Raw genomic sequence first — 456,173 nt, 5'->3', positions numbered from 1 at the left:
GATCAACGAACATCCATAAGAAAATGACCTGGGGGACCTCCGCCATGAACTACGAAACCTTCTTCCAGACCGAACTGGAGTCGCTGCGCGAAACCGGCAACTACCGGGTCTTCGCCGAGCTGGAGCGCAAGCGCGGGTCGTTCCCGAAGGCCAGGAAGCACGGCGATGGGCCCGACGAGGTCACCGTCTGGTGCTCAAACGACTATCTCGGCATGGGCCAGAGCGCCCATGTGCTGCGCGCCATGCATGAGGCGCTGGACAGCTGCGGGGCCGGGGCCGGCGGCACCCGCAACATCTCGGGCACCAACCACCATCACGTCCTGCTGGAACGCGAGCTGGCCGACCTGCACGGCAAGGAGGCGGCCCTGCTGTTCACCTCGGGCTATGTCTCGAACTGGGCGGCGCTGGGCACCCTGGCGGCCAGGCTGCCGAACTGCATCGTGCTGTCGGACGCCTGCAACCACGCCTCGATGATCGAGGGCATTCGCCACAGCCGGGCCGAATACAAGGTCTTCCGCCACAACGACCCGGCGCATCTGGACGAACTGCTGTCGCAGATCGAGCCCGGTCGGCCCAGGCTGGTCGCCTTCGAGAGCGTCTATTCGATGGACGGCGACATCGGCCCGATCCGCGAGATCGTCGAGGTGGCCGAAAAGCACGGTGCCATGACCTATCTGGACGAGGTCCACGGCGTGGGCCTCTACGGTCCGCGCGGCGGCGGCGTCGCCGAGCGCGAGGGCCTGATGGACCGGATCACGGTCATTGAGGGAACGCTGGGCAAGGCGTTCGGCGTCATGGGCGGATACATCGCCGCCTCCGCCGCGCTCTGTGACTATGTCCGCAGCTTCGCCTCGGGCTTCATCTTCACCACCGCCCTGCCCCCCGCCGTCGCCGCCGGGGCCGCCGCCAGCGTCCGGCACCTGAAGGCGTCCGAGATGGAGCGCGCCCGGCATCAGGACCGCGTGGCCCGCGTTCGCGATCGCCTGACCGCTGCCGGCATCCCGCATATGCCGAACGACAGCCATATCATCCCCGTGATGGTCGGCGACCCGCACAAGTGCAAGATGGTGTCGGACTGGCTGATGGAGCACCACGGGATCTATGTGCAGCCGATCAACTATCCGACCGTGCCCCTGGGCACCGAGCGGCTGCGGATCACGCCCTCGCCGGTGCATGACGACGGCGATATCGACCGGCTGATCGACGCCCTGTCCGAGATCTGGAGCCACTGCGCCCTGGCCCGGACCGCCGTCGCCGCCTGATCGCATGACCCCCGCGTCCGGGACCGCATGAAGACGGTCCTGCGGGTGACCCTGATCGTGCTCGCCCTGGCCCTGCCGGGTCTGGGCGCGTGGCTTTATGCCCCGGACAAGACGCGGGCCGACCTCGAACCTCTGTATCTCGCCCGCCCCGGCGACATGATCGATGTGGCCGGCGCCCGGCTGCACGTCCGCGACACCGGCCCGCGCGCGGCCCCGGCCGTGATCCTGATCCACGGGTTCGGCTCCAGCCTGCACACCTGGGAGCCGTGGGCGGAGGGGCTGGACGACGCGCTGCGGGTCATCCGGCTGGACCTGCCCGGATCCGGTCTGTCGCCGCCTGATCCGGCCGATGACTATACCGACGACCATGTCATCGCCCTGCTGCTGGCGATGATGGACCGGCTGGGCGTGCAGAGGGCGTCGTTCGTCGGGAACTCGGTCGGCGGGCGGCTGGCCTGGACGATGGCGGCCAGGCATCCCGAGCGGGTCGACCGGCTGGTTCTGGTCTCGCCCGACGGCTTCGCCAGCCCGGGGTTCGCGTACGGCAAGGCCCCGGACGTACCCTTCATCATGCAGGCGATGCGCTATGTGCTGCCCCGCGGGCTGCTGAAATCGAACATCGCCGTGGGCTATGCCGATCCGGCCGCCCTGACCGGACCGACCGTCACCCGCTACCATGACCTGATGCTGGCACCCGGTGCGCGGCAGGCCATGCTGGACCGGATGGAGCAGACGGTGCTGCGGGATCCCGTGCCGATGCTGCGCCGGATCAAGGCCCCGGTGCTGCTGGTCTGGGGCCAGAAGGACTCGATGATCCCGTTCGCCAATGCGGCCGACTACCAGCGCGAACTGGCCGATGTCCGCCTGGTGTCCTTCGCGGATCTGGGTCATCTGCCGCAGGAGGAGGCCCCGGCACGGTCGTTGCCGCCGGTGCGCGCGTTCCTGCTGGATGCGCGATCCGCAACCGGGGCGATCACCAAGCCGTGAGGACGGTACGGTGGCGCGGGCGGATTGCGCGGACTAACGTCGGTAACCTGTCGCCGTCCCTTTCGTAGCCAATCCCGAGAGTTCGCCCGCCTCCCACCGCCCTGCCCGTGCCACGGAGCCTGCCATGTCCAGCATTCCCGTCACCCCTCGCCCGACCGCCGCACCCGGCGTGCGGCGGATATCGGAAGCCGACATCAACTGGGCGCTGTCGGAAGGCTGGAAGGACTTCAACGCCAAGCGCGGCGATGTCCTGGTCCTGGCGGTGCTCTATCCGGTGCTGGGTCTGCTGGCGGCGGTGATGGCGCTGAACGACCGGCTGCTGCCCGTGTTTTTCCCGCTGGTCGCCGGTCTGTCGGTCATGGGTCCGGCCGTGGCTGCGGGCTTCTACGAGATCGCCCGACGGCGGGAAGCGGGGATCGATTCCAGCTGGATCCATTTTTTCGACCCCCTGAACGGACGCAGCCGGACGCCGCTGTTCATGCTGACCCTGATGTCGCTCGTCTTCTTCGTGACCTGGATCGCGGCCGCCTGGCTGATCTATCAGGCGACCCTGGCCCAGGTGGGGCCCATGACGATCGTCGGCGGGTTCGAGCAACTGTTCTCCACGCCCCAGGGCTGGACCATGGTGATCGTGGGCAATCTGGTCGGCGCGGTGTTCGCAGTGCTGACCGTGGTCCTGACGCTGGTGTCCTTTCCCATGGTCGTGGACAGGCCGGTCGATGCAGGCACGGCCGTCGGCACCTCGATCCGCGCGGTCAGCCGCAATCCGGGCGCGGTCGTGTCCTGGGGCCTGCGGGTCGCCGGGCTTCTGATCCTGGGGTCGATCCCGCTGTTCATCGGCCTGGCCATCGTGCTGCCGGTGCTCGGCTATGCCACCTGGCACCTGTACACGCGGATGGTCGAACGCTGAGACGTCAGGTGGTCGCGCCGGCCGCCTGAGCCTTCCTGTCCCGTCCGCGGCCGAACCGGTAGACGGCGAAGGCGATCGCGCCCCCGACGGCCAGGATGATGATGGTCGTCACCGGGCGGAAGGCCAGCCAGGCCAGGGCGATGGTCACCGTGCCGACGATCAGCCCCAGCACGAAGCCGATCAGGCCCGTGCCCATGCGCACGATCGTCCCCGCCAGAGGCAGCACGTCGGCCAGAACGCCCAGCGGTGCCAGGATCAGGCCGAATCCGGCCATCAGCAGGATCATGCCGACGACCCGGATGATCCAGGCGATCAGATTGTTCGTGTCCTGGGCGCTCTGGAACATATCGCCGGGCGGCACGTCGCCGTCGGCCACCAGCAGGATCTCGGAACCGTTCCGGGTGCGGTACGGCAGGAAATCTTCGCCGTTCTGGCGCGCGACGACGCTGATCTGGGCCGTCGGGGTCAGGTCATAGGAGACGCGGGTATCGCCGATCGCCGGTGCAGCCGGATCCTCGCCGATATAGATCCGGTTCTGGGCCACGCTGATCGTCCGGCCCTGTCCGGCGGCGGCCTGGATGGCCTCCTCGCTGGCGGCATTCAGCGGCAGCGGCTGTTCGCCGCCGACCTGGCTCAGCACGCTGTCGCCCAGGCTGTAGGCGCCAAGCGTCGCGTCCCGGGCATAGATTTCGGTCGCCTCGATCGACATCTCCGGATTCTCGTGACCGGCAGGCTCGGCGAAGGCGCTGGAATCGATGGCGCTCGACGACCACTGCTTCCTGTAGGTGTAGGTGGTGACCGTCTCTTCCGACCCGCCGAGCCTGGTGCGGGTCTCGCTCCTGGACTCTTCGGTCCATTGATACATTTCGACGTTCCGGGCCAGTTTCACGCCAGTGCCCGTGACGCCGAACTCGGTGTCCTCCAGCGGCGCGGTCACGGCGATCCCGCCGGTCACGTGGATCAGCTTCTGGTCGTTCGCGGATTGAACGGGCGTGGCCGGAACCTCGACGACCAGACCCGCGCCCTCGGTCAGGCCGCGCGCGGTCTTGACCGCATTGCCCTCGTTCCAGGCCAGCCCGATGACACAGCCGACGATCAGCACGATGCCGAACAGGATGCCGGCGAAGGCCGAGCCGACGCGACTGAACCAGGACGTGGTCGTGGTCCTGGTGATCTGATCCGGCATGGTGCCCCCCGAGCGCGGTGCGATACCGGCGAGGCCGGCAAGCCATCGCTATAGCAGCTGGACCGTATCCGCGCAGCGGCCGTCGCCTGACCGAAGCTGACCGTCAGACGCGGTTAAGCCTGTCCGATCACCCGCCCTTGAGGATGTTCGGGCCAGAGTGCGGCATGGTCGATCTGTCGCCCCAAGCCATGGACACTGCCCTGGTGCCCGATCGGCGCAACGCCGAACGACGCCCGATCCGCGCCGCACGGCGCGCGCGCGAACGGGTGAAACTTCTGGGGCAGCCGATGGATCTGGTCCGTCCCGAAGAGGTCCTGCACCAGGTCGACACCTGGGTGAGCGAAGGTCGCAAGGCGGTCGTCGCCAATCACAATCTGAACAGTCTGAACCTGATCCGGCGCAATCCGGCGATGGCGGCCTTCTATGAGCGGGCCGATCTGGTCGAGGTCGACTCCGCCCCGCTGATCGCCTTCGCGCGAGCACTGGGTGTGCACGGGCGGACCTTTCACCGCTGCACCTATCTGGACTGGCGCGACCATTTCTGGAGCCTGGCCGACCGCAGGGGATGGCGGGTCCTGTATCTGGGCGGGGCACCGGGCGTGGCCGAGACGGCCCGCCAGCGCCTGATGGCCCTCTATCCATCCGCCATCATCGCCGTGCACGATGGCTATTTCGATGCCGCACCCGGATCGGCCGCGAACGCGTCCGTGCTGGCCGGGATCGCGGCGTTCAGGCCGCACATCCTTTTCGTCGGCATGGGCATGCCGCGTCAGGAGGTCTGGATCGGTCAGAACCTGGACGCCCTGCCCGACAGCGTGATCTTCTCCGTCGGGGCCGCCTTCGACTACGAGGCCGGGGCCCAGAACGCGGCCCCGCGCTGGATGGGGCCGCTGGGGATCGAGTGGCTGTATCGTCTGGTCAGGGACCCGAAGCGGCTGGCGAGGCGCTATCTCATCGAGCCCTGGGGTCTGGCCGACCTGATCGTGGCCGATGTCGTCACCGCGATCAGGACGCGATTCAGCCGCGGGTGAGCGTCAACAGCGCCGGTTCGCCCGCCTGGGCCGAAGGGGCTGCCCAGATGTGGAACTGTCCCGGTTCGACGGTCAGCCTGCGGTCGCCCCCCATGAACATCAGCTGGCGGCGATCCAGGGTGAACCGGGCCGTCGCGGTCGCGCCCGCATCGATCCGCAGCTTCCGGATATTGCGCAGGCGACGGACGGGCTGGGTCAGACTGGCGACCCGGTCATGGATGTACAGCTGTACCGTTTCCTCTACCGCGCGGTCGCCGGCATTGGTGACCACGACCGAGACCTCGACAGAGCCGTCCCAGGCCAGATCGGGGCTCGACAGGGTCACGGCCCCATAGGTCAGGTCGCCATAGGTCAGCCCATGGCCGAACGGATAGCGGGCGACGTTGGCGATGTCGCGATAGCGCGCCGTGTATTCCTGGGTCGCCAGGGTCGGATCGGCGGGACGGCCGGTCGCCTTGTGGTCATAGCTGAAGGGCTGCTGGCCGCCGCGCATCGGAAAGCTGACCGGCAGACGACCCGACGGCGAGACCTTGCCGAAGACCACATCGGCCACGGCATGGCCCATCTCGCCGCCCAGGAACCAGGTGACGGCGATGGCCTCGGCGTCCGCGACCGGACCCGTCAGATCCAGCGCCCGGCCGTTCCGCAGCAGGACGACGACGGGCTTTCCGGTCGCGCGGACGGCCTCGGCCAGGGCGCGCTGGGGTGCGGGAATGTCGATCTCGGTGCGGGACTGGGCCTCACCCGACATGCGGCTGCTCTCGCCCAGCGCAAGGACGACGACATCGGCCTCCGACGCAGCGCGCACGGCGGCATCGATCCCGCCGGACAGCGCGGTCTCGACGTTCGACCCCTGCACGACCGTCAAGGCGTCCGCGGCGTGCAGGACGGCGAGGAAGCCCTCGGCCAGCGAGACCCGGCGGCTCTCGTCGCCCCAGATCGTCCAGGGGCCGAACACATCCCTGTCGTCGGCGAAGGGCCCGATCAGGGCGATCTTCTGACCCGCCGCCCTCAGCGGCAGCAGGTCGCCGTCATTCTTCAGCAGGACGATGGATTTCACCGCCGCTTCCCGCGCGAGATCGCGATGCGTCGGGGCCCCCACGACGATGCGCTCGCGCTCCGGATCGCAGCCGCGATAGGGGTCGTCGAACAGGCCCAGCGCCGCCTTGGTCATCAGCACGCGCCGGACAGCCTGATCCACGCGCGCCATGGGCACGTCACCAGACGCCACAAGACCCGGGATGTGCTCCAGGAACAGGCCGGACACGAGGGAGGCATCGACCCCGGCCATCAGGGCGATCCGCGCGGCATCGCGACCGTCGGCTGCGAAGCCGTGGGCGATCAGCTCCTGATCCGCCGTGTAGTCGGTGACGACATAGCCGGCAAAGCCCCACTCCTCGCGCAGGATCTCTGTCAGCAGATAGGGATTGCCGCTGGCCGGGACGCCATTGATGTCGTTGAAGGCCGTCATGACCGACAGGGCACCCGCATCGAATGCGGCCTTGAAAGGCGGCAGGAAGGTGCCCCTCAGCGTCGCGTCCGACATGTCAGTGGTGTTGTAGTCCATCCCGCCCAGCGCGGCGGAATAGGCGGCGAAATGCTTGGGTGTGGCCAGCAGGGCATCGCGGTCGGCCAGGCCCCTGTCGCCCTGGAATCCCTTGACGCGCGCCACGGCCAGAACCTCGTTCAGCCAGACGTCCTCGCCCGCACCCTCGACCACCCGGCCCCAGCGCTGGTCCCGGGCCACGTCGACCATGGGGGCAAAGGTCTGGTGGATGCCGGAGGCCGCGCCCTCGACCGCTGCGGCCCGCGCGGTGCGCATGGCCAGGTCGGGATCGAAAGCGGCCGCTTCCGCCAGCGGCACGGGGAACACGGTCTTCAGCCCGTGGATGATGTCGGCGGCAAACAGCAGGGGAATGCCCAGCCGGGTCTGCTCGACCGCGAGGGTCTGGATCCGACGCCCGGCCTCGGCGCCCACGCCGTTGAACAGGCAGCCGACCTGACCGTCGCGGATCATCCGCGTCACGCGCGCCGGGTCGCCCTGTCCGTCCAGCGGATTGACGTTCTGGGGCCGGAAACGGAATGGATCGGCCAGCACGTTCAGCTGCCCGGCCTTCTCCTCGATCGTCATGCGCGCGATCAGCGCATCGACGCGGTCCAGGTCGGCCGCGACCTGGGCCGCGGCGCGGCGCGGGGCCGCCATCAGGCCCCCCACGATGGCCATTCCGAGCGCACCGGTCAGCAAGGCGCGACGGGACGTCCGGGTCCGGAGGTCGGACATGTGGCGGGCTCCGTCATGGCTGCAACCGCTCACAGGAGGCGCTCCGCACTGTCATCAGGGCCGGATGGATGGCAGGCGACGTCTGCCAGAGCACACGGGATCAATGGCCTGTGACGGGGCCCGCCATCGCGCTGCGTGGTGCCGTCCGCGCCGCCGCGATCGCGAAGATCGTCAGGGCCGCATAGCCCAGCACCGGTACAAAGAATGCAGGATTGATGACCCCGCCGGCAGCATCCGCAATCCGACCGGCCATCAGCGGCAGCAGGGCACCGCCGATGATCCCGAACACCAGAAGGCCAGACGTCGCCGAGGCCGGTGCCGTGCTTCGCTCAAGAGTCAACGTAAAGATGGCGGGAAACATGATCGAGTTGAAAAGGCCCACCGCGAGCGCAGCGAAGGCAGCTGTCGTTCCGCCGGTCTGCGTGACAATCAAACACAGGGCGGCTGCGACCGCGGTGCAGACGATCAGAAGATGTGCGGCCTTGATCCGGGTCAACAAGGCACTGCCGGCGAAACGACCCATCAAGGCTCCTGCCCAATACAGAGCCACCAATCGTCCGGCATCACTCACCGACAGGCTCAGAATGTTTTGCGACTCCAGAAAATTGGTCATCAGGCTACCGATCGCGACCTCGGATCCGACGTAGATGAAGATGCCCATGGCCCCGAAAACAGCCCAACGGGATTTAAGCGCTTCCAGCGGTGACACGCTTCGCTCAGTCGAGACGTTGGCAGAGGTCAGTTTCGAACGGATGATCCAGATGAACAAGGCGAGGATGGCGAAGAAGGCTGCGAGACCCAGGAACACGGTGTCGATGTTGCCGAGAGTCTGCGCCCGAAGTGTCGGATCGATGAGCGCGGCGTCAGTGGCAACGACGTCCGACTGGAAAGAGAAGAATTGGGACCAATCGATTTGAATCGCAGGCTTGAGTGGCGCAACGGACGGGGCCAGACCACCGACGTAGTTGTGCAGGAAAACGAGCCATCCCACAGCGAGACCGATCGCGGCACCCAGCGGCAACCAAGCTTTCAGATCACGGCGCAGAGCGCCCAGAAGCGCGCCGGCAACAGCGCCAAAGGCGACGCCCAGGCCGAGAAGCAGGAGAGCACTGAGCGAGCCGAGTTCGGTCACCCCGCCCGCGACGAATATGCCGCCCGAAAGCATGACCGTCGCTCCCAGAAGCGGCCCAACAACCGTTCCGAGGGAGTTGAAAGCCTGAGACAGCACGAGGCGGAAATGCGACTGGCGCTGAGGACCGAGCGCCGCCGCCAGCGGGTTTGCTGCGACCTGAAGCAGGGTGACGCCCCCGCCGATCACGAATAGAGCGACGAGCACACCCGGATAGAAGTCGAGGATCGTGGAGACCGGAACGATGAGCGCCCCCAGAACCATAACGGCGAGTGCGCCCACAATCGAACGGGCATACCCCAATCGTGACAGGACGAATGCGGCAGGCAAGGCGAAGACGCCGTAGGCCGTGAACCAGGCGAACTGCGTCAGCAGCGCCTCTGTGAAGCTGAGCGCAAATGCTCCCCGCACGGCCGCGATCAGGGGGTCGATCAACGACGTTGCGAAGCCCCATGCGAAGAACAGCGTCGTCACATAGGTAAAGGCCAGGCCCGTGCCCTTGCGCGGGGCGGTGTCGGCCATGTCGGAGCTGCTCATGAGGTCGTGATCCCTGTCGTTTCCGGAGCGGACGTGGACCGCCCGTCGCTTCCCAGACAGCCTGCGTCGCCCGGTTTGATCCGACGGTAAAGGAGGTTCTGCCGATCCGAAACGAAAATTGGTTGTACGTTTCAAGCCGTCACGACGCCGCTCGACGGGCCCGGGCGGGTTTGCCACTGTGAATCATGAGCCAGAATGCAGCCCCGACGTCGATCGCCGCGCCCGAATGGTGGCGGGGTGCGGTCCTCTATCAGATCTATCCGCGCAGCTTCGCCGACAGCAACGGGGACGGGATCGGCGATCTGCCCGGCATCACCGCCCATCTGGATCACGTGGCATCGCTTGGGGTGGACGGCATCTGGCTGTCGCCCTTCTTCACCTCGCCGATGAAGGATTTCGGCTACGACGTATCGGACTACGTCGGCATCGACCCGATCTTCGGCACCATGGCGGACTTCGACAGGCTGGTCACCCGGGCCCACGCCCTCGGCCTGAAGATCATCATCGACCAGGTCTATTCCCACACCTCCGACCAGCACGCCTGGTTCCAGGAAAGCCGTCAGGACCGGACCAACCCCAGGGCCGACTGGTATGTCTGGGCCGATGCGAAGCCGGAAGGGTCTCCGCCGTCGAACTGGCAGTCGGTGTTCGGCGGCCCGGCCTGGACCTGGGACGCCCGCCGACACCAGTACTACATGCACAACTTCCTCAAGGAACAGCCGCAGCTGAACGTGAGGAACCCGGAGGTCCAGGAGGCCCTGCTGGCCGTCGCCCGCTTCTGGCTCGACCGCGGGGTGGATGGGTTCCGGTGCGACGCGCTCAACTTCGCCATGCATGACCCGGCGCTGACAGACAATCCGCCAGTTCTCGCTCCGGGCAAGAGAACGCGGCCGTTCGACTTTCAGCAGCACATCCACAATCAGTCCCAGCCCGAGATTCTGGATTTCCTGACCCGGCTGCGCGCCCTGACCGACAGCCATACCGACCGGTTCATGGTGGCCGAGGTCGCGGGCGAGCGCGCCAACGAGGAGATGCACGCATACACCGAAGGGACGGATCGGCTGCATTCCGCCTACGGGTTCCTGTATCTGTATGCGCCCGAACTGACACCCATGCTGGTCGAGCAGGGCCCGGCGATGTGGCCGGGGACACCGGGCGAGGGCTGGCCATCGTGGGCGTTCTCAAATCACGACGCGCCCCGCGCCGTGTCCCGCTGGGCCCAGGGTCGCGACCCGAAGGCCTATGCGGAGATGGCCCTGCTGCTGCTGATGGCGCTGCGCGGGAATGTGTTCATCTACCAGGGCGAGGAGCTGGGTCTGCCGCAGGCGGATGTACCCTTCGAGCGGCTGGTCGATCCCGAAGCCATCACCAACTGGCCCGAGACGCTCGGGCGCGACGGCGCGCGCACGCCCATGCCGTGGCGATCAAACGACGAGTTCGCCGGATTTTCCACGGTCGAGCCCTGGCTGCCCGTCGACCCGCGTCATCGCGCTCTGGCGGTCGATGCCCAGGAGCCGGACCCGTCATCCACGCTGCACCGAGCCCGCCAGGCGATCGCCCTGCGCGCGGCCCATACGGCTCTGCGCACCGGGTCGATGACCATGCTGACGGATCTGCCCGACGGGCTGCTGGCGTTCCGACGCGATGCCGGTGGCGATCAGCTTCTGTGCGTGTTCAACCTCGGCCACCGCGAGGTCGCGTGGGCGCTTCCGTCCGGATGGACTGTCATCGCCTCTGTGAATGCCGCGCAGGACCGGGTCGGCGCACTGCCGCCTATGGCCGGGCTGGTCCTGGCCCGTCCGTGACGCAATCGAAAACGAGCCCCGTCTCCTCTCGGAAACGGGGCTCGCATCGGAACCGGATCCGGTTCAGGCGTTCGATGACCCCGCGACGGGGGTCACCTCAGACAAGCCGGGTCTAGAACACCACCTTGAGGGTGCCGACGACGCGGTCTTCGGCGATGCGGAGATTGTCGACGTCGGTGTCGTGGTAGCGGACGTCCGCAATCAGGTTGGACGTGATCGCATAGGCCGCGCCGACATTATAGGTGACGTAGTCGTCGGACTTGTCGAGTTGCTGGTTACCGACTGCGCCCGAGACCGACAGCTTGTCGGTCACGGCATAGGCGGCATTGGCCTCGAAATAGGTCGCGACCTCGTCCACGCCAAAGAAGTCGGGCGAGATATAGGCGGCCACACCGGTGGTCAGCGGACCGAAGGCACGCGATACTGCCAGTTTGGCCTCGACATAGTTGTAGGCGGCGCGGTTCGGCTCGCCGACGTAGAGGTAGGCAATCGCGCCGACGTCCACGGCAAAGCCGGCCACTTCGGTGCGGTAGCCGCCATACAGATCGACTTCCGCGTCGGTTTCGTCCCCGAAGTCGACGTTGGAAGCCCATGCGCCGACATAGTAGTTGCCGACGGTCACGTCTGCGCCGAGCTGCAGCGCGGAATCTTCAGCGGTCTGGCTGAAGCCGCGGAAGACGTAATCACTGGTCCCGGCAACGTTGAAGGCGAAGGTTGCGTCCTGTGCCGATGCGGCACCGGCGGTGGAGACGGCGGCGATGGCAGCGGCGATCGCTGCGAGACTTGCGGTCAGTTTCATGAGTGGGCCCTTCTCGAGAGGATGATGGTATTTTTTTTTGACCGGGCGCGCCCCTTCGGCCGCACCCGTGATACTCAAGCTTATACGTTTTCAAGCGCTTCGCCATGCAGGGTCGTGTCCAGACCCTCCGCTTCCTGAGCATCTGTGACACGCAAGCCCGTCGTGAACTTGCAGATGATCAGGATGATGAAGGTCACGACCGCGGACCAGGCGATGGTCCAGGCTAGGCCCAGAGCCTGGGTGCCGACGTTTGCGCCGTCGGACAGGCCGTTGACCGCCGTGGTGGCGAACACACCCGTCAGAAGCGCGCCCAGAAGACCGCCCGCGCCGTGGATTCCGAAGGCGTCCAGGCTGTCATCGTAACGCAACAGTTTCTTCAACCAGACAGACGAGGCGTAGCAGACCGGTCCGGCGATCAGGCCGATCAGAACGGCCCCCTTCGGATCGACGAAGCCGGCGGCCGGCGTGATGGCGACCAGACCGGCGACCATGCCGGACAAGACGCCGATCAGGGACGGCTTACGCTTCTCGACGACCTCGACGATCTTCCACGTCAGGGAGGCGGCCATGGCGGCCAGGATGGTATTGAGCAGGGCGACGGCGGCGATGCCATCGGCCGCCCAGGCCGATCCGGCGTTGAAGCCGATCCAGCCGACCAGCAGCAAAGACGCGCCGATCATGGTCAGGACCGGATTGTGGGCGTTCATCGCATCCTTGCCGTAACCCTTACGCGGTCCGAGGAACAGCGCGCAGACGAGGCCCGCGATACCCGAGTTGACGTGCACCACCGCGCCACCGGCAAAGTCCAGCACGCCGGCCGCGCCCAGGAAGCCGCCGCCCCAGACCCAGTGGGCAATGGGGGCGTAGACGAAGATCGACCACAGGGCGGTGAACAGCAGCAGCGCCGAATACTTGATCCGCTCGGCGAAGGCACCGGTGACCAGGGCGGGCGTGATGATGGCGAAAGTCAGCTGGTAGGCGATCCAGAGATACTCGGGAAGGCCCTTGGCCAGGCTGTGGGCTGTTTCCATACCGACGCCGTTCAGGAAGATCGCCTGGGTGGAGCCGATATAGGCATTCACGGTGTCCGCATCGAGCCCGAACATCGGCTGGCCGGTCCCGAACGACAGGCTGTAACCGATGGCGAACCAGACCAGCGTGACCACAGCAGACACGCCGACCGACTGTGTGATGGTGGCGATCACATTCTTGCGTCGCACCATGCCGCCATAGAACAGCGCCAGACCGGGGAGGGTCATCAGCAGCACGAGGGCGGTGGAGGTCAGGATCCAGGACGTGCCGGCGCCGTCCAGTTCCAGCGGCACCTGATGCGCCAGTAAGGCCGGGGCCGGTGTGGCCGCAGCCGCCTCCTGGGCGAAGGCTCCGCCCGCATGGAATAAGGCGGCGGTCAAAAGCAGGAGGCCAAGCACCCCCGGTAGTCGATTGAAGAACTGCGACATGAATGCACCCCCTGTGTGATCTCGCAGTTGCGAACTGTTTACCGCAACGTTGACCGACGCAAGGGCTTCCGGGGTGTTCTGTGCAATTTTCGTGTGCGTGTCGTAGTCTACACACTCCCAACAGGCAGAATCATGCGCATATATTTTGCGCAGTGCACCATGATTTCGCCTGACGCCGTTATCGGGACATCGTTAACCCCAGTGCATCTGGACACGGTGCGCCGCGGCCCAGTGAATGGCGCGGATAGCGTCGATGATGGCCTCGCCGGCAGCGCGCGTGCCGAGGGCGCCCCCCAGGTCGGCCGTTGTGGCCCCGGCCGCCAGCACCGCCGCGACCGCCGCCTCGATCGACGCGGCCTCGTCCTCCAGGTCGAGGCTGTGACGCAGCATCATCGCCGCCGACAGGATGGTGCCGACCGGATTGGCCAGATCCTGTCCCGCGATGTCGGGGGCGGATCCATGGATCGGCTCGAACAGGCCCGGGCCTGATTCGCCGAGCGACGCCGAGGGCAACAGACCGATTGATCCCCCCAGGACGCTGATCTCGTCCGACAGGATGTCTCCGAACATGTTCTCCGTCAGGATGACGTCATAGTCGCGCGGCTTGCGGATCAGATGCATCGCCATGGAGTCGACCAGGGCGTGCTCCAGCTGGACCTGCGGAAACTCCTCGGCGTGGATGCGGGTGACGACCTCTCGCCAGAGCCTGGACGTCGCCATGACATTGGCCTTGTCGACCGAGGTCACCTTGCCACGCCGTTGCAGGGCGGTCTTGAAGGCCGCGCGGGTGATCCGCTCGATCTCGGGCACAGTGTAGATGCACAGGTCCGAGGCCATGGTGTCGGTGCGGGTCTTCTCGCCGAAATAGACCCCGCCGGTCAGTTCGCGGAAGACGATCAGGTCGACGCCTTCGACGATCTCCTTCTTCAGGGGCGAGCGGTGGGCCAGGACAGGCGAGACCTGCAGCGGGCGCAGATTGGCGAACAGGCCCATGGCCTTGCGGATGCCCAGCAGGCCTTCTTCCGGACGGCGCGTACCGCCGTCCCACCTGGGCCCGCCAACCGCACCCAGCAGCACGCCGTCGGCCGCGAGGCAGGCAGCGGTGGTCTCCGGCGGCAGGGGATCGCCGGTCGCGTCGATGCCGGCGCCACCGATCAGGTGCTCGGAGAACGCGAACCGGTGGCCATAGAAGTCGGCGATGACCCGCAGCACATCCCGCGCCGCCGCGATGACTTCCGGCCCCACGCCATCGCCGGGCAGCAGGACGATGGTATAGGTCTGGGGACTGGACATCACGCGGGCTCCGGGAAGTGGACTTGTTCGTAGTGTTCGATGGCGGGCATGGCCTTCTGCAGCCAGCCGAGCGTGTCGACGCCGTCCAGCAGGCACTGGCGCGCGAAGGGCTCGACCGCGAAGGCGACCGGCGCATGGTTGCCGCGACGGACCTCTCCGGCCTCCAGGTCGATAGTCACCACCTGTTCGGGATGGGCGACCAGGTCTTCCCACGTCGCCTGATCGACGACGACGGGCAGGAAGCCGTTCTTCAATGCGTTGGAGGTGAAGATGTCGGCGATCGAGGTCGAGATCACCGCCCGGAACCCGTAGTCGTGGAGCGCCCAGGGCGCGTGCTCGCGCGACGAGCCGCAGCCGAAATTGTCGCCGGCCACCAGGATGCGATGCTCGGTCGGATCGATACGGTTCAGCACCGCTTCCGGCCGCGCCGAGCCGTCGGCCTCGTAGCGCCAGTCGTAGAAGGCCTTCTGGCCCAGACCCGTTGTCCCGGTCGTGGTCAGGAACCGCGCCGGGATGATCTGGTCGGTATCGATATTGGCCTGGGTCAGGACGAGTGTGCGCGAGGTCAGGACCTTGAGGGGTTCAGGCATCGACCGTCTCCCCCAGATACACCCGCGGATCGGTCAGCACCCCGGCGATGGCCGAGGCCGCTGCTGTCGCCGGACTGGCCAGGATGGTGCGGGCCCCCTTGCCCTGGCGGCCTTCGAAGTTGCGATTGGAGGTCGAGACGGCCAGCTGGCCGGGCGCAACGAAATCTCCGTTCATGGCGATGCACATCGAACAGCCCGGGATGCGCCACTCGGCACCCGCCTCGGTGAAGACGGTGTGCAACCCTTCCGCCTCGGCGTCACGACGCACGGCCTCCGACCCCGGCACGACCAGCATGCGCACCCCGGACTTCACCTTTCGCCCGCGCAACACAGCCGCCGCCGCCCGCAGATCTGGCAACCGCCCATTGGTGCAAGAGCCGATGAAGACCACGTCCACGGCCTGGGTCGTCGTCGTCTCGCCCGCCTCGAAGCCCATATAGGCCAGGGCCTTGCGGTCGCTATCCGACTTCGGCTCTGGCACGCGGGTGCCGATCGGAGACCCCGCGTCCGGCGTCGTGCCCCAGGTCGCCATGGGGCGGATCGCGGTGCCATCGATAACGACCTCGGCGTCGAACACGGCATCCGGATCGGATGCCAGGGTCAACCATTCGGCCGCCCTGACGTCATAGGCCTGGCCCTGCGGCACGTGCTTGCGCCCGCGCAGCCAGTCGATGGTTTTGGCATCCGGGGCGATCATCCCCGCCCGCGCACCGGCCTCGATTGACATGTTGCACAGGGTCATCCGCCCTTCCATGTCCAGCGACCGCACGGCGTCGCCTGCATATTCAATGACGAAGCCGGTGCCGCCGCCGAAGCCCAGTTCAGCGATCACAGCCAGCGCGACGTCCTTGCCCGACACGCCCGGCACCAGATGACCGGTGACGGTCACGCGCATCGCCTTCGACTTCCTTTGCAACAGGCACTGGGTCGCCAGCACATGACCGACCTCCGAGGTGCCGATACCGAAGGCCAGGGCTCCGAAGGCCCCGTGGGTGGCCGTATGGCTGTCGCCGCAGACGACGGTCATGCCCGGCTGGGTCAGACCCAGTTCGGGACCCATCACATGGACCACGCCCCGATCCGGCGACGCCCAGCCGGCCAGGTCGATGCCATGTCGGGCACAGTTCTCTTCCAGCCGATGCACCTGGGCCTCGGCCTCGGCCGTGACATAGGGCTTGAGGCCATTCAGCCCCGCCGGCAGGGTCGGGGTCGAATGGTCGAGCGTCGCAAAGGTCTTGTCCGGACGACGGACCTTCAGACCCCGCGCCTCGATCTCGGTGAAGGCCTGGGGGCTGGTTACCTCATGGACCAGATGCAGGTCGATGTAGAGGACACCCGGCGTCTCCGCCGTTTCCGGGACGACGACGTGGCGGTCCCAGACCTTGTCGAACAAGGTCCTAGGCGGCGACATGGGCCGCATTTCTCTGCGTCGCCACGCAGATGGCGATCAACTCCTGGTCGTCGATCTCGCCGATCTGGTCGGCGCGCGCCTTGAAGGCGGCGAAAGCGTCGGTCAGGTGATCGCCGACCAGCGGATAGCCCAGAACCTCGGCCCGCTTCTGAACCGCCGTTCGGCCCGAGTGCTTGCCCAGCACGAAGAAACTGCCGGAAAAGCCCACGTCCTCGGGCCGCATGATCTCATAGGTGCGGGCGTCGGCATACATGCCGTGCTGGTGGATGCCCGCCTCGTGGGCGAAGGCGTTGATGCCGACGATGGCCTTGTTGCGCACGATCGGGGATTCGGTGATTTCGCTCAGCAGGCGGCTGGTCTCCACCAGCCTGGTCGCGTCCACGCCGGTCGTGACGCCATAGCGTTCGGCGCGGGTCCGCAGGGCCATGACGACCTCTTCCAGCGCCGCGTTTCCGGCCCGTTCGCCGATGCCGTTGATGGTCGATTCGACCTGGCGTACCCCGCCCTCGATCGCCGCCAGACTGTTGGCGACGGCCAGACCCAGGTCATTGTGGCAGTGGGTCGAGAACACGACGTGCGGGAAGCGCGGCCTGATCCGCGCGATCAGGAACCGGAACAGTGAACCGATCTCGTCCGGCGTCGCATAGCCGACCGTATCGGGCACGTTCAGGGTCGAGGCCCCCGCCGCCGAGACCGCCTCCAGCACCTCGGCCAGGAACTCGGGCTCGGTACGGATCGCGTCCTCGGCACTGAACTCGACGTCGTGAAAATGCGTCCGGGCGTATTCGACCGAACGCACGGCCTGGGCCAGGACCTGATCCGGCGTCATGCGCAGCTTGGCCGCACGATGGATCGGGCTGGTGCCGATGAAGACGTGGCATCGCCGACGCCGGGTCCCGCGCAGGGCGCGATAAGAGGCGTCGATGTCCGCCTCGCTGGAGCGGGACAGGGAGCAGAAGACCGGCCCCGAATCGTCCTCGGCCATCTCGCCGACGACGGCACGGATGCAGTCCTCGTCGCCCGGAGAGGCGGCGGCGAACCCGGCCTCCATGATGTCGACGCCCAGCGCCTTCAGCTGGCGGCCCATCCTGACCTTGTCGGCGGGCGACATGGAAAAGCCGGGTGCCTGTTCGCCATCGCGCATGGTGGTGTCGAAGACCACTACACGGTCGGGATCGTCCGGTACTCGAGGTTCGGAGGTCATGCCGCCACACTGTCCCGACAGGCGTAGGGCGCGGGGGCATAACCGACCCGGGTCGCACCGATCAGCTTGTCGATCTGGCGGCCCAGGTTCTCGGTGCAGCGTCCTTCTTCGCGGCCGCGGACCTGCAACTGGACGCGGCGCATTGCGCCCTCGTCCGACAGGGACATGGCGTCGATGTGAAAGCCGCGACGTTCCACGAGACCGATGAGGCGCTGGAGCGAGCCGTCGGCCCGGTCGATCTGGATCTGGAGGGTGTCGGTCATCACATGTCTCCTTCAAAGCGCGTGTCGTGCATCATCTCGGCGTTGGACTTGCCCGGAGGCACCAGCGGCCAGACGTTTTCCCTGGGGTCGATCAGGACGTGCATCAGGCACGGTCCGGGCGCGGCCAGCAGACGGGCGATGCCGTCAGTGACCTGATCGCGGCGATCGATCATGAAGGCCTCGATGCCGAAGGCCTGGGCCACGGCGACGAAGTCCGGATTGTCCGACAGATCGACCTCTGAATAGTTCTCGGCGAAGAACAGCTCCTGCCACTGGCGCACCAGTCCGAGGCTGGAGTTGTCCAGCAGGACGATCTTCAGCGCGACGCCATAGCGGCGCAGGGTCGCCAGTTCCTGGATGTTCATCATGAAGCTGCCGTCGCCGGAGACGGTGACGACGTGGGCTTCGGGGTTGGCCATCTTGGCCCCCAGACCGGCGGGCAGGCCGTAGCCCATCGCACCCAGACCGCCGGAGGTCAGGTGGGCCTCGGGCCGCGAGAATTCGCAGTGCTGGGCGACCCACATCTGGTGCTGGCCGACGTCGCAGGCCGCGACGAAACGGTCGCCCGCCGTCTTCGACAGTTCGTTCAGCAGGGCCGGCGCATAGACCCCCTCGCCGGGCGCGTCGTAGCGGAAGGCGTTGCGGCGGGCGTTCGAGGTCGCGTGGACGATCCAGGGATCGATCGCCAGGGGCGCTGCGGCGACACGCGCATTCAGGGCCTCGATACCGGCCTTCAGGTCGCCGATGACCGGAACATGGGCGGCGCGCAGCTTGCCGATCTCGGCCGGGTCGATGTCGAAATGGACGACCTTCGCATGGGGGGCGAATTCATTCAGCTTGCCCGTCGCGCGGTCGTCGAACCGGGCCCCGAAGACGATCAGCAGATCGCTTTCCTGCACCGCCTCATTGGCTGCCTTCGTCCCGTGCATCCCCAGCATGCCCAGAAAGCCCGGGGCATCCGTGCGGACCGACCCCAGGGCGTTCAGGGTCGAGACCGAGGGGATGCCGGTCTGCCCGGCGAAGTCACGCAACGCCTGGACGGCCCCGGCGATCTTGACCCCGCCGCCGATGTAGATCAGCGGGCGCTCTGCGGCGCGGATCAGCTGCTCGGCCTCGCCAATCGCCGCGTGATCCAGAGGCGTCGTCTCGTTCGGATAGTGGAAGCCGAAATCCTCGGAGGTCAGGCCGACCTGCACGTCCTTCGGCAGATCGACCAGGACCGGGCCAGGGCGGCCCGAGCGCGCGACATGGAAGGCTTCCTCGATCACGGCCGGAACGTCGGCCGGGTCGCGGACGACCCAGCTGTGCTTCACGATCGGCAGGGTGACGCCCAGGATGTCGATTTCCTGAAAGGCGTCGGTCCCCATCAGATGCGTGGCGACGTTGCCGGTGATGCAGACCATCGGCACCGAATCCATCATTGCATTGGCGATGCCGGTGATCAGGTTGGTGGCGCCCGGACCCGAGGTCGCCATGCAGACCCCGACCTTGCCGGTCACCCGGGCCCAGGCGTCGGCGGCGAAGGCCGCGCCCTGCTCGTGACGGACCAGGATGTGCTTCAGGCCCGACCCGGTCAGGGCATCATAGACCGGCATAATCGCGCCGCCCGGATAGCCGAACACAACATCCACGCCCAACCGCTCCAGGGTCGAGACGAGCAGCCGCGCACCGCTCCGGGGAGCGGCGGCAGGCGCGGGTTTCATGGCGGTGGCGGCGGTCATTTGTATGGACTCTGGCTCTCGCGCGTTCAGGCCGCTTCAGCGGTCTTGGGGGCGTGCAGCCAGGCCATGCGCTCGCGCAGACCCGCGCCGACCGACTCGATCAGGTGGTCGCCGTCGGCCTTGACCAGAGCATCGTAGGCCCCCTTGCCGGCCTCGTTCTCGGCGATCCACTCGCGGGCGAAGGTGCCGTCCTGGATCTCGGTCAGGATCTCCTTCATCCGCGCGCGGGTCTCGGCGTTGATGACGCGCGGGCCGCTGACGACCGAGCCCCATTTGGCGGTCTCGGAGATAAATTCGTTCATCTTGGTGATGCCGCCCTCGTAGAACAGGTCCACGATCAGCTTCAGCTCGTGCATGCATTCGAAATAGGCGATCTCGGGCTGGTAGCCGGCCTCGACCAGGGTGGTGAACCCTCCCATGACCAGCTCCTTGGCCCCGCCGCACAGGACGGCCTGTTCGCCGAACAGATCGGTCTCGGTCTCTTCCTTGAACGAGGTTTCCAGCAGGCCGCCGGTCGCGCCGCCGATGCCCCTGGCATAGCCCATGGCCCGGTCGCGGGCCTTGCCGGTGGCGTCCTGCTCGACCGCGAACAGGGCGGGCACGCCGCGTCCGCGTGCATATTCGCGACGGACCAGGTCACCCGGCCCCTTGGGCGCGACCAGGATGACATCCATGTCGGCACGCGGGGTGACGCGTCCGTACAGGATCGAAAAGCCGTGGGCGAACAGGATGGCCGCGCCCTTCCTGGCGTTGGGCTCGATGATGTCCTTGTAGATCTGCGCCTGGGCCATGTCGGGCGTCAGGATGGCGATTATATCCGCGCCCTTGACCGCGTCGGCGGGCTCCGCCGTCGGGACGCCATCGGCCTGGGCGTTCTTCCAGCCCTTACCGCCATGACGGACCCCGGCGACCACGTCGTGGCCCGAGTCCTTCAGGTTCTGCGCATGGGCGCGCCCTTGAGAGCCATAGCCGATGATGGCGATGCGGTGACCCGCGATGACGCCGGGACGGATGTCGTCGTTGGTATAGATTTGCATGGCTCAGGCTTCCTGACGGGCATTGATGATCGCCGGCACCTGGGCCGGCGGCGGGTTGGGAATGGTGACGGCGCCCTGGCTGGCCGAGGCGACCTCGGCGCGATATTTGGCGAAGACCCCGGTGGCGGGCTTCAGCGGCGGGGTCGTGTGGTCGCGACGGCGTGCGACCAGATCCGCCGCCACATCGATGCGCCGGTTGGTGACGTCGATCGTGATCCGGTCGCCGTCGCGGACCAGGGCGATCGGACCGCCCACGGCCGCCTCCGGCGAGATATGGCCGGCGACGAAGCCGTAGCTGGCGCCCGAGAACCGGCCGTCGGTCAGCAGGGCGACATTCTGGACGCCGCGGCCCTTCAGGGCGGCGGTGACCTGCAGCATCTCGCGCATGCCCGGGCCGCCGCGCGGACCTTCGTAACGGATGACGATGACGTCGCCCTCGCCGACCGAACCGTCCTGAACGGCATGGAAGGCGTCTTCCTCCGAGTCGAACACGCAGGCCGGGCCCTCGAACACGTCGATGGCATGGCCTGCCAGTTTGATGATCGCCCCCTCCGGAGCCAGATCGCCGTGGATGACGGCATAGGAGCCGCGCGCCATGACCGGCGCATCGATCGTGGTCACGACCTGCTGGCCGGGCGCTTCCTCGGCCTCGGCGGCCTCGGCGAACAGGCTGCGGCCCGAGACGGTCGGGGCGTTGATGATCTTGCCCGCCGCCGCCAGCCGCTGGGCGACCAGGCGGGTGCCGCCCGCCGCATACAGGTGCGAGGCCAGAAACCGGCCGCCCGGTTTCAGATCGCAGATAACGGGGGCCTCGACGCAGGCCTGATGGCAGTCCTCGATGCCGAAATCGACGCCCGCCTCGGTCGCGATGGCTGTCAGGTGCATGACCGCATTGGTGGATCCTCCGGACGCCGAGACGGCGACGGCGGCATTCTTGAGGCTTGCGCGCGTAATGTATTTGCGGGCCGTGTCGCCGGCGAAGACACGCTCGACGATCAGCCGGCCGCAGCGTTCACCCTCGGCCGCCTTGGCCGGGTCGACGGCGGGGACGTCGTTGGCCCCCATCGGCGACAGACCCATCATCGACAGGGCCATGGCCATGGTGTTGGCGGTGAACTGACCCCCGCAGGCCCCGGCCCCCGGGCAGGCAGCGCTCTCGACAATTTTCAGCTGGTTGTCGTCGATGGCGCCGGCGCCGTGGGCACCGATGGCCTCGAAGACCTCCTGGATCGAGATCTCGGCCGATCCGATCCGGCCCGGCATGATGGTGCCGCCGTAATAGACCAGGCCGGGGATATCCATGCGAGCCAGGGCCATGGCGGCGGCCGGTATCGTCTTGTCGCATCCGACGATGCAGACGACGCCGTCCAGCTGATGACCCTGCACCGCCAGCTCGATCGAGTCGGCGACGACTTCCCGGCTGATCAGCGAGGCCTTCATGCCCGGCGTGCCCATCGAGATGCCGTCGGTGACGACGATGGTGTTGAAGTCGATCGGGAAGCCGCCCGCCGCGATGATGCCGGCCCGGACGTCCCTGGCCAGACGGTCGAGATGCATGTTGCACGGCGTCACCGACGACCAGGTGTTGACCACCGCGATCATCGGCTTCTCGAAATCGGCATCGTCCATGCCTGCGGCCCGCAGATAGCTGCGCGCCGCGGCGCGGTTGGCTCCGGCGGTCACGACGGCGCTGCGTCGCCGGGGCGACGGGGCCGTGTCATCAGAGGTCAGATCTTGCGTCATCGAGGTTGGGCGTTCCGGAGGAGAGGCGTGCGTCGGGCATTAAAAAACCCGCTTCCTGGCGGGAGCGGGTGGAGGCTTGCGGTCCTGATTTGTCTCGGCTTCAGGTCAGCTGCATCCACGCCGCTCCGGAGAGCAGGAGTACGAGTACGCTGAGAATAAGGGTGGTCAGGGCGGCAGGCGCGGCGTTGGCGCGCGGGGCCGCGACCGCACGGGCGGCGGCACGGATCGGGATGTGACGGGTCGGGTGGCTCATCGCCGCCTCCTTGCTACCCGGACATAAGGTCAGAGAACGCTGCGTTGCACAACCGCAATCTGGTAAAAACTTCCAAAATCTGGAGCCTGGGTCTCCGGCGTGGCAATTTCGACCCTGTCGAAGAGCCTTAACCCTCGAAGCGGACCGTCTGAGCTGCGGATCCGGGGCGGAACAGGATCGTGCGGGTCACGCCGCCGGTGCGCACATTCACCTGCTGCTCCATGTCGTCATGGACGCCAGGAAAGAAATCCAGGTCGACGGTGACCGCGTGCACGGCCGGTTCCGCCTCGCTCGTGCCCGCAAAGCCGACCCGCACCGTGTCGCCGGCCAGGACCGTCTCGCCATGGGTGAGGTCGATCGCCCGGCCATCGATCTCCAGCCGGAATCGCGCCGCCAGATGGGCTTCCAGGTCCGCGACCGCGCGCGGATCATCCAGCGACGGCTGGGCATCGGGCGCGATGGAGACCAGGGCGGGCTCGACGTCGTGAGCGTAGAAACGGTGGGTCACCCGAACGGCACCGCTCGCGGCATTGATCTCCACCACCGTCAGACCGGCATGGCCTCGGTGGGCCCGGGCGGGGCCGGCGACCAGCCCACAGACGAGCATCAGCCCGCCCAGCAACTCTCGCCGTCCGATTCTGAAGCGCGCGCCGGCCATCAGGAAGCGGGTCGGGTTCGCAGGCTGTCGGGGGTGACGCGGCGGTCGTCGTCGCGCATCCGGTTCTGGCCCTGGGGACCGGCCGGTGCCAGAGGCACGACCGAGGGCACGATCGATTGCGGGAAGCTGTTGTTCGACCGGTCCGAGTCCGCCGTCTCCCAAAGGGGGTCCAGCTCGGCAGACACCAGCGTCCTGGACGAGGTGTACTGCCAGACCACGCGCTGGCTGTTGCGGCGCCAGATCTCTGCCGGAATGCGGACCGTCTCGCTGGTCCCGTCCGCGAAATTCATCTTGACGATCACCGGCATGACAAGACCACCGACGTTGGAGAAGGTCAGGCGATAGATGTTGTCGCGGAAACCCTGTGCGCGCCTGCGGTCGGCATCGGCACGGGCGGCGGCCGAGGCCGCATCCCTGCGCTGGGTGGCGGTAACGGTGAACTGGTCGGTCTCGTCGTAGTAATCCAGCACGCCGCTGTCGCGCTCGATGACCGTCTGGATGCCGGCCTCCTGATTGACGGCGGCGGTGCGGCTGACCGGCTGCTGCCGGAAGCGTTCGCGGTCGGCGCGGGCGCGCTCGTCCGGGTCGGTCGACTGCAGGTTCACGCGCACCACATTGTCGAGCGCGATGTCGACATGGTCGGTGGTGTAGAACCAGCCGCGCCAGAACCAGTCCAGATCCATGCCCGACGACTCCTCCATGGTGCGGAAAAAGTCGAACGGCGTCGGGCGTTTGAACATCCAGCGCTGGGAGTATTCGCGGAACGCCCGGTCGAACAGCTCGCGGCCCATGACGGTCTCGCGCAGGATCACCAGGGCCGTCGCGGGCTTGGCATAGGCGTTGTTGCCGAACTGCAGCAGGGAGTCGGACTGGGTCATGACCGGCACCTGGTCCTGGCTGATCATGTATTCGACGATGTCACGGGGCTCGCCACGCGAGGGGAAGTCGGGATCCCACAGCTTCTGCGCCTCGAACTGCAGGAAGCTGTTCAACCCTTCGTCCATCCATGTCCACTGGCGCTCGTCGGAGTTGACGATCATCGGGAAATAGGTGTGACCGACCTCGTGGATCACCACCCCGATCAGCCCGGTCTTGGCCCGCTCGGTATAGGTCAGAGAGCCGTCGTCCCCCCGCACCGGCCGCGGCCCGTTGAAGGTGATCATCGGATATTCCATGCCACCGACCGGCCCGTTGACCGACTGGGCGGTGGGATAGGGATAGGTCAGGGCGAACTGGTTGTAGACGTCCAGGGTGTGGGCGATGGCCTTGGTGGAATAGGCGTCCCAAAGCGGGCGGGCCTCCTTCGGATAGAAGGACATGGCCATCACGACCGGGTGCTCGGTTGAGTCCTGTTCGACCCCCAGGGCGTCCCAGACGAACTTGCGGCTGGCCGCCCAGCCAAAGTCGCGCACATTGTCGGCGACGAAATGCCAGGTGCGGGTGCCCGACCGCGCGGGCGAGGCCTCGGCTGCGGCGGCCTCGGCGGGCGTGACGATATAGACGGGCTCGTCGGCGGTCCGGGCCTGGGCCAGACGCGACCGCTGCGCTTCGCTCAGGATCTCGGGGTTGGCCAGTTCGCCGGTCGCGGCCACGACATGGTCGGCCGGCGCGGTGATCGAGACGTCGTAGTCGCCGAACTCCAGGGTGAACTCGCCCGACCCCAGGAACTGGGCCTGATGCCAGCCCTCGTAGTCCGAATAGACCGCCAGGCGCGGGAACCACTGGGCCGCCAGGAAGATGCAGTTGCCGTCCTCCCAGGCCTTGGTGAAACACTCATAGCCCGACCGGCCCCCGACGACATTCGTCTCGGGCAGCGGCAGGGTGAAGCGGATGGTAAAGGTGAAGCTCTCGCCCGTTCCCAGGGTCTGCGGCAGGTCGATCCGCAGCAGGGTATCGGTGATCGTATAGGTCAGGTCCTGCCCGTCCGGGCCGGTGATCTTCAGGTCGTTGAACCCGCCCTCCCACTCCTGGAATCGCTGGACGCGCAGCACCTCGCCGACACTGACGGTGGCCGCGTCGCCGACGGTACGGGTGCGTTCGGCGATCGATGCCCGACGATAGTTCTGCTGATCCAGCAGCAGCCACAGATACCCCAGCCGGTCGGGCGAGTTGTTGGTGTAGGTGACGGTCTCGGTCCCCGTCAGCGTCCGGGTCGGCTCATCCAGCGAGACGTCGATGTCGTAATCGACCTTCTGCTGCCAGTAGCGGAAGCCGGGCGCGCCCGACGCGCTGCGATAGTCGGTCGGGCTGGGCCAGTCCTCGCCCTCGAACTGACGGAACTTGTCCTCGAACGTGCCGGTCGTCTGTTGCACGGGCCCGACGCTGACCTGGGCGGACGCCATCCCGGCCGAGAGCGCCGCGACAAGACCTGTCGCCGCCAGGAAGAATCCACGCATCGCCAAGCCTCGTCAAAACCCAAAACAGCCACCGCGGACCTTACGGATTGAACCGGAGGGCGCAAGCGCGGACCACATGATCGTCCCGCAATGCCGCCTTGCGCCCCGCCGTCCAAGACGGTCCTGCAGGATTCCGGCGATTCAGCGCTTCAGGCGTAGCGCCACGCGATACGACACACTCGCATCGACGTTCATGGGCCTCGTCACAATCGTCGCCATCATGCCCGGGGCGCATATAGCCAAATGGTCACCGCAACCTGTCAACGAGGCCGGGATTTCAGCTCATCGCGAATTTCGGCCAGCAGAACCTCAGAGGCCGAAGGCACCGGCGGCGCCGACGGGGCCACAGCCTCGGCGCGTTTCAGCTTGTTGATCGCCTTGACCATCAGGAAGATCACGAAGGCGACGATCAGGAACTGGATGACGGTATTCAGGAAAGCGCCATACTGGATGGCCACTTCCTCGATCTCTTCGGTGGCGAGATTCTCGGGGCGAAGCACCCACTGAAGATGGGAAAAGTCGACGCCGCCCAGCAGGAGGCCGATCGGCGGCATGACAACCTGTTCGACCAGGCTGGTGACGATCTTTCCGAACGAGGCACCGATGATGACGCCGACGGCGAGGTCGATCACGTTGCCGCGCGCGATGAATTCCTTGAATTCGGAAACCAGACCCATCGATATCGTCCCCAGACTCAGGCGTCGCCGCTGGCGTTCAGCCGCTCGCGCAGCTCCTTGCCGCTCTTGAAGAAGGGTACCGCCTTGGCAGGGACGTCGACGGTTTCGCCCGTGCGCGGATTGCGGCCTGCGCGCGCCGGACGGGACCGGACGGAGAACGCCCCGAACCCGCGCAGTTCGACGCGACCGCCCGCGGCCATCGCCTCGGTCATGCGTCCGAGCACGACGTTTACGACGCGCTCAACCTCGGCGTGTGTGAGATGCGTATTCTCAGCCGCCAGTTTCTCGATCAGCTCAGACTTGATCATGTGCAGGCCCCCGCCCTTTCCCGCTCTGGAGCGCAATTACGGGTGCAACTTCAATCCGGTTGCGAACGCACCCTAGCCTTCGCGCGCGGGGCGAAAAAGGGGGTTTGATCAGTTTCCGTCAGGGAATGAGGGTTAAATGTCGCTATCCCGTGCGCGGAGCGACCTCGCATACGAAAACGGGCGGCCGGATCGCTCCGGCAGCCCGCATCGTCAGTCCTCGAACCGTAGCCCCGATCGATGCGCGGTCTCGAGTCACGAGATGCCGCGCATCGAACCTCAGGCTATCGGACCCCTCAGTCCTGCTTGGCCTTCTCGCGCAAAGCCGCGCCCAGAATGTCGCCCAGCGAGGCACCGGAATCCGAGGATCCGAACTGTTCGATGGCTTCCTTCTCGTCGGCCATTTCCAGGGCCTTGATCGAGACGGAGATGCGACGGGTGGCCTTGTCGATGCTCGTGATCTGGGCGTCGACGCGATCGCCGACGGCGAAACGCTCGGGGCGCTGCTCGTTCTTGTCGCGGCTGATGTCCGACTTGCGCACGAAGGACGTGACCGGCGCACCGTCTTCGCCGAACTTGACCTCGATACCGCCCGACTCGATGGACGTAACGGTCACGGTGACGGTCTGGCCCTTCTTGTAGGTATCGCCGTCGCCGACGGGATCGCCGCCCAGCTGCTTGATGCCGAGCGAGACGCGTTCCTTCTCGACGTCTACGTCGAGCACCTTGGCCTTGACCATCTCGCCCTTGCGGTAGCGCTGGATGGCTTCCTCACCCGAGACCGACCAGTCGAGATCGGACAGGTGCACCATGCCGTCGATGTCGTTGTCCAGACCGATGAACAGGCCGAACTCGGTGGCGTTCTTGACCTCGCCCTCGACGGTCGAACCGATCGGGTGCTGGGCCACGAAGGCATCCCACGGATTGTCCTGGGCCTGCTTGAGGCCGAGGCTGATGCGGCGCTTGGAGGCGTCGACATCCAGGACCACCACATCGACTTCCTGCGAGGTCGAGACGATCTTGCCGGGGTGGACGTTCTTTTTGGTCCAGGACATTTCCGAGACGTGGACCAGGCCCTCGACGCCGGCCTCCAGCTCCACGAAGGCGCCGTAGTCGGTGATGTTGGTGATGCGGCCCGTGTATTTCGCGCCCGGCGGGTATTTGGCTTCGACGCCGTCCCACGGATCGGACTGCAGCTGCTTCATGCCCAGCGAGATGCGCTGGGTGTCCGGGTTGATCTTGACGATCTGCACCTGGACGGTGTCGCCGACGGCGAGCACCTGCGACGGGTGGGAGACGCGCTTCCACGACATATCTGTGACGTGCAGCAGGCCGTCGATGCCGCCCAGGTCCACGAACGCGCCGTAGTCGGTGATGTTCTTGACGACGCCGTCGCGGACTTCACCTTCCTGCAGCTGGCCGACCAGCTCGGTGCGCTGTTCGGCGCGGGCCTCTTCAAGGATCGCACGACGCGAGACGACGATATTGCCGCGCGGACGGTCCATCTTGAGGATCTGGAACGGCTGTTCCTTGCCCATCAGCGGGCCGACGTCGCGCACGGGGCGGATGTCGACCTGGCTGCCGGGGAGGAAGGCGGATGCGCCACCCAGGTCGACCGTGAAGCCGCCCTTGACCCGGCCCACGATGGCGCCGTTGACCGGCACGCCTTCGGCGAAGACGATTTCCAGACGGGTCCAGGCTTCTTCGCGACGCGCCTTGTCGCGGCTGATGACGGCCTCACCCAGGGCGTTCTCGACACGCTCCAGATAGACTTCGACGTTGTCGCCGACCTTGGGGACCACGGAGCCTTCGCCGATGGCGAACTCGCGGATCGAGATGCGGCCCTCGGTCTTCAGACCGACGTCGATGATCAGGATGTCCTTTTCGATGCCGACGACGCGGCCGTGAACGACCTGGCCTTCGCCGAGATCGCGGCCTTGCAGTTGTTCGTCGAGCAGCGCCGAAAAGTCGTCGCGCGTGGGGTTGAGGGTATCAGACATGAAGCGGATGCGTTTCCGATGGGGCTATGGCGCACGACCGGACGGCCCTGCGCGAGGTGAGGTTGAAGTTGTCAGTCAGGTCGTCGAAAGCGAGGCGATCGGTGCCAGAACGCCCGCGGAGATCGAGGATGGGAGCGTTGGATTTGCGATCCGGGCCTTAAAGACCGTGTCTCGCGCGCGCCGCCTCGACGATACGGCGGGCCGCATCGAAGGCGATCTCTATATCCATATCGGTCGTGTCCAGCAAGACGGCGTCGTCGGCCTGGACCATGGGGGCCGAGCCGCGACCGGCGTCACGCTCGTCGCGGCGCTGGATATCGGCGAGCATGTCGCCGAAAGTGAGGGTGTCGCCGCGCCCGGCAAGCTGCAGCCAGCGGCGGCGCGCGCGGGTCTCGGGCGTCGCGGTGACGAACAGCTTGGCAGGCGCGTCCGGCGCGATGACCGTGCCGATGTCGCGCCCGTCCAGCACCGCCCCGCCCGCCTGGCGCGCGAAGGCCTGCTGCAGATCCAGAAGGGCGGCGCGGACGCCCGGATGCCCGGCCACGCGACTGGCGGCCTCGCCCGCTTCTCCCGTCGTCAGCGCGGGATCTTCGGACAGGCGGGCGGCGTCGAGGGCCCGCGCCGCCCGTTCCGCCGCCCGGGCATCGCCGAGGTCACCCCCGCCGGTCAGCACGTCGAGACCGACGGCGCGGTACAGCAGGCCGGTGTCGAGGAAGGGCAGGCCGTAGTGGGCGGCCAGGCGCGAGGCGATGGTCCCCTTGCCCGAGGCGGCCGGACCGTCGACGGCGATGACGAAGGGGGATGTCATAATCCGGGGAGGAAGCACAGTCCGGGGGAGCGCGCCAGTGAACCTCTGTTCACGAAAGATCTCCGCCCAGTCCCCGCATCATCTCCACGAAGCCGGGAAAGCTGGTGGCGATCATGTCGGGTTCGTCGACGGTCACGGCTCGCCCGGCGGCCAGGCCCAGCACGATGTGGCTCATGGCGATGCGGTGATCGTGGGCGGTGTGGACCGTCGCGCCGCCGGGAACAGGTCCACCGGTGACGAGGAAGCCTTCGGGTTCTTCCTCCACGGCGACGCCACAGGCGCGCAGGCCATCGACCATCAGACGGATGCGGTCGCTTTCCTTGACCCGCATTTCGCCGACGCCGCGCATGACCGTGGTCCCGTCCGCGAAGGCGGCGGTGGCGGCCAGGATCGGGTATTCGTCAATCATGGAGGCGGCGCGGCTTTCGGGCACGACGACACCCTTCAGGACCGAGTGGCGGGCCGTGATGTCGCCGACATCCTCGCCGCCCGAGACGCGGCGGTTCGCGATGGTCAGGTCGGCCCCCATCTCGATCCAGGTGTCGAACAGACCCGTCCGAAGGGGATTCAGCATCACGCCCTCGACCATGACCGCCGATCCCGGAACGATCAGCCCGGCGGCCAGCGGAAAGGCAGCAGAGGAGGGGTCTCCGGGCACGGAGACGGCAGTCCCCGTCAGGGACTGGCCCCCGCGCAGGCGGATGACCCAGCCCTCGCCCTTATCCTCGACATCCACCACGGCCCCGAAGGCGCGCAGCATCCGCTCCGTGTGGTCCCGGCTCCGCTCCGGCTCGGTGACGGACGTGGTGCCGACCGCATTCAGCCCTGCCAGCAGGATGGCCGACTTGACCTGGGCGGAGGCGACGGTCTGGACATGGTCGATGGCCGACAGGGTTCCGCCAGTCAGGGTCGCCGGCAGCAGGTCGGGCCTTCCGCTCCAGTCGAAGCGCGCGCCCATGCGGGCGAGGGGGTCGGTGACGCGGCCCATCGGGCGACCGCGCAACGAGGCGTCGCCATCAAACGTCGCCGTAATCGGATAGCCGGCCGCCGCCCCCATAAGCAGTCTCACGCCGGTGCCGGCGTTGCCGCAGTCGATGACACTCGCCGGGGTGCGGAACCCGCCCTGGCCGGTCACCCGCCAGCGTCCACCCCCAAGGTTTTCGACGGTCGCCCCGAAGGCCTCTGCCGCACGGGCGGTGGCCAGGACGTCGTCGCCTTCCAGCAGGCCGTCGATCCCGGTCACGCCGCTGGCCATGGCCCCCAGGATCATGGAGCGGTGAGAGATCGACTTGTCGCCCGGAGCCCGCACGGTCCCGCGCAAGGGCGCGCCCGGTCGCGCGGTCAGATGGGCAGGGTGGGTCACCCGCATTGCGCTCCGAAACGAGGGTTTGGGGAGGGCGGACCTCAGGCCACGCCAAAGACGGCTTTTGACAGCGGCCCCCCATGGTGGCAAGGGACGCGGCCGAAATCCCCTCCTCCATCCAAAGGTCTCCATCACCCGTGGCCGATCCCAAACTTGGCGCCAAGCAGGTCTGTCCGAACTGCCAGGCCAAATTCTACGACCTTCAGCGCCGTCCGGCGCACTGCCCCAAATGCGATACCGAGTTCGATCCCGAAGAAGCGATCAAGCTGCGCAGCCGTCGCGGCCGTCCGGGTGGCTATGCCGCTGACGACGCCGAGGATCAGGTCGTCGAGAAGAAGGCGACCGACGACGAGGATGAAGAGGAAGACGTGGTCACGCCGGAAATCGATCAGGAAGGCCATGAGCCGATCCTGACGCCGGACGACGAGGACGACGTGGTCGCCGACCCGACCGAAGAGCCCGGCATGGGTTCGACCGAAGGCGATGACGATGATGTCCTGGCCGACGACGACGACGACGATTCCGTGCCCTTCATCGAGGACGAGGATGACGACGCCTTCGGCGAAGACGTCGTCAAGGGCGGCAAGGACGACGATCTGTAGGGCGGGTTCAGGGGCGAAATTCGGCTCGCCCCGGCCCCTTCCTGCGAGCGAAAATAAAAGGCGGAACCGGGTTGATCTGAAAATCGACCCGACATAGGTTCCGCCGCCTCGCCGGGGGCCACACCAGACCCGGCGTTCTGGACCGAAAGGTTCCGGGGCTTTAGCTCAGCTGGTAGAGCGCTTGCATGGCATGCAAGAGGTCAGCGGTTCGACTCCGCTAAGCTCCACCAATTTTCAAGGGGTTAGCGGGAAACCGCTGACCCCTTGTTCGTTGCGTGCAGCGCATGGGCAGTCAACCGCGGTCTTCGAGTTTATCGCCTGAACCGCTGTGTCGCCGACGATCTCGTTCAGGCGCGCAGGGAATCCGGGGCGACACCTGGAAATGGCGCGCCCGGCGCGCGATCGCGACCCTCCCCCACCGGGGCAAGACCCTGTCCGCCCCGGCCAGAGCGGAGGCCCATCCGCTGTCCCTGACCATACTGTCAGGATCGTCGAGCATTCTGACGATGGCCGGCTGCGGACGAAATTTCGGCTTGAGCCGACGATCGTTTCGCGAGATGGACGGCGTCCGAATTCGAAGGAGCGCACATGTCTGTCTTTCGTTCATTCCTCCTTATGCCGGTTGTGGCGCTGTCGTTTGGTATGCCGGCCTACGCCCAGCAAGACGCGCCGGCACAACCTGCCGCCGATTCGACCCGGACAGTCGGCGACGAGACCCCTTCCGACGAGGAAATCGCCTTCAACGAGCGTTCTGCTGCGCTGGGTCGGCGTGTCCTCGCCGTTGACGAGGCAATGAAGTCAGCCGCGCGACGCGCGGTTCTGGATCCGACTGGAGCCAAACAGGAACTGGACGATCTCCAGGCGACCTTCCAGGCGGAAATGGACGCTTTTATCCAGGACTTCCTGAACTTCGCAGCCACGCAGTTCACGGCCTTGCCTGAGGATGAACTCGCAACGAAACGCAAGATCGCCGAGAACCGCGCGGCAGAACTCTCGAGCCTGCCCCAGGCCATGAGAGACCGGGCCGAGGCCGCTGCCCGTCTCCCGGCGCCGCCCCAGGATGGCCCGCCAACGAACTGAGGTTTGGGCGCCCGGGTTCAGCATCGCCATCGCGCGGACGGCGGCGAAACCCAATGCGGCCGCACGGGACAGCTGACCTGCCGGGGGCGGACAGCAGGTCGGCCTCCTCTGGTTTGCGGTTTCAGGCGTGGATGTCGACGGCCTTGCCCTCCCGCACCAGCAACAGACCCACTATGGCCGTCACCACGGCGATGACCACCGGATACCACAGGCCATAGTAGATGTTGCCCGTGGCAGCGACCATGGCGAAAGCCGTGGTGGGCAGGAAGCCGCCAAACCAGCCATTGCCGATGTGATACGGCAGCGACATCGAGGTGTAGCGGATGTTGGTGGGGAACATCTCGACCAGCGCCGCCGCGATCGGCCCGTAGACCATGGTCACATAGAAGACGAGCGCGAACAGGATGGCGATGGTCAGGGGCTTGTTGACCAGGGCACTGTCGGCCCTGGCCGGATAGCCGGCGCTCGCCAGAGCCGCGGCGAGGTCCTTTTCGAAAGCCGTCTTGCGAACCGCGAACTCGGCGCGGGTGATCGCACCGGCCGGCCGTGACGCGGACTGAACATCCTCGGCGATGACGCTGTTGAAGCTCTTTACCGTCGCAGCCCCGATCCTGATCTCGGCCGCCGAACCGGCCGGAGCGATGGCGTTGGAATAGGTCACGCCCGCCTTCGCCAGATAGGACTTCGCAAGATCGCAGGAGCTGGTGAAGGTCTGCTTGCCCACGGGGTCAAACTGGAACGCGCAGTCGGACGGGTCGGCGTGGACCACGACGGGTGACGAGGCCGTGGCCGCCGCCAGCTGCGGATTGGCGGCTCCGGTCAGAGCGTGGAACAGCGGGAAATAGGTCAGGGCGGCGATGAGGCAGCCCCCAAGGATGATCGGCTTTCGCCCGACCTTGTCCGACAGCCATCCCCAGAAAACGAAGAAGGGCGTGGCCAGGAACAGGGCCGCCGCCGTCATCAGCTGGGCCAGGGGGCCGTCGACCTTGAGTACCCGCTCCAGGAAGAACATCGCGTAGAACTGGCCGGTGTACCAGACGACCGCCTGGCCGGCGGCGAGGCCGAACAGGGCGATCAGAACCAGCTTCAGATTGGGCCATTTGCCGAAACTGTCCTTGAGCGGCGTGGCCGATCCCTTGCCCTCGGCCTTCATCCTTGCGAACGCCGGGCTCTCGGCCAGCTTCAGCCTGATCAGCAGCGACACTCCGAGCATCAGGATCGAGACGAGGAAGGGGATGCGCCAGCCCCAGTCGAGGAAGGCCGCCTCTCCCACCGCGAACCGCGTACCGAGGATGACCAGCAGGCTGATCATCAGACCGGCCGTGGCCGTGATCTGGATGAAGGAGGTATAGAAGCCTCTCTTTCCGGGCGGCGCATGCTCGGCGACATAGGTGGCCGCGCCGCCGTATTCGCCGCCCAGGGCCAGCCCCTGGATCAGCCGCATCAGGACAAGGATGATCGGCGCGGCGATGCCGATGGCGGCATAGTTGGGCAGCAGGCCCACCACGAAGGTCGACAGTCCCATCAGCAGCATGGTGACCAGGAAGGTGTTCTTGCGTCCCCACAGGTCTCCCAGCCGCCCGAAGACGATGGCTCCGAAGGGACGGACAGCGAACCCGGCGGCGAAGGCCATGAGTGCGAAGATGTAGCCCGTCGTTTCGTTCACGCCCGAGAAGAACTGGGTGGTGATGATCGCGGCGAGGGATCCATACAGGTAGAAATCATACCATTCGATCACCGTGCCGACCGAGGAGGCGAGGATGACCAACCGGTCGTTCCGGGCCAGGCTCTGAGGCTCGGTGCTCGCTGTGGTCATGACGGTCGCCCCCTTCGGCCCCCGGGCCGCCCTGAGCCTAGCCGTCGATTGTCGATCCACAAAGGCGCTTGATGGCCGGGCCGGGCATCCCATATGCAGACCCGACGCTTGCGGTCCCGCCGATCCATCGGGGGCCTGCCGGTGCAGTCGCTTGTTCGAGGACTGAAGACGATGACCACCCGCCCCGTGCTGTTCGACAGCCCGTTTCTGCTCGGTTTTGACCAGACGCGCGCCCTGATCGACCGGGCCGCAAAGGCGGCCGCGGAAAGCTATCCCCCCTACAACGTCGAACAGCTGGGCGAGAGCGCGGTGCGGATCTCGCTGGCTGTCGCGGGTTTTGCGCCCGACGACCTGGCCATCACCCTGGAGGGGCGCCAGCTGACCATTGCCGGCAAGCGCGAGCCGGGGCCGGACCAGGCCTTCCTGCACCGGGGGATCGCGGCCCGCGGTTTCGTGCGCAGTTTCGTGCTCGCCGACGGTCTGGAGGTCGAGGGTGCGCAACTGGAGCACGGCCTGCTGCACGTCGATCTGAAGCGGCCCGAACAGGCCCAGACGGTGCGGCGTATTCCGATCAGTGTCGACTGATCCCGGCCACGATTTCGTGACGCTTCGGCGCGGCGGCCTACCCCACGCGCGACCAGGCGTTCATGCCCACTGAAAAAGGAGGCGGTCCTGATGACGCCGAGGATGACAAAAAAGACTTCGCCGGCCTGGGCGCACCCGATCTCGTCTATGTGCGCGCGATCAGCGCCGCCGACGTGCTGGCGGATGCGCCGAAGGCAGAGGCCAGGGGGTTGATGATCGACCCCGATCAGACCCTTTATGCTGTTCATGGCGCGGACGGCGAGCGGCTGGCCGTGATGCTGTACCGCGAGACCGCTTTCGCGGCCGCCGTGGCGCACGCGCTGGCCCCGGTGTCCGTGCACTAACCCGATAGGGAAATCAGGCCGCCGTCGCCGCGATGCTGGCGTCACGGACGAACAGGGCTTGCACGGCGTCGACGGTGCGCGCCTGGCGCAGTTGCTCGCGCATTTCCGGCGATCGAAGGGCGCGAGACGCGGCGGCCAGGGCGCGCAGATGGTCGGCTCCGCTGCCGGGCGGGGCGAACAGGGCCAACATCAGGTCCACGGGACGGTCGTCGACGGCTTCGTAGGCGACAGGCGTGTCGAGACGCACGAACACAGCACGGACGCTGTCGAGCCCGTGCAGACGTGCATGGGGCACCGCGACCCCTGAGCCCAGGCCGGTCGAACCGAGTGCCTCGCGCTCCATCAGGGCATCGAAAATCGTCGATTCCTCGATGCCCATGCACTGGGCCGCGGCGGCGGCCACGCTATGAAGCGCCTGACGCTTGGAGGACGCGCCACTTTTCAGAACGATGCCGTCCCGGACCAGCAGTTCACCGATGTCCATGATCGTCGCGACTCATACTCGAGTAGTGGCTGGGCCCGCCGGATTTGACGGGTCCGGGGCGCGCGCCGTCTAGACGGTCTGCGCGCCCTTGGAAAGGCTTATGCGCCCGAACCGTTTACAGAACCGTGTCCATTCAACGACACTGTGCGTTCAGGGTCGATCCAGCCCACATTCCCGTCCGGACGGCGATAGACCACCGATAAACCGCCATGGGCCGCGTTACGAAACAGGACCACCGGATAGCCGGTCATATCGAGTTCCAGAACCGCGCGACCGACGGTGATGGTCCGGATCTCGGACACGCTCTCGGCGATGACCATGCCCACGGGCGGCGGGCCTTCCTGTTCGGTGTCGCCGAAGGTCTCGTCCTCGACGGTATCGGGATCGCGCAGGACGATGCTGCGGGCGACCTCGCGCGCCGCATCCTCGGTCTTCTCGGGCGACAGGCCCTTGGGACCGATGTGGTGATCCTTCAGGCGGCGCTTGTAGCGGCGCACCCGTTTTTCCAGCTTTTCAAGGCTGTCGGTGAAGGCGGCGTAGGCATCGCCGCCCAGACCGGTGGTCACCAGGGCCTGGCCCGAGGCGAGGCGGACCCAGCAGTCGACCTTGAAGCCGTAGCCGTCCTTGGACACCACGACCTCGGCGTTTTCACCACCGCGTTCGAAGTATTTTCCGACGCCTTCCTTGAGTTCCTGGGAGATGCGCGAGCCTAACGCTTCGCCGACATCCACGTGCTTGCCGCTCACTTGCACTTGCATGGGTGTAGAACGCGTCCGGGCGGCAAAAGTGTCAACGGCGAACACCGATTTCACGGTAACGCTTCCGCGATTTACCCTGTTTGCAGGAGGCGGCGGCGCTCGACCGAGGACGGAATACGCAACGCTTCCCGATACTTGGCCACGGTACGACGGGCGATGTCGATGCCGGCCTCTTTCAGGATCTCGACGATGCGATCATCGGACAGGACGTCACCGTCGCGGCCCTCGTGGTCGATCATCGCCTTGATCCGGTGACGGACGGCTTCGGCCGAGTGAGTCGCGCCGCCGTCGGTGGCCTGGATCGCGGCCGTGAAGAAGAATTTCAGCTCGAACACGCCACGCGGGGTGGAGACATATTTGTTCGAGGTGACCCGACTGACGGTCGATTCATGCATACCGATGGCGTCGGCGACGGTCTTCAGGTTCAGGGGGCGCAGGAATTCGACGCCGAAGGCCAGGAAGGCGTCCTGCTGGCGCACGATCTCGGAGCCGACCTTCAGGATGGTCCTGGCGCGCTGGTCCAGCGACTTGACCAGCCAGCTGGCCTGGGCCGCACAGTCGGCGACGAAGGCCTTTTCGGTCTCGCTGCGGGCGGCGGCAGAGACCGTGGCGTGATAGCGCTTGTCGACCAGAAGGCGCGGCAGGGTGTCGGTATTCAGCTCGACCCGCCAGCCGCCGGCCGGGTCGGGGCGGACGTGGACATCGGGGATCACGGTCTGGGCGACTTCGCCCGCGAAGCCGGCCCCGGGTCGGGGGGTGAGCGCCTTCAGCTCCGAGATCATCTCGGCCAGATCCTCGGCATCGACACCGCAGGCGGCGCGCAGGGCGACCAGGTTGCGCCGGGCCAGAAGCTCCAGATTGTCGAGCAGGATGGCCATGGCCGGGTCGAAGCGGTTGCGCTCGATCAGTTGCAGCTTCAGGCATTCCGGGACGGAGCGGGCCATGACGCCGGTCGGCTCGAAGCCCTGACAGGTGGCCAGCACCGCCTCGACGCGAGCGAGATCGCAGCCCAGCCGGTCAGCGATCTCCGCCAATTCGCCCCTCAGGTAGCCACCGTCATCCACACCATCGATCAGGCTGAGCGCAATGGCGTGGTCCGTGGTCGAAAAGCCGGCCGTCGAGGCCTGGGCCTGAAGGTGGTCCCACAGGGTGGGGTCATGGCGGTCGGGGCGCTCGCCACCGTCGCCGTCGTTGAAGGAGCCGCCCTTGCCCGCCGCCGACCAGTCCGACAGGCCGGGCTGTTCGGCCGCCTCGTCAGACAGCCGGTCCGAGGTGCGCTCGCCGGGCGTCGCATCGCCATAGATGTCATCCTCGCGCGCATCGACGGTCGAGGAGCGGTCGGGGGCCTCGGCGTCGGAGAAGCTGAGCTCGGTGGTGTCGGCGGGGGCCACACGGCCTTCATTGGGGGTGCCCTCGGCTTCCTCGCGCTGGAGCAGCGGGTTCTTTTCCAGCTCGGCCTCGACGTATTCGTCCAGTTCCTGGTTCGACAGCTGCAACAGCTTGATGGCCTGCTGCAGCTGGGGCGTGATGACCAGCCCCTGCCCCTGGCGAACCTCCAGCCTCTGACCGATCACCGCGCCACCCCCTGACCGCCGGACCGCCGTGGCCCGGAACTTGCGTCAGGATGAAGGCCAGCGGTTAACGGCGGCTTTCGATGGTCGCGGCTTAACCAACTCCGTTCGCCGGACCTTCACGCAGGGCGTGCGAGGTTGCCTGATCGACCGACGACGACGACGAGCGCGCCATGATCCTGTTCCGCCCGCTGATCCGCTATGCCGACTTCAAGGGCCGTTCGAGCCGGGGAGAGTACTGGCTGTTCGCGATCTTCCAGTGCCTCTGGTACGCCCTGCTGACCGGGCTGCTGGTGGCGGCCGCGGATCAGGGCGAAACGCCCCGGGCGACACCGGGCATGCTGGTGGCCCTGGGGCTGATCGGCCTCAGCGTCGTCGGTCTGATCGTTCCGAATTATTCCGTGCTCGTTCGACGGCTTCACGACACCGGCCGGGGCGCGGTGTGGTTGCTGCTTCTGGCCCCGGGCATCGCCAGCACCTTTCTGACCCTGGTGACGCTCGGCACGGCGATAGCGTCTGTGGGTGCCGGAGCCAGCCGTGAGGTGTTCGTGGGCACGATGTTGGCCGGGTTGGGCACAGCGGGACTGCTGGGATTGGTCGGAATGCTGGGGCAACTGGTGATGGGTGTTCTGATCCTGCTACCCGGCACGCGAGGTGAAAACCGGTTTGGTCCAGACCCTCGCGATCCGACGACGCGCTACGTCAATGACGGTGGCGGGGGGACAGGCGACGACGACGCCCGACTGGAGGCGCTGTTCGCCGAGGCCAGGCGGGCGAATGCCACCGCCGAACCGGCCTTTCAGCCCGCATTCGATCCGCCCGCGCCCCGGCCGGAGGCCTGGGGCACCGGCCACAGGGCGACACCGGCACCTGTGTTCGGCCGACGCGGCACCTGATCGGTCGGGGCACATCGCGCACTGCCGGTTCAGTCTGGCCTAACAAGAGGCGTGGCCGCTAAGCCGTGCCGCATGACCCCCGGCACCATCGCGATCCTGTCCCTGAGCATGTCCACCGACGCCTTCGCGGCCGCGGTCGGGCGCGGCGCGTCACACCGTCCGTCATGGCAGGGGGCCGTCCGGGCCGGATTGGTATTCGGTGTCATCGAGGCGATCACGCCCCTGATCGGCTGGACCCTGGGCCTGCTGGCGGCGGGATTCGTGCAGCAGGTGGACCACTGGATCGCGTTCGGGCTACTGGCCGTCGTCGGTGGAAAGATGATCTGGGAAGCGCACAAACCGGCGTCGACGGACAGCGTCGGGCATTCGTCGTCGCGGGCCGCTCTCTGGGCGCTGGTGGCCACCGCCATCGGCACCAGTATCGATGCGGCGGCCGTCGGTGTGGGGCTGGCCTTCCTGGGCGCCAACATCTGGATCATCGCGGCCTGCATCGGGCTGACGACCTTTGCCCTGTCCACGATCGGCATGCTGATCGGGCGCGCGGTCGGCGTTCGCTTCGGCAAGTTGGCGGAGCTGGTCGGGGGGCTGGCCCTGATCGGCGTCGGCACGACGATCCTGGTCGAGCATCTGGGACTGTTCGTCCGCCAGGCCCCGATCGGCTGAGGGGGAATCGTTTCGCGGGTCCGGCCCCGACGACCATGCCCTGGCGCCTCAGCCGTACAGATCGCCCAGGTACACGCGCCGGACCTCGGGGTCGTGGATAACCTCGTCGGCGGTGCCTTCGAACAGGACCGCTCCGTTCGAGATGATCGAGGCGCGGTCGATGATGTCCAGCGTCTCGCGCACATTGTGGTCGGTGATCAGGACGCCGATCCCCTCACCCGCCAGATAGCGGATGACCTGGCGGATGTCGGCGATGGCCAGGGGGTCGATGCCGGCAAAGGGTTCGTCCAGCAGCATGAAGCTGGGCTTGCCGGCCAGGGACCGGGCGATCTCGACCCGGCGACGCTCGCCGCCCGACAGGCCGGTAGCGGGCGCCTGGCGCAGATGCTGGATATTGAGTTCCTCGAGCAGGCGGGTGGTCTCGATCTCTATGGCCTTGCCCGTCTCGCGCAGTTCGACCACGGCCTTGACGTTGTCCTCGACCGTCATGCCACGAAAGATCGAGGCTTCCTGGGCCAGGTAGCCCAGGCCCATGCGCGAGCGCTGGTACATGGGCTGTGCGGTGATGTCCTCTCCGTCCAGCCAGATGGTCCCACTGTCCGGGGGGATCAGGCCGGTGATCATGTAGAAGCAGGTCGTCTTGCCCGCGCCGTTCGGTCCCAGCAGGCCCGCGACCTCGCCGCGCTGCACCGTCAGGGAGACGTCGGCCACGACCTGCCGCGCGCCGAACGCGCGCGCGATGTTCTGGACCCGCAGGCCACGCGCGGGCGCCGCGGCGGGCACCGTCGGCGCGACGGGGCGGTCATCGATATTGAGGGCGGAGAGTTCCTTGCGGGCCATTGTGGTGCGTGTCCGAGCCCGGGCTCAGTTCGACCCTTCCGGATAGAAGACGCCGCGCACGCGTCCGGCGTTTGCACCGGCACCGCCACCCTGGACCTGGGCCTGGCCGGTGTCGACATTGTAGGTCAGGCTACCGCCGGTCAGGACGTTCTGGCCCTGGGTCAGGATGACGTCGCCGGTCACGGTGACCGTAGCGTTGTTGACGGTATAGACCGCGCGATCGCCTCGGATCGTTTCGTTGGGCGTGACATAATAGACGTCGCCCGTGGCCTCGATGCGAGTCAGGCCACCCGAGGCGTCACGCATACCCTCGATGGCGTTGGCACGCAGCCGGGTCTGGCCCTGGGTGATCTCGGCCCGGCCGCGAAGGGACACGGCCGTAGGGGTCAGTTCGCCGGAATCCGCGCCATAGCCGATCGGCTGGTTCGAGGTGTTGGGACGGGACTGGGCCCCGGCCATTCCGCCTGACCCGAGAGCGACGATGGTTGCGCCCATCGCGAGAATGCTGGTCGTCTTCATGTCATTCACCGGAAGAAGGGCTGATCGTGCCCTGCACCTTGTTGTCGCCCGAACCTTTGAACACGACCCGTTCGCCCTGTTCATAGATGGCATAGGACGTTGCCCGGATGGTTCCAAGGGGGCCACGCCCCTGGACACCCCTGTCGCCGGTCACGACGCCGGTCGCGGTATCGACGACGGCCTCCGGCGTTGTCAGGGTGAAGCCGGAGCCACCGTCGGAAATCCTGACGTTCGGACCGATAGTCACGGTCCGCGCCGTCTCGTTGTAGATGCCGGCATCGGCGGTCAGTTCGGTGACCTTTGTCCCCCCGAGATTGAGCCGCAGCAGCGGGCCGTTCAGGCGAAACCGACCCGTTGCCGGATCGCGCACGGCCCCCTGCGCTCCGATGACGAAGCTGCGCCCGGCCGAGTCCTGGCCGTGGAACATCGGCTTTTCGAGCGCGATTTCCTTCGACTGGCTGGCGCTGCGCTCCACCCCCGACATCACGGTCCGGAAGACCGTCCAGGTCAGGGCACCGCCGGCCAGGACCACGATCAGAACCGGCAGCAGGCGACGATACAGTTGCACCCGACGCGACCGCGCACGCCAGCGACCCGCCTCGGCGGCCAGCCGGGCCTCATCGACGCTGTTGCGATCGTTGGCGGGGGCAGGCTCGGTCATGTGTGGGCGAAGATATCCATCTCGTCCCATCCGCGCAGGTCCAGACGCGCGCGGGTCGGCAGGAAGTCGAAACAGGCCTGGGCCAGCGCCATCCGGCCCTCGCGCTCCAGCATCTCGTTCAGCCGGTGCATGATGACGTGCAGGTGCAGGACGTCGGAGGCGGCATAGTCCAGCTGGGCCTGGGACAGTTCGGCCGCGCCCCAGTCCGACGACTGCTGGGCCTTGCTGAGGTCGATGCCCGCCAGCTCTCGCGCCACATCCTTCAGGCCATGCCGGTCCGTATAGGTGCGGGCGAGTTTGGAAGCGATCTTGGTGCAGTAAACGGGGCCGGTCTCGACCCCCAGGTGCAGCTCGACCATGGCGATATCGAAGCGACCGAAGTGGAAGATCTTGAGGACGTCGCGGTCGGCCATCAGCCGCTTCAGGTTCGGGCAGTCGTAGTCGGGGCGGCCGAGACGCACGACATGGGCATCGCCATCACCGGCCGACAGCTGGACCACGCACAGCGGATCGCGACGGAAGCGCAGGCCCATGGTCTCGGAATCGACGGCGACCTCGAGGCCGAGGTCCAGGTCGTCGGGCAGGTCGCCCTCGTGCAGATATACGGTCATGGGGTGGCTTTAGCCCAGCGGGGGCCGGGAGGCGAGTGTTGTCCCGGCTCCCGCAGGGAGAGGGAGACAGATCCGCGCTCAGGCCGCGAGACGCCGCGTGCCGAGCGGTGGCACCCAGAAAAGAAACGGCGCCGCATCCTGCGATGCGACGCCGTTTGAAACTGGTGCCCAGGAGAGGACTCGAACCTCCACGACATTTCTATCACTGGCACCTGAAGCCAGCGCGTCTACCAATTCCGCCACCTGGGCCCCGTCCGAATGCGACAAAGCTGTCGTGTTCGATCAGAAGGCGCGGACCCTTAAGGCAGCGACGGGATGTGGTCAACACGGTTTTGGAGCCTTTCGGAGGCCCTGCGCCCAAGGCCCGCGTTGCGACCCGGCCCCCCATCGTCTATCCCCGCGCCACAAGGCCTGCGCAGGCTTTTCCAAGACGTTTCAGGATCGCTCCCCATGTCCGAATTCTCCCCCGGTCTGGTCACCGTCTTCGGCGGTTCAGGCTTCGTCGGGACCCAGGCCGTCCGTGCCCTGGCCAGGCGCGGCTGGCGCGTGCGCGTGGCGGTGCGCAAGCCGCACCTGGCGCAGGATCTGCGCATCCTGGGCGACGTGGGCCAGATCCAGCCCGTGCGCTGCGACATCACCAGGCCGGCCGACGTGGCCGCCGCCCTGAAGGGGGCCGATGCCGCCGTCAACCTGGTCGGCCTGCTGTACGAGGCTCCGGGGCGTGGCTTCGACGCCGCCCACATCCAGGGGACACGCAACATCGCCGAAGCCTGCATGGCCGCCGGGGTTGCCCGCTTCGTTCATGTGTCTGCCATCGGGGCCGACGTGAACTCCGAAGCCGACTATGGCCGCTCCAAGGGCGAGGCCGAGGCGGCCGCCCGCGCGGTCAAGCCGGACACGGTGGTGCTGCGCCCCTCCATCGTCTTTGGAACGGGCGACGGCTTCCTGAACCGGTTCGCCGCCATGGCCGGGACCGCCCCCGCCCTGCCCCTGATCGGCGGCGGCAGGACGAAGTTCCAGCCGGTCTGGGTCGGCGACGTCGCAGAGGCCATCGCGCGATCGGTGACGCGGATCGACGCGGCCGGGCGCACCTTCGAGCTGGGCGGTCCCGAGGTCTGGTCGTTCAAGGACATCCTGAAATACATCCTGCGCGAGACCGGCAAGATGCGCCTGCTGGCCCCCCTGCCCGTCTTCGTGGCGGCGACGATGGGCCGGGTCATGCAGCTGTCGAGCCTGGTCGGCATTCCGCCGGTGCTGACGCGCGACCAGGTGCTGATGTTGAAAGTCGACAATGTGGTGGCCCCCGGAGCCGAGGGTCTGGCCGACCTGGGCATCGAGGCGACGGGACTGGAGGCGATCGCCCCGTCCTATCTGTGGCGCTATCGCCGGGGCGGGCAGTTCGCCCGAAACCCCGCGGCACAGAAGGACGAGGCGGTCGAGCCCGGCTGATGAGGGGCTACAGGAGCCGGATTTCCTTCAGCCGTTCAGTCAGGAAGTCTTCGGCCATGATCGACTTGCCGGCATAGCGGTCGGGGTTCCCGGCCGTGATGGTCGACGGCAGGGTCTCGATCACGAAGTCCGGGTTGAAGTGCAGGAAGAAGGGCGTGGAATACCGCGCGAAACCGCGCCGTTCCGGAGCCGGATTGACCACCCGATGCGTCGTCGACGGCAGGACATGGTTGGTCAGTCGCTGCAGCATGTCGCCAATGTTGACCACCAGGGCGCCGGGCGGCGGCGCGATGTCCAGCCATTCGCCGTCCGCGTCCTTCAGCTGCAGCCCGGCCTCCTCGGCCCCCAGCAGCAGGGTGATGACATTGATGTCCTCGTGCGCGCCCGCCCGTACGCCCGGCGCATCGGCCGGCACCGGCGGATAGTGCAGCATCCGCAGCACCGAATTGCCCAGTTCGACCTTGTCCTCGAAGAAGTCGTCGCCGAGGGCCATATAGCGGGCGATGGCCTTCAGGATCCTGCGGCCCAGAGCGTCCAGCGCCTCGAACATGCCGTACAGGTGATCCCGGAATCCCGGCACCTCGGTCGGCCACAGGTTGGCGCGCATATAGCGACCATAGGCGTGACCGTCGGGCAACTCGCGGCCGGTGTGCCAGAACTCCTTCAGATCCACCGCCTTTGCATCCCTGGCGGCCTCGGTGCCAAAGGGCGTCAGGCCGCGTGCGCCGCCCGTGCCGGGCCGGTGGTAGGCGCGCTTGACCTCTTCCGGCAGGGCGAAGAACGCCCTGGCGTCGGCGATGGCGGCCTGGATGACCTGTTCGTCCAGACCGTGATCCGACACGACGGCGAAGCCATACCGCTTGAACGAGGCCCCCAGGTCGTCAGCGAAACCCTGGAAATCGGTGTCGTATCGCGACATCGACACCGGCGTGATACTCTTGGCGGAAAGGGTCGAGGTCGGGGGGTCGAGGGTTGCCGTCACAGTCGTGGCCTTTCGCAAGCGTCGGTCCGCATTTTCGCAACGCGGGTCTTTTTCATACCTCTTGCCAGTGGAAATTGGCAGTTTCGGGTCGCGATGCGGTGCCTCTTCGACCTTGTTCATGTCACGGTCAGGTCGGAACCTTCACCATAAGGTCGCGTTCACACGCCACGGAATTTCAAAAGGACAACACCATGCGCACCAACCTGATCGTCACGAGCCTGGGCGTCGTCGCCATGCTGGGGGCCTCGGCCTGCACCACCATGGATCCCTACAGCTCCACGCCCCGGCGCAACAATACGGCGACCGGTGCCATCGCCGGTGCCCTGGGCGGCGCGGTTCTGGGCTATCTGACCAACACCTCCAACGGCGAACAGGGCCGTCGCAACGCCCTGATCGGCGCGGGCGTCGGCGCCCTCGGTGGCGCGGCCGTCGGCAGCTATATGGATCGCCAGCAGCGCGCTCTGGAATCCGGGCTGTCCGGCACCGGCGTGGGCGTGGCGCGCCAGGGCGACAACCTGGTGCTGCGCATGCCGTCGGACGTCACCTTCGCGGTGAACCAGTCCAACATCGAGCCGCGCTTCGACGCCGTTCTGTCCGACGTCGCTGGCGTGCTGCAGGACTATGACCGGTCAGTCGTCGACATCGTCGGCCACACGGATTCCTCGGGCGGCGACGCGATCAACCAGCCCCTGTCCGAGCGCCGCGCCCTGGCGGTCGCTGACGCCCTGATCGCGCATGGCGTGATCCGTGAACGCCTTTACGTCGCCGGCCAGTCGTCGCGGGTGCCGGTCGCCTCCAATGCCACGCCGGAGGGCCGGGCCCTGAACCGTCGCGTCGAGATCCTGATCCGTCCGTTCAAAGGCTGATCTGACCCACGACGTTGAAGACACACGGGTCCGTGACTTGCGTCGCGGGCCCGTGTGTGGTCCCTGAGTCTCGGCGACTCGGGGGAGCGGCATGGACCAGAATGTCGACGTCGGCACTGCGGCGCGGATGATCGTCACCGCGGTGGTGTCCGCCGTCCTGACCGCGAGCCTGGTGATCGTCATCGGGCAGTCCGTTCTGGACCGTGCGCCTGTCGCATCGGGCGCATCGCAGCCCACCCTCATCCGCACCTCCGGCTGACCGCTTGCGGAAATCAGACCATCGGCGTCTGCGGGTGCCGTGACGCGCATTCCGCCGTCCGGCCCGGACCCGGGACCTGACGACCGGGCGGGACTGATCCGGACGTTCGACGACGGGTGGGTATCGTCTGCCGGGCCGGTGTTGGAGGCTTTCGAGCGGGCCTTCGCCGAGACCATCGGCCTCGCCCATGCGACCGCGACGTCGTCGCTTGGCGGCTGATCGGCCCGGCTATTCTGCGTTCTGGAATCGGTTTGCGATGGCGATTGCGGTTGGGATGAGGGCTCTGGGTTCGTGGTAGTTTCCGTTGACCTGTGTCTGGTTGATGACGTGGGCTCGGAAGCGGGTGAACAGGTCGGGGTCGGGGGTGGCGGGTTTGGTCCAGAAGGCGTGGATGGATTGCTGGTCGGTGAGGCCGTCGAAGTCGAAGAAGGCCTCGCCCAGGACCTTGACGGGGGTTTTGAAGCCCAGGGCCGAGAGGGCGGCCGAGGAGTTGTTGACCACCATGCCGCTGGAGGCGCGGCACAGCTGGGCAAGGTTGCCGCCGTCGATGAAGTCGACGCGGTCGGCGATGCCGCGCTCGATGGCCAGGACCCGGGTCATGCGGCGCAGGTCGACCAGGCCGGGATCCAGCGGATGGTTCTTGACCACCAGCCGGGCGTCGGCGGGCGCGTGTCTGGCAAAGGAGGTCAGGACCTCGGCGAGGAAGGCGGTGTTGTCGGCATAGTGGGAGTAGCGCAGCAGCTGGGCGTCGCCCTCGCGCTGCAGGCAGGCGATGAAGAAGGGGCCGCGGGCCCGGATCGCCCGGGCGTCGGCCTCGATCGAGGCGCGCAGCATCAGGCCGAAATAGCGCCGGATATGGCTGGCGCACTGCAGCCAGGCCGGGGTCGTATAGGGCTGGGCATAGCGCCGGAAGGCGAACGGCCGGACCAGGAACTGCAGGAAGTGATACCAGCTGATGTTGGCCACATGGTGCGGCAGGGCGCGGCCCACCGGCCGGGCCGGGAGGATCTCGGGGATCGGCGGATCATAGGCCGAGCGGTGGCGGGCCAGGCCGGAGCGGGCATTGACCCCGTCCTGCTCGACCGTGATCCAGTCCGGCCGGAAATAGCCGTTCTCGAGCACCCAGATCCTGAGGGCGCTACCGCTCGCGCCGCGGGCGCTCGCTGCCTGAGCGCGGTCGTGGGCGGCTGACGCCGCACCGCTAACGCTCGCGCCGCAGAGGTCCGGGTGGCGAGTGGCGAGTGACGAGTGGCGAGGAAAGGGCTCTTTCAGGTCACTGGCGGCCTGGGCCGTGGAGGCGCTGGAGACGGCGCCCGGCCCTCTCGCCACGCGCCACTCGCCACTCGCCACGGCCTCCGCCGCCTCCGCCGCCAGGGCCTTGAGGGCGTCGGCCTGGGTCAGGACGGCCTGGTTGTAGGGGCCGCCCTCGCCGAACACGATCAGGTCGGTCAGGCCGTGGGTGGCCACCAGCCCGGCCAGATGGGCGGGCCAGTCGCGCACGTCGCCGTCGAAGGTCAGCCCCCCCTTGCGACGCCAGTAGACCAGGTCGCCGATGTTGAAGATCATGCGCCGGACCCGGGCCCCCCGCCCCTCCAGCTCGCCCGCCAGCACCCGGCCGAACGGACCGAACGGCGCGGTCACGATCAGGAAGCGGCGGGACGACAGATCGGGGGCACCGGCGCGAGCCCGCCGGTCCGATCCCTGATCGACCCCAGGACGGGCCATGCGGTCGCGCCCTGCCGGGGCGGGGCGGGGTGCAGGCGCACCCTCGTCCGGCCGACGCAGGGTCGGGGCCGGGGCCGGGGCCGGGGCCGGAAGCGGCTGGAGGACGGGGGCGACGCCATTGGCCGCGCGACGATCCGGGCGGACGCGGCGGTCGACGGGCGAAGCATGGCGACGCGAGGGGATGCGGAGGTCGACCATGCTCAGGCGCGGCTCGCGCGGACGGCGCAAGCGGCTTCGGTCGGAAACACGATCGTCGAGGCTGAGCGCTTTGACATGGGTCTCCTTGTCGCGCTCCGAACCGCCGGGATCAACCGGCTTGTCCGGAAAAGCGAAAAGGCTGGGTCGGGTTTCACAGAATTGCCGAATAACCGCGGGCTTATCGACACATATCGTCAGACCCCGGATTGTCCTGAGACCCCGGATTGTCCTGAACAGGGTGCCAGAACAAAACCGCCGGGCCCCTCGCAGGACCCGGCGGTGATGTGTTCGTCGCTCATCGGCAACCGGCTGGTCGGCACCGGCCCGGATCGTCAGATCCGGGCCGGGCCAGGCAGACAGTCCTAGAAGTTGATGCCGATGGTCGCCCGGCGGTTCAGCGGCTCCGCGCACGTGCCGTCCGCAATCCGAGACGCTGCCAGCTGGGTTTCGCCCTTGGCGTCCAGTTGCAGGATGCCGCCGTCGACGCCTTGCGCCACCAGGGCGTCGGCCACCGTGCTGGGCCCGACGGTTCCGACAGGCCGCACATTGGGCGGCCGAGCCGGAGGTGTCGGCGTGACCCACGATGGTCACCCGAACCGCACGACCCGACCGGGCCGCAGCAGTCGCAGCCTGGGCCACCACCGAGCTGCGCTTCAGCCGTCAGATCCGACCGATCCCAGTCCGAAATAGACGGTGAAGTTCACGCGCCGTCGAGAGCGCGGAGGCGGAGGCGGCGGCGGAGGCGGCGGCGGGGGAGGCGGCGGCGCGGCGGCGGGGCGGCGGCGGCGGCGGCAGCGGGGCGGCGGCGGCGGCGGCTTCATCGGCGCCGAACGCATAGCGCAGGCCCAGCGTCACGGCGTGGCGACTCGTTGTACTCGCCCTCGAACCGGCTAAGCGCCTGGTTACGCGTGGCCGTCGCTCGACACGGCTCTCGAACTCGGCATCGTCCCGTCATCATGTAGCGGTAGGTCGGGTCGATGGTGCGCCCGGTCACCCACGTGCATCGCTCCGCCAGACCCGCAATGGCCTGGGCCGCCAGCTTGGACGAGCTGTCGTCCGCCGACGATCGTGCCGGCACCGTGGCGGTTGCCGACCGGCGAAGCCGATCATGTCGCGTGTTCACACGGGCGATGCCCAGCGCCCGGATCGATGAACGGACGCACGCGACCAGTACGACGCCACCGAAGTCGTAGATCACATTGGCCATCAGCGTGGTGGACGTCAGATGTCGCCGTCCGGCGAGCACGCAGGCACCCGGACCGTGGCGTCGACGGCGCGCAGATGCCCGTTCGAGACGTCGAAACGCGGGTTCGTCACCTTGCACCGACCTCGTTGGTCCGAGCGATAACCGCCCTTCAGCTCAACACGCCAGTTCTGCGTCGGAAACGGTAGCCCAGACGGCGCAAACGCCGCCCAGCCCTCGTTCAGCCTCGAAAGCTCAGGTTCTGACCCGTCACCGAAGACTCGGCGTTGATGTCATCGATAAACTGATAACCGGCGTCTACCGCCCCATACCAGCCATCCGGCTCAGCCGACGCAGAACCAGCGGCCAGAAGCCCCATCGCTGCGACGCCGGCGAGAAGTTTTAACTTCATGTCAGTCCTCATTATTGGATGATTCATTGGGTCCACGCTTACACGCGACACTCGGGAAGCCGAACGACAGACTGCAGTGCAGGTTCCGCTTTGCGGTTCACAATGCGGCGACTGTGGCGCCGTTTCAACACATATACCCCCCTTGGCGAAACGCAGCGTCCTGATATCAGGCTGGAGGAACAAGGGAGTCCGGCTCGATGGCAATTCGGTTCGACGGCAAGGTGGCGATCGTCACGGGCGCAGGCGGCGGTCTGGGGCGTGAACACGCCCTGGCCCTGGCGGCCCGCGGGGCCCGGGTGGTCGTGAACGACCTGGGCGTGGCGCGCGACGGATCGGGTTCGTCGCAAAGTCCGGCTGAAGCCGTGGTGGCCGAGATTGTGGCCAGGGGCGGAGAGGCCATGGCCAGCGGCGCCTCGGTGACGGACTTCGAAGCGGTCAAGGCCATGGTGGCCGAGGCGACCGCCAGATGGGGATCGGTCGATATCCTGGTGAACAACGCGGGGGTCCTGCGCGACAAGTCCTTCGCCAAGATGGAGATCGAGGATTTCCGCTTTGTCGTCGATGTGCATCTGATGGGGGCGGTCCACTGCACCAAGGCGGTGTGGGACGGGATGCGCGAGCGGAACCATGGCCGGATCGTGATGACGACGTCGTCGTCCGGCCTCTATGGCAACTTCGGCCAGGCCAACTATGGTGCCGCCAAGATGGCGCTGGTGGGCTTCATGCAGACCCTGGCCATCGAGGGGGCCAAGAACGACATCCGGGTCAACTGCCTGGCCCCCACCGCCCATACGCGAATGACCGAAGACCTGGGCGCGGCCCTGCCTCTTGACGCGCTGGGGCCCGAACTGGTGTCGCCGGGCCTGCTTTATCTGGTCAGCCAGGACGCGCCGACGCGCTGCATCCTGGCGGCCGGGGCCGGGGGCTTCGAGCGGGCCTATGTGACCCTGACCCAGGGCGTGCGGATCGTCGGCGACGACGCGGCCGATCAGGTCGCCGCCCGGTTCGAGGCGATCTCGGACCGGACCGGCGAGATCGTTCCGGAGATGGGGGCCGCCCAGGGCATGATCGAACTCACCAAGGCCCGGAAGGCCCACGCCTGATCGGGCCTTGACCGCTTGCCTTGACGCAACGGCAGGCGCGTAAGTCTGATGCATCCGTTGAACCGGCCGACAGAAGCCGGACGGCGCACGAGGAAACCGCGCTCCAGCCTTCGGCCGGGCGCCCGACAAGGAAGCCTGCCATGCGTGAAGCCGTCATCGTCTCCACCGCCCGCACCCCCATCGGGCGCGCCTATCGCGGGGCGTTCAACGACACCGCGCCCCAGCAACTGGGGGCCCATGCCGTCAAACACGCCGTGGCGCGTGCCGGCGTCGATCCGGCCGAGATCGAGGACGTGGTCCTGGGCGCGGCCCTGCAGCAGGGCGGCACCGGAACGAATGTGGCGCGTCAGATCGCGCTGGCGGCGGGCCTGCCCTCGTCCGTGCCCGGCATGACGATCGACCGGCAATGCGCCTCCGGCCTGATGGGGATCGCGACGGCGGCGAAACAGGTGGTGGTCGACCAGCAGAAGATGGCCGTCGGCGGCGGGCTGGAGTCGATCTCTCTGGTCCAGAACCAGCACATGAACCTGTACCGGATGAAGGACGAGGCGCTGCTGAAGCTGTCGCCGCACATCTATATGTCGATGCTGGAGACGGCCGAGGTGGTGTCGCGCCGCTATGGCATCAGCCGTGATCGCCAGGACGAATACGCCCTGCAATCCCAGCAACGGACGGCCGCCGCCCAGGCCGCCGGCTACCTGGACGCCGAAATCGTGCCGATGACGACGACCATGCAGGTGGTGGACAAGGCGACGGGTCATGCCTCGAACAGGGAAGTGACCCTGTCGAAGGACGAGGGCAATCGCGCCGACACCACGCTGGAAGGGCTGAAGGGCCTGAAACCCGTGTTCGGGGGCGGCGAGGAAATCCAGCAGGGCGAGTTCATCACCGCCGGCAATGCGTCCCAGCTGTCGGACGGGGCCTCGGCCAGCGTCATCATGGAGGCGGGCGAAGCGGTGCGGCACAACCTGGTGCCGCTGGGGGCCTATCGCGGCATGGTCGTGGCAGGCTGCGAGCCGGACGAAATGGGTATCGGTCCGGTCTATGCGGTGCCCAAATTGCTGAAGCGCCACGGTCTGACGGTCGACGACATCGGCATCTGGGAGCTGAACGAGGCCTTCGCCTCCCAGGTGCTGTATTGCGCCGACACGATCGGCATCCCGATGGACCGGCTGAACGTCTCGGGCGGGGCGATCTCGATCGGCCACCCCTATGGCATGTCGGGCGCGCGGATGACCGGCCACGTCCTGATCGAGGGCAAGCGGCGCGGGGCCAGGTACGGCGTCGTCACCATGTGCATCGGCGGCGGCCAGGGCGCGGCGGGGCTGTTCGAGATCTACTGATCCCCAACGCTGTAACGCGTCTTCATCTCAGCCCGCCATCGTGCCCGCAAGGTCGCGGGGCGGGCAGGATAGCGGTCGTCCAGCACCTCGGCCGAAATGACCCTGTCCGTCCGGAACATGCGGAAATCGTCGCGTATCTCGCACCAGGCGACGACGATCCGGGTCGTTTCGCGATAGGCGACCATGATCGGCCAGACGGTGCGCCGGCTCTCGACGTCCCGTTCATCACGATATTTCAGGACGACCTTTCGCGCCCCGCGAATTGCGGCTCGTATCGCCGCCATGTCCAGCGTCTCGGGCAGGATGTCCCAACTGGGCGGACTAGCCACCGCCGGCTCCAGAACAATGGGACGCAGGCGTTCCGGCACGATCGCGGCGATCTTGGCGATCAGGTCGCGTGCAGCGCGTGCCAACGCCGGATCGCACCGGGCCGCCACCCACTGGGCCCCCAGCACCGCCGCCTCGATCTCATCCGGAGTCAGCATCAGTGGCGGCATGTCGAAGCCGGACTCGAGCACATAGCCGATCCCGGCCTCGCCACGGATCGGCACCCGCTGGGCCATCAGGGCGGCGATGTCGCGATAGACGCTGCGCTTGGAGGTCTCCAGTTCGGACGCTATGGACTCTGCTGTCAGCGGTCGCGAGGTGCGGCGCAGAAGCTGGACGATCTGGAACAGGCGGTCTGCTTTCCTCATGACGCGATCCTGCGCTTCGGCTGCTGACAGCATGCTGGCAGCAGGGTGGCGGTAGTCAATCCATCGACGGCGCGGCGCATCGCCAGGGCCGATCTGGATGGAGACGAAATCATGTTGACCCTGTTTCACGCCCCTCAAACCCGATCATCGCGGATCATCTGGCTGATCGAGGAACTAGGGACCGACGTGGCGATCGAATACTGCGACATCGCCTACCGCAATGGCCAGAAGATCGGTGGACCAGACCCCAGAAACCCGCATCCCGAAGGCAAGGTACCTGCCCTGATCCATGACCAGACCCTGATCACGGAATCGGCCGCCGTGGCCCTGTACCTGACCGACCTGTTCCCGGACGCAGGGCTTGGCGCGCCGGTGGGATCGCGCGACCGGGGAGCCTTCCTGACCTGGCTGAGCTGGACGGCTGGCGAGCTGGAACCGTCGGTTTTCTCGAGGATGACCGGCGAAATCGAGCGAAATGCCTTCGCCAGGGCCTCCTACGACGCCGCGATGGAGCGGCTGATCAAGGCCCTGGCGGCTGGGCCATGGCTCATGGGCGATCGTTTCACGGCGGCGGATATCATGATCGGCTCGACCCTGGGTTGGGCCAGACTGCATCTCCCCGACAATCCGGTGTTCGACGCCTATCTGGAACGACTGTCGACGCGACCGGCCCACAGGCGGGCGCGCGATCGCGACGCCCCGGGTTCGCTGGCCGCGGCCTCCTGATCGCGTCAGGCGGCGTCGGCGTGTCCATGGAAGGGCGCGTCGCCGTCGCCGATGATCTCCACGCCGTTCAGGGCCTCCACATAGGTGTCACGCCAGATCCCCACGTCGGTGTCGCGCACGACCTGCATCAGGGCCTGCCATTTCCGGACCCGCTCCGACAGCGGCATGGTCAGGGCCTTCTTGATGGCGTCGGACAGTTCCTCGCGGCTGAAAGGATTGACCAGCAGGGCCTCGCCCATCTGTTCGGCCGCTCCGGCGAAGCGCGACAGGATCAGCATGCCCGGATCCTCCGGGTTCTGGGCGGCGACATATTCCTTGGCGACCAGGTTCATGCCGTCGCGCAGGGGCGTGACCAGACAGACGCGGGCGGCGCGATAGATCCCCGCCAGCTGGTCGCGGCGATAGCTGCGGTTCAGATAGCGGATCGGCTGCCAGTCCATATCGGCATATTCGCCGTTGATCCGCCCGGCCAGGGCATCCAGCCGGGCGCGGATGTCCTGGTAGGTGTCGACATCGTCGCGGCTGATCGGCGTGACCTGGACCAGGAAGACATCGCCGCGCATGTCAGCGTTGTCGTGCAGGAACTGCTCATAGCCGAGCATCCGTTCCTCCAGCCCCTTGGAATAGTCGAGCCGGTCGACCCCGACCATCATGGAGCGGAAGGCGGAGGACGCCGCCATCCGGTCATAGGTCCGGGTGCCCTGCGGCGAGTTGCGGGCGTCGAGCAAGCCCTGGACGTCGATGCCGATGGGGAAGACGCCGACGCAGACCTTGCGACCGAAGGCTTCGAGCCCGTCATAGCCGGACAGCTCGCCACCGACCTCGGAGATCACATAGTCGCGGAAAAGGTCCAGCCATTCCTGGGTCTGGAACCCGATCAGGTCACAGGCGAACAGGCTTTCGACCAGACGCCGATGGTGCGGCAGGGTGACCAGCAGCTGACGCACCGGCCAGGGCGTGTGCAGGAAAAAGCCGATCCTGTTCCTGACCCCGAGGCGCCGCAGGTCCCGCGCCATCGGGATCAGGTGATAGTCATGGATCCAGATGACGTCATCGGCTTGCAGCAGCGGGGCCAGCACCTCGGCGAAGCGGCGGTTCACCCGCTCATAGCCCTCGCCGTAGGACCGCTCATAGGCCGTCAGGTCCACCCGATGATGGAACAGCGGCCACAGGGTCTTGTTGGCATAGCCATTGTAGTATTCGTCGACGTCCTGCGCCTCGAGATCCACCAGGGCGACGGTCACGCCCGCCCGATCCTCGTATTTGAGCGCCCCGGTGAAATGCTCCGTCGTCTCGCCGGACCAGCCGAACCACAGGCCGTCGTATTTGCGCAGGGCCGCCGACAGCGCCATCGCCAGACCGCCTGCCGAGCCGGCGGCGGGATCGACCGGGGCCGACACGCGGTTGGAGACGACGATCAGGCGGCTCATCGCACATCCGTCCAGGAGCGGCTGAGCAGGACGGCGCAGTTGATGATGCCGACCAGGGAATAGGTCTGCGGATAGTTGCCCCACAGTTCGTCGTCGCCCAGCGCAATGTCCTCGCTCAGCAGACCGGCATGCGTGCGACGGCTCAGCATCTGGTCGAAGATCTGGCGCGCTTCCTGATCGCGACCGTTCTGGTGAAGGGCTTCGATGAACCAGAACGTACAGAAGTTGAATGCGGTTTCCGGCGCGCCGAAATCGTCGGGCTCGACATAGCGGAACAGGTAGGGGCCCTTTTTCAGATCACGCTCGATGGCGTGAAAGGTCGCGATCTGGCGCGGGTCCGAAGGCTCCAGAAAGCCCAGATCGACCATCTGGAGCAGGGAGGCGTCGAGTTCCTGGCCGCCGAAACTGGCGGCGAACCGGCCTTCTTCCGGGACAAAGGCTTCTTTCTCGATCCGCGTCCGAATGATCGCCGCGCGCGCGGTCCAGACGACGGCGCGGTCGTGGAGCCCCAGCCGGTCGGCCGCCTTGGCCAGACGGTCGCAGGCGGCCCAGCACATGACCGAGGAATAGGTGTGCACACGGGCGATCGTGCGGAACTCCCAAAGGCCGGCGTCGACCTGGTCGTGCATGGCGAAGGCCCGGTCCCCGACCTTTTCCAGGGCATGGAAGTCGTCGATGGTGCCGGCCCGCAGCAGGCGGCTGTCGTAGAAGCTCTGGACCAGTGGCAGGACGATCTGTCCGTACACGTCGTGCTGCAGATGTTCGCGCGCCTGATTTCCGACCCGGACAGGTTTCATGCCCCGGTAGCCCGCGACCGATGTCACGATCCGCTCGTCGATGTCCTCTTCCAGCCCCACGCCGTAGACCGGCTGGACGTGACCCCCGGCCGAGGAATCCACCAGGTTCCGCAGATAGACGAGGTAGTTCTCCAGGATATCGACCGCACCCAGACGGTTCAGCGCCCGCACCGTGTAATAGGCGTCGCGCACCCAGCAATACCGATAGTCCCAGTTCCGCCCGCTCTCGGGGAACTCCGGGACCGAGGTGGTCATGGCCGCTACGATCGCTCCGGTCTCCTCAAAGACACAGAGCTTCAGCGTGATGGCGGCGCGGATGACGGCTTCCTGGTAGTCGAGCGGGATGTAGAGGCTGCGCACCCAGTCACGCCAATAGGCGATGGTCCGCTCCAGCGTCGCGCCGATGCCGGGGCCGACCTCCTGATCGTAGCCTTCGTCAGGCCCCAGAAAGAAGTGCAGCGGGGATTCCAGACGAAAGACGCGCTCGTCCAGCACATGCGACACAGGACAGTCCGTCGTCAGGCGCAGGGTGACGTCCGTGCACAGATAGCGGATGTGGTTCGACCCGGACGTCGCCTCCGCCCGACGCGCGCCCCAGTCGGCGGACGGGCGCAGGCGGATGCGGATGCGGGGCGTTCCCGACAAGGGCCGGACGATCCGGGCAAAGGCGAGCGGCCGATAGGTGCGCGCATGCTTGGTATGACGGGGGGCGAAATCGATGATCTCGATCGCCGATCCATCATCGGCGGTCAGGATCGTGCGGAGCACCGGCGTATTGCGGACATAGGCCTGGCTGGCCGAGGCCAGGGTCTCAAGCTCCACGGTCCAGAAGCCGTGCCCGGGTGCATGTCCGTCCATCAGGGCGGAAAAGACCGGATCGCCGTCGACGCGGGGGGCGCAGGCCCAGACGAAACGACCCGTGCGGTCGATCAGCGCCGCGATGGCGCAATTGCCGATGGGCGCGAGGTCCAGCGACGGGCGGTCGGGGGCGGGACCGGTCATGCGGGCTGAACCTCCGTGGCGACGGCTTCCAGCCAGGTCAGAACAGCATCGACATCGGTCAGGCCGTATCGGGCCGCGGTCTGGCGGGGGGCGCCGACGAGGATGCCGAAACCGCCGAGGGCCCCGGCGGCCCTGAAGCCGGCCTCGTCGGTCAGGTCATCGCCGATCATCACGGGCATGGTCCCGGCGAACGCCGGTTCGGCCATGAAGGCCAAAAGGGCCGTGCCCTTGTCGGCACCGGGGGTCTTGAGTTCCACCACCATCTTGCCAGGCTGAACCTCCAACCCGCCCCGCTCGGCCAGAGCTTCGGCCAGGGCCCGGGCCGCTGCCTCCGCCTGGGGCGCGCCGCGATAATGCAGGCCGGCGGACACGCCCTTGTCCTCCACGATCACGCCCGGATGGTCGGCGGCGAAGGCGTGAAAGCTCGCGATGGCCACAGCGACGCCGGCCGATGGCGGTATCGCGTGGATGGATCCGTCGCGGCGCCGACGATGCAGGCCGTGCACGCCCGCCGCCGCGCGCGCGGCACCGCCCGCGATCCGGTCAATCTCCGACAGGATTCGCCCGCTGATGACGGCCAGTCGCCCCTCCAGCGCCGGGTCGAGCGCCCGCAGGACACGGGTTCTGCGCGGATCGGCGACCACCGCCTCAGGCGTGCTGGCCATGGGAGCCAGAACGCCATCCAGGTCGAGAAAGAGAGCAAGCCCCGCACGCGCACAGACGGGCGGCAGCGGCAGGCATGGGGTGGATGTTCCGGCGTTCGACGGCATTCTGTCCAGACGGTCTTCTTTGTGCCTGGTGCCCGAACGCCCCACAGCGGCAAAGGTTGGCCCGGAACCGGTGAACTTGCGTTACAGCGGCCCGGCTCGCTAAACCGTCGCCATGTCTCTGGATGCCAAGATCATGTCGTCTCCCGAAGCCGTCGGCGAGATGACCGAGCACGCCCGATCGGTGATCCGGCTGAATATCGAGGCCCTGCAGGCGCTGGAGCGGACGGTGGACTCAAGCGTGGCGCGCGCCTGCGACATCATCCTGTCGCGACCGGGCTATGTCGTCGTCACCGGCATCGGCAAGTCGGGCCATATCGGCGGAAAGATCGCCGCGACCCTGGCGTCGACCGGCACCAACGCCTTCTTCGTCCATCCCGCTGAAATGAGCCACGGCGATCTGGGGATGTTGCGTCATGACACGACGCTGCTGGCCATTTCCAACTCGGGCGAGAGTCGCGAACTGCGCGATCCCCTGCTCTTCTGCCAGCGCAACGGCATTCCGGTCATCGGCATGACCCAGCGGGCCTCATCCTTCCTGGCCCGCATGTCGGCGGTCCCCCTGGTCATGCCCAGCGTGGCGGAGGCTTGTCCGAACGGCCTGGCGCCCACGACCTCGACCCTGATGACCCTGGCGCTGGGCGATGCCCTGGCCATGGTGTTGATGGACCGCCGCGGGTTCTCGGCCATGGATTTCGGCATGCATCACCCGGGCGGAGCCCTGGGGATGAGCCTGCAGAGCGTGCGGGAGTGGATGGGCGACAACCACGCCCCGCCACCCACGGTGCCGCTGAAGGCCAGTTTCGCGGACGTGGTCGCCTCGATCACCGCCGGTCGAAAGGGCGCTGTGGCCGTGCTGGACGAGGACGGCAGGCTGGCGGGCATGATCACAGACGGCGATGTGCGCCGTGCCTTTGCAACCGACGTCACGGGCGTGGTGGCCGATGACGTGATGAGCCGGCAGCCGATCACCGTGACCCCCGACCAGCGGATGAGCGACGTCGTCGACCTGCTCACGGCGAACCGGATTTCCAACCTGTTCGTCGTCCGGGACGGGCGGCCCCAGGCGATCGTCCATGTCGCCGAGCTGATGCAGGCCGGCTACCTGTCCTGAGCCGTTGCGGCCGGTTGACCCTTGCAGTTCGAGGGTCTACGCCGATGAGCGCCAACCCCGCCGAAGAGCTGGATTTGACTGAATTTCCTGACGATTCGAGGCGTGATCCGCGGCGTTCGATGGTGCGGATGCGCCGCGAGGGCGGTGCTGCGGTCGGGGGTCCGGCTTGACCCTGTCCGTGCTCTTCGATGCCAGCCGGCTGGTCAGCCGCGCCGAGCGCACTGCGCCGACGGGCGTGGACCGCGTCTGTCTGGCCTATGCCGAATGGCTGCTGTCGCGTCCTGATCTTGCGGTCACGGCCGTCAGGACCCGCAAGGAAAAGCTGGTGGTGCTGGACCCGGTGTGGTTCCGCGGCTGCGTCCTGGGCCTGCGGGCGCGCTGGACCGGCGGTGCGTCGGAGCGAGCCCTCACCGCCGACGAAGGACGATTGTTCGCGGCCCTGGCCACGCCGGGGCGCGCGCCCGAATCGATCATGGGAACGCCACCGCCGCCCGTCGCCAGGATTGACGCGGCGTCGCGGCTGTGGCGCTTTCTCAGCGGCCCGCAACCGCGACAGGTCGGCGTGCTGCCGGACAGTGCGTTGTATTTCAACGTGGGCCATACGGGCCTGGTCGACGCCACGATCCTGGCATCCCTTGCAGCGCGTGGCATCGAGCGGATCGTGATGCTGCACGATCTGATCCCCATCACCCACCCCGAGTTCTGTCGACCCGGCGACGGCGACAAGCACAGGGAGCGTGTCTTGAGCACGCTGCGGCACGCCTCGCGCATTCTGGTCAACTCGCGATACACCGCCCAGGAGCTGTGTGCCTTTGCAGCCCGCGAAGGTCTCGATCCGCCCCCGATCAATGCGATCCACCTGGGTCTGGAATCGTCGTTCGTGAGCGCCCGGAACGATGCGCCGAAGGGCCGCTATTTCGTCCATGTCGGGACGATCGAGGCGCGCAAGAACCTGGCCTTTCTGCTGACCCTGTGGCGCCGTCTGGCCGAGAAGCGGGGGGCCGAAGCCCCCCAGCTGGTCCTGGTCGGTCGCTATGGCTGGGAAAACGAGGCGGTTCTGGATCATCTCGAGCGATCACCGCCCCTTCGCGGTCTGGTCCACCAGGCTTCAGACCTTCCGGATAGCGTACTGGCCGATCTGATGGCCGGTGCCTGCGCCGTTCTTGCCCCCTCCTCCGTGGAAGGATTCGACCTGCCGGCGGTGGAGGCCTGCGCCCTGGGCATTCCGCTGATCGCCTCCGACATTCCCGCGCATCGCGAGCTTGTACCGGGGGCGCAGCTGATCGATCCACTGGATGGAGTCGGCTGGCTGGCGGCGATCGAGGCGGCGATGCAGCGGCGGCCGGAGCCGCCACCCTACAGCGCACCCTCGTGGTCGGACCATTTCGCCGGGGTCTCAGCCGCTCTGGGGCTGAATCCCGCGCCCGGTGCCGTCGGCACACATTCCTGATCAGCCTGCCAGAGCCATGGGCCGCATCGCCTCGGCCAGCAGTTCATAGGATCGCACGCGCGCGGCCGGGTCCCAGATCTGGCTGGTGACCATCAACTCATCGGCCCCGGTCCGGGCGACAAAGGCGTCCACGGCCGCCCGCACGGTCAAGGGCGAGCCGACGGCGGAACAGGCCAGGGCCTGTCCGATCATGGCCCGCTCGCCCTCGTCCAGGGCGTCGGCATAGCCGGGCCGGGGGGGCGGCAGCTTGCCGGGCCGCCCCGATCGCAGGTTCACGAAGGCCTGCTGGACCGAGGAGAACAGCGCCTGGGCCTGGGCATCCGTATCGGCGGCGAAGACATTGAACCCCAGCATCACATAGGGCCTGGCCAGCCGCGCCGAGGGGCGGAACGTCTCGCGATAGATGCGGATCGCCGACATCATCTCGCCCGGGGCGAAATGGCTGGCGAAGGCGTAGGGCAGGCCCAGATGCGCCGCCAGCTGCGCCCCGTAGGTCGAGGAGCCGAGAATCCAGACCGGCACCGACTGGCCCTCGCCGGGGTTGGCGCGGATGCGCTGATCGTCGGTGGCCGGTTCAAACCAGTGCATCAGCTCCATCACGTCCTGGGGGAAGCTGTCGCCGTCGCTGGCAAGGGTGCGGCGGAGCGCCCTGGCGGTCGCCATGTCGGACCCGGGCGCGCGGCCCAGGCCCAGGTCGATCCGGCCCGGATACAGCGCGTTCAGGGTGCCGAACTGCTCAGCGATGACCAGGGGTGCATGGTTCGGCAGCATGACGCCGCCCGCGCCGACCCGGATGGACGTCGTCGCCGCCGCCACGGCCCCGATCACAACCGAGGTCGCTGCCGAGGCGATGCCGGCCATGTTGTGATGCTCGGCCAGCCAGTATCGGTTGTAGCCCAGCCGTTCGGCCTGGCGGGCCAGGTCGATGGTATTGGCCAGGGCCCGCGACACATCGGACCCATCAGGCACCGGCGCGAGGTCAAGAATCGAGAGCGTCGTCATCCCCGCCATATGGGGATGCCTGTCCCTGCGGCAATCAGGCGGCGTTGGCGGCCTTGCCCTTGGCCCTGGCGGCCTGGGCGTCTTCATGGGCGCGCATGCCGACGGCGATCAGCTCGGCGGCCTCGCCGGCGTCGCCCCAGCCCCGGACCGTGACCGACTTGCCCTTTTCCAGGTCCTTGTAGCGGCTGAAGAAGTGCTCGATCTGCTCGACCAGGATGGTCGGCAGCTGCCGGTAGCTGGCAATGTCGGTGTAGTAGGGGTTCAGCTTGTCGACCGGCACGGCCAGGATTTTCTCGTCGCCACCGGCCTCGTCGACCATCTTGAGTACGCCGATCGGGCGCGAACGGATGATACAGCCCGGCACCACCGGCGTCGGGTTCAGCACGATGACGTCGCAGGGGTCACCGTCGTCCGACAGGGTGTGCGGGATGAAGCCGTAGTTGCCCGGATAGTACATCGACGTATGCAGGAAGCGATCGACGAACAGGGCACCCGAGGCCTTGTCCATCTCATACTTGACCGGCAGGCCGCCCTGCGGGATTTCGATGACGACGTTGATGTCCCAGGGCGGGTTGGGTCCGACGGGAATAGCGTCGAGATTCATACCGGGCTCGATTGTGCGACTGCGAAAGAGAGGCAGGCGTGATAGGGCCTGCAGCGCCGCACGGCAAGCCGCGATGGCGGGCCGCGCGAACGGAGGCAGCGGGGCAATGACGGCAATCGACGGGCTGGCGCTGGCGCTCTTCTTCCTGTGCTGGCTGGGTTACGACCCTTTGCTGCGCGTCCTGGCCCACCGCAGCGGATCGCTGAACTCCGACATGCTGACCATTCGCCATGCCTGGATGACGGCGATGACGCACCGGGAGATCCGGCTTCTGGACAGCCAGCTTCTGGGGCATTCGATCAATTCGGGCTCGTTCTTCGCCTCGTCCAACCTGCTGCTGATCGCGGGCGTCGGCGGCATCCTGTTCGGCGGCGATCAGGCCCTGCAGGGGTTCACCGCCGTCGGTGCGGAGGATGTGCCGGTCAAACTGCTTGAGGCCAAGCTGGGCCTGGTGCTGCTTTGCCTGGCGCGCGGCCTGCTCGATTTCATCTGGTCGATCCGGCAGATGAACTATGCGCTGGCCCTGATCGGGGCCGCGCCGGAAGTGCATTCGGAGGGCGACAGGATCGCTTTCGGAGAGGCCACAGCCGAGGTGCTGAATCCCGCCCTTGCCGCCTTCAGCCAGGGGGTCAGGGGATACTATTTCGCCCTGGCCGCCGCCGCGTGGCTGTTCGGGCCGATCTGGCTGGCGGCCGGGGTGCTGTCGGCGTTCGCCCTGCTGGTCTGGCGTCAGTCGGCCTCGCCGGCCGCGCGGGCCATTCGTACGGCAAGACGGCTGATCGAAATCAATCGCGCACCCGGAAGCTGACATTTTGCACTGCAATATAATGGACGATCACGGGCGCGCCCGTTTCCTGCCGTGAAATCGCTTGCATCACACCACAAGGGCATTTCGGTCGGTAACACGGCGTGATCGCAGGCGCGTTAAACCTTGCTTGACGTATTGTGCATTGCAACCTAACTTGAACTTCGACGCCTCCGGGCGTCTTGCCCTTCCTGGGCGTTTCCTCCCTATAGACTTTATGCCGCGCCCACGGGCGCGGCTTTTTTTTGGCCCTGGCCACAGCCGGTCAGCGGCCCGGTTCGGCGGCCAGTTCAGCGATCACCTCGGCCAGGGCGGCCCTGAAGCTCTCATAGTCCGACGAGGGGTCCAGGGTGCGCTCATCCAGATAGAGGGCGCGGTTGATCTCGACCTGGATCGCTTCAAAACCAGCCCCGGGTCGCCCCCAGTGCTGGGTGGCATAGCCGCCGGCATAGGGCGCGTTCAGCCCGACCCGCCAGCCCCGGGCTTCGAACAGGGCGCGCGCGCGTCGCGATGTCGCCGACCGGCAGGCCGCCCCGTGACGGTCTCCCAGGATGATGTCCACGCTCCTCTGCCCCCGGCCCGGCACACCGGCCGCCCGGGACGGCATCGAATGCCAGTCGACCAGCAGGGCCATGCCGTGGCGGTGCCTGGCGGCAGTCATCAGATCCCGCAGTGTCGAGTGATAGGGCGTGTGAACCCGCGCGATCCGCCCCTCGGCCTCGGCCAGCGAGAGCCGGCGGTCGTAGAGCGGGGTGCCGTCGCCCGCACGCCGCGGAACCACGCCGAACCCCGCGGCGACCTTGCCGGTCGGCTCGGCCGTCGGCGCGTCCTCGATCAGAACCGGATCGAGTTCGGTCGGAGATCGGTTGAGATCCAGATAGGCGCGCGAGATCCGGGCGTTCAGGACCGGAACACCATGATCGGCGCCGACCGCGATCAGGCGATCCACGGCCACGTCCTCGGCGCTTCTCAGGGTCAGCGGGGACAGGCCCGGGACAGGCCGCATGTCATCGGGCCGGTGAGCCCCGGAGTGCGGCGAGGCAAAGACCAGACGTCCCGACGGAACCCGGGGCCAGACGATGTCGAACACGTCGCCCGACGGGATCGAAGGCAGCGGATGCGGGTTCAGCTCAGGGGTCACCCGACCCGCATAGACTGTTTTTGCCCGTCATCCACAGCCCGGACGGTCGCCGGATCGATGAATTTCATGGCCGGTTTACCGTTGTCGGCCTAGTTTGTTGGTCTGAACCGGGGACGACGAAAAGCATGGCGCGCATCCTGTTGGCCGAAGACGACGCATCGCTGCGAGGTTTCCTGACCCGTGCGCTGGAACGGGCAGGACACGAGGTGGTGGATTGCGAGAATGGCGACGAAGCCATCGACGCTCTGGAAGGTGGCCCCTACGACCTTCTGCTGACCGATATCGTGATGCCCGGTGCCGACGGGATCGAGGTCGCCCGCGTGGCCGCCACCCGCCAGCCCGGCCTGCGCATCATGTTCATCACCGGCTTCGCGGCCGTCGCCCTGAGCGCCGCCCAGGCCAGCCCCCAGGCCAAGGTCCTGTCCAAGCCCGTCCATCTGCGCGACCTGGTCGCCGAGGTCGACAAGATGTGCGCGGCGGCCTGACTATCGCCCCGGTTTCGCCCTTGCGGGCTTCGCATGGGCTGGGGTATAGACCGCTCCTTCCCGTTCCGGACCTGTCCGGAACCGTCTTGGCGGATGCGTAGCTCAGCGGGAGAGCACCTCGTTGACATCGAGGGGGTCACAGGTTCAATCCCTGTCGCGTCCACCATTCCCTTTCCTGCAGACTGAGCCGCCCGACCGCCCGCAGGGTTGTCAGAGCCGGGTGCGCAACGACCACAGCTCCGGGAAGCAACGCCGCTCCAGCGTCGATGACAGATAGCCGACACCGTCGGTGCCACCCGTGCCTCGACGGCGTCCGATGATGCGCTCCACCGTCACCACATGCTTGTGCCGCCAGGTGACCAGGGCGTCGTCCAGATCGACCAGCTTCTCGGCCAGCTGGTACAGTTCCCACCATCGACCGGTGTCGCGATAGACCTCCAGCCAGGCGGCCTCGACGGCCTCGTCGGGCACATAGCGCTGGCTGACGTCGCGGTTCAGGACGGCCTCGGGCACGCCCATGCCCGCCGCTGCCAGTTGCGACAGGGCGTCGTCATAGAGACTGGGCGCGGCCAGGGCGGCCGACAGGGCGGCGTGCGCCTCGGGCCGGTCTTCCTGGAACACCAGGAATTTGGGATCCTTCAGGCCCAGCATGGTCTCCAGACGCCGGAACTGGTCGCTCTGAAAGCCGGAACTGGACCCCAGCACGCCCCGGAACATCAGATAGTCGGCCGGCGTCATGGTCGCCAGAATGTCCCAGCTCTGGGTCATCACGGCCTGGATGCGGCTGACCCGGGCCAGGCTCTTGTAGGCCGGAACCAGGTCGCCCGAGCGCACCAGGGTCTTGGCCAGGGCGACCTCGTGCAGGATCTGCTTGAGCCAGAGCTCCTTGGCCTGGTGAATGACGACGAACAGCATCTCGTCGTGCTGGTCGCTGAGAGGGGTCTGGGCCGACAGCAGCCGGTCCAGGTCCAGATAGCGCGCATAGGTCATGTCGGCGGGGGGCGTGTCGCTCATGCGCCGCTGTATCGGCTCCTGGAGCCTCGACCTCAACCCATGAGAACGGGGCGAACATGCACGTTCATTCGGACCGTCTCCCGGGGGCGTGTCTGACGTCTGCAACTCCAGCGTCCCCGGCCTGGACCGGTTGGACACCCTGTTGAGCGCTCATACCCGGGGCTGACGCATCGCCTCGACAGCCGCGATCAGGCGGTCCAGGTCGCGAGGGGTCGATAGACGGTGGTCGCCGCCCTCGATCAGGTCCAGACGCACGTCGCCGCCGGTCAACCGCTCCGCCAGCTTCATCGCATGGGTCCAGGGCACGGTGTCGTCGGCGCGGCCCTGCAGGACATGGACCGGAGCCGTGATGGCGATAGGCCCGTCCAGCAGCAGCCAGTCGCGCGCCTCCTCGAACATCCGCGCCGTCAGGACGTATTCGCCCAGCCCCGGTTCCACGATCGTCGCCTCGCCGTCGCGCAGGATGGTCTGGCGGACGTGATCGGGCAGGGACGGCCACATCAGGCTCTCGGTGAAATCCTGGGCCGGATTGACCAGCACCAGCCCTGCCATCCGCTCGGGCCGGGCCAGGGCGGCGAGCAGGCTGACCCAGCCCCCCATCGACGAGCCGACCGGGAGAACCGGGCCGTCGATACTGTCGATCAGGCCGATCGCATCCTCGCGCCAGCGCCCGATGGTCGCCTGACGCCAGTCGCCCGAGGACTGCCCGTGCGCAAAATGGTCGTAGCGGACGAAGGCCCAGCCCCGCTCGCGGGCGGCGACGTCCAGAGCCAGCGCCTTGGTGCCCTCCATGTCGGAGCGGAAGCCGCCGATCCAGAGGACGGTCGGGCCGGTCCCCTCGACCCGTTTGAAGGCCAGGGTCTCGCCGTCGGGGCGGGTCAGGGTCTGGATCATGGCGGCTCGCGCTTCGTGACGGAGGACGATATGACCCCTTCATGAGCAACAAGGTCCTGTTCGTCACCTCCAACCGCATCGGCGACTGCGTGATCTCGTCGGGGATCCTGCGAGAGATTGCGCGTCAGGTGCCGGGGGCCGGGATCACCGTCGCCTGTGGCCGCCCGCCCGCGCCCTTCTTCCGCTCGGCGCCGGGGGTGGAGCGGGTTATCGTGCTGGACAAGAAGAAGGCCGCCGGACACTGGCTGGAGCTGTGGCGACAGGTCGTCGGCACCCGCTGGGCCCTGGTGATCGACATTCGCGGCTCGGCCCTGGCCTATCTGGTCCGGGCTGACCGGCGGGTGATCTACAACCGCCGCTGGGAGACGGGACTGCCCAAGGTGGAGATGGTCTCGCGCCTGATGGGATCCGACCGGCCGCTGGAGCCGGAGCTGTTCATCGATGATCGTGCGCGAACCGAGGCGGCGGCCGTGATCGACCCGCAGCTGGAGACGGCGCCCGGCCCGATCATCGCCCTGGCGCCTATCGCCCATCAGCCGGGCAAGAGCTGGCCCGCCGACCGCTGGGGCGAGCTGGTCGAGAGGTTGAAGGCCGAGCCGCGCTTCGAGGGCTGGCGGTTCATGCCTGTGGGCGGACCCGGCGACCGGCCGCCCGCGACCCCGGCGCTGGAGGCGGCCGGACCGCGCGGCATCGACTGCGTAGGCCAGGGCGACATCCTGTGTTCCGCCGCGGCCATCGACCGGGCCGCCCTGTTCGTCGGCAACGATTCCGGCCTGATGCATGTGGCCGCCGCAGCGGGGAAACCGACCCTGGGTCTGTTCGGCCCGACCGAATGGTGGCTGTACGGCCCGCGCGGCCCGCGCACCGCCATCGCCGCCTCCAACCCGAACCGGGGCGAGTTCGCACCCATCGAGGCCCTGACGACCCAGCGTGTCTTCGAGGCCGTGATCGCGCTGCATGACCGCTGGATCGGCGACCCGCCCCCCGTCACGCCTTGAAGAACGGCCGTTTCACGGGCATATACGCTTTGTGAGGGAACGCGGCGGTATGCCGTGCGCTGCCCCCTGCGACATTATTGCGCTTTCAGAAACACAAGGAAACGACGCTCATTCGCCGTCCGATGAACCAGCCGCCCACCAAGGACGGCCCCCCTATGAACCAGGACATCCGCGCACCGCGCGTTCTGCTGATCGATCAGAACGGCGAGAAGCAGGGGGTGATGCCGACCTCCGCCGCGCTGGAGGCCGCCGAGGAGGCGGGCATGGATCTGGTTCAGATCGTCTCGACGTCGGAGCCGCCCGTCGCCAAGATCCTCGATTACGGCAAGTTCCGCTTCCAGGAGCAGAAGAAGAAGGCCGAGGCCCGCAAGCGCCAGAAGGTCGTCGAGCTGAAAGAGATCAAGCTCCGCCCCAATATCGATACCCACGACTATGAGGTGAAGGCCAAGGCCATGCACCGCTTCTTCGACGAGGGCGACAAGGTCAAGGTGACCCTGCGCTTCCGCGGCCGCGAAATGGCCCACCCCGAACTGGGCATGAAGCTGCTGAACAAGGTCCAGGCCGACTTCGACGAGATCGCCAAGGTCGAATATGCGCCCCGCATGGAGGGCCGCCAGATGATCATGATCCTGGCGCCGAAGTAGCCCCGATCCCGGCTGAGGCGATCGCCTTCCTGATCGGGGGGCCTGTCCGACCCCCGGGAGCCTGTTATGGTTGCGCCGGGATTGTGGCCGGAGAGTCTGTATGTCGCGTATCGGCTGGGTGGCGGCACTGTGCCTGCTGTGCGTTCATGGCGTGGCACAGGCGCAATCCCGTGCGGGGCCCGAGCCGGCCCCGATCGAGGCCTATGGCCGGCTTCCCGCCTTCGAGCGGGCGCAGTTGTCTGGCTCTGGCGACAGGCTGGCGGTCGTCAAGACAGAAGGCGATGAACGCTTCGTCCTGATCCAGAGCCTGCCCGATGCCGGTCTGCTCGGCGGTGCCCGGATCGGTGATGTGAAGGTGCGCGACCTTGTCTGGGTGGACGATGAGCATGTGCTCATCGTCACATCCTCGACCCAGCGCTGGCCGAGCGGCGTGGATATCGAGGCCGTCTCCGGACAGATCTACGCCCTGCAGACGGGCCGGCTTCGTTCGATCTTCGATCGTGTGCCCAACGCCTTTGAAGCCAGTTTCTCGATCGAGGTCGTCCAGATGGACGGCAAGCCGACCGTGGTGTTCGAAGCGATCAACGACGTAAGCTACGAACCAGACCTGCTGGCTCTGGACCCGACAACCATGGCCGTGCGCCGGCTGGAGGGGGGCTCGCGAGAAACGACGGGCTATGTTCTGGACCGCGACGGCCAGCGTCTGGCCCGGGTGACCTATAATGAGCGTGACGGTGCCTGGGCGCTGCAGACCAGGCCGGGTCCGGGGTCCTGGCGCTCGATCTGGTCAATCACGGCCCTGATCGATACGCCGACGGTCGACGGCATCGGGCCGGACGGAGACAGCCTGACCGTCCTTGCGCCGTCCGAAGACGGTTCAGATCCGGCCTGGAAGCTGATTGGCCTCAACGGGAACTGGCGTCCCATGCCCTTCGACGGAAATCCCGACGAACTGATCTACCATCCGCAGACAGGTCGGCTGATCGGAGCCCGGTTCGATGACGCCGATGGCGAACGCTATGCATTCATCGATCCGGCGGCGGGTCGGGCCTGGCGATCCATCCTCGCAGCCTTCGAGGGTTATCGTCCCCGACTGCGGTCGTGGAGCCACGACATGCGCCAGGCCGTCGTCTTCACCTCGGGATCGCAGGATTCCGGCCGTTACTTCTTCGTCGATCTGGATCGGGCGACCGGCAGCCTCCTGGGTGAGGCCTATCCCCTCGTCACCAACGATCGGGTGGGCGAGATTCGCGCGATCACCTATTCGGCGGCCGACGGGCTGGAGATCCCGGGTTATCTGAGCCTGCCGCCGGGCGTGACCGAGCCCGAAAACCTGCCGTTGATCGTGCTACCGCATGGAGGCCCCGCCGCCAGGGACTATCTGGAGTTCGACTGGTGGGCGCAGGCGCTGGCCTCGCGGGGCTATGCCGTGTTGCAGGCGAATTTCCGGGGCTCCTCGGAGCTCGGCCAGGCCCATCTGGAGGCCGGTTTCGGTGAATGGGGCCGGAAGATGCAGACCGATCTGTCCGACGGTGTCCGCTGGCTGGCGGACCAGGGGATGATCGATCCCTCACGGGTCTGTATCGTCGGTGCCAGCTACGGCGGCTATGCGGCCCTGGCCGGGGCAACCCTGGATGTCGGGGTCTATCGCTGCGCGGTGTCGGTCGCAGGCGTGTCCGACCTGCGGGATATGCTGCGCTGGACGGCTGACCGGAATGGGAGCCGCAACAACGGGACCAACCGATACTGGAACCGGTTCATGGGCACCGAACGCAGCACGGACGCCTCGCTGGACGCCCTGTCGCCCGCACGGCTGGCGGACCGGGTCGAGATTCCGATCCTGCTGATCCATGGCCGCGACGACACTGTGGTGCCCTTCAGCCAGACCAGCACAATGGCTTCGGCCCTGCGGCGCGCGGGCAAGGCGTTCGATCTGGTGGAGCTTCCGGGCGAAGACCACTGGCTGTCCGGCGAGGAGACCCGCAGCCAGATGCTGACGCAGACCGTCGCCTTCCTTCAACGCTACAATCCGCCGGACTGAACCGCGTCGTCGCGGGCTCTCGCGGTCCCGGCCGCGCCGGACTAGAAGACATTATGATCCAGTCACCGGCCCCGGCACCGACCGACCACAGCGACCGGCGCGCCCTGGCGGTGCTGTTCGCCATCGTCTTCATCAATCTGGTCGGGTTCGGCCTGGTCGTGCCGTTGCTGCCGTTCTTCGGCGAGAGCCTGAAGGCCGCGCCCTGGCAGGTCGCGCTGATGTTCTCGGCCTATTCGGTGGGGCAGTTCTTCGCCGAGCCGTTCTGGGGCCGGTTGTCGGACCGGATCGGGCGCAAGCCGGTGCTTTTGATCACGGTCGCGGCCAATGCGGTCGGCTATCTGATGCTGGCCTTCGCCCCCAACATCTGGGTCGCCATCGGCATCCGGCTGTTCACCGGCCTGGGGGCCGGCAATGTCTCGACGGTCCAGGGCTATGTCGCCGACGTCACTCCGCCCGAGAAGCGCGCGGGTCGCATGGGGCTGATCGGGGCGGCCTTCGGGGCCGGCTTCATCGCCGGGCCGGGCCTGAGCGGCGTTCTGGTGCGCGAGGACCTGGGCCGGCTGGGCTATCAGCTGCCGATCTTCGCCGCCTGCGGACTGGCGATCCTGGCGGCGCTGGGGGTCCTGTTCCTGCTGAAGGAGAGCCTCGTCCGGCGTGACGGCCCTGCACCGGCCCGGGCCCCCTTCCTCGGCGGCGTCAGGGACGCGGCCGCCAATCCGGTGGTGTCGCGGGTGATCCTGGTCACATTGATCTATATGGCCGGGTTCTCGGGCATGGAATCGACCTTCGGTCTGTTCACGGGCGCGCGCTTCGGCTGGGGCGCGCGCGAGGTAGCCTTTTCCTTCATGGCGGTCGGCATCGTGTCGGTGATCTGCCAGTCGGCAGTCACGGGGCGGCTGTCGCAGCGGTTCGGCGAAAGCCGGATGCTGGCGGTCGGCTGTCTGTTGTTCGGCTGTGGGCTTCTGGGCCAGATGCTGGCCCCGGTCGGCTGGGCCGTGCCGGTGGCGATGAGCGTGGGGGCCTTCGGCATGGCCATGACCATGCCCAACATCTCCGCCATGATCTCGCGTGCCACGCCCCCCGACCGTCAGGGGGCCATGCTAGGGCTGAACATGGCGGCCAGTTCGTCAGGGCGGATGTTCGGACCGGTGGTGGCGGGCGCCATGTTCTCCGGCCTCGGCCACGACTGGCCCCTGGCCGTGGGAGCCGCCCTGATGATCCCGGCGGCGCTGATGGCGGTCAATGCCGGCCGGGCGGTGGCACGGCAATCGACGGTTCCGCTGCCGGCCGGGTGACTCCGCTTGCCCTGTCGCGCCGGTTCCGCTACTAGCCGCGCCTTCGCGTAACGAACCGCCGGGCTCACAGGCATGCCTGGGCGGTTCTTAAATCCGGGGGATCCAGCGTCGGGCTCAAGCAGTCCGAAGGACGGTAGCCCCATAAGAAGGAACTGAAATGCCCAAATTGAAGACCAAGTCAGGCGCCAAGAAGCGCTTCAAATTCACCGCGACAGGCAAGGTCAAGGCCGGGGTTGCGGGCAAGCGTCACCGCTTGATCAGCCATAACTCCAAATACATCCGCCAGAACCGCGGCACCTCGGTCATGGCCGATGCCGACGCCAAAAAGATCAAGTCCTACATGCCGTACGCCTGATCGGCGCGCGCACCGGACGGATCTCATCGCAAAGAATTTGAAGGAATAAATCATGGCTCGCGTCAAACGCGGCGTCGTTTCACACGCCAGACACAAGAAGGTTCTCGAACAGGCCAAGGGCTTTTCGGGTCGCCGCAAGAACACCATCCGCACGGCCAAGGCCGCCGTTGACCGCGCCGGGCAGTACGCCTATCGCGACCGCCGCATCAACAAGCGCAACTTCCGCGCCCTGTGGATCCAGCGCATCAATGCCGCCGCCCGTCAGGAAGGCTTCACCTACAGCCAGTTCATGCACGGCCTGTCCAGGGCCGGGATCGAGCTGGACCGCAAGGTCCTGGCCGCGATCGCCATGGACGGCACAGGCTTCGCCGACATCGCCGCCAAGGTGCGCGACGCGCTGAAGTAGGGTCCTTCCGGTTCGCCGGACGAGGAAAGGCCTCCCGGTTCGCGCCGGGAGGCCTTTGCATTACGGCCCTGGACCCTGGGGTCCCTACGAATGTGTCGCAGTCGCCCCGGGGGTACCCGCGCGTGCGGGATACGCTATACGGGTCGAAACGCCGCACCCCTTCACTGTTTCCGGACTCCTCGATGCTCGATTCCATCACCCCCCTGCTGAGCGACCCCGCCGCCTGGGCCGCCCTGGTCACGCTCGTTGTGATGGAGGTGGTGCTGGGGATCGACAATCTGATCTTCATCTCGATCCTGTCGAACAAGCTGCCCGAGAAAGACCGCCAGAGGGTGCGGCGCATCGGCATCGCCCTGGCCCTCCTCATGCGGCTGGGGCTGCTCTCGATCATCGCCTGGCTGGTCGGGCTGGTTCAGCCGGTCTTCTCGGTCATGGGCAATGAGTTCTCGTGGAAGGATCTGATCCTGATCGCGGGCGGGCTTTTCCTGATCTGGAAGGCGACCAAGGAAATCCACCACACGGTCGATCCCACGCCCTCGCATGACGTCCTCGACAAGAAGGACGTGATGATCTCCAACGCCGGGTCCGCGATCGTCCAGATCATCATCCTGGACCTGGTGTTCTCGATCGATTCCATCCTGACGGCCGTCGGCATGACCGAGCACCTGCCGATCATGGTCGTGGCCGTGCTGGCCGCCGTGACCGTCATGCTGCTGGCCGCCGATCCCCTGGCCAATTTCATCGCCAAGAACCCGACCGTGGTGATGCTGGCCCTGGGCTTCCTGCTGATGATCGGTCTGGTCCTGATCGCGGACGGCTTCGGGGTCCATGTGCCCAAGGGCTACATCTATGCCGCCATGGCCTTCTCGGCCGGGGTGGAGGCGCTGAACATGCTGGGTCGAGCGGCGACATCGAAGAAGGACCAGGCCCTCCACGCGCGTGGAGTGGCCGACCGGGCCGAGGCCGAAGCCCGGGCCGCCGAGGCTCGCGCCGCCGCCGATCCGAACGGATGATAAAGATGCGCGCCGTGTCGCTGACGTCGGCCCTGATCGGGCTTGTGGTCCTCGCAGCCGCCCCGGCCGCCGTGGCCCAGACTGCGCCCGCGCCCGCGACGCAGGCCGCGCCCCAGCCGCCCGCCCCGCCGGTCTATGGCTATGAGGTCGTCAACACCTATCCGCACGATCCGACAGCCTTCACCCAGGGGCTGATCTATCGGGACGGCGTCCTGATCGAGAGTACGGGCCGCCACCCCTCCAGCGTCCGCCGCGTGCGGCTGGAGGACGGCATCGTGCTGACGAGGAAGGACCTGCCGCTCGAGCATTTCGGAGAGGGCCTGACCGACTGGGCCGACCGCATCCTGACCCTGACCTGGCAGGGCGGCCATGGCTTCATCTGGGACGCCGACGACCTCGATCCCGCTGGCACCTGGTCCTATGAGGGAGAGGGCTGGGGCCTGACCCGCGACGCGACCCGCATCATCCTGTCGGACGGCTCGGCCAGCCTGCGCTTCTTCGACCCCGAGACCCTGACCCAGACCGGCATGGTCCCGGTCACCTACCGCGGCCGCCCGGTGCGCAAGCTGAACGAGCTGGAGTACATCGACGGCGAAGTCTTCGCCAATGTCTGGCAGACCAACTTCATCCTGCGCATCGACCCGGCCACCGGCGTGGTCAGGGGCGTCATCGATCTGACCGGCATCCTGCCCGACCCCGTCAATGATCCGAACGACGACGTCCTGAACGGCATCGCCTGGGACGCGGCCGGTCGGCGACTGTTCGTCACCGGCAAGAACTGGCCCAGGCTGTTCGAGATTCGTCTGGTCCCCAGGAGCTAGGGCATGATCGTTTGAGGTGGGCCCCTGTGGTGGGTCCAGCCGAGTGCGTGAATCATGCCCTAGAAGAGCACCGTCTCGGAGGTATCCAGACGCCGCCATCCGACCCGCTCGATGACCATATCCGGCGGGCTCCGGCCGCCCGGGCGTTCGATCCGGACCGTGACTTCGTAAAGCTGCACCTCATAACGCCCGGCGCTGCCGGCAGAGACGTTCCGTCTGGCGGCACCCCTGGGCTCCGCACTCCAGCGGATCACCTCTTCGCCCGGCACGACGAACTGTCCGCTGGGCCGTTCCATGAAGTTGATGTCGCGAACCAGGGCCAGAGCATTTTCCTGGGTTGTCACCTGCTGGAGCACGGCCTGGGCGCGTCGCTGTCCCCGCGCCATCTGAACCTGAAGCTGGAAGATGGCGGTCATGGTCATGGCCGCGATCGCCAGCGCCACCAGCGCCTCGATCAAGGTGAAGCCCGACCTCTGGCGATGCTGTTTCACACCACGCCTTCGTAGACGCTGGAGAGGGCGAGCACGAGCGAGAGGGCCACCACCCCGACCACGAGGGAGATCATCGCGATGGCCAAAGGCTCGAGCAGGGCCGTCATCTGTTTCATCCGGTCGCGCAGGCGCGCCTCGTAGTTGTCGGCCATGAACCCGAACATGGGGCCGACCGCGCCGGACTTCTGACCTGCGCGGATCATGCTGAGATCCATCGCTTCCAGATTGGTATGCGCCGCCAGCGAGTTTTCGAGCGTAATGCCCGCGCGCAGATCGCCTTCCAGCCGGTCCAGCCCGGCACGAAACGGCCCGGTCGGCACCGCCGCGCGGGAAAGGGCGGCCGCCGACAGGATGGGCACGTTGTTGTTCAAGGCAAAGGCGGTCAGCCGTGCCCAGGACGCGATCTCACGCGACTGCAACACCGGGCCGATCACCGGCAGACCGTGGGCGATGGAATAGGCTTGCCCCCGGACGCCGGGGTTGGTGGCGATCACGAAGATCAGCGCGGCCAGCGCCGCCAGGCCGATGCCCACGACGGGCAGATGGGTGTTGGCGAACTCTCCGGTGTCGAGCACCCAGCGGGACAGGGCGGGCACATTCGTTCGGTCTTCGCCGATCATGGCCCCGAAGCGGGGCACGACCTGGGTGAAGATGAAGGCCACAGCCAGGACGCCGGCACTGAGCAGGAAGGCCGGATAGGTCAGGGCGTTCTGGAAATCCTTCCGCAGGCGGTCCTCATAGGCCATCTGTTCTGCCGCGTCCTTCAGCACGGCAGCGATACGGCCTGACGCCTCGCCGACCCGCGCCATCGCATAGACATAGAAGGGAAAGCCCGGCGCATGGGTCTCGAAGGCCTCGCCGAGGTTCTCGCCCCGACGCAAGGCTCCGATCATCGCCTGAAACTGGGCCTGGCCCTTGCGAGCCGTCATGCCCTGAGCGACCGTGTCGAGCGCCTCCAGGAGGGAGACACCGGCCTCCAGCATCAGGGCGAGCTGGCGCAGGACCAGCACCCGCTCGGTCTGTTTCAGGCCCCGGTCCTTGCCGGCCGGTTTGGCGGCCGGCGCTTCGCGGATATCGGTGATGATCAAGCCTTCGCCGGCCAGGCGACGCATGGCCGTCCGCTTGTCAGGAGCGCTCAGCGTGCCGCGGCTGGCGGTCCCGTCGCGGGTCATGCCGCGATACACATAGGACGGTTGCTCGCTCATCGGCGTCGGTATGCACAGATCATCTGGCCACGCGGATGCCCCCAGTCGCCGATCGGCTCAAATTCCCAGGGCGACCCGGCGATCGCCCAGGCCAGGTCATCGAGGCGGTAATGGAACGGGTCGATCGTGTCGCGTGTGCGCACCACCCCGCCCGGCTGCAACAGGGTCTCGAACAGGTTCTGATCCGGGCGGCACTCGAAATACGTGACGAAGAACCGACCGCCGGGCGCCATCTTCGATGCCAGTTGCGCCAGACAGCGACGCAGGTGATTCAGCGGCAGATGGGTGAAGACCGACTGGGCGATCGCGTAGTCGAACGGCCCGTCCGGTGTCGGAAAATCGAAGTCGGCGCTGGCCCTGAAGTGGCCCCACGGCGTCTTGTCCCGACCCTGGGGGTCGAGCTCGAGATCATAGCCTGCCCGCATCAGGCTCTCGCTGATGTCGGAGCCGAAATAGCGTCCGGCATCCAGATACGGGATCGCCAGGGCACCCAGCCGGAGGGCCCCGCAGCCGACATCGAGCAGACGGTGGTGCGGTTCAAGCCCCCGGGCCTTGAGGAATTCCATCTGATGCGGGCCCATTTCGTCCCACAGGCCGCCGATCAGTTCCCGGTGACGTCCGGCGGCGATCTCGCCCGCGACGATCGTCGGGTCTTCGTAGACGTTGCTGGCCATGGTCAGTCCTCGCCCGCCCGGGCCACGCGATACACTTCCGCCAGGGTCGTCTCGCCGCGCCGCGCCTTGATGAACCCGTCTTCCGCAAAGCTGAGGAACCCGTCCTCGCGCGCGATGGCGGTCAGGGCGTCCTCGTCGGCGCGCTTGCGCAGGCCCGAGGTCATCTTCTGGGTCGCGGGCGCGACTTCGTACAGACCGACGCGTCCGCGGAACCCCGTCTGGCCGCATTTCGGGCAGCCGCGCGGTTCGCGCCAGTTGGCCGGTTCGCCCTTCAGCCTGGCCTTCACGACGGCGGGCAGGGCCGCCTCGTGCACCGCCGCCTCCTCAGGGGTCGACGGGACGTTGCAGGCCGCGCACAGGCGACGCACCAGGCGCTGGCCGGCCACGCCGCGCAACACATCCGCCAGCAGATAGTCCTCGATCCCGAGATCGAGCAGACGTGGAACGGCGGCCAGGGCCGTATTGGTGTGGACCGTCGAGATCACCAGGTGTCCGGTCAGGGCGGCCTGGACGGCGATTCGTGCGGTCTCGGGGTCCCGGATCTCGCCGACCATGATCACGTCGGGATCCTGGCGCAGGATCGAGCGCAGGCCGGCGGCAAACGTCAGCCCGATTTCGGCGCGGACCCGGACCTGGATGACGCCCGGCAGGTCCAGTTCCACCGGATCCTCGACGGTGATGATCTTGCGCTCGCCGTCGTTCAGATGGGTCAGCAGGCGATAGATGGTCGTGGTCTTGCCAGAGCCGGTCGGGCCGGTGATCAGCAGCATGCCGTTCGGCTGTTCGGACAGCGACAGCAGGCTGGCCTCCTGCTCCGCCCCGACGCCGAGTTCGGACAGGAGCGGCAGGCGGCTGGTCTTGCCCAGCAGGCGCAAGACCAGGGATTCGCCCCAGGAGCAGGGCAGGCTCGAGACCCGCAGGTCGACCTCCTGACCCGAGACGCGGATCGACTGGCGACCGTCCTGCGGCAGGCGGCGCTCGCCGATGTCCATGCCGGAGAGCAGTTTGATACGCGACGCCACCGCGTCGAAATTGGCGCGCGGCGCCGAGCGGGCGTTGTGCAGCACGCCGTCTATCCGCATACGGACGAGGAAACGATCCTCATAGGGCTCGACGTGGACGTCGGAGGCGCGGCGGCTCAGGGCCTCGGCGAAAACCCCGTTGACGAAGTCGATGACCGGGGCCTCCTGGGCCAGTTCACGCAGGCGGGTGGCATCGGCTCCGGGGCCGGCCGTCAGGTCCACGGGCGCGGCGGTCTGGTCGGTCAGGTCGGCCAGCAGGGCGTCGAGCAGGGCGCGCGGCACCAGAAGCATGTCGACGGGATCGCCCGTCGCCTGGGCGATCCGCTCGGTCAGGCCGGAATCGAGCGGCTGCAGGGCGGCGCACAGGATCCGGCCGGGCACGGGGGCCGTGCCCTCCGGGGCGGCGGGGCCGGCCTCGCGCCAGGCCACGGCGTTGCGGGCGGCCCACCAGTCGAGCGGCGAGCCGAGCTCGGCCAGGAAGGTGAGGATATCGTCCGGGGACGGGCCTTCGGCCGCGTGCAGGACCGGCAGGCCGAGCTGTTCGGACAGAACCTCCAGCAGCTGAACCTCGGACAGGGCACCCAGGCGAACCAGGTTCAGGCCGATGGGCTCGCCATTCGAGGCCTGGATGGCCAGGGCGTTCTGGACGTCGGACGCGCGGACCAGGCCGCGCGCGATCAGCAGTTCGCCGAGGCGAACACGCGCCACGCCCGGGCCCAGGCGCGGGATGACGACCGTGTCGCTCAGGGTTTGATCTCGGGAACCAGGCCGTAGAAGACCTCGCGCATACCGGTCTCTTCGGGGGCCATGGAGCGGAGGAAGCCCAGGGTGCGGTGGGCCGGACCTCTCAGTTCGAAGGCGACCGTGTTGAAGGCGCAGTTCACGAACTGGGGCGGGGTTCCGCCGGAATAGAACAGCTGGGCGTTCTCGAAGACGATGTTTTCGAACACACCGGCGTCCAGATCAACCGGTCCGCTCAGAGTCTTGTCCTTGTGTACGGCCATCTGGCGGTTCGTCCCCGAAAGTTCATGCGGTTGTATGTCTGGCGTCCCTGATACGGGGCTTTGCGCCAAAGAAAAAGGGGAGGACCGAAGTCCTCCCCTTCCCCAGGCTTCCTCGAAGAAACGAGGTTTAGTTGACCGGCTCGGTGCCGCCGGTGGCGGAGCGGCCCAGCGAGACTTCGGTCAGCGCGCTGCTGGCGACGTTCTGGATGAAGCGACGCGTGATCAGCGTGGCCGGTTGAGCTTCGGCGGTGATGCGGATGTCGCCGCGGCCGAAGTTGGAGCCGATGGCGGTCTGCAACGACTGGCCGGTGATGACCAGTTCGCCGCCGACAGGGATGCTGGACGCCAGCGGCACCAGCGAGGTCGAGGCAGCGGTGCCCGTCGAGCTGGTCAGCAGTTCGGCGGAGATGGCACCCGAGGCAGCCGAACCGATGTTGGCGATACGGATGACGGTCGAGTTGCCCGACGTGCCGGCCAGCGTGCCCGACGATACCCACGGGATCAGGTAGGTGGTGCCTTCACGCGTGATCGACTGCAGCGACTGGGCACCGGTGGCGGCCGGAGCCGTGAAGCCGGCGGCCACGGTCAGGGTGGTGTCGACGGTGTAGGTCGAGGCCGGGATCGGGTCGTTGGCACCGAAGACGGCGGTGATGGCACCGGCGTTGCCGACCGGGTTGTTGACGGACAGCAGGCCCGTGGTCGGGATGGCCGTGGCGTCATACTTCAGCGTGACCGTCTTGGCAGTCTGGTTGCCGACGAACTTGAAGTCGGCCTTGGTCACGTCGCCGTTGGCGGCGACCTTGGTCACGTCGTCGATGCCCTTGGAGTTGGCGGTGACGGCGACGACGACAGTGCCGAGCGCGACGTCAGCGGTCAGGGACTTGAAGCCCGAGGCCAGGGTGGCGGCGGTCGTCACGGTGTCAGCGGTCGTCGTGACCTTGAAGGCCGGAGCGAACTTGACGACGTTGGCCAGCGAAGCAGAGCCGCCGTCGATCGAGGTGCCGAGTTCGGTCTTGAACGTGGTGGATACGCCCAGGGCCGTGGTGGTGCTGGCCAGTTGAGCCGGGATCAGAGCGGTGATCGGCACGGCGTTGGTGCAGCCGCCCAGGCCCGAGAGCAGGAAGGAGACCGTGCTGTCCGTGGCCAGGCCGCCCGACGAGATCGTGGTAGTCGGGGCGCAGGCACCGTTGGCGACGATGGCACCCGGGGTCAGGGCGGTGCCGAAGGTGTGGCCGCCGGTCAGGGTGAAGGACAGGACCGAGTTGCCGCCCGGCAGGATGGCCGAAGCCGAAGGCGTGACGGCCAGGCCGATGGAGCCCTTGGAGGTCGTGGCGGTCAGCGCGACTTCAGAGGCCACGGTAGCAGCGGCGGAAACGGTGGATGCGCCGACTTTCGTCGAGACGACCGTGTACTGCTGGGCGTTGGCGGTGCCGGCAGCGCCGACAGCGAGCGTAGTCAGCGCGATTGCGCCGAGGAGAGTTTGCTTCTTCATTCGAGGTCCCCCTGGGGAATTGTTAAACTGGGTTAGTCCATGCCACGGCGGTTATTTAGAGCACATGACCGCCGAAGACTGTCATGGGCATTCCTAGGCAAGGCCTTCCTAGACCGGGTCTACGCATTCCGTCAACCGGACTTCGTTGCGCCAGCCTTGGCTTTAATGTGAAAGTTTTGCGGTGCTTGGCAGGATTGTCACAGTGCTTCAACGCCTGCTTGGCGAACTACCTGCCGCCTTTTCGCCCAACCGTAGACGCCTTTTCGCGAATGCCGATCTCCAGGCCCTGAAAGACCGGCAAGAGCGTGGCCTGAAACTTCCGGGCCGCCTCGCTGATAACGCGCAGGTTTTCTTCCGGCGTCTCGACCGGCTTGCCGTCCTCAAGGGCCCGTTGCCCTGCGGCCTCCAGCACCTGCCAGACCTTCTCGGCCCACTGGTCGGACTCCTGAAGGCCGGACATCCAGTATTTGAGGAACAGCTGGTCGATGCGTGAGAGAGCGATGGCCCCCCCGGTCACGGGCGAGGCCAGATAGGCGATCCCGTCCTGTTGCTCGACCCTGTCGAGCAGAACCGCGTTCAGCCTGCGGGTCTGGACGCGGGCGGCCGCGGTTTCGGCCTCCGACTGGGCGAAGCCGACGTGCCCGCCTCCACTCAGCATCATGATCGCCTGCAGGACCTGGGCAAAGTGAATGTTCCGGCCGTGAACCGCGATCTCGATATCGCGGAAGGCGTGCGGCCTGTTGTCGGCGAGGAAGTCCAGGATCGGATCGTAGATCTCGGGCACGAGGGTCACTTCCCCGACCACGCTCCCGACGGTCCTGGGGATGTTCGCGCGCACATTCATCAGCACCACGCGCAGGTCGCGAATCCGTTCGACCTGTTCAGCCTGGGGAATCTGTCGTCCACCCTTGATCCAGTAGTCCTTGCGGAACTGGGTATTCCTGCAGAAATCCCGCATCGTCTCGCGAAACGGTTCATTGTCGAACCCGGAAAGCCAGGCGCGCTGGTGCTCCGTCAGCTGGATCTCCTCGACCGCCTCCTGGTACGAGGCGCTGCAGGCGAACTGCAGCTTGGCCGCGCCGAGCATGTCCGCGATGTCGCTGAAATACATCAGGTCCCAGTTGGCGTTCATGTATTCGTGGCTGAGGTAGCCGCGCGGCATGGTTTTCATCTGCTCGAACTTGGCCTTCGCCTCGGGAATGGCCGCCTGATAGAGCGGGTCCCGGTCGAACATCTCTCCGATGAAGTTCAGGGCGGCATCCATCCGCTCGGCCGAACCCAGGCCCTTGCCGGCGGTCATCCGCGAATGGAGCATCATCAGCTCGCGCAGCGGCGCGGCCGATGACCAGCCGGGCATGACATTATAACTGCAGTAGACCACGCCACCGACGTTCAGCTTGCGATTGATGAAATCGATGATGATGTCGCGGTTCTTCGGCGAGACCCAGGTCCAGACACCGTGCAGGCCGATGGAATCGAACATCGGCAGGTCGTCGCGGCTGCAGAACTGTTCGAAGCTCTCGTCGGTCAGATCGGCGCTGGCCCCGGCGGACTCGTTCAGCCAGCGGGCGAACAGGACGTGGTCGGGATTGAAGTCGTCGCCGTACCAATTGACGTGGGGCTGGGCCGCCGCGTGCATGGCGATCGACAGGCCCTGTCCGAAGCCGAGCTCGCAAGCATTCCGGACCTTCGGCGGCGCATAGCCGGCGTTGAGAAGACCAATCGGCACCCGCACGGGGTTCAGTTCACTGAAGTAGCCGGTCGTATACTCCACGTCCGCGACGTAGCCTGAAGTCCAGTCCGACACGCGATAACCCCCGGGGCAGTGCATTAGGTTCGCGACCGTCGTTAAAGGCTCGCGCCGCCGATGAAAATAGGCTTGAGCCGAACGCCCGGGTGCCACAGAGAGCGGGCAAAGCGACATCGGCGTCGCCAACGCCTGGCAGGAGACTTCGAATGAGCGTCAGGGACTTCACCGTCGAACAGGCCGCCGCCCTGGCACCCGGAGACGGCCACTATCGCGCCTTCGTCGGCCCGACCTACCGCTACGACCTGATCGGCGCCCAGCAGTTCGCCCTGCTGTATCTGCTGGGGCTGCGCGAGACCCACCGTCTGCTCGATTTCGGCTGCGGCTCGCTGCGCCTCGGGCGGATGGCCATCCCCTATCTGCTGGAGGGCCGCTATTTCGGCATCGAGCCCGAGGCCTGGCTGGTCGCCGACGGCTTTTCCCGCGAGCTGGGCGAGGACGCCCGCCAGCTGAAGGCCCCGCGCTTCGATCACAACACCGAATACCGGACCGACGTGTTCGGGACCCAGTTCGACTATATCATCGCCCAGTCCATCTTCTCGCACACCGGCGAGGATGCGTCGCGGCGCGCCCTGCAGTCGTTCAAGGCCAGCCTCGCCCCCGGCGGCCTGATCGTCGTCAACTGGATGGTCGGGGAGGAACAGCCCCAGTTCGACCCCGACACCGCCGACTGGGTCTATCCGGAATGCGTCACCTTCCGCCCCGAGCGGATCGCGCGGATCGCGGCCGAGGCCGGCCTGGCCATCCGCGCCTGCCCGTGGTGGCATCCGGGCCTGAGCTGGTACGTTCTGGCCCACTCCGAGGCCGAGTTGCCGGATGCGGCCTTCCTCGCCTCGCTCGCGCTCCAGCCTCTGGCGCGGTGAGTCCGGGAGGGGGCAGCCGGGACACGCCGCCGTCGGCGGGTTTCGTCTCCGTCCCCGTCCCCCGGACGGTCAATCGCCGGGCGGCGGCCGCAGCCGTTCGAACGGGCGGCCCGTGCGGTCGAAATGGGCGTTGAACCCCGGGTCCTCGCCGAACCGGTCGCCCCATCGTTCACGCAGCAGGGCCTGGGCGGCCAGGGACGCCGTGCGGTCCTCACCCGAGACGCTGAACCCGCGAGTCTTCGACTCCAGATGATAGAGCGTCGCATAGGGGTCATAAAGGACCGACAGACCCTCGGCGCGAACGCGGTAGCAGAGGTCGGCGTCGTTGCCCTCCAGCGGAAAATTCGCCGAATCGAAGCCGCCCAGCGACCGGAACAGCGGCGCGCGGATCGCCATGCAGGCGCCGGTGACCACCGGGCTGGCATGCAGCAGGGCGTGTCGCCCCAGATAGCCGCCGTCCGATCCCGGCACCCCGACACCATCATGGATCAGGAAGTCGGGCGCGTGCCCGCGCGACACGAAACCGGCGTGCTGGATCGTCCCGTCGGCATAGATCAGGCGGGCTCCGACAACGCCGACTTCGGGCCGCAGCGCCTGTGACGCCAGCTCGTCGAGCCAGTCCGGACTAAGCACGACCGTATCATTGTTGAGGAAGATCAGGACGTCTCCCGTCGCCCTGTCCGCCGCCAGATTGTTCATCAGGGCCCAGTTGAACGCCCCCTTGAACGGCAGAATCGAAATGTCGCCCGCAGCGGCGAGCGGGTCCAGATAGGCCCGTGTCCCGGGCTCGCAACTCTCATGGTCGATCACGATCAGCTCGAGCGCGCAGCGGTTGGCGGATCGGTGCGCAAGAATACTGTCGAGGCAGGGCTTGAGCAGGTCCAGCCGGTCGCGCGTCGGGATGATGACCGAGACACGGACCTCTCCAGCCGGGAAGCGCACGCGGACGGCACCTGGCACAGTCGCGCCCAGGGCGTCGACATGGGGCTGAACCGTCGCCTGGGGAGCCTGCTCCGCCAGGTCTCGCGCCACGCAGCGCGCCCAGATGGTTCCGTCCCCGTCGTTCACAGCCTGACCCGAACGCGTGCCCAGGACCGAGGCGACATGGCCGACCGCACCGGGGGCGGTGCCGATGCGCAGCAGCGCCTCGCAGCCGTGAAGGCCCCCGCCGCCCTTCAGCAACCCGGCCGCATCGAGCGCACCGGACCGGAAGGCCAGCACCGTGCCGACGAAGGGGAGCTGTCGCAGCAGATCGAGGTCGAACCCCGGCCTGAGGATCGGGGCGAAATGCCTTTGGGATGGCCTTTCACGGCCATCTTCCGGATCGAAGGTATCCTCATCGGCATACAGCGCCTGCACCTCGTCCGATCGGGCGAAGGCCGACGCAAACTCTGCCAGCGCCCGGCCGGACAGGACGACATCGGAATCGGTCAGCAGAATGAAGGGCGTCCCGGACTGGCTTCTGCGCGCCTTGTTGACCCGCACTCCGGGATCACGCGACGTGCTGACATCGACGACGACGTTGGACTTTCCTCGTCCACGGCTTCTCGCGGCGATGTCCTCCGCAGAAGCCGCCAGCCCCGGATCGACGATCAGGACCAGTCGGTCGCTGGCGGTCATCTGCGCCTCAATGGCGTCGGCGGCCCAGAAAAGAGCCCTGGCCGAGCGCCCGACGCCATCCAGCAGGATGGTGAACCCCGCCCCGCATCCCCGGATCACGACAGGTCGGCGATACCAGTCTTCGAAATAGTCGCTGTAGTCCGCCAGCGACCTCCCCATACCGGAGACGACAGTCGGCAGCAGGCGTTCAAGCCGCTCCAGAGTGGCTCGAACCGCTGCGATCTCCTGCTTCAACGCCGACAGACCCTCAGCCGCCGCGGGCACTGCATGGATTTCTCCTCGGCCCAGTACCCGTCCCTGAGGCGCGGCTCGAACCTCGATCCGCAAAGGACGAATTTGCCCGCCTCGCCGCGGAAGGGGAATCTCGAAGCCCACCAGACCGTCGCCGCCGAACTGATCCTGAATATTGCGACGGAACCGATCCGCCCGCCCTGCGGCCATGAAGACGCCGTCGCCGTAAACCTCGACCAGTACGGGCCCCGTGTTCGCCTCCGCCCCCCGCGCCATCGCCCATCCGACGACCAGGGTGGCATCGATCCGCTCCACGGCACCATGGACTGAGGCCAGGGCCTTGAGATGGTGGAGTGCGCGCTCGGTCGGGCGGACGGAGGGGCTGCACGACGGATCAGAAAGGACTGCGAAATAGGCCCCCGGCCAGGAATCGCCCCAGGCCCTCAGCGCTGCGATCCCCCCGGCCGTCAGAGGCAGGGCCTTGCAGGCCCAGTCGAGCTGTTTGGCCGTCGGGCCCGGCGAGGCACCCCAGATGTCCCGCCCCTGATCGGCCGTTTGCAGGACACGTTCTTTGAACTCGGCAGTGGCCAGGAAGGCGGCGGCCAACTCCGCTCGCGCGAAGCCGAGCGCCTTCTCGATCACGACCTCGGATTCGGGCTCGCGATCGAGCACGAAGCGATACAGCTGGACGACGTCGTTCGGACTGGCCGGCCGATCGGCGCCAGAGGCGAGAGGCAGGCTCATGCGGTGCTCGGCATTGGACTGCGTGAACCCTAGCGGCACCCTCACGCCTCGTCGATAGCAGCTTTCTCCGGCCCTTCAGGCAAAGCCGCCTTGCCTGTTTTCGGTCAGCGGCTATGGATCGTCCGGCTGATCGTGCCTGAGGGCGGAGCGATCCCCCTGTCGAGTCGAGACACCTGATGAAACCGGCCCGCCCCCGCTCCAAGCCCGTCTCGCGATCGACCGACCTCTTCATCTCGGTCGCGGACCTTGTATCCTTCCTGCGCTTCCACACGACCCTGTCGGGCATTCAGCGGGTGCAGGCGAATGTCGTCATAAGCCTGGTCAAACAGGGGCGGGCCGGCGTCCGGTTCATTCTGGCGGCCGGACAGGAGCGGGGATTCCGGGAAATCCCGGCCGAACCGCTCGTCGACATGATCACCTATGTCAGCGGAGCCGCCGTCGACCGCGCGGGCCTCGACGCGGCGCTGGGCCGGTGCGAGGCCGAAAGCCGCCAGGTCGTTCCACCTCCGGGCAGCACGGTCATCCTGCTGGGCAGCTTCTGGGGAAACGAGAACACCATCGACCGCTACATCGAGATCAAGAGCGCAGGTGTGCGGATCGGTGCCTACATCTACGACCTGATCCCGATTACCCACCCGCAGTTCTGCGATGCCTACCTGACACGGTCATTCACCGCGGCCCTCAACGATCTCAGCCTGCTTGCCGACTTCTTCCTCACCATTTCCGATCACACCAACCGGGAGCTTTCCAGCTTCCTCGAAAAGCACAGCCCCCGTCCCCTGCCTGTGCAGACGGTACCCCTGGCTCACGCCATGGACGACGGACCCAGGATCGATCCGGTATGGCCCACCGGGCTGCAACGGCTGAAGGGGCGTGACTATGTGGCCTATGTTTCGACGATCGAGGGGCGCAAGAACCACCTCTACGTCGTCAACCTGTGGCGCCAGCTGATCGACGAGGGTCGCACGGTTCCAGACCTTCTTCTGGCCGGCCGCAAGGGCTGGCGCATCGGTGGCCTGACAGATCTGCTGGAAAGCACGGACTATCTCGACGGGCGAGTGCATCTGGCTCACGGCCTGTCAGACGCCGATGTGAAGGCGGTTTACGCTGGCAGCCGGTTCACCGTGTTCAGCTCGTTCACCGAGGGCTGGGGGCTACCCGTCGGCGAGAGCCTGGCCGCCCGCACCATGTGCGCCGCCTCGGGCGTGGCCTCGATTCTCGAGGTGGGTGGGGATTTCGTCGACTATTTCGACCCGACCAATTTGCAGGATGGCGTTCGGGTGATCGGCCGCCTGATCGACGATGAGGTCTATCTGGCGGCACGACGTCGTCATATCGTCGAAGACTTCGTCGCACGCACATGGGCCGATGTGGCCGGAGATTTCATGGACCAGGTGGATGAATTGCGAAAAGCGGAGCCGCTCGAGCTCGAGACGCCGACCCTCCGTCAGGGCGTCCTCTACCGTCCATCGGACCTGCTTGCCCCCCCTTCGCCCCATCGGGCCGAGGATGATCGGGCCACCCGCTTCCTGATCGCCAATTCCTTCCCCATTCCCGAGACCATCGGCGCCTGGATGACAGGCCCGTCGGGCGAGCTCGTCTTCAAGACGAGCCTTCCGCAGGGCGAGCCTCTCACCGTCTACCTGACCCTGTTCAACACAGGCCTGCTGGCCGGGTGCACGCTGAAGATCGGGCTCGACGCCGCCCCCGGTTTGCCGGAACTCAAGCCGATCGGGATCAGCCCTGACGCCTTCCAGACATTCGGATCGACCCCTCCGACAGCGCAGCTTCAGGTACGCGGGCATGTCGGCACGGACGGCGTGTGCCGACTCACGCTCGAGATCATCGGCGACTACCCGCGTCCCGCAGGCGACACACGCGATCTGGGCCTCGGCCTGTACAGCCTCGGCTATGCCGCGGTCGGGGATCTCGCGGCCCGAACCGAGATCCTGGAGGCCCTGGCCTTTCGTCCGGCGACACAAGTCTCTCCGTCGGGCCCCGTGGCCAGCTAGAGGGACCTCATGCGCACCCGCTTCTGGCACTACCACTCCCGGTTCGACGCGATCGAGACCGTGACCCGCCACGCAATGAACCAGCCCCCATTCGGCCGAAAGCCCGGGCGCGTCATGAACTTCCTCGGCGTCGCCATCGACCCGCAGATCTTCCCCTCCGCCCTGGAACCTCTGAACGGCTTCATCGAAGCGGCGCCGATGCCCAACAACTGGCATGCGGATCTGGCGGAATGGGCCGCAGCCCTGCATGCTGTGGATCTCAGCGGCCCGACCTTCACCATGATGGAACTCGGCTGCGGCTGGGGCTGCTGGATGCTCAATACGGGCGTGGCCGCCCGCCGCACAGGCCGGGCCGTCCGCGTCATCGGAGTGGAGGGCGACGCCGGTCACATTGCCTTCGCCCAGGCGGGCCTCGCCGAAAACGGATTCGCCGACAGTGAATCGATCCTGGTCACCGGCATCGCCGCAGGACGGTCGGGCGTCGCCCTGTTTCCCCTTCAGGAAGCCGCGGGCGAGTCCTGGGGCCTCGAACCCGTTCTGGACGCCGATGAGGCCCGTACTCAAGAGCTGATGGCGACGGGCCGCTACACCGCCCTGCCGATGATCTCGCTGGAGGAGATTTCGCGCGATCACCCGCGCGTGGACCTTCTCCACATCGACATCCAGGGCGGCGAGGTCGATCTGGTCGCATCGTGCCTCGACATCCTCTCGGCCAAGTTCGCCTATGTCCTGATCGGCACCCACAGCCGCCAGATCGAAGGGCGGCTGTTCGGCCTCATGATCGATGCGGGCTGGGAGCTGGACATGGAGCGCCCCGCCTTCCTGGACATTTCCCATCCGATGCCGATCGTCACCGTCGACGGCGTCCAGGGCTGGAAGAACCCCCGGCTGTTCCAGGCCTGATCGGCTGGGCCGGATCGACCTCCTCGGGCGCTGCTCGCCGCCGGGAGTCGATGCACGTCTTCGAAAAGGTTCCAGACAGGAGCTCACGCCCGGTTCGACATCTGACCTTTCTGACAATCGTCGGTACCCCCTGGATCGGCCAGATAGCCCCTCCCGCTTCGCTTTCGATTGCACTAAGCCCGGAACGGCCGTCGGTCGGCGAGGGTAGGGAGTAGAGGACGAATGCTGAGTTCCACGGTTTGCCGTTACGAACATTTCAACACCGACTGGTACCGCACCACCGGTGCCGTCATGGGCATCCCTGCCGGAGTGTCTCCGGACGTTCACGCCAGCTACCGCAAATGGTGGGAGTGGTGCGCGATCTTCGAGACTCTCTCGTCGCGCGGCATGCTCGCGCGCGGGAAGTCGGGCCTGGGCTTTGCAGTGGGCCAGGAGCCTCTGGCCTCGGCCTTCGCCAGCCGCGACGTGCATATCCTCGCCACCGACCTGCATGTCGGTGCCTCGACCGGCGACTGGGCCCAGACTGGCCAGCATGCGGCTAATCTGGACGCCCTCTATCACCCCGGCATCGTCGACGAGAGGCGTTTCCGGGATCTGGTGAAATTCCAGCCGGCAGACATGAACCATCTCGATGAGTTCGAAAGCGAATCCGTGGATTTCGTCTGGAGTTCCTGCGCGCTGGAGCACATCGGCGACCTGGATGCCGGTCTGAATTTCGTCGTCAACGCCACGCGACTGCTGAAGCCGGGCGGTATCGGCGTTCACACGACCGAGTATAACGTCAGCTCGAACATGGAAACGGTCACCTCGGGCGACTGCATCTACCGCAGACAGGATATCGAACGCCTCGACTACATGCTTCGCAAGGGCCGCTGCGGCCTGGAGCCGGTCGATTTCGACGCGGGGGTCCACCCCTATGATCTCGACTACGATGAGCCGCCCTATTTTCAGCCCGGCTCGCGTCACATCAAGCTTCTGCTCGGCGGTTATGTCTCTACCTCGATGCTTCTGGTCGTGCAAAAGGCCTGACGGACACCATCGACGGGACGCGGCTCGAGTGCGTCGGGCCCTGTGTTTCAGAGAACACTGTCATGCCTCATGGGCATTAACGACGCATGATGCATTGCCACGGGCCGCTCAGCCTGTAACACGGCTGAGATCAAGATACTTTAGCGATCTGGGCTGCTTGACGCAGGCGTCGGTTGCGCGCGGGGAGTTAACGAATTGCGTTGGAAATCTCTGTTGCGCGGAAAATCCGTGAACCAGCAAAGGATCGGCGATGGGCACCGGGACGCTCGCGAGTGGAAACACGCTGCCTCCGCCTACCGGAAGCACGTCAGCACTCACCCCGAGGATGCGGCGATCTGGGTTCAGCTTGGCCACGCACTCAAGGAAAGCGGCGATCTGGCCGGGGCCGAGGAGGCCTACGAGACCGCCGTCTCCGCGGCTCCGAACGAGGTAGACGCCTACGTCCATCTCGCCCACGTCCTCAAACGGCAGGACAAACATACGCCGGCGCTGGAAGCCTTTCGTACTGCGGCGAAACTGGGTGCCGGCGACCAGGTCCATGGTGAAATCGAGGTACTGATGCGATCCGTTCGGAGCGATTTGCCGCTGACGCGCGCGACCAACGAATATCTGTTCTCCATCCAGGACATGTTCTTCTATCTGAGAACGCACCCGACCATGTCGGGCATCCAGCGCGTCCAGGCGGGCATTACCCTGGCGTTGATGGAAATGGATGACGTCGACGTCGGCTTCATCCTGACCGATTTCACCGAGGTCCTCGAACGCGGCAGTTTCTGGTTGCTCCGCAACAGCGACGTGAAGGCGATGATCAACTACGCCGCCGGTGCCCACGTCGATCACCACCGGCTGCGCAAGCTCCTCTCGGCCTGCGAGCACAATGCATCGCCGATCACTGCGGGGGGCGGCAACACGATCGTCCTGTCGGGCGCCTTCTGGGGCCTGGACAACACCATCGACCGGTATCTTCCGGCCAAGCGCGCCGGCGCGAAACTGGCCGCCTACATCTACGACATCATCCCGATCTCGCACCCCCAGTACTGCGAGGCAGAACTGACGCGGGAGTTCACCACCGGCGTCGGCGAACTCTGCCTGATCTGCGACTATATCCTCACCATCTCGGACTACACCCGCGTCATCCTGGACAAGTTCCTGATCGACAACGGCGGCCGCGCCGTCCCGACCGCGACCGTGCCCCTGGCGCATTCCCTGACCGGCCCATCCAGCGAGGTGCAGGCCTGGCCCCAGAGCATGCAGAAGCTTCGGGGCCGGGAATATGTGACCTATGTCTCCACCATCGAGGGTCGCAAGAACCACGCCTATGTCGTGAACGTCTGGCGCAAACTGATCGAACAGGGCGTGGACGTTCCGGACCTGGTCTTCGTCGGCCGCAAGGGCTGGCGCATCAACGGCCTGCTCGACCTTCTGGACGGCACCCGCAACCTGGGCGGTCGGGTCCACATCGTACACGATCTGACCGACGCCGAGTTGAATGCGGTCTACGAGAACAGCCTGTTCACCGTCTTCACCAGTTTCGTCGAAGGCTGGGGTCTGCCTGTCGGCGAAAGCCTGATGCACCACATTCCGTGCGCCGCCTCCAATACGTCTTCCATCCCGGAAGTCGGGGGTGATTTCGTCGACTATGTGGACCCCGAGAGCATCCAGACCGGCGTCGACGTGATCGGCCGCATGATCACCGACCGCGCCTACCTGGCCTCCCGCAAGCAGAACATCGTCGACAACTTCAAGCCACGCGGCTGGGACGACGTCGCCCGCCTGTTCGTCGCGCAGATGAAGGCTCATGCTCACCTGCCGGTGGCGGAAGCCCTGCTGCCCACGCTCGCCGAGGGCCTGCAGTTCCGGCCCGGCGATCTGATGGAAATCAGAAAGGCCCTGATCGGCTATGTGACGACCCCGTCGCGTTTGATGATCGCCGAGAACTTCTACGGCACCGAACGCTGGGGCGCCTGGATGAGGGGCAGGTTCGGAGAGATCAGCTTCCGGACGCCTCTGCCGGAAGGCACGCCCATCATGGTCTATATCGGGCTCGAGACCGCACCCTGGTATGAGGAGTGCCGAACCATCGTCTATCTGGGCGACGGGCGCCATTCCGAAAGCCGTGCACTCATGGGCCCTGAGATCAAGCAGAATCGCCATTTCCGGCTGAGCGGCTTTGTCGGCCCGAACGGCGTCTGCCGCGTCTGCATCGAGGTCGAGGGCGAATACGGACTACCAGAGGGCGACACCCGGAACTTCGCCGTTGGCCTGACCGGGGTCGGCTATGCGCGCGTGTCGAATCTCGAAGCACGTGCCGACCTTCTGGAATCCTTCAGCTTCGGCGCCGCTTCGGTCGCGTGTCAGGCCCACCAGCAGGCCTGACACTGCTCCAGCCGTTGAGTATTCCTCCCCTCGCCTCCCGCCCCTGATCCGGGCCGGTGACGAGCGCGAAACGGAGAGACATGATGCAAAGCCCCTTCTGGCACTACGCCTCCACCTTCGACGCCCAGGAGGTCATGCATCGCCATGCCGTGGCGAACCCCAGGCCGCGTGAAGGCCTGCTGGTCAACTTCCTCGACGTCGCCATCGACCCCGAAGTCCTGCCGTCCGTGCTGACGCCAATGGCGGGTCTGGTCGAGGGCGTGCCGATCCCCGCGAACTGGCATGCCGACATCGCCGAGTGGGGCGCCGCGCTGCGCGCGGTCGATCTCGCCGGCCCGCGCTTCACGATGATCGAGCTGGGTTGCGGCTGGGGTTGCTGGGTCAACAACATGGGGGCCGCAGCGCGCGCCACCGGCCGGGACGTCCGGCTGATCGGCGTCGAGGGGGATTCGAAATACGCCGAGCTCGCCCACGCGGCGATGGCTCGCAACGGCTTCACTGACGATCAATGGACGATCATCAACGGCATCGCGGCGGGCACGTCCGGAACAGCCCTCTTCCCGCGTCAGGTCGGGACAGGCGACTGGGGCCTGGAGCCGGTGTTCGACGCCACCGAGGAACAACAGCGGGAGGCGATCGAATCCGGAGCCTTCAACGTCCTCCCGATGGTCCCGCTGCGCGACATCACGGCGGACCACGAGCGAATCGACCTGCTGCACATCGACATCCAGGGCGGAGAGACCGCCTTCGTGTCGGAATGCCTGGACGTGATGAACGAGAAGGTCGGCTACGTCGTCATCGGCACCCACACGCGCCAGATCGAGGGCGAGCTGTTCGACATCCTGAGCGGCGCTGGCTGGATTCTGGAGATGGAGCGCCCGGCTGTCCTGATGCTGACCGAAGCCGGCCCGATCACCACCGTGGATGGCCTGCAGGGCTGGCGGAACAAGCGCCTCAACCCCTGATCCCCGGGACGGGTTGAGGCCGCACGAGGTTGCCGTATATTCAGGCCCGCGCGGCGACGCCGGGTCCAATCGACAGGTGTTGCTTGCCATTGCAAATTAAAGAGTCGGACCTCGACGCCTTCGTCGCCGAGAGCGACCGCCTCGGCGGCCCGGGCTCACCGGCTTGCGAAGCCTGGTGGGCGGGGTTCAGCTATATCCCGACGGTCCAGGTCGATCAGTCTCTGGATCCGTTCTCCGAGGCCTATGTGGATCAGCAGCTGGCCCTGCATGTTGAAATGTCCGGCAAGGCGTTCGATCAGGCCGTCAACGAGATGGCCCCCTTCGCCCTGGAGCCGCACATCCAGGCGGTAAACCCCTACAACCAACACAATCCCGCTGAGCTTGCCATGCACGTCCAGCGACTCTCCAAGGCCTTCCGTCTCGCCGGCGTGAAGCTGAACGACCACCTGCTGGACATGGGCTGCGGCTGGGGCCTGTCATCCGAAGTCGCGGCCTATCTGGGCTTGCGGGTGACCGCCGTGGACATCAATCCGAACTTCGTCGCCCTGGTGAACGCGCGCGCCGAACGCAGCGGCTGGCGCATCAAGGCAGTTCAGTCGGCATTCGACGATTACAAGCCAGTCGGCGGCCATGACGCCGTTCTGTTCTACGAATGTCTGCACCACGCGGTCCGCCCGTGGACGCTGCTTCAGACAATGGCCGACAACCTCTCACTCCCGGACGGTCGTCTGATTCTGGCCGGGGAGCCCTTCAACACCGCCTGGTGGAAGCACTGGGGCCTCCGTCTGGACGCGCTGTCCGTCTACTGCATCCGCAAATTCGGCTGGTTCGAAAGCGGCTGGTCGCTGGAGTTCATGGAGGCTATTTTTGCCCGCGTCGGCCTTCGCTGCGAAGTCCATACCGATCCGGACGGCGTGATCGGCTACACGGTTATCGGCATTCCAGCACGCGGTGTGCGGCAACGGATGCCAGACATCCTGGCCGAGACCCCTCACGAAAACCTCCCTCGCGAGCAGGATGCGGCGCTTCTGTCTGGCCAGGGATGGTTCGAAGCTCCGTTCCCTGAAGGGTCGGACAGGGCGTGGCTTGAGATCGCCAACTACCGGGGCAAGCCGATCACAACCATTGTCCGCAACGGCAAGACCGTCGTGTTCAAGGGTGAGATGTCACCCGGCGAAAACAGGATCCTGCTGGAGCGCCATCCAGGCCTCAACCGGATCGAGATCGAGGCCGAAACCTGGAGCCCGTCGGAGGAACTCGGCCTCCCGGACGATCGTCACCTGTCGCTGCATCTGACGGGTATCGTGTTCGGCTGACGCCGCTCTTCCGGGCAAGATTGCGGTTGTCTCTCGGCATCTTGCGCAGCTAAACAGGCCGCCACCTGAAATGGTTTTCGAGGCAGGACGAGATGCCCAAAAAATGCGCGGTGATCACCGGCGTCACCGGCCAGGATGGCGCATATCTGTCGCAGCTGCTGCTGGGCAAAGGCTATCGCGTGATCGGCGTGGCCCGTCGCTCCAGCCACTATGGCATGGCGACGCACAGGCTTGAGTGGCTCGGCGTCGCCGACCAGGTCGAGGTGGTCGATGGCGACCTCCTGGACCTCGGCGGCATGGCCCGCATCATCCGCGACGCCCAGCCGGACGAGGTCTACAACCTCGCCGCCCAGTCGTTCGTGAAGACCTCCTGGGACCAGCCGGTCCTGACGTCCCAGGCCACTGGCGTCGGGGTCGTCAACATGCTGGAAGCGGTCCGCCTCGAAGCGCCGAAGGCCCACTTCTACCAGGCCTCCTCGTCGGAAATGTACGGCCTGATCCAGGAGCCGATCCAGAGCGAAAAGACCCCGTTCTATCCGCGTTCGCCTTATGCCGTGGCCAAGCTGTTTGGCCACTGGATGACGGTGAACTATCGCGAGAGCTTCGGCCTGCACGCCTCATCGGGCATCCTGTTCAACCACGAGAGCCCCCTGCGCGGCCTCGAGTTCGTGACCCGCAAGGTCACCGACGCCGTGGCCCGCATCAAGCTGGGCCTGGCCTCCGAACTGCGCATGGGCAATATGGACGCGACCCGCGACTGGGGCCATGCCAAGGACTATGTCCGCGCCATGTGGCTGATGACCCAACAGGAAACGGCCGATGACTATGTCGTCGCCACCAACCGCACCGTCAGCGTCCGCGCCTTCGTCGAGGCCGCCTTCGCCCACGTCGGCCTGAACCCGGACAAATACATCGTCATCGACCCGGCCTTCATGCGCCCGGCCGAGGTCGAGGTGCTGCACGGCAACGCCGACAAGGCAAAAAACAAGCTCGGCTGGACTCCCGAGATCACCCTGGAACAGATGATCGGCGAGATGGTCGATGCGGACATGGCCCGGCACAAAAAGGCCGGGGCCTGACTTCGATGGCCGCTGACGGGGCCGACCGTCGCGTTCTGGTGACAGGGGCGTCCGGTTTCGTCGGCACGCGCCTGCTGGGAAGGCTGCAACAATCAGCTTGCGGCGTCATGGGTCTGGTCGGGCCCAACGGAACCAATGCGCCGGCGGCCGTCGATCTGACCGACAGCGTCGCGCTGGCGCGTGTCATAGCCGATTTCAGCCCGACGACCGTCGTGCACCTGGCCGCCATGTCCTCCGTTGGCGACGGCAGCGTCACGCCACAGACTGTCTGGAAGGTCAATTTCGACGGTACCCGCAGCCTGGCGCAGGCCATGCGCGCCCTGCCCCATCCGGCACGGCTGATCTTCGCCTCAAGCGGCGAGGTCTATGGTCGCCATTTCAACGCGGGTCCCTGCGACGAGACCTCGGCCCTTCTGCCCGCCTCTCCCTATGCGCGGAGCAAGACCGCCTGCGAATATCTGCTTGCCGACATGGCGAGCGAGACCCTGCCTGTCGTGGTGCTGCGCCTGTTCAACCATACCGGCGCGGGTCAGGACGAGCGGTTCGTCGCGCCCAGTTTCGCGGCTCAGATCGCCCGCGCCATGCGCGACGGAGGCGAGGAAATTCATGTCGGGAATCTGGACGCCGTCCGCGACTTCAGCGACGTCGAAGACATCATCGACGCCTATATGGCTGTGATCGAGGATGATCGGCCGTCCCCGGCGTTCGATATCTACAACGTCGGTTCGGGTCGCCCGATCGCCATCCAGCACCTGCTGGACGTGCTGGTCGAGGAATCGGGGCGTCCGATACGGGCGATGCCGGTGGCCGAGCGTATGCGTGCGTCCGATGTCCCTCGGGCAGAAGGGGTGTTCACCAAGTTCCGGGATCGCTACGGATGGAGCGCGAACACCCCCTTGAGAACAACAGCGGCCGCCGTCCTGAAGCACGAGGTCGACCGGCACTCTGGCTGACCCACCCGCCCGCATTGTAGGGCGGGTGATGCCCGGACAAACGGGTCCCTCAATCCTGAAGACGGGCGAGACGAATATGAAGACGGCGCTGGTCGTGCTTGGCATGCACCGTTCGGGGACATCATCGGTCGCCGGTGCCCTGACGCTGCTGGGTGCCGCGCCGCCCCTGACCCTGATGGCTCCGGCCGCCGACAATCCGCGCGGGTTCTGGGAAAGCAATGTCGTCATGGCGTTGAATGACACCCTGCTGGCCGAAGCGGGGGCGACGTGGAGCGACTGGACGCCGCTGGTCGCGCCCGTCGCGCCCGATCCTCGCGTGGCTGCAGTCCTGGACGGAGAATTCGGCCAGATGCCGATCGTCGTTCTGAAGGATCCGCGCATGTGCCGCCTTTTTCCCGTGTGGCGCACCGCCCTGGAGCAGCAGGGGTATCGGGCGTTGGTCGTCTCCCCGATAAGACACCCCTCCGAAGTCGCAGCCTCGCTGATGGCCCGAAACCCGATCTCGCGCCAGCAAGGTCTCCGACTATGGCTTCGCCACGTGCTGGACGCAGAGGCAGCGAGCCGGGGCCTGCCACGCCATTTCATGCGCTGGTCGTCGTTCATGGCCGACTGGCGCGCCGAGGTCGCGCGAATGAACACGCAGTTCGGAATCACCCTGGCTCCTGCCAGCCTGGACGGCGGTGCCGAGGTCGATGCCTTTCTGAGCGCCGAGCTTCACCACCAGCGCAATGATGAGCCGACGTCGCCCTTGGTCTCGCAGACGTGGGCCGTGCTCAAAAACATGGCCGATCACCGGGAAACCCACGACCTGCTGACGCAGATTGACACCCTGCGCAGCGCCTTTGACCAGGCCAGCGATCTGTTCGCCGACGCCCCCTGATTTCTGATCGCGCGTGACAGGGTGAGGCGTCGCCTTTATCAGCCCGCCCATGGACGAGATCGAACGCCAATCCGAGGAGCGGGGCTGGGCCACGGCCAAGACCCTGGCCGAGGCCCTGCCCTATATCCAGATCTATGACCGCGAGACCGTGGTCATCAAATACGGCGGCCACGCCATGGGCGAGACGGCCGTCGCCAAGCAGTTCGCGGCCGATGTCGTCCTGCTGAAGCTGATGGGGGTGAACCCGGTCGTGGTGCATGGCGGCGGGCCGCAGATCAGCGCCATGCTGGACAAGGCGGGGGTGAAGTCAAACTTCGTCGACGGCCTGCGTGTCACCGATCGCGACACCATGGCGGTCGCCGAAATGGTCCTGTCGGGCGCGGTCAACAAGGAGATCGCGCACTGGATTTCCGTCGCCGGCAAGGAGGCCGACGTGCGCGGCATCGGCCTGTCGGGCAAGGATGCCGGCCTGCTGACGGTCGAGAAGACCACCCGCACCAAACGCGACCCCGACAGCCTGATCGAGCACGAGGTCGACCTGGGCTTCGTGGGCGAACCCACCAAGGTCGATCCCAAGCTGATCGCCGGACTGATCGCCTCGGAGACCGACGACTGGGTGCCCGTGATCGCGCCGATCGGCGTGGCCGAGGACGGCCAGACCTACAACGTCAATGCTGACACCGTGGCCGGGGCCGTGGCCGGGTCGCTGAACGCCAAGCGGATGCTGCTGCTGACCGACGTCAAGGGCGTGCTGGACAGGAACGGCGACATCATCCGCCAGATGACCCTGGCCGAGGCCCAGGGCCTGATCGACGACGGCACGGCGTCCGGCGGCATGATCCCCAAGCTGCAGACCGCCATGGCCGCGGTGCGGGCCGGCGTGGAGGCGGTGGTCATTCTGGACGGGCGGCGGCCCCACGCCATGCTGGTCGAGCTGTTTACCGAATACGGCGCGGGGACGCTGGTGAAGGCGTGAGAATCGATCCGGGCCAGATCGACACCTGGGTCTTCGACCTGGACGACACCCTGTATCCGCGCGAGCAGGGGGTGATGGGTCTGGTCCAGGGGCGGATCAACGCCTTCATGGTCGATGCCGTGGGCCTGCCGGCCGACGAGGCGAAGGTGCTTCAGAAGCAGTTCCTGAATGAGCACGGCACGACCCTGGCCGGGCTGATGGCCAACTATGCGATCGATCCGGAAAAATTCCTGCGCGACGTCCACGATGTGCCGCTGGATACGCTGGAGCCGAATCCCCGGCTGGACGCGGTTCTGGACGGTCTGCCGGGCCGGAAATACGTCCTGACCAACGGCGCGCGATTCCATGCCGCGCGGGTGCTTGAGCGGATCGGGATCACCGACCGGTTCGACGGCGTCTTCGCCATCGAGGACATGGACCTGACCCCCAAGCCCGCGCCATCGACCTATCGCCACTTCGTGGAGCGGTTCCGGATCACGCCGCACCGCGCCGTCTTCTTCGAGGATACGCCGCGCAATCTGGCCCCCGCCAAGGCACTGGGCATGACCACCGTATTGATCGGCGACGGCCACGGGCACGAGATCGGCGACTGGGTCGATGCCCGCGCGCCCGATCTGCTCGATTTCCTGCACCCCCTGTCGATGAAGGACGCCGCATGACCGACCACACCGCTCTGGAAGCCGTGATCGAAGCCGCCTGGGATGCGCGGGGCGAGCTGACGCCCGCGACCGGCGGCGAGACCCGCAAGGCGGTCGAGACCGCCATCGCCCTGCTGGACTCGGGTCAGGCCCGCGTGGCCTCGCGCGGCGAGGACGGCGTGTGGACGACGCATCAGTGGCTGAAGAAGGCGGTGCTGCTGTCCTTCCGGCTGAACGACAACGAGATCATGCGCGGCGGCGACCGCGGTCTGTCCTCGCCGGCTCCGGGCGTCGGTCCCTGGTATGACAAGGTGCCCAACAAGTTCGGCGACTGGACCGGGAACGACTTCAGGGAAGCGGGTTTCCGCGCCGTGCCGGGCTCCATCGTCAGGAAGGGCGCCTTCATCGGCCGGAACGTCGTCCTGATGCCCAGCTTCGTGAACATCGGGGCCTATGTCGACGACGGGTCCATGGTCGACGGCTGGGCCACGGTCGGGTCCTGCGCCCAGATCGGCAAGAATGTGCATCTTTCGGGTGGCGTCGGGATCGGTGGCGTCCTGGAACCGCTCCAGGCCAATCCGACCATCATCGAGGACCACTGCTTCATCGGCGCGCGCTCCGAGGTCGTCGAGGGCGTGATCGTGCGCGAGGGCGCGGTCCTGGCCATGGGCGTCTATATCTCGTCCTCGACCAGGATCGTGGACCGGGCGACCGGAGAGGTGCTGCGCGGCGAGGTGCCCGCCTATTCGGTCGTGGTGCCGGGTGCCCTGCCGGACCCCAACGGCGGGCCGTCGCTTTACTGCGCCGTGATCGTCAAGCGCGTGGACGCACAGACCCGCGCCAAGACGGCGGTCAACGACCTGCTGCGGGACTGAAGCCGGGACGTCCCCGTCGCTGGCTAGCCTGGGCGCGGAGCCTTTCGGCGAGAGACGCGGGCGGGACCGGTCTTCGGCGACGCGATCCCTGCCGGGCCTTCCAGGGCGATGACGTCGTCCGGAGCCGAAAGGCGAAGCCGGGTGCCACCCGCCTTCGGGCGACCGCTTTCCAGCGCCCGCCAGTCTGCGCCGAGACGAATCGCGGCATCGACGATGTCCAGCAGGTCCTGGCCGCCCGCGGTGCCTGCGCCGTTTCGGAGCCGGGCACAGCCCGCGAGCAGGGCCGAAGCCGCTCTGACCTCGGGGGGACCCGAACGGCCGATGTCCGCCAGGGTGCCATAGCGCCAGCCCTTTTCCGGCGGCCGCTCCATCAGCAGGGCCCAGCGGGCTTCCGGCGTCAGATGTTCGCCCAGAAACGACCACGAACGCGCGCGTTGTCCCCGGCGATAGTGCCCGGGAGCCGTCGGCAGGCCGTGGCGGCCATAGACATCCAGCGCGGTCCGCTCGATCCCGTCCAGCAGTTCGGACCCCGGAGGTTTTGCTCGCCCCACCGCCTCCCACGGGTCGATCCCCACCGACGCGTCGATCCCGGGCTGATCCTGACCGCGGAGGGCACCCAGGCGGCCGAGCAGGACGCGCCACATGCCGGTGGTCCTAGTTGCTGGTCAGGGTGTTCGTGACGGACAGGTCATAGACGACGCGCGTCACCTGCTGGATCAGACCGAAGAACTTGCTGACCTCGGCCGACAGGGCACGCGGCGCATAGATGATGTCCTCGGGCTGGATCACGAAGCTGCCAGCGGTGAACAGGCCTTCGCCTTCTTCCAGATTCAGGCGGTAAATGACCGGCACGCCCTTGATGGTCGCGGGCTGGGTGATGCCCAGCGCCTCGGCCACCTCGGGCCGCTCGAAGCGGAAGACCATCACGGACCGCGCGTTGGCAGCGGCGTCGTTCAGCCCGCCGACCCGGCTGAGGACGTCGGCCAACGTCGTTTCCCCCGCCGGCATGTCGACAAGCGTGATAGCGTTCACCGCGCCAAAGGTCCTGTAACGGCGGGGCACATAGGACAGACTGACCAGATCGCCGGTTTGCAGGCGGATGTTTTCTTCGAAGTTGGACGAGACAGCCGTCAGGGGTGCCGAAAACGTCTGGTCTCCGCGCCGCACATCCACACGGATGTCCTGGGAGGGACGCGCGGGCCCACCGGCGGCGGCCAGGACGTCCAGAATCGTGTTGGAGTTGACCGATAGAGGTTTGCGTCCGGGCTCGCGAACCTCGCCCAGCACCGTGACGGTGTTGGAAGCGTTTTCGGCCAGCACGACGCTGACCTGGGGGTTGCCGACCTTGCCGACGAGGGCGCGCCGGATGGCGGCCGCCGCTTCCGTCGTGGTCAGGCCGGCGACACGGACGGCACCGGCATAAGGCACGGCGACGGCACCCGCGCGATCAACGGTTGCGGCGGGAAGGGACTGGCCGCCCGACCGGATGTTGGTGCTGGACGAGCCGCCTCCGAACAGCGCGCCGCTTGGCTCGAAGATCGAGACGATCAGCCCGTCGCCCTCCCCGATGACATCGATCGGCTGGCTGCTCGCGGCGGCCGCCAGCGAACCACGATCGGGACCGGCCGTCGCCTTGATCCTTTCGGCCACGGCATAGTCCAGCGGCACGATGGCATAGGAGGCCCCGTTGACGTCGGCCTCGGCACCCCGCTCGATGGCCCGTCCCGACGGCCCGTCACGGGGCACGGTCGAGCAGCCACCCAGGGTGGCGAGAATCAGGACGGCGAGCACGGAGTGTTTCATGGGACCCACTTCAGTCAGACCTCCGGTGCTTACCGGCCTTTGGGCACCGATGCCAGAGCATCGGCACGTCGCGAAAGCGTGATCCGCTTCATCGCTGGCCTGCGCCATCGTCCAGCTGGCCAAGTCATGCCCATTAGTGAATTGTGCATCCAGGGGCGGCGAAGGTCTCCGACGATGTCGGAGGAGAGGGTCTTCAAATGGTAACGCACAGTGGGCGCGGTCGGTGGATATCGCTGGGTGCCCTGATGCTGCTGCTTTGGCCGCTGGCGGCATGCGGTGGCGGCGGCGGGGGCGGAATGACCACCCCGACGCCGATCATACCGGCACCGCCCCCTCCGCCTCCGCCTCCGCCTCCGCCGCCACCACCACCTCCTCCTCCACCGCCGCCCGCCGTACCCTCCGCGACATCGACCGAGTATCTGCGCAACTACGGGGTCGCCAACGTCGGGGCGATGACGGCCTGGAATGCCGGCGCGACCGGCGCGGGCATCACGGTCGGCGTCATCGACAGCGGTGTACAACAGGATCAGCCCGATCTGGCGGGGCGCATATCCCCCCTTTCGATCGACATCGTCTCGGGCCGCAACGCGCCGAACGGGACCGACAACCACGGCACTTTCGTCGCCGGGGTCTTGGCGGCGGGGTTCAACGGCTTCGGCACGGTGGGCGTGGCCTATAACTCCACAGTCCTGTCGATCCGATCCGACATCAGCGACTGCACGGACCCCACAGACACCGTCTGTTTCGCCAGCACCGACCTGGCGCGAAGCATCGACTATGCCGTGGCGAACGGCGCGCGTGTCATCAATCTGTCCATCGGCGGCGATGGCCGGTTGGGGACCAGTTTTGAGAATGCCCTGCTACGGGCCATCAACGCGGGCGCTGTTTTCGCCATTTCGTCCGGAAATTCAACGGCAGCCGATCCCGAATATCCGGGGCGCTATGCCAGCGACGCCCGCTTCGCCGGTGCCATCATCGTCGTCGGGGCCCACGACAACGCCAACCAGATCGCCAGCTTTTCCAACCGCGCCGGGGTGTCGGCCGCCAACTTCATCAGCGCGCCCGGCGTCGATATCATAAGCCGGTGCAACGGCACCTCCTGCTTTCGGGGCAGCGGGACCTCTTTTTCGTCTCCGGCCGTCGCGGGCGCGCTCGCGCTGTTGCTGGACGCCTTTCCCAACCTGACCGGGCGTCAGGCGGTCAGCCTGCTTCTGGCCACGGCCCGCGATGCGGGCGACGCCGGGACGGACGCCGTCTATGGCAAGGGGCTGCTGGACATCGCCAGAGCCTTTGCTCCGGTGGGAACGACCAGTTCGCCCTCGGCATCCGGCGGTCAGGTTCAGGTCGCGACCCAGCCCGGCAGCTTCATCGGCAAGGCCTTCGGCGACGCCATGGTCGGCCAGACAGCGCTGGCGACCATCAGCTACGATTCCTACAATCGGCTGTTCCGTACCGACCTCGGCGGCGTCTATCCCTCCGCGCCCCGCGTCAGCCGCCAGCCTGGCACCCCGGTGTCGCTGCAGAGTTCGGCGGTGCAGATCGCGACTCCATCCGGCGCGACCCTGTCGCTGACCACGTCCGCGCCCCTGCCGGAGCCGGAGCCGGTCGTCGATCGCGCCACGCCCTTCACCGCGCCCTGGCTGGGCGCCGAGCCGCCGCGCGAGGCGCGACTGAACATCGTGGCGGGACGCTATGGCTTCTCGGCCTGGCAGGGTCAGGGCGGCACACGATCGCCGTTCCGCAGTGGATCGGGAGACGGCTTCACCGCCCTGGCCAATGCGGATCATGCCATGCGCGGCGCCGTCGATCTGGGAGCCTTCACCCTGACGGGCGAGACCGGCGGAGGCGACCGGACAGCCCTGCTGCGTCCGGTCGAGCGCGATGCGTCGTCCTATGCGCGCGTTGCAGTAAGCTGGCGCGGACGAGAGGGCTCGGTGAACCTCAGCCTGGGCAATCTGGACGAACGGCTGGGCCCGCTGGGTGCCTATCTTCCGTCGAGATCCGGGCTTGCGCTGCCCTCCCATACCCGGTTCGGCACGCTTGGCGGCGAGTTCGCGCTCTGGAAAGACGCGTCCTTGTCGGGCGAGTTCGGCCTCGGGCGCACCGCCCTGAACGGACGCCTGCTGTCGCTCGAGAGCGATGCGCTCAGCTCAACATGGCGCACGGCCCTCAATACCGGTTGCCCCGGCTGGCTGCCAGGCTGCCTCGGCCTGACATGGGAGGTGTCGCAACCTGTACGGATCGAAAGCGGGACGTTCGCTGCCGAACTGGCCGACGTACCCCTGGCCTATCTTGATCCCGTGACCTTCTCGATCCGCCGGTTCTCGGCGGCCCCCAGCGGGCGCGAGATCAACTACGCCGTGCGAAGCCAGCATGCCTTGCCCGATGGCTCTGTCATGTCTCTGGAGGCCGTGGCGATCCAGCAGGAGCAGCACCGTCGCGGCGCTCCGCTCGGATTCGCCGTTCTGGGCACATGGCGTCGGATCCTGTAGCCGCCCGGTCAGGGATTGTGGGAGACTCCGTCAGAGATCCTCCCCCGCAAAGGTGGACGGGGTGATGCCGGATCAGGCCGGGCGCGGGCCGCTGGCGTTCTATGGCAACGGGGACGACGCCTGCTCAGGACAACATGGTGTCGAAGTCGTAGAGAGGGTCAGTGAGGCGCGGCCTGATCGCGATCTGTGGTCTCGACACGGTTGACCTCACAGCCCTGGAAGCCAAGGACGCCCTGAAAGATCGGGTATTGGATCCAGATCCTCAGCTGGGCTGCATCGGGCTGTTCCCAGACATGTTCAAGACTGACGGCATAGGTTCCGGCCTGGCGTATCGTCGTCACCACCCGGCTGAACTCGACCCCGGCACCCCACTCAAAAATCAACGGCACATGAGAGTTTTCAGTATCCACGGTAACATTGAGTTCCGCACGCCAGCGACCCTCGGGCAGGCGGATATAGGGGCCATAAACCACCGGCCGCATCCGGCCAGTCAGGTCGAGCAGCGGTCGGTCGACGGTTCCTGTGTGACCCTCCGGATAATGAAACCAGCGCGGATGCCAGTGCGCCCGACCGGCGGGCGTCGATATGTCAAAAACAGCCAGGGGTGAATCCAGGGCCGACCCACCGTTGGGACTCCTCTCCGTCTGCTTCCGCTCGACGGGTCCAAGGACGGGAAACTCAAGCCGGGACCTGGTTGCGAGAAGAACGGTGGCACCATGTTTTGCCGCCATTTCCGCCTCGACAAGCATGTGCGACCTTTGAACGATCGCCGCTTGCCTGACAGTGAGATCGGAATCCACCGTATCGTCGAGGGTCGTATCGATCACCACGGCTCGCGCATGCGGCGCAAAGGCCAGCATCGCGGCGTGGCTATCAGCGAAGACCAGTCCGGCCCCTGGAGTGATCGATGGGTCGGTCGCGACATCCGAGACCAGCCATCCAAGGTCTGTGGCGCGCGCCGCCAGGGCCTCACGCCAGGCGGCCCCGGCCGCTGACGGCACGAGCATTACGCAAAGCGTCTCGCCCGACATCAAGCCGTCCGAAGCCAGGAGTAGATGTCCACCGCTTCCGCGACGTCCTCGAAGATCTTGCACTTGCCGCTTTCGATGATGATGGCCCGGTCACAGTAATGAGCGACCAGACTTGTGTCATGCGACGCAATCATGAATGCGCGATTCTTTCGTCGCTGAAACAGCTCGTCCTGGCATTTCTGCTGGAAACGCGCATCTCCCACGGCCACCAGCTCGTCGATGAGATAGCAATCGAATTCGATCGCCAACGACAATCCAAAGGCGAGGCGCGCCCGCATTCCGGATGAGTAGTGCTTCACCGGAAGACGAAGTGAGCGCCCCAACTCTGCGAACGCATCAACACGCTCCAACGTTTTGCTGTAGTTTCGATTGTAAAGCCGGGCGAGGAACCGGATGTTGTCCAGCCCCGACAGGCTGCCCTGAAACCCTCCCCCGAAGCCGATGGGCCAGGACGACGACATGCTCCATGCGATCTCGCCTTCCGTAGCGGGCAAGATGCCGCCCAGCATTTTGATCAGCGTTGACTTGCCCTGGCCGTTTCGACCCAGAACGGCCAATCGCCCACTGCGGCCAAGTGTGAAGTCTATGTTCTGAAAGACCGGGCGGGTCGCGCCGTGAAACGTCTTGCTGACGTTCGTCACGCGCAGCCCCGGTGCCTCGGTCGCCAAAGTCGGGTCGCTCGCCATCAGTCCTGACTGTGCTCGCGCACCCCCGCCCAAATCAGCCAGCCGACCCCATAGATCAGCATGGCAGTGGCGAAAACGGTAAGGATCGCGATCCAGCGACGCGGTTGTGTTGGCTTGTCGGGCAGGTTGGGGCTCACGATGCGATCCAGATACAGCTTTTGACGGCGCGCATCCTGTTGCGCCGACAAAAGAGCTGTGGTCGCCTGGGTCAGCTCGCGATCGGCCAGCTCGCGCTGGAGGCTCAGGTCATCATAGACGCTCACGCGTGGGGCCAGGGATCCCGACGTTCCGGCGACCTTGCTGCGCTCATTGGCAATCTCGCGTTCGTAGGCCGTGATGCGACGATCGAGGATCGGTAGCTGGGGGCTTTGTCCGGCTTCGGCAGCGAGCTGGGCGCGCTCGGCGCGCAACTGCGCCACCGTGGCCAGCAGTCCACCGATCAGTGACGAACTTTCGCGCGCGGCGAGGGTCGGATCGATGAAACCCTCGCGATTCCTGAACGCGGTCAGCTTTTGCTGAACCTCGGTCAAGCGTGCTTGCGCGGCATCGCGAGCAATGGTCGCTTCAGATACCGCGTCACCGTTTGCGCGATCGTTGAGCCGGTTCACCAGCCGTTCGGCACTGACCAGCAAGGCCTGGTTCAGACGCATTGCGTCCTGCGCCCGGAAGGCCTCAACCCGCAATGTGCTGATGCCGGTGGATGAGTTGTAACCCACCACCACGAAACGGTTGAAGCCCTCGTAGAGGCCTTCCTCATCCCGACTATCCCACGGCCGGGGGTATCGCGAGAAGATATCCGTACCGCGAGGATTCAGAATAGAGGGTATGTCGAACCTTTGACCCAGTTCGACCAAGGCGTCGCGTGATGAGATGTATTCATGGACCGCAAACGCATCGGACTGGGTCGTCGACAGCCCCACGCCTTGAAGCGCAACCCCCAGGGCCGACGGCTGCGACTGGCTGGAGGCGCGTACGATGAATCGCGCTTCCGAAACGTAACGCGGTGTGGCGATCAGGAGATAGTAGATGGCGGCGACCAGTGTCGGCAGCGCGACAACCACGACAAAGCCGATCGGCAGTCGCTTCCACCATGGATTGGGGGATTGCCTGAACGTCAGGGCATCCGGAATGGGACCCAGATAGTTGATTTGCGTATCGGCCATGTTCGTTCCATCTGGGCCCTGGGAGGGTCCGGTCTCGGCAAGCTTACTATTCGACTTCGATGCGGTCGCGCGAGGCGGATATGATGAGCAGCCCGATAATGGTCATTATCGTGCCGAGCAGAATAGCGTAGGGGGCATTATAGAATGTCGCGACGAACTCGCCAAAAACGCCGGCTCTGATCATCTCGATCGGGTGGACAAACGGAATCCATAGAACGAAGGTTCTCATCCCCGGCGCAAGCCATGATACCATGTAAAAAGCGCCGGAAATCGGGATCAGGACATAGCTGATGACGGGCACCAGCCGTTCCATGACGTCATAGCGCATCGCCAGTCCCGTCAGCACCAGCGAAAATCCCAATGCGTCCCAGGCCAGCAACAGCCAACCCGCATACAGCAAGAGATAGTTGTAGGGCAGACTGACCTGGTCCAGGGCCAGCAGCACCGTATAGACCACCACAAATGCCCCGGTCGCGCCGCCCAGTTCCAGCACAATGCGCGACATGAAGATGTGCAGAGGCGCGATCTGACGATGATACATCAACCCCATATTGGCCTGAAGCGCGCTGGATAGCAGGCTTATGAAGTGCCGGATGAGAATGAGAGACATATAGCCGGTCATCACAAACGGGGCGAGGCGCACACCGTGTTCGTAAGGCGGCTTGGTCAAGCTCCACAGGATCAAGACGCCGAAACAGAAGACCAGGGGTTCTGCGATCACCCAGGCGAAACCGAGTCCCTGCCGTCCGTACCGCGTCGTCATCTCGCGCATCACCAGCGCTGTAATGATCCGCGACTGCTTGCTGAGCGAAGCTGATATCGTCAAAAAACTACTCTCAATGGCCACCCGGACTTCGCCTCCGCCGGGTTTGAATGAGCCGGGTTCAATCGAGCGTCAAGCGTCCAGTGGACTTCGAAATGACCCGGACGTGCAAGCCCCATCTCCCCGGTCGCACTGGATCGATCCGGAATTCACGGCGAGGGACGTCCGGGCGATTGCGACGCACCGGCCGTTTTCTCGCGTGCGCCTCACACGGTCAGTCCGAACGGGGCAGATACCGCTAAACCGCAGGCAAGGCATTGGCCCGAAGCCAGCGGACCCATATTCCGGGAAGCTGTTGGAAAATGCGATGCCTTGCGATCCAGCGAGCGAATTCCAGCCAGATCGTCGACCTGACGGGCGCGGTGATGTCGATCGTCGGGTGTCCCAGATGGTAATCGACAGCCAACTCAAGATAGCCTTGGCTGACAGGGTCCAATCTGACGGCATTTCGGATAAGTTTCCTGGCCTGCGCAGTATCGCCGTTCAGCCAGCAAAGCTGGGCAGCCCAGGCATTGAGATGCGCAATGCCAGAGGCCCGCTCGATGACCTGATCGGCAATCACCCGTGCGTCTGTCAAACGGCCCGCGACAGCCAGGGCCTGTCCATAGTTTACAAGGTAGTGCAGCGCCTGCTCGCTATCGACAACGAGTCCTTCAAAGATCAGCAAGGCCTCGTCAACCGCATCTCCTCTGAGGAGCAGCTTCGCCAGATTCAAGCGCGCGTGATGGTTCGCGGGACTGACGTCCAGCGCCCGGCGTGCCAGTGCCAGAGCGGTCGCCTGACGGTGCATCGGCTGTAGTCCCGCGATTTCACCGAGGTAGACCCCGCTCGTCGCGCGCCGGCCGCGGGCCTCTCGTTCAAAGTTGCGGGAGTCCAGCCTGTCGTGCAGCACGTCGACGACCAGCGATCCCAGCATGTCAATCTCGCTCAGGAAGCTGGTCACCGGATGTCCCGTGAAGGGCAGACGGATCACGTCGCCGGAACTCTCCTCGGCAATCCGTCGACCGTGCCAATCGTCCGGTCCGCGCGGATCGTAAACGACGATGATTCTGGCAGCACTGTTCAAGCGGCCATTCATCCGCTTGATCCAGCCGATCCGGTGCGCATCCTGGGCCCAGCGTCGATCGTGGGAGACGATATCGGGGTCCAGGGTGTACTGAGGCGACAGCGCCAGAGCAGCATGGGCCCCGATCGCATCGGCGAAACGCACCGCACCATACCCCCCCATGCTTGATCCATAGGTGATGACGCGCGACGCCGTTCCCACCGCCGTTCGAACGCTCGCAAGAGCAGCCTCAATATCGCTGTACTGATACCAGTCTTCGGCTTTTCCCATGACGTGAATAGCCGAGATTCCCTGGGCCTTCAGCCATGCCTCACCGAACCCGGGACGGTCGAAGCCGTGACCGATCCCGTAATTATCGAACGTGATGACCCAGTGGTCCCTGTCGCCGCTCGCAACCTCTCGCACCACCAGGCAATGGCTGCGATAGAGCTCCCGGCTCCCGGACGCGTCCTCGGTACCCAAGTCCATCGCTGCGCCATAGCGTATCGTTTCGAACTGGCCAATGAGAGGTTGCACAGATGGATTCGAGACCGAAGGGTTGACGCCTCGCCACACGGCGTCCGCGATTTCGCAAATCATTGCAATCCCGCGCTCCGCTTCGGCACCGACCTGGCGCGCGGTCGGGACGTCAGGGACCGCCGACGCGACGTCTCCATTCCCCTTCGGCATCGCGCCTATTGTGGACGCCGATCGACGCACCAGACTAGACTGTCGGAGATCTGTACGATCCGGAAAAAAGAGGCAGCTTTGGCGGCGTATCGTATCCTGATCGCGGGGGGGGCGGGCTTCATCGGTTCGGCGCTGGCCCGAGAGATGATCCTGAACTCCACTGCCGAGGTGCTGGTCTTCGACGCCTTGACCTACGCGACGACGTCGGCCGCTCTCGACCCCGTGCGCGGGTCGAGCCGCTTCCGCTTTATCCACGGTGATATCGCTGATCCGATTGCGGTCCGCGCTGCCATCGGGATGTTCAACCCCGATGTGGTTGTGAATCTGGCCGCAGAAACCCATGTTGATCGGTCAATCGATGGCCCGGCCCCCTTTCTTCAAAGCAACGTCGTGGGGGTTTTTGTTCTGCTGGAAGAGGTGCTGGCCCACTGGCGTACGCTTTCAGGGCCGGACCAGGCTGCATTCCGGTACCATCAGGTCTCGACAGACGAGGTGTTTGGCTCGCTGGGCCCGACGGGGGCCTTTAGTGAAACCACCTGCTACGCGCCGCGCTCGCCCTATTCGGCGACCAAGGCCGCAGCTGACCATTTCGTCCGCGCCTGGGGCCACACCTACGGCCTGCCGGTCGTGGTGACGAACTGCTCGAACAACTACGGCCCCTTCCAGTTTCCTGAGAAACTCATCCCGCTGACCATCGTGCGAGCGCTGGCGGGCGATCACCTGCCTGTTTACGGCGATGGCCTGCATGTCCGCGACTGGCTCCACGTCGATGATCATGTCCGGGGGTTGCGGGCTGCGTTCGAACGTGGACGGGGGGGCCAGACCTATGTGTTTGGAGGGGAAACAGAGAAAACCAACATCGCTTTGGTGAACGCCATCTGCTCTGCGCTCGACACGCTCATGCCGCGGCCGGACGCTCGCTCTTACGCTGAGTTGATCCGTCTGGTTGACGATCGCCCGGGACACGACAGGCGCTATGCCGTCGACACGGCGCATACGCGGCAGGCTTTGGGTTGGTCGCCCAGGGTGGACATCGAGCATGGCCTTCTGGACACGGTTGACTGGTATCTGCGGCATCGCGAGTGGTGGACCCCCCTCCTGAGCAGTCGCGACGCCGTCGCAAGGCGCGGGCTCGCGGGTGGCTGATCCGATCAACATCCTTGTCACGGGCGGGCAGGGTCAGATCGGGCAGGCATTGGCCAAAGTTCGATGGGCGCCCGGTGTCAATCTTCTTCGTCCGACCCGGGCGGAGCTGGATCTGACAGACCCAGAGGCGTTGAACGCCTGTTTCGAGCGTCAGCCGTTCCACGCGGTCATCAACGCAGCCGCCTTCACGGCCGTGGATCTGGCCGAGACGCACGTCGGCGACGCGATGTTGAGCAATGCCCTGGTACCGGCGCGGCTGGCGGACCTGACGCGGCGCGCCGACATCCCGCTGGTCCATATTTCGACCGACTTTGTGTTCGATGGGGAGAGTGATCACCCCTACGCCGAACACGATCCAGCCAACCCGATCAACGTCTATGGTGCCTCGAAGCGAGCGGGCGAGCTGGCTGTGCTCTCCGGACACCCGCGCGGGGTGGTCGTTCGAACGGCATGGGTCGTCAGCGCCCGTGGCAGGAACTTCGCCCGCAAGATTCTAGAGGCCGCCGCCCATCAAGACGTGCTGTCCGTCGTGGCGGATACGATCGGCAGTCCGACGTCAGCGGACGACCTTGCAAGGGCCCTGGAGACCGTGACGACCGCCATGATCTCTGATCCATCCGCGCCGACCGGCGTCTATCACTGCGTCAATGCGGGACAGGCCAGTTGGGCCGAGCTGGCCACCGAGCTTGTAGGCCTTGCCGGGCTCGCCACCACGGTCGTTGCCATACCCGCTGCGCAGTACCCTTCGTCTGCAAGGCGACCCCGCAACTCGCGTCTGTCCTGCGGCCGGCTATACAGTGATCATGGTGTCACGATGCGCGACTGGCGCACCGCCCTGGCGGACGTTGTGTCTGAAATCGAACGGGAAAGACTCAGATCTTGAAAGGAATAATTCTGGCTGGCGGCACCGGCACGCGATTGCATCCCATGACCAGCGTGACGTCCAAACAGCTCATGCCGGTTTATGACAAGCCCCTGATCTATTATCCGCTGACGACCTTGATGCTGGCGGGCATTCGCGAAATCCTGATCATCACGACGCCGCGCGATCAGGCAGCCTTCCAGGCCTTGCTCGGGGACGGCAACGCGCTGGGGCTATCGTTTTCATACCTCGCGCAGCCGACTCCTGGCGGGATCGCCCAGGCCTACGTCCTGGGGAGCGACTTTGTGGCCGGCCATCGCTCGGCGCTGATCCTCGGTGATAATCTGTTTCACGGCGACGGCCTGCCCGAACGCCTGAGAAAGGTGTCGGGTGCGGCGTGCGAAAGCGGTGCCACCGTCTTCGCCCATCAGGTTGCCGACCCGGAACGTTATGGTGTGGTGGCTTTCGATGCGGCCGGGCGGGCGCGTTCGATTGAAGAAAAACCGACCCGCCCCCGGTCAAACTGGGCCGTTACCGGCCTCTATCTCTACGACACGCAGGTGGTCGACATTGCCGCTGATCTGACGCCTTCGTCGCGAGGCGAGCTTGAGATTTCTGACATAAACCGGATTTATCTCGAGCGTGGCCAGTTGGCGGTGGAGAGACTGGATCGCGGCGTCGTCTGGCTGGACACGGGCACACCGGAGAGCCTGCTTGAAGCGGCAATACTCGTCCGCACCATAGAACAGCGCCAGGGCATGAAAATTGGTTGCCCCGAAGAAGTCGCCCATCAGATGGGCTATATCGACGACGCAGCGCTGGAAGCGATCGCTTCCCGAATGGTTGGGTCGGATTACGGCCGATATCTTGCGCGCTATCTCGACACAGCACGTTTTGCCCAGGCCTGACCCAACGGGAACAAGATCGTTTGAGCTAGACCCACGGAGTGGGCCCAGCCGAAAGCGTGAATCAGGCCCTAGACACGCGTCAGGGATAATGGACCGCCGCCGTCATAACGAAAGAGGCTGGTCACCTCGGCGAGTGGCGGAAGGCGCTGGTCGCGCTCCGATACGTTTATCTCCGACACAAGACGTGGCCACATGATCGCCAGGGCCGGATCGTTCCATGCCACACCCATCTCGGCGTCGGCATTGTAAAGCGCAGAGACCTTGTACGAGACCGTCACGTCATCGGTCAGGGTCATGAAACCGTGGGCAAATCCAGCAGGTACAAACAGTTGCTCGCCAGCGTCCGTCAGTTCGACCGAAAGGCTATGTCCATAGGTTGGCGATCCAACCCGTAGATCGACAACGCAGTCGTGAACCCGGCCGCGCAAGCAGCTTACCAGCTTGGCCTGTGCGAACGGTGGCTGCTGGAAGTGCAATCCGCGCACGGTGCCCGCGCTGCGAGTCCACGACTGATTGTCCTGCGGGAAGGCGCAGTGGATTCCAAGTTCGACAAATCGGGGTGCGACGTAGGTCTCGCTGAACCAACCGCGTCCATCGTGGTGCCGATGTGCGCCGATCAGGATGACGTTGGCGCTTGAGGTGTCCAATGGCCTCACGACGCGACTATTGCGTCACCGGCGGGGCAGCATCCACCGGCTGTGGGGCCTGGGCCCTGTCGCGGAAGACATCATACGCGCGCTCGAGCGCGTCCAGGCGCACGAACGTCAGCCGGCCGGAGGGCTCGGGGGTGCGGGGCGTATCATCGGACGCGCCCGGCGTCCCGCCGTTCAGCGCCGCGCCATAGAAGATATGGGCCCCAATCTGACGCACCCGCTCCAGGCGTCGTCCCCAGCGGGGGGCGACATAGTCGGCATGATAATTGACCGACCGTGCCGGCAGCAGGGTTTGGGTACTGCCGGCATAGACCTCGCGCGCGATACGTTCCGCCTTGGCCCAGGAACCGGCGTTAATCCGGGTCCGGCCGATAGACCCATCGCAGGTATAGGAGAACTGACAGGTGCGGGCGTTGCGCTGATAGACGACGTCGCAGACTTCGCGCGGATAACGGCCGCTGCGCGCGCGGTTCAGGATCACCTCGGCGACAGCCGCCTGGCCCTCTTCGCTCTCACTGCGGGCCTCGTAATAGATGGCCTGTGTCAGGCAATCGATCGGCGTGGTCGGGCGACGCAGGGCGGCGGCGATCGTCTGCGACGGAGAGTCCGGAAGGGAGACAGTGCGCAGGTTCGAAGACGCATCGGCAACGACGTCGACCGGGGTCGCCGGGGACGTCGGCACCGCGCGGGCGGGTCGCGACGCGGTCGACCCTGGAGCGGAAACGCGTCGGCGCGGCCGGGGCTCGTCGGTCAAGCGCGAACCCTCTCCGGCCTTCAACATGGCCTGGACCCGTTCGTCGAAGCGTTCACGGCGTTCGCGGGCGGACATCACGGGAGGCGCAGCAGCGACCGGCACCCCTGTGTCGCCCAGCGGGGCGGGCACCGGCGCGGGGGCTCCCGCCAGACTCAGTCCGGCGCAAGCCGCGATGGCCCCGCCGATCAGAAATCCCGCCTTCAGCTTCACGAATGGTGTCCCCTGAACCGGGGGACCCATACCAGCGAACCCCTTGAAGGCCAAGGCGTCTGGCGGCCAGGAGGATCCCGGCCTAGACTGCTGCAGCGGCCAACCCGCATGTGGAGCGATGATGCGGCGCTGGCCGAGGACTGGTTTTTCGCTGATCGAAGCGCTGGTCGTTCTGGCGATCGGGTCGATGGCGCTGGCGCTTGTTTTCTCGATCGGCCGCAGCGCCAGTGACAACGGATTTCGGCTGGGCCGCAGTGCCCTGACCGCCGCCGACAACGAGATCGCCGTGGCCGACGCGCGCACGGTGATCGGCAGTCTCCTCATCCGCCCCGTCGCCACCATTCGCGATGCGCAACGAGAAGCCGTAACAGGGAGTTCGACCTCGATCGAAGGCGAGGCGGTGATGCGCCGGGCCACCGCTTGCGCCCCTCGCGGCTGGCGGGGCCGGTTGCGGCTCTCCATCGAACCCGTGGCTGGTCGGCCTGCCCTGATGTGTCACGCCGGCGGCCGATCCACGCGTCTGATGTTGCTGGGCCCGGGCGCGGCATTTTCCTATTCGACCGATGGTGAGGTCTGGTCTCCGGCCTGGACCAACGCGCCCGAACCCGGGGCCGGCCCTGTTGCGGTGACCGTGCCCGTATCCGCCTTCGTCTACCTGCGCCTGTCCAATCCCGGCGGACCCGACATCATGGACACCTCCGCCAGCGGCTTTCCGGCGAGTTGGGTCATGCCGAGCGACCAGATCTAGCATGGTCCCCGTTCCCGCCCGGCAGCGCCCGACAGGCTTCGTACTGCCGACTGTGCTGGTCGTCACAAGCGTGGTCACGCTCATTTTCCTGGTCGCCATCACTGCACTGGCCAGTCTGACACGCGAGGCCGGCCTGGCACGAGCGCGCGTGGCATTCACCCAGCAGGCCATGACCGTCGAGGCGCGCATTGCCTATCTGGGCGCGACGGAACGGATGGGGCCAGCCGGCTTGTTGATCGATGCGCCACTACCGCCCGGTGAGTTCGAAGCGCCGGATCCGGCCAGAGAGGCGGCCTTCCTCGCCGGCATGGCCAACGCCACCGATCTTCGGCTCGATGGGCGGCCCTACCGGTTCGGGACGACGGCGATCATCCGGCTCCAGGATCAGGCGGGCATGGTCAATGTCTCGCGCATCGCCGGACCGGTCATGAGTCGGCTGATGGCTCGCCTGAACGTATCTGCGGCGAATGCGCGATCCCTGGAAGCGGCCCTGGCTGACTACAGCGATCCGGATAATCTGAAGACCGCCAACGGGGCCGAGCGGTCCGACTATCCTGCCGGCAGCGAGGGTCCGGCGAATCGTCCGCTGCGATCCGTCGATGAACTGATGAACGTCCTGGGCGCGCGCCAGGCCATCGCTCCGGCGGCATGGCGCGAACTCAAGCCATCCCTCGCGGCCGACGCGGCCACCTTTCAGCTAAACATCAACACCGCAGACATCGAGGCTCTGCAGATCCTGTTCGGCATGACAGAAACCCAGGCCCGCACCGCCGTCCGCGCGCGCGCGGCTCAGCCGTTCTACTCTCTGGAACAGGCAGCGGCCGACACGGGAGCGGTGCTGGACACCAATCCCGAAATAGGGTCCGTTTACCCGTCGGGACGGATTATCTACACCATAGAAGACAGGCTTTCCCGCTGGACCTATACGGGACGGCTAACCCTGACCCCGACGAACGCGGAGCGCCCTTTTTGGATCGATCGCACCGAATTCAGCGAGGCGCGCCGCTCCGACCCGGATCCCGTCAATGCCCCTGAGTTTCCTGCAGCCCCGCGTTGATCGTCTGGGGTCCGACGGCCGCTTCGAGGTCGTGATGGACGCCGGCCCCCTGGGTCGTTTGCGTCCGCCGGTGCTTCTCCTTGGCCGCGACCTGTGCAGTTACGCCCTCTTCGACCCCGGCGCATTGCCCAGGAACCAGCGGCGTCGGGCGGCTACGATCTACGCCCACGCCAACGGCCCCTATCTGGAGACCGGTAGTCTCGTGCTCCCAATCGGCAAGGGCCTCGGTGTCTGGTGGTGGGACCTGGCTCGCGTCCGCGAACCCATCCTTGCCCGCTACGGTCGCCTTCGTCCGGTGGTCCGTCCGGAATCGCTGGCCATACCCCGTGGCACCGGCTGGCGAATTCTCAGCATTGCCGGTGGCTACGAGGCTCAGCTTTGGGAAAGCGAGACGCTGAAGGTCTCATCATGGCGCAAGTATCGCTTTGACCAACGCGCCTGGTCCGACATCACACGTCTGTACTCGACGGGCGCGGACGCGCCCGACACATTGCCGGCGCCTGTCGTCCTGCCGGCGAGCATCGAAGGACAGGCCTTTGGTCTGTCCAGCGTGGAAATCTCCCGCGATCAAGCCCTGGCTCTGGGCACCGGCGTGGTTGCGATGGCGGCTTTGGCGACCGCCTTCTATGCCCTCGGAGCGATGTTCGGCCTGGATCGCGAGACCCGCGAGGTCGCCCGGCAGACGGCCGAAATCGTCGCCGCGACTCCGGCGGTCGGTACCGGCGGTCCAGGCCGCGCCGATGATGCCCGCCTGGCGGCGTTCCAGTCGGTGGCGCGCGAGACCAGTCCGCTGAGCGCCGCAGGCGCGGCGATCAGCGCCGCCGCCCTCTACGACCTGTCGCCCATCGCCATGGACGCGGAGACAGGCAACCTGTCCATGACCCTGCCCCCGGCCGCTTCGGAGAGACTGGACGAACTGGTCGCTGAGCTCGAAGGCTCGGGCTATTTCGAAAACATTCGTCCCCGCATCGAACCGACGACCCGCAATCTGATCATCGAGATGTCGGTCATCGCCGACCAGGCGGGGTAGGCAGGTAGCGCGTGAAGCGGCAGTCCGCGCCTTCCACACGCAGGCGCATGATCGGCGCGCCGCTACGTGTCAGAACGGCCCTTCCGGGCGCGCACGCTCCCGCATCGTCGATCGTCAGGGCCGGTGTCAGGACGTAGCTCCAGCCCTCGCGCAGCGCCAGCGTCCGTTCCGACGCCCCGGTCGGCTCCTCTCCGGTGGACAGGATGGTGATCGCCTCGCCCGACCGGTTCGCTTCACGCCTCAGCTGAAGCACATCCCGCTGGAATTCGAAGAATACAGCCTGGGCGATGGTCTGGTCCATCAGCCGTCCGCCATTGGGCAGAATGATCGCAGTCGCCAGGGCCATGATGGCCAGGACCACCAGGATCTCGATAAGGCTGAAGCCCCCGCGTGAGACTCTAGGGTTGGGCGCTGGTGACATCGGCATTCACCCCCTCGCCACCGACGGTTCCGTCGGCACCGTAGCTCATGACCTTGGGCTGGGTCTCGCCGGCCGGCCCTTGCAGTGCACCATCGACCGGAGCCGTCGTCGGCGCGCCGGTCGAAGCCGTCGGGGCCTCGTAGATATAGGGGCGACCCCACGGATCGTTGGGAAGCTTCTCGGCCAGATAGGGGCCGTACCAGCCATTGACCGTGGCCGGATCTGCCGCAACCAGCAGGTTCAGACCCTCCGCCGTGGTTGGCAGGCGGCCGATATCCAGCCGCATCGCCTCCAGCGCCGCTTCGAGCGAGCGGATCTGCAGCCGTGCCGTCGTCGTCTTCGACCTGTCCAGCTGGGTAAACAGACGCGGCCCGACGACCGCTACGATGAGAGCGATAATGGCCAGGACGACCAGGATCTCGAGGAGACTGTAGCCTGCACGCCCGTCAACGCGCCTGGCCCGGTGCACCCGCAGGCCGCGGCGTGACGTGAAATCGACATTGTGCTTGGTCATCAGGATTTTCGAACTCATCGCCAAGGGGCGTTCGGAGCCATGACGCTCGAAACTCTAAGCTATTCCCCGTTTTCCATCGCTGGTATAGCGGAAATCATGGTCGATCCGAAAGATGCCGTTTTGAGGGCGCTGGGGGATCCGCGATCGGCATTCACGGTACAACCTTGTCTCTGACGATAGTCGAAACGGTTACGATCCGGACGCGGGCCTATGCCGACGGATTGCGCGCGCGGCTCGCCCGCGCGACCCCGCGCGAGCGTCTTCTTCTGGCCGGTCTCGTCGCCGGGGCAATCCTCTACGCGCCGATCGCCGCGATGGATGCGCGCGACCGCGCAGAGACCGCCTACGCCGAGGCTCTCTCGACCCGCGACACCGCCCGCCGCGCGTGGGTTCAGGCGACGAACGCCAACAATCGCGCCGCGCGCAACCTGGCCATCCGCGACATGAACGACTGGGGCTTTGCCGGCTCCAATGTCGATATCGTTCGGGTTCGGATCGAAAAGCGCTTGACCGATGCTGCAACAGACGCCGCTCTTGCCGGCGCGGTGATCGAGACGAACGAAGCCGTGACGGCGACCGGGCCGGTGACATGGGTCTCGGCGCAAGTGCAAGGCGATCTCCTCTGGGCTCCGACCTTCAGGCTGCTGGACGAAGTCGCGAGCTGGCCTGAAGGATTCCGGATCACCCGGTTCGCGTTCGAAAGGGCTCCGCCTCCGGCTTTCGAAGGTGCCGTTGTGTTGAATCGCGGGCGCGTCACCCTTGGACTGGAGTTCCCGACACGAACCGCAATCGCCGAGGCACCCGCCACATGAGGATCCTCGCGTTTCTTGTGCCTGCGGTTCTGATCTCGGCTTTTCTGGCTGGCCTCTGGGTGCCTGTGACCGAGCCCCCGGGACTGACCATCGGCCGACGCGGCCAGGTTCCCCAGACGCTGACGCTGCGTCCCGGCGAGGGTACGACCGAGGCGGTCCGTTTGCTTCGGGCGCTCCAGTCCGATCCGCCTCCCCCACCTCCGCCTCCCCCCCCGCCTCCACCTCCCCCACCGCCCCCACCGCCGGATATCGCGGTCACCTTCGCGGCGGCGATCCGGGGCGTTTCCCGCGATCCTGAGTCGGGCGAGGTCAAGGTGTTGCTCGACGGCGCGCGACGGCTCGGCGTCGGTGCGGTCTTCGCCGATGGCTGGCGAGTAAAGGAAATTTCGGGGATCAGTGTCACGCTGGCAAAAGGACGCGAGACCCGCGTCATTCGACTCTATGGCAGGACTTGATCGATGAGCATGTTGGGCGCCACCACGGCGGTGCGGGAGAGTGGCGCGGCCTGCCGCTCACGGTTTCTGCTGACGGTCTGCCTCGCGCCGCTCCTTCTCACGGCCGGCTGCGCCGCCTTCCCGACCCTTACCGCGCCTGTGGCCCGGAACGGGCTGGATCTGGAAGCGGGGCAGGGCCTGCCTGAAGCGACCGTTCGTGGTGGTGGCGACACAGCCCCTGAGCGTCGGACGAACGAGCCGTCCGTTCTTGACATTCCCTCCGCAGCCAGCGCCGTTGCGGCCCGCGTGCCGGCAACGGACGCCCAGATCGCCGCCCTTGTTCCCGAGGGGATGGTCGATGCCACACTGACGCCCCAGCCCATCCCGCAGTTCGTCGCCACCGTCTTCGGCAACCTCCTGAATCTGCCCTATTCCGTCGGCCCGGATGTGGCGGGTCGAACGGATTTGATTTCAGGAGGGACGGGCGGCACGGTCAGCCGCCGCGACCTCTTCCGACTGACGCAAATCGCGCTCCGTCAGTATGGCATCGAGATCTATATTGAAGGCAATGCCGTCAGTATCGGCTCGGCGGCAACCAGCAATGTAACGACGGAAATCACCCGGGGGCGAACGACCACCCCAGGGGGACGCATCGTACAGCTGTTCCCGGTTCAGACGATTGAGGTGAATGTCCTCCAGGGTCTGCTCAGCGATCTGTACCCCGAGCTTTCGGGGGCGCGCATTACGATCGATCAACTGTCCAATACACTGATCATTTCTGGCCAGAGTCGTGATGTCGCCAACGTCACCCAGGCCCTTCGCAGTCTCGACCAACCCCGCTTCGCCGGTGCCGAGGTCCTCCGGGTCGAGCCGATCTACTGGGCGGCCGACGCCCTGGCGAGCTCCCTCGAACAGGTTCTGACCACCGAGGGGTTCGTCGTTTCGCGGCAGGCACCTGCACGACGCTCCATCGTCATTCTTTCGTTCCCGGCGGCCAACCAGATCCTGGTCTTTGCCGACGATCCGCAGGTCGTGGCCCGCGTACGCTACTGGATCCAGCAGCTCGACCAGCCGGCGGCCATGGGAGACCGGCTGACCACCTTCGTCTATCAGGTCAGAAATACCGACGCTCAATCCCTGGGACAGCTGGCGTCGGGACAGTCGCCGACGACGGCCGCCGCCCAACCCCCGATCGGCGTTCCTGGCACGGCTCCGGCACAGGACGGCGCGGCGACCCCGACAGCGGGCCTCACCGGCGCCACAGGTCAGTTCGGCGCCGGCAGGCTGATCGTCGATCCGATGGGCAACCGGATTCTGTTCACCGGCACGGCCAGCGACTACGCCCAGCTTTACTCTCTTCTCCAGAATCTGGACACGCCGGCACCGCAGGTCGTTATCGAAGTGATCATCGCCGAGGTGACCCTGGACGACGATACGAAGCTGGGGGTCGAACTGTTCGGCCGAGAGACCCGGGGCGACGGCGTCTGGAGCGGCGGTACCGAGGGGGGTTTGGGGATCGGTGCCACCGGCGCGAGCTTCACATTCGTCGGCCCGGATCTTCGGGCCAGGATCAACGCCCTGGCCTCGAACAACAAGGTCAACATTCTTTCCCGGCCCAGACTTGTGACACGCAGCGGCGGCCAGGCCCGGTTCCAGGTCGGCACCGACGTCCCGATCATCACCTCTCAACGCGCCACCGACACCGTGACCAGGCCGGGCGCGACCGACATCCTTCAGAGCGTCCAGTACCGGCAGACCGGCGTCATCCTGGAGGTCGAGCCGGTCGTCTATGGCGACCGGGTGGACATCACCATCAGTCAGGAGATTTCCGAGGTCGGAGATCCACCGACTTCAGCGATCGCCAGCCCGACCATTCTGAACCGCAGCCTGACGACGCAGATCAATCTGGGCGACGGCTGGACCGGGGTCCTCGGCGGCTTGATCTCGAACACCTACACCAAGGCCAATACCGGTATCCCGTTCCTGAAGGACGTCCCGGTGGTGGGCTCCCTGTTCCAGACCAACACGGTCTCGGGAGCCAGAACCGAGCTGTTGATCCTGCTGACTCCGACCATCGTTCGCACCAACGACGAGATGGGAGACCTGGTCGATCGCTACGCCGCCGACATGAATTCGGCCTTTCAGACCGGGCGAGGCTACTCCTACACGCTTACGCCGCTCGGCTTCCGAGGCTCGCCGGGTCTGGGACTGGACCTGCCACGGCCCGGAGCGAGATCGGACCGCAGCAAGCAGGCACCGGTCGATGTCACCGAGGCGGCGGATGAACCTCTCGGTGACAGCGTTCCGCCAACCGAAAACGGGGCGCCGGCGAGTGACGCGTTGCCACCCCCCGCCTCAACCGGAACACCTCTACCCCAGGGCCTGTTCGATTGAGCTGGACCACGTCGTGGGTCCAGCCGAAAGCCTGAATCATGCTCTAGGACGTCAGCAGCCCCTGCTCGGTCAGCGCATCCGCCAGCTCGCCCGGACCGGTCCAGAGCCGCGTGTATCCGGCCTCGCCCAGCCGTTTCAGCTCGGTCACCAGATCCGCGCGGGGGGAGGCTGCAAACCGCGCGTCGAACCCGGTTCCATCGGCACTGATCCGGACCATCGGACGGCCGGTCTCCAGCCGGTGCAGGAAACCTTCGGACAGAACGCCCGCCTCGTCCTTCATCAGCCCTGTCTCGACCTGCAGGCCGGCCTGGCGCAGCCGCTCGGTGCCCCGGCCCGAGGCGAACGGCGAGGGATCGAGCGCGGCCACAACCACCCTCGCGATCCCCGCCTCGGCCAGGAATTGCGCGCAGGAGGCGCGGCCCGACGACCGCGCGCCACACGGTTCGAGGGTCACATAGGCCGTGGCCCCGGCGACGCCCGCTCCGGCGGCGGGTACGGCCTGCTCCTCGGCATGGGGGCGGCCGCCCGGGGCCGTCGCGGCCTCTGACAGGACGACGCCGTCCTTGACGATCACGCAGCCCACGGCGGGATTGGGCCAGGTCTCGCCCATGCGAGCCAGCGCCAGGTCGATGGCCCGGCGCATGTGGATCTGGTCGGCTGCGGCGTCGCTCACGCAGGAAGTCCCGGCAGCGCGGTCGCCCGGTCCGCGTCCAGATAGCGGGCACCGGTCGGCTTCAAACTCGAATCGAGGTCGATCTCCAGCGGATTGCCGGTCGGGATCTCGACGCCGACGATCTGGTCGTCGGGGACGGCGAACAGGTGTTTGACGATGGCGCGCAGGCTGTTGCCGTGGGCTGCGATCAGCACGTCCTCCCCCGCCGCCAGCCGGGGCGCGATCGCCGCGTTCCAGTAGGGCAGGACACGGTCCAGCGTGGTCTTCAGGCTTTCGGTGTCCGGAATGGCCTGTCCGGCATAGCGGGGGTCGGCCGCGAAATCCCATTCGCTGCCGGCAGCCAGCGGTGGCGGCGGGATGTCATAGCTGCGCCGCCAGATCCTGACCTGATCCTCGCCGTGAAGACGCGCGGTCTCGGCCTTGTCGAGCCCGGTCAGGCCACCGTAGTGCCGTTCGTTCAGCCGCCAGTCGGCGATGACGGGCACGTCCGCAAGGCCCGCCGCCTGCAGCGCCAGCGCCCCGGTGCGTTTCGCCCGCGTCAGGACGGAGGTGAACATGACCGCCGGTCTGAACCCGGCCCGGGCGATCAGGGCGCCGCCGTGCCGCGCCTGGGCTTCGCCTTCCGCTGTCAGATCGACGTCGACCCAGCCGGTGAAGCGGTTCTCGAGGTTCCACTGGCTCTGGCCGTGACGCAACAGGATCAGTCGAGGCATGGGGCGCGGGCTCTCCGAAGGCGGTCCAACGGGGTAGGGCGCACGCCCGGCCCGGTCAAGCGGCGGAAGACGCCCCGCAGACCGCCGCCCGGATCAGGTCGATCGACAGCCCCTGTCCCTGCCAGACCTCCCCGAACGCCGTCCGGTGGTCGTTGGAATAGAGGGCCAGCGCCACCTTGAGATCCGGCAACAGGAAGTTGCGCACCTGGACCCCGCCAATCTCGCCATAACGCTCGACCAGCCGGGTCGTGCCGATACAGGCCCCGAGATCGGGCGAGTATGACCAGACGCTGAGCGCGGCATAGCCGGAGGCCGGGTCGCCCGTCAGCATCGCGTCGAGCGATGCGGCCGAGATCAGCCGGCCCTCGATCAGGGCCATGTCGATCTTCAGCAGGTCGCCGATCGTGCCATACAGGCCGCCGGCGGGCCCGAAGTCGGCAAGCCAGATACGGGGCTCGGCCGAGCCATCTTCCATCGTCGCCTCGACCCGGGGCCCCTCGGGCAGGGTCAGCGTCAGGCCCAGCGGCGCGCCGATGCGGCTGTTGACCAGATCGAGAAAGGGCCGGCCCGTCACCGCCTCCAGCACCTTGCCCACCACGATGGTGTCGCAGTTGTTGTAGAAGAAGCCGGACCCCGGCTCGGCCCTGGCCGCCCCGCAGTACTGCAAGGCGTCGCCGGGCGGGCCGTCGGGCGTCCCGGCCTGCTCCGCCAGGCCCGAGCGGTGCGACAGGAGCTGCCGGATGGTGATCCTGTCGGCATTGGCCACGGTCGTCCTGGGCAGATAGGTGGCGACCGTCGCGTCCAGGCTGATCGTCCCGGCATCGATCTGCTGGAACACCAGGATCGCCGTGATCATCTTGGACACCGAGGCCCAGCGGACCGTCGTGGACGGATCAACCGGCCAGGCACCGTCTGTCCGGGCGATGGCCGCGACCCCGGTCTGGCCGCCTCTCGATATGCCGAAGACGCCGGCATAGTCCTCGAACGCCTGCAGCCGCGCCTGCATGGCGGCCAGCCCGTCGGCCGCCGTCTGCGCCCGGGCACCCGCCGCGCCGAGCGACAGGGCGAGGACCAGGCCCGCGATCTTCAAGACCTTCATGCCCCGCATCCCCTCGAACCCGCCGTTGCAGTCGCAGCCATACCACCCGTCGCGCGTTGTTGTCCGCCCCCGGCGCTGCGGCTATACCGCGCCGGCCAGACCCTGCCGAACCTCCAAGGACGTCCCGATGCAAATGCCCCGCCAGGACCTGGTCCCGAACACATTCGCCTACGAGACCACCGCCCTGGTGAAGCCGACGGGGTTCCGCGAATACGACGCCCGCTGGATCCTGGAGAAGGAGATCAACCTGCTGGGCATCCAGGCCCTGGGTCTGGCGCTGGCGACCTATGTCCACGAGACCGGGGTCCAGCCGCGCATCGTCGTCGGGCATGACTTCCGGTCCTATTCGATCAGCGTCAAGCAGGCGCTGATCCTGGGCCTGCTGGAGGGCGGGATGGAGGTGCTGGACATCGGTCTGGCCCTGTCGCCCATGGCCTATTTCGGCCAGTTCGCCCTGAACGCCCCCTGCGTGGCCATGGTCACGGCCAGCCACAACGAGAACGGCTGGACCGGGGTCAAGATGGGCACCAACCCGCCCGTCACCTTCGGCCCCGAGGAGATCGGCCGGCTGAAGCAGATCGTTCTGGAAGGCCAGGGTGTCGCCCGGCCCGGCGGGCGTCTGGAGCGGGTCGAGAGTTTCCGGGAACGCTACATTGAGGAGGTCGTCGGATCGATCCGGCTGACCCGGCCGCTGAAGGTCGTCTGCGCCTGCGGCAACGGCACGGCCGGGGCCTTCGCGCCCGAGGCCCTGCGCCGCATGGGGGCCGAGGTGATCGAGATGGATACCGACCTCGACTGGACCTTCCCCAAATACAATCCGAACCCGGAAGACCACGCCATGCTGGTGCAGATGGCGCAGCGGGTCCGCGAGACGGGTGCCGACCTGGCGTTGGGCTTCGACGGCGACGGCGACCGCTGCGGCGTGGTCGACAACACCGGCGAGGAGATCTTCGCCGACAAGATCGGCCTCTTGCTGGCCCGCGACCTGTCGGCCCTGCACCCCAACGCCACCTTCGTCGTCGATGTGAAATCGACGGGCCTGTACAAGACCGACGCGGTCCTGGCCGCCAATGGCGCGACGACCGTCTACTGGAAGACCGGCCACTCCTACATCAAGCGCAAGACCGCCGAACTGGGAGCCCTGGCCGGGTTCGAGAAGTCGGGCCACTTCTTCCTGGCGAACCCGATCGGGCGGGGATACGACGACGGCCTGGTCGCCGCCGCCGCCGTCCTGCAGATGCTGGACCGGAACCCCGGCAAGACCCTGTTCGAGCTGAAGTCGTCCCTGCCGGACGCCTGGACGTCCCTGACCATGTCGCCCCACTGCGACGACGAGATCAAATACGACGTCCTGGCCAAAATCGTCGCCGAATACGAAAAGCTGGGGGCCGGGGGCGGCTCGATCCTGGGCCGCAAGATCGTCGAGGTCATCACCGTCAACGGCGCGCGGGTCCATCTGGAAGACGGGTCGTGGGTCCTTGTGCGGGCCTCCTCCAACAAGCCGGAACTGGTCGTGGTGGTCGAATCCATGCGGTCCGCGGACGACATGCGCGCCCTGTTCCGCGAGGAGGTCAAGCCCCGGCTGGCGGCCCACCCCGAGGTCGGGGCCTACAACCAGGAAATCTGAGAGCCCCTCCGTCTCCTCCCCCTCCTTTCGGGACGGAGACGAGACATGGGTCTTCGGCCTCGCGGTTTCCGGCATGTGCGGGCATGACGGAAGGGGTCGCAAACAGCCTGAACGCCACGCGTTCGCCTGGGCAAGCCCATCAGCGAACAGCTTAGGTTCGCTCGATAATCTCCGGGGTCAGGGCAAGCCCATGCCCGGCTGCCAGGGCCGACAGCACGACCATCGGCCGCGGGCCCCAGTGGGCGATGACCTCGGACGCCGCCAGCGAACCCAGCTTGCCGGACTGCTCCAGCGTCAGGCCGCGCGCGACGCCCAGAAGGAAGCCGGCCGCGTACTGATCGCCTGCGCCTGTGGTGTCGATCACCTTGTCGACGGGATAGGCCGCGACCGGGACCCGGTCGTCGCCCGAAAGAATGACGGAGCCGTGCTCGCCCCGCGTGATCGCGGCGATCTCGACCATGGAGGCCAGCTGCGCCGCGGCGGCGTCGAAGTCGTCCGTCTCGAACAGGGCGGCCAGCTCGCCTTCATTGGCCAGGACGATGTCGGCCGAAGCCTCGATGAAGGCCAGCAATTCGGCGCGCCAGCGGGCGACGACGAAGGTGTCCGACAGGGTGATGGCCACCTTGCGCCCGGCGGCGTGGGCGGCGGCCGCCGCGGCCTCGAAGGCCGCGCGGGCCGGGGCCGGGTCGAACAGATAGCCTTCCAGATAGACGATGGCGCTGGATCCGATCAGGTCAGCGTCGATATCGGCGACCGACAGCTGGTTCGCGGCGCCCAGGAAGGTGCACATGGTGCGCTGGCCGTCGGGGGTGACATTGATCAGGCAGCGGCCGGTTCCGGCCCCGCCGTCGAGGACGGGCGTGTCGAAATGCACACCTGCTGCGCGGATGTCGTGGCTGAAGACCTGGCCCAGGGTGTCGGGCGCGACCTTGCCGATATAGGCCGCTCGGCCGCCGAAACTGCCAACGCCCGCGACGGTGTTACCGGCCGAGCCGCCCGAGGCCTCCACGCCCGCGGCCATGGCCTCATACAGGGCCGCGCTCTGGGTCTCGTCGACCAGCTGCATCGAGCCCGGCGTCAAGGCGTGCGCGGCCAGGAAGGCGTCGTCACAGGGGCTCAGGACATCGACGATGGCATTGCCGACGGCGCAGACGTCAAAGGTGGGGGCGTTCCGGGTCATGACGGCCCCATAGCGGGCGCGGCGATCCAGCACCAGTCCCGCCTGCCCCCAGGCTCAAAAAGATATAAGGACATCCTTATACCCATGAGAGGCCTTCGATGACCGGAATCGCCGTCCTGACCCCCGCCGCCGGTGACGGCACCTATGGCCCGCACTGGCCGGTGGTGCTGGAGCGGCTGTCGGCCGCCCTGGCCCTGACCGGCGTCACCACGCGTCCAATGGCCTGGCCGGACCATGCCCGGGATGCGTCGGCGCTGCTCGATTTCCCGCTGGTCCTGCCGCTGCTGGCCTGGGGCTATCACCAGCACCACGCCGTGTGGCTGGAGGCGACACGGACCTGGGCCGGGGCGGGCGTGAGGCTGGCCAATCCGGCCAGCGTCCTGAACTGGAACTCCGACAAGGCCTATCTGCGACGTCTGGAAGCGGCGGGCATCGCCATACCCCCGACGGCCTGGGGCGATGGCGTCACCCCGGCGCAGGTCGAGGCCGCCTTCGACCGGTTCGGGACCGAAACCCTGATCGTCAAGCCGACCGTCTCCGGCGGGGCCTGGAAGACGCTGAAGATCGGGCGGGGCGAGGCCCTGGTCGATGCGCCGGAAGGGGCCACCATGATCCAGCCCTTCCTGCCCGACCTGGCCACGGCGGGGGAACTGTCGCTGCTGTTCTTCGGCGGGCGGCTCAGCCATGCCGTCCTGAAGACCGCCGCGCCCGGTGATTTCCGCATCCAGTCCCAGTTCGGCGGCCGCTATGCGGCGGTCGCCCATCCCCCGGTGGAGGCGCTGGCCCTCGCCGACCGGGTGCTGGCGGCGATCGAGGAGCCCCTGCTGTATGCCCGCATCGACATGGTCGAACACGCGGGGCAGTGGCTGCTGATGGAGGCCGAGCTGATCGAGCCGGACTTCTATTTGTCGGAGGCGCCTGACCGGGGCTTGCTCTTCGCCGAAGCGGTACGGGCGCGGCTGGCCGGCTGAACGGCCTCGCCGTTTCCCGCCATCAGCCCCCGCGACGGGCACAGGTCGCTGATCACACACCCCCCGCATTTCGGTTTCCGCGCCGTGCAGCTGTAGCGGCCGTGCAGGATCAGCCAGTGGTGGGCCTTGGGCAGGAAGGCTTCCGGGACGATCCGGTGCAGCTGGTCCTCGACCTTGTCTGCGGTCGCGGCATTGGCCAGGCCCAGCCGGTGCGAGACGCGAAACACATGGGTGTCCACGGCGATGGCCGGCTCGATCCCCAGTTCGTTCAGGACCACGCTGGCCGTCTTTCGCCCGACGCCGGGCAGGGCCTGCAGGTCCGCCCGGTTCAGCGGCGTCACACCGCCGTGCTGCTCCAGAAGGATACGGGACAGGGCGATGACGTTCCTCGCCTTGTTCCGGTACAGGCCGATCGAGGCGATGTAGGGGACCAGCCCCGCCTCCCCCAGCGCCAGCATCTTCGCGGGCGTATCGGCGACGGCGAACAGCTTTTCGGTGGCCTTGTTGACCGCGACGTCCGTGGCCTGGGCCGACAGGGCGACGGCGACGACCAGGGTGAAGGGGTCCTGGAACGTCAGCTCGGTCTTCGGCTCCGGCATGATCCTCGACAGCCGCTCGAAGATCGCCTCGACCCGGTCCTCGTCCGGCGGCCAGGCGAAGACCGGGACCGGCGCGCCGGTCATGATGCCACCGGGCTTCCTCGCCTCGGGTCCCGTCCTGGCCATTCGAGTCTCCGTCACTCCGGTTTCGCCCCCGCTTACCAATCGGGACGATGGAAAAACACCGTCCGACCCGTCCGACCTGTGCGGGCCGAACGAGCCGACCAAGACCACCCTATAGCCCGGGCCTGCGTCAGAATCGGTCGCGGTCCCTTCGCCGAAGTCCAATCCTGAGCCGGTCCACGACGAGCGGGATCAGACCGCGATTTCGGAAGACCTGGGATCCAGTCCAAGCGCCACGATCGCCTCGACCGCCGCCCGCTCGCCCTCCATCCAGGCTCCATGGGCCGTGCCATAGAACCGCTCTGCCGTCGCTTCGCCTGCGACGAACAGACAGCCGGCGACCGGCGTGCGCAGCCTTGCGCGGTCGCCCGAGTGTCCAACCCGCGCGTAGGAATAGGCTCCAAGTGACCAGGGGTCCGAGCCCCAACCGGATACCGAGACCGCGCTTGCATGCCGCCGCATGGACGAGCCGAGGATGGCGACCAGGTCCTCGACGGCGAAGTCGATCATGGCGTCCGGCCCGTCCCGCTCCAGCCCCCAGGCGAGGTCGCCGCCCAGATAGGTCTCGATCAGGGGGAGGCCGAAGGGACGCAGATGATGCCTGCCTACCTCGAAGCAGTCGCTTCGACCCCAGAGCATGCCGTCCGCAGGCAGATCCAGGGCGCCGGCCAGAGCGAGGTGGACCTTCGACGCCAGGCCCAGCGGCAGCCCCCCAGCCGCGTCCAGCAGATCGGCAGGCTCCGGCGTAATGCGGAGTCCACCGGACGTCAGGACCGAGGTCGGGACCGTCAAGATCACCGCCCCGGCCTCGACCACCCCTGCCGAGGTCCGCAGGATTGCGCGGGGGCCGCCGAGGTCCACGGTCTCGACCGCACAGCCCAGCTTGACCGGGAGATCGGCCCCGAAGCCCGCGATCGCCGCGCCATAGCCCTCCTTGACGCGGATGTTGACGGACGACTCGCTGTAGCGGGCGAAATCCAGCAGCGAGATGCGCTCGAACGATGCCCCGTTCAGCGCCGAAGAGATGGCCTGAAGGCGCGCGTTCCAGTCTCCACCGGGTTCCAGTGCATCCGCGGCGGGGCGGTCGATGCCTGTCGAGGCCAGGGCATCGAGGCGCGCCTCGAACGCCTCATAGGCCTCGGCGAAGGCTGCGCGCTCGGCCGGGTCGGCGTCTGGGACAGGGGCGGCAGAACTCCACGGCGGGGGCGTACGGTCCAGCGTCCAGCCGGCCTCGGCGATCGGCTGGACCAGGACATTTTCATCGGCGGAATGCAGCCAGCCGCAGCCAAGATCGAGCCCGTGACCCTCCCAGCCCACGGTATGCGCCCGCCCCCCGATCCGGTCCCGGGCTTCCAGCACGACGACGGACACGCCGGCGGCCGCCAGCCGACGCGCGGCCGACAGCCCGGCAGCGCCCGCGCCGATCACGGCGACATCGATGGAGGAAGGCAGGCGGAAGGGCTGGGTCATGGGCTCTGGAATGCGCGGAAACATGACGTGTTCACGGAACCTGACAACCGGTTATTGATTTTTGGACGATACAGTCCATTTTATGCCACATCCTCCCCCGGATGCTCTTCCCCGACGCCCGCTGTTCAGAGATTTCGACCCATGGCCCTCCCCCCAGTCGTCAAGAAGCGCCTGCCCCTGATCCTGGCGGTCGTCGTGGCCGTTGGCCTGGTCATCGGTGGCGGCCTGTGGTGGACCAACAAGCAGCGGTGGGAATCGACCGACAATGCCTTTGTCCAGGCCGACACCACCCTGGTCAGCCCGCAGATCGACGGCTATGTCGCCGAGGTCCTGGTGTCCGACAACCAGCGGGTCGAACAGGGTCAGATCCTGGTGCGTCTGGATGATGCCGATGCCAGAGCCGGGCTGGCCCAGGCCGAGGCCAATCTGGCGGCCCTGCTGGCGGCGGTCGACACCGTCGATGCCCGCGCGGCCCAGGAACAGGCCATGATCGCCTCGCGCGCGGCCGGCGTGGCCCAGGCCCGGGCCCAGGCCAACCTGGCCCAGGCCCAGGTCCAGCGGTATTCCACCCTGCAGCGTCAGGGCTGGGTCTCCCAGCAGCGCATCGAGACCGAACAGGCGGGGGCCCAGACCGCCGCCGCCTCCGTCGCCGAGGCCCAGGCCGCCCTGGTCGCCGAACAGCGCACGGCCGGCGTCCTCGGCTCGACCCGCAGCCAGAGCCTGGCCGCCGTCGAACAGGCCCGCGCCGCGGTCGAACTGGCCCGCACCAATCTGGACCGCACCGTCATCCGCGCACCGGTCGCCGGCGTCGTCGGCGCGCGCGGCGTCCGTGCCGGACAATATGTCCGCCCCGGGGGCCAGCTGCTGTCGCTGGTGCCTCTGGGCGACACCTATGTGGTGGCCAACTTCAAGGAGACCCAGCTGGGTCGCCTGCGTCTGGGCCAGACCGTCCACATCTCGGCCGACGCCTTTCCGGATCAGGACCTGACCGGCCGGATCGAAAGCTTTGCGCCGGCCACGGGGGCCGAGTTCGCCCTGATCCCGGTCGAGAATGCGACGGGCAATTTCACCAAGATCACCCAGCGGGTGCCGGTCCGCATCCTGGTGTCGCGCGCCGATGGCGGCGCGGCCCTGCGCCCCGGCCTGTCGGTCGAGGTCAAGGTCGATCTGAAGAGCCCCGGCGGACCCAGTTTCGCCGAGGCCGCCGTCGGACCGACGCGTCTGGCCGATGCCGGAACCGCGACCGCCCAATGACCGCCGCCACCCTGGACGGCGCCCCGGCCCCGATCGCCCCGGCGACGGCCGAGCCCAAGGTCAACTGGACCTTCCTGATCCTGGGCTTCGCCGGGATGGTGATCGGCCAGTTCATGGCCATCCTGGACATCCAGATCGTCGCCTCGTCCCTGCCCCAGATCCAGTCGGGCGTCGGGGCCTCCGCCGATCAGATCAGCTGGATCCAGACCGCCTATCTGATCCCCGAGGTCGTGATGATCCCCCTGTCGGGATATCTGTCGCGGCTGTGGGGCACCCAGAAGGTGTTCATGATCAGCTGCGCCGGCTTCGTGCTGATGAGCATCGCTGTGGGCCTGTCGTCCTCGGTCGAGGTGATGATCGTCTTCCGGGCCATCCAGGGCTTCGTCGGCGGGGCCATGATCCCCACTGTCTTCGCCGTGGCCTTCACCGCCTTCCCCGTCTCCAGACGCGTCACGGCCTCGGTCTTCATCGGCCTGATCGTGACCCTGGCCCCCACCATCGGGCCGACGCTGGGCGGGCATCTGACCGAGGCGCTCAGCTGGCGCTGGCTGTTCTTCATCAATGTGCCGTTCGGCCTGTTGTCCTTCTTCCTGGTCTGGCGCTACGCCAGATTCGACAAGGGCGACCCGGGTCTGTCGAGGGGCTTCGACTGGTGGGGCCTCGGCCTGATGGCCGCCTTCCTGATGAGCCTTCAGTTCGTGCTGGAGGAGGGGTCGAAGAACAACTGGTTCGCCGACGACCTGATCCTGCTGCTGTCGGTCGCGGCCGCGATCACCGGACCGACCTTCGTCTGGCGCTCGCTGACCTACTGGAATCCCGTGGTCGAGCTGCGCGCCTTCAACAACCGGAACTTCCTGGTCGGCGTCGGGATGACCTTCATCGTCGGCGCGGCCCTGTTCGGGGGCAGTTTCCTGCTGCCGCTGTTCCTGTCGCGGGTGCGGGACTATTCGCCGGCCGAGGTCGGCACGACCCTGGTGGTGTCGGGTCTGGCCATGTTCATGACGGCTCCGATCGCCGGTCGGCTGGTCCAGATCCTGGATCTGAGGATCCTGATGTGCGGCGGCTTCGTCATGGCGTCCTGGGGCATGTGGAACGCCCATGCCGTCACCACCGAATGGGGCTTCTGGGAATTCGCCGGCATCCAGGCCCTGCGCGGGTCCGGAGTCATGCTGGCCATGCTGGCGGCCCAGCAGATCACGATGTCGACCATGCCGCCGCACATGGTCAAGAACGCCTCGGGCCTGGTGAACCTGTTCCGCAACGTCGGCGGGGCCTTCGGCCTGGCGTTCCTGAACACGTCCCTGACCACCAATACCGCCGTTCATATGGGCGAGCTGACCAGCCGTATCAGCATCACCGATACCGGGATGCAGGCGATGCTGGCCGGCATATCGGCCCGCATGACCGGCTCCATCGACCCCGACGGGGCGGCCATGAAGGCGGTCTATGGCATGCTGCACCGGCAGGCCACGACGCTGGCGTTCGGCGACGCCTTCACCATGCTGGCCATCGGCTGCGCCGTTGGGGGCTGCGTCACCCTGCTGGCCCAGCCGGTCAAGCCGGGCAGCGTGGCACCAGCCACGGATGCCCACTGATGGCCCGCGTCGCCGGTCAGATCGACGAACGGAAATCAGAGGCCATCCTGGACGCGGCCATGGACCTGTTCGCCGAAAAGGGCGCCGCCGCCTCCATGGACGCGATCGCGCGCCGGGCGGGGGTGTCCAAACAGACGCTCTACAACCGTTATGGCTCCAAGACCGACATCGGCCGGGCCCTGGCGGAGCGCCGGTCCGACCTGATCACCGCCCCGCTCCGGGCCGGGGGCGATCCGCTGACGGTGCTGACGGCTCTGGCCGAGACCATGCTGACCAAGCTGTGCACCGCCGACGGGCGCAGCTCCATGCGGGGCGTCGCCCTGATGTCGCCCCACGCGCCGGACCTGGCCGAGGCCGTCTATGACGCCGGGCCGGGCGAGAGCCTGCGTCGCCTGGCGCAGTGGCTGTCGCAACAGGACCGTGAGGGCCTGATCCGGGTGCCCGATCCCGAGCTGGCGGCCGAGATGTTCAGCGGCATGACCATGGGCCACGGCCATCTGCGCGGCATCCTGGGTATCGACGAGCCGCGCGCCATCGACATCCCCGCCCGCGCCCGCGAGACCGCCCGGCGCTTCCTGCGGGCTTTCGCGGTCTGACTTCTCTCCGCCCCGGCGTCGCGCTAGAACCCGGCGGCACGCTGCGCCCGGGCAGCGAGCGCCCGCGGCGCAAGCGATAGCGCCCCAGAAGGATGCCCCTTTCATGCTGATCGCCTTTTCCACCTGGCCCGAGATCGACACCCGCGTGAAGGCGACGAAGACCGTCGTCATCCCGATCGGCTCGAACGAACAGCATGGCCCGACCGGCCTGCTCGGTACCGACTGGCTGTGTCCCGAGATCATCGCCCATGCGGCGGAAAGGACCGACGACAGCCTGGTCGTCGCGCCCACCTTCAATATCGGCATGGCCCAGCATCATCTGGCCTTCGCCGGCACGATCTCGCTGCGCCCCTCGACCTTCATGGCCGCGATCACCGACTGGGTGTCCTCGCTCCACCGCCACGGGTTCGAGCGGATCTATTTCCTGAACGGCCACGGCGGCAATGTCGCGACCATCGAGGCGACATTTTCCGAACTGTACGCAGAATGGTCCTTCGTCGACGAACCCGCGCCCTTCGTACTCAAGCTGCGGAACTGGTGGGACCTGCCGGGCGTGAACAGCCTGTGCAATTCGATCTTCCCGACCGGCCACGGCATGCACGCCACCCCGTCCGAAATAGCGGTCACCCAAGCCGCATATCCTGACCGGATCAAGACGGCCGCCTATTCGCCGCAGATCGCGCCCTCCGGCCCGATCCGCGATGCCGCCGACTATCGCGCGCGTTTTCCCGACGGCCGGATCGGCTCGGATCCTGCCCAGGCCAGCCCGGAAAAGGGCCAGCGGATCATCGATGCCGCCGTGCCCGCCCTGCTGAAGGACGTCGCCGCCTTCGCCAATGAACCCTTGCCCGCCTGACGAAACCGGCCCAAGCCCCTGACATGACCCCTCCCGACAAGACGATCCGCAACGGCAAACGCGCCGCCCGCAATGCCCACGCGGCGGGTGACAATGCGGTCCACGGCGGCGAGATGCTGCGCGCGGCCTCCGACGTCATCGCCGCCCGGCTCAACATCATGGCCGAGGGACTGGCCAATCCCATGAAGGCCGACATGCGCGAGATGTCGTTGATGGGCACCGAGAAGGTCGAGGCCATGACGGCCTCGGCCACTGCCGTCGCCGGCAACCTCGGCGATCTGGCCGCCCGCGTGTCGAAGTCCGCCATGGACGAGGTCGCCCATGCCCGGGACGCCGCCTCGCGGATCGCGGCCGCCACCTCGCCCCTGGCCGCCGCAGCCGCCCACCATGACTACGCCGTCGCCTGGTGGGGCCGCGCGGCCGGTCAGATGCTGACGCTGAACACCGAACTGCTGAAGGCCCAGGCCGATGCACTGAAGCCCATCCACACGGCGGCCGTGGCGAATGCGAAGCGGCTCAAGCGGTAGGAACAGCGACGCTTTCCGGGCGTTCGGTCCTGGTCATCCACAAGGAACGACGACCATGGCCGACCCCAAGACCCACGAGACCGAAGAACACCCCGGCATGCTGGGCGACGGCACCGAGGAACAGAACCTCAACCAGTCCGGCGATCCGTCGAAGCGGATCAAGGAAGACGAAGTCGACGAGGCCTTCGGCGGCGACGAAAAGGGCTGAAGCCGCTCACCCGGTCCGGATGACCGCGCCGTCGATCCGGACTGGCCAGGGCGTCAGCTTGCCGCCCGCGCACGGGCCACCGACGCAGGCCCCCGACAGCGGTTCGAACACCGCCCCGTGCCAGCCGCACAGGATCAGCGACCCGTCCGGCGTCAGATAGCGGTCCAGCTCGATGGCGATCGGAAAACCCTGGTGCGGACAGCGATCGACCCAGCCGGCGACCTCGCCCGCCTTGCGCACCACAAAGCCGTGGAACCAGGCCTCTCCGATCTGAAGCACGAAACCGCGCGACCCCGGCTCGGCGATGTCGTCCACCGCGCACAGGGCCACGCCGGCCGGCGTCGTCCAGACCCGCCTTCGCCCCGACGCGGGCGTCTCGCTCATTCGCGTTCGGCCTTGAGCGGCCGGGACAGCAAGGCCTCGATCATCGCATCGACCGTGGTCTCCCCGGCCAGCAGAGCGGCAGTTGCCTCGCAGATCGGCATCTCCACGCCCAGCCTGTGCGCCAGTTCGCGCACGGCCGGCGCGCTTTCATAGCCCTCGGCGACCGAGCGTTTTCCGGCCAGCGCCTGTTCGATCGACTGGCCTTCGCCCAGCGCCAGCCCCAGGCTCATGTTGCGCGACTGCGGGCTGGAGCAGGTCAGGACCAGATCGCCCAGGCCACACAGCCCCGCCACCGTCTCCGGCTCCCCGCCAAGCGCGACCCCCAGCCGCGTCATTTCGGCGAAGCCGCGCGTGATCAGGGCGGCATGCGCCGACTTGCCCAGCCGTCGCCCCTCCGACAGGCCGCAGGCGATCGCCAGCACATTCTTGATCGCGCCCCCGACCTCCGCCCCGATCAGGTCGGTGGCCAGATAGGGCCGGAAGCCCGGACCCGACAGGGTCTCCATCAGGGCTTCGCCGAGACGAGCGTCCGCACAGGCCAGGGTCACGGCCGTCGGCAACCCCTTCGACACATCGGCAGCGAAGCTCGGCCCCGACAGGACGGCGGCGGGCGCATCGGGGATGGTTTCCGCCAGCACCTCGGTCATCAGCTTCAGCGAACCGCGCTCGATGCCCTTGGAGCACAGGACGATCGGGGCCCCCGCCCGGTGGAAAGGCGCATAGGCGGCCAGCGTCGACCGCATGAACTGGGCCGGGGGCACCGCCAGCACCAGGTCGCATCCGGACAGCCCGTCCAGATCCGCCGTGACCGAAATCGCATCGTCCAGCGTCACGCCGGGCAGGAAGGCCTCGTTGATGCGGCGGTGGGTGATGCTGTCCACCACCTCCGGCTCACGCGCCTGCAGGACCACCTTCAGTCCGGCTCGCGCACAGACCAGGGCCAGGGCCGTGCCCCAGGCCCCCGCGCCGATGACCCCTGCGGTCCTGAACTGCATGCCGTCTCCTAGGCCTTGGCGCCTTTACGGCCCGCCGGATGGACAGGATCGGCCAGGGCGCGCGCCTCGTCCAGCGGCCATCGCGGGCGGGCGGGCGAATCGATGTCCGAAACCAGCCCCAGCTGCAGCCGCTCCGCGCCCGCCAGGGCGATCATCGCCGCATTGTCGGTGCAATAGGCCAGGGGCGGGGCCAGAAATTCGAATCCCCGTTTCGCCGCCGTCTGTTCCAGCACGTGCCGCACCGTCCGGTTGGCCGCGACACCCCCCGCCACCACGAAAAGGAGACCCTGTCGGCCGACCGCCTCGCTCGCGGAGCGAGGTGGCTTGAGGCGGTGGTCGTGTTTCTCCGCATAGGCCGCCATCGCCCGGTCCGATCGCTCCGACAGCTGGCGCGCGATCGCCGACTGCACGGCATCGGCCAGATCGGCCCGGTCCGCGTCGGTCTCGCAGGCCTGGGCGAGGCGCGACGCCGCCGTCTTCAATCCCGAGAACGAGAAATCGCAGTCCTTGCGCCCCAGCAGCGCCCGCGGCAGGTCGAAGCGCGAGCCGTCGCCGCCCTCGGCCATCGTCTCCAGCGCCGGTCCGCCCGGATAGCCCAGCCCCATGGCCTTGGCGATCTTGTCGAAGGCCTCTCCGGCGGCATCGTCGATCGTGGTGCCCAGGCGGCTCATGTCCCCGATGCCGCGCACCTCCAGCAGCTGGCAATGCCCGCCCGAGACCAGCAGCAGCAAGAAGGGATAGGCGACCCTCGCCCCCAGACGGGCCGACACGGCATGACCTTCCAGATGATTGACCGCAATCAGCGGCAGGCCCCGCGCCAGGGCCACCGCCTTGCCGAACCCCAGCCCGACCATGACCCCGCCGACCAGCCCCGGCCCCGCCGTCGCCGCGACCCCGTCCAGCCGGTCGTATCCGAGACCCGCCCCGGCCATCGCCCGACGCACGACGCCGTCGATCATCTCGACATGGCTGCGCGCCGCGATCTCGGGCACCACGCCGCCGAAGGCCGCATGATCGTCGATCTGGGAATGGACCACGGATGACAGCACGGTCGCCACTCCATCGGGCGTCAGCCGCACCACCGAGGCCGCCGTTTCGTCGCAGCTGGTCTCGATGCCCAGGACGACAAGGGCACTGCCGCTCAGGACGCGGTCGCTCTCTGCCCGGGTGCGCGCGGAAATCGGCTTTCCGGCACGGTTTTCGCTGGTAAGGTCCGCTACGATCTCCACCGGGTTCAGGTAGCGACCCGGACCACACTAGGCAACGAATTGGCGCAACGAACACGCATGGCCACGATACGTATAGGCACCCGACGCAGCGCCCTGGCGCTGGCCCAGTCCGGGATGATGCAACGGGCCATCGCCGCCGCCATGGACCTGCCGCTCGAGGAGGTGGTGCTGGTCGAGATCATCACCACCGGCGACCAGATCCAGGACCGCCGCCTGATGGAGGTCGGCGGCAAGGCCCTGTTCACCAAGGAGATCGAGGAGGCCCTGCTGGACGGCCGGGTCGATATCGCCGTCCATTCGATGAAGGACGTACCCGCCGAACAGCCCCCCGGCCTGACCATCGCCGCCATCCCGGAACGCGAGGACGCCCGCGACGCCTTCATCAGTCGCGACTATGGCGCGCTGGAGCGCCTGCCCCACGGCGGGCGCCTCGGCACCGCCTCCCTGCGGCGTCAGGCCCAGGCGCTGGCCCTGCGCCCGGATCTGCAGATCGAGATGCTGCGCGGAAACATCGACACCCGCCTGCGCCGCGCGGCCGAGGGCGATTTCGACGCCATCCTGCTGGCCGCCTCGGGCCTGAACCGGCTGGGCCGCTCGGAAACGGTGCGCGGTTTCCTGTCGGTCGACGCCTTCCTGCCCGCGCCGGGCCAGGGGGCTCTGGCCCTGCAGACGCGCGAGGGCGACACCGACCACGCCTGGGTCCAGGCCATGAACCACGGCCCCACGGCCCTGGCCGTCGCGGCCGAGCGCGGTGCCATGGTCGCTCTGGAAGGCTCCTGCCGCACGGCCGTCGGGGCCCACGCCCATATCGAGGGCGACCGCCTGACCCTGACCACCGAAATGCTGGCCCCCGACGGCACCGCGCGCTGGAGACGGTCCGGCGAGATCACCGGCCTGTCGGCTGCCGACGCCATGGATCGCGCCCGCGACCTGGGCCTGCGGCTGGGCCATGAGGTCCATGCGGCGGCCGGCGACCAGCAGGTTGCGGTCTAGATTTTTCTTTCCGCTCATCCCCGCGAAGGCGGGGATCCAGTTCTTTCGTGAGGCAGGATGCGCGGGATCATTGTCACGGCACACTCCATCCGGCCGAACATCCAGAGCACCGGGTCCCCGCCTTCGCGGGGATGAGCGGAGATGATGGAAGCGATCCACAGGGTCTGGGTCACCCGCGCCCGACCCGGCGCCGACCGGACCGCCGAACGCCTCACCGGTCTGGGCCACACGCCGCTGGTCGTCCCGCTGCTGGAGATCCGGCCGCTCGACGTCGCCCTCGACCTCTCTGGCGTCCAGGCCCTCGCCTTCACCAGCCTCAACGGGGTCGCGGCCTTCGCGGCGCTGTCGCCGGACCGGAGCCTGCCGGTCTTCGCAGTCGGGGACGCCACCGCCCGCGCCGCGCAGGACGCCGGCTTCACCTCTGTCCGGTCGGCGGAAGGAAGCCTGCACGACCTCGCCACCCTGATCCGCGCCGAGGCGTCGGGCCTGTCGATCCTGCATCCCGGCGCGGCCGAGCCCGCCGGAGACCTGTCCGCCGCCGTCGGCGACACCGCCCGCCTGCGTTCGATCGCCGTCTATGGCGCGGTCGAAACGCGGGTGGAGCCGCCCGGGGACTGGGAGGCCGCCCTGGTCCACTCACCCCGCGCCGGCCGCGCCCTGGCGGCCCTGATGCAGGGTCGGCCGAACCTGCCGGTCGTGATCGCCATCTCGGCCGCCGCCGCCGATCCGCTGCGAACCACCGGTTTTGCCGAGGTCCGCATTGCCGCGGCCCCGACCGAAGCAGCCCTTCTCGCGGCCCTTGGCAATCCTCGCCCCGCCGTATAAACAGCCGCTCTCGCGCCGGGCAGACCGCCCTCGTCGACAAGCCGCTTTAGCTCAGCTGGTAGAGCATCGCATTCGTAATGCGGGGGTCAGGTGTTCGAGTCACCTAAGCGGCACCATCACCTTGACCGCCAACGTGCGTCGGTGGTTGAAAAAACCAATCAAATATAGTATATTAGGCCAACGGTTGGTTGCCGATGTTCGTCGGTGTTCGCCAACGGCCGGCTGAAGGTGGGGGCCTTTGCCGAGGCCTCGAAAAAAAGGCCCCCAAATTGGCACTCACCGACTCTGCCATTCGCGCCCTCAGGCCCCGCGAACGTGACTACAAAGTTTCTGACGAAAAGGGCCTATATCTCCAGGTGACCACCGCCGGCGGACGGCTTTGGCGGATGAAATTCCGCACTGCCGCCGGACTCGAGAAGAAGATGTCGTTCGGTGCCTATCCTGAAGTCAGCCTGAAGGAAGCCCGAGATCTGCGGGACAAGAACCGGTCGCTGGTGGCCAATGGGGTCGATCCGGCCGACAAGAAACGCCGGGACCAGCGCGCAGCCAAGATCAGTGCGGACAATACATTCAGTGCGGTGGCGGCGGGCTATATCGCCAAGAACCGGCGTGACGGCTTGTCCGACGCCACGATCGTCAAGCGCGAATGGTTCGTCCGACTGGTTCAGCGGAGCCTCGGCGGGCGGCCCATATCGGAGATTCAGCCCTTCGAAGTGCTGGACGCCGTCAGGCCATTCGAGGCCGCCAAGAACGATGAGAAGGCCCACCGGACGCTTCAATTCATTGGCCAGGTGTTCCGCTACGCGGTCGCTAATCAGATCGCGACCAGTGACCCCACGCGCGACCTGCGCGGTGCTCTTTCGAACCGAAGACCCAAGAACCTCGCTGCCATCCTCGAGCCACAGCGCGTCGGGGAGCTTTTGCGCAACATCGACGGCTATGAGGGTCTGCCGCTGACGAAACTGGCGCTCCAGCTTTCTCCGCTGGTGTTTGTTCGACCCGGAGAACTGCGCCGAGCTGAATGGAGCGAGATCGACCTCGACGCGGCCGTCTGGCGCATCCCGGCCGAGAAGATGAAGGCCCGTATGGAACATGCTGTTCCGCTGTCCGTCCAGGCCGTTGCGATCTTGCGTGAGGCCGCCAGCCTGACCGGCGGCGGACGCTACGTCTTCCCGTCCATCCGGTCACGCTTCGACCCCATGTCCGAGAACACCGTCAACGCTGCCCTGCGCCGGTTGGGTTACACTGGTGACGAGATGACGGCGCACGGATTCCGTTCGACCGCGAGCACCCTCCTCAATGAGTCCGGCAAATGGTCGCCGGACGCCATTGAGCGCGCCCTGGCCCACAAGGGCAAGGACCTCGTCCGGGCGGCTTACCACCGGGGCGCTCACTGGCAGGAACGCGTGCTGATGGCGCAGTGGTGGGGCGACTATCTCGACCGTCTTCGTATGGGTGGGGAGGTGGTTCCGCTCGCGAGAAAGGGTTGATTTACAAATGAAAATGGCGGCAAGGCGTGAATCGTGAAACGGCCCGGGTGAGGAGCATGGGCACGCCAGTTTTCAATCCACCCAGAGCTACTTTCACTTCACAAATGACGCATTGATGGTCCCGGACGGGGCGGGCCGCAAAAAACAGATGGTCGCGGCCAGCTGCTCGACAAATCTGTGTTCGCCGCGCTCCGCGCAGGCGAAGGCTGGTCACTCCATCGGTTAGGAAGCTGAACTTCCCGTCAAGCCGGACCCTGGTCTACTCTGCGCCAGAAGCGGAGATCGGCACGCCGCCCGCGGCTAGACGCTCGAGGGTCTGCCAATTGAAGGTAGGGCTCGATCCTAGAGCCTGATCGGCTGAGGTGGAATCGCTTCGCGATTCCGCCGATGCCGTGAATCAGGCTCCAGATATGAGCGAGGGCATGATTCACGCTTTCGGCTGGACCCACGACGTGGGTCCACCTCAAACGATCATGCCCTAGGCAGAGGGAAGATCGACGGCTCTGGGCGAATCTCTTGGACCCCGCCGCGAAAGTGACGCAGCGCCTTCCCGGCGAAGACGTCGTCCTTCACGCTGTGCAGATCCACACGAAATATGTGCTTCGGCTCCAGCGCGACGTCAATCGCTTAGAAGCGGCCCAAGGGCGGCTTCCGATAGTTGGCAGCATTGGCTAGAAAGAGGTGTGCCATCAGTTGATACGGTTCACAGCATCGCAGACCTCAGAGGTCTTGCGCGCCGTCGCCTGCCACGTCCGATCTTTGATTATCTGGACGGAGGCGCAGACGAGGAATGGTCTCTGGCACGCAATGTCGATGCTTTCAGAGATTACGAGATCGTCCCGGACGTCCTGACGGACGTATCATCGATCCAGACCGCGACGACCATCTTCGGACAGCCAGCCGCGTGGCCGCTTATGCTTTCCGCGACAGGCCTCACACGGATGTTCCATGGCTCTGCGGAGCCGGCCGTCGCCCGGGCAGCGGCCGCTCAAGGCATTCCCTACTGTCTGTCAACCATGGGCACGACACGGCTTGAGGATCTGGCCGCGGCGATCTCCGTCCCAATGTTGTTCCAGATCTATGTGTTCAAGGATCGCGGGCTTACGCGTGAGTTTGTCTCGCGATGCCGTGAAGCCGGATACGCCGGGCTTTGTCTGACAGTTGATACGCCAGTCGCAGGCAACCGGCTGCGCGATCGTCGAAGCGGCATATCTCTGCCGCCTCGCCTGACCGCGCATTCCCTTCTCGATTTCGCCCTGCATCCCGGTTGGTCGATACCCGCGCTGACCGGTGCCACGTTCGATCTGGCCAATGTCAGTCACAGGACAGACGCCCTGGCGACAAACCCGCTGAGCCTTTTCGACTTCATCGGTCGTCAGTTTGACCCCGGCCTGTCCTGGCGCGACGTCGAATGGCTCGCATCCGAGTGGAACGGTCCTCTTGCGATCAAGGGGCTCATGACGCCGGAGGACGCGACGCGGGCGATCCGTTCGGGCGCCACCGGCGTGATCCTGTCCAACCACGGCGGACGGCAACTGGATGGCGCGCCTGCGCCGATCGATCAGGTCGCCGCCGTGAGAGATGCGCTCGGCGACGGACCGGATGTCATTTGCGACGGGGGTATTCGACGCGGCTCGGACGTCGTCAAGGCGCTGGCCCTGGGAGCGACCGCCTGCTCGATCGGCCGCCCCTATCTCTACGGCCTGGCGGCTGGCGGCGAAGCCGGCGTCGCTCGATCCCTGGAGATTCTGCGCGACGAGTTCGTACGCACCCTCGCCCTGGCGGGCGTCCCTAGCATCCAGACCCTGTCGCGACGTCACATCCGGCACAGGCCTTAGGGCCGTGCGCGGCTGCGGATCGATCAATGAAAACGGCCTGTCAGCAAATCAGACCGCCTTCGGGTTGCGGTCCGCCCGGTCCAAGGTGTTCGCCATGTCGACTGTCTCCGATGCCGTGATGGCGAACACCTCCTGTGGCCCGGTGCGGGGTCGAGAGATCGACGGTGTCGCGCGATACCTGGGCATTCCCTATGCCGCCGCGCCCGTTGGCGACCTGAGGTTCGCCGCGCCACAGCCGCACGCCCCTTGGGACGAACCCTGGGACGCGACCGTATTCGGGCCGACAGCGCCCTATCAGTTGCGGGATTTCCCCACCCTGGATCTGACGCCGCTGGTGGGGTCTGGGTGGGTGAAGGGGGACGACTACCTCAATCTGAACATCTGGACGCCGCAGGGTCCGGATCTGGCGGGCCTACCGGTCATGGTCTTCATCCACGGCGGCGCGTGGGTGGGCGGCACGGCCTTGGCACCGGCGCAGGAAGGCATGGCCTTTGCCCGGAACGGCGTGGTCTGCGTGACGATCAACTACCGGCTCGGGATCGAGGGCTTCCTGCCCATTCCCGGCGTGCCCACCAATCTGGGTCTTCGCGACATGATCGCAGCGCTTCAGTGGGTGCGTGACAACATCGCTGGATTCGGTGGCGACACCGCCAATGTGACGGTCTTCGGCGAGTCGGCGGGTGCCATGTCGATCGGCGATCTGGTGGTCTCCCCCCTGGCGCGCGGCCTGTTCCGGCGGGCGATCCTGCAAAGTGGTCATGGATCGATGGTCCGATCGGTCAGGACGATGAGAAAGGTCGTGGATAAGCTGGCGAAGGTTCTTGGCATCTCCCCCGACGCAGCGGGATTTCGCTCGGCAAGCGTTCAGGCCGGGCTCAACGCGCAGGATGTCGTACAGGCCCCGACCTCAGGCTTGGACATGCGTGGCGAGAACGGCCGCGACCCCGCCTATGGGTTGAGTAAATTCCTGCCGGTCCATGGCGACGACGTGATCCCGGTTCCTCCCCTGCAGGCCCTCGCGCAGGGCGCGGGCGCGGAGATCGATGTGCTGATCGGGACGAACGCCGAGGAGATGAACCTGTATTTCGTGCCAACGGGGGTTAAGGCGAAGCTCGGTCGGCTTCTGGCCTGGTTCCTGCTCAGCCGCACAGAGCGGGGGGCCCTGGGAATTCTGAAGCGCTACGGACTGGGACAGCGTGGCGTTCCGGGCGGTGCGACCCTGACCCGCGCCCTGACCGATCTGGTCTTCCGCTGGCCCGCGCGGGCGTATGCCCAGGCCCATCAGGGCCGGACCCATTTCTACGAGATGGACTGGCGCTCGCCCGCTCTGGGCGGAGAGCTGGGTGCCTGTCATGCTGTGGAGGTGCCGTTCGTGTTCAACACCCTCAGGACCGCCACAGGACCGATCGGCGTGCTGGGCCAGACACCGCCGCCCCAGGCCCTGGCCGACAGCATCCAGAAGGTCTGGATCGACTTCGCGCGCGACGGCTCGGCCCCTTGGCCCGAATACGAGGCCGGGACCCGGCAGGTCTACCAGCTGGCCAAGGGCCGCGCCGAGCCGGATAAGGATTTTCCCATCGCCGCGACATGGCGCGAATGAGCCGATCGGCGATGGATGCGCCACTGGTGGTCGGGATTGAGCTGGGCGGCACGAAATGCGCGATGATGTTGGGGACGGGTCCAGACGACATCCGCGCTGAGGCCCGCATCGAGACGGTGGGCCCGAACCAGACGATCGACGCCATCGACGACCTGCTGCGCCAATGGCGGGATCGGCATGGGTTTGGGGCTGTCGGTGTGGCCAGCTTCGGGCCGCTGGACCTCGATCCGCGATCGCCGACCCACGGCTGCGTGGTCAACACGCCCAAGCCCGGCTGGACCGGTTTCGACATCCTGCGGCGCGTCCGCTGCTGGGCCGTGCCGGTCGGGTTCGACACAGACGTCAATGGCTCGGCCTTGGCTGAGGCGCGCTGGGGCGCGGCAAGGGGGATCGGGTCATTCGCCTACGTCACTGTAGGGACTGGCATCGGCGTGGGCTCGATCGTCGACGGACGGTCGGTGCGTGGCCTGGGTCACTCCGAGGCCGGGCACCTGCGCATCCCCCGACCGGCGGGATCGGCCTTCGCAGGGGTCTGCCCCTATCATGGCGAATGTGTGGAGGGCCTGGCGTCCGGTCCGGCGGTCCTGGCCCATGCCGGCCTGCCCGCCGAGCAGCTGTCGCGCAACGACCCGGCCTGGAACGTCGTCGTATCGGCGCTCGCGGCCCTGTGTCACAATCTGGTGCTGACCACCGCCCCCGAACGCATTCTCATGGGCGGCGGACTGGGGATGGGGCAGCCGCATCTTCTGCCCCGCATCCGCACCGCCTTGCTCAAGAGCCTCAATGGCTACGGCGTCGCCGAAAGGATCGCAGCAGGCATTGATGGCTTCATCGTCTAGCCGGGCCTGGGTCACCGCGCAGGTCCGCTGGGCGCGCTGGCACTGGCCATCGACGCCAGGGAAGTGGCATCGCGCTAAGTCTGGCTGCGGATCGGCATACTCGGCAACCTTTCAGATAGGTCGAGACGGGCGCACGCTTATCTCAACGACCGGAGCAGATCCGGCGCTTCCAGGGCGGAGACAAAAACCATGCGCTTCATCACCATTCTCGCAGCCGGCGTCGGTCTGGCGGCCATGTCTAGCGGCATTGCCTCTGCGCAGACCGCAACGCAGGCCCCTTCAGCGGCTTCTGACCAAGCCTCATCGGTCGATGACATCATCGTCACAGCACGCAAACGCTCCGAGCGCTTGATCGACGTGCCTGTCGCCGTCACAGCCATCACGGCCGAGACGCTTGAGAACCGGCAGTTCACTTCGATCCGCGACATCGCCGCGATCACGCCGGGCCTGAACATCAACTCCGATGCCGCCGGACGCGCCTTCATCTCGATCCGTGGCATCGGCACGACCCTTTTGGACACGGTTCAGCCTGGCGTCGGTATCTTCGTAGACGGCGTCTACCAGCAGAACACCTCCTACCTGAACAGTCCGACTCTGGCCGTCGAACAGATCGAGGTCCTGCGCGGGCCGCAGTCCACCCTGTTCGGCCAAAACACCCTGGGCGGTGCCATCAACGTCACGACCAAACAGCCATCCGACGTGCTGGAAGGCAAGTTGACAGCGACCTACGCCGGACCGGACAACTACTACATCGTCGGCGCCACCGTGGCCGGACCAATCATTCCAGGCGTCCTGGCCGGTCGCCTGTCAGTCGGCACGCAGAGCCGCGACGGCTTCATCAAGAATAGCCTCCTGGCCTATGACGACGCCAATCGGCTGGAGCAGAACACCATCCGCGGTGCGCTGCGGTGGCAGGCCGGGCCCGCAGTCATTAATCTGAACGCCTATTATGACGAGGTGAACGGCACCAACCCGCTCTATGCCGTCACGACAGGTCCGAACGTCTACATCGACGACGCCCGCACCAACTTCCGTAGCATCGCCAACTACGAATACAGCGGGGTCAATGGCCGTCTGCAGACGCCACTGAACGAGCAGCACGACCTGACCGTCATCGCCTCATACGACAAGCGCGACGCGACGAGCGACAGCGACGGCGACTTCCAGTCGATCAACCTTTTCCGCTCGACCGGACAGAACACTCTGGAGACCAAGAGCTTCGAGGCGCGCATCGATAGCCGCTGGAGCGAAGACTTCACCTCACTGATCGGTGTGTTCAAGTCGAACCAGACGCTGGATCAGACCTCGGCGACTCTGGTCGTGCCAGCAAACCTGCGAGTGCCGGCCTTCGCCAACTCTGACGCGGACATCTGGGCCGTCTTCGGCACCGCCTTCTGGAACATCCAGCCCGACCTCGAACTGACCGTCGGTCTGCGCTACGATCACCAGCAGATCGATTTCCGGAGTGCGCGGAACTCAAACTATGAAGCCAACGAGGTCCAACCCCGGATCGCGCTGCGTAAGCGCCTGGACGACAACCACATGATCTATGCCTCGATCGCGCGCGGCTTCCGCGGCGGCGGCACCAACGGCCCGGGCGCGCCGAACCTGACCTATGACGGCGACTCGGTGTGGACCTATGAGGTCGGCACCAAGCTCAGCACCGACGACCGTCGGGTCTCGTTGCAGGGCGCGGTCTTCTACAACGACTACAAGGACATCATCGCCGCCAACAGCCTGGCGCCCTCGACCACAGGGGCCGGTATCGTCGGCATCAACCTGAACACGGGCGACGCGCGCTCCTACGGCGTCGAGGCCGAGATCACGGCCGACCTGACGGACGCCTGGACGGTCCGCGCCAGCGGCCTCCTGCAGAACGCCCGGATCACCGACGACACTCGCTATCGCCAGACGACCGGACGGCGGTTGCCGACCGACCGCATTCCGTTCCAGCCTGATTGGACCCTGAGCCTGCAGAGCGACTACGTCGTGCCGGTGGGCCGTGGCGACCTGACCTTCTCGGCGGGCATCGTCGGCAAGGGCGACCGGATCGGCGCGGGCCTGTCGAACACCTTCGCGCCGGAACTGGACAGCTACTTCCTGGCCAACGCGACGATCTCGTACCGCGTCGACGGCATGGAGTTCGCGGTGTTCTCGAACAACCTGTTCGACGAGGACTACTACGAAAGCTATATCGACAGCTCGACGTTGACCGCAGCCGGCCTGCCGGCGCTGGGCAGCTTGGGGCAGATCGGGGACGGGCGTCGCGTCGGCGTGCGCGTTGGCTATAGCTTCTAGGATCACGGCCGTACTGAAACGACAGTGAACGCGTTGCCTCTCTCAATCGAACCGACCCGCCTCCCCGACGGCTTCATCGAAAGCCTTCGGGGGGTGTTCGGCGACCGTCTTCACCTCGGCGAGGCGATGCGGTCCCATCACGGGTCCAGCGAGGCGCATTTCGACACCGTCCTGCCGGACGCGGTCGTCTTCGCCCTGTCGACGGAAGATGTGGTGGAAGCGGTCAAGTTGTGCGGGGCGGCAAACGTGCCGATCATCGCCTACGGGGCCGGCACCTCGATCGAGGGCAATACGACCCCAGTCAACGGTGGCCTGACGATCGACCTGTCGATGATGGACCAGATCGTCGAGGTGAACGCCGAAGACTTCGACGTCACGGTCCAGGCGGGCGTCCGGCGCGAGCATTTGAACGAACATCTTCGCGACGTCGGTCTGTTCTTCCCCATCGATCCGGGAGCCAACGCCACGATCGGCGGCATGGCCTCGACGCGGGCCTCGGGCACCAACGCCGTGCGCTACGGCACCATGCGAGAGGCGGTGCTATCGCTGCGGGTCGTAACGCCGGACGGGCGCGACATCCGTACGGCCCGACGAGCCCGGAAGTCTGCAGCGGGCTATGACCTGACGCGGCTGTTCGTCGGCTCGGAAGGCACGCTCGGCATCATCACCGAGATCACCCTGCGTCTGCATGGCATCCCGGAATCGATTCTGTCGGCTGTGTGTAGTTTCGAGACCCTGGCGGGGGCGGTCGATACCACGGTCCAGGCGATCCAGCTCGGCGTTCCGCTGGCGCGGGTCGAGATCCTGGACGACGTGCAGATGCGGGCGGTCAACGCCTGGTCCGGTCTGGACTATCCGGAGAAGACCACGCTCTTTTTCGAGTTCCACGGCTCGGAGCGCTATGTCCAGGAACAGGTCGAGACGGTCTCAGCGCTGGCGTCCGACAACGGCGGCGGCGAGTTCCAGTGGTCCAGCCTGCCGGAAGAGCGCGCCAAGCTATGGAAGGCGCGGCACGAGGCCTATTACGCCGCGATCGGCCTGCGCAAAGGCTGTGTCGGCTGGCCCACCGACGTCTGCGTTCCGATCAGCCGCCTGGCGGAATGCATCATCGAGACCAAAAAAGATCTAGAGGCCGCCTCCATTCCCGGTCCGATCCTGGGTCATGTTGGCGACGGCAATTTCCATGTCGTTTTCGTCATCGATCCGAACAAGCCTGAAGAGGCCGCAGAGGCGGAGAGACTGAACCGTCGCCTGGTCCAGCGGGCGCTCGACATGGACGGCACCTGTACCGGAGAGCACGGCATCGGGCTGGGCAAGCAGGATTGGCTGGTGGCCGAGCTGGGCGAGGCGGTCGATATCATGCGCACGATTAAACGGGCGATGGACCCGCAGAACCTGCTCAATCCCGGCAAGATCTTCAGCCTCTGAGCGCTGCCAGCGGAACCTATCTGATAGCTATTGCCAAACCTGTCAGATAGGTCCACCGTCAAGCCTCAGCCTCCGTCAGAGAGGTGGAGGACTTCATGATCACGTTGAACACAGCGCCCGTCGCGCGTCGCTGCCTGGTCGTCTCACCTGAGTTCACAGTCCTGACCGGGCGGGGCCCCTTCGCCGAGACGGCCATGCCGCCGGAGGCTCTTGCGGTGGCCTTTGGCTTCGGCGCCATCGACGCGCCGGCGACTTTGAGCTTCGTCGGAGCCGCCAGAGCCGACCAGCTGATGTCCGAGGACGCGGGCGTGACGCGGATCGTGCTCCTGATCGCCCCTTCGGGCCTGACGCGCATCGGCGCCGCAACCGTTCCGCAAGCCGGCGAGCGCCTCGATTTCCACCTCCCCAGCCCCCTGCGCGCCATCGCGCTTGCCCTTCGCGACTGCGACCGCACGAGCGAGGCGGGCGACATCTACCGCTCCGCCAAGGCGATCGAGCTTCTTTGCGAGACCTGGACCGCCCTGGACGGCGGCGACCTGATTCCGGTCGCCGGCGACAGCGACCTGTCGCTGGCCGACAGCCGCCGACTGCTGGAGGCCCGCCGGCTGATCGACGAACAGTGGGGGCAGAAGCTGTCGTTGCACGGCATCGCCGCCTGCTGCGGCCTGAACCGGGAGAAGCTGACCCGCGGCTTTCGCAAGATGTTCGCCTGCAGCGTCGCCGAAGCGCTGGCGGAGCGGCGCCTGTCCGAAGCCAGCCGCATGCTGGTGACCACCGACCTGCCCGTCTCCTCAATCGGCTACGAGAACGGATATCTGAACAACGCCAGCTTCGCGCGCGCCTTCGGACGGCGGTTCGGCGTGTCGCCGTCCGACTATCGCGCCGCCCGGGCCGCCGCCTGATGAGCGCCCTGACGATGAGCGGCCGCAACGGCGTCGAAGGCGGATCCCTGGTCCAGCGGGCCATTGACGCGGTCCGCGCCCATATCCGCACCGAAGAACTGCGCGTCGGCGACAGCCTGCCGGGCGAAGGCCATTTCGCCGACAAGCTGGGCGTCAGCCGCGCGGTGATGCGCGAGGCGTTCGGCGTTCTGGCGGCGTTGCGGCTCATCGACGTGGGCAATGGCCGCAAGCCCCGTGTCAGCGCCATCGACGGCGCTGTTATCGCCAGCTCGCTGGACCACGCCGTGTCGACCGCCCAGATTTCCGTGGCCGATGTCTGGGACGTGCGCCGCACGATCGAAATCCGCACTGCCGCCCTCGCCGCCCAGAACCGCACCGACGCCGAGGCCCGGGCGATCGTCGACCTCGCCGAGGCCATGGATCGCGATCACGATGACATGGAGAAAGTCGCCGCCCACGACATCGCCTTCCATGACGCCATCGCCCGGGCCGGCCAAAACGCCCTGTTCGTCCAGATCGTCGCCTCCTTCGCACCGTTGATGCAGGAGGCCGTGCCCGCGGCCTGGAAGACCCGCGAAGGCCCCGAGGACCGCGCGGCGACGCTGGAGCGACACCGCACCCTGGCCCGGGCCATCATGGATCGCGACGCCGACGCCGCCGTCCAGGCGATGGACGCCCACTTCGACGCCTCGATCGGGGACATCCTGCGCGGCCTCGCGAACCCGGAGCCGGCCCATGTATGATCCGTCCGCCGTCGACACCCTGCTCCCACCCCGGCCGGTAGTCCCTGCGGCCCGTCCGCAAGGCGTCGGCATGACGCTGACAATCCTGTCGCTGAGCATCGCAGCGGGATGTGCGGTCCAGGCGGCATTCGGTCCCGTGCAGGAGTTCGCCCGAACAGACCTCGCCATGACCGACCTGCAGATGGGTCTGGTGCAGGGCATGGCGGTCGCCATCCCTGCCGCCCTTCTGTCGATCCCGATCGGATGGATGGCGGACCACAGCAACCGTGTCCGAATGATGCTGCTGCTGGCGGTCCTGTGGAGCGTGGGCGCGGCCGCTAGCGCCTTCGCCCCATCGTTCGAACTGCTGTTCGCAGCGCGAATGCTGTCGGCTCTGGGGCTGACTGTCGTCCTGCCCGTAGCAATCTCCATCGCCGCAGACCTCTGCCCGCCGGACCAGCGTGGACGGTCGCTGCTGTTGCTCTCCATGGGCAAGGTCTTCGGCATCGCCCTGGCCTTCGCCCTGGGCGGCGCCCTGTTCGGCATCCTGTCAGCGCGGACCGAGCCGCTTTTCGGCATGGCCGCCTGGCGCGCCACCCAACTGATCTTCGCGGGCGCCAGCGCCCTGCTGGTGCTGCCGCTGTTTATGCTGCGCGAACCCGTCCGACGGGAGGTGGCCAGCGCGGGCGCGGGCTTTCGGGCTTCCATGCAGGCCTTGTGGGAGCGGCGCAGCCTTCTGGCCCCGCTTTTCGTGGGCCAGATCACCGTCATCATGGCTGACGCCTCGGCCAGCATCTGGGCCACGCCCGTTCTGATGCGGACCTATGGCCTGCAGCCGGCCGAATTCGGCGGCTGGATGGGACTGGTGCTTTTGGGCTCGGGCCTTATCGGCACGATCGCCGGCGGTATCGCCGCCGACGCGGGTCTGAAACGTGGCGGCGGCAGGGGCCTGTTGATCAGCGCGGTGGTCGCCTCCGCCATCGGCGTGCCCGCCGCCCTTTTCCCACTTATGCCCGGCGTACCCGGGTTCGCCGTCCTGCTGACCGCCCTGCTGTTGGCGGGAACGGCGACGGGTTTGATTACGGCGACGGCAATCGCGGTGCTGGTTCCCAACCAGTTCCGCGCGCTGTGCCTGGGCTCGTTCGTGGTCGTCGGATCGTTCATCGGATTCGGCGTGGCCCCGACTCTGGTGACGGTGATCAGCGAGCGCATCGGCGGAGAGGACGCACTAGCACCGTCTCTGGCGGCGGTCGGCCTGGTGTCCAGCATCCTGTCGTTGATTGCCTTCGCCCTGGCAGCAAGGGCGGCCCCAAAGCGGACGTGACCTCCCCAAGGCAATGTCGCGCGACGCTGGATCGTCTGCCGGACGGGGTAGCGGGACTGACCTACGATCCGTCGCAGATCACGGCCGGCATTGTCCACCTCGGGCCGGGTGCCTTTCACCGCGCCCACATGGCCCGCTATGTCCACGCCCTGATGGCCCGTGGCCAGGCAATGGATTGGGGCATCATCGGCGCGGGTCTGACACCCTTCGACGCCCGCGTACGTGACGCCCTGGCTCCCCAAGACTGGCTCTACACCCTGGTCGAGCGCGACGATGACAATGCGACGGCCCAGGTCGTGGGGTCGATCGTCGAGATCGTAGCGCCGGGAGATACCGAGGCCATCCTCGACGCCATCGACAGGCCGGGTATCCGCATCGTCAGCCTGACCGTCAGCGAGAACGGCTACTGTCTGGATGCCGCCACGCGGTGCCTGGACCACGCCAACCCCCTGATCGTATCGGACCTTGCCTGTCCCCGGCGCCCGGACAGCGTTATCGGACTGCTGGTCGAAGCCTGCCGACGCCGAAGGGACGCCGGCCGTCCGGCCTTCACCGCGCTGAGCTGCGATAACCTGCCCGGTAATGGCGGCCTGCTCCGGGCTGCCGTGCTGGAGTTCGCCGGTCGGGTCGATGCCGGACTTGGCGACTGGATCGCCGAGCACGCGCGTTTCCCTGCGACCATGGTGGACCGGATCACCCCCGTCACCGCCCAGGACGACATCGCCAAAATGGACCAGAAATGGGGACTGATCGACGCTTGGCCGATCATCTGCGAGCCCTATTCCCAATGGGTGGTCGAGGACGATTTCGCGGACGGTCGGCCGGACTGGGAGGACGTGGGCGTCCAGTTCACCGCAGACGTCGCGCCGTTCGAGCAGATGAAGCTGCGCCTGCTGAACGCAAGCCATCTGGCCCTGGCCTCACTGGGCTGGCTGCGGGGTCATCGCATGGTGGCCGAGGCCATGCGCGACCCGCGCCTGGCGCGCTACATCCGCGCCCTGATGGAAAAGGAACTCTCGCCGACCCTGCCTGCGGACCTGCCGGTCGATCTGCCCACGTATCAGGACCAACTGGTCACTCGTTTTTCCAACCGAACACTTCGGGACACCGTCGAACGAATCAATACGGACGCCTCAATAAATCTGCTGCTGGATCCGATCCGGGACAGGCTGGCCGCGGGCCGGCCGATCAGACGTCTAGCTCTCGCCGTCGCGGCCTGGATCCGTCGACTGGCTCTGCTCGATGACGATGCGCTGGCCCTTCGTCACCCGTTAGCCGACGAGCTGAGATCGCTCGCGAAGACGGGTGGAGTTGACCAGTCTAGGCTCCTCGCAATGACTGAAGTTTTCGGCGACCTGTCCGGCAATCCAGCGTTCGTGAACCCCGTACACCGTTGTCTATGTGCGATAAACGTAATCGGGGCTCGGTTACGGGATGTCCCGCTCGAAGGTCGGACGGCTCGAACACATTCGGAGGTTGACCCTCCCGGTATTGGTCTGTTTCGAGATCATAGGGAGACAAGTTTGCATTGAACTAATGGCACTCGACCCACATTGCGGACGTTCCCTATTCTCAGACGAGTCAGGGCCGGACCTCCAGACAGACCCCTGGAATGTTCGCTTCTGGTCGGCGTCAGTCCTTGCCATCGGGCCGAAAAGCGGACGCTCGACCGCGAGCACCCTCCTCAATGAGTCCGGCAAATGGTCGCCGGACGCCATTGAGCGCGCCCTGGCCCACAAGGGCAAGGACCTCGTCCGGGCGGCTTACCACCGGGGCGCTCACTGGCAGGAACGCGTGCTGATGGCGCAGTGGTGGGGCGATTACCTCGACCGTCTTCGTATGGGTGGGGAGGTCGTGCCGCTCGCGAGACAGGGTTGAGTTCTTGAAAGCGTTAGCTCGACGTAGCGAGTTCCTTGGGTGACTGAGAACGCTGGTGAAGAGCCTCAAGGATTCAGAGACGACGACTGGATCAGCGCAGCCGAGACCATCAAACGGGTCCGGGAGGCGACGCTTTCGCCTGTGGCTCATATCGCCATCGCAAAACGCGCGCATGCGGACTTGTTGAGAGCGCGTGCCGACCTGCTGTCAGGCGACGCTGATCCGGGGCCTCGACGCAGCCCGCGCCCCGGAATCGTTTGAGGCGCGGCTGGCGCGGCTGGAATCCACCCTGGCGGGTTCGATGATTGGCGCGGCTCGACAGGGACTGCTAATCCGGATCAGCGATCGGATCGCGCTTGAGGTGAGTCGTCTGGAGACGACCACCGGCACCACCGTCGCGGAATCGATAACAGCCAGGTGAGTGCGTGAACGCGGTCGAGATCGAGGAAGCTGTTTCCGAGCTGGCCGCTGCCCCCTTTGACGCGGCCGAGTTTCCGTTCGCCTTCCTGACCGCGTTCGGCAACAAGGCCGTCACGGTGCAACGGCTGCGGGCCGGGTCGGGCAATGCGTCGGATGTCGCCGGCGGGGTGCTCCAGCGCAACAACATCCATATGGCCGTCTGCGCCGAGGGTGAGGTCGCCGAGACGCTGAACGCCCTGCGGGCCAGCCCCAAGACGGCGGCCAACAAGGTCAAGTTCATCCTGGCCACGGACGGCGTCGTGCTGGAGGCCGAGGAACTGGCGACCGGCGATCCGCTGGCCTGTGCCTATCCCGCCTTCGCCGACCATTTCGGGTTCTTCCTGCCCCTGGCCGGCATCTCGACCGTCCGGCAGATCAAGGACAACCCGGTCGACATCAAGGCGACCGGCCGGCTGAACAAGCTCTATGTCGAGCTGTTGAAGGACAATCCGGACTGGGCGGGCGAGGCGCGCCGGCCAGAGCTGAACCATCTGATGGCCCGGTTGATCTTCTGCATGTTCGCCGAGGACACCGGCATTTTCCCCAGCAAGCTGTTCTCGAAAACCGTCGAACAGATGAGCGACGGGGACAATACCCACGAGATCCTCGCCGAGCTGTTCCGCGCCATGGCCACCCATGGCGACCGGCGGGCCGCCGCCGGGATCAAGTCCTGGGCGGACCGCTTCCCCTATGTGAACGGCGGCCTGTTCGCCGACGCCGGCGACTGCCCCCGGTTCAGCAAGATCGCCCGAACCTATCTGCTGCGCGCCGCCAGCCTGAACTGGCAGGAGATCAACCCGGACATCTTCGGCTCGATGATCCAGGCTGTCGCCGACGACGAGGAGCGAGGCGCTCTGGGCATGCACTACACGAGCGTGCCCAACATCCTGAAGGTCCTGAACCCGCTGTTCCTCGACGACCTGAACGCCCGGCTGGAGGAGGCCGGCGACAACCCCCGCAGCCTGCTGAACCTGCGCAAGCGGATGGCGAGAATCCGGGTGTTCGACCCGGCCTGCGGGTCCGGCAACTTCCTGGTCATCGCCTACAAGGAGATGCGCAGGATCGAGGCCGAGATCAATCGCCGGCGCGGCGAGCCTGACCGGCGCAGCGACATCCCCAAGACCAACTACCGTGGCATAGAGCTGCGCGACTTCCCGGCCGAGATCGCCCGTCTGGCCCTGATCATCGCCGAGTACCAGAGCGACGTGATCTATCGAGGGCAAACGGAAGCGCTGGCGGACTTTCTGCCGTTGGATTGTCAGAACTGGATCACCTGCGGAAACGCCCTTCGGCTGGATTGGCTGAGCGTCTGCCCGCCGACAGGGACCGGCGTGAAGCTTCATGGCGACGATCTGTTCAACACGCCCTTGGATCAGGCGGAGATCGACTTCGAGAACGAGGGTGGCGAGACATACATCTGCGGCAATCCGCCATTCAAGGGCACAAGAAAACAGGGAGAGCTTGAGAAAGCGGACCTAGAGGCGGTGTTTTCAGGCCTAACATCCAAATGGAAAAATGTAGACTACGTGGGCGGCTGGCTTATGAAGTCGGCGCTCTACAATAAACATTGCCATGCGCCATTTTCTTTTGTCACCACGAATAGCCTTTGCCAAGGGCAACAAGTTCCCATCACTTGGGCATTGATTTTGAAGCAAGGATTCAGAATTAGATTTGCTCATACCTCATTCAAATGGTCGAACCTCGCCGCGAATAAGGCAGGTGTAACCGTCGTGGTCACAGGGGTAGATCGTACCTCTGGAGGTTCCCGCCGCCTTTTCACTGACGGAGTCGCCCGTGAGGTTTCGAACATAAACCCATATCTCACAGACCATGAGATCGATGTGGTTCAAGCGGAAAGACACCCGTTGGCTACCAAAATTCCTATGGAATATGGCGTATATTACTCCAAGTCTGCTGGGTTGATGCTGACCGGCGAAGAAAAATCTGCACTAATCCAGTCTGGAATTTCTGAGAGATTTATCCTCAGATTTATTGGCTCGACCGAATACATCAATGGCAAGGAGCGATACTGCTTGTGGATTGCTGACGGCGAATGGAGCGATGTTTCGCGCTTTCCGGAAATCCGCGATCGTGTCGAGAGTGTCAGGCGAGATCGAACCGAGACAGACGATGAGGCCGTAAACAAACTGGCTGCGAGGCCCCACCAATTTCGAGAGAGAAAAGGCGACGAGCGCCGCAAGATATTCGTGCCAATAGTTTCGTCGGAAAATAGGGAATTTTTTCCGGCAGGAATCGCTGATGGGACAGTGATACCTACAAACAAAGCTTTCTATATCCCGAATGGTCCTCTCTGGTCTCTTGCCGTTATAGCGTCAAAAACTCACCTAGCGTGGATTGACACCATCTGTGGTCGTTTGCGGACGGACTTTTCATACTCCAACACCCTCGGCTGGAACACCTTCCCGGTCCCGACCCTGACCGAGAAAAACAAGGCCGAGCTGACCCGCTGCGCCGAGGACATCCTGCTGGCGCGCGAGGCCCACTACCCGGCGACCATCGCCGACCTGTATGATCCCGAGGCCATGCCCGACGACCTGCGCCGCGCCCATGAGCGCAACGACGAGACGCTGGAGCGCATCTACATCGGCCGCACCTTCCGCAATGACACCGAGCGGCTGGAGAAGCTGTTCGAGCTCTATACGAAGATGACCACCGGGGGCGGGGGGAAGGGCAAGTCCGCAAAATCCGCCCAGCGCCCCGCTGCCGATGGGTTTCTGACATAGGAAATCCCCATAGTTCAGAAACTGAGCGTCAATGTGAAACAAGAATTATGCGGAGCAGCGAATCTGACATATGAAAAATCCAGTTTCAGAAAATAACCGAGTTTCTGATATATGGAACTTTCCGCCTATCTCGCCGGGCATTACGAACCGCAGCTGCAGTATCGCAGTTTTCTGCCGACTCCCGTCAATCATGGTTGGGTGATTTCCGATCCCCATGTGCTGCAGCAGCTGGGGCAGGCGGACCGTGCCCTGGGCGAACTGAACGCATTTGCACAGCTGGTCCCGGACATCGGATTCTTTATCAGTATGTACGTGGCCAAGGAGGCCACGCAGTCCAGCCGGATCGAAGGCACACAGACCAATATCGAAGACGCCTTCAAGGATCTGGACGATCTGTTGCCGGAAGCGCGCAACGACTGGGGCGAGGTGCAGAACTACATCCGTGCCATCAATTTCGCCATCGAAAGCCTGGAACGCCTGCCGCTTTCAAACCGGTTGCTTCGGGAAACCCACGCCATTCTGCTGGAAGGCGTGCGCGGCGAGACCAAACGGCCGGGCGAGTTCCGCATCAGCCAGAACTGGATCGGCGTGAGCTTGAAGAACGCCGCCTTCGTCCCGCCGCATCATGATCATGTGCCAGACCTGATGAGCGATCTGGAAAGCTTTCTGCATAGTGAGGAGGTAATCGTCCCGCCCCTGATCAAGATCGCCATCGCCCACTATCAGTTCGAGACCATCCACCCTTTTCTGGACGGAAACGGGCGTCTGGGACGGCTGATGATCTCGCTGTATCTGGCGTCCGAAGGCTTGCTGTCAAAACCCGCGCTTTACCTTTCCGACTATTTCGAGCGGAACAAGACCGCCTATGTCGATCACATGATGGCGGTGCGCCAAGGCCACCATATGCGCGAGTGGCTGATCTTCTTCCTGTACGGCGTGGAGGAGACCGCCCGGGCGTCGGCGGAGGCGTTCAAGCGCATCCTGGTCCTGAAGGAGCAGGTGGAACGCGAGGTCCTGCCCCGCTTCACGCACCGCCGGCAGGAGAACGCGCAGACATTGGTCCGCCAACTGTATGCCCGGCCTGTCATTGACATAAAGTCGGCGACGGCGTTGCTGGAGACCACCACCAACACCGCCACATTCCTCATCGACGATCTGGTCGCTCATGGCGTCCTGAAGGAAATCACAGGCCAGCGGCGCAATCGCCTGTTTCTGTTCGAAAACTACGTCAAGCTTTTCAGCGAGCGTCCTGAATGACCGCGCCGCCCCTCGTCCCCTCCGTCTCCCTGCGCACTGGCCAGACCGGGGCCTCGACCAGGCCCAACGAGATGGGCATGCGCGCCATGCAGGAGCGCGCCTATGACCGGCGGGGCGAGCAGTATCTGCTGATCAAGTCGCCGCCGGCGTCGGGCAAGTCGCGGGCCTTGATGTTCATCGCCCTGGACAAGCTGCACAATCAGGGGGTCGCAAAGGCGATCATCGTGGTGCCAGAACGCTCGATCGGCGGCAGCTTCGCCGACGAGGCCCTGTCGAAGTTCGGCTTCTGGTCCGACTGGACGGTCAAGCCGCAATGGAACCTGTGCAACGCGCCGGGCGTCGACGAGCCGCGCGTGGCCAGGTCCAAGGTCAAGGCGGTGGGCGAGTTCCTGGCCAGCGACGACCGGGTTCTGGTCTGCACTCACGCGACGTTCCGCTTTGCGGTCGAGGAGCTGGGCGTCGAGGCTTTCGATAACTGCCTGATCGCGGTCGACGAGTTCCATCACGTCAGCAGCAATCCAGACAACCGGCTGGGGGCACAGCTCGCCCAGTTCATCGCCCGCGACAAGGCCCACATCGTGGCCATGACCGGGTCCTATTTCCGGGGCGACGCCGAGGCCGTTCTGAGCCCCGGGGACGAGGCGCGGTTCGTGACCGTGACCTATACCTATCACGAGCAACTCAACGGCTATGAGCATCTGAAGACGCTCGACATCGGCTATTTCTTCTACGCCGGCAGCTATCTGGACAGCATCATGAAGGTGCTCGATCCGACCCTGAAAACCATCGTCCACATTCCCAACGTCAACGCCCGCGAAAGCACCTCCGACAAGATCAAGGAGGCCAACGAGATCATGAGCGCCCTCGGCGACTGGCAGGGCGAGGACCCGGCAACGGGATTCCATCTGATCCGTCAGCCTGACGGGCGGGTGCTGAAGGTCGCGGACCTGGTCGACGACGACGGCCCGCGCCGCGACAAGGTGATCGGGGCGCTGAAGGATCCGGCGCATCGCAATGACCGTGACCATGTCGACATCATCATCGCCCTGGGCATGGCCAAGGAAGGGTTCGACTGGATCTGGTGCGAGCATGCCCTGACCGTCGGCTATCGCTCCAGCCTGACCGAGATCATCCAGATCATCGGCCGCGCGACCCGCGACGCACCGGGCAAAGCCTCGGCCCGGTTCACCAACCTGATCGCCGAGCCGGACGCCAGCCAGGAGCTGGTCGTCGATGCCCTGAACGACACCCTGAAGGCCATAGCGGCCAGCCTGCTGATGGAACAGGTGCTGGCCCCGCGCTTCGACTTCACGCCCAAGGACCTCGGCCCCAAGGCGGGGTTCGATTACGGGCCGGCCGGCTATCAGGAGGGCGGGAAACACGCCAACGTGGGCTTCAACGAGAAGACCGGCCAGTTCCATATGGAGATCAAGGGACTGGTCACGCCGTCCAGCCCCGAGGCCAAGCGCATCTGTCAGGAAGACCTGAACGAGATCATCACCGCCTTCGTGCAGGACAAGACGGTGGTCGAGCGCGGCATCTTCGATGCCGAGACCGCCCCGCAGGAACTGACGGTCCAGCGGATGGGCAAGATTGTTCGCGATCGCTTCCCGGACCTGACCGACGAGGATCAGGAAGCCGTCCGCCAGCATGCCGTCGCCGCGCTGAACATGACGCAAAAAGCCAAGGCCGTGGCTGAAGGCTTTGAGGAGCCCGAGCTGAAAGGCAGCACCGCCTTTGTTGATGGCGTTCGAAAGTTTGCCCTGAGCGTCCGCGAACTGGACATCGACCTGATCGACGGCATCAACCCCTTCGAGGCGGCCTATTCGGTGCTGGCCAAGTCGATGAACGAGCAGATGCTGAAACAGGTCGAGGCGGCCATCGCCGGCAAGCGGGCGGGGATTCCGATCGAGGAGGCCCGCGACCTGGCCAAACGCGCCCGAAAATTCCGGGACGAGCGCGGCCGGCTGCCCGACATCAAGTCGCAGGATGCCTGGGAGCGGCGCATGGCCGAGGGCGTGGAAGTCCTGCGGCGGCATGTGGCGTTGAACCCGAATGGCTGAGCTGAGCGACCTTGAACTGCTGTCGGACCTCGGCGTCGAGATCGAGACGAAGAAGGCCGCCGCCCGCACGCCGCGCGAGGAGCGGGTCATCGCCGGGTTCGAGGACATCGTGAAGTTCGTTGACGAGCACGGCCACGCGCCGCGCCACGGCGAGGACCGCGACATCTTCGAGCGGATTTATGCGGTGCGGCTGGATCGCATCCGCGCCCAGGCGGACTGCCGGGCGCTGGTCGAGCCACTGGACAAGCATGGTCTGCTGAGCGGCAGCGACGGTGTCGCCGAGGAGCCGGCCGAGTTTGAAGACGACGCCGACCTGTTGGCCGATCTGGGCGTTGCCCCGGGTGGGGACGAAGACATTTCAGTCCTGAGGCACGTCCGGTCCCGCGACGAGGTCAAGGCGGCCGAGGAAGTCGCCAACCGCAAGGTCTGCGCCGACTTCGAGATCTTCAAGCCCCTGTTCGCCGCCGTGAAGCGTGACCTCGAAACCGGCGGCCGTGAGGCCCGGCGCTTCGGCGAGGACGCGGGGATCAAGGCAGGCGAGTTTTTCATCCTGGGTGGCCAGATGGTCTATGTGGCCGAGGTGCTCGAATCCTTCGTCACGGAATACGGACGGCCCGATAGTCGGCTGCGTGTCATCTATGACAACGGCACGGAAAGCGACCTGCTGCTGCGGTCACTGCAGCGGGGCCTTTACAAGGACGAAACCGGCCGGCGGATCACCGACCCGATCGCAGGCCCCCTGTTCGGCCACGAAAGCCAGGACGACGATCTGGAGAGCGGGACGATTTACGTCCTGCGCAGCAAGTCAGACCACCCGGACGTCGCCGCCAACCGCGACCTGATCCATAAGATCGGCGTGACGGGCGGGACGGTCGAGGCCCGGATCGCTCAGGCGACCACCGACCCGACCTATCTCCTGGCCGAGGTCGAGATCATCGCGACCTACAGGCTGTTCAACATCAATCGGACCCGGCTGGAGAATCTGCTGCACCGCGTGTTCGCCCCCGCGCGTCTGGACCTGACGATCCCCGACCGGTTCGGCGAACCCGTTCGTCCGAGGGAGTGGTACATCGTTCCGCTGCAAGCGATCGACGAGGCCGTTCAGAAGGTCCGGGATAGCTCGATAACCGATTTCAGATATGACCCCGGCAGTGCCTCGCTCGTGCGGATTGAGACGCCGGAATAACTGGTCGAAGGCGAGAAATTCGGGGGGCAGTTGCAGTGAGTTGGGGCCTTTTTGGGGGTCTCTTTAGAATGGCTTTTGAATATAGTTCGTTAAATCAAATTCTTAGGTGTTAAATGCGGCTCCCCTAAGCGCACCACCTCTTCCGGTAGGACATAGACCTGGCAGGAAGTCCCTTCCCGCCTGGCGCGACGGTGCGGCCCGCTTGCGGTGCTCTCCCCAACAACCGTCGCGCGACCCCTGACTCACCAAAGGTCCGAAACCGGCCGGACACCAGAGACCGGTCCCGACACCGACCCGTCGTCCAGGAGGTCCGGTTCCACGTGACCTGTCATGGTTTACCTGCCCCCCAGTCCCGTAAATATAGTAAACGTGCGTTCCATCACTAGATTTGTTTCAATGTGAGACACACAAAAAGCATCGCTTTAACTGTTATCGGCAACGGCTCAAAAATCACGACTCTGTAAACCACCTCTCCAACCAACAGGCTAGGGGCATCAGGTGGTGCGGAGATTATTTGCTGCGGCCGTGTTTTCACTGATCCTGGCCGCCCCTGTCCCGACCCGGGGTCAGACGGCATTCCCGGCGTCAAGTCCCAATGCTGCCGAATGGGCGCTGATCAGATTGACCCCGAATCTCGTGTCCAGTGCCAAGGGCGGTTCCGGCGTCATTGTCGGCCTCTACGACGGCCTGGCCGATTGCCGGTCTGCGGATCTTGCCGGGCGGTGCAGCAATCTGGTGCCCAACGCCGGAATTTTTTCGTCCTATAGCACGCACGGCTCGCACACGGCCGGCACCATCGCCGGAGCCCGATATGGCACGGCCACGGGCACCACAGTTCTCAACTATGCTGTGTTTGACAGCCAGGGCTATGTCGCCAGCGGCAATGGTCTGATCGCCGCCTGGACCGACGCGGCCAAACGCAAGTCCAGCATCGCCAGCATGAGCTTCGGATGCGCACGCATGGCCTTGTGCCTGAGCCCGTCCGAAATCCGGACGATGGCCAGCACCCCGCTCTCGGGCATGCTCTTCGTCAAGGCGGCCGGCAACGATGGTATCGCGCTCGGCAATGAGGCGATCCCCGTCGCTGCCGCGGACGCAAGAACCGCGCTTTCCCGATTGCTTCTGGTCGGCAGCGTGAATCTGGCGGGAACGATCTCGACCTTTTCCAACCGTCCCGGCGAGGGCTGCCTGCTGGCCACCGGCGCCACCGCCTGCGCCGAAAACATGAAATGGAAAAACCGTTTCATCGTTGCCCCCGGCGAGATGATCTATGCGAATCTGCCCGGCAATGCCTACGGCTATATGTCCGGAACCAGTATGGCGACCCCGGTCGTCGCGGGGGCAGCCGCGCTGCTTGAGGGGCGCTGGCCGGTCCTGAAGGACAATCCCGCCACGGTCGCCGACATCCTGTTGAACTCGGCCACGGACATCGGCGCGAGAGGCGTCGATCCCGTCTACGGCAGAGGGCTTCTGAACGTCGAACGGGCGTTCCAGAACGCCGGCACGACGGCGATCGTCGCGCCGGGCGGCCAGAAGGTCGTCGTGTCAGGCGCATCGATGACCGTCGCCTCGGTCATGGGAAACACGCCCGGACTGCTTTCCGCCCTGACGGCGTTCGATGCCTATGGTCGTGACTACGCCCTGGACCAGGTCAGCAACTTCTCGATCCGTGAGGCTGCGCGGGATCCGGGAATGGGCGGTGCCTCGGCGATCGACATGGGGTCCCAGGGCGACTGGGCCCAGACCTTCTTCGCCGGCCCTTCGGTCCCTGTCGCCTATGTCGGCTTTGGCCCCCGTGCCCGTACCGGGACCGGGCGGCTCGTAGCGGACCGGACACTGCGCGCGGGTATGGACGCACCCCTGGGCGGCGCAGTCGTCGCCTTCCGCCTGACCGGCGCCACCGAATCCCGCTCGGACTTCGCGTCTGACCCGGGCCTTAGGCCCCTGGGCTTCTTTGCATCGTCGGATCTTCTGGGCCGCTCCGCCCTGACAGGCGTGAGCGTGCCGATGAACAGGGGGGGTCGGCTGGTCATGTTCGGCGCGACGTCGCTCGACGGGAGCCCCGGCCTCAGCGAGGACGACGGCTATCTGCGGGCCGGTGGGCCGGACGCCGAGGCCTTCAACGCCTATATGGCCATGGAGCGTTCCCCCCTGCGCCAGTCCGCGGTCGGCGTGGGATACTGGGCCCGGCCGGACGAGCGCACGCTTGTCGGCGTCAGTGTGACGAGCATGGTCCAGCGCCATGGCTACTATGACCTGGCCTCCGATCTCTCGAGCTTCGATGCGCCGGTCGTGCTCCACAGTGTGGGGCTGGCGGCCAGTCGCACCTTCGGCGCCTGGGAAGTCTATGGTGCCGCCGAGACCACGGCGATTGCCGCGCCAGCGACGCAGGGACCGATCCGTTTTTCGGACGGCGTTCTTGTTTCGGCGGAAGTCGGCGCCCGTTTCACACGGGTCATGCCAGGCAAGGCCGCCATGCGGGAAAGCCTGGCTGTCGGGCTGCGCGCCGCGCCGCAGGCCGTTTCCGGTCATCTCTACCTGGACTATATGGCGCCCACGGCAGACGGCCTCGAAACCGAAGTCGTTCACCGTCAGTCCCCGCTCGCCGACGTCACGGGCCGGCCGGTGCTCATCGAGGGCAGCTACACGCTTGAGGACAGCGAGACCTGGTCTGCCCGCCTGCGGGGTGGCGCGGACCTGACGGACCGGGGCGAGTATCATCTGGCTGCGGAAGCCCGTCTGACCTTCTGAGCCGGAGTGTGCGCCGGGCCGACCTCGTCGGCCTGGCGCGGCCTGTCCCGTCTATCGTTGCGCCTGCCCGGCAGCCGGATCCCCTGGCCCGCCCCTCGAGCGGACTCCGATCAAGGCTGGTTGGAACGGAGGTCTCGTCACTGGATCAGGGCCGGTTTACCGGTACCGGGCCTGGCCGGACGGGCTGAGTACGCCTTCGCAAGGTGGGGCCAGGCGGTCGGGCCACCTCAGCGGCACCACCTTTCCTGGGCCACATAAGGCCGTTCGTCGGCCGGGTTGGCGCGCGGCGGTCGCATGGGGTCATCACGCCGGACAGCCCTGCGTCCCCTGAAGCGCCGATGGTGCCGGAGCGGCTGGCCGTTGTTCGATCGTCATCGTCAGATCTCAAATGGCCTGACACCATCCGGACGCTGTGCTCCCTGCAAGCCACGGGACCGTGGCGCAAGGCATGGCAATCGAACCCACGCCTATAGCGGGCTGGCTCGCAGAACGGCCAGAAAGGCCTCGGCGAGGCGGTTGTGCTCTGTGCCCGCCGATGTCGCAAACGCATATTCGTGTCGGATGCCCGGCGTGAAGCGTCTCAGGACGGTCCCGTCTCGCACATAGGCTGTGGCCAGGGTTTCGTTGACGATGGCGACGCCGACGCCGCGCGCCGCCAATGCGCAGGCCGAGGCGATGGTGTGGGTTTCAACCTTGACCCGGGGGACGACACCCGCGTCGGCCAGGGCCCCCTCGACCTGGCCCCGGAACCGCTGACCCTGTCCCAGCAGGATCAGGGGCACGCCGCGCAGGTCTGCGGCGTCGATCGTCGCCCTGGCCGCCAGCGGATGGCTGTGGTGAAGCACGCAGGCGGTCCCGCTTTCCAGGACCGTCTCGGCATACAGGTCGGCGCGGTTGTGCGGCAATTTGACAAAGCCTGCATCCACGGCGCGCGAGGCGATCATCGCCTTGGCCACTTCGACGCCATGGGAATCGATCGACAGATGGACCTGGGGATATTGCTCCAGAAAGCGGGTGATCAGGTCGGGCAGGATCGCCTCGAGAAAGCTCGGCGGGGCCACCAGCCGCAGATGGCCGACCCGGAAGCTGGAGATGTCGCGGGCCAGCGACTGGACCCTTTCGACATTGTCCAGCGCACGCTCGACCTCCTGATGCAGCAACAGACCATCGGCGGTCAGAAACAACCGCCCCCGGTCGCGGTGGAACAGCTCGAACCCGACGTCGCTCTCCAGCTGGCCCAGGAGGCGGCTGGCGGCCGGCTGGCTGACGGCGTTCTGGCGGGCGGCCGCCGTCACCGAGCCCAGCCGCACGATCGCGCTGAAGATCCTCAGCGCCCGGAGCCGGATCGGATGACGCGCGTCCTGCCCGATCGTGCTCATCGCTCAGAGATCGCGGGCAGGTCGAACCGGGAGGGTGATCTGCGACGGCGTATCGGGGCCGGTGTAAAGCGTACAGATCGCGACGACCGGCGTGCTCGCCTCGCCTGCGGCTGCGCCCGTCCCGGGATTGACGTCGAAATGCGGAAAGTTGCTGGAGGCAATATCGAGCCGGATGCGGTGGCCCGCAGCGAACCGATTGGCGGTCGGAAAGGCTTTAATCTCAACGCCATAGACTTCCCCCGGGCGCATCGGCTGCGCCGTTTCGAACCCGTCGCGAAACCGCAGGCGCAGGATGCCATGGGTCAGGTTCAGGGCATAGCCGTCAGGATAGTCGGCGCTCGGAGGATAGACGTCCACCAGCTTGATGGTCACGTCGGTGTCGACTGCGGTCGACGAGACCCACAGTCGCGCCACGATTGGCCCGATGACCTCGACGGGGGCCTCCAGGGGGGGGGTCTGGAATATGAGCACGTCATCCCGATCCGCGAGTGCCCGACCCGGTACAGTCGCGCCATAGAGGTCTCCCGTCTCGCGCTGGTCGAACCCGCCCGCCGCCATCAGGGGCGCGCCGGAGGCGACGGCGCCGCCGATGGTGGGCACGGGATTCGCCGGGTCGTGACGCCAGTCGCGCTGGCCACAAGACGCACACCGGGTCGAAAGCCCGCCGTCGGCGGAGAGGTGGAAGGCCGTGGGGACCGCTGCGGCCGGCGGCCATTCGGCTTCCTGTTCCCACCGACCCCCGTGGTCGAGACGACCCCCGGTCGTTCGCCTTCCCGATCCGCCGCCCATGACGAACAGGCTTACCGATGACGCCAGTGGCTCGGCCGCCGAGGGGATGCGACGCAGATGTCTGTCGAACCAGGCCAGGCGCAGGGCGACGTAGTCGTCCGCCAGCTGTCCGTCGAGGGTGGCATCCGGGCCGAACTCGACGTCGCCCGCATGGCTGACCGAGCGTTGGCCATGTGTCCAGGGCCCCATGACCAGCCTGACCGGCCCCTTCTTCGTCCGACGGAGCGCGGCGAAATTCTCGGTGGCCGCCAGCGCATAGGGGTCGTACCAGCTGCTCATGAAGACCATGGGGACATCGCTGAACCGGCCGTAGTGGGCGGCGGCGCATATGTCGGGCTGTTCCCAGAACGGGCCGAAGGTCTCCCGCGACCATAGTCCGACGACGAAATCCTCGTATTCCGGCGCAGCGGTCAGCGGCGAATGCCCGTGCCGCCAGGGGTTCACCCGCGTCCAGACTCCGATGTCCTGGGCCTCCAGCGCTGCGCGTCGCGCGGGGTCGGCGGCCGTGGCCGGAGCCAGCAGTGCGTGTTTGTAGGCCCAGGTGAGTTGCTTCAGCTCGAAGGCGCCGCCCTGACGAATGCCGCTGTGATATCCGCTCGAGAAGCCGCCTGAGTCCATGAACAGCGCTGCCAAAGCCGGATGGCCCAGGGCCGCGACCGCTGCCTGGACATGGGCGGAATAGGACAGGCCGGTCATCCCGACGCGCCCGTCGCACCAGGGTTGGTCGATGAGCCAGTTCAAGGTGTCGAACCCGTCGTCGGCCTCGTTCAGGTATTTGCTGAACACCCCTTCGGACCCATAGCGCCCCCGGCAGTCCTGCAGGACATAGACATAACCGGCCCGGGCGAAATCCGTGGCGATTTCGGGCTTCGATCGCGGCTGGGGCAGGGCCAGCGTCCGGTCTGCATGGTTGGTCCCCGACTTGTCGTAGGGTGTGCGTTCCAGGATCACGCTGCGCGGCCGGGGCGTGTCCGCTGGCAGATAGACGTCCGTGGCCAGCCTGACCCCGTCGCGCATGGGCACCATGACGTCGCGGATCACGACCACGGCGACCTCGGGCAGGGCGACCTCGGGCGGGGCGATGACGTCGACGACCGTCATGACGTCTGAACGACGGCGGCAGGCGGCGTATAGGTCGCCGGGGCTCCCGGCCCGACCGGTAGGGCGAAGGAGACCCAGACGGTGACCAGCGCAATCCCCGCCAGACCGAAGGCGATGCTGTAGGGCAGCATCAGGGCGATCATTGAACCGATGCCGAAATCGGGCTTCCACCGCTGGCTGATGATGAGAACGAGGGGGAAGTTGCTGGCCAGCGGCGTGACGATGTTGAAGATGGAATCGCCCATCCGGTAGGCAGCCGTGGTCATCTCCGGCGACACGCCCAGCAGCATCAGCATCGGCACCACGACCGGCGCCATGGCGCTCCATTTGGCCGAGGCGGAACCGATGACGAGATCAAGCCCGGACGACATTCCCAGCAGCGACACCAGCAGTAGCGGCCGGGGCAGGTCCAGAGCCTTCAATGCATCGGCGCCCGTGACCGCCAGGACGGGCCCCAGGTTCGACCAGGCGAACATGGCGACGAAGTGAGCCGCGAAGAAGGCCAGGACGATATAGGGCGCGACGTCCCGCATTCCGTCGGCCATCATCCTCACGAGTGTCCGATGAGACGTGATGGCGCCCGAGACCGCCCCATAGGCCCAGCCGCACCCCAGAAACAGGATCATGAAGGCGGCGACCAGGGCACCGTAGAAGGGGGCCAGGCGCTTTGGCCCCTCGGCGGTCGTGTCGATCAGCGGCCCGCCCCCGGGCCACAGGGTCAGGGCCGCGAAGACCGCGACGACGGTCAGCGCCACCAGTCCCGCCCACATCAGCCCCCGGCGTTGCGCCGGCGCGAGCACGCCCAGCCCGTCAGCCTCTTCGACGCCGTCGGGCATCTGTCCCGACCAGCGCCCCAGGCGGGGCTCGATGATGCGATCCGTGACGAACCAGGCGATGGGTGTGAACAGCACGCCGATCGCGAGGGTAAACCACCAGTTCCCCAGCGGATTGACGCCGTATGTCGGGTCGATCAACTGGGCCGCCGGGCCGGTGATGCCCAGCATCAGGAGGTCGAACTGCCCCGGGATGACATTGCCCGCGAAGGCTCCGGAGATGCCCGCATAGGCGATAGCCACGCCGGCGATGGGATGGCGCCCAGCCTTGGCGAAGATCAGGGCCGTCAACGGGATCAGAACGACATAGGCCGCGTCCGCGGCATGATGCGAGAACAGGCCGATGATGAAGACCGCGGGCGTCAGGAACCGGGTGGGCAGCCGCCGCACGCCGCCGCCCAGCAATGCCGCGAACAGGCCCGATCGCTCGGCCACCGCCGCTCCCAGCATGACCGTCAGCACGAGTCCCAGCGGGGGGAACCGCGTCAGGGTCTCGGGCATGTCCACCAGAAGGCGCGTGACATTCTCGCCCGACAACAGGCTGGCCGCCGCCAGACGCTCGCCGGTTATCGGGTTGATCGCACTCCAGCCGGCCTCTGCCGCCAGAACCGATACGGCGACCAGCACCATAATGCAGCCCACGAGGATGAAGACCGGATCGGGCAGGGCGTTGCCCAGCCGCTCGATCCGGTCAAGCCACCCCCCTCGCTTGCGCGAGGGGCCGGGGCCCGCACCGGGGCCGGGGTCGGCGACGTCCGTCATGGTGTCGACTGAACCCTAGAACTGAAGTCCGACACGAATGTAGGCGCTGCGACCACGGGCATCATAGGTATAGATGTCGTAGTTGATGGGAGCGTTGGCGTAGGACGCCGGTGGCTGTTCGTCGAACAGGTTGCTGACCCCGATCGTGACCGTGGCGTCGTGCCTGTCGAACGAATAGCTGCCTTCCAGATCCTGGTAGAAGATGGCGTCGGTCTTGTCGTCCTTGACCGTGTTCACAATGTCGGTACTCTCGCCGATATAGCGGCCTCTCCACAGCGCCATCCACGGGCCGTCGCTCCAGCGCAGCGAGCTCTGGCCCTTCCAGTGCGGATAGGTCGAGCGGGCGCGATCACCCTTGCCGGCCCGTTCATCCAGAATGTCGGGACCCCCTGTCGGGTCAGGGCTGACGGTCGTGAACTCCTCAAGGTAGGAGGTGTCGAGCACGGCGGCGAAGCGGCCGATGTCGGTGGTGAACTCGTAACGGAGCGTCGCGTCGATGCCCGACGTGCGAATCTCCGAAAGGTTCTGCGACCCTTGCGTCAGGCGCGACACCGCCCCCGTGGCCGGATCGCGCCTGACCAGGTCGCAGAAGGCGCCGGCCCGGGCCGCGCACAGCCCCAGGATCTGGGCCGCCGCCTGGGAAGCGATCGCATCATTGATCTTGATATCATACCAGTCGGCCGTCAGCGTCAGGCCGGGAACAGCACCGGGCTGTAAGGCGAAGCCGGCGCTGAAGGTATCGGCCGTTTCCGGTTCCAGGTTCAGGTTGCCGGAGGTGACGCCGGGAATAAGCCCGTTCAGGTTGAAGTTGGCCTGGTTGTAGCTGGACGGAATGCCGGCGCAGCCAGGCAGGGTCGGCCGCGCCGCTGCGCCGCCGTTGCACGGATCGATCGCCTGGATGCTGACCTCGCGGCCGCCCTGGAACAGTTCCAGGATCGACGGTGCCCGGAAGCCTTGCGAATAGGTGCCCCGGACAAGCAGGTCCTCGACCGGTCGCCAGCCCACGCCCGCCTTGATCGTCGTGGCGTCGCCGACGGTGTCGTAGTTGGAATAGCGCGCGGCCAGGCTGACATCGAGGCGGTGGGCCAGCGGCATGTCCGCCAACACGGGGATGGCCAGCTCCAGGTAGCCCTCGTGCAGGGCGTACTCGCCGACGGTCGGCACCCGGGTCTGGGCGGTGGTCGTCGTGTAGAGATTCGACAACAGCACGGGTGTCGAGTTGGCATAGACGTCGGGCCGGTCGGTGGCCTTGTTCTGGCGGTACTCGTAGCCCGCCGCGACCGACAGCGGACCGGCCGGCAGCTCGAACAGGTCGCCGGTAATGTTGTAGGTCAGATCGAACAGTTCGGTGGAGTTGTACTCCCGCGTCGTGAACCGGATGTAGCTGGCCATTTCGGCTGTCATCGGCGCGAACAGATTGATCGGCACGCAACCCGCCGAAGCAAGGCAGTTGGCCGGATTGCCCAGGCCCCGGAACAGATTCTCGTAGTTCACGCCGTTCAGCGCAGAGGAGTGAATCTCGTTCTTGGACCAGCTGCCAAAGACATCCCACGACCATTCACGACCCACGGCGTTGAACGTGCCCTCGGCTCCGGCAGCGATGCGGTAGGTCTCGACGTCCTGGATGTTGTCGCGATTGCCCACGTCGGTCAGCACCTTGCGGACCCGCCACGCCTGGGTGGCGGCGAAGGTCAGGGCGTTGGCGACCGGCACGCCATTGGCGGTTCCGAACGGATTGAAAGGATGGTTGTTGGCGAGGGAATAGCCCCGGATCGTCCCGGCTGTGCCGCCGATGTCCAGCAGCACAGGCGAGAACAGCTGGTTCGACTGACGACGGTTGTAGAGCCCTTCGAGATGGAAGGAGATATTGTCAGACAACTGCGTCCGGAAGCGCCCATAGACGCCATACCGCTCGCTGGGGCCGGCCGAATAAATGCCCTGGGCCTGGGTGTTGTAGAAGTCGTCGGGCAGGACGGCGGTGCGGAAGCTGTTGTCGGCCAGATTGCCCGCGCCATAGCCGCCGAGCGCGAGGGCCGTCACGGGCGTGGCGGAGGCGGCGAACCCGGTTGCGGTCCCGAAATAGGCGTTGTTCGACAGGCCCGGCAGGATGAACAGGCCGCGCGGGCTGGTCCCGGGAGCCGTCAACGGCACCAGGCTGAGCGTCGTCCGTTCGCGGTCCGAGGTGAGGATCGCATCCTCACGCGCATAGCTGGCCGACAGGATGACCGAGCTGTTCTCGAACCGGCGGCCAAGGTTGGCGGTGGCCGAATACTGCTGGCCGTCACCTTCGGAGGTGATGCCGGTCCGGGCCGACAGGCGGACGCCGTCGAAATCCCTGATGGTCTGGACGTTCACCACGCCCGCGATGGCGTCGGCGCCGTAGATGGCCGAGGCCCCATCCTTCAGCACTTCGATACCTTCGATCATCCCCAGCGGGACGGTGTTCAGATCGACGAAGTCGCGAAAGCCCCGCTGGCCCACGCCATCGACCCAGCGATGCCCGTCCACCAGGACCAGCACCCGGTTGCCGCTGCCTTCCGCCCCGCCGAGGTAGCGCAGGTTGATCGAGGAGGCCCCGTAGGATGTGCCCTGTGTGCCGTTGCTGTTCAGGCTGACGCCCGCAGACGGCAGGCGTTGCAGCAGGTCACCGACCGAGATCGCCCCGGAGTTGCGGATGTCCTCAGCCGTCAGGGTCAGCAGCGGCCCGACCGAGTCCGCGTCACGGCGCTGGATGCGCGAACCGGTGACGACGATCTCGTCGACAACGGTGTCAGGCTCGGGCGTCGTCTGAGCCATGCCGGTCGTCGGCAGCGCCAGAATTCCGATCGACAGGGCGGCGACGGCGCTGCCCGAAAGGCACAGTGTTTTGATGCGAAAGGTCTTCATGGCTCGGATCCCCAATGTCTTGCCGAAGACGACTGCGTGCTTCGGCTCCCCCTGCACACACTGACAGCGCCCGTCACGAAGCTGCAACGGCATGGCTTCACCGTATCGGCTCATGCGTCCTGTGCATGGTCTGGGCTTGCTGTGCTGGATATAGGTATGGTCTGCCCGAACGGGCGGGCGCGACATGGTGCTGGACAGGCGAAGTCTGATGATCGGCGGAGTCGCCCTGACGGGTCTGACCGCCTGCGCCAGTCTTCCGCGAGGGAGCGCACCGCTAAAGGTCGCTCTTCTGGGTCAGGCCTTGATCGAGCACGCGCCGTCTCCCGAGCAATGGCCTGGACGCCCCGCCATCGCCGCGCGCCTGACCGGGGCCGACGCGGTTTTCACCAATCTGGAGACCGTGATCCGGGGCTCACGTGCCGGCGCGCCGACGCGCGAGCTGCTGACGCTCCACGCCGCCGGACCTGAAATCCTGGAGGCGCTCAAGTCGGTCGGTATCGGCCTGCTGACCACCGCGAACAATCATGCATTCGACCTGGGCAGCGGCGGTATCCTCGACACTCTGGCGGCCATACGCGCGGCCGGTCTGTCCAGCGCGGGGAGCGGTGTCGACATAGCCGAGGCGTCCGCCCCCGCCTTTCTGGCAACGCCGGCGGGTCGCGTGGCGGTCGTCGGCTTTGCCACAGGAAAGGTCCGCGAAGGCGGAATGGCGACCGAGGCCCGGCCCGGAGTCAACGAGTTGCGCCGCAACGCCGACGGAACGCTCCATGCCGGAGACGAGGCGCGGATACTGGACGCGATCCGGCAGGCCTCCGCCTCGACCGACCTGGTGATCGCCTGTCATCACAACCACGACTGGGAACCGGACAACGCCCTGGTTCCGGCCTGGCAGCAGGCCTTCGCCCGACGCTGTGTCGATGCTGGCTGCGATGTCTTCGCGGGTCATGGTTCGCCGCTGCCTCAGGGCATGGGTCTCTATCGCGGAAAGCCGCTTCTCTATGGTCTCGGAAACTTCATCTTCCAGACCGAGAAGGTCGCCGGCAGCTATCCACCCGAGGCCTGGACCAGCGTCATGGCCTGTGTGACGCGCCATGCCGACGGTCGGCTGGAGACAAGGCTGGACGCGATCACCATGAACGAGATCGGGCTGGGAGGTCACGATGACCTCGCAAGCCGTGGCTTTCCAGGCCTGGCGGCCTCGCTGGAGATGGCCGCCATCCTGGACCGGATGGATCGCCTCTCACGCCCGCTCGGCGGTCAGATCGTCGCCACGGCCAGCGGAGGCCGGCTTCAGGCGGCGACCTGAGCATCGCGCGGTGGGTGTTGTCGGCGCGGCATCGCTCCGGCCCCGCCGTTCGCCGCAGGGTCTACAGGTTCGACCGCGTCGGGCACCCGCCGTGTTCCCGGGCAGATGCGGCTCGACGGCCGCTCATGGATCATCTGATGGCCGGAACAGCCTGCTCATTCCCGGCTGCGGCGCGGCGAGAGCGCACCGGAATCATGATCTGCGCCCAGGCTTCAAGTGGGCGATCGGGCGTGGAACCTGGCAGCCAACGCCCAAGTCTCGGCAGTTTCAGCCGTGTTGGTCTTTCCCTGGCCGAACATGGGCAAGGAGTCAGATTCACACTGACCCAAACCGAGCGCCGCGCTAGAGATTGTGGATGACCGACGTCGACCTTGATTCCGGCGATCCGCCCTGGGCGGAGGACGACGCCCCGGAATCCGAAAAGCATGAGCGCGACGAGAACACCGACGACATGTTCGGTGCGCCGGCGGCCGGGCCGACTGTCGCTCCCGCCGCCGTCGCGACGGCTTCGGTCGCCGACGACGCGCATCGGAACGACGGCGAGGCCTACACCGTCCTGGCCCGCAAATACCGGCCACGCACCTTCGAGGACCTGATCGGTCAGGAGGCGATGGTGCGCACCCTGACCAATGCCTTCGCCACCGGCCGGATCGCCCACGCCTTCATGCTGACCGGCGTCCGCGGCGTCGGCAAGACGACCACAGCCCGTCTGCTGGCCCGGGCCCTGAACAACGAGACCGAGGTCATCGACCGGCCCTCGCTGGAGCTGACCGCCCACGGTCGCCACGACGCCGCGATCATGGCCGGTCAGCACATGGACGTGATGGAGCTGGACGCCGCCAGCCACACCGGCGTCAACGACATCCGCGACATCCTGGAATCCGTCCGCTATGCGCCGGTCGAGGCCCGCTACAAGGTCTATGTGCTCGACGAAGTGCACATGCTGTCGAACCAGGCCTTCAACGCCTTGCTGAAGACGCTGGAGGAGCCGCCACCCCACGCCAAATTCATCTTCGCCACCACCGAGATCCGCAAGGTGCCGGTGACCATCCTGTCCCGCTGCCAGCGGTTCGACCTGCGTCGCGTCGAGCCGGAAATCCTCGTCGAGCACCTCGGCCGGATCGCCACCCGGGAGGGCATGAAGGTCGAGGACGACGCCCTGGCCCTGATCGCCCGCGCCGCCGAGGGTTCGGTCCGCGACGGCCTGTCCCTGCTGGATCAGGCGCTGGTTCAGGGCGAGCGCGGCGAGACCGTCGCCACCGACACGGTCCGCGACATGCTGGGCCTGGCCGACCGCAGCCAGACCATCGCCCTGTTCGAACAGATCATGGCCGGGCGGACCTCCGAGGCGCTGGAGATCTTCCGCGCGCTCTACGGCTTCGGGGCGGATCCCGTGCAGGTGACCAACGACCTGCTGGAACACTGCCACGCGGCCTCGGTCGCCAAGATGCTGGGGCCGAATGCGACCCGCCTGCCCAACGATCAGGCCCAGCGACTGGCGGCCATGGGCGCCCAGGTCTCGGCCGGGACGCTGTCGCGGACCTGGTCGATGCTGCTGAAGGCGCTGGACGAGGTTCGCCGCGCGCCCAGCCCCGCCGATGCGGTCGAGATGGCCATCGTGCGTCTGGCCTATGCCGCCGACCTGCCCGGGCCGGAGGAGGCGCTGAAGCGGCTGCAGTCGGGCGAGCCCCTGTCCGGCGGGCCGGGTGGCGGCACCGGCACCGGTGGACCGCGCGGCGGCGGCGCCTCCGCTCAGATGGCCCCGAGAGCGGCCGCCCAGCCCGCCCTGCCGGACCCGCAGACCTTCGAGGCCGTGGTCGCGCTGATCGGCGAGAAGCGCGAGATCGCCCTGCAGATGGATGTGCAGCGCTATGTGCGTCCCGTGTCGTTCAAGCCGGGCACCCTGACCTACGAGCCCGTCGACGGGGCCCCGGCCAATCTCGCCACCCGCCTGTCGTCGCGGCTCAAGGACTGGACCGGCCGCCAGTGGTTCGTGGTCGCCAACGGCCAGGGCGGCGGCGAGACCCTGATCGAACAGGAAAGGAAGGCCACTGTCGCCCTGCGCGCCGAGGTCGAGGCCGATCCCTTCGTCCGCGCGGTGATGGAGGCCTTCCCCGGTGCCGTCGTCGGCGAGATCAAGACCCTGGCCCCCGCCGTCGAGATGCCGAGCATTCCCGACGACGGGGACGAGGACGAATAGGGCCCTACAGGATCTGCGCCGCCTCCTCGAAGTCCAGGCGCGGCGAGCGGGGGAACAGGTTCTCGTCGGTGCCATAGCCCAGATTGAGGATGAAGTTCGGCTCCACGCTGGTGCCGGCGAAGAACTCGGCCTTCACCCCCGCCGCGTCGAAGCCCGACATCGGACCGACGTCCAGACCCAGGGCGCGCGCGGCGATCATGAAATAGCCGCCCTGAAGCGACGAATTGCGGAAGGCCGATTCCCTGCGCGCCGCCTCGTCGGCGAACCAGTCCCTGGCACCGGGCGCATGGGGAAACAGTCTGGGCAGTGTCTCATGGAACCGGGTGTCCATGCCGATGATGACGTTGACCGGCGCCTTCAGGGTCTTTTCGCGGTTGTTGCCGCTCATGAAGGGCGCGAGCCGCTGGCGCGCCTCGACCGACGTCAGGAACAGGAACCGCGCCGGGGTGGAGTTGACGGCGGTCGGTCCGAACCGGGTCAGATCGTACAGGCGGCGCAGCAGCGCCTCCGGGACCGGCCGGTCGCTGAAGTCGTTGCGCGTCCGGGCTTCGGAGAACAACTGGGCCAGGGCGGTATCGTCCAGCGCCACATCGCGGGTGGAAGGATCATAGGTCATCGAGTTTGGTCCCGGGGGCAAATAGCAACGAATGCAGTTGCGAAAATAGGCACCCGGTTCGTCGGTGCAAGCGGGCAAATCACAGCATCGCGGTCCTTCCCCCCTGTCGCGACGTCGCGTCCCGGCCTATCCTGTGACCATGAAAGACCTGAACCAACTGATGCAGCAGGCCCAGGCGATGCAGCAGAAGCTGCAGGACGCCCAGGCGAAGATGGCCGAAACCACCGCCGAGGGCAGCTCCGGCGGCGGTCTGGTGACGATCGCGCTGAAGGGCGCGGGCGAGGTCACCGGCGTGAAGATCGACGACAGTCTGATGGTGCCGGGCGAGACCGAGATCCTCGCCGACCTGATCGTCGCCGCCCATGCCGATGCCAGGCGCAGGCTGGACGCCGTCAATACCGACCTGATGCGCGAGGCGGCGGGCCCAATGGCCGGCATGAACATCCCCGGCATGCCCAAGCTGTTCTGACTTGGCGGCATCGGCGGGACCCGAGATCGAGCGGCTGATCGCGCTCCTGGCCAGGCTGCCGGGGCTGGGTCCCCGCTCGGCCCGCCGCGCCGCCCTGGCCCTGCTGAAGAAGCGCGAACAGCTGCTGGAGCCTCTGGCCGCATCCCTGGCCGAGACGGCGGCCAGGGTCGTGTCCTGCTCCGTCTGCGGTACGCCCGACACCCGCGATCCCTGTTCCATCTGTTCGGACGGCTCGCGCGACAACGGCCTGATCTGCGTGGTCGAGGAGGCCGGGTCGCTGTGGGCCATGGAGCGGTCCGGTGCCTTCCGCGGCAAATACCATGTGCTGGGCGGGCTGCTGTCGGCGCTGGACGGCGTCGGCCCCGATGCGCTTCGGGTCGCCGAACTGGTCGGGCGGGTGAAGGGCGGCGAGGTGCGCGAGGTCGTGCTGGCCCTGCCCGCTACGGTCGATGGGCAGACCACCGCCCACTATCTGGCCGAGCGGGTCGCGGGCGACGGGGTCGAGGTCACGTCCCTGGCGCGCGGCGTGCCCGTCGGTGGCGACCTCGACTGGCTGGATGACGGCACGATCGTCCAGGCGCTGCGGGCCCGGCGCCCTGCCTGAACCCTTGCCTCAGCCGCTGTTGCGCAGACCGGCCGCCACGCCGTTGATGGTCAGCAGGATGCCTTCACGCACGCGGGGGTCGTCGTCGCCCGAGCGCCGCCGGCGGATCAGCTCGATCTGGACGTGGTTCAGCGGCTCGACATAGGGCATCCGCAGACGGATCAGACGGTCGAGCTCGGGCTGTCCGCCCAGAAGCTCCGTCTGTCCGCTGATGGCCAGGACCGCATCACGCGTCCGGTCCCATTCGGCCTTCAGGGCCCCGAAGATCGAAGCCGCCAGCGCCGGGTCCGGAACCAGTCCGGCATAGCGGCGGGCGATGGTCATGTCGGACTTGGCCATGATCATCTCCATGTTCTGGAGCAGGGTGCGGAAGAAGGGCCAGTCGGTCGCCATGGCGCGCAGCTCTTCCATGTCCCGGCCCTGTACGGCCGAGCCGAAGCCGAACCAGCCGGGCAGCATGACGCGGCTCTGGCTCCAGCTGAGCACCCAGGGAATGGCGCGCAGATCCTCGATGGCGGTGGAGGCGGTCCGCGACGTGGGCCGCGAACCGATCTTCAGCTCGGCGATCTCGTTGATCGGGGTGGCGGCGCGGAAATAGTCGACGAAGCCCGGCGTCTCATAGACCAGCGCCCGGTAGGCGGCCATCGAGGCGACCGAGAGGGCCGAAGCCGTCGCCCCGTGCTTTGCGGTCATCGCCTCGTCCGGCGGCGGGGCGAGCGAGGCGATCAGGGTCCCGGCCGTCAGGGCATCGAGGTTTCGCCGCGCCACGTCGGGCTCGCCGTATTTGTTGGCGATCACCTCGCCCTGTTCGGTGATGCGGATCCGGCCTGCGACCGTGCCCGTGGGTTGCGAGATGACGCCCGCGAAGCTGGAGCCGCCGCCCCGGCCCACGGCCCCGCCGCGCCCGTGGAACAGCTGCAGCCGGACGCCGACCGTCCGGGTCACGCCCAGCAGCGCCCGCGACGCCTCGTGCAGTTCCCAGGTCGAGGTCAGATAGGAGCCGTCCTTGTTGGAATCCGAATAGCCGATCATCACCTCCTGCACGCCACGCGCCCGGGCCACGGCGAGGGCCGAAGGTTCCTGCAACAGGCGGGTCAGGGTCGGGCGGGCGGCACGCAGGTCGTCGATGGTCTCGAACAGCGGCGCGGCCTGGATCGGGCAGGCGGCCGGGTCGTCGTGGCGATACAGGCCGACTTCCTTCAGCAGCAGATAGACCTCCAGCAGGTCGGAGGCCGCGTCGGTCTTGGACACGATATGGGTGCGGATCGCCTGGGGTCCGAAGGTGCTAAGCGCCCCCGCCGCCGCCTGCAGGATGGCGCGTTCCTTCAGCACCTCGGGGTCGTAGGCCTCATAGGGACTGAACAGCAGGCGCGGCGCGGCCAGCTCGGCTGACAACAGGGCGATGCGGCTCTCCTCATCCAGTGCGGCATAGTCGGGGCAGACCCCGGCCACGCGCAGAAGATGGGAAACGACTCGCGCATGGACGTCTGAATTCTGGCGCAGATCGAGCGTCGCCATGTGAAATCCGAAAACATCGACCGTGGCGATCAGGCGCGACAGGCCATCGTCGGCGAAGACCGCGCCGTGGCTGGCCACCAGACTGTCCTGCAGGACGGCCAGATCGGCCCGGAAGGCGTCGGGTCCATCATAGGGGGGCGCGTTGAACAGCGCGGGGCGCGGCGCGGTCTCTCCGGTCAGGATCGGATGGGTCGCCGACAGCCGGGCATAGATCTGACTGAGGGCGCGGCGATAGGGTTCGTCGGCGCGGTGGGGGGAATCGTCTCCGGACCCGGCCGCCAGCGCCTGCAGCGCCGGACTGATGGTGGCGAGCGAACCGGACAGGCTCAGCTCGGCCCCCAGGGTGTTCACCGCCTCCAGATAGTGGCGCAGCACCGCCTTGGCCGGCGTGGCGAAGGCGGCGCGCAGGGCGGCGGCGTCGACATTGGGATTGCCGTCCCGGTCCCCGCCGACCCAGGCCCCGATGCGGATGAAGGGCTTCAGGTCCGGCGCATTCAGACGCCTGCGCCAGTCGATCAGCTGTTCCGGCGCGACCTTCAGGAAGACGCGTTCCAGGAAGGACACCACCGTGTCGATCTCGTCCTGCACCACCAGGCCGGTCGTCCGCACCAGCCGGGTCGCCCACAGGATCACCGTCTGTCGACGCAAACCCGAGATCAGGACGTCGGGCGCGCACGACAGGTCATCGCGGTCGCAGGCGTCCAGCAGGTCCGACACGGTGGCGATCCGGTCGATAACGCTCTTCCTTCGCACCTCCGACGGGTGGGCGGTCAGGACGGGCGAGATCAGGGCCTCCGACAGCAGGGCCCGCGCGTCCTCGACCGAGCGACCGGCCTCCGCCAGCCGGGCCAGCGCCCCCTCGGGCGTATCCTGACGCGCGCCCTCGGCCGTCTGGCTGCGGGCGCGGCGCTTGCCGGCCCGGTCCTCGGCCACATTGGCCAGCAGGGAGAAGACCGCGAACCCGTGGGCCAGCCCCACCGCATCGTCCAGCGACAGGTCCGACAGCAGCCGCTCCAGCTCCGCCGAGCCGCGCGCCCCCGCGTGCCGGTGATAGCCGACGGAAGCCACCCGCACCGCCTCGATCCGGTCGTAGAGATCCTGTCCCCCCTCGTCGCGGATCACCTCGCCCAGCAGTCCGCCGAGCAGACGAACCTCCTCGCGCAGGCGATCGTCAGCGACGGGGGCGTTGGACACAGGCATGGTCATCTCGGGCAGCGGGGAGCCTGGACCCACACTGATGGAACACCGACCTTCAAGCGAGCCATGAAGCGTGATTTGATCTGGTATCAAAATCTGGTATCATTCTTCCGTGAAAGGCAAACATGCCAGAACGCTGGACGCCATCTTCGCCGATCCGGTGCGGGCCAATGTCGCGTGGTCGGACGTGGAGGCTCTGTTCGCGGCGGCGGGCGGCACGATCAGCGAGGGCCGGGGCTCCCGGGTTCGGGTCAGCCTGAACGGCGTCGATGCCGTCTTTCACCGTCCGCATCCGCAGAAGGAGACGGACAAGGGCGCATTGAAATCCGTGCGCCGGTTTCTGACGGAGGCGGGCCATGCGCCCGATACCAAGCGATGACGACCATGACCCATGACGGTTATCTGGCGACCGTCGAACTGGACGAGGCCGCCGGTCTGTTCCACGGCGAGGTGATCAACACCCGCGATGTTCTGACCTTTCAGGGGCGGACGCCGGACGAGCTGAAGACCGCCTTCGTCGATACGATCGCCGACTACCTCGACTGGTGCCGCGAGCGTGGCAAGACGCCGGACAAGCCCTTCTCGGGCACCTTCTCGGTCCGGGTCGCCCCGGAGGTCCACCGCCGCGCGGCTGCGGCGGCGGCGCGGGCAGGCAAGAGCCTGAACGGGTTCGTTTCCGATGTTCTGGACCGGGCTGCGGGGTAGCGTGCGACGGAGGCTGGGTCCGGGCCGCCGGATCCGAAAGCCAGGCGGAGCACTCCCGCCTTGTCTTCGCCGCCCTTTTCCCGCATAAGCCCGCGCTTCCGGCGCAAGTGAACCTCGCGTCTCCACCATCACGACCCCGGTTTCGACCGGACGAGGATGGCGAGAACCCCCTGCCGACGTGATCGTCGCCAGGGGCCGTTGTCGTATGGAGCCGCGTCACCCGCGCCGATCAGGTGCCCGTTTTCTGGATTCAGGTCGCCGTGACCTGAAGCGAAAACGGGTGTTGAGGTGTGAATGTTCGAGGCTCTGAACGAGCGGCTGACAGGCGTTTTCGACCGGATCACCGGCCGCGGCGCCCTGTCCGAAAAGGACGTGGCAGAGGCGATGCGCGAGGTGCGCGTGGCCCTGCTGGAGGCCGACGTCGCCCTGCCGGTCGTCAAGGACTTCATCGCCTTCGCCACCGAAAAGGCCACGGGCGAAGAGGTCATCCGCTCGGTCCGCCCCGCCGATCAGGTCATCAAGATCGTCTATGACGGCCTGGTCGAGATGCTGGGCGGCGAGGAGCCGACCCCGCTCAACCTGAACGCCACCCCGCCCGCCGTCCTGCTGATGGCCGGCCTGCAGGGGTCGGGCAAGACCACCACCTCCGCCAAGCTGGCGCTGCGGCTGACGAAGTTCGATCGCAAGAAGGTCATGATGGCCTCGCTGGACACGCGGCGTCCGGCGGCCATGGAACAGCTGGCCCAGCTCGGGACCCAGATCGAGGTCGCGGTCCTGCCGATCGTGGCGGGCGAGAGCGCGGTCCAGATCACCCGCCGCGCCCTGACCTCGGCGAAGCTTCAGGGCTTCGACGTCCTGATCCTCGACACTGCCGGGCGGATCACGCTGGACGAAGGCCTGATGAACGAGGTGGCCGAGGTCGCCGCCATCGCCAGTCCGGTCGAGACCCTTCTGGTCGCCGACAGCCTGACCGGACAGGATGCAGTCCGCACCGCCAGGGCCTTCCACGAACGCCTGCCCCTGACCGGTCTGATCCTGACCCGCGCCGACGGCGACGGGCGCGGCGGGGCCATGCTGTCGATGCGGGCGGTCACCGGCCTGCCGATCAAATACATGGGGTCGGGCGAGAAGGTCGACGCCCTGGAGGTGTTCGACGCCCGCCGCGTCGCCGGCCGGATCCTGGGTCAGGGGGACATCGTCGCCCTGGTCGAGAAGGCCGCGACGGAACTGGACCAGGCCAAGGCCGAGGCCATGGCCAAAAAGCTGGCCAAGGGACAGTTCGACCTGAACGACCTGGCGGCCCAGCTGCAGCAGATGAAGAAGATGGGCGGCCTTCAGGGCATCATGGGCATGCTGCCCGGCGTGGCCAAGATGAAGGCCCAGATGGCCGAGCAGAACATCGACGACCGGATGATCCTGCGCCAGGAAGCCATCATCTCGTCCATGACCAAGGCCGAGCGCAGGAAGCCCGACCTGCTGAACGCCAGCCGCAAGAAGCGCGTCGCGGCCGGGGCCGGTGTCGAGGTCCAGGACATCAACCGCCTGCTGAAACAGCACCGCCAGATGGCCGATATGGTCAAGTCCCTGTCCAGGGGCGGGCGCGGCAATCTGCAGAAGATGGCGGCCATGATGGGCGGCATGCCCGGAATGCCCGGCGGCGGCGGGGGTATGGGCGGCGGCATCCCGGGAATGGGCGGCCCCGACCTCTCGCGCCTCAAATCCCTCGGCGGCGGGCGGATGCCCGAGCCATCCGAAGACGAAATCAAGGCCCTTCAGGACCGGCTTTCCGGCCTGGGCGGCGGATCACTGCCGGGGGGCCTTCCGGGCCTGCCCGGCCTTCCCAAGAAACCCAACTGATCTCCCTGAAAGAAGACTGACATGCTGAAGATTCGTCTGGCCCGTGGCGGCACCAAGAAGCGCCCCTACTACTATATCGTCGTCGCCGACTCGCATTCGCCGCGCGACGGCAAGTTCCTGGAGCGCGTCGGCACCTACAACCCGATGCTGCCCAAGGATGGCGACAAGCCCCGCGTGACCCTCAAGGCCGAGCGCATCTCGGAATGGCTCGGCAAGGGTGCCCAGCCGACCGACCGCGTCGCCCGCTTCCTGAGCCAGGACGAAGCCCTGGCCGGCAAGGTCAAGTGGACCCAGGGCAACAACCCGAACAAGGGCACCCCGGGCAAGAAGGCCCAGGAACGCTCGGCCGAACGCGCCCAGCGCGAAGCCGACCGCGCCGAGGCCGAAGCCGCCGCCAAGATCGAGGCTGCCGAAGCCGCCGAACGCGCCAAGGAAGAAGCGGCCGCAGCCGCCGAAGCCGCCAGGAACGCGCCGCCGGTCGAAGAGGCCCCGGCCGAGGAAGCCGCCGCTGAAGAGGCTCCCGCCGAGGCGGCTGCCGAAGCCGCTCCGGCTGAGGAGGCCCCTGCCGCTGAAGAGGCACCGGCTGCTGAAGCCACCGAAGAAGAGAAGACCGAGGCTTAAGCGTGATCTCCCTCTCCCAGCGGGAGAGGGAGACCGCGCACGGCGGGCTCAGCCCGTCATCCTTGCGCGGTCGGGTGAGGGGTTACGGTCTGACCGGCCCCCACCTTGACCCCTCACCCTTTTGCGCGAGTCCGATCGCTGCGCTCTCGGGCGCTCAAGCCCTCTCCCTCAGGGAGAGGGGACTATGACGGCCAAACTCATCCTCGTCGGCCATGTCGCGGGCGGCTTCGGCGTGAAGGGCGAGGTCAAGATCACGGCCTATACGGCCGATCCTCTGGCCCTGACGGCCTATGGTCCCCTGCTGCGCGCCGACGGGTCGCACGCCCTGACCGTCCTGTCGGCCCGCCCGACGAAAGACGGCATCGTCGGCCGGGTGAAGGAGGTCTCCACCAAGGAGGCGGCCGATGCGTTGCGCAACCTCAAGCTCCACGTCCCGCGCGACCGTTTCCCGGTCCCGGATGAGGACGAATTCTACCTCGCCGACCTGATCGGGGTGGAGGCCCGCGATCCCGACGGCGTCGTTCTGGGCACGGTCAAGGCGGTGCAGAATTTCGGGGCCGACGACATGCTGGAGATCGCACCCGCCGCAGGCGGGCCGACCTGGTTCCTGCCGTTCACCCGGGCCGCGACGCCGGACCTGCACCTGTCGGACGGCTGGCTGGTGGCCATCCGCCCGAACGAGATCGGCGAGCGCGACCCTGACTAGACCTCTTCGGTCTCTGCGTCGCCGACGTGCTTCTTGATCGACTCGATCGCGCGTTTGGCACCCGACTTGTCGGAATAGCCCTCGGTCGAGAAGATCACCTCGGAATTGTACTTGAACCGGACGCGGAACTCACCGGCCTTGTCCTTGTAGATTTCGAACTTGTGGGCCATCCGGCACCTCCGCATTGCTGACGCCCGATATGGCCCCGCTTGTGCAGGTCGGGCAAGCCGACGAAGTCTGACGGCTCACACACGCCGGTGCGTTACCCCTCCTCGTCCCCCGCCAGCCCCATCATGTGGAAGCCGGCGTCGACGTGGACGACCTCGCCGGTGGTCGAGAAGCCGAGATCCGAGCACAGCCACAGGGCGGCTCCGGCGACGCCCTCCATCGAGGTGTCCTCCTTCATCGCCGACATCGCGCGGCCCTGGGCGATCATGCCCCGCCCGCCCGAGATACCGGCCAGGCTGAGGGTTCTCATGGCACCGGCCGAGATGGCGTTGACGCGGATGCCCCTGGGTCCGAGGTCGCGGGCGATATAGCGGGTCGCCGCCTCCAGCGCCGCCTTGGCCACGCCCATGGTGTTGTAGTTCGGGATGGCCCGCTCCGAACCCAGATAGGTCATGGTGACCATCGAGCCGCCGTTGGGCATGATCTTCGAGGCCCGACGCGCCACATCGACGAAGCTGAAACAGCTGATGTTCATGGCCAGCAGGAAGCTGTCACGGCTGGTGTTGTCGATGAAGGAGCCCTTCAGCTCGTCCTTGTTGGCGAAGGCGACCGAATGGACGACGAAATCGATCGTGCCGAATTCCGCCTCCAGCGCCGCGAAGGCCGCGTCCATCGAGGCGTCGTCGGTGACGTCGGCCTGGATCAGCAGTTTGGCGCCCACGCTTTCCGCCAGGGGCCGCACGCGACGCTCCAGCCCCTCGCCCATATAGGTAAAGGCCAGCTCGGCCCCCTGGGCCGCCAGCTGGGAGGCGATACCCCAGGCGATCGAGTTGGCGTTGGCCACCCCCATGATCAGGCCCTTCTTGCCCTTCATGAGTTCGCCCGCAGGCATGTTCCAGGCGGATTCGGTGGCCATGGTGTGTCTCCTCTTTGCCCCCTGGCAGCGGGGCCGATCAACGAGAACCCTCTCCCGCAGGGAGAGGGAAGGCATCAGACTTTCGAAAAAATCACCGTCCCGTTGGTGCCGCCGAAGCCGAAGCTGTTGGACATGACGGTGGTCAGTTCGACGTCCTTGCGTTCGCGCAGGATCGGCATCCCCTCGAACTCCGGGTCGAGGTTTTCGATATGGGCGCTTTCGGCGGCGAAGCCGTTGTCGAGCATCAGCAGCGAATAGATCGCCTCCTGAGCGCCTGCGGCGCCGAGGCTGTGGCCGGTCAGGGACTTGGTCGAGGAGATCAGCGGCATGTCGGCGCCGAAGACGTTGCGCACCGCGCCCATCTCCTTGGAGTCGCCGACCGGCGTCGAGGTGCCATGGGGGTTCAGGTAGTCGATCCTGCGGCCGCCGGCCTGGGCCATGGCGATCTTCATGCAGCGCTCGGCCCCCTCGCCCGAGGGCGCGACCATGTCGTAGCCATCGGAATTGGCGCCGTAGCCGACGACCTCGGCATAGATCCGGGCACCGCGGGCGAGGGCCCGCTCGTACTCTTCCAGCACCACGATCCCGGCACCGCCGGCGATGACGAAGCCGTCGCGGGCGACGTCATAGGCGCGGGAGGCCACCGAGGGCGTCGCATTGAAGTCGGACGACATGGCACCCATGGCGTCGAACATGTTGGACATGGACCAGTCGATGTCCTCGACCCCGCCGGCGAAGACCACGTCCTGCTTGCCCCACTGGATCTGTTCGGCCCCCGCACCGATGCAGTGGGCCGAGGTCGCGCAGGCCGAGGAGATCGAATAGTTGACGCCGCGCATCTGGAACCAGGTCGACAGGACCGCCGAAGGGCCGGACGCCATGGCCTTGGGCACGGCAAAGGGCCCGATCCGCTTGGGCGCGCCCTTTTCGATCGTGGTCTGGGCCGCCTGAAGGATGACCTGGGTCGAGGGCCCGCCTTCGCCCACGATCAGGCCGATGCGGTCGTCCCGGATCTCTTCCGGGCTCATGCCGGAGTCCCTGAGCGCCTCCTCGAAGGCGATGTGACCCCAGGCCGTGCCGTTGGCGAGGAAGCGCGCGGCGCGGCGGTCCACCAGCGGAGCCCAGTCCTCGGCGGCGGCCCCCAGCGACGGCGGGGCCCAGACCTGGGAGCGGAAGCCGTGCTGGATATGATCGGGGGCGGCGACCACACCCGAACGTGCAGTCCGCAGCGACGCCGTGACCTCTTCCCGGCCCGTGCCGATGGAGGAGACGATACCCAGACCGGTGACGACGACACGCCGCATGCAGTTTCCTTCTCTGACCCAAGGCTCCGCGTTGACCGCGGTATATATGTGATTTCAGGCGTCGACGGGCTTTTCGCCCGCCTGGAACAGGCCGACGCGCATGTCGGTCGCCGTATAGATAGGCACGCCGTCGGCTTCCATCACCCCGTCGGCGATTCCCATGACCAGACGACGGTTGATGACCCGCTTGAGCGTGATCTTGTAGGTCACCTTCCGGATGTCCGGCGTGACCTGGCCGGTGAACTTGACCTCGCCCACGCCCAGCGCCCGGCCGCGGCCCGGTCCGCCGATCCAGCCCAGATAGAAGCCGACCAGCTGCCACATGGCGTCCAGACCCAGGCAGCCGGGCATGACCGGGTCATTGATGAAGTGGCAGGCGAAAAACCAGAGGTCCGGATGGATATCCAGCTCGGCCTCGACATAGCCCTTGCCGTGCTCGCCACCATCGCCGTTGATCTCGGTGATCCGGTCGAACATCAGCATGGGCGGGGCCGGCAGCTGGGCATTGCCCGGTCCGAACAGCGCTCCCCGGCCCGAAGCCAGCAGGGCGGCGTGGTCGAAGGACGACGGGTATTGCGAAGTGTTCAAGGCGCGGCCGCTCCGGTGTGTTGCGCCGGGGTTACACGAGCGCGAGGGAGGGCTCAACCGCTACGGCATTCTTCCTCCTCCGGGGGAGGGAGACTATCCGGCGCGCCGGCCTGCCTCGCCCGCCCCACGACGCGCGTCGCACTGGGCCATCGCCTGGGTGCCGAAGACGGACCCTTCGGGCAGCCACCCCTTGATCTTTTGCGCCCGGACGCGGCACCAGCCGTCCTTGCATTCGTCCAGGGCGACGACCGAGCGGGGGCTGAAACGGGCGCGTACGGGGGACTGGGCGTTGCGGGCGGCGTGAACCGCGACCTCGGCATCCGAGCCGTTGAAGGCCCCGCGTCGGCCGGAGGCGACGCTGCGTTTGATCCAGGCGACGCCGTGTTCCGGATCGCAGATCTTTCGCCACTCGCGCGTTTCGGCGATCACCTGAACCGGCAGGCCGGCCGCGCGGTATTCCCACAGGATGCGATAGTCCAGCCCCGGGCCCTGGCGGGCGCGCACGTGGGAGGACTTCAGCGAGACCCAGCGCGGGACGTCCAGCCCCGTCGGTGTGGGGCGTCCGTCCGGCATGGTCGCGCCCGCGCCGGCCAGGACGGCGCAGGCCACGACGGCCACAACGCCCCCGATCCGGCGCGAGAGGCTTTGGACGTGGCCGCGAGACTTGCTAGACACCGGTATAGACCCGTCGCAGGCGGGCGAACCGCGCGGTCGCCCATTGAAAAACCCAAGGCTCCTATGTCCAATGCCCGGCTTAAGGTCGTCTTAACCAGAAGACTGCCCGACGCGGTCGAGACGCGCATGCGCGAACTGTTCGACGCCGAGCTGAACCTGAAGGACATTCCCTTCGACCGCGCGGCGCTGGAAGCGGCGGTGCAGCGCGCCGACGTCCTGGTGCCCACCATTACCGACGAGATCGACGCCGGCCTGATCGCCGGGGCGGGCGACCAGCTGAAGATGATCGCCAACTTCGGCGCGGGCGTGGATCACATCGACATCGACGCGGCCGTGGCCCGCCAGATCATTGTCACCAACACCCCGGGCGTCCTGACGGAAGACACCGCCGATCTGGCCATGAGCCTGATCCTGGCCGTCAGCCGCCGCATCGTCGAGGGTGCCCAGGTGGTAGCGGAAGGGCGCTTCGAGGGCTGGACCCCGACCTGGATGTGCGGGCGAAAGCTGTGGGGCAAACGGCTGGGAATCGTCGGCATGGGCCGGATCGGTCAGGCCCTGGCCCGGCGCGCGCGGGCGTTCGGACTGCAGGTCCACTATCACAACCGCAAGCCCGTCAGCCCCCGGATCGAGGAGGAACTGGGCGCGACCTACTGGGACGATCTGGACCAGATGCTGTCGCGCATGGATGTGATCTCGCTCAACTGTCCGGCGACGAAAGACACCCATCACCTGCTGTCGGGCCGGCGACTGGGCCTGCTGCAGCCGCAGGCCATCCTGGTGAATACGGCGCGGGGCGAACTGATCGACGAGGCGGCCCTGGCCGAGGCGGTAGCGCGGCGCGCCCTCTCCGGCGTCGGACTGGACGTCTATGAGAACGAACCGGCGATCCACCCGGGCCTGATCGGACGGCCCAATGTCGTGCTGTTGCCCCATCTGGGATCGGCGACGCTGGAGGCGCGTCAGGACATGGGCGACCGCGTGATCCTGAACGTGATGACCTTCCAGAACGGCCACCGACCGCCGGATCGCGTCATTCCGGCCATGCTTTAGGACGAGGACGCCGTGGGTGCCGGGGGGTCCACCTCTGGGGGGTCATGACAGCGGGCGCAACGAACACGAAAAAGGGCGGCCTGTGCGGGCCGCCCTTTCGTCGATCATCGTGGCGGAGGGGATCAGGCGCGACGCTTGACCAGACCCAGCAGGAACAGCAGCAGGACAGCGCCGCCGAAAGCGACCAGCAGGGTCACCAGATTGAACCCGCCGACCGGGATGCCCAGCAGGTTGCCGGCGATCCAGCCGCCGAGTAGCGCCCCGACGACGCCGACGATCAGGTTGGTGACGAGGCCGTGACTACGACCCATGACTTTTTCGGCCAGCCAGCCGGCCACGATGCCGATGACGATCCAGCCGATGATTCCGAGACCCATGTTCCATATCCTTCCAAACCAGAGGTGGCGAGATAATGCGCTGCGGCATCGCTGGTTGCGTCGCACGGCAGAATGGCGGTCTCCTGCTTCGGCATGGTCGTTCGCCCGTCACGCGAAGGCGGCATGGTGATTGCGGCATCCCGGACGAGCCGTGCCGCTTTGGCACAGCCCGCTAGAACAAGGGGACTGGGCAATGGCCACCGATATCGATCTTCACCTGGGGCGCCGCCTGCGCCGCCGTCGTCGCCTGCTGGGACTGACCCAGCAGCAACTGGCCATCCAGGTCGGCATCCGCTTCCAGCAGATCCAGAAATATGAATGCGGAGCGAACCGCATCTCGGCCGCGCGCCTGTGGCAGCTGTCCGAGGCGCTGGAGACGCCGATCAGCTATTTCTACGACGGTCTGGCCGAGGCCATGGAGCGCAGGGAGACCGCCAGCGCCAATGGCGGAGAGATGTTCTCGCGCAAGGAAACCCTCGACCTGATCCAGGCCTACTACCAGCTGGGCGAACGCCCGCGCCGTCGTCTGCTGGATCTGGCCAAGTCGCTGCACTCGGAAGGGGACGCGGTCGCGTCCTAGGGATCAGGGATTAGGGAACGGGGATTAGGGATTAGGTGAAGCGAGCGCAGGGCATCCCTTGACTAATCCCTAGTCCCTAATCCCTAACCCTTCCCATGACCGAATTCGAATCCTTTGCCGTCGAACTGGCCGCCGAGGCCGCCCGTGTGACCCTGCCCTTCTTTCGCGGCGACTATGCCGAGGAAAACAAGGCGGGCCCGGGAGCCTTCGATCCGGTCACCCAGGCGGACAAGGAGGCGGAAGCCGCGATCCGCACGATGATCGCAGCCCGGTACCCCGACCACGGGGTCATCGGCGAGGAGTATGGCCAGGACCGACCGGACGCGGAACACGTCTGGATCCTGGACCCCATCGACGGCACGCGGGCCTTCATCGCGGGCCTGCCCCTGTGGACGACCCTGATTGCACTCCGGGTCGGTGGGCGATCAAGGGTCGGTGCCATCTCCCAGCCATACATCGGCGAACTGTTCCTGGGGGGCCCCTCGGGGGCCGTGCTGATGAGCCGGGACCAGACCCGATCGATCCAGGTGCGGGCCTGTGAGCGGCTGACCGATGCGGTGATCGCTACGACCGCGCCGGAAAACTTCACCGCGCCCGAACTGGGGGCCTGGACCCAGGTGATGGCGGCCGCGCGCCTGGCCCGCTACGGCTGCGACGCCTATGCCTATGCCATGCTGGCCATGGGGCGGATCGACATGGTGGCCGAAACGGGCCTGAAGGTCTGGGACTGGTCGGCCCTGGTCCCCGTGGTCGAGGCGGCGGGCGGCGTGGTCACCAACTGGGCGGGCGAGCCGGTCAGCGGCGACGGCCGGATCATCGCCGTCGGCGACCCACGTGTGCGCGATCAGGCCCTGGTCGCATTCCGCCGGGGCGCGCAGTAGCGATCAGTCTGCCGGCACGGGGGCCAGGTCGTTCACGGGCGACACATAATCGGCCATGGCGTCGAACTCCCGCAGGAAGACGGCGCGGAGGTCGTCGGTCTCCATGATGATCTCGTGCTTTGCCCCGGCGACCTCGACATAGCGCCCGCGACCCAGCCGCTTGGCGGCCCAGCGGTTGGTCTGCTTCCAGACGCGGTCGTCCTCGCCCGACTGGACGATGGTGCAGGGAATGGTCACCGACTTGAGCGCCTTGGGCTTCAGCGCGCGTTCGCCCGCGTCGATGCCGAAGGCGAGCCAGCCCCAGGTGGGGCCCCCGACGGCCAGGTGCGGGCAGGCATAGAGCTGTTGTCGCCACATCTCGTAGCGGCCCTCGTCGGACGTCAGGGCGTCCTTTTCGAAGGTATGGTCGAAGGGATCGTCCGGGTCGTCCAGCACGAAGTCGCCGGCCTTGCCGTGACGCACGTTCCAGCGCACCGCCAGCTTGACCGACCACATCGACCGCTTGCCGGTCTTGATGCGCAGCATGGGGCTGGACAGGATGGCACCGGCGCAGCGGCTCTCGCCGGCCTGCAGGCTCAGCAGGTTCAGGGCGCCACCCATCGAATGGCCGACGGCGATCCACGGCTTGGGGGCCCGCGTCTCGAACGCATCCAGCAGGCGCGAATAGTCGTCGAGGAATTCCTCGACCGCCCGGGCGTGGCCCTTGAGTCGGTCGGGCAGCAGGCGGGCGGACAGACCCTGGCCGCGCCAGTCGTGAGCCAGAACGCACCAGCCGCGCGCCAGGAAATTGCCGATGACCTCGAAATACTTCTCGATCGGCTCGGTCCGGCCGGGGCTGAGGATGACCGTGCCGCGCGGCCGGGGGGCGACGAGGGCGGACGGGATCCAGAAGGCGGCGCGCAGGCGCAGACCCCCGGCCCCGCGGAACCAGTCGCCCTCGCCCCCGGGCGGGGCGGCGGCACCCGGAACCCCCATGAGCGGAGCATTGGCGGCAAAGGCGGCGGCGCGGTTCACTCTGGCTTCCTGAACTTCAAGGTCATGCGATCGCTTTCGCCGATCTCGCGGTATCTGGCGCTGTCGAACATCGGATCGGGCGGGGTGCCGGGGGCAGAGGTCGCCAGACGGGGCGGCAGGGTCTCGACCCCGAAGGGATGATCCTTGGTGTCGTCCTCGTTGGCGTTGATCTCGGACGAAGCCACGAAGATGAAACCGGCCTCGGCGGCCAGCTGCTTGACGAAGGCCTCCTGGACATAGCCGTTGGCGGCGGCCGGGTCCTGATCCTGGTCCGGGGCCAGGCGGTGTTGTTCGATGCCCAGGGTGCCACCCGGTCGCAGCGCGGCATGGGCGTCGGCGAAGGCTTTTTCTGCGATGCCGGCGGCCATCCAGGCGTGGATGTTGCGCATGAACAGGGCCATGTCCGCCTCGCCTGCCGGGCAGACAGGTCCGGTCGTGGCGCCGAACTGGCTGAATTTTATCTGCCCGTACAGACGCTCGTCGCCGCTGAAGCGGCGCTCGAAATTGGCGTTCAGGGCGATCTGCGCCGGATCGGACCCCGGCCCGGTCGCGAACCCGGCGGCATAGTATTCACCCTTGCCCTCGTGCAGATAAGGGGCAAGGATTTCGGTGTACCAGCCGCTGCCGGGCCAGAACTCGACCACCGTCATGTCGGGCTGCAGGCCGAAGAAGCGCAGCGTCTCCAGCGGATGGCGCCAGGCGTCGCGAGACCGGTCGGCTGCGCGCCAGGGTCCGGCGATGGCCCATTCCAGCGACCCTTCGGGGGGGCCGGACGGGGCTTCGGGATCGGCTTTGGTTTCGGTCTTCCTGCCGCAGGCGGCCAGACCCAGGACGGCGACGACACCCACGCCGGACAGCATCGCGCGACGCGATACGGCCGATGATCGAGGCGTCCTCCGATCCTGCATCAACTATCCGCGTCCTGCCGCCCCCCGGGTACGAAACGTCCCGGAAGCCGCTGGATTAGAGGGCTTCGTCAGGCGCGTCAAAGCCTTGAGCGTCGCGGACGAAACCCGGCTCGATCAGCCCGGCTTGCGGAACCGCAGGGTCATGCGGTCGCTCTCGCCGATGGCGTCGAGCGCCGCGCGTTCTGCCTCGGTCAGGGGGGTGGCGCGATCCGTCGCGACCCCCTGACGCGGGGCGCTGACGCGGGTCGGCGGCAGGCTCCAGACGCCGTAGGGATGGTCGTGATCGTCCCCGGGATTGGCGTTCAGCTCGCTACGGCCCTCCAGCACGAAGCCGGCCGACTGTGCAGCCTGGATGACGTAGCTTTCGGAGACATAGCCGGTGGGGGCGGTGACGGCGGCATTCAGACCCTCGTCGGCGCGGTGCTGCTCGACCGCGAGGATGCCGCCGGGCTTCAGCGCCCTGAAGAAGACCTCCAGATAGGGGCCGGTCCGCGAGGGGGTCGAGCGTTGCCAGTTGTGGAAGGCGCGCGCCACCACGATCAGATCGGCCGTGCCGTCGGCCACGCCCATGCTCTCCAGCGGCCGATTGACCGCCGTATAGGTGCCACCGGTGGCCGCCGCATAGGGCCGCAGGATGGCGCTCCACCAGCCGCCGCGACCCGGCTCGATCTCGACGATATTCATGCCGGGCGTCAGACCCCAGAAGGTCAGGGTCTCGTAGGGATGGCGAAAGGCGTCGCGGGCCACGTCCGCGGCGGGACGGGTGTCGGATCCGATCGCGGCCTGAAGCTGTTCATCCTCCTGAAGTACGGGAGGCTGCATGGCCTCGCGCCGCGCCGCGCGCTCGGCCGCCGTCTCACCCGGCGTCGGCGGGGTCTGGGCGGCGGCGGAGCCCGTCATAAGGGCGAGAGCGGCGAGGGACAGCATCAGGCGGCGCATGGGCGTCTCCGGGTGGGCGTGGATTTCAGACGGCACCATAGTTTGAGGCAGGGGTCGAACAAGTGACGATCACGCCATCGCCCGCCCCTTGACGTCGCAGGCAGCGATCCCAACCTTCCTCTCCGAGAGCGCCGGTCACCGGGCTCTCGCAGGCCATTCGGTGCCCCACGGGGGCCGGACGGACTGATCCCCACCGCCGACCCGGGCAAAACGCGGGCCGGTTCCATCTTGCTGATGATCAGGAGATCGACATGCGTACCATCGACTTCACCCCCCTCTATCGTTCCGCCGTGGGCTTCGACCGTCTGGCGGGCCTGCTGGAAAGCGCCGCGCGTACCAGTCAGGAAACCGGCTGGCCGCCCTACAACATCGAGACGACAGGCGAGAACGCCTATCGGATCGAGATCGCTGTCGCCGGCTTCAAGCCCGACGAGCTGAACATCGAGGTCAAGGAAAACCTGCTGACCGTCACCGGCCGCAAGACGGCCAACGACGATACGACCGAGCGGACCTATCTGCATCGCGGCCTGGCCGAGCGCGACTTCGAGCGCCGCTTCCAGCTGGCCGACTATGTCGTCGTGACAGAGGCGGGGCTCGACAACGGCCTGCTGTCCATCGGCCTGAAGCGCGAACTGCCCGAGGCGCTGAAGCCCCGGCGCATCGAAATCGCGACGAAGGATTCGACCGGACTGATCGAGAGCAAGACGGCCTGACGGTCCCGGCTCTCGCACGCGATGGGGCGGTCCTTTACGGGGCCGCCCTGTCCGGCGTTGCGCAGGCCTGGAGCATGATGTTTATGCCGTTTCCATCTGGCGTTCGTAACCCCTGACCCCCGCCAGCACAGCGTCGGTCAGGACAGCATGGCGGATCAGGGCTCCATGCAGGCTGGCCCGCGTCAGATCGGCCCCGATCATGACGGCGCGCCGCAGGTCCGCCCCCGTCAGATCGGCGGAGCGCAGGGTCGCTCCGGTCAGGTCTGCGGGCAGCAGGCGGTCCGTCCCGATCACCAGGGGCCCCAGCTGCGCCTCGCGCAGGTCGGCCCCGTTCAGACGCGCCCCGTTCAGGCGGGCCCCGCGCAGATCGGCGCGCTTCAGATTGGTGGAGCGCAGATCGGCCCCTTCCAGATGCGCGCCCTGAAGCTGCACGCCCTCCATGTTCAGGCCGTAGAAGACCGCGCACCGCGCCGAGAGGGCGGTCAGGTTCAGGCCGGTGATCGAGCCCAGGCCGCGCAGATCGACATGGTCGAAGACCGAAGGCTGTCCCTCGGCCCCACCGCTCTCGCACCAAATGGCGTGTTCCTGCAGCATCTCGGCCGCTGGCAATTGAGCGACCGGTTCTCCGGCGGAGTGGCTGTCGGTCAAGGCTCCTTCCATATTGGCCCGGTCGGTGCACCACATCGACGCGTTCACACCCACCAGCACCGCGTCGCGCAAGTCCGCGCCGGTCAGGTCCGCGCCCGACATGTCGGCGCTCGCCAGATCGGCTCCCCGGAAGCAGGCCTGTTTCAGATTGGCGCGGACCAGCTTGCAGTCCTTCATGATGGCATCGGTGAAGTCCGCCGACTGGGCCGCGATGCCGGACAGCCGGGCCCCCTGCAGATTGGCCCCCACCAGGTTGACACCCTGGGCCTGGGTGATGCTACGCGCTTGCAACTCCACGAGCCGGAAGCCGTCGGCCTTGGCGGCCGGGGCGACGGCCCCCTCGCGCAGGTCGGCCTCGAACAGGTCCGCGCCCGACAGGTTGGCCCCACGCAGATCGGCCCCGCGCAGATCGGCCCGCCGCAGCGAGGCGTCGACGAAAATCGCGTCCTGCATCTCCGCGCCGAAGAAGGTCCCGTTGTCCAGCCGTGCGCCGGTCAGATCGGCTCCGATCAGGCAGGCGGAGGAAAAGTCGGCGTCAGCGAGGTTGCGGCCCTTCAGGTTCAACCCCGACAGGTCCATCCAGGCGAAGATCGCGCGCGCGCCGTCGGGCCGCGCCTGCCACAGCCGGTCGTGCCGGGCGCAGATCGCGTCGAGTTCCTGTTGGCTGATGCGGCGTCGTGCGACGCCTTCGGAGACCCCTGACATAGTCCCCTGATGGCACAGTCGTCTTAAGACGGGGTTTCGGAAACGGGGTTTCCAGCGGGCCTTGCTGCCCCATCGCCGGGGGCGATGGGGCAGACGCCATTTCAACCTACCAGAGGTAAACGCGCTCGGCGGGCGTCAGATAGTAGTGGGTGCCGGGCTGGACATCGAAGGCCGCGTACCAGGCGTCGATGTTTCGCAGCGGGCCGATGACCCGGAACTCGGCCGGGCTGTGCGGGTCGGTGGCGACCTGCTGCTTCAGGGCGTCGTCACGGGATCTGGACTGCCAGACCTGCGCCCACCCCAGGAAAAAGCGCTGATCGCCCGTGAAGCCGTCGATGACGGGGGCCTCGGCCCCGGCCAGCGACAGGTGATAGGCCTCGAGACCCACGGCCGTGCCGGCGGCATCGCCGATGTTCTCTCCCATCGTGAGGCCGCCCTGGACATGATAGCCCGGCAGAGGCTCGAACTGGTCGTACTGGGCACCCAGACGCACGGTCAGGGCATCGAAGTTCGCCCGGTCCTCGGCGGTCCACCAGCTCCGCAGCACGCCATTGCCGTCGGACTTGGAGCCCTGGTCGTCGAAGCCGTGGCCGATCTCGTGACCGATGACACCGCCGATGCCGCCATAGTTCACGGCCGGGTCGGCATCGGGATCGAAGAAGGGCGGCTGCAGGATCGCGGCCGGGAAGACGATCTCGTTGTTGGTCGAGTTGTAATAGGCATTCACTGTCTGGGGAGTCATGCCCCATTCGGTCTTGTCGACCGGCTGGTTCAGGCGGTTCAGCTGGTAGTTCCACTGGAACAGTCCGGCCCGCTCGCCATTGCCGAACAGGTCGTCGGCGCGGATTTCGAGGTCGGAATAGTCGCGCCAGCGATCAGGATAGCCGATCTTGACGGTGAACTTGTCCAGCTTGTCGTGCGCCTGGGCCTTGGTGGCGTCGCTCATCCAGGTCAGGTTGTCGATGCGCTGGCCCAGGGCCAGGCGCAGGTTGGCGACCAGCTGTTCCATCTTGGCCTTGGATTCGGCCGGGAAGTAGTCGGCGACATACTGGCGGCCGACGGCCTCGCCCAGCGCGCCTTCGGCGAAGCTGATGCCGCGCTTTTCACGGGTGCGCTGTTCCGGCTGCCCCGACAGGTCACGCGAACGGAACTCCCACTGGGCATCGGAGAACCGGCGCGACAGGCGCGGCGCGGCCTCATCGACGGTGTGGAAGGCCTCCCAGGCCTGCAAGGTCTCGACCGGGGTTTCCGCATAGATGGCGGCGATCCTGGGCAGGGCCGTGTCCTGGCGGACGATGATGCGTGGCACGTCGCCCAGCCGGGCGGCGGTGTAGTAACCGACCCAGTCGAAGCCGGGGGCTTCGTCGACCAGACGCTGGATGGTGTATTCGTTGTAGGTCCGGTCGCGGTTGCGGTTCTCGATCGGGGTCCAGTGGGCCTCGGCGATGCGGGTCTCCATCGCGACGATGGCAGCGGCGGTGTCGGTCGGGTTTTCCCAGCCGATCATCTCCAGCATCCGGGCGACATAGGCCTGATACTTCACTTTCTTGTCGGCATAGAGCGCCGACAGATAGTAGTCGCGGTTCGGCAGGCCGATACCCGCCTGCCCCGTCGAGACGACGTAGCGGTCGGGAGCCTTCTGGTCGGTCGTGATGCCGGTGCCGAAGATCGCGGACCCCAGTCGGCCGTTGGTGCCGCCCATGTAGGCGGCCAGCTTCTCGTGCGTGTCGGCGGCGCGAATCGCGGCCAGGTAGGGCTGCAGCGGCTGGGCATCCAGCTGCTCGATCCGGTCGGTGTCCATATAGGAGCGGTAGGCGTCGGCGATCTTCTGCTCGTCGGAGCCGGCGACCAGATCGGTGCGGGCGGCCAGGCCTTCGATCATCACCTTCAGGCGGTTGTCCGACAGCTCGCGCAGCAGGGCGAAGGAGCCGTAGCTGGTGCGGTCCGACGGGATGACCAGACGATCCAGCGCCGCACCGTTGGCATAGCGCATGAAGCTGTCGCCGGGCGCGACCGAGGTGTCCATACCCGCCGTGTCGAAGCCCCAGGTGCCATACCTCGGCGCCTCGATGCCCTGATAGCCCGTCGCGCCCTCGACGGCCGGGACGTCCTGGAACAGGGACATGACGGTGCAGCTTTCGTCCACGCAGATGTGTTCCTGCGCCAGCACGGTGGACGCGGGCAGAAGCAGCGTGCCGACAGCGGCACCGATCAGAAGTCTGTTCATGGAGTTTCCCGGGTTTTTCCGTAAGCGGACGAGCACCGCAGAGGGCGACTGGGCAAGACCCTACGCCCGGGTCGCAACCTGTCGTCTTAAAAAAAGTTAATGAATGTCGTGCCCGTGGAGGCCGCGGGTAGTGTAGGCTCACCCTTATCGGTGAGGAGGGCGGATGACGGGCGGACACGGCGGCGGCGAGTACAAGGATCTGGTCGTCTTCCTGGCGGCGGCGGGCATCGTCGTGCCTCTGTTCAGCCGATGGAAGATCAGTCCGGTACTCGGCTTCCTGGCCGCCGGCGTGCTGCTGGGTCCAGACGGGCTGGGGCGGCTGGCACCCCTGATCCCCTGGCTGGCCTGGCTGACCATCGACGACGCGGATCAGTTGTCGCAGCTGTCCGAACTGGGCGTCGCCTTCCTGCTGTTCATGATCGGGCTGGAGCTGTCATGGGAACGGCTGAAGGCGATGCGACGGCTCGTCTTCGGGTTCGGCCTTATGCAGGTCGGGGTCTGCACCGTCGTGCTGGGTGCCACCTTCATGGCCATGGGGCAGTCGCTGGCCTCGGCGGCCGTGCTGGGCATGGGGCTGGCCCTGTCGTCGACTGCCGTCGTCCTGCCGGTCATGGCCGAGCGGGGGCGGATGAAGGGTGTCGTCGGGCGGGCCACCTTTTCGGCCCTGCTGGCCCAGGACCTTGCCGTGGCCCCGATCCTGATCACCGTGACGGTCCTGGCGGCCCTGGCGGCCGGGGGCGGCGAAATGACGCCCTCGGTCCTGGGGCCCGCCCTGCTGACCCTGGCCCCGGCCGCGATCGGTCTGGCCCTGATCGTCGCGATCGGCCGACTGGGCCTGCGCCCGCTTTTCCGGTCGGTCGCCAAGAGCCGCCGAAAGACCGAGGGCGGAGGCCAGGAACTGTTCGTCGCCCTGTGCCTGCTGGTCATCATCGGTGCGGGCGTGGCGGCGCAGGCCGCGGGCCTGTCGATGAGCCTTGGGGCCCTGATCGCCGGAATCCTGCTGGCCGAGACCGAGTACCGCCGCGAGATCGAGATCAACATCGAGCCGTTCAAGGGCCTGCTGCTGGGGGTCTTCTTCGTCGGGGTCGGCATCGGGCTGGATCTCGATGTCGTCGCGGCCGATCCGCTTGGTGTGTTCGGCCTGGCCCTGGCGCTGACAGCGATCAAGGCGGGGCTGATCTTCGGCCTGGCAAGAGCCTGGGGCCTGTCGATGCGCGCCGCGATCGAGACGGCGCTGGTGCTGGGTCCGGCGGGCGAGTTCGCCTTCGTCATCCTGACCACCGGCATGGTGGAGGGGATCGCTGCGCGCGGGTTCACGCAAGGGGTGCTGGTCTCGGCCACCCTCTCCATGTTCACCGTGCCGCTGATGGCCATGCTGGGCCAGAGGCTGGCCCGCGTCGCGGTGCCCGGCCCTGCGCTCGCCCTGCCGGAACCGGAGGCGCGGGCGGGTGACGTTCTGATCATCGGCTTCGGACGGGTCGGGCGGCTGGTCGCCGAAATGCTGGCCCGACACGGGCAGACGTTCATTGCGCTCGATACCGATCCCACGGCAGTCGCCGCCGGGCGCAGGGATGGCTTCGACGTCTCCTACGGCGATGCGGGGAGGCCCGAGATGCTGTCGCTGTGCGGGATCAACACGGCCCGCGCCCTGGTCGTGACCATGGACGCGCCGGGCAAGGTGGATGAGGTGGTCATGGCGGCCAGAGGCCTGCGCGACGACCTGATCGTCGTCGCCCGCGCCCGTGACGATCGCCATGCGGCCAGGCTCTATGCGCTCGGCGTCACGGACGCTGTGCCCGAGACGACCGAGGCCAGTCTGCAACTCGCCGAGAACCTGCTGGTCGATCTGGGTGTGCCGATGGGGCTGGTCCTGACCTCGATCCACGAGCGGCGCGATGCCTTCCGCGCCATCTTCCAGGCCGCCGTGCCCAAGGATCGGCGCGACCGTCCGACGCGGGCACTTCAGTCAACCCGGCGCCCCGCCCCGGGTCCTTAACCCAGTATACGACCCAATTTGGTCATCCTTACGTGATGAAAACAGCCGCTCACCCTTCAGGGCTCAGCCTTGGCTGGGTCTTCTCGCTGCGTCCGTTTTTCGGGCCATGCAGACCCGGTCGCAGCCCTTCCGTCCCTTGTTCCGCACCACGATCGCGGACGTCATACAGAGTAACCGTGTTCATGCGCGAGTCCGCGTCGACAGCCCTATCCCCCGCCGCCGAGACCCAGGGCCAGCCCCGGATCAACCGCCGCCAGGCCGCCAAGGTGCGAACCCGCCAGAAGGTGCTGGACGCGGCCCGCGGCCTGTTCGCCGAGCGCGGCTATGAGCCCGCCACCATCCGCGATATCGCCAGGGGGGCTGGCATGTCGACGGGTGCCGTCTTCGCCAACTTCCAGGACAAGGCCGAACTGTTCGAAGCCGTCCTGACCGAGGACATGGCCGGTCTGGCCGAGGTGATGAAGAACGGCGCCGGGGACGGCTCGACCCGCGACCGTCTGGTGAACGCCCTGTCGGCCGGCTACCGTGGCTCCGTCGAACAGCTGCCTCTGTTCCAGGCCATCTTCGCCCGGTCCTGGTTCCAGCCGATCGCCGCCGAGACGCGCCAGCGCGCGGCGACCGAGGGGCTGACCGCCATCATCAGCGACATCCTGCGCGCGGGCATCAGCGCAGGCGAGCTGAAACAGGATGCGGACATCGTCCTGCTGACCGAGCTGACCTGGAACGCCTATCTGTCGAACTATCGCCGCGCGGCCTACGACGGCTGGTCGGTCGAGCAGCTGGCCGACCACATCGGCCGCCAGGTCGACACGCTTCTGGCCGGCGTCAGAACGAAGTAGAAGTCACGAGTGGCGAGTGGCGAGTGGCGAGCGAGTGCTCATCTCGTGAGGCGTCTATGACCCCTAACGCTCGGGCGAACCAGGCCATGGCTGCTGGCTCTCATCACTAACCACTCGCCACTCGCCACACCTTCGATCAACTCTTCCACCTCAGCACCGCCGGCTGGACCGGGTTTGAAAAGTCGCGCCCTTCGGCGCGGCTTTTCTGCCATTCGCGCTTGAGCTGCTGGTACCATTTCGCCTGCCGGTCGGCGTCGTCGATCCAGATCAGGGCGGGATCGTAGCGCAGGCCCTCGTTCTGCAGGTTCACCATGCCACCGTCCTGCTTCAGGAAGGCGACGACGCCCATGCGCAGGAAGGGTTTGGCCAGGCTGAAGATCCAGTGGTCGGACCAGAAGACTTGGGTGATCCGGGTCTTCGTCTCCGTCACCGGCGTCAGACAGGTCAGGGCCAGGACCTGTTTCTCGCCCACCTGGATATGCTCCCAGCGATAGCCGGGCAGGCGGAAGGTGATCTCGGTCGCCGGCGCGCCGCCCAGGATCCTGTAGGCCCGCGAGTTCGACGACGGGGCGTGGCGGACCATGGCGAAGCCCAGATCGCGCGGCTCGAAGGCCTTGGCCTTCTCGTGCATCGAACGCTCGGACCGCCACCACCACTGCTGATGCACATAGGGGCCGTGGGCAGGGTCCATCAGGCCGACGACCGCGTGGTCGATATGGCTGTCGAAATCCATCCGCTCGACCAGTTTCGCCTCGCCGCCGACCACACCGGGGAAGATCGGCGGGGCATGGTCGGGTGCGGCGTCCGAGCGCGGATCGGATCGAACATAGACGAACACCATCCCCTGGCTCTCGGCCACCGGATAGGACCGCACCCGGATGCGGTTCGCCTCATAGGGCTGGTCGTCCACCAGCGACGGGATGGCCGCGCAGACCCCGTCGGTGCCGAAGCGCCAGCCGTGATAGGGGCATTCGACGGTCTCGGACTCGCCGGCCTTCTGGACCAGCCTCCCGGCGGAAAGGGGCGCGGCCCGGTGGGGGCAGATGTCGCGCATCGCATAGACCGCGCCGTCGCGACGGCGACCCACCAGCACCGGCTCGCCTAGCAGCTCATACCGCTTCAGGGAGGCCACGGCGACATCGCGCGACAGGGCGACGAAATACCAGGTGTCGAGCACGAAGCCCTTGCCGAAGGCGGCGGGAGGCGCTTTGGCCTCGGGGGACTGGATCGGAGCGCTGTCTGCGGGGGGCATGGAAGGATCGTAGAGCGCGCAGCCCGGTTCGTCATCCTCCGGCAAGGCCTGGCGCAGATCATGGGATGACGAAGATTGCTCTTGCCATCCGCATCCGATCGCACGACCTGTGGCGACAAGGGACCAGAAGGCCGGATGCGCCGGCGCAGGAAACATGCATCATGAACAGCCAGATCCTCACCGGCATCATCGCCGCCCTCGGCCTGATGGCCAATTTCGGGCTCGTCGACGACGTCCGGGCCCAGGACGGACATGGAGATCACGCCGCTGACCACGGCCACCACCACGCGGCGTTCGAATCCGGCCGCCTTCATGTCCGCGTCGACGGCGAGCCCGGGCCGGGCGTGCGCGAGATCATCCTGATCCCGGGCCTCAGCTCCTCGCCCGAAATCTGGCAGGGAACCGTGGATCACCTGGCCCAGGCCCCCCGGGGCGAGGGCTGGCGCATCCACCGCATCCATATCCAGGGCTTCGCCGGCGCTCCGGCCGAGGACAATGCCGAAGGGCCCGTCGCAGCCCCGGTCGCCGAGGAGATCGCCCGCTATATCGCCGAGAACGACCTGGACCATCCCGTCATCGTCGGACACTCCATGGGCGGCACGATCGGCCTGATGCTGGCCGCGCGCCATCCCGACGCGGTCGGCAAGCTGCTGGTCGTGGACATGGTGCCCTTCATGGGCGCGATGTTCGGCGGACCGGGCGCAACGGTCGAAAGCGTCACGCCGATCGCGGATCAGGTCTATGCCGGCATGGCCAACAGCCCCCCGGACGCCTACCAGGCCGCGGCCGCGGCCACGGTCATCAGCATGGTGAACAATGAACAGGCGCGCCCGGCCGTGCTGGCCGACACGGCCGCCAGCGACCAGAAGGTGTCCTCAGCCGCCTACCGCGAGCTGATCGTGACCGACCTGACGCCCGAACTGGCCCGGATCACGGTGCCGACCGAGGTCCTGTATGTGAAGTTCAACGACGCTCGCATGACGCCCGAGATCACCGACGCCATCTATCAGGGGGCCTTCGCCAGCCTGCCGGGCGTGGCGCTCAAGCGCATCGACGACAGTGCCCACTTCATCATGCTGGACCAGGCCGCAGCCTTCTATGCCGCGCTGGATGCCTTCGTCGCGGAATGAGCGATCCGGCCCGGGCGGCCGCCGCGGTCGTCGACCTCTATGACCGGCGCGCCGACGACTGGATCATCGATCGCGGAGTCGAGCTGACGGCCGTCGACCGTCTCTGGCTGGACCGGTTCACGGCGATGCTGTCCCCCGGCGACACGGTGCTGGATGTCGGCTGCGGATCGGGACGGCCGGTGGCGGCCGCCTTGCTGGATCGCGGCCTCGACGTCACTGGCGTGGATTCCTCGGCAAGACTGGTGGCGAAGGCGGCCGAAAACCTGCCATCGGCCCGCTTCCTTCAGGCCGACATGCGCACGCTGGATCTGGGGCGAACCTTCGGCGGCGTTCTGGCCTGGCACAGCCTGTTCCACCTGACTCCGGAGGATCAAAGGGCCACCCTGCCCCGGCTTCTGGCCCATGCCGCGCCCCGGGCGGTCGTGATGTTTTCGTCGGGCCACCGCCTGGGCCACGCCCTCGGCGCGTGGCACGGCGAGCCGCTCTATCACGGCAGTCTGGACGCCGCCGGGTACGACGCGATCCTCACCGGAGGCGGGTTCAGGGTCGCGCACCGCGTCCGGGCCGACGATGGGTCCGTGTGGCTGGCGACGCGAGATGGATGACCGTTAACCTCGTCGCCATCGTTTCAACCGAAAGCGCGATCACGGTGGCGTGAGGTCTTCATGCGTCGTTCACGCGAACGGCGTTTCAGTCGGCCCCACGACCGGCTATGACGGCGGGATCAGCTCGAGGATAGTGATGGCGGGTCCGGGTTTCGGGGCGAGAAACGCAAGCGGCGGCGGGGCACAGCGCACGCCTTTGCAGCGCTTTTTCTACTGGGCCTCGGTCCTGGCGGTCTGGGGGCTGATCTTCCTGGTCGTCTTCTTCGCCATCTTCGCGCGCGGCCTTCCCGACACCTCGGCCCTGTACGATGTCGATCGCCAGCCCTCGATCACCTATCTGGACCGCAACGGGGCCCTGATCGCCACGCGCGGATCGCAGCAGGCGCCGCCCGCGGACCTGGAGGCCCTGCCCGACTACGTCCCCGCCGCCTTCATCGCCATCGAGGACCGGCGCTTCTACTACCACCCCGGTTTCGATCCCATCGGCATGATGCGGGCCATGGCGCGCAACATGCGGGCCGGGCGGGTCGTCCAGGGTGGCTCGACCCTGACCCAGCAGCTGGCCAAGAACCTGTTCCTGACGCCCGACCAGAACATGCGCCGCAAGGTGCAGGAGCTGATGCTGGCCGTCTGGCTGGAGCTGAAGTTCACCAAGAAGGAGATCCTCGCCCTCTATCTGAACCGCGTCTATTTCGGCGCTGGAGCCTACGGCATCGAGGCGGCGTCGCAGCGGTATTTCGACAAGTCGGCCAAGGACCTGACCGTCGGCGAGGCGGCATTGCTGGCCGGCTTGCTGAAGGCGCCGTCCCGCTATTCGCCGGTGTCGGAGCACAAGCGGGCCGCCGTGCGGGCGACCGTGGTGCTGGACCAGATGGCCGCGACCGGCGTCATCACGCCCGAGCAGCGTGCTGCGGCCGTGCTTCAGCCCGTCATCGTCTCGCGCACCTTGGCGACCCAGCACGCGCAATACTTCATCGACTGGCTGGACAAGGAGATTCGCGGCCTGGTCGGCGAACCGACCGAGGACATGGTGGTCGAGACCACCCTGGACCTGACGCTGCAGACCTCGGCCGAGCGGGCGGTGCATCGCATCCTGGAGCGGGACGCCTCGCGCGGGGTGCAGCAGGCGGCGCTGGTGGCGCTGGACGGTGAAGGGCGCGTCCGCGCCATGATCGGCGGGGCCTCCTATGCCGACAGCCAGTTCAATCGCGCGGTCGACGCCCGCCGCCAGGCCGGATCCGCCTTCAAGCCCTTCGTCTATCTGGCCGCCATGGAGGCCGGATACACGCCCCAGACGCCGGTGGTGGACGAGCCCGTGCGCATCGGCAACTGGAGCCCGCGCAACTATTCCGGCACCTTCATCGGCGACACGACCATGGCCAATGCGATGGCCCAGTCGATCAACACCGTGGCCGCCTATGTCGCCGACCAGATCGGACGCGACAGCGTGGCCAGCGCGGCGCGCCGGCTGGGCATCAGCTCGCGCATCGGGCTGGAACCGGCCATGGCGCTGGGGGCCGTCGAGGTCTCACCCATCGACATGGCCACGGCCTATGACGCCTTCGCCAACGGGGGTCGCCGGGTGGAGGCCTATGGCATCAGCCGGATACGCACGCCGCAGGGCCGGGTCATCTATCAACGCGCCGGGCGAGACGCGGTCGGCGCGCAGGCGATCAACAATCCGTCGCTCTACTATATGAACCAGATGATGCGCGGCGTGGTCACGGACGGCACGGCGCGCGCGGTGCAGATTTCCGGCCGCGACCTGGCCGGCAAGACGGGCACCACGTCCGACTACAAGGACGCCTGGTTCGTCGGCTATACCGGCGGCTTCGTCGCCGCCGTCTGGGTCGGCAAGGACGACAATACCGCGATGCGCGGCGTCACCGGCGGGGCCGCACCCGCTGCCATCTGGAAGGCCTTCATGGAGGCCGCCCTGCCCCGCCTGAACGTACAGCCGATCCCCAACGGTCCGCCCATGCCGGAAGGCTGGGTCGCGCCCGACCCGATCGGCGACCTGATGGGGGCTGTCGAGGATCCGTTCGGCGACGGCACCGCCATCGATCCCGTCGACCCGAACCAGGGCGAGCCCTATCAGCCCGAGAAACCGGCCGAAGACCGGCGCGATACCCGGTCCGAGCCCCGCCGCGACGACCCGCCGGACCAGCGACCGGAAGCGGAACTGCCGCCGGAGAAGCCGGACAGCCCGCTGTTCTTCTAGCCTTCCAGCAGGCTTTCGGGTCGCAGACTTTCGTAGTCCAGCACGGCCGGTTGCCGCCTCAGGGGCGTGACCCGGACGCCTTCGGCCTGAAGCAGGGCCTGCTGGCGCTCGACGCCGCCCGGCAATTTGGGATTGAGGAACCCGCCGCGCCGCAGCACCCGCCACCAGGGCGTCAGGGTCTCGCGCGCCGCGCCCCCCTGACGCCGTTCTTCCGCCGCCCGCGCCGCGATGCCGACGAAGATCGCGGTCGAGACCGGACAGGCCACGGCCACCTCATGGCGCCGGGCCAGGGCCGCGCGCAGGTCGTCCAGGGTCACGACCTCGCCGGTCCCGATACGGCGGATCAGGGCGTCCACCTCGGCCGGCGACGAGACGACCATGGCCCCGCCGTCCGCTTCGCGATAGCCGGGCGCGCCCGGCGGGATCATGTGGACGATGTGCGGTGTGCGACCGCTCGTCAGGTGGTCCATCGCAGACTTCCTCGCAGCCATCCGGCGTCTCCTTTTCGGGCGGACGGATAGGACATCGAAGCGGCTGCGAGGACAATAAGACGGGTTTGATCCCGGTTCGTTCCGCTCAGCGCCCCACCGCGTGAAGCGCCGGTCCGTTGGCCCGCAGCCAGGCGCGGAACGGCCGATGATCGCCGACCAGACCCCTCACCACCGACCAGTAGGCCGGGCTGTGGTCGGCATGGACCAGATGGGCGACCTCGTGGGCGGCCAGATAGTCCAGCACCTCGGGCGGGGCCATGATCACCCGCCAGGAGTAGCGGATCGAGCGCGTCATCGGGCTGCAGGATCCCCATCGGGACGTCGGGTCGTTGATGCCCAGCGTGACCGCGCGTTGGCCCAGGGCGTTCAGGTGGACCTGCGTCCGCACCGTCAGGGTGTCATGGGCCAGCCGCTTCAGCAGGTTCACCACGCGTCGGGCGAAGGCCTCGCCCTCGCCGCCCGAAGCGATGCGAACGCCGTCCGGGTCTTCGATCAGACGCGCGGCCCCGGCGCCGCCCGTCGCCTCCAGCACGGCCGTGCCGCCGCGAAACGGAATGGTGGCACCAGGCACCAGAGCCGTCCCCGTCGGGCGGGCCGCAAGGCGTTCGGCGATCCAGTCGGACCTGGAGCGGGCGAAGGCGACCGCGTCAGGCAGGCGGCGCTCGGAGGGGGCCACGGCGACCGCTTCCCCCGCCCGCGCGTCGATGCGGATCGAGATTCGCCGGGCGCGGGGATTGACGCTCAGCCTGAGCGCGACCCCATCCTCAAGCGGCAGCCTCTGACCGGCCCGGTACGGCTGAGAGCTTTTCATTGGCGGCGATGAAGTCCCGGGTGCGGGTATAGATTTCCTCGCGGAATCGACGCCCGTTGAAGACACCGTAGTGGCCCACGCCCGGCTGGACGTAAAGCACCCGGCGCGCGTCGGGGATGCCGGTGCACAGGGTATGGGCGGCCTGGGTCTGGCCGACGCCCGAGATGTCGTCCTTCTCGCCCTCCACCGTCATCAGGCCGATGTCGGTGATCCGGGTCAGATCGACCGGCACCCCGCGATGCTCCAGCAGGCCGCGCGGCAGGAGGTGCGACTGGAAGACGATGTCGATGGTCTGCAGATAGAATTCCTCGGTCAGATCCAGCACCGACAGATATTCGTCGTAGAACTGCTCGTGCTTCTCAACGCCGTCGCCATCGCCGGCGACCAGGTCGCGGAAATATTCCCGGTGGGCGTCGGTGTGGCGCGCCTCGTTCATCGACATGAAGCTGTAGAGCTGGACGAAGCCCGGATAGACCTCGCGGCCAAACCCCGGATAGGGCCAGGGCACGGTGTGGATCATGTTGGACTGGAACCAGGCGAAGGGCCTGGCCTCGGCCAGCTGGTTCGTGACCGTCGGCGACAGGCGCGCATCGATCGGGGACCCCATGAAGGTCATGGAGGCGGGGCGGTTGGGATCTTCCTCGGCCGCCATGATGGCGGCGGCGGCCAGCACCGGCGGTCCGGGCTGACAGACGCCCACGACGTGGGCGCGCGGGCCGATCTCGGCCAGCATGGTCCGGACGTGGTCGATGTAGTCGTGGAAGTCGAACCGGCCTTCCAGCATCGGCACCTGACGGGCATTGACCCAGTCGGTGACATAGACGTCGTGATCCTGGAGGAAGGTCTCGACCGTGCCCCGCAGCAGGGTGGCGTAGTGACCGGACAGGGGCGCGACGATCAGGACGCTGGGGGCCGCAGACGGCTTGCCCGCGCGCTTGAGATCGCCGATGTTGCGCGCGAAGCGCAGCAGCCGGACCCAGGGGCTTTTCCAGACGACCTGTTCGGTGGTGCGCACGGGCCGGTCGTTGATGGTGACGACCTCCAGACCCCAGGCGGGCTTGCCGTAGCGGCGCGTGACGCTCTCGAACAGCTCGGCCGAGGCATAGGCCGTACGGGCGATGGCGGTGTCGGTCGCCGGATTCAGCGGCGAGGTCCAGAACCGGCGCGCCATCTGCGCCCCGATGCGGAAAGGCTGCGCCGAGGAATAGGCGAGCTCGTGAAGTGCGTAGAGCATGGAATCCTGTGATCGTCCCCCCGCCGAGACGGGCATCGCACCATAGAACGCGCTGCACTGCAAAAGGATTTACAATCCGCCCCGATCGAAGCGGAGGACGATCATCCCCGCGCCATGACCCGCTGGATCAGCTGTGCCGAACGTTCGGGTCCCAGGTCATGGGCCAGGGCGGACCGGTATTGGCCGTCCGGGCCGATCAGATAGACGGTCAGGGAATGGTTCATCGTATAGTCGGGACCGGTCCCGACCCTCTGGAAATAGGCGCGGTAGGCATCGGCGGCGGATTTGACCTGGGCTTCGGTGCCGGTCAGGCCGATGACGCCCTTCGGAAAGCCATCGGTGGCCAGATACGCTTTCAGGGCCGCGGGCGTATCGCGCGCCGGATCGACGGAGATGAAGACGATCTGAACGTCGTCGGCGGCCGCGCCCAGCCGGGCCTTGGTCGCCGCCAGCGCCTGGAGCGTGGTGGGGCAGAAGTCGGGGCAGTAGGTGAAGCCGAAGAAAACGAGGCTCCACCGTCCGTTCAGCAGGGTCTGATCGACGCTCTGGCCGTCCTGGTTCACCAGCTGGAACGGACCACCGACGCTGGCCTGCCCGGTGCCGGTCCCTTCCGCGACCGCAGCCGCCTGTTCCCGGCCCGTCACGACGACCACGGTCACGGCCGCGAGCGCAACAGCAATGGCGATACAGGCACCGGCGAACAGCAGGACGGAACGGCGTGGCATCGTGTCTCCATGGGACGGGGCCGACATCGGGGTGGAGACGGTCTATAGACCCGTCGTGAACCAGAGCGAAGCCAGCCCGTCCTTTGCCGCCAACACGTCGCAGGGCGCGGTCGTGCCGGGCTGGCGCGACCTGCCCCGACGCGCGCGCGGTCTGAGCCTTCGCACCCTGATCATCCTGCGCTGGCTGGCCATCGCCGGTCAGACCGCGACGGTCATCGTCCTGGTCATGATGCTGCATTTCCCCCTGCCGGTCTGGCAGGTGCTGAGCGTCATCGGGATCAGCGCCCTGGTGAACCTGTCGGCCATGTCGCGCCTGCGCCAGACCGACAGCCGCCTGCCCGACGGTCGCCAGACGGCGATCCATCTGGGGTTCGACATCCTGCAACTGACGGCGTTGCTGGCATTCACCGGCGGGCTCGAGAATCCGTTCTGTCTTCTGCTGGTGGCACCCGTGACCGTGGCGGCGGCGTCGCTGCCGGGGCGGCAGGCGCTCTTGCTGGGTCTGATGGTGTTCGTCTCGACCACCGCCCTGTTCTTCTGGTCCATGCCCCTGCCCTGGGTATCGGGGACCGAACTGGACCTGCCGCCGCTCTATCGATTCGGGGTCGGGCTGGCCCTGATCACGGGCGTGGTGTTTACCGCCGCCTATGCCTGGCGGGTCGCGGCCGAGGCCGAGAAGCTGGAACTGGCCCTGGCCACGACCCAGGACGTGCTGCAACGCGAACAGAGGCTGGCGGCGCTGGGCGGGCTGGCCGCCGCGGCCGCCCACGAACTGGGCACGCCGCTGGCGACCATCCAGATCGTGGCCAAGGAGCTGCTGCGTGCGGCGGCCCCCGACGGGCCGATCGCGGAGGATGCGCGACTGATGCTGCTGCAGGCCGACCGGTGTCGCGAGATCCTGAAACGCCTGTCGCAGCGGCCCGAGGACGGTGACGAGCTCTATACCGAGGTGGGTCTCAAGGCCCTGCTGTCCGAGGTGGTGGAGCCGCACCTGGGCTTCGACCTGGACATCTCGGTCGAGGTCCGCACGCCCGCAGGCATGGCCGCCCCCCACGTCCGCCGCCTGGCCGAAGTCATCCACGGGCTTTCGGCCATCGTCGAGAACGCCGCCGACTTCGCCGCCACCCGGGTGCGGGTGCTGGGCACGGCCGATGTGCAATGGATCACGATCGAGGTGCTGGACGACGGACCGGGCTTTGCCGCCGACATCCTGCCCCGGCTGGGGGAGCCCTATGTCACCAGCCGCCCGCACGGCAAGGCGCGCCAGGTGCTGGCGACCCAGTTCGCCGCCGCCGCCGGTACCACCCGGCCGGGCAAGAAGGGCCGGGCGGCGGCCACGGTTCTGGACGCCATTCCCAGCCAGGGTGGCATGGGGCTGGGCTTCTTCATTGCCCGGACCCTGCTGGAGCGGACGGGCGGCCAGGTCGTGGTCAGCCATGGCGACGGCGGACCGGGCGCGAACCGGGGCGCGCGCGTCACCGTGCGCTGGCCGCGCAAGGCGCTGGAAGCCGTTCCGACCTGACACCCGTCGCTGACAAGCGACCCAACGCCGCACCGCTTGACGCAAGCTGTGCGGCAACCGATCTCGACAGAAGGGAGACCGCCGTCATGCCGACCACAGCCACCGCCACCACACCCAATATCGAGGAGCGCATCGCCGGTCTGGCGGATCGCTCACTGATGTTGCTGGACGACGATCAGGCCTTGCGCACGCGCCTTGGCAGGGCGCTGGAGTCGCGCGGCTTCGAGGTGACGACCGTCGGCTCGGTCTCGGAAGCCACGGAGGCGCTGAAGACCGCCCAGCCGGCCTTCGCCGTGCTGGACATGCGGCTGGAGGACGGCAACGGGCTGAAGGTGGTCGAGGCCATCCGCGATCGCCGCGCCGATTCCCGCATCGTCATGCTGACCGGCTATGGCGCGATCGCCACGGCGGTCGCAGCCGTCAAGGCCGGGGCCGTCGACTATCTGTCGAAGCCGGCCGACGCCGACGACGTGGTCAAGGCATTGCTGGCCACCGGCGACGCGCCCGAGCCGCCGGACAATCCCATGAGCGCCGACCGGGTGCGCTGGGAGCATATCCAGCGGGTCTATGAGCTGTGCGACCACAATGTCTCGGAGACCGCGCGTCGCCTGGGCATGCACCGCCGCACCCTGCAGCGCATCCTGGCCAAGCGCGCACCGCGTTAAATTTTCAGGGTCCGCATCGCCGCCAGGCGGCCGAAGGCGATGGTCAGGGCCTTGCGCCGGGCCGGAGCCAGGGCGCTGACGGGCGCCTCGCGCACCACCGCCCCGCCGAAGCCGTCGGCCACGATCAGGCCCGGCGCGTCCGGCAGGATACCCTCGGGAAACTCCGGCGCGACGGCGAAATAGAAGGCGTCGCAGAAGGGCGCGTATTCGGGCCATTTGCGGTCCACGCGGTAATCATCGAGCCCTGACTTCACCTCGACGATCACGATATCGCCCTTGCGGCCCAGGGCCATGACGTCGGCGCGCCGTCCGTTGGGCAGACAGACTTCCAGAAGCGGCGCATAGCCCAGGTCCGCCAGCAGCCGGGCGGCCCCGCGCGTCACGCCCAGCGTCGTCTCGGGACGGCTGAAAACGAGTTCAAGGCAGGCGGCGGCGGGCATGGCCGCACTATGTTCCGGTTAAGTTCCGCTCGCAAGCGCGGCAAGAACCGGTTCAAATCCGCCCCGGCGCAGGACAGGCCGCTTCGGGATCAGACCCCCGTCTGCACGGTGCCGGAGGTGTCGAAGCCGAGCGCCCGGGCACGGGCCAGGGTCGCGGTCCGCAGAGAGGTGGATGGGGTCTGGGTCCGGTGCCAGATCCACCAGCTGGACTTATCCGGCAGGCCCATGATGGCCCAGCTGTAGTCGGGCGCGTGATCCCAGATCCAGTAGTGCTGCGACGCCAGCCCGCCGAAGCTCAGCAGACCCGTCAGACTGAACCGGAACCTGGCATTGGTGGCCGGATCGGTGACCGAGGCATGGGCGCGCAGGGTCTCGACGCGGCCCGTCCCGCGCCGTGTGCAGGTCACCAGGATGGAATAGCGGCTGGCCCGCGTCGCGGGGTTGAAGTCGATCTGTGCGCGACTGCAGTCGCGCTGCAGGCCGTTGTCATTGCGCGCGATCTCGAACCAGCGGCCGTCGAACCGGTCCAGGTCCACATTCGTGGCCTGGGCCGCGGCGGGCAGGGCGCTGGCCAGCAGGACGGCGGCGGCGAGCGCGGGCGTTCGGGCGTCGGTCATGGGCGTCATGGGCTCTCGGTGATCGGCGTTGGCGGCAAAGATACGGAAGCGATGGACCGATGGTTGATCAAGCCCCGAAGCGCTTTCGGTTCTCACGCCATTCGGCAGCGCTCTGACCCCACAGGTCGACGGCCGCATCCTCGAACGGCGGTGGCAGTCTGCCCGGGCCCCGGTTGATTGATCCAAGTCGCTGAGCCAGACGCCGGGAAGCGACATTGTCCGGGTCGATCGAATGGATCACGTCGTCCCAGCCGAGCACATCGACGGCATAATCCATCGTCGCGGTCGCGGCCTCCAGCGCATACCCCTGGCCCATGGCATCGCGGTGCAGGCTCCAGCCCACCTCCGGTCCCGGCCAGCCGTGCGGGTTCCAGGGGCCGATCCGACCGATCCACCGGCTGCTGGATTTTTCGATGACTGAAAAAAAGCCCGTACCGGTCAGCGCCCAGGCCCCGGCCACCGACATCAAGGCGCGCCAGACCTCCGCCCTGGACCGCGCGCCGCCGATGAACCGGGTCGTTTCGGCATCGGCCTGGAAGTCCGCCCAGCGGTCGAAATCCTCCATCGCCGGGGGCCGCAGGACCAGCCGCGCGGTCTCCAGCGTTGGACCCAGGGACGAGGTGTGAGGGGTCACAGCGGATACTCCCGTTCCAGCTCATAGTGGCTGCCGCCATCGGACAGGAGGCTGGAGTAAAGGCCGAAGCGGTCGACCCGGATCGGCGGCGAATGCAGCAGGTTGTGGCCGGTGATCCAGGCTCCGATCCGGTCGGGATTGGTCTGGGTCTTCAGATAGGCCAGGGTCAGGTGAGGGCGATAAAGCCGGGGCTCCATCCTGACCCCCGCCCGCTCGGCCGCCGCCTTGCAGCGCCCGGCCAGAACGGTCAGTCGCTCGCAAGGCTCCACCCCGGCCCACAGGGTGTGGCTGCGGTGCGCATCGCCGAACGCCCCCACCCCCTTCAGTTCGATCTCGAACGCCCCCGGCGGGATACGGGCCAGTTCGGCGGCGAGGTCGTCGGCGCGGCGTTCCTCGACCTCGCCGTAGAAGGCCAGGGTGATGTGGAGCTGTTCGGCGCTGCGCCATTTTGCACCCGGCAGACCGGCCTGTCGGCGGCCCAGGGTTTCGGCCACGTCGAAGGGAATGGGCAGGGCGGTGAACAGGCGCAGCATGGGGCCAGCCTATCGGCGTCGGCCCTGCGGCGAAAGGTCGAAGCCCTTCACGCTGCGAGCCGCTTGCAAGAAGGCGGAGGACACCCGATATTCGTTGCAGTCGCCGGGGACTTTTCCTCCGGCCCATTGGAGATTGATCTCGCGATGAGCGACTTCAGAAACGGTTTTTCGACCCCGGTTCATGCCCCGGCCGACATGGCCGTGGATGCCGGTCTGCGCAGCTTCATGCTGGGCGTCTACAACAAGCTGGCCCTGGGCCTGCTGGTGGCGGGAGGCCTCGCCTATCTGACCGGCAATGTGCCGGCGGTTCAGGCACTGTTTTTTGGCGTGACGGCCGATGGCCGCGTCAGCCTGACGGTTCCGGGCATGATCGTCCAGTTCCTGCCCATCGTCCTGCTGTTCGGCTCGATGTTCTTCATGAGGAACCCCACGGCGCGTGGCGTGAACATGCTCTACTGGGCCGTCGTCGCCTCGATCGGTGCCGGTCTGGGGATCGTGTTCCTGCGCTATACGGGCGGTTCGCTGGCCTCCACCTTCCTGGTCACGGCCGCCTCGTTCGGCGCATTGAGCCTGGTGGGCTACACGACCAAGAAGGACCTGACGGCGATGGGGTCGTTCCTGATCATGGGCGTGATCGGCCTGATCATCGCGTCGGTCGTGAACATCTTCATGCAGTCCGGGACGCTGTATCTGATCATTTCGGGCCTGGGCGTGCTGATCTTCGCGGGCCTGATCGCCTTCGACACGCAGCGGCTCAAGATGACCTATTACGAACTGGGCGGGAACCAGGCGGCGATGGGCGTGGCCACGGGTTTCGGCGCGCTTAGCCTGTTCATCAACTTCGTCAACCTGTTCCAGTTCCTGCTGGCCTTCATGGGCGGCAACCGGAACTAGAGGATCTGAAGACGATACGGAAAGGGCCCCTTGCGGGGCCCTTTTTGTTGGGATCGGGGCAGGCCCTTGCGGGCAAGACGACTGCCTGCCGGGGCCTGGGATTGCAGGCCGAGGCGTTGGGAAAAGATCCCGAGCAGCACATCAGGGACACGGTCGCCGAGCTTTGCGGCGATGGAGCGCCCCTGTACACATTCGAAATCCCCGAAGTGCAGACCCACATGGTCTGTCGCTTCCTGGCCTACTCAACCACCTGGAATTTCCGGCTGTCGAAGACCCGCAGCACCTGGGCCAGCTCGCGGCCCCGCTTCAGCACCACGCCGCCCTCGCCGAGAACCGACCACTGGCCCTGTCGCGTCTGCAGCGACGGGCGCTTCTCGATGCGGTAGGCGGGGGCGTCGCCCGAGCGGCGGAAGACGGCGAACTCGGCCGCTTCCCTGCCGCCGACCATGGCATAGTCGCGCCATTCGGCCTGGGCGACCATGCGGCCGTAAACCCGCAGGATCAGGTCCAGCTCGCGCCGCTCGAAGAAGACGGATCCGGACGGGGACGGATCGAAAGGGGTGACATCGGCGCTCATGAGGATCAATCTAGGCGCACGCCGGACGAACGCCAGCGGGCCGTCGGCCGGAAAAGATCGCCCGACACGAAATGGCCCCGTTTCGGTCCATCGCTGGACAGATCAGGCCGCCAGAAACAGACCGTCGGCCTGACGGAGTTCGGAAGCGTCCCGGATCCTGAACAGCCCCCCCCAGCCCCCCCTGGATGTCTCCAGTTTATGGGCTCCGACGGGCCGACGCTTCGTCCAGAGCGAGACGCCCGCCCTGCCGCCCCTCCCCCCGAATGGCACGGCGGGCGTTTTGCTGTCCGGAGCCCGACCAGAAACGAAAGACGCCGGGGCGACGACCCCGGCGTTTCCATGTCGGCAGACCGAAGGATCAGCTGCCGGGCGTAATCGACAGCTCCACGACCTCGCCGTCGCGGCGAACGGTCAGGGCCCCGCTGTTGCCCAGGGCTGCAGCCAGATCGGCCAGGGATGCGACGCTCTCGCCCGCAACCGCTGTGATTACATCGCCCGCGCGCAGGTCCTGCTGGGCGGCAGGCGATCCACCCTCCACCGCCACGACGATCAGGCCGGGCTCGTCGCCCTTGCCATCCGCAGCCGTCAGCGTGCGGATGTTGGCCCCATAGGCCTGCAGCGCGCTGGAGCCCAGCTGCACCGCGGCGGTGGATTCGGTCTCGACGGTCATCTGGGCCGTGGTGCTCTGGCCGTCGCGCAGATAGACGAGGGTCAGCGCCGTGCCCGGAGGCGCGATGCCGACCGTCGCCTGGACCGAGCCGGCATTGGCGACGGGGCGGTTCTGGATGCGGGTGATGACGTCGCCGGTCCGCAGACCGGCGCGGTCGGCGGGCGAGCCGGGGGCCACATCCTCGACAATGGCCCCGCGCACGAAGCCCAGACCCCGTTCGACCGCACGCTCGGCCGTCAGCGAGCCGAGCGTCGCGCCGATCATGCCGCGCGTGACCGATCCGTTGGCGCGGATCTGGTCGACCACGAACATCAGGATACGGGTCGGCACGGCGAAGGCGATGCCGTCGTTGCCGCCGCCCATGTCGCCCGAAAGGATCGAGGTGTTGATGCCGATAAGCCGGCCCCGGCTGTCCAGCAGCGGCCCGCCCGAATTGCCCGAGTTCACCGCGGCGTCGGTCTGGATATAGTCCTCGACCGCATCACCCATGCCCGAACGCCCGAGCCCCGAGATCACGCCCATGGTCAGGGTCTGGTCCAGGCCCAGCGGATAGCCGACGGCAAAGGCCAGGTCGCCGGTCCGCAGGGTGTCGGAATCGACCGTTTCGACCTGCGAGAGGCCGGTGGCCTGGATCTGAAGCACAGCCACGTCCGTCGCCTTGTCGGTGCCCAGCAGGACTGCGTCGACCAGCCGGCCGTCGGTCATGTCGACGCGGAACTTCTGACCCCCCTCGATGACGTGGTTGTTGGTGACGATGATGCCGGCCGCCGCATCGATGATGACGCCCGATCCACTGCCGGTCGGTGTGGGCCCGGTCTCGCCGGTCGTCGGACCGGCGGAGACGCCGAGCGTGGTGACCTGCACCACGGCGGGCAGCGAACGCTCAAGCCCCGCCGCAAAGGTGAAGACGCCGCGCCGGGCGTCGAACGGCAGGCTGGACGGCCCGCTCTGGGCCGAGGCCGCGCCTGCGCCGAAAAGGGTCAGGGCGATCGCCGTTCCCGCCAGAAATACCGCACGTTTCATTGGTTCACCCCTGATGTCCGGGAGAGCCTAGCGCGGGAAATGCGCGGTGACGATGGCCCCCGGCACAGCGTCATCAATCGTCATCCTGCCGCCGTGGCGGCGCAGGATGGCGCGCACGAAGGCAAGGCCCATCCCGTGGCTGGCGGTCCCCTCGACCCGTGCCGGCACCGGTCCGGACATGCCCGGGCCCTGGTCGGCGATGGAGATGGCCACCTCCGCGTCATCGGCATAGGCCCGCAGGGTGACCGTACCGCCATCGGGAGAGAATTTGACCGCATTGTCGACCAGATTGGCCACCGCCCGCTGCAGCAGGGAGCGGACGCCCAGGACGGAGACCGGCTCGCCCCCGGCCACGATGCGGATGCCGCGCATGTCGGCGATGGGCTGGTAAAGCTCCACGCAGGCCTCGGCCAGCACGTCCAGCCGGACGTCCTCGAACAACCAGGCCTCGCCGTCGCGCAGGGCCATGGCCTCGTTCATGGCCCGGGTGATGTCGGCCAGATCCTGCTTGGCCTCCTCGCCCAGCCGGGCGCGCTCGGCCGGGTCGTCAGCCTCCATCAGCCGATCGAGGCGCAGCGAGGCGCGGGCGAGAGGCGTGCGGAAGTCATGCGCCAGCTGGTCGGCCGAATCCCGCAGCCAGCTCAGCAGTTCTTCCAGCCGGTCGAGCGTGCGGTTCACCTGGGTCGACAGGGCGGTCATCTCGGGCGCCACCGCCACATCGGGGGCCCGCCGCGAGAAGTCACCCACGGCGGCTCGATCCAGGGCCAGGCTGACCTCTGCGATCGCGCTGGTCAGTCGTCGCCGGGCGAAGGTCGCAGCCGCGAGCCCCGACACCAGGATCAGCGCTCCGGTCAGGGCGACCGACAGGACGGCCCAGCGCCAGGCGACACCCGCCGGATCCACCACCCGACCGACGATGACCTGCAGCGCGCCGACGGGCCGCTTGACGATCACCGCCTCGATGGCGCGGGCCGGGCAGAGCTGGCCCGGGGCCAGCCGCACCCGATAGACACCGGGGCCGAGCCGCGACAGGCGATAGGTCCGTGCCGTCTCCAGCGCTGCCAGACCGGCCGGCTTGCCGACGGGCGCGCGGATGAAGCGCACCCCCGCCCCGCCCCGGCCGGTGCGACAGGTTTCCTCCAGGGTGATGGACTCGCGGCTGGGGCCGTCCTGAAAGGCGCTGAGGAAGGCGGACCAGTAGGCGGCGTCCGATTCGGTCATCTCTTCCGCGCCGGCGTCCGGCGGCAGTTTCACGGCGATGGCCGCGAAGTCAGCCAGGGCCGCCAGCGCCGCCTGCTGACGCTGGTCCAGCCGCGCGGCCTGACCGGTGATCAGCAGCGATCCCGTCAGGGCCAAAGCCGCCATGATGGCCAGGGTGGCCACCAGCTGGGTCGAGGTGCGTTCCGCCAACCAGCGCCGCCAGACGCCCGGAAGCGTCGATAGACTGGACGGTCGGCTCAAGCCCCTCAACCCGCGTCGAGGTCGCGGAAGATCAGACTCTGGCTGCGGGCCGAGACGATCAGGGGGTGCAGGTCCTCGCCCAGTTCGGGGGCCTGTTCCTTCAACCGACGACGCAGGGCGCTGATCCGGGCGTCGATGATGTTGACGAAATTGTCGGGCAGGAAGGTCCATTCGATCCAGCACCGGTCCCACAGCATGGTCTTGGTCACCGGCTGGCCGCGCGCGGTCATCAGTTCGGACACGATGGCGAACTCCAGCGGCGACAGGTCGATCAGCCGCTCGGTCCCCTCGACCATCAGCTTCAACGTCCGGGCCCCCGGCGACAGGCGCAAGGGACCATTCCGAAGGTCGGTGTTGGCGGGTTTGGCCCGGCGCGCGACGCGCCGCAGCTGGGATGCCACGCGGGCCAGAAGCTCCTCGTCGCCGATGGGCTTGGACAGATAGTCGTCGGCCCCGCCCAGGAGGCCCTCGACCCGCTGGCGCTCGCCCGTCAGGGCGGTGAGCATCAGGGCGGGCGCGTCGCTGGACGGACCGGCACCGGTCCGCAGGCGTTTCAGCGTCTCCAGCCCGTCGAGGCCATTGGTCATCCGGTCCAGGATCAGGACGTCGTAGGGATGGGCCCCCGCCATCTGCAAGGCCGCCTCGCCGGCATCGACGCGGTCGACCATCTCGAATCCGGCCTTCAGCAGGCGGTCGGCGACGTGGTCGGCCAGCGCCGGGTCGTCTTCCAGCAGCAGGGCACGACGACCGGCAAACACCTCGGCCAGGGCGGCGAACGGATCCGCCTCCGCCGTCGTGTCGATCTCGCGCGTCGTCATCTGTTCATCCCCCGCACCGGCGTTCAGGATAGAAGTCTGATGCGGAATCACAACGGCGCATGGAATGATCGTTCCTGACCGCAACGCCCGGGCCGGGTCCGCGTTTGGAGAGACCAATGCAGAGGTTCCATATGCGCCAGGCCGCCCTTCTCCTCCTCGCCGGTCTCGGCCTGGCCGCCTGCCAGACCGCCCCGGTCGCCGATGCCGGGTTCCTGAGCGGCTATGACGGGCTGGTCACCCGCGAAGACACGATCCGCGCCTCGATCCGTCAGCGGCGGGACGATGCCGCGGTCACGGCGATCAACCGCGTGCATCTGGAGCCGAGCCGGTTCGTGGGCACGGCCGGCAGCGCCCTGACCGACGAGGAACGCGCCCAACTGCTGCGCGAGGTCGATCGCCAGATCTGCTACGAGGTCAGCGAGCGGTTCACCCTGACCCCCGAGGCGCAGGGCGTGGCGCGGCTGAGGACCGGGGTGGTGGACGTGCGTCCGACGGGCACGGTCGGGTCGGGCGTCGCGGCCGTGGCCAATATGCTGATCCCCGGGCCGGGTACGTTCCGGGTTCCGGGCACGACGGGCGGGCTGGCGGTCGAGAGCGAGCTGGTCGGGCCGGACGGGGCACAGGTCGCGGCCCTGGCCTGGGCGCGCAACGCCAATACGGTGGGCACCGACGCGCCGTCCCTGTCGCGCATCGGCGATGCCCTGCAGATGGCCGAGCCCCTGGGCGACGAGATCGGCGACACCATCTCGCAGCCGGACCGGGCCGTGCGCGACATTCCGACGCCGGACCCCTGCCTGTCGTTCGGCGCCCGGACCCAGCCCGTCGGTTTCGTCACCCGCGCGGTGACCGGCCTGTATGTGCCAGAGGTCAACACCGGTTCGACCCCGGCCGGGGACAGGCCACAGCCCTGACGGCTTGTCGCCATCGGGCGGCGTGATAGCGTCGGGTCCGGCGCGAAGCTCCGCGTCCATCCGGAGGCTTTCGCATCATGTCCGTGCTCGCCCTTGTCGCCGCGCTTGTGGTCCAGACCTCCCCCCTCGCCGATCCGGCCTCCCCCGAGGCGGCGGCGGTCATGGTGCCGGTCAACGGGATCTTCTCGGCCCTGGCGGCGCGTGACGCCGCGATGCTGACGCCGCACCTGGCCCCGGAAGCGCGGATGATCGTGGCGGTCGAGCGCCCGGACGGCACCTCTGCCGTGGAGGCGCTCGCCGCCGAGGCCTTCGCCGCAGGGCTGGAGCCGGGGCCCGAGCGGTTCGAGGAAATCCTGACCGATCCGATCATCGCCATCGACGGCGACATCGCCATGGTCTGGGGTCCCTATGTCTTCAAGCTCGACGGCCGGGTCGTCCACTGCGGCTCCGACCATTTCGACCTGATCCGCCGCGACGGCGTCTGGAAGATCGCCGGCATCACCTGGAACCAGCGCACGACGGGGTGCGAGGGATAAGGAAACAAGCATTCGTCTCCTCCGCGTCGCCGCCCGGCGATGGGGAGGAGACACGGCCCCTAAAACGCGCTCTCCCCGGTGATCGCACGGCCGAGGATCAGGGCGTGGACATCGTGGGCCCCTTCGTAGGTGTTGACCGTCTCCAGGTTCATCGCGTGGCGCATCACGTGGAGCTCGCCGGTGATGCCGGCCCCGCCGTGCATGTCGCGGGCCTCGCGGGCGATGGCGAGGGCCTTGCCGCAGTTGTTGCGCTTCATCAGGCTGATGGCCTCGGGCACGAAGGCTCCGGTGTCGAGCAGGCGGCCCAGGGCATAGGCGCCCTCGAAGCCCAGAAAGATCTCGGTCTGCATGTCGGCCAGCTTCTTCTGCACCAGCTGGCGTGAGGACAGCGGGCGGCCGAACAGCATGCGCATCCCCACATAGTCGCGGGTGGCGTGCAGGCAGAACTCGGCGGCCCCCATGGCCCCCCAGGCGATGCCGTAGCGCGCCTTGTTCAGGCAGGAGAACGGCCCGCGCAAGCCCTTCACGCCCGGCAGCAGATTGGCCTCGGGCACAAAGACGTCGTTCAGGCCGATGTCGCCGGTGATGGAGGCGCGCAAGGACAGCTTGTCGCCGATCTTGCCGGTGGTGAAGCCCTCGAACCCGCGCTCGACGATGAAGCCGCGGATCACGTCATCCAGTTTCGCCCAGACGATGGCGAGGTCGGCGATGGGGGAGTTGGTGATCCAGTATTTGCCGCCGTTGAGGCGGTAGCCGCCCTCGACCGCGACGGCCTTCGTCTTCATCGAGGCCGGGTCGGAGCCGCCGTCGGCCTCCGTCAGGCCGAAACAGCCGATCAGCTCGCCCGCCGCCATGCGGGGCAGGAAGCGCATCTTCTGCTCCTCATTGCCGAAGGCGTAGATCGGATACATGGCCAGCGAGCTCTGCACCGACATGGCCGAGCGATAGCCACTGTCGACCGCCTCGATCTCGCGGGCGATCAGGCCATAGGCGACGTGGCTGACGCCCGAGCCGCCGTAATGTTCGGGCAGCATGGCCCCGAGGAAGCCCATCTCGCCCATCTCGGTCATGATGGCGCGGTCGAAGGTCTCGTCGCGGAAGGCGGCGACGACGCGGGGCAGCAGTTTCTCGCGGGCGTAGGACCGGGCCGCGTCCTGGATGGCGCGTTCGTCGTCCGTCAGGCGTGACGCCATATCGAACGGGTCGTCCCAGCGGAAGGTCTGCGTCGAAGTCGGGCTGCCGTCGGCCATGTCAGGGCTCTTGTTCAGGGAGGATCAGCCCGCCCGTTTAGGCCAGAACGGCCGCGACAACCAGATCGGGATGGTGATCCGGTTGTCGCGTGGCCGGGGCTATTTCAGCGCGGCGCTGTCCAGATTGAGGTCGGACAGGGCGATGACCTCGACGTCGGGGTGTCTGGCACGCAGGGCGTCGATGAACTGAGCCGCATCGCCGACGATGACCAGACTGGCCCGGTCGACCGGCAGGTGTTCGGCGAAGGCGGCCTCGACCGCCGCCCCGTCCACGGCCTCGACCTTGCCGACATAGGCGGCCAGCTCGCTCATCGGCAGGTCGTAGAGGGCCAGGTTGGCGACCAGTCCGCCCAGGCCGTCCACGGTTTCCAGCGAACTGCCGAAGGCCCCGGTCAGGATGGCCTGACGGGTGGTGATCTCCGACGCCGTCGGCCGGGTCGTGGACAGGCGGGTGACCTCTGCCAGGATCAGGTCGGCGACCTCGGCGGCGGCGTCGTTGCGGGTCTGGGCGCTGGCGGTGAACAGGCCGTCGTCGCGACGGACGCCCAGCGAGGAGCGGGTCCCGTAGCTGAGGCCGCGCTTGATGCGGATTTCCTGATTCAGGCGCGAGGTGAAGCTGCCACCCAGCAGGGTGTTGCCCAGCGTCAGGGGGAAATAGTCCGCGTCGGTCCGCGAGACCCCGCGCAGGGCCACGGTGACGGCCGCCTGTCCGGCCCCCGGCTGGTCGATGACCACGATGCGGGTGGGGCGGGGCTCACCGGCCGGGGCGGTGGCGGCCGGTGCCGCCGTCGCAGGCGCGGTCCAGTCACCGAAGGCGGACTGGGCCAGGGCGCGGGCCTCGGTCTCGTCGATGTCGCCGGAGAAGACCAGGGTCGCCCCGGACGGACGATAGCGGGCGGCGTGGAAGGCGGCGACGTCGGCGCGGGTGATGGCGGGCAGGGTCGTCAGGGTGCCGGACGCCGGGGCACCATAGGGCGCCTCGCCATAGACGACACGGCCGGCGGCCTGGGCCGCGACCTGGCCGGGGGTGGTCAGGGCGATGCGGAGGGCGTCGAGCGTCTGGGTCCGCTGGCGGTCCAGCTCCTCCTCCGCGAAGGTCGGATTGCGGACCAGGTCGGCCATCAGGGCGACGGCCCGGGGGAAGACGTTGGCGGGGGCATTGGCATAGACGTTCGAGAAGTCCGCGCCCGCGCCCGCGCCGACCGAGGCCCCCAGCTGTTCGATCTCGGTGGCGATTTCCGGGGCGGTGCGGGTCGTGGTGCCCTGGGTCAGCAGGGCGGCGGTCATGGAGGCGACGCCGGCCTTGCCCGGAGCCTCGTCCGCCTGACCGGCGTCGAAGCCGAGACGGGCGGACACCAGCGGCAGGCCCTCTTTCTCCACGACAAGCACGCGCAGGCCGTTGTCGAGGCGGAAGTCGGCGACCGGCGGGGTGGCGGGCGACACAGCCGCGGCGATCCCGGGCAGGGGCGCGCGCTCGGCCTCGGGCAGAAGCTCGAAGATCTGACCGACGGGGGCCAGGTCGGCGATGGTGACCGGGGCGGTGACGTCGGTGACCTGTTCGCTGACGGGGTTGGCGTCGTCGGCGTTGAGGTAGCGGATCGTCACGCCGCGCGGGTCGGTCAGATAGCGGCGGGCGACACGCTGGATGTCGGCGGCGGTGACGGCCTGGATCTCGGCGATCTCGCGGTCGGCGACGGTGGCGTCATTGGTCTGGATCAGGGCGAAGCCGAGGACGTTGGCGCGGTCGTCGATGGTCTCGCGGCTGCGCAGGGCGTTGGCCACCAGTTCGTTCTTGGCCTCGGCCAGCTCGGCGTCGGTGACCGGTTCGTCGCGGAAACGGGCGACCTCGGCGCGCAGGGCGGCGATGCCTTCGTCGGGCGTCTTGCCCCCGGCCATGATGGCATAGGCGGACAGATAGCCGGCCTGCTGGGCGAAGTCGGGACTGGAGGAGGCCTGGGCCGCCAGCTGCTGTTCATAGACCAGCGAGCGGTACAGGCGCGAGCTTTCGCCCGTGGACAGGATGCCGTCCAGCACGGTCAGGGGAATGCGGTCGGCGTCGCGATAGGCGACCGTCGGCCAGGCCAGGACCACGGCGGGCAGGGCCACGTTCGGGGCGTGGAAGGTGACCTCGCGCGGGCCGGTCGGCTCGGGCTCCAGCACATTGTTGACCGGCAGCGGGCGATCGGGGTTGGGAATGGGGGCCAGATACCGGTCGATCCAGCCGTCCAGCTGCGCCTGGTCGAAATTGCCGGCCACGATCAGGAAGGCATTGTCGGGCCGGTAGTAGGTGGCGTGGAAGCGGCGCACGTCCTCGATGGTCGCGGCATCCAGGTTTTCCAGCGATCCGATCACCCCCCGGCGGTAGGGGCTGTCCTGATAGATCGTTGCCGGGACGAACAGGCTGAACAGACGGCCATAGGGCTGGGCCAGGACGCCCTGGCGGTACTCCTCCTTCACGACGTCGCGCTCGCTCTCGAACACGTCCTCATTGACCACCAGCGAGCCCAGACGGCTGGCCTCGGCGAAGATCAGGCGCTCGAGGTGATTGGCGGGGATGGTCTCGTGATAGGCGGTGACGTCGTCACTGGTGAAGGCATTGTTGTTGCCGCCCACGTCCTCGGTCAGGCGGTCGAAGGTCTCGTCGGGGAAGTCCTTGGTCGCCTTGAACATCAGGTGTTCGAACAGGTGGGCGAAGCCGGACCGGGCCTGGGGGTCGTCCTTGGAACCGACGCGGTACCAGACCTGGACCGTCACGTTCGAGGTCGAGGTGTCGCGCGCGGTGTAGACGTCCATGCCGTTGGGCAGGGTGCGCTTGACGAAGCCCAGCGGCGGCACCTCGACACTGGCGGGCGGGGCAGCGGGGGCCTGGGCCATCACCGGCGCGGCGGACAGCAGGGCGAGGGCGGCGACGGCCGACAGCAGGCGGGACTTCATGAGCGGGCTCCGGAGGAATGCGGAACGACCGTATCAGGGCTGGCGAGCGGTGTAAGTTACAGCGGTGTAATGTGGGCGGGTCGCTCTCCCTCCCCCGCGGGGGAGGGAGAAGATCGCGCGCTATTTCCCGAACACGTCGACCCCGACCTGGCCGTCCGGCGTCAGCCAGGCGCGCTTCATGCCCTGGCTGTTGAAGGGGTCGGCGCGGTGGCCTTCGGCGTCCAGCGCGATCAGGCCGCCGTCGCCGCCCAGGGTGCCGATTTCGGCGATGGCTGCGGCCGTGGCCTCGGCCAGGGACTGGCCCGATGCGACGCGCCAGTCGACGCCGGCGGCGGCGTTGGTGCGGATAAAATACTCGCCCTGGCCCGTGCAGGAGACCGCGACCCGGTCGGTCGCCCAGACGCCCGCGCCGGGGATGGGGGTGTCGCCGACCCGCCCCGGCAGCTTGCCGAACACGCCGCCGGTCGAGGTGCCCGCCGCCAGACGGCCCTCGCTGTCCAGCACGCAGCAGCCGACGGTGCCATGGGCCAGGGCGGCGGTCCGACCCTGACCGGGGGGATGGTTGTCCTCGCCCTGTCCGGCCCGGGTGAACCAGGTGTCGGGGTCGTCGATGGGGTTCAGCCCGTGTTCGGCGGCGAAGGCGGAGGCTCCCGACCCGGCCAGCAGGACGTGGGGGCTGTGGTCCATGACCGCGCGCGCGGCCCGGACCGGGTTGCGATAGCCCTGGAAGGCGGCGACGGCCCCGGCGCGGCGGGTCATGCCGTCCATCAGGCTGGCGTCCAGCTCATATTCCCCCGCCAGATTGGGCGAGGCCCCGCGGCCGGCGACGTAAAGACCCGAATCCTCCAGCCGCACGATCGCCTCGACCACGACGTCAAGCGCCGCCGCGCCGTCCGCCAGCCGAACGGCCATGGCCTGGACGACCTGCCGCATATGGGCGGTCTCGGCGCTGTAATCGCGCCCCTGACGGGCCCCGGCACCGCCATGCAGGATGAGGGCGGGTCCGGGCATGGGCGTCTCCTGATACGGTCGCCTCTTTCAATCGGGCGTGGCGCTCTTTAGCCTCACGCGAAGCCGAGAACCATCCTGACAGGCGGGCCTGACGTCGCGCGAACGCGCATCAGACCCGCCAAGCCAAACGAGACCCAAAGAATGCGCGCAGTCCTGTCCAAGACCGTCGGTGGTCCTTCGTCCCTCGTCGTGGAGGAGGTTCTCGATCCCACGCCCAAGGCGGGCGAGGTGGTGATCGAGGTCAAGGCGGTCGGGATCAACTTCCCCGACACGCTGATCATCGAGGACAAATACCAGTTCCGGCCCGAACGCCCCTTCTCGCCCGGCGGCGAGGTCGCGGGCGTGGTCGAGGCTGTCGGCGAGGGCGTCAAGGGCGTGTTCAAGGGCGACCGGGTCATCGCCGTACCGGGCTGGGGCGGCCTGGTCGAACGGATCGCGGTCCGGGCCGACAGCCTGATCCGGATGCCGGACGCCATGTCGTTCGAGGAGGCTGCGGGCCTGGTCCTGACCTATGGCACCTCCTATTACGCGCTGAAGGACCGGGCGAGGCTGCAGCCGGGCGAGCGTCTGCTGGTGCTGGGCGCGGCCGGGGGCGTGGGGGCCGCCGCGGTCGACCGACGAGCTGATCGGCTGTCGGCCGGACCGCCGGCCGTTCTGACCGCCCCAGCGAGTACGGCCATGGGCCGCAGCGCCCTTGACGTCGCCGACAGGCCGCCGCCTCGACCAACGGACAAGGTCGGGATCGGTTCGCCCTCGAACTCCTGGGGGCCGACAACGGGCTGATGCGCGATCTATCCGGCTTCGCGGACCGGCGTCGATGGAGCGGCGCGGCCGGGGGCGTGGGGGCCGCCGCGGTCGAGCTGGGCAAGGCCATGGGGGCGCAGGTGACGGCCGCCGCCTCGACCAACGACAAGGTCCAGTTCGCCCTCGACCTGGGGGCCGACAACGGGCTGATCTATCCGGCCGGAGCGATGGACAAAGCCGCGCAGACGGTGCCAGGGGCCCGGGGCGGCCGAGAACCAGGTGTCTGGGACGCCGAACTGTCGGGCGAGCTAGCCAGTATGCAATGGCTGAAGATGAACACCGCGCTCAGAGCGCGGCCGGGGGCGTGGGGGCCGCCGCGGTCGAGCTGGGCAAGGCCATGGGGGCGCAGGTGACGGCCGCCGCCTCGACCAACGACAAGGTCCAGTTCGCCCTCGACCTGGGGGCCGACAACGGGCTGATCTATCCGGCCGGAGCGATGGACAAAGCCGCGCAGAAGGAACTGTCGGGCGAGCTGAAGCTGGCCTCGGGCCGCGACGGGCCCGACGTCGTCTATGACGCGGTCGGCGGCGACTATGCCGAGCCGGCGTTGCGGTCGATGGACTGGAACGGGCGCTATCTGGTCGTCGGCTTTCCGGCGGGGATCCCGTCGTTTCCGCTGAACCTGACCCTGTTGAAGTCCGTCTCTGTGATCGGGGTGTTCTGGGGCGCGGCCGTCGCGCGCGATCCGGCCGGCCACGCGGCCAATATGGCGGACCTGATGCGGTTCTGGTCCGAGGGCCGGATCAAGCCGCGGGTGTCGCGGACCTTCCCGCTGGAGCGCGCGCATGAGGCGATCCAGGCGCTGTCGGACCGCACCGCCATGGGCAAGATCGTGGTGACCGTGGAATCGTGACCGTGCTGTCGCCCAGTCTGGATATGGCCGCGGCGCGGGAGCGGCTGGCCGCGCGCTCGCGCGTGCGCCTTCCCGGCCTGTTGCAGGACGGCGTCGGAGGACTCCATGAGGCGGTGACCGATCCGGCGATGGTCTGGATGCGGGCCATGCACAATCCCTACAACGCCGACGTGCCCGTCGCGATGTTCGAGGCCGAGCCCCTGCACGAACAGGCCCGGCTGATCGCCCTGGCGCACGAGGAGGCGACGGAGGGCTTCCAGTTCCTGTTCGACCGGCTGAGACTGGGTCAGGCGCGAAGCCTGGGTCTGGCGATCCCGCAGGCGCTCTATGACCTGCATGCCTGGTTCAATGCCGAACCGTTCCTCGATTTCGCGCGGACGCTGACCGGGGACGACCGGATCGCCTATGTCGACGCCCAGGCGACGCGGTATCTGCCCGGCCATTTCCTGAACCGGCACACCGACGAGCATGTCGATGCCGGGCGGCTGTATGCCTATGTGCTGAACCTGTCGCCGGACTGGCGGGCGGAATGGGGCGGGCTGCTGATGTTCCTGGAGAACGGCGAGGTCAGCGAGACCTTCCTGCCGGGTGCAGGGACGCTGAATGTGTTCAGGGTGCCGCAGAGCCATGCGGTGTCGATGGTGGCCCCGTTTGCGGGCCTGCCGCGCTATTCGATCACCGGCTGGTGGCGGACGACCCCGCCGCCGGGAGGCCAGGGATGACGCCGCTGCGCCTGTCACCCGAACTGGACGCGACCGCACTGGCCCGGGCCTTTCAGGCGGGCGGGCGGAGGCTGCATATCCCCGGCATCCTGGTGACAGAGGACGCCGATGCGATCGAGGCGGTTCTGGCGGCCGAACGACGCTGGAAGACGACGGTGGCGGCGGGCGGCACGTTTCTGGAACTGCCGCTGGACGGGCGCGTCGCACAGGACCCGGCCAAACAGGCCTGGCTGGACGAGGCGGCCGTGGACGGCTCCAGCCCCCTGACGCAGTACATCTTCGATACCCGCCGCCTGACCGCCGAGCGCGAACTGGAGGTGACCCGGGGCGACGCGGCCGATGCGGTTCTGGACTGGCTGAACAGCGAGGCCTTCATCGCCTTCGTCCGCACCGTGACCGGAGACGACCGGATCGATCTGGCCGACGCCCAGGCCTCGCGGTATCGGCCCGGCCATGTCCTGACCAGCCACAATGACGTTTCGCCGGGCAAGAACCGGCTGTACGGCTATGTGCTGAACTTCAGCCGCGACTGGCGGGCCGACTGGGGCGGGAACCTGGTCTTCTACGGCGAGGACGGCCATATCGAGCACGGCTGGGTGCCGGCGTTCAATGCGCTGAACCTGTTCGTCGTGCCCACCCGCCACGCGGTGACGCAGGTGGCGTCCTTCGCGGCAAGGGACCGGCTGTCGATCGTCGGATGGCTGAGGTCCAACACCGCTCTCGGGCCACAGTCACGGGGTGATGTGACGTCCTACTAGATGGCCAGCCATCGACCGCCAGGCCCCCGGGCCCAAGCCGAGAGCGCCCGCAGCGCGCGCGGTCGCGCGCCGCGCAGTGGCCTGGCGCATGAGCGCCATAAATCTGTAAAGCGACGCTGATAACCCTCCGCATACGGCAGAGGGATGCGTGCGATGGTCAAGTCCGGCAAACAGGCGAGGCGGGCGGGGACGCTTGCGGATTCACCCAGCCATCTGATGCACCGGGTCCTTCAACTGGCGCTCGACATCTATGCCGAGGAAACCGGGGCTGACGGGCCCACCCAGCGTCAGTTCGCCGTGCTGGAAGCCGTATCGGTCAAGTCCGGCCTGACCCAGACGGATCTGGTCAAGGCGACCGGCATCGACCGCTCGACCCTGGCCGATCTGGTCGCACGCATGACGACCAGGGGTCTGCTGGCCCGCGAACGCTCCAGCCTCGACGCCCGCGCCATGGCCGTCAGCCTGTCGGCCGAGGGCAAGGCCCTGCTGGAGGCCGCGCGGCCCAGGGTCGAGGCCGCGGACAAGCGGATCATGGGCCTGCTGCCCAAGGCCAAGCGCGACGGCTTCCTCGAACTGCTCGGCGAGCTGGCCGCCTCGGCCGACGCCGCGCCGGAACAGGCCAGGGCCGAAATGAAAGCGCTCAAAAAGGCCCAGAAGGACGCCAGGAAGGCGGAAAAGGCGGCCAGGAAGGCGGCCGAACCTGAAAAGAAGGCCAGGAAGCCCAAGAAGGCGAAGGCCGTCGAACCCGCAGTCTAGACCCGGATATCCAGCAGCTGGCCGGGGCGGGGGGCGCGCGGCGTTTCCGGTTCCGCCGCCGCCGCCGCCGCTGTGGGCCGTGGCTGAGGCGTCTGCTGAGGCGTCACCTGAACATCGCCCATGGCCGCCCGGAAAAAGGCCGACTGGGCCGCGCGCATCTGCGCCGCCGGTCCGGTCGGAGCGGCGGGCAAGGCCGACGGCAGGTCGGGACGGATCGTGCTCATGTCGACAGGGTTAACGAATCCTGTCGACAAAAGGTTAACAGGCATACAGGGGCGCTAACGCTCAGCGCGCGGCGCTTCGCTGCCTGAGCGCGGTCTTAAGGGCGCTATCGCTCAGCGCGCGGCGCTTCGCTGCCTGAGCGCGGGGTCAGCGCGACGTTGCCGTCGGCAGGGGTCGGGGCGGGGCGGCCAGGGCGTCGGTCATCCGCTTCAGGTCGGCGTCGGTCAGCAGTGGCCCGGACGACTTGGCCACGACCTGCCCCATGGCATTGACGGCAAAGCTTTCGGGCACGCCCGAAATCCCCATCTCCAGCCCCGCCCGACCATCCTGATCGACCAGGACCATGGCGAACGGATCGCCCAGCTCGTCGAGGAAGGCCTGGGTCGCCTCGGGCTCATCCTTGTAGGCGACACCGACGATGGCGATCCCCTGCGCCTGCAGCTTCAGCAGCTGGGGGTGTTCGACCCGGCACGGCGCGCACCAGCTGGCGAAGACGTTGACGATCATCGGCTTGCCGACACCGGCGGTGCGGATGTCGACGTTCTGGGGGCCGGGCACGCCGTCCTTCAGGATGGGCAGGACCGTCTCGGGCACCGTGCGGCCGACCAGGGCGGCGGGCTTGAACTCCGGATCGCGCTTCAGCGACCAGCCGATGAACAGCACGGCCAGGGCGGCCAGAACCACCAGCGGGATGATGGAGAACCAGCGGCTCATGACTCGACCGTGGGCTGATCTTCCAGCCGCTTCAGCTCCGCCTTCCATTTCCGCGACGCGGCGACGGCGCGCACCACGACCGAGCCCAGCACGACGACGCTGATGCCCCACGCGGGCCAGACGAAGGCGGCATAGGGGCTCATGTCCAGGTCGAACATATCAGGCCTCCAGCGCCATGCGCGCACGGATCGACTGCACCCGGCGACGCACGATCTCGGTGCGGATGGAGGTCAGCCAGACCGCCAGGAACAGCGCCCCATAGGCGGCCATCATGGTCAACAGAGGCGCCAGAAAGACCGGGGCCAGGGACGACCCGCCCGCCCGCAGCAGGGAGGCGGGCTGGTGCAGGGTGTTCCACCAGTCGACCGAGAACTTCACGATCGGCAGGTTGATCAGCCCGACCAGACCCAGGATGGCGGCGGCCCGTGCCGCACGCGCCTCGTCGTCGATCGCCGAGCGCAGGGCCATATAGCCGATATAGAACAGGAACAGGACCAGCACGCTGGTCAGCCGCGCGTCCCAGACCCACCAGGTCCCCCACATCGGCTGGCCCCAGAGCGAGCCGGTGACCAGCGCCAGCAGGGTGAAGGCCGCGCCCGGCAGGGCAGCCGCCCGCGCCGCCGCATCCGCCAGCGGATGACGGAACACCAGGGCGAAGAAGCTGGAAATTCCCAGCGCCGAATAGGCCATCAGCCCCAGCGACGACGCCGGCACATGGACGAACATGATCCGCACCGTGTCGCCCTGCTGATAGTCGCCCGGCGCGGTGAAACTCAGCCAGATGCCGACCAGAAGCAGGCCCGCGGCCACGACCCACAGCACCGGCACGAGCGGCCGGGTGAACGACATGAAGCGTTGGGGATTGGCGAGGCCGAACATGTCTTTGCGCTCTACGCGGGGCGGCGACGCCGGGCAAGGGCGCGGTGGTCGCGGCCGTCGGGTCAGGCGAATTCGGCCTCGAGGTCGGACAGGCGCGCGGCCTGATCCTCGGCGATCAGGGCGTTCAGCAGGGCATCCAGATCGCCCTCCAGGATCTGCGGCAGGCTGTGCAGGGTCAGGCCAATCCGGTGGTCGGTCACCCGCCCCTGCGGGAAGTTGTAGGTGCGGATGCGTTCGGACCGGTCGCCCGAGCCGACCTGGGACTTGCGCGCATCGGACCGGGCACTGTCCTTCATCTGGCGCTGCATGTCGTACAGGCGCACGCGCAGGTTCTTCATCGCCTTGTCGCGGTTGACGTGCTGGGACTTCTCCGAGGACGTCACCACGATCCCGGACGGGAAGTGGGTGATCCGCACGGCCGAGTCGGTCTTGTTGACATGCTGGCCGCCCGAACCCGACGCCCGATAGGTGTCGATCCGGATGTCCTTGTCGTGGATCTCGATCTCGACGTCCTCGACCTCGGGCAGGACGGCGACGGTCGCGGCCGAGGTGTGGATGCGCCCCCCCGCCTCGGTCGTCGGCACCCGCTGGACGCGGTGGACGCCGCTCTCGAACTTCAGCCGTCCGAACACGCCGTCGCCGGTGACGGTGGCGATGATCTCCTTGTAGCCGCCCGCATCGCCCTCGGTCGCCGAGTCCAGCTCGACCTTCCAGCCCCGCGTGGAGGCATAGCGGGAATACATGCGGAACAGGTCGCCGGCGAACAGGGCCGCCTCATCCCCGCCGGTACCGGCCCGCACTTCCAGCACGGCCGAGGCGTTCTCGTCGGCGTCGCGCGGGGCCAGCAGCAGGGCGACATCGCGCTCCATATCGGGCAGGCGGGCGTTCAGCGTGTCCAGCTCGTCGGCCACCATGGCCGCCATCTCGGGATCGGCCGTCATGGCCTCAAGATCCTCGATCTCCTTCCTGGCCCGGGCGAGCGCCAGCACCGCATCGGCCACCGGCTTCATCTCGGCGTGCTCCTTGGACAGGCGCACGATCTCCTGCCCGTCACTGGCCGCGCCCATGCGCGCCTCCACCTGGTGGAAGCGATCCAGGACCTGATCGAGCTTGGACTGGGGCAGATGCAAGGGCGGAACGTCTCGAAAAGCGAAGGGGCGGAGCCTTATCGCGCGGCGGGCGGCCTGTCGATGCGGGGGGGCCCGGAGCATCACGGCGGATAACATCGGCGTCATGGGGCGTTACCCTTCGCCCGCCCGTGCATTAGCTCTGAAGCAGACGGTCCGTGCGCCTCCTCCCGGCGCAGGTCTGGGGGCTGAATGGAAACGTTTCTGCTGTTTCTGGTCGTGGGCCTGTTCGCCCAGGCGGTCGATGGTGCCCTGGGCATGGCCTACGGCGTGATTTCGTCTTCGGTTCTGCTGGCATTCGGTGTGCCGCCTGCAACGGCATCGGCCAGCGTGCACGGGGCGGAAGTGTTCACCACGGCCGCGTCGGCCGGATCGCATATCGGGCACCGGAACGTGGAATGGCGGCTGCTGGTGCCGCTCGCGGTCGCGGGCGTGATCGGCGGCGTCCTGGGTGCCTATGTACTGGCGGGGATCAAGGGCGACGAGATCAAGCCGTTCGTGATCGCCTACCTCGCCCTGATGGGCGGCTATATCCTGTGGCGCGCGACACAGAACACGCCCGCCCGCAGGATTCGTCCGGCCTGGATCATGGCGCCCCTGGGGATCGTCGGCGGATTCTTCGACGCCATCGGCGGGGGCGGCTGGGGTCCGACCGTGTCCTCGACCCTCGTGGGCGCGGGCGCCGAGCCCCGCCGCGCCATCGGCACGGCCAATACCGCCGAGTTCTTCGTCACTGTGGCCATTTCGGCGACCTTCGTCTGGGCCCTGGTGACCGGGCACTGGAAGGATGCGGAGGCCCTGACCAATCACGCTGCAGCCGTGGCCGGCCTTGTGGTCGGCGGCCTGCTGGCCGCTCCGTTCGCGGGCTATGTCACCCGGATCGTGCCGCAGCGGGCCCTGACCTATGCCGTGGGCGGCCTGCTGCTGGTGCTGGCGACCTATCAGGGGCTCCAGCTGGCCGACGTCCTGTAGATTACCCGCTCCATGCCGCTTCCACGGGCATCACTGTATCCACCGGGCACCCGACCGGGCGTCTCGCCGCGATCGCGCAGCCAGAGGACCGATAATCCGGGCTGGTCGAGGACGTGCCCTCGGCCGTAGCCCGGTCACCTGACGAGCCTTCTATTCGGCGGCCTCCAGCGCCGCGTCGCGCGCCGCGTTCAGCTCGGCCGCCTTGGCCTCGACCATCTCGACGATGTGCTCGACCATGCCGTCATTGGCCAGTTTGTGGGCGATCTTGCCGTTCAGATAGACCATGCCGGACCCGGCCCCGCCGCCGGTGAAGCCGATGTCCGTATACAGGGCCTCGCCCGGGCCGTTCACGACGCAGCCGATGATCGACAGCGACATCGGCGTGGAGATATGGGCCAGCTTTTCCTCGAGGATGCCGACCGTCTCGATGACGTTGAAGCCCTGACGCGCGCAGGACGGGCAGGCGATGATATTGACGCCGCGGTGGCGCAGACCCAGCGACTTCAGGATGTCGAAGCCGACCTTGATCTCCTCGACCGGATCGGCGGCGAGGCTGACCCGGATGGTATCGCCGATCCCGGCCCACAGCATATTGCCCATGCCGATGGCCGACTTGATGGTGCCGGTGCGCAGGGGGCCCGCTTCGGTGACACCCAGGTGCAGCGGGCAGTCGATGAGCTCCGCCAGCTGCTGATAGGCGGCGACGGTCAGGAAGGGGTCGGAGGCCTTCACCGAGATCTTGAACGCGTGGAAGTCGTGGTCCTGCAGGATGCGGGCGTGGTTCAGCGCGCTCTCGACCATGGCGTCCGGGCAGGGCTCGCCGTATTTCTCCAGCAGCTCCTTTTCCAGCGAGCCGGCGTTGACGCCGATGCGCATGGAGCAGCCGTGGTCCTTGGCGGCCTGGATGACGTCGCGGACCCGGCTCGCATTGCCGATATTGCCCGGATTGATGCGCAGGCAGGCGGCCCCGGCCTCGGCGGCCTCGATGCCGCGCTTGTAGTGGAAATGGATGTCGGCGACGAGCGGCACCCTGGCCTCGCGGGCGATGGTGCGGAAGGCGCGGGTGGAGTCCTCGTCGGGACAGGAGACGCGGACGATATCCGCCCCGGCCTCTTCCAGCTCGCGGATCTGGCCGATGGTCGCATTGGCGTCCGAGGTCAGGGTGTTGGTCATCGACTGGACGCTGATCGGGGCGTCGCCGCCGACCGGGACATTGCCGACCATGATCTGGCGGCACTTCCGACGCTCGATATGGCGCCAGGGTCGGATATGGGAATGGTCGCTCATGACGCGCTCAATATAGGCCCGTCGCGACGACAAGGCCATGACGCGCAGCGACGCGCCGGATCAGCCCGGATTCGCCGCGGTGGACAGGGTCTGCCCGGCCGAATCGACGGTCTGGGTGACGCTGGTCTGCGTCGCGAGGGTGGCGCGGGCGGCAGCGGCCTGGGCCGCGGTCGCCTCGGCCTGGACCTGGACGGCCGTCTGACGGGCCAGGGCCTGGGCGCGGGCGTTCAGCTGGGCCAGGGGCGTCAGGACGCCGGTCAAGGCACCGCCCAGTTCGCCATTCAGATAGACGTCGAAGGCGGCCGGATCGGACACGTCGATCACGGCCGAAAGACCGGTGGGCGCACGCCAGGCCTCGCCCGCCGCCAGTTGCCGGGCGAACAGGACCCGTCCGTCGGCCATGCGCACCACCAGCGCCCCGGCCTTTTTCGCCTGCAGCACGACCTGGGATGAGTTGGCGGCGGCCCCATAGATCGCGCCACGCGGATTGAAGGCGGCCTGGACCGGCGGAGCGTTCCGGACGGCCGCGGCGGCGACGGCGGACGTGTCCGTGGGATCGATGCCGGTCAGCTCGGCCTCGAGACCCGGCGTGATGTAGAGGGCGGGGGTGGTCTGGTCCGGCGGCGCGGCCAGGGGCGCGCCCACCCGCACGATGTCCTGACCGGGGACGTTGCCCAGCGACCAGCTTTCCGGCACCTCGGCGATGTCGGACGGCTGGGGCGCGCGCATCAGGCTGACCCGCTGGAAGACGTTCCAGCCGATCACCGCCACGGCCAGCAGAAGGACGGTGCCGATGATGCGCGGCGAATAGCGCTTCACATCCTCGAAGGCGACGCCGACCGGAGCCTGCAGCGCCACGGAGGCGTCCGGCGTCTCGCGCTTGTAGCGTTCGACGGCCAGTTGTTCGTCCAGGCCCAGCGCTCCGGCGTAGGCGCGCACATAGCCGATGGCGAAGACGCGCGACGGCAGGGCGGAGACATTGTCTTCTTCCAGCGCGCGCAGATAACGCTCGTGAACCCGGGTGTCGGCGGCCAGCTCGGCCAGGGACCGGCCGGACAGCTCGCGCGCCTTGCGCAGGCCCGAACCGAGAGTCGCTGCCTCTGTGATGGAGGGCACGGGGTCCTTCCAGTCCGGGTGGGCCCGAAACTCATCGGGGACGGTCCCCGCATCCAGCGCCATGACGCTATGCCCCATACTCGGCACCGTCATGAAAACGGTCGCCGTACTCAACAACTCACCGCCTACACCGTCGGCATGACAATCGCCGCCTCCCCCCGGAGGCACACGTGTAGCGTCTTGTGGATAACCCATTTCGGTTGCCGTATCAACGTCTTGTTAAGCGTGTTGGCGTCCCGGACAGGGACTCTCACAGACCGACGTTCAACTTCCGGGCCAGGCTTTCGATCTCGTTTCGGATCGAACCGGCGGACGATCCCAGCAGATTGGTCATGCCACGCCGCGCCGCGACCAGATCGGCCGACAGGATCATCCGCTTCACCGGACCCACCCCGCCAGCCGGGGCCGACAGGTGCGTGAATCCCAGCGTAATCAAGGCGAACGCCTCCAGCGGCCGGCCCGCCAGCTCGCCACAGACCGATACCGGCGTGCCCGTCTCGGTGCAGGCTTTCTGGATGGACTGGAGCGCGCGCAAGGCCGGCGGCGACAGGGCGTCGTAGCGATCCGACACCAGCGGGTTCGTCCGGTCCGCCGCATACATGTACTGGAACAGGTCATTGGACCCCACCGAAACGAAGTCCGTCAGCGGCAGAAGCGCGTCGAGATGCCACAGCAGGCTGGGGCATTCGATCATGGCCCCGACCCGCAGGCGCGCGGGCAAGGGACGCCCCCGCCGGCGCGCCCATTCGCATTCGACGTCGACCAGCTCGCGCGCGGCGCGGAACTCGTCCACGGTCGCGATCATGGGGAACATGACCCGCAGTTCCCGCCCCGCCCCGGCCGCCAGCAGCGCGCGCAGTTGCAGGCGCAGCAAGGATGGCCGGTCCAGGCCCAGTCGAATGGCGCGGCGGCCGAGGGCGGGATTCTCCTCCCGCTCGGTGGTCTCCATATAGGGCAGGACCTTGTCGCCCCCGATGTCCAGGGTGCGGAAGGTCACCGGCCGGTCGCCCGCGGAGTCCAGCACCAGCCGGTAAAGCGCGGTCTGCGAGTTCAGGCGCGGCAGTTCCTCGGACACCATGAACTGGAACTCGGTGCGGAACAGGCCGATGCCCTCGGCCCCGGTCGCGTCGAGGTTCTCCAGATCGACTGCCAGCCCGGCATTGGTCAGGAGCGTGATCCGCGTGCCGTCGGCCGTGATCGCGGGCACGTCGCGCAGTTTGGCGAACTCGGCCTGACGCTGATCGCGCAGGGCCATACGCGACTGGGCCGATTCCAGCATGTCGGGCCGGGGGCGCAGATGCGCCTCGCCCGTCTCGCCGTCGACGATGACCAGATCGCCCTCGCTCAGCCGGTCGCGGATGCCCTGCAGACGACCGACGCAAGGGATCTGCAGCGCGCGCGCCACGATGGCGGCGTGGCTGGCCGCCGAACCTTCTTCCATCAGCAGGCCACGGATGCGGTCGCGCGGATATTCCAGCAGGTCGGCCGGGCCCAGGTTCCGGGCCACCAGTATGGCGTCGTCGGGCAGGACGCGCTGTCCGGGATTCTCGCCCCCCAGCACCCGCAGCAGCCGGTTGGCCAGGTCCTCGAAGTCGTGCAGGCGTTCCTTGATGTAGGGATCCCGCGCCTGGGCGAAGCGGGCGCGGTGCTCGTTGCGCACCCGGTCCACGGCGGCCTCGGCCGTCAGACCGCCCCGCACCGCCTCTTCCAGCGACCGGTTCCAGCCCCGGTCGTCGGCGAACATCCGGTAGGTTTCCAGCACCTCGAACGACTGGCCGGCCAGCTTGCCCTGACCCCCGTCCAGCAGGGCGTCGATGGAGGCCTTGAGCGTCAGCAAGCCTTCTCGCAGCCGGATTTCCTCGACCTGCTGGTTCTCGGCCAGCAGCCGTTCGGGCGGCAGAGGGGCTTCGTGCAGGACGACGTGGCCGAACGCCAGGCCCTCTGCGAACCTCTGGCCCTTGATGCGCTCGGGTCGGTGCGGCGCGACCTCGATGTCGCGCAGTTCTTCCTGGGCCAGCAGTTCGCCACTGGCCACGGTCTCGGCCAGGACCATGGCGATGGTCTGGATGTCCTCGACCTCGTCGGGATCGTAGCGGCGCTCGGACTTGTTCTGGACCACCAGCACGCCGATGGCCCGGCCCCCGCGCAGCAGGGGCGCGCCCAGGAAGGCGTGATAGGGATCCTCTCCCGTCTCCGGCCGATAGGAGAAGCTGGGGTGGTTGGGCGCGTCCGACAGGCTGATCGGCTGGGCCATACGCGCGACCTCGCCCACCAGACCCTCGCCGGCCTTCAGCCGCGTGGCGTGGACGGCGTCGCGGTTCAGGCCGTGGGTGGCGAACAGCTCCAGCTCGCCCGACGCCCGCCGCAGATAGATGGAGCAGACCTCGGCCACCATCGACTGGGCGATGGTGGTGACGACGACGTCCAGACGCCCCTGGGCCGGGCCGCCGTCGGCCATGGCCTCGCGGATCTGGCGCAGGAGGACGCGTGGCCCCCTCGTCATCGTTCCGCCCGCTACCGGCATGCGTTTTCCCTGATCGTCCCCGTCGCAGGGCGCGCCGAAGATAGGGGGGGAAGGCGGTGGAGGCTATAGGGCGCGGCAGCGAAGGGGAGAGATGCAACGCGCCGTGCGAAGATCGGTTTTCCGGTTCGTTCTTTCTGTCTGCTGGAGCGAGTGGCGCTCAGGCGTCGATGAAGGAATGTTATCGGCTAGGCCTTCAGGCGTTCACCCGCCGCCAGGGCTGCGCGGCCCTCGCGCTCGCGCCCGGACGCAATCAACGCCCGGCCGAGGCCCAGATGCGCAGCACTCCAGTTTGGGGCCCGCTCGATGGCCTCACGATAGGCTGCCGCCGCCTCGCGCGCCTTGCCCTGCCGAAAAAGGACGTCGCCTTCCAGCTTGTAGGCGTCAGCCCAGCGAGGGCCTTCGCGTTGAGCGTCGCGGAACAGGGCCAGGGCACCATCGACATCCCCTCGCCCCAGCCTCGCTTCACCCCAGGCCGACAGGGCGAAGGGGCCCGGCGCGGCCAGCTGGACAAAGCGCGCGAACAGGCGATCCGCTGCAGGCCGATCTCCCATCGCCTCGGCCACGGCCGCCCTGGCCCCGACACAGGCGGCGCAGTCGTCGGGCAGGGTCGCCGCCAGCCGGGCCGCCTCCGCGACATTCCCCACCTTGATCTCCGCGATGACGAGCGGCGGCGTCAGGGAGGTGATGACGGCGGTGGAGGCGGACGCAGGTGCCGCATCGATCATGGCGCGAAAGCGGTCGCGCGCCGTCCGCCAGTCGCCGCGTTCCGCGGCCAGTTCGGCGCGAGGCTGGAGCACGCGACGGTACTGGTTGCTGTATCGCTCGGGCTCGGTATCTGGAACGAGGCGGCCGATGATCGCGCGCGCGCCGTTGACGTCATGCAGGGCAACCGCAGCCGAGGCGGCGATCCACTGCCCCTGTTCGTCAGTGTTCAGGTAGGTGGTCTGGCTCTGCCGCCTCTGGAAAAGCCTGGTGGCCTCTTTGAAGTCGCCGCGCAACAACGGCACCTGTGAGGCGTTGAAGTAACCGATCGCAATGCCGGTTTCGGACAGCTTGCCCCGGCCGCTGGTCAGGAGGGCAACCGATCGCTCGATCGCCGCCAGAGAAGCGCGTTCATGGCCGAGCTTGCCTTCGGCGATGCCGAGATTTACCCAGCCGAGGCCCAGTTCGGGATCAAGATCGACCGCCTGTCGTGCGGCGAAGACGGCGGCGCGGATGTCGCCGCTTTCCAGGTGGAGATTGCTGATCTGGGCCCAGGCCCAGGCGCGTTCATCGTAGGGGCCGTTCGTTGCCAGATCGACGGCCACAGCCATCGCCTGTTCCATGCGGCCGGTGAACTCCAGATATTTGCTGTACCGGAACGGCTGGGTGCGCTGGAAAACGGTCTCGGCCGCCTGCTGCATCAGGCTATCGATATCCGCCTCAGCACCCTGCCGGGTCACGGCACCGGCAGAGCCGACGCGCACGGTCACCGCCACCTGATCGCCGATGCGGACCACTTCGCCGCCAATGCCGGTCCGCTTGCCGAGCCACTGGCGCAGATATTTGTCCAGTTCGCCGATGGAGACGCCGGTCTGCGGAATCTCCACCTGGATCTCGCTGCCCCAGTCGTTGCGAAAGGTCTCGGGGGCCCGGAGCGACTGGGCCTGGCCATCGATCCGGGCCAGCCGGTCCAGCAGCTTGGAGGCCAGCACCTCGCCCGTCAGGCCGCGCTGCACAAGGTCGGGGGGCGCACTGAACGCCTGGATGAGCAGGCTGCGGTCCTGGCTGGCGTTCCAGACCATCATGCCGAGCGCGCCGGCGGCGATCAGCCCGGCCACGCCGCCCATGATCTTCAGCCCCGCGCCGATCCGCTCGCTGAACCCCTGGAGCTTGAGGTGTCTCAGCTGTTCATCCAGCAGGCGGCCTTGCTTCACCAGCACATCGTGCGCCGGGCCGACCGGCGCATCACCGCTGGCCTCGGCCCCCATGGCGATCTCGATCGCATCCGGCGTGGTCGGGGCCGCGACGGACTTCTTCCGTCGTGAGCGCGGCGCTGAAGCGTCTGCCATACGTCATATCCCCCCAGAGACAGATGATAATGACCCCGGTCTGAATCGAAAGAGGAGAAGGCTGTCGCCCACCGTCAAACGTTCAGCGCATGTCGCCCAGGCGCGGGACAGGGCACACCCGCCAACCACCCCGGGTGGACGCTGGTCGGGTCCGCCTACAGGCCTCTCAAACCGCTTCCAGCCCATAGGCCGAATGCAGGGCGCGGACGGCCAGTTCGGCATAGGCGGCGTCGATCAGGACGCTGATCTTGATCTCCGAGGTCGAGATGGCCTGGAACTTGACGCCCTTGTCGGCCAGGGCGCGGAACATGGTCTGGGCCACGCCCGCGTGGCTTCGCATGCCGACGCCGACGACCGAGACCTTGGCCACGTCCTCGTCGACGCGGATCTCCTCGAAGCCGATGGCGCCCTGGGCCGCGCGCATCAGGTCGGCGGCGCGGGCGGCGTCGCGGCGGCCGGTGGTGAAGGTCAGGTTGACCGCGCCTTCGGTCCGGGCCTGGGACTGGACGATCATGTCGACATTGACACTGGCCTCGGCCAGGCGGGTGAAGACGTCGGCGGGGGCGTCGACCCGGTCGGACAGGCCCAGCAGGGTGATCCGGGCCTCGTCACGGCTCATGGTGACGCCGGACACGATGCGTTTTTCCACGATTTCTTCCTCGTCACAGATGAGCGTGCCGGACTTGGCGGGCAGGACGCCGTTTTCGTCGGGTTCGATGAAGCTGGACAGGACCCGCACCGGCACCTGTTTGGCCATGGCCAGCTCGACCGAGCGGGTCTGGAGCACCTTGGCCCCCAGGGAGGCCATCTCCAGCATCTCCTCGTAGGAGACCTTTTCCAGCCGCCGCGCCCGGCTCTCGATGCGGGGATCGGTCGTATAGACGCCGTCCACGTCGGTATAGATGTCGCACGGACAGCCCAGGGCCGCCGCCACCGCCACGGCCGAAGTGTCCGATCCGCCGCGGCCCAGGGTGGTGATCCGGCCCGACGGCGAAAGGCCCTGGAACCCCGGCACCACCGCGATCTCCCCGGCGTCCAGCGCGGCCCCCAGGACCTCGCCCGGCACATCGACGATGCGGGCGCGGGCGTGATCCTCGTCGGTCAGGATGGGAATCTGCCAGCCCATCCAGCTGCGGGCGTTCAGGCCCATGTTGCGCAGGGTGATGGCCAGCAGACCCGAGGTGACCTGTTCGCCGGAGGCGACGACCACATCGTATTCATCGTCCGACAGCGGCAGACCGGCGGCCGCCGCACCCGCCCCGTCCGTCCAGGCCACCAGCTCATTGGTCTTGCCCGCCATGGCCGACACCACGACGGCGACGGAATGTCCGGCCCGGACCTCGGCGGCGACGATGCGCGCGGCACGGCGGATGCGCTCCAGGTCGCCCATGGAGGTGCCACCGAACTTCATCACCAGGCGTCTGGACACCGGCGTCGTCATCGTGTCCGCGTCATCGTGGCGGAAATCCCCGTCTTGCATGGCGGGCGCAAAAGGGGTTCACCCTTGCGCCATGGCCGCTTCTAACGACCCCTTGTCCGGGCGCAAACCCCAAACGGGGCAAGACTTTGCCGATATCGCCACGGATCGCGCCGAGGGGGCCAGCATCGACCCGGCCGACGTCGCGCGCTTTTCGGCCCAGGCGGCGGAATGGTGGGATGCGCGCGGGCCGTTCGCGCCCCTGCACAGGTTCAATCCGGCCCGGCTGGCCTTCATCCGCGATCGGGTCGCGGAGCGTTTTCACCGCGATCCGGCCAGACGGGAGGCCTTCGCGGGACTGAGCCTGATCGACATCGGTTGCGGCGGCGGGCTGATCGCCGAGCCGATGCGGCGGCTGGGGTTCACCGTCACGGCGATCGACGCCTCGTCCGAGAACATCGGCACCGCCCGGACCCATGCGGACGAACAGGGGCTGGACATCGCCTATCGCGCCGCCACCGTCGAACAGATCGAGGCCGAGGGGGCGGGTCCGTTCGACGTCGTTCTGGTGCTGGAGATCATCGAACACGTCGCCGATCCCGAAAGCTTCCTGCGCGCCTGTTCGCGGCGGGTGGCCCCCGGCGGCATCATGATCGTGGCCAGCCTGAACCGGACGCTGAAGTCCCTGGCCCTGGGCAAGATCGCGGCGGAATACATCCTGCGCTGGGTGCCGGCGGGGACCCACGACTGGCGACAGTTCCCCAGGCCCGACGAGATCCGGAGGATGCTGTCGGCCGAACCCCTGACCGTCACCGGGCCGTCCGGCCTGGTCTACAACCCGCTGACCGACCGCTGGGGCGAAAGCGCGGATGCCGACGTCAACTTCATGATGGTCGCGACCCGGGACTGAAGCGTCACCTTACCGCGAATTCACCCACATGACGGGATCGTAACGGGATTCCGGCAGGCCCGGGTGGCATCGAGAGGCTTCAAACCGTGGAGCCTCTCATGAAACGCCTTCTGATCCTCGCCAGCCTGTCTGCCGCCCCGATGACCACGGGCTGCATCACCGTGATCGACGCCGACAGCGACGACATGGCCTGGCACGGCAACAATGCCCAGCCCTTCGACGCCGCGCGCGACGAGTGCGACGAACGCACCGACGGTCGAGACGCCTTCCGCGCCTGTATGGCCGAAAAGGGCTGGACCCGCAGCTAGACGGTCGGCGCGACGTCCCGGGTCATGTAGCGGGCGTCCGGACCATAGCTGGCCAGTCGGGTCGCCATGTCCGGAGCCTCCCGGACCTCGAACCCGTGACCGCGCCAGAACGCGGTGGCATCGTTGACGGCGACCAGGGCGACGGTCGGCCATCGGCCGGCCCGGGCCCGATCGACCACCGCGCGGACGGCCGGTCTCGACCAGCCCTGACCCCGGACCGCCGGAGTCAGGGCGAGGTCGTGCAGATACATGACCCCGGCGTCCGCCGGAATCGCCTCGATCAGGGTGTTCAGGGCCGGGGTCGCATCCACGCGCCAGGGATAGGCGACCAGATAGCCTTCCAGCCCCTGCGACGTCTGCAGCACCAGACAGCCCGCCGGACTGAGCGCCAGCCGGTTCGCGAAACAGTCCCGGCCCTCGAAATGGTCGGGAAAACCGATCGCGGCGATCTCGGCCACGCGGTCCAGATCGTCGGCGCGCATCGGCCGCCAGCCGGTCTGCATCAGTTGACCTTGGCGGGATCGATCGGCGCGGGCGGCAGCGCAGTGCAGGGCACGCCGTCCGCCTTCAGCGCCTTCACCTCGGCGGGCGTCGCCTCGCCATAGATCTCGCGTTTCTCGGACTTGCCTTCGTGAATGGCGCGGGCCTCGCGGGCAAAGGTGTCGCCGACATAGTCGAAGTTCGCCTCGACGTGGCTGCGCACCTCGCGTGCGGCCTGCATCATCAGGGTCTGGACCCTGGCCATGTCCACGGCGGGCGCGGCGCTTCGCGTTCCGGCGACGGCGGGGGCCATGATCTGCTTCGATACGTCTCGCGATCCGCAGAACGGGCATTCGACCAGCCCCCGGGCGGCCTGGTCGTCATAGTCGCCGGACGATCCGAACCAGGCCTCGAACGGATGGTCGGCCTCACATCTCAGGGCATAGCGGATCATGGGGCTGCGAACGCGCGGTCGTGCCGCAACTGGGGTACGGAGGCACGGGCCACCTCGACCGCCGCGAGGTCGAGCGTCGCATGCAGCACGGCCGGGTCGTCGTGATCCAGCCTGGCGATCACCTCGCCCCACGGTCCGACGACGATGGACCGGCCCCAGGTCCTGCGACCGTCCTCGTGCATGCCGCCCTGGGCCGGGGCCAGGATGAAGGCGCCGGTCTCGATCGCGCGGGCGCGGAGCAGGATCTCCCAGTGGGCCTCGCCGGTCGGGACAGTGAAGGCGGCGGGCACGGCGATCATGCCGGCGCCGGCCCTGGCCAGCTGGCGGAACAGATGCGGGAACCGCACGTCGTAACAGACCGTCAGGCCCAGTCTGCCCCAGGGCGTGCCTGCCACGCAGGCCCCGTCGCCCGGCCGGATCGACGCACTTTCGCGATAGGTCTCCCCATTGGCCAGGTCGACGTCGAACACATGCAGCTTGTCGTAGCGCGCCACGATCGAGCCGTTGGCATCGATCAGCAGTGAGCGGTTCGCCGCCCGGTCGTCGCCCGCATGGCCGGACCGGACGATGGCCGAGCCGATCAGCAGCCAGACGCCCAGTTCGGCCGCCAGATGCCGCAGGCCGATCACGGCCACGTCCTGATCCTCGTCGACGATCGCCAGCACCCGCCGATCCCGGCGCTGTTCCAGCAGGTTCGAGCCTTCGGGCGTCAGGATCAGCCTGGCGCCCTCCGCCGCCGCCTTGCGAATCAGCGGCTCGACGTGCGCCAGGGCCGCGGTGGCCGTGGCGGGCGTCCGCGTCTGGATCAGGGCGATGGGCAGGCTAGATGACATCAGGCGGCCAGCAGGGGATCCAGCCCGCCACGACGGTCCAGGGCGCTCATGTCGTCGGCCCCGCCGATGTGTTTTCCGTCGATGAAAATCTGGGGGAAGGTGGCCTTGCCGCCGGCCTTTTCGACCATCTCGGCCTTTTTGGCCGGATCGCTGGAGGCGACGATCTCGGTATAGGCCGCGCCCTTGCGGTCCAGCAGCGCCATGGCCGCGTGGCAATAGGGGCAACCGGGCTTGGTATAGAGGACGACGTCGGCCAAGGCGAAACTCCGAAAAACTGAGGGGTATACGGCTTACTTAGGGACTTCGCGTGCCGTTCGCACCCTTGCGATGACGGCCAGATCGACGGCGCGGGCCCCGCCCTCCAGCAGGACCTTCGCGCAGGCCTCGGCCGTGGCCCCGGTCGTCAGCACATCGTCGATCAGCAGGATGCGCCGCCCCCGGACACGGCGCGCACCCGCCTCGGTCAGGGTGAAGGCCGATTTGACGTTCAGCCGCCGACCCCGCGCGCTGCGCCCGCCCTGGGATTGCGTCCGCGTCGTGCGCAGCAGGGCGTCGGGCAGATAGTCCAGCCGCGCCGACCGGGCCAGGGGCCGGGCGATCTCGGCCGACTGGTTGAACCGTCGCGCCAGCAGGCGCGTGGGATGCAGCGGCACGGGCACCACGGCATCGGCCTGGTCGATCAACGGGGCGGCGGCGCGACCCAGCCAGCGGGCGAAGAGGCCCGCGAACTGCTGCTGGTCGCCATGCTTGAACCGCAGGATCAGGCCGCGCGACGCCGCGTCATAGACGCAGGCCGCCCGGCAGCGCGAAAACCGGTAGGGAGAGGCGAGGCAGGCCGCGCAGCGGTCCGAGGCGAAATCGCCGCCGTCGTATTCGAACGCCGCGCCGCACCCGTCGCAGACCGGGTCCTCCAGAAACACGACCCGGCTCCAGGCGTCGGCCGTCAGGCCTGCGGCCTGGGTCGCCTCGCGGCTGTCGTGGGCCATGGGGGGCAGGATCAGGTCGGCGATCCCCCGACCGATGGCGGCCATGCCGAGGACCGCGCGCGCACGAGCCGCTTCCCAACGCGCGCTCCAGTCCCCATCCTGAAGGTTCATGACCGCCCCCGGCCCCCCCGTCATCTTCGATTCCGCCCGCCGCGCCTTGCGTCTGGCCCGATCCGCGCCCCTGTTCGCCCGGGCCGACTTCCTGCATCGCCGGGCGGCGGAGAATGCGGTCCTGAGCCTCGAAGCCACCTTGCGACAGTTTCCGGTCGTCGTCGACCTGTCGGCCCAGGCGGGCGTGTTCGGGGCAGTCCTCGGCGACAGCGACGCATCGGGACGCATCGGCCGGCCGGCGATCCTGCGGGCCGATCCGGCCGATCCGGGCTCCAGACCGCTGGACCTCGCTGACGCATCGACCGATTTGATCGTGTCGCTGATGACCCTGCACTGGGCCAACGACCTGCCCGGCGCGCTCAGCCAGATCCGGCGCGCGCTGAGGCCCGACGGACTGTTCCTCGGCACCCTTCTGGGCGCGGGCACCCTGAAGGAGCTTCGCGCCGTCCTGACCGAGGCCGAGCTGGCCGAACGGGGCGGGGCCCAGGCGCGCGTCTCGCCGTTCGCGGACGGGTTCGACGGCGCCGGCCTGTTGCAGCGGGCCGGATTCGCCCTGCCGGTCGCCGATGTGGACCGTCTGACGGTCCGCTACCCGGACCTGTTCGCCCTGATCCGCGATCTGCGCGCCATGGGCGAGACCCATGTCCTGGCCGGCACCACCCGGCCGCTGACGCGCAGCATCGTCGCGCGCGCTGCCACGCTGTACGGAGAGCGATACGGCGAGCCGGACGGCCGGATCCCGGCGACCTTCGAGATCGTCAATCTGGCGGGCTGGGCCCCGCACGAGGGCCAGCAGAAGCCCCTGCCCCGCGGTTCGGCCAGGGTCCGGCTCGCCGACGCCCTGGGCGTGGTCGAGCACGGACGCGGGAAGCCATAGGTGGTTCAGTCCTGACGCAGCGCCGCCGTCAGGATGCGACGATCTGCGCGCGCCTGCACCAGGACCACGGTCCGGTCCTGGGCGTCGGCGAGAGTCGGCAGGGTCAGAAGGATCGGCTGGCCGCGCCAAGCCCCCAGCCGGGTCAGGCTGCGGACCACATTGACCGAGCCGATGACCTGGCCCCGGTTGTCGCCGCCGGAGACGCTGACGTCCTGGCGGCCGGGCCGATAGGTGATGGCCCAGACGTCGGCACCGCCGGCCGGTACCCGTCCGCTGCCGATGCCGACCGCCTCGCCGCCTTCGCGAAACTGGACCTCGGGCGGGAAGATGCGGCGGGTGGCCTCCTCGTCGACCGCGTCCTGAACGGCGTCGGCATCGACGCCGGAGACCTGACGACGGCCGTCGATCACGACCTGGGGCGTATAGACGCCACGCAGCCGCAGGGCCGACTGATAGGCCCGCTGGCGCTGGGCGAACTCCGGCCGGGCGAAGGTGTCGGCCCAGCCCAGATAGTCCCAGTAGTCGACCGACCAGGTCAGGGCGATCACGCCGGGCGTCTCCGCCAGCGTCTCCACCACGCGGTTGGCCCCGGTGCAGCCGGAACAGCCCTGGGCGGTGAACAGCTCGACCACCACCGGCTCGGCCGTGCGGACATTGCGGACCGCAGGGTGTGGAGCGGCCGGCCGGGCAGCCGACTCGACCGCGCCCCCACAGATCAGGGCGGCGACCGCTGCGATGATGAAGCCCCGTGCGTTCATGGGGCGAAGTCCTAACCGGAAGCATCCGGGACCGCGCCTCATAATCGTGTGAACCCGTCCTCGTGCACCGCGCGACGGGGGAGGATCAAACTCAGTCCATCAGTTGCTGGCTCAGATAGACATAGTGGCGGGCCCACCGCCGGGCATTGGCGACCGGGTCGGCGTCGTTGGAGTGGCCGCCCGAGGTCTCCTCGTAATACAGGTGATCGTGGCCCTGATCGCCCAGCCGGGCCGCGAACTTCCTCGCATGGCCCGGATGGACGCGGTCGTCGCGGGTGTTGGTGGTGATGTAGACGCGCGGATAGTCCGTCTCGGGCCGCAGCTGCTGATAGGCGGAATAGCGGGCGATGAAGGCGGCGTCGCCGGGGATGCGCGGGTCGCCGTATTCGCCGATCCAGGACGCCCCGGCCGGCAGGTCCGGATAGCGCAGCATGTCGATCAGAGGGCTCTCGATCACAGCTGCGTTGAACAGGTCCGGGTGCTGGGTGATCGACACGGACGTCAGGACGCCGCCGTTCGACCGGCCGTAGATGCCCAGGTGCCGGGCAGAGGCGATGCCGCGCGTCTGCAGGTCGCGGGCCACGGCGGCGAAGTCGTCGAAGGCCAACTGGCGGTTCTCCCGCAGGGCCGCCTGGTGCCAGGCCGGACCGAACTCGCCCCCGCCCCGGATGTTGGCCACGACATAGGCCCCGCCGTTCTCCAGCCACAGCTTGCCCAGCTCGGGCTTGTAGGCGGGCGGGAAGGCGATCTGGAAACCGCCGTAACCGAACAGGACCGTCGGCGTCGATCCGTCGCGCGGGGCGTTGACCGGACGGACGACGAAATAGGGGATCATCGTGCCGTCGGTGGAGGCGACCTCGAACTGTTCGACCCCATGGGTCGTGGCGTCGAACTGGGCCGGGGCCTGCCTGACCTGGCCCAATTCGCCGGTCGCCACGTCGGCGAGGCTCAGCGTTGGCGGGGTCAGGAAGCCCTGGCTCGACACGAACACCGCGCCCCGCGAGCGGGAGGCGTCTCCCAGCGCCACGGCGCTGTTGGCCGGAACGTCGATCCCGGTCGCGTGCCAGCGGATGTGGGTGGGGTCCGTCGTGTCGGGCGTGAAGACCTTGAGCGTGCCGACGACGTTGTCGGATACGACCGACACGATCCGGTCCGACATCACGGTCGTGTCCTGCAGGGACTGGCGCGTGCCGGGGTGGAAGATCACCTGCGGGTCGTTGTCGCTGCGGACGATCTCCGGCTGTTGCAGCGTCGTCAGGCTGGCCGCAACCAGATCGCCTGCGGGCAGGGTGCCGCCGGGGATGACCCAGGGTTCCTCGAGCGAGACGATCAGCTGCGTCCCCATCGTGCCCTGGACGGCGACCCGCTCGGGCAGGTTCAGCCGTACGGCGCGCCCGTCGACCCATTGCCAAGTCTGGGCGCGGAAGGTGTCCAGCGGCCGACTGAACAGGACGGCCTCGACCACGCCATCCTTGTCGCGATAGACGGCCGGACTGACGCCATAGCCGCCGTCGCCCTGTTCGCCGCGATAGACCTCGGTCGCCTGGGCCAGCGTCCGGCCGCGCGACAGGGATTTGACGATATAGGGATAGCCACTCTCGGTCAGGGTTCCCGGCCCGAAGTCGGTGGCGACCAGCAGGGTGTCGCGATCCAGCCAGCTGAGCCGGTGCTTGCCTTCGGGCAGGACGAAGCCCCCATCCCGGCCCTGAGCCGGGACGAAGGCCCTGGTGGTGGTGTCGAACTCGCGCACCACGACCGCATCCTTGCCGCCCTCCGACAGGGAAACCAGGCAGCGAGTCTCGTCCGGAGCCAGGCAGTTCGCGCCCTTCCAGACCCAGTCCCGGCCCTCGGCGCGGGACAGGGCATCGATATCGATAAGGGTCTCCCACATCGGGGTCGCGCTGCGATAGCTGTCCAGCGTCGTGCGCCGCCACAGGCCCTTGGGATTGGTCGCATCCTGCCAGAAATTGCCGATACCGTCGCCGAGGAAGGCCGGAGTCGGGATGCGGGCGGTGGAGGACAGGATGTCGAAGGCCTGCTGGCGGAAGGTCTCGTAGCGCGGATCGCCGGTCAGGGCGGCGAGCGACCGTTCGTTCTCGGCCCGGACGAAGGCCATGGCCTCGGTCCCCTCGACCGCCTCCAGCGCCAGATGATCGTCGGCGGCGCGGACGCCCGCGGGCGACAGATCGGCCGGGAGGTGGGGCGGGGGCGTCTGGGCCAGGGCGGGCGCGGGCGCGGCAAAGACCATCAGGGCCGTGACCGCCATCAAGGTTTGGATACGCATTTCACTCTCCGCTCATCCCCGCGAAAGCGGGGATCCAGTTCTGTGGGCCGTTGCGACCACCCGTAAGGCAAGACGCTCATCCCAGCCGCCGTGCCTCACCAAAGCACTGGGTCCCTGCTTTCGCGGGGATGAGCGGAAGTCACGTTCAGTCCATCAGCCTACGGCTCAGATAGGTGTATTCCAGGGCGATCCGGCGGGCGGTTTCGCGCAGGTTCGCCCCGGCCGCGTGGCCACCGTCGGTGTTCTCGTAGAACAGGACCGGATAGCCGAGCTGTTCCAGCCGTGCGGCGGCCTTGCGTGCATGGCCCGGATGGACGCGGTCGTCCTTGGTCGAGGTGTGGATGAAGACTTCCGGATAGGGCTGTCCCGCCCGCAGGTTCTGGTACGGCGAATAGGCCTGGATCCAGGCGCGTTCCTCAGGGATGTCCGGATTGCCGTATTCGGCGATCCAGGAGGCCCCCGCCAGCAGGCGATGGAAGCGCAGCATGTCGAACAGGGGCACCTGGATGACGGCGGCATTGATCAGGTCCGGCCGCTGGGTCAGCATCGCCCCCATGAACAGCCCGCCCTGGGACCCGCCCATGATGCCGAGGCGGGGCTGGGACGTGATGTTGCGCGCGATCAGGTCCAGCGCCACGGCCTGGAAATCCTCATGCGCGCGCTGCCGGTTTTCCTGCAGGGCCGCGTCGTGCCAGTTGGGGCCGAACTCGCCGCCGCCGCGCGTATTGGCGACGACATAGACCCCGCCCCGCTCCAGCCACAGCTTGCCGACCGTCGGCGAATAGCCGGGCAGCAGCGAGCTCTGGAACCCGCCATAGCCGTACAGCAGCGTGGGGTTTGATCCGTCCAGCGCCAGGTCGATTTTGTGGACGACGAAATAGGGGATCATCGTCCCGTCGGCGGACCGGGCCTCGAACTGATCGACCGTCATGCCGTCGGCGTCGAACTTGGCGGGCAGGGCCTTGACCGGGGCGACCGCGCCGCTGGCCGCGTCGGCAAGATACAGGCTCTGCGGCGTCAGATAGCCGGACACATTGACGAAGACCCGGTCGTCGACCTCGGAGGCCGACCCCAGGCCGATCGTGGCGTTCTGCGGCAGGTCCAGACGGCGGCGGGTCCAGTCCCCGTCGGGATCGGGCGTATACACATAGGCCGCGCCGCGCACATTCTCGAACAGGCCGACGATCAGGTGGTTGCGGGTGGCGGTGACCGCCTCGACCGCCTCGCGCTCCGTGGGGCGGATGATCAGCCGGGCCCGGGTCGTCGGGTCGGCCAGCCAGGCCTGCAGCGGCCAGGCGACGACGTCACCGGCCCGGAACGTCTGGCCAGAGGGGGCGGTCCAGTCCTGCTTGATCGTGACCACCAGCTGGCCCTGGACCAGGGCGTCGATGTCGGACTTGGCCGGCAGGGCCAGCTGCGTCGTCGTGCCGTCGGGGTTCAGGCGGTGGGTCTCGCCCTCATAGAAGCTGATGCCCCGGTTGATCAGGACGGCCTGGACAGCCCCGTCCGCATCGCGCAGCGTATAGCCGCCGACCGAGACGTCCGAAGGCTGGCCCGTGAAGACTGTCTCGGCCTGATCGATCGTCTGGCCCCGCTTCATCCGCTTGACAATCATCGGATAGCCCGAGGTCGTCAGGGTGCCGGGCCCGAAGTCGCGGGCGACCAGAAGGGTGTCGGCATCGACCCAGGCGACGCCGCCCTTGGACTCGGGCAGTTCGAAGCCGCCATCCCGGCCTTGAGCCGGGACGAAGGCGCGGGCCTCGGAATCGAATTCGCGGATCACGACCGCGTCCTTGCCGCCGTCGGACAGGGAGACCAGACACAGCCGCTCCTCGGGGGGCAGGCAGGTCGAGCCCTTGTAGACCCAGTTCTTGCCCTCGGCCGCCGACAGGGCGTCGATGTCGAGGATGGTCTGCCATTCCGGCGCGTCGGTGCGATAGCTGTCCAGCGTCGTGCGACGCCAGAGGCCGCGCACATGGTCTGCGTCCTGCCAGAAATTATCGATCATGCCCGCATGGGTGAAGCCCGGCGCGGGGATGCGGTCGCGGGCCTGGACCAGGGCCAGGGCCTGTTCGTGCAGGGCCTCGTAACGCGGATCGCCCTGCAGCACGCCCAGAGAGCGGGTATTGTGTTCGTTGACCCAGGCCATGGCGCGCTCGCCGTCGACCTCTTCCAGCCACAGCCAGGGATCGGTCGCGTCCGAGGTGGCGAAGGCTCCGGCGGCCAGCGGGGGGTTGGGCGGGGTCCGATCGGAAGCGGTCTGGGCCATGGGGCTCGATGCGAAGGAGAGGAGGGGCAGAAGGGTGGCGAGCAACAGGCCGGACGATCGATGCATGCAGAGCGCTCCGTGAGGGATGAGGCACCTTAGCGGCGAGGCGGCCGGCGGCAAGTGGGTTGGGACCCGGCGGGCGAGGGGCTATATGCGGCGCATGCAGGCCTCCACCCCCTTCGTGAAGATGAACGGCGCGGGCAACGACTTCGTCGTCGTCAATGCGCTGGAGACGCCGTTCACGCCGGACGGCGACCGGGTCAGGGCGCTGGCGAACCGCCAGACGGGCCAAGGTTTCGACCAGCTGATCGCCATCGAACCGTCGGACCGCGCGGACGCCTTCATGCGGGTGTGGAATGCCGACGGCGGCGTGGTCGAGACCTGCGGCAATGCGCTGCGCTGCGTCGGCTGGATGCTGATGCAGGCCAACGGCACCGACAGCGTCACCATCGACACCCTGGGCGGCACGACAATTGCCCGCCGTGCCGGACCGGACCGGGTCACCGTCGACATGGGCGCGCCCCGGCTGGACTGGCGCGAGATCCCCCTGGCCGAGGAGATGGATACGCGCGGCATCGAGCTGCAGATCGGGCCGATCGACGATCCCGTCATGCATACGCCCGGTGCCGTCAGCATGGGCAATCCGCACGTCGTCTTCTTCACCGACCGGCTGGACGACGTCTTCGTCACCGGCGCGGGGTCGATGATCGAGCACCACCCCCTGTTTCCGCAGGGCGTGAACGTCGGCTTCGCCCATGTGCTTGGGCAGGATCGTATCCGTCTGAGGGTCTGGGAGCGCGGGGCCGGCCTGACCCGGGCGTGCGGGACGGGGGCCTGTGCAGCGCTGGTGGCGGCCTCACGCCGGGGGCTGACGGGGCGGAGCGCGACCGTGGTCGTCGACGGTGGCGAACTGCGGATCGACTGGGACGAGGGTACCGGTCACGTCCTGATGACCGGCCCGGTGGAGATCGAGCGCACGGGTCACCTGGGCTGATCAGAAGTCGATCGCCAGTCCCTTCTTCTCCCAGTCGCCGTAGCGCGTCGGCTCGGGTCCGCGGGGTCCGCCGTGCTCCTCCGGAAGAGCCTGGGCCCCGATCGCGGCGCGTCGTTCGGCGGCCTCGGCCAGGGCGCGGCGGGCGGCGTCGGTCAGGACCCGCGGCGGCGTTTCCTGCGCTGCATTGTCGTTGAGGGCTGGCGTGGGAGCGTTGTCGGTCACGGCGGCATCCGGTGGCTGTCCCGTTCAGATAGTGCCGCCCGCGAGGATCGCCAGCCGACTCGCCGCATTCCGGCCCTTGCATCGCGCGGCACGAGGCCCTTTAAGCGCCGCCAATCCCCGCCACGCATCGTTCTCCAAGGATCCCGCCATGGCCAAGGCCTCCGAAAAACCCGTCAGGAAGGTCGTCCTGGCCTATTCCGGCGGTCTGGACACCTCGATCATCCTGAAATGGCTCCAGACCGAGTACAATGCCGAGGTCGTGACCTTCACCGCCGACCTGGGTCAGGGCGAGGAACTGGCCCCGGCACGCGAAAAAGCCCTGAAGATGGGCATCAAGCCCGAGAACATCTTCATCGACGACCTGCGCGAGGAGTTCGTGCGCGACTTCGTCTTCCCGATGTTCCGCGCCAACGCCCTGTATGAAGGTCAGTACCTGCTCGGCACCTCGATCGCGCGGCCGCTGATCGCCAAGCGCCAGATCGAGATCGCCCGAATGGTCGGCGCCGACGCCGTCTGTCACGGTGCGACCGGCAAGGGCAACGATCAGGTCCGCTTCGAGCTGGGCTATTATGCGCTGGAGCCGGACATCCGCGTCATCGCCCCCTGGCGCGAGTGGGAATACCGCAGCCGCGAGGCCCTGCTGGACTTCGCCGAGAAGAACCAGATCCCGATCTCGAAGGACAAGCGCGGCGAGGCCCCGTTCAGCGTCGACGCCAACCTTCTGCACTCCTCGTCCGAGGGCAAGGTGCTGGAGGATCCGGCTGTCGAGGCCCCGGAGTTCGTGCATCAGCGCACCATCTCGCCCGAAGACGCGCCGGACCGGCCGCACGTCTTCACCATGACCTTCGAAAAGGGCGACGCGGTCGCCATCGACGGCGAGGCCATGAGCCCGGCCACCCTGCTGACGAAGCTCAACGCACTCGGCCACGACAACGGCGTGGGCCGCCTGGACCTGGTCGAGAACCGCTACGTCGGCATGAAGTCGCGCGGGGTCTATGAGACGCCGGGCGGCACCATCCTGCTGGCGGCGCACCGGGGCATCGAGTCCATCACCCTGGATCGCGGGGCCATGCACCTGAAGGACGAGCTGGCGGTCAAATACGCCCAGATGATCTACAACGGCTTCTGGTTCGCGCCGGAGCGCGAGATGCTGCAGGCCGCCATCGACCACAGCCAGCAAAAGGTCTCGGGTACCGTCCGCATCAAGCTCTACAAGGGCAATGTCTCGGTCATCGGCCGCGAGAGCGCCAACAGCCTCTACGATCAGGATCTGGTCACCTTCGAGGAAGGCGTTCAGGCCTATGACCACAACGACGCCGCCGGCTTCATCAAGCTGAACGCCCTTCGCCTGCGGGTTCTGGCCAAACGCAACGCCCGCTGATCCATCCTCGATCCGGAGACCCCGGCGCGCCGGTTTGCCATGAATGGTGCGGAAGAGGCTGAACCGGACGCGACGGCACCGGTCGACGCGCCCGCCCGCCAAGCGACTCGGGCAGCTTACGGCGAAGTAACTTGAGACAGGACGGCATTCGGCGGACCCTGGGGTCATCAGATCCCAAGGAGCCGACCATGATCCGTGCGCTGTCCCTCGCCACCGCCGCCGCTGCCGCGCTGCTCGCCGGCCCCGTCCTCGCCCAGAATGCAACCCCTGCACCGACCGCGCCCGTGGCGGCGACGGCCGTCCCGACCGAGGCCGAGATCAGCGCTGCGGGCGATGCTTTCGGCGCGGACATGGAGGCCATGCAGGGCGAACTCCAGGCCGCCCGGACCGCCGCCGGAACCGATACCGCCAGAGCCAATGCCGACGCGGATGCCATCCAGGCCGCTCACCAGGTCAAGGCCGACGCGTTCGCGGCGATGTTCAAGGCCTTCGCCGACGCGAACCCCGGCATGATCCCGGCCGAGGCCGTCACGACCATCATGACCCAGATCAAGACCGCGCCGGCGACCCTCCGCGCGGGCGTCATGTCGGCCCCGGCGGGCACGCCCGCCACCTGAGGGATGCCGCGCGGGGGGGCTTACTGCGAAGTAACTTGAGGTCGGACGCCGTTCGGCGGACCTTGAGGTCATCAGATCCCAAGGAGCCGCCGTCATGATCCGTGCCCTTTCCCTCGCCGCCGCCCTCGCCGTCCTGCCGCTGTCCAGCGCACTGGCCGGCGAAATGCCCCGCGATCCCGATGGCGCATCCCAGGCCGCGATCGAGGCCGCGGCCTCGGCCTTCGAGGCCCGCATGGAAGCCTTCGGCGAACGGGCCGAGGCGGTCTCGGCCGACGAAAGCCTGAGCGCCGACCAGCGCGAGGCGCGCATTGCGGCGATCTGGGCCGAGTATGCGCCCGAGGTCTCGGCCTTCACCGCCGAGATCACCCGTCACGCCAGCAGCATCGCCCGGCAGGCGCTGGCCAATATCGACGTCGAGGCCCTGGTCGCCGATGCCCTGAACGACCCCGAGGTCCACGGAGCCCTGGCGGCCGCGGCCGGTATGGCACAGAACGGTGCGTGGGCCGCCAACGACCCGGAACAACAGGTCACCTATGGCCTGATCGCCCAGTACGCTCTGGATCAGGCCGCCGAAGCGGTCTCGGAAGCGGATGCGGACGTCACGGTCACGACCGGGGACTGAGGCCGTCCGTTTGGCGCGGGGTAGTGAGATGCCGCATCCCGCGCTAGGGTGGCCGGATGTTCCGGCCCCTGACCCGCCTGTTCGTCGATCATCCCCGGGAGGTCGGCGAGAGCTATCTGCACCACGCGGTCGCCGCCTCGCGCTTCGGGTTCCGGCTTGCGGGCCTGTCCGGCGCGGCCTTCGTGCATGCCCTGGTGCCCGGGCTGCACAGGACGACCGTCTCGACCGAGATCAAGGCCATGGCCGACGACCTCGGCTATCGCGCAGAGGTCGCCCGCGAGACGCGGATGGCCGAGGCCGGCGCCTTCGATCCCGGTCTCTGACATGACGCCGATGCCCCAGGCCCTGGCGGGCGTTCGCGTGCTCGACCTGTCGCGCGTTCTGGCGGGACCCTGGGCCACCCAGTTGCTGGCCGATCTGGGGGCCGAGGTCATCAAGATCGAACGGCCGGGCGTGGGCGACGACACCCGCGCCTGGGGCCCGCCCTTCATCACCCGGACCGATGGTTCGCGTGGCGACAGCGCCTATTTCATGTGCGCCAACCGGGGCAAGAAGTCGGTCGCACTGGACATGGCCTCGACCGAAGGCGCCGATACGATCCGGCGGCTGGCCGCGACCTGCGATGTGGTCGTGGAGAACTTCAAGGTCGGCGGCCTGGCCAGGTACGGACTGGACTATGCCTCCCTGTCGAAGGACCGGCCCGGGGATCGACCCGCCCTTGTGTATTGCTCAATCACCGGCTTTGGCCAGACCGGCCCGCGCGCGCATCAGGCCGGCTACGACTATATGATCCAGGCCATGGGCGGGCTGATGAGCGTCACCGGCCAGCCCGACGGCACCCCCGGGGCCGAACCGATGAAGGTCGGGGTCGCCGTGGTCGATCTGGCCACCGGGCTTTATGCCTCGAACGCTATCCTCGCCGCCCTGCTGCATGCCCGGTCGACCGGACAGGGCCAGCATATCGACATCGCCCTGTTCGACGTCCAGGCCGCCATGCTGGCCAATCAGGCGACGAATTACTTCGTGTCCGGCGTCGCCCCGAGCCGGATGGGCAATGCCCACCCCAACCTCGTGCCCTATCAGCCCTTTCCGTGCACGGACGGCATGGTCGTGATCGCCGTCGGCAACGACGCGCAGTTCCGCGCCCTGTGCGGCGTGCTGGGAGCGGACGCCCTGGCCGGCGACGACCGCTATGCCACCAACGCGGGCCGGATCGAACATCGCGCCGAGCTGGTCGCGGCGCTCTCGGCGCGGACGCGCGGCCTGACGATGGGCGCGCTGATGGCGACGCTGGAACCTGCCGGCGTCCCCTGCGGCCCGGTCAACACCATCGACCAGGTCTTCGACGAGCCCCAGGCGAAGCATCGCGGGCTGGAGGTCGAGCAATCGCGTGCCGATCTTTCGCAACTGGTCCGGACCGTGGCCTCGCCGATCCGTTTGTCGCAGACGCCCATGCGGTACGACGTCCCGCCCCCGGCCCTTGGGCAGGACACAGACGCCGTTCTGGCGTCGATCCGGCCTGACGACGCGGCCCCCGTGAGGCAGGCCGACACGGAGTGAGCCATGAGCCGGTCGATGCTTCCCTCAAGCTCGCTCAGGGCCCGCTGGGGCGAGGCGACCCACGCCCAGCGGATCACGGCGGTGGCGATCATCGCGACCCTCTGCGGTCTGATCCTCCTGCTGGGTCGGACGCAGCGCGACGGGCAGGAAAAAGTGCTGCGCGACCAATTCCACCTCCCCGACGATGTCGCCTTCGTCGTCATGGAGCACGGCAGCGCCAAGCTGCGGTGGCCGAGGCTCCGCGCCACTGCGCAGCTGTCCGACGCGGCCCTGGCGAGCTATGTCGGCGGACTGGACAGGGTTGAGATCTGGAGGCCGACGCCCCTCCACTATCGCGGGGTGAGCCGGATCGATGCCTACGGGCCCGGGGCCTTGACCTGGCGCTCCGAACGGCCGCCCCCCGCCTATGGGAGCGATGGCATGGCCTCCGGGGGCATCTTCGCTGACCCCGACGTCCAGGCCATCAGGCGCGGTCGGTATTTCTGTTTCGCGGTCCTGCCGCTCGACCCTGGCCCGCCCCCCGCGGATCCGCGTCACCGCGCCGTGCCATGCAGCGATCTACCTCGGGGCACTGATCCCGTCGCGGTCGTGCAGGGCGCGCTGGACCTCGACCGCCGCGCCTTGCATATGGGTGTCTGAACCGCAGGCCGCCGTATCGCGACCCAACGACTCCTAGAGCCTGATCGGCTGAGGGGGAATCGCTTCGCGATTCCGCCGATGCCGTGAATCAGGCTCCAGATATGAGCGAGGGCATGATTCACGCTTTCGGTTGGACCCACGACGTGGGTCCACCTCAAACGATCATGCTCTAGAGGTCCAGCAGCGCCCGCGCCGGGTCTTCCAGCAGCTGCTTGATCCGCACCAGGAAGGTCACGGCCTCCTTGCCGTCGACGATGCGGTGGTCGTAGCTGAGGGCCAGATACATCATCGGCCGGATCTCGACCTGGCCGTTCACGGCCATCGGGCGCTGGACGATGTTGTGCATGCCCAGGATGCCGGACTGCGGCGCATTCAGGATCGGGGTCGACATCAGCGAGCCATAGGTGCCGCCGTTGGTGATGGTGAAGGTGCCGCCCTGCAGCTGGTCCAGCGTCAGGTCGCCGTCGCGGGCGGCCCTGCCGAGCGCGGCAATGCCCTTCTCGATGCCCGCCAGCGACAGGGTGTCGGCGTCGCGCAGCACCGGCACGACCAGACCCTTCTCGGTCCCGACAGCGACGCCGATGTCATAGTGGTTCTTGTAGATGATGTCGGTGCCGTCGATCTCGGCATTGACGGCCGGGATCTCCTTCAGCGCCGCGACAACCGCGCGGGTGAAGAAGCTCATGAAGCCCAGCTTCACGCCATGCGCCTTCTCGAACGCGTCCTTGTACTGGGTGCGCAGGGCCATAACGGTAGTCATGTCCACCTCGTTGAAGGTGGTCAGCTGGGCGGCGGTATTCTGGGATTCCTTCAGGCGGCGCGCGATGGTCTGGCGCAGCCGCGTCATCTTGACCCGTTCCTCGCGCGGCTGGTCGGCGCGCGGCGCGACGGCCACGGCCGGAGCGGGTGCGGGTGCGGGTGCGGGTGCCGTGGCCCTGGCCGGTGCGGACGTCGCGGCACCGGCGGCGGCCAGGGCATCGCCCTTGGTGATGTTGCCCTTGGGGCCGGTCGGCGCGATGGCCGAGGCATCCAGGTTGTTCTCGGTCACGATCCGCTGAACCGAAGGCGACAGGGCCGCGTCGGCGGCGGGGGCCTTGAAGGCGGCCGATCCGCTGTTGGCCGAACCGCCCGAAGGCGCGGCGGGTGCCGGCGTCGGCGCGGGGGTGGCGGCGACCGGCGCAGCAGCAACATCGGCGGGCCCGGTGGCGGCGGCGCCTTCGGTGACGGCCCCCAGGATCGCGCCCGGGGTGACCGTGTCGCCCTCGGCGAAGTGGATGGCCCCCAGGGTGCCGTCCGTCGGCGAGACGACCTCCAGCGAGACCTTGTCGGTTTCCAGCTCGACCAGAGTCTCGTCCTTCCTGACCGCGTCACCGACCTTTTTGGACCATTTGGCGATGGTCGCCTCGGAAACGGATTCACCGAGCGTGGGGGTCAGGATGTCGGCCATGGGGAGGGTTCCGGTCGTTCAGTCAGCGTCAGGACGTGGCGGTCATATAGGCGATAATGGCGTCGGGCGGGAGGTGCCCGACGCCGGCAATCAGGCGAGGGCCTCGGAGGTAAAGGCCTCGAGTTCCTTCAGATGGCGGCTCATCAGCCCGGCGGCGGTCGAGGCCGAGGCGGGCCGTCCGACGTAGCGGGCGCGTTTCGACTTCATATCCAGCTTGTCCAGCGTCAGCTCCAGCCAGGGATCGACGAAGGTCCATCCGCCCATGTTCTTGGGCTCTTCCTGGCACCAGACCAGCTCCGCATTGGGGAAGCGGCCCAGTTCGGTCGACAGGGACTTGATCGGCCACGGATAGAACTGCTCCAGCCGCATCAGATAGACGTCGTTGACGCCCTTCTTCTCGCGCGCGTCCAGCAGGTCGTAATAGACCTTGCCCGAGCACAGGACGACGCGGCGGATGTCCTTGTCGCCCTTGATGGCGATGCCCGACACCTCGGGACGCGTCTGGGCGTCGTCGTGCAGGACGCGGTGGAAGGACGAGCCCTCGGCCATGTCCGCAAGGGTCGAGACCGCCTTCTTGTGCCGCAACAGGCTCTTGGGCGTCATGATGATCAGCGGCTTCCTGAACGGCCGGTGCATCTGGCGGCGCAGGATGTGGAAATAATTGGCCGGGGTCGTGCAGTTGGCGACCTGCATATTGTCCTCGGCGCACTGCTGCAGGAACCGCTCCAGCCGGGCCGAGGAATGCTCCGGACCCTGACCCTCATAGCCGTGGGGCAGCAGCATGGTCAGGCCGCACATCCGCAGCCACTTGCGTTCGCCGGAACTGATGAACTGGTCGATCACGACCTGGGCCCCGTTCACGAAGTCGCCGAACTGGGCCTCCCACATCACCAGGGTGTTGGGGTCGCTGAGCGCATAGCCGTATTCGAAGCCCAGCACCGCCTCTTCCGACAGGGCGGAATCGATGACCTCGAAATGCTGGTAGTCGCCGCCCAGGTTGTTCAGCGGAACATAGCGTTCCTCCGTGGTCTGATCGACGATGCCGGAGTGGCGCTGGCTGAAGGTGCCGCGCACGGAATCCTGGCCCGACAGGCGCACCGGGAAGCCCTCGGTCAACAGACTGGCGAAGGCCAGACTCTCGGCCGTGGCCCAGTCGATGTCGGTGCCCTTGTCGATCGTGGCGCGGCGCGCCTCGATGACGCGCTTCAGCGTCTTGTGGATGTCGACCTGGTTCGGAATGGTCGTCAGCCGGTGGCCGAGGTCCTTCAACCTGGCCTCGGGCACCGCCGTGTCGCCGCGACGCTCCTCGCCGTCGGGCAGGCCCACGCCCTTCCACTGGCCGTCAAGCCAGTCGGCCTTGTCGGCGACGAAGCTCTTTCCGGCTTCGAACTGCTCGTCCAGATACTGTTCGAAGCGGGCGACCTCGGCCTCGACCTCGGCGGCGGTCAGGACGCCCTCCTCCACCAGACGCTTCGAATAGATTTCGCGGGTCGAGGGCAGGCTGCGAATCTTCGAATACATCACCGGCTGGGTGAAGGTCGGATCGTCGCCCTCGTTGTGGCCGAAGCGGCGGTAGCAGAACATGTCCACCACCACGTCCTTCTTGAACTTCTGGCGGAACTCGGTCGCGACCTTGGCGGCGAAGACGACGGCTTCCGGGTCATCGCCGTTGACGTGCAGGATCGGCGCCTGAACCATCAGGGCCACGTCCGATGGATAGGGGCTGGACCGGCTGTTGCGCGGGCTGGTGGTGAAGCCGATCTGGTTGTTGATGACGAAATGCATCGTCCCGCCGGTGCGGTAGCCCTTCAGCCCCATCAGGGCGAAACATTCGGCCACCACGCCCTGGCCGGCGAAGGCCGCGTCGCCGTGGATCAGCAGCGGCATGACCTTGGACCGGTCCAGCGCCCACTGGGCCTCCGGCAGACCGGCGTTGGCCTCGCGGATGTCGAACGCCTGTTTCGCCCGCGCCTTGCCCAGCACGACCGGGTTGACGATCTCGAGGTGCGACGGGTTGGCGGTCAGCGACAGATGGACGTGGTTGCCGTCGAACTCGCGGTTCGAGGACGCGCCCATGTGATATTTGACGTCGCCCGATCCCTCGATGTCGCTGGGCACCGTCGAGCCGCCCTGGAATTCGTGGAAGATGGCCTTGTAGGGCTTGCCCATGACGGCTGCGAGCGTGTTCAGGCGGCCCCGGTGGGCCATGCCGATGACGATCTCATCGACGCCCAGGGCCCCGCCGCGCTTGATCATCTGCTCCAGCGCCGGGACCATGGCCTCGCCGCCGTCCAGGCCGAACCGCTTGGTTCCGGGGAAGCGCTTGTGCAGGAACCGCTCGAAGCCCTCGGCCTCGATCAGCTTGTTCAGGATGGCGATCTTGCCTTCCCGGGTGAAGCCGTTCTTCTCGAAGGCGTCCGGGCCCTCGAAGCGCTGCTGGATCCAGGCCTTCTCCTCCGGTTCCGCGATATGCATGAACTGGATGCCGATATTGCCGCAGTAGGTCCGCTTCAGGATCGCCATGACCTCGCGGATCGTGCCGGTCTGCAGGCCCAGGACCCCGTCCAGATAGATGGGCCGGTCCAGATCGGCCTCGGTGAAGCCGTAGAACTCGGGCGTCAATTCGGGATTGTTCGTCCTGGCCTCGATGCCCAGCGGGTCCAGGGTCGCCTGCAGGTGGCCGCGCACGCGATAGCTGCGGATCAGCATCAGGACGCGGATCGAATCATGGGCGGCGGCGCGGACCTCCTCGGCGGAGGCTCCGGTCGCGGCGGGGGACGCAGGCGCGGCGGCGGGCTTTGCCTTCGGGTCAGGCCGGGGGGCGGGCCAGCGACCGTCGAACACGCCGGTCTCCTCGCTCGGCTCGGTCGCCCGGGACCGGCCCCAGCTTCCGGCGGCCGAGGACGCCTGGACGGTCGCGGCCGAGTCCCTCAACTGGTCGAAGAAAGCCCGCCATTCGGCCGACACACTGGACGGATCGGCCGCCCATTTGTCATGCAGCCCCTCGATGAAGGCGGCGTTGGAGCCATACAGGAAGCTGGTCTCGGCAAAGACCTGATTCAGCCGACCGGCATCGTCCGCCATGGTATCGTCGTCCCGAATTCGGCCCCGGGGTTGATCAGCGGTCACATCCGCGTGAGGCCAGCGCGGTTGATATAGGCGCTGTTTCCTTATGGGTCATGACCGAAGGAGGGCGAACGGGCAGAAAAATGCCCCGATCTGGCATCTCCTCCCCGCGCCGAAGGCATGGGGAGGTGGCGCGGCGCATCTTCGCGCCGTGACGGAGGGGTTCTTGAAGCAACGACGGGCTGCGGGGCGTGCAGAACGGCGCCGCCGTTGTCCTGCGCCCGTATGCCGAGGCGCGACGAGCGGCGAGCAGCGGCGGCGATCGCCGGCCCCTCCGTCTCCTCCGCTTCGCTACGGATCCACCTCCCCATCGCGAAGCGACGGGGAGGAGACACCACGTCTACCCCTTCAGGACTTCCACCAGCGTCTTGCCCAGCCGCGCGGGCGAGGGCGACATGGTGATGCCGGCCGCTTCCATCGCCGCGATCTTGGACTCGGCATCGCCCTTGCCGCCACTGACCACGGCCCCGGCGTGGCCCATGGTGCGGCCCTTGGGCGCGGTGCGTCCGGCGATGAAGCCGGCCATCGGCTTCTTGCGGCCCTTCTTCGCCTCGTCGATCAGGAACTGGGCGGCGTCTTCTTCCGCGCCGCCGCCGATCTCGCCGATCATGATGATCGAGGTCGTCTCCGGGTCGGCCAGGAACATCTCCAGCACGTCGATGAACTCGGTGCCCTTGACCGGATCGCCGCCGATGCCGACCGCCGTGGTCTGGCCCAGGCCCTCGTTGGTGGTCTGGAACACGGCTTCATAGGTCAGGGTGCCCGAACGCGACACGACGCCGACCGAGCCCTTCTTGAAGATGGAGCCCGGCATGATGCCGATCTTGCATTCGTCCGGCGTCAGGATGCCGGGGCAGTTGGGGCCCAGCAGGCGGGACTTCGAGCCTTCGAGGTGCCGCTTGACCCTGACCATGTCCAGCACCGGGATGCCCTCGGTGATGCAGGTGATGAAGGGGATTTCGGCATCGATCGCCTCGATAATGGCGGCGGCCGCACCCGACGGCGGGACATAGATCACCGAGGCGTCGGCCCCGGTGGCCTCCTTCGCCTCGCCGACCGAGGCGTAGATCGGCAGGCTTTCGCCATGCGACCCGGTCCAGTTCGTGCCGCCCTTGGACGGGTGCACGCCCGCGACCATCTGCGTCCCGTGATAGGCCAGCGCCTGTTCGGTATGGAAGCCGCCCGTCTTGCCGGTAAGGCCCTGGACGATGATTTTGGTGTTCTTGTCGACGAGGATGGACATGGGTCTATCGATCTCTGGATGTGTCTGTCAGCAGGGCGGTGGAGACTGAGCGCTGGGCTCAGCCGACCGCCGCGACGATCTTCTGGGCGGCGTCGTCGAGGTCGTCGGCGGCCTGGATGGTCAGGCCGCTCTCGTTCAGGATCTTCTTGCCCAGCTCGGCATTGGTGCCTTCCAGGCGCACGACCAACGGCACCTTCAGGCCCACTTCCTTCACGGCCGCGACCACGCCCTCGGCGATCACGTCGCACTTCATGATGCCGCCGAAGATGTTGACCAGAATGCCCTGGACGTTCGGGTCGGCGGTGATGATCTTGAAGGCCGCCGCCACCTTGTCCTTGCCGGCGCCGCCGCCGACGTCGCAGAAGTTGGCGGGCTCCTTGCCGTACAGCTTGATGATGTCCATCGTCGCCATGGCCAGGCCTGCGCCGTTGACCATGCAGCCGATGTTGCCGTCCAGCGAGACATAGGCGAGGTCCCATTTGGACGCCTCGATCTCCTTGGCGTCTTCCTCGGTCTCGTCACGCAGGGCCTTCATGTCGTCGTGCCGGAACAGGGCGTTGCCGTCGAATGACACCTTCGCGTCCAGCACGCGCAGGTGGCCGTCCTTCATCACGATCAGGGGGTTCACCTCCAGCATGTCCATGTCCTTCTCGGTGAAGGCCTTGTACAGGATGGGGAACAGGCTCTTGCCGTCCTCGGCCGCTGCGCCGGAGAGGCCATAGGCGGCGTTGATCGCGGCCACGTCGGCCTCGGTCACGCCGGTTTCGGGGTCGATGACGATGGTCTGGATCTTCTCGGGCGTGTCGTGGGCGACGGCCTCGATGTCCATGCCGCCCTCGGTCGAGACGACATAGGCGATGCGGCCGTGGGCGCGGTCGACCAGCAGCGAGCAGTACAGCTCGCGCGCGATGTCGGCACCGTCCTCGATGTACAGGCGGTTGACCTGCTTGCCCGCTTCACCGGTCTGGGCGGTGACCAGGGTGTTGCCCAGCATCTCCTTCGCGTTCCTGACCACGTCCTCGATCGAGAAGGCCAGGCGCACGCCGCCCTTGGCGTCGGGGCCCAGTTCCTTGAACCGGCCCTTGCCGCGCCCGCCGGCGTGAATCTGCGACTTCACGACATACAGCGGCCCGGGCAGCTGGCGCGCGGCGGCCTCGGCCTGGTCGGCGGAGGTGATGGCCACGCCCTCGGCGACCGGCGCGCCAAAGCCCTTCAGGACCTGCTTGGCCTGATATTCGTGGATGTTCATGGGAAGACCGCCGCGATCGCTGGGAGAAGTTGGTCGCGCTTATAGGCGTGGCCCCTTCGCAGGTGCAACCGCGTCCTCGTCTCAATCCACCCAGTCACGCCTCAGGCTGCGCGCCGCGATGAACAGCAGGATCGCCGCCAGTGCATAGAACCACTGCCCGACGTACAGCGAATACCGCAGTGCCTCTTCGGCGAACCGGGGCGTCAGATACTCCGACACCGCGCCCAGCAGATAGATGCCCAGACCGATGCCGACCAGGTTGTTGATCAGCAGGAAGCTGGCCGACGCGGTCGACCGCATATGGGCGGGCACCAGGTGCTGGACGGATGTCACCACCGGACCCAGCCAGGCCAGCGACAGGGCCTGCGGGATCAGGAACAGGACGAAGGCCGTCCACTTGTCCTCGACGTTCATCGCCAGGAAAAACAACGGCACGGCGATGATGAAACCGACGGCCGGGACCAGCGGATAGGCGGCGCGTTTGACCCCCTTGCCGAGCTTGTCGGCCAGCCATCCGCCCAGCCAGATGCCGATTGTGCCACCGATCAGGGCGATGCCGGCCATGTACCAGGCGCGTTCGGCCCCCTCCATGCCCAGGCTGCGCTGGAAGAAGCTGGGCAGCCAGAAGGCGGCCCCGTAGCCGTAAACGGACGAACAGGCCGCGCCGAACGACAGGAACCAGAAGCTCGGCTTTTTCAGCAGGACGGCCCAGACCTCACCGAAGGAGGCGGCCTGTTGTACCGGTGCCGGCGTGGCGACGACCGGGGCCTCGGGAGCGGTCTCGGGACGGTCGAAACCGCCGCGGATCGGGTCGCGGACCGTCAGCTTGAACAGGGGTGCCAACAGCACGCCGGCGAGCCCCAGAATGACGAAGGCGGCGCGCCAGTCGATGGCGGCGGCCAGCAGGCCTCCGAACAGATAACCCAGTCCGGTTCCGATCGGCACGCCGAAGGAATAGACGGCCAGCGCCCGCGCCCGCTGCGCCTTGGGGAAGTAATCCGCGACCAGCGAATAGGACGGGGCCACGCCCCCCGCCTCGCCGACGCCCACGCCCATGCGCGCGCCGAACAGGAAGGTGAAGCCGGTGGCCATGCCGCACAGGGCGGTGAAGCCCGACCAGACCGCCAGGGAGGTGGCAATGATCGAGGTCCGGCTGATCCGGTCGGCCAGCCAGGCGATCGGCAGGGCCAGGGTCGAATAGACGAACGCAAAGGCCGGACCGCCCAGAAGGCCGAGCTGGCTGTCGGTGAACTTCATCTCGGCCTGGATGTAGGGGGCCAGGATGGCCAGCACCTGCCGGTCGATGAAGTTGAAGGTGTAGACCACCATCAGAAGCCCGAGGACGTAGTAGCGATAGGCTGGCCGCTCCAGCGGGGTCGGCGCGGCTGTGGCGGCGTTCGGGCTCATTCCGGGTTTCCTCGTGGACTCATCGTTCCCTGATCCGGACCGTAGTCGTCCGGATCAAGGCTGCAAAGAAAAAGGGCGGCGGCCCTGTCGAACCGCCGCCCCAAGTTTCATCCTTTCGTCCGGTCAGAAAGGTGCTGCCCGGAGAGCGTTCGCGCCCCTAGTAGCGGACGGTCGCCTTGACCATCACGGTCTGGGGAGCGCCGTAGTAGGCCGTGCGGATACCACCGACCGAGGAGAACTCCTGAGCGTCGGTCTTGTAGACCTCGTCGGTGAGGTTCTGGCCGTAGACGCCGATGGAGTAGCGGTCCGACGGATCGTTCCAGACGACGCGGGCGTCCAGAAGGACATAGCCGGTCTGGAACATGCCGGGCAGTTTGACGTCGGTGTTGACCGTCGTGTTGTCGACCGCCAGCGCCATGGAGGAGCGATAACGGACCGCGCCCCCGAAGGTGAAGCTGGAGCCGCCGTCCAGATCCAGAACGTACTGCATGCCGTAACGGACGGTCCATTTCGGCGAGAAGGCCGGGGTCTGGAAGGCGCGGCTGCCGCTGAACGCCGTAAAGCGGGCGTCGCGGAAGACGTCGTATTCCGAGTTCAGCAGACCGACCTGGGCATCCATGGTGAAGGCGGGATAGGGCTGGGCGATCATTTCCAGCTCGGCCCCGTTGATCTTCAGCTCGCCGGCGTTGATCACCGACAGAACCGCGACCGGCAGCTTTGTAATCGGGTCGGTATCGAGCCCCGAAACGCGCGCCTGGAAGTCCTGGTAGTTGGTCTGAAAGACCGTGCCGTTCAGCCGCAGACGGCCGTCCATCGACGTGGTCTTGATGCCGATTTCATAGGTGTCGGCGGTTTCCGGCGAATACTCCGTCGCCTCGGCCGCAGAGTTCGCACGGCCGTTGTAGCCGCCCGACTTGAAGCCCTGGGCGAAGCGGGCATAGGCCAGCACGTCCGGCGTGATCTGGTAGTCGGCCGACAGCATGATCGAGGTGTCGTCATACTGGGCGACCGGCGGACGGAACGGGAAGGTCGCGTTGAACGCGGGCAGGGCGCTGAAGAAGGTCGAGGTGGTGCGGACGTAGTCCTTTTCCTCTTCCGTGTAGCGAACGCCGCCGGACAGCCGCAGCTGGTCAGTCACAGAGTAGGTCAGGTTGGCATAGGCCGCCTTGGACGTCGTCTCGAGGCTGTCATCGACGGTGCGCGTGAACCGCGAGTTCAGGAACAGCGCGCCCAGCAGGTCGTCGGCATAGGCCTCCTGATGGGAACTGATGTCTTCCTTGAGGTAGTAGAGTCCGCCGACCGCGCTGATCGGGCCGGAGTTGTAGTTCAGCTGAAACTCCTGGCTGACCTGCTTCTGGTCGACGGCCACGAGGGCCGAAGTGACCTCTCGCGGCGTTGCGTCGAAGTCGATGTAGTCGTCCGTGTTCAGCTTGCGATAGGCGGTGATCGACCGCAGCGACAGGCTGTCGCTGATGTCCCAGCCGATGTTGGCCGAGATACCGCGCGATTCCAGGCGGGTGGAGTTCGGCAGGTCGGCATCGACCACGGTCTGGAAGTTGTATTCCGGCAGTGGCGACGGCACGGCGACGATCGTCTGGCCGCTGGATCCGACCAGGCTGTTCGTCGCCTGACCGACCGTCAGGGCGGCGTCGTCATGCGAATAGTCGGCGATGATGTCGATGCTGAGGTTTTCGGCCGGATCCCAAGCCAGGGTTCCGCGAACGGCGGTCGAGTCCTTGTCGTTGTATTCCGCACCGGTCACCGGGTTGGTGACATAGCCGTCACGGGTCGAGCGCAGGGCCGACACGCCGAACGCCAGCTGGTCGCTGATCGGGCCGGATACCGCGCCCTGGACATCGATCATGTTGTAGTCACCGTAAGCGATCGATCCCCGCCCGCGCCAGTCCTGGCCGGGACGCCGCGAGACCAGCTTCAGTGCGCCGCCGATGGTGTTCTTGCCGTACAGCGTGCCCTGCGGCCCGCGCAGGACCTCAACGCGTTCCAGGTCCAGCAGATCGAACTGGGTCCCCCGGATCCGCGCGAAATAGACATCGTCGACATACACGCCCACAGCCGGGTCAAAAGTTTGCAGCGCGTCCGGCTGGCCCACACCGCGAATGTAGATGTTGGTCGCGTTGGACGACGCACGGCCCTGAACGATGTTCAGGTTCGGCACGGCCCCCTGAAGATCCAGAACCTGCTGTGCGCCCCGGCGCTCCAGCGATTCGCCCGAAAACGCTGACACGGCGAGCGGAACAGTCTGGACCGATTCTTCCGTCCGGCGGGCGGTAACGACGATGTCCTCGACCGCTGATGGTTCGCCCGACTGGGCGTCCTGCGCCATCGCCATCGACGATGCGGCGCTCCATGCCGCGCCAGCCAGCAGTGCACTCTTCATGAGCCTGTTCATGCGAAACCCCATCCTGTTGTTCATTTCCAGCCGATTGACGCTTTTATTCAGCGTTCGATGATTTTCGTGAAACTGACGCCGTTTGTTCCCGGTGTCAAACGACAGCGCCTGGCAATATGAAAGTCGACGAATGGCTGTGGCGCCGTTGCACCGGGGCCGTGTGCGTGGCTAGCTGATGTCGATGACCAAGCTGGATCTTCCTTCCCCGTCGCCCGCCGCGCCAGCCCGGCGAGGGCGACCGCCCAAGCTCAAGGCCCAGGCGGAGGGCGGCGATACGCGCGAGGCGATTCTGGACGCGGCCGAGGACCTGTTTTCCAAGCACGGCTTCTATGGCGTCACCATCCGGGAAGTGGCGCGCGAGGCCGGCGTGGATACCGCCCTCGTCCACTATTATTTCGGGGCGAAACGCGATCTGTTCGATGCCGTCTTTCTGCGCCGGGCGCAGGTCTGGAACGACGAGCGCGTGGCGGCGATCAACCGCTATGCCCTCGCGAACGCCGGGTCGATGACGCTGGAGGGCCTGCTGCGGGCCTTCCTCGATCCGCCGTTCCAGTGGTCGCTGAAGGGTGGGCCGGGCTGGAAACACTATGCGGCCCTGGTGGCCCAGACCAATGCCAACCCGACATTCGGCGGCGAGACGATGGCGCGCTATTTCGATCCCGCGATCCGCCGGTTGATCGAGCTGATCCGAACCCTGATGCCCGAGGCACGCGAGGTCGATCTCTACTGGGCCTGGCATAATCTGTCGGGGGCCCTGACCCTGACCCTGGGCGAGACGGGACGGCTGGACCGTCTGTCGGACGGCCTGTGCCGGTCCGGCGATCTGGAGACCGCCTGCGACTATATGGTGCGGTTCGGGGCGGCGGGTTTCCGGGCGGTCTGCCAGAAAGTCTAGGGCGCTGGCGACCCGGTCGCGGGCTGGCCGGGCGCGGTCCCGTTTTCAGCCCAGGAAGACCCGCCACATCAGCCGGCCCGGGAAGAAGGTGAACATGCCCGCGATCAGCAGGGCCCCCACGAACAGCCCGGTCATCCGGCCACGATGCGCGGCGATGTTGTGGGTCCGTGCGGCATGGAGCGCCATCGGCAGGATGATGATCGTCCAGCCGGTGAACAGGTGGATCCACGAAAACGCGCCGTGATTGATGTCGCGGATGAAGATCGAGCTGATCGCCACGGTCGCCATGGCGATGGCCCAGGTCCAGCCCAGGGTGCGGTGCAGGGTGTTGCCCTTGACGCCCGCCAGCAGAACGACCCCGATCACCAGTGCCACCGTCGCCGCCGCGATATGGACCTGCAGCACCGGGGCCTGTTCGGCCAGCAAGGCCCAGTCGGGCGCATGCAGCCGCACCGGCAGGCCCTGGCCCGGCGCGAGCACGAACAGGAACCAGCCCAGCACCGCCGCCGCGATCAGGGGCGGGACGAACGTCAGGCTTCTGCGAAGCGGGCCTCTGGTCGGGATCACGTGGGTCATGGCGGTGTCCTTGCGGGTTCGAACCACCGTCCAGTGTCACCGCCCGGCGGGCCAGCCCCGCTTCGCGGCCGGCCACCCAGCCTTCGCGAACGGACGCGCCCTATCGCACGGTGAAGGCCACCCGTGCGCCCCCCGCCGGTACGTCGATCGCGGCGGCGTCGAACGGCGGTGGTCCGAACCGTCCCCGCGCGTCGTTGGAAAATCCATAGGCCTCCTTCGGCATGCCGATGGGCCACAGGGTCAGGTCGCCATTGCCATCCGTGTCGTGAAAGGCCGCCACCGCATAGCGGCCCGGCGCCAGTCCCGGGATGACGACCGGGGTGACGGCCCCCGTGCGCGGCACGGTCCGCGTCGCGACCGGCCCCTCGCCGCGCCGGAACGAGGCGGCGTCGCGATAGACGGCCACGGCGATCGAGCCGCCCGTGCCGCGCGAGGCGATCTCCAGCGTCAGGTCGGACGCCAGGGCCGAGGTCGCCAGGGCAGGGGTCGCCAGGGCCGTGACGATCGCCGCGATTGCCAACTTCATCGAAACGCCTTTTGGTGATCTGCGAACGCCCCGACCCCAGATGCCATTTGCCGGAGCCGCCCGTCCAGCCATGACTGCCACCTTGCCACAGCCTTCGGCCCGTCCCGGCCGTTCGCCGACCGTGACTCTGGTGCGGGGTCTGGGCCTTGCGACGGCAGCGGGCGTCGTTCTGGCCTTGACCGGTGCGTTCGGCACGGTGGAGGCGCCGTTGTGGCTGCGGCTCGTCTACTGGGTGCCGGTCATGCTGGCGGGGGCGAGCTGGGGGCATGTCTGTTCGCGGCTGATCGAGCGCTGGATCGACATGGACGAGCGGCCTTGGCTGACCGTCGTGGGTCTGACCGCGCTGATCAGCGGGCCGGTCACGCTGCTGGTCTGGTCGGCCACGGGTCTGATCTTCGAGGGGCGTCTTTATGCGCTGGCCGCCTTGCCGCTGTCGTTCGGCCCTGTCGTCACGATCACGGCGGTGATGAGCGCCCTCAACGTCTTCCTCGGCAAGGCCCAGCCGGTCCAGACCCACGCTGCCCCGACCGGCACCGCGCCTGCCCGCTTCCCCGACCGGCTGCCGCTGAAGCTGCGCGGGGCCGCCATCCGGGCGGTCCAGGCCGAGGACCACTATCTGCGCATCCATACCGACCGGGGCTCCGACCTGATCCTGATGCGGCTGTCGGATGCGCTGGAGGAGCTGGAGGGGCTGGAGGGGTCCCAGACCCACCGCAGCTGGTGGGTGGCGAAGGACGCGGTGCGCGACGTGGCCCGGGGCGACGGTCGGGCGACCCTGACCCTGGACGGCGGCGTGACCGTGCCGGTCAGCCGCCGCTACGCCCGGGCCCTGCGCGAGGCCGGCTGGTATTGAGCCTGCCGCCGGGGCCGCCTGGACAAGCACTCAGCTCGCCGTGAGGACCAGCGTCGCGGCATGAACGATGGCGATGCCGAGGTTCGACAGTACAACGGGGTTGCGAAGGCCGACCAACGGCGCGGTCAGAAGCTTGTAGACAATCTGGACACCGAGGAGCGCCTGGGCCCAGGCCACGACCTCGCGGTTCAGAAAAACGCCCGCGATCAGCAGGAGGCTCGCAGCCAGTATCGCCGCGTAGATTGCGATCAGAATTCGCCGTGACGCCGTATCGGAGCCCCAGCCGTAATCGGCCGCCCGACCATTGGCGGCAAGGACGCCCAGGACAGGAACGAGGACCAGGACGTTCAGAAAAAGCGAGACCAGCAGCACGGGAAACTCCTGCTTTTGCGTCGCTTACCCCGGCTGCGCCGCAGCGATCAACGGCGAGGGTTCAGCCTGTCAGGACCCGGCGATGACTGGCGAATGCCGTCGAGCCTGTCACCCTCTCCACGCCCCGTGGAAGCCGGCCGGCAGGGCGACGTCGGCCCGCCAGGTCGCCACCGGTCCGCCCTCGACCGAGGCGGCGTCGAAGACGTGCAGTTCGGTCACGCCCTCGGCCAGATTGATCGACGGGGCGACCAGCCAGGCGTCGCGTTCGGCGGTGGCTCCGGGCTTCGGCACGAACACCGCCTCCTCCATGATCTGGGTGTCGCCGAACAGGAAGCGGTAGGATCGGCCCTCTTCCCAGTCCCATGTTGCGAGACCGGTCGGGAGCGGCAGGTCCGGGCGTTCACCGGCGACGTGGGCGGTCAGGCGACGGGCCAGGCCGGTGCGACGCGGATCGGCCTTGGGAAACTCGGCCGTAACGCCGCTGGAGACCAGCTCAGCGCGGCCGTCGGTGTGCAGTGTGACCAGCTTCAGCACGGCATGCTCGCCGGGCACTGTGCCGCGCTGTTCGACCAGAACCCGGGCCCCCTCGACAGCGAAGGCCACATCCTTGCTGGCCGCGACGTCGAAACGGATCGTGCCGTCGGCCTCTTCCCAGCCGTCGCCGAGGTGGAAGAAGCTGAAGGTCTCGAGTTCGTAGATCCGGGTCGAGGTCAGGTCAGCCTTGTCGACGACCAGCACCTGGGTCCCCAGCTCCGGCTTCCAGGCGAACTGGGTCAGGAAGGGCATGCCCCGGTGGTCGAACACCCAGGGCTGCAGCACGAAGATCAGGGACCGCTCGGTGGCGGTGAAGTCGTGCAGATAGCTGGCCCGCGGCAGGGTCACGACCTGGGCGTCGATCAGGCTGCCGTCGCGGTTCAGGTGCCAGACGATGGCCTGTGCGCCATTGGTGCCGACGTTCCAGATCGTGCCGTCCGGGGCGAAACGGGGGTGGGCCTGGAAGGGCATGCTCTTCAGGTCGGGCCTTAGGGTGACGAAGCTTTCGGTGGCCAGGGTCGCGGCATCCATCGCCAGAGGCGCGCCCCCCTCCCACAGGGCCCAGACCTTGGCACCCGTGACCATGACGGCGGTGTTGGCGGCGTTGGCGTCGTCATTCGAACCGACCCGGGCCCGGCTGTCGCCCGCCGTGCCGAAACCGGGGGTGACCACGGCGTCGATCTCGCTCTCCCAGCGCCGCTTGGGGGTGTCGGCGAAGCGGGCCGCCAGGGTCACGCCGCCGTCGCTGAGGGTAAACGACCGCATCAGGCCGTCGCCGTCGAACCAGTGGGTGGCCGATCCACCGGGCCTGCGGAACTTGCCCGGACCGTTGCGGAACAGGGTCCCCTCCAGCCCCGCCGGGGCCCGACCGTGGACCAGCCGCATCGTGCGAGGGGCGACATCGGCCTCCAGATCGGCCGTGGCCACGGCCCAGGGAGCCGCGACGTCCCGGGCGATCGCGGCACGAACCATTTCGGGCGTGGCGACAGCGGCGGACAGGGCGGCGGCACCCATCAGGACGTGGCGGCGTGAGGGGATCATGGCGGGTCTCATAAAAAAGCGTTGGAACAGTCCGGGCTCAGGCAGCGAGCCACCGCGTGGCGAGCGATAGCCCGAAAACAGGGGCCGGGCTCAGGCAGCGAGCCACCGCGTGGCGAGCGGTAGCCCGCAAACCTTCTCAGCGAATGCTGATCGTCTGGGCGGTCTCGCCCGTCACGGCGAAATGCGCGCGGTCCCAGCTGGCCGGGCCCATGTTGCCGACGGCGTTGTTGGAGAAGGCGAAGGGTTCGGTGGGCATGCCAAAGGGATTGGTATCCATCCGGCCGTTGCCGTTCACGTCGTGAAAGGCCTTTACCCCATAGTCGCCGTCGGGCAGGCCGTCGAAGGTCACCGAGCGCTCGCCGCCGGCCACATCGATGCGGGCGGCGCGGACGGGCTGGCCGCCGTCATAGGTCGCCTCGTCGTAGAGGGCGACCATCACCGCGCCGGTGTCTGATCCGGTCTCGAAGGTCAGGCTGACCGACGCGTCCGCGCCGGGTTCGATGGCGAAGGCAGGAGCGGCGGACAGGGTCAGGACGGCGATCAGGGTGGCGGCGCGGAACATGGTGTGTGACTTTCGTGTGCTGGAAGGTCCGACCCCCGGCCCTTCGATGCCCGGACCGTCGCCCAGCCCATCGCCTGCGGCTATCGGGTTTGCACCGATGGCCGCCGCGCCTTCGCCAGTGGCCGTGGATGGTCGTCCGCGATGCGCGAATGGACAGGCGCGATCGGGTTTGCCGCCAACGGACACTTTGCGCATCGGCGTTTGAGGCGCATCGTCCGGTGTCGTGAATAACGGAGACTGTCCATGAAAAGGTCCGCCCCCATCACCCTGTTCGCTCTTTCTCTCGCACTCGCCGCCTCCTCCTGCGCCAGCACGGACCGACCGGGCAGCTACGCAACCGAACTGGCCCGGCTGGAGGAAAGCTGTCGTGCGCGGGGGGGGATCCTGACGCCAGCGGACGTCGGCCGTCCGCTGGGCCGACCCCAGACCGAATACGCCTGCAGGATCAATGATGGCGGGACGCGGCTGCGCAACTGAGCGCACGATTTCACCCCGGTTTGACCCCGTCGCCGCACCGGTTCAGAACCCGCCTATCCAGCGGGAGGATACGTGACAAAACCCATCGACAGCGTAGCCATTGTCGGTGGGGGCTTTTCCGGTGCCATGCTGGCGGCGCGGCTGGCGGAACGTGGAACGGCCTCGACCCTGATCAACCGCACGGCCGATTTCGGACTGGGCGTCGCCTATTCAACCCCCTTCGACGGCCACCTGTTGAACGTGCGGTCGGGGCGGATGAGCGCCATCGCCGACCGAACGGACGACTTCGTCGCATGGCTGACGGCGACCCATCCCTCGCTTGCCGATCCGGACGGGTTCGCGCCGCGCCGCCTGTTCGGCGCCTACGTCCAGTCCCGACTCGCCACCGTCGAGGCGGCCCGGCCGGGCCTGATCCACAAGGTGGTCGGGGAGGTCGCCGCCATCGCGCCCCGGGCAGTGGGTCTGGCCGACGGCAAACTGATCTCCGCCGGAGCCGTGGTGCTGACGACCGGCAATCCCGCCCCGAAGACGGCCGGCGCGACCGATGCGGCCGGCCCGGTGATCGCAGACCCCTGGGGTGTCGGTGCCCTCGATCGCATCGGTGCCGAGGACACGATCGTCCTGATCGGCACGGGCCTGACCATGATCGACGTCCTGCTGTTGATGGACGCACGCGGCTGGCGAGGGCGAGCGACGGCGCTGTCCCGACGGGGTCTTCTGCCCCGTGGACACGCCGTCCAGCCTGATGGGCCGCTGTCGCCCACGCCGCGTCTGTTGACCGGCTCCCTGTCCCGACGATTGCACGAGGCGAGGCGCCTCGCCGACGCGGGGGGCTGGCGCGAGGTGATGGAGGGATTGCGCCCCATCACCGCCGATCTCTGGACCCGGGCCGACAGGCGCACCCGGGGCCAGATCGTCCGCCACCTGCGCCCCTGGTGGGATGTTCACCGCCATCGGGTGGCCCCCACTGTCGCCCTTGTCATCGAAGGCCTGCGCGCGGCCGGTCGGCTTGAGGTCCTCGCCGGTCGGGTGAAAGCCGTGTCGGCCGGCGCGCAAGATATCCAGGTCGACTGGACACCCCGACACGCTGCTGCGTGCGCGCCGCTCACAGGCCGCTGGCTGATCGACTGCACGGGTCCCGGCCATGCGCCCGAGGCCGATCCCCTCATCATGCCGTTGCTGGCCTCGGGGCGAGCGCGACTGGATCCCTTGCGGCTGGGCCTCGAGCTGGATTCACAGGGACGGGTCCTGAATGCGGAGGGTCTCGCCGATCCGCGTCTGTACGTCCTTGGCCCCCCGGCCCGCGCCGCCTTCTGGGAGACGATCGCGGTGCCCGACATCAGGACGCGGATCGAGGATGTGGTGGCCGCCCTTGCCGGTCAGGCATAGGCCAGACCAGTCGGAAGGTCAGCCCGCGGCCTTCACCGCCGCTGCCACGTCGGCGACCACGCGCCGGACCAGAGCCCCGTCGTCGCCCTCGGCCATCACGCGAATCAGCTTTTCGGTGCCCGACGGCCTGACCAGCAGACGGCCGCAGCCGTTCAGCGCCGCCTCGCCCTCGGCGATCGCCGCCTTCACGCCTGCGGTGTCGAGCGGCTTGCCCCCGGTGAACCGAACATTCTGCAGCAGCTGGGGCACCGGCTCGAACTGGCGGGCCAGTTCGCTCATCGGCTTTCCGCTTTCGACCAGCACGGCCAGGACCTGCAGCGCCGCCATCAGTCCGTCACCGGTCGTGGCATGGTCGTGCAGGATCAGATGGCCGGACTGCTCGCCGCCCAGGTTGAACCCGCCCGCCCGCATCCGCTCCATCACATAGCGGTCGCCCACGCTGGTGCGTTCCAGTGTCAGGCCGTCGGCCTTCAGCACGCGCTCCAGACCCAGGTTGGACATGACGGTCGCCACCACGCCGCCGCCTTTCAGGACGCCGCGCCGCGCCCAGTCGCGGCCGATCAGGGCCATGATCTGGTCCCCGTCCACCACCTGGCCGTTCTCGTCGCAGATGATCAGCCGGTCGGCGTCCCCATCGAGCGCGATGCCGATGTCGGCGCGGTACTGTTTGACCGCCGCCGCCAGGGTTTCAGGGTGGGTCGAGCCACAGTCCGCATTGATATTGGTCCCGTTGGGCGACACACCGACGGCGCAGACCTCGGCCCCCAGTTCGAACAGGGTCGTGGGCGCGACGCGGTATCCGGCCCCATTGGCGCAATCGACAGCGATGCGCAGGCCCGACAGCGACAGGTGACGGGGAAAGGCGGCCTTGGCGATCTCGATATAGCGCGGCGGGGCGTCGTCGATCCGCTTGACCCGACCCAGCCGACTGGACGGTGCCAGCCCTTCATCCAGACCGGCATCCATCATCGCCTCGATCTTCAGCTCGATCTCGTCCGACAGCTTGTAGCCGTCCGGCCCGAACAGCTTGATTCCGTTGTCGGCGTAATCGTTGTGCGAGGCGGAGATCATGACGCCCAGATCGGCGCGCATCGACCGGGTCATCATGGCCACGCCCGGCGTCGGAATGGGGCCGAAAGTCCGCACATCCATCCCGACCGAGGCGAATCCGGCCACCAGGGCCGGCTCGATCATATAGCCGGACAGACGCGTGTCCTTGCCGATCACGACCAGATGCCGACGGTCGTCACCCGACATGAACAGCTTGCCCGCCGCCAGGCCGACGCGCAGGGCGATCTCGGCCGTCATCGGGCTGGTGTTGGCGCGCCCGCGAATGCCGTCGGTGCCGAAATATTTGCGCTCGCCCATCGTCAGCTCCCGGCCGAAATCATCCGAAACGCCTTTTTAGGTGATGACGTCCCAAGCCCGTCCTAGAGCAGGATAACGACGCCGTCATCCTTGGGCGGGGCGGACCACGGAGACCCCCTATGTGCGGCATCATCGGCGTAACCGGCACAGGCCCGGCCGTTCCCCGTCTGATCGACAGCCTGAAGCGGCTGGAGTACCGCGGCTACGACTCGGCCGGGATCGCAGCCATGGTCGACGGGCGGATCGAACGCCGCCGCGCGAGAGGCAAGATCCGCGAACTGGAAGCCGTTCTGGCCGCCGAACCGCTGAATGCCACCATCGGCATCGGCCATACCCGCTGGGCCACCCACGGCGCGCCGACCACGCCCAACGCCCACCCGCACAAGGCCGGCCGCGTCGCCCTGGTCCACAACGGCATCATCGAGAATTTCGCCGAACTGAAGGCCGAGCTGACCGCCGTGGGCCGCGTCTTCGAGAGCCAGACCGACACCGAGGTCGTGGCCCACCTGCTGGACCACGAACTGGGGAACGGCAAGTCGCCGCTGGACGCCTTCAAGGCCACGCTGGACCGGCTGACGGGTGCCTATGCCCTGGCCGTTCTGATCGAGGGCGAGGACGCGCTGATCCTGGGGGCGCGCAAGGGCAGTCCTCTGGTGGTCGGCTGGGGCGAGGGCGAGATGTATCTGGGCTCCGACGCCCTGGCGGTCGGGCCGTTCACCCAGAAGATCAGCTATCTGGAAGAGGGTGATTTCGTCGCCGTGACGCGCGCGGGCGCGACCATGTTCGACGCATCCGGAACGCCCGTGGACCGTCCGGTGGTTCAGGTCTCCGCCTCCTCGGCCATGGTCGAGAAGGGGGCCTATCGCCACTTCATGGAAAAGGAGATCCATGAACAGCCCGACAGCGTCCAGCATACCCTGTCCCACTATCTCGACCTGGTGACCGGCAAGGCCAGGGTTCAGACGCTGGAGGCCGGTGCGATCGACTTCGCCCGGATCGACCGGATCCAGATCGTCGCCTGCGGTACCGCCTTCTATGCCGGACAGATCGGTCGCTATGCCTTCGAGAAGATCGCCGGCCTGCCCTGCGACGTCGAGATCGCGTCGGAATTTCGCTATCGTTCGCCCGCCGTCACGCCGGGGACGCTTGCCGTCGCCGTCAGTCAGTCGGGCGAGACCGCCGACACCCTGGCCTCCCTGACCTGGTGCAAGGCGCAGGGGCTGAAGACCGCCGCCGTGGTCAATGTCCATTCCTCGTCCATGGCGCGCGAGGCCGATGTTCTCTGGCCGACCCATGCGGGCCCCGAGATCGGCGTCGCCTCGACCAAGGCCTTCACCGCCCAGGTCTCGGCCCTGCTGGCCCTTGCGGTGGCCGCCGGCGTCGCGCGCGGCAGGGTCGACGGACAAACCGAGGGCGAGCTGGTCAAGGCCCTGTTCGAGGCCCCCCGGCTGATTGCCGAGGCGCTGCAGATGGACGCCGACATCCGCGCCGTCGCCCACGACCTGTCCCGGGCGACCGACGTCCTGTTCCTCGGCCGGGGGGCGATGTTCCCGCTGGCCATGGAGGGCGCGCTGAAGCTGAAGGAGATCAGCTACATCCACGCCGAGGGCTATGCCGCCGGGGAGCTGAAGCACGGCCCGATCGCCCTGATCGACGAGGAAACCCCCACCATCGCCCTGGCCCCTCTGGACGATGTGTTCGAAAAGACCGCGTCCAACCTGCAGGAGGTCGCCGCGCGCGGGGGTCCGGTCATCATGATCGCCCCGCGCACCGCGCCCGATCCGCACGGTGCCGGCATTCGTCGCATCCATGCGCCCGACTGCCACCCGCTGATCGCGCCGCTGGTCTATGCCGTGCCGGTGCAACTGCTGGCCTACTACACCGCTGTCCACAAGGGCACCGACGTCGACCAGCCCCGCAACCTGGCCAAGTCGGTGACGGTGGAATGACCCCAAACGGGGAGGAGACGAGGGCGCGCGACATGCGTTAGGCTGCCCTGTGTCGTCAGGGGAGTCCCATGAGTTCATCGTCGTCCCGCGTCCGCAAGGCCGTCCTGCCCGTCGCCGGTCTGGGCACCCGCGTCCTGCCCGCCGCCAAGACGACGCCCAAGAACATGCTGAATGTGTTCGACCGGCCGATCCTGTCGCACATCGTCGAGGAAGCGCGCGCCTCCGGCATCGAGCACATCATCTTCGTCGTCGGTCGCGGCCAGGGCTCGATCGAGGACTATTTCGACCACGCCTATGAGATGGAGGCGATCCTGAAAGCCAAGGGCAAGGCCGACATCCTGGCCCAGGTGGTCGCCGACCTGCCGAGACCCGGAGAGATGAGCTTCGTGCGCCAGATGGCCCCCCTGGGTCTCGGCCACGCCGTCTTCTGTGCCCGGGACCTGATCGGCGACGAGCCGTTCGCGGTCATGCTGCCCGACATGCTGATGATGGCCGACACGCCCGCCCTCAAACAGGCCATCGACGCCCATGAGACGACCGGCGGCAATGTCGTCGTGGTCGAACAGGCTCCCGAAGGCGAGACCCACAAATACGGCATTGTGGCGCTGGACGGCCAGCAGGGCCGCCTGAACCGCATGACCGGCATGGTCGAGAAGCCGCCCCTCGGCACCGAGCCGTCGAACCTGTTCATCTCGGGTCGCTACGTCCTGACGCCCGACATCTTCCCGCTGCTGGCCGACCAGCAGACCGGGGCGGGCGGCGAAATCCAGCTGACCGACGCCATGGCGCGGCTGATGAAGGTCAGGGATTTCCACGCCCTGGAGTATGAGGGTGCGACCTATGACTGCGGCGATCCGGTCGGACTGCTGCGGGCCAATGTCGCCTATGGCCTGAAGCACGCGTCGCTCGGCGAGGCCGCGCGGGCCGCGGTGGCAGCGCTGCTGCAGGGTTCCGCCTCCCCCCATAAAGGCCCGGGAGAGACAGTCGCGCTTTGACAGCCCCTGCGCATCGGCTACGCAGGGCCCAACGAACACAGGGGGAAGCGGGCGGATGAAGGTTCTGGTTCTGGGCGGGGATGGATTCTGCGGCTGGCCGACGGCGCTGCATCTGTCGGCGCGGGGCTGGGACGTGGTCATCGTCGACAATCTGAGCCGCCGCGACATCGACGTGGAACTGGGGGTCCAGTCCCTGACCCCGATCGGAACGATCCAGGACCGGATCGCCACCTGGAAGGCGGTTTCCGGTCGCGAGATCGGATTCGCGAACCTGACGGTCGGCAAGGATTTCGACGGGCTTGTTTCCCTGATTCGCGACGAGAAGCCCGACAGCGTCGTCCATTTCGCCGAGCAGCGGGCCGCCCCCTATTCGATGAAGTCGGCGCGCCACAAGCTCTACACCGTCGACAACAACCTCAACGCCACCAACCACCTGCTGGCCGCCATTGTCGAGAGCGGGCTGGACGTGCATCTGGCGCATCTCGGGACCATGGGGGTCTATGGCTATACGACTGCCGGCCTGCGCATTCCCGAGGGCTATCTGACCGTCACCGTCCAGACGGATTTCGGCCCGACCGAGCAGGAAATCCTGTTCCCGCCCAATCCGGGCAGCATCTATCACATGACCAAGACCCAGGACGCCCTGCTGTTCCAGTTCTACGCCAAGAACGACGGCGTCCGGATCACCGACCTGCACCAGGGCATCGTCTGGGGGGCCCAGACCGAGGAGACCCGGCTGGACGAGCGGCTGATCAACCGGTTCGACTATGACGGCGACTACGGCACCGTCCTGAACCGGTTCCTGATGCAGGGGGCGCTCGGCTATCCGCTGACGGTCCACGGCACGGGGGGCCAGACGCGGGCCTTCATCCACATCCAGGACACGGTGCGCTGCGTCGAGCTGGCGCTGAACAACCCGCCGAAGTCGGGCGAACGGGTCAAGATCCTGAACCAGATGACCGAGAGCCGCCGCGTGCGCGACCTGGCCGTCCTGGTCGCCGACATGACCGGGGCCGAGATCCACAACGTCGCCAATCCGCGTCAGGAGGCCGACGAGAACGAGCTGGTGGTCGCCAACGACCAGTTCCGCGACCTGGGCCTGAAGCCCATCACCCTGGCCGAAGGGCTGATGGCGGACGTGACCGACATCGCGCGCCGCTATGCCGACCGGGCCGACTGTTCGAAGATTCCCTGCGTCTCCGCCTGGAACGGAGCACGGGCCGAAGCGATCAAGGTCACGACGGTCGAGCCTTGCGCGGCGACGACGGCCGAGTTCCGGCCCGACGCCATCCGGACGAGGGGCGTCGGCTGACCTCGTCCATGACGACGCCGTCCCTGCTCATCTTCGGCGCGGGCTATCTCGGAATGGTCGCTGCGCGCGAGGCGATGCAGCGCGGGATGGCGGCCCGCGCGACCTCGCGCGATGCCGACCGCCGCGCCGCGCTGGAAGCGGGGGGCCTTCAGGCGGTCGATCCGCTGGATGAAACGGCGATGCAGGCGGCCGTGGCGCAAACGTCCGCCATCCTGATCACCGCGCCGCCGGATGGGCGTGGCTGTCCCGGTCTGCGGGCCCTGTCGCCCGCCCTCGGCGCCAGCGGGGCCTATCCGGACTGGATCGGCTATGTCTCGTCCACCGCCGTCTATGGCGATCGCGCGGGCGGCTGGGTGTTCGAGGACGACGCCCTGAATGCCGCCAGTCTGGAAGGGGCCCGTCGCGTCCGGGCCGAGGCCGACTGGCTGGACGCGGGGCGGGGCATGGGGCTGACGGTGCAGATCTTCCGTCTGCCGGGCATCTATGGGCCGGGACGCTCGGTGGTGGACCGGCTGCGCGACGGCTCGGCCCGGATCGTCAGAAAGCCCGGCCAGATCTTCAACCGGATCCATGTCGACGACGCCGTGGCGGGGATGTTCGCCTCCATCGCCCGCCCACGCCCGGGGGCCGCCTACAATCTGTGTGACGACGAACCCTCGCCCGCCGACGAGGTCATGAGCTGGGCCGCCGCCCGCATGGGCCTGCCCGGCCCGCCCGAGGTCGACTGGACTGATCCCTCGGTCTCCGAGGGCATGCGGCGGTTCTATCTCGACTCCAAACGCATCTCGAACGCCCGGGCCAAGGCCGAACTGGGCTGGCGACCGCTATATCCGACCTGGCGCGAGGGGCTGGAGGACACCCTCTCCCGGAGGGAGAGGGCTTGAGCGCCCGAGCGCCGTCAGGCGATCGGTCTTGCGCGAAAGGGTGAGGGGTCAGGGTCCGGGCCGGTGAGGGCGAAACCCCTCACCCTTTCGGCTGGCGCATCGCTTCCCCCCGACCTGATCGGGGGCTCAAGCCCTCTCCCTATGGGAGAGGGTGCCCCTAGAGCGAGTTCGGTTTAGTTGGACGCATATCCGGCGTGCTTAAGGTAGTTGTTGCATTCTGATGGGCTGAAGCGGTCGAGGAGGCAGCCGATGCGTCGCCAGGTGGCTTCGACGGTTCGCTCGTCGGCCTTTTTCAGAAGGGTCTTCAGCTTGGAGAAGACCTGTTCGATGGGGTTGAGGTCGGGGCTGTAGGGCGGCAGGAAGATCAGGTGGGGCCCGGCTTTTCGGATGGCCTGCCTGACCGCCTTGCCCTTGTGACTGCCGAGGTTGTCGAGCACGACCACGTCGCCGGGGCTGAGCGTTGGGATCAGGAACTGCTCGACCCAGGCTCGGAACGCATCGCCGTTGATCGGGCCGTCCAGCACCATAGGGGCCTCGATCCGGTCGTGACGCAGGGCGGCGATGAAGGTCATTGTGGTCCAGTGGCCATGCGGAACCCGGGCCACCAGTCGCTCGCCACGCCGGGCTCGGCCGTGGGTGCGGGTCATGTTGGTCTTGGCCCAGGTTTCGTCGATGAAGACCAGGCGACGCGGGTCAATCCGGTGTTGATGACGCTTCCACCGCGCCCGCTTTCGGGCCACGTCCGGACGGTCCTGTTCGGCGGCATGCAGGGTTTTTTTTGAAGCTGAGCCCTTCGCGCTTGAGGAAGGCCCAGACCGACCAGTCGCCCGCCTTCACGCCACGATCCGACAGTTCAACCACCAGCGCCCGGATCGTCAGGTCCGGCTTTTCAGCCAACCGGGCCAGAAGCCAGTCCCGCTCGCGGTCCAGCACCGAGCGGCGATAACCGCCCATCTGGCGAGGCAAGGGACGACCCTCGGACCGTGCCCGCGCCATCCATTTCACCGCCGCAGAGGCGCTGACACCGAACCGACGCGCCGCAGATCGCCGGCTCTCGCCCGCCTCAACGGCAGCCACCAGCCGCTCTCTCAAATCCATCGAACAGGGACGAGGCATCGGAGCTGGCCTCCCATCCAGCCCCAACCTTGAATCACAATCCGACCAAAAGGGGAATCCTTCGATTCCAACTAAGCCGAGGACGCTCTAAAACGGCAGCAGGTTCCGCTGTCGCGAATAGGCCATCGTCCCCACATTGGCCCCAAGCCGCAGGCCGACGCCGGTGCGGACCGGGGCCAGGACGATGCCGTCGGCGCGCTGGTAGTTCACGCCCACGCCGCCGACCAGATAGGCCGAGCCCTCGACCCCCGGATAGCGGCGGTAGATCGCGTCGGGCGCATACAGGCCATAGACCAGGGTGAAGACCCTGGAGGCATTGCCGCCGACGTCCCAACCCACCGAGATGCCCTGCCAGAACACCTCCTGCGAGGCCGACAGGTCCTTCATGTGCAGGGCACCCCGGCCATAGCGCAGGCCGACGACGGCGGCCCCGGCGCCTTCCTCGCCCGCGATATAGGCGGTGGGGCGGTCGCCCTGGTCGGCGAAGATCTTCTCGATGGCCGTGCCCATGGCCTCGGCCGCGATGCCCAGTTCGCGCGACCCGGCCGCGACCAGTTCGTCGGCGGTATAGGCGGGGGCGCTGGTGTCCGAGGCGATGGGGTACTGGGGCTCGTTGGGGCCACTCGCCTGGGGCGCGGTGGCGCAGGCGCCCAGTCCGAGCGGCAGCGCGGTCATGGCCGTCGCGGCGAAACCGGTCTGGATCAGGTGGCGGCGGTGCATGGCGGTGTCCCCGAAAGCTGTTCGTCCGCGGCGCGGGCGAGGCCCGCAGGGTCGCTGGGTTTTGCGGCAGACTTGCGGCCTCAAGGTTAACCAGACCTTACCTCAGTGCCTGTCGGTTCTCGCCGTCAACCAGTCCATCAGGGCCAGCAGCACGCCCGAGGCCACGAAGGTCAGGTGGATGATGACACCCCACATCATGGCCGTCTCGTCCAGCGGATAGCCGGGCTTGCCGATGTTCATGAAAGTCTTCAGCAGCTGGATGCCCGAGATCGCCACGATGGAGGCGATCAGCTTCAACTTCAGACCCGAGAAGTCGACCTTGCCCATCCACGGCGGCCGGTCCGTTTCGCCGTCCAGATCCAGCTTTGAGACGAAGTTCTCATAACCCGAGAACACCACGATCAGCAGCAGGTTTCCGGCCAGCGACAGGTCCACCAGCGTCAGGACGGCCAGGATGGCATCGTTCGAATCCATCCGCTCGCCGATCACGAAGGCCTTCGGCACATAGTAGAACAGCTCGGTCATGAAGACCGCCAGCAGCATGGCCAGCGCCAGCAGCAGCCCGACGTAGAAAGGGGCCATCAGCCAGCGCGACTGGAACAGAAGGCGCTCGAACGCCGTCTCGATGCGGGGCTTCAATCCCATGTCCTACCCCCTCAGACGTGCGCCGATCTTTTCGGCCGCCGTCACGATCCGGATCGAGAGTGCCTCGATATCCGCGTCGGTCAAGGTGGCCTCGCGCGGCTGGATGACGACCTCCAGGCCAATGGATTTCGCTCCGTCCGCCACGCCGGGTCCGCGATAGACGTCGAACACGCGTACATCGGCGATCAGCGCCTTGTCCGCGCCCTGGACCGCCCGCACCAGATCGCCCGCCGGCTGGTCGTCGGCGACGACCAGGGCGAAGTCGCGGGTGAGCGGCATCAGATTGGGCAGGTCGGCATTACCGCGCGCCTTGGTCGGCTTTGCTTTCGGCTCGGGGACGGCGTCCAGCACGATCTCGAACGCCAGCATCGGGCCCTCGGCGTCCAGCGCCTTGAGCACGCGGGGGTGCACCGCGCCGAACTCGGCGAGCACGGTCTTCGGCCCCAGTTGCAGCCGCGCCGACCGGCCCGGATGCCACCAGTCGCGGTTGGAACCCTGTGCCAGCTGCAGCGATCCGACCGGCGCGCCGATGCTTTCCAGCACGCTCATCAGGTCGCCCTTGAGCCCGAACAGGGCCTCCTCACCGGGACCGGCCCAGTGACGGGCCGCGCGGGCCGAGAGCAGACCTGCGATGACGGTCCGCTGATCGCCCGGCCGATCACCGGGATAGATCGGCCCGATCTCGAACAGGGCGACATCGGCATGACCGCGCGCGGCATTGCGCGCCGCCGCCTGGATCAGGTTCGGCAGGACCGAGGGCCGCATACAGTCCAGATCGGAGGCGATGGGGTTGTCGACGATCAGCCGCTCGTCACCGCCCCCGAACAGGGCGGCGATATCGCGCCGCGTGAACGACCAGGTGACGGCCTCGGCATAGCCCAGCGCCGCCAGCGCACGCCTTGCGATCCGGACGCGGGTCTGGCGCGGGCTCAGGACGCCCTTCGACGGCGAGCCCTGATCGGGCAGGGGCGTGGAGGGCAGGTGCTGGAACCCGTGGATGCGGGTGACCTCCTCGACCAGATCGGCCTTGCCCGAAACATCGCGCCGCCAGGACGGCGGGGTCACGATCCACGGATCGGCGGCATCGGCGGGCGCGGCCTGCACCAGAAAGCCGAGCTGACCCAGAATGGTCCCGATCCGGTCCTCGGGCAGGTCCATGCCCGACAGCTGTTTCACATAGGCGGGGTCGAAGGCGAAGGGGGCCGGGCTGGCCGGGGGCTCACCGACGAAGACGATCCCGGACGGCTCGCCGCCGCACAGGTCCAGGATCAGCCGCGTCGCCAGCTCGAGCCCCGGCGTGAGCGAGACCGGATCGACGCCGCGCGCGAAGCGGTACTGGGCATCGGAGTTGATCGTCAGGCTGCGCCCCGTCTGGGCCGTGACCAGCGGATCGAACCAGGCGCTTTCCAGAAAGACGTCGGTGGTCTCGTCCGAGCATCCGGTCGATTCGCCGCCCATGACGCCGCCCAGGCCGATCGGGCGTTCGCCCCCGGCATCGGCGATGATGCACATGGTCGGATCGACGCCATAGGTCTTGCCGTCCAGGGCCATCAGCTGCTCGGGCGTCCCGGCGGCGATGGGTTCGCTGCCCGCCGACACCTGACCGGGGCGGACGACAATCTCGGTGCCCACCAGCTTCGCGACATCATAGACGTGCAGCGGCCGGGCGCGGTCGTAGGTGATCAGATTGGTGACATCGACCAGCCGGTTGATCGAGCGCAGGCCGATGGCCTTGAGTCGGGTCTGAAGCCAGGCCGGGGACGGCCCGTTCGACACGCCCCGGATCACCCGACCGGCAAAGACCGGGCACATCTCCGGCGCGTCCAGCCGCACCGAGATCGGGCAGGGGAAAGCCCCGCGCACCACAGCGATGTCGAAATGCTTCAGGGTGCCGAGCCCTGCCGCCGCCAGATCGCGCGCGATACCCGTAACCCCCAGCCAGTCCGGCCGGTTGGGGGTGACCTCGAAGTCGATGACCGGCTCGGCCCCGAACAGCCCGGCCACCGGCGTGCCGACCGGGATCTCCGGCGGCAGTTCCTGGATGCCGTCGCTCTCGTCGGCCAATTGAAGCTCGGAGGCCGAGCACAGCATGCCGTTCGACACCACGCCTCGCACCGGCTTCTCGACCAGGGTGACGCCCAGACCGGGGACGTAGGCCCCGATCGGCGCATAGATGGTGGTCAGGCCCGCGCGCGCATTCGGGGCACCGCAGACGATCTCCTTGATCCCGTCGATCGTCTCCACCTGACAGACCTGGAGACGATCTGCGTTCGGGTGGCGCTCGGCCGAGATGATCTTCGCCACGGTGAACGGGGCGAGGGCCACGGTCGGATCGGCGACGTGCTCGACCTCCAGCCCGGCCATGGTCATGGCCTCGGCCACCTCGGCGGCAGAGGCGGTCGTGTCGAGGTGATCCTTCAGCCAGGAGAGGGTGAACTTCACGAGAGGGTCCCGAACCGTGGCGTGGTCCTGATCGCCTTCATGCTGTCCATGAAGGCCGGTGCGCCGGTGAAGCCCACTTCCATGAACTCGCAGCCCTCGAACCTGCAGTTCAGCAGGGCCACGGCCCCCGTCGCCCGCTCGCCAAGCGGCTGGAACAGCAGGTTGTTGATGTCACCGCGCGGATCGCCGAAATTGCAGTCGTCGAAACTGGTGCCGCGCGAGGGCAGCAGCACGGCCGGTCCGTTGATCCGGCACCCCCGGAACACGCGGTCCTGGATGGCCGGAATCATGCGGGCCATGCTGGCGGCCAGGATCTGATGCACGAACAGATCGACATCCTCGAACACGGCGGCGTCGAAGTCGGACGGGACCTTGTAGGCGCGGCTGATCGGCAATCTGGACGTCATGTCAGCTCAGTCCGCTGGAAGGGTTGGGGGCCGAAAAGGCCGAGAAACCATAGTGGGCCAGCCAGCGCACATCGGCCTCGAACATGGGGCGCAGGTCCGGCACCCCGTATTTGAGCATGGCCATCCGATCCACGCCCATGCCGAAGGCGAAGCCCTGCCACTGGTCCGGGTCGATGCCGCAGCTTTGCAGCACATGGGGATGCACCATCCCGCAGCCGAGGATCTCCAGCCAGTCGTCGCCCTCGTTCAGCACCAGCCTTCCGCCGGAACGGTCGCAGCGGATGTCCATTTCGGCCGACGGCTCGGTGAAGGGGAAATGGTGCGGGCGGAAGCGCGCGTGGATGCCGTCCAGCTCGAAGAAGCGCGCGACAAAGGTCTCCAGCGTCGTCTTCAGGTGACCCATGTGGATGTCCTTGCCGATCACCAGACCCTCGATCTGGTGGAACATGGGCGTATGGGTCGCGTCGGAATCCTTCCTGAAGGTCCGGCCCGGCGCGACGATGCGGATCGGCGGCGACTGGCTCATCATGGTCCGGACCTGCACCGGGCTGGTGTGGGTCCGCAGCACCTTGCGCTCGCCCGTTTCCGGGTCGGGCCTGAGGAAGAAGGTGTCGTGGGTCTCGCGCGCCGGATGTTTGGGCGGGAAGTTCAGGGCCGTGAAATTGTGGAAATCGTCCTCGATGTCGGGCCCTTCGGCGACCGCGAACCCCATCTCGGCGAACAGGGCGATCATCTCGTCCATCACCTGCATGGTCGGATGGACCCCACCCTTGCGGCGCGGGCGGGAGGGCAGGGTCAGGTCGATCCGTTCGGCCAGCAGACGCGCGTCCAGCTCGGCGGCCTCCAGCTCGGCCTTCCTGGCGGCGATGGCCGAGGTCACACGGTCGCGCAGACCGTTGATCACGGGCCCCTGTTCGCGCCGCTCGTCGGGGCTCATCGCGCCCATGCCCTTCAGCAGGCCCGAGATCGTCCCGGTCTTGCCGAGCGCCGCGACACGCACAGCCTCGACGTCAGCGACGGTGGTCGCGCCGCCGATGGCGTTGATCAGGTCGAGTTCGAGGCTGGCGAGGTCGGTCATCGTGCGGACCGTCTAGCGGCTGCGGCCCGACGGGGAAAGTGGGCCGCCCGGATGCAGCCTGTCGCGCAACGAAAAAGGGCCGATGCGCTGCACCGGCCCTTTCGAATCTGTCGCCAGATGATCCGTGAGGACTATTCGGCGGCCTTCAGTTGACCTGCCGATTCCTTGCCGGTGCGGCGATCTTTTTCGACTTCGTACGAGACCTTCTGGCCTTCGTTCAGGCCGTTCATGCCCGCGCCTTCAACGGCGGAGACGTGCACGAACACGTCCTTGCCGCCGTCCGAGGGCTCGATGAAGCCGTAGCCCTTGGTGGAGTTGTACCATTTGACAGTGCCGGTAGCCATTTTAAGGACCTCCGTTAGCAGTTTGCATCAGGCAAGAGCGCCTGAAGCCTGTCGGGTCTGAATGGGATCGGCCAGAAACTCGGTGCGTTCGCAAGGAGAGAGGGGCGTTACGCAGAGAGATCGACGGCCCTACTATGGACCGAAACACCCCTGTGCACAACCTGAGTCTCGACGACGCAGGAATCAGGCCGGGATCGGACTGTCCTCATCCGGATCTTCCAGGCCCGCGTCAGAGGGACCTGAGACGGCGTCATCGCCCTCGGGCGCGACATAGTGCGCCACGCACAGCTTGCGCAGCGCCGACGTCAGGGAGCCGCCGTAAAGCCGGTCCTGAACCCGCTCGTGCCCTTCCTGCTGCAGCCGGGTTTTGATGTCCCCCACGGTGCGGCACTCGCCGCTGCGGGCCAGTTCATAGGCGCGTTCGAGGGTCGTCGGTCGAAAGTTGTTGCTCATCGACCCTAGATAGGGACGTGCAGCCCGATAAGCGAGGCGCTCAGGCCCGCGGCGGCCTTCGGCCCAGGACACGCCCTGCCGTCGCCACCTGCCGACGGGTGAAGGCGACGACCTCGCGGCTGGCCTGGGGCGCACCGACCGTGTCGGCCATGGTGGCACCCCGCGCGCCGATGTCCGCGCCGCCGTGGATGGTCGTGTCGATCGCCGTCTGGTGCTCGATCTCGGCGTTCAGCTTGGCCCCCATCAGGACCACCTGGACCGACAGCCAGACCCACAGCAGGAAGCCCATGGCCGTCGCCAGCGGGCCATAGGAGTCCATCCGGACGAAGGTCGTCAGATACCAGCTGAAGGCAAAGGAGATGAACACGCTGACGCTGGCGGCAAACACCGCGCCCGGCACAAGCCAGCGGATGCGCGCCCGGGTCCGGCTCGGCCCGAACCGGTACATGGCCACCAGCGTCAGCACATAGAGGGCGAACAGCAGCGGCCAGCGCAGCGGGGCCAGTCGCTCCCAATCGTCGGCCAGACCGAACAGGCCCAGAAAGATCGGCACCCCCAGGACCAGGGCGGCACTGAGAAGAATCGCCGCGAGCCCGGACAGGGTGAAGGCGAAGCACAGCAGATTATACTGGATGAAGTCGCGCTTCTCGACCTCGTGGTAGGCGACGTTGATGCCGTGGAACAGCGTCTTGATGCCGTTGTTCGCCGTCCACAGCGAAAGGGCGAGCGTCCAGATCAGGGTGAAGGTCAGCGATCCGGTCGATCCGGCCGCCAGCCGCGTCATCTCCTGACCCAGGAAGCCGGCGACATTGGCCGGCAGGAAGGAATACAGAAAGGCCAGGCGCGCGGGGGCGTCGGCGGGGTCTGCGAACAGGCCATAGACGGTGACGAAGGCCGCAAGGGTCGGAAACAGCGACAGCAGCATCAGGAAGGTCACCCCACCCGCCACGAAGCCGACCTGATCGCTGAAATAGCCATTGGCGACCCGCCAGCCGATGTCGATCCATCCCTTGCGGGGAATATGGGCCGGACGGCGCGCGAGGCGACCGCGCCCGGGGTGGATGGCGTCCAGGGCCTCCGGCGTGGGTGCCTTCGGCAGGGCCGGTGCCGGTCGCTGGGGACGCAGTTCCAGACCGAACCTGTGGCTTTGGGTATAGATCAGATGCGCGGCACCGGCGCCGGCCACGAGCCCGCCCGCGACGGCCCCGACGAATTTCCAGACAGGCGACAGCGAACGGCGGGGCGAAGGGATCATCGGTGCGGTCAACGGTTCAGGGCCCGGGGACGGTCCGGCCGGGCCACCTTGCCTGAAATCATCGACTGGGGCACTGACCGGGCGTGGCCTCTCCTGATTTCGCGACTATCGCCGCCCTGTACCGCCACCCGGTCAAGGGCTTCACGCCCGAACCGCTGGGAGAGGCGTTACTGAGCATGGGCCGGGCCTTTCCCGGCGACCGGTTGCGCGCCGTCGAGATCGGTCCCTCGGGGTTCGATCCCGCTTCGCCGGCCCATATTTCGAAGATGCGGTTCACGGTCCTGGCGCGCCTGCCCGGGATCGCCCGGGTGCGGACGCGGTGGGACGAGGCGACCGACACCCTGACCGTGTCGGCCCCGGATGCGTCCGACCTGACCGTGCGACTGGGTCTGGCCGGGGATGACCGCAGACTGGAGGCCTGGCTGACCGATGTCCTGGGCGAGCAGGCGACGGCACCCCTTCGCCTGCTGGACGGCGGCGGACACAGGTTCATGGACGATCCGGCCGGGGCGGTGTCGGTGCTGAACCTGGCCAGCGTGCGAGATCTGTCCCGGCGGCTGGGGCAAGCGGTCGATCCCCTGCGGTTCCGGGCCAATGTCTGGGTCGAGGGCTGGCCCGCCTGGGCCGAGAACGACTGGACCGGCCGCGATCTGGTGCTGGGCGAGGCGCGGCTGAAGGTGGTCAAGCCGATCGTCCGCTGCGTCGCGACCCACGCGAACCCCGACACCGGAATCCGCGACATCGACGTGGTTGGCGCACTGCATGACCATTATGGCCACCGCTGGTGTGGCCTCTATCTCTCGGTCGAGGCGGGCGGCGTGTTGCGCCCCGGTGACCGCGCGGAGCTGATCTGAATGACCGATACCCCGACCCTCGTCTCCGCCTGGAAGGCCGCGCAGGGCGAGCTGAAGGCCGCCCGCATCGACAGTCCGGCCATCGACGCCCGTCTGTTGCTGGAGGCCGCATCGGGTGCATCGCGCCTCGAGATCCTGACCGACCCGCACCGGCCGCTGACGCCCGACCAGCAGACGACCCTGACGGGCTATCTCGAGCGTCGCCTGAGGCGCGAGCCCGTGTCCCGCATCCTGGGGCGCAAGGGCTTCTGGAAGATCATGCTGACCGTCACGCCGGACGTCCTCAGCCCCAGACCGGACACCGAGACCATCTTGGACGTCGCCATGCTGGCCTTCGAGCCGCCCCAGGCGTTCAATGTGATCGACCTCGGCACCGGATCTGGCGCGATCCTGCTGGCGGTCCTGTCCGAGCGGCCCGGCGCGCGGGGCGTCGGCACCGACATCTCGTCCGAGGCCCTGGCCGTCGCCCGCGAGAACGCCGCCAACCTGGACCTCGACGGTCGCGCGACCTTTCTGCGCACCGAATGGGCCGCCGGCTTCGGCGACGCCAGTTTCGACCTGGTCGTGTCCAATCCGCCCTATATCCCGTCCGGCGACATCCCCGGCCTGGACCCCGAGGTCCGCGACCACGATCCGCTTCTGGCCCTGGATGGCGGTCCTGACGGGCTGCAGGCCTATCGGGACCTGGCCCCCGAGATCGCCCGCATCCTCAAGCCCGGCGGGATCTTCGCCGTCGAGATCGGCTGGGATCAGGGACCCCAGGTCAAGGCCCTGTTCGAGGCGGCGGGCCTGGCGGACGTGAAGGTGGTCAAGGATCTGGGTGACCGCCACCGGGTCGTCACCAATGGCCCGGACCCCCGCACGACTCCGATCCGGGCGTCTTGAGCCACGTCGCACAAAACCCCTTCCAAACCCTCGCGCGCCGCGCTAAGTCGTGTGTCGTCTCCCTCTCAACCGCATCTCGCCGGGCCGTCTTTCAAGGTCCTGTGACGCTCGGCCGGGACGTGCGTGAAGGTCGTCGGTTTACAGCCGTCTGCGGACCACGACGGGCGACGAAAGTCCTTCCGATCACATCGCTGCCGGGATTGGCCCCCAGCGAACCGGAACCACGAACCCCGGCCTGAATCCCTCGCCCTTCGCGCAGGGTCACGCCGAACCAGCACGGTAAGCCTCAATGCGAGATTTCAAGGGCATGAAGCGCCAGCGCGGTCGCAACCGGAAACCCGGTGGCGGCGGTGGCAATGCCAATGCGGCCAACCCGAACCGCTCCTGGGACTCACAAGGCCCCGAGAACATCAAGGTCCGCGGCAATGCCCAGACCGTCTACGAACGCTACCAGCAGCTGGCGCGCGACGCCGGATCGTCGGGCGACCGGGTTCTGGCCGAGAACTACCTGCAGCACGCCGAGCATTATTTCCGCGTCCTGCGCGCCCTTCAGCCCCAGCGGCCGGTCAGCGAGATCGCGGCGCGTGAGCTGTCCAACCAGGGCTATGACATCGATTTCGAAGACGAGACCGGGGCCCAGGCTGCGGCCTTCCTCGCCGCCCAGCAGGCAGCCGACCGCATCCAGCAGCAGAGCGACGCCCGCGACGCCGAGGCCGCCCAGGGTTCTCAACAGCCGCGCGAACCGCGCGAATGGACGCCGCGCCCGCCGCGCGACAACCCGGGCCGTGACGGTCAGGACCGCGATCAGAACCAGAACCGCGAGTGGACGCCGCGCCCCCCCCGCGAGACCCGTGACACCCAGGACGGCGGTCAACCCCGTGCCGAGGGCGAGCAGGGCGAGGGCGGACGTCGCGAGACCCGCCGCGAGCGCTGGGAGCGTCGCCGCGAGGAACGCAACCGTCGCTATGAGGCCGAAGGCGGGACGCCCGACACCCGGTCCTATGAGGAGGCAGAAGGCCATCGCAGCGACAATGGTCGGGACAATGGCCGGGACAATGGCGACCGCACCGAAAGCGTTCGCGAAAGCGGCTCGGACGCCATCGCCTCGACCGCCCCGATCGCCTACGTCCCGCCGACCGAACCTACGCCTGTCGCGGCCGAGCGTCCCGCCCGTCGCACGCGGACGCCGCGCGCCGAGGCGGATACGGATACCGCCGGGGCCCTGCCAGGCTTTCTGACCCGGCCCTCCGCGCCCGCGCCTGCGGCGGCCGACGAGGCGGCGCCGAAGCGCCGCGCGCCCCGCAAGAAGCCCGAGGGTCCCGCCGACACCGAATAGGGACGGAAACACCTTCACCCCTGATGCTGCGGCAGGCTTCACGCCCTATCCCTGACGTCAGGGCGAACGCGTCCATACAGATCGGTCCACCGGTTGCGGGGCGGGATCGAAAGACCCGGTGCCGCCTCTGCGCGTGGCTAACCGATCCGCTGCAGCCCGGCGACGAAGAAGCCGTCCAGCCCGCCCTGTTCCGGCCAGAAGGACGGCAGGACCCGCAGCCATCCTTCGGGCGTCAGCGCCTCGCCCGGCGCGCCCACGGCGGCGGGATCGGCCGGGATGGTGCGGAACGCCGGGTTGCGGCGCAGAAAGGCGATGATCTGCGTCTCGCCCTCCTCGCGCTCCAGCGAGCAGACGCAATAGACCAGACGGCCGCCCGGTCTGACCCGCAGGGCGGCCGCATCCAGCAGTCGGTGCTGCACATCGGCCAGTTTGGCGACCTCGGCAGGCCGGGTGGCCCGAAGCACTTCCGGATTGCGCCGCAGGGTGCCGGTCGCCGTGCAGGGCGCATCCAGCAGGACGGCGTCGAAGGTGCGGAGGTCGTCCCAGGCCTCGGCGGCCGTGACGACGATCTCGGCCGACAGCCCGGTCCGCTCCAGATTCTGCCGCAGGCGACGCAGACGGGCCTCGGAGCGGTCCAGCGCGACCACCGACGCGCCGGAGGCGGCCAGTTGCAGGGTCTTGCCGCCCGGGGCCGCGCACATGTCCAGCGCCGTCTCGCCGGCCCTTGTGGCCAGCAGCCGGGCGGGAATCGCCGCTGCCGCGTCCTGGATCCACCAGCCGCCCGTGTCATATCCGGGCCAGGTCGAGACATCGCCGCGAACGCCGGACCGGACCGTGCCGCCCGGCAGGACCGTGGCCTCCAGGGCCTCGGCCAGCGCCCCTGCGTCCTCGCCGGGCTTCAGGCTCAGGTCGGTCGGCGGTTCCTCGCGCGCGGCCAGGGCGATCGCGGCGAGCGTCGCAGGCCCATAGGTCTGACGCCAGCGCGCGGCGATCCAGTCGGGCAGGTTGGACTCGGCCGTGGTCAGGCCCGGCCCCTCGCGTTCGACGCCGCGCAGGACGGCATTGACCAGGGCCTTGTAGGGCCGGGTCCTGGCATCGCGCTCGGCCAGCTTCACGGCCGTGGAGACCGCGGCGAAGGCGGGCGTGCCCAGAACCAGCGTCTGGGCCAGCGACACCCGCAGCAGGGTCCGCACGGCCTCGGGCGGTGACTTCTGCAGGCGCTGGTTCAGGATGTGGTCGATCTCTCCCAGCCGCCGCAACGCCGCCATGGCGACCGCGCGCGCGAAGGCCCGGTCGGGTCCCGGCAGGGCGGCGACGGCCGGCAGGGACATCGCCTCGTCCAGGCCGTTCCGCCGTTCCAGTGCCGCGTTCAGCAGGATACCGGCAGCGATTCGCGCCTCGACGCCGATGTCGGCGGCACCGTCCGGCTCGGCCGGTCGCTGGATCGGTTCGCGCCTTGGGCCCCTCGCCTTGTCGGCCATGCGCCGACCCCGTGCCCCGGAATCCCTGCCCCCTGGCGAGCCCCCGCTCAAACAGACACCGTCATACGGAGACCTGCGCGCCCAGCTCGACCACGCGGCCGGGCGGGATGTGGAAGAAGTCGGTCGGATTGGCGGCATTGCGCATCAGGAAGATGTACAGCTTGTCCTGCCACAGCGGCATGCCTTGCGACGCCGAGGGCACCACCGAGCGGCGTCCGAGGAAGAAGCTGGTCGACATGATGTCGAACTTCAGCCCCTGTTTGCGGCACAGGCCAAGAGCCCGGGGCACCTGCGGGCTTTCCATGAAGCCGAACGACAGGGTGATCTTCTTGAAGTCATCGTTGATGGGCTCCATCGTGACGCGCTCCTTGTCAGGCACACGCGGCCGGTCGGTGGTCCGCACGGTCAGGATGATGTTCTTCTCGTGCAGCACCTTGTTATGCTTCAGATTGTGCATCAGGGCGACGGGGGCGACCTCGGGGTCTGACGTCAGGAAGATGGCCGTACCGGGTGCGCGATGCGGCGGGCGGGCCCGGAGCATCTCGATCAGGTCGACCAGCGGCAGACTGTCCTTCTTGGCCTTGGCCGACAGGATCTGCGATCCCCGCGTCCAGGTCCACATGATCAGCACCAGGATCGCGCCCAGGACCAGCGGCAGCCAGGCCCCGTCGGGAATCTTCAGCAGGTTGGAGGTCAGGAACACCGTATCGATGAAGCCGAACGGGATCAGCGCCGCCAGGGTGGCCCAGATCGACCAGCTCCATTTCCGCGTGATGACCGACCAGGCCATCAGGGTGTTGATGAGCATCACGCCGGTGACCGCTACACCATAGGCGGCCGTCAGGTTGTGCGAGCTCTGAAAGACGAACAACAGGGTCAGGACCCCGAGCATCAGAAAGGTGTTGACGGCCGGGACGAAGATCTGGCCGGCTTGGGTCTCCGAAGTGAAGCGGATGTCGATCCTGGGCAGAAGCCCCAGCTGGACGGCCTGCTGTGTGACCGAGAAGGCCCCAGTGATGACGGCCTGGGATGCGATCACCGTCGCCGCGGTGGCCAGGGCCAGCATCGGCCAGTAAGCGAATTGCGGCACCATCGACCAGAAGGGGTTCTCTGCGGCACTCGGATTGTCCAGAATCAGAGCGCCCTGGCCCAGATAATTCAGCGTCAGGCAGGGCAGGACGAAACACAGCCAGCCCATCCGGATCGGGGCCTTGCCGAAATGGCCCATGTCCGCATACAGCGCCTCGGCCCCGGTGACCGCCAGGAAGACGCTGCCCAGGATGATGAAGCCCAGGAAGCCGTCGCTGAGCAGCAGCATCACGCCGTAATGCGGCGACAGGGCGCGCAGCACCGAGACGTCGTCGAAGATGTGATAGAGGCCCAGGGCCCCGAGGCTGAGGAACCAGATGGCCGTGATCGGGCCGAAATACCTGGCCAGACCCGCCGTGCCGCGCGACTGGACCAGAAACAGGCCGATCAGGATGGCGGCCGAGATCGGGACGATGAAGGCGTCCAGACGTGTGCCTACCCCGGGAGCGTCCTTGACCCCCTCGATGGCCGACAGGACCGAAATGGCAGGCGTGATGATGCCGTCGCCATAGAAGAGGGCTGCGCCGCAGACGCCAAGCGCGAAGATCCAGGCACTGCGCCGTCCTACGGCGTGGGTCGCCAGGGCCATCAGGGCCAGGGTCCCCCCTTCGCCCCTGTTGTCAGCGCGCATCAGGAACAGGACGTATTTGAACGTCACCACGATCATCAGCGCCCAGAAGGCCAGCGACACCACGCCGATGACGGCGAGGTCGCCGCCGACGCCAGACCGGGCATGAGCGATCGCCTCGCGCAGGGCGTAGAGCGGGCTGGTGCCGATGTCGCCGAACACGACGCCGATCGCGCCGATCGTCAGCGCCCAGAACCCGGCCTTGCCGTGCGCCGGACCGACTGCGAGCGCGGACGCGGGTGCGGGTGCGGGTGCGGGCGTTCCGTCGCTGGAACCTGTGAGCGGGGCGGGGGAAGCGCCGTCGCCGGGGGATGCGTCCCCTGCCATGAGAATCCTCCGGGTACCGCATCTGGCGGACCCATCAAAGCGGAGCGCCTTTAGGCCCATTGCGCGGGGGTTTCAATCGCGCGGCTGCGGTTTCGGTTGCACCGTGTTCGCGCGGGCCGAAAGCGACATTTGTGATTCGCGGCCCGGGTGCCTACCTTCCGGGTTGGAACCCACACAAATGTCAGACAGCCAACGCTTTCCCGTCGCCGCCCACGCCCTGGCCTATCTGGCCCACAAGGGCGCGTACGACCCCGCGCACGCGGCGCCCAGTGCGGTCCTGGCCGCCTCGGTCCCGACGAACCCCGTGGTCATTCGCCGCGTCACCGCGCTTCTGGCCAAGGCCGGCCTGATCGCGACCCGTCCGGGCGCGTCCGGGGGCTCATGGCTGCTGCTGCGCCCCGAGGACATCCGGCTGGATGTGGTGCTGAAGGCTGTCAACGGCTGCGCCCACCTTGGCTCGGCACCGGCCGGAGCGAAGGGCTGCCCCGTGGGCGAACATATTCCCCGTCAGGTCGGCAAGGTGCTGACCCTGGCCGATCAGGCGGCATCGGAGGCTCTCAGCCGCATCACCATCGCCGATCTGCTCGCCGAGAACGCGGCGGCGCTCGACGGCGTCGCCGTCCATGGTGCCTGTGCCGGCGCGGTTCAGGCCGGTGCCCGGGTGCCGGCCTGAACCCGACGGTGCGACCCCGTATCCTCATCACCGGAGCCTCCGCCGGGATCGGTGCCGCCCTGGCGCGGGTCTATGCGGAGACGGGCTGGGACCTGATCCTGACCGCGCGCCGGGAAGCGGTCCTGTCGAGGCTCGCCGACGAGATCAGAGCCGGTCACGGGAGCGATGTCGTGGTCATCCCGGAAAATCTGGCCGATCCGGAGGCTCCCGAGCGGCTGGTCCGGGCCATTGCGGCCCGCGGCCTCACTGTCGATGGCCTGATCAACAACGCCGGCTTTTCGCGCACGACCGGGTTTCTGGCGACCGACCCCGCCCGGCACGCCGCCATGGTGCAGGTCATGCTGTCGGCGCCGGTCGCCCTGTCGCGGCTCCTCCTGCCCGGCATGGTCGAGCGCGGGTTCGGGCGGATCATCAACGTGGCCTCCCTGGCCGGTCAGATGCCCGCAACCGGGGGCGATACCCTGTACGGACCGATCAAGAGCTTTCTGATCAAGGCCTCCCAGGGGCTGTGGCTGGAGACGCGCGGCACCGGCGTCCACGTTACCGCCCTGTGCCCCGGCTACACCCTGACCGAGTTCCACGACGTCAATGGCTCGCGGGAACAGGTGTCAGCGGCCTATCCGGCCTGGATGTGGCAGACGGCGGACCACGTCGCCCGCGTCGCCCATGCCGCCTGCGAGGCCGACCGGCCGCGCGTGACGCCGGGCCTGATGAACAATGTCCTCGCAGCCCTGGGCAAGCTGCTGCCGGACGGTCTGGCGCTGCGGATGGTGGCCGGGCATGCGCGGCGGCTGAAGCGGATTTGACCCGCCTCGCTTGAGCCCGACCGCAAATCAGACGCCAGGACAGGATGATGGCGGCATCGTCGCGGCCGGGTCGCAGGTCGCGCCGGGCGCCTTGATCAGCGCCTGCGCCCTCGCCAGTCCGGACGGGGTGATCGGACGGCATTTGCTGGCCAATGCCTGCGCCAGTGTCGCCCATGACAGTGTGGTCGGTGACTTCGTTACTCTGGGCCCTCGCGCCTGTGTGAATGGATCGGTCCGGATCGGTGACGGGATTTCGCCCGCGCGCAGGGGCGAGGTCGTGGGGCGCCTGGCGACGAGGGCGATCGCGGCCGGAGCCAGGATCATGCTGACCGGCCTGGCTTAGTCCTTCGACCTAATGCCCGCCGGTCGGATAAGGTGCGGTCACGCCCGTGGCGAACATGCCGGGCAGGGCCTCGCCCAGACCCGCCAGGATGAACTGGATCGCCAGGGCGCACAGGATCAGGCCCAGAACGCGCACAATGATCGCCATGCCGACATCACCCAGCACCCGGCTGATCGGCGCCGTGGCCGAGAAGGTCACGAAGGTCGCGAAGGCCGCCGCCCCGATCGCCAGCATGCCCGCGACCGTTCCGGCATAACCCAGCTTCTGCGCCTCGCCCGCCTGGATGATGATGGTGGAGATGGCTCCCGGTCCGATCAGCAGCGGCATGGCGAAGGGCACGATCAACCGCTTGAACCGCCGCTGCGCATAGCCGCGCACGTCCTTGGCGTCGGCGGCTGCGTCGGTGTCCGCGAACATGGTCAGGAAGTCGCCGCGCGTCATGTCCAGGCCCAGCAGCAGCAACAGGATCCCGCCCGCGATCCTGAACGCCGCCAGCGATATGCCAAAGAACTGCAGCAGCCACAGGCCGGTGAAGAAGAAGAAGGCCAGAAAGACGGCGATGAAGACGCAGATCAGGGCCGAGACCGACAGTCGCTGGCGCGCGGTCGCCCCCGTCGTCGCGGCGGCGAAGATCGGGATGTTGCCGATCGGATCGACCAGGGCGAACAGGGCCACGAACAGGTTGACCCCCAGATCGAGCGCGTTCATTCCCTGTCCCTCAGCCCATCAAGAATCGCCGGTCGCCCGACGCGAACCCTCGCGCCCCGTCTAGCCGGTCATGCGGAGCCCGTCGATGACCTCGCCTCTCCTGTCCGACCCGCGCCTGATCGTCGGCCTCGATCTGCCCTCGGTCGAGGCGGCCGGTGCCCTGGTCGAGCAGCTGGGCGACGGCGTGAGCGTCTACAAGGTCGGGCTGACCCTGCTGGCGCGCCCCGGCGGCGTCGCCTTCGCCCACGGCCTGCGCGACAGGGGCAAGCAGGTGTTCCAGGACTGGAAACTGCATGACATCGGCGCCCAGGTGGAAGGCGCGGCGCGCTCGGTGGCCGAGGGCGGCTGCGACCTGCTGACCGTCCACGCCGAGCCGCAGGTGATGCGGGCCGCCGTCAAGGGTCGCGGCGGACTGGCGACGAAGATCCTGGCCGTCACCGTCATGACCAGCCTTTCGGACGAGGACCTGAAGGCGATCGGCTATTCCGCCCGCGCCCGTGATCTGGTCGAGGCCCGCGTCCATCAGGCCCTTGATTGCGGCGTCGACGGTGTCGTCTCCAGCCCGCTGGAGGCTGACCGGGTGCGCCAGATCGCGACCGGGGCGGGCCGTCCCGACTTCCTGATCGTCACGCCGGGCGTTCGCCCCGTCGGAGCCGAGGTCGATGACCAGCAGCGCGTGGCTACCCCGTCTGCCGCCCTGCGCGCCGGGGCCACCCATCTGGTGGTCGCCCGGCCCGTCATCGCGGCCTCCGACCCCGTCAGGGCCGCTGCCGCGATCGTCGCCGAAATGGCCGGAGTGGCCTAACCCCGCTCGCCCGGCTCCTGCCGATAGGGCAGGCTGACCCCGTCGTCGTCGGGGGGCAGGTCGCCGTAGTATCCCGGCGGCGCCTGAATATAGACGGGGGCCTGCTCGATCACCCGGGGCGCGTGGGCGGCCGGTGCATAGGGACGAGGCGCAGGGACCGGGGCTCCATAGCCGCTGCCATAGGGCTGGCCTTCATAGCGTTCGTAGCCCCCGGACGAATAGCCCTGTTGCACATAGCCCCGGCCTTCCATGCTGGCCTGGTAGTCGTGATCGCGATATTCGACCGACTCCTGCGGGGCGGCGTAGTAGGGCTGGGCCACATAGCGCGGGCCCCCGCAGCGGCAGTCGCTCCGACCATGCGGATCACGATCCGAATACCGGTTTCCGTGATCGTAGCCGCCGTCGCAGCTGACGTAGCAGGACGGCGGAGGCGGAGGCGGAGGCGGCGCGCCGCACGATCCGCACCGGTCCGTGGTCACATAGCGCCGTCCGAACCCGCGCACGGCATAGCCGAACGGACGACTGGGGCCATAGCCGGGACCACGGACGACCACCGCGCCGACGTTGCCGCCATAGCCCAGCGAATCCCAGCCGCCATAGCCGCTGCCCGAGACGATCGCGCCGCCATAGCCACCGCCGCCCCGGATCGCCCCGACATCATAGCCGCGCGCATTGATGACCGCACCGGCCCCGGCATACGAACCGGCATCGGCCCCGGCGTTGGCGTTCACATTGACATTGACGTTGGTGTTGACGTTTCCGCCACCGTACCCCGGGTGGTGACCGCCATAGCCGCCGCCGGGGTGACCGCCGCCGCCGCAGCCGCTCATGCAGCCGCCTCCCCCAGGGTGGCCGCCGCCGGGTGGTCCGCTGTGTTCACCGGCCGAGGCGGGCCCGGCCAACAGCGTAATGGCGGCGAATGTCGAGATCAGAAGGGTTTTCACTGGGCGAGACTCCACGCATGGCGTGCAGCCTAGAGCGTCAGATCGCGCTTCGGTTCCGGATGCGCCTGAGGCGGGAGGTATGCTTTCCAAACGTGGTAAAACTCCCCTCCCCGGCGTGAAGCCGATACCGGGTCCCGCCGGGAAAGCGCTCGACGGTTGTCGGCGGCACCCCCCGTCGCTACGACAGTCCGGCTCCTTTCAAAGGCTTGCTGACCCATGCCCGACCAGACCGACAAACAGACCTTTTCCGATCAGGAGGCCCTGGATTTCCACCGGCTGCCGCTGCCGGGCAAGATCTCCATGGCTCCGATCAAGCCGATGGCGACCCAGCGTGACCTGTCCCTGGCCTATTCGCCGGGCGTGGCGGTGCCGGTGCGTGCCATCGCCGACAATCCGGACCTGGCCTACGACTATACGTCCAAGGGCAATCTGGTCGCCGTGATCTCGAACGGCACGGCCATCCTGGGCCTGGGCCATCTGGGCCATATGGCGTCCAAGCCGGTGATGGAGGGCAAGGCCGTCCTGTTCAAGCGGTTCGCCGACGTCGACAGCTTCGATGTCGAGGTCAAGACCACCGACCCGGACGAATTCATCACCGTGGTCAAGAACATCGGCGACACCTGGGGCGGGATCAATCTGGAGGACATCAAATCCCCCGAATGTTTCGTGATCGAGAGCGAGCTTCAGGACCAGCTGGACATTCCGGTCTTCCACGACGACCAGCACGGCACCGCCATCATCTCCACGGCGGGCCTGATCAACGCCTGTCACATCACCGGGCGCCGGTTCGAGGACGTGAAGATGGTACTGGTTGGGGCCGGCGCTGCCGGCCTGTCGTCCCTGAGCCTGATGAAATCCCTGGGCGTCAGGCCGGAAAACGCCACGGTCGTCGATCTGCACGGCGTGATCTACCGCGGGCGGACCGAGGGCATGGACCAGTGGAAGTCGGTCCACGCCATCGACACCGAAAAGCGCACCCTGGCCGAGGCCATGGTCGGGGCCGACGTCGTCCTGGGTCTGTCGGCCAAGGGGGCGATCACGCCCGCGATGGTCGCCTCCATGGCGCCCCGGCCGATCATCTTCGCCATGGCCAATCCGGATCCCGAGATCACCCCGGAACAGGTTCTGGCCGTGCGCAAGGACGCCATTATCGCCACCGGCCGCTCGGACTATGTGAACCAGGTCAATAACGTCCTGGCCTTCCCCTATCTGTTCCGCGGCGCCCTCGACGTGCGCGCCCGCCAGATCAATCACGAGATGAAGATCGCCTGCGCCCACGCCCTGGCCCAGCTGGCGCGCGAGGACGTGCCGGACGAGGTCGCGGTGGCCTATCGGGGGCGCAAGCTGAGGTTCGGGCCGGACTACATCATCCCGACGCCCTTCGATCCGCGCCTGATCTGGTACATCCCTCCGTTCGTGGCCCAGGCCGCGATGGACACAGGGGTTTCCCGCGTCCCGATCGACGATATGGACGAGTACCGCGCCCGGCTGCGCGAACGGGTCGATCCCTCCGCCGCCCTGATGCAGAAGATTTCCTCGGCCGTGCGCGCCGCCCCGAACAAGAGGATCGTGTTCGCGGAGGGCGAGGAATCGACCGTCATCCGCGCCGCCTGGGCCTTCAAACAGGCCGAGCTGGGCACGCCCGTGCTTCTCGGCCGCGAGGACCTGGTTCGCAAGAACGCCGCCGAGGCCGGGCTCGACTTCGACGCCATGGGGATCGAGATCGTCAACGCCCGGGTATCCGAGCGCAACCTCGAATACACCGACTTCCTGTACGACAAGCTGCAGCGGCGCGGGTATCTGCGCCGCGACGTCCAGCGGATGATCAATCAGGACCGCAACTATTTCGCCGCCGCCATGGTCGCGCGGGGGCAGGCGGACGCGGTGGTCACGGGCACGACCCGCAACTTCAACATGGTGCTGAAGGAGATCCGGCGCGTCCTCGACGTGAAGGACAGCCTGATCGGACTGTCCATCGTCCTCGCCAAGGGCCGGACCATTTTCGTGGCCGACACCTCGATCCACGAGCTGCCGGATGCCCATGAATTGGCCGACATCGCCATCCAGGCGGCGGCGACGGTCCGCAAGCTGGGCCGCACCCCGCGTGTGGCCTTCCTGTCCTATTCCACCTTCGGCAACCCCCCCGGAGAGCGCGGCGACAATGTCCGCGCCGCCATCCGCATCCTGGATGCCAAGGGGGTGGACTTTGAATATGAGGGCGAAATGCCGCCCGAACTGGCCCTGGATCCGGGCCAGCGGGCCAACTATCCATTCATGCGGCTGAGCCGGGACGCCAATGTGCTGGTCATGCCGGCGCTCCATTCCGCCGCTATCTCGACCCAGCTGGTCCAGGCCCTGGGCGGGGCGACCGTGATCGGGCCGCTGCTGGTCGGGCTGGAGAAGTCGGTTCAGATCGTCTCTCTGGGGGCTTCGGTCTCGGAGATCATCACGGCTGCGACCTTCGCCGCCTATGAGGAAAGCGGCAGCGTCGCCTTTGAACCCGACGACACGGTCGAGGCCCCGCATCCCAGCAAGGCGGCCGAACGCTCGATGGCCGCCACCGCGGTGCCGCCGACGGTATGATCGATCAGGCGGGGTGACGCGTCAGGCAGTCGCCGGGTCGGCCGGGTCCCTTGTCTTGCGGTGGTGATTGAGCAGCAGCCAGCACAGCAGGACGGCCGGGATTCCGACCGCCGCCGTGCTCGCGAAGAACAGGGCGTAGGCCTCCATAAGGGACCGTCCGGGTTCCAGGCTTTCCACCACCACGCCCGAGAATCCCTTCAGGAACTTTCCGAGCAGGGCATAGAAGGAGCTGAGCAGGGCGTACTGGGTCGCGGTGTAGCCGATGCTGGTCAGGCTGGCCATGTAGGCGACCAGGGCCGCGCCTGCGAAGCCTTCCGAGAAATTCTCGACGAACAGGACGCCTCCGAAGACTGGCGTCGACAGGCCGACGACCGCCATGAGGGTGTAGCCGAGGTTGGACAGCGGGCCGATCAGGGCACCGAGCAGCAAGGTCTTGCCGAAGCCGAACCGCACCGCGAACAGCCCGCCCGCCGCGATGCCGAGGAAGGCCGCGATCAGGCCGACGCTCAACCGCATCGCGCCGATCGTCGGCTTGTCCAGACCGAGGTCGGTATAGAAGGGCCCGACCATCGGCCCCATGACGAAGTCGGGCAACCGATACAGGCTGATCGCCGCCAGCATCAGAAAGGCCACGGCACCGTGGGTCTTGAGGAAGGTGAGGAAGGGGCCGACGATGGCGTCGAACAGTCCGCGTGGACTCAGAAGGGAGACCTGACCGGTGACCTCGGCCAGGGTGCGGCGGTCCACGGGCTCCTTGGCGAACAGGGTGGCAATGATGGCCAGACTCATCGCCGCGCCCCAGACGGCATAGGCCCCGTTCCATCCCAGCCAGGCCGCGAAGAACAGGATCAGGGCGTTGCCCGCGAGGATCGCGAAACGATAGCCGAGCTGGAAGGCCGATGTCAGCAGGGCCTGGTCCTCGTCGCCGTCGGCGCTTTCGATGCGCCAGGCGTCCACGACGATGTCCTGCGTGGCGGAGGCGAAGGCCGTGACGAGGGCCGCGATGCCCAGCGCGGTCAGTCCGCCCTCCGGTCCGATGATCGCCATGCCGATCAGGGACAGGCCGACGACGATCTGCGAGAGAAGCATCCAGCCCCGCCGCCGTCCGAACCGGCCGAGGAACGGCACGTCGAAACGGTCGATCACCGGGGCCCACAGGAACTTCATCGAATAGGCCAGCCCGACCCACGAGATGAAGCCAATGGCGGCCAGTTCGGCTCCGCCTTCGCGCAGCCACAGGCTGAGCGTCGCGCCCGTCAGCAGAAAGGGAAGGCCGGAACCGAAGCCGATCACCAGGGCGATCAGCACCCGACCCCGGCCCAGGGCCTTGAACACCTCCATCGCGCCGGCCGCCGTCTTCGGCGTGGGCGTATCGTTCGCTGGCGTGTCTTGGGTCATGAGGATCGGCGTCTCCAGCGGACGCCCCCCCGGCGTCGCTATACGGCCGCGACCTTGGCGCGGATGTCTCCGGTCGTCCAGCGCACCAAAGCTGACCGCAACGCCTCGAGCTCCAGCGGCTTGACGAGGTGGTCGTCCATCCCGGCCTCCAGACAGACCTTGCGGTCCTCGGCGAAGGCGTTGGCGGTCAGGGCGACGATGGGCGTGCGGTCGCCCGCGGCGCGGATCTCGCGGGTGGCGGCGGGGCCGTCCATGACCGGCATCCGCATGTCCATGAAGACGAGATCGTACCGGGCGCGCTTCATCGCCGCCACGGCTTCGCTGCCCGTGGCGGCGGTCTCGACGACGCAGCCCTCGCGCCGCAGCAAGGTCCTGGCCAGAAGCGCGCCGACCGGATTGTCCTCCGCCAGCAGCACCCGCGTTCCTGCGAACCGGACGGGCAGGACCCGGTCGTCCTCAGGGGCCGCGAGGCGCGGGGCGCCGGGCAGGGCCTCCGCCTGATGCGCGGCCAGGACCCGTTCGACGAGCGACGCACGGCGCAGGGGCTTGATCAGGTAGCCGGCGAACCCCATCCCGCGATAGCGGACGATCAGCTCGCGCTCGGACGGTTTCAGCAGGATGATGCCGCGCCCGCCCTCGGGCAGGGCCGCCAGCGCCTGGCCGGTCTTCAGGGTCTCGGCATGATCGACCAGGGTCACGGGCGCCAGGTCACCGGTCGGCCAGGGCGAGCCGCCGCTGGCCACGATCTGGGCCTCTGCGGCCTCACGGACGAACGCGTCGGGACTGCGCACCGCGACCAGGAGTCCGTCCAGCGGTCGGGCGCGGGGCGCGGCATCGGGGGCCGCCTCGAAGGCCGCTTCGAACCGGAAGCGCGAGCCCGGCACCGCGCCGGCGTCGGGGCGATCCTCGACGGTGACGGTCCCGCCCATGGCCCGCGCCAGTTTCTGGACCACCGCCAGGCCCAGCCCGGCCCCGCCATGGCGCGTGGCATCGGAGGCATCGACGTGGCCGAACTCCTCAAAGATGCGCGCGCGGGCCTCGGCTGGAATACCCGGCCCCGTGTCGTCGACGATGAAGGCCAGCACCGGCCGGACGTCGGTCCCGCCCGCCCGCTCAACGGCAATGCGGACACCGCCGGTGTCGCTGAACTTGACCGCGTTTCCGGCCAGGTTGAACAGGACCTGACGCAGTCGGCCCTCGTCGGCCATGATGTCGGTTGCATCGGTGCCGACCGACCACACGATTTCCAGCCCCTTTTCGTGGGCGCGAGGGCTCAGCAGTTCCGCGACGCCGCGCACCAGGCCTTCGGGATCGACGGGCGCGAGGTCGAATTCCAGCTTGCCGGCTTCGAGCCGGGCATAGTCCAGCAGGTCGTTGACGAGGCCCAGCAGGTGCTCGGCCGAATCCCGGGCGGCCTCGGCATAGGCGCGCTGTGCGCCGTCCAGTCGAGTGCGTGTCAGAAGGCCCAGCATGCCGATGACGCCGTTCAGCGGCGTGCGCATCTCGTGGCTCATCAGTCGCAGGAAGGGATCCGCCCCGCCCAGATTCGTCACCGGGGTCGTGTCCGCTGCCGTGCTCGCCCTGGTTCGCCGCGCCATGCCCGCCTCCGCTGGGACGGAGAGTGGGCGAAAGGCGTTAACGACCGCCTATCGGCTACCAGGCGGGCATCGCAGCCTGTCCGCCCCCCTGCCGCTCGAAGTCGCCCTGGGCGCCGACGGTGGACCGGCGATAGATCAGGGCCTCGGCGATGTGGCGGCGGAGGACCCCGGTCGCGCCTTCCAGATCGGCGATGGTCCGGGCCAGCCGCAGGGTCCGGGTCCAGCCGCGCGCGGTCAGCCCCCCGGCCTCGCCCGCCCGCATCAGCAGGGCGCGACCGGCCGCGTCCGGCGTGGCGAATCGCTCAAGCACCTCGCCCGAAGACCGGGCGTTCAGGGCCTGCATCGGGTCCAGTCCCGCCTCCCGCACCCGGTCCTCCTGCATGGCGCGGGCGACGGCGACGCGCGCCGCCGCCTCGGCGGTGCCCTCCGCCGGGCTGGGCAGGGCCATGTCGGCGGCAGTGACGGGCGGGGTCTCGACCGTCAGGTCGATGCGGTCGAACATCGGGCCGGAAATGCGGTTTTGATAGTCGCGCTGGCACCGGGGGGCCTTGCCGCACGCCCCTTTCCCCGCGCCGCCGAGGCCACAGCGGCAGGGATTCATGGCCGCCACCAGCTGGAAACGCGCCGGATAACGGACATGGGCATTGGCGCGGGCAACGACGATTTCGCCCGTTTCCAGCGGCGCGCGCAGACTGTCGAGCGCCTGGGCCGAATATTCGGGCAGTTCATCCAGGAACAGCACGCCGTTGTGCGCCAGCGACGCCTCGCCCGGCCTGGCGCGCAGGCCCCCGCCAGTCAGGGCGGCCATGGAGGCGGAGTGGTGGGGGCTGCGGAACGGCCGCTCGCGCGTCAGGGCTCCGCGCTCGATCAGCCCGGCGATCGACCAGACCATGGAGGTTTCCAGCAGCTCCGTCGGCGTCAGCGGCGGCAGCAGGCCCGGCAGGCGCTGGGCCATCATCGACTTGCCCGATCCGGGCGGGCCGACGAACAGAAGGTTGTGGCCCCCGGCGGCGGCGACCTCCAGAGCCCGCTTGGCGCTTTCCTGACCCTTGACGTCGCGCAGGTCAGGCACGGCCGTTCCCGACCGCACCGGCCCCGGCTCGGGCGCGCGCAGGATGGTCGTGCCCTTGAAATGGTTGATCAGACCGATCAGGGACCGGGGGGCCAGGATCGAGACGTCGCCCGCCCAGGCCGCCTCCGGCCCGTTCGCCTCGGGGCAGATCAGGCCCAGCCCCATGGCCGAGGCGGCGACCGCGGCCGGCAATGTGCCGCCCACCGGCTGGATCCGTCCGTCGAGGCCCAGCTCCCCCAGAGCCGCCCAGCCCTGAAGCGCATCGGGCTGGATCACGCCGAGCGCCGCCAGCAGGGCCAGGGCGATCGGCAGGTCGAAATGACTGCCTTCCTTGGGCAGGTCGGCGGGGGCCAGGTTGGCGATGATCCGCTTGGCCGGCAGCGCCAGGCCGATGCCGGCGAACGCCCCGCGCACCCGCTCCCGGCTCTCGGCCACCGCCTTGTCCGGCAGGCCCACGATGGAGAAGACCGTCTCGCCGTCCTTGCCGACCAGTTGCACCTCCACGGTGACGCGGCGCGCCTCGACCCCCTCGAACGCCACCGTCGCGATGCTGGCCAGCATGTTTCGCCCCATGGTTCGCAGGGATCAAAACATAAACAAATCCAGGTTGCAAGTGGGGCGATATGCCCGCCTGACGCGCGTCAGCCGTTCGGAATACGCTTCGCCTCGATCACGTCCCACAGGATCGACGCCGCATCGATGCCGGTGAAGTCCTTCAGCTGGACCGCACCGGTCGGCGAGGTCACATTGATCTCGGTCAGATAGTCGCCGATCACGTCGATGCCGACGAACAGCAAGCCCTTTTCCTTCAGCACCGGCCCGACGATGGCGCAGATTTCCAGATCGCGCGGCGTCAGCTCGACCGGCGCAGCCGTGCCCCCGACCCGCAGGTTGGAGCGCACCTGGCCATCGGCGGGCACGCGGTTGATGGCCCCGACCGGCTCGCCGTCGATCAGGATGATGCGCTTGTCACCCTTTGACACGGCGGGGATAAATTTCTGGATCACCAGCGGATCCCGTGACCCCGCCATGTGGATCTCGACAAGGGCCTCAAGATTCGGATCGTCCGCCTTCAGCCGCACCACGCCCGATCCCGCCGCCCCGTGCAGGGGCTTGAGCACGACGTCGCCGTGGCGTTCGTGGAATTCAACCAGGGCGACCGGGTCCGCGCTGATCAGCGTCGGCGGCTGGACGCCCTCGAAACGCGTGGCGAACAGTTTTTCGGGTGCGGAGCGGACCTCGGCCGGGTCGTTGACCACCAGGGTGCGCGGGTGGACCGTTTCCAGCAGATAGGTGGCGGTGACATAGGCCATGTCGAACGGCGGGTCCTGACGCATCAGGATCACATCGACATCGCGGCCCAGGTCCAGCTTCACCTCCGGTCCGAACGAAACGTGATCCCCGTGGACCTGGCGGATCGTCACCGGCCGGGCGCGGCACGACAGGCTGCGGTCCTCCAGCGCCAGGGTGCGGAAGTCATGGACCCACAGCGCATGGCCACGCTGCTGCGCCTCCATCATCAGAAAGAAGGTGGTGTCCGAGGCGATGTTGACCCCTTCGATGGGGTCCATCTGAACAGCGACGCGCAGCATGTGAATGTCCTTCGTCGATCAGTCGACGGCCGGCATGGTGCCGGCGTTGATGGCAATGCGGCCGATCAGGCCCTTGACGATCAGGTCCAGCGGCTGGCCCTCGCGATAGTCGGCGGCGGCCACGAAATTCACCCGGTCCTCGGAGATCAGGCTGTAGATCTTCTTCTGGTCCTTCTCGGAGTTCCGGGGATCATAGACCGCGATCGAATAGCCGCCCTTGGTATGCATCATCTTCATGGTCGGGACATCGGTGTCCCCGTCGCCCAGGAAGATCATCCGCTCGAACGGCACGGCCCGGTCGTCGTCGGGCACGAATTTGTTGATCCGCTCATGGTCCCAGTGGTTCAGCACCCCCTTGTTGATGCGGAACAGATACTGGGTCTTGGTCGTGTAGTTGACGCCGACGGCCGGCCAGATCGCCACCCCGTGGTCGTCATAGGCGAATTTGGACGCGAAGACGTGGTGGAAGGCGTCGCGGATCGGACAGCCCTCGATCATCTCCTCCAGCCCGGCCGAAATGATGTAGTGTTCGATGTCCAGGCCGTATCTCGCGCCCACCGCGTCGATCCGCCCGAACCAGCCGGGACCGGTCAGGTCGGACTTCAGCCCGTCGAACAGTTTCACGTCCTCGCCGTGCTCGCGCAGGGTGCTCCTGGTGATCGGCGTGCCGTTCTCGCGCGCCCGCTGCAGCATCAACTGCATGTACATCAGGATGTTGTCGCCATCGGCCGACCGGGTCAGCCGGTCCGCCTCGCCCCAGAAGTCACCGATCCCCATGCCGACCGAGGGGATGAAGGTCACCTCCTGCATGTTCCCACGCGCCAGGGTGCCGTCGAAATCGTAGATCAGGGCGGTCTTGAGGAGGTCGGCCATGATGGCCTCCGAATGGCAACAGGCAGCAGCCAGTAGGCAAGAGGGTCGTTGGGCTCAAGCCCCGATGCGTCGCCGTGGCCTATACGGCCTCAACCCAGGGCCAGTTCCGGCACCACCGCAGCCCCGGTCGCGTCCAGCGGCAGGTGCAGGATGAAGGCGGCACCCTTGCCGGGTTCGGACTCCACCTCGGCCCAGCCGCCGTGCAGTTCGACCAGGGCCTTGACCAGGGCCAGGCCGACACCGGGTCCGCCGCGCTCGCGCTTGACGAACCGGTCGAAGACCAGGGCCTGGATGTGATAGGGGATGCCCCGCCCGGTGTCCTCAACCCGGATTCGGACCTCGGTGCCGTTCAGTTCGGCCTTCAGCACGACCGCTCCGCCCTCGGACACGGATCGTGTCGCGTTTTCGAGCAGGTGATCCAGGGCCTGAATCAGACGCCGCGCATCGGCCCGGACCGGGGGCAAATCGGTCGGGACCATGGCCTTCAGCGTCGCGCCGCGACCCTCGATCCGGGGGCGGTGACGCTCGATCGCCTCGGCGAACAGGTCGCGGATGCGCACGTCGCCGAGCGACAGCTCCATCTCCCCGGCGTCGATCTGGGCCATGTCCAGCACGTCGTCGATCGAGCGGGCCAGTTGCCCTGCCGCGATGCGGATGGCTCCGGCATGCTGGCGGCTGCGATCGGGGAGGTCGCCCATGCTTTCCAGCAATTCGGAATAGCCGACGATGGTCGTCAGGGGGGTCCGCAGCTCATAGCTGACCGAGCCGACGAACTCGCGTTTCAGCGCCTGGCTTTCCTTCAGGGCCGCCTCCCGCTGGGCCAGGGCCTGTTCCAGCTCCCGCCGGGCCGTGACGTCGGAAAAGGCCACCAGGGTCGCGCCATCGGGCAGGGGTCGGGTCTGCCAGGCGGCGATCCGGCCATCGGTCGTGCGCCCTTCGCCCTGGACCGCCACGCGGCTTTCCGGATCGGGGTCGGCGACCCGCGCCTTCAGCCCCAGCCACAGGGCGGCGTCGGGCAGGGCACCCTTGCACAGTTCGGCTACGGCGTCGAAGTCGCCCGCCGCTTCCAGTCGTTCGGCCGACACGGCCCAGAAGGTCTCGAACGCCTCATTGTGCAGGCGCAGGCGGCCGTCCGACCCGAACACGGCCACGGCGTCGTTCAGCTTGTCCAGCGTCGCGGTCTGGACCTGCAGCTGGGCATTGAAGCGGCTGCGCAGGGACAGCTCACCGGTGATGTCGGAGAAGATCAGCAGGATTCCGCCCAGCGGGTGCGGCTGTCGCACGACCCTGAGAGTCCGTCCGTCCGGCAGGGACCAGCTGTCGTCCGGGGCCGCTTCGGCCGCGCCGTAGAACTCCAGCTCCCGGGCCTTCCATCCGGCGTAGTCGATGACCTCGGGCAGCATGCGGCGCTGGCGCAACCGGTCAAGGAGTTCGCCGTGCGTCGGCCGCTCGTTCAACCAGGCGGGGTCGAGGGTGAACAGGGTCTGGAAGGCGGTGTTGTGAAAGGCGAGCTTCCGTGACGGGCCAAAGATGGCCACCGCATCGGCCAGGTGGTTCAGCGTCTCGTCGTGCGCCGTGACGTGGCGGCGCAGGGTGTCGCGGGTTTCCTCGGCCTCGGTCATGTCGATGGCGAAGACCAGCACCGGCCCGCCGACGCCCGCCAGCGGCTCGGCCATGATCTTCCAGGCGCGCCTGCGGCTGTCGCCCGCCGTCCAGCGGAAGCCCTCCTGACGCGCGCCCACGCGAGACGCCTCGGCCGCCAGCTGGTCGGCCCCCCGGTCGAACACGGCTCCCGCCTCGCGGGCCTCCTCCAGAGACGGCGCACGGACCTCGGCCAGCCAGGCGCGATTGGCCCAGATCAGCTGGCCCTGACCGTCCACCACCCAGGTCGGCGCGGGCGACGCGTCGGCGATCAGACCGGCCCCGAGCCCGCCGGGGACCTCGCCGGGCGTGACGTCGGACCGTTCGGACACGGACAGCTGCGACAGGCCGATCCAGGCCTCGCCACCGAACGGCCGTCCCTCGATGCGCCAGTCTCCGTCGCGCAGGTCAAAGGGCTGACCCTCGTCCAGCAGCAGGCGAACGGCTTCCGTGTGGCGTGCGTTCAGGCTTTCGGCCAGGTCCAGGGCCGGATCGCCGGTCTCCGCGGCGGCCAGGCCAGTGCGAGCCGAATGGATGTGCGCTGCGTCTCCCACCACGACCGGCATGGCATCGTGCACCAGGCTCAGCCGCACGTCGCCGAATGCGGCCAGGGCTGCGTCCCGCGTGACGGTTCCGGTCTCGGCCGACTGCAGTCCATACTCAATCATGGATTCCCGGCGCGCCAGGGCGCGCTTCAGCCGCCAGGCCCAGGCGATAAGGGCCAGCGCCAGTCCCGCCGCTCCGGCCGTCGCCACAAAGGCGATCTCGGCTCCGTCCATTCCCGTTCACCCGCCGATTCGATTCGTGAGCATAGCCTGATTTCCGCGATTGCGCGGAAGCCCTGCCGGACCGATATCCGCAGCATGCCACAGACCACTGCTTCAGCCGAATGGACCGACCGCCTGGCCCCGTCGCTGGACGATTTCGCCGCTGTGGCGCGAGCCGCCTTCGACGCCCTGCCCGAGCCGTTTCGATCGGCGGCGGGCGAGGTGGTGCTGCGGATCGACGATTTCGCAGACGAAGAGACGCTGGCCTCTGTCGGGCTCGAGGATCCCTTCGAGCTGACCGGCCTGTACCACGGCGTCGATATCGGCCGGCGCGAGGGGCTGGGACCGGCGGTGGAGCCGTCGCGGGTGTTTCTGTACCGTCGCCCCATTCTGGATGAGTGGTGCGAACGGGGCGACATCGGCCTGTCGGACCTGATCGCCCACGTCCTGATCCACGAGATCGGTCACCATTTCGGACTGTCCGACGACGACATCCACGCCATCGAAGACGAGGACTAGGTGTGAGCTCTCAATAGGTTGTCCATCCGGTCCAGGCCGGGGAAGCTGGAGTTGCAGACTTCAGAGACTTCCTCGGAGGACCGAATGAACGTGCATGAGAATGCCCGGCTGACGGCGCATAGTCGAGCCGATCTGGTGCGGCGGGTGGTGGATCAGGGCCAGCCGCGCAAGGTCGTGGCGGCGGCCTTCGGCGTCGATCCCAAGACCGTCGGCAAGTGGGTAAACCGGTTCAGAACCGAGGGCACGGCGGGTCTGAGGGATCGTTCGTCGCGTCCGCACCGGCTGCGGGCCCCGACCCGACAGGGTCCAGGAGCAGATTATCGCCCTGCGTAAGCAGCGCTTCACGGGCCAGCAGATCGCCCGCGACGCCAAGGTGTCGTTACCACGGTCAGCCGGATCCTGCGCCGCGTCCGCCTCAGCCGCATCCGCGACCTGGAACCGCCTGAGCCGGTTCGCCGCTACGAGCGCGACCTTCCCGGCGACATGATCCACATCGACATCAAGAAACTGGGCCGCTTCGACCAGCCCGGCCACCGCGTCACCGGCGATCGAACCAGACAGTCCAACGGGCGCGGCGTCGGCTGGGAGTTCGTCCACGTCTGCATCGACGACGCCTCACGCATCGCCTTCAGCCAGATACGGCCCGACGAGAAGGCCTCGAGCGCCGTCCCCTTCCTGAAGGCGGCTATCGAGTACTACGCCGGACTCGGCGTCACCGTGACCCGGGTCATGACCGACAACGGCTCATGCTACAAAGCCTTCGCCTTCCGCGACGCCTGCAAGGCGCTGGGCCTCAGGCACATCCGCACAAAACCCTACACGCCAAAGACCAACGGCAAGGCCGAGCGCTTCATCCAGACCGCCCTGCGCGAATGGGCTTACGCACAGAAATACCAGAGCTCGGATCGACGCGCCGCCGAGCTTCCGTTCTGGCTACACCGATACAACTGGCATCGACCACACGGCGGCATCAAACGACAAACACCCATCAGCAGACTCGCCCTCACTGGGGACAACCTGTTGAGGCTCCACAACTAGGTGTTCCGACAGGAGGCCCGGGCCCCGGGCGAAGCGCCTATTCGATTGATCGCACCTCGACCGGCAGGCCGAGGCCGTCCAGCTGCGGCCGCACCACCGCAGCGTCGCCCACCACGACCCAGACGAAGTGGTCGGGCTGGATGACCGCGCGAGCGGCTTCGTCCATCCGGGCCGCCGTCAGCGCGCGGGTGCGGCTGGCCAGCGTCGCCTGATAGTCGTCCGGACGGCCGAACAGGGCGTTGGAGCGCAGGGCGCCCAGAATCTGGGCCGAGGTCTCGAATCCGCCGGCCAGCGATCGGGTGTTGCCGTTGATGGTCCGCTCAAGCTCGTTCGGCTGGACGCCGTCGGTCTCCAGAAACCGGTCGAACTGGGCGATCAGGGCCGTGATCGACTCCCCGGTCCGGTTGGCCTGAACCGGGGCGTTGACGATGTAGGGCAGGCGGTGTTCCAGCGCATTGACACTTCCGCGCACGCCATAGGACCAGCCCTTGGTCTCGCGCAGGTCGGCGTTGATCCGTGACAGGAAGTCCGACCCCAGGGTCACGTTCGCCGCGTTCAGGGCCAGCAGGTCATCCGTACCGGACAGGGGCAGGACCGCCCCGCCATAGATCAGCGACTGCGGCGACTGCGGCCGGTCGATCAGGACGATGCGGTTCGCTGGCGTCGGAATGGCGGCGTCGGCGAAGGTCTTGGTCCCCCTGGGAGTCGAGGGCGCGCGCCAGTCGCCGAAGGCGGCCTCCAGCTGCGGCGTCACCTGCGACAGCGGCAGGTCCGACACGACAAAGAGGGTCGCATTGTCCGGCCTGACCCAGGCAGAGTGCGTCGCCACCAGGTCGGCGCGGGTCAGGGCAGTGATCGTCGCCTCGTCACCCGTACCGGTGAAAGATCGGCCATAGGGGCTGGTCTCCCCGTAGATCAGCGGCGGCAGGGCGCGGGAGGCGATGGCGTTCGGATTGGTCTTTTCGCTGGCCAGGCCCGACAGACGCGACGCGCGGATGCGCTCGATCTCCGACGCCGCGAAGGCCGGATTCCGGACCACGTCGGCCAGGAGAGTCAGCGACGGTGTCAGGTTGGCCGTCACGACCGACAGGTCGGCGCTCGTCCGGTCCATCGAGGCCGCGACATTGATCGAGGCACCCAGACGTTCCTCTTCCTCGGCCAGCTGGTTGGCGTTGCGGGTCGTTGTGCCCTCGTCCAGCAGGTCCAGCATCATCGCCTGGGCACCCAGGCGATCGGCGGGGTCGGCAGCATAGCCGGCGTCGAACTCCACGGCGACGCGGGTCACGGGAACGGTGTCGACCCGGGCGTAGACGACATTGACGCCATTCGACAACGTCGCGCGCTCGACGGCCGGGAACTCCAGGTCCGGTACCTGGCCGATGGCCGGCATCGGATCGCGGGCCACGCGCTGGATTTCGGCGGCCGGGACCGGGGTCGCGCCAGACGGCGTGGCGGCGGCCTCGACGTATGCCTCGCGCTCGCCGGGAGCGATGGTCATGTCGAACACCGGACGGGTCAGCCAGCGCTGCATGGCCGCGGTGACCTGGGCCGGAGTGACGGAGGCGTATTCGGCCAGCTCCTTCTTGTAGTCGTCCGGATCGCCCGCATACAGCTGACCCTCGGCGAGCACATTGGCCTTCCCGTTGACCTGCTCCAGGCTCTGGATCCGCTGGGAGACATAGCGGGTGGCGACGCGCGCGACTTCTTCAGCGGTCGGTCCCTGCGCGATGAAGTCGGCGATGACGGCGTCCAGGCGACGGCTCACCTCGGCGGCGTCCTGGCCCGGCTTCACATCGACCGAGATGTCGAAGATGCCGATGCGGTGGAAATCCGACAGGGATGAGGACACCGATACGGCCGTCTGCTCCTCGCGGACCAGCAGGTTGTCAAGGCGCGAGGACGCGAGGCCGCCCAGCACCTGGGCACCGACCGCCAGCGGCACGGCATCGTCGCTCAGCAGGCCGGGCACGGCCCAGCTGCGCGTCAGGCGGGTGTTGGCGACCCGGTCATGCATGACCTCGACGATCGGCGCGGCCAGGGTCGGCACATCGGCCTCGGCCGGGGTGTTCACCGGGCCACGCGGGATGGCACCGAAATACTTTTCCATCAGGGGACGGGCGGTCGCTTCGGTGATGTCGCCGGACAGGACGACGATGGCGTTGTTGGGGCCATAGTTCTCGCGGAACCAGTTGCGCACCGTCTCCAGGCTGGCCGCGTCCAGGTCGGCCATCGAGCCGATGGTCGAGTGGCGGTAGGGATGGCCTTCGGGGAAGAGGGCTTCCAGCTGGGCGTATTCAAACAGGCCATAGGGCTGGTTGTCGCCCTGGCGCTTCTCGTTCTGCACCACGCCGCGCTGGAGATCGAGCACCTCCTGACCGACCTCGCCGAGCAGATAGCCCATGCGGTCGCTCTCAAGGAACAGGGCCTGTTCAAGCGCCGGCGTCGGCACGGTCTGGAAATAGTTGGTGCGGTCGAACCAGGTCGTGCCGTTGAGGTTCGACGGGCCAAGATTGCGCATCCGGCCGAGGTAGGAGCCCGGCGCGTTTTCCGATCCGCCGAACATCAGGTGCTCGAACAGGTGGGCGAAGCCGGTCGAGCCGGCCGGCTCGTCCTTGGAACCCACATTGTACCAGACCGACACCGCCACCACCGGGGCCTTGTGATCTTCATGCACGATGACCGTCAGGCCGTTGTCGAGCGTGAACCGCGTCCATGGAATATCGACCTCTGACACCAGTTCGGCCACCGGCGCGGCCTGCAGGGGCGCAGCCTGGACCGGCAGCGCGGCTGCTGAAGCCGTTGCGGGACCTTCCGATCCGGCAGCGACCGCGGGCACGGCCGGGGCGATCACAGCCATGATGGCAGCCAGCGAGACGAGGCGTAGACGCATGGAAACAGTCCTTTTTTGATGGGCGGCAGAGACCTTAACGACGGCGCGCGCTCTGGCAATCGCGGCCGGTCAAACATGGACAAAGAGTCACAAAGCTTCGCGTGGCCGCCGCTCGACGCGCAGGTGATCGAATCCGGCCGACGCGCGTTGCCGGGTTTGCGGCGGGACAGGACGGGCGCTGAAGGTCCGCTAGAGGAAGCTGTAGGGGTCCACATCGACCGTGACCCGGACCGACCCCGGTACCTTCACCCGCGCCAGCCAGGCGCGCAGGAAGCCCTGCAGGTCGACGTCCCGGTCTGCCCGGACCAGCAGTCGCTTTCTCCGCCGCCCGCGGATCAGGCCCAGCGGCGCATCGGCCGGGCCATAGACTTCCAGCCGCTCGGCATTGGGGATGGCGGCGGCCAGATCGGTAGCGACCTTATCGACCGCCATCGCATCGACCCCGGACAGGATCAGCGCCGCCAGACGCCCGTGCGGCGGCAAGGCCGCGGCCTCCCGCTCGGCCATTTCCGCCTCGACGAAGGCGTCCCGGTCGCCCGCCGCCAGGGCCATCAGGACCGGATGCTCCGGCGTCCAGGTCTGCAGGACCGCCCGGCCGGGCCTGTCCGCCCGTCCGGCCCGGCCAGTGGCCTGGGTCAACAGTTGATAGGTCCGCTCCGCCGCCCTCAGATCCCCGCCGCGCAGGCCCAGATCCGCATCCACGACCCCCACGAGGGTCAGCCTCGGGAAATTATGCCCCTTCGCCGCCGCCTGGGTCGCCACCAGGATGTCGATCTCGCCGTCCGTCATCCGCTGGATCAGGGCGCGGGCGGACCTGGCGTCCGGCACGGTGTCGGAGCTGAACACGGCCGTCCGCGCCTCGGGGAACAGCTGGCGGACCTCTTCCTCGACCCGTTCGACGCCCGGTCCGACGGACACCAGGGTGTCCTCGGCCCCGCACGACGGACAGAACCGGGGTCGGGCCATGGTGAAGCCGGTCAGGTGGCAGACCAGCCGCCCGGTATAGCGATGCTCGACCAGCCAGCTGTCGGTATCGGGCGAGGTCATCCGGTGCCCGCACGCCCGGCACAGGACGACCGGCGCATAGCCCCGCCGGTTAAGGAACAGCAGGGTCTGCTCCCCCGCCATCAGGGTCCGGGCGATCGCCTCGCGAAGAGGCTGGGACAGCCAGGTCCGGGGGTCGGGCGGACACTGGCGCAGGTCCAGCAGCTGGATGTCCGGCAGCACTGCCGCCCCGTGCCGGCTGGACAGCTTCAGCCAGCCATAACGGCCAGCCTGCGCATTCCACAGGGTCTCCAGCGACGGCGTGGCCGAAGCCAGAACCACCACCGCCCCCTCGATCCGGGCCCGCGCCACCGCCAGGTCGCGCCCGTGATAGACCAGACCGTCCTCCTGCTTGAAGGACCCGTCGTGCTCCTCGTCGACGACGACCAGGCTGAGGTTGGGGAAGGGCAGGAACAGCGCCGACCGGGCCCCGACGACGATGCTGCATCGGCCCGACACCACCGCCTCCCACACCCGTCGGCGACGCGGCGGGGCGACGCCCGAATGCCATTCGGCCGGGGCCGCGCCGAACCGGGCCGTGATCCGGGCGATCAGGTCCTGGGTCAGGGCGATCTCGGGCAGCAGAATCAACACCTGGGCCGCCGGGTCTGCCGCCAGGGTCCGGGCCACGGCCTCCAGATAGGCCTCGGTCTTGCCCGAGCCCGTAACCCCGTCCAGCAGGAAGGGCCGGAATCCGCCCGCCCGGGTCGCGGCCGCGATCGCGTCGGCCGCCGCCGCCTGATCCGCGTTCAGCGTCGCCGGGGCATGGGCGGGGTCGGGCGCGTCGAAGGTGGCGTCGGCTTCGATCTCGACGACCTCCACGACGCCCTCGTCGATCAGCCCCTTGACCACGGCCGACGACACCCCTGCCAGCCGCGCCAGATCCGGGCCCGGCATCGCAGCCTCGCCCAAGGCCTCCAGCACCGCCGTCCGCCCGGCCGTCGGTCGGGCGGGCCGTCGGTCCCCCACACGCCGCACGCGCCGCTCGGGCCGGGGACGCGGCGCGCGCAGCCCCTTCAGCGCCGTCGCCGCCATCTCGCCCGGCGGGCTCAGCGTCCAGCGCGCGGCCCATTCGACGAAATCCAGCGTGCCGGCCGGCAGGGGTGGATCGTCCAGCCGGGTCTCCACCGCCTTCAGCCGTCGGTTCGACCCGGTCGTCTCGCGCACCTCGGTCACGATGCCCCGCATCAGGCGCGGCCCCAGAGGCACCGCGACCTGGTCGCCCCGCGACAGCGTCATCGCCCCGGGCACCTCATAGTCGAAGGCCTCGTGCACCGGCAGGGGAATGAGGACGGAGGCGACTTTCACAGGCCGGTCCTGTCGGCTAGAACCCGCCGCATGAAACTCTTTCTCGACACCGCCGACGTCGCCGTCATCAAGGACCTGCTGCCCACCGGCATGGTGGACGGGGTCACCACCAATCCCTCGCTGATCGCCAGATCCGGTCGCAACATCGCCGAGGTCATCGCCGAGATCTGCGCCCTCGTCGAGGGGCCGATCAGCGCCGAGGCGGTCGCCACCGATTTCGAGACCATGGTCAAGGAAGGCGACCGGCTGGCCGCCATCGCGCCCAACGTCGTGGTCAAGCTGCCCCTGACGTGGGACGGCCTGCGCGCCGCGCGCAACTTCGCCGACAAGGGCATCCGGACCAATGTCACCCTGTGCTTCTCGGTCGCCCAGGCCCTGCTGGCGGCCAAGGCCGGCGCGACCTTCGTCTCGCCCTTCGTCGGTCGGCTGGACGACCACGGGTCGAATGGAATCGAACTGCTGGAAGACATCCGCGTCCTTTACGACACTCACGGCTTCGAGACGGAAATTCTCGCCGCCTCCCTGCGTCATCCGGGTCACGTTTCGGCCGCCGCCATCGCCGGGGCCGATGCCGCGACCCTGCCGGCAGACACTTTCAAGGCCCTGGTCAAGCACCCGTTAACCGACAAGGGGCTTGATGCCTTCCTCGCCGACTGGGGCAAGACGGGACAGTCGATCCTGTGAACGCGTCCGGCGCCCCGGACAGGAGTGCCGAGTGACGTCCGAGGACAAGACCGCCGACCTGTTCGCACAGCCTGAGGGCCTTCACTGGCCGGAGGTCCGCGCCTGGCTGCAGGCCAACCCCCAGACCCTGGCCGACGACCGCTCCCTGCTGGAAGAGATCGGGCTGAAGCCCCATGGCCGCAACGTCGTGGAATTCGGCCGCGCGGCCCTGACCAGGCTGGAAGCGGCCGCCGAGCGGGAGGCGGATGCCAGGAAACGCATCGAATCCATCGCCCGGGCCAATTTCGCCGCCCAGACCCAGACCCATGTCGCGGCTCTCGACCTGCTGGAATCCCGCAACCATTCCGACCTTGCCCGCCGCCTGGATGCGGCCGCCCAGGGCCGGTTCGGCCTGTCGGGGGCCGCCATCGCGGTCGAGAAGCCCGGCAGCGCCCCGTTTGGCTGGAAGCTGCTGGAGGTCGGCGGTGTCGACAGTCTGCTGGGCGATCACGGCCTGACCTGGCTGGGGCCGATGTTCGAGGGGCTGGACCTGTTCGGACCGTCGACCGCCGACATTCGCTCGGTCGCCCTGATCCGCATGGCCCCGCATCTGGGCGGCGAGCGCAACGATCAGGCCCGCCACGCGATCTGTGCCTTCGGATCGCCCGAGGACGAGGGCTTCACCCCCGGCATGGGTTGCGAACTGGTCGCCTTCATCGCCCGGGTCGTCGAACGCACGGCCGAGCGATGGCCGATCCTGAACTGACCGCCTCCGAAGCGCTCGCCGCCTGGCTGGAGCATCTGGCGCACGAGCGGCGGCTCTCGCCCCGCACCCTGGAGGCCTATGGCCACATCGGCCGCCAGTATCTGGCCTTCCTCGAACGCCATCGCGGCGAACCCCAGAGCCTGCCGGACCTGGGCACCGTCATGGCCGCCGAGCTTCGCGCCCATCTGGCCGAGCGTCGCTCCGGCGATCACCCCTTGAACGCCCGCTCGCTCAGCCAGACCCTGTCAGCGATCCGCACCTTTCACGTCTTCCTCGACCGCCGCTGCGACACGCCCGCCCCGCAACTGGCCCTGGTGCGCGGTCCACGGGTCAAGGCGAGTCTGCCGCGTCCGGTAAGTGCCGATCAGGCACGCGGCATGCTGGCCGAACCCGGCCTCGATCCCGATGCGGAGCCGTGGGAGGCTTTGCGCGACACGGCCGTCCTGTCGCTGCTCTACGGGTGCGGCCTGCGGATTTCGGAGGCTTTGGGCCTGACCCGCGCCGATGCGCCCCTGCCCGAAACGCTTCGCATTACCGGCAAGGGCGGCAAGACCCGGCTGGTCCCGGTCCTGCCCGCCGTGCGGTGGGCCGTCGATGCGGCCCTGACCGCCCAGCCCTTCCCGCTGGAGCCTTCGGACGCCCTGTTCCGCGCCCGTCGCGGCGGTCCGCTCAGCGCCCGCCATGTCCAGGGGACGGTCCAGAGGCTACGCGGCCGCCTCGGCTTGCCGGCGTCCGTGACCCCGCACGCCCTGCGCCACAGCTTCGCCACCCATCTGCTGGGGGCCGGGGCCGACCTTCGCTCGATCCAGGAACTGCTGGGCCACGCCAGCCTGTCCACGACCCAGAAATACACCGCCGTCGACGCCGCTCACCTGCTGGGGGCCTATGCGGCGGCGCATCCGCGCGCCTAGGCCATGATCGTTTGACCTGGACCCCCAGCGTGGGCCCAGCCGAAAGCGTGAATCATGCCCTCGCTGATCTCCGGAGCCTGTTTCACGGCATCGGCCGATCAGGCACTAGGGGCGGCGGATAGCGCCCGGTTGATCGGGCGGCGTGCGGCCCATTTCTCGGCCGAGCGCATTCGAGCCTGGGATGCGATAGTTGACGATGATCGGCGCGGAACAACCGTTCACCCGACGCTCGAGCAGACGATAGAGGCCCACGGCCTCCCCGCCTTCACGCCACATGAGATCACCGCCCGCAGCGCTCCGATCGACGGCGCTCATCATTTCGGGACGGCACATCGGCGGCGTCTGTCCGACCACACGCATGCGCAGACCATCAGGCTGCGGCGTAGGGCGCGAAAAGCGGTCGGGCATCACAGGGGTGAGCGACTGTGGCCCGGCAACAAGAAGGAGCATCAACGATAGCATCGGAACCTCCATCGGCGAATGACGATACACTTTTGGCGGGTCTTGCGGAATTTGCAATTCGGTTCGAGGCTGCGCTCGCGAGCCTTGTCTCGACGACCAAAAGGGGGAGGTCATCGCGCCGCCATCGACATCCGTTCCGGATCGACGCGGCTTCCTTGCGGGGTCCGTCCTGTGGCTGGGAGTCGGCAGCGGGTTTCAGGCCGCGCCCGTGGCCGATCCGCCGATGGATCCGGCCACCGCCCTGTCGATCAACCTGTTGACCCGCATGGCGATCGCCGTGCGGATCGAGGCGCGCCAGACGGCCATGTTCGTCATCGACACAGGGGCCGAACGCACGGTCATATCGACCGAACTGGCGCGCGCCATGGCCCTGCCGTCCGGACCCCGGACCCTCGTGCACGGTGTGACGTCAGACACGGTGGTCGACACGGTCATGATCCAGACCCTTGAGTTCGGGAATCAGCGCTTCCAGCAGATCCTGGCGCCCGTCTTTCCCCGCGCCGACCTGGGCTCCGACGGCCTGGTCGGTCTGGACACCCTGGGCCGGTTCGAGCTGATCATCGATTTCGTCGAGACCAGCGTCCTTCTGCGACCCAACGACGGCGAGTTCATCAGCTTCAACCGGAGCGAGGCCACCGCCGGTCGGCTGGGGCGTGCGCCCGCCCGCGCCGTGAAAGGCCGCTTTGGCCAGTTGCTGCTGCCGACCGAGGTCGAGGGCGTCACGGTCGATGCCTTCGTCGACAGCGGGGCCCAGTACTCCATCGGCAACCGCGCCCTGCAGTCCCGGATCGGCCGCGACGGCGCGCGTGGCCCCACGGTGCCGACGCCGATCATCCTTGGTGTCAACGGCACACCCCTTCAGGCCGAGGCCCAGACTGCGTCCAGACTGCGCATCGCCCGACGCGCGCTGGGGCCTACCCCGCTTTTGTTCTCGGACCTGCACGTCTTTTCGGCCCTGGGTCTGCAGGATCGACCGGCGCTGCTGCTGGGGGCCGACATCCTGACCCGGTTCGAGACTGTCGCCCTGGACTACGCCCGGGCCCGAATCACGGTCGGGCCGCTCCGGCGCAGGCGACCCCGACGCGGGATCTGACCGCGTTTCAGGCCTGCATGGTCCAGCCCTCGACGCCCATGGCCGCCTGTTTGACGGCCTCGGAGCGGGTCGGGTGGGCGTGGCTGGTGCGGGCGAGGTCTTCGGAGGCCCCGCCGAAGGCCATGGCGACACAGGCCTCGCCGATCATCTCGCCGGCCTGCGGTCCCATAATGTGGACCCCCAGGATGCGGTCGGTCGCGGCGTCGGCCAGGACCTTGGCATAGCCGTCGGTCTCGTGGTTGATCTTGGCGCGGCTGTTGGCGGTGAACGGGAATTTGCCGGACTTGTAGGCGATGCCGTCGGCCTTGAGCTGGTCCTCGGTCCTGCCGACCCAGGCCACCTCGGGGAAGGTATAGACCACGCTGGGCACCAGATTGTAGTCGACGTGACCGGCCTTGCCCGCGATCAGTTCAATGGCGGCGACGGCGTCTTCTTCCGCCTTGTGGGCCAGCATCGGGCCGGTGGTGACGTCGCCGATCACCCACACGCCATCCGCCACCTTGAAGTGGTCGCCGACGATGACGCCGCGCTTGTCGGTCTCGACGCCCACCGTCTCCAGCCCCAGCCCCGCCGTATAGGGGCGACGGCCGATGGCGACCAGGACGACGTCGCCGATCAGGGTCTCGGCCGCGCCGCCGGCGGCCGGCTCGACGGTCAGTTCCACGCCGGTGTCGGTCACCTTCGATCCGGTGACCTTCGACCCCAGCTTGAAGGTCATACCCTGTTTCGTCAGGGCGCGCTGGAAGGCGGTGGCCAGATCGCTGTCCATCCCCGGCGTGATACGCGGCAGGTATTCGACCACCGTCACCTCCGCCCCCAGGCGACGCCAGACCGATCCCAGCTCCAGCCCGATGATCCCCGCCCCGACCACGATCAGTTTTTTCGGCACGGCGGGAAGGGACAGGGCCCCGGTAGAATCCACGACCTTGCCCTCGACGAAGTCGACGCCGGGCAGGGGCGTGGGCTCCGAGCCCGTGGCGATGACGATGTCTTTGGCCTTCAGGATCGTCTTCGTCCCGTCGGCGGCCTCGACCTCGACCGTCCCGGGTCCGGCGATCCGGCCCCTGCCCTTGATCCAGTCGGCCTTGTTCTTCTTGAACAGGAATTCGATGCCCTTGGTCAGGGCGGTCACGCTCTCGCTCTTCTGCTTCATCATCACCGACAGGTTCAGCTTCGGCGTCACCTCGATGCCGATGCCCGCGAAGTCCTTCGACGCCGACTCGAACAGTTCCGAGGCATGCAGCAGGGCCTTGGACGGCATGCAGCCGACGTTCAGGCAGGTCCCGCCCAGCGTCCCGCGCATTTCCACGCAGGCCACCTTCATCCCCAGCTGCCCGGCCCGGATCGCGGCGTTGTAGCCGCCGGGGCCGCCACCGATGATCACGACATCATAGGAAGCGGGAGCGGATGGGGCGGCGTCGGCCATGGGAACCTCTGGGGTCGTGCGGGGTCGGGGAGAGCGCGGATGTCCTAGCGCCTGACCGCTCGGGGTCAACCGTCTGAGTGGATATGGGGACGCTCGACCCCTGGGGCGAGGCTTCTCAGGCCGCCAGCTGGCCCGGGACGCGGCGTCGGGCCCGGCGGCGTGTGAAGACGACGACCAGAACTCCAATGACAAGAAGCGCGCCCAGGATCAGCCAGGTCGGATCCACCGGCAGACCGGCGGGGGCCACCGCCTCCGCCGACCGCTGCGCCATCTCGCCCCCGGCCGAATAGCTGTCGGCTGAGATCGAGGCGTTCTGCGATCCGCCCGACCGGTCGATGGCCAGCCTCAGCACCGCATCGGCGATAAAGCCCAGAAAATAGGCGAAGGCCGCGCGAGGATTGCCCGCTCCCAGCAGCAATGCCGCGATGACGTACAGCAGGACGGCGCCGATCCACAGGGTCGCCTGGGGGAGCCCGCCACCGGCTTCCACCATGGCACCCGCGCGCTGGCTTGCGACGTCCAGCGGTGCCCCTTCGAAGAAGGGCGAGAGGAAGGGCCAGGCCAGCCAGCCCGCATAGCCGATGACGGCCAGGACCAGGACGAAGCGAAGGGTCTTCATTCGGGCCTGCCGTTGAGACTGAAGGGAGGCGGCGTGCGGCGGATCAAGGCCAGACGGGGGGGTGGTTCCAGAAGTCGGTCAGGGGCACGGCTTTCTGACCTCGCCAGACGCCCGTTGCCAGGATGCACAGGCCCAGGGTCAGAAGGGCGGCAAGCGTCAGGGGCGTGGTCTCGACCAGAACGCCCAGGGGGCGCAGCGCAACGTCAATGCGAGCGGCGACATCCAGAGCGGGGGCCACAGGCTCGGCCGCCCCGCTGGTCACCGCGAGTCGCAGGGCGATGTCACCCACGACACCCGCGAAATAGAGCGCCGGTGCCCAGGTCAGACCCGCCACGGTCGCCAGTCCGCCCAGTCCGTACAAGGCGATGGTCGCCAGCAGCGTCGCCGCCAGCAGCGTACCGTTCTCAACCAGCCCGCTCCAGACCTGCGGGATGCTCAAGCCCGAGGACAGCGCCTCAGCCAGGGGCTGGCACAGCCAGGCTGCATAGCCGAGTGCGAGCGCACCCAGGAAAACCCTCAAGACCCAAACCATAAGCGCCCCCGCCACAGATCAAGGTTAACACCCTAGCATGAACATCAGTCGGCGGGCGAGCCGGTCAGGCGGCGGAATCCTCCATCCGTGGCGCCGCAACCACGCCGGGCAGGGTCAGGACGGCCTCCGCCCCCTCGCCATCGGCCCCGGTCAGGCTGAGCGTGCCGCCCCACTGGCGGGCGAAGGCATGGGCCTGGGCGAGGCCGAGGCCCTGTGCCCCCACGCGGGTGGTAAAGAAGGGCTCCAGCGCGCGCTCGGCGGTCGCCACGGTCAGCCCCGGCCCGGTATCGCGCACCGACAGGCGCACCCCGCCGTGCAGGGCCTCCAGCCGCACCGCGATCGATCCGGCCCCGTCCATGGCCTCGACCGCATTGCGGACCAGCCCCGCCAGTGTCGCATCGAAGGCGACCGGGTCCAGCAGAACGGGTGTTTCCACCTGGGGGGCCTCGATCAACAGGTCGATTCCCGGCCCCGCGAGAGTCTGCAGCCGGGTCTCGAGCCCGCGCACCAGCACACCGGCATCCAGCACCTGCCCCCGGGCGTCCTCGCCCGCCGAAAAGGCCGACAGGCGGCGCGTCAGGGCCTCGCCCCTCTGTCCCGCGATCAGCGCGGCCTTGCCCAGACGACGCACCCGCGCGGGATCGTCTGCGGTCTTCAGCATCATGTCGAGTGCGCTGGTCATGACGGCCAGCAGCGCATTGAAATCCTGGGCCACGCCGCCCGTCAGGCGACCGACGCTCTCGAGCCGATACGCCGCCTCGTTCCGGTCGGCGACCTCGGCGCGGGCCCGCGCCTCGACGGCGGCGGTTTCGTCACGCGCAGCCTGCAGATCCGCCTGAACCTGTTCCAGCATGCGGGCCAGCTCCGCCGCCTGCGCGACCGCGGCGGCCTCGGCCGCGCGGGCCAGGGCCACGCCATCGACCTCATCCCCGGCAGGAGACGCTTCCGCCGCGATGACCGGCACCTCCACCTCGGGGGCGGAGACCGGCGTGCCCGCCAGCAGAAGGGCATCTATCGACCCGCCCGGCATGGACAGCGGCAGGATGTGCCAGGACACGCCATGCTCGCCGCCCAGGCGCGACTCGATCGGGTCGGCCTCGCCGGGCGTGGTGGCCAGCGCGGCCCGCAGGGTCTGGCGACCTTCCACCCGCTCGGTCTCGTCCAGGAAATGATCGGCGAAGTCCGTGCCGATCACGCCAACGTCCCGGCCGAACAGGGACAGGGCCGTGGCGTTCGCCTCGCGGATCACGCCGTTGGCGGCCACGACCACCAGGGCGCTGGACGCCGCCTCGAATACGCGTCGGGTCAGGTCGTCGGCGCCGTTGATGACGGGCGCGGCCTCGACCGGCAGGGCCTCGGGCGTCGTCAGCCCCTCGGTCTCGACGATGGCGGCGGTGGAGCCGATGATCTGGCCCAGCGAATCCTCGATCGGCATGGCGGTGACCGAGACCAGCATCTTCCGCCGCGTCGCCGGATTGGCCAGGATGTGCTGGAAGCCCTTGACCGTCTGACCGCGCAGGGCCCGGGCACTCGGCAGCAGATCCGGCGGCACCGGGCGACCGTCGGGATAGGTGATGCCCCAGGTCGCCGAATGAAACCGCAGCCCGATCAGTTCCGCGTCGCGGCGACCCATCAGCTGGTGCGCGGCGCGGTTGGCGAAGACGAACTTGCCCCCGCGATCGGTCTGGACGATGGCCACGGGAGTGGCGTTCAGGGTCTCATAGAGGCGCGTCTCGGCCGCCTCCCGGGCCTTTGAAACGGCATCCAGTTCGTCGGCGGTGGAGACGTGGCGGGTCCTGTGGGTGAAGGCAAAGATCAGGGACGCCACGGCCAGGATCGAGGTCACGGCCGCCAGCAGGCCCAGCACCAGAACCCAGTCGACCTCACCTTCCAGAAACATCCCGCGTCATCCCATTCTGGCACTGAAAAAGCGCCTGTGACGCGAACCTCGCAAGGCCCGGGCCGAACGTGCGGTTAGGCCGGACCCGCCTCCTGGTCCAGTCGCAACTGCGCGATCAATCCCGCAAGCGCGCACGAAAAAGGGGACCGATGTCGCCACCGGTCCCCTGGTTTCGTCAGGTGTCGGATCAGAAGGTGAAGCGGACGCCTGCGTCGAAGCGGCGGCCGAACCGCTCCCACTCGATCGTGTACTGGCTTTCGCGCGAATAGCGGCGGCCAGGCGTATTGGTCAGGTTGGAGGCATCGAAATAGACCTCCAGATTGTCGCTGACCGCATAGCGGACCGAGGCGTCCATCTCGTCGTCGGTGGCCCAGTAGACCGAGCCGCCGTCGATTTCAGGCCCATAGGCGTCCAGCCACTCGGAGCGCTCGCGGTAGTTCACGCGCGCCGACAGACCGTATTTCTCGTAGTAGAGGCCGACATTGTAGATCAGGTCCGAGGTGTTGGGCAGCCGCACCTTGGTGCCGCCGGGCGTGTCGGCCTCGGACTCGTTCAGCGTCACATTGGTATTGATGCCAAAGCCGCCGATCCAGTCCGGCAGACCCAGCTGTTCGGTGTAGGGTTCCAGCTGGAGCTGCAGCGCGCCCTCGATGCCGGAGATATGGCCTTCGCCGCCGTTGACCAGGGTCGACAGCTGATAGCCGCTGCGATCCACGCCGCCGGAGTTGAGCACGGTCGAAGCGAACACGCGGCGGTCGGAGAACAGCACGTCGTCAACCTTCTTGTAGAAGGCACCGATCGAGACGAAGCCCTGGGGCTGGACATACCATTCCCAGTAGGCGTCGACGCCATAGGCCCGCTCGGGCTTGGCATTCGGGTTGCCGCCCGAAATCGTCTGGTTCGCGTCGTTGAAGGTGAAGTTCGGACGCAGCTGGTCATAGTCGGGACGCGCTGCACCGGTCGTGAGCGAGACCCGCAGCTTCTGGTCCTCGGTCAGGTCATAGTTGATGTGCAGGCTGGGATAGACCAGCGTCTGTTCGTTCTCGGTGGTGATCCGCGTGTTTACGCCGCCCAGTGCGACGATGGCCTGGCCCGTGTTGGTGATGCGCTCGACGCGGGCACCCGCCAGAACCGAACCCCAGTCATAGCCCAGGCGGATCGAGGCGTACCCGGCCGCGACCTCTTCCTCGACGTTGTAGAAGTTGGCCGTAACGGGGTTGTAGACGCCACCGGCCTTGACCACGCGATCAACCTGGTCGCGCATCGCCTGGATGTCGAAATAGCGGAACTGGTAGCCCAGCGGGATCTTGCCCTTGAACGGGATGTCCAGCGACACCGGCAGATAGGTCGTCGACACATTGGCCGCGACCAGCAGCGGGTTGGTGGGTCCCGTCAGGGGGTTCGCGACGTCAAGCTGACTTTCGTTGGATTCCTTGGTGCGCTGGTCGTACTGACCACCGAAGGTGAAGGTGGCGTCGGCCCCCATCAGGCTGAAATCGCGGCTGGCGTCGAACCGGCCGGTATAGGCTTCGGTCTCGTCGATGGCCTTCAGCGACGTCAGCCGGGTCAAGGTCCGGGCAAAGTCGTCGATGTTGGTGACGCGGTCGCCCTTGGAGTACAGAGTTGACGCACCCGTGCCCGTCACGAGCGTGCGGTAAAGCTGGATGTTGTGCAGGTCGACGTCGGTGAAGTTGTAGTCGATCGTGACGCGCTGGGCGCGCGCCGCCGGGCTCTCGTAGCGCGCCTCGCCGACGACGGAGCGATCGTCGATCGAGCGGGTGAAGTTGGCCCGCCAGTCGATGTTCCAGCCCGCCAGTTCGTGCTCGCCGCCCAGGGTGGTGGTGAAGATCGACTGCTCATAGGCGCGCAGGGTCGCGCGCTGGTTCAGGTCGATGCCATAGACCGTGCCCCGCAGCGAGGTGTTGCCGATGCAGGTGTCGGCATAGCCGGTGTTCGAGACCGAGAAGATGGTAACGGGCGTGCAGGGCGCGGCGGCCGAGCGCGGCGGCACCGAAGCGTCCGACTGACGGTCGTCGGTGTCGAACAGGAAGTTGTCGCGGGCCTCGTCGTCCTGGAAGGTGGTGAAGATCGATTCCAGGAAGATGCGGTTGGTGTCGTTCGGCGCCCAGTCGATCCGGCCGGAGCGCGAATAGTTGGTGCGGGTCAGGCGATAGAGCTTGTTCTCGGTCTCCCGTGCCCACAGGCGATTGCCGGGCGTGGTCGCGCCGGCGCCGCCGGGCTGGACGTCCTGGGACACCGTCTCCCAGTCGATCTCGTAGTTGTCGGTGACCATGTTGCGTTCGTAATACGAACCCGAGGCCAGGATGCCGATCTCGCCGATGCCGGTGTCAAAGCGGTCCGAGACGACCAGCTGACCCTCGTATTCGCTGCGGTCGCCCAGCTGAACGATGCCCGCGCCGGCCTTGCCCGCCAGGTTGAAGCCCGAATAGTCGAAGGCCGAACGGGTGATGATGTTGATGTTGCCGGCGATGGTCTCGCCGTTCAGGTCCGGCGTCACCGCCTTGTTGACGATGATCTGCGAGGCGATGGCGGAGGGCAGGCTGTCATAGCGGGTGTCGCGGCCCTCGGGGCTGACGATGCCGATGCCGTTGATCGACAGGGTGGTCCAGTTCTTGGGCGCGCCGCGCAGCGAGATGTAGCGGGGCTGGCCCTGGTCGCTCTCGACCGCCGCACCCGGCACGCGGGCGATGGCCTGGGCCACGTTCTGGTCGGGGAGGCGACCGATGGCGTCGGATGCCACCACGCTGACCAGGCTGTCGGAGTTGCGCTGGACACTCAGTGCGGCGGCTTCGGATTCCGCGATCGGGCGGCGACCGACGACGACGATCTCGTCGACCTGGTCGGCTGACGCATCCTGTGCGGCGGCCACGCCGGCGAACATGAACGGTGAAACGGCTGCCCCAAGCAGCAGGAAGGACTTGCGCATGATGATTTCCCCATGGCGTCCGCATTCCCGGTCCGCCTTGCGAAAGCCGTTAAACGCCGACGGCAAAGCTGGCTTGACGGTTTTGCGACGGAGACGCCGCAGGTTTGCATGAGTTTTTCGAAGATTTTTCCTGACCCGGATGAATCCGCACAACGCCGGTAGGCCATCGGCTTGACGCGCCCCGGCAAGGCGTGGTCTCGACGTGCGCCGCCATGTCCGGAGCCCCCTGATGTCCCGTTCGCTGTTCCGCCTCACCGGCCTTCTGGTCCCCCTTGCGCTGTCGGGTTGCGCGACGCACGAGGTCGATTATCGCGGCGAGGGTGACGGTTTCGTCGGCGCGGGTGCCGCCGTCCATGCCGTCGTCGAGACGCCGTCCGTCGGCGAACCCGGACAGGACGCCGCCGACGATCCCGTCATCTGGGCCGGTACCGGCCCGGTCACCGTCATGGGGACCACGACACCGGGCCTCGTTGTCGGTACGGACAAGAAGGCGGGCCTCTATGCCTACGGCCTCGACGGCGCGATCCTGCAGTTTCTGCCCGAGGGCCTGCTGAACAACGTCGACGCGGTCGAGGGGTTGAGCGTCGACGGTCGCCCGCAGCTGTTGCTGGGGGCCAGCGACCGGACACCGGGCAGGACCGGTGTGTCGCTGTATCTGTTCGACCCGGCCGGAACGGGCCAGAACGGCATCCGCCCCTGGGGTGCCATCGCCACCGACGTGGTCGAGCCCTACGGCTTCTGTTTCGCGCGCCTCGGCACCGAGGTCCACGCCATCCTGGTCGGGCATGAGGGCGAGGTACGCCAGTTCGTTGTGACCGCCGACGCCCGGGGACGCCCGGTCTCGCGCGAGGTCCGCCGGTTCGAAATCGGCTCGATCTCCGAAGGCTGCGCCGCCGACCCCGCCACCGACACCCTGTATCTGGCCGAGGAAAATGTCGGCGTGTGGCGTTATGGCCTCGGGGCCGCCTCGGGCGATGCCCGCACCCTGGTCCAGCCCATCGCGCCCGGCATTCTGGTCGCCGACGCCGAGGGCCTGACCACGATCACCGACGGGGAAGCCCGCTATCTGATCGGGTCCAGCCAGGGGGATTCGACCTTCCCCGTCTGGCGCATCGACGGCGCCGCCCCGGCCTGGGTCGGGCGGTTCGTGGTCCGGGACGGCACGATCGACGGCGTCACCGGCACAGACGGTCTGGCGGCCTGGAGTGGAGCCATCGGTCCCTTCCCCCATGGCCTCGTCGTGGTCCAGGACGACGTCAACGACGTGGGCAACCAGAACTTCAAATACATCGACTGGCGCGACATCAAGACGGCGCTCGCGATCGATTGATCCGGCGCGCCCGGCCGCTAGTCTGGGTCCATGCAGGATCGGAACGGCCCCGGCGATTCGGACGAGGACGGCGGCGGTTTCGACGCCGACGACTGGTCGCGCCTGATCCCCTTCACCGGCCGCGTCGCCACCCTGGACGATGTCCAGGCCCGCCGCGCGGTCTTCGCCCTGGGCGACAGCCAAGACCCCTCGATCCTCGATATGGACCTGCCCCAGCCGGTCATCTGGTGGGACGATGACGGCGAACAGGGCGCGGTCGCGGTCCAGGCCGAGGTCCATGCCGGGGCCTTCGGCGAACCGATGGAGGTGCTGGGCCTGATCCTGCCGGACGGCGACGCCGTGGTCGCCCTGCTGGACGACGTCGACCTCGTCGACGACACCGACCCGCACTGGCGCCGGCTGGTAGACGAGGCGATCGATCCGGACGCGGCCGAGGCGGACTGAGCTTTCCCTTGTACGCCCTTGTCATCCCGGAAATCGCGCCAGCGTCCCGGCGCTCCGCTCCGCTTCGGCCGGGATGACAAGAGCCCGGTGCGGAAATGAAAAAGCCCGGTCTCGCGACCGGGCCTCTTTAATCGACTGGAGCGGGCGAAGAGATTCGAACTCTCGACCCCAACCTTGGCAAACTCACGCCGCCCGGGGCGCAGAAAGCAAGAAAGCCCGGTCGCACGGACCGGGCTTCCTGGTTCGACTGGAGCGGGCGAAGAGATTCGAACTCTCGACCCCAACCTTGGCAAGGTTGTGCTCTACCACTGAGCTACGCCCGCACTTCAGCCGGAGGCGGGCGTATAGCGGAGAGGCCGGACCTCTCGCAAGACCCAACCCGCACAATTCCTCGCGCCCAAGCCGCGAGCGACCGCGTCGCGAGCGTAGCGCGGCGCGAAGCGCATCCGCGCGTCAGCGAGGCGCCATGCGAATGGCTCCATCCAGCCTTATGCATTCGCCGTTGATGTAGACGTTGCGGGCCAGCTCCAGCACCAGCGACGCATAGTCCGAGGGCTTGCCGAGGCGGCTGGGGAAGGGGATCTGGGCGGCCAGGGCGTCCTGGATCTTCTGGTCCATGCCGGCCATCATCGGCGTCCACATGATGCCGGGCAGGATGGTGTTCACCCGGATGCCCTCCTGGGCCAGGTCGCGGGCGATCGGCAGGGTCATGGCATAGACGCCGCCCTTGGACGCCGAATAGGCCGCCTGGCCGACCTGTCCGTCCTGGGCCGCGACCGAGGCGGTGTTGACGATCAGACCGCGCTCGCCGTCCTCCATCTTCTCAAGCGTCACCATGCCCAGGGCCGACTGGCTCAGCACCCGGAAGGTGCCGAACAGATTGACCCGCACGGTGCGCTCGAAGCTGGCCATGTCGTGGGCGCGGACTTCGCCCGTGTCCTTCTTGCGCGACACCGTCTTCTGGCCGGTGGCGATGCCGGCGCAGTTGACCAGCAGCCGCTCCTGACCGTTCGCGGCCCGGGCCTTGTCGAAGGCGGCCGCCACCGAGGCGTCGTCGGTCACGTCCACCGCGCAGAAGACGCCACCGATCTCGGCGGCGATGGCCTCGCCCTTCTCGGCGTTCAGGTCGAACAGGGCCACCTTCGCCCCCGTCGCGGCGATCGCGCGCGCCGTGCCTTCGCCCAGGCCGCTGGCCCCACCGGTGACCACCGCGGCGATGCTGCTGTCGAGTTTCATGGCGTTCGTCCCTATATTCCGTTGAACTCTGGAAAGTCGGGGGGATTTAGCCGCCATGACCGCAAACGCCAAACCCGCATCGGACCCGATCTCGCCCGAGGACGCCATCGATCCATCCAGGGCCCTGCTGCCGGCCGTGCAGCGCGTCAATGAGGTGCGGGTCAGGGCGGGCTTCTGGCCCAAGGTCGGGCGGGTCGCCGCCCGCATCCCCTTCGCCAACCCGATGATCAGCGTCTATTACGCCGCCCGCGACCCGGAGACGCCGCTGGCCGCCAAGGGCGTGATGATGGGGGCGCTGGCCTATTTCGTCCTGCCGCTGGACGCCATCCCCGACCTCCTGGCCGGGATCGGCTTCACCGACGACGCCGCAGTCATCACCGCCGTGATCGCCACCCTGGGGGCCAATATCCGCAAACGCCACCGCGAGGCTGCCGAGCGGGCCCTGGACCGGCTGCGGGAGCCGTAGCCACGCTCACGCCACGAGCGCCCGTCCGGGCGCTCCAGACGGACACCCCAATCCTCCCCCGTCGGGGGAGGGGGACCGCCGAAGGCGGTGGAGGGGGCCAGGGCCCCCGGGTCTTCGGGCGAAAGCGCCTCGCCTGCCCCGCGAGGGCCTTGTCATCCCCACAAAAGCGTCTTTGTCATCCCCGCGAAGGCGGGGACGTATCCCGGTCGAGCGCGGCTGGGGCCCCAGGACGAGTCGGCGTGGGCGCGGTCGCTGAAGGCGGAGGGGTACCCGGCGGGGGGTCTGAGGGGAGCTGTCGTGGAAAACGTAAGTCTCCCCGTTTTCCGATCTGTGCGAGCTGCGCCGACCTGAAACGCATCGCCCGCGAACGCGGCCCGGGCTTCGTCCCGTGGGGTCGCGCCACGACCTGCCGAAGTATTGGCTGGCCGGACCGAATCACCTTCTGGGTGCGGCCGCATGGGGCGAGCGGGGATGTGGCGGTGACGTGAGGGGGTGTCCTGTGCGCTCGGCGAATTTCACTCGGCCGTCATTATACTAGCTATGAGTGTCGGAGCGGATTAAACTCAACCAAAAGAACGCATAGCCTCCATTGACGCATGGCGGAGGGCACTCGTATGACGGACCTGCAAGAGTGGGGGACTGAAGTGGCGTCGGAAGAACTTGAACAAAGATATCCGTCGGGAATCGGCGACCTCTTGGGCGCGTTCGAGGTTTTTGAAACGCAGCTTGTGACGTTGAATCAGTATGCGGAGCACGGAATAATTCCGGCCGTAGCTTACGGCGAATACAAAACGCAGAAATGCGATTCAATCGTGATTGAACGGAAGCCTGCATTGCGTGTCATCGCTATCGGTGAGGCGAAACAACCCGGGTTCCTCACAGCAGCGAACTGGAAGGGGATCGCCAAGAATCTCCTCGTGAAGAAGCTAAAGCCTACCGGTGCTTTGCTTGGGTATGTGACGGACGGGGTCAGCACTTACTGGATCAACGGCGCATCGGACGATGTTGTGGAAGTCACACGTCAAGATGGGAAGGCGATGCCTTCCAAGATTGATTTTAAGAATGAGGCGTTCGCAGCGGACCTCGCGCACATTGCTCTTCACCTGAATCCTGACATCGGCACGGTAGTCCAACCCTCGAAGGCCGATCCCGCGACGTTGGCCCGCGAGATTTGGCAAACTGTCTGGCGCTTGAAGGCAGATCGACCCGAAGACTGCCTCGCAACGTTCGTTGAAATATTCATTTATAAGTTCTTGGACGACCTCGGGCTTATGACTACAAACGACGATGGAATATCCGTCGGTTTTAAACATCTCCTCAATAACATACCATCAGACAAAAGCTTCACATATTACGCCAAGCAGGTCAGGACGCACATCAAGGCTCTTTTCCCTCCGGGCGCAGATGGGTATAGCTTGATTAATGGTATAGTGCTACGCTCTGAAAACAGAGATCACAATATTATATTTAATGAAATACTGAACAAATTCGAGCGTTTTGGTTCTCTGAGGAATACAAACCCTGAATTTAAAACCAGATTGTACGAAAGCTTCCTCCAAGAAAGCCGCACCACCACGGATTTTGGCCAGCACTTCACGCCGCGCAAAGTGGTTGCTGCGGTACAAGAAATGGCGGGGGTGGCCGGGCTCTCGGCGGGACGCGAAATCTGTGATCCTGCTTCAGGTGTCGGAGGTTTCGTCCTAGAGCAGATGGCTCATGACCTCGACTCTCAATGGACGGTCGACGGCGACGACCTCACCCCGACCCAGCACTGGCATGCGTACGAGATCGTAGCCAAGACTGCGATATTGGCGAAGGCGAATGCCCTGGTGCACTGCGGTGACTTGTTGGCGCACCAGCCGAGCCGCGTGCCATCGTTCGCCAAATGGCTCAACGAAGTTTTCGTGTGCAAGGAAAAGACCTCGCTGGGCGCTTTAGAAGACATGTCCAAGCAAAAATATGACATGATACTTACGAACCCACCGTTCGTTGTGTCCGGCTCGGCAGACATCGCGAAGTTGGTAAAGCGCACTAATACCAGAGCAAAGTATTTCGGTCGAAAATACAGCGGGGTCGAAGGGCTCTTTGTTCAGTACATTGTGCAAGCGTTGAAATCGGGAGGTGATGCTTGGGTGCTGCTTCCCGAGACCTTTTTCTTGAGAACCACCGACCGTCAACTTCGAAAATGGATGCTGGAAAACTGCACTATCGATTTGCTTGCGGTGCTGCCTGAGCGGACTTTTTTCAACACCCCGAAAAGGGTCGTTATTGCGCATCTCAAAAAACGGAAGACGGCTTTGGCCCCTGGAGTTACGGCCAAAGCAGTACTCGAGCAAGAGACAACGCTTTTGTACGCGGCTACCGAGATCGGTGAGACTCGAGACGCGAAACGTTTCCCTGAGCGCTCGGATTTGCCAGAGCTAGTCCAATGCTATCGAACCCATGCCGCTGGTTTACCGGTCGCCGGGGTTGAGCGGGCGGCTACGGTAAAATCGGCAGACATATATGACACCAAGTCGGTCAACATCCGGCACTACTGGGACCACCAAGTTGCACGCAAGCTAGGCCTCGTCGGTCAAGAGGAAGACCCCGCTGAGCGGCGCATCGCGATCGACAGACGCATAGATGCAATGTCGAAAATCGTTGCTGAATGGGAAGAGACAAAGAAGGCTTTGGTCGCACCTGATGTGCCAACTAGCTGGCGGCGTGTCAGGCTTGGGGACGCTAACTTGTTCAGCCTGCGTATCGGCAAGCGCGTTCTGAAGAAGGACGTCTACAAGTCCGGCGCTGCGGTTCCGCTCTACAGCGCCAACATCCGTAAACCATTTGGATTTGTAGCTGCTGCGAATGCAGGCGGACTGGAGCATGGGGGCGCACTCTGGAGCATCGACAGTGACTTCGACTGCCGTGGCATTTCCGCGGGCGCAGAGTACGCAATTACCGATCACTGTGGGCAAATCACGATTCTCGATCCAGAGATTGACCCTGGCTATTTGGCTGCACAAGTCAGGCAGGCTGGTGTCGACCACGGCTTTAATCGAGAGTTCCGCCCTTCCTTGGGACTCATCCAGGATTTGGAAATCGAGCTGCCTCAGAACGAAGATGGCACGCTAGATCGTGACACTATGGAAGCGTGGTCTCAGTATCGCGATGAACTAGATCGGATTGACGCTGAATTCTCGGCATTGCTCGCGTAGGTGACCGGACAGGGGCCGTCTCGCATCCTCCTCAATGCGCCTCATCCCAGTTCTTCGCCGCCCGCGCCTCCACCACCAGCGGCACGCTTAGCGCCACGGCCGGTTCCGCCGCCCCCTCCATCACCCGGCGGATCAGCGGAATCGCCGCCTCGACCTCGGCTTCGGGGGCCTCGAAGACCAGTTCGTCGTGGACCTGGAGCAGCATGGTCGTTTCCAGGCCGGCGGCCTCCAGCGCGCCCGGCATGCGGATCATGGCGCGGCGGATGATGTCGGCGGCGGCGCCCTGGATCGGGGCATTGATGGCGGCGCGTTCGCCGAACTGGCGCTCGGCCCCCGATTTCGAATGGATGGCCGGGATGTGGATCTTGCGGCCGAAGACGGTGGAGACGAACCCGGTGCTGCGGACCTCGGCGCGGGTGGCGTCCATATAGGTGCGGATGCCGGGGAAGCGTTCGAAATAGGTCTTGATATAGGCCCCCGCCTCGCCCTGATCGATGCCCAGCTGGTTGGCCAGGCCGAAGGCACTGATGCCATAGACGATGCCGAAATTGATCGCCTTGGCGCGGCGGCGCGTCTCGGGGTCCATGTCGGCGACGGGGACGCCGAACATCTCGGACGCCGTGGCCGTATGGATGTCGATCCCGGCCCTGAAGGCGCGTTTCAGCTCGGGGATGTCGCCGATGTGGGCCAGAAGGCGCAGCTCGATCTGGGAATAGTCGGCTGAAATCAGGACGTGGCCGTCCCGGGCGATGAAGGCCTGTCGGATCTGGCGGCCGGTCTCGGTGCGGATCGGGATGTTCTGCAGATTGGGGTCGGAGGAGGCCAAGCGGCCGGTGGTGGCGGCGGCCAGTTGATAGCTGGTGTGGACGCGGTCGGTCTCGGGGTCCATCGCCGCCACCAGGGCGTCGGTATAGGTGCCCTTCAGCTTGGACAGCTGGCGCCAGTCCAGCAGGACGCGGGGCAGGGCGTGGGTTTCGGCAAGGGATTCCAGGGTGGCGGCGCCGGTCTCCCACTGGCCGGAGGCGGTCTTCTTGCCGCCGGGCAGGTTCAGCTCTCCGAACAGGATCTCGCCGATCTGGCGCGGCGAGCCGACGTTGAACGGGCGGCCGGCGATCTCCTGGGCCTGGGTTTCCAGCTCGGCCATGCGCAGGCCGAACTCTGACGACAGGCGTCGCAGGCGGGCGGGGTCGACGCGGATGCCTCTCAGCTCCATATCGGCCAGGACCGCGGGCATGCCGCGCTCCAGCGTCTCATAGACGGTGGCCAGATGTTCGGCGGCGAGCCGGGGTTTCAGGATGCGCCACAGCCGCAGGGTCACGTCCGCGTCCTCGGCGGCATAGGCGGTCGCGGGTTTCAGCGCGACGTGTTTGAAGGATTTCTGGGCCTTGCCGGTGCCGGCGACCGACTTGAACGGGATGGGCTCGTGGCCCAGGTGCAGGCGGCTCAGCTCGTCCATGCCGTGGCCGTGCAGACCGCCGTCGAGCACATAGGACATCAGCATGGTGTCGTCGATCGGGGCGACGCGGATACCCCTGCGGGCCATGACGGCCAGGTCGTATTTGCCGTTCTGGACGACCTTCAGCACGGCGGTGTCCTCCAGCAGGACCTTCAGCCGGGCCAGCACCGTGGGCTTGTCCAGCTGGTCCAGCGGTGCCCGGGCCTCGGTGTCTCCCCCGAAGTCCAGCCCCCCCGCCCCCTCCACGGGGGGATGCTCGTGCGTCAGCGGCACATAGCAGGCGTCGTTGGGCCCGATGGCGAGGGAGACCCCGCACAGCCCCGCATGGGTCGCCGACAGGGCGTCGGTCTCGGTATCGAAGCCCACGACCCCCGCCTCGGTCGCGCGGGCGATGAAGGCGTCCAGATCGGCGAGGTCGCGGATGCAGAGATAGGCGTCGTGGTCGACGCCCTGTACCTCGACGTCGGCCGGGACCGCCCGGGGGGCATGGCGGGGCGAGATGACGGGGGCAGACAGGGGCGCGGCGGGGCGAACGGGAGCGAAGGCCGAGCCGTCGTGGCCAGCCAGCTTGCCGTCGCCGACCCGGCGCTGCAGGCTCCGGAATTCCATCTGCTCCAGAAAGGCCCACAGGGTCTCGGGGTCCGGATCGCGGACCCTGAAGTCGTCGATCGGCTCGGGCGCGGGGGCGTCGCAGGTCAGGCGCACCAGCTGGCGGCTCAGCAGGATCTGGTCCCTGAAGGCGATCAGGGTCTCGCGGCGTTTCGGCTGTTTGATCTCGTGGGCCCGCTCCAGCAGGGTGTCCAGATCGCCGTATTCGTCCAGCAGCTGGGCGGCCGTCTTGGGGCCGATGCCGGGGGCGCCGGGGACGTTGTCGACGCTGTCGCCGATCAGGGCCTGCAGGTCGATCATCTTGTCCGGGGTGACGCCGAACTTCTCCATGACGGCGTCTTCGGCCAGGCGGCGGTCCTTCATGGGGTCCCACATGACCACCGAGGGGCCGATCAGCTGCATCAGGTCCTTGTCGGAGGAGACGATCACGCATTCGCCGCCGGCGTCCCTGACCTTGCAGGCATAGGTGGCGATCAGGTCGTCGGCCTCGTAGCCGGGCAGCTCGACGCAATGCACCCCGAACGCCCGCGTGGCGTCCCGCACCAGCGGAAACTGCGGGATCAGATCCTCGGGCGGCGCCGAGCGATTGGCCTTGTACTGGTCGTACAGATCGTTCCGGAACGTCTTTTCCGAATGGTCGAAGATCGCCGCCAGATGCGTCGGCCCATCCGCGCCCTTCATGTCCTTCAGCAGCTTCCACAGCATGTTGCAGTAGCCCTGGACCGCCCCGACCGGCAGGCCGTCGGACTTGCGCGTCAGGGGCGGCAGGGCGTGATAAGCGCGGAAGATGTAGGCCGAAGCGTCGATCAGCCACAGCCGGACGGCGGGCCCGTCCTGGGTCAGCGGTCGGTCGGTCTGCGGGGCGTCGGCGGCGTCAGGGACGAGGTTGGCATCGGACATGGCGGGGAACATAGGCGGCCCGGTCCGGCCCGTCACGATGCGAAACCATCCGAGGCGCGAAGCCTGACTGTCGGTCCGCAAAGGAATCCGGTCGCCGTCCGTCTGTGCCGCAGCCCTCGTCTTTCCCGGGGCCATCGTCGGCCGGACCCTCCACCGCGTCGTCTGCGAGCCTTGAGGCGCTACCAGGTGCCCGTGTTCGGCATCGACACCCAGGGCTCGGCCGGCGGCAGGGCCGGGCCTTCCTGAAGCAGTTCGATCGAGATGCCGTCCGGCGAGCGCACGAAGGCCATATTGCCGTCGCGGGGCGGGCGGTTGATGACCACGCCCGAGTCCATCAGGTGTTGGCAGGTCGCATAGATGTCGTCGACCCTGTAGGCGAGATGGCCGAAATTCCGGCCCCCCGTGTAGACCTCGGGGTCCCAGTTGTAGGTCAGCTCGACCTCCGGCGACCGTTCGGCGGTCGAGCGTTCCTTGTCCCGGGGGGCGGCCAGGAAGACGAGGGTAAACCGGCCCTTCTCGTTCTCCAGGCGTCGAACTTCTTCCAGACCCAGCTGGGTCGTCCAGAAATGCAGGGAGGCTTCCAGGTCGGCGACGCGGACCATGGTATGCAGATAGCGCATGGGGAAACACCCGGTGGCGAGGGGGAGGAGACGCCGCCCTTCTAGTCGGAAATCGTCAGCTTCCAAAGGGGCCAGAACGGTCCTATGCATCCCGCCGTTCAATGTCCGGGTGCGAACCATCCGTGACGGCGATCGCCGATCAGGGGGATCGGCGGACTTCCACAGGATCGACAGCCGCCATGGGCTCTCTCACTCGGGCGAACGCCGCCCGCAGCGCCGTCAAGGGCGCAGGCACCGCCAGGCCGAACACCACCAGGGGCCAGAACGTCAGCGACGTCAGCCTGGGCGAACGGCTGAAGTACGGTTTCGACAAGTCCATGGCCGGGGGCCCGGTCGCGCTTGTGGGCTGGCTCAGTCTGGTGACCCTGGTCGTCATTCTGTTCGCCGCAACCATCCTGGCGATCAGCCGGATGGGACCGGACGGCGGCTTCAACTTCTTCGAGGCGGCCTGGCAGTCCCTGATGCGGACGATGGACGCCGGGACCATGGGCGGCGACTCGGGCTGGCCATTCAGGTTCCTGACCCTGTTCGTGACGCTGATGGGTATTCTGGTTTTTTCGGCCCTGATCTCGATCATCTCGGCCGGGCTGGACGCCAAGATCGAGGAGGCCCGCAAGGGGCGCTCGCGGGTGCTTGAGAGCGACCACACCATCATTCTGAATTGGTCGGCCTCGATCTTCGACATCATCTCCGAACTGGTCATCGCCAACGAGAGCCGGAAGAATCCGCGCATCGTCATCATGGCCAGCAAGGACAAGGTCGAGATGGAGGACGAGATCGCCGACAAGGTCGAGGATCTCAAGAACACCCGGATCATCTGCCGCTCGGGCGACCCGACCGACCTGTTCGACCTCTCGATCGTCAATCCCCAGGCCTGCCGCTCGATCATCGTCGTGTCGCCGGAGGGCGTCGACGATCCCGACAGCCAGGTCATCAAGACGGTCCTGGCCCTGACCAACGACCCCAGGCGCCGCGAGGAACGCTATCTGATCGCCGCCGAATTGCGTGACGCCAGGAACGCCGAGGTCGCCCGCATCGTCGGCGGCGACGAGGTCCAGCTGGTGCTCGCCGATGATCTGATCTCGCGCATCGTGGTCCAGTCCAGCCGTCAGGCCGGCCTGTCGGCCGTCTATTCCGAACTGCTCGATTTCGACGGCTGCGAAATCTATACGACCGAGCTTCAGGACCTGGTCGGAATCACCTACGGCGAAGCGGTCATGGGATACGAGGATTCCGCCCTGATCGGCCTGCGTTATGCCGACGGCACGGTGAAGATGAACCCTCCGATGGACCTGGTCATTCCCGAGGGGGCCCGCGCCATCATCATCGCCGAGGACGACGCCTCCATCAAGCTGACCCCGCTGCCCGATGACGCCGTCGATGCCACGGCCATTCGCCGGCCCAAGGCCGTGCGTCGCAAGGCGGAGCGCACCCTGATCATCGGCTGGAACCGGCGTGGGCCGATGATCGCCTATGAGCTGTCCAAATACGTGCGGCCGGGCTCTGTCCTGACCGTGGCGGGCGATACACCGGGCTTCGAGGATGAAATTCTCGCGATGCCGCTGGGATCGAAGAACATGAAGGTCGAGGCGAAACGGATTGACACCAGCCACTCGGCCTCGATCGAGGCGCTGGACCCGGTGTCCTACGACTCCATCATGGTGCTGGGCTATTCCGACACCATGGAGGCGCAGTCGGCCGACACCCGCACCCTGATCACCCTGTTGCATCTGCGGAAACTGTCCGAGCGGCTGGGCACGCACATCAGCGTGGTCTCGGAGATGATCGACATCCGTAACCGTGAACTGGCCGAGGTCACCCGCGCCGACGACTTCGTCGTGTCCAACAAACTGGTCAGCCTGATGCTGGCCCAGGCGTCGGAGAACGAATACCTGTCGTCCATCTTCGACGACCTGCTGGATGAGGACGGCTCGGAAATCTACATGCGGCCGGTCGGCGACTATGTGGACCTGTCCGGTCCCGTCACCTTCTACACCATCGCCGAGGCGGCCCGGCAACGTGGCGAGACCGTGATCGGCTATCGCAGGAAGCGCGAGAGCGAGGACGACGATGATCGCAACATGGGCGGCGTCGTGGTCAATCCGAACAAGTCCGGGCGCATCGAATATCTGCCCGATGACCGCGTGATCGTCCTGGCCGAGGGCTGACGGCGCAGATCCGGGCGGCGGGGGTCGTGCGACACCCCGCCGCTTGGCATCGGCGAACCGCTCTGGCATTGAGACCTGTTCTCAAAAGGAGACGCCGATGCCCCTTCTGATGTGTCCCAACGACAATGCCCAGATGCAGACGCTGGATCGCAACGGCGTCCAGTTCGACATGTGTCCGACCTGCCGCGGGGTCTGGCTGGACCGCGGCGAGCTCGAAAAACTGATGGAGGGCGCGCCCGCCGCTGCGGCACCCCCGCCCCAGGTCCATGCACCGCAGAGCCAGCCATGGGGCGAGACCCGGCAGCCCTATCGCGAACAACCGCGCTATCGTGACGACGACGACCGTCACTACAAGAAGAAGAAGCGCGACAGCATCTTCGACATTTTCGACTGAGATCGGCTGAAGCGTCAGCCTTTGAGCCGGAACCGCGAGGCGGTTCCGGCAAAAGCGTGAATCAGGCTCTCACCTGTCTCTGGACCCTGATTCAGGGTATCACCGGAGTCGCGAAGCAATTATGGGGTCCAGGGTGCCGCGCCGGGTCAGGCCGTGCGACGCGGGGCCGTCAAGCCGCCAGTCCAGCCGCCTGTAGCAGGGTTTTCAACGGGGCCAGGACTTCCGGCGAGGCACTCAGTGACGCGCGGGCTTCCGGCACCCGGAACATCCTGATCGCTTCGGCCTTGGCGCGCTCGGAGGCCGGGCCGAAGGGCGCAGTTTCGCCCGCAGCCATCCTCAGCAGGGCCGCCAGCTTCTGAGGGATCGTCGCAGATGCACGCGCCAGTTGGCTCGTCAATTTGGCTTCTGCCTCGATCACGCCGCCGAGGGCTCCGATCGCGCCACCGATCTGTTCGATATCGCTCTGTGACAGGGCCGCTAACCGAACCGAGCGCTGGAGCTGGGCCAGGACCTGGAGTTTGCGGGCGGGGGTCGGACCGGGTGCGCGCATCTCGGTCTCGAACCGCAGAGAGGTCACACAGGCGACCAGCCAGCGCGCGGCGGACCGCTTGTTTGCCGATCCCGTGACGTTTTCGCACAGGCGGGTCAGCTGCTCGGCCTCGCACAGGACGGTATCGCAGGACGCGACATAGGCCTGGACGAAATCGGCCGTGACCAGGCTTCTGGAGCGCTCGATGAAGGCCGCATGGACATCCTCCGGCGTCAGCAGGCGACCTGCCGTCGCGGTCAGCGACATGGCAAGGGTCCGCAGGATGTCGATTTCGCCGGATGCATCGGACGGCCGCAGTCGCCGGGGTCCCTGAAGCTCGCGCAAGACCATTCGCGCCAGCGACGCCGCCAGGACGGGATACTCCCCGGCGTCCAGCCGCTGGCCAAGCCGGAGTGCCGCACCGTCCACGGCGGGCATCAACAGGTCCATGCGCGGATCCTGGGCGATCAGGGCCTCGATCTCGCGCGGCGCGACCATTCGGACAACAGCGGCCAGGCTCCCGCCCTGATCCAGCGCAGGGCCTAGGATTTCGGCCAGACTGGTTCGCGTGCCCAGCAGCTCGACCAGAATCTGCTCTATGGCGACCATGACCAGGGCGCGTGGCGCGCCGTCCATCGGTGCGCGATCCGCCAGATTCATCAGCCGGTCCAGCCGCGCCCGTGCGCCTCTGACGCCCACCAGGGCCCCCGAGATGACGCCGCCCATGACGAAGGCCCGGTCCGGCATACCAACCAGTCTGTGGGCCACGTCGGCCAGCGACCAGTTCGTGAGGTCGGCAAAGGTGCCCTTGCGCCCCGCTGTCAGCACCCGCTCCATCGCCTGTTCGGTCAGCTGCTGATAGTGGCGGATCAGGTCGTGCGCCGGCTGGCCCGTGGTCTGGCTTTCGGGGATGGCGATCTTCTGGATGGCATGCTGGACCTCGACACCCGACGCTTCCAGTCGCTCGACCAGGTCCGGCCGATGCAGCAGCTCGAACGGCGTGACGCCATGGCGCATCAACCAGTCTTCCAGAACCCGGCCCAGCTGCTCGCGGGCACGGGGCGTATAGAGGTCGGCCGGTACCCCGCAATTGGGCCGGTCCGCATCTTCGACAACCATTTTCCGGGGAAGCTCGGGCTCGCCGCGGGTCAGGATGGCGACGCTCTGGAACTCCTTGGTCTCGGGATCCATCGTCTCCTTGGTCACCCGAACGGCCACGGCCTCCTTGGCGCGCAGCATTTGCTCCGCGGTCTCAACGGCCTGCTGGCGGTCTTCGATCGCCTGAATCAAGGTCCAGGGCGAAGGCACCGTTTTGCGGATATAGAGTTCGTAGTGGACGGGTCCGGCCATGATCTCGCTTCGACGTTGAGCGATATCCCAACCACAAAGGGTTTAAGGTCCGGTTTCGCGAACGAAATCTGGTCAGCATCGACGTGCGGCCGTAAAGTCACCGCGTTCGCAGGCGAACGGTTACGCTTGCCGCGCGTTCAGACGCACCCGACACCGGTCGGGTCCGTTCTGAACGGAAATGACGAGGAGACCGATTTGGCCAACATCACCCTGGTGGACGACGACGAGAACATCGTCGCATCCGTTTCGCTGGCGCTGGAAAGCCACGGCCACAAGGTGGTCGCCTATCACGACGGGGCCACGGGGCTGGAAGCGCTGGAGGCGTCGCCGCCAGACCTGGCCATCCTGGACGTCAAGATGCCTCGCATGGACGGCATGGAGGTGCTGCGCCGCCTGCGCCAGACCAGCCAGATTCCCGTCATCATGCTGACCTCCAAGGACGAGGAGATCGACGAGATTCTCGGCTTCAACCTCGGGGCCGACGACTATATGCACAAGCCGTTCAGCCAGCGGCTGCTCATCGAGCGGGTGAAGGCCCTGCTGCGCCGCTCGGGTGGCGACGGCGGCGAGCCGGAACCGTCGGCCGAGGTCTCGGGCAAGGCGATCCGTCGCGGCAAGCTGTTGATGGACCCGGCCCGTCACGAAAGCACCTGGGACGGAAAGCCGGTCAAGCTGACGGTGACGGAGTTCCTGCTGCTTCAGGCCCTGGCCCAGCGGCCCGGTTTCGTGAAGAGCCGCGACAATCTTATGGACGCCGCCTACGACGATCAGGTCTATGTCGACGACCGCACGATCGACAGCCACGTCAAGCGGATGCGCAAGAAGTTCCGGGTCGTCGATCCCGAGTTCGACGCGATCGAGACCCTGTATGGCGTCGGTTATCGCTACCGCGAAAGCTGACGGTCTGGACGGGGCGGACGAGGCCCCGCTGGGCCGACGCCTGATCCGTTTCGGCGGGTCGCGGCTCGGCGGGCTGATCCTCGCGCTCAATCTGCTCAGCCTGCTGATCCTGTTCGGGGGCGCCCTTGCCCTGAACGAGTGGAATCGGGGTCTGGTCCAGGCCCGTCAGGAAAGCCTGATGGTGCAGGCCGAGCTGCTGTCGAATGTGCTGGGACAGCTCGGCATCACCGAAGGAGAGCCTGAGGCGACGCTGGACCCGATCCAGGCCAGTCGCTGGCTGCGCGACAACTTCATCCCCAGCGAGCAGAGGGCGCGGCTGTACGACAGTTACGGGCTGCTGGTGTCCGACAGTTTCGCGGTGTCGGACAAGATCCCCGGAGAACCCTTGCTCCCTGCCCTCCCGGCGGGATCTCCGGTTCGGGAAAAGGCCGATCCCGCGCGTGAGCAGGCGACCCTGTCGCGCGCAAACACGGCCCTCGGCCGGGAGATCGAGGCCGCCCTGGCCGGCGATCCCCAGGCGACCGTGCGGCGATCGGAAAATGGCAACCGCGTGGTGTCCGTCTCCCTGCCGGTGCGCCATGTGCAGCAGGTGCTGGGCGTCCTGACGCTGGAAGCGGGAGATGTCGACCAGATTCTGGCCGCGCAGCGCAAGGCGCTGGTGCCGTTTGCGCTCGTGGCCCTGGCGGTGAACCTTCTGGCAAGTCTGTTGCTGCATCTGTTCGTCGCCCGGCCGGTCAAGCGGCTGTCGGCGGCAGCGGATCAGGTCCGGCTGCAGCGCGCGCGGGCCATCTCCCTGCCCGATCTGGAGGATCGTCGCGACGAGATCGGCGATCTGGCCCGTTCGCTGGAGTCCATGACCGAGACCCTGTCGGCCCGGATGGACGCGATCGAACGGTTCGCCGCCGATGTCGCGCACGAGATCAAGAATCCGCTGACTTCGATCCGTTCGGCCCTGGAAACCCTCGATCTGGTCAAGGACAAGGAGCAGCGCGACCGCCTGACGGTCGTCCTGCAACAGGATGTGAAGCGACTGGATCGGCTGATCACCGATATCTCCAACGCCTCTCGACTGGATGCCGAACTGTCGCGGGACCGCCCGCGCCCGGTCGATCTTGCGGCCCTGCTGACCGATATCGTGGGTGTCTACGAGACCACCGGAAAGCCGGGCGAGGCCCCCGTGCGTCTGGACATCGCGCCGGACGGTCCCGCCCGCGTCCTGGGACGGGATGGTCCGCTGGGACAGGTGTTCCGCAATCTGATCGACAATGCCCGGTCCTTCAGCCCGCCCGGCCGCGCGGTGCGGGTGACGATGCGCCGCGACGACGCCGATCCGGACCGCCTTCTGGCCATCCGTGTCGAGGACGACGGCCCGGGCATCCCGACCGAGAACCTGGAGACGGTGTTCGAACGCTTCTATACGTCGCGGCCGCGCGGTACGGCTTTCGGGTCCAACTCGGGCCTCGGCCTGTCGATCGTGCGCCAGATCGTCGAGGCCCACGGCGGGCGCGTGGTCGCCAGCAATCGTGCCGGCCCGGACGGCACGAACCAGGGGGCGATCTTCGAGGTCACCCTGCCGGCGGCGGGTCGCCGGGGGTGACGCCATCCGGCCTCCCCCCACCCCTTCATGCCACGGCGATCACGACCTTCGTCGGGGGCCGATGGCGGGGGGCGTTGCTCACCGGGGGCTCGGGCAGCGGCAAGAGCGATCTGGCGCTGCGCCTGGTGGCCCGTGGCTGGCGACTGGTCGGAGATGATTATGTACACGTCTGGGCCTCCGAAGGGCGGCTTTTCGCCGCGCCGGTCGAAACCATCGCCGGACAGATCGAGGCGCGCGGACTGGGCATCCTGGCCCTGCCGCATCGCCCCGCGAGCCGGATTTCCCTGCGCGTGGATTGCGCCCGGGAGACCGTCGAGCGCCTTCCCGTGCCGCAGACGACCGCCATCGCAGGCGTGACCATCGCGCACATGCCACTCGACATACGGCCGGTCTCGGCGGTGGAAACCCTGGCCCTCGCCATCAGTCGGCTTTGACCCGACGCGGGTTTCCTTTATCTAGGCCCGCTTGCGGATCGGACCGGGGGGCCTCCGATGCAGTGTGAACGGGATGTTTCGCAGTTGAACGCCTTCAGGATGGGGTCGGCATGATCGGCCTGGTGATCGTTACGCACGGCGGACTGGCGTCGGAATTCCTGTCCGCGATGGAACACGTCGTCGGCCCGCAGCGCGGGGTCGCGGCCATCTGCATCGGGCCGGAAGACGACATGGAACGCCGCCGCCGCGACATCGTCGACGCCGCGGCTGCCGTGGACGACGGCTCTGGCGTCATCCTGTTGACCGACATGTTCGGCGGTACTCCGTCGAACCTGGCCATCTCGGTGATGGAGCAGACCCATGCCGAGGTCATCGCCGGTCTGAACCTGCCCATGCTGATCAAGCTGGCCAGCGTGCGCACGCGCGAGAGCCTGGAGACCTGCGTCGCCCATGCCCAGGACGCGGGCCGCAAATACATCTCCGTGGCCTCCTGGGTCCTGGCGGGCGAGAAATAGCCGTGGGCCAGACCGTTCCGACCGCGCGGACCACCGCCAACATCTGCAACACCCGGGGCCTGCATGCGCGGGCGTCGGCCAAGTTCGTCAAACTGGCCTCAAGCTTTGAATCGGAAATCCGGGTGGCGCGCGATGGCACGACCGTGGACGCCCGCTCCATCATGGGCCTTCTGATGCTGGGGGCCGGGAACGGCTGTTCGATCGAGGTGACCGCCCAAGGCCCGGACGCCGAGGCGGCCATCGAAGCTCTGGGCGATCTGGTCGCCCGCCGCTTCGACGAGGAAATCTAGACCCTCTGACGACTATCGGTCGGCACGCGGCCGGTCGGGGACGGCCCGTCTGGTGCCGATGTGGGCCTGACCCCGTTCTGCGGCGAGGCGGACCTGGCGGTCCCGCTCCAGAGCGCCCGTCCGCCGTTCCTCGGTCCGGCTGTCGTGACATCGGTCGCAGCAGACACCCTCCACGAACCTCGGCGATGCCCGTCCAGCCTCACTGACCGGCATGCGACAGCCCCGGCACAGGCTGTGCGTCCCCGGCTCCAGCCCATGGCCGACCGCGACCCGCTCGTCGAAGACGAAGCACTCGCCGCGCCACAGGCTTTCGCTTTCGGGTACCGTCTCCAGATAGCGCAGGATTCCGCCCTGCAGGTGGTGCACGTCCGCGACCCCTTGTGCCTTCAGCCAGGCGGTTGCCTTCTCGCAGCGGATTCCGCCGGTACAGTACATGGCGACCCTGGGCGGAACGGGTCGGTCCAGCAGGGCGCGACCCTCGCGCTCGAACCAGTCGGGAAAGTCGCGAAACGTGCGCGTATTGGGCTGCACCGCGCCGACGAAGGCCCCGACGTCGGCCTCATAGTCATTGCGGGTATCGATCACGACCGTATCCGGATCGGCGATCAGGGCATTCCAGTCCTCCGCAGCGACATAGGTCCCGGCGTCCAGCACGGGGTCGATGCCCGGCTGGCCCAGGGTCACGATCTCGGGCTTCACGCGGACCTTCAGACGGTGAAAGGGCGGGGTCGAAGCGTGACTGTACTTGACCTCCAGATCGGCAAACCCCGGCCTTGCGCGCAGTCCCCGGACGACGCGATCAACCGCGTTCGCCGGTCCGGCGATGGTTCCGTTGACGCCCTCGTGCGCGACGAGCAGCGTACCGCGCACGTGGTCGCCGCAGAGGGTCTCGAGCCAGGCACGCAAGGCATCTGGATCGGCCACGGGCGCGAACCGGTAGAGGGCAGCCACGTGGATCGAATGTTCTGTCATCGCAGCCCCTTCCGGCCTGCCCTTCGAAGCGCACCGGCGCGAGGCAGGGTGGTGGAGCCGAGGGGAGTCGAACCCCTGACCTCGTCATTGCGAACGACGCGCTCTACCAACTGAGCTACGGCCCCGTTACCGGGTGAAGGCGAGGGCGGGACATAGGCGGCGGGACCGGGGAGTGTCAACGGGCCGCTGGCCCCGGGCCTCAGATCGCTTGGCCTTTGGCTCTCCCGGAGCTAGGAAGCGGACACAGGCGTTTTGGAGACGATCGTGGGCATCGGCGGCGGCATTGCAGGGTTCATCTATTTCATCGTCGATCAGCTGTTTTTCCTGCTCTGGCTCGCCATCATCGTTTCAGCGATCCTGAGCTGGTTGTTCGCCTTCGACGTGATCAACTATCGCAACCGGTTCGTCGGACAGCTGGCCAATTTCCTCGATTCCGTCGTGACGCCGGTGCTGGCACCCCTGCGCCGGTTCATTCCTCCGCTGGGAGGCATGGACATCACACCCATCATCGCCCTGCTCATCATTTCAGGGATCCGAACCTACCTCCTGCCTCCATTCGGCAATGCGCTGGCCCTGATTTTCTCCGGTGGGATATAGTCACGCCCTGACGGCGTATGCCGCATCGCGGCATTCCAGCCTTGCGCCGCGTCGATAGGCTCTTAAGGTGCCGACGACCGGGCGAAACGCCGTTGCCGACCACGACTTCATGACTTCCTCGATCAAGACAGTGGCCATCATCGGCGCAGGCCAGATGGGAGCGGGGATCGCCCAGGCCGTCGCGCTGGGCGGTTACCGCGTCAACCTGTTCGACGTCGAGGCCGCCCGCCTGCCCGCCGCGATCGGGGCGATCGGGGCGAGCCTGGCCCGCCAGGTCGCCCGGACAACCCTTACCCAGGCCCAGGCCGACGAGGCTCTGGCCGCGATCGCGGGCATCGGCACCCTGGCCGAGGCCGGCGACGCCGATCTGGTCATCGAGGCGGCGGTCGAGGACGAGGCGATCAAGAAGGCGGTCTTCGCCGATCTGGTTCCCCATCTGGGGCCCGACACCCTGCTGGCCTCCAACACATCCTCTATTTCGATCACCCGGCTGGCCTCGGCGACGGACCGGCCGGACCGGTTCATCGGCCTGCACTTCATGAAGCCCGCTCCGGTGATGAAGCTGGTGGAGATCATCCGCGGCATCGCCACCTCGGCCACCACCTATGAGGCCGCCGTCGCCTTCGCCGAGAGCCTGGGCAAGACCACCACCAATGCCGAGGACTTTCCCGCCTTCATCGTCAACCGCATCCTGGTGCCGATGATCAACGAGGCGATCTATGTGCTGTACGAGGGCGTCGGCAACGTCGCCTCGATCGACAAGGCGCTGAAGCTGGGGGCCAACCATCCGATGGGGCCGCTGGCCCTGGCGGACTTCATGGGGCTGGACGTCGTCCTGGCGATCATGAACGTGCTGTACGAAGGCCTGGCCGACAGCAAATACCGGCCCTGCCCGCTGCTGGTGAAATATGTCGAGGCCGGCTGGCTGGGGCGCAAGTCCGGGCGCGGCTTCTACGACTATTCCGGCGACGTTCCGGTCCCCACGCGCTGATGGTCCGGTTCGACACACCGTCCAGCTTTCCCGGCCAGACCGCCGTCAACTGGCGGCGGACGCGCCCGGCCATCGCCCTGGCGATCCTGGCCGGCGTGCTGTGGCCACCCTTCATCCTGACGTTTCTGGTCTGGCCGCCACAGAACTGGATGCCGGGTCGCGACTTCGATTTCCGCCTGCTGGCCGTGATGATCGGCCTGGTCGGCGTGCCGCTTGGTCTATGGTTGATCGCGCGGGAACGTCGGCGGACCGGTCGTCCGGGCACGCGGCTGGGTATCGTCTGGCGGTTCATGTTGTATGGCGGGCTTCTGGCCGCCTCGCTGCAGGTCGTGCTGGCGCTGACCATGACCATCCTGGGCTGGTTCGGATCGGCCAATCCGCTGGAGGCTGTCGGGTCGACCGAGACCGTGCTGTTGATCTACGGCGTGGGCGGACTGCCCGTCGCGATCCTGGTGGGGGTCAGCTATGCCCTGTGGGCGGGGTTGTGCGCCGCCTACCTCGCCTTCACGCCCGCGCCTGAAACGGTCCGCGACCGTCTGGGCGTCATGAGACAGGCTCCGCGCGCCTGATCCCGAACCGGGCAGATTAAGCCGAATTCAGTTTACGACGTCACGTTCCACAGCAAGGTTGCGACCTTATCTCGGGGGAACTGAACCATGTCCATGCCAGCCGAGGCGTTGAACACGCCGACGTCCGGGAGCCTGACCCCCGTAACGCCGAAAGACCGCATTTTCCAGCTCGACATGCTGCGCGGGTGGGCGATCCTCGGAATCCTCGCCGTCAATGCCATGGCCTTCGCCTGGCCCATGGCTGCGGAAATGGCGACGCGGGATCCGTTCGGCCATACCGGTGGCGACGCATGGGGTCAGTGGGCGGTCGATGTCTTCTTCCAGGACAAGTTCCGCACCCTGTTCACCATGCTATTCGGCGTGTCCGTGTTCCTTGTGGGAGGCGAGCGGCAAGACCGCGATCGGGGACGTCTGCTGCGCCGCCGCCTGTTCTGGCTGGCGGTGTTCGGCCTGATCCACGGGATCGCGATCTGGTACGGCGACATCCTGCTGCATTACGCCTCCTGCGGTCTGGTCATGCTGCTGGTCCGGTCCTGGAGCCCGGGACGACTGCTTTGGGCCGGTGGGTCGATCTCGGCCATCTGGATGCTCTTCGCAACGGCCACCCCCCTGCTGCTGGGCGCCCTCGGTCCGGAATTCTCCGCCAAGATGGCGGCCGGCTCCCCACAGGTCACGATGGAGCAGATCAATGCCGCCGTCGCGGCCTATCAGGTCGGCGGCATGGCACCCTGGATCGAGAACCTGAAGGCATGGGCCACGCTGGCCGTGATGAGCCTGTTCCTGATCCCGGTATCGGTGCCGCTGATGATGGTTGGCCTGGGTCTGTTCAAGAGCGGCTTCCTGACTGGCCGGGCACCGGTCGCACTCTACATCCTGCTTGTCGGCATCGCCGCAGCGATCCTGGCCGTCGACGCCTGGGCCAGCGCGCCGGGCAGGGTGGCTGCGAGCCTGCCGATCAACGGGCTGGACAGCGCGGCCGGGGGCATGGCACCGCTGATCACGATCGGCTACATCTCCATGCTGCTGCTGTTCAGCCTTGTCGGGCTCAGAGTCTTCACGGATCGGCTCGTGCCGGTGGGCCGGATGGCGTTCACCAACTATCTGACGCAGTCGCTCATTATGGCCAGCGTCTTCTACCTGCCCGGGGGCCCCGAATGGATGGGCACCCTGGGGCCTGCGGGCCTGTGGCCGATTGTAATCGCCATCTGGGCGCTGCAGTTGATCTGGTCGCCGTTGTGGCTGTCGGCGTTCCAGATGGGGCCGCTGGAATGGGCCTGGCGATGCCTGACCTACGGGCGGCTGGTGCCGATCCGCAAATAGGAGCCGGGAGAACGGTCTGCGGCCGCGCGACCCTCGACCCTCGACACTCGACACTCTAGAAGCCCGGCCATGACCGACGCCGCGCCGCTCCCTGCCCGCCCCGAAGCCCGAAGCCCACGTGGCTTCGCCGATCGCCGCGGCCCGGGCCTGATCGCCGAGCGCCGCATCGTCCAGCGGGTGTCGGAGGTCTATGAGCGCTGGGGGTTCGAGCCGCTCGACACCGGGGCGTTCGAGTATGCCGATGCGCTCGGAAAATTTCTGCCCGACGCCGACCGTCCGAACGAGGGGGTGTTCGCCCTCCAGGACGACGACGATCAGTGGATGGCGCTGCGCTATGATCTGACCGCGCCGCTCGCCCGCTTCGCGGCGGAGAATTGGGAGACCCTGCCCAAGCCCTTCCGTCGCTATGCCTTCGGGCCCGTGTGGCGCAACGAAAAGCCGGGGCCGGGGCGGTTCCGCGAATTCACCCAGTGCGACGCCGACACCGTCGGCTCCGACCGTCCCGAGGCCGATGCCGAGATCATCGCCATGGCCTGCGAAGGTCTTCAGGCGGCCGGGCTCCCGCCGGGTCAGGCCGTGGTCCGGGTCTCGAACCGGAAGCTGTTCGACGGCCTGTTCGAGGCGGGCGGCGTCACCGATCCGGCCCAGCGCCTGACCGCGCTGCGGGCGATCGACAAGTTCGACCGTCTGGGCTGGTCGGGGGTTGCAGCCCTGCTGGGCGAGGGCCGTCTGGACGAGAGCGGCGACTACACAAGGGGTGCCAATCTGCCGCTCGGCGTGGCCACGACTATCGAGGCCTTGCTGGGGTGTGCCAGCGACGGAGCGCAGACGCGGGCCGGGACGCTTGATGTCATCGCCCGCTGTGGCGGGCTGGGCGCGGCAGGCGAGGCCGCGCTCGAAGAACTGGCCGGGATCGACCGGGCGCTGGGCACCATGCGGGTGAGCCAGGATGCGGTCCGCTTCGACCCGACCATCGTGCGGGGGCTGGAATACTATACCGGCGCGGTGTTCGAGGCGGAGCTGTTGCTGGAGACCACCGACGACAGGGGGCGGCCCGTGCGGTTCGGCTCGATCGGCGGCGGGGGGCGCTACGATGATCTGGTGGCGCGGTTCACGGGCGAGTCCACGCCGGCGACCGGCTTCTCGTTCGGCGTTTCGCGACTGGCCTCGGCGCTCCGGGCCGCCGGGCGAACCGACGGTGCGACCCGGGGCCCCGTGGTGGTCATCGTCTTCGGCCAGGACGACATGCAGGCCTATCTCGATGCGGTTTCGGAACTGCGCGACGCGGGGATCGCGGCCGAACTCTATCTGGGTCGGGCAGGCATGAAGGCCCAGATGAAATACGCCGATCGGCGTGGCTCTCCGGCCGTCGTCATGCTGGGCGGAGACGAGATTGCGGCCGGTCAGGTGACGATCAAGGACCTTGACGCCGGTCGCCAGCTGGCCGCCGGGGTCGCCGACAATGACGTCTGGAAGGCCGAGCGCCCGGGCCAGATCACGGTGGCGCGAAACGCGCTGGTCACGGCCATCCGCAGCATTATCGACGTTTCTTCGATAACCTGAGCCTTGACGCCTGACTTATCGACGATAAGTCATCAAACCATCTCAATAGCCGTGCGGTTTGATTGACTTGTCCCCGCCCGAGCGGTCATTTGACAACACTCGAACGGCGCGGCGCTGAAAGGCGCAGTCGCTGGACGAAGGCGTTTCGGGGAGGAAACGTCCGCTCCACAGAGAGCGAGAAAGCCCGCTGCGATGTATCCCCCGCAGCGGGCTTTTTCACGTCCTGATCCCGGGCGAGCGCTCGACGCGTTGTGTCTGGCTCCTCGCGCGCAGGATGGTCTGGTCCGTCGACTGTGAGCGGACCGCCTGGAGCCTGTCGGCTGAGGAGGAACCGCTTCGCAGTTCCGCCAATGCCGTGAATCGGGTTCCGGACCGGCGTGTGAGCACGATTCACGCTTTCGGCTGGACCCGCGACGTCGGTCCACCTCGGACGCTCATGCCCTAGCGGCGCTTTAACGTCACATAGATCGCCCCGTCGCCGCCGTGGCGACGATGGGCCATTGCGAAGCCGGAGACGATGCCCCTCAGCGCGTGGCCCTGCAGCCATTCGTGGATCGAGGCGCGGATGATGCCGCCACCCCGACGGCCCTGACCGGTGACGACCAGGACGGCGCGCAGGCCTCGCGCCTGCGACGCCATCAGGAAGGCGCGCAGCTGGTCCTCGGCCTCGAACCGGGAAAAGCCGTGCAGGTCGATGGAGGCCTCGATCGGATCGCGCTCGCGCGACAGGCGGCGCTGGCGACGGGGTTCCAGTTCTTCGGGTAAGGCCCTGGGCGGCGTAGGGGCGGGCGTCGAGACCATCGGCACGGCGGCCCGGATGCGGGTCGAGGCCTTTGGCTTCATCGGGCCGGGGGGCCTGGGAGCCTTGATCGTCGCGGGTTTCAGAGGCGCGTCCGGCAGGAGGGTTCCGGGGGTGACGCGCGCGGCCTTTCGCGTCCGGGGCGGCGTCACCGACCCCGCGACACGGGCCCAGATACGGCGGTCTTCCGGGGTCAGGTCCGGGGGCGGGCGGCGCGCCACGGGGTCAGGAATCTTCGCCGTCGGCGTCCGGCTCGGGCGGGCCAGGCGCATAGACCAGCAGATCGCCCGGCTGGCAGTCCAGTTCGCGGCACAGCGCATAAAGCGTCGAGAACCGCACCGCCCGCGCCTTGCCGGTCTTGAGGATCGACAGATTGGCCAGGGTGACGCCCACCCGGTCGGCGAGTTCGGTCAGCGACATGCGCCGCTCGACCAGGAGTCTGTCCAGCTGAACGCGAATGGCCATGGTCAGATCGTCAGCTCCGATTCGCGTCTGAGACGCGCGCCTTCGCGGAACACCTCGGCGAGGACGAAGACGACCAATACCGAGAAAATGGGCGTCAGAAGTTCGCCCAGTCCCTGCGAGTCCATCACACCCGGCGCCAGCCGCGCGGCCACCATGCCCTGGGCCAGCCAGACGCCGGCCGTGACGACCGCCAGGATCAGCCCCACCTCACGCAGGCGGCGCACATTGTCCGGCTGGAACGGGTCGCCCATGGTCAGGGTGCGAAAGATCATCCGCAGGTTCCGCAGGATCAGCAGGAAGCCGCCGAAATAGGCGGAAAAAGCCCCTACGCCAAACAGGACGAGCGCTCGGGTCAAGGGCTGCTGGGTGCCGCCGTCATCATCGGTGAAGGTAATGTTGTACTGGCTGACCGGAATGAAAATGGCCGCCACGAACAGCAGCAGCAGCACGGCCGTGATCAGCATGAGCAGGACATAGGCGACGTCCAGCGCGATCTTCAGCAGGCTGGAGACCGACCCGGGGCCCAGGGTTCTGAACGCGGTCCTGAAGGGCAGCGGGAACGGCGCGCGAAGCCCGAGCGTGGGCCGTTTCGTCAGGCGTCGTTCGGGCCGCTCGGGGGGCATGGAAGGCCTCTGCCGGAAGGATCAGGTCGCGATGACCGCGCGGGGTCCGGTGAACCCCGACGCGGCTGTCTTCATCGCGTTCTTCATGACTGGCGTCAAAGCTCTCTTTTCTAGGCGTGTCGCTAAAGCCTGGCTGCTTGAGCGACGAAGGGTCCTGGCGTCTTTGCGCGAATCGTCGCGCAAACCGTGAGCAACTGCGTTGCGAACGTAGCGACCCTCTTCCTAGAAAGCCTGGAGCAGGATGGAGACCAGGGCGGTGGGGAGGGCGGCGAGGAGGGCGGCGTTCACCAGGACTGCACCGACCTTGTCCATCATCAGCGAGGCGTTCATCGTGTTCATCGTACTATTCTTTCGATCCTGAAGCGGGTCATTTATTGCCCGCATTCCTTAACCACAGGCTTCGATTTGCTCGTTTCGATCAAACCGGGGAACGTCGTGGCTGCCGTTCTTGAGATCATAGATAGGACGTGCGCGCCTTCCAGTCACGTTACATATCGTTTAACGATATTAAACTTAGGCAATGAATTGTTACGTTCACCGGAGTTTCGATGAATCTGAAGCTTATCAAGGGGATGCGGCTGGTGGCCGCGACCCACAATGCCGGCAAGGCCCGCGAAATCCACGCGCTTCTGGACGGACATTACACCGTGGTCACCGCGACCGAGGTGAATCTGCCCGAACCCGCCGAAACCGAGGCCACATTTGTCGGCAACGCGATGCTGAAGGCCCGGCATGCCGCGGCCTTCTGCGGTGAAGTCTGCCTCGCCGACGATTCGGGCCTGTCGGTCACGGCTCTGGATGGAGCGCCCGGCATCTTTTCTGCACGATGGGGTGGTCCGCAGAGGGACTTCAATCTGGCCATGGACAAGATCGAGACGCGACTGGAGGAACTGGGCGCGCGTGACCGCACGGCCTGGTTCACCTCCGCCCTCGCTGTCGCCTGGCCCGACGGGCCGTGCGTGGTCGTCGAGGGACGCGTGGACGGCGTCGTGACCTTCCCCCGACGTGGCGATCACGGCTTCGGCTATGATCCCATCTTCATCCCTGACGGGCATTCGCAGACGTTCGGAGAGATGGATCCGGCGCTGAAGGACAGCCTCAGCCACCGGACTCGGGCCTTCGCGATGCTGAAGGCCGCGCTCATTGACTGAGGCCCCCGGTACGGTCGCCGTCTATGTGCACTGGCCCTATTGCGCCCGCATCTGCCCCTATTGCGATTTCAACGTGGTGCGGGACCGGGGCTGGCGCGACGAACAGGCGGGGCTGGTCGAGGCGATCCTGACCGATCTGTCGGCGCAGGCCGCATTGCTGGGCCAGCGGCCGCTGGCCTCCATCTTCTTCGGTGGCGGCACGCCCTCGCTGATGCAGCCGGACGCCGTGGCGCGGGTGATCGACCGGGCGCGGGCGCTGTTTCCGCAGGGCGGGGAGGTCGAGATCACGCTGGAGGCCAATCCGACCGACGCCGAGGCCGCCCATTTCGGGGCGCTGAGGGATGCGGGCGTCAACCGGCTGTCTCTGGGCGTACAGTCGCTGGACGACGCGGCCCTGGCCTTTCTGGGGCGCAATCATTCGGCGGCGGAGGCCCGGCGGGCGATCGAGGTGGCGGGATCGGTGTTCGGGCGGCTGTCGATCGACCTGATCTATGCCCTGCCCGGCCAGACGGTCGAAGCCTGGTCCGCCGCCCTGACCGAAGCGGTCGACCGGGGGTTCGAGCACATTTCGCCCTATCAGCTGACCATCGAGGCGGCGACGGCGTTTGGACGGGCGTATGAGCGCGGGTCCCTCGTTCCGCCCGACGAGGACCGGGCGGCGGACCTGTACGAGGCCACGCAGGGCGTTCTCGGGGCGGCCGGGTTCGAGGCCTATGAGGTGTCCAACCATGCGCGGACTATCGCCGCCCGGTCGGCGCACAACCTGCATGTCTGGCGCGGTGGAGACTATGTCGGGGTCGGGCCGGGCGCGCACGGGCGGTTGACGCTGGAGGGCGCGCGGACCGCGACCGTCGCCGAGCGCAGGATCGGGCCCTATGTCCGGGGGGTCGCGGCGGGTCTGCCATGGACGGAGACCTCGCGCCTCGACGCGCGCGAGACTGCCGAGGAACGGGTACTGCTGGGCCTGCGGACGGTCGAGGGCGTCGGCATCGGCGACCTGTCCGTTCTGGGACTGTCGATGGAGGCCGGCCCGGTGGCCGGACTGATCGAGGACGGCTTCGTTCAGGTGTCGGACGGCCGATTGGCGGCGACGGTGCGCGGGCGTCCGGTGCTCGATGCCGTCCTGAAGACATTGCTGACCTGATCCTCCCCGCTCGCTTCGCTCGCAGGGAGGAATGTGGCACGGTCGGCCGATGAGCGAGCCCAGTCCCTTTCCGCCGACCGCCCCGCCGCCCCGTCCGGTGTCGGCGGGCCTCTATCTGGTCTCGACGCCGATCGGGAACCTGCGCGACATGACGCTGAGGGCCCTGGACGTGCTGGCGGCGGCCGACCTGGTGCTGGCCGAGGATACGCGGGTCTCGGCCCGGCTGCTCGGCGCCTATGGGCTGAAGGCGCGGCTGGAACGCTGCGACGACCATGCCTCGGCCCATGCGGCGGAGCTGGCAATCCGGAGGATCGGCGAGGGGGCGGTCGTGGCCCTGGTGTCGGACGCCGGGACGCCGGTCGTGTCCGATCCCGGATTCGTGGTGGCGCGGGCGGTGATCGCAGCGGGACTGCCGGTGCATCCGGTTCCGGGGGCGTCCAGCCTGCTGGCGGCGCTGGTCCTGTCGGGCCTGCCCGCCGATCGGGTGATGTTCGCCGGTTTCCTGCCGCCCCGGTCGGCCGGGCGCCAGGCGATGCTGGCCGAACTGAAGGACGCGCGCCAGACCCTGGTCCTGTTCGAGAGCGGTCCCCGACTGCGCGCCAGCCTGACCGATATGGCAGCGGTGCTGGGCCCCCGCCCGGCCGCGGTCTGCCGGGAACTGACCAAGATGTTCGAGACCTGCGTGCGGGGGTCGCTGGACGCGCTGGCCATGGACCCGGCGCTGGATGGACCGAAGGGAGAGATCGTCGTGGTGATCGGGCCGGGCGAGACCGAGACCGCCAGTGCGGCGGACGCCGATGCGGCCCTGACCGAGGCCCTGGCCCGTCTGGCACCCGGCGAGGCGGCGTCGGAGGTGTCGCGAGCGCTCGATCTGCCCAGAAAGGCGCTCTATCGCCGCGCTCTGGAGCTTCAGGGGCGGGGATGAAGCCCGAACGGGTCCGACGGCCGGTTCAGCCGGTCAAGGCGACATCCGCGCAGCGCCGGGCCAGGGGCGGCCGGGCCTTTGCGGAGGGCCACGCGGCCGAGTGGATCGCGGCGCTCTGGCTGATGCTGAAGGGCTATCAGATTCTGGGGTTCCGCCTGAAGACGCCGGGGGCCGAGATCGACATTCTGGCGCGCAAGGGCCGTGTTCTGGCCGTGGTGGAGGTCAAACGAAGGGCAACGCCCGAGGCTGCGCAGACCGCCTTGAAGCCCGCCCAGCTGGAGCGACTGCGCGCGGCCGGGCAGGCCGTATTGCGCCAAAGACCCGGTCTCAGGGCTTCGATACTGCGCGTGGATACGGTGACGCTGGTGCCCGGCCGCATGCCGCGCCATCGTCAAGGCCTTTAGGGCCAGGGACCCGGGCCACCGTAGCGGAACGCGCAAGGGCCGACCCTGGCCTCACGCGACTGAAAGCGTCAGTGCTGGTTGGCGGGCAGGCGAACGATCAGGCCGTCCAGGGCGTCGCTGACGCGGATCTGGCACGACAGGCGCGAATTCGGTTCGACCGCTTCGGCGAAATCAAGCATGGACTCTTCCATGGCCGAGGCCTTTCCCGCCCTGTCGCGCCAGGCCTCGTCGACATAGACGTGGCAGGTCGCGCAGGCGCAGGCCCCGCCGCAGTCCGCATCGATGCCGGGCACATTGTTGCGCACGGCCCCCTCCATGACGCTGAGGCCCGACTTGACCTCCACGACATGCTCGTGCCCGTCATGCTCGATATAGGTGACGCGGGCCACCCTAGGCCGCCTGCTTCTTGCGGTTCGGGGCCACCATCAGCTTCTTGGTCTCGGCGATGGCCTTGGCGGGGTTCAGGCCCTTGGGACAGACCTGGGCGCAGTTCATGATCGTGTGGCAGCGGTAGAGCTTGAACGGGTCCTCAAGGTCGTCGAGCCGCTCCTGCGTCCTGTCGTCACGGCTGTCCGAGATCCAGCGATAGGATTGCAGCAGGGCGGCCGGGCCGAGGTATTCGGTCTGGTTCCACCAGTAGCTGGGACAGCTGGTGGAGCAGCAGGCGCAAAGGATGCATTCGTACAGACCGTCCAGTTTCGCACGATCCTCCGGTGACTGGAGACGCTCGGTCGTGGGGTCGGGGTCATCGGACTGCAGGTACGGCTTGATGGAATCGTACTGGGCGTAGAACAGCGTCAGGTCTGTGACCAGATCCTTGACCACCGGCTGGTGCGGCAGGGGATTGATGGCGATGGTCGAGGACGAGCATTCGTCCCAGCCCTTGGTGCAGGCCAGGGTGTTACGCCCGTCAATGTTCATCGAGCAGGAGCCGCAGATGCCTTCACGGCAAGACCGGCGGAAGGTCAGGGTCGGGTCAATGGTTGATTTTATATGGATCAGCGCGTCCAGCAGCATCGGGCCATGGTCGTCGGCCGAGACCTCGTAGACGTCCCAGCGCGGGTCGGCATCGACCTCGGGGTCATAGCGATAGACCTTGTAGGTCTTGACGTTCCGGGCCCCGGCCGGAGCCTTGTGGACCTTGCCGGCCGTGGGCTTGGAGCCCCTGGGAAGGGTGAGCTGGACCATCGGTTCCTCAGTAAACCCGAGCCTTGGGTTTGATATAGTCGATGTCCGAAGACATCGTGTACTCGTGCACCGGGCGGTAGTCGATGACGACGCCCTCGCCGGGCTTCTTCCAGGCCAGGGTGTGCTTCATCCAGGCGTCGTCGTGGCGATCGGGGAAGTCCTCGCGGGCGTGGGCGCCCCGGCTTTCCTTGCGATTGGCGGCGCTCTCGATCGTGACGAGGGCCTGGTCGATCAGGTTGTCGTATTCCAGCGTCTCGACCAGGTCGGTGTTCCAGATCAGGCCGCGATCGGTGGTCCGGATGTCTGCGCCGCGCGCATGGATGTCGCGCAGCTTGGCGACGCCCTCGGCCAGGGTCTCGCCGGTGCGGAAGACCGCAGCGTCGGACTGCATGGCCCGCTGCATCTCGCCGCGCAGCCGGGCGGTCGGCGTCGCGCCCGAGGCGTGGCGGAAGCGGTCCAGACGGGCCAGATGGCTGTCGGTGTGGGCGGCGGTCGCGGTCGGCACGGCCGAGGCCTTGTCCACGATCTCGCCGGCCCGCAGGCCTGCGGCGCGGCCGAAGACGACCAGATCGGTCAGGGAGTTGGAGCCCAGGCGGTTCGCGCCATGCACCGACACGCAGGCCGCCTCGCCCACGGCCATCAGTCCGGGAACGACGGTGTCGGCATTGCCGCCGACCTTGGTCAGGACCTCGCCGTGATAGTTCGTCGGGATGCCGCCCATATTGTAGTGGACGGTCGGGATGACCGGGATCGGCTCCTTCGTCACATCGACGCCGGCGAAGATCCTGGCGCTTTCGGAGATCCCCGGCAGGCGTTCGTGCAGCACCGCCGGGTCAAGGTGATCCAGGTGCAGGTTGATGTGGTCCTTGTTCGGGCCGACGCCGCGTCCCTCGCGGATCTCCATGGTCATCGAGCGGCTGACGACGTCGCGCGAGGCCAGATCCTTGGCCGAGGGGGCATAGCGTTCCATGAACCGCTCGCCTTCGGAGTTGGTCAGATAGCCCCCCTCGCCCCGGGCACCCTCGGTGATCAGGCAGCCGGCACCATAGATGCCGGTCGGGTGGAACTGGACGAACTCCATGTCCTGGAGCGGCAGGCCGGCGCGCAGCACCATGGCATTGCCGTCGCCGGTGCAGGTGTGGGCCGAGGTGGCGCTGAAATAGGCGCGGCCATAGCCGCCGGTGGCCAGGATGACGAGCTTGGCGTTGAAACGGTGCAGGGTGCCGTCGTCCAGCTTCCATGCTGTGACGCCGGTGCACGTCCCGCCGTCCATGATCAGGTCGAGGGCGAAATACTCGATGAAGAACTCGACCTCGCGGCGCACCGACTGGCCGTACAGGGTGTGCAGGATGGCGTGGCCCGTGCGGTCGGCGGCGGCGCAGGTGCGTTGCACAGGGCCTTCGCCATAGTTCTTCGTCATGCCGCCGAAGGCGCGCTGATAGATCTTGCCGTCGTCGGTGCGGCTGAAGGGGACGCCCCAGTGTTCCAGCTCATAGACGGCCTTGGGGGCCTCGCGGACCAGATATTCGATGGCGTCCTGGTCGCCCAGCCAGTCCGACCCCTTGACGGTGTCGTACATGTGCCACTTCCACGAATCATCGCCCATATTGCCGAGCGCGGCCGAGATACCGCCCTGGGCGGCCACAGTGTGGGAGCGGGTCGGAAAGACCTTGGTGACGCAGGCGACCTTCAGGCCCTGCTGGGCGGCACCCAGGGCAGCGCGAAGGCCCGAGCCCCCGGCACCGACGACGACGACGTCATAGGCGTGATCGACGAATTCATAGGAAGCCATCAGTCGTCAGATCCCGAAACCGGCCGGCAGCGGCGCCGAGCCCAGCGCCAGCCGCACGATGAAGAAAACGCTCGCCGCCGCGGCTGCGAGACAGATCAGGTTCACCAGGCCGATCAGCAAGGCCCTGGTGCCTGCGACATGGATGTAGTCCTCGATGATGACCTTCCAGGCCAAGCTGGCGAAACCGAACAGGATCAGGGCCGTGGCGGCCAGCAGGGCGGCATTCACCGGGCTGGCGAACCACTGCAGCACGGCGTCGTATCCCTGGCCCGACAGGGTGAAGGCGGTCGAGGCGATCCAGAGGCCCAGCGGCATCAGGGCGGCCAGCAGGATCTTCTCCAGCGTCCATTCGCCTGCGCCGTGACGTTCGGAGACGCGAACACCGTTCCGGTACCGGGCGGGATGGCTCACAGCGAAATCCTTCCCGAGACGAACAGCAGGGCGAAGAAGCCGACCGCCAGCGGGACCGGCGCATAGACGGCGATGCTCGACAGACGATCGGCCGACCTGAGCGTCAGGCCGCGACCGGTGTCATTGATCAGGTGGCGGCCGCCGTTCAGCAGCAGCGAGAACAGCACCACCGTCAGGCCGAAGCCGATGAAGAGGCCGAACGGCGATCCGGCGAGGGCCAGGGTCGTCGCATAGGCCTCGGGTCCGAAGGCCACCGTCGCCAGCCACGCCACGCCGATCAGGGCTCCGACGCTGATCGCGCCGATGGTGAACCGGAACAGGATCGAGGCGGTCATGGTGATGTGCCAGCGCCAGGTCTGGAGATGCGGCGACAGCGGACGGGGACGGCCGTTGGGCTGGATCACGGTTCGATCCGGCGGGGCGTTCGACATGCGAAGGGTTCTCAAAACCGGGGACGTTCAGGCGAAAGCCCGATGGGCCATGGCTTTAAGGACCGCCGCGGGGCGGTGTCAACGCGATGCTGCGCTGCAAACGGCCGCATGGGGGGCGTCGCGGCCCGCCCCCTGGCAACCGATCACAATTTCGCGTGTTCGCCGTATCCGCTGGCTAGGCCCGATATCTGGCGACAGTCTGCCGACATGCTGGTCATCGCGCTGATTTCTCTCGCTGTTTCCCCCGCCCAGGAGGGCGCAGTGCCCTATGGCACCCAGGTCTATGCGCCGCCGGTCGTCCGCCCTTATGAGCCGCCGTCGAATTTCGGTCGGATCGTTGCCGAGGGCGACGGGGGCGGCGATGTCACGCGACCTCTGATCGTTCGACCGGTCGCGGTCGAGGCCTATCGCGGGAGCTACGAATACGCGCCGACCACGGCCCAGGAGGCCTACAATCGCGGCGTGGCCCAGGCTGAAAGCAGCATGGATGCGCGCATGGGTCCGCTGGACGGGCGGTGGCGGGTCAGGGATGCGGCCGGCCACACACTGATCTCTCTGGCCTTGGCCGATCCCGGCAGCGGGCGACCGGTGGAGGGCGCGTGGCGCAAGGACGGGGGCCGGGCCGAACTGGGCGTCATCGAACAGGTCGAGCGCACGGACGCCGCCGTGACCCTGGTCTGGCCGCAGGGCCGGCTGATCCTGCGCGCCGGAGCGCCCGGCTGGACCGGCGAGCTGACGCTGGACGGGCGCGCCGTGCCGGTCACGATTTCCCGCTAGTTTGACCCCAGGCTCTCCAGCGCCGTCCGGAGCCGGGCCGCATAGGGCGCAGATGGTCCTCGCCCCCAGACGGGGTCGGGCCACAGGCCGTCGTCGCGGCGACGGCCGACCACATGGACATGCAGCTGCGCCGTGACATTGCCGATGGCGGCGACGTTGAGCTTTTCCACCACCTGCCCCAGCGCGCTGCCCAGCGACCGCACCCGATCTCCGGCCCGGACGATCTCGGCCATCAGCCTGACGCGGTCGCCCTCGGACAGATCGTCCAGCTCCGTCGCGTCATCGACGCGGGGGATCAGGATCAGCCACGGAAACCGGGCGTCGTCCTGCAGCCGGACGTGGCACAGGTCCCAGTCGGCGACGAAGACCGAACCGGCCGCAAAGGCCGGGTCGGGCGCAAACGGATCCACCTCAGTTCAGGCCATAGACCACGCAGGCCTGGTCGGTCAGGGTCTGCAGCGGCGGCTGCAGCGCCAGCCGCGCCGCCTCGATCTGGGCCTCGCTGGGGGCCTGGCCCGGGGGCGGAGGGGGTGGCGGCGGCGCAGGCATGGCCATCGCCCGTGCCCCCATAACCTCATAGGCCTCCACGGTTGTCGCCTGCGACGCGCCCGACCCATAGGACGGCCAGCCCGCCAGCACATCGGTCTGACAGGCGCGGCCGGTGGGATCGATCACGCGAACGGACCCCAGGGTAGCCCCGGCGTTCCGGGCCGCAGCCTCGGCACGCGTCCGGGCATCGCGCATGGCGGCCCCGGCCAGATTGGTCTTGGCGTCGTTGTCGGGTTCCAGGTTGAAATAGACCTGGCTGATCGAATTGGGCTGGGACGCCACGACGGTGGCATAGATCCGCTCCAGCAGGGCGACGTCGCGCACCGACAGGCTGACCGTCGCCTGGGCCTGATAGCGCTCGATCCGGTCGGCCCGGGTATTGTCGCGCAGGACGCCGTTCTCGTCGCGGTACTGGTCGTACAGGGGCTGGGTCGACAGACTGGTCTCGACGCGGACCTTTTCGACCCCGTAAGCCGCCAGGGTCTGGCTGAGGGCCCGGACCTGATCGGCGGCCTTCCGGGACGCCTCGGCCACGCTGCGATCCACGACCTGGAAGGTGGCGGAGAAGCCCGCGCGATTGGCCTGAAGCTCGACCCGGACATAGCCGATCGAGGCGATCACCGGATCGCGCATCCACCAGGGCGCAGGGACGTACGGCTGGCCGATGGTGGCCGGCGGGGTCTGGGCCAGGGTCGGTCCGGCGATCGCGGACAAAAGCAGGGCGGCAGCGAGTGGTGCGCGCATGGGTCGGCTCCTCGTCAGTGGGACAGCGAGCGTCGCAGGACGCGCCGTCCGGGTAAACCCCCGCTTCCCCGCTTGCGAGCATGGCCCGCCGGGTCTAGACCGCCGCCCGACGATTTCTGACATCGCACCGCAACAACCCGGCCTCAAGCAGCGCGACCGCGCGACAGGCCACCAGGAGAACTGCCTATGGCTCGCGCGAAGATCGCTCTCATCGGTGCCGGAATGATCGGCGGCACCCTGGCCCACGTTGCGGCGCGCGAAGCGCTGGGCGACGTCATCCTGTTCGACATCGCCGAGGGCACGCCCCAGGGCAAGGCGCTCGACATCGCCGAGGCCACCGCCGTGTTCGGCGCGGACGTCTCCCTGAAGGGCGCCAATGCCTATGAGGACATCGCCGGGGCCGACGTCTGCATCGTCACCGCTGGCGTGCCCAGAAAGCCCGGCATGAGCCGCGACGACCTGATCGGCATCAATCTGAAGGTCATGAAGGCCGTGGGCGAGGGCATCAAGGCCCACGCCCCGAACGCCTTCGTCATCTGCATCACCAACCCGCTCGACGCCATGGTCTGGGCCCTGCAGAAATTCTCGGGGCTGCCCAAGGAGAAGGTCGTCGGCATGGCCGGGGTGCTCGATTCGGCCCGCTTTGCCTATTTCCTGGCCGAAAAGACCGGCGTGTCGGTGCAGGACATCCACGCCTGGACCCTGGGCGGTCACGGTGACGACATGGTGCCCATGGTGCGGCACTCGACCATCGGCGGCCTGCCCCTGCCCGACGCCGTCGCCGCCGGTCTGTTGTCGCAAGCTGACCTCGACGCCATCGTCGACCGCACCCGCAAGGGTGGCGGCGAGATCGTGGCCCTGCTGAAGACCGGCTCGGCCTTCTATGCCCCGGCCGAGAGCGCCATCGCCATGGCCAAGTCCTATCTGCTGGACCAGAAGCGCGTCCTGCCCTGCGCCGTCTGGCTCAGCGGGCAATACGGCCTGTCGGACCTCTACGTCGGCGTGCCCGCCCTGCTGGGTGCCGGTGGCGTCGAGAAGGTGATCGAGTTCACCACCAATGACGACGAAAAGGCGATGTTCAGCAAGTCGGTCGAGTCGGTGCAGGGCCTGATCCAGGCGTGCAAGGACATCGATTCCTCGCTCGCCTAAAGCCTGATCGCAAGAAACCGAAGGGGCCCCGGAGCGATCCGGGGCCCCTCTTTATGGAGCCGGAGGCGTCGCCGCCCCCGCAGGCGTCGTGACGGTGCGCCCGAGGTCGACGGCCAGGCTGCGCCAGACCTGGATCGGGTCGTCCAGCTGGGCGGCACCGACGCCGGGGACCAGCAGGACGTCGTACTGGGCCACGGCCTGACCCTCGCCGCCTTCGGTCTCGGGGGCGGCGTAGAAGGCCTTCACGAACCGCCGCGCGCCATTCCAGCGCGAGACGATGTCCGGCGTGGCATTGGTCCCGGAAAAGACGGCGGTGAACTGGACGTCGGGACACTGGCCATCGGTGCAGGAAAACAGGGTCAGAACCCAGCGCAGGGGGCCGTCCTCGACACGCAGGTAGAGGCGGTCTCCGTCGGGCTGGGGCGTGCCGACGGTCAGTCCGGCAGCTGTCAGCCGGGCCATGACCTCGGCGACGGGCAGGCCATTCCAGCGCGACGGCGCGGCCTCGGTCGGCGGCGAGGGGGCGGTCTGGGCGAAGGCCGGCGAGGTCAGGGCCAGCAGGCCGACGACAAGGGCGAGGGTTCTCATGGGCGTCTTCCGTTTGATGGGATCACCGTAGGCGGCTTTGAGGCCATGCCAAGGCATCACTCCCGAGGCCGGGCCTGATCCAGCCAGGACACGCTGGACATCTCGTTCAGGCGCGACACCGTGCGTTCGAACTCGAAGGCCCCGTCGCCCGCCGGATAGATCTGCTCGGGCGCGCCGACGGCGATGGCGACCAGCCGGGTTCTCGCCTCATACAGGGCGTCGATCAGGGTGACGAAACGGCGGGCCGCCTGACGCCGGTCCGGACCCAGCAAGGGAATGTCCTCGATGAACAGCGTATGGAAGCGTTCGGCGATGGCCAGATAGTCCTGGGGACCCAGCGGTGCCTCGCACAGCTGGTCGAAGGTGGCGCGGGCCAGGCCTCCGGCCGTGCGGGCGATGACGACGTCGCGGCCGAGGACGGCCAGATGGGCCGGGCATTCCGGCATGCCGCCACGCAGATCGGCCCATAGCTGCTCGAAGCCCGTCCGGCGCGCTCCGTCCTCGCCGTTGAACCAGACACGCGACGCCTTCATCCGGTCCAGCCGCCAGTCGCGAGCGCCCGCCAGCGCCACAACCTGGCAATGCTCGACGATGCGGTCGATGAACGGCGTGAACAGCGGCCTGTTGATCCCGTCCCTGTAGAGCTGGTCCGGCGCGCGGTTGGAGGTGATGCAGACGACGACCTTCTTCTGGAACAGGGCGTCGAACAGGCGGCCCAGGATCATGGCGTCGGCGATGTCGGAGACCTGGAGTTCGTCGAAGCACAGCAGTCGGGCCTCCGACGCGATCAGGGCCGCGACCGGTTCGATCGGATCGTCGCCCCTGTGGGTGCCAAAGACCCTCTGGCGGGAGGCCCTGTCGCCTTCGCGCCACTGGCGGATCAGGTCGTGAACCCGGGCCATGAAGGCGTGGAAATGGGCGCGGGTCTTTCGCGGCTCGGGCGCGTCGGCAAAGAACAGGTCCATCAGGATGGACTTGCCCCGGCCGGGCGGACCCCAGAGGTAGACGCCGGTGACCTGTGGCGCGCCGCCGAACAGCCTGCGCTTGCCGAGGTCGATCTCCAGTCGCGAAAGGGCCGCGACGGCACCGACCTGAGCCGGATCGCGGGTGAGCAGGCCCTGTTTCAGGCGGGTTTCATAAGCACGGGCAATGCGAGAGGGCATGGAACTGGGGCATAGCCGTGCCGGCTGGCGCTGAAAAGCGTTGCTTCGCAGACGCGAAGGGCTACATGCGAGGTTCGAGGTTCCTGCCTCGAAACTCCCCCCATCCCGCGCCCAGGCAGCAAGCGACCGCGTCGCGAGCGTCAGCGCGTCCGAAGGACTACACAGAATGGGCTATTCCGTCGCGATCGTGGGCGCCACCGGCAATGTCGGGCGCGAGATGCTGACCATCCTCGAGGAACTGGAGTTCCCAGTCGATGAAATGCACGCGGTCGCCTCGCGAAAATCCAAGGGGATCGAGGTCGCCTGGGGAGAGAAGACCATCAGGTGCGAGGTCATCGACACCTTCGACTTCTCGAAGGTGGACATCGTCCTGATGTCGGCGGGCGGCGACGTCTCGCGCGAATGGTCCGAGAAGATCGGCAAGCTGGGGCCGATGGTGATCGACAACTCCTCGGCGTTCCGCAAGGACCCCGACGTGCCCCTGATCGTGCCCGAGGTGAACCCGGACGCCATCAAGCTGGCGACGAAGAAGAACATCATCGCCAACCCCAATTGCTCGACCGCCCAGCTGGTGGTGGCGCTGAAGCCCCTGCACGACGCGGCAAAGGCCAAGCGGGTGGTGGTCTCGACCTATCAGTCCGTGTCGGGCGCCGGCAAGGAGGGCATGGACGAGCTGTGGAACCAGACCAAGGCCATCTATGGCCTGGGCGACGCCAAGCCGAAGAAATTCCCCAAGCAGATCGCCTTCAATGTCATCCCCTACATCGGGTCGTTCAACGAGGACGGCTATACCGATGAAGAGGCCAAGATGTGGGACGAGACCCACAAGATGCTGGATCCGGCGATCAAACTGACCGTCACCTGCGTCCGCGTGCCGGTCTTCGTCGGCCACTCCGAGGCCGTGACGGTCGAGTTCGAGCGGCCCATCAGCCCCGATGAGGCCCGGGCCATCCTGCGCGAGGCTCCCGGCATCCAGGTGATCGATAAGCAGGAGCACGACGGCTACATCACCCCTGTCGATGCGGCCGGCGAGCACGCCGTCTATGTCAGCCGCATCCGCAAGGACCATACAGTCGAGAACGGTCTGGTGTTCTGGGTCGTGTCCGACAACCTGCGCAAGGGCGCGGCGCTGAACGCGGTCCAGATCGCCCAGTTGCTGGACGAGACCGGCACGATCAAGCCGAAAAGCGGGTATCGCACCCTGACGGTCTAGGGTCATGGCCACCCCGATGCCGACGCCTGCCCCGACCCGGGCCGCCTTCCTGTCGGCCGTGGGCTGCTATGTCATGTGGGGGTTCATGCCCCTGCTGTTCATGGGGCAGGCGGCGCTGGGCTTCTCAGCGCCTGAAATCCTGTCGCACCGGGCCCTGTGGTCGGTCCTGTTCGCCGGGGGCCTGGTCCTTCTGGCCGGTCATGCCGGGCAGGTCCGCGCGGCGCTGGGCCAGCCCCGGACGCTGGGCTGGCTGGCGCTGGCGACAGTGCTCATCGCCATCAACTGGAGCCTCTACGTCTGGGCCACGACCCATCATGCCACGCTCGAGGCCAGCCTCGGCTACTACATCAATCCCCTGCTCAACATGATCATCGGGCTGTGGCTGTTCCGCGAGAAGATCGACCGCTGGGGCTGGGTCGCCATCGGGCTGGCGGCGCTCGGCGTCCTGTTCCAGGCCCTGGCCCTCGGGCGCCCACCGTGGATCTCGATCGCCCTGGCGCTCAGCTTTGCGGCCTATGGCGTCATCAAGAAGCGGATCCCGGTCGAGGCCCAGGCGGGCCTGTTCATCGAATGCCTGCTGCTCCTGCCGTTCGGCGTGGTGTTCGTGGTCTGGCTGCAGACCCACGGGCTGGGCCATGCCTTTGCCAGCCCGCTCGCCTTCGGCTGGGCCCTGCTGAACGGGCCGGCCACCGTCCTGCCGCTGGCCCTGTTCGCCTGGGCCGCCCGACGCATGCCGCTGTCGACCATGGGCTTCATCCAGTTTCTGGCCCCGACACTCCAGTTCTGTGTCGGTCTGGCGGCCGGCGAGCTGTTCACGCCGCTCAGGGCGGTCTCCTTTCTGTTCATCTGGCTGGGCGCCGGTGTGTTCGCGGCAGCGGCTGTGTTCAGGGCCCGGGCGGCGCGGCGGGCACTGGCGATGGTCGAGCCGGTCTGACCCTCAAATGGCTGAATAGAGGGCGTCGATCAACCGTTGAGCCCGGGGGTCGCCGATCAGGTGCGGCGACTGGCGGGTCATGACATAGGCGGCCGAAACCCTGGCCGCCGGATCGGCGAAGGCGCAGCTGCCGCCCCAGCCGCAGTGACCCAGCGCATCCGGGTTCGGGCCGAAGATGTTGAGGCCCGTATTGCGCATCAGGCCCGCCGCCCAGCTGATGACATAGGGCAGGACCAGATCCTGGCCATGGATGCGCTCTTTCGTGGCCTGGGCCAGGACATCGGCGGACAGGACGGTCTGGCCGTCAAGCATCCCGCCATTGGCCACGAGGCCCATGATACGGGCGAGGTCGAGCGCGGTTCCATGCAGGTTGGCCGAGGGAATCTCGATCGTGCGCCACTCGGCCGAGCCGCGCCCGCCGGGGGCGGAGCCCCGGTCGAGAAAGGCGGCGGTCTTGATCGCGTCGATCGGCCCCAGGCCGGGGGCGGCCGAGGGCTTCCGCAGCGCGGCGACCCGGTCGTGCTCGGCCTCCGGCAGGCCGATCCAGAGGTCGAGACCGAACGGCCCGGCGAAGTCCTCGCGCAGGGCCTGACCCAGGCTGCGGCCGTCGGCGAGGCGGTGGACCTCATTGGCCAGATAGCCGACCGTGACAGGATGATAGCCGGAGGCGCTTCCAGGCGGCCACATCGGGGCCTGGGCCGCCAGCCGGTCCAGCACCGCCCGCTGATCGAACCAGATGGCCGGGTCGACCGGGACGTCGAACCCGGGCAGGCCATCCTGATGCGACAGCATCTGTGCGACGGAGACCTCACCCTTGCCGTGGGCTCCGAACGCCGGCCAAAGGCCCGAGACTCTTTGCTCATAGGCCAGCTTGCCGCGCTGGACCGCCGAGGCCATCAGCAGCGCCATGATGGCCTTGCCGGTCGAGAAGACGGGGGTCAGGGTCCGGTCCGTGAAGGGCGTTCCGGCCCGCGGGTCCGCGGGTCCGGCCCACAGATCCACGACCGTCTCGCCTGCGATCACGACCGAAAAGCGGGCCGCCTGTTCGTTCAGGCCTTCCGGCGCATCGGTGAAGTTCCGGGCGAAGGCGTCCTTCACCGCAGCGAAGCGTGGCGGGCACAGGCCGGAGATATCGGGCGCGATGGAGGTCATTTGGGCGTCTTATCCGGCCCGGGGACTGCCCGCCACTGCATGGCGCCCCGGGCCGCGACGACGCCGGAGGCCAGGCAGGCCTGCAGCAGATAGCCGCCCGTGGGCGCTTCCCAGTCGAGCATCTCGCCGGCGATGAAGACCCCCGGCCGCGTCCCCAGCATCAATGATGGATCGAGGCCCTCCAGAGCCACGCCGCCCGCGGTCGAAATCGAGCGGTCCAGACCCTGGATCCCGGTCAGCTTCAGCCGTACCGCCTTGATCCGCCTCGCCAGCTTTTCGACCCCCGGGGGCACGTCGCCGATCTCGCGCAGCACGGCGATGGCGGCGGGCGACAGCCCCCCGGCCTTGCGCAGGTGATTGGTCATGCTGTCCTTGCCGCGCGGCCGGGCGAGGCGCTCTGCCAGGGTCGCTTCCGGCAGGTCGGGGCGCAGATCGAGGGTCACCGTGGTGGAACCCTCCGCCGCGATCGCGTCCCGCAGGACCGCTGACAGGGCATAAACCGCCCCGCCCTCGATCCCGTAGCGCGTCAGCAGGACCTCGCCCCGCACCGACTGGCCGTCGAAGGTCAGGGTGACGGGCTTCAGGGCCGCCCCGGCGAACCGGTCGGTCAGGACGTCGGACCAGGCGACGTCAAAGCCGGCATTGGCCGGAACCAGAGGCGCGACATCGACGCCCTCGCGCTCGAGAAGAGACGCCCAGACCCCGTCCGAGCCCAGTCGCGGCCAGCTGGCGCCGCCCAGGGCCAGGATCGTCGCGGACGGATGCTCGGTCCGCTCGCCCTCCGGGGTGTCGAACACCAGCGCCGGCCCCCGCCAGCCGACCCAGCGCGACCGGGTCCGGATCTCGACGCCCAGCCCGGCCAGCCGCCCCAGCCAGGCCCGCAGCAGGGGCGAGGCCTTCATGGCGCGGGGAAAGACGCGGCCGCTCGACCCGACGAAGGTCGGTTGATCCAGACCATGGGCCCAGGCGATCAGATCATCGGGCGAAAAGGCATCCAGCCAGGCGGCGACGGCGGGCCGGGCGGCGCCATAGCGGGCCAGAAAGGCGGCCTGGTCCTCGGAGTGGGTCAGGTTGAGCCCGCCGCGCCCGGCCATCAGGAATTTGCGGCCGACCGAGGGCATCCGGTCATGCACCACGACCCTCGCCCCTCCCGTCGCCAGGGTCTCGGCCGCCATCAACCCGGCTGGGCCGGCTCCGATGACGTGGACGGCAGGGTCGGCGGGATCGGTCATGGGCCTCCTCTAGCCCGTCAGGCCTTGCGGAGGAACGTCCGTGTCCCGCATAGACTTGGACGATCATGAGCGTCGCCTTCACCCGCGAGGAGGATCTGGAGGCCACGGCCGCCGATCTGCCCGACCGCCCCATCTCGCCGCACGCCAATCTGGTGACGCCCGAAGGCCTCGCGGCGATCGAGCATGCCCTGGCCGAGGCCCGCGCGGCCTATGGCGCGGCCCAGGCCTCGGGCTCGATCGAGGCGGACCGGACGGCCATGGCCCGGGCGACGCGCGATCTGCGCTACTGGTCCGCACGGCGCGCCAGTGCCCAGGTCGTCGAGAGCGAGGCCGACGGCCGGGTGCGGTTCGGTGGATCGGTCACCATCGAACGCGAGGACGGCCGCACCCAGACCTGGCGCATCGTCGGCGAGGACCAGGCGGACCCCGCCAACGGCTCGGTCAGTCATGTCTCGCCCCTCGCCCGGGCCCTGACCGGCAAGCGCGTCGGGGACGAGGCGGTGGTCGCCGGACAGGCTGTGGACATCATCGCAGTGGACTGAACGCCCGGTGCGCCCCACATTGTCCGGACCGCGCCCTCCGGCGCCCAGGTCGCGCGTCAGCGCCCGAAGAGGATTCCCATGGCCCGCAAACCCAACTACGGATTCGAGCGCATGGAACGGGACAAGGCCGATGCCGAAAAGGCTGCGCGCAAGGCCGCCGCGAAGCTGGCCAAAAAGGAAGCCAGGGCGCGAGGCGAGGATGTGGATCACCCGGACTGGGCCGCTTCCCCGGACGATGCCGACGAGCAGGCCTGACGTCAGTTCGTCAGGATCTGGACGCGCGACCAGACCCCGCCACGATTGACGACCTCGACCCTCAGCGTGCCCGGCCGGGGATGGTTCAGGGTGCAGACGGGATAGTGATCCCGCGATCCGTCGTTGCACAGGACCACGCCCTCGGCGTCGCGGATCGTCAGGTCGATATTGGTGTCTCCGTCGCCGATGGCGGCCACCCGCAGGACCTCGTCGCGACGCGCCTCCACGGTGAAGCTGTAGGTCTCGCGCGCGCGCAGCCGACGCACCAGCACGATGGGGCCGGGGCCGAACGGCGAGGATCGCACGCCCTTGTTCGGCGATTGCTGGCGCCGGACCCGTTCGAGGATGTCGGGATCGTCCGCGGCCAGGGTCTCGGCCTCCTGCAGCAGAACGGCGGAGGTCAGGAACGGCGCATCGCCCGATTGGGAACGATTGCGGATCTCGCCCATCATCCGGGACGCCACCAGCATGGCCTCGGCGTCACGCCGGTCGCGCGCCCAGTCCGCGACCTCTGCGGCCGTGACGAGCTGGCCGATGGCGCGGGCTTCGGCGTCGAGGTCGAAGGGTTCGCCAGGCCCCGACCGGATCTGCGACCCGGCCGGGGCGGCGATCCACGTCGCGGCCAGGGCGATGGCGAACGCGATGACCCGGCCCGCATTCCCCCGACCGGATCGAATCCTGCGGTGTTCCATCTTCGCCTTCCCCAAAAGCGATATCCGAGCGGCGACCCGGGCCGGATTGCGCCGTTCTCGTGACCGCGGACACTGACCGAAACTGATCAATTCGCCAAGACCGGGCGGTTTCAAGGCCGGGGTGCCGCCGCCCCCACGCCGGGGTCGGGGCCTGCAACCCGGAACTCAAGGCGCGGATCGACGCTCCCTGACCAGACGGCCGGGAGAGGCAGGGAAGCGGCGGAGCCAGGGCGATCGCGCCCGGGACCGTGGCGGACGCCGTCGCCGACGGCCGCCTGTAGATGAGTTTCGGCGTGGTCGCCGTGGCTCCGCTCGACCGGTTTTCGCAAGCGTTCGGGGGCAGGATGTCTTGTGTCGGGAACGCCGGGGACCTTTCCCGGCGTCTCGGTTCTTCCCGATTCGTCCTTCTCCGACTCTCAGCCCACGACAGGCGACGACGCCCAGTGCGCCGCCGGACCCGGGGTTTCGCCCCGGCATTACCCGCGATCGACCCCGCCGCGCGTCCGGGTCCTGGGCCCAGGACGCCTTCCCCGTGCGACGGGACGGCAGAATGATAAGCCGGTTCTGGATGCGGGCGCGTTCGGGGGGGCGGTTTTCAGGTCGGGTGTTGAAATCGCGGCGGTTCTGACGGTGATCGCGGACAGTTCGGGTCGGCGAAGCGGACACGCGCTCTCCCGTTCCGAGTTCAATCCGTCCGATGCGCTCAGGTCTGAGGTGCGGCGGCGGCGCGGATGGCGGCTATGACCTCGTGGCTGCGGTTCTCGATCTGGCGGTTGGGAAAGCGGAGGACGCGAAATCCCTGCGCCGCCAGCCAGGCATCGCGGGCGGCGTCCGCCTCCGGGTCCTCATGCTGCGGCCCGTCGGCCTCGACGATCAGCCGATGCCGGAAACAGACGAAGTCGACGATGTAGCGGCCGATGACCTTTTGCCGCTGGAACTTCAGCCCTTCGAGGCAGCAGTCCCGCAGCAGGGCCCACATCCGCCGCTCGTACAGCACCGGCGCGCGGCGCATCGCCTTCGCCCGCGACTGCAACCATGCGTTCGTCGGCGTCATGAGAACAAAGATAGAACAATGTTCGCTGGACGTCGAATCAGCGGCCCTTCTCCCCTTGCGGGAGAAGGTGGCCGAGCGCAGCGAGGTCGGATGAGGGGTCACTCAGACGTCGAACCTGCGTCCTCCGCCGGATCCCTCACCGGCCCCTCCCGTGCGCCCCCTCATCCGTCAGCCTTCGGCTGCCACCCGTCGTCGGATCGCGCTGCGCTCCTCCTCCACCCGCAAGGGGAGAAGGGACAGGGGTGCCGGCCCGGAAGCCTGCACGATGGTCCAGGAAAAGACCGACGGCTGCATCAAGGTCGTCATCAACCCTTGGGCCGGGAACGCCCGGCGGCGAGAAGACCGGAGGCCCCCGTGGAGACGCGGGGGCCTTTGGACCTGACCACAGCTCGACATGATGGTTGATAGCGCCGAGCTCTCCTCAACCAGTCGCGCGCCTCAAGATCCCGAACATCTGAACAGCAAGTTTTGACACTTCTTGGCTGCGCGAATCATCTCCTCAAGAAGACACCCGCTCAATTCTCTAGAGCTAAACCTCGGCTTCCAATGCTGTTTGCTGAGCTAAGCGTCGTTCGCCGAACTGGCGAAACCGCCAATTTCTTAGGCCTGATTTGGCTTTAGCTGAGTCAAACAATTTAGTTCGCGGCAAGCCGTTTCTTGCCGGTTGACCGAAACACCGCATCAGGAGTTAGTTGAAGGGGTTGGGACGCCACCGCTCTTTCAAACAGGCAGCGTCCCGATCCTGAGCGTCCAGTCCAAGGCCGTTCAAGTGCAAAGACCGGCCCCCTTCCAAAAGGGGCCATCTACTGGACGCCCTTCCGATTGCCGTCGGGAGGGCGTCTTTTGTTCGGTATATCCGAACTTCGCGACACTGGCCCCGCTAGTGGCTTCCGTCAACGGTCTCACCGTAGTTGTTTTTTGAGCCTCAAATTGATGCTTAAATTCCAACGGTGACGCCGGCGAAAAATTGAACCAAGTTCGAAAGCCAACAACCGATGCCGATTTTTATAAGCTATTCGCAGGCCGACAGTCCTTTTGTGGACGGTCTCGCGCGACAGCTTGTGGCGCTGAAGCACAACGTTTGGGTTGATCGTTGGGAGCTTAAAGTCGGCGATTCTCTGACGGAGAAAATCGAGGCCGCACTCACGCAGTCAAGCGCGGTCATTCTCGTAATCTCGAAAAACTCCGTTGATTCCCTTTGGTGCCGCCGCGAGTTGAACGCAGCATTGGTTCGGGAAATCGAAGAGAAGCGGTCGATCATTCTGCCGTGCAGAATCGATGACTGTGAGATGCCGCTGTTTCTTCGTGACAAGCTTTACGCAGATTTTCGCGCAGACCCTGACAAAGCTTTGGCAGATATCGATGCGGCGCTAGCCGGCATATCCAACCCATTTCAAGCTAGATTCGAAGAGCCCGAATTTATCACTGATTGGGCGGTCGATTGGATGACAGACCATGATGGAAACGAGATCATCCGTCTCCATTTCGTCGACCATGGCCCTAGCTACGTAATAGTCAGCCGCTGCACAATAATCTGCAATCCTGCGGCAGCCAGAAATTTCAGAGAACAGCGCAGATTGGGAAAAACAAGCGATTACATTTCTCACGTGTTGGAAGTTCTCGATAACGATATCGAAAACAGTCCACTCGTTCCAGCACCAGTAATTTCTGATCAGTTCGAAAAATTTGTGGCATGGAATGTGGCTTCCGAGCCGGAATCTTTCGGTGTCGTGTTCACTTACCGCCGTATGGGGAAGGACACGGGCTTCGACACCTTCGTCCATTTGGACAACAACATTAGACAAGCGCGAGAGCACATTAAACAAGTGAACTTCGAGCCGGACCAGCCAGTGCCCTAATCCACCCGCGCCTTCCCGATCCCGGGTCCGCAAGGGCGGCCCGGGATGACAATCGGGCCAGGTCCTAGTGGACCTGGACTTTTCCTATATTGAGCCCCTCCGCCCCCGCTGACACCGCGATCACCGAGCCGTCCTCCAGCGCTCCCGCCAGCAGCTTCTTGGCCATCGGGTCCACCAGGTCCTTCTGGATCACGCGCTTCAGCGGGCGCGCGCCATAGACGGGGTCGTAGCCCTTGTCGGCCAGCCAGGCGAGGGCGCCGTCGTCGATGGACAGGGTCAGGCGGCGGTCGGCCATCAGTTTTTCGAGACGGGCCAGCTGGATGCGGACGATGCCGGCCATCTGGTCGCGGCCGAGGCGGCGGAACAGGATGATCTCGTCGATGCGGTTCAGGAACTCGGGCCGGAAATGGGCGCGGACGGCCTCCATGACGTAAGGGCGCACGGCCTCGACGTCGTCGCCTTCGTTCTGGTTGGCCAGGGCGTCGGAGCCGAGGTTGGAGGTCATGATCAGCAATGTGTTCTTGAAGTCGACCACGCGGCCTTGCCCGTCCGTCAGGCGGCCGTCGTCCAGCACCTGGAGCAGGACGTTGAACACATCGGGGTGGGCCTTTTCGACCTCGTCGAACAGGACGACCTGATAGGGACGGCGGCGCACGGCCTCGGTCAGGGCCCCGCCCTCGTCATAGCCGACATAGCCCGGAGGGGCGCCGATCAGGCGGCTGACCGAGTGTTTCTCCATATATTCCGACATGTCCATGCGGGTGATGGCGGTCTCGTCGTCGAACAGGAAGGCGGCGAGCGCCTTGGTCAGCTCGGTCTTGCCGACGCCGGTGGGGCCGAGGAACAGGAAGCTGCCCAGCGGGCGGTTGGGGTCGTTCAGGCCGGCGCGCGCCCGGCGGACGGCGTCGGCGACGGCCTCCAGCGCCGCGTCCTGACCCACGACGCGGCCGCGGAGCGCATCCTCCATCGACAGCAGTTTCTCGCGCTCGCCCTCCAGCATCTTGTCGACGGGAACGCCGGTCCAGCGGGAGACGACGGCGGCGATCTGTTCGGCGTCGACGACTTCGGGCGTCAGCGGGCCGCCGCCGGCGTTCTCGTCGGCCTCGGCCTGGGCGAGGGATTTCTCGATCTGGGGGATCTGGCCATAGGCGATCTCGGACGCGCGGCCGAGGTCGCCGTTCCTCTGGGCCGCCGCCAGTTCGGCGCGCAGGCGGTCCAGGGTCTCGCGCAGCTGCGCGCCCTGTCCGACCTTGTCCTTTTCGGCCTTCCAGCGGGTGGTCAGGGCGTCGGATTCGACCTGCAGGTCGCTGATTTCGTCGTCCAGTTTCTCAAGGCGCAGCTTCGACGCGGTGTCGGTCTCCTTCTTCAGGGCCTCCCGCTCGATCTTGAGCTGGACCAGACGGCGGTCGATCTCGTCCAGCGATTCCGGCTTGGAATCCACGGCCATCCGCACGCGCGACCCGGCCTCGTCGATCAGGTCGATGGCCTTGTCCGGCAGGAAGCGGTCGGTGATGTAGCGGTTGGACAGGGTGGCGGCGGCGACGATGGCGCTGTCGCTGATGCGGACCCCGTGGTGGACCTCATACTTCTCCTTGAGCCCCCGCAGGATGGAGACGGTGTCCTCCACGCTCGGCTCGTCGATGAAGACCGACTGGAAGCGGCGGGCGAGGGCGGCGTCCTTCTCGATGTATTTCCGGTATTCATCCAGGGTCGTGGCCCCGACGCAGTGCAGCTCGCCGCGCGCCAGCGCGGGCTTCAGCAGGTTGGAGGCGTCCATGGCGCCGTCGCCCTTTCCGGCCCCGACCAGGGTGTGCATCTCGTCGATGAACAGGATGATCTGGCCCTCGGCGGCCGTGACCTCGCCCAGCACGGCTTTCAGCCGCTCCTCGAACTCGCCGCGGTATTTGGCCCCGGCGATCAGGGAGCCCATGTCGAGCGCCATCACCGCCTTGTCCTTCAGGCTCTCGGGAACGTCGCCGTTGACGATGCGGAGCGCCAGACCCTCGACGATGGCGGTCTTGCCGACGCCGGGCTCGCCGATCAGGACGGGGTTGTTCTTGGTGCGGCGGGCCAGGACCTGGATGGTGCGGCGGATCTCCTCGTCGCGGCCGATGACGGGGTCGATCTTGCCGTCGCGGGCGGCCTGGGTCAGGTCGCGGGCATAGCGTTTCAGCGCCTCATAGGCGTCCTCGGCCCCGGCGGAGTCGGCGGTCTTGCCCTTCCGGATATCGGCGACGGCCGCATCCAGCCTGTCGGCGGTGACGCCGGCGGCCGTCAGGGCGTCCCCGGCCGGGCCGCCCTCGCGGGCGATGGCCGCCAGAATCCGTTCGGTGGTGACGAAGGCGTCGCCGGCCTTTTTCGCCGCAGCCTCGGCATGGGCGAAGACCCGGGCGGTGGCGCCGTCCAGATAGAGCTGGCTGTTCGTGCTCTCGACCTGGGGGCGCTTCTTCAGCAGGGCCTCGGCAGCGTCGGTGGCCTTGGCGGGATCGCCCCCGGCAGCGGTGATCAGGGTGCGGGCCAGACCGTCGCGCTCCTCCAGCAGCACCTTCAGCAGGTGCTCGGGGGCAAACTGCTGGTGCTTGCGGGCCAGGGCCAGCGACTGGGCGGACTGGACGGCCTGTTTGGCACGGTCGGAATAGAGGTCGAGATTCATGCGGTTCCCCTGAAAGGCGGAGCTGATGTCTGGCCTACCGCGCTTCGCGCGACTTGAGGCCGAACAAGACGCCCTTCCATGAAGCGACGCCTTGATCTGGGGCAAAGGTGGTCGCGGGCAAAGGGTCACACAAGGGGGCATAAGGGACTAGGATCGGCCCATGCCCCACGCCCTCTGGCCCGTCGATCCGTCCGTGATCCTGCCGTTTCTGGTCGCGGTGTCGCTGATCGAGCTGACGCCGGGGCCGAACATGGGGTGGCTGGCGCTGGTGGCCGCGGGGCGGGGGCGGACGGCCGGTCTGGCGGCGGTGGCGGGCATCACCCTGGGGCTCGGGGTGTGGATGGTGGCCTCGGCCTTCGGCCTGACGCGGGTGCTGCTGATCTGGCCGCTGGCGTTCCAGATCGTGCGCTGGGCCGGGGTGGCCTTCCTGTTCTGGCTGGCATGGGAGGCCTGGCGCGGGGGCGAGCCCGGTCGGGATCCTGTGGCGGACGGCGGCACACGGCAGGGGCTGTTCCTGCGCGGCCTGACCGGCAATCTGCTGAACCCCAAGGCAGCGGTCTTCTATGTGGCGCTGCTGCCGACCTTTCTGCGGCCCGATCATGGATCGACCCTGTCGCAGGCCCTGACGCTGGGGTCGCTGCATCTGGTCGTCAGCGTGGTCGTGCACGGCTCCATCGTGATGGGGGCATCGCGGGTCGCGGGGATGGTGGCCGGGCGGGTCGGCGGGGGCTGGACACGAGGCGCAATGGCGCTGGGGATCGCGGTCGTGGCGGTCTGGATGGCGTGGGAGACCCGGGGCTGAGGGCGATCGCATGGACAGCGCAGGCCCGCACGCGATAGCGTCGCCGCCTGACCCCCGGAGACCGCCCATGTCGCTTTCGCTGACCCGCCGTTCGGCCCTGATGTCCGCAGGCCTCGGGGCCATGGCCATGCCCGCCACGGGCTGGACGCGGGAGGCCGCGAACGACGCAGGCGCGCTGGCGGATCAGGTCGAGGCCTTCGTGACCGCCTGCCTGGCCGCCTGGCCGGACCAGCCCGCGCTCGGTATCGCAGTGGTCAGGGACGGCCAGGCCGTGCTGGCCAAAGGCTATGGCGTCAAGGTGCAGGGGCAGGCGGCCAGGGCCGACGAACACACCCTGTTCGCCATTGCGTCGAACACCAAGAACGTCACGGCCGCCTGCCTGGCCATGCTGGTCGACGAGGGCAGGGTGAAGTGGGACGAACCGGTGCGGACCTATCTGCCCGGCTTCACCCTGTCGGACCCCTATATCGGCGAGCACATCACGGTGCGCGACACGATCAGCCACCGGGCGGGGTTCGGTCTGGGGGCCGGGGACCTGCTGTTCTGGCCCAATACGGACAGGACGCGGGCCGAGGTCGTGGCCCAGGCCGCCTTCGTGCCGATCGAGGACGGCTTCCGGGCGCGCTACCACTATTGCAACCTGATGTTCGTGATCGCGGGCGCGGTGCTGGAGGCGGTCTCGGGCCTGACGTGGGAGGACTTCGTCCAGACCCGGGTGCTGGACCGGGTCGGCATGGCCGACACCGTGCCCCTGGCGCGGCTGGCCGATCCGGCGAAATCGGCCCTGCCCCACGCCCGCGTCGGCCCGCCTCTGCGCTACCAGGGCGCGATGACGCAGATCGCCGACAGCATCGCCGAGGTCTGGAACTGGGACAATGCGGCGGCGGCGGGCGGCATCTGCACCACCTCGACCGACTGGGCGAAATGGATCGCGGTGCGGCTGAACCTCGGCCTCCTGCCGGACGGCACACGGCTGTTCTCGGAAGACACGGCGCGCGAGATGTGGCGGCCCAACATCATCATCTCGGGCAGCGAGGGGCCGACGGCCGCCCTGCCCGGCCGGGCCATCGCCTCGACCTATGCGATGGGCTTCCAGGTCCAGGACTATCGTGGCGAGCGGCTGATCAGCCACGGCGGCGGTTCGCCCGGCGGGATCTCGGCGACAGTGCTGATTCCGGGTCGCAACGCAGGCTTCTGCGTCTTCTCGAACGCGGAGGAGAGCTTCCTGCTGCGGACCCTGCGCAGCGGCCTCGCCGACATCGTCATGGGCAAGACGGGCTTCGACTGGATCGCCGATTCGAAGAAGCTGGAGGCCGACGGCACGGCGAAGTCGCTGGCGGCGGCAGTCGAGATCGATGCGAAACAGGCGGCGGGGGCCAGGCCGTCCCTGCCCCTGTCGGCCTATGTCGGCACCTGGCGCGATCCCTGGTACGGCGACATCACGATCGAGGCGCGCGATGTGACCCTGTGGCTGAGCTTCACCCACACGCCGTCGCTGCAGGGGCCGCTGGAGCCCTATGACGGCGAGACGATGCGGACGCGCTTCCCCGACCGGCGCGAGGAAGACGCCTTCATCACCTTCGAGATCGAGGACGGGCGGCCGGTCCGGGCGACCGTCAAGGGCGTCAGCCCGGACATCGACTTCAGCTACGACTACCAGGACCTGAGGCTGACGCGGGTATGACGATCCTTCTCCCTCCCCCTGCGGGGGAGGGTGGTCGGAGCGAAGCGTAGACCGGGTGGGGCGGGCAAGGCGATACGGACGCAGGTCCCCTGTGCTGTGCCTTGCCGTCCCCACCCGGCGCTGCGCGCCTGCCCTCCCCCTGCGGGGGGAGGGAGAAGGATCATCGCGTCCTCGGATCCAGCAGCACGCCCGAGACGGTCGCCGCCAGCATCCGGGCCGCGAAGGGCAGGCGGGCCAGCTTGCCCAGCACATGGTCGCGGACCCAGGGCAGGGTGTGGCCATCGGCCTGGTAGAAGGGGGTGAAGCCCATCGACAGGGCCTGATAAAGCCGCACGTGCCAGCGCCGCGCGGCGGCATAGGCCGAAAGCGCCTCCGTCAGGTCGGCGTGGGTGTCCAGCGCATCGGCCAAAGCCTGGGCGTCCAGCAGTCCCATGTTCACGCCCTGACCCAGCTGGGGGCTGGTGGAGTGGGCCGCGTCGCCGACGACGGCCAGACGGTCGGCCACCGGCAGCGGCAGGGTGTGGTGGCCATAGCGGGCCAGCGTCAGCTGATCCGGGTCGGTGATCGTGTCGAGGACCGGAGACACCTCGGGCCACAGGGCGCGGACCTCGGCCTTCCAAGGCTCCAGTCCGGTCGCCCGCCATTCGGGGTGATCGGCGTGTTTCAGGCTCCAGAAGAAGGTCGCCAGCCGGTCGGGGCCGTCCGGCCGGGTGCCGCAGGGCAGGACGCCGATCATGCGCGAGGCCCCGCGATAGACCTGTTCCAGCGCGCCCTCGTCGAACGGCGCCCCCGGCCAGGGCACGGTGGCCCACAGCGCGCCCCAGGGCAGTTCGGCGCGGCGTGAGCCTTGGGCGACGAGCAGGGCGTGGGCGATCGGCGAGCGCGCGCCCGAGGCGTCGACGACCAGGTCGAAGGCCGGACCGACCCCGCCCCGGGCCGTGGTCAGTCGCCCGCCGGATGCGGCGACGACCTCGGTGTCGGTCTGGAACGCCACGCCCTCGGCCAGGCAGGCGTCGTGCAGGACGTGAAAGATGCTCGCGCGGTGGACGCCCAGGGCGTTGATTCCGTCGGGGCGGGGCGTCTTCAGGTCCGAATATCTGACGTCCAGCACGATCCGGCGACGGCGCGCCTCCCGCCCGAACACATGGTTCAGCGGCTGGCCCAGGGCGGTGATCCGGGGCGTCAGACCCAGCCGGTCCAGCACATGAAGCCCGGTCGGCTGCAGCATGAAGCCCGCGCCGACGGGGCGCGGGGCATCGAACCGTTCGTGGACGACGACGCGCCGGCCCTGACGCCTCAGCATCAGGGCGAGCGCCAGACCGGTCGGACCGGCACCGGCGATGGCGACGTCCGCAGGACCTTTCACGCTCGCCCGGGGCCCGCTCAGGCCGGGACCAGTTCGATCAGGTCGAGATTGGATTCGCTCTGGGGCCAGGGGATGACCAGCCGCCAGCGCGCCTCGCCGATGCGTTCCAGCACCGCGACCAGATCGCGTTCCGGCCGCTGGCCGTAGGAGTTGGCGGGCGGTTCGGCGGCCAGGGCCAGGGACCCCAGCATGACCATCTTCCGGTCGTCTTCGGGGAACAGCAGGCCGGACGGACGCTGCGATCCCGTGGTCTTGGAGAATTTCAGGCCCCGCGGCGTGGCCTCGATGCGGCAGGCGAACCAGTCGTAGACGACATAGCCCAGACCCTGCTCCCCGCCCTGGGACCCCAGTTTGACCGTCCGGCAGCGATATGCGCCCACGGGCGGGGTGACGTCACGGCGGGCCGCGTCCGGATCGATCAGGTCGCCCAGCGACCTCAGGTCGCCCGAGCCGGTCTGGCGGCGCGCCTGTTCCAGAGCCAGCTGCCACGCCGCGTCACGGCGTGCGTAGCGGTCGCGATCGACCGACCGGACGATGCCGCGCCAGTCGCGCAGCGCCCGGGTGTTGATGCTGCCGGTAGCCGTCGTGGCCGACAGCGGGGGCGGCGGGGGAGGCGGTGGCGTGGCCGCGCAGGCGGCGAGGATCAGCGGCACGATCAGGCTGCAGAGGCGGGAAGGACGCATGGACACTCCGGGGGGCGGCACCAATGTCGCGGACGGAGCCCCAGCCGGGCCGCCACGTCAAGCCGATCCCGCGAAGCGATCCTCCGCGCTTGCCCCTGTCGCGCTCCGGGCCTATCCCCTGACCATGCCGACAACGCCCCTGATCTGCCCGTCCATCCTGGCCTCGGACTTCGCCAAACTGGGCGCGGAGGTCGCCGCGATCGAGGCGGCGGGGGCCGACTGGGTCCACGTCGACGTCATGGACGGCCATTTTGTGCCCAACATCACCCTCGGCCCGGACGTGGTGAAGGCGCTGCGCCCCCACACCACCCTGCCGTTCGACGTCCACCTGATGGTCGCGCCCGTGGATCCATGGCTGGAGGCCTATCGCGAGGCCGGGGCCGACATTCTGACCGTCCATCCGGAAAGCGGGCCGCACCTGCACCGAACATTGGGTCGCATCCGCCAGCTGGGGGCGAGGGCCGGGGTGGTGCTGAATCCCGGGACGCCTCCGGGCGTGCTGGAGGAGGTGATCGATCTGGTCGATCTGGTGCTGTTGATGTCGGTCAATCCGGGGTTCGGCGGTCAGTCCTTCATCGGCTCGACCCTGAAGAAGATCGAACGGACCCGGACGATGCTCGATGCCGCCGGGTCGAAAGCGCACCTGCAGGTCGACGGCGGCGTGACGGCGGCCAATGCCGGAGCCTGTGTCGCCGCCGGAGCCGACGCCCTGGTCGCCGGGACCGCCGTGTTCAAGGGCGGGCCGGACGCCTATGCCGCCAACATCGCCGCGCTGAAGGCCGCATGAACCCGGTCAGGCCCCCGTCCGAGCGGGCCGCGTCGCCGGGCGTCGGCGAAGGCGCCATCCCCGGCCTCAGGGGCGCACCGGTGCGCACGCCGGTACGGGCTTCGGGGGTCCAGACCGGCCCGACGCTCTGGCCCGCGATCACCGGACGCATGCTGACGCGCCAGATGTGGATCGAACTGTATGGCCTGCCCGGCTATGCCATGACGCTGGCGGCCGGAAGGGCGGTCGCCTTCGCCGCCACGCCGCGCGATTTTCGCCCGACCGAGCCAGCCCTGGGCAAGGCGATCCTGGGGGGACGGTTCCATCTGGCCGGATCCAATCTGGACGCGGAGGCCCCGGCCGATCCGTTCAACCGGCCCAGTCCGTCCAGGGCCTTCGCCACCGACCTGCACGCCTTCGTCTGGCTGCCGTCGCTGATGCTGCAGGAGGATCGCGGGGCGCGAGAGGCCGTGCGCCTGACCCTGATCTGGTCCGAGGCCTTCGCGCGCTGGTCGCCCTTCGCCTGGGACCCGCAGATCCTCGCGCGGCGGACTTTCAACCTGGCCTGCGCGGCCCGGCGGATGGGGGCGGTGGCGTCCGAGGCCGACCGGCTGAGGCTGGCCGACATCCTCGGCCGTCAGGCGCGTCAGTTGCTGCGACCGCCCGGCGGACTGGCGGGCAAGGCTGAACGCCTGGTCGCGGCCGCCCTGGCGGGCTGCGTTCTGGCGGGGCGGTCGGGGGGCCGAATCCGACGCACGGCCCTGGCACGTCTGACCGGTGCCCTGCGCGTCACCGTGTTCGGGGATGGCAGCCATACCTCGCGCAGTCCCGAGGCCGGACTGGAGCTACTGCTGGACCTCCTGAGCCTGAACGATGCCCTGTCGCAGCTGTCGGAGCCGGCGCCCGAGGCCATGGCCGGGGCGATCGTGCGTCTGACCACGGCGCTGCGGCTGCAGACCCTGCCGGATGGGCGGCTGACCGCCTTCCAGGGCGGTGGGCCCTCCACGCCGGCACGCGTCGCGGCGGCGCGCGCCCACGACGACCATGTCGAGCCACCCGGAGGCGTGGCCGGAACCGTCGGCGGCCTGACGCGCATCCGCTCGCCGCTGCTGACCATCGTCGCCGACGCGGGGTCTCCCGGAAAGGGAGCCTGGTCCGAGACCGCCTGCGCCCAGCCCCTGGCGCTGGAGATCGTCTGCGGGCGCGACCGGCTGATCACCGGCTGCGGCTGGACACCCCGCGCGGCCGACCGGCAGGGCCTGCGGCTGGCCCCCGGCCACTCGACCCTGACCCTGGGCGAGCAGTCGTTCGCCGAACCACTGGGCGGCTGGAAGGGCGAGCTTCTGGGGCCCCGTCTGTACGGACGCCCCTACAACTGCAGCGCCGAACAACGCGATGGCGACGGGGCCGTCTGGCTGGAGATCGAGCACGACGCCTGGGCCGTCCAGTACGGGCTGCTGCACCAGCGCCGCCTGTATCTGGACCAGAGGCTGGACGAGCTGCGGGCCGAGGAGCGGCTGCATCCGTCGCCCGATCACCGCGACACCGTCCGGGCCATCGCCGCCCCCTATGCGGTCCGCTTCCATCTGGAGCCGGGGGCGCAGGCGTCGCTGGCGCGCGACCGGCGCTCCATCCTGCTGCGCGGCCATTCGGGGCGGGGCTGGTGGTTCCGGACCGACGGACCGGACGTGGCCATCGAGCCTTCGGTCCATGTCGAGGACGGGCTGACGCGGCGGTCCCTGCAGATCGTGGTGCGCGGATCGGCCCGGACGGATGCGGAAACCAGGATCCGCTGGAAGCTTTCCCCCGCCGGGGCCGCCGGCGATCCGGTCTGATGCGCGTGCCGCTGGCCCTTCGAACCCGGCGGGCGATCGCGCGCCAGGTGGTGGCCATGTTCAACGACCCGACCAAGGGGGAGACGCCGATCGTGCGCCGCCCCGACGGGCTGTTCGGGCCGGCCTCCGTCGCCTGGCGGGTCCATGGCGACGTGGTCGGCATGCTGGTCGGCGGGGTCTCGGGCCTGCTGCTGCAGATGCTGCATCCCCGGGTGCTGGCGGGGGTCTGGGACCACTCCAACTTCCGCGCCGACATGCACGGGCGGCTCAGGCGAACCGCGCGGTTCATCGCCATGACCACCTATGGCGGGCCGGAAGAGGCGACCCGGGCCATCGACCGGGTGCGGACCATCCACAGCCATCTGGGCGGGACCCTGCCGTCGGGCGAGCCCTATCGCGTCTCCGATCCCGAGCTGCTGGCCTGGGTCCATGTGACGGAGTGCTGGAGCTTCCTGCACGGCTGGATCCGCTATGGCGAGCCGGACATGTCGGCGGCCGATCAGGACCGGTATTTCGTCGAGATGGCGACCATGGGGGCCATGCTGGGGGCCGATCCCCTGCCTCGCAGCAAGCTGGAGGCGCGCCGCCTGATCGACCGGATGCGGCCGCAGCTGCGCGTCGACGACCGCACCCGCGAGGTGGCCCGTCTGGTGCTGAGCCAGCCCCCGTCCAGCCCGGCCACCGCCCCGATCCAGACCATGACGCTGCAGGCGGGGGTCGAGCTGCTGCCCGTCTGGGCGCGGCGGATGCACGGCCTGTCGGCCCCGGTCCTGACGCGGCCCCTGGTGCGGGCCGGGACGATGGGGCTGGCCAGGACCCTGCGCTGGACCTTCGCCGGGGTGCGGGCGGCGGATGCGCCATCTTCCTGAAAGCCTCGGGGTGACGCGGCGCGGCGACGGGTGCTAAGGGCCGCGCGTCCCACGCCCCTCCCCCGACCGCCCTCCCAGGACCGCCCCCATGCCCGCCGCTCCCGACTTTCCGCCCGCGCCCGATGCCGTCAGACCCGTCCGCGCCCTGATTTCGCTCTCGGACAAGGCCGGGCTGGAGGACGCGGCCCGCGCCCTGCACGCGGCAGGGGTGGAACTGGTCTCGACCGGCGGCACCCGCGCGGCCATCGCGGGGTTCGGCCTGCCGGTGAAGGACGTGGCCGACCTGACCGGCTTCCCGGAAATGATGGACGGCCGGGTCAAGACCCTGCACCCCGTCGTCCACGGCGGCCTGCTGGGCGTGCGCGACGCTGCCGACCACAGGGCGGCCATGGACGAACACGGCATCGGCCCGATCGATGTGGTCTGGATCGACCTTTATCCCTTCGAATCAACGGTTGCTTCCGGGGCCGGTTTCGACGCCGTGATCGAGAATATCGACATCGGCGGCCCGGCCATGATCCGCTCGGGCTCCAAGAACCACGGCTATGTCGCCGTGGCCGTGGACGCGGCCTCGATAGGCGAGATCGTCGCGGCGCTGAAGGCCGACGGCACGACCTCGCTGGCCCTGCGCAAGCGCCTGGCCGCCCGCGCCTTCGCCCGCACCGCCGCCTATGATGCCGCCGTCTCCGGCTGGTTCGCCGGCCAGCTGGAGGACGCCGCCCCGGCCCGCAAGTCGATCGCCGGATCGCTGGCCCAGACCCTGCGCTATGGCGAGAACCCGCACCAGACGGGGGCCTTCTACCGTACCGGCGAGGCTCGCCCCGGCGTCGCCCACGCGACCCAGATCCAGGGCAAGGAACTGGGCTACAACAACATCGCCGACGCCGACGCCGCCTATGAGCTGGTCGCCGAGTTCGCGGCCCCCGCCTGCGTGATCGTCAAACACGCCAACCCCTGCGGCGTGGCGATCGGCAGGGATCTGTCCGAAGCCTATGCCCGTGCCCTGGAATGCGACGCCGTCTCGGCCTTCGGCGGGGTGATCGCCGTCAACCGGCCCCTGAACGGGGCGGATGCGCGCGCCATCACCGACATCTTCACCGAGGTGGTCATCGCCCCGGGTGCGGACGAAGAGGCCCGGGCCGTCTTCGCGGGCAAGAAGAACCTGCGCCTGCTGATCACCGACGGCCTGCCCGACCCGCACGGTCCGGGCGAGGTGTTCCGCAGCGTCGCCGGGGGCTTCCTCGTCCAGAGCCGCGACCGCAGCCTGATCCGGCCGTCGGACCTGAAGATCGTCACCCGCCGTCCGCCGACGCCGCAGGAGATCGAGGACATGCTGTTCGCCTTCACCGTGGCCAGGCACGTCAAGTCCAACGCCATCGTCTATGCGAAGGACGGCCAGACCGCCGGCATCGGCGCGGGCCAGATGAACCGCCGCGACAGCGCCCGCATCGCCGCCATCCGCGCCCGCGAGGCCGGAGAGGCCAAAGGCCTGGCCCATTCGCTGGCCCAGGGGTCGGCCTGCGCGTCCGAGGCCTTCTTTCCCTTTGCCGACGGCCTGCTGGAAGCCGTCGCCGCCGGTGCCACCTCGGTGATCCAGCCCGGCGGCTCCCTGCGCGACGAGGAGGTCATCGCCGCGGCCGACGCACAGGGAATCGCCATGGCCTTCACGGACGTGCGGGTTTTCAGGCATTGATTCCTTCTCCCCTTGCGGGAGAAGCTGGCCCGCAGGGCCGGATGAGGGGTACGACGACGCTGAAGAGCTGTGTCTGGCAGGCCCCTCATTGGCGAGACCGGGTGTCACCCCTCATCCGACCTCGCGGAGCCTGTCCTCCGGCCGATCGAAGATCGGACCGGGGGGCTCGGCCACCTTCTCCCGCAAGGGGAGAAGGATGTAGGAATACACATGGACACCCTATCCGCCCGCTGGGCCAAGCTTCTGCCCTTTACCACCGTCGTCGGCCCCGATGACGACCGGCCCCGGCCGACGGCGCTGCTGTTCCACGGCTGCGGCGGACTGAGGGGACATCTGCCGATGTATGCGGCGGCGGCCAAGGCGGCCGGGTGGCGGGCGGTGATCGTGGATTCCTATGCGCCGCGCGGCTGGAGCCGACAGTTCGCCATGGCCACGGTCTGCACCGGCCTGTTGCTGCGCGGGCACGAGCGGGCGGGGGACATCCTGGCGACGATCCAGGGCGTGTCGCAAAGGCCCGACGTCGATGGCTCGAAACTGGTGCTGGCGGGCTGGAGCCACGGGGGTTGGGGCATCATGGAGGCGATGAGCGCGGACCGGTCGGGTCCGTCGCTGGGCGTGGCCGATCCGGGTGCCGTGTCGCTGGAGGGGGTCCAGGCCACCTATCTGGCCTATCCCTATGTCGGTATCGCCGCCCTGAACCGGATGCGGCCCTGGAAGCATTGTCCGAAGACCCTGGCGGTGATCTCGGCGAAGGATCACCTGACCACCGTGCGCAATGCCGAACGGGTGCACGCCATGGTCCGGAACTGTGGCACCGAGATCGAGACCTGGATCGCCGACGGCACCCACAGCTTCGATGAGCCGATGACCGCCCTGCCGATGCGCTACGACCCCGACCTGACCCGGGAGGCGATCCGCCGGTTCGTCGCCCTGCTGGAGGACACGGCGGTCGCGCCCTCGGTGGATTGAGCCTCAGGCCGGCTCGACGCGAACCGCGGTTCTGACCGAATTGGCGATGTAGCAGGCCTCGTGCGCGCGGTGGTGCAGGTCCGCCACCGTTTCCGCGTCGGGCGCATCGCCTGCAAAAGCGACCTCCGGGCGCAGGGTCACGACCGTCATCGACATCCTGCCGCGATCATCGCGGCCCAGCACGCCCACCGCCGCATCCCGGTAGCGGTCGACCACGAACCCGGCCTTCGCTGCGAAGGCGAGGAAGAACAGCATGTGGCAACTGGACAGGGCCGCCACGAAGGCCTCCTCCGGATCGACGGCGGCGGGGTCCGACATCGGCAGGGGCACGCTGGTCGGGGCCGAAGACCCCCGCACCACCGCCCCGCCGTCGAAGCGCCAGTCGTGGGCGCGCGAATAGCGGTTGTCGGCAAAGGCCTGATCGCCCCGGCTCCATTCGATGGTGGCGACGTGTTCGCTCATGGCGGCCTCCCTCAGCCCAGGATCGTATAGGTCATCTCCGCCCGGACCTCGAAGCCCAGCGACCGGTAGAAGGCGATGGTGGCGGGATGCTCGGCGAAGGCGTGCAGGAAGACGCCCTCGCCCGCCGCCAGGATCTCTCCGGCCACGGCGCGCGACAGAGCCGCCGCATAGCCCCGGCCGCGCCAGTCGGGATGGGTGCAGACGCCGCTCAGCTCGGTGAAGCCGTCGACCCGCAGCCGTCGCCCGGCCATGGCCACCAGCCGCCCTTCCGACCGGATCCCGATGAACGGCCCCAGCCGCCGCGTCGCCGACCGGAACGGACCCGGCTTCGTCAGGGTCGCCAGGGCCAGCATGTCCGGCGCATCGGCCTCGGTCAGGGTCTCGAAAGCCCGGTCGGGACCGCCCGGCGTCAGGGCGATGGCGACCATCTGAACCAGGGGAATGCGGTCGACGACCGCGACGCCCGGCAGATCGGGTGCGGCCATCGGGCCGCCGGTCTTTTCGACGATCCCCGCGCCGGGATACCGCCGGACCAGATCGGCCATGGCCGCGAGGCTTTCGCGCGTGGCGTCGGCACCGGACAGGAAGACGCCCACCTCCGGATCGATCCGCACCGCATGGCTATCGGAATCCGGCGTGACGAAACCGGCCAGACGGGTGGTCAGGGCGTTCCAGACGGCACGGTCGAGAGGGTGGGGCATGGTCTCGCCTCTACGCCGTCGCCCGGGGTTCGTCAGCCGTTATCAGGCCGTCGCGTCCGGAACCCGCGAGGTTTCAGGACCGCCAGAAGCCGACGATTTGCTTGACCTCGTCCACCACCGGATCGGCGATGGCGGCGGCGCGCTCGGCTCCGTCCTTCAGGACGCGGTCGATCTCGGCCGGGTCGTCCATCAGGCGGCGCATCTCGGCCGTGACGGGCGCCAGGGACGCGACGGCCAGATCGGCGAGGGCGGGTTTGAAGGCCCCGAAACCCTGACCCGCGAACCGGGCGGTCACCTCGTCGCGCGTCTGGTCCGACAGGGCGGCATAGATGGCGATCAGGTTGCGGACCTCGGGCCGGTCGTCGAGGCTTTCGCCCGGCGCGGGCATCACGCCCATGTCGGTCTTGGACTTGCGGATCTTGGCCGCGATGGTGTCGGCGTCGTCGGTCAGGTTGATGCGGCTCTGGTCCGAGGGGTCGGACTTGGACATCTTGGCCGCCCCGTCGCGCAGGGACATGACCCGGGTCGCCGGGCCCTGGATCAGGGGCTCGGGCAGGGGGAAGAAGCCCGGCGCACTGAAGTCGGTGTTGAACTTTGCGGCGATGTCGCGGGTCAGTTCCAGATGCTGCTTCTGGTCCTCGCCGACCGGCACCTCGGTGGCCTTGTAGAGCAGGATGTCGGCAGCCTGGAGCACGGGGTAGGTATAGAGGCCGACCGAGGACCGCTCCTTGTGCTTGCCGGACTTCTCCTTGAACTGGGTCATCCGGTCCAGCCAGCCGAGGCGGGCGACGCAGTTGAGGATCCAGGCCAGTTCCGAATGGGCCCGCACGGCGGACTGCGGGAAGATGGTCGATGTCGCAGGATCGAGGCCCGAGGCGATATAGGCGGCCGCGATCTCGCGCGTCTGGGCGGCCAGCAGGGCCGGGTCCTGCCAGACGGTGATGGCATGCAGGTCGGCCACGAACAGGAAACAGGGCGCGCCACTGTCCTGCAGCGCCGTGAACCGCTTCAGCGCGCCCAGATAGTTGCCCAGGTGCAGGGCGCCCGAGGCCTGGATGCCGGACAGGATGCGGCGCGGGCCGGCGTAGGCAGGTGTGTCGGTCGGGGCGGCGTCGGTCATCAATCCAGTCCGGTCGAAGCGGGCGCTCCGGGTTCACGCTTCAACGTCGCCTTCAGTTCGGAGACGCTGACGGCGCGGAAAAGCACGATGCAGACGCCATACACCAGAGCGCCCGCGCCGACGACTGCGATCACCGCAATCTCCTTGGCGAGAAGGATCTGGCTGAGGTCGCGATAGAAGATGCTGGCGGGGATCAGGAGGGCAGCCATGACGGCGCTGGCGGCCAGAACCCGCGAGAACCGGCCGACGAACCGCCCCGAGGGGGCCCAGACGCCCTCCCGGATCAGGGTTCCGCCCAGAAGGGCGACATTGATCCAGGCCGAGACGGAGGTGGCGATGGCCAGACCCAGCACCCCGTCCACGCCGATCCGGCTGAACCAGAAGAACAGGCCCGATCCCAGGGCGACGGTCACCGCCACCGAAATGACGGCGAAGATCATCGGCCGACGCGTATCCTCGCGCGCGAAGAAGGGCGGGGTCAGGACCTTGGCCAGGACGAAGGCGGGTACGCCCCAGGCGAACTGGCGGAGCACATCGGCGGTCCGGGCCGCGTCAGCGCTGGTGAAGGCCCCGCGCGTCACAGTGGCGTCGATGATGAAGAAAGGGAGGACGAACAGCGCCACGGCGGCCGGCAGGGTGAAGGCCATCGACAGGGTGAGCCCGTCGTCCAGCGTCCGCCGCCCGCCCTCGTGATCGCCACTGACGAAGGCCCTGGTCAGGCGCGGCACGAGCGCGAGGCCGATGGCGACGCCGACGAGGCCGAGCGGCAGCTGGTACAGGCGATCAGCGTTGTAGAGCACCGAGCGGGCCCCCTCGTTCGACCCGGTCAGCAGCTGGCTGACGACCGAGTTCAGCTGCAGGGCACCGCCCGCCAGGACGCCGGGAATGGCCAGTTTCAGCGTGCGCGCCACGCCCGCCGTCAGGCGCGGCCAGGACAGATTCAGCCGGATGCCCAGCCGACGCACGCCCCACCACAACAGGCCCGCCTGGATCACGCCGGAGACGGTGACGGCGGCGGAGGTGGCCAGCAGGGTGCTCGGCTGGCTCATCGGCAGAAAGCCGGGGGCCAGCAGCGGCACGAGGGTGCACAGGTTCAGAAACACCGGCACGCCCGCCGACAGGGCGAACCGGCCCGAGGTGTTCAGCACGCCCGACAGCAGGGACGCGATGGTCATACAGGCCAGATAGGGCATGGTCAGCTGGGCGGCGGTGGTGGCCGCGAACATCACCCCGCTGTCGTCCTTCCAGGCCGACAGCAGCAACGGCATGATCCAGGGCATGGCGACCTGCAGAAGGATGCAGAACCCGGCCACCACGGCGAACATGAAGCTCAGCGCCTCCGAGGCCGTCACGGCCGCCGCTTCCTCGCCGTCACGGGCCCGGACCCCGCCATAGATGGGCACGAAGGCCTGGGCGAAGGCCCCCTCCGCGAACAGGCGGCGGAACATGTTCGGCAGCATCAGCGCCGTGGTGAAGGCGTCCATCATCGGCCCCTGGCCGAAGCGGGCCGAAAGGACCAGGTCGCGCGCGAAGCCCAGAAGGCGGCTGCCGAGCGTCAGGGTCGCCTGAACGAGCGTGTTGCGGGCCAGGCTCATGGACGGACGCTCATTCGGAAAGACAGGCTCGCGGGGAGATGTTTGCGCCCAGGGCATGATCGTTTGAGGTGGACCCACGGAGTGGGTCCAGCCGAAAACGTGAATCATGCCCTCGCTTATTTCCGGAGCCTGATTCACGGCATCGGCGGAATCGCTAAGCGATCCCACCTCAGCCGATCAGGCTCTAGCGCGGTTCCGCCCGGGGCGAAATGGACTTCCTCGGCCGCAGGTCGGAGACGTCGCGGGCGCTGGCGCGGGCGGCGGTGATGCGGCGGCCCTGGGGGGGGGCGGGCGCGCGGTCCAGCACGGCCTCCAGCGCCGCATGGACCTCGTCCAGCACCGCCTCGGAGGTGATCTTCCGGCCCTTCGCATCGGTCACATAGAAGCTGTCGACGGCCCGCTCGCCGAAGCCGGCGACATGGGCCGAGCGGATCGACAGGGCGTGGTCGGACAGGGTGCGCGACAACTCGGCCAGCAGGCCCGGCCGGTCGGCGCCGGAGACCTCGATCACCGTCGCCCCCTCGCTGGCGGCGGGGTCGATCATGACCACGGGACGGACGTCGAACACGGCGCGGCGCGGCGAGGGGGCGGGCATGGCGGGCGGGGCCACCGGCGTCTCGCCGCGCGCCGCCGCCTCCAGAGCCGCGATCAGGGAGGTCAGGCGGCGCGGCTCGTCCTGGCCATAGGGGCGGTCGGCCCCGTCCTGGACCTGGAACACGTCCAGCACCGTGCCGTCGGCGGCGGTTGTGACCCGGGCCCCGGCCACATCGGCTCCGGCGGCGGCGAGAACGGCGGTCAGGTCGGCGAACAGGCCGGGGCGGTCGCGGGCGGCGAGCGCGATCTCGGTCGTCGCCTCCATGGTGCCCGGTCCCTGACGCGCCTCGGCCGCCGCGCCGGTGGTGCAGGCGCGGGCGACCAGATCGGCATGGTCGGCCAGGGGATCGGCCCCGACCGCGTCCTCGCCCCGGAACAGGGCCTCGACCCGGCCGTACAGGGTGCGCATCAGCTGGCCCTTCCAGCTGTTCCAGACGCCGGGGCCGACGGCGCGGATGTCGGCCACGGTCAGGACCAGCAGCATCCGCAGCCGTTCGGGATCGCCGACGATCTCGGCGAAGGCCTGCGCCGTCGCCGGGTCGGAGATGTCGCGCTTCTGGGCATAGTCCGACAGGGCCAGGTGATGGCGCACCAGCCAGACGACGATCTCGATCCGCCGCGTCTCCATGCCCAGCCGCTCGCAGGCCCGGCGCGCGGCGATGGCCCCGTCTTCCAGCTGGCCGCGCTCGCCGCCCTTGCCGACATCGTGCAGCAGCATGGCCAGCATCAGGGCCTCGGGGTCGGCGATCAGATGGATCACCTCGGTGGCCAGGGGGTGTTCGTCCTTCAGCTTGCCGCGCTGGATGTCGTTGATGATGCCGATGGCCTGCAGCGTGTGCTCGTCGACCGTATAGGCGTGGTACATGTTGAACTGGGTCTGGCCGACGATCCGGCCCCACTCCGGCAGGAACCGGCCCAGCAGCCCCGCCTCGTTCATCAGGGTCAGGACGCGATAGGGTCGCTGGCCGTGGGCCAGGACGTACAGCAGGGCGGCCGTCGCGCGCGGGTCGCGCCTCAGCCGGGGCGTCACCAGCGACAGCGACCGGGTCACGGCCGAAAAGGCGTGGGGATGGACGTCCAGATCGTGCTGGTCGGCCGTGGCGAACAGGGTCAGCAGCCGGACCGGGTCCGCGGCGAAGACCTCCGGCCCCGTGACCGACAGCCGTCCGCCGTCCTCGACGAAGCCGGGCACGCCCAGGTTCCGCTTTCGCCCCGGGATCAGGCGCGACAGGCTCAGGGTCTTCTTCTGCTGGCGGGCCTCCAGCGTCGCGCTCATGGCCCGGGTCAGGGCCCCGACGTCGCGGGCGACGAGGAAATATCGCCGCATGAACCGCTCGACCGCCGGCTCGTCGCCGCGCCCGCGCCAGCCCATGCGGCGGGCGACCTCGGGCTGCAGGTCGAAGGTCAGCTTCTCCTCGGCCCGCCCCGCCGCCAGATGCAGATGGCACCGCACCCGCCACAGGAAGTCGAACGCCTCCTCGAAGGTCCGGCGCTCGCGGGCCGTCAGCAGTTCGTCCAGCACCCTGGCCCCCAGCGGGCTTTCGGGGGCCAGCGACCGGGCGATCCAGAACAGGGCGTTCAGGTCGCGCAGGCCGCCCTTGCCGTCCTTGATATTGGGCTCGACCCGGTAGCGGGTCGCCCCGGCCTTCTGGTGGCGGCCGTCGCGCTCCTCCATCTTGGCGGCGATGAAGGGGCGCGGATCGGCATTGGTCACCATGCCCCGGAAGCGCCACAGGAAGGTCTCGGTCAGGGCGGCGTCGCCCGCCAGCGGCCGCGCCTCCAGCAGGGCCGTGCGGATCGTCATGTCGTTGCGGGCCAGCGACAGCGCCTCCTCCACCGATCGCGCCGCCGACCCGACCTTGAGGCCGAGGTCCCACAGGACATAGAGCATGAACTCCGCCACCGTCTCGGTCCGCGCGGTGGTCTTCCACGGCCGCAGGAAGACCAGGTCGAGGTCGGAGAAGGGGGCCAGCACGCCCCGGCCATAGCCGCCGACGGCGATCAGGCTCAGCTTCTCGGCCTCGGTCGGATTGTGGGACGGATAGAGGGTCTCGGTCGTGAACCGCCACAGGGCGACCAGCAGGTCGTCGGCGGCGGCGGCATACAGGCGGGCGACCTCGACCCCCGGCAGGCCGTTGGCGAGTTTCGTCGCGATCTTCTCGCGCGCCGCGTCGTAATGGGCCTTCAGGATCGCCGCGACGGCCGGGCGGACGCCGGGGCCGGAGACGATGGCGTCGAGACGGGCGTCGAGGGTGTCGCTCACGGGCGGCTGAGACCCTTCAGCCGATAGAGCGCCTCCAGCGCCTCGCGCGGGCTCATCGCATCGGGATCCAGCGCGGCCACCGCGTCATCGACGGCCGAAGACAGGGGGGCGGGCGGCGGTTCCATGACGGCGAACAGCGGCAGGTCGTCGAGACGGCCCTGGGCGGCCTTTTCGCTCTCCAGCCGGTCCAGTACGGCCCGCGCCCGCGCCACCACCGCCGGGGGCACGCCCGCCAGCCGGGCCACCTGCACCCCGTAGGACCGGTCCGCCGCCCCCGGCACGGCCTCGTGCAGGAAGACGAGGTCGCCGTTCCACTCGCGCGCCCGCATGGACAGGTTGCAGACGTGGTCCAGCCGCTCCTCCAGCCGCGCCAGCTCGTGGTAATGGGTGGCGAACAGGGTCCGGGACCGGTTCACGTCGTGCAGGGCCTCGGCGCAGGCCCAGGCGATGGCCAGCCCGTCATAGGTCGCGGTGCCGCGCCCGATCTCGTCCAGAACGATGAAGCTGGACGGCGTCGCCTGGGTCAGGATGGCGGCGGTCTCGACCATCTCCATCATGAAGGTGGACCGGCCGCGCGCCAGGTCGTCGCCCGCCCCGACGCGGCTGAACAGCCGGTCGACGACGCCCAGTCGCATCGCCTTCGCGGGCACGAAACAGCCCCCTTGCGCCAGGACGACCAGCAGGGCGTTCTGGCGCAGGAAGGTCGACTTGCCCGCCATATTGGGTCCGGTGACGATCGACAGGCGCGCGCAGCCCCGCCCGTCGCCATCCAGCCGGCAGTCGTTGGGCGTGAAGGGATCGCCCGCCCTCTTCACCGCCGCCTCGACCACCGGGTGACGCCCGGCCGAGACGGAAAACACGCGGCTGTCGTCCACCCCGGGCCGCACCGCCCCGACCTCCTCGGCCCATTCGGCGAGGGCGGACGTCGCATCCAGCTCGGCCAGGGCATCGGCCACGGCCTGAAGCGGTTGCGCCAGCTCCTGCACCGTGTGGCGCCAGACCTCGAAGGTCTCGCCCTCCATGGCCAGAGCCCGGTGGCCCGCCTGGCTGATCTTCGCGTCCAGTTCCGACAGTTCGACCGTCGTGAACCGCACCTGGGCCGCGAGGGTCTGGCGATGGATGAAGGGGCTCTCCGGCCCGGCCCGGAACAGCGGCTCGGCGTGCTTGGCCGTCGTTTCGAGGAAATATCCCAGCACCGCATTGTGCCGCACCTTGAACGGCACGCCGCTCTCGGCCACGGCGCGGGCCTCCAGGTCGGCGACGACCCGGCGGCTGTCGTCGCGGAGCGTCCGGGCCGCGTCCAGCTCGGGCCGGAAGCCCGGGTTCACGAAACCGCCGTCGCGCGCCAGATGCGGCGGTTCTTCGGCCAGACCTTCCGCCAGGTCGAGCCTCAAGCGCGCCAGACCGGGCGACAGGGTCAGGCGATCGAGACAGCCGGCGATTCGCGCCGGCGGTCCGGTCAGGGGATCCGGCGCGACGATGAACAGTCCGGCCAGCACCTCGGCGATGGTCAGTCCCGCCCGGATCGCGGCCAGGTCCCTCGGTCCGCCCCGCCCCAGCGCCAGCCGCGACACGGCCCGCGCCACATCCGCTGAGGCCTTCAGCCCGTCGCGCAGGTCGCGGCGCAGCGACCGCCGCTCCAGCAGCCATTCGACCGCATCGAGTCCATGATTGATTTCGACCGGATTCCGCAGCGGTCGGGCGATTCGCTCGGCCAGGGCCCGTGCGCCGCCGGAGGTCACCGTCCGGTCGATGCAGGCCAGCAGCGATCCCTCGCGCTCGCCCCTCTGCGTCCGGTCGATTTCCAGGCTCAGCCGCGTGGCCGGATCAATGGCGAGAAACCCCGCATCTCCCGATCGACGCGGGGGCGACAGGGCCGGGGTCTTGCCTGCCTGGGTCGTCTCCAGATAGGCGGCGATCAGGCCGAGCGCCGAAACCTCTGCTTCCTCGAAGGCTCCGAACCCGTCCAGCGAGGCGACGCCGTAAAGCCGCGCCACCCGACCGCCCGCCGCCACCGGTTCGGCCACGGCCGACGCCAGGGCCTGGACCACGCCGCCCGACCCGTCCAGCGCCGCCTTCAGCACCGGATCGGAAAAGGCCTTGTCCGTGACCAGCACCTCGCTGGGCCGGAACGCCGCCAGGGTCGCGCCCAGGTCGCCGATGTCGCAGGCCACGCAATCGACCGCCCCGGCCGACAGTTCGACCACCGCCACCGCCGCCCGGCCCTTGCGGATCGCCACGGCCGCCAGCCGGTTGGCCCCGCGCGCATCCAGCAGGGCCTCCTCGGTCAGGGTGCCCGGCGTCACCACCCGCACGATGTCGCGCCGGACCACCGCTTTCGATCCGCGCTTTCTCGCTTCGGACGGGTCCTCCATCTGCTCGCAGATGGCGACCTTGAAACCCTGGCGGATCAGCCGGGCGATATAGCCCTCGGCGGCATGAACCGGCATGCCGCACATGGGGATGTCCTCACCCAGATGCTTGCCGCGCCGGGTCAGGGTGATACCGACGGCGGCGGCCACGACCTCTGCGTCCCGGAAGAACAGCTCGTAGAAGTCGCCCATGCGGAAGAACAGGATCGCATCCGGCTGCGACGCCTTGGCCGTCAGGAACTGGGCCATCACGGGCGTGACGCCGTCCTGGGCTTCGACCTTCGGCGGATGGGACAGGGGGGCGTTCATGGGCGGCCGTCAGGGTGACGGATCGCACGGCCCGGCTCAAGCGAATCCTCCCCCATTCGAGGGCTTGAGGATCGGCTCGCCTTCGTACCATGACGGAGGGGCCCGAGGCAGGGATCAGCGTCCGGGGAGTGCCCCCTCAACGCCCGCCCCAGCGCGCGGCGGTCCCTCTCCCCCCTGCCGGATCAGGCGGCGTCGCTGATGCGGTCCCTGGGGCGCGTGGAGAGCGCGGCCGGCTCCGGCAGGGCCAGCGCGTCCCAGTCCAGATCGGGCCGTGGCGCATGGGCGGCGGCCAGGACCGCGCGCAGCTCGGCGGCCGAGGCGACGCTGGCGACGACGGCGGCGACCGGCGGCAGACCCAGGCAGAAGGCGAGCGCGGCCTGCATCGGGTCAATGCGGGCCTCGGCCAGGCGACGGCGGGTGCGCGACAGGACCACGCCCTGGTGGGTCAGATGCGCGGGCAGGGTCTCGCGACTGGCGAACAGCAGACCATGTGCGAAAACCGACGACACGTGGACGTCGACGCCCAGGCCGGCCAGGTCGGACAGGACCCCCTCGGTCACCGGTCGCTGGTCCAGGATATTGCAGGCGATCTGGACCACATCGGGCTGATAGCGGCGCGCCAGAAGGGTCGGTCCGTCCTCCATGGTCGCCAGAAAGCCGATGCGGCGAAACAGGCCGCGATCCCTGAGCGCCAGCATCCGGTCCCACAGGGCACGGCCCTCGGCACCCGCCAGATCGGTCGCGCCCGAGACCAGAAGCGTGTCGGCGCGCGGCAGGCCCATCCGCTCCAGAGACCGCCGGGCGCGGGCCTCGACCCGGTCGAGCCCTTCCGACAGGGCGACGGTGCGAACGGTGACGGAAAAGGGGGACGGGAAGGGCCAGGCCTGACCCAGAAGACGCTCCGCATCGCCGGTCGGCCGGGTGGCGACGATCGAAACGCCGGAATCGGCCGCCGTCTGCAGCAGGGTGCGCATCGCCTCCTCGCGCGCGCCGACGGGCGCGGGAAGCGCGCGCTCCGGCTCGGTCACGACCGCCAGGGCGAGTTTCGCGACCGGAGAGGGACAGGAGGAGGACATCACCGGTCGATCGTGACCGCGAAAGTTTAAGGGAGGCTGAGGGAGACCCTTACGGAGTGTTACCGGGGTAACGGCGATAGGCCGTGGGCAGGAGGCAGTAGAAGGACCTTGTGCGAATGGGCTGCCAGACAGGCCCCTCCCCCCGGCAGCGACCTGGCTCATCCCCACTGCCTACTGCCCACTGCCTACTGCCTACTGCCTCTCTCCCCTCCGAATGCTGCGACGCGGCGGAACCGGCACAGAGCAGTGGCGTTCAGCCGACAAGCCTCCTATTTATCGCAAAGCTGCATCAACGGAGTGGGATCATGTCCACCAGCAAGGCGCGTGAAGACATCAAGAACGACCTGAACACCCTCAAGGAGGACCTGAAGGTTGGCGCGCGCGAGGAAGCCGCCAGGCTGAAGGCCAGGGCTGCGGAAACCGAGGCCCGCCTGCGCGAAAAAGCCGCCGAGGCCGACGCCCGCCTGCGTGAGCGCGCCGATGAACTGCGTGAGCAGGCTCGCGGCTACTACGATCAGGCCCGCGTCCGCAGCCGCGAGTATTACGACGACGCGTCCGAGCGGTTCGACGAGGCGCAGCGCTACATCACCGAGCGGGTGCAGGAGCGCCCCGTTCAGTCCACGGCCATCGCCCTCGGCGTCGGCGTGGTGCTGGGTCTCCTGCTGGCCGGTCGCCGCCGCTGATGATCGTCAAGGGGCTTGTGAAAAAACTGGCGGCGGCCTTCGTGGTCGCCGGCTGCGCCTTCGTGGTCGTCGTGGCCCTGGGGGCCACGCTCTATTATGCGCTCGCCCTGGTGCTGCCGCCGCTGGGGGCGGCCGCGGTCACGGCCGGGGCCTTCGCCCTGGTCGCCGTGATCGTGGCGGTGGTCTTCCTGGGCGCCGGTGGCGCATTCGAGGAGGAAGAGGCGCTCGAGCCGGAAGGTCTGGGTGGCCGGGCCTATGCCCTGTTCCGCAGCCGTCCGATCCTCGGCACGGTCGCGGCCCTGGCCGGCGGCTGGATCTTCCTGCGCAATCCCGCGCTGGCCACCATGGTGGCGGCGGCCTTCACCGAAAAGTCCAACGGCCGTTACCGCCGCCGCTAGGGCCTGATCGTTTGAGGTGGACCCACATCGTGGGTCCCGCCGAAAGCATGCATCATGCCCTCGCTCAGATCAGGTTCCAGGCGGACCGGGATCGACCGCCGACCCTGGGCCAGAAGACCCAAAGCCGCGATCCTCCCGGGTCGCGGCTTTTTTCCGGCTTCAGCTCATGGCCGCTTCCAGGGCTCCCGGCGTCGCCGGATCGGGAGCGGATGCCGTGTGCCGGGTGTCCTGACGACGGGGCAGACGCCAGCTCTCGGCGGGTTTGAACGTCTGGCCGTCCCAGGCGATGGCCGTCACCACGATCTCGTGGGCCGACCACTCGATCTGGTTGAAGCTGGGCGGGGTCCCGCGCTCGCGCCTGGACAGGGTCCCGCAGCCGACGGCGTAGGAGCAACGGTCCGACAGGTCGATCGGAATGGCGAAGGGCACATGGACATGGCCCGTGGTGATCAGGTCCACGCCCGCTTCGGCGAAGATTCCGGCCGCCGCGTCGCCGCGTTTGACGTCGCCCGTCATGGGGGTGCCGATCATCTCGATCAGGGGGTGATGGCAGGCCAGGATGCGCAGCGCGCCGACCGGGGCCTGGCGCAGGGCCTCGGCGGCGCGGCGCGTCTGGTTCAGATCGATCACGCCCTTGGACCAGTTGGCCCGGGCCTGCCAGCCGCGCGCGGTGACGACGCCGCGCACCATCAGGCTGTCGGAGATGAACTCGCCGTCATGGGCCGGATGACCGGTCGCGGCCTCGAACGCCTTCCACGGCCGGAACAGGCGGGCACCCAGGCTGTAATAGGGCACGTCGTGATTGCCGACGATGACGAAGCGCGGCGTCGGCATCGCCCCGATCCAGGCCCCGGCGGCGGCGAACTCGTCGGGCAGACCTTTTTGCGTGATGTCGCCCGTGATCAGGATCAGGTCGCTGGGCGTTGCGTGGGCGTATTCGAGCGCGGCGGCGCAGGCATGGGGATGTTCGACGCCGAAATGGACGTCGGAAAACTGCAGCAGGCGGCCGGTCCTCACCGGGTGGTTCTCCGGGCGGACCGCCGCATCAGTCAGCCTCGCCCTGCGGACGGAGATCGGGGGCCAGGGCCTGCCAGGCCTTTGGAATGAACGTCACCATGGTGTCGTGATGCAGCAGGGTCGGCTCCCCGTCCAGCACCGCCGGAATCCTTGACCGGGCGCGGATGCGGATTTTTCGCGCCGGCTGGGTGACCACGGACGGATCCTGGCGCCAGTCGCTGAACAGGGCGTTGGCCGCCAGGCGGAAAACCTGGGCCGCGTCGGCCGGATCCATGGCCGCGGCTTCCAGCCCGATGGGGTCGTCCATCGCCCTGGAGATCATCGGGCTGATCAACGCCAGCGCCTCGCTTCGACGGACCTTGCCGCCGTCCAGTTCGACCCGGATCTTGCCCGAGAAGGCCCGCTTCAGCGCACGTCGCCCGTAGGTCCAGGCCAGGCTGAGCTTCCCGGTCCTCATCGCCTCGCGCGCGGGGGCCCACAGGGCGGGCGAGCCGAAGATGCCGGCGCAATAGAAGGACTGTCCTTCGACGAGGCCGCCCGATACGCACCGGGGCGAGCCGTTCTCCAGCGCCTCGCGCAGCGCCAGCTTCCAGTCGCCGGTGCCGTAGAGCGCCCTGGGCAGCATGTTCATGGTGCCGCCCGGCAGCGGCGCGACCAGAGGGCCCCCCGGTCCGGCCCTGGAGGCCGCGGCCCGCGCCGTGCCGTCTCCGGCCAGAACGAACAGGACATCGGGGTTGGACGCCAGGGCCGCGTCGATCTGGGCGTCCATGGTCGCGCCGACCAGCTCGACGATCTCGGCCTCGCAGGGATAGTCGGCCATGATGGCCTCGACCTCGGCGACCGCCCGGGGTCCGACCGAGCCGGACAGGGTGTTGACCAGGATCACCACGCGCGAGATCGCGACGTGGGGCGTCAGGGCGCGCGGTTCAGCGACCGCCTCGACAGGTGCAGTCTCGGGCAGGTCCATGGGCACGGGCGAGGGCGGGGTGGTGGCGTTCATCACGCCCGAACGCGCCTGTCCCGCCCGCGTTCCGGCCAAGCGTGACTATTGCGTCTTGAGCTCTTTGGCCGTGGTCGCAGCCCCCGCCTGAAGCGCGTCGCCGGTCTTTTCGGCCGCAGCCCCCGCCTTGTCGGCCGCGCTTTCGGCCGCTTCCGGGGCCTGGCCGACCAGGCCCCTGGCGGAGGTGACGCCGGCGGTGATCCAGCCGTCCATCAGCGCGCCGCCCCTGGCCAGAGACTGCTCCTTGATGCCCAGGACCGCCGTCAACACGCCGAACAGGGCCAGAAGCGTGACCAGAAGACCGACGAAGCCACCGCCCCCGCCGCCCGACCGGCGTTTGGTGCGGGCCCAGACCGGGCTGGCATGATCGTCCGACATCCGGACCGGCTCAGGAAAACGCATCGAAAAACTCCTCACAAACGCTGACGTGTTCGAATCCGGTGCCCCTCGCACGGTCCGCTGCAGCCTATGTCATCGTCAGCATCGAGCATAGGCGCGGAACCTGAGCTATATTCCAGCGTTCTCGCTCTCGGGGCGAACATCAGGAATGAAGGACACATCCATGAAGACGGCAATCATCGCGATCGGCGTCGCCGGCCTGCTCGCATCGGCCTGCGCGACCGACCCCTACGGCAACAGCACCCCCAACCAGACCGTCCGCCAGGGCGCGATCGGGGCCGGCATCGGCGCGGTGGCCGGCGCCATCATCGGCAACAACGTCGGCAGCGGCAACGCTGCAACCGGAGCCCTTATCGGCGGCGCGATCGGTGGTACTGTCGGTGCGGTACGAGGCTCGCAAGCCGACCGCAACAACCAGCAACGCTATCGCGACAACCGCGGTCAGTACTACTACTGCTACGACAACAATCAGAACGAGTGTTACTGGGAGAATGGCCAGCGCCGCTACTAGGCGCTAACGTCTTGACGATTCTCGGGGCGGCTCGTCGAAAAGCGGGCCGCCCTATGTTTGAGCGAACACAGGGACACAGGGCGATGATGACGACGCGGGCGATTCTTCTGGCCGCCTCGCTGGGCGCGGCGGGCCTGTCAGCCTGTTCGATGGGATCTGGCTCCATGGATCGCGACGCCCTGGTCACGGTGCCCAATGCCTGCGCCGCCCGGCGATTCGACATCTATTTCGACGAGAAACAGGACCGGCTGACCGGCCCGGCGCTGGAGGCCATCGGCCTCACGGCGACCCAGCTCCAGGGCTGCCGCATCACGTCGGTCAAGGTCCTGGGCCTGGCCAGCGGAACCGGTGCCGCTGATACAAACCAGGACCTGTCAGAGCGCCGTGCCCTGGCGGTCGCAGAGGCACTGACAGCCGCAGGCTGGCCTGTGCCCGCGTTCGAGATTACGGCGGCGGGGGACGCCGGTGCCGTCAGCCCAGATGGCGTGCAGGAGCCCCTGCGGCGTCGCACCGAAGTCCTGGTCGAGGCCGTGCGGCCCTAGCTAGAGCACCTGCTCGACGCTGGTCACTTCGGGGACGTAGTGGCGCATCATCTGCTCGACGCCGGCCTTCAGCGTCATGGCCGAGGACGGACAGCCGGCGCAGGCCCCGCGCATCCGCAAGCGTAGCACGCCGCTTTCCGCGTCGAAGGCGTCGAACAGGATGTCCCCGCCGTCCTGGGCCACGGCCGGGCGGATGCGGCTGTCGAGCAGCGACTTGATCTCGGCCACGATCTCGGAGTCTTCCTCCGCGTCATCGACGGCGTCCGTGCCCTCGCGCATCAGGGGTTGACCCGACACGAAGTGATCCATGATCACCGACAGGATTTCGGGCTTCATCTCGCTCCAGTCGCGGCCATGCCCGGCGCGGGTGACCGAGATATGGTCGCCGCCGAAGAAGACACCGGTCACGTCCTCAAGCTGGAACAGGGCCTCGGCGAGCGGCGAGGCCGTCGCCTGGTCGATGCTCAGGAACTCGCGCGAGCCGTCCGGGGCCACATCGCGTCCCGGCAGGAACTTCAGCGCATTGGGGTTCGGGGTGGGTTCGGTCTGGATGAACATGAGCGAGAAATGCGCCTTGGTGCCGGGGTTCGCAAGGTGCCTCTCCCTCCCCCTAGGGGGAGGGTCGCCGATGCAAAGCAGCGACGGGGTGGGAAGGACAAGGCGATACAAACTCTGATCTGGTGCGGCATTGCCTTGCCGCCCCCACACGGCCTCGCTCCACTCAGCCACCCTCCCCGAGGGGGAGGGAGCGGGTTATCACCCTACGCCAGATCCTCGATCTCGGCATCCGTCAGTTCGCCCGGCACGATGGTCACCGGCAGCTTGCGACCCCCGAACGCCGCACCCGATTTCAGCACGGCCGACACCAGCGGCCCCGGACCGCGTGACCCGCCCCCGGCCGCCAGCACCAGGATCTTGATCTCCGGGTCCTCGCCACAGACCTTGCGGATCGCCGCCTGGGGGTCGCCCTCCTCGATCAGGAAGATGGGCGCGGCCCCCGACCGGGTCTGCGCCTCCTCGCCCAGACGGGTGAGCAGGCCTTCCGCCTCGGCCCGCTGCTCGCGCTTGATCTGCTCACGCACCCCGGCCCACTGCTCGTCCGACCCGCCCGGGATGATCCGCAGCAGGGCGACACGGCCGCCGGTCGATCGGGCCCGCCGGGCGGCATAGCGCAGCGCCGCCTCGAACTCGGGGCTGTCATCGACGACGACCAGGAACTTTCTGGGCATTGGCTTTCTCCACGGCGCGCGCGCCTGCGCTCAAGTAGCGCGAAGCGCGGTAGCGCCACCAGCCCGGAGTGTGACGGCGTCAGCTCGCCGAGGCCGCCACACTCCGGATCTGGCCATTGGCGATGGTCAGCTTGGCGAAAGTCCAGCCGGTGCCCGAAGCCTCGATCTCGTCCACGGCGGCGCGAACGCCCTCAACTATTGACTGGCGCGGACCGATCCAGGCGTCGACCGCAGATTCGGCGGTCGCCTCGCTGTCGCCGACGGCCGGATCGGAAGCCCTGGCCACAGCCCGGGTCAGGGTGACCTGCTCGCCCATCAGATCCTCGATCAGGCGACGCACGGCCAGCCGGTCGAAATGATCGCCCGACGGCACGGCGCCCGCCGCCGCCCGCAGACGGTCGAAATCGAAGGCCGCGCCCACCTGGTGATAGAGCCGCGCCATCCGGGGGGCCGACCAGCCCGTTTCCCGGGCCAGATCGCCGATGTCCGCCGTCGCCACCAGGGGCCGGAGCATGGACACGGTCTGGGCCAGCTGCTCGCCCACACCCATGTCGGCGAACCGCTTCAGGCGTTCGGCCAGCCGGCCCTGTTCGAAGCGGGACAGCACGTCGCCGCCCGCCGCGCGCAGGGCATCGGCGGCCGGACGATAGGCCTCGATCAGACCCTGCACGGTCGCGCCGTCCCTTGCGCCCCGGCGCGCCAGCCAGAAGGTCTGGCGCCGCAGGACGGTGGCGATTTCCAGATAGAGCGCCGTCTGCGTCTCGGCCGGGACCTTGAGGTCCAGGGCATTGACCGCGCCCCAGGCCTCATCCAGCCGGAACACCCGCCGCGCCGCCTCGAAGGCGATGACGAGGGCCGTGGTGTCGCAACCCGCCGCGCCGCGCAGGCGATCGGGGAAGGTCGGCCCCGTCATATTGACGATCTCGTTGCACAGCACCGTGGCCACGATCTCGCGCCGCAGCCGGTGGCCCTTCATCTGGCCCTCGAACCGCGCCAGGGGCCCGGGGAAGTAGCGGACCAGGGTCTCCTCGAAGAAGGGATCTTCGGGTGCCTTTGACGCCACGATGTCGTCGGCCAGCTCCAGCTTGGAATAGGCCATCAGCACGGCCAGTTCCGGCCGGGTCAGGGCGATACCGGCGGCCTTCATCTCGGCGATGCGGATATCGCCGGGCAAACCCTCGACCTTGCGATCGAGTTTGCCCCTGGCCGTCAGGGCCTGCATGAACCGCTGCTGGCTGTCGAGCGCACCCGTGCCTTCCGCCTGCTGCAGGGTCAGGGCCAGGGTCTGGTCGTAGTTGTGGGCCAGAACCTTCAGGCCGACCTCATCGGTCATCGAGGCCAGCAGCGGCACCCGCTCGGTCAATGGTAGAGCCCCCCGGGCGACGGCGGCGCCGATCAGGATCTTGATGTTGACCTCGTGGTCGGAGGTATCCACGCCGGCGGAGTTGTCGATGGCGTCTGTGTTGATCCGGCCACCTCCGGCCGCGAAGGCGATCCGGCCCGCCTGGGTGAAGCCGAGGTTGGCCCCCTCCCCGACCACCTTGACCCGCAGTTCGTCTGCATTGATCCGCAGCGCATCGGTGCCCTTGTCGCCGACCTGGGCGTCCGTCTCGGTCGCGGACTTCACATAGGTGCCGATGCCGCCGAGATAGAGCAGCTCGGCCGGAGCCTTCAGGATCGCCCGGATCAGGCTGACGGGGTCCAGACTGTCGTCGGCGATGTCCAGCGCCGCCTTGATCTCGGGCGTCAGCTGGATGGACTTGGCCGAGCGCGAGAACACGCCGCCGCCGGTCGAAATCAATGATGGATCGTAGTCCTGCCAGGACGAGCGCGGCAGCTGGAACAGACGGTTGCGCTCTTCCCATGACCGGGCCGGATCGGGCGTCGGGTCGATGAAGATGTCGCGGTGATCGAAGGCGGCGATCAGTTTCGAGGCCCTGGACAGCAGCAGGCCGTTTCCGAACACATCGCCACTCATGTCGCCGACGCCGACGACGGTGAAGGGCTCGGACTGGATGTCCTTGCCGATCTCGCGGAAATGCCGCTTGACCGCCTCCCATGCCCCGCGTGCCGTGATGCCCATGGCCTTGTGGTCATAGCCGACCGATCCCCCCGAAGCGAAGGCGTCGTCCAGCCAGAAGCCGTAATCGGCGGACACTCCGTTGGCGATGTCGGAGAAGGTCGCCGTGCCCTTGTCGGCGGCGACGACCAGATAGGGATCGTCCCCCTCGAAGGCGACGACGTCGGCCGGATGGGTCACATGACCGTCGGCGGCGATGTTGTCGGTGATGTCCAGCAGACCCGACAGGAAGGTCCTGTAGGCGCGGACAGCCTCTGCCTGCTGGGCGTCGCGATCACCGCCGGCGCGCACGATGGCCGACAGGTATTTCGGGAAGAAGCCGCCCTTGGAGCCGACGGGTACGATGACGGCGTTCTTGACCTGCTGGGCCTTCACCAGACCCAGCACCTCGGTGCGGAAGTCGTCGCGACGGTCGGACCAGCGCAGGCCGCCCCGCGCCACCGGTCCGAAGCGCAGGTGGATGCCCTCGATGTGGGGAGCCCAGACGAAGATCTCGCGATAGGGCCTGGGCAGGGGCAGGTCGTCCAGTTCGCGCGAGGCGATCTTGATCGAGATGTGCGGCTTGAAACCCCCGTCTCCGGTCGTCTGGAAATAGTTGGTCCGCTTGATCGCCCCGATCAGGGCCGCGAGGCGACGCAGTGCCCGGTCGTGGTCCAGGGACGTCACATCCATCAGCAGGGCCGTGATCCTGTCGGTCAGTTCCGTCGCGGACGCCGCACGATCAGCCGCCGATCCGCCATGCACGGGATCGAACTTGCAGGTGAACAGGCTCAGCAGGGCGCGGGCGATGACCGGATAGTCCCGTAGCGCCTCTTCCTGCACGGCCTGCGACGGATCGAGCCCCGTCTGCTGGCGATAGCGGGCCAGGGTGCGGATCAGGGCCGCCTCGCGCCAGCCGACCCCCAGCTCCAACACCAGCCGGTTGAAGCCGTCGCTTTCGGTCTGGCCCGTCCACACGGCCGAAAAGGCCGCCTCGAACGGTCCCTTGACGTCAGCGAAGGCGATCGCGGCCCCGCGCGGATCCTCCAGCAGGAACTCGTGGACGTGGATTTCCCCGGCGTCGGCCGGGCGGATCGCATGGCCGAACTCCTCCAGCGTCTTCAGCCCCATGTCGGCCAGAATCGGCAGGACGTCGGACAGCGGCACCGCCGCGCCCCGGTGATACAGCTTGAAGCGGAACTGCAGCGGCGTGTCGCCGGCAGAGCGGAAGGCGCGAACCGCGACGGGCTCGCCCGATCCGGCCGTTCCCGAGGCGTTCAGCCGGTCGATCTCCTGCAGGTCCGCGACGGCCTCGGTCGCATCGTAGCGATCGCGATAGCCGGCCCCGAAGGCGTCCGACCATTTCAGGCTCAGCGCCCCGATCTGGCTGTCATCGATGTGGGCGGCGCGCAGGGCGCTTTCGAAGCGGTCGATCCAGCTACGGCCGGCCTCGGTGATCTCCGCCTCCAGCGCCACGGGATCCGGTGTGGGGTGATCGCCGGGCGTGACGCCGATGATGTAGTGGATGCGCACCAGGGGCGCGTCCGAGAGCTGCGGGTACCAGGCCGACAGACGACCGCCCCAGGCCCTGGCCAGAAGGCGTCCGATGCGTTCGCGGACCGCCGCCTCGAACCGCTCGCGCGGCACGAAGGCCAGGACCGAGACGAACCGGTCGAACGGATCCAGCCGGGTGAAGGTCTTGATGCGGGGCCGGTCATACAGATGCAGGATGCCGAGGGCCGAGGTCAGCAGCTCGTCCTCGGTGATCTGGAAGAGTTCGTCGCGCGGATAATTCTCCAGGATGTTCTTCAGCCGCTTCTCGTTATGGCTGCCGGGCACCTTGGCCGCCCGGGTCAGGGCGTTCGCGACCTTCCGGCGGATCAGCGGGACTTCGGACGCCGTGCGATCGTAGGCCTCGGCTGTGAACAGGCCGACGAAACGGGTCTCGCCCGACGGGCGGCCGTCGTCGCCGTACCGCTTGACCCCGACGTAATCCATATAGGCCCGGCGGTGGACGCGGCTGCGAAGATTGGCCTTGGCCACGGTCACGGGCTCGGACAGGTCCATCTGTCGCTTCATCTGGGCGGTCAGCACGGCCGGCTCCGACGTCCTACGCAGCACGGTGCGCGCCGGATCGCGCAGCACCCCGACCCCGGCCGTGGCCTGGTCCAGCGGGGCCTCGGCGGCATAACCCCCGTCCGGCGTGCGCGGATAGTCGTAGTCGCGCGCACCGAGGAAGACGAAATGCTCGTCGTTCAGCCAGCGCAGAAAGGCCAGATTCTCGTCCACCACTTCCGGATCGATCCCGCCGGGGCAGGCCTCCAGATGGGCGATCGACCGCGCCATCAGGTCGCTCATGGCGTCGAAATCGCCGACGGCGGCATGGACGTCGGCCAGGGCCTGCTCCACCTGGGCCTTCAGGGCCTCCCGGCGTTCGGACGGCAGGGGGTCGACGACGATGACGATCAGCGATTCGCGCACCGCCTCACGCGCCAGAACGGGGTGGAACAGCGCCCGCACCGAGACGCCGGCATCGGCCAGTTCGCCCATGACGCTGTCGACCAGGAAGGGTCGGTCGTCCTGGACGATCCAGAGGGTATCATAGGCCCCCGACAGCCCCCCGGCCGCCCTGACTGGCTGCACCAGGACGGTCGGGGCATCCCCGACCCCACGCGCCTGCGCCCAGCGCCAGGCGTCGGCGAGCAGGGCGGCCATGGCGGCCATGTCCAGTTCGGGCGTCTCGTCTCCGGCGTAGTCGTCGGCGGCCTGGTCGATGAAGGACTGCTCGATCGCATCGAGCGCCCCGCCCTCCCTCAACGCCCTTGCGAACGCTGTCTTCAGCGCCTCCGCGGTCGGGGACGGGACGGAAGGACGCAGCTCGCCGGACATGGGCAGGGTCTCGTTCAGCGCGGCTCTGGGACCGCCAGGTGCTGGGACGGGAATAGGCCCGCCCGCGTCCGTCGGGAAGCCCGGAAAGCGAAAACACCGGGCGCGCCTTCGCGCGCCCGGCGTCGATCTGTATCCCGGGGCTGTCGTGCGCCACGGGAGGCGGCGTTGCCTTTCGCTCGGGGCTGACGGGCGGGAGGGGTCAGCGTTCCTCGCCGATGCGCAGTATTGCGAGACGCGGATCGCGGGTGGCGCTTTCGTGTACCAGTCCGGAAAAGAGAAAAGGCCGCCGGACGGGGGGGGTCCGACGGCCTCGTCTGGAACCCGCGCCGGAGGGGGAGGGGGCGCAGGTTCGATGCCGTCACGGCCGGGGGAGGGGGAAGAAGGCCGCGACGCCTGAAGGAAAGATGGGAACCCCGACCCGACCCGCAAGAGCCCGTTCGTCAGGCCTGGCCCGCTCCGGGGCGCGGCGGTTTGACGCGGACGGAGCGCTTGGCCGGAGCAGGGTGGTTGCTGTGCTCGTCCTCGTCGGCATAGGGCTTGCCATCACCGCTGAGCAGAACGGCGATCCACCTCGACCCCTTGAACTCGGCCAGGATCGCCATGGCCATGACCGCCAGCGGGGTCGACAGGAACATGCCGACCACGCCCCACATCTTGCCCCACAGGGCCAGCGCCAGCAGCACCGCGACCGGGTCGATGTTCTGGTTCTCGCCCTGCATGCGCGGCTGGATCAGGTTGCCGACCACGAACAGGATGGTCTGCAGGCCGACCAGCAGGATCAGGGCGGGCCAGTAGGTCGGGAACTGCACCAGGGCGAACAGCGGGGGGGCCAGGCCCGCCACCGCCCCGCCCAGCACGGGGATGAAGCCGACCACGAAGATCACGAAGGTCCAGAACTCGGCATGTTCCAGGCCCACGATCCGCATCAGGATCCAGGCGGCCGCGCAGATGATGGCACCGGTCACGGTCTGGACCCACAGATAGCCCTCGACCCCGCCGCGCACCCGCTGAAACACCGCCAGCGCCTCGCTGCGCTGCTCCCTCTCGGGGAACATAGCGACGATCTTGCGCCGGAACCCGACCTGCGAGGCCAGCAGGAATCCCAGATAGACCAGAACGAAGAAGGATCCCGAAGCCACGCCCTGGGCCTGGCCGGCCAGGCCGATCAGATAGCCGCGCAGGTCGATGCTGGCGATCAGCTCATGGGCCGTAGGGGCCGTGGTGATGCCGAAAACGCGGGCCCCGTCGACGATGATCGCGTCGATTCGCGGCCCGATGCCACTCGACACCCCGGACATGTCGGTGAAGAAGCCCGCCGCGCCGTTGACGATGAAGGCGATCGACAAGGAGAAGCCCAGGACGACCACAAGCAGGGCCGCCGTCCCGGCCCAATGATCCGGCAGACTGGTCCGGTCCTCGATGAACCGCTTTACGCCGTCGATCATGATCATCAGGAAGATGGCCATGGCCAGGGGCGTCAGAATGTCCCGCAGCCAGTAGAGCGCCGCCCCGACGGCCACGACGGTCAGGGTCACCAGGGCGTTGCGGGCGACCGTGCTGGACGGGACGGCGATGGGCAGTTTCATGCCCGGACTGTCGGGGTGGCCGCCACAGCGGTCAAGCTGAACCCTCTCCCCGGCCGCGTCTTAAGCTGTATTGTGGCGCTGAAACCGGAGTTCCGAATGACCGACGCCGCCGCTCCCGCCCTCGACCAGACCGCGGGCCTTCTCCTCGGCCAATCTTCTGACAACGGCGTCGCGCGGCGGGAATATCTGCTGTGGAACCGCGCCAACCGACACGGCGTGATCGCGGGCGCGACCGGAACCGGCAAGACGGTGACCCTGCAGATCATGGCCCAGGGGTTCTCGGACATGGGCGTGCCCGTGTTCTGCGCCGACGTGAAGGGTGACCTGTCGGGCATCAGCCAGATCGGCACGCCGAACGAAAAGCTGATCGCCCGCGCCACGGGCATGGGGTTGACGCTGCAGCCGAAGGCGGCACCGACGGTCTTCTGGGACCTGTACGGCCAGAAGGGTCACCCCGTCCGCGCCACCGTGTCGGAGATCGGTCCGCTGCTGATGGCGCGGATGCTGGATCTGAACGACGTGCAGGAGGGTGTGCTGACCGTCGCCTTCCACGTCGCCGACAAGGAGGGCCTGCTGCTGCTCGACCTCGACGACCTGCGCGCCATGCTGGTCTATGTGGCCGAGAATGCGGCCCGGATCGGGCGCGAGGTCGGCAATGTGGCTCCGGCCTCCATTGCCTCGATCCAGCGTGCCCTGCTGCAGCTGGAACAGGACGGCGGCGACGCCTTCTTCGGAGAGACGGCGCTGAAGCTGACCGACATGATGAAGACCGGCCTCGATGGTCGCGGCCAGGTCAATGTGCTGGATTCGACCCGGCTGATGAACAGCCCGCGCCTGTATGGGGCCTTCCTGCTGTGGCTGATTTCCGAGTTGTTCGAGCAACTGCCGGAGGTCGGCGATCCGGAGAAACCCCGTCTCGTCTTCTTCTTCGACGAGGCCCACCTGCTTTTCAGGGATGCGCCCAGGCCGCTGCTGGAAAAGGTCGAGCAGGTCGTGCGCCTGATTCGCTCCAAGGGCGTCGGCATCTATTTCATCACCCAGAACCCGGCCGACATCCCCGACAGCGTGCTGGCCCAGCTGGGAAACCGCATCCAGCACGCGCTGCGGGCCTATACCCCGGCCGACCAGCGCGGCCTGAAGGCGGCATCCGAAAGCTTCCGGATCAATCCGGCCTTCGACACCCGGGAGGCGATCCAGGCGCTCGGCACCGGCGAGGCGCTGGTGTCCGTGCTGGACGAGAAGGGGGCCCCCACCATCGTCCAGCGCACCCTGATCCGTCCGCCGGACAGCCGTCTGGGCCCGGCCACCGACCCGGAACGCGCCGCCGTCATGGCCGCCAGCCCGGTCAAGGGCGTCTATGACACGGTGATCGACCGCGACTCCGCCGCGGAAGTCCTCGCCGCCCGCCATGCGGCAGAAACCACAGCCGGGGAGCCCGCACCCGGGGCCGCGCCCGGGGGCCGGGCTGCGCCGGCTCCACGCCCCGCACCGGCTCCGAGGGCCCCGCGCCGCTCGACCCGCCAGACCCCGCTCGAGGCCCTGACCAAGTCGGTCCTGCGCACCGCCGGATCGACCCTGACCCGCGAACTGTTGCGTGGGGTGCTGGGCGGATTGAAGCGGCGGTAGGGCCTAGACCACCGAACTGAGCCGGGCGACAGAGCCGAGCCGGGCGCTGGCAAGGTCAGCAAGCACGCTGGTGACCTGCGCGCCCGAGCCGGTCTGGGTCAGCAGTCTGGATTGATGCGGCGACAGGGCGCGGGTGTCGACGTGCACCATGGCCCAGCCCATGAACAGCTGCACCTGTACCGGCCAGCGGGCCAGGACCCGAAGGTTGCGGTGTCGGTCGTCGGCCTCGATCGTCTCCATCAGTCCGGTCAGGGCCTCCGGGTCGCCTTCCAGCACCTGCACGAAAGTCCCGCCCTGGAGCGCCAGAGCCCCCGTCAGGCGATGCCTGGCGTTGTTCCGCAGCGAGGTTGAGAGGATGGGCGAGACATCGACGGGGCCGTCGGTCAGGGCGACCGCATCGCTGCGATAGACGATACGTTCGATGGGCGATGTCATGGGAATGGGCAACCTGGCGGGCTATCCGCCTTTCCCTCTAGGCGCTATCGGCCCAATTCCCTAGAGCCTGATCGGCTGAGGGGGAATCGCTTCGCGATTCCGCCGATGCCGTGAATCAGGCTCCGGACATGAGCGAGGGCATGATTCACGTTTTCGGCTGGACCCACGACGTGGGTCCACCTCAAACGATCATGCCCTAGCGGGGAACCAGACGCCACATCCGAAGCGGGTGGCGCACGACGCCCGCTTCCGCGCCAGCCGCCTCGCCCCGGCCGATATAGAGATCGGCGCGCACCGGACCCCGGATGGCCGAGCCGGTGTCCAGCGCCATCACCAGACCCTGATAGCCATGGCGCGCACCCACCAGGTTGCCCGCATCTGTCGAAATCCAGACCAGATCGCCATAGGTCCAACTGGCCGGATCGACCGCAATGGCCCGGCGCGCCGGCAGGGGCACGCCCGCCGCGCCGGCCGGATCACCGCCGTCGTCGGGATCCAGCGAAAAGAAGATGTAGCGCGGGTTCAGGGCCGTGATCGCCCGCGCCTCGGCCCCGCGATGGGCAGCCAGCCAGGCCCGGATCGCATCGCCCGAGGTGCCGTCAGACGGCAGCAGGCCGCGTTCGGCCATCGGCCGGGCGATTCCCGTGAATGGCCGCCCGTTGTCGGCGGCATAGGCGGCGCGGGCGGTCGTCCCGTCCTCGAAGGTCAGATAGCCGGAGCCCTGGATCTGGAGAAAGAACAGGTCCTCGGCCCGCATCCAGGCGAGCGGCGGGGACGGCGGAGGTCCGGCCTGGATCGTGGCCCGGTCCGGCAGGATCTGGCCCCGCGTCCAGCCCTCGGGCCGGGCCAGAACCGGTGTGTCGAACAGGCCGTCCGGGGCACGGCGCGCCAGATACTCCGGTGCGAAATAGGCAGTCATCAGTCCGGGTCGGCCGTCAGAGGTTCCGGCGGCCACGACGCCGAACCCGCGTTCGAAAAAGGCCCGGGCGACAGAGGGGGTCACGGGCCCGGACATCCGCCCGATCGCCTGCGCCTTCTCGCAACGCACGGTCGCGAGAGCCTCGCGCGCAACACGGCAGGTCCCGGCATAGGCCTGGAACGCGGCCAGATGATCCTCGTCGGCCCAGCCGGGCAGGGTCTGCGGGCCGGGCAAGCCGGACGGCGGGGCGGGATCGGGCGAATAGGGCGGCTGCGATGTCCCGGGCGCGGGAGCGCTTGGCTGGCTCGGTGCCTCGACCGTCGCGGTGGCACAACCCGCCAGGAGCAGCAGCGCCGCCGCCAGCCCAGGCCTCCGGTAAAATCCCAAGGGGCGGTCGCCCCTAGGCGTTGGCGGGCTCGACCCGGGCCAGGACCCAGTTCGGGTCGGACGCGCCCAGCGAGCGTTCAAAGGTCCAGTGCTCAGCGGTCCGGCGCTCCTCGACGCGTTCCTCGGCGGGGGCTCCCGGCGTGGCCTCGTCGGCACGCGGCATGATCCGTGACCGCAGCTCGGCCAGGAACCGCACCTTGGCCACGGCCCGGTCGCCTTCGGCCGAGGCCAGTTCGAGATCGGCGCGGGGCGGATGCAGGAACTCGACCTGTTCGGTTTCGCCGCGGGTCTCGCGCGCCGCGATGCCGGTCTCGAACGATTCCAGCACGGCCGGGGTCAAGAGGGGCTTCAGCGCCGCGCGGTCTCCGGCGGCATAGCCCCGAACGATCGTCTCATAGGCCTGACGCGCCCCGTCGATGAACCGGGCGGGATCGAAGGCGGGGTCGCGGGCACGGAGCGAGGCGGCAGCCGCCAGCAGGGTGGCGTCTACGCCGGGCGTCCGACCGGGGGCGTCCGGACCGGTGGTCGCCGGAAGGGCCGTCAGGGTCTTCGCATCTTCCTGCGGCTGGCGGCCGACCTTCTTGCCCAGCACATTGTAGAGCTGGAACAGGACGATGGCCGCGATTACGGCGAAGATGACGATCAGAAACTGTGAGGGCACGGTCTATCCCGGGTTTTCGATGCGCGCTTTCGACCGGAGGCGAACGGCGTCTGGTGGACGATTACGGTCCTATATAGACGCGCGCAAGGCGACACGCATCCGCTGCGTCACGAAGGCGAGTGGACGGCAATGGGACGGCACCGTTGCGGGGGCGTGTCGCGAATGCTAGTCGCCCGGCCTCTCATCCTTCGTTCGCCAACGGCTTTGACCCCATGACCGATGTCGCCCCGACCGAGCCGAACGGCTCCGCCCCCACCGGCCAGCCGCCCGCTCCGGGCTTCCGCATCCTGGCGCAATATGTCCGCGACCTGTCGTTCGAGAACCCCAAGGCCCCGGATTCGCTGCGTATCGAGGGGCGACCCTCGATCGATATGGGTGTGGAGCTGAATGCCCAGGGCCGCCCCGACGGCCTGTTCGAGGTCGACATCAAGCTGTCGATCAAGGCCTCGACCGAGGCGATGGCGGTGTTCCAAGTGGAGCTGCTTTATGGCGGTCTCTTCCAGCTGTCGGGCGTGGCCGAGCACGACATAGAGCCGTTGCTGCTGATCGAATGCCCGCGCTACCTGTTCCCCTATGCGCGCGAGATCATCGCCCGCGCCACGGCGGACGGTGGCTTCTATCCGCCCTTCATGCTGGATCCGATCGATTTCGCCGGCATCTATGCCGCGCGGATGCAGCAACAGAATGGTCAGCCGTCGGGCGTGGCGTAGGCTTTAGTCCCCTCCCCATCGGCTTCGCCGACAGGGCCGAGACTACAGGGTCACCCCGTAGCCTTCCCATAACGACCGGTCCTTGAGCGTCACGGCCAGGAATGCGGCATGGGCGGCGCTTTCTTCGGCGCGCAGACGCGGGGCCAGCGGCCGGGGGCGGGGACCATAGCCGCCCGCCGCGGCGTGGGCGGCGGCAGCCACGCTCTCGCGACGGCTGGTCAGGTCCAGGACCCGCTCCTTGCCGCCCCTCAGCTCCAGATAGACCTCGGCCAGCAGGCGGGCATCGATCAGGGCCCCGTGCAGGGTGCGGTCGACCAGGCTGATCCGGTAGCGCTTGCACAGGGCATCCAGCGAATTGGCCATGCCGGGAAACCGCTTCTGGGCCAGTTGCAGCGTATCGATCCAGCGGGTCTCGTGCAGCAGCGGATGGCCGCAGCGGCCGCATTCGTGGTCGATGAAATTGCGGTCGAACTGGGCATTGTGGGCGATCACGGGCGCATCGCCGATGAAGCCCATCAGATCGACGACGATCTCGGCGAACCGGGGCGCGTCCCGGACCTTGTCGTCGGTGATGCCATGGACCCGGATGGCATCGGCCGGGATCAGCCGTTCCGGATTGACGAAACGGTGGAATGTCCGCCCGGTGGGCAAGAGATCCATGATCTCGATACAGCCGACCTCGATCAGCCGGTCACCCGTTTTCGGGTCGAAGCCGGTGGTTTCGGTATCGAGAACGATTTCGCGGGCCATCCCCGCTTAATGGGGCGGTTCGTCGGGTTGTGAAAGGCTCCGCACTGGCCGCTTCCAGCCCGGCGACAGAACCATCCCCACGATTTCAGCCACGCGGGCGCGGGTCGCCTCAAGGCTCCCGCCCGTATCGATGACGAAGTCGGCGCGGCGGCGTTTTTCAGAATCGGGGACCTGCCGCGCCAGGATGGCCTCGAACCGCTCAACCGTCATGCCGGGCCGGGCCAGGACGCGGGCGCGCTGCACCGCCTCGGACGCGGACACGACCACCACGGCATCGACGGCGCGCTCGCCACCGGTCTCGAACAGCAGGGGAATATCCAGGACGGCCAGCGCGACCCCCGCCGCCCGCGCGGCCTCAAGATCGGCCAGCCGCCCGGCCACAACCAGCGGATGGACGATCGTCTCCAGCCGCCGGAAAGCCGCAGCGTCGCGGCCCAGGCGCTCGGCCAGTCGCGCCCGATCCACTGCACCGTCCACCACGACACCGGGAAAGGCCTCACCGACCGGCCCGACCGCCGCCCCGGCCGGGGCATAGAGGGCGTGGACGGCATCGTCAGCGTTCCAGACCAGGGCTCCATGATCGGCGAACAGGGCGGTCGTCGTCGACTTGCCCATGCCGATCGATCCGGTCAGGCCCAGAACGATCACACCGTCTCTCCCAGATGGGCCAGCAGCAGGGGGCGGGGATCGAGATCGGGCGGTTCGACACCGAAGATCGCCCGGAAGGATGGCCCGGCCTGGCCGATCAGCATGGCCAGGCCGTCGACGGTGGTCAGGCCGGCGCTTCTGGCGGCCGTCAGGAACGGTGTACGGACGGGGCGATAGGTCATGTCCATGACCACCGTGGCCGGATCGAGGTCCTCCGGATCGATCGCGGGTCGGACGCTGAGCGCGTTCACCACCAGAGCGGCCCCGGCGAAGGCCGTCGCCTCATCGCCGACCTCGATCAGGCCGCCGAGGTCCGTGGCCAGGGCCTCGGCGCGTTCCCGGGTGCGATTGACGATCCGGACGGTGGCCCCCGCATCGCGCAAGGCCGCGACCGCCGCCCTCGCCGCCCCGCCCGCGCCGAGCATCACGACGGGCGATCCCTCCAGGGACAGCGCGGGCGCCTGTTGGGACAGCGCCCGGAGCAGGCCCTCGCCATCGGTGCTGTCGGCAAAGACCTGCCCGTCGCGGAAGACCAGGATATTGGCCGATCCGCTGGACGTGGCCGTTTCGGACCGGGTATCGGCGCTGGCGAAGGCCTGTTCCTTGAAGGGCGCCGTGACGTTCACACCCGCCAGCAGTCCGGCCCGCCCAAAGGCCACCAGGGCCTCAAAGCCGGCGGCATCGCGCGGCGAGAAGGCCCCGTAGGTCCCGTCCAGGCCCGCCGCCTCCAGCCAGGCATTGTGGATGACCGGGCTGAGCGAATGGGTCACCGGATTTCCTACGATCCCGCCGAGCCGCACCGCGCCCGTGAGTCTGGCCGTCATGTCGCGATCACTCCGACGCGGCGTAGTTCGTCCAGCACCGGCCACAGGGGCATGCCCAGAACGGTGAAATAGTCGCCCTCGACCCGGTCGAACAGCTGCGATCCCATGCCTTCCAGCCGATAGCAGCCGACCGAGCCCAGCAGGGCCTCGCCTTCGGCAGCCAGATAGTGATCGAGAAATCCGTCGGAGAAATGCCGCAGGGTCATCCGCGCCGTATCCACGCCGGACCAGACGACCACGCCGTCGTGTGCGAGGGCGGCCGCCGCGTTCAGATGGTGGGTCCGGCCCCGCATCGACAGCAGGCGCAGACGCGCCGCCGCGAGGTCCGGAGCCTTGGACACCATCGTGCCTTCCAGATCCAGCGTCTGGTCCGAACCCAGAACCCAGGCGTGCGGATCCTTACGCGATACCGCCAGGGCCTTGGCACGCGCGAGCTCCAGCGCCAGGTCGGCCGGATCGGTGCCGGTCAGGCGGATCTTGATGGCATCCTCGTCGACGCCGGCGTCCTGTATCGAGAAGGAAACGCCGGCTCCGGTCAGCATGGCGCGCCGTGCGGCGCTGCGCGACGCGAGGATCAGCCGTCTGAACCTTTCGCCCGTCACCAGGTGACCCCTGCCGTCCTGTTCCGCCGTTCGTTCAGCAGATTGAGAATGGCTGCAGCCGTCTCCTCGACCGAGCGGCGGGTCACATCGATCGTCGGCCATCCCCGACGCTCGAAGGCGCGGCGGGCCTTGATGGTCTCCTCCCGCACGGCGTCGGGCTCGACATAGGAGGAGGTGTGGTTGGCGTTCAGGCCGTCCAGCCGGTTCCTGCGAATCTGGATCAGCCGGTCAGGCGACACGGTCAGGCCCACGATCAGCGGGTTTTTCAGTCCGACCAGGCGTTCGCCATCCTCCTGACCGGGCACCAGAGGCACATTGGCCGCCCGGACACCTCGATGCGCCAGATAGATGCAGGTCGGCGTCTTGGATGTGCGGCTGACCCCGACCAGGACGACATCGGCCCCCTCCAGCTGCTCGGCCGTGCCCTGGCCGTCGTCGTGCGACATGGCGTAGTCTAGCGCCCCCATCCGGTTGAAGTAGTCGTGATCCAGGGTGTGCTGGGCACCAACGCGGGTCGACAGGGCGGCGCCCAGGTACCGGGACAGGGCTCCGACCAGCGGGTCCAGAGCGCCGATGTTGGGAATGTCCAGCGCGCGGCAGCCCTCTTCCAGCTGGGCCCTCAGGGCACGATCGACGATGGTGTGAAGAACGACACCCGGTGCCGTCGCGATTTCCTCCAGCACACGCTCCATCTGGCGGTCTGACCGAACCAGGGCGTAGATGTGCTCGATCGGGATGACGCCGTCGAAGCGGGCCGTGACCGCCTTGGCCATGGCGTTCAGCGTCTCACCGGTCGAATCCGAGACCAGATGGACGTGGAAATAGGTCGCCAGCCGCGAGGCGCCCGCAGGCCTGGCCGGGCTCACCGCGGACCCCACGGCTGGATAACCAAGATCGAGATTGCGCGAATGGTCGTGATTCCTGTGGATCGGTCTGGGCGCCGCGCGGCGACGCCGGGGCACGGTTTTCTATAGGGCGCCACTGTGCGCCGGGCGAGCCGGGAGAATGTCGGACACACCGGTATCCTTGCCGGACATCATCCCATGCGGCCGTAGCCCCGGTCGGTAGGTTGGGGACATCCTTAACAGAAGGTAAATGACCCCCACGCCAGTCAAGGCTGAACAACCCGCCGGAGCCCCCGACCGTTAAGGTTTGGTTAAGGATTATCCCCGCTTTCCACCGGCCTTCGTCGCGAACGACTGAAGCCGCCCGCCGGGCGTGGAAAAGCGATACCGAAGCCCGGAATCGTCGCGGTTTGTCCCCGCCGTCCCGCCCTCTGCTGCTTTCCTCCAATCCTTTTATGATTCTCAATGGAACAAGGAGGAGGACGTGGGCTTGAGGCCAGCGCCCTCCCCCCGTAAAGCCAAGGTCATGAGCACCACGCCGTCACTGATCCGCGTCCTGCAGGGCGAGACCCTGGAGCGTCCACCCGTCTGGTTCATGCGCCAGGCCGGGCGCTATCTGCCTGAATACCGGGCGCTGCGGGCCCAGGCTCCGGACTTTATCGCCTTCTGCCTGAACCCGGAGATGGCGGCCGAGGCGACCCTGCAACCCATGCGCCGCTTTGGCTTTGATGCGGCCATCGTCTTCGCCGACATCCTGCTGATCCCGCAGGCGCTTGGCCAGGACGTCTGGTTCGAGACCGGCGAGGGGCCGCGCCTCGGTCTGCTGCCGAGCGTCAGCCGGATGCAGGAACTCACGGAAGGCGCAGGCCAGCATCTGCACCAGGTCGGCCAGACCCTGAGCCTGGTGCGCAGCCAGCTGGAGCCGGAACGCGCCCTGATCGGCTTCGCCGGCGCGCCCTGGACCGTAGCCACCTATATGCTGGACGGCCATCACAACACGATCGGCAAGGGCGAACGCGCCACGGCCCGCTCCTATGCCTATGCGGAACCCGAGAAGGTCGACGAGGTCCTGGCCGTGCTGGTCGAGGCCACCGCCCGCTATCTGAAGATGCAGGCCGACGCCGGGGCTGACGCGCTGAAGATCTTCGAGAGCTGGGCAGAAGGCCTGCCGGACGACCTGTTCGAGCGGCTGGTGCTGAAGCCCCATCAGGCCCTGGTCCGGCGGGTGCGGGAGCTGGGCGTTACCGTGCCGCTGATCGGGTTCCCGCGCGGCTCAGCGCTTCATGCCGATCGCTATGCCCGCGAGGTCGATGTGCAGGGTGTGGCGGTGGATACGGCGTGTTCTCTGGAGCGCGGCCGCGAGGTCCAGAAGATCAAGCCGATCCAGGGCGCGCTCGATCCGCTGCTGCTGCGTGTCGGCGGTGCGGCGCTGGACCGCAGGGTGGATCAGCTTGTGGAGGCCTGGGGTTCCGGCCCATGGATCTTCAACCTGGGCCACGGCATCCTGCCGGACGTGCCGATCGCTCATGTCGAGCAGGTTCTGAAACGGATCGGCGCGCAGTGAACGCAAGCCCGGGGAGCCAGCGGTCGGGTCGTCGTATCGCCGTCGTGCTCTTCAACCTGGGGGGGCCGGACGATGCGGCGACCGTCAAGCCGTTCCTGTTTAACCTGTTCAACGACCCGGCCATTATCGGGCTACCCGGGTTGTTCCGCACGCCCCTGGCGAAGCTGATCTCCTCGCGTCGTGAGGCCAGCGCCCAGGCCAACTATTCAATGATGGATTCCAATGGCGGATCGCCGCTGAAGGGCGAGACCCGGGCCCAGATGGAGGCGCTGGAAGCCGCGCTGGCGGCCCGACTGCCGGGCGACGAGGTCAGGAGCTTCATGGCCATGCGGTACTGGCATCCCTTGACCGAGGAAGCCGCGGTCGACGTGGCCGCCTGGGGGCCGGACGAGGTCGTTTTGTTGCCGCTCTATCCGCAGTTCTCGACCACCACGACGCGCTCGTCGCTGAAGGCCTGGAACGCCGCCTATGGCGGCACGGGCACGACCCGGACGATCTGCTGCTATCCCCGGGCTGAAGGCTGGGTCGCGGCGCAGGCCGAGGGCGTTCGTCTCAAGCTGGCGGAGGCTGCGCGGGAGCATCCGGGCCGGGCGGTGCGGGTCCTTTTTTCGGCGCACGGCATCCCGGAAAAGCTCGTCCACAAGGACGGAGATCCCTATCAGGAACAGGTCGAGGCGACCGTCGCCGCGGTCGCGTCCCAAGCCGGTCTGAGCGACTGGCTGCTGTGCTACCAGAGCCGCGTCGGGCCGCTGAAATGGCTGGGACCGTCCACGCCCGATGCCATTCGTGCGGCCGGAGCCGAGGGTATCGGCCTGATCGTTACCCCCATCGCCTTCGTGTCCGAACACATCGAGACCCTGGTCGAGCTGGATATTGAATACGGCGAACTGGCGCATGAGGCCGGGGTTCACCCCTATCTGCGCGTGCCGGCCGTGGGGGTCAGCCCTCTGTTCATCGACGGCCTGGCCGATGCGGTGAAAGACAGCCTGGGCCGAACCGGTGTCGCGGCCGCGGGGCCCGGGTGCCAGGGGCGCTGGAAGGCCTGCCCCTGTCAGGCGCAAAAGAAGGCCGCCTAGGAGGCTCAGCCATGAATCTGTACGATCTGGCTCGCGGTCTTCACATCCTCGCTGTCATCGCCTGGATGGCAGGCCTGCTGTTTCTGCCGCGGCTCTATGCCTATGACGCCGAACAGGCCGACAAGACCGAGCCTTTGAAGACGGAGATGCGGACGCTGCTGCGGCTGTGGCAGGGGCGGATGCTGAAGATCATCCTGCATCCAGCCATGGGTCTGGCCCTGATCTTCGGCCTGTGGCTGATCCATCTGGATGTGCAGATGCGCGGGGTGGCCTTTCTGGTCGAGCCCTGGATGGTCGCCAAGCTGATCGGGGTCGTGCTGCTGCTGGCCTGGCATGTCTATCTGGTGGCGGAGCGCAGGAAGATCCTGGCCGGGACATCGGTCCGGACCTCGAAATTCTGGCGCATGACCAATGAGGTGCCGTTCGTCCTGGCCATCGTCATGGTGCTGTCGGTAACGACGGAGTGGACGTTCTGATCCGCCACGCTTGACCCGGACCCCTGGTTCGTGGTTCCGCTGGAGTCGAGGCGTCGTTCTGCGGCGCTGCCCTTCTCTTCGCGTCGACCGATCGCTGGCAGATGCCGCCCCCGGACCCGCCGCTCCCCCTCGGCCGTCAGGCCACACCCTTCCAATCGTCCCCGCCTGACGTCGTCCGACGCCGGGGCGGGACGGCGTGAATCCCGAGTTCCGACATGACCGACGTCCGCGACACCTCCAACGACAGCCCCGAAACCGAGGCGCTGGATGCCTTGACGCCCGAGGATACGTCCCGGGCCGATAGGTCCCAGGCCGACGGAGCCAACGACGCCGACGTGGCGGCCGACATCGGTGACGATGCCGACGACGAGGGCGAGTCCGTCGTCCCCTCCGGCCGGATCACCCTGCAGGAACTGAACGACAAGTCGCCGGTCGAACTGGTGGCCTTCGCCGAGCAGCTGGACATCGAGAACGCCTCGAACCTGCGCAAACAGGACCTGCTGTTCGCGATCCTGAAGACCCTGGCCGACGAAGAGGTCGAGATCATCGCCTCCGGTACGCTGGAGATGCTGCCCGACGGCTTCGGCTTCCTGCGCTCGCCCGATGCGAATTATCTTCCGGGACCGGATGATGTCTATGTCTCGCCGTCCCAGATCCGCCGGTTTGGTCTCCGGTCGGGCGACACGGTCCATGGCGCGGTCCGCGGGCCCCGGGAGGGCGAGCGCTATTTCGCCCTGCTGAAGGTCGATACGATCAATTTCGAGGATCCCGAGACCGTCCGCACCAAGGTCAATTTCGACAATCTGACGCCGCTGTATCCCAACGAGCGGCTGATCATGGAAATCCAGGACCCGACCCTGCGGGATCGCTCCGGCCGGGTCATCGACATCGTCGCCCCGCTGGGCAAGGGCCAGCGCTGCCTGATCGTCGCCCCGCCGCGCGTCGGCAAGACGGTGATGCTGCAGAACATCGCCAAGTCGATCGAGGCCAACCATCCGGAGGTTGCCCTGATCGTCCTGCTGATCGACGAGCGGCCCGAAGAGGTCACCGACATGCAGCGGACGGTGAAGGGTGAGGTCGTGGCCTCCACCTTCGACGAGCCGGCCACCCGCCACGTCGCTGTGGCCGAGATGGTGATCGAGAAGGCCAAGCGCCTGGTCGAGCACAAGCGCGACGTTGTCATCCTGCTGGACTCGGTCACGCGCCTGGGCCGGGCCTATAACGCCACGGTGCCCTCGTCGGGCAAGGTCCTGACTGGCGGCGTGGATGCCAATGCCCTGCAGCGGCCCAAGCGGTTCTTCGGTGCGGCGCGAAATGTGGAAGAGGGCGGCAGCCTGACCATCATCGCCACCGCCCTGATCGATACCGGCAGCCGGATGGACGAGGTCATCTTCGAAGAGTTCAAGGGCACGGGGAACTCGGAAATCGTGCTGGACCGCAAGGTGGCCGACAAGCGCATCTTCCCCGCCATCGACGTGCTGAAGTCCGGCACCCGAAAGGAGGAGCTGATCACGCCGAAGGACCAGTTGACCAAGACCTATGTGCTGCGCCGCATCCTGAACCCCATGGGACCGCAGGACGCGATCGAATTCCTGCTCGACAAGCTACGTCAGTCCAAGAACAACGCCGACTTCTTCCAGTCGATGAACACCTGATCGGCTTTCCTCCCTGTTCGCGGTGCGCACGGGGAGGAGACATTCACGGGATCAGCAGGGTAGAGCCCGTCGTCTGTCGCCCGGCGAGCGCCTCGTGCGCTTCCCGGACCTGATCCAACCGGAAGGTCTGGCCGATCTCGACCGTTATGGCACCCGACTGTATCATCGCGAACAGGGCGCCGGCGCTTTCGTCCAGTTCCTCCGTCGTGGCCACATAGTCGAACAGGGTCGGGCGGGTCAGGAACAGCGACCCCCCGCGAGAGAGCCGGAGCGGCTCGATCGGCGGGACGGGCCCGGAGGCGTTTCCGAAACTGACCAGCAGGCCCCTGCGGCTCAGGCTGGCGAGAGAGGATTCCAGCGTATCCCGGCCCACTGAATCGTAGACGACCGCGCAGCCCAGGCCGTCGGTGAGGGCCCTGACCCGCCCGGCGATGTCGTCGGTCTTGTAGAGGATCACATGGTCGCAGCCGTGGGCGCGTGCGATGTTGGCCTTGGACTCGTCGCCGACCGTGCCGATGACGGTGGCTCCCAGCGAGTGGAGCCACTGACACAGGATCAACCCCACTCCGCCGGCCGCCGCATGGACGAGAACGGCGTCTCCCTGTTTCACGTGAAACACGCGCCTGGCCAGGCACTCGGAGGTCATACCCTTCAGCATGACTGCCGCCGCCGTCTTCAGGGGTACGTCGGCGGGAAACCGGACGGCGCGGCCCGCATCGACGACGTGAGCTTCGGCATAGGCTCCGATCGGTCCTGTTCCGTAGGCGGCGCGGTCGCCGACGCTGAATCGGGTCACGCCATCGCCGATCGCCTCGACGATCCCTGCGCCCTCCAGACCGAGACCGGTGGGAAAGGACAGGGGATAGAGGCCGGTCCGGTGATAGATATCGATGAAGTTCAGTCCGATCGCTTCGTGCCGGATCAGGATCTGACCCGGGCCTGGTACAGGGGTCTCGACCTCCTGAAGCTCCAGAACCTCCGGTCCTCCGGCACGGGAGAGACGAATGGCACGCATGGGAGGGTTCCTTTGATCGGGCGGTTCGGCCTATGACGGGCCTCCGAGAGGTTGGAGCGTCAGAATGAAAGTCAAGATCGAGGCCGAGTGCACACCGGAAGAAGCCCGTGCCTTTCTGGGCCTGCCGGATGTCACGGTTCTGAACGACCAGCTGGTCAGCGAGATGAAGACCCGGATGGATGCAAACCTCACCGCCATGCAGCCGGAAGAGCTGATGAAGACCTGGACCAGCTTCGGACTGCAGGCCCAGGATCAGTTCCGCCAGATGATGTCGGTCGTCACCCAGGTGCCGAAGGCCTGATTCGACGTTGACCGACACCATCTTCGCCCTGGCGACCCCGCCCGGCCGGGGAGCGATCGCCATCCTGCGCCTCGCCGGACCCGGTACTGATGCGGCGCTGGCAGGCCTTGGGGTGGGACCCGTGCCGGCTCGGGTCGCATCGCTGCGAACACTTCGGCATGGCGCAGAGGTTATCGACAAGGCGCTGGTGCTGCGCTTCCCCGCGCCGAACAGCTACACCGGAGAGCACTGCGCCGAACTGCATCTCCACGGCGGCCGCGCCGTGGTCGAGGCGGCGAGCAGAGCCCTGATCGCTCTGGGCGTGCGCCCCGCCGATCCCGGCGAGTTCACGCGCCGCGCTTTCGAGAACGGGCGGATGGACCTGGCCCAGGCCGAAGCGGTTGCCGATCTTATCGACGCCGAAACGACGGCCCAGGCGGCCCAGGCCCTGGGTCAGCTCGAAGGCGCGCTGTCGCAGGCCTATGCCGGGTTCCGGCGCGATCTGTTGAAGGCCCTGGCTCTTGTCGAGGCCGAGATCGACTTTCCCGACGATGATGTGCCCGACCAACTGGCGCGAACCGCCGGGCCGGTGCTGGACAGTCTGATCGAAGATCTGACGGCAGCCCTGGCCGATGCCGATCGGGGGCGACGGGTGCGAGAGGGCTATCGCATCGTCCTGATCGGCGAGACCAATGCCGGGAAGTCGGCTCTGTTCAACGCCCTGGTCGCGCGCGAGGCCGCCATCGTCACGCCGATCGCCGGAACGACGCGGGATGTGCTGGATGCCGACATCGTCATCGGCGGCTATGCCGTGACCCTGTCGGACACCGCCGGTCTTCGCGACAGCGACGATCTGGTCGAGGCCGAGGGCGTCCGTCGTGCGCGCGCCCGGGCACAGGCCGCAGACCTTCGCCTCTGGGTGCGAGGGCCCGGCGACCCGGAGGGCGACGCGGCGACCTTCGTTCGGAGCGAGGACCTCGTTGTCTGGACCAAGGCCGATCTGCCGACGGCCGATCTCTCCCGCCCGGGGTTTGCCGTCAGCGCTACCACGGGGGCGGGACTTGGCCGTCTCCGCGACGCTATTCAGGCCCGGCTTGAGCGGGATCTGTCGGGCTCGGATTTCCCGGCCGTGACCCGCGAACGGCATCGCCGACGGCTGACGGAGTCGCTGGCGGCGATCGAGGCCGGGCGCATGCGGCTGCTCGATGCCCCGGAGCTGGCCGGAGACGATCTTCGCCGGGCAGCGGAGGCTCTGGGCCGGGTCACGGGCGAGATCGGGGTCGAGGACATCCTCGGAGAGGTTTTCTCCACCTTCTGTATCGGCAAATAGCCCGGCCTGGCCGCCCTCTCTGTTTCACGTGAAACAGTGGGGTGAGTGGCGTTCGGCTGTGGTTTCGCCTATGTCCCCGCTCATGAGCTCCCCCACTGCCTTCGATGTCATCGTGATCGGCGGCGGCCATGCCGGCTGCGAGGCCGCGGCCGCCTCCGCCCGGACCGGCGCGCGCACCCTGTTGTTGACCCAGACGCTGGAAACCATCGGTGAGATGAGCTGCAACCCGGCCATCGGCGGCCTGGGCAAGGGCCATCTGGTACGCGAGATCGATGCGCTCGACGGTCTGATGGGACGGCTGGCCGATGTGTCCGGCATTCAGTTCCGCATGCTGAACCGGTCGAAAGGTGCGGCTGTGCGCGGACCTCGAAGCCAGATCGACCGCCGTCTGTACCGCGAGGCCATGCAGGCCGAACTCGCATCGACGCCGAATCTGACCCTGATGGCCGGGACGGCCGAGGCCCTGATTCTGGACAGTGACCGCGTGGTGGGCGTGACGACGGGCGAGGCTGTGGCGCTGCGGGCCGGGGCCGTCGTTCTGACGACAGGCACCTTCCTGAACGGGGTCATCCATCAGGGCGATGTCCGAACGCCTGCCGGCCGACATGGCGAGGCCCCCTCGACCGGCCTCGCCCGGGATCTTTATGGTGCCGGCCTGAAGATGGGTCGATTGAAGACCGGCACGCCCGCTCGTCTGGACGGCCGCACCATCGGCTGGGACAGGCTGGAGATGCAGGCGGCCGATGCGGAGCCGGTCCCCTTCAGCTTCCTGACCGATCGGATCACGGTGCCCCAGATCGCCTGCGGCATCACCCAGACGACCGAAGACACACACGCCATCATCGCCGCCAACCTGGGTGAGAGCGCTGTCTATGGCGGTCATCTGACCGGACGGGGTCCGCGCTATTGTCCGTCGATCGAGGACAAGGTGGTGCGGTTCGCCGACAAGACCTCGCATCAGGTCTTTCTTGAGCCCGAGGGACTGGACGATCCGACGGTCTATCCGAACGGCATTTCGACGTCGGTCTCGCCCGAGACCCAGATGGCCTTCCTGAAGACGATGCCCGGACTTGAAACCGTCGACGTGTTGCGGTTCGGCTATGCGATCGAATATGATTATGTCGATCCGCGCGAGCTGACCCCGGCGCTGGAGGTGAAGCGTCGGCCGGGCCTGTTTCTGGCCGGTCAGATCAATGGTACAACCGGGTATGAGGAAGCCGGCGCTCAAGGGTTGATCGCGGGTCTGAACGCAGCGCGAGCGGCGGCTGGATCGGCCGAAATCGTTCTGGCGCGGGACCAGGCCTATATCGGCGTGATGATCGACGATCTGGTCACACGGGGTGTGACCGAGCCCTACCGGATGTTCACCAGCCGGGCCGAATACAGGTTGACGCTGCGCGCCGACAATGCGGATCAACGGTTAACGCCGGTCGGCATCACGGCCGGGATCGTGTCGGGCGTGCGCCGGTCGGCCTTCGAGACCAAGGCCGCCGCGCTTGCGGTTGCCACCACCATGGTTCGGGATACCCGGTTCACGCCGAACGAGGCCCAGGGTCTGGGAATCGCGGTCAATGCCGACGGCCAGCGCCGCTCGATGCGCGATCTGCTGGCCTATCCGGGTGTGAGCCTGACGCAGTTCGAAGTCGCCTATCCGGTGATCCAGTCCTGGCCGGCGGCCATCCGTGAACAGGTCGAGATCGATGCGGGCTATGCCGGATATCTGGATCGCCAGACGGCCGATGCCGAGGCCCTGCGTCGGGAGGAGGCGCTGACCCTGCCGGCCAACCTGGACTATGCGGCGATCGGCGGTCTGTCGAATGAGGTGCGCGAGAAGCTGTCGATGGTCCAGCCCCGGACCCTGGGGCAGGCCGGTCGGATCGAGGGGGTCACCCCGGGCGCGCTGACGGCCCTGCTGTCGCATGTGAAACGGACGGCGGTCGCGGCCTGATGACCGCCGACGAGTTTCAACGTCTGACCGGGGCCTGGCCGGAGCGGATGGCCGATCTCGAGCGGTTCCGGGTCATGCTGACCGAGGCGAACGCGGTCATGAATCTGGTCGGGCCCGACAGCCTGCCGGACTTCTGGAACCGCCATGCCTGGGACTCGGCCCAGTTGATCGATCTGGCCGGATTGGGCAGGACCTGGGCGGATCTGGGCGCGGGCGCAGGGTTTCCGGGTGTCGTGCTGGCCGTGCTGGCCAAGGGGCGTCCGGGATCGCACGTCTGGCTGATCGATTCACTGCAGAAACGCTGCCGTTTCCTGCAGACGGTCGTCGACCAACTCGCGCTTCCGGCGACCGTTGTCTGGGGCCGGGCCGAGGCGCAGACGCTGAAGGTCGACATCGTAACGGCGCGCGCGGTGGCCCCGATGGAGAAGCTGCTGGGTTATGCACAGCCCTGTCTGTCTCGCGGTGCACAAGGTCTGTTTCTCAAGGGAGAGAAGGCCGAGGTCGAGTTGCAGGAGGCGTCCAAGGTCTGGCAAGTGGAGGCCGATCTCACTGTCTCGCGCAGCGACCCGCGCGGGCGCATCGTGACCGTCCGGAGCGCCAAACGCCGTGTCTAGCATGACCAAGACCGCCCGCGTCCTCGCCGTCTCGAACCAGAAGGGCGGGGTCGGCAAGACCACCACTGCGATCAACCTCGGCACGGCCCTGGCCGCGATCGGCGAGAAGGTCCTGATCGTTGACATGGACCCCCAGGGCAACGCCTCCACGGGTCTGGGCGTTCCACGTGAAACACGACGCATCACCATCTACGATGTCATCGTCGATGGACGGTCCGTCCATGACGCGGCCGTACCGACGACGGTTCCCGGCCTGCACATCATTCCTGCCGATGCCGATATGTCGGGCGTCGAGATCGAACTGAGTCACGCGGACAGGCGTTCCTACCGTCTGCGCGACGCGCTGATGCGGCAGGGCGAGGCCGGCAGCACCGGGTATGACTATGTCCTGATCGACTGCCCGCCATCGCTGAACCTGCTGACGCTCAACGCCATGTCAGCGGCCGACGGTGTGCTGGTCCCGTTGCAGTGCGAGTTCTTCGCCCTGGAAGGGCTGACCCAGTTGATGAAGACCATCGACATGGTCCGACAGTCCTTGAATCCGTCGCTTGAGATCCAGGGGCTGGTCCTGACCATGTACGACCGCCGCAATGCCCTGTCGGGGCAGGTGGCGGCGGACGTGAGGGCCCATTTCGGCGACAAGGTCTATGAGGCGGTGATTCCCAGGAACGTCCGGGTCTCGGAGGCGCCGTCATTCGGGAAGCCCGTCCTGATCTATGACCTCAAATGCTCCGGCAGCCAGGCCTATCTGCGCCTGGCAAAGGAAGTGGTCGGCCGCGAGCGGCGCCGTCTGAAATCCCTCGCTGCCGCCTGATAACGAAACGGAATCAATATCTTGTCTGAACGTCAAAGAGGTCTTGGTCGCGGTCTGTCGGCGCTGCTGGGAGAGCCCGTGGCCGAAACCCCCGTGCCCGTGACCGGTGGCCAGCCGGTGCCCGGCGGCGTGCAGATGGCACCGATCGAGAGCCTCAAACCCAATCCCGATCAGCCCCGCAAGATCTTTACCCAGTCCGATCTGGATGAACTGGCGACCTCGATCCGCGACAAGGGTGTGCTTCAGCCGATCCTTGTCCGGACCCAGCCTGGCGAGGACGGAGTCTGGCAGATCATCGCCGGAGAGCGGCGCTGGCGGGCCTCCCAGGCCGCGCGCCTCACGGAGGTGCCGATCGTCGTGCGCGAGATGGACGACGTCGAGGTCTTCGAGGTCGCGATCATCGAGAATGTCCAGCGGGCGGACCTCAATCCGCTGGAGGAGGCCGACGCCTATCGCATGCTGATGGAGCGGTTCGGGCGAACGCAGGACGCCGTGGCCGGGATCGTGGGCAAGAGCCGCAGTCATGTGGCCAATACCCTGCGTCTGCTCCAGCTGCCCGAGGAGGTGCTCTGGTTCGTGCGGCACGGAAAGCTCAGCGCCGGCCACGCCAGAGCCCTGATCACGGCCCCTGACCCCGGTGCCCTGGCCGCCCAGGTCGAGCGCGACGGCCTCAATGTGCGTCAGACCGAGGCCCTGGCCAGACGCGCGGCCCAGGGTCCCGCAAAGGCAAAGGCAGGGGCAGGCGGTACCAGAACGGGGCTGGCCTCGGCCGACACTGCGGCGCTGCAACAGGATCTGGCCGATGCCCTGGGTCTGAAGGTGGCGCTGTCGGACCGCGGCGGGCGGGGTGAGCTGACCCTGTCCTATGCCAGCCTGGAACAGCTCGACGACCTGTGCCGCCGGTTGATGAAGGCCTGATCCGGCAACTGTGCTAGGGTGGGCGAATGACCGACATGCCCGAAACTGCATCCGAAGCCCTGAAACGCGTCCTGGCCGCCAAGAAGGCCAATGCCCCGGCCCACGCCGGTATGTCCGGCGGCAAGTCCGAAGAACGCGCCGTGGCCGCCAGGAATGTCACCCTGGCCAAGCCCGCCTTCCGCAAGGCGTCGAAGCGGGGCTGAGGTCGTCTACAGCCCCAGCCGCCGGGCGCGACCCGCGATTTCCAGCAGCAGCCGTTCGGCGATCAGGTGTTCCGGCATGCCGGTCGTCTTGGTGGCGATGTCGGCCGTGTTGACACTGTCCTGGACGATGTCGAGCTCCTCCAGTCGCCAGGCCCGGGCCTGACGCAGCATTTCCGCCTCCTGCTTCCAGAATACGCCCGCTGCCCTGGCCGCCTCCTTGGCGCCGGCCCCAGAAAGCTGCAAGACATTGATCCGACGAAGCTTTCCGAGGTGGATCGAGGCCGAGCGGACCGCCATGACCGCACTTTCGCCCTCGGCCAGGGCGCGGCGTAGGCCGCTCTGGGCCGGGGCGGGTCTGCCGCCGAAGGCCTGAAGCGCGGCATCGGCCAGGGATGCGTCCGCTTCCACCCCCAGATGCGCCTCCAGTTCCTCCAGGTCGATCGTGCGGCCGGAGCCCGGGCCGACATACAGCGCCAGACGCTCGATCTCCTGACGCATCAGGCCGCGCTCCCTGGGCAAACGCGCGACGAAGGCGGCGAGGGCGTCCGACGTCAGACCGACCTTGTCGGCGGCCAGGGCCTCGCGCGTCATCCGGGCGATGTCGCCGGCCTCGTCCTCATAGCAGGCGATCCCGACCGAGGCCTTGCCCGCCTCTGCAGCCTTGCGCAGGGCGGAGTCGCGGCCCAGCGCCCCGGCCTCTATGACCAGCATGGCGTCGGGATTGTAGCCGCCGTCGCCGTGGGTCTTCAGTGCCGCTGCCAGCATCCTGTCGATCGAGGCCTTGTCGGCCCCGAGCCGCACGCGGACCAGCCGTCGCCCGCCGATCATGCTGAGCGCCGTCAGGGCTTCCTCCAGCCGGGCCTCGTCCCCGTCGATGTCGCTGTCGGTCAGGACCGTGACGTTGAAGGGGTCATCCAGGTCGGGGGTGATGGCCCTGCACAGGATTTCGGCGCGTTCGGCGACGCCGGACCGGTCCTTGCCGTGGATCACGGCGGCGCAAATCCCGGCGTCGGGCCGCGACAGGAAGCGGTCCACCTCGGGCCGTTTGGCCAGGATCACTCGGCCAGGGCCCGCATCAGGTCCAGACGGATCATCCGGGCCAGTTCGGCGGCCGCGCGGTCCTCGCCGTCCTGCTGGGCTGCGATGGCGGCATAGGGCTGGTCGGCGGCAGCATAGGTGGTGGTCACGGTCTGGCTGCCGGTTCGGGGCGTTCCGCCCGACGTCGGGGTCAGGGCCCAGGTCCCGCGCACCGTCAGCTGGTAGCGGGTGGCGGTATCGTCAATCCGGCGACCCAGCGGGCGGCGGCTCTGCTCGACTGTGGTTTCAAGCCGATAGAGCGGGGCGGTGGCACGATCCCGGCCCAGGGCGTCCTCCAGCTGCTCTCGCAACCGATAGCCGAGGCGATCGTCCTGGGTCGTCACGGTGATACGGGACAAAGATGCAGAGGCCCCGGTGTCCCCGTACAACGGCGTGAAGCCGCATCCGGCCAGAAGCCCGGCGGCGACACCCAGGGCTGCAAGGCCGCGAACCGACATCTAGCCGGCCACCAGATTGACGATGCGGTCCGGCACGACGATCACCTTGCGGATGGATTGGCCCTGGCTCTCCAGATAGGCCTGAACGCCGGGATTGGCGAGTGCCTCGGCCTCGACGGTCCTTGCATCGGCCCCGCGCGGCATGGTGATCTCGCCCCGACGCTTGCCGTTGATCTGGATCGGCAGGACCACCTCATCATCGGCCGCCAGCGCCGGATCGAAGACCGGCCAAGGGGCATCCAGCACCATCCCGGTCTTGCCCAGGCGGGTCCAGCCTTCCTCGGCCAGATGCGGCGTGAAGGGGGCGATCAGCCGGGCCAGGGCCGACAGGGCCTCGCGCCGGGCGGGGCCGGAGGCCGTGTCATGGTCGCGCAGGGTGGCGACGAAGGCATAGAGCTTGGCGATGGCCGAGTTGAAGCGGAAGCCCTCGACCCCCTCGGACACGGCCTTGATGGCCTTGTGGGTTTCCTTCTGCAGGGCCGCATCCTGGGCCGGATCGCCGGTTGCCGTGGCGTCGAAGCTGTCGAACAGGGACCAGACGCGCTGGACGAAGCGGCTGGCACCCTCGACGCCGCCGGGGGTCCACTGGACGTCGCGTTCGGGCGGGCTGTCGGACAGGACGAACAGGCGGCCGGCGTCCACGCCGTGCGAGTCGAGGATTTCCTGCGGCGCGACGACGTTCTTTCTGGACTTGGACATCTTCTCGATGTCGCCGATGACCAGGGTCTCGCCGGTGGACAGCTGGCGGGCGCTGCGGACCCCGGCGGTATTGGCCAGATCGACGTCGGTCGGCTCGACCCAGGCCCCGTCGGCCCGCCGATAGGTCTCGTGGACCACCATCCCTTGCGTGAACAGGCCGGCGAAGGGCTCTTTCACCGACAGCATGCCGGCGTCGGACAGGGCGCGTGTGATGAACCGGGCATACAGCAGGTGCAGGACCGCGTGCTCGACCCCGCCGATATACTGGTCGACGGCCAGCCAGCGGTCGGCGGCGGCCTTACTGATCGGCTCGGCCGCCGTCGGATCGGTGAAACGGGCGAAATACCAGCTGGAATCGACGAAGGTATCGAGCGTGTCGGTCTCGCGTGTCGAATCGGCTCCGCAGGACGGACATTTGACGTGCTTCCAGGTCGGATGGCGGTCCAGCGGATTGCCGGGGACGTCGAAGGTCACGTCGTCCGGCAGGACGACGGGCAGCTGATCGGCCGGGACCTCGACCACGCCGCAGGCGGCGCAATGAACGATGGGGATGGGGCAGCCCCAGTAGCGCTGGCGGGACACGCCCCAGTCGCGCAGGCGATAGATGGTGGTGCCCTTGCCGTGATCGGAGGCCTCCAGGTGGCGAATCGCCTCGGCCTTGGCCGCCTCGACCGACAGGCCGTCCAGAAAGTCCGAATTGAAGATCGTGCCCGGGCCGACATAGGCCTCGGTGCCGATCTCGACGTCCTCCGCCCCGTCAGGACGGACCACGGGTACGACCGGCAGATCGTATTTGCGGGCGAAGTCCAGGTCGCGCTGGTCATGGCCCGGGCAACCGAAAATGGCGCCCGATCCATAGGTCGACAGGACGAAATTCGCCGCCCAGACCGGCACGGTGCGCCCGGGATCGAACGGATGACGGACGCGCAGGCCCAAGTCGATGCCCAGCTTTTCCGCCTTTTCGATATCGGCCTCGCTGGTGCCGGTCCGGGCGCAGGCCTTCACGAAGGCGGCGACATCCGGACGGTGTTCGGCGATCGCCTTCGTCAGGGGATGGTCGGGCGCCAGGGCCAGGAAGCTGGCCCCGAACAGGGTATCGGGCCGGGTTGTATAGACCTCGACCGGGTCGCGGTCATGGCTGGGCTGGCCGTCCGGTGCGGCGGGCAGGAACCCGGGACCCTCGGCGATGTCCCACCAGACGGTGGCCCCGCGGCTCTTGCCGATCCAGTTCTCCTGCATCAGCCGGACCTTGTCGGGCCAGCGATCCAGGTCCTTGAGGCCCTCGATCAGGTCGTCGGCATAGTCGGTGATGCGCAGGAACCACTGGTTCAGCTTGCGCTTCTCGACCGGGGCTCCGGAGCGCCAGCCGCGACCGTCCACGACCTGTTCGTTGGCCAGGACGGTATTGTCGACCGGATCCCAGTTGACAACCGAGTCCTTGCGATAGGCCAGACCCCGCCTGAACAGCTCCAGGAACCAGGCCTGCTGCTTGCCATAGTAGGCGGGATCGCAGGTGGCGAACTCCCTCGACCAGTCCAGCGAAAGACCCAGCAGTTTCAGCTGATCGCGCATGGAGGCGATGTTGGAATAGGTCCATGCGCCGGGGTGAATTCCCCGCTCCATGGCGGCATTCTCGGCCGGCAGACCAAAGGCATCCCAGCCCATCGGATGCAGGACGTCATACCCCTGGGCCCGCTTGTGACGCGCCACCACGTCGCCCATCACATAGTTGCGGGCGTGACCCATGTGGATGTTCCCCGACGGATAGGGAAACATTTCAAGGACATAGTATTTCGGGCGACCCGTGTCGCGGGTGACGAAGGCACCCGCCTCCGCCCAGCGGGCCTGCTGACGGGGTTCGGCGGTCTTGGGATCGTAGCGGGTCGAAGAGGCGGACACGGGATTCCTTGTCGAGTCTCCTCCCTGTCGCCCCTGTGGCGACGGGGAGGTGGATCGGCGGCGAAAGCCGACGAGACGGAGGGGTTCTTGAAGCGGACTCGGTCATGGGGCGTCAAGAACCCCTCCGTCTGCTCGCCAGGAGGCTCGCATCCACCTCCCCTTTCGCCAAGGGGCGAATGGGGAGGAGACGAGTCCTAACCCGCGTTGGACAGGTTCAGCTGGCGCGCCTTGGTCAGGATCGCGTTTTCCAGATCGGCCTCGGTCTGGGCGGCGACCGGCGCGCCGGTCCAGGCCCCCGAGGCGTCCTTGACCTCCCTGGTCACGGTGACGTTGAGGGCATCGGCGCGCAGACGGGTGTCGAGGATGAAGACCGTGGCCTTGAACCGCTCGTTCGGGGTCTGGGGATTGATGTACCAGTCATAGTTGACGACGCCGCCCCACGGGTCGGCGGTCAGCAGGGGCATGAAGCTGAGCGTGTCCAGGGTGGCACGCCACAGATAGCCGTTGACGCCGATCCCCTGCTGGGCATTGGCCCGGGGAGTCGGTCGATCGCCGATGAAGGGCAGGCTGCCGCACCCCGCCAGAACCAGACCGCCGAGGGCCAGGGCCGTGGCCGCTACGACCGTCTTGCCGCGAACATACGCCATTCGTCTTGTCTCCATCCCAGGATCGACCCATGGCCCCTTCGGGACACGGGCACCTCGACGTCCCCATTGAAGGGCGCGCAGCGAAGCAAGGCTCTATAACACGCTGAAAAGGGGCGATGACAAGGCAATGGCGTTCCGGTCGCCCCGACGGCGCTCGACGCCGGCCACTCGCCGTTCGGGCGAACGCCTTCCTGACGCATTCCCGTGACGCTTGCGCCACAGAGGGAGCCTAGAGTCGCTGCAACCGGGATCGTTCGACGGGGTTCCATTGACCGGGCGGACCACCGGTGTCTAATCGGTGTGTTCTCGGCGAAAACGCCGGTTCAGAAAAAAGGTCCGGCGACGAAACGTCGGACTCAAGGGTTGGAAATGCGGCTTCGCGTCGTCATCGCCGGATTGTTCATCGCCGCCGCCATCTCTGGCGTCGCGGGCGAAGCCGCTGCGCAATCGCGCTCGCGCGTCCCGGCCGTCAGCCTGTCCGAAGCCAGTGCGGCCCGCAACAGCGTCGCGCCGTCGACGCCGCGCCGTGGCCTGCGCTGGAACGCGAACGGTCGCTGGGGTCTGGATTTCAACCTGAACCAGCCTGTCGGTCGCGAAACCCGCTGGGGTGATGTGGAGGCGGGCGCCTACTACCGCCTGTCGCCGTCGCTCCGCGTCGGCGCCGCCGCCGGTCTGGCCCCGGCCGAGCAGGATCCGGCGCGCGCAGCCGAAACCGATCGCCGCGCCCAGCCGCGCGTCCGCCTCGAGACCCTGTTCCGATTCTAGACGGCGAAGGCTTCGGCGATGCTGGAGACGGCTGCCACCCCCGTGGCGCCCGTTCGCACCAGATCCGCCACAGTGTCGGCCGTGATGCCGCCCAGCGCGATGACCGGCCGGTTCGCCGCTACGTCGGCCAGCGCCTGGACGCCAAGGGCGGTTCTGGCGGAGGAGGCCCCGCCTGCCGGAAAGACGGGAGACAGGACGACCGCGTCGAGATCGCGGGCCGCCAGAGCCGCCTCGACCGAATGCACAGCTGCGGTCAGGATCCAGTCCGGTCGCCGTCCCGACAGCGCATAGGCCGCCGACAACGCCCGCTCGGGCAGATGAAGCCCGTCCGCGCCTACGGCCTCGGCCAGGGCGCTGTCCATGCCGATCAGCAGGGCCATGCCGCGTTCTGCCGTCACGGTCCGAAGTCGGTCGGCCGTGTCCCGGGCATCGTTCGCGCCGAAGGACCGGTAGACGACACCCGACCCTGCCGGCATGCGCGCGACGATCTCCCACGGCCTGGGCGTCCGCCGGGGATCGGTAAAGAACAGCAGGGGCGGCACCCGCGACGGCGCGCCCCCCCTGACAGCGGCGGCCGCACGGGCTAAGGCCCGGGCACCGGCCCACAGTCGCGTGGCCGCCGTGCCCATCATTACCGGCTCAGTCATGACCGCCTCTTTGCCCGCTTCCGCTCCCGCGTCCAGCGACCCCGGCTTCACGGGACGGCTGACGGCCGTCCGGGCCCGGATGACGGCAGCGGCCACAGCCGCCGGCCGCGACCCGTCCTCGATCATCCTGACCGCCGTGTCCAAGACCCAACCCCCCGAGGCCATCGATGCGGCTCTGGCGGCCGGACTGCGCGTGTTCGGCGAGAACCGGGTGCAGGAGGCCCAGGGGCGCTGGCTGGACCGGCGCGCCCGACGGCCTGATCTGGAACTGCGCCTGATCGGGCCCTTGCAATCCAACAAGGCCGAGGATGCCGTGGCCCTGTTCGACGTAATCGAGACGCTGGACCGCGAAAAGCTGGTCGGGGCCCTGGTCTCGGCGGCATCGAAGACCGGACGGTCGCCGCGCCTGCTGGTCCAGGTCAATACCGGCGAGGAGCCGCAGAAGGCCGGGGTCGCGCCGCGGCAGGCCGATGCCCTGATCGCCCTGGCGCGGGCTCAGGGGCTGACAGTGGAGGGGCTGATGGCCATTCCGCCGACCGACGAGGAGCCCATCCTGCATTTCGCCCTGTTGAAGAAAATCGCGGAACGGAACGGACTGGGCGTCCTGTCGATGGGGATGAGCGGCGATTACGAGGCCGCGATCCGGCTGGGCGCGACCCATGTCCGGATCGGATCGGCGCTGTTCGGGGAACGAAACCCGGTCCAGATGCCCTCCAGGCCCTGATTTCGGACCAATTTCCGGCACCGCCTTGGCGTTTGCCTCAAGCCTCGCCATTCTAGACAGATGCCGACAGCCAAGACCCTGCTCATCATCGACGACGACGACGACCTGCGCGAGGCGCTCGCCGAGCAGCTGGCGCTGCACGAGGAGTTCAAGACCGTCCAGGCCTCGACCGCCACCGAGGGCGTCCGCCTCGGCCGCGAGATCCGCGCCGACCTGATCCTGCTGGACGTCGATCTGCCCGACATGGACGGCCGCGAGGCGTGCCGGTTGTTGAGGAAGGACGGCGTCTCCACCCCTGTCATCATGCTGACAGCCCAGGATTCCGATGCCGACACGGTTCTGGGCCTCGACGCCGGGGCCAATGACTATGTCACCAAGCCCTTCCGGTTCGCCGTGCTGCTGGCCCGCATCCGCGCTCATCTACGCAGTCACGAACAGTCCGAGGACGCCGTCTTCCAGATCGGCCCTTATGAGTTCCGACCGGCGGCCAAGGTGCTGCTGGACGCCCGGGGCAAGAAGGTCCGGCTGACGGAAAAGGAAACCAGTATCCTGAAATACCTCTATCGCGCGGGCATCAAGGCGGTGTCGCGAGAGGAACTGCTGACTGAGGTCTGGGGCTACAACGCCGGTGTCACCACCCACACTCTGGAAACCCACATCTATCGCCTCCGCCAGAAGATCGAGCCGGAGCCGGGTCAGGCGCGGCTGCTGCTGACGGACGCCGGCGGCTACCGCCTTCAGCCCTGACGACCGTGCGACGCCCCCGACACTGGACGGACCGGATCGAGGGGGCGACAAGACGGCCATGAGCGGACCCCATACCCACGACGTCATCATCGCAGGCGCGGGCCTGGCGGGCGCGACCTTTGCCCTGGCGGCGGCGCAGGGCGGGCTCAAGGTCGCGCTGATCGATCCCCAGCCGTTCCCGGCCCAGCTGGCACCGACCTTTGACGGGCGATCCACGGCCATCGCCTGGTCTACCTTCCGGATGCTGGACGTGCTGGGCCTGGGTGAGCGCCTGCGTCCCCACGCCTGCCGGATGGACCACATTCTGGTGACCGACGGGCGCAGGCCCGGGGCCGCGTCCAAGGCCGCCTGGCCCGCCTTTCTGCGCTTCGATGCCGCGGAGGTCGGCGATGCGACCGGCGGCGAGCCGCTGGGGTATCTGGTCGAGAACCGCCAGATCCGGGCCGCCCTGGCCGAGCTGGTCGCCGTCTCGGACATCGACCTGATGGCCCCGGCCTCGGTGGTGGCGGTCGAGACCTCCACGTCCCGCGCGACGGTGACGCTGGCGGATGGCACGGTGCTGACCGCCCCGCTGGTGATCGGCGCGGAGGGCCGGGGGTCGCTGGTGCGATCCGCCGCCGGCATCGAGACCGTGGGCTGGCGCTATGGCCAGTCGGGGGTGGTCGCCACGGTCCGGCTTGACCGGGATCACGGCAATGTCGCCCACGAATACTTCCTGCCGCATGGCCCGTTCGCCATCCTGCCGCTGACGGACCAGCGGGCCAGCCTGGTCTGGACCGAGACGACACGAGCGGCCGAAGCCCTGCGGGTGGCCTCCGACGAGGCCTTCCGGTCACACCTGATGCGGCGGTTCGGCGAGTTTCTGGGAACGGCGACGCCCGAGGGTCCGCGTTTCGTCTATCCGCTGGCGCTGGAACTGGCGACGCGCCTCACCGCGCCCCGCACGGCCCTGATCGGCGATGCGGCGCATGGCGTTCACCCGGTGGCGGGTCAGGGACTGAACATGGGGCTGAAGGACGCCGCTGCCCTGGCCGAGGTGCTGATCGAGGCCATGCGGCTGGGCGAGGACATCGGGTCGGAAACCGTGCTGGACCGCTACGCCCGCTGGCGCCGCTTCGACATCATGGCCCTGGCCGCCGGGTTCGATGCCTTCGTGCGGCTATTTTCCAACGACATCGCGCCCATCCGGCTGGCGCGCGACCTCGGCATGGCGGCGGTCAACCGCATCAGCCCGCTGCGCAAGGCGTTCATGAGCGAAGCGGGCGGCGCGACCGGCGATCTGCCCCGATTGCTGCGGGGAGAGGTTGTCTAGAGTCTCGCGGCGCGGTGGCGCTTCGGTCCAGCGCATCAGCGCGTGAAATAGTAGTCCGCGATCTGGCAGACGTTGATGCCGCTGCGGCGCAGGGCCTCGCCATTGTCAAACTCGGCCCAGAAGTCGTAGCGGCAGGCCCCCGAGCCGTCGTCGACCGTCACGACCACGCTGTCGCCGGGTGACAGGGTGGCGGAGCCCAGAAGGTCGTCGCCCCAGCCGTCCGTGCCGGAACTGGCGGTATAGAAATAGGTCATCGTCCAGCCGGTCTGGTTATGGACCCGAATCTCGCGGTTGTAGCTGTCCCGGGATTGCTGGACGACGGGACGGGCCAGGGCCGGGGCCTCCGTCCGCGAGACGGGCTCCGCAGCGGCGACGGCGTTGGCCGCGATCCCGAGGGCAAGGCCACCCGCCAGAACGACGGCCATCAGGTTCGCCCTTCGCGTCGCTGACGGTGATGTCTCTGGCATGCAGGCGTCCTGAAGATCGATCAGGGGGCGTTGAGCCCACGATCGGTAGCCATTGTGCCGATCCTGCCCGCGGAATGCACCTGATGCGACCTGACTCTGCGATCGCGTCGGGATGATTCGCATCAAGGCCTTGCAGGGCATGGCGACTTTCCCATATCCCGACCAGCCCGAGAGACCCCGCCGCCCGTGGGGTTTCACGGGAAACGAACCCACCTGTCGATCCCGGCCTCGCGGTCGGGCGACGCAAACAAAACGGGGGCGGTCACGCGCGGCGCTTGGCTCCAGAAGGCCGCCGCATCGCCCGCCAGACGGAGAGACATAAGGCTCATGGCCAAGATTATCGGTATCGACCTCGGCACCACCAACTCGTGCGTGGCCGTCATGGACGGCAAGAACCCCAAGGTCATCGAGAACGCCGAGGGCAACCGCACCACTCCCTCCATCGTGGCCTACCAGGAAGACGGCGAGATCCTCGTTGGCGCCTCAGCCAAGCGCCAGGCCGTGACCAACCCCAAGAACACGCTGTACGCGATCAAGCGCCTGATCGGCCGCAAGTTCGACGATCCCGTCGTGCAAAAGGACAAGGACTGGTGCCCTATGAGATCGTGGCAAGGGCCGACAACGGCGACGCCTGGGTCGCGTGGCGGCAAGGACTATTCCCCGCAACAGATCTCGGCCTTCACCCTGACCAAGATGAAGGAAGCCGCCGAGGCCTATCTGGGTGAAAAGGTCACCCAGGCCGTCATCACCGTGCCCGCCTATTTCAACGACAGCCAGCGTCAGGCGACCAAGGACGCCGGCAAGATCGCGGGCCTGGAAGTCCTGCGCATCATCAACGAGCCGACCGCGGCGGCCCTGGCCTATGGTCTCGACAAGAATGACGGCCAGAAGATCGCGGTCTATGACCTGGGCGGCGGCACCTTCGACGTCTCGATCCTGGAGATCGGCGACGGCGTTTTCGAGGTGAAGTCGACCAATGGGGACACCTTCCTGGGCGGCGAGGACTTCGACGTGCGCCTGGCCGACTATCTGGCCGACGAGTTCAAGAAAGAACAGGGCGTCGACCTGCGCAAGGACGTGCTGGCCCTGCAGCGCCTGAAGGAAGCCGCCGAAAAGGCCAAGATCGAGCTGTCGAACTCGGCCTCCACCGACATCAACCTGCCCTACATCACGGCCGATGCCTCGGGCCCCAAGCACCTGAACATCAAGCTGACCCGCGCCAAGCTGGAGGCCCTGGTCGACGATCTGATCCAGCGCACGATCGCGCCTTGCCGCACGGCAATCAAGGACGCTGGCGTGTCGGTGTCCGACATCCACGACGTGATCCTGGTCGGCGGCATGACCCGCATGCCCAAGGTGCAGGAGGCCGTGAAGGCCTTCTTCGGCAAGGAACCGCACAAGGGCGTGAACCCGGACGAAGTCGTGGCCGTGGGCGCTGCCATCCAGGGCCAGGTGCTGTCGGGCGACCGCAAGGACGTGCTGCTGCTGGATGTGACGCCCCTGACCCTCGGCATCGAGACGCTGGGCGGTGTGTTCACCCCGCTGATCGAGCGCAATACGACGATCCCGACCAAGAAGAGCCAGGTGTTCTCCACCGCCGACGACAACCAGCCCGCCGTGACGATCAAGGTGTTCCAGGGCGAGCGCGAGATGGCCTCGGGCAACAAGATGCTGGGTCAGTTCGATCTGATGGGCATTCCGCCCTCGCCGCGCGGGATGCCGCAGATCGAGGTGGCCTTCGATATCGACGCCAACGGCATCGTCAACGTCTCGGCTAAGGACAAGGCGACGAACAAGGAACAGTCGATCCGCATCCAGGCGAACGGCGGCCTGTCGGATGCCGACATCGACAAGATGGTCAAGGAAGCCGAGGCCAATGCCACGGCCGACAAGGCGAAGAAGGACCTGGTCGAGGCCCAGAATGCGGCCGACAGCCTGATCCACTCGACCGAAAAGGCCCTGGCCGAACACGGCGACAAGGTCGGCGCGGACGAGAAGTCGGCCATCGAGACCGGTCTGACCGAGCTGAAGGCGGCCCGCGACGGCACCGACCCGGAAGACATCCGGACGAAGACCAACACCCTGGTCCAGGCGTCGATGAAGCTGGGCGAGGCGATGTACGCCCAGAACGCGGGCTCAGGCGGTGACGCCGCCCCCGCAGATGATGGCGTGGTCGATGCGGAGTTCGAGGAAGTCTCGGGCGACGACGATCAGAAGAAGAGCGCCTGATGAACGGCCCTCCCGGTCCTGACCGGGAGGGCGTTACCCGGGCTTGCTGGCGATCGGAGGCACTGGAGAAGTGAGAGTCACTTTTCTCTACTCCCGCTCCAACGACGCTGCTGGCCGAAACCTTGCATCACCGCCCCCGGTGCCCATGTCTGAGGCGTCACCGTTCCACCCTCGCTTTCGATCAGAGGCGCGAACGGAATGTGCGGGGCTGGCTTAAGGACCATTGGCGCATGGCGCGTGACTATTACGAGGTGCTGTCGGTCGAACGGACCATCGACGCCGCCGGCCTGAAATCCGCCTATCGCAGGCTGGCCATGGAGCACCATCCCGATCGCAACGGCGGATCGGAAGAGTCGATGGCCCGGTTCAAGGAAATCTCCGAGGCCTATACGGTGCTGTCGGATGACCAGAAGCGCGCTGCCTATGACCGGTTCGGCCATGCGGGCGTCAATGGTGGCGGAGGCGGGGGCCAGCAGGGCTTCCACGACGTCAACGATATCTTCTCCCAGGTTTTCGGCGACGCCTTCGGCGACGTGTTCGGCGGGCGGCGTCCGTCGAATGGCCCCCGACGGGGCTCGGACCTGCGTTACGACCTCGAGATCACTCTGGAGCAGGCCTATCAGGGGGCCGACGTCGAGATCGCGGTGCCGACGACGGCCACCTGCGAAACCTGCGAGGGATCCGGAGCCCGGCCGGGCACCAGGCCCAGGACCTGCTCCACCTGTGGCGGAGCGGGCCGCGTGCGTCAGGCGAACGGCTTCTTCCAGGTCGAGCGGACCTGCCCCGGTTGCGGTGGCTCGGGCCAGAACGTGGATCCCTGCGCGACCTGCCAGGGTCACGGCCAGGTACGAAAGACCCGCAAACTGGCGCTGAAGGTTCCGGCCGGGGTCGACGACGGCTCGCGCATCCGCCTGTCGGGCGAAGGCGATGCGGGCACGCGCGGCGGACCGCGCGGCGATCTGTACGTCTTTCTCTCTGTGACGCCCCACGACCTGTTCGAGCGCGACAATCTGGATCTGCTGGTCACCGTGCCGGTGTCGATGACGGTCGCGGCCCTCGGCGGCGAGATCGAGGCTCCGTGTCTGATGTCCGAGGCCTGCGACGGTCAGTGCAAGGCCCCGGTCTCCGTGCCGGCCGGCGCCCAGACAGGCAAGACGGTCCGCATCCGCGGCAAGGGCATGCCGCACCTGAACGGTCGCCAGCGCGGTGACCTGGTGGTCGAGCTGTTCGTCGAGACCCCGACCGATCTCACTCCGCGCCAGAAGGAGCTGATGCAGGAACTGGCGGCCTCGTTCGGGGACAGCCAGAACCCCAGGAACACTTCCTTCGCGGGCAAGGCCAAGCGGTTCTGGGCCGACATCCTCGGGGCCGAGGACGCCAGGACATCGCGCGAAAACGTCCAGTGAGGGCCGCCCGATGAGCGAGCTGTTTCACGTCGGAATCTCGGGCGCGCGGGGCAAGATGGGGCGCGCCGTCGATCTGGTGCTGGATGCCCGCAGCGACGTGATGGTGGCCGCGCGGTTCGACCGGGGTGAGACGCCCGACCTGTCGCGCTGCGATGTCGTCATCGACTTCTCCATGGCCGAGGCCTCGGTCGCCCTGGCCGCCGCCTGCGCCCGGGCCGGCGCGCCGGCCCTGGTGATCGGCTCCACCGGCTTTTCGCCCGAGCAGGACGCGGCGCTGGCGACGGCGGCCGAGAGAATCGCCATCGTGCGCAGCGGAAATTTCTCGCTCGGCGTCAACATCCTGATCGGGCTGGTGGAACATGCCGCGCTGAGGCTCGACGCGCGAGACTGGGACATCGAAATCAGCGAGGCGCATCATCGGCGCAAGGTCGACGCGCCGTCCGGCACGGCCCTGATGCTGGGAGAGGCCGCCGCCAACGGCCGTGGTCGCGATCTGAACGACCTTCGCAGCCCACCTTATGACGGCGTCGGCGAGGCCCGTGAGACGGGCCGGATCGGTTTTTCGTCCACCCGCGCAGGCGGGATCGTCGGCGAACATACGGTGTTGTTCGCCTCGGAGGACGAGATTCTGACCCTCAGCCATTCGGCGATCGACCGGTCCCTGTTCGCCAGGGGCGCGGTCGCCGCCGCCGCCTGGGTGCGGACACGCCGACCGGGCCTGTATGACATGCAGGATGTGCTGGGATTCAGGCAGGCATGATGTCTGGGCCACCGGTGGCGGCGCGCTGACGCCCGGCTCGCAGCCTGAGCGCGGTATGGCCGGCGTCAGTGGGTCTTTTCGAACTCCAGGAAGATCGGGTTGGTGTCGCCGAGGCGTTTTTCCTCATAGCGCGTCACGACGTGGTCGGCCGGAGCGATCCGCCAGTCCGCCGCCTCGTCGGCCAGCCAGACCAGACCCGGCGTCGCCCGGAATCGTTCCAGCGCCCAGCCGGCATAGTCCTTCCAGTCCGTCACGAAACGCAGCCGTCCGCCGGGCTTCAGCACCCGCGCCAGGTCGATGGCAAAGGCGGGCTGGATCAGGCGGCGCTTGTTGTGACGCGCCTTGTGCCAGGGGTCGGGGAACAGGATCATGATCCGGTCCAGCGAGGCGTCCGGCAGGGCCTCGACCACCGCGCGGGCGTCGTCGTCGTGCAGGCGGACGTTCTTCAGCTGGCCCTCCTCGACGTGCCGCAGGGCCGAGGCCACGCCGTTGATGAAGGGCTCGCAGCCGATCATCAGGGCGTCGGGGTGCGCCGCGGCCTGGGCCGCCAGATGCTCGCCGCCGCCGAAACCGATCTCGAGCCAGCATCCGGTCGCTTCCGGCATCAGGGACGCGACATCGATGGGCCCGGCCGAGGGATCGGGCAGGCGGATCAGGGGCATCAGGGTGTCCAACAGGGCAGCCTGTCGCGGCTTGACCGCGCGCGACCTGATGCGGCCGAACGAGCGCAGGGGCGCGTCGGGGCTGCGGGGTTCGGACTGTTCGGATCGGGGGCGCGAGGCGGGCATCGGGGCTCTGTAGAGCCTCATCTCGCCCGAAAGAAGAGCATCCCGGCTCCGTCGCGCGACGGAACCGGGATGTGGGTATCAGTAGGCGCGGATGCCGTCGTCATCCACGGCGACGCCGTCGATGCCGCAGTAGTCGATGACATCGGCGAACTCGGACCCGTCGGACAGGGTCACGGCGGTGGCGTATTCGCACTCGTCCTCGTTCGGGTTGAACGTCATGTACAGCTCGTCGCCGCTCTCGATGACGTTGTTCGGGATCAGGTCCTCGCTCCAGCTGTCGTCGTTCTTGGCGACCAGGCGAAAGGTCAGGATCGTTGAGGACGAGTTGTTGTACAGGGTGAAGGTGTAGTCGTCCTCGTCTCCGTCCTGGGCCATGGCCGAGCCGCCGGCAGCGATCATCATCAGAGCGCAGACGGCCGCGCCGATCATCTTTTTCATAGTCGAATTCCTCGCCCGAACGGAAGTCGCCCGGATCAGCCGCACAAAGGCGCTGGCCGTGGCGTTCCGTCAAGAGTCTCGATCGACGTCGGCGGTCCTTGTCAGGAACCGTCAGCGGATCCGAACGGGGGGCCGGCGGCCGGCCGGGCCGCGCGCGCCGAGCCGGCTCAGTCGCCGTTGGTGCCGGAAATGCCTTCGTTGGTCACGACCACGTATTCCAGGTCGCAGAAGTCCAGACGCTCTTCCCAGGTGTCGCCGTCGTTGAAGGTGATCTCGACGTCGTAGAGGCACGCATCCTCGGAATCGAAGAACCGCATCGCGATATCATCGTCCGGTGCCAGGACGCGCGTCGGCATCCAGTCATTGCTGTAGGTCCCGCTGGGTGGCTTGCGGGTCTTGAAGGTCAGAATCGTATAGTCGCTTTGGTTGACCAGATCGAATGTGTAGTAATCGCCGTCGGCCTGGGCTGCGGCCGGGGCGGCCATCCCCAGAGCGGCCAGAAGGCCGAGAGCGCTCAGAAACATGGTCTTCATGGGCAAATTCCTATGCTTGCGGACAGGCCGAAACCGGGCGCGACATGACGCACTGCTCCCCGCGGCGTCAAGCGTTCGCCCGACGCCGGTCAGGAAGGATCAGCCCAGGGCCTTCAAGGCATCGACCAGATCGGTCTTTTCCCAGCTGAAGCCGCCGTCGGCGTCGGGTGTGCGGCCGAAATGGCCATAGGCCGAGGTGCGGGCGTAGATCGGCTTGTTCAGGCCCAGGTGCTCGCGGATCGCGCGCGGCGTGGCTCCGCCGATCAGGCCGAGGATATTGGCCTCCAGAACGGCTTCACTGATCGCGCCCTTGCCGGTGCCGTGCAGGTCGACGTGGATCGACTGGGGCTTGGCCACGCCGATGGCGTAGGAGATCTGGATGGTGCAGCGGTCCGCCAGACCCGCCGCCACGACGTTCTTGGCCAGGTAGCGGCAGGCATAGGCGGCCGACCGGTCGACCTTGGTCGGGTCCTTGCCCGAGAAGGCTCCGCCGCCGTGGGGGGCCGCACCGCCGTAGGTGTCGACGATGATCTTGCGGCCCGTCACGCCCGCGTCGCCGTCGGGCCCGCCGATCTCGAAGATGCCGGTCGGATTGATGTGCCAGACGGTATTCTCGTCGGTGAAGCCCTCGGGCAGCACCGCCAGGATATGGGGCTTGACGATCCCGGCGACCTGTTCGGACGACAGGCCGGCCGCGTGCTGGGTCGACAGGACGATGGAGGTGGCGCGGACGGGCTTGCCGTCCTCGTACTGGATGGTGACCTGCGACTTGGCGTCGGGCTCCAGGCGGGTGTCGCCGCCGTGGCGGACCTCGGCCAGACGCTTCAGGATATTGTGGCTGTACTGAAGGGTGGCCGGCATCAGCTCCGGCGTCTCGTTCGAGGCATAGCCGAACATGATGCCCTGGTCGCCCGCGCCCTCGTCCTTGTTGCCCGCCGCGTCGACCCCGACGGCGATGTCGGCCGACTGGCCGTGCAGGCGGTTGATGAACTCGAACGTCTCCCAGTGGAAGCCGGTCTGCTCATAGCCGATGTCCCGGACCGCGGCGCGCACGGCGGCCTCGATCTCGTCCTGGACGCCGGGGGCCCAGTTTCCGCCTGTGTCCATGATCCCGTTGCCCCGGATCTCGCCGGCCAGCACCACCAGGTTGGTCGTCGTCAGGGTCTCGCACGCCACGCGGGCGAACGGATCCTTGGAGAGGAACAGGTCCACGACCGTGTCAGAGATGCGGTCCGCGACCTTGTCGGGATGGCCCTCGGACACGCTTTCCGAGGTGAAAAGGAAGGAAGAACGGGACAAGGCGATGCTCCGGGCAGCCACAGGGCGGGGTGGCGAGGAGACATATAAAGATATGCTTATATGATCAAGGGAGGCACTGTAGCGGGCTTGCGAAAGCTGGCGAGGGACGACGGCTCTGGTTCTGGAACCGGGTGCGTGGCGGTGATAGCCAGCGTCAGGTCCCTGGACCCGGCCATTCCTCACGCAGTTTCTGGTGGTCGTGGCAAGTTGCACAGGCCGTTTTTCGCAAAGCCATCGAGCATGTCTATACGGCAACAAGAGCGAGTGTTACGACGGCGCGCCACGCCGAGCATGAGGGATGGCGACAAGGAATAGCCAGTTTTTTGATGGCCCTGTATCCTGTTATCATGTGCGGCGGTGCCGGCACGCGCCTGTGGCCGGCGTCACGGCCGTCAAGGCCAAAACAGTTCATCCCGCTCGCCGGTAACCGTTCGCTTTTCCAGGATACGGCCCAACGCGTCGCGCCCCTTGCCGACCACGGAGGTCGACTTGTGATCATTGGTGGTGTCGCACACCGCGACACCATTCTGGACCAGCTGGCCGAAATAGGTCTGTCTGCGGACATACTGCTTGAGCCGCAACCCAGAGATTCGGCAGCAGCCATGGCGGCGGCAGCGGCCTGGGTATCGAGGCGTGATCCCGAAGGCGTGACAGCTTTCGTCGCTTCCGATCATTATGTCCCCGACGCAAAGGCGTTCCGCCAGGCCGTCCTGGAAGCCGCTGAGAGGGCAAGTGACGGCCATATGGTGACTCTGGGGGTAAAGCCCTCCGAGGCCTCAGCGGCCTATGGCTACATCAAGCCGGCCGGACCAGGCCTGGCCCGAGTGGACAGGTTTTGCGAAAAGCCCGACGCCGCCACAGCTGCGATCTACATCGACGAAGGCTACCTCTGGAACAGCGGTAACTTTATTGTCCAGGCTTCCACGCTCATGGCGGAGCTGAAAGCCTATGCTCCGGCAGTCGAAGCCGCAGCAACAGCGGCGCTTCCTGTCCCGGGCATCTCGCTGACGCATACGCTCAGCGACGCATTCCTCAAGGCGCCGAAGATTTCGATCGACTACGCCGTGATGGAGAAGACGCGGCTTGCATGGGTGCTCGCTGTCGATTTCGCCTGGTCCGACCTTGGTGCATGGGATTCAATCGCAGCCAGCGGCGAAGGAAACAGAGGGATACATATATTCGAGGACTCGGAGCATTGCCTCGCCCGTGCTCCGGACGGCGTTCTGGTGGCCGCGCTCGGCGTTCAGGATCTGGCGATCATTGTTGAGCCAGATGCTGTGCTTGTCTGCTCTCTTTCCAGATCCCAGGACGTCAAGCGAATCGTCGAGCGCATACGTGCGACATCGGCACGACACCTGGATTTCGAGCCCTCGCATCCCGAGACCCTTGCTGACGGTGCCCGGCGCTTTGCTGACTGGTTGCGGTTGAAGGCGTTGCCGACGTGGGCCACCCTCGGAATGGGCTGTGACGGGTCGTTCGCCGAAGCGCTGACACTTGCCGGCCGACCGGTCCATGTCCCCCGAAGAGCGCGCGTTCAGGCCCGCCAGATCTATGTCTATGCCCAGGCCGGGATTCTCGGTTGGGAAGGACCCTGGCAACACATCGTCAAGGCGGGCACCCGATGCCTGATCGACAAATTCATCAAGCCCGATGGCCTGGCGCGAACGCTCCTCAGCGCAGAGGGCGAACCACTCGATGACACGTCGATGTTGTACGATCAGGCCTTCATACTTCTGGCGCTGGCAATGGCTGACAAGGTTGGTGTCGCCGAACCCGATCTCGTCCAATGCGCCATAAACCTTCGGGACGCCCTTGCTGTCCGCGTCCTGCCGAACGGGGCTCTGCGCGAAGCGGGCGAGCACCCGTTTCAGTCCAATGCGCATATGCACCTTCTGGAGGCGGCGCTGGAGTGGGAACAATCCCGCCCTGATGCGGGCTGGATGGCCCTGAGCGATCGCGTCGTCGGCCTGGCGCTGTCAACCTTCATCGATCCCGCCGGCGGCTTCCTGCGAGAGTTTTTCGACGAAAGCTGGGGCCCAGCAGACGGCGACGACGGACGGTTGGTGGAGCCCGGGCATCAGTTCGAATGGGCGTGGTTGCTGGCTCGCTATGCGGTCTCGCGCAAGGACGAAAAGATCCTGGCGGCGGCACACCGACTTTATGCGGCCGGCCTCAGAGGCGTGGGCGACCGGGATCGCGTCGCCTGCGACAGCCTCAATGACGATCTGTCGGTACGAAGCTCGAGAGCCCGGCTTTGGCCTCAAACAGAATGGTTGAAGGCCTCCCTCATCCTTGCCGAATGCGCGGTAGATGGATCGCGCGCTGACTTCCTGGAGCAGGCGGCTGCGGCGCAACGTGCGCTTGCTCTATACCTCACGAGCGATGGGTTGTGGCACGACAAAAGGCTATCGACGGGCGCGTTCATCGACGAGCCGGCACCGGCCAGTTCGTTTTACCATATAATGGCTGCATTTACGGAACTGAAGCGAACCGAACAGGCTGCACAAGCCGTCGGTCCGGATCACCTGTCGCTTGCGTGATGGCTTCCAAGTCGGGAAGCTGGTCGCGATTCTGCGACGATAAAGACTCATTCCGCGTTCGCGCCAGGGTCTCAATGTTTTGTCGTGCAAGCCGCGACTGAAAAGGCCTGAGTTTGATGCCCAAATTATGCATAGACGCATTCAACATATCCTTGGCGAAGGGCTCCGGGATCGCAACCTATGGCCGCAACCTGCTTATCAACGCCCGCGAGATGGGTTTCACCCCACAGGTCATCTATGGATCTCCTGCTCCGCGAAACGACAGCAACGTTCTGAATGAAGCTTCATTGGCGGATTCGGACAGAAAACCGCGAAAGATGAGGAAGCCGGCGCGCTTCGTTCAAACGCTCTCAAGCCGTTTTCCTCGCAAAGCCTGGCCTGTCATCCCCAGTGGCGAGGTCATTTGGCCGACACGCGGGGGCGGCCGGCCGGATGCCGACAGTTACTGGGCTGTTGAAGACTTGTTCGGTGTTGCACACCGCGCGTTCAATGCCTACGGCACACATACGCCTGTGATATTTGACGAAGATTCAGATTTGAAGCCTGATCTTATGCACTGGACGGCCACTGTACCTCTATATGCAAAGAACATTCCCAATGTATTTACGATCCATGACTTGATTCCAATTCGCCTACCTCATACTACGACCGACGATAAATCAAAATATCTCAAACTATGCAGCGACATAGCCTGTCGTGCCGACCATATTGCCGTCGTATCCGAAACGACGCGACAGGACGTCATTCGAATACTAGGCGTCGAAGAAGATCGAGTAACAAACACGTACCAGTCCGTTAACATACCCAAGTTTCTCGCCGAACGCCCTGAAAACGACGTGATGCTGGAACTTGAGGGTGTCTTCCAATTGGGATGGAAAGACTACTTTCTGCACTTTGCCGCGATCGAACCGAAAAAGAATCTTGGCCGGATTGTAGAGGCCTATCTGTCCTCGGGTGTCGTGACGCCTCTTGTCATTGTAGGCGGGCGCGCCTGGCTGGAAGATGGGGAATTGCGACTTCTGGATCAGGTCATGCGCGATGGTGGCCCGTCTGCAGAGAAAATCCGACGGTACGAATACTTACCTTTTTCCATGCTGATTTCGCTTATACGGGGCGCCAGGGCGACGTTGTTTCCATCGCTTTACGAGGGCTTCGGACTACCGGTTCTGGAATCCATGGCTCTGAAAACCGCGGTTCTCACGTCAACGGGCGGCGCTCTACCGGAAGTCTCGGGCGATGCCACATTGAGCGTGGATCCTTACGATACGGCTGCCATCACGCGCGGCATCCAGATACTGGATCAAGATGTCGGCAAAAGGGACGATCTGGTGAACCGAGGCATCACCCAGGCCGCCAGGTTTTCCGCAACCGCCTATCAGGATCGACTGCGCGCCCTGTATGCAAAAGTCGGCCTGAATATCTAGAGGGCTGTGTCCGGGCGGGCGGGAGCCGTGGGGTCTATCGGCCCGTCCTTGTCCGTGTCGGGGATCATGTTCTTCATGATGAGCGGCACCTGCGACAGGCCGAACGCGGTCGAGGCCATCCACAGGACGCCCCGGAAGCTGACCCAGACGTCCGCCGGGTCGACGCCCGTCATACCGATCCGGGCCGCAACCCAGGCCACGAGCGTCTCTGAGCGGATCAGCTCGTTGACGATGGCGACCGCCAGAAAGTACAGCCCGTAGCGGAACGTCAGCGTCCGCCAGGCCGAGTCGTTGATCGGCAGGACCGTGCCGAGCAGGGCCTTGAGCGGCTGCTTGCCCAGCTTCAGCCCGCCGAGCAAGGCGATGGCAAGCGCTGCGTTCAGCACCGTGACCTTCACCTTCACCCAGACATCGTCATTGGTCAGCAGGGTCAGAACCCCGAACACCAGGGCGAATCCGCCGACCAGCAGCGGCATCAGAGCCAGTCGCTTCTCGACCATCAGGCCGACGACCACGGCGACGACCGAGCCCGCCACCAGACCCCAGGTCGCATGCACCAGCGCCTCGTCGCCGGGCAGGCCGCGCAGCCGGAAGACGACAAAGGTCAGTCCAAACGCCAGCAGCGCGCCGAAATCGACCAGCTGGCGCACCCACGGCGGCGGGCCTGCGCGGTGGGGCTGTGCATCGGTCATCTAGTCTTCCAGTCCAACGAGCGAGCGCGAGAAGGCGCGGGCGTCGAAGGGTTGCAGGTCATCGATCCCCTCGCCCACCCCGATCAGCTTGATCGGGGCGTCCGACGCCTGGGCCACGGGCACCAGCACCCCGCCGCGTGCCGTCCCGTCCAGCTTGGTCATGACCAGACCCGACACGAAGGCGGTGCGGCCGAAGATCTGTTCCTGGGCCAGGGCGTTGCGGCCCACGGTGGCGTCCAGCACCAGCAGGGTCTCGTGCGGGGCATCCGGATCGATCTTCTTCA

General features: G+C 67.5%; 419 protein-coding genes, 6 tRNA genes and 3 pseudogenes (2 of these 428 cut by a window edge). 205 read left to right on the top strand and 223 right to left on the bottom strand.

Translation table 11 applies throughout. The annotated features are described in order from the left end of the window. From puhE to HZ989_RS04440, 4 genes are all read left to right on the top strand, one after another. Positions 1-19: the 3' end of a putative photosynthetic complex assembly protein PuhE gene (puhE, locus tag HZ989_RS04455; protein WP_209322431.1), read on the top strand. The gene continues 806 nt to the left of window position 1, outside the view; 19 of the gene's 825 nt are visible here — the last part of the coding sequence; the start codon falls outside the window, past its left edge; its stop codon occupies positions 17-19. Positions 20-44: 25 nt separating this feature from the next. Beyond that, positions 45-1,262, top strand: coding sequence for a 5-aminolevulinate synthase (gene hemA / locus HZ989_RS04450; RefSeq protein WP_209322430.1), 1,218 nt, complete (start codon positions 45-47; stop codon positions 1,260-1,262). Positions 1,263-1,289: 27 nt separating this feature from the next. After that, complete coding sequence (locus tag HZ989_RS04445; protein ID WP_209322429.1) at positions 1,290-2,249, top strand: alpha/beta fold hydrolase; 960 nt, start codon at positions 1,290-1,292, stop codon at positions 2,247-2,249. 124 nt (positions 2,250-2,373) lie between these two features. Continuing rightward, on the top strand, positions 2,374-3,159 hold the full coding sequence (locus tag HZ989_RS04440) for a DUF2189 domain-containing protein (RefSeq protein ID WP_209322428.1): 786 nt from the start codon (positions 2,374-2,376) through the stop codon (positions 3,157-3,159). Positions 3,160-3,163: 4 nt separating this feature from the next. On the opposite strand, the gene HZ989_RS04435 is transcribed toward HZ989_RS04440, so the two are convergent. Continuing rightward, the gene (locus HZ989_RS04435; RefSeq protein ID WP_209322427.1) at positions 3,164-4,345 is read right to left on the bottom strand and encodes a TMEM43 family protein; all 1,182 of its coding nucleotides are present in this window, start codon (positions 4,343-4,345) and stop codon (positions 3,164-3,166) included. A gap of 164 nt (positions 4,346-4,509) precedes the next feature. On the opposite strand from HZ989_RS04435, the gene HZ989_RS04430 reads away from it, so the two are divergent. Beyond that, complete coding sequence (locus tag HZ989_RS04430) at positions 4,510-5,376, top strand: WecB/TagA/CpsF family glycosyltransferase (protein WP_209322426.1); 867 nt, start codon at positions 4,510-4,512, stop codon at positions 5,374-5,376. On the opposite strand, the gene HZ989_RS04425 is transcribed toward HZ989_RS04430, so the two are convergent. After that, complete coding sequence (locus tag HZ989_RS04425) at positions 5,363-7,657, bottom strand: glycoside hydrolase family 3 N-terminal domain-containing protein (RefSeq protein ID WP_209322425.1); 2,295 nt, start codon at positions 7,655-7,657, stop codon at positions 5,363-5,365. The two genes, HZ989_RS04430 and HZ989_RS04425, sit on opposite strands and share 14 nt — an antisense overlap. A 100-nt stretch (positions 7,658-7,757) precedes the next feature. Then, entirely contained in the window at positions 7,758-9,308 is a 1,551-nt protein-coding gene (locus tag HZ989_RS04420; RefSeq protein WP_209322424.1) for an MFS transporter, read from the bottom strand. A gap of 200 nt (positions 9,309-9,508) precedes the next feature. On the opposite strand from HZ989_RS04420, the gene HZ989_RS04415 reads away from it, so the two are divergent. Continuing rightward, the gene (locus HZ989_RS04415) at positions 9,509-11,128 is read left to right on the top strand and encodes an alpha-amylase family glycosyl hydrolase (RefSeq protein WP_209322423.1); all 1,620 of its coding nucleotides are present in this window, start codon (positions 9,509-9,511) and stop codon (positions 11,126-11,128) included. Positions 11,129-11,240: 112 nt separating this feature from the next. On the opposite strand, the gene HZ989_RS04410 is transcribed toward HZ989_RS04415, so the two are convergent. The 18 genes from HZ989_RS04410 to aroA form a co-directional block, all read right to left on the bottom strand. Beyond that, on the bottom strand, positions 11,241-11,927 hold the full coding sequence (locus HZ989_RS04410) for a TorF family putative porin (RefSeq protein ID WP_209322422.1): 687 nt from the start codon (positions 11,925-11,927) through the stop codon (positions 11,241-11,243). Positions 11,928-12,007: 80 nt separating this feature from the next. After that, the gene (locus HZ989_RS04405) at positions 12,008-13,387 is read right to left on the bottom strand and encodes an ammonium transporter (protein WP_209322421.1); all 1,380 of its coding nucleotides are present in this window, start codon (positions 13,385-13,387) and stop codon (positions 12,008-12,010) included. 192 nt (positions 13,388-13,579) lie between these two features. After that, complete coding sequence (gene leuB / locus HZ989_RS04400; protein ID WP_209322420.1) at positions 13,580-14,680, bottom strand: 3-isopropylmalate dehydrogenase; 1,101 nt, start codon at positions 14,678-14,680, stop codon at positions 13,580-13,582. Then, a complete protein-coding gene (gene leuD / locus HZ989_RS04395; protein ID WP_209322419.1) occupies positions 14,680-15,270 on the bottom strand; it encodes a 3-isopropylmalate dehydratase small subunit in 591 nt (196 codons plus the stop codon). Before leuD ends, leuB begins: the two co-directional genes overlap by 1 nt. After that, complete coding sequence (gene leuC, locus HZ989_RS04390; protein WP_209322418.1) at positions 15,263-16,681, bottom strand: 3-isopropylmalate dehydratase large subunit; 1,419 nt, start codon at positions 16,679-16,681, stop codon at positions 15,263-15,265. The genes leuD and leuC overlap by 8 nt, the downstream gene beginning before the upstream one ends. After that, positions 16,668-17,885, bottom strand: a complete 1,218-nt coding sequence (locus HZ989_RS04385) for a 2-isopropylmalate synthase (RefSeq protein WP_209322417.1) — start codon at positions 17,883-17,885, stop codon at positions 16,668-16,670. The genes leuC and HZ989_RS04385 overlap by 14 nt, the downstream gene beginning before the upstream one ends. Then, positions 17,882-18,148, bottom strand: coding sequence for an ACT domain-containing protein (locus HZ989_RS04380; protein WP_209322416.1), 267 nt, complete (start codon positions 18,146-18,148; stop codon positions 17,882-17,884). Before HZ989_RS04380 ends, HZ989_RS04385 begins: the two co-directional genes overlap by 4 nt. Continuing rightward, positions 18,148-19,869, bottom strand: coding sequence for an acetolactate synthase 2 catalytic subunit (gene ilvG, locus HZ989_RS04375; RefSeq protein WP_209322415.1), 1,722 nt, complete (start codon positions 19,867-19,869; stop codon positions 18,148-18,150). Before ilvG ends, HZ989_RS04380 begins: the two co-directional genes overlap by 1 nt. Positions 19,870-19,895: 26 nt before the next feature. Continuing rightward, the gene (ilvC, locus tag HZ989_RS04370; protein WP_209322414.1) at positions 19,896-20,906 is read right to left on the bottom strand and encodes a ketol-acid reductoisomerase; all 1,011 of its coding nucleotides are present in this window, start codon (positions 20,904-20,906) and stop codon (positions 19,896-19,898) included. Between the two features lie 3 nt (positions 20,907-20,909). Beyond that, the gene (locus HZ989_RS04365; RefSeq protein WP_209322413.1) at positions 20,910-22,649 is read right to left on the bottom strand and encodes a dihydroxy-acid dehydratase; all 1,740 of its coding nucleotides are present in this window, start codon (positions 22,647-22,649) and stop codon (positions 20,910-20,912) included. Between the two features lie 100 nt (positions 22,650-22,749). Next, a complete protein-coding gene (locus HZ989_RS04360; RefSeq protein WP_209322412.1) occupies positions 22,750-22,902 on the bottom strand; it encodes a hypothetical protein in 153 nt (50 codons plus the stop codon). Between the two features lie 127 nt (positions 22,903-23,029). After that, entirely contained in the window at positions 23,030-23,560 is a 531-nt protein-coding gene (locus HZ989_RS04355) for a DUF6702 family protein (RefSeq protein WP_209322411.1), read from the bottom strand. After that, complete coding sequence (locus HZ989_RS04350) at positions 23,560-25,956, bottom strand: M1 family metallopeptidase (RefSeq protein WP_209322410.1); 2,397 nt, start codon at positions 25,954-25,956, stop codon at positions 23,560-23,562. Before HZ989_RS04350 ends, HZ989_RS04355 begins: the two co-directional genes overlap by 1 nt. 260 nt (positions 25,957-26,216) lie before the next feature. Beyond that, positions 26,217-26,633 (bottom strand): large-conductance mechanosensitive channel protein MscL, encoded by a 417-nt coding sequence (mscL, locus tag HZ989_RS04345; protein WP_245162450.1) that lies wholly within the window; start codon positions 26,631-26,633, stop codon positions 26,217-26,219. A gap of 17 nt (positions 26,634-26,650) precedes the next feature. Further along, positions 26,651-26,941 (bottom strand): integration host factor subunit beta, encoded by a 291-nt coding sequence (locus HZ989_RS04340; protein ID WP_209322409.1) that lies wholly within the window; start codon positions 26,939-26,941, stop codon positions 26,651-26,653. Between the two features lie 293 nt (positions 26,942-27,234). After that, positions 27,235-28,938 (bottom strand): 30S ribosomal protein S1, encoded by a 1,704-nt coding sequence (rpsA, locus tag HZ989_RS04335; RefSeq protein ID WP_209322408.1) that lies wholly within the window; start codon positions 28,936-28,938, stop codon positions 27,235-27,237. A 157-nt stretch (positions 28,939-29,095) separates the two neighbouring features. Then, positions 29,096-29,746 (bottom strand): (d)CMP kinase, encoded by a 651-nt coding sequence (gene cmk, locus HZ989_RS04330; RefSeq protein WP_209322407.1) that lies wholly within the window; start codon positions 29,744-29,746, stop codon positions 29,096-29,098. A gap of 49 nt (positions 29,747-29,795) precedes the next feature. Then, on the bottom strand, positions 29,796-31,109 hold the full coding sequence (aroA, locus tag HZ989_RS04325) for a 3-phosphoshikimate 1-carboxyvinyltransferase (RefSeq protein ID WP_371812975.1): 1,314 nt from the start codon (positions 31,107-31,109) through the stop codon (positions 29,796-29,798). 137 nt (positions 31,110-31,246) lie between these two features. On the opposite strand from aroA, the gene HZ989_RS04320 reads away from it, so the two are divergent. The 3 genes from HZ989_RS04320 (at position 31,247) to HZ989_RS04310 (ending at position 32,791) form a co-directional block, all read left to right on the top strand. Further along, the gene (locus HZ989_RS04320; protein ID WP_209322405.1) at positions 31,247-31,711 is read left to right on the top strand and encodes a TIGR02300 family protein; all 465 of its coding nucleotides are present in this window, start codon (positions 31,247-31,249) and stop codon (positions 31,709-31,711) included. Positions 31,712-31,865: 154 nt separating this feature from the next. Beyond that, positions 31,866-31,941: transfer RNA gene (locus HZ989_RS04315), tRNA-Ala, on the top strand. 358 nt (positions 31,942-32,299) lie between these two features. Beyond that, positions 32,300-32,791, top strand: a complete 492-nt coding sequence (locus tag HZ989_RS04310) for a hypothetical protein (protein WP_209322404.1) — start codon at positions 32,300-32,302, stop codon at positions 32,789-32,791. Between the two features lie 121 nt (positions 32,792-32,912). Here the strand turns inward: HZ989_RS04310 and HZ989_RS04305 are convergent, their stop codons facing one another. Then, positions 32,913-34,607: an MFS transporter gene (locus tag HZ989_RS04305; RefSeq protein WP_209322403.1), complete on the bottom strand. Its 1,695-nt coding sequence runs from the start codon at positions 34,605-34,607 to the stop codon at positions 32,913-32,915. Positions 34,608-34,778: 171 nt separating this feature from the next. Between HZ989_RS04305 and HZ989_RS04300 the strand changes: the two genes are divergently transcribed. Beyond that, positions 34,779-35,192, top strand: coding sequence for an Hsp20 family protein (locus HZ989_RS04300; RefSeq protein WP_209322402.1), 414 nt, complete (start codon positions 34,779-34,781; stop codon positions 35,190-35,192). 62 nt (positions 35,193-35,254) lie between these two features. Continuing rightward, positions 35,255-35,536 carry a DUF1150 family protein gene (locus HZ989_RS04295; RefSeq protein ID WP_209322401.1) on the top strand — a complete coding sequence of 94 codons (282 nt, stop codon included), beginning with the start codon at positions 35,255-35,257 and terminating at the stop codon, positions 35,534-35,536. A gap of 13 nt (positions 35,537-35,549) precedes the next feature. Here HZ989_RS04295 and HZ989_RS04290 read toward each other — a convergent pair whose 3' ends face one another. From HZ989_RS04290 to rpoN, 3 genes are all read right to left on the bottom strand, one after another. Continuing rightward, positions 35,550-36,020 carry a PTS sugar transporter subunit IIA gene (locus tag HZ989_RS04290; RefSeq protein WP_209322400.1) on the bottom strand — a complete coding sequence of 157 codons (471 nt, stop codon included), beginning with the start codon at positions 36,018-36,020 and terminating at the stop codon, positions 35,550-35,552. 98 nt (positions 36,021-36,118) lie between these two features. Then, positions 36,119-36,778, bottom strand: a complete 660-nt coding sequence (gene hpf / locus HZ989_RS04285) for a ribosome hibernation-promoting factor, HPF/YfiA family (protein ID WP_209322399.1) — start codon at positions 36,776-36,778, stop codon at positions 36,119-36,121. A gap of 71 nt (positions 36,779-36,849) precedes the next feature. Then, complete coding sequence (rpoN, locus tag HZ989_RS04280) at positions 36,850-38,352, bottom strand: RNA polymerase factor sigma-54 (RefSeq protein ID WP_209322398.1); 1,503 nt, start codon at positions 38,350-38,352, stop codon at positions 36,850-36,852. Between the two features lie 170 nt (positions 38,353-38,522). Between rpoN and HZ989_RS04275 the strand changes: the two genes are divergently transcribed. Together HZ989_RS04275 and HZ989_RS04270 are read left to right on the top strand one after the other, a co-directional pair. Further along, the gene (locus HZ989_RS04275) at positions 38,523-39,245 is read left to right on the top strand and encodes a DUF805 domain-containing protein (protein WP_209322397.1); all 723 of its coding nucleotides are present in this window, start codon (positions 38,523-38,525) and stop codon (positions 39,243-39,245) included. 72 nt (positions 39,246-39,317) lie between these two features. Beyond that, a complete protein-coding gene (locus tag HZ989_RS04270; RefSeq protein ID WP_209322396.1) occupies positions 39,318-39,908 on the top strand; it encodes a manganese efflux pump MntP family protein in 591 nt (196 codons plus the stop codon). A 48-nt stretch (positions 39,909-39,956) separates the two neighbouring features. On the opposite strand, the gene lptB is transcribed toward HZ989_RS04270, so the two are convergent. From lptB to HZ989_RS04245, 5 genes are all read right to left on the bottom strand, one after another. Beyond that, positions 39,957-40,748 (bottom strand): LPS export ABC transporter ATP-binding protein, encoded by a 792-nt coding sequence (lptB, locus tag HZ989_RS04265; protein WP_209322395.1) that lies wholly within the window; start codon positions 40,746-40,748, stop codon positions 39,957-39,959. Between the two features lie 24 nt (positions 40,749-40,772). Further along, positions 40,773-41,267, bottom strand: coding sequence for an LptA/OstA family protein (locus HZ989_RS04260; RefSeq protein ID WP_209322394.1), 495 nt, complete (start codon positions 41,265-41,267; stop codon positions 40,773-40,775). Between the two features lies 1 nt (position 41,268). Then, positions 41,269-41,928, bottom strand: coding sequence for an LPS export ABC transporter periplasmic protein LptC (lptC, locus tag HZ989_RS04255; RefSeq protein WP_209322393.1), 660 nt, complete (start codon positions 41,926-41,928; stop codon positions 41,269-41,271). Continuing rightward, complete coding sequence (locus tag HZ989_RS04250) at positions 41,925-42,539, bottom strand: ribonuclease D (protein ID WP_209322392.1); 615 nt, start codon at positions 42,537-42,539, stop codon at positions 41,925-41,927. Before HZ989_RS04250 ends, lptC begins: the two co-directional genes overlap by 4 nt. Positions 42,540-42,701: 162 nt before the next feature. After that, positions 42,702-42,788: transfer RNA gene (locus HZ989_RS04245), tRNA-Leu, on the bottom strand. Positions 42,789-42,989: 201 nt separating this feature from the next. On the opposite strand from HZ989_RS04245, the gene HZ989_RS04240 reads away from it, so the two are divergent. Then, on the top strand, positions 42,990-43,988 hold the full coding sequence (locus HZ989_RS04240) for a complex I NDUFA9 subunit family protein (RefSeq protein WP_209322391.1): 999 nt from the start codon (positions 42,990-42,992) through the stop codon (positions 43,986-43,988). 7 nt (positions 43,989-43,995) lie between these two features. Here the strand turns inward: HZ989_RS04240 and HZ989_RS04235 are convergent, their stop codons facing one another. Beyond that, the gene (locus HZ989_RS04235; RefSeq protein WP_209323034.1) at positions 43,996-44,907 is read right to left on the bottom strand and encodes an isopenicillin N synthase family oxygenase; all 912 of its coding nucleotides are present in this window, start codon (positions 44,905-44,907) and stop codon (positions 43,996-43,998) included. A 254-nt stretch (positions 44,908-45,161) separates the two neighbouring features. On the opposite strand from HZ989_RS04235, the gene HZ989_RS04230 reads away from it, so the two are divergent. The 3 genes from HZ989_RS04230 (at position 45,162) to HZ989_RS04220 (ending at position 46,314) form a co-directional block, all read left to right on the top strand. After that, positions 45,162-45,836 carry an OmpA family protein gene (locus tag HZ989_RS04230; protein WP_209322390.1) on the top strand — a complete coding sequence of 225 codons (675 nt, stop codon included), beginning with the start codon at positions 45,162-45,164 and terminating at the stop codon, positions 45,834-45,836. A 91-nt stretch (positions 45,837-45,927) separates the two neighbouring features. Then, on the top strand, positions 45,928-46,095 hold the full coding sequence (locus HZ989_RS04225) for a hypothetical protein (protein ID WP_209322389.1): 168 nt from the start codon (positions 45,928-45,930) through the stop codon (positions 46,093-46,095). A 39-nt stretch (positions 46,096-46,134) separates the two neighbouring features. Then, positions 46,135-46,314 carry a DegT/DnrJ/EryC1/StrS family aminotransferase gene (locus HZ989_RS04220; protein ID WP_209322388.1) on the top strand — a complete coding sequence of 60 codons (180 nt, stop codon included), beginning with the start codon at positions 46,135-46,137 and terminating at the stop codon, positions 46,312-46,314. Positions 46,315-46,323: 9 nt separating this feature from the next. Here HZ989_RS04220 and HZ989_RS04215 read toward each other — a convergent pair whose 3' ends face one another. From HZ989_RS04215 to HZ989_RS15150, 3 genes are all read right to left on the bottom strand, one after another. Next, on the bottom strand, positions 46,324-48,018 hold the full coding sequence (locus tag HZ989_RS04215) for a capsular biosynthesis protein (protein WP_209322387.1): 1,695 nt from the start codon (positions 48,016-48,018) through the stop codon (positions 46,324-46,326). A 362-nt stretch (positions 48,019-48,380) separates the two neighbouring features. After that, a complete protein-coding gene (locus tag HZ989_RS15155; protein WP_245162449.1) occupies positions 48,381-48,530 on the bottom strand; it encodes a hypothetical protein in 150 nt (49 codons plus the stop codon). Between the two features lie 912 nt (positions 48,531-49,442). Beyond that, complete coding sequence (locus tag HZ989_RS15150; RefSeq protein WP_245162448.1) at positions 49,443-49,613, bottom strand: hypothetical protein; 171 nt, start codon at positions 49,611-49,613, stop codon at positions 49,443-49,445. Positions 49,614-49,810: 197 nt separating this feature from the next. On the opposite strand from HZ989_RS15150, the gene HZ989_RS04205 reads away from it, so the two are divergent. After that, on the top strand, positions 49,811-50,716 hold the full coding sequence (locus HZ989_RS04205) for an SDR family NAD(P)-dependent oxidoreductase (RefSeq protein ID WP_209322386.1): 906 nt from the start codon (positions 49,811-49,813) through the stop codon (positions 50,714-50,716). Between the two features lie 140 nt (positions 50,717-50,856). Further along, on the top strand, positions 50,857-52,059 hold the full coding sequence (locus tag HZ989_RS04200; protein WP_209322385.1) for an acetyl-CoA C-acyltransferase: 1,203 nt from the start codon (positions 50,857-50,859) through the stop codon (positions 52,057-52,059). Here the strand turns inward: HZ989_RS04200 and HZ989_RS04195 are convergent. Continuing rightward, positions 52,053-52,754: a YafY family protein gene (locus tag HZ989_RS04195; RefSeq protein WP_209322384.1), complete on the bottom strand. Its 702-nt coding sequence runs from the start codon at positions 52,752-52,754 to the stop codon at positions 52,053-52,055. The genes HZ989_RS04200 and HZ989_RS04195 overlap by 7 nt on opposite strands. A gap of 111 nt (positions 52,755-52,865) precedes the next feature. On the opposite strand from HZ989_RS04195, the gene HZ989_RS04190 reads away from it, so the two are divergent. Next, positions 52,866-53,480 carry a glutathione S-transferase family protein gene (locus HZ989_RS04190; protein WP_209322383.1) on the top strand — a complete coding sequence of 205 codons (615 nt, stop codon included), beginning with the start codon at positions 52,866-52,868 and terminating at the stop codon, positions 53,478-53,480. 5 nt (positions 53,481-53,485) lie between these two features. Here the strand turns inward: HZ989_RS04190 and HZ989_RS04185 are convergent, their stop codons facing one another. From HZ989_RS04185 to otsB, 3 genes are read right to left on the bottom strand one after another with little or no spacing between them, the layout of a single operon-like run. Next, entirely contained in the window at positions 53,486-54,910 is a 1,425-nt protein-coding gene (locus tag HZ989_RS04185; protein WP_209322382.1) for a trehalose-6-phosphate synthase, read from the bottom strand. Beyond that, positions 54,907-56,709 carry a glycoside hydrolase family 15 protein gene (locus HZ989_RS04180; RefSeq protein ID WP_209322381.1) on the bottom strand — a complete coding sequence of 601 codons (1,803 nt, stop codon included), beginning with the start codon at positions 56,707-56,709 and terminating at the stop codon, positions 54,907-54,909. Before HZ989_RS04180 ends, HZ989_RS04185 begins: the two co-directional genes overlap by 4 nt. Then, positions 56,706-57,479, bottom strand: coding sequence for a trehalose-phosphatase (gene otsB / locus HZ989_RS04175; protein ID WP_209322380.1), 774 nt, complete (start codon positions 57,477-57,479; stop codon positions 56,706-56,708). The genes HZ989_RS04180 and otsB overlap by 4 nt, the downstream gene beginning before the upstream one ends. 133 nt (positions 57,480-57,612) lie before the next feature. Here otsB and HZ989_RS04170 point away from each other — a divergent pair, with 133 nt between their 5' ends. Continuing rightward, positions 57,613-58,590 (top strand): SIS domain-containing protein, encoded by a 978-nt coding sequence (locus tag HZ989_RS04170; RefSeq protein ID WP_245162447.1) that lies wholly within the window; start codon positions 57,613-57,615, stop codon positions 58,588-58,590. 166 nt (positions 58,591-58,756) lie between these two features. Continuing rightward, on the top strand, positions 58,757-60,040 hold the full coding sequence (locus tag HZ989_RS04165) for a glycosyltransferase family 1 protein (protein ID WP_209322378.1): 1,284 nt from the start codon (positions 58,757-58,759) through the stop codon (positions 60,038-60,040). Here HZ989_RS04165 and HZ989_RS04160 read toward each other — a convergent pair whose 3' ends face one another. Together HZ989_RS04160 and ppa are read right to left on the bottom strand one after the other, a co-directional pair. Continuing rightward, the gene (locus tag HZ989_RS04160; RefSeq protein ID WP_209322377.1) at positions 60,041-61,042 is read right to left on the bottom strand and encodes an LLM class flavin-dependent oxidoreductase; all 1,002 of its coding nucleotides are present in this window, start codon (positions 61,040-61,042) and stop codon (positions 60,041-60,043) included. Positions 61,043-61,076: 34 nt separating this feature from the next. Beyond that, positions 61,077-61,646, bottom strand: coding sequence for an inorganic diphosphatase (ppa, locus tag HZ989_RS04155; protein ID WP_209322376.1), 570 nt, complete (start codon positions 61,644-61,646; stop codon positions 61,077-61,079). A 106-nt stretch (positions 61,647-61,752) separates the two neighbouring features. On the opposite strand from ppa, the gene HZ989_RS04150 reads away from it, so the two are divergent. Further along, on the top strand, positions 61,753-62,454 hold the full coding sequence (locus tag HZ989_RS04150; RefSeq protein WP_209322375.1) for a DUF599 domain-containing protein: 702 nt from the start codon (positions 61,753-61,755) through the stop codon (positions 62,452-62,454). Between the two features lie 262 nt (positions 62,455-62,716). Here the strand turns inward: HZ989_RS04150 and HZ989_RS04145 are convergent, their stop codons facing one another. Then, positions 62,717-63,592 (bottom strand): N-formylglutamate amidohydrolase, encoded by an 876-nt coding sequence (locus HZ989_RS04145; RefSeq protein ID WP_209322374.1) that lies wholly within the window; start codon positions 63,590-63,592, stop codon positions 62,717-62,719. 125 nt (positions 63,593-63,717) lie between these two features. Here HZ989_RS04145 and cpdR point away from each other — a divergent pair, with 125 nt between their 5' ends. Both cpdR and HZ989_RS04135 read left to right on the top strand, forming a co-directional pair. Continuing rightward, positions 63,718-64,077 (top strand): cell cycle two-component system response regulator CpdR, encoded by a 360-nt coding sequence (gene cpdR, locus HZ989_RS04140; RefSeq protein ID WP_209322373.1) that lies wholly within the window; start codon positions 63,718-63,720, stop codon positions 64,075-64,077. Between the two features lie 91 nt (positions 64,078-64,168). Continuing rightward, positions 64,169-64,243, top strand: a tRNA-Val gene (locus HZ989_RS04135). Positions 64,244-64,287: 44 nt separating this feature from the next. Here the strand turns inward: HZ989_RS04135 and HZ989_RS04130 are convergent. Next, a complete protein-coding gene (locus HZ989_RS04130; protein ID WP_209322372.1) occupies positions 64,288-65,091 on the bottom strand; it encodes a tryptophan 2,3-dioxygenase in 804 nt (267 codons plus the stop codon). A 150-nt stretch (positions 65,092-65,241) separates the two neighbouring features. Beyond that, positions 65,242-65,985, bottom strand: coding sequence for an alpha/beta hydrolase (locus tag HZ989_RS04125; protein WP_209322371.1), 744 nt, complete (start codon positions 65,983-65,985; stop codon positions 65,242-65,244). Between the two features lie 41 nt (positions 65,986-66,026). On the opposite strand from HZ989_RS04125, the gene HZ989_RS04120 reads away from it, so the two are divergent. The 8 genes from HZ989_RS04120 (at position 66,027) to HZ989_RS04085 (ending at position 73,558) form a co-directional block, all read left to right on the top strand. Then, on the top strand, positions 66,027-66,983 hold the full coding sequence (locus tag HZ989_RS04120) for a glycosyltransferase family 9 protein (RefSeq protein ID WP_209322370.1): 957 nt from the start codon (positions 66,027-66,029) through the stop codon (positions 66,981-66,983). Positions 66,984-67,105: 122 nt separating this feature from the next. After that, on the top strand, positions 67,106-67,627 hold the full coding sequence (gene infC / locus HZ989_RS04115; protein WP_209322369.1) for a translation initiation factor IF-3: 522 nt from the start codon (positions 67,106-67,108) through the stop codon (positions 67,625-67,627). A 100-nt stretch (positions 67,628-67,727) separates the two neighbouring features. After that, a complete protein-coding gene (locus HZ989_RS04110) occupies positions 67,728-69,668 on the top strand; it encodes a S9 family peptidase (RefSeq protein ID WP_209322368.1) in 1,941 nt (646 codons plus the stop codon). A gap of 53 nt (positions 69,669-69,721) precedes the next feature. Beyond that, positions 69,722-70,963: an MFS transporter gene (locus HZ989_RS04105; protein ID WP_209322367.1), complete on the top strand. Its 1,242-nt coding sequence runs from the start codon at positions 69,722-69,724 to the stop codon at positions 70,961-70,963. 157 nt (positions 70,964-71,120) lie between these two features. Beyond that, positions 71,121-71,318, top strand: a complete 198-nt coding sequence (gene rpmI / locus HZ989_RS04100) for a 50S ribosomal protein L35 (RefSeq protein WP_003166435.1) — start codon at positions 71,121-71,123, stop codon at positions 71,316-71,318. A 52-nt stretch (positions 71,319-71,370) separates the two neighbouring features. Next, complete coding sequence (rplT, locus tag HZ989_RS04095) at positions 71,371-71,724, top strand: 50S ribosomal protein L20 (RefSeq protein WP_209322366.1); 354 nt, start codon at positions 71,371-71,373, stop codon at positions 71,722-71,724. A 182-nt stretch (positions 71,725-71,906) separates the two neighbouring features. Then, positions 71,907-72,737: a TerC family protein gene (locus tag HZ989_RS04090; RefSeq protein ID WP_209322365.1), complete on the top strand. Its 831-nt coding sequence runs from the start codon at positions 71,907-71,909 to the stop codon at positions 72,735-72,737. 5 nt (positions 72,738-72,742) lie between these two features. Next, positions 72,743-73,558 carry a glutaminyl-peptide cyclotransferase gene (locus HZ989_RS04085; protein ID WP_209322364.1) on the top strand — a complete coding sequence of 272 codons (816 nt, stop codon included), beginning with the start codon at positions 72,743-72,745 and terminating at the stop codon, positions 73,556-73,558. Between the two features lie 59 nt (positions 73,559-73,617). Here the strand turns inward: HZ989_RS04085 and HZ989_RS04080 are convergent, their stop codons facing one another. The 7 genes from HZ989_RS04080 to HZ989_RS04050 form a co-directional block, all read right to left on the bottom strand. Next, a complete protein-coding gene (locus HZ989_RS04080) occupies positions 73,618-74,049 on the bottom strand; it encodes a type II secretion system protein J (protein ID WP_209322363.1) in 432 nt (143 codons plus the stop codon). Next, a complete protein-coding gene (locus HZ989_RS04075; protein ID WP_209322362.1) occupies positions 74,046-75,254 on the bottom strand; it encodes a type II secretion system F family protein in 1,209 nt (402 codons plus the stop codon). Before HZ989_RS04075 ends, HZ989_RS04080 begins: the two co-directional genes overlap by 4 nt. Further along, the gene (locus HZ989_RS04070) at positions 75,251-75,928 is read right to left on the bottom strand and encodes a class I SAM-dependent methyltransferase (protein ID WP_209322361.1); all 678 of its coding nucleotides are present in this window, start codon (positions 75,926-75,928) and stop codon (positions 75,251-75,253) included. Before HZ989_RS04070 ends, HZ989_RS04075 begins: the two co-directional genes overlap by 4 nt. Before the next feature lie 2 nt (positions 75,929-75,930). Continuing rightward, positions 75,931-77,658, bottom strand: coding sequence for a GspE/PulE family protein (locus HZ989_RS04065; protein ID WP_209322360.1), 1,728 nt, complete (start codon positions 77,656-77,658; stop codon positions 75,931-75,933). Positions 77,659-77,693: 35 nt separating this feature from the next. Further along, positions 77,694-77,954 (bottom strand): hypothetical protein, encoded by a 261-nt coding sequence (locus tag HZ989_RS04060; RefSeq protein ID WP_209322359.1) that lies wholly within the window; start codon positions 77,952-77,954, stop codon positions 77,694-77,696. A gap of 127 nt (positions 77,955-78,081) precedes the next feature. Then, entirely contained in the window at positions 78,082-79,446 is a 1,365-nt protein-coding gene (locus tag HZ989_RS04055) for a hypothetical protein (RefSeq protein ID WP_209322358.1), read from the bottom strand. Positions 79,447-79,672: 226 nt separating this feature from the next. Next, positions 79,673-81,253, bottom strand: coding sequence for a methyltransferase regulatory domain-containing protein (locus tag HZ989_RS04050; protein WP_209322357.1), 1,581 nt, complete (start codon positions 81,251-81,253; stop codon positions 79,673-79,675). 149 nt (positions 81,254-81,402) lie between these two features. Here HZ989_RS04050 and HZ989_RS04045 point away from each other — a divergent pair, with 149 nt between their 5' ends. Continuing rightward, positions 81,403-82,116: a class I SAM-dependent methyltransferase gene (locus HZ989_RS04045; RefSeq protein WP_209322356.1), complete on the top strand. Its 714-nt coding sequence runs from the start codon at positions 81,403-81,405 to the stop codon at positions 82,114-82,116. 69 nt (positions 82,117-82,185) lie between these two features. On the opposite strand, the gene HZ989_RS04040 is transcribed toward HZ989_RS04045, so the two are convergent. After that, positions 82,186-84,711, bottom strand: coding sequence for a glycosyltransferase (locus tag HZ989_RS04040; protein ID WP_209322355.1), 2,526 nt, complete (start codon positions 84,709-84,711; stop codon positions 82,186-82,188). A 176-nt stretch (positions 84,712-84,887) separates the two neighbouring features. On the opposite strand from HZ989_RS04040, the gene HZ989_RS04035 reads away from it, so the two are divergent. From HZ989_RS04035 to dapD, 12 genes are all read left to right on the top strand, one after another. After that, positions 84,888-86,723 carry a glycosyltransferase family 1 protein gene (locus HZ989_RS04035; RefSeq protein WP_209322354.1) on the top strand — a complete coding sequence of 612 codons (1,836 nt, stop codon included), beginning with the start codon at positions 84,888-84,890 and terminating at the stop codon, positions 86,721-86,723. 9 nt (positions 86,724-86,732) lie between these two features. Further along, entirely contained in the window at positions 86,733-87,626 is an 894-nt protein-coding gene (locus HZ989_RS04030) for a hypothetical protein (protein ID WP_209322353.1), read from the top strand. A 222-nt stretch (positions 87,627-87,848) separates the two neighbouring features. Next, positions 87,849-88,655, top strand: coding sequence for a methyltransferase domain-containing protein (locus tag HZ989_RS04025; RefSeq protein ID WP_209322352.1), 807 nt, complete (start codon positions 87,849-87,851; stop codon positions 88,653-88,655). A 228-nt stretch (positions 88,656-88,883) separates the two neighbouring features. Then, complete coding sequence (locus tag HZ989_RS04020; RefSeq protein WP_209322351.1) at positions 88,884-91,031, top strand: glycosyltransferase; 2,148 nt, start codon at positions 88,884-88,886, stop codon at positions 91,029-91,031. Positions 91,032-91,114: 83 nt separating this feature from the next. Then, entirely contained in the window at positions 91,115-91,996 is an 882-nt protein-coding gene (locus tag HZ989_RS04015; protein WP_209322350.1) for a hypothetical protein, read from the top strand. Positions 91,997-92,085: 89 nt separating this feature from the next. Then, positions 92,086-93,312, top strand: coding sequence for a cyclopropane-fatty-acyl-phospholipid synthase family protein (locus HZ989_RS04010; protein ID WP_209322349.1), 1,227 nt, complete (start codon positions 92,086-92,088; stop codon positions 93,310-93,312). 92 nt (positions 93,313-93,404) lie between these two features. After that, a complete protein-coding gene (locus HZ989_RS04005; RefSeq protein ID WP_209322348.1) occupies positions 93,405-94,391 on the top strand; it encodes a GDP-mannose 4,6-dehydratase in 987 nt (328 codons plus the stop codon). Between the two features lie 5 nt (positions 94,392-94,396). Next, the gene (locus tag HZ989_RS04000; protein WP_209322347.1) at positions 94,397-95,344 is read left to right on the top strand and encodes an NAD-dependent epimerase/dehydratase family protein; all 948 of its coding nucleotides are present in this window, start codon (positions 94,397-94,399) and stop codon (positions 95,342-95,344) included. Positions 95,345-95,372: 28 nt separating this feature from the next. Beyond that, positions 95,373-96,224 carry a sulfotransferase family protein gene (locus tag HZ989_RS03995; protein ID WP_209322346.1) on the top strand — a complete coding sequence of 284 codons (852 nt, stop codon included), beginning with the start codon at positions 95,373-95,375 and terminating at the stop codon, positions 96,222-96,224. 49 nt (positions 96,225-96,273) lie between these two features. Continuing rightward, the gene (gene argB, locus HZ989_RS03990) at positions 96,274-97,200 is read left to right on the top strand and encodes an acetylglutamate kinase (protein WP_371812974.1); all 927 of its coding nucleotides are present in this window, start codon (positions 96,274-96,276) and stop codon (positions 97,198-97,200) included. Continuing rightward, entirely contained in the window at positions 97,197-97,859 is a 663-nt protein-coding gene (locus tag HZ989_RS03985) for a pyrimidine 5'-nucleotidase (protein ID WP_245162446.1), read from the top strand. The genes argB and HZ989_RS03985 overlap by 4 nt, the downstream gene beginning before the upstream one ends. Continuing rightward, positions 97,856-98,713, top strand: a complete 858-nt coding sequence (dapD, locus tag HZ989_RS03980; protein WP_209322345.1) for a 2,3,4,5-tetrahydropyridine-2,6-dicarboxylate N-succinyltransferase — start codon at positions 97,856-97,858, stop codon at positions 98,711-98,713. The genes HZ989_RS03985 and dapD overlap by 4 nt, the downstream gene beginning before the upstream one ends. Positions 98,714-98,736: 23 nt before the next feature. Here dapD and HZ989_RS03975 read toward each other — a convergent pair whose 3' ends face one another. Beyond that, positions 98,737-99,357 (bottom strand): hypothetical protein, encoded by a 621-nt coding sequence (locus HZ989_RS03975; RefSeq protein ID WP_209322344.1) that lies wholly within the window; start codon positions 99,355-99,357, stop codon positions 98,737-98,739. A 10-nt stretch (positions 99,358-99,367) separates the two neighbouring features. Further along, positions 99,368-100,516, bottom strand: coding sequence for a polysaccharide biosynthesis/export family protein (locus HZ989_RS03970; RefSeq protein ID WP_209322343.1), 1,149 nt, complete (start codon positions 100,514-100,516; stop codon positions 99,368-99,370). A 452-nt stretch (positions 100,517-100,968) separates the two neighbouring features. On the opposite strand from HZ989_RS03970, the gene HZ989_RS03965 reads away from it, so the two are divergent. Continuing rightward, on the top strand, positions 100,969-103,008 hold the full coding sequence (locus tag HZ989_RS03965) for a S8 family peptidase (RefSeq protein WP_209322342.1): 2,040 nt from the start codon (positions 100,969-100,971) through the stop codon (positions 103,006-103,008). A gap of 158 nt (positions 103,009-103,166) precedes the next feature. On the opposite strand, the gene HZ989_RS03960 is transcribed toward HZ989_RS03965, so the two are convergent. From HZ989_RS03960 to HZ989_RS03940, 5 genes are all read right to left on the bottom strand, one after another. After that, the gene (locus HZ989_RS03960) at positions 103,167-104,039 is read right to left on the bottom strand and encodes a hypothetical protein (protein ID WP_209322341.1); all 873 of its coding nucleotides are present in this window, start codon (positions 104,037-104,039) and stop codon (positions 103,167-103,169) included. Next, entirely contained in the window at positions 104,039-104,725 is a 687-nt protein-coding gene (locus HZ989_RS03955) for an ABC transporter ATP-binding protein (protein ID WP_209322340.1), read from the bottom strand. The genes HZ989_RS03960 and HZ989_RS03955 overlap by 1 nt, the downstream gene beginning before the upstream one ends. After that, positions 104,725-105,888: a chain-length determining protein gene (locus tag HZ989_RS03950; RefSeq protein WP_209322339.1), complete on the bottom strand. Its 1,164-nt coding sequence runs from the start codon at positions 105,886-105,888 to the stop codon at positions 104,725-104,727. The genes HZ989_RS03955 and HZ989_RS03950 overlap by 1 nt, the downstream gene beginning before the upstream one ends. Before the next feature lie 46 nt (positions 105,889-105,934). Next, on the bottom strand, positions 105,935-106,735 hold the full coding sequence (locus HZ989_RS03945; protein WP_245162445.1) for an ABC transporter permease: 801 nt from the start codon (positions 106,733-106,735) through the stop codon (positions 105,935-105,937). Between the two features lie 214 nt (positions 106,736-106,949). Beyond that, on the bottom strand, positions 106,950-108,446 hold the full coding sequence (locus HZ989_RS03940; protein WP_245162444.1) for a hypothetical protein: 1,497 nt from the start codon (positions 108,444-108,446) through the stop codon (positions 106,950-106,952). Positions 108,447-108,524: 78 nt separating this feature from the next. On the opposite strand from HZ989_RS03940, the gene rfbB reads away from it, so the two are divergent. The 3 genes from rfbB to rfbA are packed head-to-tail and all read left to right on the top strand — an operon-like array spanning position 108,525 to position 111,362. Continuing rightward, positions 108,525-109,592 carry a dTDP-glucose 4,6-dehydratase gene (gene rfbB, locus HZ989_RS03935; protein WP_245162443.1) on the top strand — a complete coding sequence of 356 codons (1,068 nt, stop codon included), beginning with the start codon at positions 108,525-108,527 and terminating at the stop codon, positions 109,590-109,592. Further along, positions 109,585-110,475 (top strand): dTDP-4-dehydrorhamnose reductase, encoded by an 891-nt coding sequence (gene rfbD / locus HZ989_RS03930; RefSeq protein WP_209322337.1) that lies wholly within the window; start codon positions 109,585-109,587, stop codon positions 110,473-110,475. The genes rfbB and rfbD overlap by 8 nt, the downstream gene beginning before the upstream one ends. After that, positions 110,472-111,362, top strand: coding sequence for a glucose-1-phosphate thymidylyltransferase RfbA (gene rfbA, locus HZ989_RS03925; protein ID WP_209322336.1), 891 nt, complete (start codon positions 110,472-110,474; stop codon positions 111,360-111,362). Before rfbD ends, rfbA begins: the two co-directional genes overlap by 4 nt. A gap of 68 nt (positions 111,363-111,430) precedes the next feature. Here rfbA and rfbC read toward each other — a convergent pair whose 3' ends face one another. Next, the gene (gene rfbC, locus HZ989_RS03920; RefSeq protein ID WP_209322335.1) at positions 111,431-112,018 is read right to left on the bottom strand and encodes a dTDP-4-dehydrorhamnose 3,5-epimerase; all 588 of its coding nucleotides are present in this window, start codon (positions 112,016-112,018) and stop codon (positions 111,431-111,433) included. Positions 112,019-112,025: 7 nt separating this feature from the next. Beyond that, complete coding sequence (locus tag HZ989_RS03915) at positions 112,026-112,979, bottom strand: cell wall hydrolase (protein ID WP_209322334.1); 954 nt, start codon at positions 112,977-112,979, stop codon at positions 112,026-112,028. 121 nt (positions 112,980-113,100) lie between these two features. Here HZ989_RS03915 and HZ989_RS03910 point away from each other — a divergent pair, with 121 nt between their 5' ends. From HZ989_RS03910 to HZ989_RS03900, 3 genes are all read left to right on the top strand, one after another. Further along, on the top strand, positions 113,101-113,727 hold the full coding sequence (locus HZ989_RS03910; protein ID WP_209322333.1) for a prepilin-type N-terminal cleavage/methylation domain-containing protein: 627 nt from the start codon (positions 113,101-113,103) through the stop codon (positions 113,725-113,727). 169 nt (positions 113,728-113,896) lie between these two features. Next, positions 113,897-114,784: a type II secretion system protein GspK gene (locus HZ989_RS03905; protein WP_209322332.1), complete on the top strand. Its 888-nt coding sequence runs from the start codon at positions 113,897-113,899 to the stop codon at positions 114,782-114,784. Further along, complete coding sequence (locus HZ989_RS03900; RefSeq protein WP_209322331.1) at positions 114,753-115,814, top strand: hypothetical protein; 1,062 nt, start codon at positions 114,753-114,755, stop codon at positions 115,812-115,814. The genes HZ989_RS03905 and HZ989_RS03900 overlap by 32 nt, the downstream gene beginning before the upstream one ends. On the opposite strand, the gene HZ989_RS03895 is transcribed toward HZ989_RS03900, so the two are convergent. Both HZ989_RS03895 and gspG read right to left on the bottom strand, forming a co-directional pair. After that, the gene (locus tag HZ989_RS03895; protein WP_245162441.1) at positions 115,792-116,175 is read right to left on the bottom strand and encodes a hypothetical protein; all 384 of its coding nucleotides are present in this window, start codon (positions 116,173-116,175) and stop codon (positions 115,792-115,794) included. The two genes, HZ989_RS03900 and HZ989_RS03895, sit on opposite strands and share 23 nt — an antisense overlap. Before the next feature lie 37 nt (positions 116,176-116,212). After that, positions 116,213-116,749: a type II secretion system major pseudopilin GspG gene (gene gspG / locus HZ989_RS03890; protein ID WP_245162440.1), complete on the bottom strand. Its 537-nt coding sequence runs from the start codon at positions 116,747-116,749 to the stop codon at positions 116,213-116,215. Between the two features lie 164 nt (positions 116,750-116,913). On the opposite strand from gspG, the gene HZ989_RS03885 reads away from it, so the two are divergent. The 3 genes from HZ989_RS03885 to HZ989_RS03875 are packed head-to-tail and all read left to right on the top strand — an operon-like array spanning position 116,914 to position 120,389. Then, on the top strand, positions 116,914-117,561 hold the full coding sequence (locus HZ989_RS03885; protein ID WP_209322329.1) for a hypothetical protein: 648 nt from the start codon (positions 116,914-116,916) through the stop codon (positions 117,559-117,561). Beyond that, positions 117,558-118,016: a hypothetical protein gene (locus HZ989_RS03880; protein WP_209322328.1), complete on the top strand. Its 459-nt coding sequence runs from the start codon at positions 117,558-117,560 to the stop codon at positions 118,014-118,016. The genes HZ989_RS03885 and HZ989_RS03880 overlap by 4 nt, the downstream gene beginning before the upstream one ends. A gap of 3 nt (positions 118,017-118,019) precedes the next feature. Beyond that, positions 118,020-120,389 carry a secretin N-terminal domain-containing protein gene (locus HZ989_RS03875; RefSeq protein ID WP_209322327.1) on the top strand — a complete coding sequence of 790 codons (2,370 nt, stop codon included), beginning with the start codon at positions 118,020-118,022 and terminating at the stop codon, positions 120,387-120,389. Between the two features lie 43 nt (positions 120,390-120,432). Here the strand turns inward: HZ989_RS03875 and HZ989_RS03870 are convergent, their stop codons facing one another. The 3 genes from HZ989_RS03870 to HZ989_RS03860 are packed head-to-tail and all read right to left on the bottom strand — an operon-like array spanning position 120,433 to position 122,874. Then, positions 120,433-121,062 (bottom strand): bifunctional diaminohydroxyphosphoribosylaminopyrimidine deaminase/5-amino-6-(5-phosphoribosylamino)uracil reductase RibD, encoded by a 630-nt coding sequence (locus tag HZ989_RS03870; protein ID WP_209322326.1) that lies wholly within the window; start codon positions 121,060-121,062, stop codon positions 120,433-120,435. Continuing rightward, a complete protein-coding gene (locus HZ989_RS03865; RefSeq protein ID WP_209322325.1) occupies positions 121,059-121,775 on the bottom strand; it encodes a 2,3-diphosphoglycerate-dependent phosphoglycerate mutase in 717 nt (238 codons plus the stop codon). The genes HZ989_RS03870 and HZ989_RS03865 overlap by 4 nt, the downstream gene beginning before the upstream one ends. A 55-nt stretch (positions 121,776-121,830) precedes the next feature. Beyond that, positions 121,831-122,874 (bottom strand): serine hydrolase, encoded by a 1,044-nt coding sequence (locus tag HZ989_RS03860; protein WP_209322324.1) that lies wholly within the window; start codon positions 122,872-122,874, stop codon positions 121,831-121,833. A gap of 127 nt (positions 122,875-123,001) precedes the next feature. Here HZ989_RS03860 and HZ989_RS03855 point away from each other — a divergent pair, with 127 nt between their 5' ends. Continuing rightward, on the top strand, positions 123,002-124,501 hold the full coding sequence (locus HZ989_RS03855; protein WP_209322323.1) for a phosphomannomutase/phosphoglucomutase: 1,500 nt from the start codon (positions 123,002-123,004) through the stop codon (positions 124,499-124,501). A 151-nt stretch (positions 124,502-124,652) separates the two neighbouring features. On the opposite strand, the gene HZ989_RS03850 is transcribed toward HZ989_RS03855, so the two are convergent. After that, the gene (locus tag HZ989_RS03850; RefSeq protein WP_209323028.1) at positions 124,653-125,681 is read right to left on the bottom strand and encodes an adenosine kinase; all 1,029 of its coding nucleotides are present in this window, start codon (positions 125,679-125,681) and stop codon (positions 124,653-124,655) included. A gap of 98 nt (positions 125,682-125,779) precedes the next feature. Between HZ989_RS03850 and HZ989_RS03845 the strand changes: the two genes are divergently transcribed. Further along, positions 125,780-126,652, top strand: a complete 873-nt coding sequence (locus HZ989_RS03845; RefSeq protein WP_209322322.1) for a RimK family alpha-L-glutamate ligase — start codon at positions 125,780-125,782, stop codon at positions 126,650-126,652. Here HZ989_RS03845 and nth read toward each other — a convergent pair. Then, a complete protein-coding gene (gene nth, locus HZ989_RS03840) occupies positions 126,583-127,377 on the bottom strand; it encodes an endonuclease III (protein WP_371812973.1) in 795 nt (264 codons plus the stop codon). The genes HZ989_RS03845 and nth overlap by 70 nt on opposite strands. 189 nt (positions 127,378-127,566) lie before the next feature. Then, a complete protein-coding gene (locus HZ989_RS03835) occupies positions 127,567-128,844 on the bottom strand; it encodes an NAD(P)/FAD-dependent oxidoreductase (RefSeq protein ID WP_209322321.1) in 1,278 nt (425 codons plus the stop codon). Positions 128,845-128,985: 141 nt separating this feature from the next. On the opposite strand from HZ989_RS03835, the gene HZ989_RS03830 reads away from it, so the two are divergent. The 6 genes from HZ989_RS03830 to HZ989_RS03805 all read left to right on the top strand — a co-directional run bounded on the left by HZ989_RS03830 (position 128,986) and on the right by HZ989_RS03805 (position 133,880). Next, complete coding sequence (locus HZ989_RS03830; RefSeq protein ID WP_209322320.1) at positions 128,986-130,098, top strand: HlyD family secretion protein; 1,113 nt, start codon at positions 128,986-128,988, stop codon at positions 130,096-130,098. Then, positions 130,095-131,693: a DHA2 family efflux MFS transporter permease subunit gene (locus HZ989_RS03825; protein ID WP_209322319.1), complete on the top strand. Its 1,599-nt coding sequence runs from the start codon at positions 130,095-130,097 to the stop codon at positions 131,691-131,693. The genes HZ989_RS03830 and HZ989_RS03825 overlap by 4 nt, the downstream gene beginning before the upstream one ends. After that, on the top strand, positions 131,693-132,289 hold the full coding sequence (locus tag HZ989_RS03820) for a TetR/AcrR family transcriptional regulator (protein WP_209322318.1): 597 nt from the start codon (positions 131,693-131,695) through the stop codon (positions 132,287-132,289). Before HZ989_RS03825 ends, HZ989_RS03820 begins: the two co-directional genes overlap by 1 nt. Before the next feature lie 103 nt (positions 132,290-132,392). Then, positions 132,393-133,145 carry a creatininase family protein gene (locus tag HZ989_RS03815; protein ID WP_209322317.1) on the top strand — a complete coding sequence of 251 codons (753 nt, stop codon included), beginning with the start codon at positions 132,393-132,395 and terminating at the stop codon, positions 133,143-133,145. 23 nt (positions 133,146-133,168) lie between these two features. After that, a complete protein-coding gene (locus HZ989_RS03810; protein ID WP_209322316.1) occupies positions 133,169-133,672 on the top strand; it encodes a phasin family protein in 504 nt (167 codons plus the stop codon). A 55-nt stretch (positions 133,673-133,727) separates the two neighbouring features. Continuing rightward, positions 133,728-133,880, top strand: coding sequence for a hypothetical protein (locus tag HZ989_RS03805; RefSeq protein ID WP_209322315.1), 153 nt, complete (start codon positions 133,728-133,730; stop codon positions 133,878-133,880). Between the two features lie 6 nt (positions 133,881-133,886). On the opposite strand, the gene HZ989_RS03800 is transcribed toward HZ989_RS03805, so the two are convergent. Genes HZ989_RS03800 through tsaD form a run of 3 tightly spaced genes read right to left on the bottom strand, consistent with a single transcriptional unit; the run spans position 133,887 to position 136,404 of the window. After that, on the bottom strand, positions 133,887-134,264 hold the full coding sequence (locus HZ989_RS03800) for a Rieske (2Fe-2S) protein (protein ID WP_209322314.1): 378 nt from the start codon (positions 134,262-134,264) through the stop codon (positions 133,887-133,889). Further along, on the bottom strand, positions 134,261-135,259 hold the full coding sequence (locus HZ989_RS03795; protein WP_209322313.1) for an NAD(P)H-dependent glycerol-3-phosphate dehydrogenase: 999 nt from the start codon (positions 135,257-135,259) through the stop codon (positions 134,261-134,263). The genes HZ989_RS03800 and HZ989_RS03795 overlap by 4 nt, the downstream gene beginning before the upstream one ends. Positions 135,260-135,267: 8 nt before the next feature. Continuing rightward, complete coding sequence (gene tsaD, locus HZ989_RS03790; protein WP_209323027.1) at positions 135,268-136,404, bottom strand: tRNA (adenosine(37)-N6)-threonylcarbamoyltransferase complex transferase subunit TsaD; 1,137 nt, start codon at positions 136,402-136,404, stop codon at positions 135,268-135,270. 141 nt (positions 136,405-136,545) lie between these two features. Between tsaD and hemC the strand changes: the two genes are divergently transcribed. The 19 genes from hemC to HZ989_RS03695 all read left to right on the top strand — a co-directional run bounded on the left by hemC (position 136,546) and on the right by HZ989_RS03695 (position 163,085). Further along, complete coding sequence (gene hemC / locus HZ989_RS03785) at positions 136,546-137,481, top strand: hydroxymethylbilane synthase (protein WP_209322312.1); 936 nt, start codon at positions 136,546-136,548, stop codon at positions 137,479-137,481. Between the two features lie 141 nt (positions 137,482-137,622). After that, positions 137,623-138,306, top strand: a complete 684-nt coding sequence (locus HZ989_RS03780; protein WP_245162439.1) for a uroporphyrinogen-III synthase — start codon at positions 137,623-137,625, stop codon at positions 138,304-138,306. A gap of 40 nt (positions 138,307-138,346) precedes the next feature. Further along, positions 138,347-138,422 (top strand) — tRNA-Thr (locus HZ989_RS03775). 153 nt (positions 138,423-138,575) lie between these two features. Then, positions 138,576-139,796 (top strand): integrase arm-type DNA-binding domain-containing protein, encoded by a 1,221-nt coding sequence (locus HZ989_RS03770; protein ID WP_209322311.1) that lies wholly within the window; start codon positions 138,576-138,578, stop codon positions 139,794-139,796. A 683-nt stretch (positions 139,797-140,479) separates the two neighbouring features. Beyond that, positions 140,480-141,634 (top strand): alpha-hydroxy acid oxidase, encoded by a 1,155-nt coding sequence (locus HZ989_RS03765; protein WP_209322310.1) that lies wholly within the window; start codon positions 140,480-140,482, stop codon positions 141,632-141,634. 94 nt (positions 141,635-141,728) lie between these two features. Further along, complete coding sequence (locus HZ989_RS03760; RefSeq protein ID WP_209322309.1) at positions 141,729-143,234, top strand: carboxylesterase/lipase family protein; 1,506 nt, start codon at positions 141,729-141,731, stop codon at positions 143,232-143,234. Next, the gene (locus HZ989_RS03755; protein WP_245162438.1) at positions 143,231-144,073 is read left to right on the top strand and encodes an ROK family protein; all 843 of its coding nucleotides are present in this window, start codon (positions 143,231-143,233) and stop codon (positions 144,071-144,073) included. The genes HZ989_RS03760 and HZ989_RS03755 overlap by 4 nt, the downstream gene beginning before the upstream one ends. Positions 144,074-144,262: 189 nt before the next feature. Beyond that, complete coding sequence (locus HZ989_RS03750; protein WP_209322308.1) at positions 144,263-146,371, top strand: TonB-dependent receptor; 2,109 nt, start codon at positions 144,263-144,265, stop codon at positions 146,369-146,371. A 24-nt stretch (positions 146,372-146,395) separates the two neighbouring features. After that, positions 146,396-147,799 carry an FAD-linked oxidase C-terminal domain-containing protein gene (locus tag HZ989_RS03745; protein ID WP_209322307.1) on the top strand — a complete coding sequence of 468 codons (1,404 nt, stop codon included), beginning with the start codon at positions 146,396-146,398 and terminating at the stop codon, positions 147,797-147,799. Between the two features lie 95 nt (positions 147,800-147,894). Further along, on the top strand, positions 147,895-148,701 hold the full coding sequence (locus HZ989_RS03740) for an AraC family transcriptional regulator (protein ID WP_209322306.1): 807 nt from the start codon (positions 147,895-147,897) through the stop codon (positions 148,699-148,701). Further along, positions 148,701-149,444 carry a FadR/GntR family transcriptional regulator gene (locus tag HZ989_RS03735; protein ID WP_209322305.1) on the top strand — a complete coding sequence of 248 codons (744 nt, stop codon included), beginning with the start codon at positions 148,701-148,703 and terminating at the stop codon, positions 149,442-149,444. The genes HZ989_RS03740 and HZ989_RS03735 overlap by 1 nt, the downstream gene beginning before the upstream one ends. Before the next feature lie 70 nt (positions 149,445-149,514). Continuing rightward, positions 149,515-150,747: an MFS transporter gene (locus HZ989_RS03730; protein WP_209322304.1), complete on the top strand. Its 1,233-nt coding sequence runs from the start codon at positions 149,515-149,517 to the stop codon at positions 150,745-150,747. Further along, positions 150,744-152,279, top strand: coding sequence for a mannitol dehydrogenase family protein (locus tag HZ989_RS03725; protein ID WP_209322303.1), 1,536 nt, complete (start codon positions 150,744-150,746; stop codon positions 152,277-152,279). Before HZ989_RS03730 ends, HZ989_RS03725 begins: the two co-directional genes overlap by 4 nt. 539 nt (positions 152,280-152,818) lie before the next feature. Continuing rightward, the gene (locus HZ989_RS03720; protein ID WP_209322302.1) at positions 152,819-153,046 is read left to right on the top strand and encodes a hypothetical protein; all 228 of its coding nucleotides are present in this window, start codon (positions 152,819-152,821) and stop codon (positions 153,044-153,046) included. A gap of 4 nt (positions 153,047-153,050) precedes the next feature. Then, on the top strand, positions 153,051-155,828 hold the full coding sequence (locus HZ989_RS03715; RefSeq protein ID WP_209322301.1) for a DNA methyltransferase: 2,778 nt from the start codon (positions 153,051-153,053) through the stop codon (positions 155,826-155,828). A gap of 111 nt (positions 155,829-155,939) precedes the next feature. Continuing rightward, complete coding sequence (locus HZ989_RS03710; protein WP_209322300.1) at positions 155,940-157,085, top strand: Fic family protein; 1,146 nt, start codon at positions 155,940-155,942, stop codon at positions 157,083-157,085. Next, on the top strand, positions 157,082-159,148 hold the full coding sequence (locus HZ989_RS03705; RefSeq protein ID WP_209322299.1) for a DEAD/DEAH box helicase: 2,067 nt from the start codon (positions 157,082-157,084) through the stop codon (positions 159,146-159,148). Before HZ989_RS03710 ends, HZ989_RS03705 begins: the two co-directional genes overlap by 4 nt. Beyond that, on the top strand, positions 159,141-160,334 hold the full coding sequence (locus tag HZ989_RS03700) for a GIY-YIG nuclease family protein (RefSeq protein ID WP_209322298.1): 1,194 nt from the start codon (positions 159,141-159,143) through the stop codon (positions 160,332-160,334). Before HZ989_RS03705 ends, HZ989_RS03700 begins: the two co-directional genes overlap by 8 nt. Positions 160,335-160,955: 621 nt before the next feature. After that, the gene (locus HZ989_RS03695) at positions 160,956-163,085 is read left to right on the top strand and encodes a S8 family serine peptidase (protein ID WP_209322297.1); all 2,130 of its coding nucleotides are present in this window, start codon (positions 160,956-160,958) and stop codon (positions 163,083-163,085) included. A gap of 467 nt (positions 163,086-163,552) precedes the next feature. Here the strand turns inward: HZ989_RS03695 and HZ989_RS03690 are convergent, their stop codons facing one another. The 4 genes from HZ989_RS03690 to HZ989_RS03675 are packed head-to-tail and all read right to left on the bottom strand — an operon-like array spanning position 163,553 to position 170,835. Further along, positions 163,553-164,464, bottom strand: coding sequence for a LysR substrate-binding domain-containing protein (locus HZ989_RS03690; RefSeq protein WP_209322296.1), 912 nt, complete (start codon positions 164,462-164,464; stop codon positions 163,553-163,555). A 3-nt stretch (positions 164,465-164,467) separates the two neighbouring features. Then, positions 164,468-166,354 (bottom strand): CocE/NonD family hydrolase, encoded by a 1,887-nt coding sequence (locus HZ989_RS03685; protein ID WP_209322295.1) that lies wholly within the window; start codon positions 166,352-166,354, stop codon positions 164,468-164,470. Continuing rightward, positions 166,351-167,949 carry an AbgT family transporter gene (locus tag HZ989_RS03680; RefSeq protein WP_209322294.1) on the bottom strand — a complete coding sequence of 533 codons (1,599 nt, stop codon included), beginning with the start codon at positions 167,947-167,949 and terminating at the stop codon, positions 166,351-166,353. Before HZ989_RS03680 ends, HZ989_RS03685 begins: the two co-directional genes overlap by 4 nt. Positions 167,950-167,964: 15 nt before the next feature. Then, positions 167,965-170,835, bottom strand: coding sequence for a TonB-dependent receptor (locus tag HZ989_RS03675; RefSeq protein WP_209322293.1), 2,871 nt, complete (start codon positions 170,833-170,835; stop codon positions 167,965-167,967). A gap of 208 nt (positions 170,836-171,043) precedes the next feature. On the opposite strand from HZ989_RS03675, the gene HZ989_RS03670 reads away from it, so the two are divergent. Beyond that, positions 171,044-172,141 carry a CapA family protein gene (locus HZ989_RS03670; RefSeq protein WP_209322292.1) on the top strand — a complete coding sequence of 366 codons (1,098 nt, stop codon included), beginning with the start codon at positions 171,044-171,046 and terminating at the stop codon, positions 172,139-172,141. Between the two features lie 355 nt (positions 172,142-172,496). Continuing rightward, positions 172,497-174,341 (top strand): DNA polymerase III subunit gamma/tau, encoded by a 1,845-nt coding sequence (locus tag HZ989_RS03665; RefSeq protein WP_209322291.1) that lies wholly within the window; start codon positions 172,497-172,499, stop codon positions 174,339-174,341. Between the two features lie 4 nt (positions 174,342-174,345). Here the strand turns inward: HZ989_RS03665 and HZ989_RS03660 are convergent, their stop codons facing one another. Further along, a complete protein-coding gene (locus tag HZ989_RS03660; RefSeq protein WP_209322290.1) occupies positions 174,346-174,957 on the bottom strand; it encodes a malonic semialdehyde reductase in 612 nt (203 codons plus the stop codon). 139 nt (positions 174,958-175,096) lie between these two features. Here HZ989_RS03660 and HZ989_RS03655 point away from each other — a divergent pair, with 139 nt between their 5' ends. Together HZ989_RS03655 and recR are read left to right on the top strand one after the other, a co-directional pair. Beyond that, positions 175,097-175,426: a YbaB/EbfC family nucleoid-associated protein gene (locus tag HZ989_RS03655; protein WP_209322289.1), complete on the top strand. Its 330-nt coding sequence runs from the start codon at positions 175,097-175,099 to the stop codon at positions 175,424-175,426. Between the two features lies 1 nt (position 175,427). Beyond that, the gene (gene recR, locus HZ989_RS03650) at positions 175,428-176,030 is read left to right on the top strand and encodes a recombination mediator RecR (protein WP_209322288.1); all 603 of its coding nucleotides are present in this window, start codon (positions 175,428-175,430) and stop codon (positions 176,028-176,030) included. Between the two features lie 9 nt (positions 176,031-176,039). On the opposite strand, the gene ppc is transcribed toward recR, so the two are convergent. After that, positions 176,040-178,748, bottom strand: a complete 2,709-nt coding sequence (ppc, locus tag HZ989_RS03645; protein WP_209322287.1) for a phosphoenolpyruvate carboxylase — start codon at positions 178,746-178,748, stop codon at positions 176,040-176,042. A 109-nt stretch (positions 178,749-178,857) separates the two neighbouring features. Here ppc and HZ989_RS03640 point away from each other — a divergent pair, with 109 nt between their 5' ends. The 5 genes from HZ989_RS03640 (at position 178,858) to rimM (ending at position 182,634) form a co-directional block, all read left to right on the top strand. After that, the gene (locus HZ989_RS03640; protein ID WP_209322286.1) at positions 178,858-179,124 is read left to right on the top strand and encodes a type II toxin-antitoxin system HicA family toxin; all 267 of its coding nucleotides are present in this window, start codon (positions 178,858-178,860) and stop codon (positions 179,122-179,124) included. Positions 179,125-179,129: 5 nt separating this feature from the next. Then, on the top strand, positions 179,130-179,450 hold the full coding sequence (locus HZ989_RS03635) for a type II toxin-antitoxin system HicB family antitoxin (protein WP_209322285.1): 321 nt from the start codon (positions 179,130-179,132) through the stop codon (positions 179,448-179,450). Positions 179,451-179,744: 294 nt separating this feature from the next. Then, positions 179,745-181,307 carry a signal recognition particle protein gene (gene ffh / locus HZ989_RS03630; protein WP_209322284.1) on the top strand — a complete coding sequence of 521 codons (1,563 nt, stop codon included), beginning with the start codon at positions 179,745-179,747 and terminating at the stop codon, positions 181,305-181,307. Positions 181,308-181,328: 21 nt separating this feature from the next. Next, on the top strand, positions 181,329-181,928 hold the full coding sequence (gene rpsP / locus HZ989_RS03625; protein ID WP_209322283.1) for a 30S ribosomal protein S16: 600 nt from the start codon (positions 181,329-181,331) through the stop codon (positions 181,926-181,928). Between the two features lie 184 nt (positions 181,929-182,112). Continuing rightward, positions 182,113-182,634 (top strand): ribosome maturation factor RimM, encoded by a 522-nt coding sequence (gene rimM, locus HZ989_RS03620; RefSeq protein WP_209322282.1) that lies wholly within the window; start codon positions 182,113-182,115, stop codon positions 182,632-182,634. On the opposite strand, the gene HZ989_RS03615 is transcribed toward rimM, so the two are convergent. The 5 genes from HZ989_RS03615 to HZ989_RS03595 form a co-directional block, all read right to left on the bottom strand. Continuing rightward, positions 182,631-182,804, bottom strand: coding sequence for a DUF1508 domain-containing protein (locus tag HZ989_RS03615; RefSeq protein ID WP_209322281.1), 174 nt, complete (start codon positions 182,802-182,804; stop codon positions 182,631-182,633). The two genes, rimM and HZ989_RS03615, sit on opposite strands and share 4 nt — an antisense overlap. A gap of 92 nt (positions 182,805-182,896) precedes the next feature. Beyond that, on the bottom strand, positions 182,897-183,694 hold the full coding sequence (locus HZ989_RS03610; protein ID WP_371812996.1) for an enoyl-ACP reductase: 798 nt from the start codon (positions 183,692-183,694) through the stop codon (positions 182,897-182,899). A 98-nt stretch (positions 183,695-183,792) separates the two neighbouring features. Then, a complete protein-coding gene (gene fabB, locus HZ989_RS03605) occupies positions 183,793-185,022 on the bottom strand; it encodes a beta-ketoacyl-ACP synthase I (RefSeq protein ID WP_209322279.1) in 1,230 nt (409 codons plus the stop codon). Between the two features lie 54 nt (positions 185,023-185,076). Then, entirely contained in the window at positions 185,077-185,610 is a 534-nt protein-coding gene (fabA, locus tag HZ989_RS03600; RefSeq protein WP_209322278.1) for a 3-hydroxyacyl-[acyl-carrier-protein] dehydratase FabA, read from the bottom strand. Positions 185,611-185,703: 93 nt separating this feature from the next. Continuing rightward, the gene (locus HZ989_RS03595) at positions 185,704-186,285 is read right to left on the bottom strand and encodes an SH3 domain-containing protein (RefSeq protein ID WP_245162437.1); all 582 of its coding nucleotides are present in this window, start codon (positions 186,283-186,285) and stop codon (positions 185,704-185,706) included. A gap of 63 nt (positions 186,286-186,348) precedes the next feature. Here HZ989_RS03595 and HZ989_RS03590 point away from each other — a divergent pair, with 63 nt between their 5' ends. Further along, a complete protein-coding gene (locus HZ989_RS03590) occupies positions 186,349-187,335 on the top strand; it encodes a D-glycerate dehydrogenase (protein WP_209322277.1) in 987 nt (328 codons plus the stop codon). 122 nt (positions 187,336-187,457) lie between these two features. Here HZ989_RS03590 and HZ989_RS03585 read toward each other — a convergent pair whose 3' ends face one another. Further along, on the bottom strand, positions 187,458-187,712 hold the full coding sequence (locus tag HZ989_RS03585) for a GlsB/YeaQ/YmgE family stress response membrane protein (protein WP_209322276.1): 255 nt from the start codon (positions 187,710-187,712) through the stop codon (positions 187,458-187,460). A 193-nt stretch (positions 187,713-187,905) separates the two neighbouring features. On the opposite strand from HZ989_RS03585, the gene HZ989_RS03580 reads away from it, so the two are divergent. Both HZ989_RS03580 and hisN read left to right on the top strand, forming a co-directional pair. Further along, a complete protein-coding gene (locus tag HZ989_RS03580; protein WP_013267992.1) occupies positions 187,906-188,292 on the top strand; it encodes a helix-turn-helix domain-containing protein in 387 nt (128 codons plus the stop codon). A gap of 95 nt (positions 188,293-188,387) precedes the next feature. Beyond that, positions 188,388-189,173: a histidinol-phosphatase gene (gene hisN, locus HZ989_RS03575; protein ID WP_209322275.1), complete on the top strand. Its 786-nt coding sequence runs from the start codon at positions 188,388-188,390 to the stop codon at positions 189,171-189,173. A 3-nt stretch (positions 189,174-189,176) separates the two neighbouring features. Here the strand turns inward: hisN and HZ989_RS03570 are convergent, their stop codons facing one another. From HZ989_RS03570 to HZ989_RS03560, 3 genes are all read right to left on the bottom strand, one after another. Then, entirely contained in the window at positions 189,177-190,187 is a 1,011-nt protein-coding gene (locus HZ989_RS03570) for an alpha/beta fold hydrolase (RefSeq protein ID WP_209322274.1), read from the bottom strand. Then, positions 190,184-191,095 (bottom strand): class I SAM-dependent methyltransferase, encoded by a 912-nt coding sequence (locus tag HZ989_RS03565; RefSeq protein WP_245162436.1) that lies wholly within the window; start codon positions 191,093-191,095, stop codon positions 190,184-190,186. Before HZ989_RS03565 ends, HZ989_RS03570 begins: the two co-directional genes overlap by 4 nt. 114 nt (positions 191,096-191,209) lie before the next feature. Then, the gene (locus tag HZ989_RS03560; RefSeq protein ID WP_209322273.1) at positions 191,210-192,034 is read right to left on the bottom strand and encodes a class I SAM-dependent methyltransferase; all 825 of its coding nucleotides are present in this window, start codon (positions 192,032-192,034) and stop codon (positions 191,210-191,212) included. 251 nt (positions 192,035-192,285) lie between these two features. Between HZ989_RS03560 and HZ989_RS03555 the strand changes: the two genes are divergently transcribed. After that, the gene (locus HZ989_RS03555; protein WP_209322272.1) at positions 192,286-192,747 is read left to right on the top strand and encodes an Hsp20 family protein; all 462 of its coding nucleotides are present in this window, start codon (positions 192,286-192,288) and stop codon (positions 192,745-192,747) included. 81 nt (positions 192,748-192,828) lie between these two features. Here HZ989_RS03555 and HZ989_RS03550 read toward each other — a convergent pair whose 3' ends face one another. Beyond that, positions 192,829-194,100 carry a pentapeptide repeat-containing protein gene (locus HZ989_RS03550; RefSeq protein ID WP_209322271.1) on the bottom strand — a complete coding sequence of 424 codons (1,272 nt, stop codon included), beginning with the start codon at positions 194,098-194,100 and terminating at the stop codon, positions 192,829-192,831. A gap of 106 nt (positions 194,101-194,206) precedes the next feature. Further along, on the bottom strand, positions 194,207-196,327 hold the full coding sequence (locus HZ989_RS03545; protein ID WP_209322270.1) for a M13 family metallopeptidase: 2,121 nt from the start codon (positions 196,325-196,327) through the stop codon (positions 194,207-194,209). A 163-nt stretch (positions 196,328-196,490) separates the two neighbouring features. On the opposite strand from HZ989_RS03545, the gene HZ989_RS03540 reads away from it, so the two are divergent. Together HZ989_RS03540 and HZ989_RS03535 are read left to right on the top strand one after the other, a co-directional pair. Further along, entirely contained in the window at positions 196,491-198,323 is a 1,833-nt protein-coding gene (locus tag HZ989_RS03540; protein ID WP_209322269.1) for a cation:proton antiporter, read from the top strand. A 182-nt stretch (positions 198,324-198,505) separates the two neighbouring features. Next, the gene (locus HZ989_RS03535; protein WP_209322268.1) at positions 198,506-199,162 is read left to right on the top strand and encodes a TetR/AcrR family transcriptional regulator; all 657 of its coding nucleotides are present in this window, start codon (positions 198,506-198,508) and stop codon (positions 199,160-199,162) included. Positions 199,163-199,298: 136 nt separating this feature from the next. Here the strand turns inward: HZ989_RS03535 and HZ989_RS03530 are convergent, their stop codons facing one another. Next, positions 199,299-200,414, bottom strand: coding sequence for an aromatic ring-hydroxylating dioxygenase subunit alpha (locus HZ989_RS03530; protein ID WP_209322267.1), 1,116 nt, complete (start codon positions 200,412-200,414; stop codon positions 199,299-199,301). A gap of 161 nt (positions 200,415-200,575) precedes the next feature. On the opposite strand from HZ989_RS03530, the gene HZ989_RS03525 reads away from it, so the two are divergent. The 3 genes from HZ989_RS03525 (at position 200,576) to HZ989_RS03515 (ending at position 204,370) form a co-directional block, all read left to right on the top strand. Beyond that, complete coding sequence (locus HZ989_RS03525; protein WP_209322266.1) at positions 200,576-201,544, top strand: alpha/beta fold hydrolase; 969 nt, start codon at positions 200,576-200,578, stop codon at positions 201,542-201,544. Next, positions 201,541-202,149: a trans-aconitate 2-methyltransferase gene (locus tag HZ989_RS03520; protein ID WP_209322265.1), complete on the top strand. Its 609-nt coding sequence runs from the start codon at positions 201,541-201,543 to the stop codon at positions 202,147-202,149. Before HZ989_RS03525 ends, HZ989_RS03520 begins: the two co-directional genes overlap by 4 nt. Before the next feature lie 136 nt (positions 202,150-202,285). Continuing rightward, complete coding sequence (locus tag HZ989_RS03515; RefSeq protein ID WP_209322264.1) at positions 202,286-204,370, top strand: transglycosylase domain-containing protein; 2,085 nt, start codon at positions 202,286-202,288, stop codon at positions 204,368-204,370. Here HZ989_RS03515 and HZ989_RS03510 read toward each other — a convergent pair. From HZ989_RS03510 to HZ989_RS03495, 4 genes are all read right to left on the bottom strand, one after another. Continuing rightward, positions 204,367-204,840: an MGMT family protein gene (locus HZ989_RS03510; RefSeq protein ID WP_209322263.1), complete on the bottom strand. Its 474-nt coding sequence runs from the start codon at positions 204,838-204,840 to the stop codon at positions 204,367-204,369. The two genes, HZ989_RS03515 and HZ989_RS03510, sit on opposite strands and share 4 nt — an antisense overlap. 106 nt (positions 204,841-204,946) lie before the next feature. Further along, a complete protein-coding gene (locus HZ989_RS03505) occupies positions 204,947-205,672 on the bottom strand; it encodes a M48 family metallopeptidase (RefSeq protein WP_209322262.1) in 726 nt (241 codons plus the stop codon). Then, on the bottom strand, positions 205,626-206,906 hold the full coding sequence (locus HZ989_RS03500) for a polyhydroxyalkanoate depolymerase (protein WP_209322261.1): 1,281 nt from the start codon (positions 206,904-206,906) through the stop codon (positions 205,626-205,628). Before HZ989_RS03500 ends, HZ989_RS03505 begins: the two co-directional genes overlap by 47 nt. A 101-nt stretch (positions 206,907-207,007) precedes the next feature. Then, positions 207,008-207,631, bottom strand: coding sequence for an SCO family protein (locus HZ989_RS03495; RefSeq protein ID WP_209322260.1), 624 nt, complete (start codon positions 207,629-207,631; stop codon positions 207,008-207,010). A gap of 1 nt (position 207,632) precedes the next feature. Here HZ989_RS03495 and HZ989_RS03490 point away from each other — a divergent pair, with 1 nt between their 5' ends. Both HZ989_RS03490 and HZ989_RS03485 read left to right on the top strand, forming a co-directional pair. Then, the gene (locus HZ989_RS03490) at positions 207,633-209,153 is read left to right on the top strand and encodes an ActS/PrrB/RegB family redox-sensitive histidine kinase (RefSeq protein WP_209322259.1); all 1,521 of its coding nucleotides are present in this window, start codon (positions 207,633-207,635) and stop codon (positions 209,151-209,153) included. 86 nt (positions 209,154-209,239) lie between these two features. Then, positions 209,240-209,818: an ActR/PrrA/RegA family redox response regulator transcription factor gene (locus tag HZ989_RS03485; RefSeq protein WP_209322258.1), complete on the top strand. Its 579-nt coding sequence runs from the start codon at positions 209,240-209,242 to the stop codon at positions 209,816-209,818. Here the strand turns inward: HZ989_RS03485 and mmcB are convergent. The 4 genes from mmcB to thpR form a co-directional block, all read right to left on the bottom strand. Next, the gene (gene mmcB, locus HZ989_RS03480; RefSeq protein ID WP_209322257.1) at positions 209,815-210,258 is read right to left on the bottom strand and encodes a DNA repair putative endonuclease MmcB; all 444 of its coding nucleotides are present in this window, start codon (positions 210,256-210,258) and stop codon (positions 209,815-209,817) included. The genes HZ989_RS03485 and mmcB overlap by 4 nt on opposite strands. Before the next feature lie 89 nt (positions 210,259-210,347). Continuing rightward, positions 210,348-210,875, bottom strand: a complete 528-nt coding sequence (locus HZ989_RS03475) for a lipocalin family protein (protein ID WP_209322256.1) — start codon at positions 210,873-210,875, stop codon at positions 210,348-210,350. A gap of 67 nt (positions 210,876-210,942) precedes the next feature. Continuing rightward, positions 210,943-211,440: a GNAT family N-acetyltransferase gene (locus HZ989_RS03470; protein WP_209323023.1), complete on the bottom strand. Its 498-nt coding sequence runs from the start codon at positions 211,438-211,440 to the stop codon at positions 210,943-210,945. Between the two features lie 65 nt (positions 211,441-211,505). Beyond that, complete coding sequence (gene thpR / locus HZ989_RS03465; protein WP_209322255.1) at positions 211,506-212,042, bottom strand: RNA 2',3'-cyclic phosphodiesterase; 537 nt, start codon at positions 212,040-212,042, stop codon at positions 211,506-211,508. Between the two features lie 144 nt (positions 212,043-212,186). Between thpR and HZ989_RS03460 the strand changes: the two genes are divergently transcribed. After that, positions 212,187-212,936: a Bax inhibitor-1/YccA family protein gene (locus HZ989_RS03460; protein ID WP_209322254.1), complete on the top strand. Its 750-nt coding sequence runs from the start codon at positions 212,187-212,189 to the stop codon at positions 212,934-212,936. Positions 212,937-213,174: 238 nt separating this feature from the next. Here HZ989_RS03460 and HZ989_RS03455 read toward each other — a convergent pair whose 3' ends face one another. From HZ989_RS03455 to HZ989_RS03440, 4 genes are all read right to left on the bottom strand, one after another. Then, on the bottom strand, positions 213,175-213,513 hold the full coding sequence (locus HZ989_RS03455) for a DUF2794 domain-containing protein (RefSeq protein WP_209322253.1): 339 nt from the start codon (positions 213,511-213,513) through the stop codon (positions 213,175-213,177). A gap of 358 nt (positions 213,514-213,871) precedes the next feature. Then, a complete protein-coding gene (locus HZ989_RS03450; protein WP_209322252.1) occupies positions 213,872-215,206 on the bottom strand; it encodes a trypsin-like peptidase domain-containing protein in 1,335 nt (444 codons plus the stop codon). Between the two features lie 27 nt (positions 215,207-215,233). Then, the gene (locus tag HZ989_RS03445; RefSeq protein ID WP_209322251.1) at positions 215,234-216,667 is read right to left on the bottom strand and encodes a HAMP domain-containing sensor histidine kinase; all 1,434 of its coding nucleotides are present in this window, start codon (positions 216,665-216,667) and stop codon (positions 215,234-215,236) included. Positions 216,668-216,672: 5 nt separating this feature from the next. Beyond that, positions 216,673-217,485 carry a response regulator transcription factor gene (locus HZ989_RS03440; RefSeq protein ID WP_209322250.1) on the bottom strand — a complete coding sequence of 271 codons (813 nt, stop codon included), beginning with the start codon at positions 217,483-217,485 and terminating at the stop codon, positions 216,673-216,675. 116 nt (positions 217,486-217,601) lie between these two features. Here HZ989_RS03440 and HZ989_RS03435 point away from each other — a divergent pair, with 116 nt between their 5' ends. Beyond that, a complete protein-coding gene (locus tag HZ989_RS03435; RefSeq protein WP_209322249.1) occupies positions 217,602-218,396 on the top strand; it encodes a DUF3313 family protein in 795 nt (264 codons plus the stop codon). 77 nt (positions 218,397-218,473) lie between these two features. Beyond that, on the top strand, positions 218,474-218,932 hold the full coding sequence (locus HZ989_RS03430) for a hypothetical protein (RefSeq protein ID WP_209322248.1): 459 nt from the start codon (positions 218,474-218,476) through the stop codon (positions 218,930-218,932). A 59-nt stretch (positions 218,933-218,991) separates the two neighbouring features. Here HZ989_RS03430 and HZ989_RS03425 read toward each other — a convergent pair whose 3' ends face one another. The 3 genes from HZ989_RS03425 to HZ989_RS03415 all read right to left on the bottom strand — a co-directional run bounded on the left by HZ989_RS03425 (position 218,992) and on the right by HZ989_RS03415 (position 224,127). After that, positions 218,992-220,182, bottom strand: a complete 1,191-nt coding sequence (locus HZ989_RS03425) for an acyl-CoA dehydrogenase (RefSeq protein WP_209322247.1) — start codon at positions 220,180-220,182, stop codon at positions 218,992-218,994. Between the two features lie 99 nt (positions 220,183-220,281). Next, positions 220,282-223,116, bottom strand: coding sequence for a pitrilysin family protein (locus tag HZ989_RS03420; protein ID WP_209322246.1), 2,835 nt, complete (start codon positions 223,114-223,116; stop codon positions 220,282-220,284). A gap of 120 nt (positions 223,117-223,236) precedes the next feature. Then, the gene (locus HZ989_RS03415) at positions 223,237-224,127 is read right to left on the bottom strand and encodes an isoaspartyl peptidase/L-asparaginase family protein (protein ID WP_209322245.1); all 891 of its coding nucleotides are present in this window, start codon (positions 224,125-224,127) and stop codon (positions 223,237-223,239) included. A 141-nt stretch (positions 224,128-224,268) separates the two neighbouring features. Here HZ989_RS03415 and HZ989_RS03410 point away from each other — a divergent pair. The 6 genes and pseudogenes from HZ989_RS03410 to HZ989_RS03385 all read left to right on the top strand — a co-directional run. Next, positions 224,269-224,724, top strand: a pseudogene (locus HZ989_RS03410) (alcohol dehydrogenase catalytic domain-containing protein); the annotation flags it as partial. Between the two features lie 185 nt (positions 224,725-224,909). Beyond that, positions 224,910-225,284, top strand: a complete 375-nt coding sequence (locus tag HZ989_RS15295; RefSeq protein WP_371812972.1) for a hypothetical protein — start codon at positions 224,910-224,912, stop codon at positions 225,282-225,284. After that, positions 225,224-225,784: pseudogene (locus HZ989_RS03400) on the top strand (zinc-binding dehydrogenase); the annotation flags it as partial. The gene HZ989_RS15295 and the pseudogene HZ989_RS03400, both read left to right, overlap by 61 nt. Further along, entirely contained in the window at positions 225,781-226,506 is a 726-nt protein-coding gene (locus HZ989_RS03395; RefSeq protein WP_209322244.1) for a 2OG-Fe(II) oxygenase family protein, read from the top strand. The pseudogene HZ989_RS03400 and the gene HZ989_RS03395, both read left to right, overlap by 4 nt. Further along, positions 226,503-227,264: a 2OG-Fe(II) oxygenase family protein gene (locus tag HZ989_RS03390; protein ID WP_209322243.1), complete on the top strand. Its 762-nt coding sequence runs from the start codon at positions 226,503-226,505 to the stop codon at positions 227,262-227,264. Before HZ989_RS03395 ends, HZ989_RS03390 begins: the two co-directional genes overlap by 4 nt. 153 nt (positions 227,265-227,417) lie before the next feature. Then, positions 227,418-228,020, top strand: coding sequence for a MarR family winged helix-turn-helix transcriptional regulator (locus HZ989_RS03385; protein WP_209322242.1), 603 nt, complete (start codon positions 227,418-227,420; stop codon positions 228,018-228,020). Here HZ989_RS03385 and HZ989_RS03380 read toward each other — a convergent pair. From HZ989_RS03380 to prfA, 5 genes are all read right to left on the bottom strand, one after another. After that, a complete protein-coding gene (locus tag HZ989_RS03380) occupies positions 228,017-228,244 on the bottom strand; it encodes a hypothetical protein (protein WP_209322241.1) in 228 nt (75 codons plus the stop codon). The genes HZ989_RS03385 and HZ989_RS03380 overlap by 4 nt on opposite strands. Positions 228,245-228,389: 145 nt before the next feature. Further along, the gene (locus tag HZ989_RS03375; protein WP_209322240.1) at positions 228,390-228,956 is read right to left on the bottom strand and encodes a DsbE family thiol:disulfide interchange protein; all 567 of its coding nucleotides are present in this window, start codon (positions 228,954-228,956) and stop codon (positions 228,390-228,392) included. Continuing rightward, entirely contained in the window at positions 228,953-229,114 is a 162-nt protein-coding gene (gene ccmD / locus HZ989_RS03370; protein ID WP_209322239.1) for a heme exporter protein CcmD, read from the bottom strand. The genes HZ989_RS03375 and ccmD overlap by 4 nt, the downstream gene beginning before the upstream one ends. Position 229,115: 1 nt before the next feature. Further along, on the bottom strand, positions 229,116-229,835 hold the full coding sequence (gene ccmC / locus HZ989_RS03365) for a heme ABC transporter permease CcmC (RefSeq protein WP_209322238.1): 720 nt from the start codon (positions 229,833-229,835) through the stop codon (positions 229,116-229,118). A 62-nt stretch (positions 229,836-229,897) separates the two neighbouring features. Further along, positions 229,898-230,965 carry a peptide chain release factor 1 gene (gene prfA / locus HZ989_RS03360; protein WP_209322237.1) on the bottom strand — a complete coding sequence of 356 codons (1,068 nt, stop codon included), beginning with the start codon at positions 230,963-230,965 and terminating at the stop codon, positions 229,898-229,900. A gap of 189 nt (positions 230,966-231,154) precedes the next feature. Here prfA and HZ989_RS03355 point away from each other — a divergent pair, with 189 nt between their 5' ends. Next, positions 231,155-231,934, top strand: coding sequence for a sulfite exporter TauE/SafE family protein (locus HZ989_RS03355; RefSeq protein WP_209322236.1), 780 nt, complete (start codon positions 231,155-231,157; stop codon positions 231,932-231,934). Positions 231,935-232,084: 150 nt separating this feature from the next. On the opposite strand, the gene ispG is transcribed toward HZ989_RS03355, so the two are convergent. The 5 genes from ispG to HZ989_RS03330 form a co-directional block, all read right to left on the bottom strand. Beyond that, positions 232,085-233,221, bottom strand: a complete 1,137-nt coding sequence (gene ispG / locus HZ989_RS03350) for a flavodoxin-dependent (E)-4-hydroxy-3-methylbut-2-enyl-diphosphate synthase (protein ID WP_371812971.1) — start codon at positions 233,219-233,221, stop codon at positions 232,085-232,087. A gap of 60 nt (positions 233,222-233,281) precedes the next feature. Further along, positions 233,282-234,430 (bottom strand): helix-turn-helix domain-containing protein, encoded by a 1,149-nt coding sequence (locus HZ989_RS03345; RefSeq protein ID WP_245162435.1) that lies wholly within the window; start codon positions 234,428-234,430, stop codon positions 233,282-233,284. A 157-nt stretch (positions 234,431-234,587) separates the two neighbouring features. Further along, entirely contained in the window at positions 234,588-236,840 is a 2,253-nt protein-coding gene (gene ptsP / locus HZ989_RS03340) for a phosphoenolpyruvate--protein phosphotransferase (protein ID WP_245162434.1), read from the bottom strand. A gap of 206 nt (positions 236,841-237,046) precedes the next feature. Next, entirely contained in the window at positions 237,047-238,912 is a 1,866-nt protein-coding gene (locus tag HZ989_RS03335) for a tetratricopeptide repeat protein (RefSeq protein WP_209322233.1), read from the bottom strand. A 166-nt stretch (positions 238,913-239,078) separates the two neighbouring features. Further along, a complete protein-coding gene (locus tag HZ989_RS03330) occupies positions 239,079-240,353 on the bottom strand; it encodes an aspartate kinase (protein ID WP_209323021.1) in 1,275 nt (424 codons plus the stop codon). A gap of 70 nt (positions 240,354-240,423) precedes the next feature. On the opposite strand from HZ989_RS03330, the gene ubiG reads away from it, so the two are divergent. Then, positions 240,424-241,239, top strand: coding sequence for a bifunctional 2-polyprenyl-6-hydroxyphenol methylase/3-demethylubiquinol 3-O-methyltransferase UbiG (gene ubiG / locus HZ989_RS03325; protein WP_209322232.1), 816 nt, complete (start codon positions 240,424-240,426; stop codon positions 241,237-241,239). Positions 241,240-241,337: 98 nt separating this feature from the next. Further along, complete coding sequence (locus HZ989_RS03320; protein ID WP_209322231.1) at positions 241,338-241,547, top strand: hypothetical protein; 210 nt, start codon at positions 241,338-241,340, stop codon at positions 241,545-241,547. Here the strand turns inward: HZ989_RS03320 and HZ989_RS03315 are convergent. From HZ989_RS03315 to HZ989_RS03295, 5 genes are read right to left on the bottom strand one after another with little or no spacing between them, the layout of a single operon-like run. After that, positions 241,544-242,050: a GNAT family N-acetyltransferase gene (locus tag HZ989_RS03315; RefSeq protein ID WP_209322230.1), complete on the bottom strand. Its 507-nt coding sequence runs from the start codon at positions 242,048-242,050 to the stop codon at positions 241,544-241,546. The two genes, HZ989_RS03320 and HZ989_RS03315, sit on opposite strands and share 4 nt — an antisense overlap. After that, positions 242,050-242,481 (bottom strand): DUF1178 family protein, encoded by a 432-nt coding sequence (locus tag HZ989_RS03310; protein ID WP_209322229.1) that lies wholly within the window; start codon positions 242,479-242,481, stop codon positions 242,050-242,052. Before HZ989_RS03310 ends, HZ989_RS03315 begins: the two co-directional genes overlap by 1 nt. Next, positions 242,478-243,314, bottom strand: a complete 837-nt coding sequence (locus HZ989_RS03305; protein WP_209322228.1) for a carbon-nitrogen hydrolase family protein — start codon at positions 243,312-243,314, stop codon at positions 242,478-242,480. The genes HZ989_RS03310 and HZ989_RS03305 overlap by 4 nt, the downstream gene beginning before the upstream one ends. After that, on the bottom strand, positions 243,314-243,571 hold the full coding sequence (grxC, locus tag HZ989_RS03300) for a glutaredoxin 3 (RefSeq protein ID WP_209322227.1): 258 nt from the start codon (positions 243,569-243,571) through the stop codon (positions 243,314-243,316). Before grxC ends, HZ989_RS03305 begins: the two co-directional genes overlap by 1 nt. A gap of 33 nt (positions 243,572-243,604) precedes the next feature. Beyond that, positions 243,605-244,411 carry a ComF family protein gene (locus HZ989_RS03295; RefSeq protein ID WP_209322226.1) on the bottom strand — a complete coding sequence of 269 codons (807 nt, stop codon included), beginning with the start codon at positions 244,409-244,411 and terminating at the stop codon, positions 243,605-243,607. Here HZ989_RS03295 and HZ989_RS03290 point away from each other — a divergent pair. After that, positions 244,410-245,288: a methyltransferase domain-containing protein gene (locus tag HZ989_RS03290; protein ID WP_209322225.1), complete on the top strand. Its 879-nt coding sequence runs from the start codon at positions 244,410-244,412 to the stop codon at positions 245,286-245,288. The two genes, HZ989_RS03295 and HZ989_RS03290, sit on opposite strands and share 2 nt — an antisense overlap. Positions 245,289-245,293: 5 nt before the next feature. Here the strand turns inward: HZ989_RS03290 and HZ989_RS03285 are convergent, their stop codons facing one another. The 3 genes from HZ989_RS03285 to HZ989_RS03275 all read right to left on the bottom strand — a co-directional run bounded on the left by HZ989_RS03285 (position 245,294) and on the right by HZ989_RS03275 (position 250,665). Next, positions 245,294-246,046 (bottom strand): thioredoxin family protein, encoded by a 753-nt coding sequence (locus HZ989_RS03285; RefSeq protein ID WP_209322224.1) that lies wholly within the window; start codon positions 246,044-246,046, stop codon positions 245,294-245,296. 91 nt (positions 246,047-246,137) lie between these two features. Next, on the bottom strand, positions 246,138-248,330 hold the full coding sequence (locus HZ989_RS03280; protein WP_209322223.1) for a prolyl oligopeptidase family protein: 2,193 nt from the start codon (positions 248,328-248,330) through the stop codon (positions 246,138-246,140). Positions 248,331-248,475: 145 nt separating this feature from the next. Then, positions 248,476-250,665, bottom strand: a complete 2,190-nt coding sequence (locus HZ989_RS03275) for a prolyl oligopeptidase family protein (protein WP_209322222.1) — start codon at positions 250,663-250,665, stop codon at positions 248,476-248,478. A gap of 94 nt (positions 250,666-250,759) precedes the next feature. Between HZ989_RS03275 and dapF the strand changes: the two genes are divergently transcribed. Then, positions 250,760-251,593 (top strand): diaminopimelate epimerase, encoded by an 834-nt coding sequence (dapF, locus tag HZ989_RS03270; RefSeq protein WP_245162501.1) that lies wholly within the window; start codon positions 250,760-250,762, stop codon positions 251,591-251,593. Here the strand turns inward: dapF and HZ989_RS03265 are convergent, their stop codons facing one another. Continuing rightward, a complete protein-coding gene (locus tag HZ989_RS03265) occupies positions 251,594-251,815 on the bottom strand; it encodes a DUF1674 domain-containing protein (protein ID WP_209322221.1) in 222 nt (73 codons plus the stop codon). 148 nt (positions 251,816-251,963) lie between these two features. Between HZ989_RS03265 and HZ989_RS03260 the strand changes: the two genes are divergently transcribed. The 6 genes from HZ989_RS03260 (at position 251,964) to HZ989_RS03235 (ending at position 256,634) form a co-directional block, all read left to right on the top strand. After that, complete coding sequence (locus tag HZ989_RS03260; protein WP_209322220.1) at positions 251,964-253,196, top strand: argininosuccinate synthase; 1,233 nt, start codon at positions 251,964-251,966, stop codon at positions 253,194-253,196. A gap of 188 nt (positions 253,197-253,384) precedes the next feature. After that, on the top strand, positions 253,385-253,813 hold the full coding sequence (locus HZ989_RS03255) for a hypothetical protein (protein WP_209322219.1): 429 nt from the start codon (positions 253,385-253,387) through the stop codon (positions 253,811-253,813). A 94-nt stretch (positions 253,814-253,907) separates the two neighbouring features. Next, positions 253,908-254,435 (top strand): hypothetical protein, encoded by a 528-nt coding sequence (locus HZ989_RS03250; protein ID WP_209322218.1) that lies wholly within the window; start codon positions 253,908-253,910, stop codon positions 254,433-254,435. A gap of 56 nt (positions 254,436-254,491) precedes the next feature. Then, complete coding sequence (locus tag HZ989_RS03245) at positions 254,492-254,758, top strand: DUF6356 family protein (protein ID WP_209322217.1); 267 nt, start codon at positions 254,492-254,494, stop codon at positions 254,756-254,758. A 1-nt stretch (position 254,759) separates the two neighbouring features. Continuing rightward, a complete protein-coding gene (locus tag HZ989_RS03240; protein WP_245162433.1) occupies positions 254,760-255,995 on the top strand; it encodes a CaiB/BaiF CoA-transferase family protein in 1,236 nt (411 codons plus the stop codon). 15 nt (positions 255,996-256,010) lie between these two features. Further along, positions 256,011-256,634 carry a hypothetical protein gene (locus HZ989_RS03235; RefSeq protein WP_209322216.1) on the top strand — a complete coding sequence of 208 codons (624 nt, stop codon included), beginning with the start codon at positions 256,011-256,013 and terminating at the stop codon, positions 256,632-256,634. A 169-nt stretch (positions 256,635-256,803) separates the two neighbouring features. On the opposite strand, the gene odhB is transcribed toward HZ989_RS03235, so the two are convergent. From odhB to HZ989_RS03205, 6 genes are all read right to left on the bottom strand, one after another. Then, positions 256,804-258,081, bottom strand: a complete 1,278-nt coding sequence (odhB, locus tag HZ989_RS03230; protein WP_209322215.1) for a 2-oxoglutarate dehydrogenase complex dihydrolipoyllysine-residue succinyltransferase — start codon at positions 258,079-258,081, stop codon at positions 256,804-256,806. A gap of 90 nt (positions 258,082-258,171) precedes the next feature. Further along, positions 258,172-261,165, bottom strand: coding sequence for a 2-oxoglutarate dehydrogenase E1 component (locus HZ989_RS03225; RefSeq protein WP_209322214.1), 2,994 nt, complete (start codon positions 261,163-261,165; stop codon positions 258,172-258,174). A 382-nt stretch (positions 261,166-261,547) separates the two neighbouring features. Then, positions 261,548-262,450: a succinate--CoA ligase subunit alpha gene (gene sucD / locus HZ989_RS03220; protein WP_209322213.1), complete on the bottom strand. Its 903-nt coding sequence runs from the start codon at positions 262,448-262,450 to the stop codon at positions 261,548-261,550. A 58-nt stretch (positions 262,451-262,508) separates the two neighbouring features. Beyond that, the gene (gene sucC, locus HZ989_RS03215) at positions 262,509-263,699 is read right to left on the bottom strand and encodes an ADP-forming succinate--CoA ligase subunit beta (protein WP_209322212.1); all 1,191 of its coding nucleotides are present in this window, start codon (positions 263,697-263,699) and stop codon (positions 262,509-262,511) included. 81 nt (positions 263,700-263,780) lie between these two features. Then, entirely contained in the window at positions 263,781-265,106 is a 1,326-nt protein-coding gene (locus tag HZ989_RS03210) for an MFS transporter (protein ID WP_209322211.1), read from the bottom strand. Positions 265,107-265,263: 157 nt separating this feature from the next. After that, entirely contained in the window at positions 265,264-267,504 is a 2,241-nt protein-coding gene (locus tag HZ989_RS03205) for a TonB-dependent receptor (RefSeq protein ID WP_245162432.1), read from the bottom strand. Between the two features lie 193 nt (positions 267,505-267,697). Between HZ989_RS03205 and HZ989_RS03200 the strand changes: the two genes are divergently transcribed. After that, positions 267,698-268,411 (top strand): TetR/AcrR family transcriptional regulator, encoded by a 714-nt coding sequence (locus HZ989_RS03200; RefSeq protein WP_209323018.1) that lies wholly within the window; start codon positions 267,698-267,700, stop codon positions 268,409-268,411. 45 nt (positions 268,412-268,456) lie between these two features. Here HZ989_RS03200 and HZ989_RS03195 read toward each other — a convergent pair whose 3' ends face one another. Together HZ989_RS03195 and HZ989_RS03190 are read right to left on the bottom strand one after the other, a co-directional pair. Next, positions 268,457-268,987, bottom strand: a complete 531-nt coding sequence (locus HZ989_RS03195) for a DUF2306 domain-containing protein (protein WP_209322209.1) — start codon at positions 268,985-268,987, stop codon at positions 268,457-268,459. Positions 268,988-269,087: 100 nt separating this feature from the next. Then, complete coding sequence (locus HZ989_RS03190; protein WP_209322208.1) at positions 269,088-269,513, bottom strand: DUF2141 domain-containing protein; 426 nt, start codon at positions 269,511-269,513, stop codon at positions 269,088-269,090. A 70-nt stretch (positions 269,514-269,583) separates the two neighbouring features. On the opposite strand from HZ989_RS03190, the gene HZ989_RS03185 reads away from it, so the two are divergent. After that, positions 269,584-270,366 carry a LytTR family DNA-binding domain-containing protein gene (locus HZ989_RS03185; RefSeq protein WP_209322207.1) on the top strand — a complete coding sequence of 261 codons (783 nt, stop codon included), beginning with the start codon at positions 269,584-269,586 and terminating at the stop codon, positions 270,364-270,366. A 30-nt stretch (positions 270,367-270,396) separates the two neighbouring features. Here the strand turns inward: HZ989_RS03185 and HZ989_RS03180 are convergent, their stop codons facing one another. The 3 genes from HZ989_RS03180 to HZ989_RS03170 all read right to left on the bottom strand — a co-directional run bounded on the left by HZ989_RS03180 (position 270,397) and on the right by HZ989_RS03170 (position 272,875). Continuing rightward, positions 270,397-270,738, bottom strand: coding sequence for a hypothetical protein (locus HZ989_RS03180; RefSeq protein ID WP_209322206.1), 342 nt, complete (start codon positions 270,736-270,738; stop codon positions 270,397-270,399). 108 nt (positions 270,739-270,846) lie between these two features. Further along, positions 270,847-272,313 (bottom strand): carotenoid oxygenase family protein, encoded by a 1,467-nt coding sequence (locus tag HZ989_RS03175; RefSeq protein WP_209322205.1) that lies wholly within the window; start codon positions 272,311-272,313, stop codon positions 270,847-270,849. Positions 272,314-272,449: 136 nt separating this feature from the next. Next, on the bottom strand, positions 272,450-272,875 hold the full coding sequence (locus tag HZ989_RS03170; protein WP_209322204.1) for a DUF2141 domain-containing protein: 426 nt from the start codon (positions 272,873-272,875) through the stop codon (positions 272,450-272,452). Positions 272,876-273,118: 243 nt separating this feature from the next. Here HZ989_RS03170 and HZ989_RS03165 point away from each other — a divergent pair, with 243 nt between their 5' ends. Together HZ989_RS03165 and HZ989_RS03160 are read left to right on the top strand one after the other, a co-directional pair. Further along, on the top strand, positions 273,119-273,352 hold the full coding sequence (locus HZ989_RS03165) for a hypothetical protein (RefSeq protein ID WP_209322203.1): 234 nt from the start codon (positions 273,119-273,121) through the stop codon (positions 273,350-273,352). A 72-nt stretch (positions 273,353-273,424) separates the two neighbouring features. Next, a complete protein-coding gene (locus HZ989_RS03160; RefSeq protein WP_209322202.1) occupies positions 273,425-274,741 on the top strand; it encodes an FAD/NAD(P)-binding protein in 1,317 nt (438 codons plus the stop codon). 18 nt (positions 274,742-274,759) lie between these two features. On the opposite strand, the gene glmM is transcribed toward HZ989_RS03160, so the two are convergent. Next, positions 274,760-276,109 (bottom strand): phosphoglucosamine mutase, encoded by a 1,350-nt coding sequence (gene glmM, locus HZ989_RS03155; protein WP_209322201.1) that lies wholly within the window; start codon positions 276,107-276,109, stop codon positions 274,760-274,762. A gap of 119 nt (positions 276,110-276,228) precedes the next feature. Here glmM and glmS point away from each other — a divergent pair, with 119 nt between their 5' ends. From glmS to HZ989_RS03135, 4 genes are all read left to right on the top strand, one after another. Next, positions 276,229-278,058 (top strand): glutamine--fructose-6-phosphate transaminase (isomerizing), encoded by a 1,830-nt coding sequence (gene glmS, locus HZ989_RS03150; protein WP_209322200.1) that lies wholly within the window; start codon positions 276,229-276,231, stop codon positions 278,056-278,058. Between the two features lie 68 nt (positions 278,059-278,126). Then, positions 278,127-279,053, top strand: coding sequence for a UTP--glucose-1-phosphate uridylyltransferase (locus HZ989_RS03145; RefSeq protein ID WP_209322199.1), 927 nt, complete (start codon positions 278,127-278,129; stop codon positions 279,051-279,053). Positions 279,054-279,108: 55 nt separating this feature from the next. Continuing rightward, positions 279,109-280,365 (top strand): NAD-dependent epimerase/dehydratase family protein, encoded by a 1,257-nt coding sequence (locus tag HZ989_RS03140; protein ID WP_209322198.1) that lies wholly within the window; start codon positions 279,109-279,111, stop codon positions 280,363-280,365. Between the two features lie 8 nt (positions 280,366-280,373). After that, the gene (locus HZ989_RS03135; protein ID WP_209322197.1) at positions 280,374-281,249 is read left to right on the top strand and encodes an SDR family oxidoreductase; all 876 of its coding nucleotides are present in this window, start codon (positions 280,374-280,376) and stop codon (positions 281,247-281,249) included. A 173-nt stretch (positions 281,250-281,422) separates the two neighbouring features. Here HZ989_RS03135 and HZ989_RS03130 read toward each other — a convergent pair. The 9 genes from HZ989_RS03130 to HZ989_RS03090 form a co-directional block, all read right to left on the bottom strand. Further along, a protein-coding gene (locus HZ989_RS03130; RefSeq protein WP_209322196.1) for an IS630 family transposase occupies positions 281,423-282,365 on the bottom strand; the annotation gives its coding sequence in 2 pieces (ribosomal slippage) (positions 281,423-282,028 and positions 282,030-282,365; 942 coding nt in all). Positions 282,366-282,452: 87 nt separating this feature from the next. Then, positions 282,453-283,085, bottom strand: coding sequence for a DUF1134 domain-containing protein (locus HZ989_RS03125; RefSeq protein ID WP_209322195.1), 633 nt, complete (start codon positions 283,083-283,085; stop codon positions 282,453-282,455). 102 nt (positions 283,086-283,187) lie between these two features. Continuing rightward, entirely contained in the window at positions 283,188-283,730 is a 543-nt protein-coding gene (locus tag HZ989_RS03120) for a TIGR00645 family protein (RefSeq protein ID WP_209322194.1), read from the bottom strand. Between the two features lie 3 nt (positions 283,731-283,733). Further along, positions 283,734-286,172 (bottom strand): phenylalanine--tRNA ligase subunit beta, encoded by a 2,439-nt coding sequence (gene pheT / locus HZ989_RS03115; protein WP_209322193.1) that lies wholly within the window; start codon positions 286,170-286,172, stop codon positions 283,734-283,736. Then, positions 286,169-286,579: a hypothetical protein gene (locus HZ989_RS03110; protein ID WP_209322192.1), complete on the bottom strand. Its 411-nt coding sequence runs from the start codon at positions 286,577-286,579 to the stop codon at positions 286,169-286,171. Before HZ989_RS03110 ends, pheT begins: the two co-directional genes overlap by 4 nt. A gap of 1 nt (position 286,580) precedes the next feature. Then, a complete protein-coding gene (gene pheS / locus HZ989_RS03105) occupies positions 286,581-287,657 on the bottom strand; it encodes a phenylalanine--tRNA ligase subunit alpha (RefSeq protein ID WP_209322191.1) in 1,077 nt (358 codons plus the stop codon). Positions 287,658-287,788: 131 nt separating this feature from the next. Continuing rightward, entirely contained in the window at positions 287,789-288,001 is a 213-nt protein-coding gene (locus HZ989_RS03100; RefSeq protein ID WP_013267912.1) for a cold-shock protein, read from the bottom strand. A gap of 183 nt (positions 288,002-288,184) precedes the next feature. Further along, entirely contained in the window at positions 288,185-288,454 is a 270-nt protein-coding gene (locus HZ989_RS03095; protein WP_209322190.1) for a hypothetical protein, read from the bottom strand. Positions 288,455-288,494: 40 nt separating this feature from the next. Continuing rightward, positions 288,495-289,709 carry a YihY/virulence factor BrkB family protein gene (locus tag HZ989_RS03090; protein WP_209322189.1) on the bottom strand — a complete coding sequence of 405 codons (1,215 nt, stop codon included), beginning with the start codon at positions 289,707-289,709 and terminating at the stop codon, positions 288,495-288,497. Between the two features lie 83 nt (positions 289,710-289,792). Here HZ989_RS03090 and HZ989_RS03085 point away from each other — a divergent pair, with 83 nt between their 5' ends. The 3 genes from HZ989_RS03085 (at position 289,793) to HZ989_RS03075 (ending at position 292,784) form a co-directional block, all read left to right on the top strand. Beyond that, positions 289,793-290,563 (top strand): MOSC domain-containing protein, encoded by a 771-nt coding sequence (locus HZ989_RS03085; RefSeq protein WP_209322188.1) that lies wholly within the window; start codon positions 289,793-289,795, stop codon positions 290,561-290,563. Further along, positions 290,564-291,448, top strand: coding sequence for a peptide chain release factor N(5)-glutamine methyltransferase (gene prmC / locus HZ989_RS03080; protein ID WP_209322187.1), 885 nt, complete (start codon positions 290,564-290,566; stop codon positions 291,446-291,448). It begins immediately after the preceding gene. A gap of 289 nt (positions 291,449-291,737) precedes the next feature. Then, the gene (locus HZ989_RS03075) at positions 291,738-292,784 is read left to right on the top strand and encodes a DUF4167 domain-containing protein (protein ID WP_209322186.1); all 1,047 of its coding nucleotides are present in this window, start codon (positions 291,738-291,740) and stop codon (positions 292,782-292,784) included. Positions 292,785-292,921: 137 nt separating this feature from the next. Here the strand turns inward: HZ989_RS03075 and HZ989_RS03070 are convergent, their stop codons facing one another. Further along, a complete protein-coding gene (locus HZ989_RS03070) occupies positions 292,922-294,265 on the bottom strand; it encodes an RsmB/NOP family class I SAM-dependent RNA methyltransferase (protein ID WP_245162429.1) in 1,344 nt (447 codons plus the stop codon). Positions 294,266-294,326: 61 nt separating this feature from the next. Then, positions 294,327-296,309 carry a potassium transporter Kup gene (locus tag HZ989_RS03065; RefSeq protein ID WP_209322184.1) on the bottom strand — a complete coding sequence of 661 codons (1,983 nt, stop codon included), beginning with the start codon at positions 296,307-296,309 and terminating at the stop codon, positions 294,327-294,329. 178 nt (positions 296,310-296,487) lie between these two features. Between HZ989_RS03065 and HZ989_RS03060 the strand changes: the two genes are divergently transcribed. Genes HZ989_RS03060 through HZ989_RS03050 form a run of 3 tightly spaced genes read left to right on the top strand, consistent with a single transcriptional unit; the run spans position 296,488 to position 298,131 of the window. Next, positions 296,488-296,982 carry an Rrf2 family transcriptional regulator gene (locus tag HZ989_RS03060; RefSeq protein WP_209322183.1) on the top strand — a complete coding sequence of 165 codons (495 nt, stop codon included), beginning with the start codon at positions 296,488-296,490 and terminating at the stop codon, positions 296,980-296,982. 8 nt (positions 296,983-296,990) lie between these two features. After that, complete coding sequence (locus HZ989_RS03055; RefSeq protein WP_209322182.1) at positions 296,991-297,788, top strand: SDR family oxidoreductase; 798 nt, start codon at positions 296,991-296,993, stop codon at positions 297,786-297,788. A 10-nt stretch (positions 297,789-297,798) separates the two neighbouring features. Beyond that, on the top strand, positions 297,799-298,131 hold the full coding sequence (locus HZ989_RS03050; RefSeq protein WP_209322181.1) for a hypothetical protein: 333 nt from the start codon (positions 297,799-297,801) through the stop codon (positions 298,129-298,131). 9 nt (positions 298,132-298,140) lie between these two features. Here HZ989_RS03050 and HZ989_RS03045 read toward each other — a convergent pair whose 3' ends face one another. Beyond that, on the bottom strand, positions 298,141-298,839 hold the full coding sequence (locus HZ989_RS03045) for a MarC family protein (RefSeq protein WP_209322180.1): 699 nt from the start codon (positions 298,837-298,839) through the stop codon (positions 298,141-298,143). Positions 298,840-298,924: 85 nt separating this feature from the next. Between HZ989_RS03045 and pyrF the strand changes: the two genes are divergently transcribed. After that, a complete protein-coding gene (pyrF, locus tag HZ989_RS03040; protein ID WP_209322179.1) occupies positions 298,925-299,644 on the top strand; it encodes an orotidine-5'-phosphate decarboxylase in 720 nt (239 codons plus the stop codon). Here the strand turns inward: pyrF and HZ989_RS03035 are convergent. Continuing rightward, on the bottom strand, positions 299,641-300,474 hold the full coding sequence (locus HZ989_RS03035) for a hypothetical protein (protein ID WP_209322178.1): 834 nt from the start codon (positions 300,472-300,474) through the stop codon (positions 299,641-299,643). The genes pyrF and HZ989_RS03035 overlap by 4 nt on opposite strands. 330 nt (positions 300,475-300,804) lie before the next feature. On the opposite strand from HZ989_RS03035, the gene HZ989_RS03030 reads away from it, so the two are divergent. Further along, on the top strand, positions 300,805-303,171 hold the full coding sequence (locus tag HZ989_RS03030) for an NADP-dependent malic enzyme (protein ID WP_209322177.1): 2,367 nt from the start codon (positions 300,805-300,807) through the stop codon (positions 303,169-303,171). 21 nt (positions 303,172-303,192) lie between these two features. Here HZ989_RS03030 and HZ989_RS03025 read toward each other — a convergent pair whose 3' ends face one another. The 6 genes from HZ989_RS03025 to HZ989_RS03000 form a co-directional block, all read right to left on the bottom strand. Continuing rightward, the gene (locus HZ989_RS03025) at positions 303,193-304,569 is read right to left on the bottom strand and encodes an MFS transporter (protein ID WP_209322176.1); all 1,377 of its coding nucleotides are present in this window, start codon (positions 304,567-304,569) and stop codon (positions 303,193-303,195) included. 38 nt (positions 304,570-304,607) lie between these two features. Beyond that, positions 304,608-306,167, bottom strand: coding sequence for a response regulator (locus tag HZ989_RS03020; protein WP_209322175.1), 1,560 nt, complete (start codon positions 306,165-306,167; stop codon positions 304,608-304,610). A 55-nt stretch (positions 306,168-306,222) separates the two neighbouring features. Beyond that, positions 306,223-307,800, bottom strand: a complete 1,578-nt coding sequence (locus tag HZ989_RS03015; protein ID WP_209322174.1) for a YifB family Mg chelatase-like AAA ATPase — start codon at positions 307,798-307,800, stop codon at positions 306,223-306,225. Between the two features lie 80 nt (positions 307,801-307,880). After that, a complete protein-coding gene (gene gshB, locus HZ989_RS03010) occupies positions 307,881-308,831 on the bottom strand; it encodes a glutathione synthase (RefSeq protein ID WP_209322173.1) in 951 nt (316 codons plus the stop codon). An 18-nt stretch (positions 308,832-308,849) separates the two neighbouring features. Further along, complete coding sequence (locus HZ989_RS03005) at positions 308,850-309,704, bottom strand: HAD family hydrolase (protein ID WP_209322172.1); 855 nt, start codon at positions 309,702-309,704, stop codon at positions 308,850-308,852. A gap of 89 nt (positions 309,705-309,793) precedes the next feature. Then, the gene (locus tag HZ989_RS03000; protein ID WP_209322171.1) at positions 309,794-312,124 is read right to left on the bottom strand and encodes a PAS domain-containing sensor histidine kinase; all 2,331 of its coding nucleotides are present in this window, start codon (positions 312,122-312,124) and stop codon (positions 309,794-309,796) included. Between the two features lie 84 nt (positions 312,125-312,208). Between HZ989_RS03000 and HZ989_RS02995 the strand changes: the two genes are divergently transcribed. Beyond that, positions 312,209-312,631, top strand: a complete 423-nt coding sequence (locus HZ989_RS02995; protein ID WP_209322170.1) for a metallopeptidase family protein — start codon at positions 312,209-312,211, stop codon at positions 312,629-312,631. Between the two features lie 84 nt (positions 312,632-312,715). After that, a pseudogene (locus HZ989_RS02990) lies at positions 312,716-313,669 on the top strand (IS481 family transposase). A gap of 37 nt (positions 313,670-313,706) precedes the next feature. Here HZ989_RS02990 and HZ989_RS02985 read toward each other — a convergent pair. Together HZ989_RS02985 and HZ989_RS02980 are read right to left on the bottom strand one after the other, a co-directional pair. Next, positions 313,707-316,559 (bottom strand): pitrilysin family protein, encoded by a 2,853-nt coding sequence (locus tag HZ989_RS02985; RefSeq protein ID WP_209322169.1) that lies wholly within the window; start codon positions 316,557-316,559, stop codon positions 313,707-313,709. A 189-nt stretch (positions 316,560-316,748) separates the two neighbouring features. Further along, positions 316,749-318,911: a primosomal protein N' gene (locus HZ989_RS02980; RefSeq protein WP_209322168.1), complete on the bottom strand. Its 2,163-nt coding sequence runs from the start codon at positions 318,909-318,911 to the stop codon at positions 316,749-316,751. Positions 318,912-318,941: 30 nt separating this feature from the next. On the opposite strand from HZ989_RS02980, the gene fsa reads away from it, so the two are divergent. From fsa to HZ989_RS02965, 3 genes are read left to right on the top strand one after another with little or no spacing between them, the layout of a single operon-like run. Beyond that, a complete protein-coding gene (gene fsa / locus HZ989_RS02975) occupies positions 318,942-319,595 on the top strand; it encodes a fructose-6-phosphate aldolase (RefSeq protein ID WP_209322167.1) in 654 nt (217 codons plus the stop codon). A 31-nt stretch (positions 319,596-319,626) separates the two neighbouring features. Beyond that, positions 319,627-320,340, top strand: coding sequence for a DUF484 family protein (locus tag HZ989_RS02970; protein ID WP_209322166.1), 714 nt, complete (start codon positions 319,627-319,629; stop codon positions 320,338-320,340). After that, complete coding sequence (locus HZ989_RS02965) at positions 320,322-321,251, top strand: tyrosine recombinase XerC (RefSeq protein WP_209322165.1); 930 nt, start codon at positions 320,322-320,324, stop codon at positions 321,249-321,251. The genes HZ989_RS02970 and HZ989_RS02965 overlap by 19 nt, the downstream gene beginning before the upstream one ends. 105 nt (positions 321,252-321,356) lie before the next feature. On the opposite strand, the gene HZ989_RS02960 is transcribed toward HZ989_RS02965, so the two are convergent. Next, on the bottom strand, positions 321,357-321,770 hold the full coding sequence (locus tag HZ989_RS02960) for a hypothetical protein (protein ID WP_209322164.1): 414 nt from the start codon (positions 321,768-321,770) through the stop codon (positions 321,357-321,359). 151 nt (positions 321,771-321,921) lie between these two features. On the opposite strand from HZ989_RS02960, the gene HZ989_RS02955 reads away from it, so the two are divergent. Then, positions 321,922-322,806: an aspartyl protease family protein gene (locus HZ989_RS02955; protein ID WP_209322163.1), complete on the top strand. Its 885-nt coding sequence runs from the start codon at positions 321,922-321,924 to the stop codon at positions 322,804-322,806. Between the two features lie 7 nt (positions 322,807-322,813). On the opposite strand, the gene lpdA is transcribed toward HZ989_RS02955, so the two are convergent. The 5 genes from lpdA to HZ989_RS02930 all read right to left on the bottom strand — a co-directional run bounded on the left by lpdA (position 322,814) and on the right by HZ989_RS02930 (position 330,230). Next, the gene (gene lpdA, locus HZ989_RS02950; RefSeq protein ID WP_209322162.1) at positions 322,814-324,232 is read right to left on the bottom strand and encodes a dihydrolipoyl dehydrogenase; all 1,419 of its coding nucleotides are present in this window, start codon (positions 324,230-324,232) and stop codon (positions 322,814-322,816) included. Positions 324,233-324,347: 115 nt separating this feature from the next. Then, positions 324,348-324,851, bottom strand: coding sequence for a hypothetical protein (locus HZ989_RS02945; RefSeq protein ID WP_209322161.1), 504 nt, complete (start codon positions 324,849-324,851; stop codon positions 324,348-324,350). 43 nt (positions 324,852-324,894) lie between these two features. Continuing rightward, on the bottom strand, positions 324,895-325,371 hold the full coding sequence (locus HZ989_RS02940) for a hypothetical protein (RefSeq protein ID WP_209322160.1): 477 nt from the start codon (positions 325,369-325,371) through the stop codon (positions 324,895-324,897). Between the two features lie 76 nt (positions 325,372-325,447). Beyond that, positions 325,448-327,283 carry a PAS domain-containing protein gene (locus tag HZ989_RS02935; RefSeq protein ID WP_209322159.1) on the bottom strand — a complete coding sequence of 612 codons (1,836 nt, stop codon included), beginning with the start codon at positions 327,281-327,283 and terminating at the stop codon, positions 325,448-325,450. Between the two features lie 187 nt (positions 327,284-327,470). Next, positions 327,471-330,230 carry a TonB-dependent receptor gene (locus HZ989_RS02930; protein ID WP_209322158.1) on the bottom strand — a complete coding sequence of 920 codons (2,760 nt, stop codon included), beginning with the start codon at positions 330,228-330,230 and terminating at the stop codon, positions 327,471-327,473. Between the two features lie 229 nt (positions 330,231-330,459). Between HZ989_RS02930 and HZ989_RS02925 the strand changes: the two genes are divergently transcribed. After that, a complete protein-coding gene (locus HZ989_RS02925) occupies positions 330,460-331,560 on the top strand; it encodes a phytase (protein ID WP_209322157.1) in 1,101 nt (366 codons plus the stop codon). A gap of 30 nt (positions 331,561-331,590) precedes the next feature. Beyond that, the gene (locus HZ989_RS02920; protein WP_209322156.1) at positions 331,591-332,004 is read left to right on the top strand and encodes a hypothetical protein; all 414 of its coding nucleotides are present in this window, start codon (positions 331,591-331,593) and stop codon (positions 332,002-332,004) included. Between the two features lie 248 nt (positions 332,005-332,252). On the opposite strand, the gene HZ989_RS02915 is transcribed toward HZ989_RS02920, so the two are convergent. Together HZ989_RS02915 and HZ989_RS02910 are read right to left on the bottom strand one after the other, a co-directional pair. Then, a tRNA-Gly gene (locus HZ989_RS02915) sits at positions 332,253-332,327 on the bottom strand. Between the two features lie 130 nt (positions 332,328-332,457). Then, positions 332,458-333,240: an SDR family NAD(P)-dependent oxidoreductase gene (locus HZ989_RS02910; RefSeq protein ID WP_209322155.1), complete on the bottom strand. Its 783-nt coding sequence runs from the start codon at positions 333,238-333,240 to the stop codon at positions 332,458-332,460. Positions 333,241-333,295: 55 nt separating this feature from the next. Between HZ989_RS02910 and HZ989_RS02905 the strand changes: the two genes are divergently transcribed. Then, a complete protein-coding gene (locus HZ989_RS02905) occupies positions 333,296-333,706 on the top strand; it encodes a YkvA family protein (RefSeq protein ID WP_209322154.1) in 411 nt (136 codons plus the stop codon). Between the two features lie 614 nt (positions 333,707-334,320). After that, positions 334,321-336,903 carry a class I SAM-dependent DNA methyltransferase gene (locus HZ989_RS02900; protein ID WP_209322153.1) on the top strand — a complete coding sequence of 861 codons (2,583 nt, stop codon included), beginning with the start codon at positions 334,321-334,323 and terminating at the stop codon, positions 336,901-336,903. Between the two features lie 31 nt (positions 336,904-336,934). On the opposite strand, the gene polA is transcribed toward HZ989_RS02900, so the two are convergent. Both polA and HZ989_RS02890 read right to left on the bottom strand, forming a co-directional pair. Further along, positions 336,935-339,868 (bottom strand): DNA polymerase I, encoded by a 2,934-nt coding sequence (gene polA / locus HZ989_RS02895; RefSeq protein WP_245162428.1) that lies wholly within the window; start codon positions 339,866-339,868, stop codon positions 336,935-336,937. A gap of 179 nt (positions 339,869-340,047) precedes the next feature. Beyond that, positions 340,048-340,488: a VOC family protein gene (locus tag HZ989_RS02890; protein ID WP_209322151.1), complete on the bottom strand. Its 441-nt coding sequence runs from the start codon at positions 340,486-340,488 to the stop codon at positions 340,048-340,050. Between the two features lie 179 nt (positions 340,489-340,667). Between HZ989_RS02890 and HZ989_RS02885 the strand changes: the two genes are divergently transcribed. Both HZ989_RS02885 and HZ989_RS02880 read left to right on the top strand, forming a co-directional pair. After that, positions 340,668-342,656: a hypothetical protein gene (locus tag HZ989_RS02885; protein ID WP_209322150.1), complete on the top strand. Its 1,989-nt coding sequence runs from the start codon at positions 340,668-340,670 to the stop codon at positions 342,654-342,656. A gap of 97 nt (positions 342,657-342,753) precedes the next feature. Next, positions 342,754-343,050, top strand: a complete 297-nt coding sequence (locus HZ989_RS02880) for a zf-TFIIB domain-containing protein (RefSeq protein ID WP_209322149.1) — start codon at positions 342,754-342,756, stop codon at positions 343,048-343,050. Between the two features lie 169 nt (positions 343,051-343,219). Here the strand turns inward: HZ989_RS02880 and HZ989_RS02875 are convergent, their stop codons facing one another. Then, a complete protein-coding gene (locus HZ989_RS02875) occupies positions 343,220-344,929 on the bottom strand; it encodes a hypothetical protein (protein WP_209322148.1) in 1,710 nt (569 codons plus the stop codon). Between the two features lie 195 nt (positions 344,930-345,124). On the opposite strand from HZ989_RS02875, the gene HZ989_RS02870 reads away from it, so the two are divergent. The 5 genes from HZ989_RS02870 (at position 345,125) to HZ989_RS02850 (ending at position 348,665) form a co-directional block, all read left to right on the top strand. After that, the gene (locus HZ989_RS02870) at positions 345,125-345,829 is read left to right on the top strand and encodes a response regulator transcription factor (RefSeq protein ID WP_209322147.1); all 705 of its coding nucleotides are present in this window, start codon (positions 345,125-345,127) and stop codon (positions 345,827-345,829) included. Then, positions 345,798-347,426: an ATP-binding protein gene (locus HZ989_RS02865; protein ID WP_209322146.1), complete on the top strand. Its 1,629-nt coding sequence runs from the start codon at positions 345,798-345,800 to the stop codon at positions 347,424-347,426. The genes HZ989_RS02870 and HZ989_RS02865 overlap by 32 nt, the downstream gene beginning before the upstream one ends. A 74-nt stretch (positions 347,427-347,500) precedes the next feature. Beyond that, positions 347,501-347,860, top strand: coding sequence for an HPr kinase/phosphorylase (locus HZ989_RS02860; RefSeq protein ID WP_245162427.1), 360 nt, complete (start codon positions 347,501-347,503; stop codon positions 347,858-347,860). 110 nt (positions 347,861-347,970) lie between these two features. Further along, positions 347,971-348,375, top strand: coding sequence for a PTS sugar transporter subunit IIA (locus tag HZ989_RS02855; RefSeq protein ID WP_013267681.1), 405 nt, complete (start codon positions 347,971-347,973; stop codon positions 348,373-348,375). A 2-nt stretch (positions 348,376-348,377) separates the two neighbouring features. Next, positions 348,378-348,665, top strand: a complete 288-nt coding sequence (locus HZ989_RS02850; RefSeq protein WP_209322144.1) for an HPr family phosphocarrier protein — start codon at positions 348,378-348,380, stop codon at positions 348,663-348,665. A 12-nt stretch (positions 348,666-348,677) separates the two neighbouring features. On the opposite strand, the gene HZ989_RS02845 is transcribed toward HZ989_RS02850, so the two are convergent. Together HZ989_RS02845 and HZ989_RS02840 are read right to left on the bottom strand one after the other, a co-directional pair. Continuing rightward, complete coding sequence (locus tag HZ989_RS02845; protein ID WP_209322143.1) at positions 348,678-349,637, bottom strand: rhodanese-related sulfurtransferase; 960 nt, start codon at positions 349,635-349,637, stop codon at positions 348,678-348,680. Between the two features lie 49 nt (positions 349,638-349,686). After that, positions 349,687-349,762, bottom strand: a tRNA-Ala gene (locus HZ989_RS02840). Between the two features lie 139 nt (positions 349,763-349,901). On the opposite strand from HZ989_RS02840, the gene HZ989_RS02835 reads away from it, so the two are divergent. From HZ989_RS02835 to hisS, 5 genes are all read left to right on the top strand, one after another. Further along, positions 349,902-350,234, top strand: coding sequence for a YggT family protein (locus HZ989_RS02835; RefSeq protein WP_209322142.1), 333 nt, complete (start codon positions 349,902-349,904; stop codon positions 350,232-350,234). 109 nt (positions 350,235-350,343) lie between these two features. Then, positions 350,344-351,225: a 3-hydroxybutyryl-CoA dehydrogenase gene (locus HZ989_RS02830; RefSeq protein ID WP_209322141.1), complete on the top strand. Its 882-nt coding sequence runs from the start codon at positions 350,344-350,346 to the stop codon at positions 351,223-351,225. Further along, a complete protein-coding gene (locus HZ989_RS02825) occupies positions 351,225-351,794 on the top strand; it encodes a phthalate transporter (protein WP_245162426.1) in 570 nt (189 codons plus the stop codon). Before HZ989_RS02830 ends, HZ989_RS02825 begins: the two co-directional genes overlap by 1 nt. 87 nt (positions 351,795-351,881) lie before the next feature. Next, the gene (locus tag HZ989_RS02820; RefSeq protein ID WP_209322140.1) at positions 351,882-353,114 is read left to right on the top strand and encodes a DUF418 domain-containing protein; all 1,233 of its coding nucleotides are present in this window, start codon (positions 351,882-351,884) and stop codon (positions 353,112-353,114) included. 69 nt (positions 353,115-353,183) lie between these two features. Beyond that, positions 353,184-354,677 carry a histidine--tRNA ligase gene (gene hisS, locus HZ989_RS02815; RefSeq protein WP_209322139.1) on the top strand — a complete coding sequence of 498 codons (1,494 nt, stop codon included), beginning with the start codon at positions 353,184-353,186 and terminating at the stop codon, positions 354,675-354,677. Between the two features lie 441 nt (positions 354,678-355,118). Here hisS and HZ989_RS02810 read toward each other — a convergent pair whose 3' ends face one another. The 3 genes from HZ989_RS02810 to HZ989_RS02800 are packed head-to-tail and all read right to left on the bottom strand — an operon-like array spanning position 355,119 to position 356,564. Then, positions 355,119-355,697: a Smr/MutS family protein gene (locus HZ989_RS02810; protein WP_209322138.1), complete on the bottom strand. Its 579-nt coding sequence runs from the start codon at positions 355,695-355,697 to the stop codon at positions 355,119-355,121. 4 nt (positions 355,698-355,701) lie between these two features. Further along, complete coding sequence (locus tag HZ989_RS02805; protein WP_209322137.1) at positions 355,702-355,941, bottom strand: helix-turn-helix transcriptional regulator; 240 nt, start codon at positions 355,939-355,941, stop codon at positions 355,702-355,704. Positions 355,942-355,943: 2 nt separating this feature from the next. Continuing rightward, positions 355,944-356,564: a DUF2975 domain-containing protein gene (locus tag HZ989_RS02800; RefSeq protein WP_209322136.1), complete on the bottom strand. Its 621-nt coding sequence runs from the start codon at positions 356,562-356,564 to the stop codon at positions 355,944-355,946. Positions 356,565-357,112: 548 nt separating this feature from the next. Here HZ989_RS02800 and rdgB point away from each other — a divergent pair. The 4 genes from rdgB to HZ989_RS02780 are packed head-to-tail and all read left to right on the top strand — an operon-like array spanning position 357,113 to position 360,188. Then, a complete protein-coding gene (gene rdgB, locus HZ989_RS02795; protein ID WP_209322135.1) occupies positions 357,113-357,715 on the top strand; it encodes an RdgB/HAM1 family non-canonical purine NTP pyrophosphatase in 603 nt (200 codons plus the stop codon). Then, entirely contained in the window at positions 357,708-358,859 is a 1,152-nt protein-coding gene (hemW, locus tag HZ989_RS02790) for a radical SAM family heme chaperone HemW (protein ID WP_209322134.1), read from the top strand. Before rdgB ends, hemW begins: the two co-directional genes overlap by 8 nt. A gap of 49 nt (positions 358,860-358,908) precedes the next feature. Then, positions 358,909-359,784, top strand: coding sequence for a 16S rRNA (cytidine(1402)-2'-O)-methyltransferase (rsmI, locus tag HZ989_RS02785; RefSeq protein WP_209322133.1), 876 nt, complete (start codon positions 358,909-358,911; stop codon positions 359,782-359,784). After that, positions 359,781-360,188 (top strand): YraN family protein, encoded by a 408-nt coding sequence (locus HZ989_RS02780; protein WP_209322132.1) that lies wholly within the window; start codon positions 359,781-359,783, stop codon positions 360,186-360,188. Before rsmI ends, HZ989_RS02780 begins: the two co-directional genes overlap by 4 nt. Positions 360,189-360,256: 68 nt before the next feature. Here HZ989_RS02780 and HZ989_RS02775 read toward each other — a convergent pair whose 3' ends face one another. The 5 genes from HZ989_RS02775 to sdhC are packed head-to-tail and all read right to left on the bottom strand — an operon-like array spanning position 360,257 to position 364,010. Further along, a complete protein-coding gene (locus HZ989_RS02775; protein WP_209322131.1) occupies positions 360,257-360,577 on the bottom strand; it encodes a 2Fe-2S iron-sulfur cluster-binding protein in 321 nt (106 codons plus the stop codon). A gap of 1 nt (position 360,578) precedes the next feature. Next, the gene (locus HZ989_RS02770; RefSeq protein WP_209322130.1) at positions 360,579-361,376 is read right to left on the bottom strand and encodes a succinate dehydrogenase iron-sulfur subunit; all 798 of its coding nucleotides are present in this window, start codon (positions 361,374-361,376) and stop codon (positions 360,579-360,581) included. Between the two features lie 7 nt (positions 361,377-361,383). Beyond that, complete coding sequence (gene sdhA / locus HZ989_RS02765; RefSeq protein ID WP_209322129.1) at positions 361,384-363,168, bottom strand: succinate dehydrogenase flavoprotein subunit; 1,785 nt, start codon at positions 363,166-363,168, stop codon at positions 361,384-361,386. Positions 363,169-363,174: 6 nt separating this feature from the next. Then, positions 363,175-363,579 carry a succinate dehydrogenase, hydrophobic membrane anchor protein gene (gene sdhD, locus HZ989_RS02760; RefSeq protein WP_209322128.1) on the bottom strand — a complete coding sequence of 135 codons (405 nt, stop codon included), beginning with the start codon at positions 363,577-363,579 and terminating at the stop codon, positions 363,175-363,177. Next, positions 363,576-364,010, bottom strand: a complete 435-nt coding sequence (gene sdhC, locus HZ989_RS02755) for a succinate dehydrogenase, cytochrome b556 subunit (protein WP_209322127.1) — start codon at positions 364,008-364,010, stop codon at positions 363,576-363,578. The genes sdhD and sdhC overlap by 4 nt, the downstream gene beginning before the upstream one ends. Before the next feature lie 207 nt (positions 364,011-364,217). On the opposite strand from sdhC, the gene HZ989_RS02750 reads away from it, so the two are divergent. Beyond that, positions 364,218-364,787 carry a hypothetical protein gene (locus HZ989_RS02750; protein ID WP_209322126.1) on the top strand — a complete coding sequence of 190 codons (570 nt, stop codon included), beginning with the start codon at positions 364,218-364,220 and terminating at the stop codon, positions 364,785-364,787. On the opposite strand, the gene HZ989_RS02745 is transcribed toward HZ989_RS02750, so the two are convergent. Beyond that, on the bottom strand, positions 364,784-365,197 hold the full coding sequence (locus HZ989_RS02745) for an HIT domain-containing protein (RefSeq protein ID WP_209322125.1): 414 nt from the start codon (positions 365,195-365,197) through the stop codon (positions 364,784-364,786). The genes HZ989_RS02750 and HZ989_RS02745 overlap by 4 nt on opposite strands. A gap of 1 nt (position 365,198) precedes the next feature. Further along, complete coding sequence (locus HZ989_RS02740) at positions 365,199-366,080, bottom strand: SIMPL domain-containing protein (RefSeq protein WP_209322124.1); 882 nt, start codon at positions 366,078-366,080, stop codon at positions 365,199-365,201. Between the two features lie 186 nt (positions 366,081-366,266). Here HZ989_RS02740 and mdh point away from each other — a divergent pair, with 186 nt between their 5' ends. Then, positions 366,267-367,229 (top strand): malate dehydrogenase, encoded by a 963-nt coding sequence (mdh, locus tag HZ989_RS02735; protein WP_209322123.1) that lies wholly within the window; start codon positions 366,267-366,269, stop codon positions 367,227-367,229. A 51-nt stretch (positions 367,230-367,280) separates the two neighbouring features. Here the strand turns inward: mdh and HZ989_RS02730 are convergent, their stop codons facing one another. Beyond that, positions 367,281-367,817, bottom strand: coding sequence for a YbjN domain-containing protein (locus tag HZ989_RS02730; RefSeq protein WP_209322122.1), 537 nt, complete (start codon positions 367,815-367,817; stop codon positions 367,281-367,283). A 56-nt stretch (positions 367,818-367,873) separates the two neighbouring features. Further along, positions 367,874-368,980, bottom strand: a complete 1,107-nt coding sequence (zapE, locus tag HZ989_RS02725) for a cell division protein ZapE (RefSeq protein WP_209322121.1) — start codon at positions 368,978-368,980, stop codon at positions 367,874-367,876. Positions 368,981-369,146: 166 nt separating this feature from the next. Here zapE and HZ989_RS02720 point away from each other — a divergent pair, with 166 nt between their 5' ends. Both HZ989_RS02720 and rarD read left to right on the top strand, forming a co-directional pair. Next, positions 369,147-370,193 (top strand): aspartate-semialdehyde dehydrogenase, encoded by a 1,047-nt coding sequence (locus HZ989_RS02720; protein ID WP_209322120.1) that lies wholly within the window; start codon positions 369,147-369,149, stop codon positions 370,191-370,193. A gap of 4 nt (positions 370,194-370,197) precedes the next feature. Then, positions 370,198-371,127 (top strand): EamA family transporter RarD, encoded by a 930-nt coding sequence (rarD, locus tag HZ989_RS02715; RefSeq protein WP_209322119.1) that lies wholly within the window; start codon positions 370,198-370,200, stop codon positions 371,125-371,127. Positions 371,128-371,130: 3 nt separating this feature from the next. Here rarD and HZ989_RS02710 read toward each other — a convergent pair whose 3' ends face one another. Continuing rightward, positions 371,131-372,279 (bottom strand): serine hydrolase domain-containing protein, encoded by a 1,149-nt coding sequence (locus HZ989_RS02710; protein ID WP_209322118.1) that lies wholly within the window; start codon positions 372,277-372,279, stop codon positions 371,131-371,133. Then, complete coding sequence (locus tag HZ989_RS02705) at positions 372,276-373,511, bottom strand: TIGR03862 family flavoprotein (RefSeq protein WP_209322117.1); 1,236 nt, start codon at positions 373,509-373,511, stop codon at positions 372,276-372,278. The genes HZ989_RS02710 and HZ989_RS02705 overlap by 4 nt, the downstream gene beginning before the upstream one ends. Positions 373,512-373,576: 65 nt before the next feature. Here HZ989_RS02705 and greA point away from each other — a divergent pair, with 65 nt between their 5' ends. Then, on the top strand, positions 373,577-374,053 hold the full coding sequence (gene greA, locus HZ989_RS02700) for a transcription elongation factor GreA (RefSeq protein WP_209322116.1): 477 nt from the start codon (positions 373,577-373,579) through the stop codon (positions 374,051-374,053). 78 nt (positions 374,054-374,131) lie between these two features. Continuing rightward, positions 374,132-374,308 (top strand): hypothetical protein, encoded by a 177-nt coding sequence (locus HZ989_RS02695; protein WP_209322115.1) that lies wholly within the window; start codon positions 374,132-374,134, stop codon positions 374,306-374,308. 2 nt (positions 374,309-374,310) lie between these two features. On the opposite strand, the gene HZ989_RS02690 is transcribed toward HZ989_RS02695, so the two are convergent. Together HZ989_RS02690 and HZ989_RS02685 are read right to left on the bottom strand one after the other, a co-directional pair. Next, positions 374,311-375,000, bottom strand: a complete 690-nt coding sequence (locus tag HZ989_RS02690) for a hypothetical protein (RefSeq protein WP_209322114.1) — start codon at positions 374,998-375,000, stop codon at positions 374,311-374,313. A gap of 703 nt (positions 375,001-375,703) precedes the next feature. Next, positions 375,704-376,012, bottom strand: a complete 309-nt coding sequence (locus tag HZ989_RS02685; RefSeq protein WP_245162425.1) for an endonuclease domain-containing protein — start codon at positions 376,010-376,012, stop codon at positions 375,704-375,706. A gap of 1,037 nt (positions 376,013-377,049) precedes the next feature. Between HZ989_RS02685 and HZ989_RS02680 the strand changes: the two genes are divergently transcribed. Then, a complete protein-coding gene (locus HZ989_RS02680) occupies positions 377,050-377,913 on the top strand; it encodes a toll/interleukin-1 receptor domain-containing protein (protein WP_209322112.1) in 864 nt (287 codons plus the stop codon). A gap of 64 nt (positions 377,914-377,977) precedes the next feature. On the opposite strand, the gene clpB is transcribed toward HZ989_RS02680, so the two are convergent. Beyond that, entirely contained in the window at positions 377,978-380,566 is a 2,589-nt protein-coding gene (gene clpB, locus HZ989_RS02675) for an ATP-dependent chaperone ClpB (RefSeq protein ID WP_209322111.1), read from the bottom strand. A 160-nt stretch (positions 380,567-380,726) separates the two neighbouring features. On the opposite strand from clpB, the gene HZ989_RS02670 reads away from it, so the two are divergent. Next, positions 380,727-381,368, top strand: coding sequence for a LysE family translocator (locus HZ989_RS02670; protein WP_209322110.1), 642 nt, complete (start codon positions 380,727-380,729; stop codon positions 381,366-381,368). Positions 381,369-381,435: 67 nt separating this feature from the next. Then, a complete protein-coding gene (locus tag HZ989_RS02665; protein WP_209322109.1) occupies positions 381,436-383,052 on the top strand; it encodes a serine hydrolase in 1,617 nt (538 codons plus the stop codon). A 160-nt stretch (positions 383,053-383,212) separates the two neighbouring features. Here the strand turns inward: HZ989_RS02665 and HZ989_RS02660 are convergent, their stop codons facing one another. Next, positions 383,213-384,418, bottom strand: a complete 1,206-nt coding sequence (locus tag HZ989_RS02660; RefSeq protein WP_209322108.1) for an NAD(P)/FAD-dependent oxidoreductase — start codon at positions 384,416-384,418, stop codon at positions 383,213-383,215. 17 nt (positions 384,419-384,435) lie between these two features. Further along, the gene (locus tag HZ989_RS02655; RefSeq protein WP_209322107.1) at positions 384,436-385,101 is read right to left on the bottom strand and encodes a DUF4893 domain-containing protein; all 666 of its coding nucleotides are present in this window, start codon (positions 385,099-385,101) and stop codon (positions 384,436-384,438) included. Positions 385,102-385,225: 124 nt separating this feature from the next. Between HZ989_RS02655 and rpe the strand changes: the two genes are divergently transcribed. The 5 genes from rpe (at position 385,226) to HZ989_RS02630 (ending at position 391,233) form a co-directional block, all read left to right on the top strand. Continuing rightward, the gene (gene rpe / locus HZ989_RS02650; RefSeq protein WP_209323016.1) at positions 385,226-385,888 is read left to right on the top strand and encodes a ribulose-phosphate 3-epimerase; all 663 of its coding nucleotides are present in this window, start codon (positions 385,226-385,228) and stop codon (positions 385,886-385,888) included. Beyond that, positions 385,885-387,702 carry a heparinase II/III family protein gene (locus HZ989_RS02645; RefSeq protein WP_209322106.1) on the top strand — a complete coding sequence of 606 codons (1,818 nt, stop codon included), beginning with the start codon at positions 385,885-385,887 and terminating at the stop codon, positions 387,700-387,702. The genes rpe and HZ989_RS02645 overlap by 4 nt, the downstream gene beginning before the upstream one ends. After that, complete coding sequence (locus HZ989_RS02640; protein ID WP_209322105.1) at positions 387,702-388,571, top strand: oxygenase MpaB family protein; 870 nt, start codon at positions 387,702-387,704, stop codon at positions 388,569-388,571. The genes HZ989_RS02645 and HZ989_RS02640 overlap by 1 nt, the downstream gene beginning before the upstream one ends. A gap of 88 nt (positions 388,572-388,659) precedes the next feature. Continuing rightward, positions 388,660-390,264, top strand: coding sequence for a bifunctional phosphoribosylaminoimidazolecarboxamide formyltransferase/IMP cyclohydrolase (gene purH, locus HZ989_RS02635; RefSeq protein ID WP_209322104.1), 1,605 nt, complete (start codon positions 388,660-388,662; stop codon positions 390,262-390,264). Between the two features lie 210 nt (positions 390,265-390,474). Continuing rightward, the gene (locus tag HZ989_RS02630; protein WP_209322103.1) at positions 390,475-391,233 is read left to right on the top strand and encodes a dienelactone hydrolase family protein; all 759 of its coding nucleotides are present in this window, start codon (positions 390,475-390,477) and stop codon (positions 391,231-391,233) included. A 3-nt stretch (positions 391,234-391,236) separates the two neighbouring features. On the opposite strand, the gene HZ989_RS02625 is transcribed toward HZ989_RS02630, so the two are convergent. From HZ989_RS02625 to HZ989_RS02595, 7 genes are all read right to left on the bottom strand, one after another. Continuing rightward, positions 391,237-391,695, bottom strand: coding sequence for an OsmC family protein (locus tag HZ989_RS02625; RefSeq protein WP_209322102.1), 459 nt, complete (start codon positions 391,693-391,695; stop codon positions 391,237-391,239). Between the two features lie 11 nt (positions 391,696-391,706). Further along, the gene (locus HZ989_RS02620; protein ID WP_209322101.1) at positions 391,707-392,396 is read right to left on the bottom strand and encodes a GNAT family N-acetyltransferase; all 690 of its coding nucleotides are present in this window, start codon (positions 392,394-392,396) and stop codon (positions 391,707-391,709) included. A 73-nt stretch (positions 392,397-392,469) separates the two neighbouring features. Then, on the bottom strand, positions 392,470-393,516 hold the full coding sequence (gene trpS / locus HZ989_RS02615) for a tryptophan--tRNA ligase (protein WP_209322100.1): 1,047 nt from the start codon (positions 393,514-393,516) through the stop codon (positions 392,470-392,472). Continuing rightward, positions 393,516-395,111, bottom strand: coding sequence for a murein biosynthesis integral membrane protein MurJ (gene murJ / locus HZ989_RS02610; RefSeq protein WP_209322099.1), 1,596 nt, complete (start codon positions 395,109-395,111; stop codon positions 393,516-393,518). Before murJ ends, trpS begins: the two co-directional genes overlap by 1 nt. 184 nt (positions 395,112-395,295) lie before the next feature. Then, entirely contained in the window at positions 395,296-397,968 is a 2,673-nt protein-coding gene (gene glnD, locus HZ989_RS02605; protein WP_209322098.1) for a [protein-PII] uridylyltransferase, read from the bottom strand. Next, positions 397,965-400,649: a DNA mismatch repair protein MutS gene (gene mutS, locus HZ989_RS02600; RefSeq protein WP_209322097.1), complete on the bottom strand. Its 2,685-nt coding sequence runs from the start codon at positions 400,647-400,649 to the stop codon at positions 397,965-397,967. The genes glnD and mutS overlap by 4 nt, the downstream gene beginning before the upstream one ends. Before the next feature lie 182 nt (positions 400,650-400,831). Further along, positions 400,832-401,725: an aldo/keto reductase gene (locus HZ989_RS02595; RefSeq protein ID WP_209322096.1), complete on the bottom strand. Its 894-nt coding sequence runs from the start codon at positions 401,723-401,725 to the stop codon at positions 400,832-400,834. Positions 401,726-402,030: 305 nt separating this feature from the next. Here HZ989_RS02595 and HZ989_RS02590 point away from each other — a divergent pair, with 305 nt between their 5' ends. Both HZ989_RS02590 and HZ989_RS02585 read left to right on the top strand, forming a co-directional pair. Beyond that, on the top strand, positions 402,031-402,408 hold the full coding sequence (locus HZ989_RS02590) for a DUF883 family protein (RefSeq protein ID WP_209322095.1): 378 nt from the start codon (positions 402,031-402,033) through the stop codon (positions 402,406-402,408). Further along, complete coding sequence (locus HZ989_RS02585) at positions 402,408-402,806, top strand: hypothetical protein (RefSeq protein WP_209322094.1); 399 nt, start codon at positions 402,408-402,410, stop codon at positions 402,804-402,806. The genes HZ989_RS02590 and HZ989_RS02585 overlap by 1 nt, the downstream gene beginning before the upstream one ends. 159 nt (positions 402,807-402,965) lie before the next feature. Here the strand turns inward: HZ989_RS02585 and HZ989_RS02580 are convergent, their stop codons facing one another. From HZ989_RS02580 to HZ989_RS02570, 3 genes are read right to left on the bottom strand one after another with little or no spacing between them, the layout of a single operon-like run. After that, entirely contained in the window at positions 402,966-403,823 is an 858-nt protein-coding gene (locus HZ989_RS02580) for a metallophosphoesterase (RefSeq protein ID WP_209322093.1), read from the bottom strand. A gap of 28 nt (positions 403,824-403,851) precedes the next feature. Next, positions 403,852-404,823: a diacylglycerol kinase family protein gene (locus HZ989_RS02575; protein WP_209322092.1), complete on the bottom strand. Its 972-nt coding sequence runs from the start codon at positions 404,821-404,823 to the stop codon at positions 403,852-403,854. 45 nt (positions 404,824-404,868) lie between these two features. Further along, a complete protein-coding gene (locus tag HZ989_RS02570) occupies positions 404,869-405,225 on the bottom strand; it encodes a hypothetical protein (RefSeq protein ID WP_209322091.1) in 357 nt (118 codons plus the stop codon). Positions 405,226-405,385: 160 nt separating this feature from the next. On the opposite strand from HZ989_RS02570, the gene HZ989_RS02565 reads away from it, so the two are divergent. Together HZ989_RS02565 and HZ989_RS02560 are read left to right on the top strand one after the other, a co-directional pair. Continuing rightward, on the top strand, positions 405,386-405,733 hold the full coding sequence (locus HZ989_RS02565) for a YMGG-like glycine zipper-containing protein (RefSeq protein WP_209322090.1): 348 nt from the start codon (positions 405,386-405,388) through the stop codon (positions 405,731-405,733). A gap of 83 nt (positions 405,734-405,816) precedes the next feature. Further along, positions 405,817-406,275: an OmpA family protein gene (locus HZ989_RS02560; protein WP_209322089.1), complete on the top strand. Its 459-nt coding sequence runs from the start codon at positions 405,817-405,819 to the stop codon at positions 406,273-406,275. On the opposite strand, the gene HZ989_RS02555 is transcribed toward HZ989_RS02560, so the two are convergent. The 4 genes from HZ989_RS02555 to HZ989_RS02540 form a co-directional block, all read right to left on the bottom strand. Next, entirely contained in the window at positions 406,276-406,833 is a 558-nt protein-coding gene (locus tag HZ989_RS02555) for a NifU family protein (RefSeq protein ID WP_209322088.1), read from the bottom strand. A 203-nt stretch (positions 406,834-407,036) separates the two neighbouring features. Next, positions 407,037-407,504 (bottom strand): universal stress protein, encoded by a 468-nt coding sequence (locus tag HZ989_RS02550; RefSeq protein ID WP_209322087.1) that lies wholly within the window; start codon positions 407,502-407,504, stop codon positions 407,037-407,039. Between the two features lie 79 nt (positions 407,505-407,583). Then, entirely contained in the window at positions 407,584-412,452 is a 4,869-nt protein-coding gene (locus HZ989_RS02545) for an NAD-glutamate dehydrogenase (RefSeq protein WP_209322086.1), read from the bottom strand. A 440-nt stretch (positions 412,453-412,892) separates the two neighbouring features. Continuing rightward, entirely contained in the window at positions 412,893-414,038 is a 1,146-nt protein-coding gene (locus HZ989_RS02540) for an AI-2E family transporter (protein ID WP_209322085.1), read from the bottom strand. 96 nt (positions 414,039-414,134) lie between these two features. Here HZ989_RS02540 and HZ989_RS02535 point away from each other — a divergent pair, with 96 nt between their 5' ends. Next, complete coding sequence (locus HZ989_RS02535) at positions 414,135-415,664, top strand: helicase HerA-like domain-containing protein (RefSeq protein WP_209322084.1); 1,530 nt, start codon at positions 414,135-414,137, stop codon at positions 415,662-415,664. A 3-nt stretch (positions 415,665-415,667) separates the two neighbouring features. On the opposite strand, the gene HZ989_RS02530 is transcribed toward HZ989_RS02535, so the two are convergent. From HZ989_RS02530 to timA, 3 genes are all read right to left on the bottom strand, one after another. Further along, positions 415,668-416,099 (bottom strand): BLUF domain-containing protein, encoded by a 432-nt coding sequence (locus HZ989_RS02530; protein ID WP_209322083.1) that lies wholly within the window; start codon positions 416,097-416,099, stop codon positions 415,668-415,670. Positions 416,100-416,295: 196 nt separating this feature from the next. Continuing rightward, positions 416,296-417,252, bottom strand: a complete 957-nt coding sequence (locus HZ989_RS02525; RefSeq protein WP_371812969.1) for an MltA domain-containing protein — start codon at positions 417,250-417,252, stop codon at positions 416,296-416,298. A 166-nt stretch (positions 417,253-417,418) separates the two neighbouring features. Next, the gene (gene timA / locus HZ989_RS02520) at positions 417,419-418,066 is read right to left on the bottom strand and encodes a TIM44-related membrane protein TimA (RefSeq protein ID WP_209322081.1); all 648 of its coding nucleotides are present in this window, start codon (positions 418,064-418,066) and stop codon (positions 417,419-417,421) included. A 212-nt stretch (positions 418,067-418,278) separates the two neighbouring features. Here timA and secB point away from each other — a divergent pair, with 212 nt between their 5' ends. Further along, positions 418,279-418,776, top strand: a complete 498-nt coding sequence (gene secB, locus HZ989_RS02515; RefSeq protein WP_209322080.1) for a protein-export chaperone SecB — start codon at positions 418,279-418,281, stop codon at positions 418,774-418,776. Positions 418,777-418,818: 42 nt separating this feature from the next. On the opposite strand, the gene dnaQ is transcribed toward secB, so the two are convergent. Genes dnaQ through HZ989_RS02490 form a run of 5 tightly spaced genes read right to left on the bottom strand, consistent with a single transcriptional unit; the run spans position 418,819 to position 422,466 of the window. Continuing rightward, entirely contained in the window at positions 418,819-419,526 is a 708-nt protein-coding gene (gene dnaQ, locus HZ989_RS02510; RefSeq protein WP_209322079.1) for a DNA polymerase III subunit epsilon, read from the bottom strand. A 6-nt stretch (positions 419,527-419,532) separates the two neighbouring features. Then, positions 419,533-420,174, bottom strand: a complete 642-nt coding sequence (gene coaE, locus HZ989_RS02505) for a dephospho-CoA kinase (protein ID WP_209322078.1) — start codon at positions 420,172-420,174, stop codon at positions 419,533-419,535. Beyond that, entirely contained in the window at positions 420,171-420,998 is an 828-nt protein-coding gene (locus HZ989_RS02500; RefSeq protein WP_209322077.1) for a shikimate dehydrogenase, read from the bottom strand. Before HZ989_RS02500 ends, coaE begins: the two co-directional genes overlap by 4 nt. Further along, complete coding sequence (locus HZ989_RS02495; protein WP_245162500.1) at positions 420,995-421,540, bottom strand: Maf family protein; 546 nt, start codon at positions 421,538-421,540, stop codon at positions 420,995-420,997. Before HZ989_RS02495 ends, HZ989_RS02500 begins: the two co-directional genes overlap by 4 nt. 56 nt (positions 421,541-421,596) lie before the next feature. Next, positions 421,597-422,466 carry a pyruvate, water dikinase regulatory protein gene (locus HZ989_RS02490; protein WP_209322075.1) on the bottom strand — a complete coding sequence of 290 codons (870 nt, stop codon included), beginning with the start codon at positions 422,464-422,466 and terminating at the stop codon, positions 421,597-421,599. Positions 422,467-422,971: 505 nt separating this feature from the next. Here HZ989_RS02490 and hemE point away from each other — a divergent pair. From hemE to rho, 4 genes are all read left to right on the top strand, one after another. Then, complete coding sequence (gene hemE / locus HZ989_RS02485; protein ID WP_209322074.1) at positions 422,972-424,009, top strand: uroporphyrinogen decarboxylase; 1,038 nt, start codon at positions 422,972-422,974, stop codon at positions 424,007-424,009. Continuing rightward, on the top strand, positions 424,006-425,085 hold the full coding sequence (gene hemH, locus HZ989_RS02480; protein ID WP_209322073.1) for a ferrochelatase: 1,080 nt from the start codon (positions 424,006-424,008) through the stop codon (positions 425,083-425,085). The genes hemE and hemH overlap by 4 nt, the downstream gene beginning before the upstream one ends. 11 nt (positions 425,086-425,096) lie before the next feature. Continuing rightward, the gene (locus HZ989_RS02475; protein ID WP_209322072.1) at positions 425,097-425,561 is read left to right on the top strand and encodes a CopD family protein; all 465 of its coding nucleotides are present in this window, start codon (positions 425,097-425,099) and stop codon (positions 425,559-425,561) included. Between the two features lie 215 nt (positions 425,562-425,776). Next, positions 425,777-427,216 (top strand): transcription termination factor Rho, encoded by a 1,440-nt coding sequence (gene rho, locus HZ989_RS02470; protein ID WP_209322071.1) that lies wholly within the window; start codon positions 425,777-425,779, stop codon positions 427,214-427,216. Positions 427,217-427,259: 43 nt separating this feature from the next. On the opposite strand, the gene HZ989_RS02465 is transcribed toward rho, so the two are convergent. After that, positions 427,260-428,231 carry a quinone oxidoreductase gene (locus HZ989_RS02465; RefSeq protein WP_209322070.1) on the bottom strand — a complete coding sequence of 324 codons (972 nt, stop codon included), beginning with the start codon at positions 428,229-428,231 and terminating at the stop codon, positions 427,260-427,262. Positions 428,232-428,295: 64 nt separating this feature from the next. Between HZ989_RS02465 and HZ989_RS02460 the strand changes: the two genes are divergently transcribed. From HZ989_RS02460 to HZ989_RS02430, 7 genes are all read left to right on the top strand, one after another. Further along, positions 428,296-428,532, top strand: a complete 237-nt coding sequence (locus tag HZ989_RS02460) for a DUF6489 family protein (RefSeq protein ID WP_209322069.1) — start codon at positions 428,296-428,298, stop codon at positions 428,530-428,532. Between the two features lie 7 nt (positions 428,533-428,539). Continuing rightward, positions 428,540-429,841, top strand: a complete 1,302-nt coding sequence (mnmE, locus tag HZ989_RS02455; protein ID WP_209322068.1) for a tRNA uridine-5-carboxymethylaminomethyl(34) synthesis GTPase MnmE — start codon at positions 428,540-428,542, stop codon at positions 429,839-429,841. A gap of 82 nt (positions 429,842-429,923) precedes the next feature. Then, positions 429,924-431,789: a tRNA uridine-5-carboxymethylaminomethyl(34) synthesis enzyme MnmG gene (mnmG, locus tag HZ989_RS02450; protein ID WP_209322067.1), complete on the top strand. Its 1,866-nt coding sequence runs from the start codon at positions 429,924-429,926 to the stop codon at positions 431,787-431,789. Further along, positions 431,789-432,403: a 16S rRNA (guanine(527)-N(7))-methyltransferase RsmG gene (rsmG, locus tag HZ989_RS02445; protein WP_209322066.1), complete on the top strand. Its 615-nt coding sequence runs from the start codon at positions 431,789-431,791 to the stop codon at positions 432,401-432,403. The genes mnmG and rsmG overlap by 1 nt, the downstream gene beginning before the upstream one ends. Position 432,404: 1 nt before the next feature. Continuing rightward, positions 432,405-433,217: a ParA family protein gene (locus HZ989_RS02440; RefSeq protein WP_209322065.1), complete on the top strand. Its 813-nt coding sequence runs from the start codon at positions 432,405-432,407 to the stop codon at positions 433,215-433,217. A gap of 21 nt (positions 433,218-433,238) precedes the next feature. Then, complete coding sequence (locus tag HZ989_RS02435; protein WP_209322064.1) at positions 433,239-434,135, top strand: ParB/RepB/Spo0J family partition protein; 897 nt, start codon at positions 433,239-433,241, stop codon at positions 434,133-434,135. A 26-nt stretch (positions 434,136-434,161) separates the two neighbouring features. Next, complete coding sequence (locus tag HZ989_RS02430; RefSeq protein WP_209322063.1) at positions 434,162-434,338, top strand: hypothetical protein; 177 nt, start codon at positions 434,162-434,164, stop codon at positions 434,336-434,338. Between the two features lie 6 nt (positions 434,339-434,344). Here the strand turns inward: HZ989_RS02430 and holA are convergent, their stop codons facing one another. From holA to HZ989_RS02410, 4 genes are all read right to left on the bottom strand, one after another. Continuing rightward, entirely contained in the window at positions 434,345-435,397 is a 1,053-nt protein-coding gene (gene holA, locus HZ989_RS02425; RefSeq protein ID WP_209322062.1) for a DNA polymerase III subunit delta, read from the bottom strand. Continuing rightward, positions 435,394-435,873 carry an LPS assembly lipoprotein LptE gene (gene lptE / locus HZ989_RS02420; protein WP_209322061.1) on the bottom strand — a complete coding sequence of 160 codons (480 nt, stop codon included), beginning with the start codon at positions 435,871-435,873 and terminating at the stop codon, positions 435,394-435,396. Before lptE ends, holA begins: the two co-directional genes overlap by 4 nt. Then, a complete protein-coding gene (gene leuS, locus HZ989_RS02415; RefSeq protein ID WP_209322060.1) occupies positions 435,874-438,471 on the bottom strand; it encodes a leucine--tRNA ligase in 2,598 nt (865 codons plus the stop codon). A gap of 194 nt (positions 438,472-438,665) precedes the next feature. Continuing rightward, positions 438,666-439,118, bottom strand: a complete 453-nt coding sequence (locus tag HZ989_RS02410) for a DUF3576 domain-containing protein (RefSeq protein WP_209322059.1) — start codon at positions 439,116-439,118, stop codon at positions 438,666-438,668. A 369-nt stretch (positions 439,119-439,487) separates the two neighbouring features. Here HZ989_RS02410 and HZ989_RS02405 point away from each other — a divergent pair, with 369 nt between their 5' ends. Then, the gene (locus tag HZ989_RS02405; RefSeq protein ID WP_209322058.1) at positions 439,488-439,883 is read left to right on the top strand and encodes an NtrZ family periplasmic regulatory protein; all 396 of its coding nucleotides are present in this window, start codon (positions 439,488-439,490) and stop codon (positions 439,881-439,883) included. Here the strand turns inward: HZ989_RS02405 and HZ989_RS02400 are convergent. After that, entirely contained in the window at positions 439,880-440,530 is a 651-nt protein-coding gene (locus tag HZ989_RS02400) for a thiamine phosphate synthase (protein WP_209322057.1), read from the bottom strand. The genes HZ989_RS02405 and HZ989_RS02400 overlap by 4 nt on opposite strands. Here HZ989_RS02400 and HZ989_RS02395 point away from each other — a divergent pair. The 3 genes from HZ989_RS02395 to HZ989_RS02385 are packed head-to-tail and all read left to right on the top strand — an operon-like array spanning position 440,529 to position 443,313. Then, positions 440,529-441,254, top strand: a complete 726-nt coding sequence (locus HZ989_RS02395) for a YggS family pyridoxal phosphate-dependent enzyme (protein WP_209322056.1) — start codon at positions 440,529-440,531, stop codon at positions 441,252-441,254. The genes HZ989_RS02400 and HZ989_RS02395 overlap by 2 nt on opposite strands. 60 nt (positions 441,255-441,314) lie before the next feature. Next, positions 441,315-442,001, top strand: coding sequence for a response regulator transcription factor (locus HZ989_RS02390; protein ID WP_209322055.1), 687 nt, complete (start codon positions 441,315-441,317; stop codon positions 441,999-442,001). 58 nt (positions 442,002-442,059) lie between these two features. Then, positions 442,060-443,313, top strand: a complete 1,254-nt coding sequence (locus tag HZ989_RS02385) for a UbiH/UbiF/VisC/COQ6 family ubiquinone biosynthesis hydroxylase (RefSeq protein ID WP_209322054.1) — start codon at positions 442,060-442,062, stop codon at positions 443,311-443,313. Positions 443,314-443,348: 35 nt separating this feature from the next. On the opposite strand, the gene HZ989_RS02380 is transcribed toward HZ989_RS02385, so the two are convergent. After that, the gene (locus tag HZ989_RS02380; protein WP_209322053.1) at positions 443,349-443,738 is read right to left on the bottom strand and encodes a hypothetical protein; all 390 of its coding nucleotides are present in this window, start codon (positions 443,736-443,738) and stop codon (positions 443,349-443,351) included. 369 nt (positions 443,739-444,107) lie between these two features. On the opposite strand from HZ989_RS02380, the gene dnaK reads away from it, so the two are divergent. From dnaK to dapB, 3 genes are all read left to right on the top strand, one after another. After that, the gene (gene dnaK / locus HZ989_RS02375; protein WP_209322052.1) at positions 444,108-446,009 is read left to right on the top strand and encodes a molecular chaperone DnaK; all 1,902 of its coding nucleotides are present in this window, start codon (positions 444,108-444,110) and stop codon (positions 446,007-446,009) included. A 230-nt stretch (positions 446,010-446,239) separates the two neighbouring features. Continuing rightward, positions 446,240-447,415 carry a molecular chaperone DnaJ gene (gene dnaJ / locus HZ989_RS02370; RefSeq protein WP_209322051.1) on the top strand — a complete coding sequence of 392 codons (1,176 nt, stop codon included), beginning with the start codon at positions 446,240-446,242 and terminating at the stop codon, positions 447,413-447,415. A 10-nt stretch (positions 447,416-447,425) separates the two neighbouring features. Further along, positions 447,426-448,175, top strand: a complete 750-nt coding sequence (gene dapB / locus HZ989_RS02365; RefSeq protein ID WP_209322050.1) for a 4-hydroxy-tetrahydrodipicolinate reductase — start codon at positions 447,426-447,428, stop codon at positions 448,173-448,175. A gap of 65 nt (positions 448,176-448,240) precedes the next feature. Here dapB and trmB read toward each other — a convergent pair whose 3' ends face one another. The 4 genes from trmB to metK all read right to left on the bottom strand — a co-directional run bounded on the left by trmB (position 448,241) and on the right by metK (position 451,233). Beyond that, a complete protein-coding gene (gene trmB / locus HZ989_RS02360; protein WP_209322049.1) occupies positions 448,241-448,963 on the bottom strand; it encodes a tRNA (guanosine(46)-N7)-methyltransferase TrmB in 723 nt (240 codons plus the stop codon). Between the two features lie 78 nt (positions 448,964-449,041). Then, complete coding sequence (locus HZ989_RS02355; protein WP_209322048.1) at positions 449,042-449,401, bottom strand: hypothetical protein; 360 nt, start codon at positions 449,399-449,401, stop codon at positions 449,042-449,044. Positions 449,402-449,568: 167 nt separating this feature from the next. Then, complete coding sequence (locus tag HZ989_RS02350) at positions 449,569-449,934, bottom strand: hypothetical protein (protein ID WP_209322047.1); 366 nt, start codon at positions 449,932-449,934, stop codon at positions 449,569-449,571. A gap of 99 nt (positions 449,935-450,033) precedes the next feature. Next, complete coding sequence (gene metK, locus HZ989_RS02345) at positions 450,034-451,233, bottom strand: methionine adenosyltransferase (RefSeq protein WP_209322046.1); 1,200 nt, start codon at positions 451,231-451,233, stop codon at positions 450,034-450,036. Positions 451,234-451,559: 326 nt separating this feature from the next. Here metK and HZ989_RS02340 point away from each other — a divergent pair, with 326 nt between their 5' ends. Continuing rightward, entirely contained in the window at positions 451,560-453,773 is a 2,214-nt protein-coding gene (locus tag HZ989_RS02340; RefSeq protein WP_209322045.1) for an AGE family epimerase/isomerase, read from the top strand. Between the two features lie 152 nt (positions 453,774-453,925). Beyond that, on the top strand, positions 453,926-455,197 hold the full coding sequence (locus tag HZ989_RS02335; protein ID WP_209322044.1) for a glycosyltransferase family 1 protein: 1,272 nt from the start codon (positions 453,926-453,928) through the stop codon (positions 455,195-455,197). On the opposite strand, the gene HZ989_RS02330 is transcribed toward HZ989_RS02335, so the two are convergent. Both HZ989_RS02330 and ftsY read right to left on the bottom strand, forming a co-directional pair. Continuing rightward, positions 455,194-455,889 carry an inner membrane-spanning protein YciB gene (locus HZ989_RS02330; protein ID WP_209322043.1) on the bottom strand — a complete coding sequence of 232 codons (696 nt, stop codon included), beginning with the start codon at positions 455,887-455,889 and terminating at the stop codon, positions 455,194-455,196. The genes HZ989_RS02335 and HZ989_RS02330 overlap by 4 nt on opposite strands. Then, on the bottom strand, positions 455,890-456,173 hold the 3' end of the coding sequence (gene ftsY / locus HZ989_RS02325) for a signal recognition particle-docking protein FtsY (protein WP_209322042.1). 655 nt of this gene lie beyond the right edge of the window; the window shows 284 of its 939 coding nt (coding positions 656-939); the start codon falls outside the window, past its right edge; its stop codon occupies positions 455,890-455,892.

It is taken from the genome of Brevundimonas sp. AJA228-03, assembly GCF_017795885.1.
In the GTDB taxonomy this organism is placed as follows: domain Bacteria; phylum Pseudomonadota; class Alphaproteobacteria; order Caulobacterales; family Caulobacteraceae; genus Brevundimonas.
The sequence above is the reverse complement of the archived record's forward strand: the minus strand, read 5'-3'. Positions and strand labels throughout refer to the sequence as shown.

Coding starts and splice junctions, on each gene's coding strand:
- HZ989_RS04415 (WP_209322423.1), top strand. CDS start 9,509: ATGAGCCAGAATGCAGCCCCGACGTCGATCGCCGCGCCCGAATGGTGG.
- HZ989_RS03415 (WP_209322245.1), bottom strand. CDS start 224,127: ATGCCCGGACCCGCCCTCATCCTGCATGGCGGTGCCGGGGCCCGTCAG.
- HZ989_RS02460 (WP_209322069.1), top strand. CDS start 428,296: ATGAAAGTCAAGATCGAGGCCGAGTGCACACCGGAAGAAGCCCGTGCC.
- HZ989_RS03320 (WP_209322231.1), top strand. CDS start 241,338: ATGAAACGCCTTCTGATCCTCGCCAGCCTGTCTGCCGCCCCGATGACC.
- HZ989_RS04120 (WP_209322370.1), top strand. CDS start 66,027: ATGAGCAACAAGGTCCTGTTCGTCACCTCCAACCGCATCGGCGACTGC.
- HZ989_RS04385 (WP_209322417.1), bottom strand. CDS start 17,885: ATGACCTCCGAACCTCGAGTACCGGACGATCCCGACCGTGTAGTGGTC.
- HZ989_RS02670 (WP_209322110.1), top strand. CDS start 380,727: ATGCCCCACGCCCTCTGGCCCGTCGATCCGTCCGTGATCCTGCCGTTT.
- HZ989_RS03760 (WP_209322309.1), top strand. CDS start 141,729: ATGTCGACTGTCTCCGATGCCGTGATGGCGAACACCTCCTGTGGCCCG.
- HZ989_RS03005 (WP_209322172.1), bottom strand. CDS start 309,704: ATGGCCGACCTCCTCAAGACCGCCCTGATCTACGATTTCGACGGCACC.
- sdhC (WP_209322127.1), bottom strand. CDS start 364,010: ATGTCGAACGCCCCGCCGGATCGAACCGTGATCCAGCCCAACGGCCGT.
- rimM (WP_209322282.1), top strand. CDS start 182,113: ATGACGGCCAAACTCATCCTCGTCGGCCATGTCGCGGGCGGCTTCGGC.
- HZ989_RS03535 (WP_209322268.1), top strand. CDS start 198,506: ATGCGCGAGTCCGCGTCGACAGCCCTATCCCCCGCCGCCGAGACCCAG.
- HZ989_RS02920 (WP_209322156.1), top strand. CDS start 331,591: ATGCAGGATCGGAACGGCCCCGGCGATTCGGACGAGGACGGCGGCGGT.
- HZ989_RS02930 (WP_209322158.1), bottom strand. CDS start 330,230: ATGCGCAAGTCCTTCCTGCTGCTTGGGGCAGCCGTTTCACCGTTCATG.
- HZ989_RS02570 (WP_209322091.1), bottom strand. CDS start 405,225: ATGCGTTTTCCTGAGCCGGTCCGGATGTCGGACGATCATGCCAGCCCG.
- trmB (WP_209322049.1), bottom strand. CDS start 448,963: ATGCCCGCCTCGCGCCCCCGATCCGAACAGTCCGAACCCCGCAGCCCC.
- HZ989_RS03815 (WP_209322317.1), top strand. CDS start 132,393: ATGCTGATCGCCTTTTCCACCTGGCCCGAGATCGACACCCGCGTGAAG.
- HZ989_RS04000 (WP_209322347.1), top strand. CDS start 94,397: ATGGCCGCTGACGGGGCCGACCGTCGCGTTCTGGTGACAGGGGCGTCC.
- HZ989_RS02710 (WP_209322118.1), bottom strand. CDS start 372,279: ATGACCTCCATCGCGCCCGATATCTCCGGCCTGTGCCCGCCACGCTTC.
- HZ989_RS04260 (WP_209322394.1), bottom strand. CDS start 41,267: ATGAAGACGACCAGCATTCTCGCGATGGGCGCAACCATCGTCGCTCTC.
- HZ989_RS02645 (WP_209322106.1), top strand. CDS start 385,885: ATGAACCCGGTCAGGCCCCCGTCCGAGCGGGCCGCGTCGCCGGGCGTC.
- HZ989_RS03660 (WP_209322290.1), bottom strand. CDS start 174,957: ATGACCTATGATCCTTCCACCCGCGATGTGGCGCTGGACGATACCGCC.
- HZ989_RS04200 (WP_209322385.1), top strand. CDS start 50,857: ATGCGTGAAGCCGTCATCGTCTCCACCGCCCGCACCCCCATCGGGCGC.
- HZ989_RS03825 (WP_209322319.1), top strand. CDS start 130,095: ATGACCGCCGCCACCCTGGACGGCGCCCCGGCCCCGATCGCCCCGGCG.
- HZ989_RS02880 (WP_209322149.1), top strand. CDS start 342,754: ATGCCCCTTCTGATGTGTCCCAACGACAATGCCCAGATGCAGACGCTG.
- HZ989_RS03995 (WP_209322346.1), top strand. CDS start 95,373: ATGCCCGGACAAACGGGTCCCTCAATCCTGAAGACGGGCGAGACGAAT.
- HZ989_RS03200 (WP_209323018.1), top strand. CDS start 267,698: ATGACCAAGCTGGATCTTCCTTCCCCGTCGCCCGCCGCGCCAGCCCGG.
- HZ989_RS02945 (WP_209322161.1), bottom strand. CDS start 324,851: ATGAAGACCCTTCGCTTCGTCCTGGTCCTGGCCGTCATCGGCTATGCG.
- HZ989_RS03470 (WP_209323023.1), bottom strand. CDS start 211,440: ATGGAGGATTTCGACCGCTGGGCGGACTTCCAGGCCGATGCCGAAACG.
- HZ989_RS03685 (WP_209322295.1), bottom strand. CDS start 166,354: ATGACGGTCGTCGACGTCATCGCCCCGCCCGAGGTCGCCCTGCCCGAG.
- HZ989_RS03525 (WP_209322266.1), top strand. CDS start 200,576: ATGAACAGCCAGATCCTCACCGGCATCATCGCCGCCCTCGGCCTGATG.
- HZ989_RS04300 (WP_209322402.1), top strand. CDS start 34,779: ATGACCACCCGCCCCGTGCTGTTCGACAGCCCGTTTCTGCTCGGTTTT.
- HZ989_RS03680 (WP_209322294.1), bottom strand. CDS start 167,949: ATGACGGACGTCGCCGACCCCGGCCCCGGTGCGGGCCCCGGCCCCTCG.
- HZ989_RS03170 (WP_209322204.1), bottom strand. CDS start 272,875: ATGTTCCGCGCCGCCACCCTGATCGCCGTCCTGACCCTGTCCGCCGCT.
- HZ989_RS02560 (WP_209322089.1), top strand. CDS start 405,817: ATGATGACGACGCGGGCGATTCTTCTGGCCGCCTCGCTGGGCGCGGCG.
- HZ989_RS03255 (WP_209322219.1), top strand. CDS start 253,385: ATGATCCGTGCGCTGTCCCTCGCCACCGCCGCCGCTGCCGCGCTGCTC.
- HZ989_RS04085 (WP_209322364.1), top strand. CDS start 72,743: ATGCGCGCCGTGTCGCTGACGTCGGCCCTGATCGGGCTTGTGGTCCTC.
- HZ989_RS02625 (WP_209322102.1), bottom strand. CDS start 391,695: ATGAGCGAACACGTCGCCACCATCGAATGGAGCCGGGGCGATCAGGCC.
- HZ989_RS02925 (WP_209322157.1), top strand. CDS start 330,460: ATGTCCCGTTCGCTGTTCCGCCTCACCGGCCTTCTGGTCCCCCTTGCG.
- HZ989_RS03280 (WP_209322223.1), bottom strand. CDS start 248,330: ATGCGTATCCAAACCTTGATGGCGGTCACGGCCCTGATGGTCTTTGCC.
- HZ989_RS03505 (WP_209322262.1), bottom strand. CDS start 205,672: ATGAAAAGCTCTCAGCCGTACCGGGCCGGTCAGAGGCTGCCGCTTGAG.
- ccmC (WP_209322238.1), bottom strand. CDS start 229,835: ATGTTCGGCCTCGCCAATCCCCAACGCTTCATGTCGTTCACCCGGCCG.
- HZ989_RS03295 (WP_209322226.1), bottom strand. CDS start 244,411: ATGAACCTTCAGGATGGGGACTGGAGCGCGCGTTGGGAAGCGGCTCGT.
- HZ989_RS03755 (WP_245162438.1), top strand. CDS start 143,231: ATGAGCCGATCGGCGATGGATGCGCCACTGGTGGTCGGGATTGAGCTG.
- lpdA (WP_209322162.1), bottom strand. CDS start 324,232: ATGGCCGACGCCGCCCCATCCGCTCCCGCTTCCTATGATGTCGTGATC.
- HZ989_RS03390 (WP_209322243.1), top strand. CDS start 226,503: ATGACGCCGCTGCGCCTGTCACCCGAACTGGACGCGACCGCACTGGCC.
- HZ989_RS02555 (WP_209322088.1), bottom strand. CDS start 406,833: ATGTTCATCCAGACCGAACCCACCCCGAACCCCAATGCGCTGAAGTTC.
- HZ989_RS02730 (WP_209322122.1), bottom strand. CDS start 367,817: ATGAGAACCCTCGCCCTTGTCGTCGGCCTGCTGGCCCTGACCTCGCCG.
- HZ989_RS02355 (WP_209322048.1), bottom strand. CDS start 449,401: ATGAAAAAGATGATCGGCGCGGCCGTCTGCGCTCTGATGATGATCGCT.
- HZ989_RS02535 (WP_209322084.1), top strand. CDS start 414,135: ATGACCGACGCCGCCGCTCCCGCCCTCGACCAGACCGCGGGCCTTCTC.
- HZ989_RS04045 (WP_209322356.1), top strand. CDS start 81,403: ATGAGCGTCAGGGACTTCACCGTCGAACAGGCCGCCGCCCTGGCACCC.
- HZ989_RS03245 (WP_209322217.1), top strand. CDS start 254,492: ATGTTCCGGCCCCTGACCCGCCTGTTCGTCGATCATCCCCGGGAGGTC.
- HZ989_RS02400 (WP_209322057.1), bottom strand. CDS start 440,530: ATGACTGAGCCGGTAATGATGGGCACGGCGGCCACGCGACTGTGGGCC.
- HZ989_RS02385 (WP_209322054.1), top strand. CDS start 442,060: ATGAGCGGACCCCATACCCACGACGTCATCATCGCAGGCGCGGGCCTG.
- HZ989_RS02410 (WP_209322059.1), bottom strand. CDS start 439,118: ATGGCGTATGTTCGCGGCAAGACGGTCGTAGCGGCCACGGCCCTGGCC.
- rarD (WP_209322119.1), top strand. CDS start 370,198: ATGGCCACCCCGATGCCGACGCCTGCCCCGACCCGGGCCGCCTTCCTG.
- HZ989_RS04025 (WP_209322352.1), top strand. CDS start 87,849: ATGCTGAGTTCCACGGTTTGCCGTTACGAACATTTCAACACCGACTGG.
- HZ989_RS02905 (WP_209322154.1), top strand. CDS start 333,296: ATGACCGCAAACGCCAAACCCGCATCGGACCCGATCTCGCCCGAGGAC.
- HZ989_RS04440 (WP_209322428.1), top strand. CDS start 2,374: ATGTCCAGCATTCCCGTCACCCCTCGCCCGACCGCCGCACCCGGCGTG.
- sucC (WP_209322212.1), bottom strand. CDS start 263,699: ATGAACATCCACGAATATCAGGCCAAGCAGGTCCTGAAGGGCTTTGGC.
- HZ989_RS03125 (WP_209322195.1), bottom strand. CDS start 283,085: ATGCACCGCCGCCACCTGATCCAGACCGGTTTCGCCGCGACGGCCATG.
- HZ989_RS03195 (WP_209322209.1), bottom strand. CDS start 268,987: ATGACCCACGTGATCCCGACCAGAGGCCCGCTTCGCAGAAGCCTGACG.
- rpe (WP_209323016.1), top strand. CDS start 385,226: ATGCCGACAACGCCCCTGATCTGCCCGTCCATCCTGGCCTCGGACTTC.
- HZ989_RS04170 (WP_245162447.1), top strand. CDS start 57,613: ATGTCGTCTCCCGAAGCCGTCGGCGAGATGACCGAGCACGCCCGATCG.
- HZ989_RS03975 (WP_209322344.1), bottom strand. CDS start 99,357: ATGTGGCGCGTCCTGCTCGGCCGCCTGGGTGCCCTCCGCGGTCAGGAT.
- purH (WP_209322104.1), top strand. CDS start 388,660: ATGCCCGCCGCTCCCGACTTTCCGCCCGCGCCCGATGCCGTCAGACCC.
- ilvG (WP_209322415.1), bottom strand. CDS start 19,869: ATGACCGCCGCCACCGCCATGAAACCCGCGCCTGCCGCCGCTCCCCGG.
- HZ989_RS03175 (WP_209322205.1), bottom strand. CDS start 272,313: ATGATCCCCTCACGCCGCCACGTCCTGATGGGTGCCGCCGCCCTGTCC.
- HZ989_RS02665 (WP_209322109.1), top strand. CDS start 381,436: ATGTCGCTTTCGCTGACCCGCCGTTCGGCCCTGATGTCCGCAGGCCTC.
- leuB (WP_209322420.1), bottom strand. CDS start 14,680: ATGTCCAGTCCCCAGACCTATACCATCGTCCTGCTGCCCGGCGATGGC.
- rho (WP_209322071.1), top strand. CDS start 425,777: ATGACCGACGTCCGCGACACCTCCAACGACAGCCCCGAAACCGAGGCG.
- HZ989_RS02875 (WP_209322148.1), bottom strand. CDS start 344,929: ATGGCCGGACCCGTCCACTACGAACTCTATATCCGCAAAACGGTGCCT.
- HZ989_RS04405 (WP_209322421.1), bottom strand. CDS start 13,387: ATGTCGCAGTTCTTCAATCGACTACCGGGGGTGCTTGGCCTCCTGCTT.
- HZ989_RS03385 (WP_209322242.1), top strand. CDS start 227,418: ATGGTCAAGTCCGGCAAACAGGCGAGGCGGGCGGGGACGCTTGCGGAT.
- HZ989_RS03675 (WP_209322293.1), bottom strand. CDS start 170,835: ATGAAGACCTTTCGCATCAAAACACTGTGCCTTTCGGGCAGCGCCGTC.
- HZ989_RS03950 (WP_209322339.1), bottom strand. CDS start 105,888: ATGGCCGATACGCAAATCAACTATCTGGGTCCCATTCCGGATGCCCTG.
- mscL (WP_245162450.1), bottom strand. CDS start 26,633: ATGGGTCTGGTTTCCGAATTCAAGGAATTCATCGCGCGCGGCAACGTG.
- HZ989_RS03780 (WP_245162439.1), top strand. CDS start 137,623: ATGATGGAAGCGATCCACAGGGTCTGGGTCACCCGCGCCCGACCCGGC.
- HZ989_RS04190 (WP_209322383.1), top strand. CDS start 52,866: ATGTTGACCCTGTTTCACGCCCCTCAAACCCGATCATCGCGGATCATC.
- ptsP (WP_245162434.1), bottom strand. CDS start 236,840: ATGACGAGGGGGCCACGCGTCCTCCTGCGCCAGATCCGCGAGGCCATG.
- HZ989_RS03655 (WP_209322289.1), top strand. CDS start 175,097: ATGAAAGACCTGAACCAACTGATGCAGCAGGCCCAGGCGATGCAGCAG.
- dnaQ (WP_209322079.1), bottom strand. CDS start 419,526: ATGGCCCGCGAAATCGTTCTCGATACCGAAACCACCGGCTTCGACCCG.
- secB (WP_209322080.1), top strand. CDS start 418,279: ATGACCGATGTCGCCCCGACCGAGCCGAACGGCTCCGCCCCCACCGGC.
- HZ989_RS03690 (WP_209322296.1), bottom strand. CDS start 164,464: ATGAGCACGATCGGGCAGGACGCGCGTCATCCGATCCGGCTCCGGGCG.
- HZ989_RS02800 (WP_209322136.1), bottom strand. CDS start 356,564: ATGCCCCCCGAGCGGCCCGAACGACGCCTGACGAAACGGCCCACGCTC.
- HZ989_RS03095 (WP_209322190.1), bottom strand. CDS start 288,454: ATGAGCAACAACTTTCGACCGACGACCCTCGAACGCGCCTATGAACTG.
- HZ989_RS04275 (WP_209322397.1), top strand. CDS start 38,523: ATGATCCTGTTCCGCCCGCTGATCCGCTATGCCGACTTCAAGGGCCGT.
- HZ989_RS03875 (WP_209322327.1), top strand. CDS start 118,020: ATGAGCATGTTGGGCGCCACCACGGCGGTGCGGGAGAGTGGCGCGGCC.
- HZ989_RS03425 (WP_209322247.1), bottom strand. CDS start 220,182: ATGGCCGACGGCAGCCCGACTTCGACGCAGACCTTCCGCTGGGACGAC.
- HZ989_RS03185 (WP_209322207.1), top strand. CDS start 269,584: ATGACTGCCACCTTGCCACAGCCTTCGGCCCGTCCCGGCCGTTCGCCG.
- rpsA (WP_209322408.1), bottom strand. CDS start 28,938: ATGTCTGATACCCTCAACCCCACGCGCGACGACTTTTCGGCGCTGCTC.
- polA (WP_245162428.1), bottom strand. CDS start 339,868: ATGTCCGATGCCAACCTCGTCCCTGACGCCGCCGACGCCCCGCAGACC.
- HZ989_RS02630 (WP_209322103.1), top strand. CDS start 390,475: ATGGACACCCTATCCGCCCGCTGGGCCAAGCTTCTGCCCTTTACCACC.
- HZ989_RS02890 (WP_209322151.1), bottom strand. CDS start 340,488: ATGCGCTATCTGCATACCATGGTCCGCGTCGCCGACCTGGAAGCCTCC.
- pheS (WP_209322191.1), bottom strand. CDS start 287,657: ATGACCGACCTCGCCAGCCTCGAACTCGACCTGATCAACGCCATCGGC.
- HZ989_RS03250 (WP_209322218.1), top strand. CDS start 253,908: ATGATCCGTGCCCTTTCCCTCGCCGCCGCCCTCGCCGTCCTGCCGCTG.
- HZ989_RS02995 (WP_209322170.1), top strand. CDS start 312,209: ATGCCACAGACCACTGCTTCAGCCGAATGGACCGACCGCCTGGCCCCG.
- prmC (WP_209322187.1), top strand. CDS start 290,564: ATGACCGATACCCCGACCCTCGTCTCCGCCTGGAAGGCCGCGCAGGGC.
- HZ989_RS03070 (WP_245162429.1), bottom strand. CDS start 294,265: ATGGCCGACAAGGCGAGGGGCCCAAGGCGCGAACCGATCCAGCGACCG.
- HZ989_RS04090 (WP_209322365.1), top strand. CDS start 71,907: ATGCTCGATTCCATCACCCCCCTGCTGAGCGACCCCGCCGCCTGGGCC.
- sdhA (WP_209322129.1), bottom strand. CDS start 363,168: ATGGCTTCCTATGAATTCGTCGATCACGCCTATGACGTCGTCGTCGTC.
- lptC (WP_209322393.1), bottom strand. CDS start 41,928: ATGACCGAGCCTGCCCCCGCCAACGATCGCAACAGCGTCGATGAGGCC.
- HZ989_RS02590 (WP_209322095.1), top strand. CDS start 402,031: ATGTCCACCAGCAAGGCGCGTGAAGACATCAAGAACGACCTGAACACC.
- HZ989_RS03905 (WP_209322332.1), top strand. CDS start 113,897: ATGACCGTCGAGGCGCGCATTGCCTATCTGGGCGCGACGGAACGGATG.
- nth (WP_371812973.1), bottom strand. CDS start 127,377: ATGGCCAGGACGGGACCCGAGGCGAGGAAGCCCGGTGGCATCATGACC.
- HZ989_RS02685 (WP_245162425.1), bottom strand. CDS start 376,012: ATGCGCCGCGCGCCGGTGCTGTACGAGCGGCGGATGTGGGCCCTGCTG.
- HZ989_RS04355 (WP_209322411.1), bottom strand. CDS start 23,560: ATGGCCGGCGCGCGCTTCAGAATCGGACGGCGAGAGTTGCTGGGCGGG.
- HZ989_RS04195 (WP_209322384.1), bottom strand. CDS start 52,754: ATGAGGAAAGCAGACCGCCTGTTCCAGATCGTCCAGCTTCTGCGCCGC.
- HZ989_RS03750 (WP_209322308.1), top strand. CDS start 144,263: ATGCGCTTCATCACCATTCTCGCAGCCGGCGTCGGTCTGGCGGCCATG.
- HZ989_RS02350 (WP_209322047.1), bottom strand. CDS start 449,934: ATGAAGACCATGTTTCTGAGCGCTCTCGGCCTTCTGGCCGCTCTGGGG.
- HZ989_RS02705 (WP_209322117.1), bottom strand. CDS start 373,511: ATGACCGATCCCGCCGACCCTGCCGTCCACGTCATCGGAGCCGGCCCA.
- HZ989_RS03335 (WP_209322233.1), bottom strand. CDS start 238,912: ATGGCAGACGCTTCAGCGCCGCGCTCACGACGGAAGAAGTCCGTCGCG.
- HZ989_RS03845 (WP_209322322.1), top strand. CDS start 125,780: ATGACCGGAATCGCCGTCCTGACCCCCGCCGCCGGTGACGGCACCTAT.
- otsB (WP_209322380.1), bottom strand. CDS start 57,479: ATGCCGTCGAACGCCGGAACATCCACCCCATGCCTGCCGCTGCCGCCC.
- HZ989_RS03820 (WP_209322318.1), top strand. CDS start 131,693: ATGGCCCGCGTCGCCGGTCAGATCGACGAACGGAAATCAGAGGCCATC.
- HZ989_RS02985 (WP_209322169.1), bottom strand. CDS start 316,559: ATGCGTCTACGCCTCGTCTCGCTGGCTGCCATCATGGCTGTGATCGCC.
- HZ989_RS03015 (WP_209322174.1), bottom strand. CDS start 307,800: ATGCTGGCCAGCATCGCGACGGTGGCGTTCGAGGGGGTCGAGGCGCGC.
- HZ989_RS04205 (WP_209322386.1), top strand. CDS start 49,811: ATGGCAATTCGGTTCGACGGCAAGGTGGCGATCGTCACGGGCGCAGGC.
- HZ989_RS02655 (WP_209322107.1), bottom strand. CDS start 385,101: ATGCGTCCTTCCCGCCTCTGCAGCCTGATCGTGCCGCTGATCCTCGCC.
- lptE (WP_209322061.1), bottom strand. CDS start 435,873: ATGTCGGTTCGCGGCCTTGCAGCCCTGGGTGTCGCCGCCGGGCTTCTG.
- HZ989_RS03065 (WP_209322184.1), bottom strand. CDS start 296,309: ATGGCAGGGGACGCATCCCCCGGCGACGGCGCTTCCCCCGCCCCGCTC.
- HZ989_RS02405 (WP_209322058.1), top strand. CDS start 439,488: ATGCGGCTTCGCGTCGTCATCGCCGGATTGTTCATCGCCGCCGCCATC.
- HZ989_RS02640 (WP_209322105.1), top strand. CDS start 387,702: ATGCGCGTGCCGCTGGCCCTTCGAACCCGGCGGGCGATCGCGCGCCAG.
- HZ989_RS03430 (WP_209322248.1), top strand. CDS start 218,474: ATGTCCGTGCTCGCCCTTGTCGCCGCGCTTGTGGTCCAGACCTCCCCC.
- HZ989_RS04125 (WP_209322371.1), bottom strand. CDS start 65,985: ATGATCCAGACCCTGACCCGCCCCGACGGCGAGACCCTGGCCTTCAAA.
- HZ989_RS03060 (WP_209322183.1), top strand. CDS start 296,488: ATGTCAGACAGCCAACGCTTTCCCGTCGCCGCCCACGCCCTGGCCTAT.
- HZ989_RS03225 (WP_209322214.1), bottom strand. CDS start 261,165: ATGGCGGACGATGCCGGTCGGCTGAATCAGGTCTTTGCCGAGACCAGC.
- HZ989_RS04105 (WP_209322367.1), top strand. CDS start 69,722: ATGATCCAGTCACCGGCCCCGGCACCGACCGACCACAGCGACCGGCGC.
- HZ989_RS03970 (WP_209322343.1), bottom strand. CDS start 100,516: ATGAAACACTCCGTGCTCGCCGTCCTGATTCTCGCCACCCTGGGTGGC.
- HZ989_RS04430 (WP_209322426.1), top strand. CDS start 4,510: ATGGTCGATCTGTCGCCCCAAGCCATGGACACTGCCCTGGTGCCCGAT.
- HZ989_RS03880 (WP_209322328.1), top strand. CDS start 117,558: ATGAGGATCCTCGCGTTTCTTGTGCCTGCGGTTCTGATCTCGGCTTTT.
- HZ989_RS03190 (WP_209322208.1), bottom strand. CDS start 269,513: ATGAAGTTGGCAATCGCGGCGATCGTCACGGCCCTGGCGACCCCTGCC.
- HZ989_RS02430 (WP_209322063.1), top strand. CDS start 434,162: ATGACCGACATGCCCGAAACTGCATCCGAAGCCCTGAAACGCGTCCTG.
- glmS (WP_209322200.1), top strand. CDS start 276,229: ATGTGCGGCATCATCGGCGTAACCGGCACAGGCCCGGCCGTTCCCCGT.
- HZ989_RS02935 (WP_209322159.1), bottom strand. CDS start 327,283: ATGTTTCTGGAAGGTGAGGTCGACTGGGTTCTGGTGCTGGGCCTGCTG.
- HZ989_RS03665 (WP_209322291.1), top strand. CDS start 172,497: ATGACCGACGTCGACCTTGATTCCGGCGATCCGCCCTGGGCGGAGGAC.
- HZ989_RS03030 (WP_209322177.1), top strand. CDS start 300,805: ATGCCCGACCAGACCGACAAACAGACCTTTTCCGATCAGGAGGCCCTG.
- HZ989_RS02780 (WP_209322132.1), top strand. CDS start 359,781: ATGAAGCCCGAACGGGTCCGACGGCCGGTTCAGCCGGTCAAGGCGACA.
- HZ989_RS03530 (WP_209322267.1), bottom strand. CDS start 200,414: ATGCCCCCCGCAGACAGCGCTCCGATCCAGTCCCCCGAGGCCAAAGCG.
- HZ989_RS03345 (WP_245162435.1), bottom strand. CDS start 234,430: ATGACGGTGCCGAGTATGGGGCATAGCGTCATGGCGCTGGATGCGGGG.
- HZ989_RS02770 (WP_209322130.1), bottom strand. CDS start 361,376: ATGGTCCAGCTCACCCTTCCCAGGGGCTCCAAGCCCACGGCCGGCAAG.
- HZ989_RS04005 (WP_209322348.1), top strand. CDS start 93,405: ATGCCCAAAAAATGCGCGGTGATCACCGGCGTCACCGGCCAGGATGGC.
- HZ989_RS03540 (WP_209322269.1), top strand. CDS start 196,491: ATGACGGGCGGACACGGCGGCGGCGAGTACAAGGATCTGGTCGTCTTC.
- ffh (WP_209322284.1), top strand. CDS start 179,745: ATGTTCGAGGCTCTGAACGAGCGGCTGACAGGCGTTTTCGACCGGATC.
- HZ989_RS04180 (WP_209322381.1), bottom strand. CDS start 56,709: ATGACCGGTCCCGCCCCCGACCGCCCGTCGCTGGACCTCGCGCCCATC.
- cpdR (WP_209322373.1), top strand. CDS start 63,718: ATGGCGCGCATCCTGTTGGCCGAAGACGACGCATCGCTGCGAGGTTTC.
- HZ989_RS02390 (WP_209322055.1), top strand. CDS start 441,315: ATGCCGACAGCCAAGACCCTGCTCATCATCGACGACGACGACGACCTG.
- HZ989_RS03330 (WP_209323021.1), bottom strand. CDS start 240,353: ATGACGACGCCGGTGTCCAGACGCCTGGTGATGAAGTTCGGTGGCACC.
- cmk (WP_209322407.1), bottom strand. CDS start 29,746: ATGACATCCCCCTTCGTCATCGCCGTCGACGGTCCGGCCGCCTCGGGC.
- dapB (WP_209322050.1), top strand. CDS start 447,426: ATGAGCGAGCTGTTTCACGTCGGAATCTCGGGCGCGCGGGGCAAGATG.
- HZ989_RS03315 (WP_209322230.1), bottom strand. CDS start 242,050: ATGCAGACCGGCTGGCGGCCGATGCGCGCCGACGATCTGGACCGCGTG.
- HZ989_RS03795 (WP_209322313.1), bottom strand. CDS start 135,259: ATGCAGTTCAGGACCGCAGGGGTCATCGGCGCGGGGGCCTGGGGCACG.
- HZ989_RS03955 (WP_209322340.1), bottom strand. CDS start 104,725: ATGGCGAGCGACCCGACTTTGGCGACCGAGGCACCGGGGCTGCGCGTG.
- HZ989_RS02855 (WP_013267681.1), top strand. CDS start 347,971: ATGATCGGCCTGGTGATCGTTACGCACGGCGGACTGGCGTCGGAATTC.
- HZ989_RS02825 (WP_245162426.1), top strand. CDS start 351,225: ATGGTCCGGTTCGACACACCGTCCAGCTTTCCCGGCCAGACCGCCGTC.
- hisN (WP_209322275.1), top strand. CDS start 188,388: ATGACCGAATTCGAATCCTTTGCCGTCGAACTGGCCGCCGAGGCCGCC.
- rplT (WP_209322366.1), top strand. CDS start 71,371: ATGGCTCGCGTCAAACGCGGCGTCGTTTCACACGCCAGACACAAGAAG.
- dnaJ (WP_209322051.1), top strand. CDS start 446,240: ATGGCGCGTGACTATTACGAGGTGCTGTCGGTCGAACGGACCATCGAC.
- HZ989_RS03635 (WP_209322285.1), top strand. CDS start 179,130: ATGACCCATGACGGTTATCTGGCGACCGTCGAACTGGACGAGGCCGCC.
- HZ989_RS02830 (WP_209322141.1), top strand. CDS start 350,344: ATGACTTCCTCGATCAAGACAGTGGCCATCATCGGCGCAGGCCAGATG.
- HZ989_RS02440 (WP_209322065.1), top strand. CDS start 432,405: ATGACCAAGACCGCCCGCGTCCTCGCCGTCTCGAACCAGAAGGGCGGG.
- HZ989_RS03260 (WP_209322220.1), top strand. CDS start 251,964: ATGGCCAAGGCCTCCGAAAAACCCGTCAGGAAGGTCGTCCTGGCCTAT.
- HZ989_RS02495 (WP_245162500.1), bottom strand. CDS start 421,540: ATGCTGACCGGAGCCGGCGTTTCCTTCTCGATACAGGACGCCGGCGTC.
- HZ989_RS03940 (WP_245162444.1), bottom strand. CDS start 108,446: ATGCCGAAGGGGAATGGAGACGTCGCGTCGGCGGTCCCTGACGTCCCG.
- ispG (WP_371812971.1), bottom strand. CDS start 233,221: ATGAGCGACCATTCCCATATCCGACCCTGGCGCCATATCGAGCGTCGG.
- HZ989_RS03435 (WP_209322249.1), top strand. CDS start 217,602: ATGCAGAGGTTCCATATGCGCCAGGCCGCCCTTCTCCTCCTCGCCGGT.
- HZ989_RS04425 (WP_209322425.1), bottom strand. CDS start 7,657: ATGTCCGACCTCCGGACCCGGACGTCCCGTCGCGCCTTGCTGACCGGT.
- odhB (WP_209322215.1), bottom strand. CDS start 258,081: ATGGCCGACATCCTGACCCCCACGCTCGGTGAATCCGTTTCCGAGGCG.
- HZ989_RS02910 (WP_209322155.1), bottom strand. CDS start 333,240: ATGAAACTCGACAGCAGCATCGCCGCGGTGGTCACCGGTGGGGCCAGC.
- gshB (WP_209322173.1), bottom strand. CDS start 308,831: ATGCTGCGCGTCGCTGTTCAGATGGACCCCATCGAAGGGGTCAACATC.
- HZ989_RS04240 (WP_209322391.1), top strand. CDS start 42,990: ATGTCCGAATTCTCCCCCGGTCTGGTCACCGTCTTCGGCGGTTCAGGC.
- HZ989_RS03310 (WP_209322229.1), bottom strand. CDS start 242,481: ATGATCCGCTATGCCCTGAGATGTGAGGCCGACCATCCGTTCGAGGCC.
- hpf (WP_209322399.1), bottom strand. CDS start 36,778: ATGCAAGTGCAAGTGAGCGGCAAGCACGTGGATGTCGGCGAAGCGTTA.
- HZ989_RS02565 (WP_209322090.1), top strand. CDS start 405,386: ATGAAGACGGCAATCATCGCGATCGGCGTCGCCGGCCTGCTCGCATCG.
- HZ989_RS03550 (WP_209322271.1), bottom strand. CDS start 194,100: ATGTCAGGGGTCTCCGAAGGCGTCGCACGACGCCGCATCAGCCAACAG.
- HZ989_RS02395 (WP_209322056.1), top strand. CDS start 440,529: ATGACCGCCTCTTTGCCCGCTTCCGCTCCCGCGTCCAGCGACCCCGGC.
- fabB (WP_209322279.1), bottom strand. CDS start 185,022: ATGCGGCGTGTCGTCGTCACCGGTCTGGGTATCGTCTCCTCCATCGGC.
- HZ989_RS03140 (WP_209322198.1), top strand. CDS start 279,109: ATGAAGGTTCTGGTTCTGGGCGGGGATGGATTCTGCGGCTGGCCGACG.
- HZ989_RS03235 (WP_209322216.1), top strand. CDS start 256,011: ATGCTTCCCTCAAGCTCGCTCAGGGCCCGCTGGGGCGAGGCGACCCAC.
- HZ989_RS04110 (WP_209322368.1), top strand. CDS start 67,728: ATGTCGCGTATCGGCTGGGTGGCGGCACTGTGCCTGCTGTGCGTTCAT.
- HZ989_RS03355 (WP_209322236.1), top strand. CDS start 231,155: ATGGAAACGTTTCTGCTGTTTCTGGTCGTGGGCCTGTTCGCCCAGGCG.
- HZ989_RS02750 (WP_209322126.1), top strand. CDS start 364,218: ATGCTGGTCATCGCGCTGATTTCTCTCGCTGTTTCCCCCGCCCAGGAG.
- HZ989_RS03460 (WP_209322254.1), top strand. CDS start 212,187: ATGAGCGACTTCAGAAACGGTTTTTCGACCCCGGTTCATGCCCCGGCC.
- HZ989_RS02885 (WP_209322150.1), top strand. CDS start 340,668: ATGGGCTCTCTCACTCGGGCGAACGCCGCCCGCAGCGCCGTCAAGGGC.
- fsa (WP_209322167.1), top strand. CDS start 318,942: ATGAAACTCTTTCTCGACACCGCCGACGTCGCCGTCATCAAGGACCTG.
- HZ989_RS03500 (WP_209322261.1), bottom strand. CDS start 206,906: ATGCTCTACGCACTTCACGAGCTCGCCTATTCCTCGGCGCAGCCTTTC.
- HZ989_RS03900 (WP_209322331.1), top strand. CDS start 114,753: ATGCCCCTGAGTTTCCTGCAGCCCCGCGTTGATCGTCTGGGGTCCGAC.
- HZ989_RS04185 (WP_209322382.1), bottom strand. CDS start 54,910: ATGAGCCGCCTGATCGTCGTCTCCAACCGCGTGTCGGCCCCGGTCGAT.
- HZ989_RS04410 (WP_209322422.1), bottom strand. CDS start 11,927: ATGAAACTGACCGCAAGTCTCGCAGCGATCGCCGCTGCCATCGCCGCC.
- HZ989_RS03865 (WP_209322325.1), bottom strand. CDS start 121,775: ATGCCTCGACTGATCCTGTTGCGTCACGGCCAGAGCCAGTGGAACCTC.
- ppc (WP_209322287.1), bottom strand. CDS start 178,748: ATGCCTGTGTCCAACGCCCCCGTCGCTGACGATCGCCTGCGCGAGGAG.
- HZ989_RS03740 (WP_209322306.1), top strand. CDS start 147,895: ATGATCACGTTGAACACAGCGCCCGTCGCGCGTCGCTGCCTGGTCGTC.
- HZ989_RS04075 (WP_209322362.1), bottom strand. CDS start 75,254: ATGAGCGAGCAACCGTCCTATGTGTATCGCGGCATGACCCGCGACGGG.
- gspG (WP_245162440.1), bottom strand. CDS start 116,749: ATGACCAAGCACAATGTCGATTTCACGTCACGCCGCGGCCTGCGGGTG.
- HZ989_RS03375 (WP_209322240.1), bottom strand. CDS start 228,956: ATGAGCCGCTGGTTCTCCATCATCCCGCTGGTGGTTCTGGCCGCCCTG.
- ilvC (WP_209322414.1), bottom strand. CDS start 20,906: ATGCAAATCTATACCAACGACGACATCCGTCCCGGCGTCATCGCGGGT.
- HZ989_RS04270 (WP_209322396.1), top strand. CDS start 39,318: ATGACCCCCGGCACCATCGCGATCCTGTCCCTGAGCATGTCCACCGAC.
- glmM (WP_209322201.1), bottom strand. CDS start 276,109: ATGGGCGAGCGCAAATATTTCGGCACCGACGGCATTCGCGGGCGCGCC.
- hemE (WP_209322074.1), top strand. CDS start 422,972: ATGAGCACCACGCCGTCACTGATCCGCGTCCTGCAGGGCGAGACCCTG.
- HZ989_RS03515 (WP_209322264.1), top strand. CDS start 202,286: ATGGCGGGTCCGGGTTTCGGGGCGAGAAACGCAAGCGGCGGCGGGGCA.
- HZ989_RS04225 (WP_209322389.1), top strand. CDS start 45,928: ATGGACCAGAATGTCGACGTCGGCACTGCGGCGCGGATGATCGTCACC.
- HZ989_RS03000 (WP_209322171.1), bottom strand. CDS start 312,124: ATGGACGGAGCCGAGATCGCCTTTGTGGCGACGGCCGGAGCGGCGGGA.
- HZ989_RS03615 (WP_209322281.1), bottom strand. CDS start 182,804: ATGGCCCACAAGTTCGAAATCTACAAGGACAAGGCCGGTGAGTTCCGC.
- pyrF (WP_209322179.1), top strand. CDS start 298,925: ATGACCTCGCCTCTCCTGTCCGACCCGCGCCTGATCGTCGGCCTCGAT.
- HZ989_RS04215 (WP_209322387.1), bottom strand. CDS start 48,018: ATGGTCGACCTCCGCATCCCCTCGCGTCGCCATGCTTCGCCCGTCGAC.
- HZ989_RS03020 (WP_209322175.1), bottom strand. CDS start 306,167: ATGGCGCGGCGAACCAGGGCGAGCACGGCAGCGGACACGACCCCGGTG.
- HZ989_RS02380 (WP_209322053.1), bottom strand. CDS start 443,738: ATGGCCGTCGTTCTGGCGGGTGGCCTTGCCCTCGGGATCGCGGCCAAC.
- HZ989_RS02965 (WP_209322165.1), top strand. CDS start 320,322: ATGGCCGATCCTGAACTGACCGCCTCCGAAGCGCTCGCCGCCTGGCTG.
- HZ989_RS02475 (WP_209322072.1), top strand. CDS start 425,097: ATGAATCTGTACGATCTGGCTCGCGGTCTTCACATCCTCGCTGTCATC.
- HZ989_RS03045 (WP_209322180.1), bottom strand. CDS start 298,839: ATGAACGCGCTCGATCTGGGGGTCAACCTGTTCGTGGCCCTGTTCGCC.
- HZ989_RS03860 (WP_209322324.1), bottom strand. CDS start 122,874: ATGAAGGTCTTGAAGATCGCGGGCCTGGTCCTCGCCCTGTCGCTCGGC.
- HZ989_RS03035 (WP_209322178.1), bottom strand. CDS start 300,474: ATGAGCGGCTGCGGCGGCGGCGGTCACCCCGGCGGCGGCTATGGCGGT.
- HZ989_RS03210 (WP_209322211.1), bottom strand. CDS start 265,106: ATGAGCCCGAACGCCGCCACAGCCGCGCCGACCCCGCTGGAGCGGCCA.
- HZ989_RS04015 (WP_209322350.1), top strand. CDS start 91,115: ATGCAAAGCCCCTTCTGGCACTACGCCTCCACCTTCGACGCCCAGGAG.
- HZ989_RS02575 (WP_209322092.1), bottom strand. CDS start 404,823: ATGAACGCCACCACCCCGCCCTCGCCCGTGCCCATGGACCTGCCCGAG.
- HZ989_RS03555 (WP_209322272.1), top strand. CDS start 192,286: ATGCGTACCATCGACTTCACCCCCCTCTATCGTTCCGCCGTGGGCTTC.
- HZ989_RS03810 (WP_209322316.1), top strand. CDS start 133,169: ATGACCCCTCCCGACAAGACGATCCGCAACGGCAAACGCGCCGCCCGC.
- dapF (WP_245162501.1), top strand. CDS start 250,760: ATGCAGGCCTCCACCCCCTTCGTGAAGATGAACGGCGCGGGCAACGAC.
- rsmG (WP_209322066.1), top strand. CDS start 431,789: ATGACCGCCGACGAGTTTCAACGTCTGACCGGGGCCTGGCCGGAGCGG.
- HZ989_RS02900 (WP_209322153.1), top strand. CDS start 334,321: ATGACGGACCTGCAAGAGTGGGGGACTGAAGTGGCGTCGGAAGAACTT.
- mmcB (WP_209322257.1), bottom strand. CDS start 210,258: ATGCCCGCCGCCGCCTGCCTTGAACTCGTTTTCAGCCGTCCCGAGACG.
- HZ989_RS03380 (WP_209322241.1), bottom strand. CDS start 228,244: ATGAGCACGATCCGTCCCGACCTGCCGTCGGCCTTGCCCGCCGCTCCG.
- murJ (WP_209322099.1), bottom strand. CDS start 395,111: ATGAGCCTGGCCCGCAACACGCTCGTTCAGGCGACCCTGACGCTCGGC.
- HZ989_RS02820 (WP_209322140.1), top strand. CDS start 351,882: ATGTCCATGCCAGCCGAGGCGTTGAACACGCCGACGTCCGGGAGCCTG.
- HZ989_RS03285 (WP_209322224.1), bottom strand. CDS start 246,046: ATGAACGCACGGGGCTTCATCATCGCAGCGGTCGCCGCCCTGATCTGT.
- dapD (WP_209322345.1), top strand. CDS start 97,856: ATGACCGACCACACCGCTCTGGAAGCCGTGATCGAAGCCGCCTGGGAT.
- HZ989_RS04150 (WP_209322375.1), top strand. CDS start 61,753: ATGACGGCAATCGACGGGCTGGCGCTGGCGCTCTTCTTCCTGTGCTGG.
- HZ989_RS15150 (WP_245162448.1), bottom strand. CDS start 49,613: ATGAAGTTAAAACTTCTCGCCGGCGTCGCAGCGATGGGGCTTCTGGCC.
- ccmD (WP_209322239.1), bottom strand. CDS start 229,114: ATGTTCGACCTGGACATGAGCCCCTATGCCGCCTTCGTCTGGCCCGCG.
- HZ989_RS04445 (WP_209322429.1), top strand. CDS start 1,290: ATGAAGACGGTCCTGCGGGTGACCCTGATCGTGCTCGCCCTGGCCCTG.
- HZ989_RS02680 (WP_209322112.1), top strand. CDS start 377,050: ATGCCGATTTTTATAAGCTATTCGCAGGCCGACAGTCCTTTTGTGGAC.
- infC (WP_209322369.1), top strand. CDS start 67,106: ATGAACCAGCCGCCCACCAAGGACGGCCCCCCTATGAACCAGGACATC.
- hemC (WP_209322312.1), top strand. CDS start 136,546: ATGGCCACGATACGTATAGGCACCCGACGCAGCGCCCTGGCGCTGGCC.
- HZ989_RS03855 (WP_209322323.1), top strand. CDS start 123,002: ATGCAAATGCCCCGCCAGGACCTGGTCCCGAACACATTCGCCTACGAG.
- HZ989_RS03670 (WP_209322292.1), top strand. CDS start 171,044: ATGATCGGCGGAGTCGCCCTGACGGGTCTGACCGCCTGCGCCAGTCTT.
- HZ989_RS03910 (WP_209322333.1), top strand. CDS start 113,101: ATGCGGCGCTGGCCGAGGACTGGTTTTTCGCTGATCGAAGCGCTGGTC.
- HZ989_RS04030 (WP_209322353.1), top strand. CDS start 86,733: ATGCGCACCCGCTTCTGGCACTACCACTCCCGGTTCGACGCGATCGAG.
- HZ989_RS03850 (WP_209323028.1), bottom strand. CDS start 125,681: ATGACCCGGAACGCCCCCACCTTTGACGTCTGCGCCGTCGGCAATGCC.
- hemA (WP_209322430.1), top strand. CDS start 45: ATGAACTACGAAACCTTCTTCCAGACCGAACTGGAGTCGCTGCGCGAA.
- HZ989_RS04235 (WP_209323034.1), bottom strand. CDS start 44,907: ATGTCGCGATACGACACCGATTTCCAGGGTTTCGCTGACGACCTGGGG.
- HZ989_RS03805 (WP_209322315.1), top strand. CDS start 133,728: ATGGCCGACCCCAAGACCCACGAGACCGAAGAACACCCCGGCATGCTG.
- HZ989_RS02465 (WP_209322070.1), bottom strand. CDS start 428,231: ATGCGTGCCATTCGTCTCTCCCGTGCCGGAGGACCGGAGGTTCTGGAG.
- HZ989_RS03485 (WP_209322258.1), top strand. CDS start 209,240: ATGCCGACCACAGCCACCGCCACCACACCCAATATCGAGGAGCGCATC.
- HZ989_RS03710 (WP_209322300.1), top strand. CDS start 155,940: ATGGAACTTTCCGCCTATCTCGCCGGGCATTACGAACCGCAGCTGCAG.
- HZ989_RS02530 (WP_209322083.1), bottom strand. CDS start 416,099: ATGACATCGCCCATCGAACGTATCGTCTATCGCAGCGATGCGGTCGCC.
- leuC (WP_209322418.1), bottom strand. CDS start 16,681: ATGTCGCCGCCTAGGACCTTGTTCGACAAGGTCTGGGACCGCCACGTC.
- greA (WP_209322116.1), top strand. CDS start 373,577: ATGAGCGTCGCCTTCACCCGCGAGGAGGATCTGGAGGCCACGGCCGCC.
- HZ989_RS03560 (WP_209322273.1), bottom strand. CDS start 192,034: ATGCGCCGCCTGATGCTGTCCCTCGCCGCTCTCGCCCTTATGACGGGC.
- mdh (WP_209322123.1), top strand. CDS start 366,267: ATGGCTCGCGCGAAGATCGCTCTCATCGGTGCCGGAATGATCGGCGGC.
- HZ989_RS02545 (WP_209322086.1), bottom strand. CDS start 412,452: ATGTCCGGCGAGCTGCGTCCTTCCGTCCCGTCCCCGACCGCGGAGGCG.
- sucD (WP_209322213.1), bottom strand. CDS start 262,450: ATGTCCATCCTCGTCGACAAGAACACCAAAATCATCGTCCAGGGCCTT.
- HZ989_RS04295 (WP_209322401.1), top strand. CDS start 35,255: ATGCCCACTGAAAAAGGAGGCGGTCCTGATGACGCCGAGGATGACAAA.
- HZ989_RS03205 (WP_245162432.1), bottom strand. CDS start 267,504: ATGAAGAGTGCACTGCTGGCTGGCGCGGCATGGAGCGCCGCATCGTCG.
- HZ989_RS04250 (WP_209322392.1), bottom strand. CDS start 42,539: ATGACCGTATATCTGCACGAGGGCGACCTGCCCGACGACCTGGACCTC.
- HZ989_RS04230 (WP_209322390.1), top strand. CDS start 45,162: ATGCGCACCAACCTGATCGTCACGAGCCTGGGCGTCGTCGCCATGCTG.
- HZ989_RS04380 (WP_209322416.1), bottom strand. CDS start 18,148: ATGACCGACACCCTCCAGATCCAGATCGACCGGGCCGACGGCTCGCTC.
- thpR (WP_209322255.1), bottom strand. CDS start 212,042: ATGCTGCGCCTGTTCACCGCCCTGCCCATTCCCTTCGACGTGGCCGAA.
- HZ989_RS03120 (WP_209322194.1), bottom strand. CDS start 283,730: ATGGGATTGAAGCCCCGCATCGAGACGGCGTTCGAGCGCCTTCTGTTC.
- HZ989_RS04305 (WP_209322403.1), bottom strand. CDS start 34,607: ATGACCACAGCGAGCACCGAGCCTCAGAGCCTGGCCCGGAACGACCGG.
- HZ989_RS03090 (WP_209322189.1), bottom strand. CDS start 289,709: ATGATCCCTTCGCCCCGCCGTTCGCTGTCGCCTGTCTGGAAATTCGTC.
- mnmG (WP_209322067.1), top strand. CDS start 429,924: ATGAGCTCCCCCACTGCCTTCGATGTCATCGTGATCGGCGGCGGCCAT.
- HZ989_RS04310 (WP_209322404.1), top strand. CDS start 32,300: ATGTCTGTCTTTCGTTCATTCCTCCTTATGCCGGTTGTGGCGCTGTCG.
- HZ989_RS03730 (WP_209322304.1), top strand. CDS start 149,515: ATGACGCTGACAATCCTGTCGCTGAGCATCGCAGCGGGATGTGCGGTC.
- HZ989_RS02695 (WP_209322115.1), top strand. CDS start 374,132: ATGGCCCGCAAACCCAACTACGGATTCGAGCGCATGGAACGGGACAAG.
- HZ989_RS04420 (WP_209322424.1), bottom strand. CDS start 9,308: ATGGCCGACACCGCCCCGCGCAAGGGCACGGGCCTGGCCTTTACCTAT.
- leuD (WP_209322419.1), bottom strand. CDS start 15,270: ATGCCTGAACCCCTCAAGGTCCTGACCTCGCGCACACTCGTCCTGACC.
- HZ989_RS03835 (WP_209322321.1), bottom strand. CDS start 128,844: ATGACCCAGCCCTTCCGCCTGCCTTCCTCCATCGATGTCGCCGTGATC.
- HZ989_RS02540 (WP_209322085.1), bottom strand. CDS start 414,038: ATGAAACTGCCCATCGCCGTCCCGTCCAGCACGGTCGCCCGCAACGCC.
- HZ989_RS02690 (WP_209322114.1), bottom strand. CDS start 375,000: ATGGAACACCGCAGGATTCGATCCGGTCGGGGGAATGCGGGCCGGGTC.
- HZ989_RS04130 (WP_209322372.1), bottom strand. CDS start 65,091: ATGAGCGACACGCCCCCCGCCGACATGACCTATGCGCGCTATCTGGAC.
- HZ989_RS02720 (WP_209322120.1), top strand. CDS start 369,147: ATGGGCTATTCCGTCGCGATCGTGGGCGCCACCGGCAATGTCGGGCGC.
- zapE (WP_209322121.1), bottom strand. CDS start 368,980: ATGCCCTCTCGCATTGCCCGTGCTTATGAAACCCGCCTGAAACAGGGC.
- HZ989_RS02805 (WP_209322137.1), bottom strand. CDS start 355,941: ATGGCCATTCGCGTTCAGCTGGACAGACTCCTGGTCGAGCGGCGCATG.
- HZ989_RS03475 (WP_209322256.1), bottom strand. CDS start 210,875: ATGACCGACGCCCGAACGCCCGCGCTCGCCGCCGCCGTCCTGCTGGCC.
- lptB (WP_209322395.1), bottom strand. CDS start 40,748: ATGGCCCGCAAGGAACTCTCCGCCCTCAATATCGATGACCGCCCCGTC.
- HZ989_RS03520 (WP_209322265.1), top strand. CDS start 201,541: ATGAGCGATCCGGCCCGGGCGGCCGCCGCGGTCGTCGACCTCTATGAC.
- HZ989_RS03585 (WP_209322276.1), bottom strand. CDS start 187,712: ATGGGTCTCGGAATCATCGGCTGGATCGTCATCGGCATCGTGGCCGGC.
- HZ989_RS03545 (WP_209322270.1), bottom strand. CDS start 196,327: ATGAACAGACTTCTGATCGGTGCCGCTGTCGGCACGCTGCTTCTGCCC.
- HZ989_RS02550 (WP_209322087.1), bottom strand. CDS start 407,504: ATGCCCAGAAAGTTCCTGGTCGTCGTCGATGACAGCCCCGAGTTCGAG.
- rpsP (WP_209322283.1), top strand. CDS start 181,329: ATGCTGAAGATTCGTCTGGCCCGTGGCGGCACCAAGAAGCGCCCCTAC.
- hisS (WP_209322139.1), top strand. CDS start 353,184: ATGACCGACGCCGCGCCGCTCCCTGCCCGCCCCGAAGCCCGAAGCCCA.
- HZ989_RS02595 (WP_209322096.1), bottom strand. CDS start 401,725: ATGTCCTCCTCCTGTCCCTCTCCGGTCGCGAAACTCGCCCTGGCGGTC.
- HZ989_RS04070 (WP_209322361.1), bottom strand. CDS start 75,928: ATGGCCAGCAACGTCTACGAAGACCCGACGATCGTCGCGGGCGAGATC.
- mutS (WP_209322097.1), bottom strand. CDS start 400,649: ATGAACGCCCCCCTGTCCCATCCGCCGAAGGTCGAAGCCCAGGACGGC.
- HZ989_RS03075 (WP_209322186.1), top strand. CDS start 291,738: ATGCGAGATTTCAAGGGCATGAAGCGCCAGCGCGGTCGCAACCGGAAA.
- HZ989_RS03165 (WP_209322203.1), top strand. CDS start 273,119: ATGAAAAGGTCCGCCCCCATCACCCTGTTCGCTCTTTCTCTCGCACTC.
- HZ989_RS15295 (WP_371812972.1), top strand. CDS start 224,910: ATGCGCGATCTATCCGGCTTCGCGGACCGGCGTCGATGGAGCGGCGCG.
- HZ989_RS04435 (WP_209322427.1), bottom strand. CDS start 4,345: ATGCCGGATCAGATCACCAGGACCACGACCACGTCCTGGTTCAGTCGC.
- HZ989_RS03590 (WP_209322277.1), top strand. CDS start 186,349: ATGTCCAATGCCCGGCTTAAGGTCGTCTTAACCAGAAGACTGCCCGAC.
- clpB (WP_209322111.1), bottom strand. CDS start 380,566: ATGAATCTCGACCTCTATTCCGACCGTGCCAAACAGGCCGTCCAGTCC.
- HZ989_RS02500 (WP_209322077.1), bottom strand. CDS start 420,998: ATGACGGCCAGACTCACGGGCGCGGTGCGGCTCGGCGGGATCGTAGGA.
- ubiG (WP_209322232.1), top strand. CDS start 240,424: ATGGCCGCTTCTAACGACCCCTTGTCCGGGCGCAAACCCCAAACGGGG.
- HZ989_RS03800 (WP_209322314.1), bottom strand. CDS start 134,264: ATGAGCGAGACGCCCGCGTCGGGGCGAAGGCGGGTCTGGACGACGCCG.
- HZ989_RS03960 (WP_209322341.1), bottom strand. CDS start 104,039: ATGTCGGGCGAGACGCTTTGCGTAATGCTCGTGCCGTCAGCGGCCGGG.
- HZ989_RS02330 (WP_209322043.1), bottom strand. CDS start 455,889: ATGACCGATGCACAGCCCCACCGCGCAGGCCCGCCGCCGTGGGTGCGC.
- dnaK (WP_209322052.1), top strand. CDS start 444,108: ATGGCCAAGATTATCGGTATCGACCTCGGCACCACCAACTCGTGCGTG.
- HZ989_RS03495 (WP_209322260.1), bottom strand. CDS start 207,631: ATGCCACGCCGTTCCGTCCTGCTGTTCGCCGGTGCCTGTATCGCCATT.
- HZ989_RS04290 (WP_209322400.1), bottom strand. CDS start 36,020: ATGGACATCGGTGAACTGCTGGTCCGGGACGGCATCGTTCTGAAAAGT.
- trpS (WP_209322100.1), bottom strand. CDS start 393,516: ATGACCGACGCCGCCCCGACCGACACACCTGCCTACGCCGGCCCGCGC.
- HZ989_RS04035 (WP_209322354.1), top strand. CDS start 84,888: ATGAAACCGGCCCGCCCCCGCTCCAAGCCCGTCTCGCGATCGACCGAC.
- rpmI (WP_003166435.1), top strand. CDS start 71,121: ATGCCCAAATTGAAGACCAAGTCAGGCGCCAAGAAGCGCTTCAAATTC.
- HZ989_RS04365 (WP_209322413.1), bottom strand. CDS start 22,649: ATGACGCAAGATCTGACCTCTGATGACACGGCCCCGTCGCCCCGGCGA.
- HZ989_RS03700 (WP_209322298.1), top strand. CDS start 159,141: ATGGCTGAGCTGAGCGACCTTGAACTGCTGTCGGACCTCGGCGTCGAG.
- HZ989_RS03705 (WP_209322299.1), top strand. CDS start 157,082: ATGACCGCGCCGCCCCTCGTCCCCTCCGTCTCCCTGCGCACTGGCCAG.
- HZ989_RS04350 (WP_209322410.1), bottom strand. CDS start 25,956: ATGCGTGGATTCTTCCTGGCGGCGACAGGTCTTGTCGCGGCGCTCTCG.
- HZ989_RS03450 (WP_209322252.1), bottom strand. CDS start 215,206: ATGAAACGTGCGGTATTTCTGGCGGGAACGGCGATCGCCCTGACCCTT.
- HZ989_RS03275 (WP_209322222.1), bottom strand. CDS start 250,665: ATGCATCGATCGTCCGGCCTGTTGCTCGCCACCCTTCTGCCCCTCCTC.
- HZ989_RS04340 (WP_209322409.1), bottom strand. CDS start 26,941: ATGATCAAGTCTGAGCTGATCGAGAAACTGGCGGCTGAGAATACGCAT.
- HZ989_RS04040 (WP_209322355.1), bottom strand. CDS start 84,711: ATGAGCCTGCCTCTCGCCTCTGGCGCCGATCGGCCGGCCAGTCCGAAC.
- HZ989_RS04055 (WP_209322358.1), bottom strand. CDS start 79,446: ATGAAGAAGCAAACTCTCCTCGGCGCAATCGCGCTGACTACGCTCGCT.
- HZ989_RS02845 (WP_209322143.1), bottom strand. CDS start 349,637: ATGACAGAACATTCGATCCACGTGGCTGCCCTCTACCGGTTCGCGCCC.
- HZ989_RS03240 (WP_245162433.1), top strand. CDS start 254,760: ATGACGCCGATGCCCCAGGCCCTGGCGGGCGTTCGCGTGCTCGACCTG.
- HZ989_RS03025 (WP_209322176.1), bottom strand. CDS start 304,569: ATGACCCAAGACACGCCAGCGAACGATACGCCCACGCCGAAGACGGCG.
- HZ989_RS04160 (WP_209322377.1), bottom strand. CDS start 61,042: ATGACGACGCTCTCGATTCTTGACCTCGCGCCGGTGCCTGATGGGTCC.
- HZ989_RS03110 (WP_209322192.1), bottom strand. CDS start 286,579: ATGACGTCCAGATTGCCGATCAGCCGCGCCTACAAGGTCCCGTCCGAC.
- HZ989_RS02620 (WP_209322101.1), bottom strand. CDS start 392,396: ATGCCCCACCCTCTCGACCGTGCCGTCTGGAACGCCCTGACCACCCGT.
- HZ989_RS03420 (WP_209322246.1), bottom strand. CDS start 223,116: ATGAAGTCCCGCCTGCTGTCGGCCGTCGCCGCCCTCGCCCTGCTGTCC.
- HZ989_RS03455 (WP_209322253.1), bottom strand. CDS start 213,513: ATGAGCGCCGATGTCACCCCTTTCGATCCGTCCCCGTCCGGATCCGTC.
- HZ989_RS03565 (WP_245162436.1), bottom strand. CDS start 191,095: ATGCAGGATCGGAGGACGCCTCGATCATCGGCCGTATCGCGTCGCGCG.
- HZ989_RS03610 (WP_371812996.1), bottom strand. CDS start 183,694: ATGCCTGCGGGCGAACTCATGAAGGGCAAGAAGGGCCTGATCATGGGG.
- HZ989_RS02865 (WP_209322146.1), top strand. CDS start 345,798: ATGGCGTCGGTTATCGCTACCGCGAAAGCTGACGGTCTGGACGGGGCG.
- HZ989_RS03135 (WP_209322197.1), top strand. CDS start 280,374: ATGACGACGCCGTCCCTGCTCATCTTCGGCGCGGGCTATCTCGGAATG.
- rsmI (WP_209322133.1), top strand. CDS start 358,909: ATGAGCGAGCCCAGTCCCTTTCCGCCGACCGCCCCGCCGCCCCGTCCG.
- HZ989_RS02340 (WP_209322045.1), top strand. CDS start 451,560: ATGGCCCTGTATCCTGTTATCATGTGCGGCGGTGCCGGCACGCGCCTG.
- HZ989_RS03965 (WP_209322342.1), top strand. CDS start 100,969: ATGACGGCCTGGAATGCCGGCGCGACCGGCGCGGGCATCACGGTCGGC.
- HZ989_RS03145 (WP_209322199.1), top strand. CDS start 278,127: ATGAGTTCATCGTCGTCCCGCGTCCGCAAGGCCGTCCTGCCCGTCGCC.
- HZ989_RS03510 (WP_209322263.1), bottom strand. CDS start 204,840: ATGGACCACCTGACGAGCGGTCGCACACCGCACATCGTCCACATGATC.
- rdgB (WP_209322135.1), top strand. CDS start 357,113: ATGAATCTGAAGCTTATCAAGGGGATGCGGCTGGTGGCCGCGACCCAC.
- HZ989_RS03100 (WP_013267912.1), bottom strand. CDS start 288,001: ATGGCTACCGGCACTGTCAAATGGTACAACTCCACCAAGGGCTACGGC.
- HZ989_RS02585 (WP_209322094.1), top strand. CDS start 402,408: ATGATCGTCAAGGGGCTTGTGAAAAAACTGGCGGCGGCCTTCGTGGTC.
- HZ989_RS03830 (WP_209322320.1), top strand. CDS start 128,986: ATGGCCCTCCCCCCAGTCGTCAAGAAGCGCCTGCCCCTGATCCTGGCG.
- HZ989_RS03440 (WP_209322250.1), bottom strand. CDS start 217,485: ATGACGACGCGCGAGATCGACACGACGGCGGAGGCGGATCCGTTCGCC.
- HZ989_RS02740 (WP_209322124.1), bottom strand. CDS start 366,080: ATGCGCGCACCACTCGCTGCCGCCCTGCTTTTGTCCGCGATCGCCGGA.
- HZ989_RS03580 (WP_013267992.1), top strand. CDS start 187,906: ATGGCCACCGATATCGATCTTCACCTGGGGCGCCGCCTGCGCCGCCGT.
- HZ989_RS03735 (WP_209322305.1), top strand. CDS start 148,701: ATGAGCGCCCTGACGATGAGCGGCCGCAACGGCGTCGAAGGCGGATCC.
- ppa (WP_209322376.1), bottom strand. CDS start 61,646: ATGAATCTCGACGCTATTCCCGTCGGACCCAACCCGCCCTGGGACATC.
- argB (WP_371812974.1), top strand. CDS start 96,274: ATGGACGAGATCGAACGCCAATCCGAGGAGCGGGGCTGGGCCACGGCC.
- HZ989_RS03290 (WP_209322225.1), top strand. CDS start 244,410: ATGACCGCCCCCGGCCCCCCCGTCATCTTCGATTCCGCCCGCCGCGCC.
- HZ989_RS03305 (WP_209322228.1), bottom strand. CDS start 243,314: ATGTCATCTAGCCTGCCCATCGCCCTGATCCAGACGCGGACGCCCGCC.
- HZ989_RS04060 (WP_209322359.1), bottom strand. CDS start 77,954: ATGGCCGTACACAAGGACAAGACTCTGAGCGGACCGGTTGATCTGGAC.
- HZ989_RS04360 (WP_209322412.1), bottom strand. CDS start 22,902: ATGAGCCACCCGACCCGTCACATCCCGATCCGTGCCGCCGCCCGTGCG.